General features: G+C 50.4%; 381 protein-coding genes, 3 tRNA genes, 1 other RNA gene and 1 riboswitch (1 of these 386 cut by a window edge). Of the genes, 266 read left to right on the top strand and 119 right to left on the bottom strand.

Features of this window, described 5'->3' with window-relative positions; translation table 11 throughout:
• On the bottom strand, positions 1-925 hold the 5' portion of the coding sequence (locus CBR65_RS06945; RefSeq protein WP_087466184.1) for an MdtA/MuxA family multidrug efflux RND transporter periplasmic adaptor subunit. It extends 233 nt beyond the left edge of the window; 925 of the gene's 1158 nt are visible here — the first part of the coding sequence; the start codon lies at positions 923-925; its stop codon lies beyond the left edge, outside the window.
• Positions 926-1458: 533 nt separating this feature from the next.
• Between CBR65_RS06945 and CBR65_RS06940 the strand changes: the two genes are divergently transcribed.
• On the top strand, positions 1459-2610 hold the full coding sequence (locus tag CBR65_RS06940; protein ID WP_087466183.1) for an MFS transporter: 1152 nt from the start codon (positions 1459-1461) through the stop codon (positions 2608-2610).
• 230 nt (positions 2611-2840) lie between these two features.
• Positions 2841-4379, top strand: a complete 1539-nt coding sequence (locus CBR65_RS06935; protein WP_087466182.1) for a hypothetical protein — start codon at positions 2841-2843, stop codon at positions 4377-4379.
• Positions 4380-4511: 132 nt separating this feature from the next.
• On the opposite strand, the gene CBR65_RS06930 is transcribed toward CBR65_RS06935, so the two are convergent.
• The 3 genes from CBR65_RS06930 to CBR65_RS06920 form a co-directional block, all read right to left on the bottom strand.
• A complete protein-coding gene (locus tag CBR65_RS06930; RefSeq protein ID WP_087466181.1) occupies positions 4512-5864 on the bottom strand; it encodes a DUF418 domain-containing protein in 1353 nt (450 codons plus the stop codon).
• Between the two features lie 170 nt (positions 5865-6034).
• On the bottom strand, positions 6035-7621 hold the full coding sequence (locus CBR65_RS06925; RefSeq protein ID WP_087466180.1) for a PQQ-dependent sugar dehydrogenase: 1587 nt from the start codon (positions 7619-7621) through the stop codon (positions 6035-6037).
• Between the two features lie 109 nt (positions 7622-7730).
• Positions 7731-8636: a LysR substrate-binding domain-containing protein gene (locus tag CBR65_RS06920; protein ID WP_087466179.1), complete on the bottom strand. Its 906-nt coding sequence runs from the start codon at positions 8634-8636 to the stop codon at positions 7731-7733.
• 114 nt (positions 8637-8750) lie between these two features.
• Between CBR65_RS06920 and CBR65_RS06915 the strand changes: the two genes are divergently transcribed.
• The gene (locus CBR65_RS06915; RefSeq protein ID WP_198300893.1) at positions 8751-9749 is read left to right on the top strand and encodes an NADPH:quinone oxidoreductase family protein; all 999 of its coding nucleotides are present in this window, start codon (positions 8751-8753) and stop codon (positions 9747-9749) included.
• A gap of 33 nt (positions 9750-9782) precedes the next feature.
• Entirely contained in the window at positions 9783-10631 is an 849-nt protein-coding gene (locus CBR65_RS06910; RefSeq protein WP_087466178.1) for an N-acyl homoserine lactonase family protein, read from the top strand.
• A gap of 71 nt (positions 10632-10702) precedes the next feature.
• On the opposite strand, the gene CBR65_RS06905 is transcribed toward CBR65_RS06910, so the two are convergent.
• Positions 10703-11173, bottom strand: coding sequence for a hypothetical protein (locus CBR65_RS06905; protein ID WP_198300892.1), 471 nt, complete (start codon positions 11171-11173; stop codon positions 10703-10705).
• 285 nt (positions 11174-11458) lie between these two features.
• On the opposite strand from CBR65_RS06905, the gene CBR65_RS06900 reads away from it, so the two are divergent.
• Both CBR65_RS06900 and CBR65_RS22025 read left to right on the top strand, forming a co-directional pair.
• A complete protein-coding gene (locus CBR65_RS06900; protein WP_087466177.1) occupies positions 11459-13585 on the top strand; it encodes a TonB-dependent receptor domain-containing protein in 2127 nt (708 codons plus the stop codon).
• 405 nt (positions 13586-13990) lie between these two features.
• On the top strand, positions 13991-14164 hold the full coding sequence (locus CBR65_RS22025; RefSeq protein ID WP_157671998.1) for a hypothetical protein: 174 nt from the start codon (positions 13991-13993) through the stop codon (positions 14162-14164).
• A 134-nt stretch (positions 14165-14298) separates the two neighbouring features.
• On the opposite strand, the gene CBR65_RS06895 is transcribed toward CBR65_RS22025, so the two are convergent.
• On the bottom strand, positions 14299-16593 hold the full coding sequence (locus tag CBR65_RS06895; protein WP_198300891.1) for a TonB-dependent receptor: 2295 nt from the start codon (positions 16591-16593) through the stop codon (positions 14299-14301).
• A gap of 229 nt (positions 16594-16822) precedes the next feature.
• Between CBR65_RS06895 and CBR65_RS06890 the strand changes: the two genes are divergently transcribed.
• Together CBR65_RS06890 and CBR65_RS06885 are read left to right on the top strand one after the other, a co-directional pair.
• Positions 16823-17281: a DUF4442 domain-containing protein gene (locus CBR65_RS06890; protein ID WP_087466176.1), complete on the top strand. Its 459-nt coding sequence runs from the start codon at positions 16823-16825 to the stop codon at positions 17279-17281.
• A 132-nt stretch (positions 17282-17413) separates the two neighbouring features.
• Entirely contained in the window at positions 17414-18694 is a 1281-nt protein-coding gene (locus tag CBR65_RS06885; protein ID WP_087466175.1) for a glycerophosphodiester phosphodiesterase family protein, read from the top strand.
• Between the two features lie 3 nt (positions 18695-18697).
• Here CBR65_RS06885 and CBR65_RS06880 read toward each other — a convergent pair whose 3' ends face one another.
• Positions 18698-19657 (bottom strand): FecR domain-containing protein, encoded by a 960-nt coding sequence (locus CBR65_RS06880; protein ID WP_087466174.1) that lies wholly within the window; start codon positions 19655-19657, stop codon positions 18698-18700.
• On the bottom strand, positions 19650-20153 hold the full coding sequence (locus CBR65_RS06875) for a sigma-70 family RNA polymerase sigma factor (RefSeq protein ID WP_087468957.1): 504 nt from the start codon (positions 20151-20153) through the stop codon (positions 19650-19652). Before CBR65_RS06875 ends, CBR65_RS06880 begins: the two co-directional genes overlap by 8 nt.
• A 265-nt stretch (positions 20154-20418) precedes the next feature.
• On the opposite strand from CBR65_RS06875, the gene CBR65_RS06870 reads away from it, so the two are divergent.
• Positions 20419-21363, top strand: a complete 945-nt coding sequence (locus tag CBR65_RS06870; protein ID WP_157671997.1) for a glycoside hydrolase family 16 protein — start codon at positions 20419-20421, stop codon at positions 21361-21363.
• A 2-nt stretch (positions 21364-21365) separates the two neighbouring features.
• Here the strand turns inward: CBR65_RS06870 and CBR65_RS06865 are convergent, their stop codons facing one another.
• Positions 21366-22010, bottom strand: a complete 645-nt coding sequence (locus CBR65_RS06865; RefSeq protein ID WP_087466173.1) for a glutathione S-transferase family protein — start codon at positions 22008-22010, stop codon at positions 21366-21368.
• 745 nt (positions 22011-22755) lie between these two features.
• On the opposite strand from CBR65_RS06865, the gene CBR65_RS06860 reads away from it, so the two are divergent.
• From CBR65_RS06860 to CBR65_RS06810, 10 genes are all read left to right on the top strand, one after another.
• Positions 22756-23874: a phosphoserine transaminase gene (locus CBR65_RS06860; protein WP_087466172.1), complete on the top strand. Its 1119-nt coding sequence runs from the start codon at positions 22756-22758 to the stop codon at positions 23872-23874.
• Positions 23875-23956: 82 nt separating this feature from the next.
• Complete coding sequence (locus tag CBR65_RS06855; RefSeq protein WP_087466171.1) at positions 23957-25132, top strand: phosphoglycerate dehydrogenase; 1176 nt, start codon at positions 23957-23959, stop codon at positions 25130-25132.
• Between the two features lie 97 nt (positions 25133-25229).
• Positions 25230-25547: a YqfO family protein gene (locus tag CBR65_RS06850; RefSeq protein ID WP_087466170.1), complete on the top strand. Its 318-nt coding sequence runs from the start codon at positions 25230-25232 to the stop codon at positions 25545-25547.
• A 42-nt stretch (positions 25548-25589) separates the two neighbouring features.
• Positions 25590-26180: a CoA pyrophosphatase gene (locus CBR65_RS06845; RefSeq protein WP_087466169.1), complete on the top strand. Its 591-nt coding sequence runs from the start codon at positions 25590-25592 to the stop codon at positions 26178-26180.
• Between the two features lie 31 nt (positions 26181-26211).
• Positions 26212-27003 carry a dienelactone hydrolase family protein gene (locus CBR65_RS06840; RefSeq protein ID WP_087466168.1) on the top strand — a complete coding sequence of 264 codons (792 nt, stop codon included), beginning with the start codon at positions 26212-26214 and terminating at the stop codon, positions 27001-27003.
• A 195-nt stretch (positions 27004-27198) separates the two neighbouring features.
• Entirely contained in the window at positions 27199-28998 is a 1800-nt protein-coding gene (locus CBR65_RS06830) for an acyl-CoA dehydrogenase C-terminal domain-containing protein (protein ID WP_087466166.1), read from the top strand.
• Positions 28999-29052: 54 nt separating this feature from the next.
• The gene (locus CBR65_RS06825; RefSeq protein ID WP_087466165.1) at positions 29053-30681 is read left to right on the top strand and encodes an AMP-binding protein; all 1629 of its coding nucleotides are present in this window, start codon (positions 29053-29055) and stop codon (positions 30679-30681) included.
• Positions 30682-30712: 31 nt separating this feature from the next.
• Positions 30713-31630, top strand: a complete 918-nt coding sequence (locus CBR65_RS06820; protein ID WP_198300890.1) for an SPFH domain-containing protein — start codon at positions 30713-30715, stop codon at positions 31628-31630.
• Between the two features lie 17 nt (positions 31631-31647).
• Positions 31648-32121, top strand: a complete 474-nt coding sequence (locus CBR65_RS06815; RefSeq protein WP_087466164.1) for an NfeD family protein — start codon at positions 31648-31650, stop codon at positions 32119-32121.
• 26 nt (positions 32122-32147) lie between these two features.
• The gene (locus CBR65_RS06810) at positions 32148-33290 is read left to right on the top strand and encodes a patatin-like phospholipase family protein (RefSeq protein WP_198300889.1); all 1143 of its coding nucleotides are present in this window, start codon (positions 32148-32150) and stop codon (positions 33288-33290) included.
• Positions 33291-33490: 200 nt separating this feature from the next.
• Here the strand turns inward: CBR65_RS06810 and CBR65_RS06805 are convergent, their stop codons facing one another.
• Entirely contained in the window at positions 33491-33994 is a 504-nt protein-coding gene (locus CBR65_RS06805) for a DUF934 domain-containing protein (RefSeq protein ID WP_087466163.1), read from the bottom strand.
• Positions 33978-35642: a nitrite/sulfite reductase gene (locus tag CBR65_RS06800; RefSeq protein WP_087466162.1), complete on the bottom strand. Its 1665-nt coding sequence runs from the start codon at positions 35640-35642 to the stop codon at positions 33978-33980. The genes CBR65_RS06805 and CBR65_RS06800 overlap by 17 nt, the downstream gene beginning before the upstream one ends.
• A gap of 588 nt (positions 35643-36230) precedes the next feature.
• Between CBR65_RS06800 and CBR65_RS06795 the strand changes: the two genes are divergently transcribed.
• Positions 36231-36710: a MarR family winged helix-turn-helix transcriptional regulator gene (locus CBR65_RS06795; RefSeq protein WP_087466161.1), complete on the top strand. Its 480-nt coding sequence runs from the start codon at positions 36231-36233 to the stop codon at positions 36708-36710.
• A gap of 19 nt (positions 36711-36729) precedes the next feature.
• On the opposite strand, the gene CBR65_RS06790 is transcribed toward CBR65_RS06795, so the two are convergent.
• Positions 36730-36945: a DUF2970 domain-containing protein gene (locus CBR65_RS06790; RefSeq protein ID WP_087466160.1), complete on the bottom strand. Its 216-nt coding sequence runs from the start codon at positions 36943-36945 to the stop codon at positions 36730-36732.
• 98 nt (positions 36946-37043) lie between these two features.
• On the opposite strand from CBR65_RS06790, the gene CBR65_RS06785 reads away from it, so the two are divergent.
• Positions 37044-37721: a pseudouridine synthase gene (locus tag CBR65_RS06785; RefSeq protein ID WP_369825651.1), complete on the top strand. Its 678-nt coding sequence runs from the start codon at positions 37044-37046 to the stop codon at positions 37719-37721.
• Here CBR65_RS06785 and CBR65_RS06780 read toward each other — a convergent pair.
• Together CBR65_RS06780 and CBR65_RS06775 are read right to left on the bottom strand one after the other, a co-directional pair.
• Positions 37718-40030 carry an ATP-dependent DNA helicase gene (locus CBR65_RS06780; RefSeq protein WP_087466159.1) on the bottom strand — a complete coding sequence of 771 codons (2313 nt, stop codon included), beginning with the start codon at positions 40028-40030 and terminating at the stop codon, positions 37718-37720. The genes CBR65_RS06785 and CBR65_RS06780 overlap by 4 nt on opposite strands.
• Entirely contained in the window at positions 40014-41663 is a 1650-nt protein-coding gene (locus CBR65_RS06775) for a VRR-NUC domain-containing protein (RefSeq protein WP_157671996.1), read from the bottom strand. Before CBR65_RS06775 ends, CBR65_RS06780 begins: the two co-directional genes overlap by 17 nt.
• A gap of 183 nt (positions 41664-41846) precedes the next feature.
• Here CBR65_RS06775 and CBR65_RS06770 point away from each other — a divergent pair, with 183 nt between their 5' ends.
• On the top strand, positions 41847-42956 hold the full coding sequence (locus CBR65_RS06770) for a diguanylate cyclase (protein WP_087466157.1): 1110 nt from the start codon (positions 41847-41849) through the stop codon (positions 42954-42956).
• Between the two features lie 38 nt (positions 42957-42994).
• On the opposite strand, the gene CBR65_RS06765 is transcribed toward CBR65_RS06770, so the two are convergent.
• The 5 genes from CBR65_RS06765 to CBR65_RS06745 all read right to left on the bottom strand — a co-directional run bounded on the left by CBR65_RS06765 (position 42995) and on the right by CBR65_RS06745 (position 50876).
• Positions 42995-43591: a DNA-binding response regulator gene (locus tag CBR65_RS06765; RefSeq protein ID WP_087466156.1), complete on the bottom strand. Its 597-nt coding sequence runs from the start codon at positions 43589-43591 to the stop codon at positions 42995-42997.
• The gene (locus CBR65_RS06760) at positions 43588-44712 is read right to left on the bottom strand and encodes a sensor histidine kinase (RefSeq protein ID WP_087466155.1); all 1125 of its coding nucleotides are present in this window, start codon (positions 44710-44712) and stop codon (positions 43588-43590) included. Before CBR65_RS06760 ends, CBR65_RS06765 begins: the two co-directional genes overlap by 4 nt.
• Positions 44713-44997: 285 nt before the next feature.
• On the bottom strand, positions 44998-46449 hold the full coding sequence (locus tag CBR65_RS06755) for an efflux transporter outer membrane subunit (RefSeq protein ID WP_087466154.1): 1452 nt from the start codon (positions 46447-46449) through the stop codon (positions 44998-45000).
• Positions 46446-49649, bottom strand: coding sequence for an efflux RND transporter permease subunit (locus tag CBR65_RS06750; RefSeq protein WP_087466153.1), 3204 nt, complete (start codon positions 49647-49649; stop codon positions 46446-46448). Before CBR65_RS06750 ends, CBR65_RS06755 begins: the two co-directional genes overlap by 4 nt.
• Positions 49650-49703: 54 nt before the next feature.
• Positions 49704-50876 carry an efflux RND transporter periplasmic adaptor subunit gene (locus CBR65_RS06745; protein WP_087466152.1) on the bottom strand — a complete coding sequence of 391 codons (1173 nt, stop codon included), beginning with the start codon at positions 50874-50876 and terminating at the stop codon, positions 49704-49706.
• 351 nt (positions 50877-51227) lie between these two features.
• Between CBR65_RS06745 and CBR65_RS06740 the strand changes: the two genes are divergently transcribed.
• The 6 genes from CBR65_RS06740 (at position 51228) to CBR65_RS22255 (ending at position 55032) form a co-directional block, all read left to right on the top strand.
• Complete coding sequence (locus CBR65_RS06740; RefSeq protein ID WP_087466151.1) at positions 51228-51884, top strand: TetR/AcrR family transcriptional regulator; 657 nt, start codon at positions 51228-51230, stop codon at positions 51882-51884.
• 193 nt (positions 51885-52077) lie between these two features.
• Entirely contained in the window at positions 52078-52566 is a 489-nt protein-coding gene (locus CBR65_RS06735) for a TIGR00645 family protein (RefSeq protein WP_087466150.1), read from the top strand.
• 49 nt (positions 52567-52615) lie between these two features.
• Positions 52616-53551, top strand: a complete 936-nt coding sequence (locus tag CBR65_RS06730; RefSeq protein ID WP_157671995.1) for an alpha/beta fold hydrolase — start codon at positions 52616-52618, stop codon at positions 53549-53551.
• Positions 53552-53750: 199 nt separating this feature from the next.
• Positions 53751-54605 carry an SPFH domain-containing protein gene (locus CBR65_RS06725; RefSeq protein ID WP_087466149.1) on the top strand — a complete coding sequence of 285 codons (855 nt, stop codon included), beginning with the start codon at positions 53751-53753 and terminating at the stop codon, positions 54603-54605.
• A 33-nt stretch (positions 54606-54638) separates the two neighbouring features.
• Positions 54639-54842: a hypothetical protein gene (locus tag CBR65_RS06720; protein ID WP_198300888.1), complete on the top strand. Its 204-nt coding sequence runs from the start codon at positions 54639-54641 to the stop codon at positions 54840-54842.
• 22 nt (positions 54843-54864) lie between these two features.
• Complete coding sequence (locus CBR65_RS22255; RefSeq protein WP_198300887.1) at positions 54865-55032, top strand: hypothetical protein; 168 nt, start codon at positions 54865-54867, stop codon at positions 55030-55032.
• Between the two features lie 154 nt (positions 55033-55186).
• Here the strand turns inward: CBR65_RS22255 and CBR65_RS06710 are convergent, their stop codons facing one another.
• Both CBR65_RS06710 and CBR65_RS06705 read right to left on the bottom strand, forming a co-directional pair.
• Positions 55187-55903, bottom strand: coding sequence for a GntR family transcriptional regulator (locus CBR65_RS06710; RefSeq protein WP_087466146.1), 717 nt, complete (start codon positions 55901-55903; stop codon positions 55187-55189).
• Positions 55904-56148: 245 nt separating this feature from the next.
• Positions 56149-57138: an LLM class flavin-dependent oxidoreductase gene (locus CBR65_RS06705; RefSeq protein ID WP_087466145.1), complete on the bottom strand. Its 990-nt coding sequence runs from the start codon at positions 57136-57138 to the stop codon at positions 56149-56151.
• Positions 57139-57300: 162 nt separating this feature from the next.
• Between CBR65_RS06705 and CBR65_RS06700 the strand changes: the two genes are divergently transcribed.
• Complete coding sequence (locus tag CBR65_RS06700) at positions 57301-59814, top strand: glycoside hydrolase family 9 protein (RefSeq protein ID WP_087466144.1); 2514 nt, start codon at positions 57301-57303, stop codon at positions 59812-59814.
• A 56-nt stretch (positions 59815-59870) separates the two neighbouring features.
• Here CBR65_RS06700 and CBR65_RS06695 read toward each other — a convergent pair whose 3' ends face one another.
• The 3 genes from CBR65_RS06695 to CBR65_RS06685 all read right to left on the bottom strand — a co-directional run bounded on the left by CBR65_RS06695 (position 59871) and on the right by CBR65_RS06685 (position 64417).
• Complete coding sequence (locus CBR65_RS06695; protein WP_157671994.1) at positions 59871-60269, bottom strand: transmembrane 220 family protein; 399 nt, start codon at positions 60267-60269, stop codon at positions 59871-59873.
• Positions 60270-60354: 85 nt separating this feature from the next.
• Positions 60355-61233, bottom strand: coding sequence for a DUF1080 domain-containing protein (locus CBR65_RS06690; RefSeq protein ID WP_198300886.1), 879 nt, complete (start codon positions 61231-61233; stop codon positions 60355-60357).
• 127 nt (positions 61234-61360) lie between these two features.
• On the bottom strand, positions 61361-64417 hold the full coding sequence (locus CBR65_RS06685; protein ID WP_087466142.1) for an FAD-binding and (Fe-S)-binding domain-containing protein: 3057 nt from the start codon (positions 64415-64417) through the stop codon (positions 61361-61363).
• 284 nt (positions 64418-64701) lie between these two features.
• On the opposite strand from CBR65_RS06685, the gene CBR65_RS06680 reads away from it, so the two are divergent.
• Both CBR65_RS06680 and CBR65_RS06675 read left to right on the top strand, forming a co-directional pair.
• Positions 64702-65358 (top strand): hypothetical protein, encoded by a 657-nt coding sequence (locus tag CBR65_RS06680; protein WP_087466141.1) that lies wholly within the window; start codon positions 64702-64704, stop codon positions 65356-65358.
• Positions 65355-66578: a M15 family metallopeptidase gene (locus CBR65_RS06675; protein WP_087466140.1), complete on the top strand. Its 1224-nt coding sequence runs from the start codon at positions 65355-65357 to the stop codon at positions 66576-66578. The genes CBR65_RS06680 and CBR65_RS06675 overlap by 4 nt, the downstream gene beginning before the upstream one ends.
• 17 nt (positions 66579-66595) lie before the next feature.
• Here the strand turns inward: CBR65_RS06675 and CBR65_RS06670 are convergent, their stop codons facing one another.
• From CBR65_RS06670 to CBR65_RS06660, 3 genes are all read right to left on the bottom strand, one after another.
• Positions 66596-67006, bottom strand: coding sequence for an MAPEG family protein (locus CBR65_RS06670; RefSeq protein WP_087466139.1), 411 nt, complete (start codon positions 67004-67006; stop codon positions 66596-66598).
• A gap of 29 nt (positions 67007-67035) precedes the next feature.
• Positions 67036-68343: a PAS domain-containing methyl-accepting chemotaxis protein gene (locus CBR65_RS22630; protein ID WP_157671993.1), complete on the bottom strand. Its 1308-nt coding sequence runs from the start codon at positions 68341-68343 to the stop codon at positions 67036-67038.
• 213 nt (positions 68344-68556) lie between these two features.
• Positions 68557-70179 carry a methyl-accepting chemotaxis protein gene (locus CBR65_RS06660; protein ID WP_087466138.1) on the bottom strand — a complete coding sequence of 541 codons (1623 nt, stop codon included), beginning with the start codon at positions 70177-70179 and terminating at the stop codon, positions 68557-68559.
• A 409-nt stretch (positions 70180-70588) separates the two neighbouring features.
• Between CBR65_RS06660 and fabV the strand changes: the two genes are divergently transcribed.
• From fabV to nhaD, 6 genes are all read left to right on the top strand, one after another.
• Entirely contained in the window at positions 70589-71773 is a 1185-nt protein-coding gene (fabV, locus tag CBR65_RS06655; RefSeq protein ID WP_087466137.1) for an enoyl-ACP reductase FabV, read from the top strand.
• A 54-nt stretch (positions 71774-71827) separates the two neighbouring features.
• Positions 71828-72421 (top strand): 5'-3'-deoxyribonucleotidase, encoded by a 594-nt coding sequence (locus CBR65_RS06650; protein ID WP_087466136.1) that lies wholly within the window; start codon positions 71828-71830, stop codon positions 72419-72421.
• A gap of 55 nt (positions 72422-72476) precedes the next feature.
• Positions 72477-73373: an acyltransferase gene (locus CBR65_RS06645; protein ID WP_087466135.1), complete on the top strand. Its 897-nt coding sequence runs from the start codon at positions 72477-72479 to the stop codon at positions 73371-73373.
• Positions 73374-73437: 64 nt separating this feature from the next.
• Positions 73438-73674, top strand: coding sequence for a DUF2789 domain-containing protein (locus tag CBR65_RS06640; protein ID WP_087466134.1), 237 nt, complete (start codon positions 73438-73440; stop codon positions 73672-73674).
• 193 nt (positions 73675-73867) lie between these two features.
• Entirely contained in the window at positions 73868-74788 is a 921-nt protein-coding gene (lpxL, locus tag CBR65_RS06635; RefSeq protein WP_087466133.1) for an LpxL/LpxP family Kdo(2)-lipid IV(A) lauroyl/palmitoleoyl acyltransferase, read from the top strand.
• Positions 74789-75125: 337 nt separating this feature from the next.
• On the top strand, positions 75126-76379 hold the full coding sequence (gene nhaD / locus CBR65_RS06630) for a sodium:proton antiporter NhaD (protein WP_087466132.1): 1254 nt from the start codon (positions 75126-75128) through the stop codon (positions 76377-76379).
• Between the two features lie 76 nt (positions 76380-76455).
• Here nhaD and CBR65_RS06625 read toward each other — a convergent pair whose 3' ends face one another.
• The 3 genes from CBR65_RS06625 to metE form a co-directional block, all read right to left on the bottom strand.
• The gene (locus tag CBR65_RS06625) at positions 76456-79350 is read right to left on the bottom strand and encodes a di-heme oxidoredictase family protein (RefSeq protein ID WP_087466131.1); all 2895 of its coding nucleotides are present in this window, start codon (positions 79348-79350) and stop codon (positions 76456-76458) included.
• A gap of 390 nt (positions 79351-79740) precedes the next feature.
• Positions 79741-80592 carry a 6-carboxytetrahydropterin synthase gene (locus tag CBR65_RS06620; protein WP_087468949.1) on the bottom strand — a complete coding sequence of 284 codons (852 nt, stop codon included), beginning with the start codon at positions 80590-80592 and terminating at the stop codon, positions 79741-79743.
• A gap of 459 nt (positions 80593-81051) precedes the next feature.
• Positions 81052-83496, bottom strand: coding sequence for a 5-methyltetrahydropteroyltriglutamate--homocysteine S-methyltransferase (gene metE, locus CBR65_RS06615; RefSeq protein WP_087468948.1), 2445 nt, complete (start codon positions 83494-83496; stop codon positions 81052-81054).
• A 191-nt stretch (positions 83497-83687) separates the two neighbouring features.
• Between metE and CBR65_RS06610 the strand changes: the two genes are divergently transcribed.
• Both CBR65_RS06610 and CBR65_RS22440 read left to right on the top strand, forming a co-directional pair.
• A complete protein-coding gene (locus CBR65_RS06610) occupies positions 83688-84605 on the top strand; it encodes a LysR family transcriptional regulator (protein WP_087466130.1) in 918 nt (305 codons plus the stop codon).
• A gap of 240 nt (positions 84606-84845) precedes the next feature.
• Positions 84846-86837, top strand: a complete 1992-nt coding sequence (locus tag CBR65_RS22440) for a carbohydrate-binding protein (RefSeq protein WP_087466129.1) — start codon at positions 84846-84848, stop codon at positions 86835-86837.
• Between the two features lie 110 nt (positions 86838-86947).
• Here CBR65_RS22440 and ilvD read toward each other — a convergent pair whose 3' ends face one another.
• Positions 86948-88627, bottom strand: a complete 1680-nt coding sequence (gene ilvD, locus CBR65_RS06600) for a dihydroxy-acid dehydratase (protein ID WP_087466128.1) — start codon at positions 88625-88627, stop codon at positions 86948-86950.
• Positions 88628-88861: 234 nt separating this feature from the next.
• Here ilvD and CBR65_RS06595 point away from each other — a divergent pair, with 234 nt between their 5' ends.
• Complete coding sequence (locus CBR65_RS06595) at positions 88862-90136, top strand: MHYT domain-containing protein (protein WP_198300885.1); 1275 nt, start codon at positions 88862-88864, stop codon at positions 90134-90136.
• A gap of 148 nt (positions 90137-90284) precedes the next feature.
• Here CBR65_RS06595 and tpx read toward each other — a convergent pair whose 3' ends face one another.
• Positions 90285-90782: a thiol peroxidase gene (gene tpx / locus CBR65_RS06590; protein WP_087466127.1), complete on the bottom strand. Its 498-nt coding sequence runs from the start codon at positions 90780-90782 to the stop codon at positions 90285-90287.
• Between the two features lie 281 nt (positions 90783-91063).
• Between tpx and ffs the strand changes: the two genes are divergently transcribed.
• The 15 genes from ffs (at position 91064) to CBR65_RS06515 (ending at position 106286) form a co-directional block, all read left to right on the top strand.
• An RNA gene (gene ffs, locus CBR65_RS06585) (signal recognition particle sRNA small type) lies at positions 91064-91159 on the top strand.
• A gap of 132 nt (positions 91160-91291) precedes the next feature.
• Positions 91292-93325, top strand: coding sequence for a DNA polymerase III subunit gamma/tau (gene dnaX / locus CBR65_RS06580; protein ID WP_087466126.1), 2034 nt, complete (start codon positions 91292-91294; stop codon positions 93323-93325).
• A gap of 39 nt (positions 93326-93364) precedes the next feature.
• On the top strand, positions 93365-93685 hold the full coding sequence (locus CBR65_RS06575) for a YbaB/EbfC family nucleoid-associated protein (protein WP_087466125.1): 321 nt from the start codon (positions 93365-93367) through the stop codon (positions 93683-93685).
• Positions 93686-93721: 36 nt separating this feature from the next.
• Positions 93722-94315, top strand: a complete 594-nt coding sequence (gene recR, locus CBR65_RS06570) for a recombination mediator RecR (RefSeq protein ID WP_087466124.1) — start codon at positions 93722-93724, stop codon at positions 94313-94315.
• Positions 94315-95484: a ribonuclease D gene (rnd, locus tag CBR65_RS06565; RefSeq protein WP_087466123.1), complete on the top strand. Its 1170-nt coding sequence runs from the start codon at positions 94315-94317 to the stop codon at positions 95482-95484. Before recR ends, rnd begins: the two co-directional genes overlap by 1 nt.
• The gene (locus tag CBR65_RS06560) at positions 95468-95761 is read left to right on the top strand and encodes a YcgL domain-containing protein (protein ID WP_087466122.1); all 294 of its coding nucleotides are present in this window, start codon (positions 95468-95470) and stop codon (positions 95759-95761) included. The genes rnd and CBR65_RS06560 overlap by 17 nt, the downstream gene beginning before the upstream one ends.
• Positions 95762-95765: 4 nt before the next feature.
• Positions 95766-96206: a YcgN family cysteine cluster protein gene (locus tag CBR65_RS06555; protein WP_087466121.1), complete on the top strand. Its 441-nt coding sequence runs from the start codon at positions 95766-95768 to the stop codon at positions 96204-96206.
• An 18-nt stretch (positions 96207-96224) separates the two neighbouring features.
• A complete protein-coding gene (locus CBR65_RS06550; RefSeq protein ID WP_087466120.1) occupies positions 96225-96659 on the top strand; it encodes a hypothetical protein in 435 nt (144 codons plus the stop codon).
• Positions 96660-96923: 264 nt separating this feature from the next.
• Positions 96924-98957: a vWA domain-containing protein gene (locus CBR65_RS06545; RefSeq protein ID WP_157671992.1), complete on the top strand. Its 2034-nt coding sequence runs from the start codon at positions 96924-96926 to the stop codon at positions 98955-98957.
• A 44-nt stretch (positions 98958-99001) separates the two neighbouring features.
• A complete protein-coding gene (locus tag CBR65_RS06540) occupies positions 99002-99463 on the top strand; it encodes a GNAT family N-acetyltransferase (protein ID WP_087466118.1) in 462 nt (153 codons plus the stop codon).
• A gap of 144 nt (positions 99464-99607) precedes the next feature.
• Positions 99608-100075 carry a Dps family protein gene (locus tag CBR65_RS06535; RefSeq protein ID WP_087466117.1) on the top strand — a complete coding sequence of 156 codons (468 nt, stop codon included), beginning with the start codon at positions 99608-99610 and terminating at the stop codon, positions 100073-100075.
• A 97-nt stretch (positions 100076-100172) separates the two neighbouring features.
• Entirely contained in the window at positions 100173-104132 is a 3960-nt protein-coding gene (gene hrpA, locus CBR65_RS06530) for an ATP-dependent RNA helicase HrpA (RefSeq protein ID WP_087466116.1), read from the top strand.
• Between the two features lie 174 nt (positions 104133-104306).
• Positions 104307-104630: a hypothetical protein gene (locus CBR65_RS22245; protein ID WP_087466115.1), complete on the top strand. Its 324-nt coding sequence runs from the start codon at positions 104307-104309 to the stop codon at positions 104628-104630.
• 18 nt (positions 104631-104648) lie between these two features.
• The gene (locus CBR65_RS06520; protein WP_087466114.1) at positions 104649-105506 is read left to right on the top strand and encodes a DUF692 domain-containing protein; all 858 of its coding nucleotides are present in this window, start codon (positions 104649-104651) and stop codon (positions 105504-105506) included.
• A 3-nt stretch (positions 105507-105509) separates the two neighbouring features.
• Positions 105510-106286, top strand: a complete 777-nt coding sequence (locus CBR65_RS06515; RefSeq protein ID WP_087466113.1) for a DUF2063 domain-containing protein — start codon at positions 105510-105512, stop codon at positions 106284-106286.
• Here the strand turns inward: CBR65_RS06515 and CBR65_RS06510 are convergent.
• From CBR65_RS06510 to CBR65_RS06500, 3 genes are read right to left on the bottom strand one after another with little or no spacing between them, the layout of a single operon-like run.
• Entirely contained in the window at positions 106283-106729 is a 447-nt protein-coding gene (locus tag CBR65_RS06510) for a response regulator (RefSeq protein ID WP_198300884.1), read from the bottom strand. The genes CBR65_RS06515 and CBR65_RS06510 overlap by 4 nt on opposite strands.
• Positions 106689-108317 carry an ATP-binding protein gene (locus tag CBR65_RS06505; protein WP_087466112.1) on the bottom strand — a complete coding sequence of 543 codons (1629 nt, stop codon included), beginning with the start codon at positions 108315-108317 and terminating at the stop codon, positions 106689-106691. The genes CBR65_RS06510 and CBR65_RS06505 overlap by 41 nt, the downstream gene beginning before the upstream one ends.
• 16 nt (positions 108318-108333) lie before the next feature.
• Positions 108334-109068: an ABC transporter substrate-binding protein gene (locus CBR65_RS06500; protein WP_157671991.1), complete on the bottom strand. Its 735-nt coding sequence runs from the start codon at positions 109066-109068 to the stop codon at positions 108334-108336.
• 371 nt (positions 109069-109439) lie between these two features.
• Between CBR65_RS06500 and CBR65_RS06495 the strand changes: the two genes are divergently transcribed.
• Both CBR65_RS06495 and CBR65_RS06490 read left to right on the top strand, forming a co-directional pair.
• Positions 109440-110237, top strand: a complete 798-nt coding sequence (locus tag CBR65_RS06495; protein ID WP_087466110.1) for an AfsA-related hotdog domain-containing protein — start codon at positions 109440-109442, stop codon at positions 110235-110237.
• A 36-nt stretch (positions 110238-110273) separates the two neighbouring features.
• The gene (locus CBR65_RS06490; RefSeq protein WP_087466109.1) at positions 110274-110963 is read left to right on the top strand and encodes an HAD family phosphatase; all 690 of its coding nucleotides are present in this window, start codon (positions 110274-110276) and stop codon (positions 110961-110963) included.
• Between the two features lie 75 nt (positions 110964-111038).
• On the opposite strand, the gene CBR65_RS06485 is transcribed toward CBR65_RS06490, so the two are convergent.
• Complete coding sequence (locus tag CBR65_RS06485; RefSeq protein ID WP_087466108.1) at positions 111039-113135, bottom strand: bifunctional diguanylate cyclase/phosphodiesterase; 2097 nt, start codon at positions 113133-113135, stop codon at positions 111039-111041.
• Between the two features lie 735 nt (positions 113136-113870).
• Between CBR65_RS06485 and CBR65_RS06480 the strand changes: the two genes are divergently transcribed.
• The 3 genes from CBR65_RS06480 (at position 113871) to CBR65_RS06470 (ending at position 116276) form a co-directional block, all read left to right on the top strand.
• Positions 113871-114809, top strand: coding sequence for a porin (locus tag CBR65_RS06480; protein ID WP_087466107.1), 939 nt, complete (start codon positions 113871-113873; stop codon positions 114807-114809).
• 80 nt (positions 114810-114889) lie between these two features.
• Positions 114890-115288 carry a hypothetical protein gene (locus CBR65_RS06475; protein ID WP_087466106.1) on the top strand — a complete coding sequence of 133 codons (399 nt, stop codon included), beginning with the start codon at positions 114890-114892 and terminating at the stop codon, positions 115286-115288.
• Positions 115289-115529: 241 nt separating this feature from the next.
• The gene (locus CBR65_RS06470; RefSeq protein ID WP_369825650.1) at positions 115530-116276 is read left to right on the top strand and encodes a VacJ family lipoprotein; all 747 of its coding nucleotides are present in this window, start codon (positions 115530-115532) and stop codon (positions 116274-116276) included.
• A gap of 39 nt (positions 116277-116315) precedes the next feature.
• Here the strand turns inward: CBR65_RS06470 and CBR65_RS06465 are convergent, their stop codons facing one another.
• Positions 116316-116624, bottom strand: coding sequence for a PilZ domain-containing protein (locus CBR65_RS06465; RefSeq protein WP_087466105.1), 309 nt, complete (start codon positions 116622-116624; stop codon positions 116316-116318).
• Positions 116625-116871: 247 nt separating this feature from the next.
• Here CBR65_RS06465 and CBR65_RS06460 point away from each other — a divergent pair, with 247 nt between their 5' ends.
• Entirely contained in the window at positions 116872-118059 is a 1188-nt protein-coding gene (locus CBR65_RS06460; RefSeq protein ID WP_087466104.1) for a SpoIIE family protein phosphatase, read from the top strand.
• Positions 118060-118061: 2 nt separating this feature from the next.
• Positions 118062-118544 (top strand): STAS domain-containing protein, encoded by a 483-nt coding sequence (locus CBR65_RS06455; RefSeq protein ID WP_087466103.1) that lies wholly within the window; start codon positions 118062-118064, stop codon positions 118542-118544.
• 15 nt (positions 118545-118559) lie between these two features.
• On the opposite strand, the gene CBR65_RS06450 is transcribed toward CBR65_RS06455, so the two are convergent.
• The 3 genes from CBR65_RS06450 to dusA form a co-directional block, all read right to left on the bottom strand.
• Entirely contained in the window at positions 118560-119021 is a 462-nt protein-coding gene (locus CBR65_RS06450) for a TerB family tellurite resistance protein (RefSeq protein ID WP_087466102.1), read from the bottom strand.
• The gene (gene tal, locus CBR65_RS06445; RefSeq protein WP_087466101.1) at positions 119011-119967 is read right to left on the bottom strand and encodes a transaldolase; all 957 of its coding nucleotides are present in this window, start codon (positions 119965-119967) and stop codon (positions 119011-119013) included. The genes CBR65_RS06450 and tal overlap by 11 nt, the downstream gene beginning before the upstream one ends.
• 107 nt (positions 119968-120074) lie before the next feature.
• Positions 120075-121097 carry a tRNA dihydrouridine(20/20a) synthase DusA gene (dusA, locus tag CBR65_RS06440; RefSeq protein ID WP_087466100.1) on the bottom strand — a complete coding sequence of 341 codons (1023 nt, stop codon included), beginning with the start codon at positions 121095-121097 and terminating at the stop codon, positions 120075-120077.
• Positions 121098-121293: 196 nt separating this feature from the next.
• Here dusA and CBR65_RS06435 point away from each other — a divergent pair, with 196 nt between their 5' ends.
• Genes CBR65_RS06435 through moaE form a run of 4 tightly spaced genes read left to right on the top strand, consistent with a single transcriptional unit; the run spans position 121294 to position 123265 of the window.
• Entirely contained in the window at positions 121294-122052 is a 759-nt protein-coding gene (locus CBR65_RS06435) for a YdiY family protein (RefSeq protein WP_087466099.1), read from the top strand.
• A 17-nt stretch (positions 122053-122069) separates the two neighbouring features.
• Positions 122070-122567, top strand: a complete 498-nt coding sequence (gene moaC, locus CBR65_RS06430; RefSeq protein ID WP_087466098.1) for a cyclic pyranopterin monophosphate synthase MoaC — start codon at positions 122070-122072, stop codon at positions 122565-122567.
• A complete protein-coding gene (moaD, locus tag CBR65_RS06425) occupies positions 122551-122808 on the top strand; it encodes a molybdopterin synthase sulfur carrier subunit (protein ID WP_369825649.1) in 258 nt (85 codons plus the stop codon). The genes moaC and moaD overlap by 17 nt, the downstream gene beginning before the upstream one ends.
• A 1-nt stretch (position 122809) precedes the next feature.
• Entirely contained in the window at positions 122810-123265 is a 456-nt protein-coding gene (moaE, locus tag CBR65_RS06420) for a molybdopterin synthase catalytic subunit MoaE (protein ID WP_087466096.1), read from the top strand.
• 30 nt (positions 123266-123295) lie between these two features.
• Here the strand turns inward: moaE and fucP are convergent, their stop codons facing one another.
• Positions 123296-124618, bottom strand: coding sequence for an L-fucose:H+ symporter permease (fucP, locus tag CBR65_RS06415; RefSeq protein ID WP_087466095.1), 1323 nt, complete (start codon positions 124616-124618; stop codon positions 123296-123298).
• A 314-nt stretch (positions 124619-124932) separates the two neighbouring features.
• Between fucP and CBR65_RS06410 the strand changes: the two genes are divergently transcribed.
• Positions 124933-125973, top strand: coding sequence for a LacI family DNA-binding transcriptional regulator (locus tag CBR65_RS06410; RefSeq protein WP_232461374.1), 1041 nt, complete (start codon positions 124933-124935; stop codon positions 125971-125973).
• Positions 125974-126019: 46 nt separating this feature from the next.
• On the opposite strand, the gene glk is transcribed toward CBR65_RS06410, so the two are convergent.
• Entirely contained in the window at positions 126020-127021 is a 1002-nt protein-coding gene (glk, locus tag CBR65_RS06405; protein ID WP_087466093.1) for a glucokinase, read from the bottom strand.
• 494 nt (positions 127022-127515) lie between these two features.
• Between glk and CBR65_RS06400 the strand changes: the two genes are divergently transcribed.
• The 3 genes from CBR65_RS06400 to CBR65_RS06390 all read left to right on the top strand — a co-directional run bounded on the left by CBR65_RS06400 (position 127516) and on the right by CBR65_RS06390 (position 134537).
• Entirely contained in the window at positions 127516-130128 is a 2613-nt protein-coding gene (locus tag CBR65_RS06400; protein ID WP_087466092.1) for an exo 1,3/1,4-beta-D-glucan glucohydrolase, read from the top strand.
• A 207-nt stretch (positions 130129-130335) separates the two neighbouring features.
• The gene (locus CBR65_RS06395) at positions 130336-132816 is read left to right on the top strand and encodes an exo 1,3/1,4-beta-D-glucan glucohydrolase (protein WP_087468944.1); all 2481 of its coding nucleotides are present in this window, start codon (positions 130336-130338) and stop codon (positions 132814-132816) included.
• 527 nt (positions 132817-133343) lie between these two features.
• Positions 133344-134537 (top strand): alginate export family protein, encoded by a 1194-nt coding sequence (locus tag CBR65_RS06390; protein ID WP_087466091.1) that lies wholly within the window; start codon positions 133344-133346, stop codon positions 134535-134537.
• Between the two features lie 68 nt (positions 134538-134605).
• Here CBR65_RS06390 and CBR65_RS06385 read toward each other — a convergent pair whose 3' ends face one another.
• The gene (locus CBR65_RS06385) at positions 134606-135886 is read right to left on the bottom strand and encodes a citrate synthase (protein WP_087466090.1); all 1281 of its coding nucleotides are present in this window, start codon (positions 135884-135886) and stop codon (positions 134606-134608) included.
• Between the two features lie 615 nt (positions 135887-136501).
• Here CBR65_RS06385 and sdhC point away from each other — a divergent pair.
• The 12 genes from sdhC (at position 136502) to CBR65_RS06320 (ending at position 151304) form a co-directional block, all read left to right on the top strand.
• On the top strand, positions 136502-136876 hold the full coding sequence (sdhC, locus tag CBR65_RS06375) for a succinate dehydrogenase, cytochrome b556 subunit (protein WP_087466088.1): 375 nt from the start codon (positions 136502-136504) through the stop codon (positions 136874-136876).
• Entirely contained in the window at positions 136870-137238 is a 369-nt protein-coding gene (gene sdhD, locus CBR65_RS06370; protein WP_087466087.1) for a succinate dehydrogenase, hydrophobic membrane anchor protein, read from the top strand. Before sdhC ends, sdhD begins: the two co-directional genes overlap by 7 nt.
• Before the next feature lie 4 nt (positions 137239-137242).
• Complete coding sequence (sdhA, locus tag CBR65_RS06365; RefSeq protein ID WP_087466086.1) at positions 137243-139015, top strand: succinate dehydrogenase flavoprotein subunit; 1773 nt, start codon at positions 137243-137245, stop codon at positions 139013-139015.
• A 16-nt stretch (positions 139016-139031) separates the two neighbouring features.
• Positions 139032-139736 carry a succinate dehydrogenase iron-sulfur subunit gene (locus CBR65_RS06360; RefSeq protein WP_087466085.1) on the top strand — a complete coding sequence of 235 codons (705 nt, stop codon included), beginning with the start codon at positions 139032-139034 and terminating at the stop codon, positions 139734-139736.
• 251 nt (positions 139737-139987) lie between these two features.
• Positions 139988-142822 carry a 2-oxoglutarate dehydrogenase E1 component gene (locus CBR65_RS06355; protein WP_087466084.1) on the top strand — a complete coding sequence of 945 codons (2835 nt, stop codon included), beginning with the start codon at positions 139988-139990 and terminating at the stop codon, positions 142820-142822.
• Between the two features lie 51 nt (positions 142823-142873).
• Positions 142874-144094 (top strand): 2-oxoglutarate dehydrogenase complex dihydrolipoyllysine-residue succinyltransferase, encoded by a 1221-nt coding sequence (gene odhB / locus CBR65_RS06350; protein WP_087466083.1) that lies wholly within the window; start codon positions 142874-142876, stop codon positions 144092-144094.
• Between the two features lie 90 nt (positions 144095-144184).
• Positions 144185-145624, top strand: a complete 1440-nt coding sequence (lpdA, locus tag CBR65_RS06345; protein ID WP_087466082.1) for a dihydrolipoyl dehydrogenase — start codon at positions 144185-144187, stop codon at positions 145622-145624.
• A gap of 192 nt (positions 145625-145816) precedes the next feature.
• Positions 145817-146983, top strand: a complete 1167-nt coding sequence (gene sucC, locus CBR65_RS06340) for an ADP-forming succinate--CoA ligase subunit beta (RefSeq protein WP_087466081.1) — start codon at positions 145817-145819, stop codon at positions 146981-146983.
• A gap of 19 nt (positions 146984-147002) precedes the next feature.
• A complete protein-coding gene (sucD, locus tag CBR65_RS06335) occupies positions 147003-147875 on the top strand; it encodes a succinate--CoA ligase subunit alpha (RefSeq protein WP_087466080.1) in 873 nt (290 codons plus the stop codon).
• A 296-nt stretch (positions 147876-148171) separates the two neighbouring features.
• On the top strand, positions 148172-149761 hold the full coding sequence (locus tag CBR65_RS06330; protein WP_232461373.1) for a pectate lyase: 1590 nt from the start codon (positions 148172-148174) through the stop codon (positions 149759-149761).
• A gap of 105 nt (positions 149762-149866) precedes the next feature.
• Positions 149867-150975 (top strand): IS3 family transposase gene (locus CBR65_RS06325; protein ID WP_087466078.1). Its coding sequence is split into 2 segments (ribosomal slippage): positions 149867-150119 and positions 150119-150975, totalling 1110 coding nucleotides; the frame shifts between segments, so codons are not numbered across the junction.
• Positions 150976-151073: 98 nt separating this feature from the next.
• Entirely contained in the window at positions 151074-151304 is a 231-nt protein-coding gene (locus CBR65_RS06320; protein WP_087466077.1) for a TIGR02647 family protein, read from the top strand.
• A 110-nt stretch (positions 151305-151414) separates the two neighbouring features.
• Here the strand turns inward: CBR65_RS06320 and CBR65_RS06315 are convergent, their stop codons facing one another.
• Genes CBR65_RS06315 through CBR65_RS06300 form a run of 4 tightly spaced genes read right to left on the bottom strand, consistent with a single transcriptional unit; the run spans position 151415 to position 159818 of the window.
• Positions 151415-152056 carry a hypothetical protein gene (locus CBR65_RS06315; protein ID WP_157671990.1) on the bottom strand — a complete coding sequence of 214 codons (642 nt, stop codon included), beginning with the start codon at positions 152054-152056 and terminating at the stop codon, positions 151415-151417.
• A 29-nt stretch (positions 152057-152085) separates the two neighbouring features.
• The gene (locus CBR65_RS06310) at positions 152086-156315 is read right to left on the bottom strand and encodes a DUF6531 domain-containing protein (RefSeq protein ID WP_087466075.1); all 4230 of its coding nucleotides are present in this window, start codon (positions 156313-156315) and stop codon (positions 152086-152088) included.
• Positions 156309-157625 (bottom strand): hypothetical protein, encoded by a 1317-nt coding sequence (locus CBR65_RS06305; RefSeq protein WP_087466074.1) that lies wholly within the window; start codon positions 157623-157625, stop codon positions 156309-156311. Before CBR65_RS06305 ends, CBR65_RS06310 begins: the two co-directional genes overlap by 7 nt.
• A gap of 39 nt (positions 157626-157664) precedes the next feature.
• Positions 157665-159818, bottom strand: coding sequence for a type VI secretion system Vgr family protein (locus CBR65_RS06300; protein ID WP_087466073.1), 2154 nt, complete (start codon positions 159816-159818; stop codon positions 157665-157667).
• A 440-nt stretch (positions 159819-160258) separates the two neighbouring features.
• Here CBR65_RS06300 and CBR65_RS06290 point away from each other — a divergent pair, with 440 nt between their 5' ends.
• Positions 160259-161314: a DUF4380 domain-containing protein gene (locus CBR65_RS06290; RefSeq protein WP_087466071.1), complete on the top strand. Its 1056-nt coding sequence runs from the start codon at positions 160259-160261 to the stop codon at positions 161312-161314.
• Positions 161315-161598: 284 nt separating this feature from the next.
• The gene (locus CBR65_RS22625) at positions 161599-164577 is read left to right on the top strand and encodes an RICIN domain-containing protein (RefSeq protein ID WP_087466070.1); all 2979 of its coding nucleotides are present in this window, start codon (positions 161599-161601) and stop codon (positions 164575-164577) included.
• Between the two features lie 220 nt (positions 164578-164797).
• Here CBR65_RS22625 and CBR65_RS06280 read toward each other — a convergent pair whose 3' ends face one another.
• The 3 genes from CBR65_RS06280 to CBR65_RS06270 all read right to left on the bottom strand — a co-directional run bounded on the left by CBR65_RS06280 (position 164798) and on the right by CBR65_RS06270 (position 173026).
• Complete coding sequence (locus tag CBR65_RS06280; protein WP_157671989.1) at positions 164798-165577, bottom strand: glycosyltransferase family 25 protein; 780 nt, start codon at positions 165575-165577, stop codon at positions 164798-164800.
• A 204-nt stretch (positions 165578-165781) separates the two neighbouring features.
• The gene (locus CBR65_RS06275) at positions 165782-168271 is read right to left on the bottom strand and encodes a glycosyl hydrolase family 18 protein (protein ID WP_198300883.1); all 2490 of its coding nucleotides are present in this window, start codon (positions 168269-168271) and stop codon (positions 165782-165784) included.
• 387 nt (positions 168272-168658) lie between these two features.
• On the bottom strand, positions 168659-173026 hold the full coding sequence (locus CBR65_RS06270) for a two-component regulator propeller domain-containing protein (protein WP_087466068.1): 4368 nt from the start codon (positions 173024-173026) through the stop codon (positions 168659-168661).
• Between the two features lie 509 nt (positions 173027-173535).
• Between CBR65_RS06270 and CBR65_RS06265 the strand changes: the two genes are divergently transcribed.
• Both CBR65_RS06265 and CBR65_RS06260 read left to right on the top strand, forming a co-directional pair.
• Positions 173536-174507, top strand: coding sequence for a hypothetical protein (locus CBR65_RS06265; protein WP_087466067.1), 972 nt, complete (start codon positions 173536-173538; stop codon positions 174505-174507).
• Positions 174504-174968 carry an adenylyltransferase/cytidyltransferase family protein gene (locus CBR65_RS06260; RefSeq protein WP_087466066.1) on the top strand — a complete coding sequence of 155 codons (465 nt, stop codon included), beginning with the start codon at positions 174504-174506 and terminating at the stop codon, positions 174966-174968. The genes CBR65_RS06265 and CBR65_RS06260 overlap by 4 nt, the downstream gene beginning before the upstream one ends.
• On the opposite strand, the gene CBR65_RS06255 is transcribed toward CBR65_RS06260, so the two are convergent.
• The 5 genes from CBR65_RS06255 to metH all read right to left on the bottom strand — a co-directional run bounded on the left by CBR65_RS06255 (position 174965) and on the right by metH (position 182075).
• Positions 174965-175732, bottom strand: a complete 768-nt coding sequence (locus CBR65_RS06255; RefSeq protein WP_087466065.1) for an alanine racemase — start codon at positions 175730-175732, stop codon at positions 174965-174967. The genes CBR65_RS06260 and CBR65_RS06255 overlap by 4 nt on opposite strands.
• 140 nt (positions 175733-175872) lie before the next feature.
• Positions 175873-176394 (bottom strand): hypothetical protein, encoded by a 522-nt coding sequence (locus CBR65_RS06250; protein ID WP_087466064.1) that lies wholly within the window; start codon positions 176392-176394, stop codon positions 175873-175875.
• Between the two features lie 113 nt (positions 176395-176507).
• Positions 176508-176939, bottom strand: coding sequence for a DUF2492 family protein (locus CBR65_RS06245; RefSeq protein WP_087466063.1), 432 nt, complete (start codon positions 176937-176939; stop codon positions 176508-176510).
• Between the two features lie 9 nt (positions 176940-176948).
• Positions 176949-178310 carry an AAA family ATPase gene (locus CBR65_RS06240; protein ID WP_087466062.1) on the bottom strand — a complete coding sequence of 454 codons (1362 nt, stop codon included), beginning with the start codon at positions 178308-178310 and terminating at the stop codon, positions 176949-176951.
• A gap of 54 nt (positions 178311-178364) precedes the next feature.
• Positions 178365-182075, bottom strand: a complete 3711-nt coding sequence (gene metH, locus CBR65_RS06235) for a methionine synthase (RefSeq protein ID WP_087466061.1) — start codon at positions 182073-182075, stop codon at positions 178365-178367.
• Positions 182076-182373: 298 nt separating this feature from the next.
• On the opposite strand from metH, the gene CBR65_RS06230 reads away from it, so the two are divergent.
• From CBR65_RS06230 to CBR65_RS06180, 11 genes are all read left to right on the top strand, one after another.
• A complete protein-coding gene (locus CBR65_RS06230; RefSeq protein ID WP_087466060.1) occupies positions 182374-183408 on the top strand; it encodes an alpha/beta hydrolase in 1035 nt (344 codons plus the stop codon).
• Positions 183409-183518: 110 nt separating this feature from the next.
• Entirely contained in the window at positions 183519-184109 is a 591-nt protein-coding gene (nfuA, locus tag CBR65_RS06225) for a Fe-S biogenesis protein NfuA (RefSeq protein WP_087466059.1), read from the top strand.
• Between the two features lie 203 nt (positions 184110-184312).
• Entirely contained in the window at positions 184313-186661 is a 2349-nt protein-coding gene (locus CBR65_RS06220; protein WP_087466058.1) for a catecholate siderophore receptor Fiu, read from the top strand.
• A gap of 96 nt (positions 186662-186757) precedes the next feature.
• Complete coding sequence (locus CBR65_RS06215) at positions 186758-187438, top strand: Fe2+-dependent dioxygenase (protein WP_087466057.1); 681 nt, start codon at positions 186758-186760, stop codon at positions 187436-187438.
• A 5-nt stretch (positions 187439-187443) separates the two neighbouring features.
• Complete coding sequence (locus tag CBR65_RS06210; RefSeq protein ID WP_087466056.1) at positions 187444-188061, top strand: PepSY-associated TM helix domain-containing protein; 618 nt, start codon at positions 187444-187446, stop codon at positions 188059-188061.
• Between the two features lie 25 nt (positions 188062-188086).
• Positions 188087-188596, top strand: a complete 510-nt coding sequence (locus CBR65_RS06205) for a DUF2271 domain-containing protein (protein WP_087466055.1) — start codon at positions 188087-188089, stop codon at positions 188594-188596.
• A gap of 79 nt (positions 188597-188675) precedes the next feature.
• Positions 188676-189503, top strand: coding sequence for a DUF4198 domain-containing protein (locus CBR65_RS06200; RefSeq protein ID WP_087466054.1), 828 nt, complete (start codon positions 188676-188678; stop codon positions 189501-189503).
• A gap of 142 nt (positions 189504-189645) precedes the next feature.
• Entirely contained in the window at positions 189646-191157 is a 1512-nt protein-coding gene (locus CBR65_RS06195; protein ID WP_198300882.1) for a sulfite reductase flavoprotein subunit alpha, read from the top strand.
• A 104-nt stretch (positions 191158-191261) separates the two neighbouring features.
• A complete protein-coding gene (locus CBR65_RS06190; protein ID WP_087466052.1) occupies positions 191262-192545 on the top strand; it encodes an efflux RND transporter periplasmic adaptor subunit in 1284 nt (427 codons plus the stop codon).
• Positions 192545-194497, top strand: a complete 1953-nt coding sequence (locus tag CBR65_RS06185; RefSeq protein ID WP_087466051.1) for a MacB family efflux pump subunit — start codon at positions 192545-192547, stop codon at positions 194495-194497. The genes CBR65_RS06190 and CBR65_RS06185 overlap by 1 nt, the downstream gene beginning before the upstream one ends.
• A gap of 5 nt (positions 194498-194502) precedes the next feature.
• Positions 194503-195909 carry an efflux transporter outer membrane subunit gene (locus tag CBR65_RS06180; protein WP_087466050.1) on the top strand — a complete coding sequence of 469 codons (1407 nt, stop codon included), beginning with the start codon at positions 194503-194505 and terminating at the stop codon, positions 195907-195909.
• A 15-nt stretch (positions 195910-195924) separates the two neighbouring features.
• Here the strand turns inward: CBR65_RS06180 and CBR65_RS22240 are convergent, their stop codons facing one another.
• The gene (locus CBR65_RS22240) at positions 195925-196782 is read right to left on the bottom strand and encodes a hypothetical protein (protein WP_198300881.1); all 858 of its coding nucleotides are present in this window, start codon (positions 196780-196782) and stop codon (positions 195925-195927) included.
• A gap of 323 nt (positions 196783-197105) precedes the next feature.
• On the opposite strand from CBR65_RS22240, the gene CBR65_RS06170 reads away from it, so the two are divergent.
• From CBR65_RS06170 to CBR65_RS06140, 7 genes are all read left to right on the top strand, one after another.
• Positions 197106-197867, top strand: a complete 762-nt coding sequence (locus CBR65_RS06170) for an electron transfer flavoprotein subunit beta/FixA family protein (protein ID WP_087466049.1) — start codon at positions 197106-197108, stop codon at positions 197865-197867.
• Entirely contained in the window at positions 197867-198817 is a 951-nt protein-coding gene (locus tag CBR65_RS06165; protein WP_087466048.1) for an electron transfer flavoprotein subunit alpha/FixB family protein, read from the top strand. The genes CBR65_RS06170 and CBR65_RS06165 overlap by 1 nt, the downstream gene beginning before the upstream one ends.
• A 152-nt stretch (positions 198818-198969) precedes the next feature.
• The gene (locus CBR65_RS06160; protein ID WP_087466047.1) at positions 198970-200268 is read left to right on the top strand and encodes a hypothetical protein; all 1299 of its coding nucleotides are present in this window, start codon (positions 198970-198972) and stop codon (positions 200266-200268) included.
• A gap of 49 nt (positions 200269-200317) precedes the next feature.
• Positions 200318-200617 (top strand): transposase, encoded by a 300-nt coding sequence (locus CBR65_RS06155; protein WP_012486016.1) that lies wholly within the window; start codon positions 200318-200320, stop codon positions 200615-200617.
• Positions 200614-201468, top strand: coding sequence for an IS3 family transposase (locus CBR65_RS06150; protein WP_157671936.1), 855 nt, complete (start codon positions 200614-200616; stop codon positions 201466-201468). Before CBR65_RS06155 ends, CBR65_RS06150 begins: the two co-directional genes overlap by 4 nt.
• Entirely contained in the window at positions 201459-203981 is a 2523-nt protein-coding gene (locus tag CBR65_RS06145) for a hypothetical protein (RefSeq protein WP_087466046.1), read from the top strand. Before CBR65_RS06150 ends, CBR65_RS06145 begins: the two co-directional genes overlap by 10 nt.
• A gap of 16 nt (positions 203982-203997) precedes the next feature.
• On the top strand, positions 203998-204621 hold the full coding sequence (locus CBR65_RS06140) for a hypothetical protein (RefSeq protein WP_087466045.1): 624 nt from the start codon (positions 203998-204000) through the stop codon (positions 204619-204621).
• Between the two features lie 91 nt (positions 204622-204712).
• On the opposite strand, the gene CBR65_RS06135 is transcribed toward CBR65_RS06140, so the two are convergent.
• Positions 204713-205045 (bottom strand): hypothetical protein, encoded by a 333-nt coding sequence (locus CBR65_RS06135; RefSeq protein ID WP_087466044.1) that lies wholly within the window; start codon positions 205043-205045, stop codon positions 204713-204715.
• Positions 205046-205283: 238 nt separating this feature from the next.
• Here CBR65_RS06135 and CBR65_RS06130 point away from each other — a divergent pair, with 238 nt between their 5' ends.
• The 3 genes from CBR65_RS06130 (at position 205284) to CBR65_RS06120 (ending at position 211673) form a co-directional block, all read left to right on the top strand.
• A complete protein-coding gene (locus CBR65_RS06130; RefSeq protein WP_087466043.1) occupies positions 205284-205484 on the top strand; it encodes a DUF2788 domain-containing protein in 201 nt (66 codons plus the stop codon).
• 63 nt (positions 205485-205547) lie between these two features.
• The gene (locus tag CBR65_RS06125; protein WP_087466042.1) at positions 205548-207776 is read left to right on the top strand and encodes a response regulator; all 2229 of its coding nucleotides are present in this window, start codon (positions 205548-205550) and stop codon (positions 207774-207776) included.
• A gap of 378 nt (positions 207777-208154) precedes the next feature.
• A complete protein-coding gene (locus CBR65_RS06120) occupies positions 208155-211673 on the top strand; it encodes a ThuA domain-containing protein (RefSeq protein ID WP_087466041.1) in 3519 nt (1172 codons plus the stop codon).
• 269 nt (positions 211674-211942) lie between these two features.
• Here the strand turns inward: CBR65_RS06120 and xthA are convergent, their stop codons facing one another.
• Both xthA and CBR65_RS06110 read right to left on the bottom strand, forming a co-directional pair.
• A complete protein-coding gene (xthA, locus tag CBR65_RS06115; protein WP_087466040.1) occupies positions 211943-212755 on the bottom strand; it encodes an exodeoxyribonuclease III in 813 nt (270 codons plus the stop codon).
• A gap of 79 nt (positions 212756-212834) precedes the next feature.
• The gene (locus CBR65_RS06110; RefSeq protein ID WP_087466039.1) at positions 212835-214952 is read right to left on the bottom strand and encodes a carboxy terminal-processing peptidase; all 2118 of its coding nucleotides are present in this window, start codon (positions 214950-214952) and stop codon (positions 212835-212837) included.
• Positions 214953-215468: 516 nt separating this feature from the next.
• Here CBR65_RS06110 and CBR65_RS06105 point away from each other — a divergent pair.
• The 4 genes from CBR65_RS06105 to CBR65_RS06090 all read left to right on the top strand — a co-directional run bounded on the left by CBR65_RS06105 (position 215469) and on the right by CBR65_RS06090 (position 218466).
• Positions 215469-216035: a hypothetical protein gene (locus CBR65_RS06105; RefSeq protein ID WP_157671988.1), complete on the top strand. Its 567-nt coding sequence runs from the start codon at positions 215469-215471 to the stop codon at positions 216033-216035.
• Positions 216036-216150: 115 nt separating this feature from the next.
• Entirely contained in the window at positions 216151-216987 is an 837-nt protein-coding gene (locus tag CBR65_RS06100; protein ID WP_087466037.1) for a BON domain-containing protein, read from the top strand.
• Positions 216988-217189: 202 nt separating this feature from the next.
• Positions 217190-217627: a DUF4398 domain-containing protein gene (locus CBR65_RS06095; protein ID WP_087466036.1), complete on the top strand. Its 438-nt coding sequence runs from the start codon at positions 217190-217192 to the stop codon at positions 217625-217627.
• The gene (locus CBR65_RS06090; RefSeq protein ID WP_087466035.1) at positions 217624-218466 is read left to right on the top strand and encodes an OmpA family protein; all 843 of its coding nucleotides are present in this window, start codon (positions 217624-217626) and stop codon (positions 218464-218466) included. The genes CBR65_RS06095 and CBR65_RS06090 overlap by 4 nt, the downstream gene beginning before the upstream one ends.
• A 50-nt stretch (positions 218467-218516) precedes the next feature.
• Here CBR65_RS06090 and CBR65_RS06085 read toward each other — a convergent pair whose 3' ends face one another.
• Both CBR65_RS06085 and CBR65_RS06080 read right to left on the bottom strand, forming a co-directional pair.
• On the bottom strand, positions 218517-219245 hold the full coding sequence (locus tag CBR65_RS06085) for a Crp/Fnr family transcriptional regulator (protein WP_087466034.1): 729 nt from the start codon (positions 219243-219245) through the stop codon (positions 218517-218519).
• A gap of 65 nt (positions 219246-219310) precedes the next feature.
• Positions 219311-219949 carry a TetR family transcriptional regulator gene (locus CBR65_RS06080; protein WP_087466033.1) on the bottom strand — a complete coding sequence of 213 codons (639 nt, stop codon included), beginning with the start codon at positions 219947-219949 and terminating at the stop codon, positions 219311-219313.
• Between the two features lie 271 nt (positions 219950-220220).
• Here CBR65_RS06080 and CBR65_RS06075 point away from each other — a divergent pair, with 271 nt between their 5' ends.
• The 6 genes from CBR65_RS06075 (at position 220221) to CBR65_RS06050 (ending at position 230957) form a co-directional block, all read left to right on the top strand.
• Entirely contained in the window at positions 220221-221381 is a 1161-nt protein-coding gene (locus CBR65_RS06075) for an efflux RND transporter periplasmic adaptor subunit (RefSeq protein WP_087468942.1), read from the top strand.
• A gap of 6 nt (positions 221382-221387) precedes the next feature.
• Positions 221388-224540 (top strand): efflux RND transporter permease subunit, encoded by a 3153-nt coding sequence (locus CBR65_RS06070; protein WP_087466032.1) that lies wholly within the window; start codon positions 221388-221390, stop codon positions 224538-224540.
• Entirely contained in the window at positions 224537-225973 is a 1437-nt protein-coding gene (locus CBR65_RS06065; RefSeq protein WP_304441688.1) for an efflux transporter outer membrane subunit, read from the top strand. The genes CBR65_RS06070 and CBR65_RS06065 overlap by 4 nt, the downstream gene beginning before the upstream one ends.
• A 188-nt stretch (positions 225974-226161) precedes the next feature.
• Positions 226162-226731, top strand: a complete 570-nt coding sequence (locus CBR65_RS06060; protein WP_087466030.1) for a TetR/AcrR family transcriptional regulator — start codon at positions 226162-226164, stop codon at positions 226729-226731.
• An 11-nt stretch (positions 226732-226742) separates the two neighbouring features.
• Positions 226743-227867 carry an efflux RND transporter periplasmic adaptor subunit gene (locus CBR65_RS06055; RefSeq protein ID WP_087466029.1) on the top strand — a complete coding sequence of 375 codons (1125 nt, stop codon included), beginning with the start codon at positions 226743-226745 and terminating at the stop codon, positions 227865-227867.
• A gap of 15 nt (positions 227868-227882) precedes the next feature.
• Positions 227883-230957: a multidrug efflux RND transporter permease subunit gene (locus tag CBR65_RS06050; RefSeq protein ID WP_087466028.1), complete on the top strand. Its 3075-nt coding sequence runs from the start codon at positions 227883-227885 to the stop codon at positions 230955-230957.
• Between the two features lie 42 nt (positions 230958-230999).
• Here the strand turns inward: CBR65_RS06050 and CBR65_RS06045 are convergent, their stop codons facing one another.
• The 3 genes from CBR65_RS06045 to CBR65_RS06035 form a co-directional block, all read right to left on the bottom strand.
• Positions 231000-231245, bottom strand: a complete 246-nt coding sequence (locus CBR65_RS06045) for a zf-HC2 domain-containing protein (RefSeq protein ID WP_087466027.1) — start codon at positions 231243-231245, stop codon at positions 231000-231002.
• On the bottom strand, positions 231239-231886 hold the full coding sequence (locus tag CBR65_RS06040; RefSeq protein ID WP_087468941.1) for an RNA polymerase sigma factor: 648 nt from the start codon (positions 231884-231886) through the stop codon (positions 231239-231241). The genes CBR65_RS06045 and CBR65_RS06040 overlap by 7 nt, the downstream gene beginning before the upstream one ends.
• Positions 231887-231975: 89 nt before the next feature.
• Complete coding sequence (locus tag CBR65_RS06035) at positions 231976-232617, bottom strand: DoxX family membrane protein (protein WP_087466026.1); 642 nt, start codon at positions 232615-232617, stop codon at positions 231976-231978.
• Positions 232618-232861: 244 nt separating this feature from the next.
• On the opposite strand from CBR65_RS06035, the gene thrS reads away from it, so the two are divergent.
• The 10 genes from thrS (at position 232862) to CBR65_RS05985 (ending at position 241442) form a co-directional block, all read left to right on the top strand.
• Positions 232862-234784, top strand: coding sequence for a threonine--tRNA ligase (gene thrS, locus CBR65_RS06030; RefSeq protein WP_087466025.1), 1923 nt, complete (start codon positions 232862-232864; stop codon positions 234782-234784).
• A 32-nt stretch (positions 234785-234816) separates the two neighbouring features.
• Positions 234817-235365: a translation initiation factor IF-3 gene (gene infC, locus CBR65_RS06025; protein WP_087466024.1), complete on the top strand. Its 549-nt coding sequence runs from the start codon at positions 234817-234819 to the stop codon at positions 235363-235365.
• 119 nt (positions 235366-235484) lie between these two features.
• Entirely contained in the window at positions 235485-235682 is a 198-nt protein-coding gene (gene rpmI, locus CBR65_RS06020) for a 50S ribosomal protein L35 (RefSeq protein ID WP_087468940.1), read from the top strand.
• Positions 235683-235718: 36 nt separating this feature from the next.
• A complete protein-coding gene (gene rplT / locus CBR65_RS06015; RefSeq protein WP_087466023.1) occupies positions 235719-236078 on the top strand; it encodes a 50S ribosomal protein L20 in 360 nt (119 codons plus the stop codon).
• Between the two features lie 135 nt (positions 236079-236213).
• Positions 236214-237227: a phenylalanine--tRNA ligase subunit alpha gene (gene pheS / locus CBR65_RS06010; RefSeq protein WP_087466022.1), complete on the top strand. Its 1014-nt coding sequence runs from the start codon at positions 236214-236216 to the stop codon at positions 237225-237227.
• 74 nt (positions 237228-237301) lie between these two features.
• Positions 237302-239677, top strand: a complete 2376-nt coding sequence (gene pheT / locus CBR65_RS06005; protein ID WP_087466021.1) for a phenylalanine--tRNA ligase subunit beta — start codon at positions 237302-237304, stop codon at positions 239675-239677.
• An 11-nt stretch (positions 239678-239688) separates the two neighbouring features.
• Positions 239689-239997 (top strand): integration host factor subunit alpha, encoded by a 309-nt coding sequence (ihfA, locus tag CBR65_RS06000; RefSeq protein WP_087466020.1) that lies wholly within the window; start codon positions 239689-239691, stop codon positions 239995-239997.
• Complete coding sequence (locus tag CBR65_RS05995) at positions 239978-240337, top strand: MerR family transcriptional regulator (protein ID WP_087466019.1); 360 nt, start codon at positions 239978-239980, stop codon at positions 240335-240337. Before ihfA ends, CBR65_RS05995 begins: the two co-directional genes overlap by 20 nt.
• 107 nt (positions 240338-240444) lie before the next feature.
• Positions 240445-240521: transfer RNA gene (locus CBR65_RS05990), tRNA-Pro, on the top strand.
• A 171-nt stretch (positions 240522-240692) separates the two neighbouring features.
• Positions 240693-241442, top strand: a complete 750-nt coding sequence (locus CBR65_RS05985; protein WP_087466018.1) for a SapC family protein — start codon at positions 240693-240695, stop codon at positions 241440-241442.
• A 95-nt stretch (positions 241443-241537) separates the two neighbouring features.
• Here CBR65_RS05985 and CBR65_RS05980 read toward each other — a convergent pair whose 3' ends face one another.
• On the bottom strand, positions 241538-241861 hold the full coding sequence (locus CBR65_RS05980) for an HPF/RaiA family ribosome-associated protein (RefSeq protein ID WP_087466017.1): 324 nt from the start codon (positions 241859-241861) through the stop codon (positions 241538-241540).
• A 319-nt stretch (positions 241862-242180) separates the two neighbouring features.
• On the opposite strand from CBR65_RS05980, the gene CBR65_RS05975 reads away from it, so the two are divergent.
• Both CBR65_RS05975 and CBR65_RS05970 read left to right on the top strand, forming a co-directional pair.
• On the top strand, positions 242181-243092 hold the full coding sequence (locus tag CBR65_RS05975) for a TIGR01777 family oxidoreductase (protein WP_087466016.1): 912 nt from the start codon (positions 242181-242183) through the stop codon (positions 243090-243092).
• Between the two features lie 133 nt (positions 243093-243225).
• Positions 243226-243702 (top strand): Hsp20 family protein, encoded by a 477-nt coding sequence (locus CBR65_RS05970; RefSeq protein WP_087466015.1) that lies wholly within the window; start codon positions 243226-243228, stop codon positions 243700-243702.
• 54 nt (positions 243703-243756) lie between these two features.
• On the opposite strand, the gene CBR65_RS05965 is transcribed toward CBR65_RS05970, so the two are convergent.
• Entirely contained in the window at positions 243757-244770 is a 1014-nt protein-coding gene (locus tag CBR65_RS05965) for a GlxA family transcriptional regulator (RefSeq protein ID WP_087466014.1), read from the bottom strand.
• Positions 244771-244899: 129 nt separating this feature from the next.
• Between CBR65_RS05965 and CBR65_RS05960 the strand changes: the two genes are divergently transcribed.
• The 10 genes from CBR65_RS05960 (at position 244900) to recJ (ending at position 255697) form a co-directional block, all read left to right on the top strand.
• Positions 244900-246819 carry a beta-ketoacyl synthase gene (locus CBR65_RS05960; RefSeq protein ID WP_087466013.1) on the top strand — a complete coding sequence of 640 codons (1920 nt, stop codon included), beginning with the start codon at positions 244900-244902 and terminating at the stop codon, positions 246817-246819.
• 190 nt (positions 246820-247009) lie between these two features.
• On the top strand, positions 247010-247258 hold the full coding sequence (rpsP, locus tag CBR65_RS05955; protein WP_087466012.1) for a 30S ribosomal protein S16: 249 nt from the start codon (positions 247010-247012) through the stop codon (positions 247256-247258).
• Between the two features lie 14 nt (positions 247259-247272).
• Complete coding sequence (rimM, locus tag CBR65_RS05950; RefSeq protein WP_087466011.1) at positions 247273-247812, top strand: ribosome maturation factor RimM; 540 nt, start codon at positions 247273-247275, stop codon at positions 247810-247812.
• 99 nt (positions 247813-247911) lie between these two features.
• Entirely contained in the window at positions 247912-248670 is a 759-nt protein-coding gene (gene trmD / locus CBR65_RS05945) for a tRNA (guanosine(37)-N1)-methyltransferase TrmD (RefSeq protein ID WP_232461371.1), read from the top strand.
• A 32-nt stretch (positions 248671-248702) separates the two neighbouring features.
• Positions 248703-249059, top strand: a complete 357-nt coding sequence (gene rplS, locus CBR65_RS05940; RefSeq protein ID WP_087466009.1) for a 50S ribosomal protein L19 — start codon at positions 248703-248705, stop codon at positions 249057-249059.
• Between the two features lie 174 nt (positions 249060-249233).
• Complete coding sequence (gene xerD / locus CBR65_RS05935) at positions 249234-250133, top strand: site-specific tyrosine recombinase XerD (protein WP_087466008.1); 900 nt, start codon at positions 249234-249236, stop codon at positions 250131-250133.
• A gap of 64 nt (positions 250134-250197) precedes the next feature.
• A complete protein-coding gene (locus tag CBR65_RS05930) occupies positions 250198-250995 on the top strand; it encodes a DsbC family protein (RefSeq protein ID WP_232461370.1) in 798 nt (265 codons plus the stop codon).
• 156 nt (positions 250996-251151) lie between these two features.
• Positions 251152-252456, top strand: coding sequence for a homoserine dehydrogenase (locus CBR65_RS05925; protein ID WP_087466006.1), 1305 nt, complete (start codon positions 251152-251154; stop codon positions 252454-252456).
• A 31-nt stretch (positions 252457-252487) separates the two neighbouring features.
• On the top strand, positions 252488-253885 hold the full coding sequence (gene thrC / locus CBR65_RS05920) for a threonine synthase (RefSeq protein ID WP_087466005.1): 1398 nt from the start codon (positions 252488-252490) through the stop codon (positions 253883-253885).
• 81 nt (positions 253886-253966) lie between these two features.
• A complete protein-coding gene (gene recJ / locus CBR65_RS05915; protein ID WP_087466004.1) occupies positions 253967-255697 on the top strand; it encodes a single-stranded-DNA-specific exonuclease RecJ in 1731 nt (576 codons plus the stop codon).
• Here recJ and CBR65_RS05910 read toward each other — a convergent pair.
• Positions 255694-256326 carry an arylesterase gene (locus tag CBR65_RS05910; protein WP_087466003.1) on the bottom strand — a complete coding sequence of 211 codons (633 nt, stop codon included), beginning with the start codon at positions 256324-256326 and terminating at the stop codon, positions 255694-255696. The two genes, recJ and CBR65_RS05910, sit on opposite strands and share 4 nt — an antisense overlap.
• A gap of 156 nt (positions 256327-256482) precedes the next feature.
• On the opposite strand from CBR65_RS05910, the gene CBR65_RS05905 reads away from it, so the two are divergent.
• From CBR65_RS05905 to CBR65_RS05895, 3 genes are read left to right on the top strand one after another with little or no spacing between them, the layout of a single operon-like run.
• Positions 256483-257160 (top strand): ABC transporter ATP-binding protein, encoded by a 678-nt coding sequence (locus CBR65_RS05905; protein ID WP_087466002.1) that lies wholly within the window; start codon positions 256483-256485, stop codon positions 257158-257160.
• A gap of 18 nt (positions 257161-257178) precedes the next feature.
• Positions 257179-259671: an ABC transporter permease gene (locus CBR65_RS05900; RefSeq protein WP_087466001.1), complete on the top strand. Its 2493-nt coding sequence runs from the start codon at positions 257179-257181 to the stop codon at positions 259669-259671.
• A 38-nt stretch (positions 259672-259709) separates the two neighbouring features.
• On the top strand, positions 259710-261155 hold the full coding sequence (locus CBR65_RS05895) for an MATE family efflux transporter (RefSeq protein WP_232461369.1): 1446 nt from the start codon (positions 259710-259712) through the stop codon (positions 261153-261155).
• 5 nt (positions 261156-261160) lie between these two features.
• Here CBR65_RS05895 and CBR65_RS05890 read toward each other — a convergent pair whose 3' ends face one another.
• The 4 genes from CBR65_RS05890 to CBR65_RS05875 form a co-directional block, all read right to left on the bottom strand.
• A complete protein-coding gene (locus tag CBR65_RS05890; protein WP_157671987.1) occupies positions 261161-262888 on the bottom strand; it encodes an NPCBM/NEW2 domain-containing protein in 1728 nt (575 codons plus the stop codon).
• Between the two features lie 223 nt (positions 262889-263111).
• On the bottom strand, positions 263112-264077 hold the full coding sequence (locus CBR65_RS05885; protein ID WP_087465998.1) for a glycosyltransferase family 2 protein: 966 nt from the start codon (positions 264075-264077) through the stop codon (positions 263112-263114).
• 2 nt (positions 264078-264079) lie between these two features.
• Positions 264080-264448, bottom strand: a complete 369-nt coding sequence (locus CBR65_RS05880) for a GtrA family protein (RefSeq protein WP_087465997.1) — start codon at positions 264446-264448, stop codon at positions 264080-264082.
• A gap of 236 nt (positions 264449-264684) precedes the next feature.
• Positions 264685-264912: a 4-diphosphocytidyl-2C-methyl-D-erythritol kinase gene (locus tag CBR65_RS05875; RefSeq protein ID WP_087465996.1), complete on the bottom strand. Its 228-nt coding sequence runs from the start codon at positions 264910-264912 to the stop codon at positions 264685-264687.
• A gap of 288 nt (positions 264913-265200) precedes the next feature.
• Here CBR65_RS05875 and cueR point away from each other — a divergent pair, with 288 nt between their 5' ends.
• The 4 genes from cueR to lysS all read left to right on the top strand — a co-directional run bounded on the left by cueR (position 265201) and on the right by lysS (position 270222).
• A complete protein-coding gene (gene cueR, locus CBR65_RS05870) occupies positions 265201-265644 on the top strand; it encodes a Cu(I)-responsive transcriptional regulator (RefSeq protein WP_087465995.1) in 444 nt (147 codons plus the stop codon).
• Between the two features lie 167 nt (positions 265645-265811).
• Entirely contained in the window at positions 265812-267413 is a 1602-nt protein-coding gene (locus CBR65_RS05865; RefSeq protein WP_087465994.1) for a hypothetical protein, read from the top strand.
• A 157-nt stretch (positions 267414-267570) separates the two neighbouring features.
• Positions 267571-268666 (top strand): peptide chain release factor 2 gene (prfB, locus tag CBR65_RS05860; protein WP_157671986.1). Its coding sequence is split into 2 segments (ribosomal slippage): positions 267571-267642 and positions 267644-268666, totalling 1095 coding nucleotides; the frame shifts between segments, so codons are not numbered across the junction.
• Positions 268667-268725: 59 nt separating this feature from the next.
• Complete coding sequence (gene lysS / locus CBR65_RS05855) at positions 268726-270222, top strand: lysine--tRNA ligase (RefSeq protein ID WP_087465992.1); 1497 nt, start codon at positions 268726-268728, stop codon at positions 270220-270222.
• Between the two features lie 79 nt (positions 270223-270301).
• Here the strand turns inward: lysS and CBR65_RS05850 are convergent, their stop codons facing one another.
• On the bottom strand, positions 270302-271153 hold the full coding sequence (locus tag CBR65_RS05850) for an RluA family pseudouridine synthase (RefSeq protein WP_087465991.1): 852 nt from the start codon (positions 271151-271153) through the stop codon (positions 270302-270304).
• Between the two features lie 37 nt (positions 271154-271190).
• On the opposite strand from CBR65_RS05850, the gene CBR65_RS05845 reads away from it, so the two are divergent.
• From CBR65_RS05845 to CBR65_RS05825, 5 genes are all read left to right on the top strand, one after another.
• A complete protein-coding gene (locus CBR65_RS05845; RefSeq protein ID WP_087465990.1) occupies positions 271191-271724 on the top strand; it encodes a YaeQ family protein in 534 nt (177 codons plus the stop codon).
• 79 nt (positions 271725-271803) lie between these two features.
• Positions 271804-272652, top strand: a complete 849-nt coding sequence (trxA, locus tag CBR65_RS05840; protein WP_087465989.1) for a thioredoxin — start codon at positions 271804-271806, stop codon at positions 272650-272652.
• A gap of 242 nt (positions 272653-272894) precedes the next feature.
• Positions 272895-273872 (top strand): DUF4380 domain-containing protein, encoded by a 978-nt coding sequence (locus CBR65_RS05835; RefSeq protein ID WP_087465988.1) that lies wholly within the window; start codon positions 272895-272897, stop codon positions 273870-273872.
• Between the two features lie 408 nt (positions 273873-274280).
• Positions 274281-275219 (top strand): Crp/Fnr family transcriptional regulator, encoded by a 939-nt coding sequence (locus tag CBR65_RS05830; protein WP_087465987.1) that lies wholly within the window; start codon positions 274281-274283, stop codon positions 275217-275219.
• Positions 275220-275245: 26 nt separating this feature from the next.
• On the top strand, positions 275246-275446 hold the full coding sequence (locus tag CBR65_RS05825; protein WP_087465986.1) for a CsbD family protein: 201 nt from the start codon (positions 275246-275248) through the stop codon (positions 275444-275446).
• A gap of 211 nt (positions 275447-275657) precedes the next feature.
• Here the strand turns inward: CBR65_RS05825 and CBR65_RS05820 are convergent, their stop codons facing one another.
• The 5 genes from CBR65_RS05820 to CBR65_RS05800 are packed head-to-tail and all read right to left on the bottom strand — an operon-like array spanning position 275658 to position 281128.
• Positions 275658-277634, bottom strand: a complete 1977-nt coding sequence (locus tag CBR65_RS05820; RefSeq protein WP_087465985.1) for a response regulator — start codon at positions 277632-277634, stop codon at positions 275658-275660.
• A 26-nt stretch (positions 277635-277660) separates the two neighbouring features.
• Positions 277661-278107: a response regulator gene (locus CBR65_RS05815; protein ID WP_087465984.1), complete on the bottom strand. Its 447-nt coding sequence runs from the start codon at positions 278105-278107 to the stop codon at positions 277661-277663.
• Positions 278094-279575, bottom strand: a complete 1482-nt coding sequence (locus CBR65_RS05810) for a CHASE3 domain-containing protein (protein WP_087465983.1) — start codon at positions 279573-279575, stop codon at positions 278094-278096. Before CBR65_RS05810 ends, CBR65_RS05815 begins: the two co-directional genes overlap by 14 nt.
• A 15-nt stretch (positions 279576-279590) precedes the next feature.
• Complete coding sequence (locus CBR65_RS05805; protein WP_087465982.1) at positions 279591-279794, bottom strand: histidine kinase dimerization/phospho-acceptor domain-containing protein; 204 nt, start codon at positions 279792-279794, stop codon at positions 279591-279593.
• Positions 279791-281128, bottom strand: coding sequence for a sigma-54 dependent transcriptional regulator (locus tag CBR65_RS05800; RefSeq protein WP_087465981.1), 1338 nt, complete (start codon positions 281126-281128; stop codon positions 279791-279793). The genes CBR65_RS05805 and CBR65_RS05800 overlap by 4 nt, the downstream gene beginning before the upstream one ends.
• A gap of 357 nt (positions 281129-281485) precedes the next feature.
• Between CBR65_RS05800 and CBR65_RS22235 the strand changes: the two genes are divergently transcribed.
• The 4 genes from CBR65_RS22235 to CBR65_RS05785 all read left to right on the top strand — a co-directional run bounded on the left by CBR65_RS22235 (position 281486) and on the right by CBR65_RS05785 (position 283106).
• Entirely contained in the window at positions 281486-281629 is a 144-nt protein-coding gene (locus CBR65_RS22235; RefSeq protein WP_198300880.1) for a hypothetical protein, read from the top strand.
• A 281-nt stretch (positions 281630-281910) separates the two neighbouring features.
• Positions 281911-282507 carry an outer membrane beta-barrel protein gene (locus CBR65_RS05795; protein WP_087465980.1) on the top strand — a complete coding sequence of 199 codons (597 nt, stop codon included), beginning with the start codon at positions 281911-281913 and terminating at the stop codon, positions 282505-282507.
• Between the two features lie 80 nt (positions 282508-282587).
• A complete protein-coding gene (locus CBR65_RS05790; protein WP_087465979.1) occupies positions 282588-282764 on the top strand; it encodes a DUF1328 domain-containing protein in 177 nt (58 codons plus the stop codon).
• Positions 282765-282815: 51 nt separating this feature from the next.
• On the top strand, positions 282816-283106 hold the full coding sequence (locus CBR65_RS05785) for a hypothetical protein (RefSeq protein ID WP_087465978.1): 291 nt from the start codon (positions 282816-282818) through the stop codon (positions 283104-283106).
• Positions 283107-283222: 116 nt separating this feature from the next.
• Here the strand turns inward: CBR65_RS05785 and ylqF are convergent, their stop codons facing one another.
• A complete protein-coding gene (gene ylqF, locus CBR65_RS05780; RefSeq protein ID WP_232461368.1) occupies positions 283223-284131 on the bottom strand; it encodes a ribosome biogenesis GTPase YlqF in 909 nt (302 codons plus the stop codon).
• A 211-nt stretch (positions 284132-284342) separates the two neighbouring features.
• On the opposite strand from ylqF, the gene CBR65_RS05775 reads away from it, so the two are divergent.
• Positions 284343-284492, top strand: a complete 150-nt coding sequence (locus CBR65_RS05775) for a DUF3096 domain-containing protein (protein ID WP_087465976.1) — start codon at positions 284343-284345, stop codon at positions 284490-284492.
• A 99-nt stretch (positions 284493-284591) separates the two neighbouring features.
• Here the strand turns inward: CBR65_RS05775 and CBR65_RS05770 are convergent, their stop codons facing one another.
• The 3 genes from CBR65_RS05770 to CBR65_RS05760 are packed head-to-tail and all read right to left on the bottom strand — an operon-like array spanning position 284592 to position 285775.
• Complete coding sequence (locus CBR65_RS05770; RefSeq protein WP_087465975.1) at positions 284592-284948, bottom strand: hypothetical protein; 357 nt, start codon at positions 284946-284948, stop codon at positions 284592-284594.
• The gene (locus CBR65_RS05765; RefSeq protein ID WP_087465974.1) at positions 284945-285310 is read right to left on the bottom strand and encodes a phage holin family protein; all 366 of its coding nucleotides are present in this window, start codon (positions 285308-285310) and stop codon (positions 284945-284947) included. The genes CBR65_RS05770 and CBR65_RS05765 overlap by 4 nt, the downstream gene beginning before the upstream one ends.
• A gap of 42 nt (positions 285311-285352) precedes the next feature.
• Positions 285353-285775, bottom strand: a complete 423-nt coding sequence (locus tag CBR65_RS05760; RefSeq protein ID WP_157671985.1) for a YqjD family protein — start codon at positions 285773-285775, stop codon at positions 285353-285355.
• A gap of 559 nt (positions 285776-286334) precedes the next feature.
• On the opposite strand from CBR65_RS05760, the gene CBR65_RS05755 reads away from it, so the two are divergent.
• The 3 genes from CBR65_RS05755 to CBR65_RS22020 all read left to right on the top strand — a co-directional run bounded on the left by CBR65_RS05755 (position 286335) and on the right by CBR65_RS22020 (position 287778).
• Positions 286335-286751 (top strand): DUF4398 domain-containing protein, encoded by a 417-nt coding sequence (locus CBR65_RS05755; protein ID WP_087465973.1) that lies wholly within the window; start codon positions 286335-286337, stop codon positions 286749-286751.
• 13 nt (positions 286752-286764) lie between these two features.
• The gene (locus tag CBR65_RS05750; protein WP_157671984.1) at positions 286765-287559 is read left to right on the top strand and encodes an OmpA family protein; all 795 of its coding nucleotides are present in this window, start codon (positions 286765-286767) and stop codon (positions 287557-287559) included.
• Positions 287560-287628: 69 nt separating this feature from the next.
• Complete coding sequence (locus tag CBR65_RS22020) at positions 287629-287778, top strand: lmo0937 family membrane protein (RefSeq protein WP_157671983.1); 150 nt, start codon at positions 287629-287631, stop codon at positions 287776-287778.
• Here CBR65_RS22020 and CBR65_RS05745 read toward each other — a convergent pair.
• A complete protein-coding gene (locus CBR65_RS05745) occupies positions 287775-288155 on the bottom strand; it encodes a hypothetical protein (protein ID WP_232461367.1) in 381 nt (126 codons plus the stop codon). The genes CBR65_RS22020 and CBR65_RS05745 overlap by 4 nt on opposite strands.
• 160 nt (positions 288156-288315) lie before the next feature.
• Here CBR65_RS05745 and CBR65_RS05740 point away from each other — a divergent pair, with 160 nt between their 5' ends.
• Positions 288316-289527 carry a sugar efflux transporter gene (locus tag CBR65_RS05740; RefSeq protein ID WP_232461366.1) on the top strand — a complete coding sequence of 404 codons (1212 nt, stop codon included), beginning with the start codon at positions 288316-288318 and terminating at the stop codon, positions 289525-289527.
• Here the strand turns inward: CBR65_RS05740 and CBR65_RS05735 are convergent.
• The 3 genes from CBR65_RS05735 to CBR65_RS05725 are packed head-to-tail and all read right to left on the bottom strand — an operon-like array spanning position 289524 to position 292325.
• Entirely contained in the window at positions 289524-290354 is an 831-nt protein-coding gene (locus tag CBR65_RS05735) for a hypothetical protein (protein WP_087465969.1), read from the bottom strand. The two genes, CBR65_RS05740 and CBR65_RS05735, sit on opposite strands and share 4 nt — an antisense overlap.
• 40 nt (positions 290355-290394) lie before the next feature.
• The gene (locus tag CBR65_RS05730; protein WP_087465968.1) at positions 290395-290826 is read right to left on the bottom strand and encodes a DNA polymerase III subunit chi; all 432 of its coding nucleotides are present in this window, start codon (positions 290824-290826) and stop codon (positions 290395-290397) included.
• Between the two features lie 5 nt (positions 290827-290831).
• Positions 290832-292325, bottom strand: coding sequence for a leucyl aminopeptidase (locus tag CBR65_RS05725; RefSeq protein WP_087465967.1), 1494 nt, complete (start codon positions 292323-292325; stop codon positions 290832-290834).
• Between the two features lie 422 nt (positions 292326-292747).
• Here CBR65_RS05725 and lptF point away from each other — a divergent pair, with 422 nt between their 5' ends.
• Together lptF and lptG are read left to right on the top strand one after the other, a co-directional pair.
• Positions 292748-293869 (top strand): LPS export ABC transporter permease LptF, encoded by a 1122-nt coding sequence (gene lptF / locus CBR65_RS05720; RefSeq protein ID WP_087465966.1) that lies wholly within the window; start codon positions 292748-292750, stop codon positions 293867-293869.
• A complete protein-coding gene (lptG, locus tag CBR65_RS05715; RefSeq protein WP_087465965.1) occupies positions 293862-295049 on the top strand; it encodes an LPS export ABC transporter permease LptG in 1188 nt (395 codons plus the stop codon). Before lptF ends, lptG begins: the two co-directional genes overlap by 8 nt.
• Positions 295050-295066: 17 nt before the next feature.
• On the opposite strand, the gene CBR65_RS05710 is transcribed toward lptG, so the two are convergent.
• Positions 295067-295561, bottom strand: a complete 495-nt coding sequence (locus tag CBR65_RS05710) for an RDD family protein (protein ID WP_087465964.1) — start codon at positions 295559-295561, stop codon at positions 295067-295069.
• A 68-nt stretch (positions 295562-295629) separates the two neighbouring features.
• On the bottom strand, positions 295630-296538 hold the full coding sequence (locus CBR65_RS05705) for an adenylate/guanylate cyclase domain-containing protein (protein ID WP_087465963.1): 909 nt from the start codon (positions 296536-296538) through the stop codon (positions 295630-295632).
• A 456-nt stretch (positions 296539-296994) separates the two neighbouring features.
• On the opposite strand from CBR65_RS05705, the gene CBR65_RS05700 reads away from it, so the two are divergent.
• Positions 296995-297420 (top strand): hypothetical protein, encoded by a 426-nt coding sequence (locus CBR65_RS05700; protein ID WP_087465962.1) that lies wholly within the window; start codon positions 296995-296997, stop codon positions 297418-297420.
• A 35-nt stretch (positions 297421-297455) separates the two neighbouring features.
• On the opposite strand, the gene CBR65_RS05695 is transcribed toward CBR65_RS05700, so the two are convergent.
• The 6 genes from CBR65_RS05695 to CBR65_RS05670 all read right to left on the bottom strand — a co-directional run bounded on the left by CBR65_RS05695 (position 297456) and on the right by CBR65_RS05670 (position 301437).
• Complete coding sequence (locus CBR65_RS05695; RefSeq protein WP_087465961.1) at positions 297456-298334, bottom strand: restriction endonuclease; 879 nt, start codon at positions 298332-298334, stop codon at positions 297456-297458.
• A 129-nt stretch (positions 298335-298463) separates the two neighbouring features.
• Positions 298464-298847, bottom strand: a complete 384-nt coding sequence (locus CBR65_RS05690; protein ID WP_087465960.1) for a hypothetical protein — start codon at positions 298845-298847, stop codon at positions 298464-298466.
• 66 nt (positions 298848-298913) lie between these two features.
• Positions 298914-299786 (bottom strand): IS3 family transposase, encoded by an 873-nt coding sequence (locus CBR65_RS05685; protein WP_087465959.1) that lies wholly within the window; start codon positions 299784-299786, stop codon positions 298914-298916.
• Positions 299780-300097: a transposase gene (locus CBR65_RS05680; protein WP_198300870.1), complete on the bottom strand. Its 318-nt coding sequence runs from the start codon at positions 300095-300097 to the stop codon at positions 299780-299782. Before CBR65_RS05680 ends, CBR65_RS05685 begins: the two co-directional genes overlap by 7 nt.
• A 212-nt stretch (positions 300098-300309) precedes the next feature.
• On the bottom strand, positions 300310-300570 hold the full coding sequence (locus CBR65_RS05675) for a hypothetical protein (protein WP_087465958.1): 261 nt from the start codon (positions 300568-300570) through the stop codon (positions 300310-300312).
• 780 nt (positions 300571-301350) lie between these two features.
• Positions 301351-301437 (bottom strand) — tRNA-Leu (locus CBR65_RS05670).
• 171 nt (positions 301438-301608) lie between these two features.
• On the opposite strand from CBR65_RS05670, the gene queA reads away from it, so the two are divergent.
• The 6 genes from queA to CBR65_RS05640 all read left to right on the top strand — a co-directional run bounded on the left by queA (position 301609) and on the right by CBR65_RS05640 (position 310305).
• Positions 301609-302670: a tRNA preQ1(34) S-adenosylmethionine ribosyltransferase-isomerase QueA gene (gene queA / locus CBR65_RS05665; RefSeq protein WP_087465957.1), complete on the top strand. Its 1062-nt coding sequence runs from the start codon at positions 301609-301611 to the stop codon at positions 302668-302670.
• A gap of 27 nt (positions 302671-302697) precedes the next feature.
• Positions 302698-303840 (top strand): tRNA guanosine(34) transglycosylase Tgt, encoded by a 1143-nt coding sequence (gene tgt / locus CBR65_RS05660; RefSeq protein WP_232461365.1) that lies wholly within the window; start codon positions 302698-302700, stop codon positions 303838-303840.
• Between the two features lie 238 nt (positions 303841-304078).
• A complete protein-coding gene (gene secD, locus CBR65_RS05655) occupies positions 304079-305956 on the top strand; it encodes a protein translocase subunit SecD (protein ID WP_087465955.1) in 1878 nt (625 codons plus the stop codon).
• A gap of 17 nt (positions 305957-305973) precedes the next feature.
• Positions 305974-307134, top strand: coding sequence for a protein translocase subunit SecF (secF, locus tag CBR65_RS05650; RefSeq protein WP_087465954.1), 1161 nt, complete (start codon positions 305974-305976; stop codon positions 307132-307134).
• Between the two features lie 108 nt (positions 307135-307242).
• The gene (locus CBR65_RS05645; RefSeq protein WP_087465953.1) at positions 307243-309252 is read left to right on the top strand and encodes a PAS domain-containing protein; all 2010 of its coding nucleotides are present in this window, start codon (positions 307243-307245) and stop codon (positions 309250-309252) included.
• 42 nt (positions 309253-309294) lie between these two features.
• Positions 309295-310305, top strand: a complete 1011-nt coding sequence (locus CBR65_RS05640) for a TerC family protein (RefSeq protein ID WP_087465952.1) — start codon at positions 309295-309297, stop codon at positions 310303-310305.
• A 21-nt stretch (positions 310306-310326) separates the two neighbouring features.
• On the opposite strand, the gene CBR65_RS05635 is transcribed toward CBR65_RS05640, so the two are convergent.
• Positions 310327-311130 carry an inositol monophosphatase family protein gene (locus CBR65_RS05635; protein WP_087465951.1) on the bottom strand — a complete coding sequence of 268 codons (804 nt, stop codon included), beginning with the start codon at positions 311128-311130 and terminating at the stop codon, positions 310327-310329.
• Positions 311131-311500: 370 nt separating this feature from the next.
• Between CBR65_RS05635 and trmJ the strand changes: the two genes are divergently transcribed.
• The 21 genes from trmJ to CBR65_RS05530 all read left to right on the top strand — a co-directional run bounded on the left by trmJ (position 311501) and on the right by CBR65_RS05530 (position 332724).
• Entirely contained in the window at positions 311501-312307 is an 807-nt protein-coding gene (gene trmJ / locus CBR65_RS05630; RefSeq protein WP_087465950.1) for a tRNA (cytosine(32)/uridine(32)-2'-O)-methyltransferase TrmJ, read from the top strand.
• 168 nt (positions 312308-312475) lie between these two features.
• On the top strand, positions 312476-312973 hold the full coding sequence (iscR, locus tag CBR65_RS05625) for a Fe-S cluster assembly transcriptional regulator IscR (protein WP_087465949.1): 498 nt from the start codon (positions 312476-312478) through the stop codon (positions 312971-312973).
• Positions 312974-313002: 29 nt separating this feature from the next.
• Positions 313003-314196 carry an IscS subfamily cysteine desulfurase gene (locus tag CBR65_RS05620; RefSeq protein WP_232461364.1) on the top strand — a complete coding sequence of 398 codons (1194 nt, stop codon included), beginning with the start codon at positions 313003-313005 and terminating at the stop codon, positions 314194-314196.
• A 157-nt stretch (positions 314197-314353) separates the two neighbouring features.
• Positions 314354-315790, top strand: a complete 1437-nt coding sequence (sufB, locus tag CBR65_RS05615; protein ID WP_087465947.1) for a Fe-S cluster assembly protein SufB — start codon at positions 314354-314356, stop codon at positions 315788-315790.
• Between the two features lie 54 nt (positions 315791-315844).
• Entirely contained in the window at positions 315845-316594 is a 750-nt protein-coding gene (sufC, locus tag CBR65_RS05610; RefSeq protein ID WP_087465946.1) for a Fe-S cluster assembly ATPase SufC, read from the top strand.
• A 3-nt stretch (positions 316595-316597) separates the two neighbouring features.
• Positions 316598-317902: a Fe-S cluster assembly protein SufD gene (gene sufD, locus CBR65_RS05605; RefSeq protein WP_087465945.1), complete on the top strand. Its 1305-nt coding sequence runs from the start codon at positions 316598-316600 to the stop codon at positions 317900-317902.
• Positions 317895-319154 (top strand): aminotransferase class V-fold PLP-dependent enzyme, encoded by a 1260-nt coding sequence (locus tag CBR65_RS05600; RefSeq protein ID WP_198300879.1) that lies wholly within the window; start codon positions 317895-317897, stop codon positions 319152-319154. Before sufD ends, CBR65_RS05600 begins: the two co-directional genes overlap by 8 nt.
• Positions 319155-319172: 18 nt before the next feature.
• Entirely contained in the window at positions 319173-319532 is a 360-nt protein-coding gene (locus CBR65_RS05595; protein WP_087465943.1) for an iron-sulfur cluster assembly accessory protein, read from the top strand.
• 49 nt (positions 319533-319581) lie between these two features.
• Positions 319582-320124, top strand: coding sequence for a putative Fe-S cluster assembly protein SufT (gene sufT, locus CBR65_RS05590; RefSeq protein ID WP_087465942.1), 543 nt, complete (start codon positions 319582-319584; stop codon positions 320122-320124).
• 83 nt (positions 320125-320207) lie between these two features.
• Complete coding sequence (locus CBR65_RS05585; RefSeq protein ID WP_087468938.1) at positions 320208-320627, top strand: SufE family protein; 420 nt, start codon at positions 320208-320210, stop codon at positions 320625-320627.
• Between the two features lie 195 nt (positions 320628-320822).
• A complete protein-coding gene (ndk, locus tag CBR65_RS05580) occupies positions 320823-321248 on the top strand; it encodes a nucleoside-diphosphate kinase (RefSeq protein ID WP_087465941.1) in 426 nt (141 codons plus the stop codon).
• A 36-nt stretch (positions 321249-321284) separates the two neighbouring features.
• The gene (gene rlmN, locus CBR65_RS05575; RefSeq protein ID WP_087465940.1) at positions 321285-322484 is read left to right on the top strand and encodes a 23S rRNA (adenine(2503)-C(2))-methyltransferase RlmN; all 1200 of its coding nucleotides are present in this window, start codon (positions 321285-321287) and stop codon (positions 322482-322484) included.
• A gap of 31 nt (positions 322485-322515) precedes the next feature.
• Positions 322516-323298: a type IV pilus biogenesis/stability protein PilW gene (gene pilW / locus CBR65_RS05570; protein ID WP_087465939.1), complete on the top strand. Its 783-nt coding sequence runs from the start codon at positions 322516-322518 to the stop codon at positions 323296-323298.
• Between the two features lie 7 nt (positions 323299-323305).
• Complete coding sequence (locus tag CBR65_RS05565; RefSeq protein WP_087465938.1) at positions 323306-324205, top strand: helix-turn-helix domain-containing protein; 900 nt, start codon at positions 323306-323308, stop codon at positions 324203-324205.
• A 35-nt stretch (positions 324206-324240) separates the two neighbouring features.
• Positions 324241-325365, top strand: coding sequence for a flavodoxin-dependent (E)-4-hydroxy-3-methylbut-2-enyl-diphosphate synthase (ispG, locus tag CBR65_RS05560; RefSeq protein WP_087465937.1), 1125 nt, complete (start codon positions 324241-324243; stop codon positions 325363-325365).
• A 61-nt stretch (positions 325366-325426) separates the two neighbouring features.
• Entirely contained in the window at positions 325427-326698 is a 1272-nt protein-coding gene (hisS, locus tag CBR65_RS05555; RefSeq protein WP_087465936.1) for a histidine--tRNA ligase, read from the top strand.
• Between the two features lie 72 nt (positions 326699-326770).
• The gene (locus tag CBR65_RS05550) at positions 326771-327478 is read left to right on the top strand and encodes a tetratricopeptide repeat protein (protein WP_087465935.1); all 708 of its coding nucleotides are present in this window, start codon (positions 326771-326773) and stop codon (positions 327476-327478) included.
• The gene (bamB, locus tag CBR65_RS05545) at positions 327475-328647 is read left to right on the top strand and encodes an outer membrane protein assembly factor BamB (RefSeq protein WP_087465934.1); all 1173 of its coding nucleotides are present in this window, start codon (positions 327475-327477) and stop codon (positions 328645-328647) included. The genes CBR65_RS05550 and bamB overlap by 4 nt, the downstream gene beginning before the upstream one ends.
• Before the next feature lie 155 nt (positions 328648-328802).
• Positions 328803-330200: a ribosome biogenesis GTPase Der gene (gene der, locus CBR65_RS05540; protein WP_087465933.1), complete on the top strand. Its 1398-nt coding sequence runs from the start codon at positions 328803-328805 to the stop codon at positions 330198-330200.
• 144 nt (positions 330201-330344) lie between these two features.
• Entirely contained in the window at positions 330345-331241 is an 897-nt protein-coding gene (locus CBR65_RS05535; protein WP_087465932.1) for an AEC family transporter, read from the top strand.
• A gap of 46 nt (positions 331242-331287) precedes the next feature.
• On the top strand, positions 331288-332724 hold the full coding sequence (locus CBR65_RS05530; protein ID WP_087465931.1) for an HD-GYP domain-containing protein: 1437 nt from the start codon (positions 331288-331290) through the stop codon (positions 332722-332724).
• A gap of 57 nt (positions 332725-332781) precedes the next feature.
• Here CBR65_RS05530 and CBR65_RS05525 read toward each other — a convergent pair whose 3' ends face one another.
• From CBR65_RS05525 to xseA, 4 genes are all read right to left on the bottom strand, one after another.
• Entirely contained in the window at positions 332782-333576 is a 795-nt protein-coding gene (locus tag CBR65_RS05525) for a thiazole synthase (RefSeq protein ID WP_087465930.1), read from the bottom strand.
• 1 nt (position 333577) lies between these two features.
• Positions 333578-333781 (bottom strand): sulfur carrier protein ThiS, encoded by a 204-nt coding sequence (gene thiS, locus CBR65_RS05520; RefSeq protein ID WP_087465929.1) that lies wholly within the window; start codon positions 333779-333781, stop codon positions 333578-333580.
• Between the two features lie 6 nt (positions 333782-333787).
• On the bottom strand, positions 333788-334876 hold the full coding sequence (gene thiO, locus CBR65_RS05515; RefSeq protein WP_198300878.1) for a glycine oxidase ThiO: 1089 nt from the start codon (positions 334874-334876) through the stop codon (positions 333788-333790).
• Between the two features lie 57 nt (positions 334877-334933).
• Positions 334934-335053: riboswitch (TPP riboswitch) on the bottom strand.
• Between the two features lie 44 nt (positions 335054-335097).
• Positions 335098-336453, bottom strand: coding sequence for an exodeoxyribonuclease VII large subunit (xseA, locus tag CBR65_RS05510; protein ID WP_087465928.1), 1356 nt, complete (start codon positions 336451-336453; stop codon positions 335098-335100).
• A 190-nt stretch (positions 336454-336643) separates the two neighbouring features.
• Here xseA and guaB point away from each other — a divergent pair, with 190 nt between their 5' ends.
• The 3 genes from guaB to CBR65_RS05495 all read left to right on the top strand — a co-directional run bounded on the left by guaB (position 336644) and on the right by CBR65_RS05495 (position 341413).
• Complete coding sequence (gene guaB, locus CBR65_RS05505) at positions 336644-338119, top strand: IMP dehydrogenase (protein WP_087465927.1); 1476 nt, start codon at positions 336644-336646, stop codon at positions 338117-338119.
• An 89-nt stretch (positions 338120-338208) separates the two neighbouring features.
• A complete protein-coding gene (guaA, locus tag CBR65_RS05500) occupies positions 338209-339786 on the top strand; it encodes a glutamine-hydrolyzing GMP synthase (protein WP_087465926.1) in 1578 nt (525 codons plus the stop codon).
• Positions 339787-339865: 79 nt separating this feature from the next.
• Complete coding sequence (locus CBR65_RS05495; protein WP_232461363.1) at positions 339866-341413, top strand: succinylglutamate desuccinylase/aspartoacylase family protein; 1548 nt, start codon at positions 339866-339868, stop codon at positions 341411-341413.
• Positions 341414-341445: 32 nt separating this feature from the next.
• Here CBR65_RS05495 and CBR65_RS05490 read toward each other — a convergent pair whose 3' ends face one another.
• Both CBR65_RS05490 and CBR65_RS05485 read right to left on the bottom strand, forming a co-directional pair.
• Complete coding sequence (locus CBR65_RS05490) at positions 341446-341904, bottom strand: EVE domain-containing protein (RefSeq protein WP_087465924.1); 459 nt, start codon at positions 341902-341904, stop codon at positions 341446-341448.
• Positions 341901-344072, bottom strand: a complete 2172-nt coding sequence (locus tag CBR65_RS05485) for a VacB/RNase II family 3'-5' exoribonuclease (RefSeq protein ID WP_232461362.1) — start codon at positions 344070-344072, stop codon at positions 341901-341903. Before CBR65_RS05485 ends, CBR65_RS05490 begins: the two co-directional genes overlap by 4 nt.
• Positions 344073-344178: 106 nt before the next feature.
• Between CBR65_RS05485 and CBR65_RS05480 the strand changes: the two genes are divergently transcribed.
• From CBR65_RS05480 to CBR65_RS05465, 4 genes are all read left to right on the top strand, one after another.
• Positions 344179-345642: an NAD-dependent succinate-semialdehyde dehydrogenase gene (locus tag CBR65_RS05480; RefSeq protein WP_087465923.1), complete on the top strand. Its 1464-nt coding sequence runs from the start codon at positions 344179-344181 to the stop codon at positions 345640-345642.
• Between the two features lie 251 nt (positions 345643-345893).
• Positions 345894-347540: a methyl-accepting chemotaxis protein gene (locus CBR65_RS05475; protein WP_087465922.1), complete on the top strand. Its 1647-nt coding sequence runs from the start codon at positions 345894-345896 to the stop codon at positions 347538-347540.
• Between the two features lie 65 nt (positions 347541-347605).
• Entirely contained in the window at positions 347606-348100 is a 495-nt protein-coding gene (locus CBR65_RS05470) for a shikimate kinase (protein ID WP_087468935.1), read from the top strand.
• 166 nt (positions 348101-348266) lie between these two features.
• Entirely contained in the window at positions 348267-349208 is a 942-nt protein-coding gene (locus CBR65_RS05465) for an SMP-30/gluconolactonase/LRE family protein (RefSeq protein ID WP_232461360.1), read from the top strand.
• Positions 349209-349268: 60 nt separating this feature from the next.
• Here the strand turns inward: CBR65_RS05465 and CBR65_RS05460 are convergent, their stop codons facing one another.
• Together CBR65_RS05460 and CBR65_RS05455 are read right to left on the bottom strand one after the other, a co-directional pair.
• Positions 349269-349739 carry an Lrp/AsnC family transcriptional regulator gene (locus CBR65_RS05460; RefSeq protein WP_087465921.1) on the bottom strand — a complete coding sequence of 157 codons (471 nt, stop codon included), beginning with the start codon at positions 349737-349739 and terminating at the stop codon, positions 349269-349271.
• A 302-nt stretch (positions 349740-350041) separates the two neighbouring features.
• Complete coding sequence (locus tag CBR65_RS05455) at positions 350042-350371, bottom strand: type 1 pili tip component (RefSeq protein WP_087465920.1); 330 nt, start codon at positions 350369-350371, stop codon at positions 350042-350044.
• A gap of 314 nt (positions 350372-350685) precedes the next feature.
• Between CBR65_RS05455 and adk the strand changes: the two genes are divergently transcribed.
• From adk to CBR65_RS05400, 10 genes are all read left to right on the top strand, one after another.
• Complete coding sequence (adk, locus tag CBR65_RS05450) at positions 350686-351342, top strand: adenylate kinase (RefSeq protein ID WP_087465919.1); 657 nt, start codon at positions 350686-350688, stop codon at positions 351340-351342.
• A gap of 344 nt (positions 351343-351686) precedes the next feature.
• The gene (locus tag CBR65_RS05445) at positions 351687-352481 is read left to right on the top strand and encodes a hypothetical protein (RefSeq protein ID WP_087465918.1); all 795 of its coding nucleotides are present in this window, start codon (positions 351687-351689) and stop codon (positions 352479-352481) included.
• 231 nt (positions 352482-352712) lie between these two features.
• Positions 352713-353435 (top strand): tRNA (adenosine(37)-N6)-threonylcarbamoyltransferase complex dimerization subunit type 1 TsaB, encoded by a 723-nt coding sequence (gene tsaB, locus CBR65_RS05440; RefSeq protein ID WP_087465917.1) that lies wholly within the window; start codon positions 352713-352715, stop codon positions 353433-353435.
• A 39-nt stretch (positions 353436-353474) separates the two neighbouring features.
• The gene (locus CBR65_RS05435) at positions 353475-354800 is read left to right on the top strand and encodes a M18 family aminopeptidase (protein ID WP_369825648.1); all 1326 of its coding nucleotides are present in this window, start codon (positions 353475-353477) and stop codon (positions 354798-354800) included.
• Positions 354801-355025: 225 nt separating this feature from the next.
• Positions 355026-356048 carry a cyclic nucleotide-binding domain-containing protein gene (locus tag CBR65_RS05425; protein WP_087465915.1) on the top strand — a complete coding sequence of 341 codons (1023 nt, stop codon included), beginning with the start codon at positions 355026-355028 and terminating at the stop codon, positions 356046-356048.
• An 8-nt stretch (positions 356049-356056) separates the two neighbouring features.
• Complete coding sequence (locus CBR65_RS05420) at positions 356057-357160, top strand: DUF3524 domain-containing protein (protein WP_087465914.1); 1104 nt, start codon at positions 356057-356059, stop codon at positions 357158-357160.
• A 115-nt stretch (positions 357161-357275) separates the two neighbouring features.
• The gene (locus CBR65_RS05415; protein ID WP_087465913.1) at positions 357276-358685 is read left to right on the top strand and encodes a DNA-3-methyladenine glycosylase 2 family protein; all 1410 of its coding nucleotides are present in this window, start codon (positions 357276-357278) and stop codon (positions 358683-358685) included.
• 4 nt (positions 358686-358689) lie between these two features.
• Positions 358690-359184, top strand: coding sequence for a methylated-DNA--[protein]-cysteine S-methyltransferase (locus tag CBR65_RS05410; protein ID WP_304441687.1), 495 nt, complete (start codon positions 358690-358692; stop codon positions 359182-359184).
• Positions 359185-359293: 109 nt separating this feature from the next.
• Positions 359294-360301 carry a tryptophan--tRNA ligase gene (locus CBR65_RS05405; protein ID WP_087465911.1) on the top strand — a complete coding sequence of 336 codons (1008 nt, stop codon included), beginning with the start codon at positions 359294-359296 and terminating at the stop codon, positions 360299-360301.
• A 294-nt stretch (positions 360302-360595) separates the two neighbouring features.
• A complete protein-coding gene (locus CBR65_RS05400; protein WP_087465910.1) occupies positions 360596-361057 on the top strand; it encodes a universal stress protein in 462 nt (153 codons plus the stop codon).
• Here CBR65_RS05400 and CBR65_RS05395 read toward each other — a convergent pair.
• The 4 genes from CBR65_RS05395 to CBR65_RS05380 all read right to left on the bottom strand — a co-directional run bounded on the left by CBR65_RS05395 (position 361054) and on the right by CBR65_RS05380 (position 366088).
• Positions 361054-361968 (bottom strand): transporter substrate-binding domain-containing protein, encoded by a 915-nt coding sequence (locus CBR65_RS05395; protein ID WP_157671982.1) that lies wholly within the window; start codon positions 361966-361968, stop codon positions 361054-361056. The two genes, CBR65_RS05400 and CBR65_RS05395, sit on opposite strands and share 4 nt — an antisense overlap.
• Before the next feature lie 100 nt (positions 361969-362068).
• Entirely contained in the window at positions 362069-363379 is a 1311-nt protein-coding gene (gene bioA, locus CBR65_RS05390; RefSeq protein WP_087465908.1) for an adenosylmethionine--8-amino-7-oxononanoate transaminase, read from the bottom strand.
• A 260-nt stretch (positions 363380-363639) separates the two neighbouring features.
• A complete protein-coding gene (locus CBR65_RS05385) occupies positions 363640-365211 on the bottom strand; it encodes a PAS domain-containing methyl-accepting chemotaxis protein (RefSeq protein ID WP_087465907.1) in 1572 nt (523 codons plus the stop codon).
• A gap of 109 nt (positions 365212-365320) precedes the next feature.
• Positions 365321-366088 (bottom strand): flagellar brake protein, encoded by a 768-nt coding sequence (locus CBR65_RS05380; protein WP_087465906.1) that lies wholly within the window; start codon positions 366086-366088, stop codon positions 365321-365323.
• 316 nt (positions 366089-366404) lie between these two features.
• Between CBR65_RS05380 and ttcA the strand changes: the two genes are divergently transcribed.
• The 3 genes from ttcA to CBR65_RS05365 all read left to right on the top strand — a co-directional run bounded on the left by ttcA (position 366405) and on the right by CBR65_RS05365 (position 371185).
• Complete coding sequence (gene ttcA / locus CBR65_RS05375; protein ID WP_087465905.1) at positions 366405-367289, top strand: tRNA 2-thiocytidine(32) synthetase TtcA; 885 nt, start codon at positions 366405-366407, stop codon at positions 367287-367289.
• A 195-nt stretch (positions 367290-367484) separates the two neighbouring features.
• The gene (gene ald, locus CBR65_RS05370; protein WP_087465904.1) at positions 367485-368600 is read left to right on the top strand and encodes an alanine dehydrogenase; all 1116 of its coding nucleotides are present in this window, start codon (positions 367485-367487) and stop codon (positions 368598-368600) included.
• Positions 368601-368731: 131 nt separating this feature from the next.
• Positions 368732-371185: a bifunctional diguanylate cyclase/phosphodiesterase gene (locus CBR65_RS05365; protein WP_087465903.1), complete on the top strand. Its 2454-nt coding sequence runs from the start codon at positions 368732-368734 to the stop codon at positions 371183-371185.
• On the opposite strand, the gene CBR65_RS05360 is transcribed toward CBR65_RS05365, so the two are convergent.
• The 5 genes from CBR65_RS05360 to flgA all read right to left on the bottom strand — a co-directional run bounded on the left by CBR65_RS05360 (position 371182) and on the right by flgA (position 374029).
• On the bottom strand, positions 371182-371892 hold the full coding sequence (locus CBR65_RS05360; RefSeq protein ID WP_087465902.1) for a 16S rRNA (uracil(1498)-N(3))-methyltransferase: 711 nt from the start codon (positions 371890-371892) through the stop codon (positions 371182-371184). The two genes, CBR65_RS05365 and CBR65_RS05360, sit on opposite strands and share 4 nt — an antisense overlap.
• 50 nt (positions 371893-371942) lie before the next feature.
• Positions 371943-372019 (bottom strand) — tRNA-Arg (locus CBR65_RS05355).
• A gap of 114 nt (positions 372020-372133) precedes the next feature.
• The gene (locus tag CBR65_RS05350) at positions 372134-372613 is read right to left on the bottom strand and encodes a flagella synthesis protein FlgN (protein ID WP_087465901.1); all 480 of its coding nucleotides are present in this window, start codon (positions 372611-372613) and stop codon (positions 372134-372136) included.
• A 168-nt stretch (positions 372614-372781) separates the two neighbouring features.
• The gene (gene flgM, locus CBR65_RS05345) at positions 372782-373096 is read right to left on the bottom strand and encodes a flagellar biosynthesis anti-sigma factor FlgM (RefSeq protein ID WP_087465900.1); all 315 of its coding nucleotides are present in this window, start codon (positions 373094-373096) and stop codon (positions 372782-372784) included.
• Between the two features lie 195 nt (positions 373097-373291).
• Positions 373292-374029: a flagellar basal body P-ring formation chaperone FlgA gene (gene flgA / locus CBR65_RS05340; protein WP_157671981.1), complete on the bottom strand. Its 738-nt coding sequence runs from the start codon at positions 374027-374029 to the stop codon at positions 373292-373294.
• Positions 374030-374237: 208 nt separating this feature from the next.
• Here flgA and CBR65_RS05335 point away from each other — a divergent pair, with 208 nt between their 5' ends.
• The 24 genes from CBR65_RS05335 to CBR65_RS05215 all read left to right on the top strand — a co-directional run bounded on the left by CBR65_RS05335 (position 374238) and on the right by CBR65_RS05215 (position 411809).
• Positions 374238-375191 carry a chemotaxis protein CheV gene (locus CBR65_RS05335; protein WP_087465898.1) on the top strand — a complete coding sequence of 318 codons (954 nt, stop codon included), beginning with the start codon at positions 374238-374240 and terminating at the stop codon, positions 375189-375191.
• A gap of 195 nt (positions 375192-375386) precedes the next feature.
• The gene (locus CBR65_RS05330) at positions 375387-376235 is read left to right on the top strand and encodes a protein-glutamate O-methyltransferase CheR (protein WP_232461359.1); all 849 of its coding nucleotides are present in this window, start codon (positions 375387-375389) and stop codon (positions 376233-376235) included.
• A gap of 739 nt (positions 376236-376974) precedes the next feature.
• Complete coding sequence (gene flgB, locus CBR65_RS05325) at positions 376975-377376, top strand: flagellar basal body rod protein FlgB (RefSeq protein WP_087465896.1); 402 nt, start codon at positions 376975-376977, stop codon at positions 377374-377376.
• Between the two features lie 47 nt (positions 377377-377423).
• A complete protein-coding gene (flgC, locus tag CBR65_RS05320; RefSeq protein ID WP_087465895.1) occupies positions 377424-377882 on the top strand; it encodes a flagellar basal body rod protein FlgC in 459 nt (152 codons plus the stop codon).
• A gap of 12 nt (positions 377883-377894) precedes the next feature.
• On the top strand, positions 377895-378605 hold the full coding sequence (locus CBR65_RS05315) for a flagellar hook assembly protein FlgD (protein WP_087465894.1): 711 nt from the start codon (positions 377895-377897) through the stop codon (positions 378603-378605).
• Positions 378606-378736: 131 nt separating this feature from the next.
• On the top strand, positions 378737-381085 hold the full coding sequence (locus tag CBR65_RS05310; RefSeq protein ID WP_087465893.1) for a flagellar hook-basal body complex protein: 2349 nt from the start codon (positions 378737-378739) through the stop codon (positions 381083-381085).
• Positions 381086-381327: 242 nt separating this feature from the next.
• A complete protein-coding gene (gene flgF / locus CBR65_RS05305; RefSeq protein WP_087465892.1) occupies positions 381328-382071 on the top strand; it encodes a flagellar basal-body rod protein FlgF in 744 nt (247 codons plus the stop codon).
• An 87-nt stretch (positions 382072-382158) separates the two neighbouring features.
• Positions 382159-382944, top strand: a complete 786-nt coding sequence (gene flgG, locus CBR65_RS05300) for a flagellar basal-body rod protein FlgG (protein ID WP_087465891.1) — start codon at positions 382159-382161, stop codon at positions 382942-382944.
• Between the two features lie 19 nt (positions 382945-382963).
• The gene (gene flgH / locus CBR65_RS05295) at positions 382964-383680 is read left to right on the top strand and encodes a flagellar basal body L-ring protein FlgH (RefSeq protein WP_087465890.1); all 717 of its coding nucleotides are present in this window, start codon (positions 382964-382966) and stop codon (positions 383678-383680) included.
• Between the two features lie 15 nt (positions 383681-383695).
• The gene (locus CBR65_RS05290; protein WP_087465889.1) at positions 383696-384790 is read left to right on the top strand and encodes a flagellar basal body P-ring protein FlgI; all 1095 of its coding nucleotides are present in this window, start codon (positions 383696-383698) and stop codon (positions 384788-384790) included.
• Positions 384790-385896, top strand: a complete 1107-nt coding sequence (gene flgJ, locus CBR65_RS05285) for a flagellar assembly peptidoglycan hydrolase FlgJ (RefSeq protein ID WP_087465888.1) — start codon at positions 384790-384792, stop codon at positions 385894-385896. The genes CBR65_RS05290 and flgJ overlap by 1 nt, the downstream gene beginning before the upstream one ends.
• Positions 385897-385907: 11 nt before the next feature.
• A complete protein-coding gene (flgK, locus tag CBR65_RS05280; protein ID WP_087465887.1) occupies positions 385908-388658 on the top strand; it encodes a flagellar hook-associated protein FlgK in 2751 nt (916 codons plus the stop codon).
• A gap of 27 nt (positions 388659-388685) precedes the next feature.
• Positions 388686-390257 (top strand): flagellar hook-associated protein FlgL, encoded by a 1572-nt coding sequence (gene flgL, locus CBR65_RS05275; protein WP_087465886.1) that lies wholly within the window; start codon positions 388686-388688, stop codon positions 390255-390257.
• 12 nt (positions 390258-390269) lie between these two features.
• The gene (locus CBR65_RS05270; protein WP_087465885.1) at positions 390270-390593 is read left to right on the top strand and encodes a flagellar protein FliT; all 324 of its coding nucleotides are present in this window, start codon (positions 390270-390272) and stop codon (positions 390591-390593) included.
• A 365-nt stretch (positions 390594-390958) separates the two neighbouring features.
• Positions 390959-392725 carry a flagellin gene (locus CBR65_RS05265; protein WP_087465884.1) on the top strand — a complete coding sequence of 589 codons (1767 nt, stop codon included), beginning with the start codon at positions 390959-390961 and terminating at the stop codon, positions 392723-392725.
• Between the two features lie 57 nt (positions 392726-392782).
• Complete coding sequence (locus CBR65_RS05260) at positions 392783-393190, top strand: flagellar protein FlaG (RefSeq protein WP_232461358.1); 408 nt, start codon at positions 392783-392785, stop codon at positions 393188-393190.
• 347 nt (positions 393191-393537) lie between these two features.
• Positions 393538-395286 (top strand): flagellin, encoded by a 1749-nt coding sequence (locus CBR65_RS05250; protein ID WP_087465882.1) that lies wholly within the window; start codon positions 393538-393540, stop codon positions 395284-395286.
• 295 nt (positions 395287-395581) lie between these two features.
• Positions 395582-397633, top strand: a complete 2052-nt coding sequence (gene fliD / locus CBR65_RS05245; protein ID WP_087465881.1) for a flagellar filament capping protein FliD — start codon at positions 395582-395584, stop codon at positions 397631-397633.
• Positions 397634-397743: 110 nt separating this feature from the next.
• Positions 397744-398130 carry a flagellar export chaperone FliS gene (gene fliS, locus CBR65_RS05240; RefSeq protein ID WP_087465880.1) on the top strand — a complete coding sequence of 129 codons (387 nt, stop codon included), beginning with the start codon at positions 397744-397746 and terminating at the stop codon, positions 398128-398130.
• Position 398131: 1 nt separating this feature from the next.
• Complete coding sequence (locus CBR65_RS05235; protein WP_232461357.1) at positions 398132-398410, top strand: hypothetical protein; 279 nt, start codon at positions 398132-398134, stop codon at positions 398408-398410.
• An 80-nt stretch (positions 398411-398490) separates the two neighbouring features.
• Entirely contained in the window at positions 398491-398880 is a 390-nt protein-coding gene (gene fliS / locus CBR65_RS05230) for a flagellar export chaperone FliS (RefSeq protein WP_087465879.1), read from the top strand.
• A gap of 246 nt (positions 398881-399126) precedes the next feature.
• The gene (locus CBR65_RS05225; protein ID WP_087465878.1) at positions 399127-400575 is read left to right on the top strand and encodes a sigma-54 dependent transcriptional regulator; all 1449 of its coding nucleotides are present in this window, start codon (positions 399127-399129) and stop codon (positions 400573-400575) included.
• Positions 400576-400913: 338 nt separating this feature from the next.
• Complete coding sequence (locus CBR65_RS05220) at positions 400914-402533, top strand: hypothetical protein (protein WP_087465877.1); 1620 nt, start codon at positions 400914-400916, stop codon at positions 402531-402533.
• A 234-nt stretch (positions 402534-402767) separates the two neighbouring features.
• A complete protein-coding gene (locus CBR65_RS05215) occupies positions 402768-411809 on the top strand; it encodes a filamentous hemagglutinin N-terminal domain-containing protein (protein ID WP_087465876.1) in 9042 nt (3013 codons plus the stop codon).
• A 66-nt stretch (positions 411810-411875) separates the two neighbouring features.
• On the opposite strand, the gene rhlE is transcribed toward CBR65_RS05215, so the two are convergent.
• Both rhlE and CBR65_RS05205 read right to left on the bottom strand, forming a co-directional pair.
• Entirely contained in the window at positions 411876-413282 is a 1407-nt protein-coding gene (gene rhlE / locus CBR65_RS05210; protein ID WP_087465875.1) for an ATP-dependent RNA helicase RhlE, read from the bottom strand.
• A gap of 227 nt (positions 413283-413509) precedes the next feature.
• Entirely contained in the window at positions 413510-414745 is a 1236-nt protein-coding gene (locus CBR65_RS05205; RefSeq protein WP_087465874.1) for a multidrug effflux MFS transporter, read from the bottom strand.
• A 339-nt stretch (positions 414746-415084) separates the two neighbouring features.
• Here CBR65_RS05205 and CBR65_RS05200 point away from each other — a divergent pair, with 339 nt between their 5' ends.
• The 6 genes from CBR65_RS05200 to CBR65_RS05175 are packed head-to-tail and all read left to right on the top strand — an operon-like array spanning position 415085 to position 423506.
• Positions 415085-416335, top strand: a complete 1251-nt coding sequence (locus tag CBR65_RS05200) for an HlyD family secretion protein (protein WP_087465873.1) — start codon at positions 415085-415087, stop codon at positions 416333-416335.
• 31 nt (positions 416336-416366) lie between these two features.
• Positions 416367-417560: an acyltransferase gene (locus CBR65_RS05195; RefSeq protein ID WP_087465872.1), complete on the top strand. Its 1194-nt coding sequence runs from the start codon at positions 416367-416369 to the stop codon at positions 417558-417560.
• Positions 417561-417573: 13 nt separating this feature from the next.
• The gene (locus CBR65_RS05190) at positions 417574-418305 is read left to right on the top strand and encodes an ABC transporter ATP-binding protein (RefSeq protein WP_087465871.1); all 732 of its coding nucleotides are present in this window, start codon (positions 417574-417576) and stop codon (positions 418303-418305) included.
• A complete protein-coding gene (locus tag CBR65_RS05185) occupies positions 418299-420731 on the top strand; it encodes an ADOP family duplicated permease (RefSeq protein WP_087465870.1) in 2433 nt (810 codons plus the stop codon). Before CBR65_RS05190 ends, CBR65_RS05185 begins: the two co-directional genes overlap by 7 nt.
• A gap of 27 nt (positions 420732-420758) precedes the next feature.
• Positions 420759-422147, top strand: a complete 1389-nt coding sequence (locus CBR65_RS05180; protein WP_087465869.1) for a sigma-54 dependent transcriptional regulator — start codon at positions 420759-420761, stop codon at positions 422145-422147.
• Positions 422148-422150: 3 nt separating this feature from the next.
• A complete protein-coding gene (locus tag CBR65_RS05175; protein ID WP_087465868.1) occupies positions 422151-423506 on the top strand; it encodes a PAS domain-containing sensor histidine kinase in 1356 nt (451 codons plus the stop codon).
• Here CBR65_RS05175 and CBR65_RS05170 read toward each other — a convergent pair.
• Positions 423478-424458 (bottom strand): aldo/keto reductase, encoded by a 981-nt coding sequence (locus tag CBR65_RS05170; protein ID WP_087465867.1) that lies wholly within the window; start codon positions 424456-424458, stop codon positions 423478-423480. The two genes, CBR65_RS05175 and CBR65_RS05170, sit on opposite strands and share 29 nt — an antisense overlap.
• 710 nt (positions 424459-425168) lie before the next feature.
• On the opposite strand from CBR65_RS05170, the gene CBR65_RS05165 reads away from it, so the two are divergent.
• The 4 genes from CBR65_RS05165 to CBR65_RS05150 all read left to right on the top strand — a co-directional run bounded on the left by CBR65_RS05165 (position 425169) and on the right by CBR65_RS05150 (position 431411).
• On the top strand, positions 425169-426380 hold the full coding sequence (locus CBR65_RS05165; protein WP_087465866.1) for a PAS domain-containing sensor histidine kinase: 1212 nt from the start codon (positions 425169-425171) through the stop codon (positions 426378-426380).
• Between the two features lie 14 nt (positions 426381-426394).
• Entirely contained in the window at positions 426395-427957 is a 1563-nt protein-coding gene (locus CBR65_RS05160; RefSeq protein WP_087465865.1) for a sigma-54 dependent transcriptional regulator, read from the top strand.
• Positions 427958-428191: 234 nt separating this feature from the next.
• Positions 428192-430291: a TonB-dependent receptor gene (locus CBR65_RS05155; RefSeq protein WP_087465864.1), complete on the top strand. Its 2100-nt coding sequence runs from the start codon at positions 428192-428194 to the stop codon at positions 430289-430291.
• A gap of 25 nt (positions 430292-430316) precedes the next feature.
• Entirely contained in the window at positions 430317-431411 is a 1095-nt protein-coding gene (locus CBR65_RS05150) for a PepSY domain-containing protein (protein ID WP_087465863.1), read from the top strand.
• A gap of 223 nt (positions 431412-431634) precedes the next feature.
• Here the strand turns inward: CBR65_RS05150 and CBR65_RS05145 are convergent, their stop codons facing one another.
• Positions 431635-431835, bottom strand: a complete 201-nt coding sequence (locus CBR65_RS05145; protein WP_087465862.1) for a PA3496 family putative envelope integrity protein — start codon at positions 431833-431835, stop codon at positions 431635-431637.
• A 223-nt stretch (positions 431836-432058) separates the two neighbouring features.
• Between CBR65_RS05145 and fliE the strand changes: the two genes are divergently transcribed.
• From fliE to CBR65_RS05040, 21 genes are all read left to right on the top strand, one after another.
• On the top strand, positions 432059-432436 hold the full coding sequence (gene fliE, locus CBR65_RS05140; protein WP_087465861.1) for a flagellar hook-basal body complex protein FliE: 378 nt from the start codon (positions 432059-432061) through the stop codon (positions 432434-432436).
• A 62-nt stretch (positions 432437-432498) separates the two neighbouring features.
• Positions 432499-434220: a flagellar basal-body MS-ring/collar protein FliF gene (gene fliF, locus CBR65_RS05135; RefSeq protein ID WP_087465860.1), complete on the top strand. Its 1722-nt coding sequence runs from the start codon at positions 432499-432501 to the stop codon at positions 434218-434220.
• A gap of 6 nt (positions 434221-434226) precedes the next feature.
• Positions 434227-435267 carry a flagellar motor switch protein FliG gene (fliG, locus tag CBR65_RS05130; protein WP_087465859.1) on the top strand — a complete coding sequence of 347 codons (1041 nt, stop codon included), beginning with the start codon at positions 434227-434229 and terminating at the stop codon, positions 435265-435267.
• A 34-nt stretch (positions 435268-435301) separates the two neighbouring features.
• Entirely contained in the window at positions 435302-436162 is an 861-nt protein-coding gene (locus CBR65_RS05125) for a flagellar assembly protein FliH (RefSeq protein WP_087465858.1), read from the top strand.
• Complete coding sequence (fliI, locus tag CBR65_RS05120) at positions 436155-437546, top strand: flagellar protein export ATPase FliI (protein ID WP_087465857.1); 1392 nt, start codon at positions 436155-436157, stop codon at positions 437544-437546. The genes CBR65_RS05125 and fliI overlap by 8 nt, the downstream gene beginning before the upstream one ends.
• Positions 437547-437576: 30 nt before the next feature.
• Positions 437577-438020: a flagellar export protein FliJ gene (gene fliJ / locus CBR65_RS05115; protein WP_087465856.1), complete on the top strand. Its 444-nt coding sequence runs from the start codon at positions 437577-437579 to the stop codon at positions 438018-438020.
• Positions 438021-438304: 284 nt separating this feature from the next.
• A complete protein-coding gene (locus CBR65_RS05110; protein WP_087465855.1) occupies positions 438305-438610 on the top strand; it encodes an STAS domain-containing protein in 306 nt (101 codons plus the stop codon).
• 48 nt (positions 438611-438658) lie between these two features.
• The gene (locus CBR65_RS05105) at positions 438659-440368 is read left to right on the top strand and encodes a fused response regulator/phosphatase (protein WP_087465854.1); all 1710 of its coding nucleotides are present in this window, start codon (positions 438659-438661) and stop codon (positions 440366-440368) included.
• A 57-nt stretch (positions 440369-440425) separates the two neighbouring features.
• The gene (locus CBR65_RS05100) at positions 440426-440776 is read left to right on the top strand and encodes an Hpt domain-containing protein (protein ID WP_087465853.1); all 351 of its coding nucleotides are present in this window, start codon (positions 440426-440428) and stop codon (positions 440774-440776) included.
• A gap of 178 nt (positions 440777-440954) precedes the next feature.
• Complete coding sequence (locus tag CBR65_RS05095) at positions 440955-442340, top strand: flagellar hook-length control protein FliK (RefSeq protein WP_087465852.1); 1386 nt, start codon at positions 440955-440957, stop codon at positions 442338-442340.
• A 176-nt stretch (positions 442341-442516) separates the two neighbouring features.
• Positions 442517-443056: a flagellar basal body-associated FliL family protein gene (locus tag CBR65_RS05090; protein WP_087465851.1), complete on the top strand. Its 540-nt coding sequence runs from the start codon at positions 442517-442519 to the stop codon at positions 443054-443056.
• A 20-nt stretch (positions 443057-443076) separates the two neighbouring features.
• Positions 443077-444087 (top strand): flagellar motor switch protein FliM, encoded by a 1011-nt coding sequence (gene fliM, locus CBR65_RS05085; protein WP_087465850.1) that lies wholly within the window; start codon positions 443077-443079, stop codon positions 444085-444087.
• 16 nt (positions 444088-444103) lie between these two features.
• Positions 444104-444469: a flagellar motor switch protein FliN gene (gene fliN, locus CBR65_RS05080; RefSeq protein WP_369825659.1), complete on the top strand. Its 366-nt coding sequence runs from the start codon at positions 444104-444106 to the stop codon at positions 444467-444469.
• 76 nt (positions 444470-444545) lie between these two features.
• Positions 444546-445094 carry a flagellar biosynthetic protein FliO gene (gene fliO / locus CBR65_RS05075; protein WP_087465848.1) on the top strand — a complete coding sequence of 183 codons (549 nt, stop codon included), beginning with the start codon at positions 444546-444548 and terminating at the stop codon, positions 445092-445094.
• 46 nt (positions 445095-445140) lie between these two features.
• Positions 445141-445965: a flagellar type III secretion system pore protein FliP gene (gene fliP / locus CBR65_RS05070; RefSeq protein WP_087465847.1), complete on the top strand. Its 825-nt coding sequence runs from the start codon at positions 445141-445143 to the stop codon at positions 445963-445965.
• 11 nt (positions 445966-445976) lie between these two features.
• The gene (gene fliQ, locus CBR65_RS05065) at positions 445977-446246 is read left to right on the top strand and encodes a flagellar biosynthesis protein FliQ (protein WP_087465846.1); all 270 of its coding nucleotides are present in this window, start codon (positions 445977-445979) and stop codon (positions 446244-446246) included.
• Positions 446247-446263: 17 nt separating this feature from the next.
• Positions 446264-447049: a flagellar biosynthetic protein FliR gene (fliR, locus tag CBR65_RS05060; protein WP_087465845.1), complete on the top strand. Its 786-nt coding sequence runs from the start codon at positions 446264-446266 to the stop codon at positions 447047-447049.
• Positions 447049-448185: a flagellar biosynthesis protein FlhB gene (gene flhB, locus CBR65_RS05055; protein WP_087465844.1), complete on the top strand. Its 1137-nt coding sequence runs from the start codon at positions 447049-447051 to the stop codon at positions 448183-448185. Before fliR ends, flhB begins: the two co-directional genes overlap by 1 nt.
• A gap of 435 nt (positions 448186-448620) precedes the next feature.
• Complete coding sequence (locus tag CBR65_RS05050) at positions 448621-449154, top strand: polymer-forming cytoskeletal protein (protein ID WP_087468930.1); 534 nt, start codon at positions 448621-448623, stop codon at positions 449152-449154.
• A 90-nt stretch (positions 449155-449244) separates the two neighbouring features.
• Entirely contained in the window at positions 449245-450522 is a 1278-nt protein-coding gene (locus CBR65_RS05045; protein ID WP_087465843.1) for a hypothetical protein, read from the top strand.
• A 194-nt stretch (positions 450523-450716) separates the two neighbouring features.
• Positions 450717-452402 (top strand): carbohydrate-binding protein, encoded by a 1686-nt coding sequence (locus CBR65_RS05040; RefSeq protein WP_087465842.1) that lies wholly within the window; start codon positions 450717-450719, stop codon positions 452400-452402.
• 34 nt (positions 452403-452436) lie between these two features.
• On the opposite strand, the gene CBR65_RS05035 is transcribed toward CBR65_RS05040, so the two are convergent.
• The 3 genes from CBR65_RS05035 to CBR65_RS05025 form a co-directional block, all read right to left on the bottom strand.
• The gene (locus tag CBR65_RS05035; protein ID WP_087465841.1) at positions 452437-453939 is read right to left on the bottom strand and encodes a SpoVR family protein; all 1503 of its coding nucleotides are present in this window, start codon (positions 453937-453939) and stop codon (positions 452437-452439) included.
• A complete protein-coding gene (locus tag CBR65_RS05030; RefSeq protein ID WP_087465840.1) occupies positions 453936-455198 on the bottom strand; it encodes a YeaH/YhbH family protein in 1263 nt (420 codons plus the stop codon). Before CBR65_RS05030 ends, CBR65_RS05035 begins: the two co-directional genes overlap by 4 nt.
• Positions 455199-455307: 109 nt before the next feature.
• Entirely contained in the window at positions 455308-457230 is a 1923-nt protein-coding gene (locus CBR65_RS05025) for a PrkA family serine protein kinase (RefSeq protein WP_087465839.1), read from the bottom strand.
• Positions 457231-457813: 583 nt separating this feature from the next.
• On the opposite strand from CBR65_RS05025, the gene CBR65_RS05015 reads away from it, so the two are divergent.
• Positions 457814-458977: a helix-turn-helix domain-containing protein gene (locus CBR65_RS05015; RefSeq protein WP_087465837.1), complete on the top strand. Its 1164-nt coding sequence runs from the start codon at positions 457814-457816 to the stop codon at positions 458975-458977.
• A 174-nt stretch (positions 458978-459151) separates the two neighbouring features.
• On the opposite strand, the gene CBR65_RS22230 is transcribed toward CBR65_RS05015, so the two are convergent.
• The gene (locus CBR65_RS22230; protein WP_198300877.1) at positions 459152-461350 is read right to left on the bottom strand and encodes a glycosyl hydrolase family 18 protein; all 2199 of its coding nucleotides are present in this window, start codon (positions 461348-461350) and stop codon (positions 459152-459154) included.
• Positions 461351-461373: the final 23 nt, after the last annotated feature.

The following is a 461373-nucleotide window of genomic DNA, read 5'->3' as shown; positions in this document are numbered from 1 at the left end:
GATGCAGGCGAGCGTTCACAAACTGGTTGGGGAAGAGCATGTCATCGTCATTGGCGAATTGCGCTTTCAAGCGCAGGGTACCGGTGGCCGAATCGATCTGGTTATCCAGGGTGGTGAGTTCCCCTGTGGCTAACTGATGTTGTTCACTGCGATCCCAGGCTTCGACGGTCAGGCGTTGCTCCGCTTCGGCCGCCGCGTTATAAGACTGGCGCACCGCCACCAGTTGGTTTTCCGGCACGGTGAATTCAACCGCGATAGGCTGGGTCTGGGTAATGGTGACCAAGCCTTCGGTATCGCTGGCGTTAATCATGTTGCCGACGTCGATCCGGCGCAGACCCAGGCGGCCCGCAATCGGTGCCTCAATGCGCGTGTAGGACAGCTGCAACTTCGCATCATCAACCTGCGCCTGATGATTTTTTAACGTCCCTTTGAACTGCTCCACCAGGGCTTCCTGTTTATCCAGTTGCTGCTTGGGAATGGATTTTTGTTCGTAGAGGCGCTTGTATAACACCAAGTCTTCTTCAGCAGTTTTTAACTGCGCGCGCGTTTCCTGCAAGGTGCCCTCGGCCTGCGCCAGGCGCACACGATAGGGTGCCGGATCAATCTCCGCTAACACCTTGCCCGCGTTGACTTGTTGACCTTCCTGAAAGGAGATATCGACCAGCGGACCATCCACCCGGCTGCGCACCGTGACAGTGTTGAGTGGCGTAACGGTACCAATCGCTTTGATGTGGACTTTTAAATCTTCACGGGTGGCGGTGACCGTGCGCACCGGTACCGGACTCATCCAGGGGTTGGGTGGCGGCGGTAATTTTTCAGCCGGCGTGCGCCACACGAAGAACCAGAGTAGCAGCAGTACAACAACAAGGACGGCGCCCAACAGCCAACGCTGGCCGCGGGATAATCGGGAGACAGGTGCGAGCATGAAGATTCCTACATTAAACCTACTGACTGACGCTGGGGGATAAATGAACGGGATGTGTGGTGGATCAGAAAACCCTGACAGAATTCCCGATATCTCCCGGTCTTTTTCTTAATACGTAAGGGCGACAATAATCGGTAAGCATTGGCGCTGTTATTGCTTTGGTTGAAGGAGCGTAAGTGTTAAGTGTTGGGGTAGCAACCGGTTTTACATTTCCCAACGTTTTGTGATTGATGGAATTTCTGGTTTTCTTATTTAAGGGGTGCCATCTTGGAGAGCGGAGTTTCCGGACAGTATTGGGAGACACGCCGTGAATACATCCATGTAGGCTCGGCATCGGCATCCATGCCTCTGACGGTCTCCCAACACTGTCCGGAAACTCCTTTGTGCTCCGAATATGGATTTGTTCAAGGGCGACTTCCCGACCTAAACGTCTTTTTACACTTTCACCCCTGATCCCGACATTATCCCGATGATATAGTGCCCGGCACTTTTTCCGGCGTTTTGCGCTTTGCGTATTTTTTGTGGTGAATGTTATGTCCGTTGTTGTCCCCGCCTCTCATCCTGTTCCCGGTTTTGCTGAACAAATGTCTACCCGCGCGGCGTTTTTGATTGCCGGTTTGGGGATGTCCAGTTGGGCACCGCTGGTGCCTTTTGCGAAAGAACGTCTCGCCGTTAACGAAGCGACGCTGGGGTTATTGTTGTTGTGCCTTGGCGCTGGTTCGCTCGCGTCCATGCCGATTACCGGGATGCTTACCGGGCGCCTGGGTTGTCGGCGGGTGATTGTGGTGGCGGCGTTGTTGATGTGTGTGAGTCTGGTGTGTCTGACCAGCGCACCGAGTGTGTTGACCATGGCGATGACGTTGTTGGTGTTCGGTGCGTCGGTGGGCACGGTGGATGTGGCGATGAATATTCAGGCGGTGATGGTGGAGAAAGCCAGTGGCCGTTCAATGATGTCGGGCTTTCACGGTTTTTATAGTCTCGGTGGCATTCTTGGTGCGGCGGGTGTGAGTGGCTTGTTATGGCTCGCGTTTTCACCGTTTGTCGCGGTGGCCGTGATGGCGGTTGTCATACTGATATTGCTCACAGTTTGTTTCGCACATTTGTTGCCCTACGGCAGCACCAGTCGCGATCCGTTGTTCGTCATGCCGCACGGCAAAGTTTTATTGATTGGTTGTTTGTGTTTTGTGGTGTTTTTGGCGGAAGGTTCGGTGCTGGACTGGAGTGCGGTGTTTCTTACCAGCATGCGTAATGTCGATGCGGCGCAAGCCGGTTTGGGCTTTGCGGGCTTTTCGGTTGCCATGACCGTTGCGCGCTTGACGGGCGACAGGATTGTGCAGGCGCTCGGTGGAACGAAAGTTATTTTACTGGGCGGGATTTGTGCCGCAGCGGGCTTTTTATTAACGGTCCTGGTGCCCGCGCGTGAAGCGGCATTTTTAGGTTTTGTGTTAATCGGCTTAGGTGCTTCCAACATCGTGCCGGTGTTATTCACGGCGGCCGGTAATCAAAAAACCATGCCGGTGAGTTTGGCGATTTCGGCTGTAGCTACTCTGGGGTACGCTGGTATTCTCGCCGGCCCGGCGATGATTGGTTTTGTGGCGCAGCTCAGCAGTTTGTCGGTGTCGTTTGCGCTGGTTGCTTTGGGATTATTGGCTTTGGCAAGTTGTGCGCGGTTGGTGACGCGGTAAGTTTGGTTGGGATTAAAGTTAAGAAGGTATTGGCCGATAGTGAGGTAAATGTGCTTCGTAGTTCGTTTGTCGTTAGGCCATTGGTTTCGAAAACGCATGAATACATCCCTGTAGCTCCCTCAAGTCGTCCCTGACTTGAGGGTTTCGAAACCAATGGCCTAACGCCAAACTTGCATCGTGCGAGCGTCAAGTGTGCGGTAGTTTTTGGTTTTGCTTGGGAACAGCGGTTTATGTCGATATCACCCACCTCATCGTTAATCACACCTGGTGCAACAGTAAATGCACCGGCGCTGCCGGTGAATAAAACTGTTGAACCCACGGCATCGCCGCTCGTTATTCAGGATTCGCCTTCGACTCAAGTCAGTCTGGGTGCGTTTGAAAACTCCGCACCGACCTATAGAAAACCCTCCACAGAAATTACTTACCTGCGCTATCAGCAACAAACAGGCATTGTTGCAGGGGCGCTGTCGCAGCAACTGCTTAATGAATGGTCGATGTTTCGTAATGATCGCGCGCATAGTTTTCGTGCGGGAAGTTTTTTGAGCCAGGTGGGTGCGCTCAGTGCCGAAACCAGCAATTTCCGTAATGAAGCACGCAATTTCAGTGTGCCGGGGGATATTGCAGCGGAAAAGTTTTCGCCGGATTTCTCGGCGTTGGTGGGGAAACGTCGGGAATCTTTTTTGCTGACCATTCGTACCAAAGAGGGTGATGACATCACGGTTCGCATGACGCGTCGCCAAGGTCCCGGTGGAGAGAGCCTGGAATTTGCGTTTGATGTGGTTGGTGAATTATCGGAGGCGGAACAGCAGGCGCTCGATAAATTGGCCAGCAAACTCGGTGAAGTGGCGGATGAATTTTTTCGTACCGGTAAAGCGGAGCTGCGTGGCCTTGCTGCCTTTGATGATGCCAATATTCAATCCTTTAAACTTGAATTATCCAAACCCAACGGCGATGTCTACGATACGCTGAATTACGATTATGCGTTTGATGAAACCACGCAAACCCGTCGCTTGCGCGGTGAAGACGTGGCCGGTTATCAATTTGATATTACTGCGCACGTTAATGGCATATTACAAACGGATCGCGCAACGGCCCAGCAAACCATTGAGCAATACCTGGATTTAATTCGCCGGGCAGGGGATGCGCGCGGTACGGAGAGTGCGTCGGTGCGTTTTATGCTGGATGGGCTGCGCAGTGTTTTGCTGCTGGATGAATTAAAAACCTCAACATCTTCGCCGGCAGAAAAAAGCCTGCTCGATGAATTTCACACGGGATTGCCAGATTTCACCGCCAGTTTCCGCGCAGCCACCACCTATAACCCGGAAAATCGCACCCAGGTATCAGCGATGAATCTCACCATGGGACAAACCACGCGCACCGAAACCGACGGCGCACGTTTCCTGCTACAACAGGAATCCTTTTACGAATTGCACAGCAGTTATTTCAAACCCTTACCCTGGTTGGAAGCAGCGGATTTTGCAAATGGCAATTATGTATATGTCAATGAACACGAAAGCGGTAAAACGACACGCACGCTGGATATGTCAGCGGGGGATGTGGATAGTTTATTGATAGAGCGTGAGAAAACCCATGACATACTGGAGCGTTTCTACCAGAATTTTGCCGAAATAGATCGCCATGAAGACCATCAAAAAGAGCGAACACTTGAGAATCTGGTGGATCGACTTTCTCCCACTGAATCCAATGAAATCCGACAACAGAATCTGCTGGCTTTATTAAAAGAAAGTCGCTTTAACTTATTCGAATAGATACATTTGTAGAACATCGCGGAAGACATTGGGGATAAGCTTGCGAGACACGCCGTAAATACTTCCCTGTAGGCTCGACACCGGCATCCATGCCGGTGACGGTCTCGCAAGCTTATCCCCAATGTCTGGACGTCAGGTATACTGCCTCAAAAAATGCTGTAACCGCCAATAAGTCAATGAACGCCATAGCCACTCTAATGGGCCAAAATGAAAATATTTTAACCACAGCGAACTCCCGACAATCTGCAAAACCCAAATGCTCGCCACCACATAATAGAGTTGATACCGCTCCAGTTGTCCGAATAGCCCAAGGCCAAAACCGTAAAAAACAAATGCGCAAATTACCGATTGCATCACGTAATTAGTTAGCGCCATGCGACCCACATTCGCCAATTTTTTCATCACAAGTCGGCACCAGCCCAGTTTACCGATCAACGCAATCAATCCGACAAAACCCAGGGTGACCGGTATCCTGCCTAGATCGTAAGTCACGCCGAGAAATCCCCAGGTCATCAGAGTGATGATGTCAAAGTCGCTGGTGATTATTTTCCAGGTTTCAAAGGTATTGACGGCAACACCCAGACCAAACCCGACGAGCATCATCCACAGGTAAAAACGCACCGAACGCTTGCCCGTTAATACACCCAATTTCAGCAACGCCATGCCCAATAACATGCAGCCAATTGCATCAAAAAAGCCGCCTTTGTACAGAATAGTGGATTCGTAAGCGATGATAATCGGTGTAATTTCCCGCAAGACGGAAAGGTAATCACCTTGCATGGATTGAATGCGTTGTTCGAGAAAGCGTGAATCCGGTTTGGCCCAGGCTTCGATGGACTGCCAGTGCGCTATTGCTTGAGCCTGTTCGTCCGTTAGTTCACGTTGTTGCGCGACCAGGCGTTGGGCGGCTTGTGCCGCTGTGCGGGCATCAGTTGTTTCATCAATCTTGATTGCAGTGCGTGGTATCAGTGTCGCCAGTGCAAGCAAACCTAAAATAATCAGTGTGCGTGGTGAGAGTTTTCGCAACGGAAGTAAAAACATACCGGCAAGGGCATACCAATACAGTACATCGCCAAACCATAACAGTGCCCAGGCATGAATTACACCAAATAAAAACAGCCATAACATACGACGATAATACATATCGGCGAATTCACTGGTGTCGCCACGGGCTTCAGCGCGTTCACTCAGCAGCAAGATGCTGGTACCGAATAGCAGCGAGAATAGCCCGCGCATGGTGCCTTCAAAAAATAGATTATTGGTCACGAATGCAACCAGGTTCCAGCCGTCAATGCCACCATACACGCTAGGGTCGACGTAGGCTTTCGGCAAACCAAAGCTGATGATGTTGAGTAACAAAATTCCCAGTACCGCCACACCGCGCAGACTGTCGAGCGTAGTAATGCGTTCGTGAGTGGCGAGTGGCGCGATGGTGGGGTTAAGGTTGTTGATGGTCGCGGCAGAATTTTCCTGATAAGCCAACATAAGCGTACTCCTCCCGATCAATCCGTAGTACGCCGGTATATTCCGTTAATTAATCTTATTTTTCATGAAAGTTTACATTTGTTACGCAATGATGCTCGCGAGCAGGTTTAATTAAAAAGGAGAAAGATAAATTCGGTAGAGTTTTGTCAGCGCTCCCTGCGCATTTGATTTTATTTCGCTGGCTTTAAGCGATAGATTTTTCCATAAGGGTGACTGATCACAATATAAGGATAACCATCCGGTCCGCTTACCACGTCGCGAATTCTGCCGAGGTTTTGCAGTATGAGGGTATCGCTTACGAGCTGATTATTATTGTCGAGTTTGACCATGCGCAGCTGTTGCTGTCCGAGGCTGGCCACCAGCAACTGGTTGCGCCACAGGGGAAACTGGCCACCGGTATAAAACACAGCCTGGGATACACCGAGAGAAGGCGTCCACTGCTGCACCGGAGGCTCAATGCCTTCGCGCCAGGGACTTTCGGAAATCAGGGTGCCGTCATAGTTGGTACCAAAACTCACCAGCGGCCAACCATAGTTGCGTCCCTTCAAAATCAGATTGAGTTCGTCACCACCGCGTGGACCGTGCTCAACGGCCCAGACATGTTTGCCATCCGGTGACAGGGTTATGCCCTGCGGGTTGCGGTGACCGTAACTCCAGATGGAGGCGAGCGCGCCTTCGGTTTTTACAAAAGGATTGTCGTTGGGAACGCGGCCGTCGTCGTGCAGGCGGTGAATTTTGCCTAGCGGGCTGCCGAGGTCTTGGGCTTTATCCTGGTCAACGCGCTCACCGACGCTGAAGAAGATGTAGCCGTCTTTAAACACCAGCCTGGAACCAAAATGTGAATTCGATTCGGAATAAAATTCGTCAGGGGCTTGATAAATGATTTCGTGGTTCTGCCATCTTTGCCCGGCGATTTTGCCCCTGGCCACTACTGTCATGGCCTTGCCTTCGCTATTGCCGTGCGAATAGGTGAGATAGAGCCAGCCATTTTTTGGGTATTCCGGGTGGGGTTGCACCGCCATCAAACCGCCCTGACCGCGGTTCCACACATCAGGCAGGCCTTCGATCAGTGCGCTTTGCTTGCCGTCCCGAAACAGCGCCAGATAGCCATTTTTTTGCGCCGCGACGATACCGCCATCGGGCAAAAAGGCCATGGACCAGATTTCATTGGCCGCTTCGCCCACCACTTCGAGTTCGAAACGATAACCCGCACCGCCGAGCACGCCGGGCAGAGCGTCGGTAAATGTTTTGGTAATGCCCAGGTTTTCACCGGGCTGACTACTGAGGGTAAATTTATCCAGATTAAAAATACCGCCCCCGGTTATACCGAAAAAACACAGGCTGTGACGTCCGCTAGGTGGTTTCGTCAAGCCCACCCGCTGGCTCTGGAAGGTTTCCCAGTCGCCGGTATCCGCAGTTTCAAACTCGCCAAGGTTAGTACGCTTGCCCAGACCGTTCGGCGGACTTACCAGCACGGCAACACGCCCGGTTTCATAAGCGCCGGGGCCGCGTGCGTACACAAACTCGATACTGCGCACGCCGCTCATGTCGATGTTGTCGTAACACAGTATGCTGCTGTCATCGATGTGGCCGACGTAATCAAAACCCGCTTCCGTTTTACTCACATTGAAATTGGAAGAACGCAAATGGTTGAGGGACTCGGCCTCAATCGTACGCCCCTGCATTGTGTCAGCGCCGAGGGCGGATACGCTTGATAAAGAGAGACTCAACGAAAGAGAAAACAAGAAAAATCGCATAGCATTTACCTGCTGCCTTGGCCGTGTTCAGGCCGGACTGTAACGCAGGTATGGCTTTTAAAAGCAGGCTTTGGGAGGAGTTACAGAATACCGGGACGAACGTCTGGCGTTATGCCACATTGACCAGTCCCGGCAACAATTCCGCCAGCGCATCAATCGCTACGCGCAAGCGGCAGGGCAGGTGCGGTGTTTGCGGCCACAGCGCGTAGATGCCGAAACCGAACGCGGGCTGGTCTGCCAGCAGGCGGACCAGTTCACCGCGCTGCACGCGTTCGCGAATCAACCAGCACGGCAGCCATGCCAGGCCCATTCCCTTTGCGGCAGCATCGGCAATCGCATCGAGGTCATCAAAGCGCAAGCGTGCATTGGGCATGACTTCGACTGGCTTTTCATGTTGCTGCGGAAACAACCAGGTACGCGGCCGTCCCGAGCGGGTGTAGGCTAATGCATCGTGCGTCTCCAGATCGGGGATTGATGTTGGTATGCCGCGTTGCGCAAGGTAAGTGGGCGATGCGCACAGATACATATTTTGCTCGGCAATACGGCGCACCATGAGGCCGTCGCCGCTGGTGGGGCGGCCACTGCGTACGGCCAGATCAAACCCGTCCGCCAGCAAATCCACATTACGATCTGAAAATCCCAATTCCAATTCCAGGCCCGGATGTTGTTGAGCCAGTTCCGTCAATACCGGTGCAGCGCAGTAGCGACCAAATAATACCGGCATGGCCACGCGCAATTTACCGGCCACTCGCTGCCGGCCCGTCTCCAGAACTTCCTCGCCCGCCCGCAATTCAGCCAGCGCCCGACGACAATATTCGTAATAGGCTTGCCCCTCGTTGGTGAGACTTTGCGTGCGCGTGGTGCGATGAAATAAACGGACATCAAGCCGTTCTTCCAACTTCGCGATGGTCTTGCCCACCGCCGAGCGCGATAGGTGCAACAACTCCGCTGCGGCGGAAAAACTGCCGCTTTCAACCACTTCCACAAAAACCGATATCCCCGCCAATCGCTCCATTGCGCACCTTTTGTAGAGTTTTGGGAAACAAAGTGGCGAATTAATACCGCAACTGTTGAGCAAAAGCCAGTGCTAAGCTCTTCGCCATTCCCGTTCAATGGCAGGAGAGTCGAAATGCAAACCACAATACCGATCACTATGCGTGCCCTGCGTCAACCTGATTTCGAGGGACCGCAGACGATGCAGCTGGTGGATAACGAACCGGTACCGACGCCCCAGCGTGGTGAAATCCTGCTGCGGGTCACCGCTGCCGGCCTTAATTTTGCGGATGTTATGCGAGCCCGTGGCAGTTATCACGATGGCCCCAAGCCGCCTTTTATTGCCGGCTTCGAAGCTGCCGGAGAAGTAGTCGCTCTTGGCGAGGATGTAACAGGTATTGATGTTGGCCAGCATTTTCTGGGTGTCGGTTACGGCGCCTTTGCAGATTACATGGTGATGTCCGCCGATGGTTTGGTGCCAATACCGGCAGGATGGCGCGACGAACAGGCATTGGGCCTGGTGCTTAACTGGGCGACAGCCTTGGCCGCGCTGAAACCGCTGGGTCGGCTTGCCAAGGGCGAAACGGTACTTATCCAGGCAGCGGCGGGCGGTGTGGGGCAAGCGGCAGTAAAACTGGCGAAATATTATGGGGCTCGGGTGATTGCCACCGCATCGGCGGGCAAGCATGAACTGGTTAGTGCCTTGGGTGCGGATCATGTTATTGACTATCGCAATCAGGATCTTGCTGGCGACATTCGTGCGCTTACAGGCGCTGCCGGTGTGGACCTGGTATTGGAGTCTGTGGGTGGTGATGCATTTGCCACCAGCCTGGCGGTAACAAAGCCAGTCAGCGGTCGGGTAGTGATATTTGGTGCAGCGAATGGCGTGGCCAACCTGACTAATTGGCAATTGGTATTTCAACATCAGATTCACGTCATCGGCTTGCACATCGGCGTATTCAGTCAACAGGCACCCGCACAGTTCGCACAATTACTCGACGAACTTTTCACTCTGCAAGCCGCCGGTGTTTATCCTCCCGGCGAACCCACACTGTATTCGCTGGAAGACGGGGCCAAAGCACTTGGTGAGCTGGAGTCCGGTAACACGCACGGCAAACTCGCACTGCGCCCGTAATTTTTATCACCTCGATTGGCATTGGAGAGATGTATGTATCGCCCTTTCTTGAGTTTTTTATTGTTAATGTTTTCTTTCACTGTGCAAGCCGCTGCTGAAACGCATAAAGCCGTGCTTGATACTGTGCGACTCTACGCCATGGACTGCGGAACGATTATGCTCGAAGCCCGTGCGATGCATTGGTTTGAAGACACAGATGCTTACATCAAAACGCCGGGGCTAATGGCGGTGCCCTGTTTTTTAATTCGCCACCCGCGCGGCGATTTATTATGGGATGTCGGCCTGGGTGATAAATTCGCGGGGCAGGGCGTTGTTGATCTTGGGGATGGTTTTTCCGCGAAAGTGGAACACACACTCGTCGCCCAACTCAAGGTGCTGCAATTGACCGTGCAGAATATTGACTTCGTGGCGTTCTCGCACCATCACTTCGATCACACTGGCAACGCCGCGCTATTTAAAGAGGCGCGTTATTTGATTAGTCGCAAGGAGATGGAATGGACGCAAGGTGAGCCATATGGTGTGGATCGGGAAGGTCTGGCATTTATCGGCGATAATAACGCACAATTTATTGAAGGTGACCACGACCTGTTTGGCGATGGCAGCGTACGCATACTACGCGCCCCCGGCCACACACCCGGCCATCAAATATTGATGCTCAAACTCGCCAATACAGGCACCGTTATTCTTTCCGGTGATCTATACCACACACGCGAAAATTTTCGTCAAGCGCGGGTTGCCGCCCTCAATGATAGCCGCGCTGAAACACTGGCGTCGTTTGATCGCGTAGAAAAGTTTATGGAAAAATATAACGCGCGGATGATTATCCAGCACGATCGGGAGGATTTTTTAGGGTTGCCGAAATTTCCGAAGTATCTTGATTGACGTGCCTTTATTGAAAGCATCCTAATTAAGAGCATCATGAATAATTGTTGGCTTGTGATACTTTTTTGTTGTTATGGATTCCAAACCCCAATCATGGCCAATAATAATAGGGGACCTATAATGATGATCGCTGATGCTATTAAACACAGTAGCCCTACACCAAGAACTCGCCAATTAGATTGGAAATCATGGAGTGGAGAGTCCTTTATCGCTTGCTTGCTCATTTGGTGTTTTTCGGCAACATGCCTCGCCGTAATTATGTATGCAATTGTAAATATTGTATTAGGAATATTTTCTGGTAGGAAGGGAATCAAAGCGGTTAGAGCGATAATGAAGAATCCACCATATAGCACAGTCTTTTTTGCCGCTGACTCATTATTCAATGACCGAAAATTTTTCCATAAAAAATAAACGAGACCTACTGGGCCACCTATCGTGCCGCACGCCGCTTGCGTGGGAGAATAAAGCAACGTCGGTACCGCGTTACTGTTTGTGGGCGTTGTTAGGGTTGCTTGTGGTGGCAAATAAGGACTGTTGGTCATGAGAAATCCTTAAAGAAAAATCCCTGGATTGTTGAACTGTTAGTAGGGCCTAGCGGCAAATAATAGATGGAGACTTAAAACTCCTCTGATCCGGAACAACTATAACCTAAAAAAACCGGAGTTGTGGTGGTTCGCTGATTGAACATCCTCAAATTCTGAATGTTATGTAATAACCTCCTATACAACAAAAACGTTATGGTATAACATTTCCATCAATCGGCCATCCAGAGCCTGTTTTCCTTAAACATTGTCAATCGCACACGTTTTAAACAAGAGGATTTGTCCATGCGTTTCCCTCAGCACCCCCTTGCATCAGCTCTCAAGGTCATCCTGAGCGGCGGTTTTCTTGCCGCTTCAGCTGCGGTTGTGGCCCAACCGAATTCAGCTCAACCGGATGTCAGCCATGAAGATGCCATGCCGATTATCCACGTTACCGCCCTGGCGGTGGATGAGGATGCAAACAAGATCGTTGCGCCTTACAGCATCCTGGACGACAAGCAGATTACCCAGCGCGGCAGTTCTACCCTGGGTGAGCTGTTAAATGGTTTGCCGGGTGTGCATTCCGACACCTTTGGTGGTGGGGCGAGTCGGCCGGTGGTGCGGGGACAAACCTCGCCCCGTGTAAAAGTATTGTCGGATGGTACGAGCCTGTTGGATGCCTCGGATATTTCACCTGACCATGCGGTGACGGCTGATCCGCTGTTGGCCCAAAAGGTAGAGGTTTTGCGCGGTCCCGCTACGCTGCTGTATGGCGGTGGTGCGATCGGCGGTGTGGTGAATGTGTTGGATAACAAGATTCCGGAGGTTCTGCCCGAGCAGCCCGTTGAAGGGTTTGTTGCCTTGCGCGGTAATACAGTTGCCAATGAGCGCGCCGGTGCTGTGAGTGCAACAGCGCGCTTGGGTAACCGTGTTGCCGTACATGTAGAAGGTTCGTCGCGGGATGCGGATGATTATGAAGTGCGCAATTGGGAAGAAGATCAGGTGCACGGCACATTTTCCGAGAGCAACAACGCCAGCATTGGTGCTTCCTGGATCGGTGACAGCGGCTTTTTGGGGCTTGCCTATTCTTATCGCGATGATGAATACGGTTTGCCGGGCCATGCCCACGAATACGAAGGTTGCCACCCACACGGCGCCAGCTTGCATTGCGGTAGCCACGATGAAGAAGAGGAAGATGACCACGATCATGAGCATGAGGACGAACATGAAGAAGTGCCGGTGATTGAACTGGAGAGCAAACGTTTTGATCTGCGTGGTGAGATGCAGGAGCCGTTTGCCGGTGTACACAAGATTCGCGTGCGTGCCAGTCACACGGATTACGAACACCACGAAATTGAAGAGGATGAAATTGCAACAACCTTCCGTAATGAAGGTTATGAAGGCCGCATTGAAATTGACCACGCGCCGGTACTCGGTTGGCACGGTGTGGTGGGTGCGCAATTCTCCAACACTGAATTCAGCGCGCTGGGTGAAGAGGCGTTTATTCCGGATACCGAATCCGAAACCCTGGGTATTTTTGCCGTTGAACATTACGAGCTGAATGAGCAATGGCATCTGGAGGTGGGTGCGCGTTACGAACAACAGGAACACACGCCGGTAAATGACCCGCGCAATCGTCCGGCCTTTGATGATTCCGCTACCTCTTTTTCTGCGGCGATTATCTGGGAGTTTATTCCAGAGACTACGCTGGCTTTGTCTTTTGCCAACGCGGAGCGTTTGCCACAAGCGCAGGAGTTGTATGCGCGTGGCGTCCACCTGGCGACCAATACCTATGAATGCGGCCTGGTGCCGCATCCACTGACCTGCGGCGGTTTGGAAAACAACGCGGCCATCTCCAAAGAAGTGTCCAACAATATCGAATTGTCGCTGCGTAAACACAGTGGTGATTTAACTTACAGTATTAACGCCTTCCGCAACGATGTGGACGATTACATCTACGCCCGCACTCTGGATCAATACGAAGATTTCCGCCTGATCAAGTACACCCAACAGGATGCCGAATTTACCGGCGTGGAAGGGGAGGTGACTTATCAGTTTGATGAGACAGTCGCGGCGACGCTGTTTGGTGATTATGTGCAGGCCGAGTTTGTGGATGGCGGTAATTTGCCGCGCATTCCGGCATCGCGCGTGGGTGGACGCCTGAATATGGAGGCAGATGGTATCGGGGCGGAGCTGGAGTACTACCACGTGAATAACCAGGACGACATCGCCGACTATGAAGCTGAAACACCCGGTTACAACATGTTAAATGCCACGGTGAGTATCAGTTTATTCGGCGATGAGCGCTACCTGGTGTTCGTGCGCGGCAGCAATCTGTTGAATGAGGAGATTTGGAATCACTCATCCTTCCTCGCCGCCGTGGTGCCGCAACCGGGCCGCAGTTTAAGCGCAGGGTTCAAATACACCTTCTGATTTGCTGCTCACCCTCATGATGCAGCGCTTTGACCGGGTCAACGAGGTTGACCCGGTTTTTTTATGTGTGCATCGATAACTTTCACAGTGGGTAACCGGACTCGTTCGCCTGCGAATAAATTTTTTTGGCATAAGCTTATAAAATTTCTTGCAGGATTTTTTTGAGCTGGTACTCTCCCTGCTTCGTTTCCGAAAAAAGTACTTCCCATGCAAATCCTAACCCTGATTATTAATTGCTTCTCCATGATGACCGGCTCGGTCCGTCATGCGGATATGCATTCGTTGTCTGTCAGTTAGGCTTTCTTTTAATTCAGACCGCGAATCGAATGCGGTCTGAAATGTTCCAGATATTTCCCCTCATACCCCATTCGATTCTCTGTTCTTTTTCTCACAGGGATCAATGCCGTGTTTATATTCAATAAATTTCAGGAGTATGTGCGTCGTTTACGACGCAGGCCCAAACCGAACGAATTACCTGCTGACAATGCCGCGCAACGCGATATTGGCGTAAGGGTAGTGCGTATTCGCCTGCCCTCAGGTTACGAAATCGTCATTGTTGAGGAGGAAAAAGAAGAGTAGCCGGAGGCTTTGGCGGAAGACGGGTATGAATCAATGAAAAAGCTGGTGTGCATCCATGCATTACATCCGTATAAATGTTTATCCTGAACCAGAGGAAGAATGTACGGCTACCCGATCAGGCAGCCGCAGGGATTTTATATCCGCCAGCTTAAGGTTAAGCGGAGATCACGGCCCGGCTCTGACAAACCAATGATGCCTTCATAACCGGGAATGTGTTCGAAGCTGCCGTTGGTGGCATGGTCGATATAGTATTTATCAAACAGGTTCTTGACCGTGAAGGTCACGTTGAAGTCCGGTGTGACAAACCATTGCGCATAGATGTCGTGTACGGCATAACCGGATTTATCCACGGTGCCTGCGGAAGTGCGAATGTTTTCGAGGCTTTCGACCAGACGACCGTTCCATCCCAATTCCAGGGCATCATTCACTTGATAGGCGACGTCGGCCGTCCAGGTGTTGCCGATGGTGTTGCCCAGTGCGCCGTGATCATAGGCATTGAGTTCCAGATCGCCATTATCGCCGGCCAGTTCGGAATCAAAGTCGCTATAGCTCAAACCGACTTGCACTTGCGTCCAGTCGTAGCTCACGCGCAAATCAAAACCTTCGGTTTCAATATCGCCGATATTGCGGAATACCCAGCGCGGTATACCGTTTACCGGAATACGTTGGTCGTTGATGGCGTTGTCGATCTGTGCGCGGTAAAAGGTACCGGAGAAACCAAACGCATCGCGGTAGTATTCAAAACCAACTTCCGTATTTTCCGATTCTTCGGCTTCCAGCTCCGGATCATTCATGCGGGAATCGAGCAGGAACGTCTCCATGGTCTGGCGGCCGCGCAACGCTTCGGCGTAACTGGCGTTGACACTGAACGTGGGAGTGAGCTGATAGCTGACACCAACGTTAGGGCTGAAACCGTCTGCTTCGAATTCCTGGTTGTCCGTGTCTGTCAATTCATAATCGTCATAGCGCACGCCGGCGCTCAACAATAATTTATCCGTGACCTGATACAGATCCTGCACAAAAAAGCCGGTGACGCTGCCATTTTCTTCCTGCTCGCTGGGATCAGTACCTGGACCGGCGTTCACGGTGTCATCGCGATATTCGGCACCGTAAATTAATTCATGGCTGCTCAATTGAGTTGTGTTGCGCAGGTTAACGCCCTGGCTTTCAGAGGAGCCGTTGTAAACGCCCCAACGACCGATAACGTTTTGTTCCAGTTCTGCCTGGGTGTCGTAAACGGTGACTTCCAGATTCAGGAAAGGGTTGTCGGCGGGATTTAATTGATAACCCAGATTAACGGTTTCGCGCTCAATCTTGAGTGGATAGCCGGGGTTCCAGTCGCTGATCACCCATTGCGGGCGTTGCGCACGAATGCCGTCGTCTTCGCGCAAGTCATAACTGACCCTTACCGTCTGGCTGTCGGTGAGTTTGCCTACAACTTTGGCAAAGCCCATGGTTTGTTCAGATTCAGTACCGCCTAATTCCGTGCCGTTACCATCAGTGATGGCATCGCTATCAGACTTGGCTACTGTCGCCATTCCGCTCCAGTTGTCATTGAAACGCCCGAACAGATTCACGCTGGCTTTGTAACCTTCGGTGTTATCGAAATAACCGCCTTTAATCAACGCACCAAACCGCTCACCGGGACGCAACAAATCTTCCGGGTCTTTGGTGGTAAAACGAATGGCGCCGCCGAGTGCACCGGGGCCGTCGGTAGCCACACCGGCACCGGCGTGCACCTCAACTTGTTTTAACAATTCGGGCTCAATGCTTAAACGGCCGGCGTGGTGAAACAACACGCCGGCTTGGGTCGCGCCATCAATGGTTACGTTTAACAAGGCATCTTCCAGGCCGCGCACATACACTTTTTCCGCGATGCCCACAGAGCCACCCACCGCAACGGACGGGGTTTTACGAAACACATCTTCCAGATCGTTGGCCTGGATGCGATCAATATCTTCCTGGCTGACGACGCGGCGATTGCCGCTAACGCCGGCATTCAAGGGTTCGTAGCTGCTGGAGATTTTTACGGCAGGTAGTTGTGCAGCCGCCGCGCCGGTAATGGCTTGCAACGAGTAACTGCCATCAGCCTGACGCACCAGGCTCAAACCGCTGCCAGCCAGCAAGACACTGAAACCGTCCTGCACGCCGTATTCACCGCGCAGGCCCTGGGTTTGTTTATTGGCCGTAAGGACCGGGTCAAAAGACAGGAGCACACCGGCTTCCATGGCAAAGGTTGATAGCGCGCGTCCCAGGGGGCCGGCGGGGATGTTGTAGCTTTTTTTAACCGATGCGGCGGGTTCAGTCACTTGTGCCATGACAGGCAAAGCGGTTGCGGCGGCTAAAGCCAGGGTCGCGGCTTGCAGCGCCAGGGTTAAGGGGTTACGCGCAGCAATACCGGGCTGCGAATGCTTGGGGCGATGAGTCATGATAATTCCTGCGGTTGATGTCTGGGAGATAAAACAAGGTCTTCACTCCCTATGCCAATCGAGATTGAAAAAGTGACAGTCGTCGGTGCGATTTTTTTTCAAAAAGTGAAAAGGGGAGGTAAAAAGAAGGATTTATCTGCACGCTGGCCAGTCTGACGGCAACTGCGGTAGCATCCTTGTCCGGTGGCTCGATGCGGTAGATGGGGCCAATTTTATAGTGAGGTGTCAGTTGAAAGCCGGAGTATTTCGTCGTTTGGTTAATTTGTGGCCACCCTTGTTGTTTGCCGGTATCCGCGCAAAGGTGATTCGCGCTGATTATCGGTATGTAGAAGTGGTGATGAAGTTGCGTTGGTACAACCGCAATTACGTCGGCGTTCATTTTGGTGGTAGCTTGTTTGCCATGACGGACCCCTGGTTCATGCTGATGTTGATGCACAACCTGGGGCGTGAGTATTACGTGTGGGATAAACAGGGCGCGATTGATTACATTGCGCCGGGTCGCGGAATCGTCACAGCACATTTTCAAATTGATGATGACATCCTGGATGAAATCAAAGCGCGTACCGCGAATGGTGAAAAGTATCTGCCGGAGTTTCACATCGAGATACGCGATGAACAACAGCAAGTGGTTGCTCGTGTACACCGTGTATTGTACGTCCGCAAAAAACCGGCGGCGCGTAGCGCTTGATAGGCTTCACAGAAATTTCAAACTGTCGCGAGAATTTTCCTGTTATTTTGTTTGTCATCAAACTGGCAAGCTACAGTCACAAAGCGAGGGTAGATTCAGCGTGTTTCTGAATCTAATAAAGGAGAAACCCTCATGTCCCGGAAACCCCATACCTTGAGTAAATTCACAGTTTTTGTTTCAGTCGCGTGTTTATCCGTGCTGGCCTGCGCCGGTAAGCACCACGATGATGAGAAAAAGCATTATCACACTGACCATTCGCATAAACATCACCAACCGGTAGAAGTCGGACCGCGGCCGTTTTATCTGGTTGAAGATATGGATGCGAGTCCGCTGAAAAGAAAATTGCAATCCTGTGCAAAAGGGCCCTTCCGCAAAACCGATTTTTCAATCGGCCATCGCGGTGCACCTTTGCAATTTCCCGAGCACACGAAAGAATCCTATGAAGCGGCAGCGCGCATGGGTGCGGGCATTATGGAATGTGATGTGACCTTTACTAAAGATAAAGAGTTGGTGTGCCGTCACTCGCAATGCGATCTGCATACCACGACCAATATCCTCGCTATTCCGGAGCTGGCTGCCAAATGTTCACAGCCTTTCACACCGGCGGATCTCGCCAGCGGCACACCGGCATCTGCGCGCTGCTGCACCAGCGACATTACGCTTGCTGAATTTAAAACCCTTGAAGGTAAGATGGACGGTTTTAATCCCCGCGCCACGACCGCCGAAGAGTACATGAACGGTACCGCGAAATGGCGTACGGACCTGTACGCTGACAAAGGTACGTTGCTGACCCACGCGGAAAGCATCCAGTTGTTTAAAAAGCTCGGTGTGAAATTTACCCCGGAATTAAAATCAGCCAGCGTGCCTATGCCATTTGAAGGCACTTATTCGCAAGCGGATTATGCGCAGCAATTAATTAATGAGTACAAGGCAGCCGGTGTGCATCCGCGCGATGTGTGGCCGCAATCCTTCGATATTCAGGATGTGCGTTACTGGATCGAAAACGAGCCGCGCTTTGGTAAACAAGCCGTTTATCTCGACGATATCAACACACCGGACGAAGCGCCCTCGCAAGCAGAGGTTGAAGGGTGGGCCGCTGAAGGTATCAATATCGTAGCGCCGCCGCTGTGGGCGTTGCTGACACTCGACGATGACAATCGCATCGTGCCGTCTGATTACGCTATGTATGCCAAGGCTGCAGGTCTGGACATTATCGCCTGGTCATTCGAGCGCGACGGTCCGTTAAAAAATGGCGGTGGCTGGTATCACCAGAGCGTTCGTCCAGTCATCAATAACGATGGCGATATGATGGATGTGCTGCATGTATTGGCCAAGGACGTGGGTATTATCGGCATGTTTTCTGATTGGCCGGCCACAGTGACCTATTATGCGAGTTGTATGAAACTGAAATAAGCCTTATACGCGACGTTTTACCGTTATCCAATAATCGGTAAAACGTTGCACCTCCACGGGCAAGGTTGCGACGAGCGAATCCAGAATGCGATCCGTATTGTCGATGGGAAACGCACCGGAAATACGCAACCCTGTCAGGCTTGCATCGCCAATTAGATAACCTCGCCGATAACGGGCAAGGTCAGCAATAAAATCCGGCAACGCCATATTGTCGGCCATCAGAATGCCATTCAACCAGAGCGGTTGCGTGTGTGACAGTGCAAAAGGTGTTTCGACGAGTTGGTGATTGAAACGTGTGGTTTCGCCCGCGTGTAAACGCTGCGTTCGTTGACTGGTCGTTGCGTGAATTTCCAGTGCACCTTCAAATAAATCGACACGGCTAATATGTTTGTCACACGCCAGGGCAAACCGGGTACCGAGTGCGGTGACATCGCCATGCTCAGTGGCAGCAACAAACGCGCGCTGGTGAGTGTCCTTGGCGGTATTAATCAGCACTTCCCCTTTGTGTACCCTGATCCGTCGTTCCCTTGACGAAAAGTGCACATCAACCACCGAGTCGGTGTTCAACGTAAGTTGCGTTCCATCTTGCAAGATGACATCCCGCTGTTCGCCCACGGCGGTTGCGTAATCCGCTGACCACACCTGCCAGGGCGTATGACGATAACCCGCCCAACCCAATCCGCCGAGCGCAAAAACCGTCGCCATGTGTTGCAATACTTTTCGTCTGCCGGGTGAGGCGGGGCGCTCCAGCGTTGCCAGACCGATTTCGGCCGACATCCCGGGAGCGGAAAATTTACGCGTGACGTTTTCAATCTGTTGCCAGGCATATTCATGGGTCGGGCTTTGCTGGCGCCAGGCATGCCAGGCGGCGCGATCTTCATCGGTGGTATCGCCGGAAGTCAGCTGCACAAACCACTGAGCAGCTGCTTTGAGCGCATCGTTGTGAAGCGTATCGTTATTCATGGTGGCGGAGGACGCAATGCTGAATGGCTTTGGCGATATATTGCCGCACGGAACTCACGGACACGCCGAGTCGTTCGGCAATCTCGGCATGGCGCAGTCCTTCCAGCTGTAACAACAAGAAGGCGTGGCGTACGTTGGGAGCCAGGCCATCCAGCATAACGTCGATTTCTATCAGGGTTTCCAGCACCAGCGCGCGGGTTTCGGGGGAAGGGTATTCATCTTCTGGCAGATGCGCGATGGCATCCAGGTAAGCTCGCTCAAGATCCTTGCGGCGCAGGCTGTTTACCATCAATCCATGGGCAATGGTGGTCAGGTAAGCACGGGGTTCACGAATAAAGCTCCATTCATCTTTTAATAGCACCTTCACGAAGGTGTCATGAACGAGGTCCGCAGCATCCCAGGTATTACCGAGTTTGCTGCGCAACCAGCCATGTAACCAGCCTTGATGATCGTTATAGAGCGTGTGAATGGCATGACTCTGAACCAGATTCGCCATGATGCTGCCCATATTCCTGTGAGTGACAGATGAGATGATGAGTCTGCAAATAAAAATGCAGATGATAATTGTTCGCAATTATCCACATGGCTGGCGCAATGTCAACGCACGCGACATCTCTGCACGCGCAGCAAAAGCTATGAAGCGAGCGTTAATTTTCGTTAGGTGGAGTAAAAAGCCGTAAGTGAAGCAAAATTTCTTTGACAACGTTGTCTCAACAAACAAAGATAGTGCTGCTCGTTCTCCACTAAAAGGATAAAAAATCATGAACTATCCAAGGTTTACCGCCGCATTAGGCTTGGCATCCAGTGTGTTTCTTGGCGCCTGCACAGCAACACCGAATCAACATCAGCAACAGGTTTTCTTTGATGACTTCAGTTACACCGATATGCAGGCATTTGCCGATAACGGTTGGGCAGTCAGAACTGAAACCGGGCACCCGGGTATTGCCGGTGCAACCTGGTCGGGGGAGGGGATTTCATTCCATGCGGATGTGGACGGTGCAGATCAGGGTGTTATCAGGATGGCATCCATCACTGATGGCACAGGGGAAAACACTCGCCACACGCAATTTTGTCATGCGCGTAAATACCGCGAAGGCACCTATGCTGCACGGGTATTTTTTCGTGATGAGCCCGAATATGGTCCTGACGGCGATGAAGTAATTCAGACCTTTTATGCCATCAGCCCGCTGAAGGCACCCATGGATAAAGACTACAGCGAAACCGATTTTGAATATCTGCCCAACGGCGGCTGGGGTGCCGACGCCAAGCCGGCAATGTGGACAACCACCTGGGAGACTTTCCAGCTGGAACCCTGGACCAAGGTCAATGAATTTACCCGGCAGGAAGGCAGCTACGCCGGCTGGCGAACCCTGGTGTTTACAGTAGCGGATAACAAGGTTCGCTATTACGTGGATGGCAAATTATTCTCCGAGCACAGCGAGAATGTGTATCCGGAAGACTTTATGTCGATCAATTTCAACCTGTGGTTTATGCCCAAGGGTGCGGATGATTCATTGGGGCCAGTAGATTCACCGGAGCGACGCGAATATCACGAAGATGTTGACTGGGTATTCCATCAGGCCGATGTTGCCTTGTCGCCCCTGGAAGTAGAAAAGGCCGTTGCTGTGTTGCGGAAGCAGCAGGTGAAATTTATTGATCAGGTAGCAGAGCAGCAACCGCCATTGCCTTCGCCCTGCGGTTTGTAAGTTTAATCTGCGTTGATAACCGGGACGTCCATGCCGCGTTGCACGGCGGGGCGTTCTCCTACCGTGGTCAGCCAGCGCTGTACTGCTGGCATGGTCGCCACGGCATCGCCCAAAAACTCACTGAGAAACGTATCGGCATTAAAGGCCCAGGGATAGGCGGCCATATCGGCAATGGAGTAGTCGTCACCGGCGAGAAAAGCGTGGGTTTCCAATTGTCTTTCCATCACCTTGAGCAGCCGCTCACCTTCTTCACGATAACGTTTGGTTGCGGCAGGCATTTTTTCAGTGGCAAAGATACCGAAGTGACTTAACTGACCAAACATCGGACCGAGGCCACCCACTTGCCAGTAAAGCCATTCCAATGTTTTGTATCGCGCGGGGCCGACAGGAGGAAGAAAGCGATCATACTTTTCGGCGAGATACGTGAGAATTGCGCCACTTTCAAATAATGCCACCGGCGCAGCTTCGTTTGTGTTATCAACAATAACCGGGATTTTGTTATTGGGTGAGATAGCAGTAAACGACGGATTAAATTGTTCCTGTTTACTCAGGTTAATAACCTTCACGTTGTAAGGAATACCTAACTCTTCCAGCATGATCGAAATCTTGCGGCCATTGGGAGTAGTGTAGGTGTACAGCGTCATCATGGCGTTAATTCCCGAAGAGAAAATCTGACCCATTTCATGAATGGTCACTCGAACCATAGAAGTATTTTATTAATCGATTCTGTGCGATATCGCTCGCAGGAAATAGTATAAATGTCTATTTGAGCACCCCGTCTGAAATGATTACTTTTGTTGGCGCCGGGTTCACGTTGACAGGGTTGTCGGGGAAAATTAAAGTGCGTGAATGTAACCGTAATCATGAAAATATTTTGTCAGCCATGCGTTCGTTTTCATGAATTCGTACAAAAATTGACAAAAATTTAGCGCTTCCTTGTCATATTTGGGCTTTTTAAGTAGCCATCAGGCGCCGCTTTCGTTACTATTTCGCTAATTGTGATTTCAAGGCATGCCCGTCCCGAGAGTCAGCGAGCATGTCCAGGTGAGTGGTTCCACATTACTCGCCGTTGTACCGGTCTCTCACCGTCGATGTCTGGTTGATGCATCGACGTCTCCCTCTGCCCTCCACATTGTGGAGGGCTTTTTTTTTTGCTCCTTTATTTGTCACAGCCCGTGGCTAGGTTATTTTCAGCATAGCTGGCATAATCGACGCCCCCGAATTTGCTGGCAATTTCGCGAGTAGTTCACGCCCGTCTCGCCGGCCTCTTGGCAGCGCCTCCGCGTTATGTAACTGAGTGTTATGTAACACGTGCAACTTGTTTCAGGTTGTGTGGCAGATGTTGTTTATCTCGGGTGCGCTAACCTTCATCGTTTGAATCAGAGGATTAACATGCAACCACAGGTAAAACCCCGCAACCCCAATTTTTCTTCTGGCCCTTGCAGCAAACGTCCGGGTTATGACCTGACCAAACTGGATGTGTCCACGCTTGGCCGCTCTCACCGCTCCACGATTGGTAAGGCTGCGTTACAGCGCGCTTGCGAAGATACCGCCGCAATTCTCGGTTTGCCCGATGGCTATCGTGTTGGCGTGGTGCCTGGTTCTGACACCGGTGCGGTAGAAATGGCGATGTGGTCTCTGCTGGGTGCACGCGCTGTGGATATTCTGCAATGGGAGTCCTTCGGTAAAGGCTGGCTGAGTGATGCCACCAAAGAATTGAAGCTGGTGGTAAATGCTCACGAGGCGGATTACGGCTTGCTGCCCGACCTCTCCAAAGTCAATTTTGAAAACGATGTGATCTTCACCTGGAACGGCACTACCTCTGGTGTGAAAGTCCCCAACGGTGACTGGATTCCTGATAACCGCGCCGGCCTGACCATTTGCGACGCAACCTCAGCGGTTTTTGCCATGGAGATGCCGTGGGAAAAATTGGACGTGATTACCTTCAGTTGGCAGAAAGTGTTGGGTGGCGAAGGTGCGCACGGGATGTTGATTCTCAGCCCCCGCGCTGTTGAACGTCTGGAAACCTACAAGCCGTCCTGGCCCATGCCGAAGCTGTTCCGCATGACCAGTGGTGGCAAGTTAAGCGAAGGTATCTTCAAAGGCGACACTATCAATACGCCTTCCATGTTGGCGGTGGCCGATTATCTTGATGCGCTGGATTGGGTAAAAGCGATTGGCGGTGTCAAGGAAACCATTGCACGTTCCAATGCCAACCTCGCGGTACTGGAAAAATTTGTGGCGGAAACAAGCTGGATTAATTTCCTGCCGCAAACACCGGAAACGCGCTCCAATACCAGCGTCTGTTTGACCCTGGATGCAACGCCGGAACAAGTGAAGACGATGGTGAAACTGCTGGATAAAGAAGGTGTTGCCTACGATATCGGTGCTTACCGCGATGCTCCGGCCGGTCTGCGCATCTGGTGTGGAGCCACGGTTGAGCAGGCGGACCTCGACGCGCTGATGCCCTGGTTGAACTGGGCCTATCAGGAAGCGACGAAAGCTGCCTAATACGTCGCGCTGGTTGTTACCGTACAGCCAGCGCTTTCCACTCTCCGTAATCTTCTGCCCGAATAATGAGAAGGAAGGGATCATGTACAAGATCAAAACCTACAACCAGATTTCTGTGAAAGGACTTAACCGTTTCTCTCGTGAAAAATATGAAGTAGCCAGTGATATTGGCCATCCTGATGCGTACATCCTGCGCAGTCACAAGTTACATGGTGAGCCGCTGCCGGAAAGCGTAAAAGCAGTTGCCCGTGCCGGTGCCGGTGTCAATAACGTTCCCGTGGCTGACTACACCAAATCCGGTGTGGTGGTATTCAACTCACCAGGAGCCAATGCCAATGCTGTAAAAGAGCTGGTGCTGGCTGGCATGTTACTGGCTTCGCGCGGCATTTTGTCCGGCATGGAATATGTGCAGGGGTTAACGCACATGACGGATGCTGATGAAATGTCGAAACTGTTGGAAAAAGAAAAAGCCAATTTTGCTGGCAGTGAATTGCAAGGCAAGACGCTCGGCGTCGTGGGTTTGGGAGCCATCGGTTCCATGATCGCCGAAACTGCACTGGCTTTGGGTATGAACGTTGTCGGTTTTGACCCGGCGTTGTCGGTTGAGGCAGCCTGGCGTTTGCCGAGCCAGGTGGGTCGGATGGAAAACCTGCAATCGCTGTTGGCGCGCTCGGATTACATCACCTTGCATGTACCTGCCATCGAAGCCACTAAACATATGATCAACAGTGAATCCATCAAAGCCGTGAAAACCGGCGCGGTGCTGTTGAATTTCGCGCGCGAGGCGATTGTTGATGCCCATGCCGTGGTTGGGAGTCTGGATGAAGGCAAATTGCGCAAATATGTCTGCGATTTCCCCGAACCCTGTCTGTTGCAGCGTCAGGATGTTTACGCCATGCCGCACATCGGCGCGAGCACTGAGGAAGCCGAAGAGAATTGCGCCATCATGGCCGCCGATCAGCTGATGGATTATCTGGAAAACGGCAACATTAAAAATTCGGTTAACTTCCCGAGTGTGTTTATGGATCGCAATCCCGGTACCGGTGCGCGGATTACGTTCTCCAACGACAACGTTTCCGGCGTGCTTGGCCATGTGCTGTCGTTGTTGGCGGATAAAAAAGTCAACGTCGTGGACATGGTCAACAAAAGTCGCGGCGAGATGGCCTATAACATCATTGATGTTGAGCAAGCGCCCAGCGATGAGGTGATTGCTGCAATTCGCGCCGTTGATCATGTAATTTCAGTGCGCGTGATATAGGTGACCAATCGCCGGTCACCATGAGTGGCCGGCATTTATCTCGTGAGACACGGCCGGTACGACTAAAAACGGAAGGCATACGAGAGAACCGCAAACGATGTACAAGTTGGTGTTTTTCGTTCCTGAGTCCCATCTCGATGCTGTCAAATCGGCGGTGTTTGCGGTGGGTGCCGGCCGTATCGGCAACTACGATTGCTGTGCCTGGCAAACACGGGGGGAAGGGCAGTTCCGTCCTTTGTCCGGCAGTAATCCGTTTATCGGTAACACCAGTGAGTTATCTGTTGTTGCCGAATACCGTGTGGAAATGGTCTGTGCTGATGACTGTATCGCAGAAGCACTCAAGGCGCTTCGTGCGTCCCATCCCTATGAAGAGCCCGCCTATGATATTTGGCGCTTGGCCGACATTCCGGCTTAGTGGTATGGTTGGATTTCTCGTGTCTGGTGCCGGAACAAACTCATGAGACCCCTGTGGCAGTATTTGCAGAATTACCTCCAGCCTAATCACGCCTTGACCCAGCAAGTGGGTTTTTATCCCGCCCAAGCTTCGGTGATGGTGTTATTTACCGATGCAGAAAATCCCGAACTCATCTTCACCCTGCGTGCCCAACATTTGACGAACCATCCCGGTGAAGTGGCGTTTCCCGGCGGCATGTGGGAAGCGGATGATAAGACCTTGCTTGATACCGCCTTGCGCGAAAGCCACGAAGAAATTGGTTTGTCGCCAGCCGCCGTTAAATTATTGGGAGCCTGTAAACCGCGTGCTACCCGTGCCGGGGTTCGTGTCTCGCCCTTTGTGGGGGTGATCGACCCGAGTATTGAGCTCGTACCCAGTCCCGATGAACTGGATGCAGTCTTTCGGGTACCTTTATCGGCTTTTCGCGCGGGCATACAAACCCGCACAGATATTTTTTCCCATGCGGGAAAATCCTGGCATGTGCCGGCATACCAACACCAGGGATATGAAATCTGGGGTTTTACGGCGGCATTAACCAGTGAAATTATTACGGCTGTATTCAATGCAACTGATGAAGTCTTGCCAATCGAATAACATTGTTTTTCCCAGTCAAGGAGTTTGCATCATGAAAAAACTATTTACCGGTTTAATCGCTGTGTGTTTCGCTGCGTTGGCGCAGGCGGAAGTGCAGACCAAGGTTATTGAATATAAGGTTAATGGCGAAAGCTTTACTGGCTTTCTCGCCTATGACGACAGTGTGCAGGGCAAACGGCCGGGTATTCTGGTTGTTCACGAATGGTGGGGGCATAACGACTACGTGCGTAAGCGTGCCGAGATGCTCGCCGAGTTAGGCTATACCGCGTTTGCACTGGATATGTTCGGCACGGGTAAATTGACGGATCATCCTGACGAAGCGGGAAAATTTGTCCAGATGGTCACGAGCAATATCGAAGTAGCCGAAGGGCGTTTTGAAGCAGCCTACAACTTGTTGCGCAACCAGCCCACGGTGAACCCGGAGCACATTGCTGCGATTGGTTATTGCTTCGGTGGTGGAACATCCTTACACATGGCCCGCCAGGGCATGGATCTGGATGCGGTGGTCAGCTTCCACGGTGCATTGGCGACTAAAACCCCGGCGAAAGACGGAGACGTTAACGCTGAACTGCTGATCCTGACCGGCGCGGACGATCCCATGGTGCCGGCTGAACAGGTGGAAGCATTCCGCAAAGAAATGACCGATGCCAACGTCGCCTTCCGGATCTATTCCTACCCCGGCGCCACACACGGTTTTACCAACCCGGAAGTAACCGAATTGGGCAAGCGTTACAATCTGCCCCTGGCCTACAATGCGGCGGCGGATGCAGATTCCTGGGAGAAAATGCGTGAATTTCTGAAAGATGTATTTGCCAGGGAATAATGATTCTTCCAGCGGAAGATCGCCGGATTTTCCGCTGGTATCCGTTTGACTTAATGGCGCCTTCTGCCAATATTGACGGAACAATAGTGATCATACGACGGGTTTTACAGGGCGGCCGATCATCAATGATGAACGGTAGATCAACCGATTTCCCCCAGCCTGACGCTGGTGGGACTCACAATAAGGCAATTAAGGATGAGTAATTTTCAAGCGCCGCTGCGCGATATCGATTTTGTTCTGTTTGAATTATTCAATTACGAATCACACTGTCAGCAATTGCCCGGTGGTGCTGACCTCAATCGTGAATTGGCCACGGCCATTTTTAATGAGAATGCCCGCTTTTGCCAGGAGGTATTAGCGCCGCTTAATGCCATTGGCGACAGCCAGGGATGCCTCTGGAGCAAGGGGCAGGTACAAACGCCGGATGGCTTCAGGGAAGCCTACCAACAGTATTGCCAGGCGGGTTGGCCCTCCATGACCCGCAATACGGAATACGGTGGCCAGGGGTTGCCGTTATCGCTGGGGGTGGTACTTAACGAGATGGTGGCATCGGCCAATGCGGCCTGGGCGATGTATCCCGGTTTATCCCAGGGTGCTATGCACACCATTGAGGTGCATGGCACGGATTATCAACGGCAGACCTTCCTACCGCGGTTGATCTCCGGTGACTGGACCGGCACCATGTGTCTCACCGAGGCCCATTGTGGCAGCGATCTGGGGTTATTACGTACTCGTGCGGAACCCCAGGCCGATGGCAGTTATCGCATTACCGGAACCAAGATTTTTATTTCCGCCGGCGATCACGACATGGCGGACAATATCATTCATATCGTGCTGGCTCGATTGCCCGATGCACCTGCTGGTACCAAGGGCATTTCGCTGTTCATCGTGCCCAAGTTTCAAGTGAATACCGATGGCACATTAGGCCAGCACAACAATGTGCATTGTGGCTCTATTGAACACAAGATGGGTATTCATGGTAATGCCACCTGTGTGCTGAATTTTGACGGTGCGACGGCTACCTTGTTGGGGGAACCCAACAAGGGTTTGAATGGCATGTTCACCTTTATGAATCTCGCGCGGCTCGGCACCGGCTCGCAGGGCTTGGCGCTGGCCGAGGCCGCCTGGCAAAAATCCCTGGCCTATGCGCGTGAACGTTTGCAGATGCGCTCACTGACCGGCCCGAAAAATCCGCAGGGTATTGCAGACCCCATTATTGTTCACCCGGATGTGCGCCGGATGCTGCTCACCCAGAAAGCCCTGATTGAAGGGGCGCGGATGCTGGCATACTTTGCGGCAATGCAAATCGATATCAGCCAACACGGGGTAGAGTCTTCTGCGCGGGAAGATGCCGAGGAAATGCTCAGCATCCTGACGCCGATTGCCAAGGCATTTATGACAGAGACCGGTTTTGAATCGACCAACCATGCACTGCAATGTTTTGGCGGCCACGGTTATATTCGCGAGTGGGGCCTGGAGCAGATCGTGCGGGATGCGCGAATTGCCAGCTTATACGAAGGTACCACGGGTATTCAGGCGTTGGATCTTCTGGGGCGGAAGGTGTTGATGACCCAGGGTCAGGCGTTGCAAGGCTTTATCAGCATGATTGATGATGTGTGTCTGTCACATGCCGATAACCGGGAACTGGCACATTTAGTCAAACCTTTGGCTGAGCTCAGGAATGAATGGCTGGAGCTGACTCAGAACATTGGCGCGCGCGCGATGCAAAACCCCGACGAGGTTGGCGCAGCGTCGGTGGATTACATAATGTATTCAGGCTATTTAACACTCGCTTATCTCTGGGCTCGGGCGGCGGCCTGTGCACAGCAGGCATTGGTAGAAAACCCCGATGAGCATGCCTTTTACCAAGCCAAATTGCACACGGCGCGTTTTTATTATGAACGGATATTGCCGCGCACTCGCACTTTGGTGCAATCCATAAAATCCGGAGCAGATAACCTGATGGGGCTGCCGGAAAGTGATTTCATTTTTTAACAGTTTGTTTTTCACATTTTTCAATTCAAGGATTATCACAGGAGTCAGTGAAGCATGTCGTTAAACTATAACCAGATCATCACCGATATTTTTGAGTCATCCTGTCGAGAGTATGCCGATAGCCCGGCTTTTACCTGCATGAAGCACACACTGACTTACCGCGAGCTTGATCGTTATTCAGCGCGCTTTGCTGCCTATCTGCAACAATTTACCTCTTTGCAGCCCGGCGACCGTATCGCCATTCAACTACCCAATATTTTGCAATACCCGGTGGCAGTGTTCGGTGCGATTCGCGCCGGTTTGATTGTCGTGAACACCAACCCGCTTTACACCGCCCACGAATTGAAGCATCAACTGAATGACTCGGGTGCAAAAGCACTGGTGGTACTCGCCAATATTGCAAAAAATGCGGCCGCGATTGTGCCGGAAACGAAAGTTGAGCAAGTGATTGTGACAGAGCTTGCCGATATGCATCCGCCGGTCAAACGGATACTGCTGAATTTCGTGGTCAAGCACATCAAGAAAATGATTCCGCCATTTTCATTTCCTTTGCAAGTGGGTTTTCGGGATGCATTAAACAAAGCACAAAAACCGTTTCAATCGGTCAAGCGCGATCCGGAAGATGTTGCTGTTTTGCAATACACCGGTGGTACCACGGGTGTTGCCAAGGGCGCGATGTTAACCCACCGCAATCTGGTGGCGAATATGGTGCAGGTTAACGAGCACATGCATAAAGTGTTTCGTAAGAATCAGGAACTCTATATTACGCCGCTGCCGCTTTACCACATTTACGCGTTTACGATTCATTGCATGTCGGCATTGTCCTTGGGCAATCACAATTTATTGATCCCCAATCCGCGCGATATCAAAGCATTTGTCAAGACTTTACAAGGTTTGCCCTTCACCTGTTTCGTTGGTTTGAACACGCTCTTTAATGCCTTGATGCGTACTCCGGATTTTGTGAAACTGGATTTTAGTCATTTGCGTTTGACCTCATCCGGTGGTATGGCGTTGACCGCCGAAACATCCAAACACTGGACCGAAGTGACGGGCAGTACGATCAGTGAGGGCTATGGCCTGACAGAAACATCACCGGTTGTTGCTATCAATCCACCTGGTGGTATTCAGCAGGGCACCGTCGGTTTACCGATGCCGGATACTGATTGCAAAGTGATTGATGAAGACGGTAATACCTTGCCTACCGGTGAGCCAGGCGAATTATGTATTCGCGGTCCGCAGGTCATGAAAGGTTACTGGCAGCGGCCTGAAGCTACCGCAGAGGTGTTGGATGCAGACGGTTGGTTCAAGAGCGGTGATATCGCCATTATTCAGAACGATGGCTATATCAAGATTGTTGATCGTAAGAAAGATATGATCAACGTATCGGGCTTCAAGGTTTTCCCCAATGAAGTGGAAGATGTGTTGGCTGGTCACCCGGATATTGTTGAAGCAGCGGTTATCGGTGTGCCGGATAACGATGGCAGCGAAACGGTTAAAGCGTTTGTAGTCACCCATAATTCATCGTTAACGATTGCTGATGTACGTGATTATGCCAAGACTAAATTAACACCATACAAAGTGCCACATCTGGTTGAGTTCCGCAGCGAGTTACCGAAAACCAATGTTGGTAAAGTTTTGCGTCGAGAGTTGAAAGACCAGGAACCCAATGCGGAAAAACAATAACAACGATCTTCTTTTACAAAGGTAAACCGCTATGTTCGGCATATTTAACGAAACCATTTTGATTCTGGTGGCGCTTGCCATTGTCATCGTCGTCAAAGGCGTAAAAAGTGTACCCCAGGGGCAAAACTGGACCGTCGAACGTTTTGGAAAATTCACACGCTTGCTTGATCCGGGTTTACATATCATCGTGCCGTTTGTCGATGCTGTTGGACGCAAGGTAACTGTGATGGAGCAGGTGCTCGATATAGAACCTCAGGAAGTGATCAGTGCTGACAACGCTATGGTCACTACCGATGCCGTTTGTTTTTATCAGATATTGGATGCTGCCAAAGCGTCCTACGAAGTTAATAACCTGGGTCATGCGATGCAAAATCTGGTGATGACCAATATCCGCGCAGTGCTCGGCTCCATGGAGCTGGATGCGATGCTTTCCAATCGCGATACCATCAACACCAGTTTATTGATGAAGGTTGATGAAGCGACCAGCCCCTGGGGTATTAAAGTGACGCGCATTGAAATCAAGGACATCACACCACCGCGCGATTTGGTAGATGCCATGGCGAACCAGATGAAAGCCGAACGGGAAAAACGTGCGCAGATTTTGCGTGCCGAAGGTGAGCGGGAGGCTGCCATTAAAGTCGCTGAGGGTGAGAAGCGTGCCCAGATTCTTAAAGCGGAAGGCTTGCGTGAATCTGCATTCCTGGAAGCTGAAGCGCGCGAACGGGAGGCGGAAGCAGAAGCCAAAGCAACCGAGATGGTGAGCGAGGCGATTGCCAAAGGCAACTCACAGGCAATTAATTATTTTGTCGCGCAGAAATATGTGGATGCGCTGGGCCAATTGGCCTCGTCACAAAACGGTAAGGTCATCCTGATGCCGTTGGAAGCTTCAAGTATTATCGGTTCCATTGGTGGAATCAGTGAGTTAATCAACTCGGCCAAACAACAATAATATCGACAGGCACGGTTATGGAATTTCTCGCATCACTTGAACCCTGGCATTGGCTCTCCCTGGGCATGCTGATTTTAATTCTTGAGATCCTCGGCGCGGGTGGTTTTTTGTTGGGAATCGGTGTGTCCGCATTAATTATTGCTGTTGTGTTGGCAATATTTCCCGGGCTCGCCTGGTTTTGGCAATTTATTTTGTTCGCGACACTTTCTATTGTTATCACGCTGGTGTACTGGAAAAAATTTCGCAAGTTCAACAATAAGACGGATCAGCCATTGTTAAACTCGCGTGCGGCTCGTTTGGTCGGCCGCAGTGTTTCGTTGCTTACGCCGATCCAAAATGGTACGGGTAAGGTGCAGATCGAGGATGCCCTCTGGACGGTTGCCTGTACGGATGACCTGCCACAAGGTACCATCGTCGATATTGTTGGCGCAGATGGAATGACGCTCCTCGTCAAACTGCATGACAAATCTCTTGTAGTTAAGCCGGAATAAATCCGGATGCGTGATTGGTTGCGGTGATGAAACGAGCATTGATTCTTTCCGGTGGTGGCGCCCGCGCTGCTTATCAAGTGGGTGTATTACAGGCTTTGGCAGATATTCTTCCTGACGACGCGCCATATCCCTTCCCGATTATTTGCGGAACCTCTGCCGGTGCTATCAATGCGGTAGCGCTGGCAAGCCATCCGGGTACTTTCAAAGAGTCCGTCGCTGGTTTGGCGGGCATGTGGCGCGATCTCAGCCTGGATCAGATTTATTTGCACGGTTGGAGCGATATATTTAAAGGTATCGGGTTGATCGCACTGTCACTGTTTAACGAAGGTGTCGGTCGCCAACGTCCTCTATCGTTGCTGGATAACTCACCGCTCTGGCATTTGCTTGGCAGCAAGATTCGCCTGGAAAATATTGATCACGAGATCGAGAAAGGTAAGTTATTGGCTGTCAGTATTTCAGCCATGGGATATTCCTCCGGGCAGACTGTCAGCTTTTTTCAGGGCCATCCTGATCTGGTTGGCTGGAACCGCTACCGCCGCGCCGGTGTCCCCACCCGTTTGCGTCTGGAACATTTGCTGGCGTCATCGGCTATTCCAACAATCTTTCCTGCCGTGCGCATCAATCGCGAATACTTTGGAGACGGCGCCTTGCGTCAACTGGCTCCGATCAGCCCCGCACTGCATCTCGGAGCTGAATCCTTGTTTGTTATCGGGGTGAGCGGTAACCGTAAATCGGTGCATTGGGGTAAGCGCAAGCCAGTGCGGCACTCACCATCGATGGCCCAAATTGTTGGCCATTTGTTTAACAGCGCGTTCATTGATGCGATGGAAGGCGATCTCGAACACCTCGAACGTCTGAATCAACTGCTGAGCCTGATTCCCGAAAGCGAACGCCAGGCGAGTGGAATGGAATTGCGGATTGTAAAAAACAAAGTTATCTCTCCCTCGCGCCCCGTAGATGCTATCGCTGGCCGTAGCGTTCGCTACTTGCCTAACAGCCTGCGTTTTTTCCTGCGTACCATCGGCGCCACAGCAAAGGGCGGCGGCGCAACGGCTGCAAGTTATTTATTGTTCGTGAAAGAGTTTATTACTGAACTGATGGAGTTGGGTTATCAGGACACGATGTGGGAAGCGGAGAGTATTAAGACGTTTTTTGATGTGGATAAATAAAAGTTTTGCTGAGAATTGAGTTGGCAGATTTTCAGTTTGTTGTAGAGGAACTTCGTAGTACGTTTGTCATTAGGCCTTTTGTTTCGAAAACGCATGAATACATCCCTGTAGCTCCTTCAAGTCATCCATGACTTGAAGGTTTCGAAACAAAAGACCTAACGCCAAACTTGCATTGTGCGAGCTTCACCTTTCTCTTTAAATCAAGCCCTACGACGGAATAAAGGCAAAGGTTGGTCTACGGACGCTTGATAATATTCAGTGAAATCATCGAGCGATTTCAAAGCGGCCTGCAGATCGGATTCTGGATTGCTAAACGCAAACGCATTAACACCACAACGGCGCAAATAGCAAAGCTGGTCGCGAATAAAATTACCCACCGCACGCAATTCGCCGGTAAACCCAAAACGCTCACGCAGCAAGCGCGCGGTAGAGAATGCGCGACCATCCATAAATGTCGGGAAATTCACCGCAACCAACGGCAATGGTTGTGCGTCTTCGCCGAGTAAATCTGCTGTCTCATCACTATCAAGCCACACGCCGATATCTGTGCGACTTTTAAGTTCTGATTTTTGCGCAAGCCATACTGACAGAGGCACGATCACTTGACCTGCGGGTACGGCAAAGTTAGCAGCATCACCTTCCGGCTTGGACAGGAGTGTCCAGGTATCTTCGACAATCACGCCGTCTTTAACTAGCTTTGGCATAAACACGCTCCTTAAAGGGAGTTGCACCGATGCGGCGGTAGGTATCGATAAACAATTCTTCTTCCGTCCGATTTTCGACGAATACGTCGACCAACTTCTGAATAACAGACGGCATATCCCCGGCGCTGAAAGACGGGCCGAGTACATCGCCGAGGGATGCGTCGTTACTGGCGCTACCGCCCAGCTGGACCTGGTAAAACTCTTCGCCTTTTTTATCGACACCGAGGATGCCGATATGACCCACATGGTGGTGGCCGCAAGCATTCATACAGCCGGAGATGTTCAGGTCAATATCGCCCAGATCGTAGACGTAATCCATATCGTCAAATTGACGTTGAATGGATTCGGCAATCGGAATGGATTTGGCATTCGCCAGAGAACAGAAATCACCGCCGGGGCAGCAAATAATATCGGTAATGGTGCCGATATTCGGCGTTGCAAAACCGGCAACTTTGGCTTTGTGCCACAGCGTGAACAAGTCGGTTTTCTTCACATCCGCCAGCACAATGTTTTGCTCGTGGGTGGTGCGCGCTTCGCTGAAGCTGAATTCATCGGCGAGATTGGCAATAATCTCCAGCTGGCTGTCGGTGACATCGCCGGGGGCAACGCCGGTAGGTTTCAGGGACAAGGTTACTGCTGCGTAACCCGGTACCCGATGGCCGCGTACGTTGCGTTGTAACCATTTGCTGAATGCCAGGTGCTCGGCAGCTAAAGCGGCAACTTCGGCCTGTGCTGCTGCGTCATCGATGGTTTCGTAAGGTGGCTCAGTAAAGAAGCTTTTGGCCCGGTCAATTTCTGCCTGGGTCAAGGTGTTACTGGTGCCTTTCAAATATGCCCATTCGGCTTCCACTTTCTCAGTGAACACTTCGGGGGTCAGTGCGCGAACCAGAATCTTGATACGGGCTTTGTATTTGTTATCGCGCCGGCCGAACAGGTTATACACCCGCAGGATGGCTTCGAGATAGGTCAACAGGTGTTCCTGCGGCAGATACTCGCGGATCACACTGCCGATGACCGGTGTGCGGCCCAGGCCGCCGCCAACATAAACTTTAAAGCCTACTTCGCCCGCATCGTTAAGCACGATCTGCAAACCGATGTCATGAACTTGTACCGCAGCGCGATCCTGTTGCGAGCCGGTTACGGCGATCTTGAATTTGCGCGGCAGGAAAGCGAACTCCGGGTGAAAGGTGGACCACTGACGAATGATCTCGCAATAAGGACGCGGATCTATAACTTCATCTTCGGCAACACCGGCAAACTGGTCTGAGGTGGTATTGCGGATGCAGTTGCCGCTGGATTGGGTGCCGTGCATCTGGACTTCTGCTAGTTCCTGCAGAATATCCGGGACTTCAGTCAGGTCAGGCCAGTTAAATTGAATATTCTGACGGGTACTGACATGGCAGTAACCTTTGTCATAGTGACGGGCAATATGGGCCAGACGGCGCAATTGGGCACTGTTCAGCATCCCATAGGGGACGTTGATCCGCAGCATCGGCGCCAAGCGCTGGACATAAAGGCCATTTTGCAGGCGCAGCGGTAAAAACTCTTCCGGTTTTATCTCGCCAGCCAGGAAGCGCTCAGTCTGGTCGCGGAATTGGGCGACACGCTGGCGCAGAATGGTGTGGTCGTACTCGTCGTAAATGTACATAGGGGCTAATACACCGTGCAACAGAGAATAGGTGGTCCGCGCAAGAGTCTGCAACCTCGGAACGCGGCTAAAAACAGGCGCGCAGCATACACTAAAACACTTTTTACAGCGAGGTATGAAGGCGCTGGCCCTGTTCAACTTGGACTCGCGCGGGGAGGCAACATAACAAGCTTTCATTGGGCTTTGAACGAATATTTAACGCTAAATACATGCGATTTCGTTATAACAAACGCATTTGGGTTGCCAATCCTGAAAGATTTATGTTAAGAATCGCGCTTAAGGTCGGATAAACGCTGTTCCGGTCACTCAGTGCGCACTCATTGTGCGTAAACCATAAAAATTCACACTGACACATCAGGAGAATAAAAATAATGAACGAACCTATTGAGCTGGAAGAACGTGGTGATAGCGTTGCTGATGCCATTGCTGCTGTTGCGTTAATCGCTATCTTTGTTGCCGCTTGCATTTTCTGGGTAAGCGGGCAATAAGCCGTAACGATTTTGTCATCATTCAGATCCCAACAAACCCCGAGCATGTCCTCGGGGTTTGTTTTTTTGGGGCTGACAATGTGAGCCAGGCGAAGCAATTATGAACACCACTAAATCGTCGCAAGCTGATTTCCACCTGCACAACAGTTTTGTGTTCTGGATTACGCGTTTATCGAGCGTCATGAAAGAGCAATTCAACCAGCAATTACAGGAACAGGATGTCACCTGGCCGCAATGGATGATCCTCAATGTGTTGCACCACCAACTGGCCAAGACCCCGGCGCAAATTGCTGACAATATCGGTGTGGATCGTTCAGCGGTAACCCGTCTCTTGGATCGTTTGGAAGCTAAATCCTTGATAGCGCGGGTTCATGATGGGCTGGATCGACGTTCCATCAAGATTCACATTACGGAAACGGGGCAAAACCTGATTGCAGAGCTTAATGATGCGGCGGTCCGCCACCAGGAAGCGTTTTTACGGGAACTGCATCCGACTGAGATGCGTGCGTTTAAGATGAATGTACAGAAGTTACTGCGTGCCGGTGGGGTGGAAACAGCCCAGGTCTGGCGGCATATGTGATTGGCCACATGGCAATTGGCTACACGTTGGCAAGGACAGTTTTCACAATGACAATCATGATCACCACAAACACAACCGTAAAAATAACACCTGCGGCAATGTAGGTATAAATATTTCCGCCGGTAAAATCCCGCTCACGATTCTTATTGCTCTGCACGCCGATAGCGGCGGCCAAGGTGCTGGATACCACCTGCCAAAAGGTCGGTTTCTTTACTGGCTTCTGTTCATCTGTCATTGGCTGGCTCATTGCTTCGCGTCGTGGGGTTAGTTCGGAGTGCTGTAAAAATGGTCGGTCAGATATTATCATGCCCGACCTACTTTGGTGCGAGTTGTATGATGTCTGATGATCTGGATGCCTTGGCAATTCTTCCCCCCTGTCATGAACAGATTATTCTGTTACATGAAGATCAGGATTTTCTGCTCATCAACAAACCGCACCGTTTGCTGAGCGTGCCGGGGCGTCATCCCTTGAATCGTGACTCCGTACTTGCGCGCCTACAACAGGATTACCCCTCCGCCAGCATCGTCCACCGCCTGGATTTTGATACTTCCGGCATCATGGTTATCCCGCTTAACAAAGCGGCGTTGTCCCATATCAGTAAACAGTTCCAGGCCCGCCATGTTGTTAAACATTACACCGCTGTAGTGACCGGTTTGATCGCGCAGGATGCCGGTAAAATTGATTTACCTATTGCAGCTGATCAGGAAAACCGTCCGCGGTATAAAATCTGTCACCAGCAAGGCAAACCTTCGGTAACGGACTATCAGGTGTTAGCGCGCGATTCAGCGACTGATACGACGCGTGTCTGGTTGCATCCTGTTACCGGTCGTTCGCATCAATTGCGGTTACATATGCAGGCAATTGGTCATTCGATATTAGGTTGTGAATTTTATGCGGAAGCTGCTGTGCAACAAAAAGCGGCGCGCTTACTGTTACATGCGACGGAGTTGGCTTTTGCGCACCCGCGCTCGGGGGAAATAGTTAAAGGGCTCAGTGCGCCGCCGTTCTAGCGAACATTAATGCACGAAATATCCCACCACGCAGGCAAGAGTTGCCGAACATCCTGCTGTGCAAAGCGGTCATCCAGCAACCATAAATAACCCGTGTCATCTTGCGTGCGAATAACGCGGCCGGCGGCCTGAACAACTTTCTGGATGCCGGGATAGAGATAAGCAAAATTGTAACCCTGTTGGAAAACCTGCTGCATTCGCTCGCGTAAATGTTCGGTGACCGGGTTAATTTGCGGTAAACCGAGCGTGGCGATAAAAACGCCTTTTAATGCATCGCCGGGCAAATCCACGCCTTCGCTGAATGCGCCTCCCAGCACAGCCAATCCCAGTAAATTCTGCTCTCGACTAAAACGATCAATAAACGCCTCGCGATCTTGCTCGCTCATGCGACGTGATTGGGTGATAAGCGTTACATCCACGTGAGATAACTGTTGTTGCAGCTCTTGCTCAACCTGTTGCAGAAATTCATAGCTGGAGAAAAACGCGAGATAATTGCCTTTCGTTTCATGCAATTGTTGCGCAATAGTCTCACAGATAGGTCCAATAGCCGCCGAACGATCCCGATAGCGGGTGGAGATATGTTGAGCGATTCGCACCTGTAACTGATGCGCCTCAAATGGCGAAGGCACTTGCAGGAAAACGGTGTCGTCCGGCAGACCCAGAAGTTGTTGATAAAAATAAGCGGGGCGTAAGGTAGCTGAGAAAAAGCAGGCACTGTGAGCATAGGCCAATCTGCTGGCCAACAAGCGCGCCGGAATCAGGTTGCGCAGTGTCAGAACTTCTTGCTTGGGTTTTGGTTGCTGCATATCGATGCAGTAATCATCATCAATCAGTTCGAGTTTTTCCAGATAATTGACGGCATTGAAAAAGAATTCCTGTACCGATGTATGTTGTACAGGATGGTCCGGGTGCTGCTGCAAGAACTCGATATAGTCGTTGGTAAAACCGGTTAATGCCAGATCGAGTTTTTCCGGTGAGCGGTCAAGCAAGGTTAATTGATCATCAACGAACGCCAGGGGCTTGATTGTCTCGCGCCAGAGACGATTGATGCGTTCCAGGGATTTTTGCAGCGTCTTGGGTGCAAGCCGCTTGGCTGCTAATAAATCGCTTCGGCTGAGTGTCGCGCTGTACATCTGGCGCGCGCGATCAACCAGATTATGACATTCATCAACTAATAAATAAGGATGCCAGTCAAACTCTTTTGTTAAACCCTGGAGCAGGGCGCTGGTATCAAAATAATAATTAAAATCGGCTACCACAATATCGACCCAACGGCTCATCTCCATACCAAGATAGTAGGGGCAAATTTCATGCGTGTGCGCCAGTTGCGTCAAGGATTGTTTGGTTAGCAGGGGTGTTGCATAAGCGGCTTGGCGGGCGAGGAATAATTTATCGTAAAAATTTCGCGCAAAAGGGCAGCTGTCTCCTGTACACCGTTTTTCAGGCTCCAGGCATATTTTTTCCTGCGCGGTCAGCTCCAGTACGCGCAAAGGTGTAGCCTCACTGTCAGTGGCAATTAATTGCAGATTTTCCAGCGCCAATTGCTTGCCCGTGGTCTTTGCGGTCAGATAAAAAATTTTATCGACGGGAGTTTTATTAAACGCTTTGATGGCTGGGAAAAGACTGGCCAGGGTCTTCCCGGTTCCGGTGGGTGCCTCCGCTAGTAGTACCCGCCCAGTGGCGGCTGCTTTATAAACGGACTCAGCCATCTGCCGCTGTGCACTGCGAAAACTACCATGTGGAAAAGGTAGCTGGTCAATCCATAGGCTCAGTTGTTGTTGGCGGACGTTGATCTGTTGTTGCCATTGCCAATAAATCTCCGCGAGAGTTGTGCTGTAATCAACCAATTCCTGATGGGTGTAATGCGCCTCAACGCGATATTCCTGTTGATCGCCCAGATTAAAATAGACTAACGCCAGATTGATTTCAGGGCATTGATGCTGAGTGCAGAACATCCAGCCGTAGAGCTTGGCTTGGGCCCAATGTAATTGACGGTGATTGTCCGGCAGTTTCTCAAATTCACCGTAGAACGTTTTTATTTCTTCCAGGCAATGCGTTTCGCTATCGTAGCCATCGGCACGACCGCGAATCAATAGTCCTTCATATTGAGTCGTCAGGCTGATTTCCTTTTGGTAGTGAGCGGGGCGGCGCAAAGCAACTTCCTGATGACCTGCGACACCTTCCTGTGCACTGGGGCCGGGTGTAAAGCGGCGATCAAGACTACCGCATTTCGCTGCAAATTCAGCTAATGCGCGCACGGCTACCGGCTTGAGTCGCGGAGACAGGTAAACATCATTGCCAGCTGACATAGCAAACCTCTGCCGGTATTTTTTGTTCGGCAAAAAAATTCAGCCAGCGCAATTGATTATCCTGAAGCCGGTCGCCGGGACCCTTGACTTCAATCAGGCGATAGTTTTTCTGATCGGGAAAAAATTGAATTAAATCGGGTAGGCCGCTGCGGTTTGCCTGTATGTCAAATAACAAACGTTGAAACATCGCCTTTAGAGGAGAGGCGGGAATACAGTGTAATGCCAACTCCACCAAGGTTTCATCCAGAAATTGCCAATGTACAAAATGATTGGTAATCCCAAACTTCTGCTCCCACACAGCTTTGATATGATGAACATGCTGGTCCCGATCAAATAATTGCCAGAGATCATTAATACCGGGCCGATTCATCAGGAAATCTTCCTGGTACATGTCCAGCGGTGCGCCTTGGAAGGGGTGGGCGAACGCGCCTGCCACGCTACGAAACATCTCCGGCCACAGCCATAAACCGAAAAGCCCATTCAGCAATAAATTTTCTGCATAAAAACAGGGCGCTTCCGGTTTATCAAAATAGGCTTGTGCTACTGCTTCCACAATGAGCGGATTACCTTGTTCATCGGTTATTCTTGGCAGGGTTAAACGCTGTTCTTTAATCGATTGCTTAATGGGTTTAACAAAGTCAGCGCGTATTTTCCTGGCCAATCGCGGTGCCATACGATGAGCCAATTGCAACTCATGTTCATTGGCGGGATGGGTAAGTATCTCATTGAGTAATTGCCAGGCCGCATCAAACTTGCCGAGTTTTTCGAGCAAACGAACTTGACGTTCACGGGCGGGTGGCAAGGTCACATCACGATACAATTGTATCGCTGTCGTCAATTCACCGTAACGCTCAAATTCATAGGCCACCTGGTTGAAGAGCCTGGCGCGCCGACGCTCCATAGCCGGGTTGGCAAATTTTTCCGGCAGCAAGGGCAAGAGTTGTTGCAGCGCATTGAGGTCATCAGCCGCATCGAACAGCTCGCGCAGCAATACCAATTGCTGGTACTGTAAGACTTCCGTTCGGTCCTGGAAAACGCGATGTTGTTTATCTATTGCGTACTGCTCGTAGCGGAAGAGCCCCAAATCCTGCAATACAAATTCGGTCAGATCCTGATAAGCGTTACCAAAAAATAATAAGCGCAAGGTATCGCTGATGTGTTGCACATCGAGGCGGTAAAGATTGTCTAGTTGATTGCGGGTCCACTGGGACCAATTGGCGGGTTCGGAATAATGCGCCGCCAATACTTCAACCAGTATTTCCTTGCGCTGGCTTTTGTACGCTTGCAACAAATTCGGAAATAAAAGCAGCAACTCCGGTTTGGTTACAATATTGACCAGTTCGGTAATGGATAACGGCGCGTTCGGACTTACCAGCCCGGATTGAATTAACTGCTCGGCTGCCAACTCGTGATCGCCGATTTCTGCATAATGCAATTTGGCTGAGCGAAACCAGCAGCCTTTTCGTCCAAGCATACGTACCAGTAAACACTGACTGTCCTGGTTTAATTGATTAAACGTTTGGATGAATGCTGATTCTTCAGCATTGAGTAAATCGCTATGTTGATCAGTTACCCAATCTATCATGAAGCGAAAGTTGTGCAGGTAATAATGCGGGGGAAGAGGTTCAGTCATGCGCGTTATTTTACGGACAGATAGGGCTTTGTAAAATGGGGCAGGTGCAAATATTCCATTGAGCACCTGCGGGCTTGCCTGCCTGTGGGGTTTTTGATGTGGAACAATGGCTTTGGAATATGCCACATTCGCGCTTATCAGCTATAGTTAATGGCACGATTCACGATATAACAGGTTGATTCCATGACCCAAAACACCGATGTGGGTATCCCGGTGGATGGTAAAAAGGCAAGGATTCTGATTGCCGATGATTCCAAGATAGTCCGGGTAACCGCCAGCAAGATCCTCGCCACCCAATTTGATGTTGTACTCGCTGAAGACGGGGAGGAGGCGTGGGAAAAGATTTGTCAGGACACCTCCATCCAGGTCGTCTTTACTGATCTAGGCATGCCCAGGCTGGATGGTTATGGCTTGATTCAGCGCATCCGGCAAGCAGAGGATGAGGGTATTCGCAACCAGCCGGTAATTGTGATTACCGGTGCCGCGGAAGAGGAGGGCGTTCGCCGAAAAGTCTTTGAGCTGGGCGCCACCGACTTTATTACCAAACCCTTCAAGTCCACCGAGATTCTGGCTCGGGCGGAAGCCCATGCCAGCTACCGGCGCGACAAGGAAAGTTTGCAGAAGAGTGCAGATGTTGATCTATTGACCGGCACGCTGAACCGCAACGGTTTGAACAAGCAGTTGGACAAAGATGTGTCTTTTGTTAATCGCCACGCTGAGAACATGGCGGTCATTTTATTTGAATTGGATAATTTTAAAGCCATCTATAAAAAAATTGGCGAGCAGGCGGCTAATCGGATCATCAAACAAGCGTCCACAATTCTGCAAAATGCCATCCGTAAAGAAGACAGTGTTGGCCGGTACAGTGTCGAGAAATTTCTGATTGTGTTACCCATGGCCAAAGCTGAAGGCGTTATTGTGTTGGCCAAGCGTCTATGTGAACGAATCAGTTCATTCAAGATGACTGTGGCGGGTGAACCCTTTGCGATTTCTATGTCCGCCGGTATTGCCACGGCGCGCAAGGGAAATACCTTCACCGCGAAAGGGTTATTGCACTCGGCGGAGCAGGCTCTGATTAATGCAAAAGCGGTGGGGCCTGGTGAAGTTCAGATCCTGAAGCTGGAGATCGGTAACGAAGAAGAAACGCCTATTCTGGTCTCTGTTGATGGCTTGCTGGATGCTATCAATAAAGGCAAAACAGACATCTCCACCGTTGAATTGGATGCTGTTGTTGAACGCCTCAAACCCTTGATAGCGCTCATGAATGAAACACAACGCCAGCAGCTCTTGTAGGTCGGATTAGCCTGGCGTAATCCGACGTATAGACAGAATCACAACCAACCCTTCTGCCGCGCAATGCGCGCGGCATCAACCCGATTAGCCGCGTTGAGTTTGGCAATCGCTTCCGACAAATAATTTCTCACTGTGCCTTCAGACAAACATAATGTGGCCGCGATGTCGGCGGTACTTTTTCCTTCAGCGGCCAAGCGCAGCGCACGCCGCTCTTTATCATTTAACGGGTCCACTTCGCCCAGTGCCATCATCGCCAGTTCACCATCAATCACGCGTTTGCCTTCCATTACGCGATAGATGGCCTGAATCAGCTCAGCGGAGGGCGCATCTTTTAATAAAAAACCGGATACCCCCATGTCAATTGCACGGCGAATATAACCGGCGCGACCGAAGGTGGTGATAATAATAATTTTGGTTTTGGTGTGCTGCTGTTGCAGCCATTGTGCCAATTCGAGTCCGGATCGTCCCGGCATCTCAATATCGCTCAGCAGGACGTCAAATGTTTGCTGGCGTAATAGTTGCAGCGCTTGATCACCGCTTTCAGCCTGGGTGATATGAAAGCCTGCTTCCATGCCCAGGAGGGCGGCGAGAGCGCCGCGCACCATGGCCTGATCTTCGGCGAGTAAGATGTTCATGCTTTATTATCTGCGTGGGATAGGGTTTCTGATGGCAAGGTAATAGTGAAACAACTGCGTTCTTGCAAGTCAATTGTCAAGGTGCCGGCCAAAGCATGCAGACGCTCACGAATACCACTCAATCCATTCCCTTCAGCAAGCGAATCAATTTTTCCATTGTCACACAGTGTTACCGTCACATGCTCCTGAGTGCGAGCGAAATTCAACGTACATTGACGACCTTGGCTGTGGCGCAGCACATTGGTTGCCAACTCTTTCAACGCGAGGATTAAAGCAACTTCAGCACGCGCATTTAACTGTGGCAGCTCGCCTCCTAGCTCAACAATAAAATTATTTTCCCGTAATTGCTCACACAGCGCCATGACTTCGCCAGCCAAGCCGCGATGTTTGTATCCTGATACGGTTTGGCGAACCAGGCTTAAGGTATCACGGGCAATTTTATTGAGCTCTTCCAGGTGTTGTTCACCCTCAGCATATTTTTCTTGTTTGAGTAATTTTCCGGCAAGCTCAGCTTTGAGCGCAATACTGGAAAGTGTATGACCCAACAGATCGTGCAAATCCCGGGCAATACGTTCACGTTCAGCAATCATGGCTAACTGGCGGATTTCCAGGTGACTTTGGTGTTCTTTGATTCTAGTGCGTTGGCGAAATTGTTCAATAGCGCCAACAAAGCCCACAGCAATGGAGCCGGATAGCGCCGGAAATGCGAAATAGGGAATGGGATACTGATGGTAAAGTTGTAAGCCCAAAATAATGAGTCCTATTGCGATGGACCAGAGGATGAATTGACGTATCGGAAAATATAACCCAACAAAAAAGCTGGCGTAGGTTAATAGCGTACTTGAGCCAGGCGTTACAGGCGTAATTATCACGGCCAGCAATAATAATAACGCTATAGGAATCCAAACTCGATTTGTTCGAATGCTGGAGATAATGATACACAAAACAATAAACACTACGTAAGCGCCCATCATTATTGAATGCTTAAACCAGTCGAAGGGCGTATAGAAAACAGGGATAAAGTAATAGAGGCTAAAGATCCACCAGATCCATTTATGTCGTTGAAATTCAATGTTGTGATACAGCTTGAGGTCATGTGTCGGGGAATTGGAAGTGTCCATTGCCTTGGCCTTTTTGAGCGCTGGGAGTTGGTGGCTTTATATTGCAAGTAAGTGTGTGATTCTATTGTGTCCGAGCGTTGGGTTCGGGGCAACGATAGTCGTCATCAAAGTCGCATGACAATTGTCACTTGTTTGGTAACTGGAAGGGGCGCTGATTACGCGGGTGGGCTTAAAAAGAGCCGCTACAGCCTGGGGCTGCTATGACTGTAGCGACTATAAGAGGACGTGAAGTAAAGAGGATGTAACGTAAACATTAAAACAGTGGAGCAACTTCCGGCAGGTTAATTAATACACCGACGAAACCTGTGCCGCAGGCTCAGTCACCTGCCAGCCACCTCCCAGCGCTTTGTAAACGGCAATCAGGTTGAGTAACAATTGGGTTTCGCTTTGTGCAAGCTGCGCGTTGATATCCAATTGTGAGCGTTGCGCATCCAGCACACTGAGGAAATCGCTGCTGCCGATTTCAAAACGTTGCCTGGCAAAACGGGCGGCGCGCGTACTGGCTTGGGCGGCTTCCTGCAAACGCAAACGCCGATCTTCCTCGCGGCTGAAATTTTGCAAGGCATTGTCTGTTTCTTCCAATGCCCGCAAGACACTTTGTTCGAATTCAGCCAGCCGTGCCTGGGTGCGTGCGTCTGCCGCATCGATCTGTGCCTGCACGCGGCCCAGATTAAATGCAGCCCAGCGAATTGAAGGTGCAAAGCTGAATGTCTCCGTCGGCTCTTCTCCAAGGCGTGACCAATCACTGGAGAGGTAACCAATGTTGCCGTTCAAGGTAATGCGTGGGTATAAATCGGCAACGCGCACGTTATATTCCGCCACGGCACCACTCAACGCCTGTTCGGCACGCTGAATATCCGGGCGGCGTTTTAACAGCTCCACCGGATTACCCACCGCCAATGCTGCCGGTAATGAGGGCAGGGATTGCGGTTGCGCGAGTTGTTCCTTCAATTCTGCCGAGGGCTGGTTGGTCAGCACGCCGAGACGGTTCAAGGCGATATTGATCTGTGCTTGCAAACCGGGAATGCTTGAGCGGGTTAATTCGAGTTGCGCCTGCGCACGGGAAACATCCAATTGATCGGCACGACCTACCTCGGCAAAACGTTGCGTGAGTTGAAACGTTTCACCTTGATTGCGCGTATTGTCTTCAGCCACCGCCAACAGATATTGATTGCCGCGCAAGGTGATGTAAGCATTGGCAACTTCTGCTGCAACACTGACTTGTGCGGCATGCAGGTCGGCTTGCCGCGCACGCAGTTGTGCGCGACTCAACTTCACCTGGTTGTTGATACGGCCAAATAAATCCAACTCCCAGCTCGCATCGAAACCGGCCTGATAGGTTTCATTAATCCGTTGGCCACCAGCGGGCACCAGCTCACTACTCAGTTTTTGTCGTGTGCTGTTAACTTCTGCTTCTACGGTGGGAAACCAATCGAAGCGGCTGTTGCGCAACAGTGCGCGCGACTCTTCCAATGACGCCTGTGCAATACGGATGTTGTGATTGTGCGCGAGGGAGTTGCCAATTAATTGATTCAATTCGACATCATGTAATTGAGCCCACCAATCTGCCACGGGTTGTTCATGATTAAAACGACCTTCAAGCGAGAATGTTTCAGCCGTTTCCGGCAAACGTGCAGCGGCTGATGCGTCTTCAACACTTTTGTAGCTACTGCAAGCGCTGATCAACAGCGGCAGGGCAAGCAGCCCTGCGCTTACTATTTTTCTGGACAAAATCATGCGTGAATCTCCTTCTTGGGTGCAGCGGGCAGCTGCGCAGGGTCAAGATCCTTGTCTTCAATCAGATAGCTGCGGTTGCCTTCCAGGCGGCGCAGTAACACATAAAAGATGGGGGTAAAGAACAGACCGAAGAAGGTCACACCCAACATGCCGGAGAAAACCGCAATACCCATCACGTTACGCATTTCCGCACCGGCTCCGGAGGAGAACACCATGGGCAATACACCCATAATGAAGGCGAAGGATGTCATCAGGATGGGGCGCAGACGCATCCGGCTGGCAGTAATAGCCGCCTGATAGGTTTCCATGCCGCGCTGTTCCAACTCCCGTGCAAATTCCACAATCAGGATGGCGTTTTTACTGGCGAGCCCTGCCAACACAAACAAACTGATTTGCGTGAAGATATTGTTGTCACCATTGGTTACCCATACACCGAACAGCGCGGCGAGAATAGATAGCGGTACAATTGAAATCACCACCAGTGGCAAGGCCAGGCTTTCATACTGCGCTGCCAGCACCAGGAACACCAACAGCAAACACAGCGGGAAAATAATGAAGGCAGTGTTACCGGACAAGACCTGTTGATACGTCAGATCAGTCCATTCAAACACCATACCCGGCGGCAGTGTCTCGGCGAGGATCTTGCTGATCGCATCCTGTGCCTGACCGCTGGAATAACCTGGCGCAGCGTTGCCATTCAAGTCGGCGGCGAGGTAACCGTTATAGTGCGTCGCGCTTTCGGGGCCGTAACTTTCTTCCATGCTTAACACCGAGCCCAGCGGCACCATATCGCCATTAACATTACGTACTTTCAGGTTCAATGCATCGCTGGCGGTGTTACGAAATTCCGCATCAGCTTGCGCAATGACTTGATAGGTGCGACCGAATTGATTGAAGTCATTCACGTACAGAGAACCCAGGTAAACCTGCATGGTGTCGAACACATCCTTGACGTTCAGGCCTAGCTGTTTGGCTTTGGTGCGATCTACATCGGCAAAGAGTTGTGGCACATTGATTTTGTAGTTGGAATACACACCAGTCAGCTCCGGTGTTTGCCAGGCTTTTTGTTGCACCTGGGCAACCACCTCCGCCAATTTTTCGTAGCCTAAACCGGCACGGTCTTCGATTTGCAATTTAAAGCCGCCAGTGGTTCCCAAACCACGTACAGGTGGTGGAGGGAAGATGGCGATAAACGCTTCTTCAATACCGGCGTATTTCATTTGCAATTTCTGCGCAATGGCGCTGGCAGAAAGCTCGTCGCCGGTACGTTGATCAAACGCATCGAGGGTTAAAAACACAATGCCGGCGCTGGAGCTGTTGGTAAAGCCGTTAATGCTCAAACCGGGAAACTGTACGGCCGCTTCCACCCCATCTTCTGCCAGACCGATTTCACCCATTTCGCGAATAACCGCTTGGGTGCGATCCAGGGTGGCGCCATCGGGCAGTTGTGCGAAACCGATCAGGTATTGCTTATCCTGGGGCGGCACAAAACCTTTGGGAATAGTGTTAAAACCGATACCGATAATGCCTAATAGAATGACGTACACACCAACGGTCAAACCTTTGCGGCCCAGTAATTTTCCTATGCTGGTGGAATAACTGCCCGAGCTGCGGGTGAAGCTACGGTTAAACCAGCCAAAGAAGCGGCCAAAGACTTTGTCCATAATGCGTGTCAATCGATCTTTCGGTGCATCGTGACTTTTTAACAACAGAGCAGCCAACGCCGGGCTGAGTGTCAGCGAGTTAATGGCGGAAATGACCGTAGAGATTGCGATGGTCAAGGCAAACTGTTTGTAGAATTGACCGGTTAAACCGCTCACAAAAGCGATGGGTACAAATACCGCTACCAATGTCAACGAAATCGCAATAATCGGCCCGCTGACTTCTTGCATGGCTTTGTAGGTTGCAGCAAGCGGTGATAAACCTTCTTCGATATTTCGTTCAACGTTTTCCACCACCACAATCGCATCATCCACCACGATACCGATAGCCAATACCAGACCGAATAACGACAAGGTGTTGATCGAGAAACCGAATGCCCACATCAACGCAAAGGTACCGACAATCGACACCGGCACAGCAAGCAATGGAATAATCGACGCGCGCCAGGTTTGCAGAAAGACCACGACCACAATCACCACCAATGCCAGCGCTTCAAGCAAGGTTTTGATCACGGATTTAATCGAATCTTTTACAAAGATAGTTGGGTCATACACCACTTCATAATCCACCCCGGCGGGGAAGCGCTCCTTCAGATCGGCCATGGTGGAACGCACCGCATCAGAAATCTGAATGGCGTTAGCGCCGGGTGACTGAAAGATCGGGATAGCAACGGCGGGTTGATTATCCAGCATGGAATTTAAAGCAAATTCTGCCGGGCCAAGCTCAACCCGGGCGACATCTTTCAGACGGGTAATCTCGCCATTGGCGCCGGCGCGGATGACGATATCGCCAAATTCTTCCGGTGTTTCCAAGCGTCCTTTGGCATTCACCGGCAATTGCACTTCAATCGCGCTGCTGATAGGTGCACCGCCGATAATCCCGGCGGCTACCTGCACGTTTTGTTCGCGAATCGCATTGGTGACATCGTTGGCAGTGAGGTTGCGTTCGGCAATTTTTTCCGGATTCAGCCAAATGCGCATCGCATAGTCGCCTGAACCAAATAAGCGCACCATACCCACACCGGTGACCTTGGCTAATTCATCCTTGATATTCATGACGGCGTAGTTACGCAGATATAACTCGTCGTAGCTTTTGTCCGGCGAAATTAAATGCACCACCATGGTTAAATCCGGTGAGCTTTTAACAACGGTCACCCCGGTTTGACGCGTAACATCCGGCAAACGTGGCAAAGCCTGTGATACGCGGTTTTGTACCATCTGCTGTGCAAGGTCAGGGTCAGTGCCAATCTTGAAGGTAACCGTCAAGGTCATCCGTCCATCGGTGGTTGCCTGGGAAAACATATAAATCATGTTCTCCACACCGCTTAGTTGTTCTTCCAGCGGACGCGCAACCGTTTCAGCGATTACCTTCGGGTTAGCGCCCGGGTAAGAAGCATTGACTACCACCGAAGGTGGAGAAACTTCGGGATACTCCGAGATAGGCAGTTGAAACATGGCGAGCAACCCTGCGATAAAAATCAACAGGGAGATGACGCCAGCAAAGATGGGTCGATCAACAAAAAATCGGGAAATATTCATAGCATTCCTGCTCGTTGTGTTGCTGGCGTGCAGCGAGGAAAAATAAAGTAAGGATTAGTGAACCGCGACCTGATTCAGGGTCGATACATGAACCGGAGTCACCACCGCGCTGGGTCGCAGGTGCGACAAACTGTTTACTGCGATGCGCTCGCCCGCATTAACACCTTTCAGTACAACGCGGTGAGATTGATAGTGATCACCCAACACCACCTCGCGATAATTCACGGTGTTGTTTTGATCGATGACGTAGACGAATTTTTTGCTTTGATTGGTACCGATAGCGCGCTCAGGAATCAACAAGGCTTCATTGGTCTGCGCAGAGCCCAGGCGCACATTGGCATACATCCCCGGGGTTAACGCACCGTCGGTATTCTCAAAAATAGCGCGCGCGCGAATCGTGCCGCTGGACGTATCCAGACGATTGTCAAAGGCGTGGATGTGGCCTTGGTAGGTCACGCTGTCATCCACAGCGAGGGTCAACTCAACTGGCATTTCCTGCGGGTGTTTGCTGGTGCGGACAGACTGTATATAGGTCTGTTCATTCACGTTGAACTCTGCATACAACTGGTCATCCGCAACAATCGCTGTCAACACCGGGGCGTTTGCACCCGCTTCAACCACGTTGCCGACCGTTAATTCGGCCCGCCCGACACGGCCATTGATTGGGGCTGTGATGTGAGCGTATTCAAGGTTCAATTTTGCCTGGCTAAGGGCGCTTTCTGCTTCCAGCACGGCTGCTTGTGCGACCTGGCTGTCGCTGACGGCCGCATCAAACACACTTTGGGAAACCAGCTTGGAGGCAACCAACTGTTGTGCGCGTTTTAACTCATCATCCGCCAGTTTCGCCCTTGAGCGTGCGGTGGCCAGCTGGGCCTCGGCACGCTTTAGCGTGGCCTGATGGGGGCGAGGGTCAATAACAAACAGGGGATCGCCTTTCTTCACCAGTTGGCCTTCCTTAAATAACACCTGGTGAATCGTGCCGCTTACTAAAGGCTTGATGGCTGCACTTTCTACGGCAGTCAGGCGACCGGAAAAATGATCCCAGGCGCGAATTTCCAGCGGTTCGAGGGTGGTGACTTCAACGCTGGGGGCCGGTGGCGGCGCTACTGCTTCATCATCGGCGTTGGCGCTGCCGATAAAGTAAGCCCCGGCTGCGGCAGCCAGAAAGGCAGCCAGTAATAATTTGTATGCATGTTGTGGAACAAAGGTCGCGAGAGCTGAGCCCATGGTGAAACTCCTGTTCAGAGATAAAAGATTGGATGCGATTGGTACTGTCAGGCATCGGAATCTGGTCTCCAATGCGATGTTGGGCAGATAATACATACCGGTCGGTATGTTCGTCAATCGCTAATGTAGAATTTTTTGCAGGGCAGCTTTTTGGGTCGCGTGCCCAAAGTAGGGAACCTTTTTGGGGCTTCAGGGTGTCTATACTGACAAGTTATTGCCAATCGGCCAGTTAAACGGTAGTTTGGTGTCCATTAATTGGCCGGTTACCATCATAACAAGTTTGCATTCGTACCGGTCGGTATTTACACTGTGTGAAGTTTGTACACCCTTGGCCCAAAGAGAGAAGCTGACATGTCCACTCAAGATACCCGCACCCGTTTGCTGGAAACCGCGCTGGAATTGATTTGGCAGAGCAATTACAACTCGGTAGGTGTAAATGAAATTTGCAAGCAGGCGGGGGTGACCAAGGGCGGCTTCTATCACCACTTTGAATCCAAGGCGAGTCTCTTCTGTGAGGCGAGTGAATACTATTGGAATTCGGTGAAGCGGGATCTGGATGCGCTGCTCTCGCCGGTTAACACGCCACTTGAGCAGTTGGAGAACCTGATTAACTTTATCTTCATCACCAAATTTGGGCATGATGCGGACAATATTCCGGGATGTCCTTTCTTCAGTGCTGGCGCGCAAACAGGTTGTGGCGAAGAGGCGGTGAATGAGAGTTTACTGAATATGTCCAAAAATGGCGTTAAATATAACCTTGCTCTCGTGCGCTCACTTTATGCAGCGGGCTATCTTGACGGCGAAGTGGAGGCCGAGCGGGTAGCGCGTCTGATGAACCAATATATTCAAGGTGCGGTCAGTTTTGCCCGGGTTAACCGGTGTATGGAGACCATCAAGCGGGATGTACCGGAAGGTTTGTACCGAATCCTTGGATTAAAACGTGAATATTGGTTCAAGACAGCCTCAACCTGGCCGGTTGTCTGTGAAAAGACGACTGCCAAAGCGTAAGTAGCTCTACTTAAGTAACTCAACAGCATCACCTCTTGTCTCCAGGAAGCGGGTTTTTCGGCTTCTTTCTGCTTTTTTCTTTTCTTATCGCTACAAATTCATAACCGGGTGCTAAAATCGCGCCCCGGTCGGCGTTTACTTGAACGCATAAGATAAATTTTCTACGAGTGATTTTTATATTTTGGGGAAGTTCATGGAACGTCTTATTGAAAAATTGATTTATCGTTCGCGTTGGGTTCTTGCTCCGATTTATCTGGGGTTGAGTCTTGCCGTTGTTGCGCTGACGGTGAAGTTTTTTCAGGAATTGTCACATTTGCTGCTTGATATCTGGGTTCTTAAAGAAGCAGAAATGATTCTCATCGTGCTGTCCCTAGTGGACATCTCAATGGTGGGCGGGCTGTTGATCATGGTGATGATGAGCGGTTATGAAAATTTTGTATCGCGTTTGGATGTCGACGAAGGCGAGGAAAAGTTAGGTTGGCTTGGCACAATGGATTCTTCGTCTCTGAAAGCCAAGATTGCCGCCAGCATTGTTGCGATTTCTTCTATTCATTTGCTCAAGATGTTTATGGAGGTTCAGAATATCGATAATACCAAGCTAATGTGGTATGTCATTATCCATATGACATTCGTTGTGTCGGCTTTCCTGATGGGCTATTTGGATACAAAAGTAAAAAAGTAACGCGATCATCGCACCATATCGATCATTTTTTGCAGGAGAATAATAGCTAATGAAAATCCTGAATCGCTTTCTGATTTTTATTGTCAGCGTCAACTTGCTTATTGCATGTGGCATAGCAAATCATCAAGAAAAATCTGTGTCCTCGGAGCAGCTCCTACGTTTGCCCTACACCAGTCAGGCCGACAATAAAGCGCGCGAATATTTCGTTTATCTGCCGCGCGGTTACGAAAATCAACCAACAAAACAGTGGCCTGTCTTACTTTTTCTGCACGGCAATGGCGAGCGCGGCAACGGTTTGGATGAGCTGGACTATGTATTGATTCATGGTCCATTGTACGAAGCTTGGGTTCAGAAAAAAGATTTGCCATTTATCATCATTGCACCGCAGTTGCACATGTTCGGAATGGGTGAGGTGGATTACATTGCGAAACGCACGCGCGCACAAATTCCGGTGCGCCTCCCGGATGGGGTACCGCCACGCGGTAATTTTATCCCAGTGACGGGTGTGATGACAGCCGGTGACGAGATCACCGACATGAGCGATACGCCGGCGCTTTTACCGGATGGTTGGGACAGGGTCGAGCAGGATTTGTTGGGTATGCTGGATCGGGTTCACGCGGATTATCGTACCGACCAACAGCGGGTTTATTTATCCGGTCTGAGTTATGGCGGGTTCGGCACCTGGTATATGGCCAGCAAACATCCGGAGAAATTTGCTGCTATTGCGCCGGTTGTTGGTTGGGGGCATCCTGATTTAATGCCGCCGATTGCGGCAGCGAAATTACCGGTGTGGCTGTTCGCCGGCGGACGCGATACGGCAGTGCGCAAACCTTTCTTTTACGCAGGCATTAATAAACTGGAACAGCTCAGCGATGCTGAAGTCCGTTTCACTGTCCATGAAGACATGCCTCACGATGCCTGGCGACGCATTTACGCGGGTGATGATCTATACAGCTGGCTGCTAAGCCACTCACTCCCCCGCTGATAACCCCTCTCCCGATCCGCTCCGACGGGTCGGGAATCTTGCCTTCCAGACTTCTAACCCCTGTCCCTTATTATTTCCTATACCCCTTTACATCCAGAATTTTCCGGTGCATGATTGATATCAAAGTGATATCTAAAAGAATCACTTGATGCCCATCAATAAAAGCGACATTGGTTCGTCATTCATAAAGGAGAGTGCTATGACTCATGAATTCAAAGCCAGCAGTGGTTCGGGGTATGTGCTGTTGTTGGTGTTATTACTTGCACAGGCAGGCAGCATAGCCGGTGTAATTTTCTTTGCGCCAGTCTTGAAAATCCTGTTCGGTTTGATTGCCGTCGTGGTGTTCATATGTTGGTTTGGTTTTTATATGGTTCATCCCAACCAGGGCAAGGTGTTGCAGTTATTTGGTCGGTATGCCGGCACGGATCGCGAAAATGGTTTGCGTTGGGCGAACCCGCTTTATGCAAAAAAATCGGTGAGTTTGCGTGTCAGGAATTTTGAGAGCGGCCGCTTAAAGGTGAATGATGCCAATGGCAATCCCATCGAAATCGCGGCGGTGATCGTGTGGCGCGTGGTGGATACTGCCGAGGCAGTGTTTGAAGTGGACGATTACGAAAACTATGTCACCATCCAGAGCGAAGCCGCCTTGCGTAACCTGGCCACCAGCTACCCTTACGAGCATGATGCTGAGGATGACCGTTTGTCATTGCGCAGTGATTCCAACACCATTTCCCAGAAACTGCGCGACGAAGTGCAGGATCGTTTGCAAAAGGCTGGTGTGGATGTGCTGGAAGCTCGTTTGAGTCACCTGGCTTACTCGCCCGAAATTGCGCAAGCGATGTTGCAACGCCAGCAAGCCAGCGCCGTGTTAGCTGCGCGACGCATCATTGTGCAGGGCGCGGTGGGGATGGTTTCTGATGCGCTGGAACAGCTGTCGACCCAAGGCGTGATTGAGATGGACGCCGAGCGTAAGGCTGCCATGGTGAGCAATTTATTGGTGGTTCTGTGCGGTGATCAGGTCAAACCCGTCATCAATGCCGGCAGTTTGTATTGATGGATTTGAAACCAGACTGAAGCGAGTTTTATCGTGTCAAAAAAAGCGTTTCCATTACGTATTAACGAGCAGGTTCTTGCGGCTATGCAGCGCTGGGCAGATGATGATCTGCGCAGCCTGAATGCGCAGATCGAATTCGTGCTGCGCGATGCGTTGGTGAAAAGTGGTCGGGTTAAATTAGTACAAAAAGTCGTGACCGATGTTGAGCTGATTGATGATGAAGGTCAGGACGAATAGCTAACAAAGAATGGGAGGTAAAATGCGGAAATTATGTTCTTCTCAAAAAAGCCGAATGGGCGTCGGTGTGGCTATTGGCGCTGCGTTGGGGGCTTCGTTAGGTGTGGTGACCGGGAATATAGCGGTTTCGCTCGCTATCGGTATTGCCATCGGTGTGGTGCTGGCGGCAATAAGAAATAAAAAATATTAATAAATTTGGACATTTGCACAATGCGAGTTTCGCGTTAGGGGCTGGGTTTCGAAACCCTCAATTCAGGGATGAATTGAGGGAGCTACAGGGATGTATGCATGCGCTTTCGAAACCCGGCCCCTAATGACAAACGGATTACAACGTGCCTCAAATACTATTGAAAATACTCCGGATGTTCTTGCGGAATTACTTCCAAAATATTGTACACATCTTTCATATGCACGCTCATCGCTTTCGCAGCCTCGGCACTTGAACCGGTTTTAATCGCTTTGATGATGGCATTGTGCTGGGCGATGATGCGTTTGTATTGGCCGCTGATATGTAAACTGAGATTACGCACGCGATCCATATGTGCTTTTTCTGCTTCAATCAAAGAAGCAACTCGCGCGTAGCTGGTAAATCCGGCGAGGGTTTGGTGAAACAGGTCATCCAGTTTTTGAAAGGCCAGTGGATCGTCGTCTTTCGCAGCGACTTTTTGTTCTGCAATAATTTTCTCGCCTGCCTGAACGATTTCGGCTGTCACATGATCGGCCAGGAAGGTCACCACAGAAACTTCCAGCGCTTCACGGATAAAACGCGCTTCCAGAATCTTATCCATACTGAATTTTGAGACGTAGGTGCCGCGTTGGGGCAATACATCCACAAAACCGATGTTGGATAATTGAATCAGGGCTTCGCGCACTGGCGTTCGACTGACACCGAATTGTTCCGCCAGGGCGGTTTCGGAAATCATTTGGCCGGGCAGCAATTCCATGCTGACGATGGCATCGCGAATAAACCCATAAATCTGGTTGGCGACAGGGCGGTCGAACGAAAGGGTTTTGGAATCTGCACCTGGTTTTCGTGCTAGCACTACCGGTTGTTTGGCCACTCTGGATCTCCCGCCGCAAAGGTCGTTAATCAATATGAATGTCAGGTATGAATTTCAAGATGTTAGGCTGTTATTATTTTATAGGCGCGTTGATCGACCGATATTAACATTATCTATGGCGGGAGTTAACGAAAATCTGGTCGTTTACGGGGTAGTTATAGGCGCATGTTTACTAGTATTGCAATTCACGCACTGCTTTATTGCTTAATGTATTTTTGACCATTAGATGCAAAAGAAAATTGTGTCTACTTTTTCATTTCCGTGAGCAATTTCAGTGCGCGAATGCGCTGCTGTGGATCGTAAAGATCAATCGTAAACATAAACTCGTTGATCTCCAGTTCATCTGCCCAGCGTTCCAGTTTTGCCTTAACTTGTGCAGGATTACCGATGGCCGCCAGTGACAGAAAATCTTTCACATACAATTCCTCTTCGATATTCCACAAGCCATCCATTGAGTCGACCGGCGGCTTTAACCAGAGTGGCTGACCACGCAGCAGGGCAAGTATGCGTTGTTGGCTGGTGGTGGATAGAAAAATCGCCTCGTCTTCTGTATCTGCAACAATAACCGGCATGCCCAACATGGCGTAGGGTTTTTCGAGTACTGCTGAGGGTTGGAACTGAGTCTGATAAATTCGAATGGCGTCGCGCATCAAACGCGGTGCGAAATGACCTGCAAATGCATAGGGCAAACCGCGTTGCGCGGCCAATTGCGCGCTATACAAGCTGGAGCCCAACAGCCAGATCGGCACCTGGGTTCCGGCGCCGGGAATGGCCTTTAATCGTTGACCGTCTTGCAGCGGCGCCAGCAATTGCTGCAACAAATGCACTTCGGTCGGGAAATTATCTGCACGCATATCATCGCGACGCAGAGCGCGGGCAGTAATGGGATCAGTACCGGGTGCCCGACCCAAACCCAGGTCGATGCGATCAGGGTACAAGCTTGCCAGGGTGCCGAACTGTTCCGCGATAACCAGCGGCGGATGATTGGGTAGCATGATGCCACCGGAACCTATACGCAGCGTTTGTGTGCCGCCGGCAATATAACCAATCAGGACGGCGGTCGCTGAACTGGCGATACCCTCCATATTGTGGTGCTCCGCCAGCCAAAATCGTTTAAAGCCCAATTGCTCCGCTGTCTGGGCATAGGCCAGTGAATTTTGTAAGGTTTGATGAATGGAATTGCCTTCACGAACCGAGGCGAGTTCCAGTAATGAAAAAGGGATATTGTGCAACATGGAAGATTTCTACCGCTTGAATTTGAACAATGTAATCAGGGTTGGGATCTTCGACGCGAAAGCAAGCGTTAGCCTTCGTCATTTAATGTAAAGACCGTTGCGCAATTCTTATGTTCACATAGACTATAAGAAATGCAATGATAATAAGATGAGGAGGTTGGCATGTATTTTTACCGTTCGTTGCGCCATTGTTCGTTGTTCTGCGTAGTTAACTTTATAGTTACCTTGGGTCTGCTGTTCAGCTCTGTTTCCGCTCTTTCCAATTCCACCAATTTGACCTTGAATGACAAGGAGTATTTTGAACAGCCGGGCTTGAATGTGCTGGTGTTCAGCAATTGGTACGACGGCTTGTTCAGCGATGCCAAGATCAGCGGTGTTGAATTAATCCACCACGGTTTACGCACGGCGACCAACGGTGATGTGCGGCTCAATGCCACACCGGAACAGTGGGATGCGATTCCACAATTTAAAGAGCGTAAGATTAATCAGGATGATCAATCTATCGAAGCCTTCCTTCATTATTCTGATCATCAATTCGATTTTTCGATCAAGGTGAAAAAGAATACCGAAGGCGTGCGCATTACGGTTAATTTGCCAAAACCCTTGCCTGCCGTCCTGGAAGGCAAAGCCGGTTTTAATCTGGAGTTTTTACCCTCAGCTTATTTTCATAAGTCCTTCATGATGGAAGAAAGCACTGGCATTTTTCCGCGTTATCCCAATGGTCCCAAAGAAATTAACGGTATTGCTGAGCCGCGTGCGTTGGCTGTCGGCAAACATCTGGTCCTGGCGCCGGATGATATTGAGCGGCGCGTAAGTATTGAAACCTTTGGTGCGCCACTGGAACTCTACGATGGTCGCACAAAAGCGCAAAATGGCTGGTTTGTTGTGCGCAGTAAAATTCCTGCAAATAAAACCGGTGCGGTAGTGGAATGGCAATTAAATGCCAGCACTATCAAAAATTGGGTGCGGCCACCGATGATTGCGCATTCGCAGGTGGGCTACCATCCTGAGCAGAAAAAAATGGCTGTTATTGAATTGGATGCGCGGGACAAAAAAAATCCCAAGGCGGAATTGCTACGCGTGATGCCGGATGGCAGCCAGAAATCAGTACTCAGCGAGCGCCTGGATTCCTGGGGTAACTATCTGCGCTATCAGTATCGTCAATTTGATTTCAGCCGTGTGACCACGCCGGGTCTTTATATGATTCAGTACGGCGAGCAAAAATCCGGGCCTTTCCGTATTGACGCACAGGTTTATCGCGACGCCTGGCATCCCACTCTGGATATTTTCCTGCCGGTACAAATGGATCATATGACGGTTAACGAAGCCTATCGTATATGGCACGGTGCTTCACACCTGGATGATGCCTTGCAGGCGCCGGTTGATCACGAGCATTTCGATCTTTATGCGCAAGGCCCAACCACCGACACACCTTACAAACCCGGTGAGCATATTCCGGGTTTGAATATTGGCGGCTGGTACGATGCCGGCGACTACGACATTCGCACGCAAACCCAATACGACGTTGTAAATACCTTGGTCACAGTGTGGGAAAATTTTGCCGTGAAACGCGATAACACCCGCGTTGATTATGAAAGCAAATATGTTGATATTCATGTGGCCGACGGCAAGCCCGACATCCTGCAACAAATTGAACATGGCACTCTGGCGTTGATTGCACAGCATCGTGCGCTGGGTCGTGCAATTCCCGGCATTGTTGAAGCACATATTGAGCAATACACCCACCTCGGTGACGGGCTGACCAAGACAGATAATCTGATCTACGATTCAAGCTTGAAAGAGCATGAATCCACCGGATTCAAAAGTGGCAAGTTTGATGACCGCTGGGCCTTTACCAGTAAATCCACACCTTTGAATTACGGCTCGGCGGCGGCACTGGCAGCGGCAAGTCGCGCGCTCAAAGGCTATAACGATGAGCTTGCCAAAGAATGTCTGGCGACGGCGAAAAAAGTGTGGGCGGATGAACAGGCCAAGGCCAAACCGGATTTATTTATCCACGGCAATACTACCGGCGGCAAGCTGGAATCGGAGAATTTAAAAGCGGCCACCGAATTGTTGATTACTACCGGTGAGGCGCGTTATGCACAAGTTGTTGAACAACTGCTGGGGAAACTGGAACAAGAGTTTGCGTTTCATGTTTCCTGGTTTGTGCGCGCTATGCCGCATATGTCACCAGCCTATGGTGAAAAAGTAAAAACATTGGCCGCGTCTTATGCTGCTGATTTGCCAAAACTGGAACGTGAAAATCCATTCGGTGTGCCCATTACTACCGGTGGATGGGCGGGTAGCGGTTGGGTTATTCGACACGCTATCAATAATTATTACTTACACAAAGCATTCCCGGAGCTGGTGGATCGCGAGGCGGTTTTGCGTGGTTTGAATTTTCTCTACGGCACTCATCCTGCGCATAATCTTTCACTGGTTTCCGCCGTGGGAACACAGTCCAAAGAGGTGGCTTACGGCATGAATCGTGCTGACTTCTCGTTTATTGCGGGCGGTATTGTGCCGGGTATTCTGGTATTGAAACCGGACTTCCCCGAGAATCACGAAGATTGGCCGTTCTTCTGGGGACAGAATGAATATGTTGTGAATCTGGGGGCGAGCTATATCTTCCTGGTGAATGCCGCCGAAGATCTTTTACTGAAGAAAGAATGATGCCGCTTAGGCTTTAAGCGTGCTGGTTTGTTGGCCACCCTTCGGGGTGGCTTTTTTTATTTCGAGATACTGTTTTTGTTTATCATCTGCCAAAAAAACCGACACAGCAATAAAATGCACAACGTAATAAATCCACCGATGCATTCGCGCGCTTCTTCGATATAGGGTTTGTTAGGATTCATTGACTGCATCAGCGGCTCCTGTGCGGCGTGGCGTAAGTATTCAAGCGTGCCCGCTGCGTAAATACCCATGATCACCAGACTCGATACCACACCCACCCAAAACACCACAGCATTGAAACGCTTCATAACCAGCAGCAAGGGCACGATAGCGCAGACCACATAGTAGGTTGTCCACAGGATCGGGTCCGGATCATTTAATTGTAAGAACGCAGACGTCAATAACAAAAGGAACAACAGAAAAGCGAAACTGCGTATGCTTATTGTCAGCATCATAAAGACCTTTCCGGGTAGCACTGGGGTGCAGGTGGTTAAAACGGTAAACCCGGAGAGGTTTACCGCACGAAATTGATATAAAAAATTATTTAAAATAATGGTTGTACTTTGCCGGTATAGCATCAATGGATTTTAATTTTATGTCTTTAAAAAAAGCTTCTCCGGCTTCACTTTGCAACAGGATTTTTCCCTGGGTGAGTGGCAGCATCTTTCCATCTCTGGTGTAACGGGAATTGCTCAGCGCCATAACCACTTCGCCGTTGACGATATGCAGACTTTTGTCACCATACGTAATCAATTCCACAGTATTCCATTCGCCTTTTGGCTTCTCCCTGTCATGGCTGCGACGACAGGTAATGCCCACGCCACCGGGGCCGAAGCTCAATAATTCAGCCTTGGGATTGTAGATATGCACCTCTGCACCTTCAGGCTTCTCACAACGGATATCAATTTGCGAGTCGGCGATCTGCCACCAGTCGCCGGTGCTTTGCTCCATGATTTGTAATTCCTGGGAGAGCGCCCAGGCTTTCCAGTAATCGACACCGTGCTCACCATTGGCGTGGTACAAAATACCGGTATCCAGTTCGAGATCCAGACGCGGTTTCCACTTCTTGGAACCCCATTTGTATTGCAGGATCAGGTGATAATTTTCAAATTCTTCGTTGGTGTAGACGCTGCCGTAGATCTCACCGGACACGCGCAGTACCGGTTCGCCCTCTGTCATTGAAACCGTGAATACACCTTTCTCATCTTTGCCGTGACCAATGGGTTGCGTGTAGTTGCCTTCCGCATCTTTCGGTAAACCTTTGATGTCAGTTTCAGGATTGGGAAAACCAAGATAAGTGTTCCATTGGCTCAGGTCTTTATCGAGCAGATAAGTCCACTCACTGTCCTTGGCGTGGGTATTAACTGACATCATCGCGACAGCGACGATGGCGAGAGCAACTGATGTTGATAGCTTCATGGTTATAACTTCCGCATTCCAGATAAAAGTGTGGCCGCTGTAACAGCCGATGGACAAGGTGCGGTGAGCATTTGAATCGCCAGAGCGCTCAAATTTATCCCGGATGAGACCCACTCATCCGGTTTATTTATTGTTTTACTTGCGCCAGTAGTACTTGCAATGGGTGAGGCAGCTTCACATTATCGATACGTTTGGCCTGACTGCGGCAAGAGTAACCGGTGGCCGTCAACCGATCTTTATTGGCCGGGTTGTTGACGACGTCCGCCCAGGACAATTGGTAGATCTTTTTCGACGTGTCGACATTAATCGCCTCGTGCCCATAGGTGCCCGCCATGCCACAACATCCGGTTTCAATGACTTTCAATGTTTGGTTGAGTGCGGCAAATACCTGCTGCCAATCTTTAATGGAACTGACGGCGTTGGTTTTTTCGGTGCAGTGGGCCAACAATGCATAATCGCCGGTACCAAATTGTTGTGCTTGTGCGCGCAAGGTTTCCTGTTGTCCGGCCAACCATTCTTGTATCAGTTGCACCTTGGGTGCGTTAGCGCCGAGGATTTTTTTATACTCGCTGCGATAAGCCAGGGTCATGGCCGGTTCGAGACCAATCAACGGAATGCCGGAAGACGCCAGTCCGTTCAACATAGTGGCATTGGTGTCCGCTGCTTTGGCGAAAGCTTTCAAAAAGCCATGGACCTGCAAGGGTTTGCCGTTGGGTTTAAATGGCGCGAGCAGCGGTACGTAACCCAATTTCTGCAACAGGGTTAATGCATCAATCACAAAGGGGGTTTCAAAATAACTGGTAAAGGCGTCCTGTACGACGATAACCGCTTTGGCTTTTTCGGCTGCGTTCAACTGCGCGATATTTTCCAGGCTGGCGTAACGAATGCCGAGCTTCTGGATTGCATCGTCCAGCAAAATACCGGTCAACAAGGGGCTATCCACCATGCCCACCACCTTGGCCAGCAAGCTTTGCATAAAACGCGGTTTCATCATGGCGTTGTATAACCAGGGCACACGCGCCAGGGTGGGAATCATGAACTCCAGTCCGCCGATAAAATAATCTTTCAGCGGGCGCAGGTAACGGCCGTAGTACAGCTCCAGGAACTTACTGCGGAACTCTGGTACATCCACTTTGATCGGACACTGACCCGCACAGGATTTACAGGCCAGACAACCCACCATGGACTCGTGTACTTCGTGGGAAAAATCGTAGTCGCCCTGTTTTTTCTGCCAGGTATTTTTAATGCGCGCCGGCAGCGTCAGCAAAAAACTGCTGCGTTTGAGCGCTGCACTTTCTGCAACGGGATTCACACCGCGCTCGCTCATTTGCTTGAGCCACTCGCGCATTAAAGATGCGCGACCTTTCGGCGAGTGAATGCGCTCACGTGTGCCTTTCCAGGAAGGGCACATGGCGTCGTTGGGATTCCAGTTGTAGCACAGGCCGTTGCCGTTGCAGTGCATGCCTTCGCTGTAGGCGTTCCAGACGTGCACCGGAATTTTGCGATCTTCCTGGCCGCGGGTGGTGACGCCATCAATCTTGAGTAATTCGATTTTTTCCGTCGGCGTTGCGATCTTGCCCGGATTCAGTTGATTGTAGGGATCAAATTCGGCTTTGATGCGCTGCAATTGCGGATACAACTCACCAAAAAACTGCGGTGCGTATTCCGAGCGCACACCCTTGCCATGTTCGCCCCACATCAACCCGTTGTACTTTTGCGTTAACGCGACCACCTCGTCAGTAATCTTGCGCACCAGTTTTTCCTGTTCGGGATCTTTCATGTCCAGCGCCGGGCGAACGTGTAGTACCCCCGCATCCACATGACCGAACATGCCGTAAGTTAACTGGTGATCATCAAGCAACTTGCGGAATTCAAAGATAAAGTCGGCGAGGTTTTCCGGCGGTACAGCGGTATCTTCCACAAAAGGCACCGGGCGAATTTCGCCTTCCACATTGCCCAGCAACCCGACCGCTTTTTTGCGCATGCCCCAGATTTTATTAACCGCATCGTTACCCCAGGCGAGGCTGTAACCCATACGGCCGAGATCATTGTCGAGGCCGGACTGATCGAGTTGATCCGTCAACTTTTTAATGTCGGCGCGCAGCTCATCTTCGTCGTTAGCGGTGTATTCAACCAGGTTAATCCCCTGGATTTTTTCACCACTTGCCGACGGCGGAAAAAATTCCGATACGCTGTGCCAGACGATGTCATTCATCGCCAGGTTAAGTACTTTTGAATCGACAGTTTCAATAGAAGTCGGGTTCGCCTTCATCAATTCTGCCGCATCGCGCAGGGCGGCATTGAAGTCGCGGTAGTTGACGTTGACGAGTGCAGAAAATTTTGGGGTCATCAACAAATTTAATTTGGCTTCAGTGATAAAACCCAACGTACCTTCACTGCCGCATAAAATATTGTTGAGGTTAAAACGACCTTCTTCATCGCGGATGTGTGCGAGGTCGTAGCCTGTCAGGCAGCGATTAAGTTTGGGAAATTTTGCTGCGATCAAATCCGCGTGGTCCCGTTGAATGCTGTCGAGCAAGCGGTGAACCTGGCCAACGCGATCCTGTCGCTGTGCAATAACCTCCAGCTCATTGTCCGCTACCGGTGAGGATGTCCATTCAGCCCCATCGAGTAGCACTGTGCGCAGTTCCAGTACGTGATCGCGCGTCTTGCCGTAACGGCAGGAACCCTGGCCGGATGCATCGGTGTTGATCATCCCGCCGATGGTTGCGCGGTTGCTGGTCGACAGTTCCGGCGCAAAGAATAAGCCATAGGGTTTGATGGCCGCATTGAGCTGGTCTTTTACCACGCCGCACTGCACGCGCACCCAGCGTTCCTCGACATTAATCTCCAGGATCTGGTTCATGTACTTGGAGGTATCCACCACCAGGCCGTCGGTCAACGACTGCCCATTAGTGCCGGTGCCGCCGCCGCGCGGGCTGAGCACGATGTCGCGAAAGCGCTGCACCTGACTGAGTTTGACGACCTTGACCAGGTCCGCCGTATCGCGAGGATAAATGACACCTTGGGGCAAGACTTGGTAGATGGAGTTGTCTGTCGCCAGCACGGTGCGATTGGCGTAGTCCGGGCTTAAATCGCCGCGAAAGCCGTTGTCGCGCAAGGCATTTATAAAAGCCAGGTACAGGGCCTGGACGGGAGACGTTTGGCGAATGCTTGGAATCATAGGGTTTGGCTAACCACGGGGGAATCTACTGCTGAAAATAGGAGCGCATTCTACTATCTCGCCCGGTACATGGCCATGGTGGAGCCCCGGCATGCGAAGGTTTGATGAGCGGCACGCCAAAATAGAATGCTGGCTTGCTGTTCGTCGCCGCGGGCTTGTATGACAGTGCGGGCGGGTTTAGTGTCATTGGGTTAGTTGGTGTAGCTGTACCGATAGTGTGTTTTGTGTTGCGAAGGAAAAGCGTTGGCAAAAACCTATTAACCAGTTAGCGGAGGGATTCCCCTATGCCAGCTCCTCTTGTAGCGGCAGCCTTGTCTGCCATCGGTCCTGCCCTTGCCAGGCGCGGACTCGACCTGCTCAGCGGCGTGTTTCGCGGTGCCCTTGATAAAGGTACCCAGGAAATCGCCGGGTTTATCGAAGAAAAAACCGGTATTGATATCAACGATGTCGCCGATGAAAAACTCACGGAAGAACAGTGGGCCAAGTTGCGCGAGTTTGAATTCCAATACCAGGCCAAGTTGCTTGAGTATCGCCAACAGTTGGATGCCAATGCCCTGGAGCTTGAAAAAGTGCATCAGGCCGACCGCGCCGACGCTCGGGATATGCAAAAGGCGGCGCTATCGAGCGATGACAAATTGGCCAAACGCTTTGTGTATTTTTATGCAACGGGCCTGACACTGCTGACCTTTCTGTTCATCTTCTACGCCGCGTTTGTTCACGACTACACCACAAACCCCGACGCTGCCCGCGTGATCGATACCGTGTTGGGTTTCCTGCTCGGCGTTTCCCTGTCCGCCATCATCCAGTACTTTTTCGGTTCCAGTGCCGGCAGTAAAAGCAAGGAAGAAAAAATACGGTTGCTGACCGAATCCATCCAGGTCGAGCACGACAAGGCACTCACCATCGAAACAGATAAATCGCGGGGAGGGCGCCCGTTATGAGCCTCCTTCGCCATCAATCTGCCTTTATGCTGCATGTAGCCGAATTGATTCGCAAAGCCACAGAACTGGGTTTTCATGTATCCGGCGGCGAGCTCTATCGCACCACGGAACAACAGGCGTTGCACATTAAGAACGGCCGTAGCACCACCATGAACAGTCAGCACCTAAAGCGTCTGGCTGTGGATCTGAATTTTTTTAAGGAAACCCCCGCTGGCGAACTAACGCTCACCTACGATGTGGAAGATCTGCGGCCGCTGGGTGAGTTTTGGGAGAATCTGGACAGCGCCAATCGCTGGGGCGGTAACTGGAAATCCTTTAAAGACACGCCGCATTTTGAGCGGCGGGAGAATCTTGCCAGTACACCGCCGCCAACACCGGTTGTAGCGGGAGTGCCTGTCGCTGAACTAAACCAGCGCGGCGCAGGGATTTTGTCAGGTTCGGTCGGCGCCCAGAGTGCAAATCGTCGCGATGATGTGGAGACTGTGCAGCGTTTGCTTAACCTGTGTGCCGAGGCGGGCCGCGTCCAGATAGAAGAGGGCAAACTCAATCCTGACGGGGCTTTCGGCAATAAAACCCTGAATGCCATCAGGGCCTTTCAACGCAGTGCGCTCGGTGATCAAACACCTCAAGGCCGGGTTGAGCCGGTGAGCCGGGAGCTGGCCAGCTTGTGTGAGTCTTTGCCGACAACGTTAACCTCAGCCTTGTTGGCGTTGTTGTATCTGCGTGCCGGGGATAAGGATGTGAATGAACTGGCCGCAAAAATTGACCGCATGATGGCTAACCGCGCTATTGATTCACCCTTGCGCCAGGCGCATTTTTTGGCCCAGATCGGTCACGAATCAGGTGAGTTGCGCTTTCGCGAAGAGATTGCCAGCGGTGAGGCCTATGAAAGGCGGGCGGATCTGGGAAATACCCAACCGGGCGATGGGCGGCGATTCAAGGGCCGGGGTTTGATCCAACTGACCGGCCGCGCCAATTATGCGGAGTATGGGCGCGCTATCAACCGGGAGGCGGAGTTGCTGGCCAAGCCGGAACTGGTTGCGAGCGATCCGGATTTATGTGTCGATGTAGCAGGCTGGTTCTGGGCAAAGCGGGGGTTGAATGAACTTGCCGATAAGGATGAGCTGACGGCTATCACCCGCCGTATCAACGGCGGGCTTAACGGGCTGGAAGATCGGCGCCGCTTATACCAGCGTGCAAAATCTCTGCTAGGTGCTTGATGTTGCAGCGGCGCGGTTCAGCGCGCCGCGTAATGCGCTGCCAGGTTGATCCACATAATCAAAATACACGCCGCCCCGGTCAAAAACGCCAGCAACCGGTGCAGGACGTTGTTGTAACTGAGGTGAATCAATGCGTGAACCACCCGTGATGCAACAAAAACCCAGGCGCAGATAACCAGCAGCGCGCTTTGAAAACCCATCACCATTGCCAACAGACAGGTAACGTAAAAGAGCAGCGGCAATTCGAAGAGATTACTGTAGTGGCGTGCGGCCGCCATGATGTGCGGGGGAGGTTCATTAGCGCCGGTGTTAAGGCGGAAATAACCGATGGAAACCTTGCGTTGCCGGACAGCGACGATGCGTAAACCCAGCAGGTAAAACGCCACCAGAAACGTCAGGATAACCATGACAAACATGGGGTAAAACATGGGCAGCTCCTTAATGAAAATTTTCTCTGTTAGGGTCGCATCGTTTCAACCATTTGCACAAACTGATTGACACCATTACGGACATCGGCCAAGCCGGATGCCACTTCAGTGATGCTGTCTTCTCCGTGGAGGGCGATACCAGTAACCGTGGTAAGTTTGGTGTCTATCTCACCGATCAAGGCTGTATTATTTTGCACGACTTTGGAGATTTCTGCTGTCGCTTTTGATGTGTCTGCAGCCAACTTTCTAACCTCGTCTGCCACGACCGAAAAACCCCTGCCAGAGTCGCCAGCTCTTGCTGCTTCTATGGCCGCATTTAATGCGGGCAAATTGGTTTGTTCGGCGATAGAGCGGATGGTGGTGACAATATCGTTAATGCTTCTGGATTGTGAACTCAATTGTGTGCCTATCGTAGAAGCTTCTTTTACCTGATCTGCAATATGGTGCGATGTTTCAATGGCCTCATTAAGGACATTAACGGCATTAGACGTAATTTGTGAGGTCTGCTCTGATGTGGACGCGGCTAGATCAATCGCTCTCATGGCAGCGTCCACTCGCTCGGTAATATCAGAGGCAAATTTGATGACTTTATATACGTTACCCTGTTGATCGAAGATGGGGTTATAGGTTGCTTCCAACCAAATAATTTCACCCCTGGCGTTTATACGTTTAAATTTCCCGGAGAAATGTTGGCCGTTGCGTAAGCGCTGCCAAAAATCCGGGTTCTCACGATAGAAATCTGCATCACAAAATACCTTATGGTGTTTGCCAATAATATCTATGAGGGCAACGCCCATCGTCTTCTGAAAATTTTCATTAGCTGTAATAACCTCCCCATTCGGAGTAAATTCAATCACTGACAAGGATTTATCCAGTGCCTCCAGCACGGCGTTATTAGCTTTCAACGCTATCTGGGATTGAGTGACATCACTGGCAATCTTGATGACCTTGATAACATTATTTCTTTTATCTTTTACCGGAAAATAATTTGCTGATAAAAATACCGGGTTACCACTCTTATCTAATCGCTCAAAAGTGCCGGAAAAAGATTTCCCCTGCGCCAAATCGCGCCAGAATGTTTGATATTCTGTCGTCTGGCTGAAATTCTTACTGCAAAACATACGATGGTGCTTGCCAATGACTTCATTGCGCGCATAGCCCAACACGGCGAGAAATAGATCGTTCGCCTCCAGGATATTGCCTAGCGGATCGAATGTGATGTAGGCGGTGTTACTGCGGATTGCATGCAGGTCATCCTCCAGTGATTCCAGGCGCTGCTCTATTTCCACCAAGGTACTTTTGTCCTGCATTTTTTTCTTAAAAAAAGAAAGCTCCATAAGTAACTCCAGAAAATCTCACGTGATAGATAGTCAACGTAAAGTCTAGAAGGGCAATCTGCTAAATCAAATGACGTTTGGAAAACTGCAGTAGACGAGAAATAAAGAAGGGGGAAATACTTTTCATCGCTGAAAAGCATATCCAGGCGAAAACCCCGCTCAGTCCATTTGCAGCCCGTGCGGGGTTACCTGTGTGATTGTTGTCCAGGATGGCTAGAGTGTGAAACGCTCCAGCATCTGGCTCAGGTTATCGGAAGCCTGGCGAATATGCTGCGAGGCGGTGAGTGTGCCATGGGCCGCATCCTTGGTGCCTACCGACGACTCTTCCACCTGACTGACATACTGCAAGATCAAACCACTTGCTTCCACATGCTCCTCCATCGCGTGACCGATATGAGACACGATATCCTCAACGGAACGGGTTTCCGAGCTGATCGTTTCGACGGTTTTACCGCCTTCTTTGGTCTGCTCAATCCCGTCTTTCAACTGCACCACCATTTGGTCCATATTCTGTTTGGCGGTGCGACTGCGGGTTTGTACGGTGGAGATGGTATCGCTGATTTCCTGGGTCGCCTGGCTGGTGCGCGAGGCCAACTGCCGCACTTCATCCGCCACCACGGCAAAGCCTCGACCCTGTTCACCGGCGCGGGCGGCTTCGATCGCCGCATTCAACGCGAGCAGGTTGGTCTGGTTGGCCACTTCGCTGATGACGGAAATGACGGCCGAGATGCTGCCGATTCGCTCCGCCAGCGCATCAATACTGGATTGGGTTGTGCTGACACTATGCTCCAGCTCAACGAAACGTTGTACCGCATGGGAAATTAATTGCTGACCGCGCGCCGCGGTTTGCGATGCCGCGTCTGTCTGATCGCGCGCCTCCTTGGCTTGAAGCATGGCGTGCTTGGTCTGTTGGTTAAATTCTTCTGCTGATGCGGCGATCTTGGCGGTGGCGACACTTTGCTCTTCTGCCATAGAGGTGCTGGTTTGAGCCTTTTGCACAATGTCATCACTGATGCGGTGCAGGCTGGCAACCGACTCGGCGACGCCGCTCATCATCGAGCGCAGAGCGTGGCGCATACGCAATACCGAACCGTAGATGCTCTCTTCCGACGCATTGTGAACCTTGTGGTCTTCAGTCAGATCGCCATTGGCCACCGTGCGCACCAGTGCCAGTACCTCTTTTAACTCACCGCCCAGACCGCGCTGGATGCTGTACACCGCGAGATGCACCGGTACGACGATCAGCAACACCACAATCAAACAAAAACCCAACTGCTTTGCAGCGCTGTCCCAGAAGCGGGCATTGGCTTCATTGAAACCGATACCGGTGCCCACCACCCAGCGCCAGCGCGGTGACAGTTTTGCGATAGAGAGTTTGTCCTCAATAGAGCCATCGGCCTGCTTCTGCGTCCAGGTGTAGCGCGCTATTTCGCCGCGCGAGGCTTCTACGGCACGCAGCAATATATCGCCGACACTCTTACCTTGACCGTCTTTAAATTCATGGAAACTGGTGCCGTGAATTTGCGGGTCCAGCGGCGCGGCAACAAAGTTCATCGCTTCATCGGCAACGTAAACATACTCAGATTTGTGGTAGATGTTGTTGCGCAGGATATTGGTGGCGATGGCCTTGGCTTCTTCGTCGGAAAGCTGGCCGGACGCGGCCATCTTCTCCATCTCGATCACTGTGGCATAGGTGCTGTTGAGCAGTTGCTCCACCCGTGCCTGATTGTCCTGATTGGTCGCGTAACGCAAGGTAAACAAACCGATGGACATAATGCCGAGCAGGCCAATCAGAATCAGGCTGGTCAAGATCCACATTTTCAAGCGTAAAGACATAGTGAGCTCTCCTGGAATAATTGGCTTGACCCCACAACCTGGCTGGACCAGCAACTTTTAATTTATTGCTCGACAGTAAGCGCAAGGGACAACGTTGTCAATAAATGTTGGCGCATGATTCTTTATTATTAACTTTAGCAGCAATTTTCCGCTTTCCATGGGTAAAAATGATAATTTTGGTTGAGATAACGTTGTCTTTGGGGTTCTGAATTGGGGCGCCATGAATTATTTTGGTGCGCTTATAACTGATGCCTATAGAGCGGATGAAAATCCGTCCCTAAAGCGTTTTCAGGTGGGATGACGGAGCGCGGATGGAGCGATTGGGACAAAACACTGTTTTCTGGCCCGCTGCGCACTATAATGGCCGCCTTTGTTTCGCAGACCCGATATTCATTAACAGGACAACTTCATGATTATCAAGCCAAAAGTACGTGGTTTTATTTGTATCAATGCCCACCCCCAGGGTTGTGCGGCGAATGTTCAGGAACAGATCGCTTTCACCCAACAAAAAGGCAAGGTGGAAGGTGGTCCCAAGAAAGTACTGGTGCTCGGCTGTTCCACCGGGTTTGGTCTGTCCTCCCGTATTACCGCCGCGTTTGGCAGCGGTGCAGATACCCTGGGTGTTTGCTTTGAGAAACCGCCGACGGAAACCAAAACGGCGACTGCTGGCTACTACAACACTGCCGCTTTCCACGACGCCGCGGAAGCCGCCGGCCTTTACGCAAAAACCATTAATGGCGATGCCTTTTCTGATGCCTGCAAAGCCCAGGTCATCGAAGAATTGACTCACGGTATTGGCAAGGTGGATCTGGTGATATACAGCCTCGCCGCGCCCCGTCGTACCGACCCGAAAACCGGCGAAGTCTATAACTCGGTGCTCAAGCCCATCGGCCAAACCTATGTGTCCAAAGGCCTGAATACCGATACCCTGAAAATCATGGAAATGTCTATTGAGCCTGCGTCGGACGAAGAGATTGCACAGACCGTGAAGGTGATGGGCGGTGAAGACTGGGAGATGTGGATCGACGCTCTCAAATCTGCAAACCTGCTGGCGGAAGGTTGCCAGACAGTGGCTTACACCTACCTGGGTGACAAGTTGACCTGGCCAATCTACGGTCGCGCCACCATCGGTAAGGCTAAAGAAGACCTCGACCGTGCGGCCAAAGCCCTCGACAGTAAACTCGCTGACCTGAATGGCCAAGCGCGCGTGGCCGTACTGAAAGCGGTCGTTACCCAGGCCAGCTCGGCGATTCCGGTGATGCCGTTATACCTGTCGATCCTCTTCAAAGTCATGAAGGAAGATGGCACCCATGAAGGTTGTATTGAGCAGATTCAACGCCTGTTTAAGGAGTGTTTGTATGCCGGCTCGCCACGGGTGGACGAAGCAGGGCGCTTGCGCGTTGATGAATTGGAACTGGACCCGAAAGTTCAGGCGCGTGTTGAGGAAATCTGGCCCAAGGTCACTGAAGAAAACCTGTTTGAGCTGACCGACTACAAAGGCTACAACCAGGAATTCCTCAAGCTGTTCGGTTTCGGTGCCAAGGGTGTGGATTACGATGCAGAAACCAGCCCGCTGGTCAGCACGAATTTTTGATTTACAAGCTATGTCCCGGCGCATGGCGCCGGGTTTGTTTTTGCAGGAGCAAGAATGCGTAAACGTATTGCGATTGATATGGATGAAACACTTGTTGATACGCTGTCTCGTCATATTCAGTGGTACAACGAAGAGTTCAATCAACAGCTAACTAAGGCTGATCTGGCAGGTGCCAAGATTTATCAGCGGGTACCGGCGGAACATGTTGCGCGCGTGCGTGCTTATCCCGATGATCCGCGCTTCTTTGCCGATCTGGTGCCCCATGACAACGCTATCGCTGTGATTCAGACATTGCATGAGCACTATGAAGTCGTCATCGCCACAGCGGCAATGGAACATCCCACATCCTTCACCGCAAAATATGAATGGTTGGTGCAACACCTTCCGTTCCTGTCGCCGATGAATTTTATTTTCTGCGGCAAAAAATACCTGGTGAATGCCGACTACCTCATCGACGATAGCGCGCGCCATTTCGTGGGGTTTAAAGGAACCGGTGTGCTGTATACCGCGCCGCACAACGTCAAAGACCCGGCTGACATACGGGTTGATAATTGGCAACAAGTATTGAGCTTCTTCACCGCCGGACTTTCTGCTGAAGCAGACAATCAAGCGCCGAAAGAGGCTTCAGCTGGTGAGGTCAGTGTTTGAATTGCCTGACAGCACTCCGGATTTGAGGTCGCTTCAGCTGAAGCGATGAAAGCCTATGCCTCTATATCGACATGTCATCGGTTTGTTGACCAGCATATTGTTCCTGCTGATCACGCTACTGGCGTTTATTCCCCTGTTGCCGCTCGCCCTCGCCAAACGCCTGATCCCCTCGCGTCGCTGGCAAAAACATTGCAATCGTGCATTGGACTGGATTGCCAGTCGCTGGATTGATCTCAATAGCGCGCATCAGGCGCTACTGACCCGCACGGATATTCATCTGGAAGGTGACCTGAACCTGAGCCGCCATGAGTGGTACATGATGGTCTCCAATCACCAATCCTGGGTCGACATCCTGGTGTTGCTGCGGGTGTTTAATGGTCGCATTCCTTACGTTAAGTTTTTCCTGAAGAAATCCCTGATTTGGGTACCGCTCCTTGGTATCGCCTGGTGGGCACTGGAATTTCCCTTTATGCGGCGCTACACCAAAGCGGAAATTGAGCGCGATCCTGCTTTGAAAGGCCAAGATGTGGAAGAAACCCGGCGTGCCTGCGAAAAATATCGCCACAACCCGGTGACGATCATCAACTATCTTGAGGGCACACGGTTTACGCCGGAAAAGCAAGCGCAACAGCAGTCACCTTATAGGCATCTGCTGATTCCCCGCGCCGGTGGCCTTGCATTTACCCTGGCGGCAATGGATGGGCAACTGCACAGCCTGCTGGATGTCACAATTTATTACCCGCAAGGCAACCCCACCTATTGGGAATATGCGTCGGGGAAGGTGAGCAGCATAGCGATCCATATGCGCCAGTTGCCGATTCCGGACGACTTGTTGGGCGACTACGCCAACGACAGTGAATTCCGTCGTCACTTTCAGGCATGGGTTAATGAACTTTGGCGTGAAAAGGATGCGCAGCTTGAGAGAATGGCGCAGAAAAGTGCAAGCCAATAACGCACTTTTGTTCTATGCTAGTGACACTTTGAATATCAGTCAGCAGATTAGCGGGAGGTTCACCATGCTAGACACCTCTATCCACTCCTTGAGTGGCTTGTTTGCACAACTGGGTTTGCCCAATTCAAAAAAGGAGATCGAAGCCTTTATTGAACAACACCGGCCATTGCCCCAAGCGGAACCGCTTTCCAAAGCCGGTTTCTGGACCGAATCCCAGGCTACATTTTTACGCGAAGCGGTACTTAATGATTCTGACTGGGCTGAGGTCGTTGATGAGTTGAATGTATTACTACGCGATTAACCTGTAGAAAATAAAACTATAAAACAAAAGGCATGCTCATGAATGAGCATGCCTTTTGTGTTTTTTGATCGGAAGGATTTGAGCCCGGACCATATCGAATTTTTTCCTATTAAAAAGCCAGCTTTTTCTCAATCCCCTGCTGCTTTGGCTATAATCCCCACCTTCACGCGTTAACCCGAGACAGCCTTCGCTTATGTCACATTTTTCCCGCGCTTTGCTTGCTCCGCGTCATTTGCCTTCATGGGTCGGGGCGGGCGTCTGGTATCTGTTGTCGCAACTGCCTTACCGTGTTCAGGTCGCACTGGCACGCTTGATCAGCCCGTTGTTGAAACTGAATAAAAAGCGCTTGCACATGGCGCGGGTCAATATTGATTTATGTTTTCCGGAATGGACCGACGCCGAGCGGCAACAGGTACTGGATGAAACCATTTTCTCTACGACCATGGCAATTTTCGAGACCGGCATCGCCTGGTTCTGGTCAAAAAATCGTTTGCGCAAACTCTATACCGTTACGGGGCTGGAGCATCTTGAAGCGGCCCAGCGTGACGGGCAGGGGGCTTTGCTATTGAGTATGCATTTCACGCATCTTGATCTGGGGTGTGCGATGCTTGGCCAGAATATTGATTACGACGGCATGTATCGCCCCCATAAAAATCCCGTCTACGATTACCTGCAAAAAACGCGACGTGAAGCCTATTGTCCGGGGATTACCATTCCCCGGGACAACGTGCGGCTGATGATCAGCCGTCTGCGTCAGGGGCGCATGGTGTGGTATGCGCCGGATCGTGATCTGGGGGCCAGGATGAGTTTGTTTGTGCCGTTTTTCGGGGTACAGACGGCAACGGTTTCTGCTACCAGCAAATTTGCCCAGATGGGGCGAGCTCGGGTAATCCCCTTTACCCAGCGGCGTCTGGATCACGGCAAAGGTTACGAGATGGTGATTCATCCTCCCTTTGAAGATTTTCCTTCCGGGGACGAATACCAGGATACGCTACGGATTAACCAGTTTATGGAACGCGAAGTCCTCAAGTGCCCGGGGCAGTATTTTTGGGCGCAGCCGCGCTTCAAGACTCGTCCGGAAGGTGAGGCGCCGCTGTACCGCCGGCAAAAGTAATGGTCCGGCCCCGGTTGAAATAAACTGCCTGTCCGGCGAGATTTATGACGTTTTTATGTCCGGGCCATATTGTTTACAGGCGAGCTGCGTTAGAATGCGCGCCGTTTTGTTGCATTTGAACAGCCTCTACTTTTTGCATCTTCCTCTCCGAGCTGTTTGCACTCAATCACTGAATTCTACTCTCTTGCCCAGGTGTCCTATTCAATCAATGTGTATTCCTGATCCTTTGTGTCCAGATTCCGACCTGATCAGCCAGTACTCACATGACCGACGTAATAACAGACGTTCGCCCTGGCCAAGTTGGCAACCGGTTTATTAATTGTAATGGTGGTGAACTATGCCTGCGTTTCTTGAAGTTGTTCTGATCGGCTTTGCCATATTGGCGCTCCTGGGTGTGATCTTTGAAGAAGTCATTCACATCAACAAAGCGAAAACCACGTTGTTCTTCGGCAGTATTTCCTGGTTATTGATGTTTATGTTTGCAGGTTCGGCAGAACAGCAGGATGTCATGCTCGGCAAGCTCGACCACAACCTGCTGGAGATTGCGACACTCTGGCTGTTTCTGATGGCGACGATGACATTCGTTGCCTACCTCAATGCCAAAGGCTTGATCCAGACGTTGGTACAGCGGGTTTGCCCACAGCAGATGAGCAAGCGCAGCCTGATGGTGATGGTGGCGATTTTTGCGATGATTCTGTCGATGATCTGTGACAACGTGACCGCAACACTGGTGACGCTGGGATTGGTCCACGCGTTCAACCTGGATAATCGCACCCGTATCAAGCTCGCCGTACTGGTAGTATTCGCGGTGAACTCTGGCGGTGTAGCGTTGATCACCGGCGATGTAACCACCCTGATGATCTTCCTCGCCGGCCACGTCACCATGCTGCAATTGTTTGTGTTGATCATGCCAGCCATTGTCGGTGTATTGGCGCTTAGCCTGATGCTATTCCCCGGGGTTACCGGTACCGTGTCCACCGATAAGGTGCAGCGTCATTTCAAAGCGATGGACATCGCCATTATGGTGATTTTTTTCACCACCATCTTCTGCACTATGCTGTTCAATTTCTTCTTCCAGATTCCGCCGGTGCTGACCTTCCTCACGGGTTTGTCAGTGATGTTTTTATTTGGCCACTGGCTGCGTACCGATAAAGAAGAAACCCGCATCCTGGAATATATCCGCCAGGTAGAGTACGAAACCCTGCTGTTCTTCCTGGGAATTTTGCTGTTGGTGGGCATGCTGAAAGAAATCGGCGTGCTGGACCTGCTGACCAGCGCTTACACGCAATTCAGCCCGACGGTTGCCAATTACAGTGCCGGTATATTCTCAGCACTGATTGATAACGTGCCCTTGACCGCCGCCTTGCTGAAAGCCTCACCGAGTTTGGCTACGTCCGAATGGCTCGGTTTGACCTACGCTGTCGGCGTGGGTGGTTCCTTGCTGGCCATCGGTTCAGCGGCCGGGATTATCGCTATGAGTAAAGTGAAGGGATTAACTTTTGGCAGCCATATTCGTTATTTTCCATTTCTGTTTATTGCCTACACGCTGGGTTATTGGGTCACAATTACCTTGGCGAAGATGATGTTTTAGCGCAGTGATGCAAGAAAAAGCCCCGACCGCACATGTGCCGTCGGGGCTTTTTTATGGCCGGAAAAACCGCTGAGCGTTACAAGGATCTCAGGAAGCTAAGCACATCCGCTTTTTGCCCTCCCGATAGTGCCTGATAAGCATTTTTGGCTGCTTCACCTTCGCCACCGTGCCACAGGATCGCCTCTTCAATACTTCTGGCGCGACCATCGTGCAGATAGCTGTGTACCGGTGTGCAGACTTCATTGCCCTGGCCGCCGATGGGGTTGATCACGCCACCGGTGACACACGCAGAAAGTCCCAATCCCCACAAAGGCGCGGTACGCCACTCGGAACCGGATGCCTGACCTTCGCCCAGATTGTCCGCCAGGCCCGGTCCCATATCGTGCAACAACAGGTCGGTGTAGGGGTGAAACGTCTGGCCGCGCAGTTCAGCCAAGGGGTGATACTGACTGGTTTGCAGGGTGGGTTTGTGACAGCCGGCACAGCCGATATCAGAGAACAGCGTTTGACCGCGTTGCACCGCCGCGTTGTTGATATCGCGTTGGGGCCGCACGCCGAGCAGGGAGATGTATTTCACCAGGTTGTTCAGGTGAGCATCTGCCAGCTCCGAGCCATTGCCGCCGCAACCGGATTGGCCGGAGCCGCAGTCCGGGTTTGGCAGTAAGGACGTCATTACACCCATGTCGCTGTTAAACGCGCTGGCGACCTGATGTTTGACGCTGCTGGTGGCTGCCTTGTAGCCGAACCGCCCCAGGCGGGTTTGACCGCTGGCGGGATCGACCACTCGATTGGCGCGACCTGAAATGCCATCGCCATTGGTGTCATTGGTATCTTCCATCGCCAGAATCGTGGATTCCGAAACGGCTTCCAGCAAGCCCATACCGACCAACTGCGGCGCAATGCGAGCAGAGAAGCGCTCCGGTGCTACCCCGGAAAATTGATACTGAGGCGAACGCAGGCCATTCGATTCCTGCCAGAAAGCGATGGACACTTCACCCTCACTGCTGGCTCCGCCATTGGCGCGGGTTTGCAGGGCGCGCCCTAATTGCGGGTGAGGATTGCCGTTGGCGTCACCGACGCGGAATACCCATTTATCCAATGGTTCGCCGACCGGTGCTGGCGCGGCGCGACCGTTGCGCACGTGACACCCGGCGCAGCTGTCGTTGACCCAGCGCGGACCGGCCTTACCGATCATTTCGCTGAAGACTTCATTCTCGACCGGTCGCTCGTCGTGGGTGCCGTTGACAAAAGAGGTGTGGTGCAGGCGCCGACCCAGCACAAAGGGCTGGCCATTGTCATAGCCCAGGTTGGTGGCCATCTGCATAAAGTGGTGATGCGGCTCGCCGGCGCTCAACTGATGCAGCGTTGTTTCGCCACCTAACCAGGCACTTTCGGGAATGGGCACCGAGTCCTTGATACCACCTTGCGGTGTCGCGCCGCCGACTTCCCAGGGCACCAAGCCCTGTCCCACGATATACAGGAAGGTCGTGCCGTAGTAAGCCGAACGGCCGTTAGGTACGTCGTGCGCCAGGAACTGGCTGGGTTCAAATTCCAGCTTATCGCCGATCTGGATCTGACGGCCTTCGCGGCAGTTGTAGCTGCTTTCCTTGTAATAATTGTAAGGGTCCGTCATCAACATACCGCCGTTGTCACAGAACTCCGCCACGGTGTTGACACCGATATAGAACCAGCGGTTATCCGTGCTGGCCAGGGGCCATTGCGTCCGCACGTTCATCCTGATGGTGGTGCCGCCTTTCGCTACATAATCGATGATCTCGATAGAGGCAGTGCGATGTTCCCAGTAAAAGCTCAGGAAGTGGTCGTAGGCCTGGAACATGTCCTCCTTGGCGTGACGGTCACGGGCGCGATCCGCAATGCGGGTGACTAACGCATCGCCCCGGTCATATTGAATCACCGGCTCCAGTTGGGTGGAGGAGTTATACAGTGGCACGATGTTGCCCAGCGGAACACTGCTGGAACTCATGGCGCTGGACGAGCTGGATGGCACGATTGAGCTGCTGGAGGAGCTGCTCGAAGAGCTGGAGTTGACCGAAGCGACCGAGCTTGAGCTACTGGACGACGAGCTGCCGGTTGCACCGCCAAAGACACGCAGCTCCCATATCGAGTAACCCCAGTTATTGCCGGCGCTGCGCTGAGTGGCATTGATGCGCAGGTAGCGGTAATTTCCGGCGACAGCGTGGGTGTCAGTCCGCTCCCCGAAAGCCCCGCCGGTATGGGTCGCCAGGGTAGACCAGTTACTGCCGTTGGTTGAGCCCTGAACCTGGTAATTAGCCGCATTGGCGGCTTCCCAATCAATGGCCACACTGCCCAGGCTATAGCTATTGCCCAGATCTACCTGTAACCAGGCCGTGCCGGCGCCGTGGGTAGATTCCCAGCGAGTGCCGCCATTGCCGTCGACCGCCAGATTGGCTGCGGTCAGGGCCGGGCTGCTGGTGGCCAGCTTATTCAGTGCGATATTCGTGCCCGGTGGTGGTGTTACGGTCCCGCCACCAAATACCCTGACTTCCCATAGGGAATAACCCCATTGGTTGCCGGCGCTACGCTGCGTGCAATAAATGCGCACATAGCGATAGGAACCGGACACCGCGACCGTATCCGTGTGCGCGCCAAAGGTGCCGCCGGTTTGGGAGGAGAGGGTGGTCCAATTGGAACCATCGTTGGAACCCTGGATTTCATAATTGGCCGCATTGGCTGCTTCCCAGTCGATAGCAACACTGGTTAGCGCCGCTGCGCTGCCTAAATCAATCCGCAACCACGAGGGGCTTACGCCGTGGTTGGATTCCCAGCGAGTGCCGCTGTTGCCATCCGTTGCGTTACCGGCGGGCGTCATGGCAGTGCTGGCAGTGGTAGTTTTATTGAGCGCCAGATTGGTCTGGGCGTGGCTTGCGTGACTTAACAACAGGATGGCACCGAGCAAGTAGTAAATACATCTTATATTTATTCTGCGCATTGTTTATCTCCAGATAACCGCGGTCATCACCAGGGGTGTTGCACTGCATTTTTGAGTGATGAAGTGAGGTTGGTTTGATTGAATGCTGCAACCGGGACGTCAGGTTTGCAGCTTCCCGTTTATGGTTATTTTTTTTCGTATCAGGAATTACCTTGCGCGGACAGAATTACACAAACAGAACCGGTAATCGTCCCACTTTGAGGCTGGATAATTAAACGGAATCAGCGGCGCAGAGATGCCAGTAAGTGTGGAAATTGGGAGAAAAATTCTTGTTGTTTTTTATGCCGAAAAATAAAAACCACATCACAAAAGTTTTGCGTAAGCGGTATTCATTTTTTTCGGGATGAATCGGAAGCGATAAGCAGTCTGCTAGTACACAAGCCTGATAAATCAGGCATCTGCAAGGGCACCTTTATTGATACCTTCAAAAGCTTTGACACGAATCATCTTGTCAGGATTTTCTGCGCGGGTTGTCTGCGCAATGTGATAAGCCAGAAATTCAACTGTGCTGTCTGTGTCGATCAAATAACAACAACGTTGTGGCAGTGTCAGTTCAAAGGGCCCCTGTGCCGATGTATACGCAAAGTGGTAATAGCCAAGCCCGCCAAATTGTGGTTTGGCAATAATATCTTCGCGGGTACCGATATAAATATCGCGCCAGCGCTCGGCCCACTGATGTTCCAGCAGGGGACATTTTTGATTGTTAGCCCAGATATCAATACGCGAACGATGGCCATGGGCAATGCGTTGGCAATTGCCGCCATGCTTCTTAAGGCCGTGGCTGTAATGATAAAAAGCGCCGTCTATGGCCTCGCAGGTAAATGTCAGCTCCAATTGCGCCACGCTTTCCGGAAATAAGGTTTTCAGCCGCCGGATACACCAGTCGGCGACGGATTCCGGTGTAAGTACCTCGGCCTCTACCAGCGCGATGGCATCTTTGGGCGAGCGGGTGTGAAGAAACTCTCCATCGTCACCGAATTCCCATTGGATATCCCACTGGTCACCTATTTCGGCGATGGTGATATTGGGGGACTGGGCGGGCACGGCCAGGCGATGATCCAATTCGGTATCAAGCCAATGGCGCAATAATTTCTTAACCGTACCGAAGTCACACACCATACCTTGCTCATCCAATTCCCCGTGCAGCTGGACGTTGGCCAGCCAGGTTTCGCCCAACAGGCCGCGTTGGGGATCGAGAAAACTGAAATCAACATTGGTGAGATTATCGACAAACAACAGCATAAAAGGGGCCGACTGTAGATAGGTGGTGGATAAAACGGCGGCCATGATATCACCTGCCGTGTACAGAGGGCAGTCAGAAGCGCTTATGAATAAACTAATCGCTATATCCGTCGAGTGGCTTAGTTTATTTGGATTCTAGTATGCAAGTTGGTTGCAGGGGTTGGAGAGAATGGCTAATATGGTGTTGTGGTTTTTGTGACAATAAGTGTTGCGTTTGAATATGTGCGCTGACCGATGTGTCACGTGTGCGTAATTCAGGAAGTTATTGTTGCTTACCCTGCCGGATGAGTCTGCATCCGGTGATTGTTCATGAAGCCTTTTGACAGCCCCTACTGTCATTTTTCAAGCGCTGGCTTGGGGCTCGGGGATTTCCCTGAGCCTTAGTCTTTTCCCAAAAAATGGCCTGATCCCACTGGTGAAATCAGGCCAATTGCATATCAAAAATACATCTTTTCCAAATTAAACGAGTTCTGCTGCCTTGTTATTTATCCGGGCTGTGGTGGCTTGGGATTTATCAGCATATTCTTCGCGCAATATAACGGCCGCTTCCACCATCCGTGCCAAGGCTGCCTCGGTTTCCGGCCAGCGGCGGGTTTTCAAACCACAATCGGGATTGACCCACAAGCGCTCCACCGGCAGTTCCCGCGCGGCGCGGCGCAGCAGGTTGACCATAGTGCTGACCTCCGGCACGTTGGGCGAGTGAATGTCATAAACACCCGGGCCAATGTCATTGGGGTATTTAAACTCCTCAAACGCTTGCAGCAATTCGCCATCGGAACGCGAGGTTTCAATGGTGATGACATCCGCGTCCAGGTCTGCAATAGCACCGATGATGTCATTGAATTCCGAGTAACACATGTGGGTGTGGATCTGGGTTTCGTCCTGCACGCCACTGGCACTGATACGAAACGCGTTTACCGCCCAATCCAGATAAGCCTGCCAATCTTTTTTGCGCAACGGCAAGCCTTCGCGAATGGCTGGTTCGTCAATTTGAATGACTTTGATACCAGCGGATTCCAGATCAACCACTTCATCGCGTAGAGCCAATGCAATTTGTAAGGCGGTGGTTGCGCGTGGTTGATCATCGCGCACAAATGACCAGAAGAGCATGGTGATCGGGCCGGTGAGCATGCCTTTTACCGGCTTTTGACTGAGCGATTGTGCGTAACGCGCCCAACTGGTGGTGATCGGTTGCGGACGGGACACATCACCAAAAATAATCGGCGGTTTCACACAGCGTGAACCATAACTCTGTACCCAGCCGTATTGGGTAAACGCATAGCCATCAAGGTTTTCACCAAAATATTCCACCATGTCGTTGCGCTCGGCTTCACCGTGCACCAACACATCGATACCTAATTTTTCCTGGCGGGCGATGGCATCGGCAATTTCCTGGCGAATCCGATTTTGATATTCGGTCTCATTGATCACGCCTTGTTTAAAGTCGCGGCGGGTTTGACGAATATGATCCGTCTGGGGAAAGGAGCCAATGGTTGTTGTTGGAAATAAGGGCAAATTCAACAATGCCTGTTGTTGTTTGATCCGTGTTGCAAATCCATTTTTCCGTTCACTGTCTTGCGGTGTTACCGCGTGCAAGCGGGCCTGCACAGCAGGATTGTGAATTAACGGCGACGTGCAACGTGCTTGTGCGGCAGCCTTACTGCTGGACAAGGCTTCTTGCGCAAGCGCATCGAAAGGGCGCGTTAACAGTGTTTTCAAGGCGACAACTTCGCCAACTTTTTGCTTGGCAAAAGCCAACCAGGTTTTTAATTCAGGATTCAGTTTTTCTTCGCGTTCCAGATCAACGGGTGAGTGCAACAACGAACAGGAAGGTGCAACCCACAAACGCTCGCCGAGACGTTCTTGCGCGACCTGCAACACCTGTAAGGATTTATCGAGGTCATTGCGCCAGATATTCCGGCCATCCACGACACCAATCGACAATATTTTATGCGCTGACAAACGATCCACAACCGCAAGCACTTGCTCCGGTGCGCGTACCGCATCGATATGCAAACCGGCGACCGGTAAGTTCACCGCCGTAGAAAGATTTTCGCCGAGCGAGCCAAAATAGGTCGCCAGCAAAAATTTCAATTGTTTGTGTTGCAGACGGTGGTAAACCCCTTCAAACGCCTGTTGCCATTTGGCCGGCAGGTCCAGTACCAGAATCGGTTCATCGATCTGCACCCAGGTCGCGCCCACATCAGCCAGGGCTTGCAGTAATTGCTCGTACGCCGGCAACAGGTTTTGCAGCAAATCAAAACGGTCAAACGCCTGACCTTTTTCTTTACCCAACCACAGGTAGCTCAGCGGTCCGAGGATAACGGGTTTGACGGCGTAACCGGCTGCGATGGCTTCAGCCGTTTCATCAATGATCTGGCGCCAGCTCAGGCTGAAGGTTTGGCCCAGGTGAAATTCCGGTACCAGGTAGTGATAGTTGGTATCAAACCATTTGGTCATGTCAGAGGCGGTGGTCGCCTGACCTGTCGGTGCCCGACCGCGTGCTACGCGGAAAAGCGTGTCGAGATCCACATCTGTGCAGGGTGTTTCCGGTGTGGTGTGATTGGCAGTGGTGTGGCCATGGGTGCAGCAGGCTTCGTCATCACGTGCTTGTCCAGCCGCCGTAGTTGGGGCGTTTTTGCGATGACGCACCGGGATATTGCCGAGCGTGGCGGACAGCGTCAGCACCTGGTCATACCAGGCGAAATCACCGGTGGGAATCAAATCCAGACCGGCATCGGCCTGCAATTTCCAATGTGCCAGCCGCAGTTCACGGCCTACCGCTTCCAGCTCCGCTTGGGGAAGGTCGCCGCGCCAGTAGGCTTCCAGTGCTTTCTTTAATTCACGGTCCGCGCCGATACGCGGAAAGCCCAGGTTATGGGCGACAACAGGGGATTCTGACATGTGGATCTGCCTCTTTTTTATCCAATTTACGATGGCAGGCATTGTCCGTAAGTTATTAACTTGAATCAAACTGATAATTTTCAGTTTTAACATGAATAGAATTTATAGTAATCTCCTGTCAATCGTAAAACCCTGGGTCGAATTAGCCGCACCGCGGCCTAATCCGACCAGTACCATGACACGAGGTTGATATGATCGAAATTCGCCACCTGAAAACCCTGATAGCCCTGCGCGAAACCGGCAGCCTGGTGGAAGCGGCAGAGCGTTTGTTTTTAACCCAATCAGCCTTATCCCATCAGCTCAAAGAGCTGGAAAACCGCTTGGACTGTGAATTGTTTGTCCGCAAAAGCCGCCCCCTGCGTTTTACCGAAGCGGGCAAACGGTTGTTGCAATTGGCTGATGACGTGCTCGCCAAAGTCAGTGAGGCTGAGCGTGATGTACAAAAATTATTGCACGGCGAAGCAGGGCGTCTGTACATGGCTATCGAATGTCACAGTTGTTTTAACTGGTTGATGCCGACGGTTGATCTATATCGCAATCAATGGCCCGCTATTGAACTGGATTTTTCCGGCGGGTTTATGTTTGAACCACTGCCGGCCCTCGCGCAGGGCGAGGTAGATCTGGTGATTACCTCGGACCCGCAACCCATCAAAGGCGTTGAGTATGTGGCCTTGTTCAGCTACGAGATGCAGATTGCTATTGCCAATCAACATCCGCTGCATGCCAAACGTTTTTTGCAGCCGGAAGACCTCGCGGATCAAACCGTCATTACTTATCCCGTCGAACGCAGTCGTCTGGATATCTTTAAATATTTTCTCGATCCCGCTGGCGTCGCGCCCGCAGGCGTGCGCACATCGGAATTAACCTTGATGATGGTGCAATTGGTTGCCAGTGGACGTGGTGTTTGTGCCTTACCCAATTGGGTATTGGCAGAATATGTGAACCAGGCATTGATCAGCGTGCGCTCCGCCGGGGAACAAGGCGTGTGGCCGACATTGTATGCGGCGGTGCGCGAGGAACAATTATCCGCGCCTTTTGTGCAGGATTTTTTGAAACTGGCTAAAGCACATTGCCTGAAAAATCTCTCTGGTGTGAAGCAGGTCGCATAAGTTTCGCTAACGCCGCTCGGTTAAACCCATCTTTACTTTTTTACTCCGCAAAAACGGCCTGTTTATTCCTCTTAAACCTCCGTCCGTCTGTTTACCGGTGGAGGTTCGTTGTTATTTGAACTCAGTCCTGCCCGGCAACAATATTCTGATTATGCTGGCGGCAGGACCCTGGTCGCTATCGGTCAGCGATCAAGTACATAAGGAGATGGCTTCTAAAAACATCTTCAAAGGATTTTCATAATGAATTTTAAAAAATTATATCGGCAATTATTACTCTGTGGTGCAGCCCTGGCGGTGCCGCTATCGACTCAAGTGTTTGCCCAGGAAATTCCACCGGAAACCTGGCAAGAGCATTGGTTCGAGCACAACCAGTTAGTCACGCGAGTTTATTACGACGATGACGTGGCGGTTTATTACGATAACGATGTTGATCGCAATATCACCTGGATGAATCGCTTTGCCGGTGATGTCTGGCGTTACACCAAAGAGACCTACGGCGATTTTGGCGGGCAGGAACGTTTGTACGCGATCTTCCACGCCGGTAAATATGGCGGCGGTCACCCATCGACCTGGTGGGATGCGCATCACGATTACCGCAATGTGATCGATATCGGCCAGGCTGGAGATTGGCACAGTGAAAGTGGCTGGAATATCGATGTCATCGCGCATGAGATTGCACACATTGTCGAGTTGGGTTCCAAAGGCGTGCATGGCTCGCCGGCCTTTGGCCTATGGAAGGATAGCAAGTGGGCTGAAATTTTTAACTACGATGTGTTTCTCAACCTCGGCATGACCAGTGTTGCCAACAGCACCTACAACGATTTGATGGACAATGTCGATAATTTCCCCCGTGCCGGCACCTACTGGTTTCGCGATTGGTTTTATCCCATCTATTCGCAGTACGGCGGTAATCAGGTATTGAATCGTTACTTTGAATTGCTGGCGCAACACTTTCCTAAAAACGGCGATAATTATTCGCGCGCGATGAACTGGGGTGAATTCGTGCACTTCTGGAGCGGTGCTGCGGGTGTTGATTTGAAACCACTGGCGACCGAGGCATTTGGATGGCCCGCAGAATGGGAAACGCAATACACCAAAGCAAAAGCGGATTTTAAATTCAATACGGTGCAACCCGTCACCGGACCCCTGACGATTTATGAGCATTGTGACTTTGGTGGTTATGCGGTGGGCATTGCCACGGGCAATCACGCACTTGGCCAATTGCAATCGGTCGGCTTTGTGAATGATCAGATGTCATCGTTCAGACTATTGCCGGGTTATCAGGTGAAATTTTTTAAAGATAATAATTTCGCCGGTCAGGTTCATACCGCGACTGCGACCGATACCTGCCTCGCTGACAATGGCTTTAATGACAATATTTCCTCCCTACAATTAAAACCCTTCGGTGATGCTGGATTAGCCGGCCGCTTTTTCCTTAAAAATCGCAGTAGCGGTCTGTACCTGGATGTGAACAACGGCAATCCCGCCAACGGCACCAATGTGCAACAGTGGTATTACAACGGCACGCAAAGTCAGCAGTTTGAATTTGTTCATCAGGGTGATGGCGTTTATGCCATTCGCAACGTAAGAACAGGCAAGGCTCTGGACATCAACGGTGTGAGCAATGGTAACGGTGCGAATCTGCATATTTGGGATTATGTTGGCGGCGCACATCAGAAATTTATTGCCTACAAGGTCGGCCAGTATCATCAGCTAATCGTCACCCACAGCAGCAAAAGCCTCAAGGTTGACGGTGACAGCGCATCCGCTGGTGCGAATGTTCACCAGTGGCAAAACGATAACCAGCAGTCATCACACTGGGAATTAATTCCGGTGCAGGGCGGCGGTTTTACGCTGACGAAACAAGCGGAAGGTTATTCCACTATGACAGGCGTCGGACTGGAAACTACAACGGATACCGGCGGTGGGCAAAATGTGGGTTGGATTGATACCGGCGATTGGATGGCCTTCAACAGTATCAATATTCCGGTTGCAGGAAATTATCTGGTTGAATACCGCGTTGCCAGTCCGGTGGCGACGGGGCGCCTATCGCTCGATCTCAACGGCGGTACAACCTTGCTCGGTGAAGTCACGATTCCTAACACGGGTGGCTGGCAAAATTGGACGACGGCTTCCCATTCGGTGCAACTCCCGGCAGGGACGTTTAACGTGGGAATTTTTGCGGCGGCGGGTAATTGGAATATCAACTGGTTTCGCATTACCGCGCAATAACAATAATGTCTAGTTGAACGGATTTATAAACAGTGTCGTTGTTGACCCCGGTTGTTTTTTGTAAAAACCGGGGTCAATTTTTACTGTGGTAAAAATTTTCCAGGATACTGCTAACCATCACCCGTCGTCGCCCCTTCATTTGCCGGCCGCGCCAGCCGCGCAAACTTGGCCAGTACACCACGGGTATAACGTGGCTCAGGGTGTTTCCACTCCGCACGTCGTGCCGCCAGTTCTTCATCACTCACATGCAAATGCAAACTCAGGGTATCTGCGTCAATGGTGATGAGGTCGCCTTCATGAACCAATGCAATGGTTCCACCAGCAAAGGCTTCCGGCGCAACATGCCCGACCACCATGCCCCAGGTGCCGCCGGAAAAACGGCCATCGGTCAACAAACCCACGCTATCGCCCAGGCCTTTACCAATTAACGCTGATGTTGGTGCGAGCATCTCTGGCATGCCCGGCCCGCCTTTGGGACCCAGGTAGCGCAATACCAGTACATCGCCAGCACGAATCTGGTCGTTGAGGATGGCATCCATCGCGCTGTCTTCATCGTTAAAAACCCGCGCGGGGCCGGTAATTTTGGGACTCTTCAGGCCGGTAATCTTGGCTACTGCGCCGTCCACGGCGAGGTTGCCTTTGAGAATGGCCAAGTGTCCATGGGCATAGATGGGCGCCGAGACGGGGTAGATCACGCGCGGCATATCTATTTGTGTATCTGGCAGCGACTGCAGTTCTTCCCCCAGCGTGCGGCCCGTAATGGTCAGACAATCGCCAAATAACAAGCCCACCTCAAGCAAGGCTTTCAATACTCGTGGTACGCCACCCACCTGATGTAAATCCACCGCCAGATATTGACCGGAGGGTTTCAGGTCGCACAACACGGGGACTTTTTGACGCACCCGCTCAAAATCATCCAGCGTCCACTCCACTTCGGCGGCTCGTGCGATGGCGAGGAAATGCAGCACAGCATTGGTGGAACCGCCCACCGCCATGATCAGCGCCACCGCATTTTCGATCGACTCCCGGGTAATGATGTCGCGTGGTTTGATGTCGCGTTTGATGGCCTCCAGCAACACCCGGCCGGATTCAGCGGCGCTGGTCACCTTCTCGGCATTCGTGTTGGCCATAGTGGAAGAACCCAGCAGCGATAAACCCAGGGCTTCGAAGGCTGCGCTCATGGTGTTTGCCGTGTACATCCCCCCGCAGGACCCGCTGGACGGACAGGCGTTGCGCTCGATCGCTTCAAACTCCACGGCATCAATGCGGTTGGCGGTGTAGGCACCCACCGCTTCAAATACCGACACGATATTCAAATCCTGCCCCTGCCAATGGCCCGGTTTGATCGTCCCGCCATACACGTAAATGCTCGGCACATTGGTGCGCGCCATGGCGATCATGCCGCCGGGCATATTCTTATCGCAGCCGCCGATCACCAACACACCGTCCATCCATTGGCCCTGCACGCAGGTTTCGATGCAGTCAGCAATCACTTCGCGGGAAATCAGCGAATACTTCATGCCTTCCGTTCCCATGGACATGCCGTCAGAGATCGTGGGCGTTCCGAAGACCTGTGGATTTCCCCCGGCTTCTGCGATAGCTGCCACAGCGGCATCAGCCAGTTTTTGCAAACCCGAATTGCACGGCGTAATCGTCGAATGGCCATTGGCTACCCCGACCATGGGTTTCTCAAAATCCGCTTTCTCGTAACCCATGGCGTAATACATAGCGCGATTAGGCGCGCGGGCGACGCCCTGGGTAATGTGTTGCGACCGTTTATTGTGAGGCATGGGACTCTCCTTGATGAATGGGGCCAGACGTTCGTTGATGGTAAGCCTTGTGCGTAAAACCTGTGACACCAATCTGCGCCGTTTTCATGCGATGTGAAAAGCCGGGGGGATATATCCAGCGGGTAAATCTTTATTAACGGAATGATCTATCGGGGAGGTTGGCGCGTAAATTAGTTTTTCGTTTCCCCTCATTCCATCTTTTCTACAAGAATTACCCAACCATAGAGGTCTTCCATGTCTGGCTCCTACAACTGGATTCTGGTGTTCGCATCCTACTGTGTGGCGGTTATTGCTGCCTACACCGCCATTTATTTCGGCACTCGCCTGTTCGATCTTTCCGGTACTGCACGTAAATTCTGGCTCGCTGCCGGCGCTTTGTGTCTCGGTACCGGTATCTGGTCCATGCACTTTGTCGGCATGAGTGCCTATACCATGCCGGGCCACGCGCATATGTCGTTCAGCGCCTGGTTGACCCTGGCGTCATGGATACCCGCGGTCCTCGCCTCGGCTTTAGCCCTATATGTCATTACGCTGCCGACCGTCGCCTGGCGCAGCATCGCGGCCAGTGCATTGATCATGGGGGCTGGCATCTTCGCCATGCATTACGGCGGCATGTATGCGATGCAGATGCATCCTGCGATCCAATATGACACAGCGCTGGTGATTCTGTCCGGGATCATCGCGGTGGTAGCTTCGGGCGCGGCGCTGGTCATTTGTCGCAAGGTGCGCGATGTCCCGCCCACCTATGCATTCGCCGTGAAACTCACCGCCGCCCTGGTGATGGGCGCCGCTATCTGCGGGATGCATTACACTGGCATGGCTGCTGCCAGTTACCCCAGCGGTGCCGTTACGGCGGAGGCCAACAGCTTGCGTGGCGATTGGATGGGTATCCCCACCGCCATAGCGGCCAGCATTTTTTTGCTGCTGGCGTTATACATGGCATACCGGGATCTCCGCGAAGCGGAACGCGTCCGCACGGCGATGCGTGAACGTCAACAAGCCGTCCATCAGGCGGCGTTTTATGACCGGGTGACCGGTTTGGCTAACCGTAATTTTCTGGAAGCGCGGGTTTTAGAGAAGCTGACAGTAAGGGACACCGACAACGCACCGGAACCTTTCGGCCTCTGGTATGTTGAGTTCACGGATTATCGTGACTTGCTCCAAAGCTACGGTGAGGAAAATGTTCAATCCCTGGTTCGACATCTTGCTCATACATTGCAGGAGCAATTGCGCGATGCAGAATTGATCGTGCGGTACAGCAACAACAGTTTTATGGTCATAGTGCCGCCAATGAATACCGACACCCGGGTGGAGCGATTGCGTCAATTGATGAAGGTGTTAGGTCGAAGCCAAACGAGCGATGGTAAATCGATGGTGTATCCGTGGGGATGGGGATTCAGCGAATATCCCGTCTCCGGCACCAACAGTCGCAATCTTATTCGCGCCGCACAAAAGATTCGCAAACAGGTGGGAGACAACGCGCGCGGGCAGGCACTGCAACCGGCATAAAATCCATGTGATATCGGGGTTTTATTACTGGGATTAAGTTGCTGGAGTTTTAAATTTCAGTGACATTCAATTTCAGAGGTTTAGCAATATTTGGCGGCGGGCATTTTCAATACCTGCCGCCAAATTTGCGAAAGGGGAAAGGCAAAAATTACGCTAACGCTTTCAGTGCCGCCTCGTAGTTTGGCTCATGGGCGACTTCGCTGACTAACTCGGTATGCAAGACTTTTCCGTCGGTATCAACCACAACCACGGCCCGCGCCGTTAACCCGGCCAAGGGACCATCAACCAGTTTTACACCGTAATCGCTGGCAAAGTTGGAGCGAAATGCTGACGCAGGAATAACTTTGTCCAGACCTTCAGCACCGCAAAAACGGGCCAGTGCAAACGGCAGGTCTTGTGATGCGCAAACCACAACCGTGTTGTCCAGCTTGCTTGCTTCAGCATTGAAGGTGCGCACAGACGTCGCACAGGTGGGAGTATCGACGCTGGGGAAAATATTCAGTACAACACGCTTGCCTTTCAAATCCTCCAGGGCAACTTCGGACAAATCAGTTTTCACCAATTTGAACGTGGGGGCCTGGCTACCGCTGGCGGGCAAATTGCCATTGGTGTTAAAGGGATTTCCTTTGAGGGTCACTGTTGCCATAGGGTCTAACTCCTGTTGTAGGGAAAAATTGACGGCTGACATTTTCAGCGCAAGCCTAGTTGAATGCGGCCAAAAAAGGAAATAACAAGTTGTTGAACGACCCGTTAACCACAAATATGGCGTATGTTTACTAATTTCCCGGTTGCGATGGATTTACCCGCGATGTGGTTGTGCATCCGCAGTCTTATTCCAAAGCGCCTTGCAATGACCTGCCAAACTGCGGATAATGCGCGCCTCTTGCAACCTGGCCCACGCCTGGATGCAAGCTGCAATGGTGACCTCTCCGGTCCCCTCGCAATAATGACCTGTAAACCCCGCCAGGCCCGGAAGGGAGCAACGGTAGCAGTTAGTTATGTGCCGGGGTGTGGCTGGTTAGGTCGCCACCCATCTTTCCTCCCGTTTCTTTCGCTGTCCTTGTCCAACTTATTTCCCTTTTCCTCCTTTATGTCTATTTCCGTCGCTGGCCGCTATAATCCCCGGCACGTTTTTCCCCGGAGAGTAGCCGTCGCATGAGTTATCAAGTCCTGGCCCGTAAATGGCGTCCTCGCATCTTCCGTGAGATGGTGGGGCAGGAGCACGTGTTGCAGGCATTGATCAATGCGCTGGATCACAACCGTTTACACCATGCTTATCTGTTTACCGGTACCCGTGGGGTAGGTAAGACGACTATCGCGCGGATTCTGGCGAAATGCCTGAATTGCGAGACTGGCGTCAGTTCAGAACCTTGCGGCCAATGCGCGTCCTGTCGTGAGATTGCCGAAGGCCGTTTTGTAGATCTGATCGAAGTGGATGCCGCCTCGCGCACCAAGGTGGAAGATACCCGTGAATTGCTGGAGAACGTGCAGTACGCGCCGACCCGCGGTCGCTATAAGGTTTACCTGATCGACGAAGTTCACATGCTGTCCAACAGCAGCTTCAATGCGCTGCTCAAGACCCTGGAAGAGCCACCACCCCACGTCAAATTCCTGCTGGCGACCACCGACCCGCAAAAGCTGCCGATGACAATTCTGTCGCGCTGTTTGCAGTTCAACCTCAAAAACATGAATCCAGAGCGGATTGTTCAACACTTGAAGTTTGTGTTGGAAAAAGAGCTGGTGCCATTTGAGGAGTCTGCCTTGTGGCAACTGGGTCGGTCTGCTGATGGCAGCATGCGCGATGCCATGAGCCTGACTGACCAGGCGATTGCCTACGGCTCCGGCAAGATTACCGAAGCGGAAGTGCGGGCGATGCTCGGCACGATTGATCAGGGCGCTGTATATGAGATCGTGGATGCGTTGACTTCACTTGATGGTCGGGCGGTGTTGGCGGCGGTAGAGCGTATGTCCGAACATGCGCCTGATTACGCCAGTGCCCTGGCAGAAATGTTGTCGGTGTTACACCGGGTGGCCATTGCCCAGGCATTACCGGAAGCGGTGGATAACAGTTACGGCGACCGCGAGCGCATCATGGCGCTTGCGCAAAGGCTGCCACCGGAAGATGTGCAATTGTTTTACCAGACGGCGTTGCTGGGCCGCCGCGACTTACCGCTGGCACCGGACCCCCGCGCCGGTTTTGAGATGGTCCTGTTGCGGATGCTGGCGTTCAAGCCCCAGGGCGTTCTCGAAATACCGACCAATAGCCTGCCAGCGGCCAGCCGTGCACCGGCTTCGCCGGTTGCAGTCTCATCAACATCGCCTGCCGAGTCGTCGCAAAGCAATTCTGTTTCGGCGCCGGAGACAACGCCGGAGAAACTCCCAACGTCAGTCTCAGCCGACGAACCAAAACAGGAAACTTCGCCCCCCAACCAACCAGCGTCTGCGCAGGCGCCGGCTCACCAAGTGCCAGTGCAGCAAGCGCCGCCCGTCCAGGAAGCCGCAAAACAAACACCGCCGCCTTTTGATGGCCCCTACGACGATGCCGATGCGGGAGCTGCTGCTGACTACGCGGAATACCTGCAATCGCCAGTTGAATATCCTGAGCAAGAGGATTTATCACCAAAAAAGCCTGAGGCGGCACCCGCGCCGCCAGTCAGTGCGCCGCCACCGGTTGTTGAGCCTGTTCAGGAGCCTAAACCCACGGTAATTGCACCAACGGCGCCCGTACAACGGACGCCTGTGCAAGAGGCTCCAGCACATAAAGTGCCTGAAAAGGCGCCTGTACCAAAAATCCCATTGGATCAGGCCGGGCCGGAAACCTGGCCACAGATTTACCTCGGATTGGGCGTAACCGGCATTTTGCAAAGCACGGCGGCCAACTGTCAGATGGTAGAGCGCCAGGGCACCCAATTTACATTTGTTCTGGATAACGCCAACAGCACGCTATACGACGAAGGGCATCAGCAACGCTTGGCTGACCTGTTGAGCGATTACTTTATTGAACGGGTCAAGGTGGTGATCCAACAAGGTCAGGTTACGACGGAGACGCCCGCCGCCATTGCAATCCGTCATCGCCAGGAGCGCCAGGCTGATGCGGTTGCATCCATCAAGAGCGACCCCATTGTCCAACAGTTGATCGAACACTTTGGCGCAACCCTGCGTGAAGATTCCATTACGCCAGTGGGTTGATGCCGACAGCGCTATTTAAATGACAGCAGAGGTGGTGTTATGAAAGGTTTGGGTGACTTGATGAAACAAGCCCAGGAGATGCAAGGCAAGATGCAGCGGATGCAGGAAGAGCTGGCCAGCGCCGAAGTGAAAGGTGAGGCTGGTGCTGGCCTGGTGACAGTGGTTATGACCGGACGCCATGACGTCAAGCGCGTCGCGATTGATGACAGCCTGCTGAGCGAAGACAAGGAAATGCTGGAGGATCTATTGGCCGCTGCAGTTAACGATGCGGTGCGCAAGGTCGAAGCCCATAGCCGTGAACACATGCAAAAGATGACTGCCGGCATGGGTATCCCGCCGGATTTCAAGATGCCGTTTTAAGGCCCTGGCCTGCGACTCGTAACGCGAGATTGATCCATGTTCAGCCCCTTAATTGATGAATTGATGTCCTCGCTGCGCTGCCTGCCCGGCGTCGGCCCTAAATCAGCGCAGCGGATGGCCTTGCATTTGCTGGAGCGCGACCGTGAAGGTGCCGAACGCCTGGCGCACAGTCTGCATAAGGCTGTGGAAGGTGTAGGGCGCTGTCAGCGCTGTCGTACCCTGACGGAACAAACCCTGTGCGGCATTTGCAGCAATACCCGCCGCGAAACCGGTTTGCTCTGCGTAGTGGAAACGCCGGCAGATGTGCTGGCTATCGAGCAGGCGGGCAGTTATCAGGGCAAATATTTTGTGTTGCTGGGGCATTTGTCGCCTATCGATGGCATCGGCCCTGAAGATATCGGCGTGGATCAGTTGATCCAACTATTGCAAAGCGAACCTATCAAGGAAGTCATCCTGGCGACCAACCCTACGGTAGAGGGCGAGGCCACCGCGTTTTATATCAGCGAGCGCGCCAAAAAGCTGGGGGTGGTGGTATCGCGCATCGCCCACGGCGTTCCCTTGGGTGGTGAGTTGGAGTTTATTGATGGCGGCACGCTCGCCCACGCTTTTTCAAGTCGAAGACACGTTTAATGTTGATTCCCACCGAACCCATCTGGATCGATCAGGATACCGAGCTGGCCCGCTTGTGCGCCCAATGGCGGCAACAGGCCGCTATCGCGATTGATACCGAATTTATGCGCAGCAGTACCTTTTATCCTATCGCCGGTTTGATCCAGGTCGGTGACGGGAAAGGTTGTTATCTGATTGACCCGATCGCGATCAAAGACTTTGCACCCTTGTGTGAGCTCTTTCTGGATGAGGCGGTCACCAAGGTATTGCATTCCTGCTCCGAAGATCTGGAAGTATTTCGCCGCCTGCTCGGCATAGTGCCGTCGCCGTTATTTGATACGCAGGTTGCTGCTGCCTTTGCGGGCTATGGTTTTTCTATTGGTTATGCGGGGTTGGTCAAGGCGGTACTCAATACCGATATTCCCAAAGAAGAAACCCGGTCCGATTGGTTGCAGCGTCCTTTAAGTACTGCTCAACTGAAGTATGCGGCTCTCGATGTGGCGCACATGCTGATTGTCTACGGCAAACTCTTGCAAGACCTGAAAACCACCCAGCGTTTGCAATGGGTCAAAGATGATTGTGCGGAGCTGGTCACTGCCGCACGGGCAGCGGAGGATTTCAATGAGGCCTACCAAAAGGTGGGTTTTGCCTGGAAGCTGCGCCCGCAGGAACTGGCGATATTAAAAGCGCTGAGCATCTGGCGGGAAACGGAAGCGCGCATGCGCGATATTCCGCGCAATCGCTTGATCAAGGAGCCGGCATTATGGGAGATGGCGCGCAAGCAGCCTCAGGATATGGCGGCACTGCAACGCATTCCGGATATCCCTCACCGTACCCTGCAACACGACGGAGAAACCCTGCTGCAATTGATCCGCCAGACATTGCAGCTGAATGCTGATGCCTGGCCAGCGCGGCTCGATCCGCCCCTGGCGCAGAAGGAAGGGCCCTTGCTGAAACGCCTGAAAAACCATGTGCGCGAACAGGCAGAGCAATTGAATTTGCCGCCGGAAATTTTGCTGCGCAAAAAAGAATACGAAGCCATCATTCGCTCCGGCATGAAAGGCGGTACCTACGTGTTGCCAGCACGCCTGCTCGGCTGGCGCCATGGGGTGATCGGTGAAAGTTTATTGCGGCTAGCCCAAGAGCCGATTGTGCCCACCAGTGAGCCAAACCATGAAAGTGATCAGTGAAATTTACCGCAGCCCCAAAGAAGAGGGGATGTACCTGTACGTCAATAAAGACGAGGGGCTTAGCCGTGTCCCGGAAGCACTGTTGCAGCGTTTCGGCAAACCGCAGCAAGCGATGGTGCTGGTGTTGACGCCAGAGAAAAAACTGGCCCGGGCCGCCGTGGAAAAAGTCATCGAAAGCCTGCAAACCCAGGGGTATTATCTGCAACTGCCGCCGCTGTCCGACGTGACCGATGAGATGCGTCTGATGCGTGGGCACAACAGTAAGTTATCGGGCTGAGGTTATGGCAGCACAAGTCTTCTGGCGTGCAAAAACCTTGCAAGAAATGACCCCGGTTGAATGGGAGTCGTTGTGCGACGGTTGTGGCAAATGCTGCCTCCATAAGTTGGAAGATGAAGATACCGGCGATGTGTTCTACACCAGCGTGGCCTGCGAGTATCTGGATCATGAGCGGTGCCAGTGTAAAGCCTACGATCATCGCCAGATGTTAGTGCCGGGTTGCGTGGTGCTGACACCGGATTCAGTGAAAGACACCTACTGGTTGCCAGACACCTGTGCCTACCGGTTAATTGATGAGGGCCTGCCGCTATTTGACTGGCACCCGCTAGTCTCGGGTGACCCGCAGAGTGTGCACAAAGCGGGGATGTCCGTCGCAGGAAAGGTGGTAGCGGAATCTGCTGTCGCCGAAGAAGATCTTGAAGATTATGTTATTCGCTGGGTTTAACCCGCAGAGGAGTCGCTTGTGGATGGTTATGGGTTAGCGTGGACGATTTACGGTGTGGGCGCAGTGGGTTGTGCGGCGGCAGCCTGGTTATTGTTCCGCCGTTTCGGGCGCGAGTGGGCGCTTTTTTTCTTTGTTTCGGTATTGGCCCTGTTGCTCACGCCTTATGCCGTGGATGCCGAGCAGATGCTGATGGCTCCCGCTATTTTCTTTATTGTGTTTGAAGGCCTTACTGACGGCCTGGATGCGGTGATGCCCATCATTATGGTGGTATCCGGCGTCTGGCTGGCAGGGTTGATCGTTTCCCTGTTGGTGCAATTGGCTTTACGCCGCTTCTTCGCGGGTTCAGGGCATAAACCGGTGACGACACCCGGTTACCGCGAGCCCGAACCGGAAGATGGCCAGTATGTTGATGATCAGACCGATGGCGATATTCCCCTGCGGGCTGAACGTTAGTTGATGCCGAGCCGGTGGTGCACCATCACCGGCAAGCCTGCTTTTCCTCTGTCTCGTTCCCCCTTTCTTTGGTTCGACGAACTGCGAATCTCGCCGTTAAAGATTGCGAATCACGTCGTGACTGCTATAACTAAGCTGATATCCCCGGTTCGCCGAGTGTTTCGCAACACGGGCTGTTCTCCGCAACAGACGACTTTTAATGCCGCCTCGGGGCCATATGCTTTAGGTAATACTGAAGTCCGTTCAGATAAAAACAGGCCCAACATGCGCTTTCTTCCCCGCTTAGCTTTTATGTTGTTGACGATTGCCAGTATTCACTCGGCTGCCCAATCCAAGGATTTGCCCCAACCTTTGCCTGCCGATGTGCGCCTACTGATTGATATATCCGGCAGCATGAAAAAAACCGATCCGCAGAATTTGCGCAAGCCAGCGATGGAGTTGCTGGTGCAACTTATGCCCGAGGGCAGCCAGGCGGGTATCTGGACGTTCGGGCAATCAGTCAACATGCTGGTGCCGCATCGCCCGGTTGATGATGACTGGATCAAGACAGCGGCGAGCAAGTCCGCCGGTATTACGTCTGTAGCACTCTATACCAACATCGGCGAAGCCCTTGAGCAGAGTAGCTATGATCGTGAGAAGCTGACTGGGGACCGTGAAAAACTGTCTGAACGTTATCGCAATAACATTATCCTGTTGACCGACGGGGTCGTGGATATCAGCCTCGATGCCGACAGTAATCAGCGGGAACGGTCGCGCATCCTCAATGAACTTTTACCGGCGTTAAAGTCAGCGGGATATATTATTCATACCATTGCCTTGTCCGACGCAGCGGACCAGGAATTGATGCAGGCGCTTTCCTTGAGTACTGATGGCGTCTTTGCCGTAGCCGACACCGCTGATGAGTTGATGACGACATTTTTGCGGATTTTTGACCAGGCTGTTCCCGCAGAACGTTTGCCGCTGGAGGGCAATAAATTTCTGGTGGATGACAGTGTCAAGGAATTCACCGTGCTGACATTTCGTAAAGCCGATGCAGCACCGACGGTGCTGATCTCGCCGGAAGGTACTTCCTATACGTCGACAAATGCGGAAGACCAGGTTAACTGGTTCAGCACGGATAATTATGACCTGGTGACTGTGCAGCAACCTGCACCGGGAGAATGGCAACTTAAAGCCGACATTGATCCCGATAATCGAGTCACGGTGGTCAGTGATCTTCAATTACAGGTTGCGCCGCTGATAAACAATCTATTGGTCGGCCAATCGCTGGATTTACAATTTTTCTTTCAGGAAGAAAAACAACGCATAACCAGCGCAGAGTTTCTCGGATTGTTGACGATGCATGCGCAAATCAAGCGTCATCACGACGAACAACAATGGCAAATTCCTCTGGGTAAACGCCATCCCCCCATTGATGGTGTCTACCAACAATCTTTGGCGACTTTTGATGAGGCAGGTGAATATACCGTTCGTGTTGTGATTGATGGAAAAACATTTCAGCGGGAATTTAAACATCATGTCTCGGTGATCTCACCCTTTAACGTAACACTGGAAAAAGTGATCGAGGATCAGCGTCTGCATTATCTGGTAAACGTGGCGCCCGACGCCCAGTTGGTGGATATCGCCAACACCCGCATTGATGCAAATATTAAAAATGCTGCCGGAACCAGCGAGTCGCAACCCTTATCTATCAACGATCAACAACAATGGCAGCTGCGCGTAACGCCGACAGTGGAATCCAGTTACAGTATTGAGTTGACGGTATCGGGTAAACGCAACAATGGTGCGGAATTTAAGGAAGTTTTACCGATACAATATTTTGTTTATCCGCAAGGGGATGATCCTATCAATCCTCTATCTGTTGCTGAAGATCCACCGGCTACGCCGGAACCGCAACCAGAGGTGGTGGAAGAACCAGAAGCGGAAACGCAAGACGAGCCGCAGCCTGAACCTGTAGTAGCAACTGATGGTGTGAGTAAATGGGTACTTTATTCGGGCGTTGTATTGGCTAACCTGTTGGTATTCGGTCTGGCATTTTTTGCCTATCGCATGATCGTCAGCAGTAAAGCAACTGAAGAGTTGGATGAGTTGGAACAAACACCGGATAAGCCCGTCTCGTCCAATGAAAAGTTGGCCATGCAGGAAGTGGGTCAAACGCCTCTGGGTATAGATGTTTCAGCGGATGATCCTGCTGCACACATTCCTATCGACGATACCGGCACCAGTAATAATGATGATGTATTTTTGGACCTCGGGGATCTGGAGGATAATCCCGGCGATACAGATAAGGATAAATAACCTGTTGCTCTTACCTCACGACGCTGAATAGTTGTTCTTCCCGTATGCTTGAACATTATCGGTTGGAAAAACCTCTGCCAGTGCAATATCCACTGGTCAATCGTTTTTATAAACACTGTGGTTATCAGATTCACTGCGGACGCCTGGAACAGGTGTATACATTGCGTGAGATGCCGTCATCAGAGTTACATGCAGCGGTAAGATTTCTGCCACAACAGGATTACTGGTTGATGCGCAACCTGTGTGTTGTACCGCACCGTCGGCGTGGCGGTCTAGCGCGTTTACTATTAAAGCAAACCCTGCAATTGTCCTTACAGTCTGCTGAGCATCCGGGCTGCTATTGTTTTTCATTAGGACCGCTGCAAGATTTTTATCAGTCTCTGGGTTTTCAAGCGATGTTGCCAGAACAAACTCCCGCGTCTATTGCTGAAAGCTATCGGCGCTATAGCCAACATCAACCGGATTTGGTACTGATGGCTTTACCGGGAAGGTTGAATTTCTCCTGATAAGCCCCATAGACTAATCACACCGTTATTTTGTAGTAATATTTTTGCAGTAAATTTTCGCAGTAATAAGCAGTATTAAATAACCGCTTAATAATGACACACGTCATTTAACCTGATTCACCATGATTTAAAAAGGAGTCTGCCATGAAGATTGATATTGGTATCAACCAAAGTGACCGGGAAGATATTGCCGAGGGTTTATCCAGACTGTTGGCTGACACCTACACACTTTATTTAAAAACACACAACTTCCATTGGAATGTTACCGGCCCGATGTTTCAAACCCTGCATTTGATGTTTGAAACCCAGTACACCGAATTGGCATTGGCGGTTGATGCCATTGCAGAGCGGATTCGGTCTATCGGTTTCCCCGCCCCTGGGACTTACAAAAAATATGTCGAACTCAGTTCCATTAAAGAAGATGAGGGAATTCCCAAAGCAGAGGACATGATCCGTCTGTTGGTAGAGGGCCAGGAAGCCGTGGTGCGCACGGCACGTTCGCTTTTCCCGGTGGTAGAAAAAGCCAATGACGAAGCGACCGCAGACCTGCTGACCCAGCGCATTCAGTTACACGAGAAAACAGCCTGGATGTTGCGCAGTTTGCTTGAATAACGTCAAACTCTGCGATTAGTTCTCTCATGAAGCCCGGCCAATTGGTCGGGCTTCTTTATTTGTTATCATAGCGGCCATTCGAATGAGGTCGGTTTTTATGACAGTTGAGTGGTCAGATTTAAAACAATACCTGGATGGTGTGATGACGCGTGACAGTCATCGTCTGGGGCGTCGTTTGCAGGATATTGAAAAGCTTGCACGTGCTGAAAAAGATTACCTGTCCCCATTACAAAAATGGGAACAGCAGGTATTGGCCTCGCATACACTCGTCAAGCAGCGCGAGCAATCTGCCGCCGCGCCGATCAACTTTCCCGATCTGCCGGTATGTGAAAAACGTGACGATATTGCTGCCCTGATTGCCGCAAATCAGGTGGTGGTATTGGCCGGTGAAACGGGTTCCGGTAAAACGACCCAAATTCCCAAGATTTGTTTGGCCCTCGGTCGTGGTGTTAAAGGCATGATCGGGCACACCCAACCGCGACGTATTGCTGCGCATACGGTTGCCTCTCGTATTGCAGAGGAATTGCAATCCCGCTTGGGCGAAAAGGTCGGCTACCAGGTCAGGTTCAGTGACCAGTCCAACGATCAGACGCTGATCAAGGTAATGACCGACGGCATTTTGCTGGCGGAGATTCAGCACGATCGTTTTCTGTCCCGCTACGACACTCTGATAATTGACGAGGCGCACGAGCGGAGTCTCAATATCGATTTTCTTCTGGGTTACCTCAAACAGTTATTGCCGCGTCGTCCGGATCTGAAAGTCATCATTACCTCAGCGACCATTGATGTGCAGCGTTTTGCCAAACACTTTAACGATGCGCCGGTAATTGAAGTGTCCGGACGCACCTACCCAGTGGATGTCTGGTATCGCCCACCTTTCAGCACAACGAATGAAGAAGGCGAGGGCAACGAACGGGATGACGACCAATACCAGCAGATCATTGACAGTATTCGCGAAATCGAACAACACGAAAAACAACAGGGCAAGCGCGGCGGCGACATTCTGGTGTTTATGAGTGGCGAGCGCGATATCCGTGAAGCGGCCAACGCTATTCGCAAAGCGCAGTTTCCCCATTTTGAGGTCATTCCGTTTTACGCGCGCCTGAGTCTTGCCGAGCAACAAAAAGTCTTTGCACCACACACCGGGCGACGCGTAGTGTTGGCTACTAACGTGGCGGAAACCTCCATCACCGTGCCGGGAATTCGCTATGTCATTGATCCGGGTTTTGCCCGGATCAGTCGTTACAGTTATCGCACCAAGGTTCAGCGGTTACCCATTGAGCCTATCTCCCAAGCCAGTGCCAATCAGCGCAAAGGTCGTTGCGGGCGCGTCAGCGAAGGTATTTGTATTCGCTTATACAGTGAAGAGGATTTTCTGTCGCGGCCTGAATTTACCGATGCAGAAATTCTGCGCACGAATCTCGCCGCGGTTATTTTGCAGATGTTGCAATTGCGTATGGGTGATATTCACAAATTTCCGTTTATCGACAGCCCGGATCACCGTCTGATCAGTGATGGCTTTAAATTACTGGAAGAACTTCAGGCCGTCGATACCAAAAATCAGCTCACGCCGATCGGCCAGCAATTAACGCAGTTGCCTGTCGATCCGCGCTTCGGACGTATGCTGATTGCGGCACAGTCATTCAGTTGTGTGCGGGAGGTGCTGATAATTATCAGCGCCTTATCGGTACAAGATCCGCGCGAACGCCCGGCAGAAAAACAACAAGCTGCGGATCAATCGCATCGCCGTTTCTGGGTCGAGCATTCAGACTTCCTCGCTTACGTTAGTTTGTGGGATTATTTTGAGGAGTTGCGACAAAGTTTATCTCAGAATCAATTGCGCAAGCAGAGCAAAAAAGAGTTTCTTTCCTATTTACGGTTGCGCGAATGGCGAGACATTCACCACCAATTGCGCCTGACATTAAAACCACTGAACCTGAAAGAAAATACTGAACCGGCAAATTTCGAAGCAGTGCATCGTGGACTGCTGACCGGTTTGTTAGGTAACTTGGGTTTTAACAGTGAGGATCGTGAATATGCCGGTGCACGGAACCGCAAGTTTGCGATCTTTCCGGGTTCCTCACTCGCTCGCAAAACGCCCAAATGGATAATGGCCGCTGAGTTACTGGAAACCTCTCGCCTTTACGCCCATACCGCAGCCAAAATTGAGCCTGAATGGGCACTCGGTGCGGCGGAACATTTGGTGAAACGGCAATATTTTGAACCCCACTACGACAGCCGTAGCGGGCAGGTGATGGCTTACGAAAAAGTCAGCCTGTATGGGCTGGTGTTGATTGAAAAACGCAGCGTCAGTTACAGCCGGATAGATGCTGCACAGTGTCGCGAGGTATTTATTCGTGCGGCGCTGGTCGAGGGGCAATATAACGATCACCCGAGGCGTCGGCAGTTACAGCGCCATAAACCACTGGACGATTTCTTTTCGCATCAACAGGCGTTGTTGAAGGAATTGGATGATCTGGAATCCAAAGCGCGGCGTCGGGACATTCTTGCCGATGAGCAAGTGCTATTTGATTTCTATGATGAGCGTCTGCCTCAACACGTTATTAACTTTGCCGGTTTTGAATCCTGGCGCAAAAAAGTGGAGCAGGATAACCCGCGTCTGTTGTATATCGATCGTGAGCGCTTGATGCGGCACAGCGCGGGTGAAGTGACCGAAGCGCAATTTCCCAATGAGCTGGAGTGGCGCGGTATGGTATTTCCCGTTACATACCATTTTGAGCCGGGCCATCAGGACGATGGTGTCAGTTTACATGTGCCGGTCAGTGTGTTGCACCAGGTGCCGGAGCATCGTCTCGAATGGTTGGTGCCGGGCATGTTGCGCGATAAATGCATCAATCTTGTAAAGAGTTTACCCAAGCCGTTACGCAAACATTTTGTGCCGGTGCCCGATGTTGTAGATAAGGCACTGGCGGCAATGGCACCGGATAATAAACCGCTGACCGACGCATTAGCGCTGCAATTGAAACGTCAAACCGCAATAGATATTCCAGCTGACGCCTGGCAGCCGGAGCAGCTGGATAACTTTTACCGCTTTAATATCAAGGTGATGGACGATCGCGGTAAATGCATAACGAGTGAGCGGGATCTTGCGAGCTTGCGCGAGCGTTATCGCGAACAAGTCCAACAAAATATCCAATCGGCGGCAACCGCTATTGAGCGCGACAACATCCTGACCTGGGACTTTGATGAATTGCCGCAAAGCGTACAGTTGCAGCGTGTGGGGATCAGTATTCGGGCGTATCCAGCAGTGATCGACAAACACCAATCTGTGGCGCTGCAAGTACTCGACAACCCGCAACAAGCCCGTCATTTGACCCAGCGTGGTCTTTCCCGTTTGTATGTGTTGGAAACTGTGCAGACGGTTAAATATTTACAAAAGGAATTATTGAAAGGGCAGGAGTTGGCTTTGTCGGTGGCGGGTATTGGTCATCGCGATCAAGTGGTTGATGACATCCTGATGGCCACCTTTTGTCAACTGTGTGTACCGGATCAACAGGATCTGCCGCGTAACCGGCAAGCCTTTGATGATCGATTGAGCCCTGTGCGTGAGCAACTGATCAGCCATGCGCAGGAAAGTGCTGTAACCCTGGTGACCAGTTTAAAACTGCTGGTTGAGGTGCGTAAGCAGTTGAAACAGCATAAAAATGCCCTGGCGTTAGCCTTTACCTTAAGTGATATCCACCAACAACTACAGCAGTTGTTCTACCCCGGTCTGGTCTACAACACCCCGCGCGAATGGCTGGAACAATATCCGCGTTACTTGCGTGCCATTCTGGCACGTCTGGAAAAAGCGCTACTGAATCCTCAAAAGGATCGCATAGCTATCGCAGAAATTCAGGCAGCCTGGCAACGGTTGAATGACTTCCTTGCAAAGGAAGGGGAGTTCCAGTTGGCGCAAAAATCTTCACTACAGACTTATCGATGGTGGATTGAGGAATTGCGGGTTTCACTGTTCGCCCAGACGCTCAAGACGCAGGTTCCTATCTCAAGCAAACGACTGGACAAGCAATGGCAGTTGGTCCTTGAGCAGCATTAACAAAATTTAATGTAACGAACCGCAAAGTTGTGCATCTACAGCCCATCAAGAACGTATAGTTATTTGTGTGACGAATGATCTTGATTTTAAATACAGGCAACTGGTGCGTAGCGGTTCGCTGTGCTAGGTTTGGCTGGCTATTTCATCCCATAACGTTAAAACGGAGTCTTTGATATGAATAAGAAAACTTTGTCCCCTCTGGCTGCTGCTCTGGGTGCTGCTTTCATGGCCTCTGCAACACTTGCTCCCATGGCTTCTGCGGTAGAAAACCCTTTCGCAGCCGAGACTTTGACCGCTGGCTACAACCTGGCAGAGAAAGATGCTGAAGGTAAATGCGGCGAAGGTAAGTGTGGTGAAGGCAAGTGCGGTGACGAGAAAGCTGAAGGCGAGGGTAAATGTGGTGAAGGTAAGTGCGGCGAAGGCAAATGCGGCACTGACAAGGATAAAAAAGCCGAAGGTGAAGGCAAGTGTGGCGAAGGTAAATGTGGTAGCCACTAATCCACGTTTGGTGCTGTGATGACCATCCCACCAGTACACGGCGCAGGCTTGGGCTTGCGCCGTAATCTTTTAAACAGCTTACAGGCTACAACCACAACGGATATCCAGTTTATGGAGGTTGCTCCGGAAAACTGGATCAATGTTGGCGGTCGTTTCGGTAAGCAGTTTCGCGCTTACACTGAGCGCTTTCCTTTTGTTTGCCATGGATTATCGCTATCCATCGGCTCGCCCGCGCCGTTGAATGTGGAGCTTCTCCATTCAGTCAAAACATTTTTGCGTGAGCATAATATTCGCTATTACAGTGAACATCTCAGTTATTGCAGCGACGACGGCCAGCTCTACGATCTACTGCCGATTCCGTTTACCGAGGAGGCTGTGCGTTATGTTGCCGGTCGTATTCGCCAGGCTCAGGATATTCTTGAGCAACGTATCGCTATTGAAAATGCTTCATATTACTGCGCACCACAACAGGAAATGAGCGAAAGCGAATTTATCAATGCGGTGATTCGAGAGGCAGACTGCGATCTGCTACTTGATGTCAATAATGTTTATGTCAACAGCATTAACCATCGTTACGACCCCTATGAATTTCTCAAACGTTTGCCCGGTGAGCGCACGGCCTATATGCATATTGCGGGACATTACCATGAGGCGGAAGACCTGCGGGTCGATACGCACGGTGCGCCGGTTATTCCGTCGGTTTGGCAGCTGTTAGAGAGTGCTTATCAACTCTTTGGCGTTAAACCTACGTTGCTGGAGCGGGATTTCAATATTCCCCCTCTCGCAGAGTTGTTAGACGAAGTGCGACACATCCAACGGATACAAGCTCAATGTGATAGCGGGTTTACCGCCCAAGCCAAAGTCGTGAGTGGCTAGCCAATGGCGTCCTTTCAGCAAACGCAATACCAATTTACCCGGCATCTGCGCGACCCCCGGCATTATCCGGCGCCGACAGAGATTGAAGATCGGCGGATGGGTATTTACCGGGATTTGATTTACAACAATATAGAAAGTTTTATCAGCGGTGCATTCCCCATCCTGCGCAGTATTACTGCTGATGATGCATGGCATGGCATGGTGCGCGAGTTTTTAGCTTCCCACCAATGCCAGACACCTTATTTCCTGGAGATCAGTCAGGAATTTTTAAACTACCTGATGCAAGAGCGTGGTTCACGTGCGGGTGATTTGTCATTTATGCTGGAGCTGGCTCATTACGAGTGGGTTGAACTGGCGCTGGACGTCGCAACCGAGATTGTGCCCCCGTCTAATGATTCTGGTCTTTCGGTGCTGGATGGCTGCCCTGACATTTCACCCCTGGTGTGGTGCCTGTCCTACCGTTTTCCCGTGCATCAGATCGGCCCGGCCTATCAGCCTGTGGAGCCACCGCCAGAAGCCAGCTTTCTGGTGGTTTATCGTAATCGTGCGGATGAGGTAAAGTTCCTCGAAGCCAATGCCGTTACCGTACGCTTGTTGCAACTTTTGCAGCAAGAAGCGGGATTAACAGGTAGAGCGGCGCTACAACGAGTTGCGGAAGAATTGCAGCACCCCAATCCAGTTGCATTGGAACAGGATGGTAAGCAGTTGCTGGATAACCTGTTGTCACAAGAGATCATTGCGCAGGTACTGCCAAGGCATGAGGTAATTGAGCCAGCCTAGTTTTTCGCTTTAGGTGGTGAGATATTGGTTTTGAGCCAGTATTGACTGATTTGTTGGAGTAAATCAGAGAAGGCTGCGAAGTCGACAGGCTTTTGCAGATAGCTATTAACCCCCCGGTTATATCCCTCCAAAATATCCGATGTTTCGTCAGAGGTGGTCAAAATCACGACCGGCGTATGCTCATAACAAGGGTGCGCGCGAAGACGTTGCAGAACAGTAAGTCCATTGATGCCGGGCAATTTAATATCCAATAAAATTAAATCCGGATTGCGTGAAGGACAACGACCTTCATGTTTGCCGGTAGCAAATAAAAACTCCAGCGCATCTTCTCCCGAATGTACGACTTGAATGTCGTAACAGCGGTCGTTCTTGGCAAACCCCATTAGAGCCAGCTCGGCTTCGTCAGGATTGTCCTCCACTAACAAAATTGTTTCCGTGCCCACTTTCTTTATTCCTTGACCATAAGGTGAAATAAAACGTTGCGCCTTCTCCCGGTGTCGATTGTGCCCATATGCGGCCACCGTGGCGAGCAATAATCCGTTGAACCGTCGCAAGACCTATGCCAACACCATCAAACTCTTCGGCTTTATGTAAGCGATTGAAGGGACTGAACAAACGGTCGGCGTAAGCCATATCGAAGCCTACACCATTATCAGAAATATAATAGACAGTTTCTTCATTAAGTAATGTTATCCCGAATACAATTTTCGCATTTTGCTGATGGCGGGAATATTTCCAGGCGTTATCCAATAAGTTATTTAATAGCACATCAAAAAAACGTTTGTCGACATCAGCGTAAATATCTGGCTCTGAAATCAACCTAATCTGTCGTTGCGGTTCGCGTTCCTGAATGCGATTAAATATCTCGCTGACTTGTTCAGAAATATTTACCCGTTGCACGGCCATTTCGCCCTGGGTTGCACGGGATAAACGTAAAAAGCTGTCGATCATCTCCGCCATTTCACGCGTACCCACCTCAATACGCGATAGATAATGGCGGCCTTTTTCTTCAAGACGCTCTTCATACTCCTCGCATAAAATACGGCGAAAGCCTTCAATGCGACGTAGCGGGGCGCGTAAATCGTGAGAAACAGAATAACAGAAGGTGCCTAATTCTTTATTAGCTGCTTCGAGTTCCGCTGTGCGTTGGCGCACACGTTGTTCTAAAACAGCGTTCAATCGATTAACTTCCTCTTCAGCTTTGCGCCGCGCAATATTGTCTTCTGCCAAGCGTTTATTTGTGTCGCGTAAATTTTCATAGGCTTGGTGCAGATCCTGCGACAGGTTGTTAAACGCTTTAACCACCAAATCCAATTCATCTTCGCGGGAGGACATCTTGCGGCGCAGGGCCAATTTTTGCGGTTCTTTTTCCACATCAAAATTGCGCAGGAAGTTGGCGATCGTCGTCAGGTGATGGGTCACCAGATAGTAAAAGATGTATAAGGTAAATAAGGACACCAGGAAGGTTTTAATCCCTTGGCTCAGCAGGATCACAATAGCTTTATCCCACAATCGTTGGTACACCTCAGTTAAGGAAACCTGGATGGTCAGTGTGCCTATCTCGCGCGTTTCGCCCGAGACATTGTGAAGGATGGGGTAGGTGCGCACAATAATATTTCGCGTACTTTTCTCGCCGCGAATCAGGTGCAGGGGTTTGGAAAACTCTTCATTGTGTTCGCGGATCTCGACGGCTTTGATATCCGGTAAATGTTTTATGCCATCGAGTTGAAGCTCCAGTTGCTTGATATCCAGATTCCATAAACTTGCGCTGATACTGCCAATGTAACCTCCTTCGATCTCATTCAAGCGACTGTTGATGACATCCAGGTCGCGTTGGTAATCGGTATAAAGTTGCAAGCTGGTGGCGAGCAGGGTAACGAAGGAGCTGAAGATAATGATGTACAACAGCAAATGCCTTGCAATACCGTAATTCTTAACTGCATAAAAGATGTCACGTAAGGCATGTCCGGCAGAAGGTGCTGTCGCGGGAGGTTCAGGAGTGGTCAATTTAATTTTTTCGTTGGCGTTCATCAGGGCCTGACAAGATTTAGAAGTAATAACGGGATTGAATTTGTTTTACTACACCTTCCTTTTTCATATCGGCAATGGCTTTATTGACTTGTGGCATGATGTCCAGGTTGGGTGAGTTTTTTGAGCATTGAAACAATAAGGGTATTTCGGTGAGCGGAAAGGGTTTGCCTAACTGGCCATCCAGGCCTTCCTGCTCAGCCAGGTAGAGCAGAGTGGGAATAGCCCCCACAATGCCGTCTAATCGACCGCGAGCAATCTTGCGCAGCCCGATTAAATAATCTGTATCGTATTCTTTATAGATTTTGGTGTCTTCGTCAAAACGGGGCGTCATGGTAGCGCCTCGAATAACAGAAAGCTTCAATGCCTGAATATCTTCATATTCAGCTATTTCAATACCATTGCGTGGTATCACTCCCATCGGGTGATAGGATATAACGTCGCCTTTCACAACCAGCGTATCCGGCCGGGGAACCAGAATGGTGCAATCGTGGGAGCCTATCTCCAGCTCGCGGTCCACCCTGGCGAAGGGGGTAATCGTGATGTTTATGTCACGGTTTATACGCTGGGAAATTTCATTGACCAGTTCAATGAATGCGCCTTCCATCTTTCCCGCTTCGTTAATCGACGCCCAGGGTGCAACGTCGATGGTGATAAAAGAAAGCTTGTCTGGCGTATCCGCGGCGCTATGCACAGCGAAAACGGTCAATAACGCACCCAGCAGATGCCGGTAGATTTTAGAGAGCGATGGCATTGCGCTACCTTCACAGTCAGTTCGATTAATCAAGCATAGTCCCGGAAAGGGTGCTTTGCCTTCTTTCCCGCCGTGTTGCGATTGACAGGATACTGCCATTTGGCGAGGCCTTTATCTTAGCGTCCTGATTTACCCGTGGCACCTAAATCCTTTCATGTTTTTACTGTTTATTTTTCCGCTTTGCCAAATGTTCCTAGTCTTCATTATTACAAGTCAGTATAAATCTAATGAGTGTGCTTGTGCGAATCTTGATCAGCTCGATAGACGTAGAGGCCACTCAGGACACAATTTTCAGGATGAAAGTTTGAGAAGCACTACTGCTAACGATCACGGCGATCGTAAATTTTTAATTAACTATATTGAGGTGTTTTATGCACAATCGAATCTTACTTGTTGTCGGTGACAAATTCGCAAACTATGTTAAAGGCAAAGATGCCGTGACCTTATCACAATTACGGGGTCTGCTGAGTCTTTCCATACCGCTGCCTAATCAGGGCGTGACACTTCTGGTCCCTGGGCAAGGGCTGGGTGATGAAAGTGTTGCAGAGTTATTGAAGGAAGCTGCTGCATCACCGAACCTCGCGTTCTTTGATTTCAGCTTATGGCATAACCTGCCGAAGCGTGCCGGACGTGCGCTTAGTCACAAACACCATTCAGCGAATACCTTGATTTCCGAACCGCGTCAGCTAACGGCAGATCTTTTCGAATTACACATGATGATCGATGAGAATTGCGAGTTGATGAATGATCACCAAAGTGGTCAGCACGTGCAGGGAATGATTCTGATTGAAGCAGCGCGGCAAGCCATCGTCGCGGTCACAGAAGCTTACCTCCTGCCGAAAAATGGCATTGAGTATGCCTTTGTTTTAAATAATCTTTCTGTTAGTTACAGTCATTACACCTTTCCTGTCGGCGCTGTATTGCGGTGCAATATTCTTAATCAATCCATTGATAACCCCAAGCGTCTGAGCTTCGAGGCGGAAATTCTGGTAGAGCAGTGTGGACAGGCTGTATCCAAATTTATGCTATCAATTGGTGCAATGGAAAAGGTGCGCATCAGCAAAGGCGAGAATATGCAGGCGTTAAAGATGCAGTCCAATTACCTCGCTTATGTGGCTGCCAACATGCACGAGTTCGAAGAACCGGTTAAACAAGTTGAAAACCTGTGATGACGATTATCATCTCACTCGAATGGAGATTTCTTTATGAATGCTGCACTGAAAAACAAACCTGATAGTGTTGGTTATGCTTTTTTCGATGTTGACGATACATTGATTTCGGTTAAAAGCATGTTGAGTTTCCAGGATTTCTGGTACGAGCGGTTTAGTGAGCACCAAGCAAAAGAGCGTTACTACATGGACCTGCGTCAACACATGCATGAGAATGCATCCTGGGAAGTATTAAATCGGTTGTACTATCAGCACTTTGCTGGTCGCCGTGTGGCAGACGTTGAGCAATGTGGCGAAGCCTGGTTTACGCATATGGAAGAGAACCATCCCGATTTGTTCCACGCTGTGCCTTTGGCGGAGTTGAAGCGTCATCAGGATGAAGGAAGAGAGGTAGTATTTGTTTCCGGTTCTTTCCCGGCGATTTTGAAACCGGTTGCCCGGGTAACAAGCGTTAAACACATTCTTTCCACGTTAATGGAAGTGGAGAATGAATGCTACACGGGGCGTATTCTCACTCCCCAAACGATTGGTGCTGGCAAAGCGGAAGCAATAAAAATATTTTTGGCGTCGGTGAATGGTGTAGCAGAACATTGTTATGCATACGGCGATGATATTTCAGATTTACCTATGTTACAAAGCGTCGGAAAACCGACCGTCGTGAGAGGCGGAAGAGGTTTGGAACAGCGGGCGCAAGAGCTTGGATGGCGAATTATATCGCCAGTATGACGATCAACAGAATTCTATAAATAATCTAATGGGCTGCATCTCCATTGCTAAAACTCCTGCTCAGGCAGGAGTTTTTTAATGCAGGGGATTTTCACTGGGCGCTTCCCAGGGCGTGTTTATTTTTTCGCGTAAGTCTTTCAGTGGGCCAGGGTAGCTGAAGAAATAGCCCTGCGCGTGATCACAACCTTGCTTCTGCAACAATTGCCGTTGCTGATCATTCTCTATTCCTTCTGCGACAATCTCCATATCCAAACCATGAGCCATGGTAATAATGGTATCCACCAAGCGATGGGTATTGGGGTCCTCACAGATCTGGCTGACAAAACCACGATCAATTTTCAGGGTTTTAAAGGGGAATTTTTGCAGATACGCTAGTGAGGAATAGCCGGTTCCAAAATCATCAATTGAGAGACGCACACCCAAATCACACAGCGCAGTGATATTAATCTGGGTTTGCGGGTCGTTTTGCATGATGACCCTTTCTGTCACCTCCAACTCCAATTGCGTGGGCGACAAGTTATTAATAAACAATTGATGCGCAACAAAGTTGGCGTAATCCGGAATCTGCAATTGTTTGGGGGATACATTCAGTGAGAGGCGCAACGCACGTTTCGACTCGTGAACCAGTTTGGCTGCGTCGGCACAGGCGGTTGCCATAACCCATTTATCGATTTCCTGGATAATGCCAATATCTTCCGCCATGGGAATGAAATTCACCGGCATCAATAAGCTGCCATCGGGTTGACGCCAGCGCACCAAAGCTTCAAAACCAATCATCATGTTGGTATTGATGTCATAAATGGGTTGGTAATGCAGTTCGAGCTCTTCCAGCGCGATGGCCTGGCGTAAACGCACCTCAAGTTCAAGACGCTGCATCAACTGGGTGTTGATATCCTCGGTAAAAAAATGGTACCGATTGCGCCCGAGTTCTTTCGCTTTGTACATAGCCAGGTCGGCATTGCGCTGGATCAAATTCGCGCTGCGTCCATCTTTGGGTGATAGAGCAATACCGATACTGGCGGTGACAAAATATTCTTTTCCACCAATGAAGAATGGTTGAGCAAAGGCGGCGATAATTTTTTCCGCGACTTTTTCGGCTTCTTTCGGTGTACTGATATCGGGCAGGATGATAATAAATTCGTCCCCGCCCATGCGCGCGAGGATATCGCCATTGCGAATACAACCACTGAGACGGCCAGCTGACTCTCTCAGCACATCGTCCCCGCAGCTATGACCGAGGCTGTCATTAACATTTTTGAAGCGGTCCAGGTCAATACACATCATCGCGGTCTGGCGGTGATTACGGGCCGAGCTTTCCAGAGCGACGTTCAAATGTTCCAACATCAACACGCGATTGGCCAGGCCGGTCAGGTCATCGTAATGCGCCTGACGTAACAGCCGTTCTTCATAGCTGCGGCGCACCGTAATATCTTCTTTGATAATGACAAAGTGGGTTAGGTCGCCGGTTTCATTGCGCAGTGGCGACAGGCTGACAAATTCCCAGAATACCTGCCCATCGCGGCGGATACTGCAAAACTCACCGCGCCACTCCTGCGCGTTGCTGATGCTGTGGCGCATGGCAGCCATAGCATCTGCACTGGTTTGATTTAATAAAGTAAAGCCGAGATCACGTCCAATCGCTTCATTGGAGGCGTAGCCGGTGATCTGTTCATATTTGGGGTTGACGTATTCGATCTGGCCATCGGGGTTGGTAATCAGCACAGAGACGGGACTTTGTTGAACAGCGCTGGACAGTATGCGCACTCGTTCTTCAGCAAGCCGTCGCTGCCGGCGCACCTCAGCCTCCCGAATCTCCCGCTCAATGGCCGGAACCAGACGGGCAAGGGCTTCTTTATTCATGAAATCGTGGGCGCCCTGTTTGAGTAGGCTGACAGTATCTTCTGCGTCTACGGCACCGGAGGTAATAATGAAGGGGATATCCTGGCCGCTTTCCTTGAGTGTCTGCAAAGCGGCTTCCGCGCTGAAACGAGGCATACTGTAATCACACAGTATGACGTCCCACTCTGCCTTGGTAAGGGCATCGAGCATGGAGTGGCGTGTTTCAACACGCTCGGTATGAGGGATAAAACCACCACGAGCGAGTTCGGCGGTAGTTAACTCCGCATCCGCTTCGGAGTCTTCGATGAATAATACATTAAGCGACTTGCCCATTAATCCTATCCACTTGTTCTGCAAACTTGCTCTTCAATTCTTATTTGCTAACTGAGTCCCGGTATCTCTGGGTGCAACCGTGCGACCTCTGCCTCACCGCACAGGCGGCGCATCAAGCAACTAATCACTGTGAACGGAGATGAATGCGTCCCTATAAAGCTGCTTCACTTTACGGGGACAGCATTTAAAAATCCAGCACTTAACTGAAAAACTCGTGAAAAATGATGGACTTATTTGCTTCCCGTCAATTGAGCAGCGGGTTTGTACCTACCGGTTAACAAAGGCATGACCGGCGCATGTTTCTATTTTTATTCCCGAGCTTAAGACGGCTTTTCTATGGAGCATAGCAGTAGATGATTTCTTATGCCGTTTTTTGCGACGCGGTGTTGAATTTTGGCGCAAAAATCAACGTATTGATGATTGCTAGCAGTGCTTTGCCTATATAGTTGCCCAGCAATTACGCGTAATTTTGGTAATTGCATTTCATTGTAGGTTTTTGGCCATTGAAAAAAGAATCAACGATGTGTAAAAAGGCGGTGGCATTTTGCATGTCATTATTTCGCAATAAATTTTTAATGCGATAGTAATCGTTTGGTAACGCAGAAATTGAATCTTTTATTAAAAAGACTCATGGCGTAATTGATCTTGCTCGTTAACGCGCTGCAAACAGATTGCGCCTTCTCGGTCCAACTCCAAGGATCAGAATATTCCAAAAATAATGTCAGGGGACATTCCATGAAAAAAGCATTATTACCTGCTGCTATTGCAGCGTTTCTCCCGTTGAGTGCTATGGCTGATGTGACCGTCTATGGTAAAGCGAATGTTTCGCTGCAGAACGCAGACGAAGGCGGGGACTCAAAAATCGAGCTGGTCAGTAACGCGTCGCGTATTGGCATCAAAGGCGATGAAGTGATTTCTGATGGCCTTAAAGTGATTTATCAATTTGAGTACCAGACCGAAATGGATGATGGTGTGGGTGGCAATGGCCAAACCTTTGGTCAGCGTAATATTTTTGTCGGTTTGCAAGGTAAAGCCGGTACTATCATGGGCGGGAATTTCGACACGCCTTTGAAAGCGGTTCAGGAGAAAGTAGATCTGTTTAACGATCTTGAAGGCGATCTTGCGCACATTTTCAATGGTGAAACACGAGCCAGCAATATTGTGCAATACGTTACCCCGGGTTCTTTTGGTCCTTTCACTGCGACAGTGGCTTATATTACAAAAGAAGATGATGACATTGATGACGGTGTCTCCGCATCGTTAGGCTATAGCACATCTAATTTATATCTTGGTGTTGCTATGGACCAGGATGTACAGGCAGAAGGTATTGATATTGTCCGTGCAGTTGGTCGTGTTAATCTTGGCCCGGTGCAACTGGGTGCGATGTTTGAAAGCACAGATGTCGACGGTATTGATGACAGTGATGGCTTCCTGGTTTCAGCATTGTGGAGTGTGACTGATGCGTGGGCATTAAAAGCCCAGTATGGCGAGTCAGATCTTAAATTGTCTCCGGCTGCATTAGACGGCGAAAGTGCCAGTGTGGGTGTCGACTACAAGCTATCTAAAAGTGCGACTCTTTACGGGTACTACACCGCGATTGAGAATCAGGATGTACTGGAAGTTGCTCAGCGCGATGATGATTACCTCGGTATTGGTTTAGATTTGAAATTCTAATACTGAAGTTGCACTGACGGCGTCAACATAAAGGGTGCATATGCACCCTTTTTAGTAGGTAAAAATTATTGGAAGTCCAGATGAAAAGGTTATTGGTTGTATTGCTTTGTATGGGTGGTGTGAACCTGGCAAGTGCCGAAGAATGCGAGCCAGCGGTAGATGCGGCGGAATCATTGAACGTGAATGCATCCGATGACTGTGATTATAAGGATACTGGTTTGAATGGAGCTGTACATCGTTGGTTTAAGCGAGAGATATCTTCTTCATCTGCATCAAGTTCGCAATCCATAGCAGGCAATACGCGAGCCTCAATAAAAATGTCTCCACCCGTGAAAGATGCAGAATCCCTTGCGACGGCGCGCTACACATTGTTGTCAACAATCAGTCAGGAGTGTATGCAAGGATTTCGGATTACTGATGAGCTATTTCTCCCTGTTGAGGATAAGTTGACCATCAGGTTGCTTTATGAATGTCTCTAGCTGACTTTTCTTTTTAATATCCTTTTAAACATCGTTCGCTAAATTGCTTATGGTGCATGGCGCTGTTGTCGTCATCAAGGCCTTTCGGTAAAGTGGTACCCTTATCTCAGGGCGCGCCTTCACGGTGTTGATGGCACGATGGTTCAATGGAATGGGAACCATCAATCAGCCTCACACTCTGTTTGTTGTCCCCGATGTTGATTTTCCAGCCCTAGTGCTCAACTTCACATGAGACCCAACTGTGAGACAAATTAATTACGTTACCCGCAAATCCGTTGCGTTCGCTGGCTTGCTGGCCATGGCGACTCTAAGCCTACCCGGTTATGCCCAGGAAGAGGCGGACCCCTGGCAAGGTTTTAATCGCGCCATGTTTGCTTTTAATGATGTGACGGACCGTTTTCTCTTTCGGCCTCTGGCGAAAGGGTACGTTTTTGTGACGCCCGGATTCGTCAGGAAGGGCGTGGACAACGTCATCGATAATGTTATGGAAGTTCCTAATGTCTTGAATGATGTGCTGCAAGGTAAAGGCAAGCAAGCCGCTAATGATACCGGTCGCTTTTTGGTCAATAGTACCGTGGGCTTGGCCGGGCTATTTGATGTGGCTCAGCACATGGGTATGAAAGCCAGTGATGGCGAGGACTTTGGACAAACCCTGGCTGTTTGGGGGGTGGATCAGGGGCCTTACATCGTGCTGCCATTTTTGGGGCCAAGCACATTGCGTGATGGTCTTGCCACACCAGTGAATGTTTATTCTGATCCCCGCACTTATATCGATCACATCCCGACACGCAATACGGTTACTGGTGTATCTCTGCTTAATACCCGTGCAAATTTACTGGATCTGGAGCGCCACATCACAGGAGATCGTTACACGTTTATCCGGGATGCATACTTACAGAGGCGTCAGTTTCTGATCAATGACGGCGAAGTAGAGGATGACTTTGGTCTGGACGATGAGTTTGGTGATGCTGAAGATTTTGGCTACTAATTTATTCAGTGGCTGAGAACTTTATAGAATGTAGAAGCCTCATTTGAGGACTTCTACAATCTCCAGGCCCAGCTCATACGTGCCTTTATCGTTTGATATTGAACGTACTACCCGCGTTCTGGCTTTAAGTGTCGGATTATGGCCATGATCTGAAGACACTTCGACGTCCAGTTCGGTGCCCGTCGCGATATTTTCATTCGTTTCAACTCTCATTCCGCCGCCGCTGAGATCCAGGCAATTGCCCTCAAACACCCGTTGATCTGCCGAAAGCGTGGCCGTCAGCGGAGCGCTGATTTTCATGCGTATAAAATCTCTTTTCTCGCTATAGGCTTTATCCGACAGGCTCATGGCTCACTCCTCGTTATCTTCATTATGAAAGCCGCCGGAACGGGCAGCTCGATAGACAGCAGGAACAGACGTAAAAAGTATCAGCAGGCAGTAAGAGTCTAGCACAGCCACTCGGTGGCAAAGTTGGGTTTAAGGTACGTTAAAAACGCGGTTTTTAACAGCTTGCTTAAGGTCAGATAAGAGAGTAGTGTTATGCGCCTCGCAGCGTGTATAAACATGATTCCACAGGTGTCTGACAGGGCTAGGGATGACAGACAGAAGTAGAAAACTGCTCATCATCGACGACGATACCCTTGTTCGTCAGAGTGTCGCAACATACCTCGAAGATAGCGGCTTTGAGGTCATCCAGGTCGCCGATGGCAGCTCGGGTGTCCGCGCTATCGCCGAAAACCTTCCCGATCTGGTCATTACTGACCTGCGTATGCCCGACCTTGACGGTCTACAAGTCTTGCAGCAACTCCATGAACAACTCCCCGACCTCCCGGTTATTGTTATCTCCGGCGCGGGCGTTATGAGCGATGTAGTCACAGCATTGCGCTTGGGCGCGCGCGATTACCTGATTAAGCCAATTATGGATATGGAAATGCTTGTGCATTCAGTGCGCAAGGCATTGGATCATAGCGACCTGATACTGCAAAACCAGCGCTACCGGGACAAACTTGAACAGGCTAATCGCGGGTTGCGGGAGCATCTGCGAATTCTGGAGCGTGATCAGCTGGCGGGACGCCAGGTACAACGTCGATTGATGCCTACCCGCTTGCACACTCACGACGGTTATGATGTCGGGCACTATATCGCCCCCTCTTTATACCTGAGTGGTGATTTTGTTGATTACGCTCATATCAAAAAGCGCTATCTGGCGTTTTATCTTGCTGATGTTTCAGGTCATGGCGCTTCATCGGCCTTCGTTACTATCTGGCTCAAGCACATTGTTAGTCGTATGGTTCGTGAAGAAGGGCTCTTCGGCGATGCGGATTCTTTCGAGCGCGGCACGGATGCCATGCTGCAAATCATAAACCGTGAATTGAATGAAACACGATTGAATCATCACCTCACTTTCTTTGTCGGAGTAATAGACACACTGACAAGGGAGATGCGTTATGTGGTGGCAGGGCATTTACCGATGCCGATTCTGGTTACCGCGGACGGTGCAAGGTTTCTGGAGGGTTTCGGTAAACCGGTGGGTATCTTCAAAAACGTGACATGGCAAATTTATACGCTACAGTTACCAGAGGAGTTCTCATTAATTTGTTTCTCCGATGGGGTGTTGGAAATACTGCCGCAAAAAGAATTGCTGGATAAAGAAGCCCATCTACTGAATTTAATCGCACAGCAGGGGCAAAGCCTTGAATCTGTATGCGATGCGTTAGCGATAAAAGAGATTGGGGAAACTCCCGATGATATCGCGATACTGACGATTACCAGAGGTAAATAAGCATGCGACCCGGGCAGATTCTGGTTGCCGATCATGAAGGCGTTTACGTGATCAAGATGGTAGGTGATGTCCGTTTAACCTTATGTATTTCCTTTGATCAGTTCATTGACTCCATGTTTGGTGCCGAGGACTTTTCTGCGGTCTTGTTTGATTTATCGGAAGCGGAAGCCATTGATAGTACAACGCTCGGCCTGATGGCTAAAATCTCTCTACAAGGTCAGGATCGGCATAACATTATCCCCGTCATACTCTCTACTAATCCCAGCATCAACCGCATTTTGCAGACCATGGGTTTTCAGGATATTTTTACGATTGTTAATGAGCTGCAAACGCCGGTTTGCCCGTCGCGGGAACTGGCAGCGGATGTAAATGACGAACATGAGGTCAAGGAAAAAGTACTGGAAGCTCACAAAATTTTGATGGGACTAAACCAGGAAAACAGCGCAACCTTTCGTAACCTGGTGAAGATGCTGGAATGTAATTGAGCGTAAATGCTCGGATCAACCTATCTCTGCTCTGACGATACTCTTCGCTCGAATAAAGTCCGAATGGCTCACGTGAATTAAATCCGCTACTTTACGAATCACATACTCTTCATATTTGTCGAGTTGATTGTCGGCATAGGCGATTTCCCACATACCTTTGATTAACTCAAATTTTTCCGAGGCAGTGCATTCGTTGTTGATGAGCTGCGTAAACTGGTAAAGCGATGTTGCCTCAGCAGCCTCAGTTTTGGCGAGATCAGCTAATTCCAGCAATTGTTCGTGAGGCAAAGAGAACTTTCGCTCCAATAAATTAACCAGCGCGTTGAGCTCTGTGCCATCCATTACATGGTCAGCTGTGGCGACTTCAATTAACAGTGCTGCCACCGCCAACTGTTTTTGGGCGAAGGACAAGGAAGGCGAAGCGCCACCTGCTGGCTGCAGGTGGCGTTCGAAGAAGCTTGATAGTTTACTGAGCACGAGATTTAAGCAGGTTTTCCAGGTTAATCTGATCTTTCACGAAATTACGAATACCGTCAGCGAGCTTATCGGTGGCCATTGGGTCGTCGTTCATGCCGAAACGGAAGCTCGCTTCGGAGTCATGTACCTTGGTAATGGCTTCCCCAACATTATCCGGTGACAGTACGCGCTTGAGATCGCCGGTGTCTTTGTCCAGTTCTTGCAGAAGTTGTGGGCTGATGGTCAGTCGGTCACAACCAGCCAAGGCTTCGATTTCACCGGTATTGCGGAAACTTGCACCCATTACTACCGTTTTATAACCATGTTGTTTGTAGTAGTTGTAAATGCGGCGAACTGAAACTACGCCCGGATCTTCTTCCGGCGTGTAGTCTTTTTTATCGGTATTGGATTTGTACCAATCGAGAATTCGGCCGACAAATGGCGAGATCAGAAATACACCAGCATCGGCGCAGGCAGAAGCCTGATTGAAGCCGAAGAGCAGGGTGAGGTTGCAGTTAATACCTTCTTTTTCCAGGATTTCGGCTGCACGGATACCTTCCCAGGTTGATGCCAATTTGATCAGCACGCGTGATTTATCGATACCGCCTTCTTGGTATAAATCGATCAGGTGGCGCGCTTTGTCGATGCTGGCTTTAGTATCAAAGGACAAGCGTGCGTCTACTTCGGTGGAGATACGGCCAGGAACCAGTTTCAGAATTTCGCTACCGATGGCTACCGCCAAATGATCACAAGCGGCACTGATTTGTTCGGCGCTGCCCTTGGCACCTTTCGCCGCTGTCAGGGAATTGTGTAGCAAATCCTGGTACTGGGGCATTTGCGCGGCCTTGTAGAGCAGCGAAGGGTTGGTCGTCGCGTCCACAGGTTTGTATAAACGAATGGCCTCAATATCGCCGGTATCGGCAACTACATCGGTCATCTTTTTCAGTTGTTCAAGTTTGGTAGTCACTGTTGTTGTCCTGTCAGGGTCGAAGCTGTTGGTATGTTTTAATATAAGCCGATATTGTAATACTTTATGGGGCGCGGCTGAAAGTTGTCAGCCGGGATATTCTGGTATCACCCCTCATGATTGGGATGCTCAGGCTTTAAATCAACTCCATTCATCGCTGCCATTGCTTGATAGATAACCTTGATATCAGCGTTTGGTTTATGCGCCTGTTCACTGATTGTTCGGCGGAAACGGCGAGCGCCCGGCATACCTTGATACAGCCCCAGGATGTGTCTGGTCATGTAATTGAGACGAATGCCCTTGGTCATTTGTTCCTCGCAGTAAGCAACAAAGCCCTCCATAATGGCTTCGCGCGAAGGCGAGGCGGCGGAGCTACCGTAGATGCGCTGATCCACCTCGGCTAAAAGATAAGGGTTGCTGTAGATTTCTCGACCGAGCATTACCCCGTCAACATCAGCTAACAAGGTTTCACACTGTTCCATGGCAGTAATACCACCATTGATGATAATTTCCAGATTGGGAAATTCGCGCTTCAGCCGAATAACCTTGTCGTATTGGAGGGGAGGAATTTCACGGTTTTCCTTGGGACTGAGGCCTTTCAGCCAGGCTTTGCGAGCATGTACGATAAATGTTTTGCAGCCGGCATCAGCTAGCGTACTAACAAATTGGTGTAGGCCCTCGTAGTCATCCATCTCGTCGATACCGATGCGATGTTTCACCGTCACCGGAATCTTTACTGCATTTTGCATGTCTGCAATGCAATTGGCGACCAGCTCCGGCTCCGCCATCAGGCAGGCACCGATCATATTGTTTTGCACCCGGTCGCTGGGACAGCCACAGTTCAGGTTAACCTCGTCGTAGCCCCAGTCCTCGGCCATGCGTGCACATTCAGCCAGGGCGCGGGGATCGCTGCCGCCCAGTTGTAAGGCCAGCGGATGTTCCTGCGGGTGAAAGCTCAAAAAGCGCTGGTGGTCTCCGTGAAGCAACGCGCCCGTCGTTACCATTTCTGTGTATAACACGGCCTTTTTGCTTAAAAGGCGCCAGAAATAGCGACAATGGGTATCGGACCACTCCATCATGGGTGCGGCGCAAAAACGATGATCAGGTGAACCAGCAGAAGTCACAGACATACGGTTTAGGTAAGGAAAAAGAGGGCGAATTCTATCACGTAGATTTGCGAATTCCCTTAGTGGGCGCCGCAAATTGCATCATTTTGATGGTGTACAATGCTGCGCTTGTGGTTCGCTTGATGCAGACTTCATGAGGTTGGATGTATTCAGGTGAGGTAGGTAACGCAGCCATGCTGCAGTAATGTAAGGAAAAGTTATGATCAGACCATCTATTCTCCTGGCCGGCGCGGTTTCAGTATTCTCTCCTTTTGTTATGGCTCAGGATGACGAGAACAAACCGTGGACCGTTTCGACGGAGCTGGGTGTTATTGCAACATCGGGTAATACGGAAACCACCAGCGTGCAAGGTAAAATTGATGCGAAACAGCGCCTCACTCGCTGGCACAATCACTATATTTTTAGCGCATTATTTAAAGAAGATCAGGTGACGCAGGATGACGGCACCAAGACAACAGAAAAAACAGCAGAGAAATATTTCGGCTCCATCAAAAGCGCTTATCAATTAGAAAGTGAACACTCCAATTTTTTCGTGTTTGGTTCGCATACCGAAGATGAATTTGGTTCATACGAAACATATAGCACCGTCGCTGTGGGTTACGGTACCCGTTTGTACAACGGTGAAACCATGCAGTTGGACGCGGAAATCGGTCCGGGTTATTTCCGTGGTGAGCGTGTGCTAGAGGATGAGAGCATCCAGAGGGAAAGCGGGGTAATCTTGCGGGGTGCTGCCAGCCTTGCCTGGCAAATAAGCCCGTCAGCAGAGTTTAAACAAACTTTGAGCGTGGAGTCGGGAGAGGACAACACCCGCACGGTGGCGGAATCTTCTCTAAGCACACGTATTAACGATGCGATGCAAATGAAAGTAGGTTTTAACGTAGCCAATGATACGGATGTTGCACCGGATAAAGAAAAAACCGACACAATGACCTACGTTAACCTCGTTTATAATTTTTAAATTTGAGAGAGCAATACATGGCCTTAACCCATATTGATGAACAAGGTAAAGCCAGTATGGTGGACGTCTCCGACAAGCCAATGACTTGTCGTGAGGCGCGGGCTTTCGCGCGTATTTCCATGCAACCGGAAACACTCAAACAAATCCTGAATAACGCCTTAAAAAAAGGCGATGTTCTGGCTGTCGCACGTATTGCTGGTATTCAGGCTGCAAAAAAATGTGCTGATCTGATACCACTTTGTCATCCGCTTGCATTGACAAAAGTTGCTGTTGAATTTGAGATTAAAGAAGAATTAAACAGTGTGGATATCTTGAGTTATTGCAAATTGACCGGACAAACCGGCGTTGAGATGGAAGCATTGACTGCTGCCAGTGTAGCCGCGTTAACAATCTACGACATGTGCAAAGCTGTTGATATGGATATGGTGATACAACAGATTTGTCTGTTGGAGAAAAATGGTGGTCGACGCGGGCATTATCGACGTGACCTGACGGTTGATGAACACCATGATTAAAGTCCTTTTTTTTGCGAGATTGCGCGAACAACTGGGTTGTGATCTCGTTGAGATTGAGCCCCTGGGTGTAGATACAGTGGAAGATCTTCGTCGGCGATTAGTACAGCAATATCCGCACTGGATAGATTTTTTGGAAGATACAAAGCTGCTGGTTGCTGTTAATCAAACACTGGTTAAAGCAGGACATCCTGTGATGAAGGGAGATGAAGTTGCTTTTTTCCCTCCGGTTACGGGAGGTTGATATGATTTCAGTGCAGTCTGCAGATTTTGATGTTGCTGCCGAATATACGGCATTGACCAGTAATGATGTCGATGCCGGGGCGGTGGTGTTATTTGTCGGGAGAGTACGCGAGTTAAACCTATCGCGTCAGGTCACTGGCCTTTTGCTTGAACATTACCCTGGTATGACCGAAAAAGCGTTGGAAGAAATCCTGGTAGAAGCTCAATCGCGTTGGCAACTTACTCGCTGCCGAATTATTCATCGCACCGGACTTTTAACCTTAGGGGACCAAATTGTGCTGGTGGGTGTTACCAGTCCACACCGCGAACAAGCGTTTGCTGCAGCGGAATTTCTGATGGATTATTTGAAAACACGCGCGCCATTCTGGAAAAAGGAAATGACCGGCGCTGGAGATTATTGGGTTGATGCGCAGGAAAAGGATAGGGAATCTGCCCAACGTTGGGAGCAGAAAAAATAAAGGGCGCAATATGCGCCCTTTATTTTGGTTTTATAAATGCCCTGGTTCAGTTTTAGGTGAGGTTTTATATAAACCGGCATACTTCACACCGAAGAACAGGATGAACAAATAACATGCAGCGGGTAACAAAAAGGACAATTGCAAACCGAAGACATCAGCCAGTGCGCCCTGCATCAGCGGAACCAATGCACCACCGACGATAGCCATACACAAAATACCTGAACCCTGACCAGTAAATTTGCCCAGCTTGTGCAATGCCATGCTGAAGATTGTCGGGAACATAATAGAATTAAATAATCCCACCGCAATCAATGCCCACATTGCCGTGCGCCCTTCGGAGAAGGTAGCTGCAAGTACCAGGAGGATTGAGCAGGTTGCATTGAATGCCAAGGTTTTACCCGGACTGATGTAGCGCATTACGGCGAAGCCAATAAAGCGACCGACCATTGCTCCGCCCCAGTAGTAACTGACGAAGTGCGCCGCTTCGGCCTCACGCAGGTTTGCGATATTCTTTTCGCCGATGAAGTTAATCAGAAAGCTACCAATACTAACTTCTGCACCGACATAAACAAAAATACCGATGGCCCCCAGCAAGAGGTGAGTATGTGATAACGCTGACGGTTTATTGGAAGCAATATCACCTTTGAGGTCATCTTCGTCTTTGTGGACAATCTTCGGCAGTTTGGCGAACGCAAAAAATACGGCGAGGAGCACTAAAGCTGAAGCCAAAATCAGATAGGGAACCTGTACTGAAGCTGCTTCTTTTGCCCGATAAGCTTCCTGTTCTGCTGTCGAGAGCAGTTGCAGTTCGGTGGTAGTGAGTACCGCTGTCGACAATATCAACAGCCCGCCAAGATAAGGCGCAATAGTGGTTCCCAACGAGTTAAATGCCTGAGTCAGCGTCAAGCGACTGGATGCGGTTTGGGCTGGGCCGAGAACGGTGACATAGGGATTTGCTGCAACCTGAAGCACGGTGATACCTGAAGCCAGGATAAATAATGCAAGCAAGAAGACAGCATAGCCGGTGACGGACGCGGGATAAAACATGGCACAACCGAAGGCGGCAATAATTAATCCGGTTACTGCGCCTTTTTGATAGCCGATTTTTTTGATGAGATAACCGGCCGGTAAAGAAACCACAAAGTAAGCCCCGAAGAAACAGAACTGTACCAGCATGGCCTGCACATAATTGAGTGTGTAAACCGCTTTCAAATGCGGAATCAGAACGTCATTGAGGCAGGTCAAAAAGCCCCACATAAAAAACAGAATGGTGATAATAATGAGTGGAACAGTATGGTCTGCGTTGTCGATGCTATCGTGTTGTTGGTGCGAGCCCTGCGGGATGCTGGCCATATTTCACCTCTTATAATTGGTTTGATTTATGTCTAAAAACCTGAAACGGTTCTTAAATTTTTATTACCGAGCTGGAGTGGAGCATGCTGCCGATATCCAGGTGCGCGGTACTATAATGCAAGCTGACAGCGCTGTCACACATTTTGTAACGTATTGTTTTTGAAGTAAAAATTTAGAAGGATCGCCACTGTTTTTCGGTCTTTTCTAATAGTCAAAAATACCTTTGCCGGGTTGCAGTTCGAGGGCGAATCGGGGATATTGCAGCTCAAAGAAAGAGAAGTCTTCACCGAATAACAATGATGAGGTTGGGAAGAGTGGCTAAAGCAACAATTGATGATGTAGCTGAGTTGGCCGGTGTATCCATCAAGACGGTATCGCGAGTTGTTAATAAAGAACCGAATGTGCGGCCGGAAACGCGAGACAAGGTGCTCACGGCAATAGCTGAGCTGGATTATCGCCCCAATCTGTCTGCCCGCAGTCTTGCTGGAAACCGTTCTTATGTATTGGGATTGTTATACGGTAATCCCAGTGCTAACTACGTGATTGATATTCAGGAGGGGGTGTTATCCATCTGCAGGCCTCAGGGATACGATTTGTTGATACACCCCTGTAATCATCGTGACGAAAACCTCACCAAAGAAATCATCGACATGATCCATCAAAAACGTATTGATGGGTTAATTCTGACACCGCCACTATCAGACAATATCAATGTGGTAAACGCGTTGCGGAATATCAACATTCCTTTTGTGCGTGTTGCGCCAACACGTAACAAAGATGTCAGTCCTTATGTGGAGACTAACGATGAAGAAGCTTCCTACGATATGACATGTCAGTTAATCGCCATGGGTCATAAAAGGATCGGATTTATTTGCGGTCACCCGGACCACCTCGCGGTATCCCATCGTTACGAAGGCTATAAGGCGGCACTGATTGAAAACAATATTCCCCTCAGCGAAGAACTGGTAGAGCAGGGCTTCAATTCATTTGAGTCCGGCGAAGCTTGTGCGCACAATTTATTGCAAAGGAAGCCTCGGCCAACCGCGATCTTCGCAGCAAACGATGATATGGCAGCGGGTGTGATGATGGTCGCCCATCAAAGCGGGATTAAAATTCCCGAAGAATTGTCTGTGGCCGGTTTTGACGATACACCGGTTGCCCATCAATTGTGGCCTTCACTCTCAACCATCCGCCAGCCAATTCAACAAATGGCGAAGAAAGCAACGGATCTGTTGTTGAAACAGTTGCGCGGTAAGGATGTGCAGCTGCCGGCAAGTATGCTGAGCTCCAGTTTGATTATCCGCGATTCCACGGGGCCCGCGCCGAAAAAGAAATCAGTTATTGGCTCTAACTAACCGACATAAAAAATGCGCCCTCAGGCGCATTTTTAAAAGATATGATTTACTCGCCACGCATGGTCAATGCGGTATTGATCAGCCAGGCGGCCGAGCCAACGAGAGCAGCAGTATCGTTGATAATCATATTGACGGAGATATCGCTGACGTAGCCGCTCATTGGGCCTTTATGTTTAAAGCGGCTGACAAAGTCGGTCTGCGGAATAAAGCTGGCGATCTTCGGAATGATTCCGCCACCCAAATACACCCCACCTTTTGCACCCAGTGATAAGGCTTTGTCTCCCGCGACGCTGCCCAGGATGTTGCAAAAAGTTATCAGTGCTTCCCGGCAGGTTGGATCTTGATCAGCCAACCCTTTGGTGCTGACATCAGCGGGTGTGAAATCCTGGGCCGGTGTGCCATTAATATGTGAAAGCGCACGGTAAATAGAAACCAGGCCGCGGCCAGAAAGAATATCTTCGATAGAGACATGATCATCGGTCTGTGCCAAAAAGGCGCGAATGGCCATTTCTTTATCATTGGTGGGGGCGAAGCTACAGTGTCCACCCTCGGTTGGGAGAATCTTCCAGCCACGCTGGGTTTGGGTGTGATCCGGGACCAGTGCAGCCATACCAAAACCGGTGCCCGGGCCAAGCACAACAATAGCCGAATCATGGCTGGTTTTGGCGGTATACAGTGGTTTGATGTCCTGAGCGGGCAGGAACGGGGTAGCATAAGCCAGCGCAGCAAAATCGTTGATCACATCCAGAGCTTTCATGCCCAATTCGGCGCGCAGCGCTTCAATGGAAAATTTCCAATTCAGGTTGGTCATCTGCGCCCAACCTTTTTCGATAGGGCCAGCAATGGCCAAGCAGGCGAAGGGCGGAAGTGATGCGCTTACCTCGCTACAGTAGGCTTTAATCATTGTGGCGATGTCGGGATAGTTGGCGCACTTCAAGGTTTTTTGTTGCTGGGCACCGTAATTTTGTTGGCCCGCATTTGTGCTCAACTCGACCAGACCAAAACGCGCATTGGTACCGCCAATGTCTGCTACCAGTAACTGACTCATGCTTCTCCTCAATTTTATATATCAATACTGTCGTTATATCGCATTGCAACCCGAAGCGAGGCGCATGACGTAGCTATGTTTAGCTATGCTGATTCCGAAGCAAAAAGCGATGCCGAAAGATATTCGCAAGAGTAACGACACCGGAACCAGCATTCAAGGCCGGCGCAGTGTAGTTATCATTGACAGCGCTGTCAATAAGTAGTAGCTTCCCAGCGGACCGGGAGTTTGTAGAGGTAAAAATGACGATAAGCCTGCTCAATCGCCGATTTTCCGCCCTAAAATCGACGAATATTAATTATTCATAGATGAAAATATGTCATAAAAGGTAAAGTTAATGCGCGCCTTTATGTGCAACTGCTACCTTTCATTCATGAATCGTTGATGAGCTTGCCCGCACACGATTTCATATAATGATTTTCGCGACAACCCTCTGTTTTTTTACTAGATAACCCCTAACCCGGCTATAGATGTACGCTTTCAACAGGTTGATAACTATGAAAAATAAAACGAATATTCGCTTTCTGTTTGCAGGAGCGGTTTCGGCAGTATTGCTCGGCTTTCTTTCAGGCTGCGACAACACCACAACAACACCAAATGAAACACCTTCGGCGTCCCCGGTAACCACTTCATCGATTTCTTCCGAAAAAGTTGAATGGCCCGCGATTTCCAGTGCGGTAAAAAAAGATCCAGCGCTGGAATCCAGAATTGATGAGCTCCTGGCGCGGATGACGCTGGAAGAGAAAATCGGCCAGTTGGTGCAGCCGGAAATCAAACAAGTTACGCCGGAAGACATCAAAAAATATCATGTCGGGTCCGTGCTTAATGGCGGTGGCACCACACCAGGAAACAATAAATACGCGAAACTCGAAGATTGGGTTGCCTTGGCCGACAGCTTTTATCATGCCTCCGTTGATAAAAGCGATGGTCGTGTTGGCATCCCGATTATGTGGGGGACGGATGCGGTCCACGGTCTTGGCAATGTCATCGGCGCCACGTTGTTTCCTCATAATATTGGTTTAGGTGCAACCCATAATCCGGAACTCATCAAGCAGGTCGGTGCGGTAACTGCGCGAGAAATTGCAGCAACTGGACTGGACTGGAATTTTTCCCCCACCGTTGCCGTTGCTCGGGATGACCGCTGGGGTCGTGCTTACGAGGCCTACTCAGAAGATCCTGAAATTGTTCGAGCTTATGCCGGAAAGATGGTTGAAGGTTTGCAGGGTATTGGTGGGTCTGATGCTTTTTTAACTGAGAGCCACGTTATTGCCACCGCGAAACATTTTATTGGTGATGGCGGCACATTAAATGGTGTGGATCGCGGAGCAACCCAGGGCGACGAGAAGCATCTACGAGATATTCATGGCGCAGGTTATTTCAGCGCACTGGAGGCGGGCGTACAGGTGGTGATGGCCTCTTTCACCAGCTGGCAGGATACGCGTATGCACGGCCATAAATATCTATTAACCGATGTGCTCAAAGGGCAGATGGGCTTTGACGGTTTGGTGGTCGGTGATTGGAGTGGTCACGGTTTTATACCCGGTTGTACCGCCCTGAATTGTCCGGATTCTATCAATGCCGGTCTCGATATTTATATGGTTCCGGAGCCTGAGTGGAAAGAGCTCTATAACAATCTGTTGGAACAAGCCAAAACGGGTGTTATTCCCATGGCGCGTGTTGACGATGCCGTGCGCCGTATTCTCCGCGTGAAGATGCGTGCAGGTTTGTTTGAGCGTGGTGCACCATCTACCCGCGAGTTGGCTGGTAAAGAGAGTGTTCTGGGAGCGCCGGAACATCGCGCTGTCGCTCGACAGGCTGTCCGCGAATCTCTGGTTATGCTGAAGAATAAGAATGGGTTGTTGCCTTTAGCGCGCAATCAAAAAGTATTGGTGGCCGGTGACGGTGCTGACAACATTGGCAAGCAAGCGGGAGGCTGGTCCATTTCCTGGCAGGGTACAGGTAACATTAATTCAGATTTCCCGGGTGCGAGCTCTATCTTTGCTGGCATCAGTGAGGTGGTTACATCGGCAGGTGGCACTGCCATATTAAGTGTTGATGGTTCTTTCAGTGAAAAACCCGATGTTGCTATCGTTGTGTTTGGTGAAGATCCTTATGCAGAAATGCAGGGCGATGTGGGTAATCTTGCCTATAAACCGCGTGACGCCAGTGATCTGGAGCTATTGAAAAAACTGCGTAGCCAAGATGTTCCTGTGGTGTCGTTGTTCATCTCCGGTCGTCCGCTGTGGGTTAATAAAGAGTTGAATGCATCCGATGCATTTGTCGCTATCTGGCAGCCGGGCACTGAGGGCGCGGGCATCGCCGATGTCATCTTCAAAAATGCCGAAGGTGAAATCAATCACGACATGAAAGGGCGTTTGACTTTTTCCTGGCCCAAGCGCCCGGACCAAGGTCCGCTTAATCGCGGTGATGAAAATTATGATCCGCTGTTTCCCTACGGTTTCGGTTTAAGTTATGCCGATAAGGATACCTTGGGTGATGATCTACCGGAAGAAGGTGTACAGCTCGCCGAAGCACTGGATGTTCTGGAAATCTTTAACCGCCGCCCGCTCGATCCCTGGTCGCTGGAAATTATTGGCAACCAAAATGATCGTATGACCATGACCAGCAACACCATGAAAGCTTCATCGCTGATGATCGAAGCCGTTGATCGCAATGAGCAACAGGATGCGCGTCGCGTGGTGTGGAATGGCAGCGGCAGTGGACAGGTTGCGCTCTCAGCGGAAAATCGCCAGGATTTTATCAACTACCTGAAATCCAACTCGGCCCTTGTGTTTGACATCAAGGTTGATGCCGCGCCGGGCGATACGACCTATTTGCGTTTAGGATGTGGTTCTTATTGTGCTTCCGATATTGATTTCACTACGCGCCTCAAAGAGTTTACTGGCAAGGGGTGGCAAACAGTAACTATTGCATTGGCATGTTTCCCTGCATCCGGAGCCAACTTTGGCGTTGCCCAACCACCCAGTGAGTTTTTCACGCAGGTGCTGCAACCTTTTTCATTGGTTACTTCTGGCTCGCTGGATATTACCTTCGCTAACGTTCGTGTCGTAAAAGGCGCGGCGGAGGGCGAGGCAGGCAAATGCAATTAGTAATCCAGGCCTCGTGCTAGCGAGGCAAGAAAGCCATACAGAATTTCTGTGTGGCTTTTTTTATGCGGCCAGTTTTATTGCATGAGATCAGGCAAATCCGTGCAGGCCAATAAAATTAAAACTGCCATTGGCAGTATCAGGAGCTTGTTGTAGGGAGACACTTAACAAAACTATTACATGAATGATTGCATTGGAGAGTTTATCAACATGCGAAGTCAGCAAACTTCCGTCACCTGGCCCCGGCTTATTTCCGCTGTCAAGCAAGACCCCCTGATTGAACAAAAAGTCGAAGATATTCTGGCGCAGATGAGCATAGAAGAAAAAGTGGGGCAAATGATCCAGCCGGAGATCCGTTATGTAACGCCGCAAGATATCAAAGATTTTCATATTGGGTCCGTGTTAAATGGCGGTGGCTCGGTTCCCAATGGCAATCGTTTTGCAAAGGCGGAAGATTGGCTTGCGATGGCGGATGGTTTTTATCATGCCTCGATGGATGACAGCGATGGAAAAGTTGTTGTGCCGATCATCTGGGGTACTGATGCGGTACACGGTGTGGGTAATCTGGTTGGTGCCACGTTGTTTCCTCATAACATCGCGCTGGGGGCAGCCAATAATCCTGAGCTTATAAAAAAAATCGGTGAAGTTACTGCACGAGAAATCGCGGTTACAGGATTGGATTGGGACTTTTCACCCACAGTTGCTGTCGTGCGCGATGATCGTTGGGGGCGCACCTACGAGTCCTATTCGGAAGATCCCGCTATCGTTCGCGCATACGCCGGTAAGATGGTGGAGGGGCTTCAGGGGAACGCTGCTACGGATGAATGTCTTGATCAGTACCATATTATCGCCACCGCAAAACATTTTCTGGGCGATGGCGGTACCGTTAATGGTATTGATCGCGGCGACAATAAAGACGATGAGGCGACGCTGCGCGATATCCATGCCGCTGGTTACATGAGTGCGATAGAAGCCGGTGTGCAAACTGTCATGGCTTCATTTAACAGCTGGCACGGCGAGCGTATGCATGGGCATCAATATTTGTTGACCGAGGTGCTGAAGAACCAGATGGGTTTTGATGGCTTTGTGGTGGGCGATTGGAATGGCCACGGTTTTATTAAAGGTGCATCGGTGTTGGATTGCCCCCAGGCTATCAATGCCGGGTTGGATATGTTTATGGTGCCCGACCCGGAATGGAAAACTTTATTCAATAATACGGTTGATCAAATCAAGACCGGTGTCATACCGATAAGTCGTGCTGACGATGCTGTGCGCCGTATCTTACGTGTCAAATTACGCGCAGGGTTATTTGAAAAAGGTGCGCCATCTACGCGTCCGTTAGCGGGCAAGGATGAATTGCTCGGTGCGCCGGAGCATCGCGCGGTCGCTCGTCAGGCTGTGCGCGAATCCCTTGTGTTATTAAAGAATAAAAACAATCTGCTGCCGCTTTCGCCGTCGCTTAATATTTTGGTTGCAGGTGATGGTGCAGACAATATTTCCAAGCAAACCGGTGGATGGTCTATCACCTGGCAGGGCACAGGCAATAGCATGGCGGATTTTCCTGAGGCTACCACCTTGCTCATGGGCATGACAGAAGCTGTGGAGCGTGCTGGCGGCAAGATCCAATACAGTGCGGATGGGGCATTTACGGAAAAGCCCGATGTAGCCATTGTTGTATTCGGGGAAGATCCCTACGCTGAAATGCAGGGCGATGTGCAGAACCTGCTTTACAAGCCGACAAATCATAGTGATCGCGAACTGCTGACAAAACTGAAAGCTGCTGGTATTCCGGTAGTCTCGCTCTTTATAGCGGGGCGTCCGCTCTGGATAAATCAGGAACTAAATCACTCCGATGCCTTTATGGTGATCTGGCAGCCGGGTACGGAAGGTGGTGGTGTTGCCGATGTGATCTTTAAGGCAGCCGACGGAAAGATCCAGCACGATGTAAAAGGTCGCCTGACTTTTTCATGGCCCAAACGCCCGGACCAGGGGCCATTAAACATTGGTGACGAACACTACGATCCATTATTCCCTTACGGCTACGGTTTGGGTTATGGCGACCTGGACACGTTAGGAGATGATTTGCCGGAAGAGGGTATCGCAGTTCAGGAAACAACCAATGTATTGGAGGTATTTAATCGCCGCCCAATGACGCCTTGGCATATTGAATTGGAAGGTGGAAAAAATGATCGCGCGGTAATGAACGGCAATATTGCGCAGGTGTCGACCTTGACGGCAACCGTTGTGGATCGTGAGGTGCAGGAGGATGCCCGACGCGTTGTCTGGAATGGAACAGGCACGGGTCTGGTTGCATTGTCCACAGAAAATCGTCAGGTGCTGATTGATTACCTTAACGAGCGGGGCGTTCTGGAATTTGATATTAAGGTTGATAAAGCGCCGACTGCCGATGTGATTCTGCGTATTGGCTGCGGACCTTCATGCAATTCCGATTTACCGATTACCGACAAGATTAATGCGATAGCCAATACTGGCTGGCGTCGCTTGACCGTAGATCTTGCCTGCTTTCCTGATGTCGGGTCAAACTTCGGTTTAGTCTTACCGCCGGAGGAATTTTTTCACCTCGTCCTTGAGCCCTTTACCTTGGTAACGGATGGGGAACTGGATATCAGCTTCGCCAATATCCGTTTGGTAAAAAATGCTGCGGCAGGTCGATCCATACGCATCGAATAATTTTCTTTCCATCCTGAAGGCCGCGTGCGGCTTTCAGGAATTTCCTCATTAGCTATATAGCTTGCACCACGTTAATACATTTGTACCATCTCAATTCCACGTACCAGTATTTCCTGAAAAATTTAAAGTCTCAATTCGGTGCATATCGTAAAGATGCGGTGCATGAATATGTATCTTTATTGCGCTTTAACCGATATGCGATTGCTTGATAATGCAGCATGATTTTTAGCGGCTCCCAACACTTGGGCGGCGATAATTTTAATCGGTTGCGATGCAAATGAAATGTACTTTTGCTATCTCATTGATTTTCCTCATTTAACAATTGAAGTTTGAGCCTAAAGAACTTTCTGGCATAAGCCTTGCTGAATTGTGCCTCAGTCACGTGGCGTGCAACGGACAGTTACATTAAAAATTTCAAATATTTCCGTTGTTTTAAAGTGGTGCGATGTTCAAGTTAATCTGCAACATCATGCAGCATTTTTCGCAGGAGCGTTGACCACACACAATCAAACTCTGGAGAAGGCTCTATGAAAAAATACATGGCTTGCTGCCTTGGTGCTGTTGTTGGATCTTTATCGTTGGTTCCTCATGCAATCGCAAATGAAAGTGTGACGGAGGCATTTCAAAAAAGCACCGTCAAAGTAAATTTTCGTCTGCGTTATGAGGATGTTAGCTGGGATGGCCTGGAGGACTCCGATGCGTTCACTCTGCGCTCGCGTCTTTCTTATCAATCGGGTGCCTACAATGGCTTTGCTTTTGCAGCGGAGTTTGATGATGTGCGCGAGTTGGATGATGTCGATTACCGCACGGCGGCGAATGATCCCTCCAATCCCGGTACGGCTATTATCGCGGACCCTGAAGGAACGGAAGTTAATCAGGCGTTCGTGTCATACGATAATTTCAGTACGCAATTCAAATACGGTCGGCAACGCATTGTTCTGGACAACCAGCGGTTTATCGGCGCAGTAGGCTGGCGTCAGAACGAGCAAACCTATGATGCCTTTTCGATTACCAATAAGGGCTTGTCCGACACCCAGCTGTTTTACGCATATGTTACGAATGTTAATCGAATATTTGGCGAAGATAATCTGATCGGTGATCACGATCAGGAAACTCATTTGTTAAATGTAAACTATGCCGGTTTCAGTGCTGGCAAAATATCGTTGTATGCCTATCTCATCGATAACCTGACTGCACCGGCATTGGCGAGTGATACCTTCGGTGCTCGCTGGATGGGACGCGTCAACCCAACCTTTGGCTACAACCTGGAATACGCAACGCAATCAGAGGGAGGTGATAATCCGGTAACCTATTCAGCTGACTACATGCTGGCTGAGGGTGTGGTTACACTGGGTAAGCTGACCACGACCTTGGGATATGAATTGTTAGGTTCCGATGATGGTGTCGTAGGTTTTGCCACACCACTTGCCACCTTGCACGCTTTCCAGGGGTGGACTGACCGCTTTCTTGATACGCCTGCTAACGGTATTGAGGATATCTATATGACCTTGGCAACCAATCTTGCTGGAATACAGTTCGTTGCTGCTTACCACGAACTGGCGTCGGATGTGAACGGTATAGACTACGGCACAGAGTGGGATGTCAGCGCGAGTAAAAAGTGGGGCCCCGTTGTTTATACTGCAAAATTTGCTGATTATTCTGCAGATGATTTTGGTTCTGACACCACTAAATTATGGCTGATGGCAGATATCAATTTCTAAAATAAATTTTCGCACTACCAATAGAAAAAGGGCTGCAATTGCAGCCCTTTTCTTGCAAACAATAAATCTTATTTGCTGGGATAGTCGCGCTGAACGCTGCCTGTATAAAGTTGGCGCGGGCGACCGATTTTGTAAGCAGCACTGACCATTTCATCCCAGTGAGCATACCAGCCCACGGCACGGCCAGTAGCAAAGATCACCGTAAACATCTCGGTAGGGATGCCGATGGCCTTCATGATGATGCCAGAGTAGAAGTCCACATTTGGATATAATTTTTTCTGAATGAAATATTCATCTTCCAGGGCAATTTTTTCCAAACGCTTGGCTATCGCCAGCAGAGGATCATTTTCCAATCCTAATTCAGCCAGAACTTCATCACAGGTTTGCTTCATGACTTTGGCGCGAGGGTCAAAGTTTTTGTAAACACGGTGACCGAAGCCCATCAGGCGGAACGGATCATTTTTGTCTTTTGCTTTGGCAACGAATTTATCAATGTTGTCCACGCTGCCGATTTCTTCCAACATTTTTAATACGGCTTCGTTAGCGCCGCCATGGGCTGGTCCCCACAATGTGGCAATCCCGGCGGCGATAGCGGCAAACGGGTTGGTGCCGGAAGAGCCAGAGAGGCGTACTGTTGATGTTGATGCATTTTGCTCGTGGTCCGCATGAAGAATAAAAATGCGGTCCATGGCTTTGGCCAACACTTGGCTTACTTTGGATGCCTGTCCTGCTTTGCCGAAGGTCATATTTAAATAATTTTCTGCATAACCAAGTGCGCTGTCCGGCGCGATAAATTCTTCGCCCTGGCTGTGCTTGTAAACCATGGCAGCCAATGTAGGCATTTGGCCGATTAAGCGGTGTGCTGTAACTTTACGGTCTTCTTCCCGAGTGATATCAAGCCCTTCATTATAAACAGCGGCGAGAGCAGCTACTGCACTGCACAGAATTGCCATGGGGTGTGCATCGCGTTTGAAGGTTTTGATGAGGGCAGCTACAGAAGGGTCGACAGCGGATTGGTTTTTGACGGCGTTGGTAAATTCTTGCTTTTGAGTATCGTTTGGGAGTTCGCCGTTTAGTAGCAGGTAACAGGTTTCGAGGTAATCAGAATGGTCAGCTAATTGATCAATGGGGTAACCACGGTGGAGCAGAATACCTTTGTCGCCATCAATGAAAGTAATCTTGGATTCACATGAGGCGGTGGACATAAAGCCCGGATCGAAGGTAAAAAAGCCGTTCTTGGTAATGCTGGTAACGTCGATAACGTCAGGACCGGTAGAGCTGTTATAAATGGGCAACTCAATTGCCGCATCCAAGCCGTCAACCGTTAAGTGTGCTTTCTTGTCAGTCATTACTGACTCCTGTAGTTACTAATAAAGGCTTACGTACATGGCAGGAGGCCAAGACAGGTTGATAAACGGGGCACAACTATAAGGATAGATTTAGCTTTGTCAAATTGTGGGGAGTCCGTTTGCGGTCGGCATTATAGATGACTTACTACGCTGGATGATAGCTTTTGCCGTTATTTACCCTATGGATGCGCCACGGTTCCTGCTTCGCTTTTTTTGTTGGCAGCGCTGTCAATTTTTATAGTCTCTATCAATCATCCTGATAAGAAAATCCTTGCTTATGTTGCTTCTGCACTTTTATAGCGCGCGTTTGTTTGGCGATGTTCTCTTTTGATGCGTAATTGGTAATAAAGCGACAGGAAATCGATAAATTTCTGTGGATTTGATTGCCATTTTGGGTCGGCTTTTTGTTTGTGTTTCTGAAGTTCACTCTCTATAATACGGCGCGACTTGCAGGATGCGGCTGGTGACAACCTTTAACTCTCCTGTTTTTATTGAAATCTGCTATCAGTAACTCGTGGTACAGGGTCGATTTGGACGATAGGTTGAGGTAAAGCGTTGAGCCCAACGCTCATTCTTAAAACCTGCCCGCGATGGGCAAAAAGGTGACTATCAACCGTGAACAAAAAAAGACCTGTCAATCTCGATATATCCACTATCAAACTTCCTATCACCGCTTACGTTTCTATCCTTCATCGCATCTCTGGTGTTTTCCTTTTTGCCGGCATGGCCGTATTACTTTGGCTGTTGGACGCAAGTCTGGCCTCGGAGGAAAGCTTTGCTGCGATGAAAGAGTCTCTGAATGATCCGGTTTACAAGTTCGTACTCTGGGGTGTGCTCTCTGTGCTTGCTTACCACACCGTTGCTGGTGTGCGCCATCTGACAATGGATGGCGGCGTAGGTGAGACCTTAAAAGGTGGTCAATTGGGTGCCAGGCTTGTGGTGCTGTTGGCCATTGTATTGATCGTAATAGCCGGAGTATGGATATGGTAACTGCAGTAACCAGTTTTGGTCGTAGTGGTCTGTATGATTGGTTGATTCAGCGCGTTGGCGCTGTGATATTGACAGCCTATACAATCTTTCTCGTCGTTTATATTGCCATGAATCCTGGCCTGGATTTCGCTCAGTGGAGCGCGCTCTATAATCAGCTATGGATGCGCATCTTCAGCCTGCTCGCTCTTATTTCATTTATTACACATGCCTGGATCGGACTTTGGTCTGTCTTGACGGACTATCTCACCAACCGTTTGTTGGGAGCCAAGGCTACTGTGTTGCGTCTGATTGCGCAGACAGTATTGGGTGTTGCCGCTGTGACCTACCTGGTCTGGGGCGTTGAAATTTTGTGGGGGCTCTAGGCTGATGGCTAACATGCGAACAATTTCATTTGACGGTATTGTGATTGGCGGCGGCGGCGCAGGCATGCGTGCTGCACTGCAATTGGCACAATCCGGTTACAAAACGGCGGTAATTACCAAAGTATTTCCAACCCGCTCGCACACTGTATCTGCTCAAGGCGGGATTACCTGCGCTATCGCGAGTGCTGACCCGAATGATGACTGGCGCTGGCACATGTATGACACCATCAAGGGGTCTGATTACATCGGCGACCAGGATGCTATCGAATATATGTGTTCTGTCGGGCCGGAAGCGGTCTTTGAATTGGAGCACATGGGTTTACCTTTCTCCCGTACTGAAAATGGCCGCATTTATCAGCGTCCCTTTGGCGGTCAATCAAAGGATTTTGGCAAAGGCGGCCAGGCGGCCCGTACCTGTGCGGCAGCAGACCGTACCGGTCACGCGCTTCTGCACACCCTTTATCAGGGAAACCTTAAGAATAAAACGGTCTTTTTGAACGAATGGTTCGCCGTTGACCTGGTGAAGAATCAGGACGGCGCCGTTGTCGGTGTGATTGCTATTAACATCGAAGATGGCGAAACAGTCTACGTTAAAGCCAAGGCAACCGTCCTGGCGACTGGCGGTGCCGGCCGTATTTATTCCTCTACCACCAACGCTCACATCAACACGGGCGATGGTATTGGTATGGTGTTGCGTGCCGGTTTCCCGGTGCAGGATATCGAGATGTGGCAGTTCCACCCGACTGGTATTGCCGGCGCGGGTGTTCTGGTTACGGAAGGGTGTCGCGGTGAAGGTGGCTACCTGATCAATAAAGATGGCGAACGCTTTATGGAGCGTTATGCCCCCAATGCCAAAGACCTTGCCGGTCGTGATGTTGTGGCTCGCTCCATGGTTCAGGAAATCCTGGAAGGACGTGGTTGCGGCCCGAACGGTGATCACGTGCTGCTTAAGCTCGATCACCTGGGTGAAGAAGTGCTTGAGAGCAAGCTACCCGGTATCTGTGAATTGTCACGTACCTTTGCGCACGTTGACCCGGTTTATGCTCCCATTCCGGTTGTACCCACGTGCCATTATATGATGGGCGGTGTACCAACCAATGTGAATGGCCAGGCGTTGACTGTTGATGCAAATGGTAAAGATGCTGTCATCGATGGCCTCTACGCTTGCGGAGAAGTGGCGTGTGTATCCGTGCATGGTGCCAATCGCCTCGGCGGAAACTCGCTGCTGGATCTGGTGGTATTTGGTCGTGCGGCAGGTTTGTATATCGAAAAAGCATTGCGTGAAGGTATTGAGCAACGTGATGCCACCCAGGCCGATATCGAAGCTTCCATGGCTCGCCTGAACAAAATTAACACCTCAACCAGCGGCGAAAGCGCTGCTGTGCTGCGCAAGGAATTGCAAACCATCATGCAGAATTACTTCGGTGTATTCCGTAAAGGTGAATACATGCAGAAGGGTATTCAGCAGTTGGCAGAGCTGCGTCCGCGTGTTGAAAATGTATGCATCACCGATAAGAGCAGCGCGTTCAATACTGCCCGTATCGAAGCACTTGAGTTGCAAAATCTGTTGGAAGTGGCCGAAGCGACCGCCATTGCGGCGGAAGAGCGCAAGGAGTCTCGCGGTGCTCACGCCCGAGAAGATTTCCAGGATCGCGATGACCAGAACTGGTTATGCCATTCCATTTATTTCCCGGCTGACAAACGTGTCGCCAAGCGTGCGGTGAATTTTGCACCGCGCACTATGGAAGCGTTTGAACCTAAAGTTCGTACTTATTAATCGGGGAGACAGATAAATGTTGAAAGTTGAAGTCTACCGCTACAATCCTGACGCCGATAAAGAGCCGTACATGAAAACCTATGAGATCGATACTCAGGGTAAAGATCTTATGGTGCTGGATGTGCTGGAATTATTAAAAGCCCAGGATGAAAGCCTGGCTTACCGTCGCTCATGCCGCGAAGGTGTTTGTGGTTCTGATGGCATGAACATCAACGGCAAGAATGGTTTGGCTTGTATCAAGCCTATATCCGAATGTGTCAAGAACAACAAATTGGTGCTGCGCCCGCTGCCAGGTTTACCGGTAATCCGTGACCTCGTAGTCGATATGACCCAATTCTACGACCAGTACAAGAAAATTGAACCTTATTTGCAGAACGACACGCCAGCGCCAGCGATCGAACGGTTACAATCTCCGGAAGATCGTGAGAAGCTGGATGGCTTGTATGAGTGTATACTCTGTGCCTGTTGTTCAACCAGTTGCCCATCTTTTTGGTGGAATCCGGACAAGTTCATCGGACCTGCCGGTTTGTTGCAGGCGTATCGTTTCCTGGCGGATAGCCGCGACCTCGCCACTGAAAAACGTTTGTCTAATCTGGACGATCCCTTCAGCGTATTCCGCTGCCACGGTATCCAGAACTGTGTGGCGGTTTGTCCCAAAGGGTTGAACCCGACACGGGCCATTGGCCATATCCGCAACATGCTGTTACAGAGCGCTACCTAAGGTGGCGCTTTTGTGTATTTGCAGGCGGTAAATCTTTGATGCCTTGCGCTTGATAGCCCAGAACATCAGCGCAAGGTATTAACACTGTTCGCTGTAATTATGAACACAGCGGCTTAAAAGCGGCGCCTTCGACCACAAGTTGAGGGCGTTATTGTAGCTAACAGCTAGTTGATAGCAGGGGTAGTGGGCAGAGCCCAGGTCAGCGTCCTTCGCAGGTTATGCTGGCGGTCCCCATGATTAAGGTGGGTGGAATGCAAGACAGCATCATGGAGCAATTTTGGAGCACGTCGCACATCTCCGGTGGGAACGCTGCTTACGTCGAAGAGCTCTACGACAAGTATTTACACGACGCGAATGCCGTTCCCGAAGAATGGCGCAACTACTTCGAACAATTGCCGCGCGTCAACGGCGTTGTAACCCAGGATACCCCGCACTCGGTGATTCGTGCTCAGTTTGAGCAGCTAGGCAAGAGCCGCGTGCGTACCGTGACTGCTCCTGCAGCGGCGGGCTCAGTCAGCATTGAGCACGAGCGCAAGCAGGTAAAGGTTCTGCAACTTATCAGCTCCTATCGTTTCCGTGGGCATCAAAAAGCCCAGCTCGATCCACTAGGTTTGATGGAGCGTGAGCAGGTACCGGACCTTGACCTTGGTTTTCATGGCCTGACCAATGCTGACCTCGATACGGTTTTTCAGACCGGTAACCTGTATATCGGTAAAGAAGAAGCCCCTCTGCGTGACATCATCGCTGCGTTGGAAAAAACCTACTGTGGTCATGTCGGCCCGGAAATCATGCACATCACCAATCTGGCGGAAAAGCAATGGTTGCAGCAGCGTCTGGAGAGTGTGCGTTCCAACCCGGAATTCAGCAAAGAGCAGCGTCTGGCGGTACTGGAGCGTTTGACCGCAGCCGAAGGCCTTGAGCGTCACCTGGACAGTAAATACCCGGGTACCAAACGCTTCGGTCTGGAAGGTGGTGAGAGTTTTATCCCCCTTGTTGATGCCTTGGTGAAACGCGCTGGTACCTACGGTGCGAAAGAAATTGTCCTGGGCATGGCCCACCGCGGTCGCTTGAATACGCTGGTTAACGTGTTCGGTAAAAGCCCGGCGGATTTGTTTGCCGAGTTTGATGGCCGTCGTCTGGTTGATACGTCCGGGGATGTGAAATATCACCAGGGCTTCTCGTCCAACGTGATGACGCCGGGTGGCGAATTGCACATGGCAATGGCATTTAACCCGTCGCATCTGGAAATTGTATCTCCGGTGGTAGAAGGTTCTGTGCGTGCACGCCAGGATCGCCGCAAAGATAAAGTGGGTGGCAAGGTTGTGCCTATCGTCGTCCATGGTGATGCAGCATTTGCTGGCCAGGGTGTAGTGATGGAAACCTTCCAGATGTCACAGACCCGTGCGTATGGCACCGGCGGAACACTGCACCTCGTGATCAACAATCAGGTCGGTTTCACCACCAGCAAACGTGAAGATGCCCGTTCCACCGAGTACTGCACCGATGTGGCCAAGATGATTGAATGCCCCATCCTCCACGTGAACGGTGATGATCCTGATGCGGTCCTGTTTGTGGCGCAATTGGCCATGGATTACCGCTACGAGTTTAAGAAAGATGTGGTTATCGATCTGGTATGTTACCGCCGTCGTGGTCACAACGAGACTGATGAACCGTCAGCGACTCAACCCTTGATGTACAAGGTGATTCGCAGCCATAAAACTACGCGTACCTTGTACGCCGATAAGTTGATCAGTGCTGGTCTGCTGGATCAGGCAACGGCTGACGAGATGACCAACAACTATCGTGCAGCACTGGATCGCGGTGAGCACGTAGCCAGTGGTCTGGTGAGTGAGCCGGATCGTTCACTCTTTGTCGACTGGTCCGCCTACATCGGTCATGATTGGACCGCACCCAGCGATACCGGTGTTGAGCTAAAAGCCTTACAAGCGATTGCCAATAAAATGTGTGAGGTGCCCGATGGCATCGTCATGCAAAAGCAAGTTGAAAAAATCTACGAAGACCGCCGCAAGATGGCGGGTGGTGCTCTGCCGCTTAACTGGGGTATGGCGGAGACATTGGCCTATGCCACTCTGGTGGAGCAAGGTTACTTTGTTCGTATGACCGGTCAGGATGTGGGACGCGGTACCTTCTCTCATCGACATGCGGTAGTTCATAGCCAAAAAGACGGCTCCAGCTACGTACCTCTGTCGCATATGAAAGAGGGACAGCCGGATTTCGAACTCTATGATTCTTATCTGTCAGAAGAAGCTGTATTAGCATTTGAATATGGTTATGCCACCACGGCGCCTGGCGGATTAGTTATTTGGGAAGCGCAATTTGGCGATTTTGCTAACGGTGCGCAAGTCGTGATTGACCAATTTATTACCAGTGGCGAACACAAGTGGGGCCGTCTGTGCGGCCTGACAATGTTGTTGCCGCACGGATATGAAGGTCAGGGGCCAGAGCACTCTTCTGCACGCCTTGAGCGTTTCATGCAGTTGTGTGCCGAACACAATATTCAGGTCTGTGTGCCTACAACGCCGGCGCAAGTTTTCCACATGCTGCGTCGTCAGGCTGTTCGTCCGATGCGCCGTCCCTTGGTGGTAATGAGCCCCAAGTCGCTGCTGCGTCACAAGTTGGCAACCTCCACGTTGGAAGAGCTGGCCAATGGTCAATTCCAGAACGTAATTGCCGATGACAGTGTCGATCCGGCTAAAGTGAAGCGCGCCATCCTGTGTAGTGGCAAGGTTTACTACAATCTCTTGGAAGAACGTATTGCCCGTAATCAGGATAACGTTGCGCTGATTCGTCTTGAACAACTTTATCCATTCCCCGAACAAGAGCTGCGTGCCGCACTGGCGCCTTATGCCAATTTGCAGGATATCCGTTGGTGTCAGGAAGAGCCGATGAATCAGGGCGCCTGGTACAGCAGCCAGCATCACATGCGTCGTGTGGTGCACGATCACAATCCAGATCTGTATCTGGATTACATTGGTCGCGATGCATCGGCAGCACCAGCGGGCGGCTATATGTCTGCTCACCTTGAAGAACAAACACGTTTCATCAACGAAGCACTGAATGTCTAGTATTCAGTATGAGATGTTTACCGAATCACAGCGAGAGATAAAGGAAGAGCAATGAGTATTGAAATTAAAGCCCCGACTTTCCCTGAATCCGTGCAGGATGGGACTATTGCGACCTGGCACAAGAAGCCGGGTGAAGCCGTATCACGCGATGAGCTGATCGTTGATATCGAAACCGATAAAGTCGTGTTGGAAGTTGTGGCGCCGGCTGATGGCAGCCTCAGTGAAATCATAAAAGGTGAGGGCGACACAGTTCTTAGCAATGAAGTGATTGCCAAGTTTGTGGAAGGCGCTGCGGCCGCCCCGGCTGAAAATAAAGAAGCCAAAGCGGAAGCACCGGCTGCGGAAGCCAAGCCGGCCGCCGGCGGTGACAAGTTGGTCAATCCTGCGGCACGCAAGATGGCAAGCGAAAATAACATCAATGCCGCTGAAGTATCCGGCACGGGCAAAGATGGACGTGTTACCAAAGAAGACGTCGCCAATCATTTGAAGTCCGCTCCGGCGAGTGCGCCGGCTGCAAAAACTTCCTCGACCGCAGCTGCGCCAGTACCGGCGATGGATGCTGTGGGTGATCGCGTTGAAAAACGTGTGCCGATGACTCGCCTGCGTAAGCGTATTGCTGAGCGTCTGTTGGAAGCATCCAGCACCACGGCCATGTTAACCACCTTCAATGAGGTGAACATGGGTCCGATCATGGAGCTGCGCGCCAAATACAAAGATCAATTTGAAAAAGCCCATAACGGCACCCGTCTGGGTTTTATGAGTTTCTTTGTGAAAGCGGCTGCGGAAGCACTGCGCCGTTTCCCGGCGGTCAATGCGTCAATTGATAACAACGACATCGTTTATCACGGTTATCAGGACATCGGTGTGGCTGTTTCTACCGACAAAGGTCTGGTGGTTCCCGTATTGCGCAACGCAGAAAATATGAGCCTGGCAACGATTGAAAATACCATTCGTGATTTTGGTCTGCGTGCCCGCGACGGCAAATTGGGCATTGAAGAAATGTCTGGCGGTACTTTCACCATCACCAACGGCGGTGTGTTTGGTTCGCTGCTGTCTACTCCCATTCTGAATCTGCCGCAGTCTGCCATTCTCGGAATGCACAAGATTCAGGAGCGCCCGATGGCCGTTAACGGCGAAGTAAAAATTCTGCCGATGATGTACCTGGCGCTGTCCTACGATCACCGTCTGCTGGACGGTAAAGAAGCGGTGCAATTCCTGGTAGCGATCAAAGATCTGCTTGAAGATCCGGCGCGCATTCTGTTGGAAATCTAGGTTATCCATTTCGGTTAACTGATGCCCCGTCTTACTTGGGTTGCCCGATAATTCGGGCAACCACATCGACCAAATTTGGGAACGAAAGCTATGTCTGAAAAATATGATGTGATCGTAATTGGTTCCGGTCCTGCCGGCTATGTGGCAGCAATTCGTGCTGCACAATTGGGATTAAAAACCGCGTGCATTGAGAAGTGGCGCAACGAAGAAGGTAAAGGCGTGAACGGCGGTACGTGTTTGAACGTCGGTTGTATTCCTTCCAAAGCGCTGCTCGATAGTTCATACAAGTATCATGAAGCCAAAGACGACTTTAAAGTTCACGGCATTACCTCTAAAGGTATTGAAATCGATGTGCCATCGATGATCGCGCGTAAAGCGCAGATCGTTAAGCAATTGACCGGTGGTATTGCTGCACTGTTCAAAGCGAATGGTGTGACCGGTTTATACGGCACAGGTAAATTGCTGGCTGGGCGTAAAGTCGAGTTCACTGACAACGAAGGTAAGGCGTCTGTCCTTGAAGCAGAAAATGTGATTCTGGCGTCCGGCTCCAGTCCCATCAATATTCCTGTTGCTCCGGTCGATAACAAAATCATTGTCAACTCTACCGGTGCCCTGGAGTTTGATGCCGTACCAAAACGTCTGGGTGTGATTGGTGCGGGTGTGATTGGTCTTGAGTTGGGCAGCGTGTGGAATCGTTTAGGTTCACAGGTTGTCGTGCTGGAAGCGCTCGATAGCTTCCTCGCCATCATGGACCAGCAAATTGCCAAAGAGACGCAAAAAATTCTCACCAAACAAGGCCTGGATATTCGCACCAGTTGCCGCGTAACCGGCTCGGAAGTGAAGGGCAATGAAGTTGTTGTTACCTACACCGACAAAGACGGTAAAGAGCAAAAAGAAACCTTTGATAAATTGATTGTGTGTGTAGGCCGTCGTCCTTATACCGAAGGTTTGTTGGCTGCTGACAGCGGCGTAAATCTCGATGAGCGCGGCTTCATCTATGTTAACGACTTGTGCTCCACCAACGCGCCCGGTGTATGGGCTGTCGGTGATGTGGTGCGTGGGCCGATGTTGGCGCACAAAGGTTCGGAAGAAGGTGTGATGGTTGCTGAACGCATTGCCGGCCAAAAAACCGTGATGAACTACGACATCATCCCTAATGTTATCTACACCCATCCGGAAGTGGCCGCTGTTGGTAAAACTGAAGAGCAGGTTAAAGCAGCGGGTGAGCCATACAACGTGGGCACTTTCCCCTTTGCTGCCAGTGGTCGCGCCATGGCCGCCAACGAAACCCAGGGCCTGGTGAAGATCATTGCCCATGCTGAAACTGATCGCATCCTCGGTTGCCATATCGTTGGCCCAAGCGCTGCCGACCTGGTTCAGCAAGTCGCTATTGCTATGGAGTTCGGTTCCAGTGCAGAAGACATTGGCATGATGGTATTTGGTCACCCAACCTTGTCTGAAGCCATTCACGAAGCAGCTCTGGCTGTGCATGGTCACGCCATTCACATTGCCAACAAGAAGAAGCGCTGATAATCGACCCGCAACATATTGTTGCAGTTCGGTTTCGATGAAGATGAAGAAGACCGCAGAGTCTTACGCTTGAGTTAATAACTCACCCCAGGGGGCGGCGCTGTTCACAAGACTGCGTCGTCATCGATAACTTCCGTTGGCTTGTTATGAATACTCATCAAGCTCAACCATTCGTCAAAATGGAATAACACCATGAATTTGCACGAGTATCAGGGTAAACAACTTTTTGCCCAATATGGTTTGCCTGTATCCAAAGGCATCGCCGCAGCGACTGTTGCTGAAGCGGTAGAAGCCGCCGACAAGATCGGTGGTGATATGTTTGTTGTTAAGGCTCAGGTTCACGCCGGTGGTCGCGGTAAAGCGGGCGGTGTAAAGCTCGTTAAAAGCAAAGATGAAATCAAAGCCTTTGCCGAAAAGTGGTTAGGCAAAAACCTGGTGACTTACCAAACTGATGAGAAAGGCCAACCGGTTAGCCGCATTCTGGTGGAAACCTGCACTGACATCGCTAAAGAGTTGTATCTGGGCGCTGTGGTTGATCGTTCAAGCCGTCGTATCGTGTTCATGGCTTCCACCGAAGGTGGTGTAGAGATCGAGAAAGTTGCACACGAAACCCCGGAAAAAATTCTCAAAGCGACTATTGATCCTTTAGTGGGTGCGCAACCGTTCCAGGGGCGCGAGCTGGCGTTCAAGTTGGGTCTGGAAGGCAAACAAGTCAGTCAGTTCGTTAATATTTTCCTCGGTTTGGCCAAACTGTTTAAAGAAAAAGATCTGGCACTGCTGGAAGTTAACCCACTGGTTATTACACCAGAAGGTAACTTGCACTGCCTGGATGCCAAATTGGTCATCGATGGTAATGCTCTGTACCGTCATCCCGAATTAAAAGAAATGCAAGATCCTTCACAGGAAGATGCGCGTGAAGCGCACGCTGCTTCCTGGGAACTTAACTACGTAGCGCTCGACGGCAACATCGGCTGCATGGTTAACGGCGCCGGTCTGGCAATGGGTACCATGGATATCGTTAAGTTGCACGGCGGTCAACCCGCTAACTTCCTTGACGTGGGCGGTGGTGCAACAAAAGAACGTGTGGTTGAAGCATTCAAAATTATTTTGTCAGACGACAATGTTAAAGCCGTATTCATCAATATCTTTGGTGGTATTGTGCGTTGCGACATGATCGCTGAAGGCGTTATCGGCGCTGTGAAAGAAGTTGGCGTAAAAGTACCGGTTGTTGTTCGCTTGCAAGGCAATAACGCTGAACTGGGTGCAAAAGTGCTGACTGACAGCGGCTTGAATATCATTGCTGACACCGACCTGACTGGCGCTGCCCAGAAAGTGGTTGCTGCAGCGGCTAACGCATAAGGGGCCCAGGGGGAAAATCATGAGCGTTTTAATTAACAAAGACACCAAAGTTATTTGTCAGGGTTTTACCGGTTCTCAGGGCACTTTCCACTCTGAACAAGCGATCGCCTATGGCACCAAGATGGTCGGCGGTGTAACGCCGGGTAAAGGCGGCCAAACTCACCTCGGTCTGCCAGTATTCAACACCGTTAAAGAAGCCGTAGAAGCCACTGGCGCTGAAGCGTCGGTTATTTATGTTCCGGCACCTTTCTGTAAGGATTCAATCCTTGAAGCAGCCAACGGCGGCATCAAACTGATTGTGTGTATTACTGAAGGTATCCCGACCCTGGATATGCTCGATGCAAAAGTAAGATGCGACGAGTTGGGTGTGCGTCTGATTGGACCAAACTGTCCTGGTGTGATCACTCCGGGTGAGTGCAAGATCGGTATTATGCCGGGTCACATTCACAAGCCAGGTAAAGTCGGTATTGTTTCTCGCTCCGGTACGCTGACGTACGAAGCCGTTAAACAAACCACTGACTACGGTTTTGGTCAGTCCACGTGTGTAGGTATTGGTGGTGATCCGATTCCGGGTTCCAACTTCATCGACATCCTGAAATTGTTCCAGGCAGACCCACAAACCGAAGCCATCGTCATGATCGGTGAAATCGGTGGTTCTGCGGAAGAAGAAGCGGCGGCATTTATCAAAGCGAATGTAACCAAGCCAGTTGTCTCTTATATCGCTGGTGTCACTGCGCCTGCCGGTAAGCGTATGGGACACGCCGGTGCAATTATCTCCGGTGGTAAAGGTACAGCTGCTGAGAAGTTTGCTGCGCTGGAAGATGCTGGTGTGAAGACTGTGAAAAGTCTGGCCGATATCGGCAAAGCCCTGAAAGAAGTTACCGGTTGGTAATTTTCGGATGGTAGAAAAAAGGCGACTTCGGTCGCCTTTTTTTATGGGGAAATAATAGTGTATATCCGCGCATTCCGGCCTACACGCCTGAAAAACGCGATAAAAAATGTTAAGAGTCGATGCGGATCTGACATGAGCAGCTATCATCAAAAGATAACAATATTGTTTTATCGGTGAGAGTCATCGGTCTATCTACAATAACGACAGAGACTGACATGTTTGTGATCAAGCACCGCCTCAATATATCCAATTATTTATTTCGCGCATTATGCTCACTCTGCATATGCATCCTACCTGTGGTTTTTCCTGCTGCGACGACCTCTGCTGAACTCTCAGAAGAGCCATCACTTGATGAAGTGAAAGACACTATGAAGCGTGCGACACGCTTTATGGTGGAAAAGGTCAGCCACCGCGGAGGATATGTATGGTTCTATTTGCCGGATTTCTCACGCCGCTGGGGAGAGCTGGAAGCGCGTGAGACCATGATCTGGATTCAGCCGCCTGGAACGGCAACCATGGGCCATGTTTTTTTAGATGCTTATCATGCAACCGGCGATGAGTATTATTACGCAGCAGCAGAGCAGGTGGCCGGTGCAATCATCTGGGCTCAGCATCCGGCCGGGGGCTGGAATTACGTCGCCGATTTTGGCGGTGAAGCATCACTGCGCGATTGGTATAAGACGATCGGAAAAAATGCATGGCGTCTGGAGGAGTTCCATCATTATTACGGCAATGCTACCTTTGATGACGGTGGAACGGCGGAAGCGGCCAAATTCCTGTTGCGTCTATATAACGAAAAACTTGATCCTACCTATCGTCCGCCCCTTGATAAAGCAATCAGCTTTATGCTCGACAGCCAATACCCTATTGGTGGTTGGCCGCAGCGCTATCCGCTTCGCCATGAATATTCACGTAACGGGCAGCCTGATTACACATCGTTCATTACATTTAATGATGATGTCGCGCAGGAAAATATTGATTTCTTACTGATGTGCTATCAGGTATTGGGCGAGCAGCGTGTACGTGAACCTGTTATTCGCGCAATGAATGCCTTCCTGATTACTCAGTTGGGGCAGCCTCAGCCGGGTTGGGCATTGCAATACACGACGGAGCTACAACCCGCCGGCGCTCGCAGTTATGAACCACGTTCGCTTTCGCCAGCAACAACCGCCGAGAATGTTCGTCAATTGCTAAAATTTTATCGTATGACCGGCGAAACGAAATTTTTAGCGCGCATTCCGGACGCCTTGGACTGGCTTGATGCCGTGCGCCTGCCGCGTAAAAATGTCACTGGTGGTCGGACCCACCCTACCTTTGTTGAAGTCGGTACCGGTAAAACACTCTATACCCACCGGCATGGCTCTAATGTCACCAATGGCGAATATTATGTTGACTACGAACCGGGTAATGAATTAATCCATTACCGATCAATCCGCCATGTCGACGTTGAGCAATTGCGACAGCTCTTTAAAGAGGCAAAAGCACTAACTCCCGACGTGTTAACAAAAGGATCGCCCTTGAAAAGCAAAACAGCGGTGGAGCTTCCGCGTTACTTTACGCTGGGCAATATCAACCTATCGGATCTAAACACTCGTGCGCTGCCAACCTCCCTTGGTAAAAGCCTCAGCGAAGATGCGGAGCGCTTGAGAAAGGAGTTGAATCAGGAAGGTTACTGGCCTGTTAAGCTGCATTACACCACCAATTCTTATCGTGGTGGTGCACCCGCCACCGTTGCAGCAGGTAATTTTTCGAATACCAATGTCGGTGATCAGTGGGACACTTCACCTTATGAAACTGATGATCCTGTAACAGGCATTTCAACGGGTGCGTATATTAAAAATATGGGTGTTTTAATAAAGTATCTGGTGAAAAATCAGCAGGAATAAGGGTATTTGTTTGTAAAATTTATTTGATGAAGATGTCCACTTCCCCTATCCTGAGACAGACATAACTGGAGTTTTCTGAGAATATTATCTCAGGAGGCTACTATTATGAAGAAATCGCGATTCACCGAAAGCCAGATATTCAGCATCCTTAAAGAAGTGGATGCCGGGATGAAAGTAGAAACCGTCTGCCGTAAGCACGGCATTAGCAACGCGACGTACTACAACTGGAAGTCAAAATACGGCGGCATGGACACCTCCGAGCTGAAGCGCATGCGTGAGCTTGAAGAGGAAAATGCGAAGCTGAAAAAAATGTTCGCTGATGTCAGCCTCCAAAACCAGGCAATGAAGGAATTGTTTGCAAAAAAGGGTTGGTGACAGCAGAGAAAAAGGCCTGTGCACAGTCCTTGGTTGAACGCGGCGTTGATATTGCCAGCGCGTGTAAGCTGGCTAATGTCAGTCGGGCCAGTTACTACCGCCCCGAACGTGACTGGCGAAAACGGGATGCTGCTGTCATTGATGCGATTAACAACGAACTAAAACGTTCACCGCAAGCGGGCTTCTGGAAATGCTACGGGCGCATTCGCCACAAAGGTTATCCGTTTAATCACAAGCGCGTATACCGCGTGTATTGCCAAATGGGATTGAACTTGAAGCGCCGGGTTAAACGTGTTTTACCCAAGCGAATTGTTCAGCCACTGGCGGTTATTGCACAAGCCAATCATCAGTGGGCATTGGATTTTATGCACGACAGTTTGTACTGCGGCAAACGCTTCCGAACGCTGAATATCCTTGATGAAGGAACGCGTGAGTGCCTGGCTATTGAAGTCGATACGTCATTACCGGCTGAGCGAGTCGTTCGTGCGTTGGAACAGCTCAAGATAGAGCGCGGGCTACCAAGGCAATTGCGTGTGGATAATGGTCCAGAATTGATATCGGCGAGATTGACTGATTGGTGCGATGAGAATGACATCAAGCTGGTTTATATACAACCAGGCAAACCACAGCAAAATGGTTTTGTGGAGCGCTTTAACGGTTCTTTCCGGCGAGAGTTTTTGAATGCGTATTTGTTTGAATCACTGACTCAGGTAAGAGAAATGGTCTGGTTCTGGCGAGTGGATTACAACGAGGAGCGAACCCATGAAAGCCTTGGCCATCTGCCGCCTTCGGCTTATCGAGCAAAACTGGAAAACTCTAGTTTAGAAATGTCTCATTAATGGGGGAGTGGACAAAGATATGTTTAACTAATGCCGATACTGGTAATGATGCCTATTGTGCGAAGCGAATAATTTTAATAACACAGGAAACTCTACTTATGTCAATTTCTACTGGTATGCTCGATGAAATGAATGTGCTTCTGAAATTTGATTTGTCGACCACCCAAGCCGGCATTAAAGTGCATTCCGATGCGACACCAGAAACCATAGCTGCCTCGCAACGCCTTTTTGAAAAGGGCCTGCTAACCCATGCTGATGGTGGATACCTGACTAGCCTGGGTTATGAGGCAGCGCAGCATGTGCAGAGTGCGGTGATGATTTTGCGATAATCGACTTGATATTCTTCTCTAAGAGTAGATTTTTTAAATAGAATAATAATTTTATCGCTATTTAATAATCTTCCCTTAGGGTTTTTAAGTACAATCATCTCTGGAAAATATTAGTTAACGTATCCATGAGTTTTTAAAATATTTAGCTCTTGCATGGATCGCTGATAGTTTTTGTTCGTTACAGGAGGAATTGAAAATATTCCTTCTTTTGCTCCGTCCGCGAATATTTTTCTAATCATCAACTTCCAATAGCTAGAAGGACTGAATTGAAGCGATTTCCAGTCTATTTTTTCATGTAACTCCTGAGTCAGTGGTATTTGTTTTTCAGGGTTAAATATTATCCTGCTAACTGGTATGCCAGTTATGCTAACTTCTCCTTCGTAGTTTGATATGTCGATGATGCGATTTGGTTGGCCACTATTTATCAAACTATTTTCGATAGTTTTATCTGTTGGTTTTATCCAGAGCGTTTTAGGTTTTGATCCAGTAACTTGTACGTTTTCCATATAGGTTTCGGAGCTGATATGTAACGCATCTCCACAGTCAAAATTGATAAATTTAACATTTTTTAATGCTACTTTCTTTGTTACAAAAAATCCATTTGTTGTTTTGCAGTTCTCAAATATTGTGTCGAGTATGATAAGACACCTATTTTCCTCGATACCCAAAAGAAAATTATCAAATGTTTCGTTTTTATAGTGTTTTCCTGATAAAACATAGTTTCCATCATTGTTTATGATTACTTCATTCAAAAAATTGATCACGGTATTTTCTACCTATTTTATCCGAGCCATGCGACAAAGTCATAGCCTAAGTTACTAGGAATGGAGTCGTAAGTTACAACTATGTCTACCCCATTTCTCGCTTGATGTGAAAGAATAGATGTCATGCTATTACCTGTAATATCGAAGCCGACTCCATTCCTGTTAATAAAATCTTGTGGGGCATTAGTTCGGCCAGTCCATTGCATTCCAGCAAAAATACTACTGGTTTGAGATTGTAGCGCCTGAACATCGCGAGCAACTCTGGTTTCTAATGCTGTACCAAAAAACAACTGCATTCTCCATGGAGACTCCACAATAGCATCTATTTGCCCTGGCGTGAGTTCGCTGAGTAATTTATCGAAATCATTCACCATATCATTTCTGGCATTTTGAGCTAATCGAGTCAATTCTCTTTGTTGGGTTAAACTTTCAGCTTCGCAAGACCTCAATCCGTAAGGGTCTGCACTAGCTAATGGATTTTTAACGTATGTATATAGGGAAATTCCGCCAAGTACACGGATGGGGTCCTGACTTACATATCGTCCCGCCTCTGGATCATAATACCTGAACCGATTGTAATAAAGCCCGGTCTCGCTATCCTCATACTGCCCCGGAAAACGGAATGGGCAAAAATCTCTCTCGCCGCGTAGCTGCCGTAGATTGCCCCATACATCGATGTCACTGGACCAGACTTGCTGGCCGTGTTTATCGAAGATGGCAGACGGCGTGCCGAGGTGGTCGGCGATAATGGAATAGTGCTCGTTCCCAACAAGTTTCGCCATGGGTGTGAAACTGTCGGGTTCAAAAAGCCAGGTGATCGGTTTGTCGATACTACCTTCTGCAAATGCAGGAGGGGCTTGAGGTTCGAGGGCTTGCAGTAGTTGTTGACGCTGGTCTGCGCGTATATCTTCAGCAATGTTTTGTCGGGATGAAAACTGGTTTGCGTTGAATTTGTCGGTGAGGTATTCAACCCATTCGTGGAGGGGGTTATTACCGTCCCATACCCAACGGGTATCCTTGTTGTTGAAGGTCTTGCGAATTCGTCGGCCGAGCGGATCATAATAAAAACTAACCTGTTTGCCATCCGGACGAATCACGTTCGCCAGCATGCCGTTGCCATTCCATTCATAGCGCCACAGCTTATCGCCAGGTTCCAGCTTGCTGATCAGATTACCTTCCGCATCATAGTGATAACGCGTGGTGCCTTTGGTTGAATGCGCCGCGAGTAACTGGCCGGCCGGTCCATATTCACGGTCTTTTTGTGCTTGCGTTTTAAAAAGGTTGCCGACGGCATCGGGCATGCGCAGATCAAAGCTGTCATCGCTGTAACGTGCTGAAAGCAAGTTGCCTAAAGCATCGTGCTGAAAAACAGTTTCGCGATTGAACTGGTCAACCAATTTGAGTAATCGATTATTTAAACCCCACAAGTAGGTCTTGCTGCTGTGAAGTTGTTTGCCTTGCGTTATATCGTGGCGAATCGGTCGGCCCAGTTTGTCGCGGCTCCAGCGGCTGTGGATACCGCCGGGCAGGCTGCGTTCTATCTCAAGGCCTTGATTATCACGCTTAAAGTCGACTTCGAATTGTTGTTCGCCGGTGGAGATCCTGAGAACATCGCCGCGTTGATTGCGCGCAATGCGCTGATTGAGTCCCAGTGAGGATTGAATATTTGTACGGTAGCCCAAGGCATCATATTCGGAGGAGACCCAAAATTCGCCTTGGTATTCTTTGCAAATTCTACCCAGTGGGTCTAGCTCCCATTGAAGCGAAACGACCTCATTGGATGCTTTTATCAACTCTCCATCAGCTCGGTAGGCAAAGTCTTTATATGATCCGTCACTGTGCAGTACGCGCGTAAGTTGATTATTGACGTCGTAGTGATAAGTAGAATAGCGCTGGCCTGCACGGTTAATGCGGGTGGTACGTCCTGCCGGGTCCTTGATATATTGCCGCATTAATCCATCAAAACCGGACTCACTAATAATTTCGCCGCGCGCATTGCGCTCAAACTGATAAGCACGGCCATGTTCGTTATAAATGGCGGCAAGTTGTTCTTCTGTGTCGTATTCGAATTTAATGCTGGTGCCAGCTTGTGTACGCGAAACCAATTGGCTCATGCCACGATATTCAAGAAAAATATCGTGTTGTTGGTCCTTCGCGCGAATAATATTGTCCTCACCATCATAAGCGAAGAGCCGAACATTCCCATCGGGCTCCTCGATTTTGTTCACACGCCCTAATTTGTCATAGTAAAGTCGGCGGCGGTTGCCACGATTATCCTGCGATGCGAGTAGATTCCCGAGGGCATCATGCTCCAGCAGGATTTGTTCAGTATTTCCTTCCTGAATGCTGCGCAAGTTAAGATTCTGGTCATAGTGAAAATGGAACTGGTTTTCCCCTGCATCAATAACCCTACTGAGTGCCGCATCGCTGTATTCATAGCGGGTAGCATGCCCGAGAGGGTTTACCTTGGCTGCAAGACGATTAAAGGCGTCATATTGATAGCGCCAGCTGTTGCCCACCGCATCAATCAGTTCTACAAGATTCTCTTTGTCATCATAAATAAACTGAAGGCTAACATTGTCAGCTCGTATTATTTTTGTGGTGTTACCCCGGTCGTCATATTCATATTGGCTTCTATAGCCTAATTCATTGGTCTCACTGATCACCTGAGCATAATCGTTATACGCTGTGAGAGTGGTGTGCTGTAACGGATCAATAACTTTATGTGGTAAAACACCATCATGAAAATAGGTGGTAACCTGGCCGAGGGAATCCTTAACGTAGGTGATATTGTTCGCAGTGTCATAATGCAGATGTCGCCCATAGATACCACCATCCCCCCAGGTTTTCACGCAGCGGGCATTGTGATCGATTCCATCGTATTCAAAATAAAAACTGAGATTATTACGAAAGGTTTCCTTCACTAATAATTGGTGTTCGTAGTGGTACACCAGTGGCTGTTTGAGTGCATCTTCCGTTTGCACTAATAAACCGTCGCGATAGTGGTATTCAACAGCGCAGAAAAATTGTGGCGTTTTGTGATCGCGCGTGATGTTGGATTGCGGTTCAGGCAATAGAATTTGATGGATTTGCCCTTTGTCCGTATGCGTGAAGCGGATAAACCGGCCACCGCTGTCAATAATTTGCAGTAATAGACCTTCAGCAGTGTATTGAAAGTCAATCAATGCGCCGCTGGATTTTTGCTTGAGCGAGATCAGCAGCTGATCTTCATTGTTGTCATTAAACGGAGCGAAGCGATAGCGCAATTCTTCGTTGGTATCCAGCGCATAACCTTGGACATCTCTGATCAGCGTCATGCGTTCCTGCCGATCAAAACTCGTCTCACCGTTTTTAAGTGACGGAAACGCAATGGATCGACCGTCGGCCATGCGCACGACTACGGCATTATCCACCTCACATAGTTTCACGTCATAACTATGGTGCCAGCCATGGCCTAGTGGGCCGTTGTAAACGGATGTGCTATACCAGACTCTTTCCCATACCAGTGGCAGTGGGCCGGGTAACGAGAAATCAATGTGGTCGGTAAACATTTTGCCGCTTGCCACATCCACCGGGTGGCCGGTAACGGTACAAATACTGCGGTGTACTTTGTTGCGCACGTTGGCCGGTACGCCGAGTTTATCCATCGCTTTTTTTGCGCGTTTATGCACAGCGTTGGAAATTTTTTTCATGCGTGGACTTTTCTTCTGCATCTTGCGCAGCTTTTTAAACGAGGCGCCCAATGCTGACATGCCACCGCGCATAGCCAGTGCCATCATATCGACGGTGGGCGGACCGCCGACCATAACAGGCATACCGACGGGAATGGCCAACAGGACGGATGTGGGTAAAACCATCCCGTAGGATTTTTTGGGTTTTTTCATGCGGATCGGCGCGATCATACCGATGTCATGACAGCTCAATGCGGGTAGGGCAGTGAAGCTGAGCGGCGCGCCATCGGCAACTACGGTTGAGCTGCCCATAAAAATTTCATTTTCATTCATGGGCGGTTTAACAAAGCTGCCGCCCAAGGGAAAATGCGGAATTGGCATGCCGGCAGTGCCGGCATCGGCGCGCGGTACACCACCGACCCATACGGTTGCGCCCAGGTTAAATACCGGAATGTAATCAATGGGATCGAGAATTAATGCAATGTGCGGGTGCGGAATAGGGATAGGCCCGGCCGGTGTGATCAGGATATGAATATCAATGCCGAGGACTGGATCGAAATGTTTGGCGATCAACATGCTTTGGCCACCTGTTGTACCTGGTCGAGCCAATGTTCATTGAGTAATTCATTGAATGTCAGCTTCACCTGGTCTCTGACTTCAGTCGTCGGGCTCAGGCGGATCATCGCTTGGCCCAGGAACGGAAGTGTCGACTGGCTGCGTTGCTGCGCATCCATCTTTCGGCTGATATCCAGTGAATTTTTCGCGTAAACCCAGGCTTGTTTATTGTCTTTTTTTCGCTCCATACAAAAGCTTGCCATGCGCCAGCTATCAAGACCTAAAAATAAATCCTCTCGTTGCTCGGCTGCCTGGGCCGCTCTGTCGTAAACGATGGCGGCTTCTTCAAAGCACTCCATATTAAAAAGGCAAGTGGCTTCACATACCTGTGCTTGTACGAGTAGTTTCCCACAACCGGCAACAGATTCTTCTTCACCTTGCTGCGCAATAGCTTGTGCTGCGCGATAGTCTTGCAGTGCGTCTTCAAACAATTGCATGTTCAGGTAACCGGCCGCACGTATTAATAAAACGGCGACCCACATGTCGAGCCAGCGCTGGTGTTGGACAAGAGTTAATGCGGCAGCAGCATGGGTTTCCAATGCGTCACGGTGCTGCTTTCCGGCGGCTTCCTGAAGATCTGTCATATGCTGGCGTAGTTTTGCGCCGGGTGAGCCATCATCCGCCGCTTTCAACACAGCCTGCATCGCATCGCGCATACTGACGGGTGCGACAACGCTGTGAATATGCTGCGCTCTTTTTTTGGCAAGCTGGGTTAATGCTGATTCGGTGTGCGTATCCAACACAATCAGACGCAGTAATTTTGGCCAGGTAAATTCCGTGTGGATATCGCAGCACTGTCCCCACCAGTCGACATAAGCTCTGGTATCCGCAATAGCGTTAGGTGTAACAGCGAGCGTAATGGAGTGAACGTAATCACCAAAGGTATGTATAGCGGCGTTGCAAGAGCGGAACAGCGCTTGAAAACCACTGCGGCAGGCATTCAGATCCGGCTTGGACCATTGCAAGGGGTTGTCATCTTCGGATGCATCCTCGTCTTCGTCAGCGAGTCCATCTTCAATCAACTGGTTCATTTCTATAGCCAGCTGGTGACCGAAGTTTTCGGCACTGTCAAATTCGCTATTTAAATGAATAAACAGGTGAGGATTTTTTTCATCCAATTGTTCTTTGACTTTGATAAACGTCAACGCCAGTTGGCTATCGTCCGGTGTAAAAACCCAATGAAATATAGGTAGCTCACTGTCAATAAAAGCTTCCCATTGCTCGTCAAGTTTTTCCAGTTCTATTTCAAACGGGTTTGGTTGCTTCTTCATGAGTGGTGCTTCCTTTTGGGCGGCCCAGACAAATATCAATTAATTCAACTTGACCAATGGCCCCATAACACTCACACCCATCGCATCAATTTTTACAAAGCTGGCGCCCATGGATAAGGTAATGCCCGAGGCATCTATGCTGATACTGGAACCCGCCACGGAAAGGTTAATTTGCGCCTGACCGAGCACGTTAATGTTCAGCGCGGATGTGTTGGCATTGGTGGAAATAGAAACGTTTTGTGACAGCGCACTGATATTCTGGTTGCCGCTGACATTCACGGTTTGGTTGCCGCCGACAGTGGTTTCCTGATTCGCTCCTACGCCCAGCGTCTGGTTAGCCCCGACATTCAGAACCTGGTTGGTGCCAATGGTAAGATCCTGATTGCTTCCCACCGTGCGGCTTTCACTGGAGCCGATAGATGCGTCAACTTTGCCCGCCGTATTTTCTGTCAGGTTGCCCGCAATTGTGCTGCTGCGATTTCCCTGAACACTGGCATCCTGATTGCCCTGCACGCTGGCTGTTTCATTTCCCTGTACGCTGTGTGTAGCGTTGCCGCCAATGGTGGACGATGAGTTGCCATCGACGTTGTAACTGGCGTTGCCAGTGACGGCTGACGAGAGGTCGTTGCCTACCGTGGTATTAAAATCTTTTTGTGCATTAAATTTAAGTTGTTCCGATCCTTTGGTATCGTCGATAGACATTTCATTGAACGATGAACTGTCGCCTTTGGCGGAGCGGGATTTCATTCCTGCATAATGTTTTCCATCCGGCAAGGACACTGGCGGCATATGCGCGCTGTTGTAGACACCTCCGATAACCAGTGGTTGATCCGGGTCGCCGTTGACGAAGGTCACAACCACTTCCTGGCCAACCCGGGGAATATTCAGCGTTCCCCATTTGGTACCGGCCCAAGGCGTAGCCACTCTGACCCAGCACGAACTTTCTTCATTCTTGCTGCCGTAACGGTCCCAATGAAATTGCAGTTTAATCCGGCCGTATTTATCGGTGTAGATTTCATCGCCGGCCTTGCCGACGACAAGCGCCGTTTGTACGCCGTCAATCCGGGGCTTTTTGATCTGGCAGGGTGGACGAAAGCTGATTTTGGCGGGAATACAGGAAAACTGGTTGCTGTAGCTTGCCCCCAGTGCTGTGCCATCGGGATCTTTCTCTTCAAGGTAGCTGCCATCGAATCCGTGATGCTGAATATTTGTGATCACGAATTGTTTTTTATTGTCAGCAATATTTTCGTCGGAGCGTAACTTAAATTTACGACCCAGAATCAGTTGGTGAAAATTGCTGTTAGCAATAATATTTTCATAAGCCATCTCCTCCTGTTGCATCCGCAAGCGAGTCAAGCTTTGGCCCTGTTGGGTATCACGATAATTGCCAGGGAAGTCGAACATCTCCAATGCGGCATTATTCTTTAGCTTGATAGACGTGGGGGTTTCTGTGAGAAGCGAGTGATTCGGATTCTCGAAGTTGAAATCCGTTTGTGCGAAAGCGCCGGAACAATATTGAAAGCGATGTTGCCAGCTGTTGATGTATTGCTTTCCGCGTGAACCCGAGCTGTGTTCAAGGGTCTCGTCATCCAGCGTTTGATAAGCAGCAGCGTTATCCACAATATGTAGAATGTGCTTGTCGGCTTGGTGTTCAAAGAAATAAAAAATCCCTTCCTGTTCCATCAGGCGTGAAATAAATTGAAAATCCGATTCCTGATACTGAACGCAATATTCCAGCTCAGGATGCGCTTCACTCAGCGAAAAAACATAATCATTAAAACCCAGCTCACCCAGGATTGCTTCGATAATTTGTTGTACATTCTGGTTTTGATAAACCCGGCAGTTGGTGCGTTTATCCAAAAACCACAGCCAGGGCACAATCTCTGCCTTGTAACCATACAGCCCCCGTTTTTCCAGGCCAGTGTAAACAAAGCTTTTAACAAAGCCATTCAGACAGCGCGGCTTGCTGCTGTTCGCATCGATAAACAGGGCAACATGATCACCGATGATGTCGGCGGCGTTGATATTCTCTTCATAGGACAACAGATCCAACTCAAAACGAAAAAGCTGTGAAATCGGCTCGGAGCCTTGCAGACGTCTGAGCAACAGGGCATCTTTGCCGAGCCCTGTCTCAATACGTAAAAAGCGATTGTCCTGTGTATATTGCATGCCAGTTTTAAAAAGACTGTTCACACCGGTCTCCTTGCTTTTTCAAATGGCACCGAGCTTCATGGTGGGGGAAGCTTTAGGTGTCACTGCTGAATGACAACCAACTGCCGCAAATGGAGTTGGAATGAATGAAATTTATTGGCTGAAATTGTACCGCTGTGCTCTAGGGAAAATGAATAACTTAAGCGCGAACTGTGATGTAATACGCCATTTAACCTGTTGAATAACAGTGAGAAATTTTCCTGATGATAAATTTTTATCATGGCGCAACAGGTTGTTGATACCATTGTTGACGCTTGCTCCTCACTATATGTAACTTACCGCACAAAATGTTTTGTACAAGCGGTCATCGTCAAGGGTGTTCAAGTGGCATTGAAATTTGCGCTTCTACCTGATTCGTAGCATGATGCGCAGGTTTAAATTTCTCTGATCCCAACAGCAATAACAACAATTGGTTTGCGGTTATGTTAAAAATTGTAATCTTCCCGACATTAATGCTTTTCCTCGCTTTGTCGCTAAATGTCAGTGCGGCATCGACACCGCCAGCTATCGAAAGGCTAACGCTGAAAAATAATCATATCCGTGTTGAGGTAACGCCAGATATCGGTGGTCGGGTCGTACATTTTGCTCGTCGGGAAGCGCCCAATTTTTTGCGCGTTGGAAAAGAGATTGATGATATTCCCGTGCCGGAGGTGAACGCCGACAGTAACAATATTGGCTACCTTGGCCACGAGATGTGGGTCGGTCCGCAAAGTGCCTGGTGGACGCAACAAACGCTTAACGCAGCGCGACGTAAAGCCAAATCGGTTTGGCCGCCAGATCCTTTTCTGGTGTTGAGTCAACACGAGGTTACACAACAAAGCGATAAGCAGATTGAGCTCGTTGGACCTACCAGCCCGGTATCCGGCATTGCTTTCACCAAACGCTATCAATTGATAAAGGAACGCCCTGACAGTGTGCGCCTGGATGTGATTGCACGGAACGCGCGGAGCACGCCAGTGAGTTGGGACATCTGGTTCAACACGCGGGTACGTGCCGAGGCCAGGGTTTACGTGCCGATTCAGGATGAAGAAAAATTGCGGGTTAATCCGTTTCCCGGAGAGCTCATAGCACCTCCGGTGTATAACATTGAACAGGGATTATTTTCATTCGAATTGGCCGCGCCGCCTGCCGGCAAGACGATTCGTCGCGGCAAGGTATTTATCCAGCCAGCAGCTGGCTGGATTGCCGCGTTTGATCACGATCAGGCGTTTATCATTCAATTTGCTCTGCAACCGGAATCGCTGATTCATCCCGAGCAGGGGCAGGTTGAGCTGTACCTCGATTACCAGCCGGAGAACCCAGCCGCCAGCTTGATGGAATTGGAAGTACATGCGCCGTATAAAACCTTACAACCCAATGAAGAAATGCAGGCGCATGAAGTCTGGACGATACTAGCTTATACCGGTGATTTCACCAGTGAAGCGCATATCGCTTTTATAAAGCGGCAAGCGGCGTCTCTCGGCTTGGAAGGTTTATAAAATACCCTGGGTCATTTGAAACAGGAAAAAATAATTTTTATTAATAAAATTTATTTGGCGCAAGAAAGTGAACCTTAAGATCGTCTTTCCACGGTTGACTGCTTGCGCTGTTGTAATAGTTGGTTTCGCTAACATCAGTTTTATATAGCAAATTAGTTTCCCGCCTCACAAGATTCTGAGACCTTCCGCATTTAATTATCTGATCAATGTGCTTAGCATTCGCTCCCGTAACGCGTTTAGTCGTTCGTATCCAATCTATTCCAATAATAAATCAGGAGAGCAACATGTTATCAATCCACCTGGAACGGGTGCCGTTATCCCGTTCATTGCCTAATGTGTATTTTCTTTTTTTAATCCTACTGACTGTTTTCTTGTATTCCATGTTGTTAACACCCGAAGCACAGGCTGCGCGGCAGATGGAATATCTGGATCGCGGCGTGGTGGCGATTCGTTCCGGTAACGGTGTGTTTGTCGGTTGGCGCATGCTGGGCGATGATCCCGCTGCTATCGGGTTTAATGTGTATCGCAACGGTACGCGTCTGAATAATTCGCCGATTACCAATAGCACCAATTACTTTGATGCCAGCGGCACAACCGGCGCCAGTTACACGGTTCGCGCGGTGGTAAACGGCAATGAAACGGGTGATAGTGCAGCGGGATCGGTATGGGCCAATCCATACCTGGCCGTTAATTTACAGCGTCCTACTGGCGGCACAACACCGGACGGTGTTGCTTATGATTACATCGCCAATGACCTGAGTGTTGGCGATCTGGACGGTGATGGGCAGTATGAAATTGTGGTGAAGTGGGACCCGTCAAATGCCAAAGATAATTCCCAATCCGGCTATACCGGTAATGTATTTATCGACGCCTATGAATTATCCGGTACCCGTCTGTGGCGAATAGATTTGGGGCGCAATATTCGCGCCGGCGCACACTACACACAATTTATCGTCTACGACCTGGACGGTGACGGCAAAGCAGAAGTGGCGATGAAAACCGCTGACGGCACACGCGATGGAGCCGGTGTGGTGATCGGAAATGCCAACGCTGACTATCGCAATTCCAGCGGTTATATTCTTTCCGGCCCTGAATTTTTAACGATCTTTAACGGCCAAACCGGTCGCGCCATGGCGACAACGAATTATGTACCGGCGCGCGGTACTGTCAGTTCCTGGGGCGATGGATACGGCAACCGTGTCGATCGTTTTCTCGCAGGCGTAGCTTACCTTGATGGCACGCGCCCCAGTTTGATTATGTCCCGCGGCTATTACACCCGCGCGGTTGTGGTGGCATGGGATTGGCGCAATGGACAACTGGCACAACGCTGGACCTTTGACAGTAGCAGCAGTGGCAACAGTGCCTATGCGGGGCAGGGGGCACACAGCCTCACCATCGGCGATGTAGACGGCGATGGTCGCGATGAAATTGTGTTTGGTGCGGCTACCATCGATGACAATGGTCGCGGACTTTACAGCACCGGTCTTGGTCACGGTGATGCGTTACACCTCGGCGATTTTTTACCGAGTCGCCCCGGTCTTGAAGTCTTTATGGTGCATGAATGCCCGAGCTGCTACGGCCAACATGGTGTCGAGATGCATGATGCGCGTACCGGCCAGATTATCTGGAGCAATAATGGTGGCGGCAATGATGTGGGGCGTGGTGTCACCATGGATGTTGATCCGCGCTATGCCGGTAGCGAGAGTTGGGCTTCTGCGGGTGGATTGCACGCAGCCAATGGCACGGTCATTTCCTCGACCAAACCTGGCTCCATCAACTTTGCTGTTTATTGGGATGGAGATCTGCTGCGGGAATTATTGAACGGCACCACCATTGATAAATGGAATTACAGTAACAACACCAACAGCCGTTTGCTAACCGCCTATCAATCGGGCGCAGCACAAAATAATGGCACCAAAGCGACACCGGGATTATCCGGCGACATCCTCGGTGACTGGCGTGAAGAAGTCATTTGGCGTAACGAAAGTAACACCCAGTTATTAATTTTTTCCACCACTGCAGTAACCACGCATAAGCTGCGCACGCTGATGCACGATTCGCAATATCGCGTCGCCATTGCCTGGCAAAACGTGGCCTACAACCAGCCGCCCCACACCAGTTATTTCCTGGGGGATGGCATGAGCGCACAGCCGGTTCCGGATATTTATTTTGTCGGTACCGATCCCAATCCACCCTTGGGTGGCTCAAGTTCCAGTTCGTCCAGCTCCAGCAGCGGTGCCGCGATTGCCAATGGTACTTATGTGATTGAAGCGCGTTCCAGCGGTAAAGTCCTGGCCGTGGAAAATAACAGCACAGCGAATGGTGCAAACGTTGTGCAATGGGAATACACCGGTCAATCCAATCAGCATTGGCAGGTGACGTCGGTGGGGGATGGTTATTATTCCATTCGCGCTGAACACAGCAACGCGGCGCTCGACATCGCCGGCCCCACCTCGGCCGATGGCGCCAACATTATTCAAAACGCCTATGTGGGTGATCAAAATCAACGCTGGGCATTCCAGAGCGCGGGCGATAATTATTACGGCATTATTTCGCAATACAGTGGTAAAGCGGTGGATGTGGAAGCTCGCAGTCAGGCGGACGGCGGTAACATTTTGCAATGGACCTACAACGCCGCAACGAATCAACAATGGAGTTTGACTCCCGTGAGCGGATCTCCCACTTCATCCATAACCATCCAGGAAAACACCACGGGCTTTTGCAGCGTTGATGGCACGGTCGACAATAACAATGCCGGCTTCACCGGCAGCGGTTTTGCCAACACCACCAACGCCGCTAACCAAGGTGTGAATTGGCGGATCAGTACTGGCAGCGGCAATTACACGCTGACTTTCCGCTTTGCCAGCGTCGACAGTCGGCCTGCGCAATTGTTGGTGAATGGCAGTGTGGTAACAAGTCTGGATTTTGCATCGACCGGTGCATGGACATCCTGGGGTGAAGTCTCCACAACAATCAATCTTTCTTCTGGCACTCATACCCTTCGTTTGAATGCAACGGGTAGCAGTGGTCTGGCAAATATTGATTCTATTCTTGTGTCCGGTGATTCGCCTGCGGCGGCAAGTTGCAGTGGCAGTGTGCCATCCAGTAGTTCCAGCAGCTCAAGTAGTTCAAGTACGCCGGCGAATGGTTCTGTGTGTAATTGGTACGGCACCAACTTTCCAATGTGTGTTAATCAAGTGGATGGTTGGGGCTGGGAGAATCAGCAAAGTTGTATTGGTGTGAATACGTGTAACTCACAATAGACTTTTAATTTTTTAGAGAAGCCCGCAGGGATTGCGGGCTTTGATAAGTGAGTAGGTTGTCTTACATGTCGCGAGGGAGCTTCGTAGTCCGTTTGTCATTAGGCCTTTTGTTTCGAAAACGCATGAATACATCCCTGTAGCTCCTTCAAGTCATCCCTGACTTGAAGGTTTCGAAACAAAAGGCCTAACGCCAAACTCGTATCGTGCAATCCTCTATGGATCACGGCTTAAAATTCACCCGCCGATATCCCTGAAGCGTTTTCTTAATCACCAAAAAAATTTCCTGTGGTGATAAGTGTTTTATCTTGTCCATCAACGTAATGCGATCCGTCGACACAATATCCGGTGTTTCAATGTTGCTCGCGAAAGTTGGCTTGGCCGAATCGTATTTATCCTGCGTGGTTAGCGAAGGCGCAACCTGATAGGTATTCAAGCTGCCGGCGATGATGGAGTCTTCGTGACAAAACATAAAACGGTCAGGATTTTCGTGATATTTTTCCGGAACACTTAATAATTTTTGTGCACCCTTTTTGCTCAGTATGTAAGAGCCTGCGCACCAGGATGTGGAATAGAGTCGATAGGTGCCGCGCCCGTGATGAATTGATGCGGGTTGCCTATCCAGCTTGATGCGATTGGTGGGTTTTTCCAAGCGGATGATATCGAAATCTTTTGGCATCCAGGATGTGTCGGTAACGAAGTGACGAAATTCGTTGGAAACATGCAGATCATCTTCGACAATAACTATCCAATCATCCGGCCCGTCGGCGCATATTTTCCATGCGCGTGAATGACTTAGAAAACATCCTACCTTACCGCGTGTCCATTGGCGTTTTCCGTTGCGCGGGCGCGATGCTATAAATGCGTCATATTCGTCTTGCGATAACTCGCGTCCGTTAGTGGCTTCCAACCGTTCAAACTCAAGACCTTGTTGCGCAAACTGCCTGCGAGAAAATGTCAGTCGCTCGACATCTTTAGCAAGATTGATTAAGAGAATTCTCATGGCCATACATCCTATGTGTCGTTCAGATTAACTTTTACTGGATTTTTTTCGAGAATAGAACTTATTTTTTAAAAAAACGCGAATTTTACTAAAGGTGTTATAAGAGGCTGGCGGGTTAATAAACAAATACGCAAAAAAAAGGCTCTCCATAGGGAGAGCCTAATGAAAAACGGAAATGTAATTGATGAAATGTGTTATGTATTATTAACGCAAGGGTGTCATCAAGTTTTCACATTCCTGTGCTGTGAGGTTTGCACCACAAACGGGAATCTGGTGTTGCGGTGCAGCATCGGAACGGTTGTTTAATAACGCATTACCTAACACATGATTAACGGCGTTGAGGTTGTAGCCGTTATCTTGTTCCGCCATCCAGAAGAAAATACCGGCTAATCCATTGTCTTTGGCATATTGAGTCTTCAGCGCAACGGTGCGCGGCGTTTCAATACTGATAAACGAGCCGATACCTTCATGAACCAGATAGTCAGCATTGGCGGTTTTGTCGGTATAAAGTGTGTAACCATTGCGCGGTTTTAGATCGCGATCCAGAAAATTCTGGAACAGATCATAACCTTCCACAACACCTGCCTCCCAGGAACCGACACCGGCGATGCCCAATATCTGATCCGCACCGGTCCAATTCAGGTCACCGTAGGTTGTCGAACCTGTTAAGCCATTGGTGTACTCACTGATGTCACCGGGCACCGTGGCTTTAGCGCGGTGATAATTGGCGGCACCGATCATTAATTTATTGGCCGGTACGCCCAGGCTTTTCATGTAGTTGATGGTCCAGTCTGCTGAAGTGCCCGCCGAAGAACCCACCGCATTCGGGTTGGTGTAAAGCGGTGTGTGATGGGAAATTTCCCGCTCCCACGCGCCCGTCAGGTCATAGGTCATCAAATACAATCGATCCATATAAGGATGCACATTATCCCAATTGATTTTCTCCAGACGTCCTAATCCGGCCGGAATGGCAGACGACAAGCGATAGGATTTACCTGTCTTATTCGACAACCAATCCATGCCGGCGCGCAATTCCTGAATCAGCGTGGCGTAGTTGGCGTCGTCAGCAGGGCTGGATGCACCAGGTACCGAGCCATCGGTGCCAGGATATTCCCAGTCAATATCCACGCCGTCAAAATCAAAACGTTCGAGGAAGTGCACAATAGAATCCACAAAGGCTTTGCGACGTGTGGGGTTGCCAGCCATCCAGTAAAAACCTTCTGACAACGTCCAGCCGCCGACGGATAAATCCAGTTTCAATTGCGGATTTTGTTCGCGCAGTTGATAAAGCACGCCGAACACACCACCGACATTTGCCGGATCGAGTTCGTATTGGCTTTCTGTGCCGACTACGCCATTGGGTGCAACACCGACATTGCGTACAAACGCTGCCTCAAAATCGGCCAGTGCCATCGCACCATCCGGCAAATTACTTTGCGTACAGTTACGCATAACCGCTGCGGGTGCGGAGGTGGGGAAGCCGCCGTCTTGCACATTGCTGGCAGCGGGATAGCAAATACCGGCGAAGCCATAAACGATGCGGTGCAAGTTGCTGGCGGCGAGTTTGGTGAAATCAAAACGGCGTCCATACACAGCCCAGTCACCGATATAGGTCACGATTTCCGTACCACTGGTGACATCGTAAGTATTGTGTTGCAACGCAATATTTCCGGGTACCAATTTGGAAACCCGCGCACCATTGTCGCCATCCAGGCCGCCGTGGTCACCACCGTTATCCGTTGCGGGTGATATGCCGCCTTGCTGGCCGGGCAGGGTGGATTGTGTATTCGAAATGCGCGCCGCATTAATGACGCCGGTTGGATTAACGTTACCCGCATTGGTATTGCCGGTCACTGGCTGCGGTGTACCGTAATCAATGTTATTGGGAATCGGCACCGGACACAGATCCGGATCAGCATAACCAACCGCCGCGGACCATTGTCCGGGATAAGCGGTGTTGCCCGGTTGAATGGAGTGAGTATCAACTAACGCGCGATACACAACGCCTTGATAGGCCACATGGGTTCCCGCGCTGTAGATTTTTCCGCTGGTAAATTCTTCCGCGCAGAAGCCAACATCGGGAACATTATTGCCATTGGAACTGCTGGAGCCTGAACCGCCGCAGGCAGCTGCATTGGTCGATGACCAGGCACTCGTGTAGGCCCAACCGACGCCGGGCTCATATGCGGCATTACCGCTGGAACACCAACCGGCTACAGTGCAGGCGTAATAGCCACCGGCATTGGTGACCACGCTGCCGGCCTGGTAGCTGGTGCCCGCCGCGTAGGAAGGGCAGTTGCCCGTGCTGGATGTTGAACTTGCCACCGAACTGCTGGAGCTCGACACCGGTGTCGAACTGCTTGAGCTGGATGGCGGCACACTTGAGCTGGTGATTGAGCTGCTGGAACTGGGAGTTGAACTACTGGAGCTGGGCACGCTGGATGTATTGTCACAGGAACCCAAATCTTCCCAGGCATGTTGCCAGGCCCAACCAACGCCGGGTTCGTAAGGTCCACCAACGGTGCACCATCCGCCGACAGTGCAGCGGTAAGCATGATTGGCATTTTTTACCAGGCTGCCGGTGGAATAATTGCCACCGGCGTACTGAACTAATTCACTACAGTTGTAAGCGTAAGCCTGACCGACTGACAAACTCATGATGAACATCAAGGCGAAAGCCTTTGCTTTGATCATGTTTATATCCTCTTATTATGTAAACATTTTTAGATAAACGCCTGATCACGGCAGGTCATTGCCTACCACCATTGGCCGATGACAAAGATGCAAGCGCTGGAGAGGTATAACGGCGTTTCCTTGTGCGGATTCTGTGTCGAGGGACGGCAGAGAGCGGTATAAAAAACCACTGCACATAAAACGTGGAAATGCGATGACAACGCTGTCTTAAAACTCTTTCCCGGTGATACAAATTAGCGTTATTGCCGAGAAAAACTCTATGACAACGTTGTCCATTAAAGCTATTGCTTTTCTATAGTGATTGTCAACCGGTGTAATGGAAAACTGCGGAGTAAGGATGAAATTAATGGCAGGTTGTTGAAAACAATGTTGTTACGGCCGCTGTTGTCAGCGGCGCAATAACCTGATCTTTTCCTGTTGTTCGGCAATAAGTAACTCTTCGTCGTTGAGCAGTGGGGAATTTGCACCGTTAACGCCAGATTCAACACCGATCCAGCAATTTCTTCCGTTCTGTTTGGCGGTGTAGAGCGCGCGGTCGGCGATATCGATGGTTTGCTCCCATGATAGTGCGGCTGGTTTGTTGCTGTAAAAAGGGTAGGGAGCGAAACCAATAGAGCAGGTAATTTTTAACGTTGCGCCGGATTCAATAGCGAACGCATGATTCGCAATCGTTTGGCGAATACGTTCAGCCATTTCAACGGCCTGCTCGCGCAGGCAAAAACGCATGACCAACAAAAACTCTTCGCCGCCCCAGCGAATCAAATAATCGGATTCACGCAGTACGTCACGTAACACGTCACTCAGTTGTTCGAGCACCTGATCACCGGCATTATGGCCGTGTTGGTCGTTCACCTGTTTAAAGTGATCCAGATCCAACAGCATAAAGACCAGATCGCTATCAATGGGCGAAGCGCCATTGTTGTCAGCGTGTGCATTTGCGTAATTGCGCGCGACGATAGCGGTATCGGCACCGATAAATTTATTGAGGAAGCGCCGGTTGCGCAAACCCGTCAGTGGATCGGTCAAGCTGGCTTCTTCCAGTTTGCGGTTAACGTCCTGCAAATGCGCCTGCATGTGTTTTAGCCGTTGGTTTTTTTGATCCAGTTCTGCGGTGCGCTCGGCCACTTTTTTATCCAGGTGGCGGTGAGTGTCCAGTAGTTGTAAATGTGTATGGACGCGCGCTAGTAATTCCTCACGCGCAACCGGTTTGTGTAAAAAGTCATTGGCACCAAGGGAAAACGCGGTAACCAAATCCTGTAGTTGGGTGCGTGCGGTAAGAAAAATAATCGGCAGATCCTGCGCCGTGTATTGCTCGCGTAAACGCCGGCAAACATCGTAGCCGGATAAGTGCGGCATCATAATATCCAGCAACACCAGATCGATGGGTTGTTCGCGCTGGATCAAATCGATAGCATCTTTCCCGCTGCTGGCCTCCAGCACTTGATATTGTTTCAGCGAAAGATAATTGCACAAGACTTTACGGTTTACGGCATCATCATCCACGATCAATATCCTGGCGATAAAATCCTCGGCAAGTTGTTGGTGAAAGACCGCGAGATTTTCTTCCGTGTTGGCGGGTTGTGCAATCGGCTCTTCCCGTATGTCGCTGGTTTCTGCTGCGGGTACCGGATCGGCAAATTCAATAGTGCGCGCTTGCCAGGGCACCGTAAAACCGAAAGTGGAGCCAGCCCCCGGTGTTGATGTCACAAACACCTGGCCGCTGTGCAGTTCGATTAATTTGCGGGTGATGGATAAGCCCAGGCCGGTTCCGGCCTGGGTGCGACGTTCGGAATCCTCTACCTGATGAAACGCTTCAAAGACACTGTCCAATTGCTCGGCAGGAATGCCGACGCCAGTATCGATAACATTCACCCGCACATACTCTCCCTCAATATCAGCGGTGACAGTAATCTCGCCCTGATCGGTAAATTTGATGGCATTGCCGATCAGGTTGTGCATGATCTGAATCATCAGGTCTTCATCTGCATAAATACCCGGTAAGTCGCGCGGTACCTTGTTGCAAAGCTGTAGAGGTTTATCGCTGATTAACGGACGTGATAATGCAAGGACTGTTTCTACCAGGGTATGGAAATCGAGCATTCCGGGATGCAATTTGACGTTCTGGTTTTTAAGCTTGGAAAAATCAAGAATGTCATTAACCAGGTTCGCCAGCCGCTTACCACTGCTGACAATCATGGCGAGGTTCTGCCGGGTAGCGTCAGGCAATTTACCGGTTACGCCGTCTAATAATGATTGTGCCAATCCGATAATGCCATGCAGTGGCGTGCGCAACTCATGGGATGTGTTGGCAAGAAAGTCATCGCGCAATTTATCCAAAGCCTGCAAACGTTTGACCAGGGATCTTTCCTGTTCCACTTTCTTCCGTTCATAGGCCAGCTTGATTTGTTGCGTATGGATAAACCAGTAGATTAATCCGGTTATCAACAAGGCGTAGAGCGCGTAGGCCCACCAGGTTCGCCACAGCGGCGGCAATATATGCAAGGTGACAGTGGCGCCCGCCTCATTCCATACGTCGTCATTGTTTGAGGCTTTTACGCGAAAAACGTAAGTACCGGGGCTGAGGTTGGTATAGGTGGCGCTGCGCCTGGTGCCGACGTAGTTCCAATCATTGTCGAAGCCTTCCAATAAATACGCATACTGATTCAACTCCGGCGAACGAAAGTTTAACGCAGCAAATTCAAGCGAGAATACCGATTGGTTGTGCTTAAGGGTTATATGGTTGGTGGTATTGATTGACTTGTGCAGGGGAGACTCTTCACTGATGGCAACGGGTTGGTTAAAAACCAGAAAATCTGTCAACACCACCGGTGGTTGGATTGGATTAACGTCAAGATCCTGTGGACGAAAAATCGTGAAGCCTTTGCTGTTGCCAAAAAACAATTCCCCGCTGCGCAGCCGTGTCGGTGTATTGCGGTTGAACAGATTGCCGCTCAAACCGCTGTTGCTGTCATAGTGGCGAAAACTTTCATCACGCGGATCAAAGCGCGACAAACCTTTTAACGTACTCAGCCATAAATAACCCTGTTCATCTTCCTCTATGCCGGTGACCACCTGGTCAACCATGCCCTCGGTTATACCATAGTGAATAAATTTATCGGTCTTCCGGTCCAGTCGATGCAGTCCGCCACCGTTGGTGCCAATCCACAATTGCTGGCGACTGTCTTCATAAACGGTCCATACAAAGTTGTGATGTAAGGACGTCGGGTCTTGTTCATCCTGACGGTAATGTTTAGTGAATTGATTTTTTGCACGGTCAAATATGTAAAGGCCATGAACGCCACCCACCCACAAATTCTGCTGGCTGTCTTCAAACAAAACGCGGCCGTATAGTTTGATATCGCCGTTCAGTTGTTCGCGTTTGGGCAGATAGCTGGTAAAGCTATCCGTCTCGGGATGATAGCGATTCAGTGCCTCTTCGGTAATGACCCACAAGGTGCCTTCTTGATCGATTAATAAATCCCAGGCTTCACGCCCAACGATGGCGCCGGCTTTTTTGGCAGCCGGTAAATAATGAATAAATACCTCGCTGTGTTTTTCACGACGATTCAAACCGCGATCCCAGGTGCCCACCCAGAGTGTCTGTTGCGCATCTTCCAATACCGATAACACGGTGCTGCCACTGATACTGGTGGGGTCATCAGGATCGTGAACAAAGCGTGTGAAAGTTTGCGTGTCCCGCTCAAAATAATTCAAGCCAAAGCCGGCCCCGATCCACAGGTTTCCCTGTTGGTCTTCAAAGCCGGTCAATATGCCGCCATCGGCTACGCTGTTTTCGTTGTGAGGATTGTGGCCGTAATTATTAAAAACCGACGCGCGCTTATCGATCATGTCCACGCCGGAGGGGAAGTACCCGATCCACATGTCGTTGTTGATATCGCGATAGATACTGCGCACGACATGGTTACCAGGTCCGCTGGGATTCGCTTCGGAAAAACGAAAGCGCGAGTAATCGTTGTCGTCGGGGTTGAAGATATGCAGGGAGGTTCCGTCGCCAAGCCAGATCAACCCCTGCTGGTCTTCGTTGATATCCAGGACCGCATCGCTTTTTTCCCCAATGTGGTGTTTCACCGCGACAAAGCGATCACTGGCGCGATCATAACGATGCAGTCCGCCGCCGAGCGTGCCAACCCATAAGCGGTTATGACTGTCGACAAACAACTCGCGCGCACTGTTGTGGGTTAAGCCGGAATCTTCATCGGGGGCTGCTTCGGGATTGTGGCGATAGTGATGGAAGCGATTGTTGTCGGGATCAAAACGGGTAACGCCGCGAGCGTTGTATCCGATCCACAATAAACCCTGTTGATCCTCCGCAATGGCCCAGGCCATTCGCTCGATTTGTGTATCCTCTGGCAAGTTGGGATCACGGATTGCCTGGGTAGTCTGCTCTTCAGGATTAAAGTGATAGAAGCCGCTGGTGCTGGCCAGCCACAAGCGGCCCTGGCGATCTTCCAGCATATCCCGAATATCATTGGAATCACCGGCCTCGCTCGCAACGTTATAGCGGGAGAAGTCATCGGTGGTCGGATTGTAACGATTCAAACCCGCACTGGTGGCAATCCACAATTGGCCGCTGCGGGTACGCAGCAGGTGATGAACAGTGTTGGAACTGAGGCTGCGTGGATTATTTTCGTGGTGGCGATAAATCTTGAGGTTGTAACCGTCATAGCGTGCCAGACCATTGTCACCGCCGAACCACATAAACCCCTGGGCGTCCTGGTGAATACTGTCGACCATCCCGAGGGTTTCGGTTTGGGCTGGAATAATATGCCTGAAAATTAAATTCGGTGGCGGTGTGGGTGAGCTGGGTTCCTGTGCCGTCAGCGCTGTGCAGAAAAAGGATAAAAGCAGAAGCAGGCAGCGTGCGCACCGATATCTAATTGTGTTGGTGTTAAACCACGAGATGAACCTTGGTAACCCAAATCCGTATGATGCATTTGGCTGGCGCAAGGAGCGAATGCCAAATAATTGTCTTATCACCAAAAAACCTCGTTTCTTTCTATCTTATACTTAAATTATCTTATGCTGCGTTCAGTATACGAAGGCAGTGGGAATGAGGGAATATTCACAGACAGTGTAGACCAGGTTTCCGCTTTTCTCGCCTTGTTTATTTGTCATTCCCCAGCGGGTGGATGAGCAATCGGTTGGTTAATTAACAAAGCACCATCGACTGGTTGAATTGCCAACAAGGGCCACGTTATATTGAATTTTCATTCGGTGTTTATTTTCCCGAAAACAGGAGTGGCATGAGCATACTGACCCCCACGCAACATCTTGCGTTAACGAAGCTGACCCAAACCGTTTCCCGATGGATGCTGGCTCCAGCACTCTGGGTAAAAAAACCGGCGCTTGTACGCTGGCAAATTCATCTTCTGGAGGGTTTTCGTTACCGAAAGCTCAGCCACTTCTTTTACGATGCGCTGGCGGCTTCCGGATATCCTGAAACAGCGCGCGATTTATTATTTGCGCACATCAATAGCCTGGCAAACAGACCGGTAAGTGTGAGCGCTGCCGCATTGCGCCCTTACACGCCGCCCTTGGCACATTTCACCCGCGCCGAAAAACATCACGCGCTAACCAAAGTGCTTGCTGATCTTGAAGCGCAAGGTGTGCGACCTTTTTTATGCTTCGGGGTATTGCTGGGCTTTTTGCGTGAAGGCGATTTTATGGAGCACGATGCCGATCTGGATATCGGTATTTTATTGGAAGAGCACAGCTGTAACCAGATCCACGCGATATTAAAACACCGGGGCTATCACATCGACAGCCATCAGCCAGACCCTTGGCCTTGTCGATTAAAAGTGACCGTGCCCGGCACAGAAATTCCTGTCGATATTATTTTCTTTCACCCATCTGACGGTAAGTTGCAAACTTTTGCAGAATGCTACGGCCACTTGCTGATTCGCAATCGCACAGCCTTTGAGTTAAAGCGCGCACAGTTTCACGATATAGTGGCCTGGGTTCCGGAAAATCCAGAAGCTTTTCTCACGGAAAACTATCAGGATTGGCACAGTAAGACGGATTACCATCACTGGGTATTGACCTCACCGCTAACCGATTTCAGCCAACCGATTGTTGAATATTGTCTCACCCGCGAGTTGGCATACAGCTTGTATCGGAATCGTTTGCATACGGTGATGCGATTGATGGCGATAGGAAAAAGTCGTTACGCACACAGCACCTTTTGGCAGGAACTCATCATAGGGCAAACATCATGAAGGTTATTTACACGAAAATGGTTGCTGATTTGTTTCATCCGGGGCACGTAAATTTTTTGCGCAATGCGCGCGCATTAGGTGACCGTCTTGTTGTACACATTGTGGATGATGAGCGTGTCAGTTCTTTCAAGCGGCAGCCCGTGATGAATCAGGCGGAGCGACTGGCGGTGGTTGCTGCGTGTCGTTATGTGGATGAGGTGGCTGAAGAGGGGCCGCGTATCATTACGCCGGAATTTATGCAGGAAAAAGGTTACGCCATCTATGCCTTCGCTTGCTGCGGCACAGAAGAGTTGGTGACCAAGCGACGCGATTGCCCTGACTTGCCTGACCACATGTTGGGTGTCTTATCTTATACCGACGGTGTCTCAACCACGGCCTTGATACAGCGTGTACAACAACGATTGGAACACGCGGAAGAAATGCTTACCCGTCAGGACCTTCAATCTATTGGCCAGTCCTAAGTTGCCATGACCGAGGACTTTTGAGTTACCGCAGCTGAGGACTCCTGCGTAAACGCAGCGGGAGCCATCATGCTTTTATATCCTGCCGGATACTTCTCTCCCCAAATAGCCGTGCCAATGCGGATGTGCGTAGCCCCGCAATCAATAGCAATAGCATAGTCATTACTGAAACCCATCTGGCAATGCGGCAAACCGTAATGGTCGGCAAGCTTACGCAATGCGTTGAAGTGGGGCGCGGGTGCATCCGCTTTGGGCGGAATAGCCATTAAACCTGTGAGGGGAAGATTCAGAATGAGGCAATGTTCGATAAGGTCTGGTGCAATTTCTGGCGCAATACCATTTTTGCTTGGCTCTTTGCCGATATTTAATTGCACGAAAAACTTTTGTGTCTTTAACGATTCCGGTTCTTCACGCAATAGTCGCGCAACGATATCCGCCTGGCGTTTACTCGCTATGCCTTCAATATGATGAAAGTGCTGCATGATCCGGCGGATTTTATTGGATTGCAAAACCCCAAAATAGTGCAGATGCAGGTTGTGAGGGTGCACATATTTTTTCTCACTTTCCTGCCAGTATTTTTCCGCAAAATGCCGATGCCCTGCGAGCGCTAACGCATTTACCTGATGTAAGTCGCGCGCTTCTGCGGCAATAGTGACTGTACCTCCCGCACCAATAAAGTGCTGAACAGTCGACTGATTCATAAAGTTTAAATAACGTTCCTGCAGTGACTCGTAGGTAGGTAAGTTAATTGCAGCGCATTCCATGGTCGTTGCCCTCTCTGAAATATGAGATGTGGATCGACATACGCTTCGAATGTACACCAAAAAAAATGACGAATAAACTGATTTTGTAACAGTGTCGAAATATTTTTCAGTTCTAATTGCAGTTATTTTTTTTAAGATTTTTATGTGGGATTAGCAACAGACTTCATCAGGGTAATCAACGTCATAATGCGGTCGTTGGATAACTGTCGATAATCCGGGTAGGGGCTGACAATTAATTGATGTTCCCGGTTAAGCGCAAAGTATTGATCTATCCATACCAAAGGCGGCGGGTTTAATGAAGCCGCGTAGGTTTTTCCCGCTACGATATGAAAGCGCGCTGTTGCGTCGTCAAACTGGGGCGGTGTAAAAAGCAGTGAAGCGACAGAATTATCCTGAAACAGCGCTTGTTCTCGATAATCCTGCCAACGGGTTAACACATTGTTTGATGTTTGCGCCTGCCAATCGAACAGGAATTTCGCGTACACATTAAACACTTTTCGCCAGTGATTACTGGTGTGCCTGACAATGTGATCAATTTCACCCGGCAGCATGCCACGCAGTTCCTGCATGGTCGGGTAATTATCAATGGGTGGGCGATTGGCAATGTAGATTTTGATGGGGCTTCGGATCGAGCCAAATCCTGTTAAAGAGGTTGTTTTCATATGGTCAGTGAATCTGAGGCTGATTACGCCTCAATGCTTATTAAAGGTTGGTCGTCATTCCTTTGACGAGACAGCCCGGTAAGGGAGTTAAAAAAGCTTTTTAATTTCTCAGCCTAAGAGTAGAAATCCGTTGATGGCTGCTTCGTTGCTTTAGGTTTTATTCCATCTACTTTTTTAAACTTATTGACATCTGTGGTAAGGGGTTTGTCATGTGTTATAAGTTTTTTTCTTTCTGAAAGAAAAACTAGCCTCGCGTTATTAATATCTTCTTGATTACATGTGTATTTGAATTTTTTATCTTCCTTAAATTGGTTAATCTGATCGTTTGGTATCTTGACTAGTCTTTTGTGTTCCTCATGCCGCATTAAATGTTCTAACAATACAAATATTTTGTAATTATTGCTGCGATTGTATTCATTCAAAAGGTGTTGGCTAATCACCAAAGTACCATTTTCAAAAAGCCAACTAAAAAGATCCTTATATGTTGGATCCATTGGTGTGTCATATAAAGACATTACGCATGTGTCTATAACTATGCTTGTCATTTAAAGTCCTTATGAGCCAAGAATAAGTTCGTTTATATCTGTATAGTAAGTTTCAAAGAAGCTCTTAGGTGCGCCTCGTAAAGAGCCTGATTGTAAAATGTCGATATTGTGTATTTTTGCACCACTTTTGTCTCTGTCTATATACACAATACTGATGTCCTCTTCTTTTATGTCTCCTCGCTGAACTAGAATTCTGAATCTATTTATAAGATATTCGCTATGCGTTTCTATTATAAAGTTTTTGCTTTGAGACTCTTTGGAGAAATAGTTGGCCAGTTGTGCTTGGCAAGAGGGATGCAGATGAACTTCAGGCTGATTTATCAGTAATGTGCTACCGTTTTTTGCTGCAACATTGGCAATAAGTATTGGGAGTATTTGAGATAATCCAAATCCGGCATCGCTAATGTTTACATTTTGTGTTTGATCGCAGGGATTTACTGCTAGTTCTATAAGTTCTTCTTTTATTGTAGATGTTGACAGTTTATCCGCCAATTTTAGGAACTTTAAATCTGATATTACTTTCTTAAATTTCGATTGTTCCGTGTTTGCCCAGTCAATAAGCCTTTGGAAAGAGTTACTGCCTAAAGAATCAAGCTTTTCATTTGCATACTGTAGGAAATAATGCCGAGACGGATACGGACGTATCGGTCCAATATAGGTTGTATGGTTGTCTAGATTGCTAATAGATTTTTTAAAGTTCGCTATTTCTTGGGTGTATATCACATTTCCATCAATTGTAGATAGAAGATCGCTATCCTTTTTAACTGAAATTTTTTGCCACTCCTTGCTGGATTGAAATGATTTTTCTATCTCTTTCTCAAAGTCCTGGACTTTTTTTCTGCTGCTATTAGTGTTTTTTTTGGAGATATCGAATTCTGCTAGCGCTGAAGAAATTGAAGAAAGCATTGTCTTCATTACTTTTTCTTCAAGGCTTGAGCTATCGATTTTTTTTACCGTTTTGAATATTTCATAAAGATTTTCGGTTTTCTTCAGCTCTATCTTTCTGGAATCAAACTCCAGAATTATTTCTTTTGCGATTATCTTGCAGTTCTTTTTGCAATATGAAAATTTTCCAGACAGGAATGCGCTTGAATCGTTATGCTTGAATCTGATGGCTAATTTCAAGTCTTTGTTTATGTCACCATTATTGATGATGTCTTTGAAACCCCCTAGGTGAACGTTTTCTCCGTAGTTATGGTAATTGAATGGAAAAGGGGTTGAGTTTTTGTGTTGAATAATCGATGCGAGAGCGTTAAGGATAGTGGTCTTCCCCGCGCTGTTCGCTCCTGCTAGAAGTGTAATTTTTTTAAAATCAATGTTAGCTTCTTCAAATATCTTGAAATTTTCGAGCTCAAGGGTTTCTATTTTCATGGCAAATACCTTTAATTGTCTTTCCTGGTTTAAAATAATAATTTCCCCAATGCTTTACTGAAAATACGCCAACACCGGACTTAACCACCGCTCCAATTCCTGCACGCTCACTCCCTTTCTTTCCGCCAGACTCTCCACCTGATCTTTTTCTATTTTCCCAGTGGGGAAATAAACGGATTCCGGATGCGAAAAGTACCAGCCGGATACGGCCGCGGTGGGGAGCATGGCGAAGTGTTCGGTGAGCGTGATGCCGGTATTTTTCTCGGCGTCGAGCAATTTGAAGAGCGTCGATTTTTCCGTGTGATCCGGACAGGCAGGATAGCCAGGGGCAGGGCGGATGCCTTTGTACTGTTCCTTAATCAGTGACTCGTTATCGAGATTTTCTTCGCGGTCATAGCCCCAGAATTCTTTGCGCACACGTTGATGCAGATGTTCGGCAAAGGCTTCTGCCAAGCGATCCGCAAGGGCTTTGACCATGATGCTGTTGTAGTCATCGCCGGCATTTTGATATTGCTTGGCAAGCTCTTCGGCTCCGAGGCCGGCAGTTACCGCAAAGCCGCCTACGTAATCCGATTTTCCGGTTTCTTTCGGCGCAACGAAATCTGCCAGTGAGAAGTGCGGTTTGCTTTCCATTCCCTGTTTCAGATGTTGCTGGCGAATGTGATGCAGGGTTGAAATTTGTTTTCCGTTCTCATCATAGACGGCGATGTCATCGTGATTAACAGTATTCGCTGGCCAGAAGCCGATGACACCGTTGGCGCGAATCAGTTTTTCATCGATCAGTTTGCGCAACATTTTTTGCGCATCGTCGAACAGGTTGCGTGCTGCTTCACCGACAATCTCATCATCGAGAATTTTCGGGTATTTGCCGGCAAGATCCCAACTGATAAAAAAAGGCGTCCAGTCGATAAAGTCGACCAGCGTGTTGAGGTCATAGTCTTCAAACACTTTGATGCCGGTAAAGCTGGGTGTTGGCGGCGTGTAATGATCCCAATCGAGCTTCAGGCCTTTGTCGATCGCTTCAGGATAAGTACGCACGGTGCCACGCGGCTTGCGATTGGCATTGCGTTCGCGGACCTGCACATATTCCTGCTTGAGGTTATCAACAAATGTCGGGCGCAGTTCATCGGACAATAGCGTGCTGGCAACGCCGACGGCACGCGAGGCGTCGGGAACATACACCACCTGGTTCAGTTTAAAGGCCGGATCGATCTTCACCGCCGTGTGGGCCTTGGATGTTGTTGCGCCGCCGATCATGAGCGGTTTGTCGATGCCCAGACGTTCCATCTCGCGCGCGACAAAGACCATTTCATCCAGCGATGGGGTAATTAAACCGGACAGGCCAATGATGTCGCAATTTTCGCGCACGGCGGTGTCGAGGATTTTTTCGCAGGGCACCATCACGCCCAGATCAACGACCTGGAAGTTATTGCACTGCAACACCACGCCCACAATATTCTTGCCGATATCATGCACGTCGCCTTTTACCGTGGCCATCAGGATCTTGCCGTTGGGTTTGGAGGCTTCGGTTTTTTCCGCTTCAATAAAAGGCTGTAGATAAGCCACGGATTGTTTCATCACCCGCGCCGATTTCACCACTTGTGGCAAAAACATCTTACCGGCACCGAACAAATCGCCGACCACGTTCATACCGTCCATCAGCGGCCCTTCGATAACATCGAGCGGGCGAGGGTAAAATTGCCGCGCTTCTTCGGTATCCGCTTCGATGTAGGTTGACACACCTTTTACCAAAGCATATTCAATACGTTTTGCAATGGGCAGGCTGCGCCACTCAAGGTCTTCTTTTTTCTCACCGGTGGAACCGTCGCCGCGATATTTTTCCGCAATCTCCAGCAGTGCTTCAGTGCCGTTAGCGGTGCGGTTAAGAATCACATCTTCAACTTTATCTTTCAGTTCTTTCGGCAAATCATCGTACACCGCCAACTGACCGGCGTTGACGATGCCCATATTCATCCCGGCTTTGATCGCGTAATACAAAAAGACCGAGTGAATTGCTTCGCGCACCGGGTTGTTCCCACGGAACGAGAAAGACACGTTGGACACACCGCCGCTGATACCGGCGTGGGGCAGATTGGCGCGAATCCAGCGGGTGGCTTCGATAAAATCGACGGCGTAATTATTGTGTTCTTCAATACCTGTTGCGACCGCAAAAATGTTCGGGTCGAAGATAATATCCTGCGGCGGAAAACCGAGCTTATCCACCAGCAAACGATAAGAGCGTTCACAAATTTCACGTTTACGCGCCTGGGTATCGGCCTGGCCCGTTTCGTCAAACGCCATCACCACAACGGCTGCACCGTAACGCATACACAGTTTGGCTTTGTGCAGAAATTCTTCTTCACCTTCTTTCAGGCTGATGGAGTTAACGATGGGTTTACCCTGAATACATTTCAGGCCGGCTTCGATCACTTCCCACTTGGAGGAGTCCACCATGATGGGCACGCGCGCGATGTCCGGTTCGCCGGCAATCAGATTCAAAAAACGCACCATGGCTTTTTCGGCATCGAGCATGCCTTCGTCCATGTTGATGTCGATCACCTGCGCGCCGTTTTCGACTTGCTCCAGGGCGACTTCCAGTGCGGTGGCATAATCTTCTTCCACGACCAGACGTTTAAAGCGCGCTGAGCCGGTCACGTTACAGCGCTCGCCGACGTTCACAAACAGCGAATCTTTGGTGATGTTGAAAGGTTCAAGTCCGGACAAGCGACAGGCAGGTTCGATGTCGGGAATCGCGCGCGGCGGGTACTTGGCAACCGCATCAGCAATGGCTTTGATATGTTCCGGTGTGGTGCCGCAACAACCGCCGATAATATTTAGAAATCCGCTGGCTGCGAATTCTTCAACAATGGCCACCATTTCTTCCGGCGTTTGATCGTATTCACCAAACTCATTGGGTAAGCCGGCGTTTGGGTGGGCGGAAACATAGCACTCCGCCACGCGCGATAGTTCCTGCACGTATTGGCGTAATTCTTTTGCACCCAACGCGCAATTCAAACCCATGCTGAAAGCCTGGGTGTGGGCCAGGGAATTGTAAAAGGCTTCGGTGGTTTGACCGGACAATGTACGGCCGGAGGCATCAGTAATTGTGCCGGAAATCATAATCGGCAATTCAAAACCGATCTGATCAAAATATTGTTTTACCGCGAACACGGCGGCTTTGGCGTTGAGCGTATCGAAGATGGTTTCAATCAAAATCAAATCCGCGCCGCCTTTTACCAGACCGTCAACGGATTCCAGATAATTTTCTACCAATTGATCAAACGTCACGTTACGCGCGCCTGGATCATTCACATCCGGCGAAATGGAGCAGGTGCGACTGGTCGGCCCGAGCACGCCTGCAACGAAGCGCGGTTTGGCCGGATTCAGCGCCGTCACTTCATCGCATAATTCACGAGCCAGTTTGGCGGCAGCAAAATTTAATTCGTGGCTCAAGTCCTCCATCTCGTAATCCGCCATGGAAACACGGGTGGAGTTAAAGGTATTGGTTTCGAGAATGTCGGCGCCGGCATCCAGGTAAGCGCGCTGGATTTCGCGTATCACGCCAGGTTGGGTGATGCAAAGCAAGTCGTTGTTGCCGGCAATGTCCATGTGGTAATTGGCAAAACGCTCGCCGCGATAATCGGCTTCTTTTAATTTGTAGCTCTGGATCATGGTGCCCATGCCGCCATCCAGAATCAGGATGCGTTGTTGAATGGCCTGGTGAAGGGCGGCGATACGGGCCTGGCGCTCGGGGGATATGCTCATGAAAAACCTGTTGTTTCGCGAGGGCCGGCTGAAAAAGCAGTCGACCGAAAAAGATTGTGGGACAGAAAAAATGCCGCCGATTCTACCAGATAATGACTGTTAGCAGGCCCTCGGGTCGCGCGCGCTGGCCGGATATTACAAATGTCACAAATTTCCCTCGGTGAATAGAACAGACGGAGCAGGTTAACTATCCTTGTCATAACGGCTCTTTTTATAACGGCTTTTATTCTAGTTATAACGGCCTTTGTTCTAGCTATTCTGTCCTGCCAGTGTTACGTCCAATCAACGGAGTTTTGCGATGAATAAGAATAATCTTGTCCCCACATGGTTTTTGAGTCTGTTGTTAGCCGTGTTTGCTTCTCTGGCTTTGGCGGATACCGAGCCCCATGCATTCCAGACTCATAAAGCTATCGAGTGGGCCAAGCCCGAGGGTATCCCGCTGACGCTGGACATCTATGTGCCTAAAACAGGTAAAAAGGCCTATCCGGTACTGGTGATCTATCACGGCGGCGGCTGGCTGATTAACGATAACTCCCCCATGACGGCCATGTCCGAATACATCGCTTCCCACGGCGAGTTTGTGGTAGCCAATATGAATTACCGGCTGCTGCCGGATAACGACAACACCACGACCCTGAACCAGATGGTCGAAGACGCTTTCGGTGGCTTACTGTGGGTAAAAGACAATATCGCCCGCTATGGCGGCGACCCCACCCGGATTGCTATCACCGGCGACAGTGCCGGGGGCCATTTGACCGCAATGATCCTGATGAGCGGCCGCAAGCTGGAAAGCAACGGTTTTAAAGGCAAAAGTCTGGGTTTTAAACCTACCTACCTGCCCAAAGGCAAGACGGCAGAAAAGGTGGCGAGACGCGATGGCTTGAAGGTCCAGGCGGCCATTATCAGCTATGGCGCCTTTGATCTTTACGAGGCAGTGAAGGGTGGTTTTGAGAAGCCGTCCAATGTTTTCTGGAAGTTCGCCGGGGCGGAGCCCCGCGGTATCTTCGGTAAGGATATCAAGCTGGAGGATCATCCCGAGCACTACAAAGCCGTCTCGCCGATCTACAACATCCCGGATGCCAAGGACTATCAGCTACCCCCGCAATTTATCCACGTTGCTGAAAAAGACACGCTCACGACGCCGGCGATGGTAGGGCATTACGTGGAGCTGTTGAAAAAAGCCGACCAGCCGGTGACCTATAAGATTTATCCCGGTCGCGGCCATGGTTTTATGGATGGTGGTTGCAATAAACATTCAGGCACTTGTTTCGAGAAAGATGCAGTCCCGGTGTTGGACGATATGCTGGCGTTCCTGCGTGCCACCTTGAATTAAGCGTGGTCCTGGCTATCGAGCCGATTGCAAATACATAGTGTTTTAGCCGGCGGCTTTACAGTAGAATACCCGACTAAATTAATCAGGTAATCCGGGGTTAAGCAGCAGGTATGAGTGTTAACGTAGAAATCACCGAATCGGCCCAGCAATATCTCAAAGAGTTGCTGGACAAGCAGAAGGATAACGATGGCATCGGCATTCGTATGTTTGTTGCCAGTCCAGGTACGCCCCAGGCGGAAACCTGCATCGCCTATTGTCGTCCCGGTGAGGAAAAAGAAGGCGATGAGGTGGTGCAGCTCAATGGCTTTAAAGCCCATTTTGAAGCTCGCAGCCTCCCGTATCTCGAAGAAGCCAAGGTCGATTACTCACCGGATCGCATGGGTGGCCAACTGACCATCCGTGCGCCCAACTCCAAGATGCCCCGGGTGACTGACGACAGCCCGCTGGAAGATCGCATCAATTATGTGTTGTACAACGACGTCAATCCGAGCCTGGCCGCCCATGGCGGCAATGTGAGCCTGGTTGAAGTGACTGAGGATATGATTGCGGTACTCAAGTTTGGCGGTGGCTGCCAGGGCTGTGGTGCCGTGGCTGTGACGCTGAAGCAGGGCATCGAAGTACAACTGATGGACAAACTGCCTGAGTTAAAAGGCATTCGCGATGTGACGGATCATACGGATCGTTCGAACGCTTATATTTAATCTCTCGTCCATTTTCTCCCCATGCTTTCCGAAAACACCGCTGATTAGCGGTGTTTTTCTTTCTGCATAGGCCTTTACCTGATCCTTTTCCTGGCGCTGATATTTATTTTTACTGAGAATAATTATCATTGATGTTGTAAGTGATTCTCGTTAATATGCGCGCATTATTCTTCTTTGCGTCTCATTATTATTCAAGGACCATCATGAACTCATCCAAGCCTGCCGCCACACACATTGTCTCCAAGAAACATTCATCTGCTACGCGACTGACCACCACCGCGCTGTCTTCCGCGATGTTACTGGCTTCGTCGGGATTGGCGGTCGCTCAGGATGAGGCACCGAAAGCCCTGAATACCGTGAAGATCCAAGCTGATGCAGTCAAATCACCTTATAAGGCCGAAACGGTCAGCTCCCCCAAGTTTACGCAGCCGCTACGTGACACCCCACAAACTATCCAGGTCATCACCAACCAGGTATTTACCCAACAAGGCGCGACGACCTTGACCGAAGCGCTGCGCAACAGTGCCGGTGTCGGCACCTTTTATGCGGGCGAGAACGGCAACACGACGACCGGTGATGCGATTTATATGCGCGGCTTCGATACCTCAAACAGCTTGTTTGTGGATGGCGTTCGCGATCTGGGTTCTATCTCGCGCGATTTGTTCAATATCGAGCAGGTCGAGGTTGAGAAGGGGCCGGCTGGTACGGATAACGGACGGAGTGCACCCACCGGGGCTATTAACCTGGTCAGCAAGCAGGCTTATCTCGAAGATGCCATATCCGGTACGGTTACCACGGGTACTGACGAACAGAACCGTGTAACGGCGGATATCAATCAAGCCTTGAGCATACCCGGCAGTGCATTGCGACTGAATCTGATGTGGCAGGACAGCGATGTCGCCGGTCGCGATCACGTAAACAACAAGCGTATTGGTATTGCCCCGTCCCTGGGTTTTGGCCTGGACGGTGCTACCCGCGCTTACGTGAATCTGCTGTATGTAGAGCAGGAAAACATCCCGGACGGTTATGTTCCCACGATTGGTCTGCCTCACTGGGAGCCGCAGCCGGGGCTTGAGCAGCTTGTTGGGCAACCGGTTGATTCAGAAAATTTCTACGGTATGCGCGATGATCACGATGACGTTACAGCCAGGATGGCGACGCTTCGTATCGAGCACGACTTCTCTGACAAGGTGACATTAACTAACAGCCTGCGTTGGGGCGAGACCGAGCAGGACTATCTGCTCACCGCGTTCATGAGTACCGGAGGCGTGGATGGGGATGGTAATCCGACAGGCAACATTCGGTGGACCGACGTCAATGATCTAACCACTTACACCCTGGCTCGCGGTACTAACACCTTTAAAGATATTAAAAACGAAATTGTGACTGATCAGCTCAACCTGCGTGTTGACTTCAACACTGGCACCATTGAACACAACCTGAGCACCGGCGTAGAGCTGACCCGTGAAAAACAAATCAGTTACGGTGTCGCCACCACCGGTAGCCGACCCGCGGTCAATCTGTACAACCCGGACTGGAACGATACTGGCGATCTGACCTCGTCGCGCAGCGGCGCCAACAGTGAAGGCCAGACTGACACTGTGTCATTTTACGTATTCGATACTGTGAAGTTCAGCGAGCAATTCCTGGTGACCGGCGGTGTACGTGCTGATCGCTACACAACGGAATACAACAGCAATGCCGTCTGTAATAACGGCACGGGCCGGGGTGCAGTTCCCTGTAATGGCGCGCCAGTGGGCAGTATTGTGAACACGTTTGATGGTGAAGCAGAAGACACACTGGTTAACTGGAAGTTGGGTGCAGTTTATAAACCCGTCGAGGTTGCCAGCATCTACGCCAACTATGCTATTTCGCAACAACCGCCCGGCGGCTCAAACTTCCAGCTCAGCGATTCGGCCAGCAACGCCAACAATCCAAACCTGGACCCACAAAAAGCGGAAACCTTTGAAGTGGGCACCAAGTGGGATGTGTATAAAGAAGCTTTATCATTGAATCTTGCGTTATTCCGCACCGATGTCACCAACGAAATCAATTCGCAGGACCTGGATGACGAAGGTAATCCGACTCAATCAGGCGAGAAAGTGGTTGAAGGTATTGAGCTATCGGCAGTCGGCAACATTACCGAGAATTGGCAAATTACTGCTGGCTATACCAACATGACCACCGAGGTGGAAAATGGACCGGAGATAGCGGCGGACGGTACCAATAATCTGACCTATACCCCGGACGAAGCCTTCACCAGTTGGACCAGCTACCGTTTCCCCTTCGGTCTTACCATCGGTGGTGGTGCGCGCTACACCGCCGGTTTGCACAGAGGTACTGACGGTGCTGTTGGAACGCCGGCCATCACCGATTCCTACACGGTAATTGATGCTGTGGTTTCCTACGAGGTGACCGACAACCTGACGGTGCGATTGAACGCTTACAACCTGGGTGACGAAGAATATGTGGCTGCTATCAATAAGAGCGGCTATCGCTACAATCCGGGTATGTCTCGTACCTTCCTGCTCAGTGCCGATCTCCAGTTCTGATTTCAGAAAGGTTGTGATTAGTACGCTCAGGTATTACCGTCGCGTTTTATTCGTGCGCCCGCCTTCTGTGCGGGCGCGCTTGTCAGGGCGAGTTATATGTTAATTCACATACCCGAAGTACTGAGTAAAGCTGAAGTGACGGCATGCCGAGCGCGCCTGGCGGAGGCAGAATGGATTGATGGCCGGGCGACCGTGGGAGTGCAGGGCGCTCAGGTCAAACGCAATCGCCAACTGCCGGTTGAGTCGTCAGTCGGACGTGAGTTGGGCGAATTGATCCTGCAACGCCTATACAGCAGCCCGTTGTTTATGTCGGCCGCCTTACCACTGCGTTCGGTGCCGCCATTATTCAATGTGTATAGCGGCGGTGAACATTACGGTTTTCATGTCGATGGCGCTGTTCGTCAACTGCCATTCAACAATCTGAGTTTGCGCACTGACCTTTCCACCACCGTGTTTTTAACCGAACCCGATGATTATGAAGGTGGTGAATTGGTGGTGCAGGATACTTACGGCACTCATGAAGTAAAGCTCCCCGCCGGAGATGTCATTCTGTATCCCTCCTCAAGTTTGCATAAAGTCGAACCCGTGATTCAGGGTGAACGTCTGTGCAGCTTTTTCTGGACGCAGAGCATGGTGCGCGACGATTGGCGACGCAACATGCTGCATGAACTGGATTGCAATATTCAGTCACTGCGTCAGCAAATGGGTGATTCGGCAGAAGTGCTCGGCTTGACGGGCCACTACCATAATCTGCTGCGGCAATGGGCGGATGTATAACCTTGATGAATCAAAAAAATCCATCGCGTTTTATTTGGCTCGGCACCGTTCGTCAATGGCACTGGATCAGTTCAGCCGTGTGTTTGATCGGCATGCTCCTGTTTGCCATTACCGGCATTACGCTCAACCACGCCGCACAGATTCAGGTAAAACCGCAGATAGACACTATCGAGGCAGAGGTTCCCGCAGAGCTTTTGCAGCCTATGGTCATACCGGATGAAGAAAAAGCGCCGCTGCCAGAAAACCTCGTGCAGTGGTTAAACACGGAACACGCCATTCGCACACACGATCGATTGGCCGAATGGAGCGATGAAGAAATTTATGTATCCCTGCCGCGCCCCGGTGGCGATGCCTGGTTAACCATTGATATCACCAGCGGCGAACTCTTTTACGAAAAAACTGATCGCGGTTGGGTCTCCTATTTCAATGATTTGCACAAAGGGCGCAACACCGGTGTGGTGTGGTTCTGGTTTATCGATGTGTTCGCCGTTGCGTGCATGATTTTTTGTATCACCGGCTTGGTGTTGCTCTACCGCCACGCTGGCAGCCGCCCGACGACCTGGCCGATGGTGGGCCTGGGGTTGGTTATTCCGTTGCTACTTGCCATCTTGTTTATTCATTAAATATTTTTTCATGGAGAAGTGCGTTATGTGTTCGCGTCTGTTTGCTCTGTTCCTGGCAATAATGTCCACGGCTGCTTTCGCTGGTGAATTGGCTGTTTCACTGGAAATTCCGCGTCTGGATGTAGCGGAATACCATCGCCCTTACACCGCCTTATGGGTGGAAGACAAAGATAAAAAAGTCATCAACCTCGCCGTCTGGTATGACGTGGAGATGAAAGAAGATAAAGGTGAAGACTGGCTGAAGGATATGCGCCAATGGTGGCGTCGCAGCGGGCGCGAGCTGGATATGCCGGTAGATGGCGTCAGCGGCGCAACCCGTGCTCCCGGTACCCATACGGTTACCTTTGCGGAAGGTGTCGAACCGCTGGGTAAATTACCCGCCGGTGACTACACCTTGATTCTTGAAGCCGCACGTGAAGTCGGTGGACGCGAACTGTTGAAAATTCCGTTCCAGTGGCCGCCAAAAAAACAGGAAACCTTGAAAGCTCAAGGCAAAAACGAACTGGGCGTATTTCAGCTGACGTTGAACCCGTGATGTTGAGCCATTTTTTATCACCGATTTTTTACCTATCGCCAATAAATAATTGACTGATGTTTCGCAAAGGAATTTTCTTATGAATAAAATCGCAAAACTCGCTTCTGTATTCGCCTTGGGTTTGACCGTTTCCATGACGGCCCACGGCCACCGTGCCTGGATTACGCCTTCAGCCACCGTGCTGTCGGGAGAAGACGTCTGGGTAACCTTTGACGCGGCGGTATCCAATGATATTTTCCATGTGAATCATGTTCCTCTGGGTTACCAGCGCTTGGAAGCCATCGGGCCAGACGGAAAGAACGTTGAATTGCAAAATGCTGCCACAGGAAAATACCGTAGCACCTTTGATGTGAACCTTTCCCAGAGCGGCACTTACAAAGTGTTTTATGCGAGCAGTGGACTGAATGCCCGTTGGGAAACCGAAGAGGGTGAACGCCGTTTCTGGCCGCAACGCGGTGTAACGCCGACGCAGGAAGGCTTCGAAAAAGAAGTCCCCAAAAAAGCTAAAAATTTGCAAATATCCCAATCGTCTCATCGTATAGAAACCTTTGTTACAGCTGGCTCTCCCAGCGACAGTGTTTTAAAGCCAACCAAGGTCGGTCTGGAGATGGTGCCGATTACTCACCCGAATGACTTGTTTGCCGGTGAAACCGCCGAGTTTATTTTTTTGATTGATGGCAAACCGGCAGTCGGTGCCAAGGTGACGGCTATTCCCGGCGGTATGCGTTATCGCAATGAACAGGCAGCTATTGAGGTGGAGACTGATAAGAAAGGTAAAGTCAGCATTACCTGGCCGGAAGCCGGTATGTATTGGTTAAACGCGGAATACAGTGATGACAAGGGCAAAAAACCGGCGAAGCAGCGACGTGGTGCCTACGTGGCGACCCTGGAGGTTCTGCCTGAATAATTGGTGAAATGTCAAAACAATGTGCAAACCCTTTTCTGAGTGAGCAATTGTTTTAAACTGGCTTTGGCCGACGCAAACCCCGCCGCTATGGCGGGGTTTTTATTCGGGAGAATAAGATCCCGAAATAACAAAGGTGAGTGGTGTGCGTTATTTTTTAGCGATTACAGTCATTGTGGTTTACATCGCGCTCTGCCTGCTGTGCTGGATCAAGTACCGTCAGCGCGAACGCGTAACACAAAGCGATAGCGGCATAGGGAAAGATGCGATCCTTGTCGCATACGCCAGCCAAACCGGCAACGCTGAAAAACTTGCGCAACAGAGTGTACTGCAACTGGAACAGGCCGGGCTTTCCTGCAAGCTGCTGTCGCTGCACAAGGTGGATGAGTCATTACTTGCGCAAACTGCTCGAACCTTGTTTGTGGTGAGTACCTATGGTGAAGGTGAACCGCCAGATACTGGTGCTGCATTTCTGCGGCGTTATCTGAAAAAAAATGATGCGGCGCTGGCGCATTTGCAATTCGGTATCTTAGCGCTGGGTGATCGCGACTATCGCCATTTTTGTGGCTTTGGTCATGCGTTGAATCATGGCTTGCATCATCGGGGTGCCACATCATTATTTGATGTGGTGGAAGTGGATAAGCAGGATGAAAGTGCGTTGCGCCATTGGCAATATTATCTCGGGCAACTCAGTGGGCAGACACATTTTGCAGACTGGAGCCAACCGGGGTATGAAAACTGGTGTTTACGCGCGCGAACCTGTTTGAATCCCGATAGTCCGGGTCATCCCGCCTACCATATACAATTGCAACCCGCTAAAGAAGTTATAGCACCAGGCAAATGGCAGGCCGGCGATATTGCCGAGATTGGTCCCTGCAATCCTCCGGCACGGGTAAGACAATTCCTGCGCGAATTAACGCTCGACGGTTACGCCCGCGTGGCTGATACCGGCATGTCACTTGAGCAGCTGCTGATGCGTCGCCGTTTGCCTGAGCATTCGTTCGAAAATTATCGTTCGTTATCCGTTGAAGATTTACTTGGTCAATTACCGGAGTTACCGCACCGGGAGTATTCCATTGCGTCATTGCCGGAAGATGGCACGCTCGATTTAATTGTGCGTCAAGTGCAGTTGTCCGAAAACACCTTAGGCCTCGGTTCCGGTTGGCTAACGGCTTACGCCCAAGCCGGCGATGACATTGCTTTACGGGTACGGGTAAACCAACGCTTTCATGCGCCCACCGATGATCGGCCAATAATCCTGGTGGGGAATGGTACTGGCCTTGCGGGCTTACGCGCGCATCTGCGTGCGCGTATCCGTGCCGGTTATCGACGTAACTGGTTACTCTTTGGTGAGCGAACCCTGGCTAATGATTTTTTCTTTGCCGATGAAATTCTAGCATGGAAAAAGCAGGGTTATCTCACGCACCTTGATCTGGCATTTTCCCGCGATCAACGCGAGCCGCGCTATGTACAGCATCTGTTGCTGGAAAAACGTGAAGTGATCCGGCAATGGATCGACGAAGGTGCGGCTATTTATGTCTGCGGTAGTCTGGAAGGGATGGCACAAGGGGTGGATGAGGTGTTGACGGAAATTCTCGGGGAAGAAATGCTGGAAACGCTGGCTGATAATGAACGCTATTGTCGCGACGTCTACTAGAAACTATCTCAAAAATCATTTGGCGGCCTCGCCTGAGTTTCGCCAACCAATTTTTGAGATGGCTTCTGGATACATCGTAAAGTTTATTTTTATGGATCATATGTATGCCCACTTTGTTTGAAAATTTTCGCAATAATTTTCAACGCTTGCGTCATCGAAAATGGTTGATGTTGAGTGCTTTCGTTATTGCCGGAATGCTTATCTGGTTATTGCTGCGCGATGGCGAGGAAAGCGTTGTGCATGCCACGGCGATTGTCCAGCGTGGCGATATCGAAAACCTGGTCACCGCCACGGGCACCTTGCAACCGCGCGATTATGTTGATGTGGGTGCGCAGGTATCCGGCCAGCTGACGGTGTTACACGTTGAGGTAGGCAGTGAGGTTAATGAAGGTGATTTACTGGCGGAAATCGACGCGACGGTTTACCTCGCCAAAGTGGATGCGACCCGCGCACAATTACGCAATCAACGCGCGCAATTACTGGATCGTGAAGCGCAATTAAAACTCGCACAAGTGAACTACACGCGCCAACAAAATCTGCAAAAAGAAGACGCTACCACCCAGGAAGCATTGCAAAGTGCAGAAGCCTCGCTGCAATCGGCCAAGGCGCAAATTGAAGCGTTGCAAGCACAGATCCAACAGATTGAATCCAGCTTGCGTGCCGAAGAAGCCAATCTTGAATTTGCGCGCATCTATGCACCCATGGACGGCACGGTCGTGTCGATTACCTCACGTCAGGGACAAACCCTGAACACCAATCAAATGGCCCCCACGCTGTTGCGCATTGCTGACTTATCTACCATGACAGTGCAGGCACAGGTATCGGAAGCAGATATCAGTAAATTACAAAAAGGTATGAAGGTGTATTTCACAACGCTCGGTGGTGAAGGGCGGCGTTGGTACAGCCAGCTGAGTCGCATTGAGCCGACACCGACAGTGCTCAATAACGTGGTGTTATACAACGCGTTATTTGATGTGCCCAATCCCAACGGTTTGCTGATGACACAGATGACCACCCAGGTTTTTTTCGTTGCAGCTGAAGCGCGCGATGTGTTGCTGGTGCCTATGTCTGCGCTGAGTTTTTCTGCACCGCGTTTGCCACCGGAGGCGCGCGAGGGTAAACCGGCGGGCGAGCGCGCAACGGAGCGTCCAAGCCGTCCAAAAATACGCGATGCTCGGGCGGCTGGTCCGCGCGCGGCGACGGTTAACGTGCTCAATGCAAAAGGAATAATTGAAAACCGCGACGTGCAGGTTGGTGTCACCAATCGTGTTCAGGCAGAAATTCTGGCGGGCCTTGAGGAAGGTGAGCACATCGTCACGGGCATACAACAAACCGCAAAGGCGCCGACCGATAATGCTCGCCCCTGGGGGCCGAGGATGATGCGCTGATGACCACGCCTGCCAATGATGTGCCGCTGATTGAATTGCGCGGCGTGACCAAAACCTTTCGCAACGGCGAAATCGCGACGCAGGTATTGCATGGCATCGACCTGCAAATTCATGCGGGTGAATTTGTTGCCATCATGGGCGCATCGGGTTCAGGCAAATCCACGCTGATGAATATCCTCGGTTGCCTGGATCGCCCGAGCAGCGGTGCGTACTTTTTTGATGGCCAGGATGTGTCGTTGTTTGAACGGGATGACCTCGCGCGTTTGCGACGGGAAGCCTTCGGTTTTGTGTTTCAAAGTTACAACCTTCTGCCTGGTGTCAGTGCTTGCGAGAACGTTGAGTTGCCCGCGAGTTATTCCGGTTTGCCGCCTCACACCCGTCGTCACCGCGCAGCGGACTTGCTCACCTCTTTAGGTTTGGGTGAACGCCTGCACCATCGCCCCAATCAATTGTCCGGTGGGCAGCAGCAACGGGTTTCTATTGCGCGGGCGTTGATGAACGGTGGGCAAATAATATTGGCGGATGAGCCCACGGGTGCCCTGGACAGTCACAGCGGAAGTGATGTTATTGCCCTGTTGGAAACACTCTCCGCCCAGGGGCACACCATTATTTTGATTACCCACGACGCCAGCGTCGCGGCCCACGCCCATCGCCTGATAGAAATTCGCGATGGTGTGATCATCAGTGATCCAGGCCCGACTGTTCCGACGAAAATTGATATCGACGATGCGGCGAAAAAATTACACGGTGAACCCGGTTTAGGCAGCGAATTATTATCTGCCGGTAAAACCGCATTGCGCTCCTTGTTTGGCAATATCTTCCGCACAATTCTCACCCTGCTCGGCATTGTGATCGGTGTCGCCTCGGTCATTACCATGCTCGCTATCGGTGACGGTGCCAAACAAGCGGTGGTAGATCGCATCAGCGCCATGGGCAGCAATTTATTGCTGGTCCGACCCGGCGGCCCCAATGAACGCGGTGGCCGATGGAGTACATCTTCTCTTGTGCCTGCCGATGTAGATGCCCTGAATAACTTGCCGGATATTCTGGCTGCGGTGCCCGAACTGACCGGTGGCTATACACTGCGTTATGAAACAGAAGATCACAGCGCAGAAATCAATGCGACCTCACACCTATTTCCAATAGCGCGCAACTGGACCATGGCCAGTGGAACCTTTTTTACGGAAGAGGATGAGCGGAGCTACGCCACGGTTGCCGTCATCGGTAAATCCGTCGCAGAAAAATTATTTGGCCAGGCTGATCCGCTGGGCCATTACATCATCATCAACAATATTCTGTTTCAGGTGATTGGCGTCATGGCAGAGCAGGGCGCTTCGCCGCGCGGTGACGATCAGGACAATGTGGTTTTTGTCCCTTACACCACGGGCAGTCTGCGCATCTTTGGTCAGACGTTTTTACGCAATGTCACTATCGCTGTCGCTGATACGCAACACATGTCCGAGGTGCAAGCCGCCGCACATGCACTCTTGCTGGCACGTCACGGTGCTGAAGACTTCCAGATTTTTAATATGGCATCGCTCATTGACACAGTCTCGGAAACCCAAAATACCATGACCATTTTATTAGCCTCTATCGCGGCGATTTCGTTACTGGTCGGCGGCATCGGGGTGATGAATATCATGCTGGTCAGCGTGACGGAACGCACCCGGGAAATCGGTATTCGCATGGCCACCGGCGCGCGCACGCGCCATATCTTGCAACAGTTTTTGATTGAGGCATTGGTGGTGTCGGCAATAGGCGGTGTGATTGGTGTGGTGTTGGGTTTGGGTAGTGCCGCATTGATCAATTATTTGGGTACACCGATTTCCTATTCTTTGGCGCCGGTGATTCTGGCGTTCGGTTGTGCCTTTGCGACCGGCTTGATTTTTGGTTACCTGCCGGCGCGCAAGGCTGCTCGCCTTGATCCTGTTGCAGCCTTGGCGACGGAGTAATAACGATGTCCGCGAAACAAAACAAATCTTTATTTTTTCGAGCATTATTACCCTGGACGATACTTGTCAGCGTGACGGCGTGTCATTCCATCAGCCGTCACGATCGGCCGGATATTGCCTTCACTGAAAACTGGCAGACCATTAACCTTACCAATCAACAAACAGAGATGAATCGCGAATGGTGGGCCAGCTTTCAGTCACCACAATTGAATCAATTGATTGCTGAAGCGTTGCAGCAAAGCCCGGATTTGCGCATCGCTGCTGAACGGGTGCGGCAGGTGGAATTGCAAATGAATTCTGCGGGGGCGTCGTTATTTCCTGCGCTGAGTGTTAATGCCAGCAGCGGTTCCACACGTAGTCGCGATAATGAAGCGGACTGGCAAACCGGTGAATCGAGCCGTGTGTCGCTTGGAGCCAGTTATGAAGTGGATTTATGGGGCCGTGTTTCTGCCAGTGTCGCTGCGGCTGAAGCGTCATTTAAAGCCAGTGAATTTGATTATGAATCCGCGCATTTGAGTTTAACCGGTGCTGTGGCCAGCGGGTGGTTTCAATGGCTGGCGTTGCAAGCACGCATTGAAACCGCACGCGAAAACATTCGTATCGCCCAAAGGGTTTACGACATTGTGGAGGTGCGTTATCGCAACGGCGCGGCAACAGCGGCGGACCTTGCCCGCCAGCGTACCAACCTGTTGAGCCAATCGGCCGCGTTGCCGCCGTTGGAATTGCAGGGCCGACAAACGCGTGCTGCCCTGGCGGTATTGATCGGTCGTGTACCGCAACATTTTGTGTTAACCGACGAGGCGATCATGGACATCGCGCTACCGGATATTAACGCGGGTTTACCGGCGGATATCATTACTCGCCGCCCGGATCTGGCCAGTGCGGAAGCGCAACTACAGGCAGCCGATGCGGATGTTGCTGCCGCGCGCGCCGCGCTCTTGCCCGCGGTGCAATTAAGTGCATCGGCCGGTAGAGCAACGGCAGCTTTATTTTCATTGAGTAGTGCGAGCGATTCGGTGGGCTGGAGCGTGTCCCTTGCGCAGACCTTGTTCGACGGTGGCCGCCTGCGCAATCAGGTCAAACTCAGCGAGTCGCAGCGAATCAGCTTGCTCGAACAATACCGCAAAGCCATCTACACCGCCTTGCAGGAAGTGGACGATGCGCTTGATCGAACCGCCGTTAACGCAGAGCAGGAACAGCGTCAGGCGGAAATTGTTACCCAGGCGCAACGCACGCTGCGATTGACGGAGGTGCGTTATCGCGAAGGTAGCGATGATCTTCTGGCGTTGCTTGATGCACAACGCAGTTTGTTTCAGGCGCAGGATCAATTGGCGCAGCAACGCCAGGCGCGCTTAACGGCTGCGGTGGATTTATATAAAGCCCTGGGCGGTGGCTGGCAACAGGAAGAATAAATGCAATCGGCGCAGTTATTGATCCGGCGCATTCTCTTCCGGGGGTAATTTTTCCCATTCTTTAATAAGATCTTCCATCTGTTCAAACTGCCCGGTTTCCTGCTCCATTTTTTCCGAGATAGCGTCGCGGGTATCTTCGATATCCTGTAGCGGTTTCGTTACCGCTTCGGGGACATGTTGCTCAAGGGTTTCCCGTGCCGGTGCGATTGTATCTTCAATAATCTTATCGCTGGATTGCTGGATATGTTCCTGCACAGCGTCGCCGACCGATTCGCCGTTTAACCCGCTTTCAATCACCTGTTCTAACAAAGGCTGATCACCCTCCAGACCGAGGGTTTCGCCGACCATTTCGGTTGTCTTATCCACGACGGCATCCTGCAAGGCTTTTTGCGTGGATTCGGCCCCATCGATCACTGCCTGCAACTCCGTGGGCCAGCTGGGCATGATGGCCATCCTGGCATTTTCCACCTGCTCAGCGATGACCGTCGGCGCGCCGCCAGTCACCAGCATCACCGCCATCTGATTGGTATCCGCATTCCAGACAAAGCCGGCTTTTTCGGCAGTTTGTTTGGCAATGCCGGGTAGGGGGGTGTAACGGGAAACCACATAAAACAGCGCCCCCTCCTGCTGGATTTCATTGGCCGTGCGCAGCAGTTTCATGGTGGTGTCGTAGTGAGGGCCGAGTAATTTGACCATACGGTTTTTAATCATCGGCTGTTCAAACAGGTTGACTTCATTGGGATCGAAACCCACCAGCGGTTTAAGCATGGCCCACATTAATTTACTTTGGGCATTGCCAACCACCAGTGAGGTTACACAGGCAGTCAACACGAAACTGAACACAGCAACGAGCGCAAATTTGGTAAAACGCATGATTGATCCAGATAGATTTTCGGGAGAAAAAAACGGTAAGGCCGGCGCGGGAGCAAACGGGCGCGCCAGTGTGCTGTAGCGCTCTGAACTGCGCAATCCATCCGGAAAAATATTCTTGGTCGACGATGGCTTGCTATCCGTTATCGTTATTGCGCGCCGACGACCTTGTCAGGAAATAATGTGCGCGCCGATTGTGTTTTTGCGCCGAGGCATTTTATAGTCAGCAGGCAAAGCAGATGAACTGTGCTTTTCGTGGATTGCGTAGCGATCCACAATAAAATGCTCACGCTTTGAACAACATCACCTCCAAGGAAAGACTTTTTATGAAAATACTGGTCGCGATTAAACGGGTTGTGGACCACAGTGTCCGCGTTCGGCCCAACAGCCAGGCCACGGCGATGGATATCGCCGGTGCCAGGATGGCGATAAATCCCTTTTGTGAAATTGCGCTTGAAGAAGCGGTGCGTCTCAAAGAGCAGGGTGTTGCCGATGAAATCGTGGTGGTTTCCATCGGCCCGGAACAGGCACAGGAACAATTGCGAGCAGCACTGGCTTTAGGGGCAGATCGAGCCATTCTGGTTAAGGCTACAGCAGATCTTCAACCCTTGGCGGTAGCACATTGTTTGCAAAAATTGGTTGAACGCGAGCAGCCGCGCCTGATCATCCTGGGCAAGCAATCTATCGACGGCGACAACAACCAGACCGGCCAGATGTTGGCGGCATTATGCGGTTATGCACAAGGCACCTTTGCCTCACGCCTGGTGATTGAAGGTGACAAGGCCGAAGGTGGTAAAGCCAGAGTGACACGCGAGGTCGACGGGGGCTTGCAAACCTTGTTACTTCGCCTTCCGGCCGTGGTTACGACGGATTTACGTCTCAACCAGCCCCGTTATCCCAGCTTGCCCAATATTATGAAAGCGCGCCAGAAACCCCTGGCCATCACCACCCCGGACGACCTGGGTGTAAATATCACACCCCGAGTGCGCACCCTCAAACTCGAACTACCGCCGCCCCGGCAGGCAGGCATACAGGTAAAAGATGTAGAGGCGTTGGTGGCCAGGTTGCAGGAGGCGCAGTTAATTTAATGGACGCTTTCAAACTATTGGTCATTGCCGACCACGATAACCACAGTATTCATCCCGCAACCTTCAAGGTAATAGGCGCAGCAGAGCAGTGGCGCCGCTTTGGCGACCTGCATATCGATATTCTCTTGGCCGGTTATCGTTGTGACGCCCTGGCCCAATCGCTCGCACAGGCAGCCGGTGTCGATAAAGTCCTGGTGGCCGATGATCCCGGCTGTGAACATCAATTGGCTGAAAGTATCACGCCAATTGTGGTTGCGCTGGCTCCGGCCTACACACACATTCTGGTGGCCGCGTCGACCTCGGGCAAAAACCTGTTGCCGCGCGTTGCGGCGCTGCTGGATGTGCAACCTATCAGTGAGGTCATGGCGATTCTTGCACCGGATACCTTTGTTCGGCCGGTGTACGCTGGCAGTGCATTGGAGACTCTTGCCAGTGATGATTCGCTCAAACTGCTGACGGTTCGCACCAGCGCGTTTGCGGCATCGGAAAGAATCGGCGGTCATGCTGTTATTGAGCAATTACCGCCGCCGCCATCCAATGAGCTCAGTGAGTTGGTTGATCAACAATTGGTGGTCAGTGAGCGACCCGAATTGACATCGGCACGGGTAGTGGTTGCTGGTGGTCGAGGTCTTCAATCCGGGGAAAATTTTAACCTGTTGTATCAATTGGCCGATAAACTTCACGCCGCTGTGGGTGCGTCCCGCGCTGCCGTGGACGCCGGCTTTGTGGCCAACGATATGCAAGTGGGGCAGACCGGAAAGATAGTGGCTCCGGAGCTTTATATAGCTGTGGGTATTTCGGGTGCAGTGCAGCACCTGGCGGGCATGAAAGACTCCAGGGTCATCGTCGCTATCAATAGTGATGCGGATGCACCGATTTTTCAGGTGGCAGATTACGGATTGGTAGGGGATTTGTTCGAGGTGTTGCCGGCATTAATCGACAAGTTGTAAGTGGTATGTAATTGCACACCGGTGGGCGGTCAGGCTGCCCACCGGTGCTTTATAACTCGATAATAATGAGCAGCTCTGGTAGCTCAATTAATGCCATTCGATCAATTTCCCTCAATGTCACTTGTGCTTAATTTATAAAGAGTAAATGTCAAATGACTAAGCCTTTCAATATCGAATCTGTACATATAAATCGGCTCAGTGATATAGAACTAACACAATTGTTGAGTGAACTTTTACAGGCCGAGGCATATAAATTTGGTTTGGCTCAGAGTGCTGTTGAAGTGGCATTGAATATTCGTGTAGGTGATGGAGGTGAAGACGGGCGTATTAGTTGGAGTGATGGACCTGTTTGCACGGATTATATTCCCAATCGCTTAACAATGTTCCAAAATAAAGCGACCGAAATGTCAGCCGCTGACTATGCGAATGAAATTATTACTAAAGCAACAAAGAAAAGCCCCAGTGTAATAAAACCAAAGGTTGACGAAGTGCTAAGTCGGGGCGGAGCCTATATTATATTTACAACTCAGGAGTTAAATACGCAGCAAAAAAACGACAGGGTATCTGCCGTTAGGGATAAGCTTCGTGAATATAACAAAGTATATGCTGATAGTAGTCAGATACTTATATATGAATCTGCTCAAATTTCTAGATGGGTCAATAACTTCGTATCAACGATAGTTTCAGTTCAGCACTGGAATGGAACCCCTCTTGAGAGAGGTCTCAAGACATTTTCTCTATGGGAGAAACATGAAGAATTGTCAAGAATACCGTTTGTTTCTGTTAATAGTAGAAGTTACATATTGGATTCATTGTCAGAAAAAATAAAAGAAGTGAAGTCTTGCTTTCGCATAACGGGATTGTCAGGTCTTGGAAAAACTAGAACTGCATTTCAGATATTCAATGGTAATGAATCATTAAAAAGCTTGGTTGTTTATGCTGATGCTAATCAGTTACCGAATATTGATGCTCTGGTCGCAGATTGGGTTAGCTTAGGGCTTAAGTGCATAATTGTTGTGGATAATTGTGACTATAGATTACATGAACGTTTAGGACGAGAAGTTCGTCGTCAGGATAGCCACATAAGTTTATTAACACTAGATTATAACTTTGAGACAGTCTCTAATCTATCTGTATGTTTTAGATTAGAGCCCATGACAAATGAAGAGCTAATGATGTTGCTTACTCCAATCTATCAAGATCAGTTGTCAGACCTTGATAGAATTGTAGCCTTTGCTCAGGGTTTTCCTCAAATGGCAGTGCTATTGGCTCAAGCTAGGTTATCGGAAGATCCGAAAATTGGTGAGTTAACAGAAGATGATTTGGCCAATAAATTATTAGGACGATTAGGAGAGAAAGGCTCCGATAGCTTGAAGATTATTCAGGCATGTTCTTTGTTTGATGTTTTTGGCATTGAAAACGAGGCTGAAGAACTGAAGTGGTCTAATTAGACCGGACACCAAGTTAAGCGGATAATACCGTAAAACATCAAGGTGTCCTATGACCAAGCAAACACGAAAGAAATATACGCCTGAATACAAACTTGAAGCCATCGCCCTGGTTCGCGATCAAGGCTTCAGTATAGGTGAGGCAGCGGCCCATCTGGATATCAATCACAATATGCTACGCCGCTGGCTAAAAGAGCATGAAGCTCAGCCTTTTAGTGATTACCAGGGAAAAGCCGGGATGACCCCCGAGCAAAAACGTATCCGTGAACTTGAAAAACAAGTGCGCGAGCTACAGTTGGATAATGATATTTTAAAAAAAGCCAGCAGCTACTTCGCGAAGCATATGCGGTGAGATTTGCGTTTATCCGAGAGCATGCTTCGCGCTGCCGGGTAAAACACTTGTGTCGCATGCTAAGTGTCAGTCGCAGTCGTTATTACGAGTGGCTGGGACAGCAACAGGATAAGCCTGATCCGGAACAGCAGAGGTTTGAAACCTGCATGCGCGCATTGTTTGTTGAATCCAACAGCAGCATGGGCAGCAGACGCATGGCGCGGCGATTACAGGCACAAGGTTTTGCGGCGGGGCGGTATCGGGTACGACGACTGATGAAAAAGCTGGGGCTGGTAGTTAAACAGAAGCGTAAGTTTCGTATTACCACCAACAGCAACCATAAATTGCCGGTAGCGGAGAATATACTTGATCGGCAGTTCAATCCGGTTACACCGAATCAAGCCTGGGCTGCAGACATTACTTATATTTGGACAGCAGAAGGATGGCTGTACCTGGCGGTGGTGATTGACCTGTATTCGCGGCGGGTTGTTGGCTGGTGCATGGATAAACGGCAAACGAAATCGCTGGTGATTCGCGCATTGATGATGGCGGTGAATATGCGCAAGCCATCGGCGGGACTCATTCACCATTCGGATCGTGGTTCGCAATATGCGAGCCTGAAGTATCAGACTTCATTGAAGCAGCACGGTATTGTGTGTTCCATGAGCCGCAAGGGAAATTGTTGGGACAATGCTGTTGTGGAGCGCTTCTTTAGCAGCCTGAAACGGGAGTGGATCAGGGATAATTTGTATCGCCATCGAGAAGATGCAATTCGGGATGTGCGAGCTTATATTGTGACCTGGTATAACTCGCGAAGACCACATTCAACTCTGGGCTACAAAAGCCCGATTGAATTTGAAAAGTGTGCTTAACTTTTTGTCCGGTTTTTGTTGACCATTACAAACAGCTCAAATTTATTGCCAATTTTATCGGAATGAATGTTGATACAGTCTATGCATGCGTTCACGAATTTTCGGAGAGAGGAATTATTGATCGTCGTGGACGATACGGTCAGGTAGTTCCCAAGCCCTTGGCTATTCGTTTGGCTGGGCAATGGTGGACTGGATCAAGACAGGAAAGACAAAATGAATTAATTAATAACATACCAGAGAATATGGTAGAGGGTTTTTGTCAGCAAATAGAAAAACTTGACTTTCATAGCAACGTTAAAGCGCTGACAGAAAAGTTATGTGGCCCCCAAGGCCCTTTTGGCCAAGCGGAAGTGATCTTGTCGGATCGGGGTTCTAGACTCTTCCGCTCATTTGTTGTAGTCAACCCTGAGTCAACCTGCGATGCTTTATACAGGACGTTAGTAGATAGGGATCTGGATCAATTGCGTACGATCGACGGAGATGCTAGGCGTAACTTAATCTACGCACTTGAACGCCTCTGTTTTCATGGAGAAATTTTCCAAGAAGCTGCATGGTGTATGTTGCTCTTGGCTTCTGCAGAGAATGAAAGCTGGAGTAATAATGCGACGGGCATGTTCTCTCAACTGTTCCGAATAAATCTTTCCGGGACATCTGCACATCCTGATACGCGTTTTGCTCTTGTTCGGCGAGCATTGCTGCTAAATTCTTCAAATATTGATATGGTTTTATTAAAAGCGCTGAGCGCTGCTATTGATACTTTTGGAGGTCATAGAACTATTGGGGCGGAATATCAAGGGTCTAGACCTCCATTGGAAGAGTGGAGGCCCCGCATATGGCAAGAAATTTTTAATTATTGGCAAGAGTGTTTTAATTTTCTTTTAGTGATGTATGAAAGGGGTCCTCTTCAGAAAGTAGAGGTTTTGTCGATGATTGGTCATTCAATTCGGGGGTTTGTTTCACGAGGTCGGATAGAGATGTTGGACTCTGCTATTCGTTATGTTGTTTCAAAAAATGGCCCATATTGGCCTGAAGCATTGGAAAGCATAAAGCATGCTTTCAGTTATGATTCAAAAGGCATGAGGCCAGAGGCTGAGTCAGCGCTTAACACTTGGCTGGAGCTTCTTAAGCCTGACAATGGCAATTTATTTGAGAGGCTAAAAATTGTAGTTGTTAACCCTCCTTGGGAGCATAAGGAGGTGCGAGGCGTGCATATTGATGTTGCGGCTGAGAATGCAAAATTATTTGCAGTAGAAGTGTCTAAAAACATTGACAGTTTAACTCCTCATTTGGCCCTTCTTCTCAATGGTGAGCAAAAGCAGTCATACTCTTTTGGGCGTCGATTGACTACTGAGTTAAATAATCCGAGGCCATTGATTGAGCTGTCACTTGCTCAGTTTTTCTCGTGTGATTATCCCAATCCTGCATTTTTATGCGGTATGTATAGGGGGGTATATGAAGTATGCCCTGAGTTGTGGTCTGAACTTATAGATCTTCTCTTAACTGATGAGAAACGAATAAAACTATATCCGCGTCTTATTGGTACTGGAGCTATTCAGGAAAAGCACCTTGAGTGTTTGCTAAAGTTAATCCGTGAAGATTTTATCCCTCTGGATAGTGCTAATGCGATTGTTTTTGGTGGGCTGACACAGGGTTTATCAGCGGGCGTTATATCAAATTTTTGTCTGAAGTTGACAGAGCTTGGAGATGTTGCGAGCTGGTCTGCGTTGGAAGTTGTTTATTCATACTGCTATATAAATAAAAATAATTTATCTGTATTGCGAGATGTGTTAAAGAAACTATTGCTTTCGGTTCGATTGGATAAGGCAGGAAATAGATCTAGCACAGATGTTTATAAATGGCATGATCTTGTAAATAAAATATTGGATGATCATGACGAGGATTTTGCCATTGCTATTGCCAATCAGATAATTTTTTCAGGTAAAAATGGCTTAGATTACTCTGACGCTTCAATTTATATTAAACCATTATTGCTGCAGCTAATGACCGATTATGGAAGTATTCTATGGCCATTATTCGGTGATGCAATTATTGAGTCAGAAGGTATATCAAAATATCATCTTAAGAATCTTCTGGACAGACAAGATAGCTTTTCGGCTAAGAGCTCTAGTGTATTATCTGTAATTCCTGCGGACGATATGATTTTATGGTGTAAATCATATCCAGACGTTGGCCCTGTATTTATTGCTGGTGCGATGAATATCTTAGAAATGGTCGATGAAGAATTGCGACCGTCAGAGCTGGTTATAAAGTTGCTGGAGATGTTCGGTGGTGACAGACGAGTCTGTAGTGCACTTAGCGCTAATATGGTAACTCGTGGTTGGTCTGGATCTTTAGTGCCCTATTTAGAGGCCGATAAAACGGCTCTATTGCCCTTGATCGATCATGAAAATATTAATGTTCGTCGTTGGGTTAAAGAACATATTTTATACATTGATCAACAGATCGCGCATGAATCAATAAGAGATGAAGAAAGAGATTTAGGAATATTCTAGCCTGGGAAGAAATGTTATGCACAAGCTTCTTGCTGTGGTCGAAGTCGATAAAGACGCCAGGGTATATTGTCAATCGCCCTCTTGTACCCGAACAGTTTACAAGCAAATCCATATTGTGAACGATAATGGGAAGATAACTGTTTTTGGGTGCAAATGTTACGAGATTTTGTATGGGAATATCGAAACGTTTGAAGAGCCATTCTATTCATCAGGAAAGAGTCGATTGTTGACAGATGAAGAGCGTACATTGCTTTTGGAAAACACCCAATTATTAATTGAAAAGTTTGAGAATGAGGAGCAAGAAGCAAAGAATGCACAATGTTTTTATGAGCAGCCAATACCTCAAGAGCCGACAAATCATCCAATGGTTGCTCCGCTACGAGAGGTTACCTGTCACTATTGTGGCTGTTCTATGAGGACAAGGGCAAAAAGCACGCCCGCTGTAGGTCATAAGTGTGATCTGTGTGCGAAATTTAATCGAGGTTATCCAAGCCGACGATCAAGTCTTACCAAAGAGATGAATGCCAGAGCCAATCTGAGAGATAGAGGCAACGACGACCCTCATCATAAACATGGTCAAGGGGTTATTAAAGAAAAAAATAACGCTGCTACTGAGTACAGGAAAGCCACAGGCAAGTAGTTATAGAAAAAGGTCTTTAAGGAACAGGGTGCCCCCCCGGGGGGGGGGGCACCTAATGACAAATACTTAGTGCTCTGACGCCAGAAGAATACTATTCAACCATCTCTTCAGCTTTTTCTTCTGTGGTTTCGGCGGCGTCGTCCATAGCGTCTACGGTATTTTCATAGCCATCTTTCATCGCTTCACCGGTTTCCTCAGCAGCGTCGGCTGCCTTGTCGGCCCAATCCTCTGCTGTTTCGGCGGTAGCTTCCGCTACGTCTTCCACAGTATCTCCGGCCTTTTCCAGAGTCTCTTCAGCAGCATCCTGCATTTCAGCAGCGGAATCCTTCACCGCGTCGGTAGTATTTTCGACTTCTTCCCTGGAGCAACCGCTCAACAGTCCCAAAGCAATAATTAAAGATGCAAAAAAGTGAATGGTCTTCATGATGGTATCCCTATACTAATTAAAATGACGGATGAGATAGTCGGGTGTATTTGCCGATAACTCTGCACAACGCAGCTTTTTACAACCCGGAGAGAGTCTATACCTGTCATTGGCGGGAATAAAGGCATAAAAATCCACCGGGGTATATGTGACTTTTGATTTTGGATACAATGCGAACCATTTCGCAATGGCGTTGAGCGTAGCGCTCCGAATCATAAGCCTCTGATGTGGTGTGGATATGACAGTTGAGCAATTTGAAACCTGGTCGCTTTATATTGGCGTGGGTGGATTGATCGCCTTTATGGTGTTTATCGTGTGGGATCTGGCGCGTAAATCAAAGGCTGGCAAATTCGGTACCTTCATTCTGTTTCTGGCGTTGGGTTTAGGTCTGCTGGGTTTTATCATCAAGACCGTGCTAGTGGAAATGCTCGAAAAATAACAACCACCGGCGACAACATCGCTACAGCCTGGGTCGCGTCAACTAGATAGGGGCTTCAACCGCATGTTTCATTTTTTTGTTCCCGTCTCCAAAGTCCAGAAAGATCGGCAGATTATGCGCGACACGGACGCTCGTGTGGCCAAGTACAGCCGGCGCGGTCTGGTGCTGAACTTTTTGGTATTTGTCTTGTGCCTGGCGTTTGGGGACTTTATTGATCGGGAGCACAACCTGGCGGTCGTGCTGGTGACCGGTTTACTGGTGGTTACGCTGCTGCGCAGTTATTACCTGTTTCGTTTTGATGTCCTCTACGCCCGTGCGCCGACGCGTTGGCGCAATCAATATTTTATTGCATCGTGTCTGGGGGCTGCCTGGTGGAGCATCATCCTGGTCAGCCTGACCTGGGTGCAGGGAATGCGCGATGAAACCCTGGTGATGTGGTTATATTCGGTGGTGTTTTATTCCAGCGTCTCCAATGTGTTTGCACCCTATCGCCATTTTTTGACGATCTATTTATTTATCGGCCAGGTGCCGGCAGCGATTACCGCGATCTTGCTCGGTGATGTAGATGGCTATTTGTACGGCTCTATCATGCTGGTGTTTTTTATCATGCTCAGCCATCAGGCCAAGGTCACCTCTTTTGCTTATTGGGAACGGCTCGAAGCTAACTATGCTTTGCGTGAACGAGCCAAAGGACTGGAGCATGAGCAGCGCAGTTCCAAGGCCGCAATCGAATTAAAGAATGAATTTTTGGTTAACCTCGGGCATGAATTCCGTTCGTCATTAAGTGACATCCTCGGAACCTTGACGTTGATTGACAGCGATCAATTATCGGAAAAGCAACGCGAACTGCTCATCATGGCCAGTAAAGCCGGTGAGCGTCAGTTGGACCTGGTGAACAACGTGGTGGACTTTTCCAAGATCACCACCAAGAACCTGCGCCTGGAAGAAAGCATCTTCGATTTGCGCCGTACCTTGGAAAAGCTGGTGGAAGATTTTTCGCTGGATGCGCATCAACAAGGTGTGGAACTCTATTACCTGTTTGATCCGCAAATGCCGCTGCGAGTGAAGGGTGATGCGGTTCGCCTGGGGCAGATCTTCAGCACATTGTTAAACCATGCACTTAAAACCGCGGCGATTGATCACGTATTTATTGAAGCGCGGTTTAATCAGGATACTGATCAGGATGATGTAGGCGAGCTACAAATTATCATCAGTGACAGTGAAAAAAGTACCTCGCGAACGGATGCCGAGCGAAGCGCATTGTCCGAAAACGATGATCAACATACCGGCATCGGGATATCCATCTGCAAGGGATTGGCTGCCTGTATGGGCGGCAGCGTTAATGTCATGGCGAACCGTGAGCGCGGCAAACGCATCTTTATCAATGTAAAACTGGAAGTCGTTTCCCACGAAGAAAAACGTTTTGGTTCCGAGCAAAAATTGCGTGGCAAACATGCCTTGTTAGTGGATTTGCCGGAAAGTACCGCCATTGCATTGGTTGATGAATTGACCACCTGGGGCATGACGGTGACGACGGTGAGCGGTTACGACCAGGCGTTGGAAAAACTCAATACGTTGATCAAAAGCAAACCGGTCGATTTGTTATTGCTCTACAGCCGGCTGAATAATATGAATGCACTGGTATTATCCAGAGATGTTGCGGCAAACCCCATGTTCGCCAGTGTTAAACAGATTCTGGCAATGAGTATTCTGCAAAGCGATACCACAGAGGTTAAAGCACATCTGACCAACTATCCGCAAGTATCCTGCATTGAAAAGCCCATTATGCGTCGTCGCCTGTATGAAGTGGCTGTTCATAAGTTGCTGGATATGCCGGAAGAGACACCGAATTTATCTGGTGGCACTAAAGAAAGTTCGCCAGCGGTACCGGCCGCTAAAAAAATCCTGCTGGTAGATGATCATCGCGTGGATCAAATGGTGATATCCGCCATGTTAAAAAAACTCGGTTGTTATGTGCAGCTGGTGACGACCGGGTCAGAGGCAGTCGAGGTCTTGGAAAAAGAAAAATTTGATCTGGTATTGATGGACTACGATATGCAGGAGAAAGACAGCCTGCTTGCCGCCCAGAAGATCCGTGCGACGGAAAAAGCGCACAATAGCAGCCGTCATTTGCCGATCCTGGCTGTCGTGGCTTCTGTTAATGAACAAGATCAAAATAATTGCCTGGCCGCAGGGATGGACGATCATATTGTTAAACCGATTCGCTACGACGATCTGGAAACTCGTTTGCAGCGCTGGCTGGGCGAGGGCAGTGAACCTCCGCGAACCTGATCGGCTACTGACATTGTTGTGCCACATCCTCAACTGATCTTTGCACGTAAATTCACCTGTGAAAATTGCTCTTCTGTTGCCGGCAGCATCAATGCCGGCTCGGGTTTTCTTTGATCAATAGTTGATTTTTCCTGTCTTATAGTCTTTGTTTATATATGTAAATCGAGATGCGTTTGCTCAGGGCCGCTGCTACACTCCGGCCCATATCCTGAATTGCTCTGGTTCTTTTTACGTAATAAAAATCCATGACGGTGAGTTCCGCCGTTCGCGCAATGCAGTGATGCTGGCATTCAGCAATAAATTTATAAGAAGCATAAAACACAACCCCATGACTGGTACGCCATCAAGTACTTCCATGATCATGATATAGGTGCCCCCATGTATAGCCTCGCAAAAAAAGTTACGGCTTTTCTCGCCACAAGTGTTATAGCGTGTTCGCTTTTGGTTTCCTGTGGCAAGGCTGATAAAGATCAGCAATCCGTAACGGATACCAAAACCAAAGACGCAGCCTTTACACAGGATATTACAGGTGCGCGGGTACTGGTGTTCTCCAAAACCAGCGGTTGGCGCCACGACTCCATTCCAGCGGGCATTGCGGCTCTGGAAAAGCTGGGAACAGATCATGGTTTTACCGTGGTGGCGACAGAAGATTCAAGCCTGTTTAACGATGCGGAATTATCGACCTATAACGCTCTGGTTTTTCTGAACACCACGTTGGATGTGTTGAACGAAGATCAGGAAATGGCGATGGAGCGTTTTATACAGGCAGGCGGCGGCTTTGTCGGTATTCACGCGGCGGCAGATACCGAGTGGGAAGGTGACTGGCATTGGTATCGCAATCTGGTCGGTGCTGTGTTCAGGAGCCATCCGGGCAATCCGAGCAATGTCCAGCGCGCCCAATTAAATGTCACCGCGCACCAACATCCCGCTACAGAGGCGCTGCCAGAAACCTTTAGCATGGTTGATGAGTGGTACGATTATCGCGATCTCTATCCATTGAAAAAAGATTTGCTGATGTTGGATGAAAGTACGTACATCGGCGGCTTGCATGGCGAATACCATCCCATTGCCTGGTATCACGATTACGACGGTGGGCGATCGTTTTATACCGGTATGGGACACACTACAGAAGTCTTTTCCAATTCACGTTTTCTTGAACATCTGCTTGGCGGCTTGAAATATGCCGTGGGCGGAAAACCCACACTGGATTACAGCCGCGCACGTCCGGAACACAATCGCTTTATCAAGAAAACCCTCGTGCAAAGTCTTAACGAGCCGATGGGCTTTGATTTTTTCGCCAATGGTGATGCCTTGATTGCCGAGCGTCCCGGTAGCTTCAAATTAGTGGATTATAAAACCGGTGAGACCCGCGATGCCGGAAAAATAGACGTTGCTTATCACGGCTATATGGAATGGGGCTTGATCGGTGTGGGTATTCCACCGGATGTCGCACAATCCTCCTGGATTTACGTGGGCTACAACGCGCGTAAGGAAGACGGCAGCTATTGGCAGCGACTGGCTCGCTTTAAGTGGCAGGATAGTCAGATCAACGCGGCGTCAGAGCAATTGCTGCTTGAATATCAGATTGATGAAACCTGTTGTCACACCGGCGGCGATATCGCCTTCGGTAACAACGGTGAAGTCTTTTTCTCGACGGGCGACAACACCAATCCCCATGAACAAAATGGTTATGCACCCATCGATATGCGCGAAGACCGCAAGCACTTTGACGCGTTGCGCGGTGCTGGTAATACTCAGGATTTGCGCGGCAAAATTTTACGCATTATTCCCCAGGATGATGGCAGCTATAAAATCCCCGCCGGCAATTTATTTGCCGACGGCAAGGAAGGCCGCCCGGAAATTTATGTGATGGGTGCGCGCAATCCTTTCACCGTGACCTTTGATAAGGATACCGAAACACTTTATTTCGGTGATGTGGGGCCGGATGCAAGTTTGCCTTCAGAAAAGCAGGGCACCCGAGCCTATGACGAGGTTAATCGCGTAACCGAGGCGGGAAATTTTGGTTGGCCGTTGATCATTGGTAACAACCAGCCGTACCTTGAGTACGACTATGCCACAGAGAAATCCACCGGCCGGCTGTTTAATCCGCTGGCGCCGATCAATAACTCTCCGCGCAATACCGGTGCCAAACAATTACCGCCCGCTCAACCGGCATTGATCTGGTATCCCTACACTAATTCTGAAACCTTTCCTGAGGTTGGCAGCGGTGGTCGCACGGCGCTGGTCGCCGATGTTTATCGTTCCAAAGATTATCCAGCGGGTACACACCGCTATCCTGAATATTACGATAACAAATTATTTATCCTGGATTTCATGCGCAATTGGGTGAAGGTCGTCAGCTTCGATGAGGTCGGGCGTATTGAAAAGATTGAGCCCTTTGCACCGCAAATCAGCTACACCCTGCCGATTGCTGCACGCTTCGCACCGGATGGCAGTTTGTATGTGCTGGAGTACGGCACGGCCTGGTTTACCGGAAATCCTGATTCCGGTTTGGCGCGCATTGAGTATGTCGGTCCCGGCAATCGTCCACCGAGCCCGGTTATAACGCTCGATGTTGCACAAGGCGCAACTCCGCTGGCGGCAACCGCCTCAGCGGCCGAGAGTGTGGATCTGGATGGCGATACACTCAGCTTCAACTGGACATCAGAGATGGTGGGTAATTCTGCGACGCAACAAGCGCTGGGTGATGGTGAAACTGTCTCGCTGAATTTCACTGATGCGGGCAGTTACCTGGTGAAATTGACTGCAACAGATTCTTACGGCAGCAGCTCGACCGCCGAGGCTCAGGTTGACGTGGGGAATGCGCCGGCTGAGATTAATATCCAGTTAGATGGCAACACATCTTTCTATTGGCCCGGTACCCGTTCCATTGGCTACCAAATAGACATTACCGATAAAGAGGACGGCAAGATAACGGCGAAAGAGGGTGATGCCAGTCATGCGATGGTGCAACTTAATTTTGGCGGCATGGAAGAGCAGGCTGCCGCGGCGGGGCATCAAACTGCCAGTGCCAACGTAGTCGGCAAAGATCTGGTTGAAGCCAATGCCTGTACAGCTTGTCATCAGATTGATGCGCCTTCCGTTGGTCCGTCATTTACCTCCGTGGCAAAACGTTATCAGGATGATCCTGAAGGGTTGGCGTATCTGGTCAAGAAAATTGCTGACGGCGGTGCAGGCGCCTGGGGTGAAACCGCCATGCCATCGTTTGCTCATTTAAATGAAGAAGATCGCACGGCCTTGGCGACCTATGTACTGTCTCACGCACAGTCGGCTCAGGACAGTTTGCCGTTGTCAGGCAAACTCGCGTTACGCGATCACAAATTGACGCAAGATATATTTAACCGGACCACTGACTTGAGTGGCGAAGAAAGGGCGATGTTCCGTCAGGCATATACCTTGTCGGCGTCTTATACGGACAAGGGCGGTGATGTCATTGGTCCCATCACGGTAAATAAAACCCTGCGCCTTATCGTCCCGCGCTTCCTGCTGCCGGATTTGTTTACCAAAACCACCGCGCCGGATGATTTCAAACTGGGTAGTTATTATCAACTGAATACCCTCACAACCGACGCAGGCAGTGACACTTGGCGTGTTGCTCCCTTGGGTGAATTTGATTTGCGCAGTGTCAAGTCCATCCAGCTCGGCCGCTGGATTACCAAAAATCCCACCAAGTGGGCTTATGAACTGCGTATAGATCAGCCAGACGGACGTGTTGTCGCTGCCGGTGTGGGCACGGAAACGACGATCGATACCTATGGCAGAGATGTGTTAAAAATGACGGAAAGTGTTGGTCGGCATAAACTGTATTTGGCTGTGCGTGCGGTTGATAAAGCCAACAGTGAATTACATTTACTGGATATTTCGTTTTATCAATAACAAAAAATATTGCGCTTGTTATTGTGGAATATAGATAGGTGATGTTTGCACGATGCAAGTTTGGCGTTAGGGCCTCTGTTTCGAAACCCTCAAGTCATGGATGACTTGAGGGAGCTACAGGGAAGATTCATTCGCCACATCCTTGTGGCTCACCCTACACGGGCAGCTTCGCTGTGCAAATTGGCTTCCTGCCAATTTGTTATGCGTTTTCGAAACAGAGGCCCTAATGACAAACGAACTACGAAGTTCATAAACCAGTTGATCAGCTCTTATTGAAACCTGGCCCAAATCGGACAGTGATCGGAAGGTCGTTCCATACTGCGAATTTCATAATCAATACCGGCTTCCATACAACGCTCCTGAAGATTATGCGAAGCCAGAATCAAATCAATACGCAATCCACGGCGCGGGTTATCTTCGAAACCGCGACTGCGGTAATCAAACCAGCTGAACAGACTGTTATCATCCGGCATTAACTCACGGAACGTATCTTTCAAACCCCAACTCATCAATTGTGCCAGCCACTCACGCTCCTCCGGTAAGAAACTGCACTTGCCGGTGCGCAACCAGCGTTTGCGATTTTCTTCACCGATGCCGATATCGCAATCCTGATGGGAGATATTCATATCGCCCATGAGCAGAATCTGATTGTCCGGTTTATGTGCGCTGTTGAGGTAAGCAAACAGGTCTGCATAATATTTTTGCTTGGCGGGAAACTTGATCGGATGGTCGCGGCTTTCGCCTTGGGGAAAATAACCATTTAATATGGTAATTTCACCACCCAGGGGCGATGCAAAAGTACCGCCGATAAAACGCCGTTGCGCGTCCTCGCCGTCTTCCGGAAAGCCTTTAATCACGCTCAGGAAAGGGTGTTTGGATAATAGCGCAACGCCATAGTGAGTTTTTTGTCCATGGTAGGCCACGTGGTAACCCAAAGCTTCAATATCTGCCAGGGGAAAATCCGGGTCGTTGACCTTGGTTTCTTGCAGGCCAATAAAATCCGGCGCGTATTTATCAACGACGGCTTTCAGTTGGTGTGGGCGTGAACGAATACTGTTGATATTAAATGAAACGACTTTCATAGTGGTTAAGATTAATCAGCAGGTTAAAAAGTAAAAACCCGGATATCGCTATCCGGGTTCAGGTGAATGGTTGTGAGAATTAAAAATTTGCCAGTCGGGTTTTTTCATTTTTTTGCAATTCGAGGATAAAGTCTGCCAGCACTTGTCCTGCTTCATTCAGGAAGGGATCATTGGCAGGATCAATCTTCTCCGGCTCGGCGCTGATGATCTCCTCGCCGTCTTCGCCAACAGCGGCATCGGTATCTTTAATGTCCTCATAGGACGCGTAGGGCTCCAGCCCTTTTGCTTTGCGTCGACGATTCTCCATTACCAGGATACGTTGTTCCATCTGCTTTTGTTCCAGTTCGCGGGTGGTTTTGCGTAATGAAACAGCTTTTTTCTCATTGTTTTCATCTGCCATGGCACGCTGTTCGCGCAGGAAAACAAAATCAGGATCAGTTTTTATCCGCGCTTCATGACGTTGATTGATGGCAGGCAAGAGTGCGGGTATATCAAAATATTTATCATGTTTCACAGCATGAATACGATCCCAAGGCAGGGCGTTGTCATAACTGCTTTCGCCCACTTCTTCGGTGTCGATCAACGTCGGCAATTCAATATCCGGTACTACGCCACGGTGTTGTGTACTATCACCGGAAATTCGGTAAAACTTCGATTCAGTAATTTTCAGGTCGCCATGTTTCAATGGCAACATAGACTGTACAGTGCCCTTACCGAAGGATTGGGTACCGATAATAATGCCACGGCTGTAATCCTGAATAGCGCCCGCAAAAATTTCGGATGCTGACGCACTGAGGCGATCAACAAGAATCACCACCGGACCGCGATACACTGCCGGTGAATAGGAGCGGTAGCTGCGTGAAATAACTTCATTACTTTGGCGAATCTGCACCACGGGGCCCGGATCGACAAACAAATCTGTCAACGCCGCCGCTTCCTGTAATGAACCACCGCCGTTTTCGCGCAGGTCAATAATCACACCGTCAACATTTTCTTCGCTGAGTTCGCCCAGTAAATTAAACACGTCACGGGTGGTGCTTTTGTAGTTTGGATCGCGATTACGGTAGGCTTCGAAGTCCATATAAAAAGTAGGTATGTCGATAACGCCAACTTTAAAAATATGTTCGCCTTCGCCGACATTGAAGATATGTTTCTTCGCGGCCTGTTCTTCCAGTTTGACCTTCTCGCGTTTGATACTGATAACTTTACTGTTGCCGGGGCTGGCTTTAGCCGGCAAGACTTCCAGGCGCACTATGGTGTCTTTTTTTCCGCGAATCAGATCGACCACTTCATCAAGACGCCAACCGACTACATCAACCATCTCGCCTTCTGTGCCTTGACCAATCGCGACAATACGGTCTGCCGGTTTTAATTCACCTTGCTTCGCCGCCGGACCTGCCGGTACCAGGCGCATGACCTTGGTATATTCATCTTCACTTTGCAGCACGGCGCCAATGCCTTCCAGTGACAGAGCCATATTGATATTAAAATTTTCTGCATTGCGCGGGGACAGATAATTGGTGTGCGGATCGTAAAGCATGGTCAGCGAGTTCATCATTACGCTGAAGACTTCTTCTGAATCCTGTTGCTTTACCCGGCGCAATTGATTTTTAAAACGTTTTTCAAGTGTGGTTTTACTTTCTTCAATTGTTTTACCTGTCAGCATCAGGTTGAGCAGATTAAATTTGATGCGTTTCTGCCATAAGGCATCGGCTTCTTTTTGGTTGGCGGGCCATTGGGCATTTTCCCAATCTGTGGAAATAGATTCTTCCACTTCAAAATTATACTTTACCGTTTCGTCAGCCAACTGTGCGAGTATGGCATCCAGGCGCTTTTCTACCCGCTCGTTGTATCGGTTAAAAATAGCAAAGCCTTGGCTGAGGTCGCCCTTCTTCAAATAATCGTCGAATTTCTTGCGGTTTTTTTCAAACTCATCAATGTCGCCTTGCAGAAAATAATTCTTGGCGGGATCGAGTGCTTTTAAATAATCGTCGAGAAAGCGCGCGGAAAGTGCATCATCCAATTCCTGATCGCGGTAATGTTTTTTATGTAGTTGGGTGACAACTTCAATTGCCGCTTTTTCCTGTTCAGGCGTTTGTTTCAGGGCCGGTAAGGCCAGGGTATTTACGCCATAGGTTGCTAAAAGCAGGGTTAACAGGAAAGGTTTAACGATATTTCTTGTAAAAGCGGTGTACATAGACAGGATCTCATGGTTGGGCATGCCGGGTAGCGTCGATAAATGTTCACCCGGATCGTATCCCACAATATCGATTATTTACTCGCATCGGACGCATTTCGGAACAGCTGGATGTCGTTGCCAAGGCAGTCCTTACTATAGCTCACTTGGACTTAAGCAGGCTAGCAACCCTATTCTGCTAGGTTAATCCTTAAAAAGGTCAATATCTGAGCTGTAGTAGGGTTTTTGATCAATGTAACGGGGAAATAGACCATTCAAGGTCTCATTAATTCACTCGCCAGAGCAAAGTGCAGGGCAGGAGCAGTGTTGACCCTTGCCAGATATTCGTTATGTAGAAAATGCAATAGGAGGGTTCTGTTGTGATCTGTGAGCCAGCTTCCTCGTACAAAAATTGACCTTTAACAATAATAAGCGGGATAGCGCACCGACTTTTGTATTATTTTACTGATAGTGTCATCTTAATAAATTCCGCCAATCTGTAAGCTTATAGATCCTGGAGTTTATATGGAGGTTTTTATGAATCAGCATTATGAATACAACGACAAAAAGAAGATGTCGGACTCTCCCAAACGAACCCCGGATTTTTTTACCCCAAACCAACCTATTGCAGCCCCAACGGTTGGGGTATCTGAGCTCTCGCGTAAGGACCAAGAAGCGCTTGGCCCGCAAGAAACACCTGGCCAGATAGTGCAGCAACAAAAACAACAGATACAACAACAGCGAAACATGCAGCGATCCTTGTATGTAACTTCGGATGATATCGCGGGTGAAGAAAAACATCCGTTACCAGGGCAGCACAGTCAACAAGGACAACCTCAGGGGGCAGCTCAAGCTTGTGGAGCAGTGCAACAAGAAGGATTTCAAAAGGAAAAAAGTGCACTTGCCAGGGAAGAATCTGATCGGCAGTGGATGCAGAATATTAATGCCGCACGAAGGAAGTGGAGCAAGTTAACGGAGGAAGAGCTGGTGAAGTCAGGCGGTCAGGCATATACGCTGAAAGCACTTGTGCGAGATCGTTACACGATCAGCCATGCAGATGCATACAAGCAAGTTAACGATTTTTTCCAATCGTGCATTTTGTAAATTTACTTCTGTTCTCTTTCTTAAAATTGCATTGTGCCAGGGAGGCGAAACACGCTTAAAGGAGCAGCCGTCTGGCTGCTTTTAACAGGTTCAAGCTGTCAGGTTATGGAGAAACATGATGTATACATTCGCCAAAATCTTCTTTCTTTTCCTTATTTTTGCATATGTGTTACCGGTAACGGTTGATGACACGGATGCTGCAAACCTCCTGAATTCCCAAACCGTTATTGATGCTCGACAAGAAGCCCAGTTATGGACCACCTATACCCTCAATCCCTATTTGCGCGGCAATAACATCAATGTATTGGTTGATGATGGGAAAGTGACATTGACCGGCACAGTTAATGAAGCCATGAGCAAGGAGCTTGCGAGCCAGATCGCCCGACACGTGCAAGGAATAAAGGTAATTGACAATCAGTTGGTTATTGACGCTGGATACATACCCTTGTCCGCATCGCACGGTTATGCTGAGGAAATTGATGATGTAACGATTACTGCGACGATTAAATCCAAACTTATATGGAGTAAATACAGGGATAGTGAATCCACCTATATTGAGACAACAGGCAGAGACGTTACTTTGCGTGGCACCACCGAAGATAGTGAATCAAGAACACTGGCCGGTAGCCTGGCTTTGAGTACGCGAGGCGTGGAGTCGGTTAAAAATCTCTTGTTAATTAATTACGCGAATACTTCATCAGGAAAAAACACTAACAATTACTGGAATGCTACACCCCCAGTCGTCGTTGATAGTTGGATTACCAGCAAAGTGAGGTCGACTTTTCGTTACTCAAACAGCATTACTGATTCAGTCATTGATGTAAGCACCGCGCAAGGGATAGTCATCCTCAAAGGAACGTTGAAAAACAGTGCTGAACACGCGCTGGCCGTTGAGCTCGCACGGAATATCCGTGGTGTGAAGGATGTTAAGTCTGACGAACTCGGGTTCTAATCAGAGCATTTTATACCAGTAGATACTGTCTTTTTGAGATCGACAGTGAAGAAAGCTAACGCTGTTGATTGCTATCTCTAAAGTTCACCCAAGGAATTTAACAGCCAGTTGGTGAGCGTTCCATCATCCGTTTTAACTTACGCAAACAGCTGTAGCCAGTGCCGAAAATGAGGTGCCGGCACACCCTAATGGAGTGACCAATATGATTATTACCAAGATTAATTCCCCGAACATTGACGGGGTTCCCTCACGCCGGCCAGCCGGTAAATCAAGCTTTCTTGTCGCCAGTCTGGTCGGCGGTCTATTGATGGTGGCAGCATGTTCGACCACACCTAAGCCTCCCTCCCAAGCATTACAAATGGCAGAGTTGGCCATCGCTAATGCCGAGCAAGCGCGTGTGGCTGATTACTCATCGCTTGAATTGAGCGAAGCGCGAGAAAAACTGGCTGCAGCTCGAATGGCAGTGCAGAACGAAGACATGGTTCTTGCGCAACGCTTGGCAGTTGAGTCTGCGCTTGATGCTGAGTTGGCAACGGCCAAGGCGGCTACGGCCAGAGCACAGATTGTTAACGATGACATGCAAGAAAGTACGCAAACATTGAAGCAGGAAATGAACCGTAATACAGGAGTCCGGAAATGAAAACATTCATTCACTCAAGCAACATACTTTCCGCTGTGATAGCCGCGTCACTTTTGGGTGCTTGTACTACCGGCCCTCTTGCACCGGAGGGGGCTGATAACGTGCGGAGTAAATTGACAGCATTGCAATCTGATCCGCAATTGGCCAATCGCGCACCGATAGCGATCAAAGAAGCGGAGCAGGCTGTGCGCATAGCTGAAAAGCCTGAAAAGGATAAAGAGTACGCCCGACACCTGGTGACGGTCGCGGACCGTAAGGTCGATATCGCCAGTCATCAAGCCCAGGCCCGTCTGCTGGAGGATCAGCGTGAAGCCTTAGGGCAACAGGCTGATACGGCGCGCCTTGATTCTCGCACACGTGAAGCAGACCGCGCTCGTGATGATGCGGATGCAGCACGCATAGAAGCAGATGACGCTCGTCGTGAAACCGAAGATTTGCAGCGCGAAATAGATGAACTCAATGCAAAAGAGACGGATCGCGGATTGGTTGTAACCTTGGGCGACCTGTTGTTTGAAACGGGTAAGTCCGATCTTAGGGCGGGAACAGCCAATAACCTGGAAAAGCTTGCTGCCTTTCTGACTCGCTACGAAGATCGCCAGGTGAGCATTGAAGGCCACACTGACAACGTGGGCAGTGATGATTCGAATTTTCGCCTTTCGGAACGGCGCGCTGCTGCGGTGCAATCCTACTTACTAGATCAGGGTATACCAAAAAGCCGTATTTCGGTCGTGGGCAAGGGAGAGGGAGAGCCGGTGGCTGGCAATGATTCTGCCTCTGGTCGGCAGATGAATCGTCGGGTCGAGGTCATCATCAACAACATGGTTACGTCAATGAGATAAAAAACTGCTGGGTGCTTGTACGTTTTGTAAATTCAATTTTGTGAAGTGAGTTACAACGTTTTACGTGCAGGCACATAGTGCAGCAGACGATCGGTTTCTTTCTTCACTACCGCATAACATTCGCAGCTCAGTTTTTCGAGCATACCTCGATCTAACACGGTGATTCTTCCTCGTCGATAAGTAATAGCGCCCAGTCGCTGTAATTTGCCGGCCGCATCTGTAACCCCTTCACGTCGCACACCTAACATATTGGCGATTAATTCCTGCGTCATAATGAGCTGGGAGCCAGACAGTCGATCCAAAGAAAGCAAAAGCCAACGACATAATTGCTGATCAATGGAGTGATGGCGATTGCATACTGCTGTTTGCGACATCTGCGTGATGAGGGATTGGGTATAGCGCAGCAGCAATTGCATAAAATCGCCGTGATAATTGAATTCATCCTTGAGTTGCTGGCCCCGTATTCGATAGGCATGGCCTGCGCTTTGTACTACGGAGCGGCTGGGTGTGCTTTCGCCACCCATAAACAAAGCCACACCGACCACGCCTTCATTGCCCACGACGGCGATCTCTGCCGAAGCACCGTTTTCCAATACATACAATAACGACACTATCGCATCAGTAGGGAAGTACACATGTTGAACGGTATCACCGGATTCGTATAACACTTTGCCAAGAGGTAGGGGCACAAGCTCAAGGTGGGGAAACAAGCGTTCCTGCACATCCGCAGGTAAAACCGCAAGCAGATGATTTTGCTTATATGAGAGGTCATTCAGCATATTGCTGTTCCTGACGGGTGAAGACTTCCTGAAGGGCCACCTTACCTATTCGAGGGTTACTTGCGCTAGTGTTTTTTTAACAGGTGCGGGCTGTGTTGCAACATGGAGAAATAACTGTCCACCATAGTCTCAGCAGTATTTTCCAGGTCGAAACTGCCGGGCATGAACAGCCAATGGCTGATAAGCCCCATGACCAATCCCAATTTGGCGATGGCTGCCTGTTGAACATCAAGATCCGCCGGTAACTGTTTGAGTGCAATTGCTTTTTGCAGGCATTGCTCGGTGTGTTGCAGGTATTCGAAACAGGCCGCCTGGCGACGCAATTCAACTTGCCGTGTCTCATCATTGAGTTCACATTTATGAAACAAAATGGTCAGAACTCGCCGCCGCCTGGGGTTGCGGGCACTTTCTTTGAGAACCTGAACGAAGAAATCCCGCAGTTTTCCCAAAGGGTCTTTTTCATTCGGGTCGGTACAGGCTTCAGAGAGGCTTTCCAGCGGCAGGCGAACCCGATCAGCCATAGCCTCAAACAGGTCGCCTTTGTTTTTGAAATGCCAGTAAATAGCGCCGCGCGTCATATTGGCGGCTTCTGCCACGTCCATCAAGCTGGTTTGCGAGAAGCCTTTATCAAAGAATACTTTTTCCGCCGCATCCAGTAATTGGCTGCGGGTTTCCAGTGCATTCTCTTTTGTTTTGCGTGCCATAACAGCTTTTCCGAAATTCGTTTAACATTCAGGCATGAATGTATGTTGCCGATGAATTTGTACAAAGATGGTAGTGGCTGTCAAGATTTTTTTAATTAGTGGCTTTTTTAACGTTAATTTTTGCAAAGAAAAGCGGTTTTACGTCGTTTTCGGCGTTTGGTTGTTGAAACTGAACGGTCATTCAGTTTTAATCGGAAACATACACAAATGTATGTTTTCCGCTTTCTCAATCCCCACTTATCTCATGGATCATGTTTTGGAGAGGTTCACCATGTTGTTACGCAGCAGAAACCTGACGCTTTTGGCTTTAGGACTTCTAGGTATGTTTTTGTCCGCCTGTGACTCAAACGAGTCGAGTAATGCCGGTGCCGGACAGGGGCCCGTTGAAGTAGGGGTGGTGACCATTTCGACCACGGATGTTCCGCTCGTCGCTGATCTACCGGGCCGAACTACTGCCTATCGCCGAGCGGAGGTGCGCCCGCAGGTGACCGGGATTATCCAGAAGCGTTTGTTTGAAGAAGGCTCCGACATCAAAGCCGGTACGCAGCTATATCAGATTGATGAAGCGACCTATCGGGCGGCACACGCAACCGCTAAAGCGGAACTGGCGCGTGCAGAAGCCAACTTGCTGGCTGCCGAAGCCCGTGAAAAACGCTACAAGGATCTGGTGGCCGCCAAGGCGATCAGTCAACAGGATTACGATGATGCGCTGGCCAGCCTCGGCCAGGCGCGCGCCAACCTGGCAGCCGGTAAGGCTGCGGTAGAAACGGCGGCCATCAATTTGAAATACACCAAAGTAATCGCCCCCATCAGCGGGATTATCGGCAAGTCCTCGGTGACGGAAGGTGCGCTGGTTACCGCCGGTCAGGCGGATGTGCTGGCAACCATTCAGCAACTGGACCCCATTTATGTCGATGTTTCCCAATCTGTCGATGAGTTGTTGGCCCTGCGCCGCCAGATGATCAAAGGCAATGTAGCCGGCGTTGACGAAGCCAGGGTTCGTCTCGTACTGGAAGATGGCTCGGTATACGAGCACGAAGGTGTGTTGCAGTTTTCTGAAGTCGGCGTCAATGAAACAACTGGCACCGTCACGTTGCGGGCACTATTTCCCAACCCTGACCGGTTGTTGTTGCCCGGTATGTTTGTGCGCACTGAATTGCAGGAAGGCTTGCGCAATAACGCCATCCTGGTTTCCCAGCGCGGCGTAACACGCGACCGTTCTGGTGGTGCCACCGCGTTGGTGGTGGGTAAGGACGGCACCGTTGAGCTGCGCCAGTTAAAAACCAGCCGGACGGTAGGTGACCAGTGGTTGGTTGAAGAAGGCTTGGCCGTGGGTGATCAAGTGATTGTGGAAGGTTTGCAAAAAGTGCGTCCAGGTGCACCGGTTAAAGCCGTGCCTGCACAGATCGCTGCCGACAAGACCGGGGAGTAATTCAGTATGGCGAAGTTTTTTATTGATCGCCCGGTCTTTGCCTGGGTTATCTCGATCATCATCATGCTGGCCGGTACGCTTTCCATTGTGAAGCTGCCTGTGGCCCAGTATCCCGACATTGCGCCGCCGGCAGTCAGCATCCGCGCAACCTATCCGGGTGCGTCTGCACAAACGGTACAGGACACCGTGATTCAAATCATCGAGCAGGGGCTGACCGGTATCGACAATGTGCAGTATATGTCGTCCACCAGTGACTCCAGTGGTATCGGTGAAGTCACCGTGACGTTTTTGGCGGGTACTGATCCTGATATTGCGCAAGTGCAGGTGCAAAATAAACTGCAAACCTCCATGCCTTTGTTGCCGCAAGAAGTTCAGCAGCAGGGCGTGCGCGTAACCAAATCTTCGGCGGGCTTCCTGATGGTTATCGGTTTTGTATCCGCCGATAACAGCATGGATAAATACGATATTGCCGATTACGTTGCTGCCAATGTGCAGGACCAATTAAGCCGGGTTAATGGTGTCGGGCAAATTACACTGTTCGGTTCACAGTATGCGATGCGCATCTGGTTGGATGCCGATAAATTGGCAACTTACGGTTTGGTTACCAGTGATATCACCGACGCTATTCGGGCGCAAAACGCGCAAATTGCCGCGGGTGAATTAGGCGGTGCACCGGCGGTCCCCGGCCAGGAAATCAACTCCAGCATCGTGGTGCAAACGCGTCTTTCTACACCGGAGGAGTTTGGTAATATTCTCTTGCGCGTTAATCAGGATGGCTCACAGATTCGCCTGAAAAATGTAGCGCGGGTTGAATTGGGTGGTGAAAACTATTCCTTTGAAACGGAATACAATGATCAGGCTGCGGCGGGTATGGCAATCACGCTCGCATCGGGTGCCAACGCATTGGATACCGCCAACGCGGTGCGTGAACGGATTAACGAGTTATCAGAATTTTTTCCGCCCAACCTGGAAATTGTTTATCCCTACGATACAACACCGTTTGTAAAGCTTTCGATCAACGCCGTTGTGCATACCTTGATTGAAGCCATCATCCTGGTGTTCTTCGTGATGTATCTCTTCCTGCAAAATTTCCGCGCAACCTTGATTCCTACCATTGCGGTACCGGTAGTATTGCTGGGGACATTTGCAGTCTTGTCTGCCTTCGGATTTTCAATCAATACGCTCACCATGTTTGCGATGGTGCTCGCCATCGGCTTGTTGGTGGATGATGCGATTGTGGTGGTGGAAAACGTCGAACGGGTAATGGCGGAGGACGGGCTGTCACCACGGGAGGCTACACGAAAATCCATGGGGCAAATTACCGGTGCCCTGGTTGGTATTGCGTTGGTGCTCTCCGCTGTGTTTGTGCCTATGGCATTTTTTGGTGGCTCTACCGGTGTTATTTATCGCCAGTTTTCTATCACGGTTGTGTCCGCGATGATTTTGTCGGTGGTGGTTGCCTTGACGTTAACGCCAGCACTTTGTGCAACGATGTTGAAGCCGGTCAGTCACGATCACTATGAAAAAGGTGGTTTCTTCGGTTGGTTCAACCGCAACTTTAATCGTGCGACAAACAAGTATCAGTCCGGTGTGCGCAACATGATCGGCAAGACCGGCCGCTACATGCTCATTTATGGGGTGATCGTCCTGTTGCTCGGCTTTTTATTTACTCGTCTGCCGACATCATTTTTACCCGATGAAGATCAGGGCATCATGTTCACGCAAATGACGCTGCCTGTCGGAGCAACAAAAGAACGTTCCATCGGCGTGATGGATCAGATCGAAAAACATTATCTGGAAAGTGAAAAAGATACGGTCCGTTCGGTGTTTTCCGTCATCGGGTTCAGCTTCAGCGGTCGTGGCCAGAATAACGGTATTGCCTTTGTGGGGATGAAAGACTGGAGTGAACGTGAAGACGACGGGCAGGATGTACACAGTATCGCCGGTCGCGCGATGGGCGCATTTTCACAGATCAAGGACGCCATGATTTTCCCCTTTGTACCGCCTGCGATTACACAATTGGGCACCTCATCCGGTTTCAATTTGCAGCTACAGGATCTGGGTGGTTTAGGGCACGATGCCTTGATGGAGGCACGTAACCAATTTCTCGGTTTGGCCGCGCAGGATTCGCGTCTGGTTGGCGTGCGCCCCAATGGCCAGGAAGATAATCCGCAATACAAGCTGGATGTAAACCAGGAGAAAGCCGCCGCGTTGGGTGTGTCCATTGCTGATGTGAACAATGTCTTTACCACAGCGTGGGCGCCGAGCTATGTCAACGACTTCATCGATAACGGTCGCGTCAAGCGCGTGTACGTGCAAGGTGATGCGCCTTTCCGTATGGTGCCGGACGATGTCGGCAATTGGTATGTGCGCAACAGTCAGAGCGAGATGGTGCCCTTGTCGGCGTTTACGTCTGGGCGCTGGATTTACGGTTCGCCGCGGCTGGAGCGTTACAACGGTGTGCCATCGTTAAATATTCTGGGGCAGGGTGCTCCGGGTATCAGTTCCGGTGATGCCATGCTGGCTGTCGAAGACATCATGACCAAATTGCCACAGGGTATTGGTTATCAATGGACAGGTATGTCTTTGCAGGAGCGTGAATCCGGCAACCAGGCGCCCTTGCTTTATGCATTGTCCATCCTGGTGGTGTTTCTCTGTCTGGCTGCGTTGTATGAGAGCTGGTCAGTACCCTTTGCGGTCATGCTGGTGGTGCCGCTCGGTGTGTTGGGTGCGGTGCTCTTTGCGATGATGCGCGGTATGTCCAATGATGTTTATTTCCAGGTGGGTTTGTTAACCACCATCGGCCTTGCATCGAAGAATGCGATTTTGATCGTGGAGTTTGCCAAGTCGCTTTACGAGGACGGCATGGATTTGATTAAGGCTACTATGGAAGCTGTGCGTATGCGCCTGCGTCCCATCATCATGACCTCCATGGCCTTTATGCTCGGCGTCACGCCGCTGGTGATCAGTACGGGGGCAGGTTCTGGAAGCCAGAACGCGATTGGTACCGGCGTATTCGGCGGCATGTTGTCCGGCACCATCCTTGCCATTTTCTTTGTCCCGGTATTTTTTGTGGTGGTATTTCGCTTGGCTCACCGTTGGTCTGGTAAGGCTGATGCTGCACCGGTTGCCACAGATAAAGATTCAGGAGCGCAATGATGATAAATCGCATCATAAAACCCTTGTTGTGTGCGAGCAGTTTGCTCGCCCTGGCAGCCTGCAGCATGGCGCCGCATTATGAACGCCCCGATGCACCTGTAGCACTGAATGAGACGGCGCAATCAGAAAAAATGGCTGCTGATATTGGTTGGCGAGACTTTTATCGCAACCAACAGTTACAGACATTGATTGAGCAGGCGCTGGAAAATAACCGCGATTTGCGGGTGGCAGCATTAACGGTGGAGCAGGTGCGTGCGCAATACCGTATTCAGCGCGCACAGCTTTTGCCGACACTGAATGCTACTGGCAGTGGCACACGGCAACGTGTATCGGAGGCCATATCTGAAACCGGCGAAAGTTATATCGCTGAGCAGTATGCTGCTGGTGTGGGTATCTCCGCTTACGAACTGGATTTGTTCGGCCGCGTGCAAAGTTTGAAAAATGCAGCGCTTGAACAATATCTTGCCACTGATCAAGCGCGCAAAAGTACGCAATTAAGTCTTGTAGCAGAAGTGGCTGACGCCTATTTTACCTGGGTGTCCAACACAGAACTTTTGTCATTGACGGAAAACACCTTAAAAGCACGGCAGGATTCTTACGCGATGGTCAAACGGCGCTATGACTCCGGTCTGGCTTCGGAGCTGGATTTGAGTCAAGCGGCCACCGCATTACATTCTGCCCGTGTGGATGCAGCGCTTTATCAACGGCAATTGGCCACGAGTTTTACAGCGCTGGAAGTATTGGTGGGCACGTCGTTGGATGCTGACAATTTACAGACTGTCTGGAACGACGAGGTGATGCTTGCTGACTTACCCGATGCCGTGACCTCTGAGGTCCTGTTGCAGCGACCTGATATCTTGCAGGCGGAATATAATTTGCGATCCGCTAATGCGAATATCGGTGCGGCACGTGCCGCATTTTTTCCGCGCATTTCATTGACTGGAAGTTATGGAAATGCGAACCCTGAGTTGGATAATTTATTCGACAGCGGGACACGCGCCTGGAGTTTTTCACCGCAAATCACCCTGCCGATTTTCGCCTGGGGCGCCAATGCAGCGAACCTTGATGTGGCCAGGTTACAAAAGGATGTGAATATTGCGGTTTACGAAAAAGCGATTCAAACCGCGTTCAAGGAAGTGCGCGATAGCCTTCAATCCCAATCGACCCTGGACGCTCAACTGGAGGCCCAGCAAGATTTGGTAACGGCGTCAGCACGCAGTTTTGAATTGGCGGAATTGCGCTATCAACGCGGTGTGGATTCCTACCTTGAAGTCCTCGATTCCCAGCGCAGTTTGAACACCGCTCAGCAAGCATTGATTACCATGCGGCTGGCCAAATCGCGCAACCAACTGACGCTATACAAAGCGCTGGGTGGTGGGTTGCAGGAGCACACGGCTGACCAGGAAACCAATCAGGTCAGTTTTATCCCCTGATTATGTAACGGAAATCTCCATAGTGATGCCTTGCCGTTTGTTGATGGCATGGCATCACTGATCAATTATTTCCTGTCATCTATTATGTCTTTTTGACAAAGCTCAACTATTCTGTGAATGAACCTTCATTCACAGCTAAATGCACAGTACCCAATTGTGTTATCCAAATTCCATTACCTGAGTTCTCTATGAATAAACGCGAAGCTATTTTGCAAGCCACGTTGCACTTGCTGGCCCATAAGGGATTCCATGGTTTTTCCATCAAACAGGTTGCCGATCTGGCGGGTGTCGCGGCGGGGACGGTGTATCTCTATTTTAATGATCGGGAAGATCTCATCCTGCAATTGGACGCCCAGATCATGGAGCAGGTTGCACAGCATATTTTTGCTGACCATGATCCACGTCGACCGCTGTTCGATCAATTCCACCAGCTATGCATGAGTTTCTGGCGCTTCTTTAAACAAAATCCTGAAATTTTGCTCAGCAAGAATCAATTTGATCATCTGCCGCCGGATGTACTGCGTAATCGCCACGCAGATGCCAAAACAATCTTCTATCCTTTAATAACCTTTTTTGAAAGCGGGCGAGCTGATGCCAGTTTGAAAAACCTTCCCAATGAAGTTTTATTTTCGCTCGCGTTTGAACACTTTTTTGCACTGGCGCGGAACGCCATGATCGGTTTGATTGATATTGATGACGTGATGCTCGAAGACATTGTCCTGGCCAGTTGGGACGCGATCACAGCAGTGGAATCCTGAGGGGAATAGCCATGAAAAAATGGATGCTATGGATGTTGGTGGGTGCCGGTTTGATCTTTGGCAGCGTATTTGGTTTTTACGCATTCAAGCAGGTCATGATCGGGAAATATTTTGCCTCGTTGCCGGTGCCTACTGTGCCGGTCACGGCTGTACAGGTGAGTGCGAGTGATTGGGTTCCGACAATCGACGGTATAGGCTTTATCGAGCCGGATCGCGGCGTCACGCTCAGTGCCTCGCTGGCGGGTCTGGTCAGTAATGTCTTGTTCGAGTCGGGACAAGCGGTAAATGAAGGTGACCTGCTGGTTCAGTTGGATGCTGACAAAGAGCGCGCGGATTTACAGAGCGCCCAGAGTCGTCTCGCATCGGTGAAAAGTGAACGTGATCGGCTGGCACAACTTGCCCAAAAATCCATGGCGTCGCGCAGCCAGGCAGATCAGGCCGAAGCCGCCTACGATGCGCTGCTCGCGGATATTGATAGTTTAAAAGCGACCATTGCGCGGCGGGAAATTCGTGCGCCTTTCAGTGGCATTACCGGTATTCGCCAGGTCAACCTCGGTCAATATCTCCAGCCTGGTGCCGAAGTGGTGCGGTTGGAGAATATTGATGTGATGCGCATTCGTTTTATTGTGGCCGAACAGGATTATCCATACATTCAATCCGGCATGTCGATCAGCCTGGATATTTCAGCATTTCCTGAGCGGCAATTTGAGGGCACCATTACCGCCATCGAACCTGCCGTAGATTACAAATCCGGTGTGGTGCAAGTGCAGGCAACGATTCCAAATGCCGATAAATTATTACGCGCCGGTATGTACGCCACCGTAAAAATTTTCCAGCCGACGCTCGCCAATCAAATTGTCATCCCGCAAAGTGCAATTACATTTACGCTCTATGGCGAAACAGTCTATGTGATTGAGACGGTTACACCGGAAGATGGTGGGGAAACCTACGACACGGTGCGTCTGGCTACAGTGGTTGTCGATCAGCGCAGTGGCAGCAATGCATTGATTACCGAGGGGTTATCTATCGGTGATCGAGTGGTAACGTCAGGACAATTAAAACTTTCCAATGGTGCGCGCGTCAGCATTGTCGAAGACAAGACGCTGGCACCCCGCGAACAATTACCGCGGCGTTAAGGCCAGGAGGTCGATATGCGTTTTACGGATATTTTTATACGCCGCCCGGTGTTGGCGGTTACGGTGAGTCTGTTGATTCTGTTGCTGGGCACCCAGGCACTGTTCAAGATGCAGGTGCGGCAATACCCGGAGCTGACCAACACGGTGATTACCGTAACCACCGCCTACTATGGTGCGAGCGCTGATTTGATCCAGGGGTTTGTGACGCAACCGCTGCAACAAGCGGTTGCCGAAGTGGAAAATATAAACTTCGTACAATCCCAAAGTATGCAGGGCGTCAGTACGGTCACTGTACATATGCAACTGGATTCAGATCCGGACGCAGCGCTTGCTGCAACGCTCGCCAAAGTTAACAGCGTGCGTGCGACATTACCGGCTGATGTTCAGGACCCGGTGATTACCCGCAGTACCGGTTCAACCACGTCCATTGTTTATCTGTCATTTTCCAGCGACAAGCTTAACGCCAGTCAAATTACGGATTACCTCAACCGTGTTGTGCAACCACAGTTGGTTACCATTCCTGGTGTCGCCAAAGCGAACCTGATGGGTGGCAGCGCGTTTGCAATGCGTATCTGGCTCGACCCGCAACGCATGTCAGCATTGAACCTCAGTGCGCGCGAAGTGCTGGGCGCATTGCGCGCAAATAACTACCAGGCGGCACCGGGTGAAATCAAAAGCGACTGGTTTTTATATAGCGTTGATGTGCAAACCAGCCTTACCAGTGTGGAAGAATTTTCCAGTTTGATTGTGGCAACCCGGGACAATGGCGTGGTGCGCCTGCGTGACATTGCCAAGGTAGAGATGGCCGCAGGACGTGTGTCGCTGAGCGCAACTGCCGATGGCAAAGAAGCGGTGCTGATCGGTATAGACCCGACCCCTAAAGGCAATCCGCTGGATATTGCACATGCCGTGCGTGAAAAATTACCGGAGTTGCAGCGCAACATGCCGGATACCATTGAAATGAAATTGCTCTATGACGCAACGCTGGTGATTGAAGAATCTATCTATGAAGTTGTGAAGACAATCGCCGAAGCCGTCATCATTGTGGTTGTGGTGATCTTCCTGTTCATGGGTTCCTTGCGTGCGGTGTTGATTCCGGTGGTAACTATTCCGCTATCCCTCGTTGGGGTAGCTATGTTGATGCAGCTCATGGGATTTTCGATCAACCTGTTGACCTTGCTGGCGATGGTGTTAGCCATTGGATTGGTGGTCGATGACGCAATTGTCGTGGTGGAAAATGTTGATCGTTATTTGAAGATGGGTGAAACGCCGTTTCGTGCGGCGATCATCGGCACGCGGGAAATTGCAGTGCCGGTTATCACCATGACGATTACCCTCGCAGCGGTATACGCGCCCATTGCTTTATTGGACGGGCTGACCGGCGCTTTGCTACGGGAGTTTGCATTAACGCTGGCGGGTGCGGTATTTATTTCCGGCATCGTCGCGCTAACCTTATCGCCGATGATGAGTTCAAAGTTATTGCGACACAGCAATCAGGACAACAATTTTGAGGCCAAGGTGCATCGGGTACTGGATAAGCTCGATCAAAAATATTCAGGCATGTTAGACGCCGTATTGGCCAAGCGTCCGGTGTTCGTCGTCTTCGCGCTGATCGTGCTGGGCAGCCTGCCGTTTTTATTCAATATCATCACCAACGAATTGGCCCCGGCAGAAGATAACGGCGTTGTGTTTGTAATGGCGACTGCACCGGATAACGCCAACCTTGATTACATTGAAACGCATATGGCCAAAGCCAGTGCTATGGCAACCAAAGAGCCAGAGGTAGTTACAGCGCTGACAATTTCCGGTGTGCCAGCGTCTAACCAAGGCTTGGCCATTGCGCCCATGGTGCCCTGGAGTCAGCGCGAAGCGAGTGATCAGGATTTATTAAAACGCTTGTCGCCACCGATACAAAGTATGCCGGGCGTTTCTGCGACGCCCTTTGCGCTGCCACCGCTGCCCGGCGCGTCGAGCGGATTGCCGGTGCAATTTGTTATCACCAGCCCCGGCGATTATCCAACACTTTATGCAGTTGCACAGGACGTGCAGGCGGCAGCCAAGGCCAGCGGTCTGTTTATTTTTAATATGATCGATCTGAATTTCAGTGCGGCCAATATCAATGTCAGTATCAATCGCGAAAAAGCCGGTGCCTATGGTGTCACCATGGAAGAAATTGGTTCGACCCTGGCGCTGTTGATGGGAGATGGCTATGTCAATCGCATCAACATTGAAAGTCGCAGTTACGAAGTTATTCCGCAGGTTGAGCGTATCGATCGCCTGACGCCGGAAGCCATCGGCGAATATCATGTGATGTCGGCGACCGGTACGCCGGTGCCGTTAAAAAATCTGATTGATTTTGACCTGACAGGTAAGCCGCGCAGCTTGCCGCAATACAATCAGGTGAATGCAGTAACTCTGAGTGCGGTGTTATTTCCCGGCACGGGTATGGGCGAAGCGGTGGCCTTTTTACAAGCGCAGGCAGAGAAATCCTTACCCAAAGGGTTTAGTTATGATTTTCTGGGTGAGTCGCGGCAATACGTTGAGGAAGGCTCCGCACTGTACATGACGTTTTTGCTCGCCTTGTTGATTATTTATCTGGTACTTGCGGCGCAATTTGAAAGCCTGCGCGATCCCCTGGTGATTCTGGTGTCGGTGCCGATGGCAGTATGTGGGGCACTGCTGATGCTGGGCTTCGGATTGGCGAGTATGAATATTTATACCCAGGTAGGATTGATTACACTAGTCGGTTTGATCAGTAAACACGGCATCCTGATGTGCGAAGTTGCCAAGGAGCAACAACTGCATCATGGTCTTGATCGTTTCGAAGCGATTCGTCTTGCTGCTCGTATTCGCTTGCGTCCGATCCTGATGACCACGGCGGCCATGGTAGCCGGTTTGATTCCGTTGCTGTTAGCCACCGGGGCTGGTGCCATGAGTCGTTACAGCATTGGATTGGTATTGGTGGCGGGGTTGTCGATAGGAACATTGTTTACTTTATTTGTGTTGCCGGTGGTGTATACCTTCCTGGCATCAAGCCATAAACCGCTTCAGGTTTTTGAAGAATCCGCTCCCCACACTGAATCGCATTAACTGAATAACACTGAGCACCGACTTGGCCGGTGCTCAGTGTCATCAGGATTTTTTTTCCGTTTCGATTCTCTGCAAAACCCGGTGATAAATCGCTTCAGTATCGATATCGTTCTTTTCCTGTTGAACCGTATTTTTTACCAAGTGGCGAGTCAAGCGCAGGTGCCGCATGAATCGGCGGCAGTGGCTGCACATCATCAAATGCAAACGAATTTGCCAACGCAATCTCGCATCGGTCTGGTTATCCAGATAATCACTGGCGCGGTTGGCTACGTCTTTACAACTTAGCATTGGCCGGTCTCCTGATAACGATCAATCGCTTGCATCAACGACAAACGTGCGCGATGTACCAATACTCTGATGTTTGCGCTACTCACGTGTAAGATCTGGCAAATTTCATCAAATGTCTGCTGTTCGATATCGCGCAAAATAAAGGCTGCTTTCTGCATGGGGGGCAAGAGATTAAGTGTATTCGTAATACAGGTTTGCAACTGTTGTTCTTCCATCAACGCTTCCGGTGATTCCTGGCTCCAGTGTGCCGGTGCCTGACGCCAATGACCGTCAGGTTGAAAATTGGCTGCGTCCAGATAACTGCCTGGTGTATCTCCATCCAGCATCTCAAGCGACACCATGCGCGATTCCCGTCGCAGTCGCGCTTTAGCTTCGTTGCTGACAATAGTCAAAATCCAGGTCTTCAGCGAAGAGCGACGTTCAAAGCGGGGTAGTGCGGTATATATCGAAGCCCAGGCTTCCTGAACTACATCCTCAGCAAACACATCACCCACAATTGCTCGGGCAACTGTCAGCATCAGTCGCTGATAGTTAGTAATTAATTCACAGAAGGCGCGCTCGTCACGTTGGAGCAAGCGCTCGATCAGTGAAGCATCATCTACCGCGCCGGGTGTGACGGTATCATTTGTCGGAAGAGGCATTGGAACGGGTACACACTGCTGATCATCGTGCTCCAAGATTAGCATTAATTATGTGATCCGCGTTCGTGACGTGCGACTTTCATTCAATGTCATTCTGTCTCGCGTGAGCTTTGTTTGATATTTTTATCGTGTAACCAGCGCATTAACCAATAATCCACACTGACATAGCGTCCTCCACCGAGAAATAACAAAGCGAGTAACATGCTCAGATAAATCGCCGCAAATTCGATGCCGTTATTGAGGATGACAAACTTGCCGCTAGAGGTCAGCCAGTTGTAATTGCCGTGCTCACGTAGAATATCGCGTGCGCGCTCCAGTTTTTCGCTCGAAGCAATTACGGATTCCGTAGCGAAAGCTGCCTGGGGATCGGCGATAGCCTGCCAGCCGTTTTCCCAATGCACACTGATGATCGCAACCAGCATGGTAATAATCAGAGGTACAGCAATCAGGCGGGTCAATAATCCCAGTGCTAATAAAATGGCACCGAGCAGTTCTGTGGCTGTGGCAAGCAAGGCCAGGAGCCATGGAAGAGGTAATCCCAGCCCCCAATCCGAATTGCCAAACCATTCAACGGTGCTGTCGAAATGATTGAGCTTCTGCATTCCCGCCATCCAGAAAACCGGCACCAGAATGAAGCGCAATGCCAAGGTGGCCAGGCCATCGACATGTCCTAATTTTTGCAGGGATTGCTCAAGTGCGCGGTGGGTTTGTAGCAGCCGGGTTTGGAGCATATGAGAGGTTATCCGTCAGTTAATGGTTATGTTGCGATACAGATGCGCGGCCGTCGCGTTTGTTACAGGCCCAACCCACTTTCGCGCACCCGATGTCGCATATTCTAAAAAAGTCTGGTATGGCTACGCCCACTTTTATATACTCCCGCCTCTTATATTTCAGCTTCCTGCAATAGGAAGGTTTTCCCTGCATTAGTTAACTCAAGTGGCCTTTGGTAGGGGTCACCACTGAAAAGGATGGATCATGCCTGTTATTACTCTTCCCGATGGCTCCAAACGCCAATTTGATAAACCTGTCTCTGTCTATGATGTCGCTGCCGACATTGGCCCCGGCTTGGCCAAGGCAACCATCGCTGGCCGGGTAAACGGTGAGCGCGTTGATGCCCACGATCTGATTGCTGACGATGCGGAGCTGGTTATCTTCACCGCGAAAGATGAAGACGGTCTGGAGATTATTCGCCACTCCTGCGCCCACTTGCTCGGCCATGCCATCAAACAAATGTGGCCCGATGTCAAAATGGCCATAGGCCCGACCATTGAAAACGGCTTTTATTACGATGTCGACCTCGACCATATGTTGACGGATGAAGACATCGCAGCCCTTGAACAGCGGATGCTGACGCTGGCGAAAACCGAATACGATGTGGTGAAAAAGAAAGTGTCCTGGCAAGAAGCGCACGACACCTTTGCTGCACGCGGTGAGCCCTACAAACTGGAAATTCTGGAGCGTGATATTCCCCGTGACGCTACGCCGGGTTTGTATCACCACGAAGAATATGTCGATATGTGTCGCGGTCCGCATGTTCCGAATATGCGTTTTTGTGCGCATTTCAAGTTAATGCGCGTGTCCGGCGCTTACTGGCGCGGTGATTCCAGTAACAAAATGTTGCAGCGGATTTATGGCACTGCATTCGCTGATAAAAAGCAATTGGCTGCGCATTTGCAGATGCTGGAAGAGGCGGTGAAGCGTGATCACCGTAAGTTGGGCAAGAAATTCAATTTCTTCCATCTACAGGAAGAAGCTCCGGGTATGGTGTTCTGGCATCCGCGTGGTTGGACCATCTATTCCACCCTTGAATCCTATATGCGCGATGTGCAGCGCAATAACGGCTACAGCGAAATCAAGACTCCGCAAGTGGTGGATCGCACATTGTGGGAGCGTTCCGGTCATTGGGATAAATTCCGTGCAAACATGTTTACTGTGGCATCAGAAGATCGCGATTTTGCCGTAAAGCCGATGAACTGCCCGTGTCATATCCAGGTGTTCAATCAGGGGTTGAAGAGTTACCGTGAACTGCCTTTGCGTTTGGCTGAGTTCGGCTCTTGTCATCGCAACGAAGCCTCGGGAACCTTGCAGGGCCTGATGCGCGTGCGTGCCTTTGTGCAGGATGACGCCCATATCTTCTGTACCGAAGCGCAGATTCAGGACGAGGTTTCGACCTTCACTGATTTGCTCTATCAGGTCTATGCCGACTTTGGTTTCAGTGATGTCATTATCCGCATTTCCACGCGGCCGGAGCAACGTGTCGGTAGTGATGAAGTCTGGGATAAGGCCGAAAAAGCCCTGATGGATGCCTTGCAAAGTAAGGGGTTGCCCTATGAACTTTTACCGGGTGAGGGTGCCTTCTACGGTCCGAAGATTGAATTTTCCCTGAAAGACTGTATTGGCCGCGTATGGCAATGCGGCACCATTCAGGTGGATTTCTCCATGCCCGGCCGTCTGGACGCGCAATACGTAGCGGAAGATGGCTCACGTCAGGTGCCGGTTATGCTGCATCGGGCTATCCTCGGTTCCTTCGAGCGCTTTATCGGTATCCTGATCGAGCATTATGAAGGTTCTTTCCCTGCCTGGCTGGCGCCGGAGCAAGCGGTGGTTCTGAATATCACCGACAATCAGGCCGAATATGTCGAGAAAGTGGAAAAAACCTTGCGTGATAAGGGCTTCCGTGTCATTTCGGACTTGAGAAACGAGAAGATCGGCTTTAAAATCCGCGAGCACACGATTCAGCGGGTTCCCTACCTGCTCGTCATTGGCGATAAAGAGGTTGAAAATCAATCTGTTGCAGTTCGCACAAGGGACGGAAATGATTTGGGTGTAATGAGCCTGGAAGCCTTTACTGACCTGCTGGCTGCTGATGTAGCACGCCGGGGACGTATTTCTTCCTGACTTGTTTCTATTAATGAACTGGAGATAAAACTATCAAACGAGATAACGCTACCGCGAATAAAGGTAATTCCAAAAAGGCGCGGATCAACGATCAAATCGAAGCAAAAGAAGTTCGCTTAATTGATGCAGAAGGTGAGCAGGTTGGTATCGTTCCCTTGGCAGATGCCTTGGCGAAAGCCCAGGCGGCAACTCTTGACCTGGTAGAGATTGTTGCTGATAGCGACCCCGTGGTCTGTAAGATCATGGATTACGGTAAACATCTGTTTGAGTTAAAGAAAACCAAAGCGGCTGCCAAGAAGAAGCAAAAGCAGCAGCAAATTAAAGAAATGAAATTTCGACCAGGGACGGAAGAGGGGGATTATCAGGTCAAACTACGCAACCTGATACGTTTCCTTGAACACGGGGACAAGGCCAAGGTAACGTTAAAGTTCCGCGGCCGCGAACTGGCTCACCAGGAGCTTGGTATGGAGATGATGCAACGCATCGAGCAAGACCTGGCGGAGATGGGTACTGTAGAACAATCGGCAAAGATGGAAGGCCGTCAATTGACTATGGTAATCGCCCCGAAAAAGAAAAAGTAACCGGGCTTTTAGCTGCCTCAGGCTACTTTAAAGAGACATCGTCATATGCAGTAGTTTTGTGTATGGCCAGCAATAACGCGGTGTCTCGTATTAATCACTACGAATGCGGAGCTTTTCCCATGGCAACAAAAGCTAAAACACATAGTGGCGCTTCCAAGCGCTTCAAGAAGACCGGCGCTGGCTATAAGCACAAGCACGCCAACAAGAGCCACATCCTGACCAAAATGACCACTAAGCGTAAGCGTCAGTTGCGCGGCACCAGCATTGTTGCTGAGGTCGATGTACCAGCTGTTAAGCGTATGCTTCGCGCCAACTAATATTGGCTTCATTGAGAATTTTGAGAGGATTGAATTATGGCCCGTGTTAAGCGTGGTGTAGAGGCGCGTCGTCGTCACAAGAAAGTTTTAAAAGCTGCAAAAGGTTATTACGGTGCACGCTCACGCGTATTCCGCGTAGCCAAGCAGGCTGTTATCAAAGCCGGTCAATATGCTTACCGCGATCGTCGCGTCAAGAAGCGTAACTTCCGTGCATTGTGGATCACTCGTATCAATGCCCAGTCTCGTGCTGAAGGCATGACCTACAGTCAACTGATTGCCGGCTTGAAGAAAGCCAATATCGTGCTTGACCGTCGCGTACTGGCTGATCTGGCGGTATACGATAAGGCAGCTTTTGCTGCAGTTGTTGAGAAGGCTAAATCAGCTCTGGCTGCTTAATCGTCCAATGACTGTCAGGTGTTTGTAAGAACACCGATGCGAACGCGATGAAAGGGAAGGGGCTGTTTCAGTTCCTTCCCTTTTTTTATGGTGTTATTTGTTTTCCCCATAACAACTTACTTTTTGGAATCACCAATGGATAACCTGGTTGCGCTCACTGAAGCGGCACTCAAATTGGTAGCAGAGGCGCAAGATCTGGCGACTCTGGATAACGTACGGGTCGATTACCTGGGCAAAAAAGGCAGCGTAAGCGCCTTGATGAAAAATCTTGGCCAGTTATCTCCGGAAGAGCGTCCGGCAGCCGGTGCAGAAATCAATCAAGCCAAAGATAAGATTCAGGACGCTATTGCTGCGCGCAAAGCAGATCTTGAAGATGCGCAGATTGCGGCAAAACTGGCAAGCGAGATTGTTGATGTCACCTTGTCCGGCCGCGGCGAAATTACCGGTGGATTGCATCCCGTAACGCGCACGCTTCAACGCATCGAAGAAATCTTTACCGCTGTAGGCTACAGCGTGGAAGTCGGGCCTGAGATTGAGGACGACTACCACAACTTCGGTGCCCTCAATATTCCCTCGCATCACCCGGCGCGGGCGATGCACGATACTTTTTACGTGAATGACAATCATGTGCTGCGCACGCACACGTCACCGGTTCAGGTGCGTACCATGGAAAACCAGAAGCCGCCTATTCGCGTTATTTGTCCTGGACGTGTTTACCGTTGCGATTCTGACCTGACGCACACTCCCATGTTTCACCAGGTGGAAGGGTTGGTGGTGGATAAAGACATCAGCTTTGCCGATCTCAAAGGAACCGTTGATCAATTCCTGAAAGCCTTCTTTGAAGTGGACGTTCCTGTGCGCTTCCGTCCATCTTATTTCCCGTTTACTGAGCCTTCGGCTGAGGTGGATATCCAGTGCACCCAGTGCCACGGCAAAGGCTGTCGCGTGTGTAAGAACACGGGGTGGCTCGAAGTGATGGGGTGCGGCATGGTACATCCGGAAGTATTTGAATCCTCTGGTGTAGATACTGAAACCTACACCGGCTTTGCCTTCGGTATGGGCGTGGAGCGTTTGGCCATGTTGCGTTACGGTGTTAACGACTTGCGCTTGTTCTTTGAGAACGACCTGCGCTTCCTGAAGCAATTTTAATCAAACAACCACGGCCCTCCGGCGGTGGAGAGAAACCACTAGAGACTATTATTAGCTCCTAGAGACTGAATACTATGAAAGTAAGTGAATCCTGGTTGCGCGAATGGGTTAATCCGGCTATTTCCACCGATGAGTTGGTGGCGCAGCTGACCATGGCTGGACTGGAAGTGGATGGAATAGAGTCAATTGCCGGCGATTTTTCCGGTGTGATTGTGGGTGAAATTATTGCCGTCGAACAACACCCGGACGCAGATAAATTGCGTGTTTGCCAGGTGGCCGGTTTGCCGGAAGGACAAATGCAGGTCGTTTGTGGAGCGCCGAATGCGCGCGTGGGTCTTAAGGCACCTTTTGCCACCATTGGCGCTAAATTGCCCGGTGACTTCCAGATCAAGAAAGCCAAATTGCGGGGCGTTGAATCCTTCGGCATGCTGTGTGGGCAGACGGAGTTGGAAGCGGGCGATGATGATAGTGGTTTGTGGGAGCTGGCTGCGGACGCCCCCGTTGGTGCTGACTTGCGTGAATACCTCAAGCTTGATGACAAGCTGATCGAAGTAGACCTTACGCCCAACCGCAGCGACTGCCTGAGTGTAAAAGGCATGGCACGGGAGATCGGCGTTCTGAATCGTGCTTCAGTTGAGTCACCCGCTATTCCTGCGGTTGTACCGACGCTGAGTGACACCTTTGCTGTTCACCTTGAGGCTGATGCCGCCTGTAGTCGTTATGTAGGTCGGGTTATTCGCAATATTGATATCTCTCGTCCTTCTCCGGCCTGGTTGCAGGACAAACTGATCCGTGCTGGTTTGCGTTCAATAGATGCTGTTGTTGACGTGACCAACTATGTCCTCATGGAATTAGGGCAACCTATGCATGCTTTTGACCTCCAGAAATTGCAGGGTGCCATTCATGTCCGTATGGCACAGCAGGGTGAGTCACTGGTCCTGCTGGACGGTCAGGAGGTTAAGCTTAACGCCGATACGCTGGTGATTGCCGACGATCAACAGGCTTTGGCTATTGCCGGTGTAATGGGGGGCAAGGCCACCTCTGTCAGCGACACTACTCGTGATATTTTCCTGGAAAGTGCTTTTTTCAATCCTGTATCCATAGCCGGCCGGGCGCGCTCCTATGGGCTGCATACGGACTCTTCGCACCGCTTTGAGCGTGGGGTGGACTACGAATTACAGATTGAGGCAGTTGAGCGAGCGACCGCATTATTACTTGAGATTGTGGGGGGCGAAGCTGGCCCGGTGATCCATGTCACTAATGGCCATTTACCTCAAAAACGCCAGATTAGATTGCGTCGCGCCAGAATTCAGAGTGGCCTGAGCCTTGATATGGCAAGCACTGAAGTCGTGGATATTTTGGGGCGCCTCGGCCTCTCGTTGGATGAAGAGAATGAGGAAGGTTGGACGTTCTCGACGCCTTCCTACCGCTTTGACATCGCTATTGAGGCGGATTTGTTAGAGGAGCTGGCCAGGATTTATGGTTACAACCGTTTGCCGACGCGTAGTTTGGCCAAGCCTCTGGCAATTCAGCCTCATCCGGAAGTGAAGCTTGGATTGCCTGCCTTACGGCGTCATCTGGTCTCCCGCGGTTATCAAGAGGCCATCACCTATAGCTTTATTGAGCCTAAGATGGCGTCGTTATTCGACCCGCAAACGGATGCGATTATCTTGCGTAACCCGATCAGTGCGGATATGTCCGCCATGCGGACCAGCCTCTTGCCCGGTCTGGTAAACGTGCTGCGGCATAATCTTAACCGGCAGCAGGAGCGCGTTCGACTTTTTGAGAGTGGGCTACGCTTTTTGCCTGCGCCGGATGGCTTTAAACAACAAGCCATGCTGGCAGGATTGGTCTATGGTCGTCGTAGCCCGGAATCCTGGGCAAATTCGGCCGACTGGGTAGATTTTTTTGATCTTAAGGGCGACCTTGAGTCGCTGATCGGCGTAACGGGTAATACTTCTGGCTTTACCTTCAAAGCTGCCGTTCATCCTGCAATGCATCCTGGGCAAACGGCGGCTATCTATTGCGAAGGGGAGCTGCAGGGCTATCTGGGCGCTTTGCATCCCACACTCCAGCAGCAATTGGACATACCCAAAGCGGCTTATGTTTTTGAGGTCACATTAACCAGCCTGTTGGCGGCGCGTGTGCCAGGTTTTAGCCCGTTGTCCAGGTTCCCCGAGGTGCGCCGTGATCTGGCCGTTGTGGTCGATCGCAACCTGGCTGCGGACGCTCTGCTGGATGCTGTCAAAAATAAAGCTGGGGAAGAGCTTGTGGACTTAAAGGTATTTGACGTATATATGGGCAAAGGTATTGATCCACATAGAAAAAGTGTGGCGATGGGGTTGACCTTTCAACATCCATCACGCACTCTTACAGAGGATGAGATCAGCGCCTCTATAGACAATGTTGTTCGATATCTGGAGGCAAACTTTGCAGCCACCCTCAGATAGGGATAATAAATATGCCGGATGGTGCTCTGACGAAAGCAGACTTGGCCGAGAAGCTGTATGAAGATCTCGGCCTTAATAAACGCGAAGCCAAAGAGCTTGTTGAACTCTTTTTTGAAGAGATTCGTCACGCTCTTGAAAATAACGAACAGGTAAAGTTGTCTGGCTTTGGAAATTTTGATCTACGTGACAAAAGCCAACGTCCGGGACGCAATCCCAAGACGGGAGAGGAAATCCCGATCAGTGCGCGTCGGGTAGTCACTTTCCGCCCGGGACAAAAACTCAAGGCCAGAGTAGAAGCATATGCTGGAACCAAGTCATAACGACGAACTGCCGGTCATTCCCGGTAAGCGCTACTTTACGATTGGTGAAGTCAGCGAGCTATGCGCAGTAAAGCCTCATGTCTTGCGCTATTGGGAGCAGGAATTTCCTCAATTAAAGCCGGTAAAGCGCCGGGGTAATCGTCGTTATTATCAGCGTCAGGATGTGCTTACGATTCGCCAGATTCGCACACTGCTATATGATCAAGGTTTCACCATTGGTGGCGCCCGCTTGCAGATGAGTAGCGACCCACAGCAAAACGAATCCAATCAATTCACGCATCTGGTTTCTCAAATGATTGTGGAATTAGAACAATTACTAGACGTATTGAAAGCCAGATAATTTCCGTGTCATCGGCAGTTGCAATATCGATAAATTGCGGTATTATGCCGATCCCTCGCAGCTGATGGCGTAAACCATTGCTGCAATATCAGTTTTTGATGTCTCGTCGGAGCGTAGCGCAGCCAGGTAGCGCACCATACTGGGGGTGTGGGGGTCGTGGGTTCAAATCCCGCCGTTCCGACCATTTTCTAGCTTATCTTTTTATCTTCTTCTTTAGCACTCCAATTCTCATCTGACATTGCTTTTCGACTACTGGCACATTCCGATCAAAGTGCTACTATGTACGCCTTCTTTGGTATCGCCCCTGTGCTCTTCAAATTAAGGTGCGTTCTTCAAAATAACAAGAGGTATACTTGTGTCAAAGCAATTAATGATTTACGAAAATATTCAGCCGCTCTCCGATAAACACCGCACTTGGGCTGTTAATGTGTCCAGCTATGATTTTGCTGCGCATTTGAATTCATCACCGCTGCTGGCCACGGAGATTCCCTTTGCAGCGGGCGAATACCCCATTATTTTCTCCGCTACCGCAACGGAAGGTGAGTATCTCCCCTTGGCGGTGATGGGTCTGAAAGAAGGTCAGAATTTATTTATCGACGCCAATGGGAAATTTTCAGCGCGTTATATTCCTGCATTTATCCGTCGCTACCCGTTTGTATTGGCCGGTGCGAAAGAGGCCGAAACCTTGACGCTGTGCATTGATGAGAACAGCAAAGCCTGCATTCCCGATGGGAGCCAAGGCAAACGTTTGTTTGATGATAACGGCGAGCAATCTGCTCATCTCAAAGAGGTGGTAGAATTCCTTAAGGATTATCAATACCGTGCGGAAATGACCAAGGCATTTTGTAAAAAACTGCACGAGCTGGATTTGCTGGAGCCTATGCAGGCCACGATTACTTTTAAAGATAATCAGGCAGCAAATATGAATCTCACCGGTTTCTATGTGGTTAAACGCGAGAAACTGAAAAAAATTAGTGATGCGGAAGTTCTGGATTTATTCAAGAAGGATGGAATGGAGCTGATTTATAGCCACATGCAGTCACTGTCGAATTTGAATGATCTAATTAATAAAATGTCAGGGCAGATGGTTCCAGCAAACGCTTAACGCTATCCTGATTACCAATAAAAAAGCCGGCCCCGAAAGAGGCCGGCTTTTTTATTGGTTGGAAGTTTGCAAAGCTACTACGGATGTTTGAAAAATCAGTGGGTTTGTCTGATATCTCGATGTTTGGCATTCATTTGCTTGATTTTGCGCTCGGCCGTCAAGAAGGCATCGCGTACTGCCACATGAATAGACTCATCATCCCGCGCTACAGTCACGGCACCGCCTTTAATATCGAGTTCAATAGATGCTCGGTATTGTTTGCCTTTGTGTTTGTGGTTGTGGGGAGTATCAAGGACTACGCGGCTGTGGATGATTTGATCGGTAAAGCGATTAAGTTTTTCAACTTTTCGGGAGATGACTTCGTTTAGTGCGGCAGATGAATCCAGATCACGATAAATGACATCGACTGCAGGTTTCATTCGTTAACCTCCTTAACGGTGCGATGGATGAGAGCTTGAAAAAACGGTCCGTGGCAGGATGGATTTTCGAAAACTCTCATTAACTATATTGATGATTCCCCAGAAAATATCAAGGTGAAATCTCCCTTTTTTATAAGAACATTTTCATCTGAAAAATTAATATGTGCGTTTGTTCATCAATAGTCACTTTGGATTTGCGAAAGTGTCAATATACGACTACGAGAAAATGCTTTTGCATACGTAACAGCAAAGGGCAACTACGGATTTATCGTTAGATATCACATGATAGTTTTGAGCTAAATCCACTGGGAGAGAACATATGTCGCACGATAAACGTTTACTAATAACTGGTGGGACCGGATTTATTGGGGTTCCCTTATGTGAGCAGCTGGTTCGCCGAGGTTACACAGTAACAGTTCTCTCCAGAAATCCGGAACGCGCAGAGAAATTGTTGCCGCCAGGCGTTCGGGTAATTGAAAGCTTGTTGCAAGGAAATGCTGATTTTTCTCACCTGGTGAATCTCGCCGGTGAGCCATTGGCAAATGGCCGGTGGAACGAAAAACGTAAAAATGAATTTTATGCCAGTCGGATCGGGTTGACGAAAAAACTGCTGGATTTCTTCCGATCCAATCACGTCTACCCTGACGTCGTAGTGAGCGGTAGCGCTATCGGTTTTTACGGTGATCGTGATGATGACGTGTTAACGGAGGCCGGTCAGGTAGGCGAGAACTACGCGGCGACCTTGTGCCGCGACTGGGAAGTGATCGCGTCACAATTTTCCGCATTGGGTTCGCGTGTCTGTCTGCTTCGCACGGGTATAGTCCTGGGTTCGGACGGTGGCGCATTGCAGAGGATGCTGCCGGCGTTCAAGTTGGGCTTGGGTGGGAGATTGGGTGATGGGCAGCAGTGGATGTCATGGATTCATCGAGATGATTTGGTGCGTATGATTATTTTTTGCCTGGAGCATCAGGCGCTGCAAGGGCCGGTGAATGGTGTTGCTCCGCAACCGCTGAAGAATCAGGATTTTACGCAGCAACTTGCTGGCGTGCTTCATCGGCCGGCGCTTTTACCCATGCCAGCATTTGCGCTGCGCTTGGTGTTTGGTGAGATGGCTGAGCAGCTGTTATTGGCAAGCCAGCGGGTTGTGCCGCAGGCGAGTGAGCAGGAAGGTTTTACCTTTATTTATCCTGACTTGACAGGCGCTCTTGCTAAAATTCTTAAAAATAATTAATCGCTCGACTTGAAAATATATTGGCCGTCCTTATTTTACCTTTGCAGCCGCTCTTAAGAGGGAAGCAACATTCACTTGACTTGATCTTTTTGATAGGTCCAACTTTTTATATTGCTCGAATGAGGATATACGTATGCGTAATTTTGATTTTTCTCCGCTCTATCGTACCGCGATCGGTTTTGACCGCATGGCTAACTTACTTGATAGTTTAAGTCGCACAGAACAGGCCCAACCCAGTTATCCACCTTACAACATCGAATTGACCTGTGAAGACCAGTACCGCATCACCATGGCGGTTGCGGGTTTTGATCAGGATGAGCTGCATATAGAGCTCAATCAAAATAACCTCACCATTTCAGCGAGCAAACCATCCGACGAAAAACCGAAAACCTATTTGCATCAGGGTATTGCTGCGCGAAGCTTCGAGCGTCGTTTCCAGCTTGCAGACCATGTACAGGTCAAGTCAGCTACCATAGCGAATGGTTTATTACATATCGACTTGCAGCGCGAAATTCCAGAGGCTATGAAACCGCGTACTATTCAAATTAACAGCGGCAAACCGCAGGAAAAATTGACTGCGGTAAAGCAATCGGATTCAGCTGCTGCTTAACCCAATAGTTTGTTTAACAAAGTTAAGCGCCGGACCACCAGGTCCGGCGCTTTTCTATTGATCGCTGCTAAATAATTTTGCTCGCACAGTGGCCCGGTATTCCTTCGGGGTAGTGGTCAATTGTTTTTTGAATAAAGCAGTGAAATAGCCTGCGTCCTGATACCCCACTTTTTCAGCAACTTCATTAATGGAAAGATTGCTGGTTTTTAATAAATCCCGCGCGGTGTTGATGCGAACTTCCTGTAGATACTGAAGTGGTGTCTGCCCGGTTGCCGTTTTAAAACGCCGGTTCAAGGTTCTGGTGCTTAAGCCAAAACGATCAGCTACCTGCTCAAAAGATATGTTTCGGTGATAGTTATCCTGAAGCCAGATTTGTACCTGAATGATGTCCTCATCGGGGTGGCGGCTGTGATCCTGCTCAAAGTAACCGCTGCTCTCATAGGAGCGACGAATTTCATGGGAAAAGTGGCGTTCTACATGGCTTGCTATCGGCTTGCCAAACAGCCGGTGAATGAAGTGTACGGTCAGGTCCGCTAACGAGTTGACGCTTGCCGCACAATACAAGTTACCTGCCTGAGTAATAAAATATTGCCGTTTTAAATCCACCTCCGGGTAATCCCGCTGAAATTGATCAAAATAATGCCAATGGGTGGTGGCCGGCTTGCCGTCCAATAAACCGGCCTCTGCGAGAAAGCAACAGCCTGTCCCCACAGCGCTGATCAGTGCCCCGTTCTGATATTGCTCGCGCAGCCATTCAAGCAGGTACCCGTTGCGCCGGATAAGCGGGCGCGGGTTCCGCCAAAGCCCTGGCAGGTAGATGATGTCATTATGTGTGGCCTGCTCCAGTGAGCAATCAGGCTGCCAGCTAAAGCCGGAGCGTGTGGTGACTGCCTCGGCATACATCGCTGCCGTACGCAGCTTCAAACGTGGCTCCATGAAGCGTCGTCCCTCACGGGAGGCACTTTCAGCCGCTAATAACATCTCCATCGGAAGGGTACTGCTGGTAGCCAGCATGTTCTCGCACAGTAGAAAGGTAATCTGTGTTGCCGGAGCGATGGATTGATTCATAAAGAAGCATCTCTTGGTGTGGCCAAATTAGCATAGATATTGGCTGAATCAACAATAACACTTGTCATGTATTGTTAATACACTTTGCTCCATTCTGGCGTTTAATCGATTGCTGTTCGGAGTTTCTGTATGTCTCGCCCATCCCCATCACGTTTATCTGTCATCGTCGGTTTCGGTGGTTTTAATGCTGCCGGTCGAGCTTCGGCGCATCATGCCTATCGGCGCATGATTATTGAGAGTCTACCGATTAAGGAGCGCCAGGAAACCATCGCGGGTTTGGCTGTGATGATGGGCTTGATTGATGTGGATGAGTCACAGTACATCCGTATTGAAAATGATCAGCCCCTGACGTTGGATGAGATTGAATCGGAGTTTGGGGCGGCAGTACTCGATGGCACTTTGATTCGCCGCATTGAAAAAACATTCTTTGATGTGGACGCCGCGCATTGGCAAAAGAGTGCGGTCCTGAGTAGCGGTTCGCAACCGCTGGTGTTTGAAATGAGCCGACGCGATCTTCCGGAGCCGGTTCCTCAACATTGGGAAGTCGAGGAGCTGGAAGCGGGCCGCGTCAAGGTTACTCTTGCGGACAATTTGACCGTCAAGCTGGATAGCTACCGCGATATGCCGGTGAAGTCTGCGGGTCAGCTACCGCGCGGATTTGATCCTGGTGCTCTTTACAATTCCCATTTTCACCCTCGCGCGTTGCAATTGGCTGTCATTGGCGCCTCTGATGCGGTGCGCTCTGTCGGCATTGACTGGCTCACGATAGCAAATGCAGTCAAGCCAGATGAAATAGGTGTATACGCCAGTAACGTGATGAGCCAAATGGATGAAAACGGCTTCGGTGGGTTATTGCAGTCCCGTTTGAAAGGGGGGCGCGTCAGTACCAAGCAATGTCCGCTCGGCTTGAGCAGTATGCCGGCTGACTTCGTCAATGCGTACATTCTGGGTAGCGTGGGGCATACCGGGGCGATAGCCGGTGCCTGTGCCTCTTTTTTATATAACCTTCGTGCTGCCGTGGAAGACATTGCCAGTGGTAAGTGCCGGGTGGCGATTGTGGGTAATGCGGAAGCACCGATTACCCCCGAAATTATCGATGGTTATGCCACCATGGGTGCGCTTGCCAGTGAGGAGAAGCTGAAAAAGCTCGATGGCGCTGATGCAACTGATCCGCGTCGCACGAGCCGCCCTTTTGGTGATAATTGCGGGTTTACTATTGCCGAAGCCAGTCAATACGTTGTCCTGATGGATGATGCCCTTGCCCTTGAATTGGGTGCTGATATCCATGGCGCGGTCAGTGACGTTTTTATTAATGCAGACGGTTTCAAAAAATCTATCTCAGCTCCCGGGCCAGGCAATTACATCACCATGGCAAAAGCGGTTGCCGCCGCGCGGGCTATCGTGGGTGACGAAGCTATTCGCCAGCGCTCTATGGTCCAGGCACATGGCTCCAGCACGCCACAAAATCGAGTCACCGAGTCGCAAATTTTTGATCAGGTGGCCAAGGTATTCGATATCAAGCAGTGGCCGGTATCGGCGGTGAAGGCCTATGTGGGTCACTCTCTCTCGCCAGCCAGTGGGGAGCAGCTTATTACGTCCCTGGGAATCTTTAAGTACGGCATGGTGCCGGGAATCAAAACGGTTGATAAGGTGGCAGATGATGTATTTGCTGAGCGGCTACAGTTTCCCCTGCAAGATCTGGATCGCCGCGATCAACCCCTCGATGTCATCTTTCTGAACTCCAAGGGCTTTGGTGGCAACAACGCAACGGCTGGCGTGATCGCCCCTCAGGTTGTAGAAAAAATGTTGTCTCGCCGCTACGGTGCTGAACGTATGGACAAATACTTCCAGCAGCGGGAACAAACGCGGGCCGCTGTAGAGGCTTATGATGCCGCAGCGCTAAAAGGCCATTTCCAGACAATCTACCACTTCGGCGAAGGGCTAATTGACGAGAGCCAGATTGACATGGATAACACGTCTGTGACTCTGCCAGGCTTTGCCCGACCCATTGATCTCGCCTTCACGAATCGCTTTGACGATATGGTTTGAGGCTGAATTGGTTTATTGAATCTGCGGACAGCGTATGGGTTGTTCGCAGCTATTCTTCAGGCTATACAAACCTGATCCTTTCCCTTAGAATACCGCGCCTTTCGCTGCACTCACGTGCGCGTAACTATTTTTTTAACCAGGGTACCGCCTTGATCGGTACTGAATTTTTCTAAACAGGAAGAAAACCTCAATGGTAACTATTCGTCTGTCTCGCGGCGGTTCCAAAGCGCGTCCGTTTTATCACCTGACTGTCACTAACAGCCGTAGCGCCCGTAATGGTCGTTTTATTGAGCGCGTGGGCTTCTTTAACCCCGTTGCCCGTGGTCAGGAAGAGCGTCTGCGTGTTAACACCGAGCGTCTCGAACACTGGGTTAGCCAAGGTGCACAAATGAGCGAGCGCGTAGCGCAATTGATCAAAGACAGTAAAAAGGCCGCCTAAGCAGCCTGCGCCTGATGAGTACCGCTACATTGGATCTGGTAAATATTGGGCGTATTACGGCGTTATACGGTGTGAAGGGCTGGTTAAAGATCCACTCTTACACCGAAAATGCTGATGATGTGTTCGCGTATAACCCGTGGTGGCTGAAAACAGCGCATGGTGTGAAGCAGGTCGAAGTCGATGAAGCTCGACCTCACGGTAAGGGGTTTGTAGCGCATATCAAAGGTATTGATGATCGCGAGCAGGCGGCATTGTTCACCAGCGTCGATATCGCGGTGGAGCGCCACCTGCTGCCGGAGCTTGATGAAGGTGAATACTACTGGAATCAACTGGAAGGCCTGGCGGTTATTACCACCTTTGGTGATTCGCCTCAGCGACTGGGCCGTGTAATCAAGTTAATGGAAACCGGTGCGAATGATGTCATTGTCGTTGGGCCGGATGACCAGAGTATCGATCAGCGCGAGCGATTGATCCCTTATGTGCCTGGGCAGTTTGTCCTCGCGGTTGATTTGACAGCGGGGGAAATGCGGGTAGATTGGGACCCGGAATTCTAGAGCGAGCGAACAGAGGGCAGTTTGGTGCATTCAGAGCAGCAACCTTCTACCTCGACACCTGACTCGATAAATGGGAAGCATTCAGCCGAGGCGATGGTGGTGACTCCATTAAAAGTTGCGGTCATAACGCTCTTTCCCGAGATGTTTGAAGCCATAACCCGGAGCGGTATTACTGCTCGGGCGGTAAAGCAGGATCTGATTTCAATCAGATGTTGGAATCCCCGGGAATTTACCTCGGATCGCCATAGTACGGTGGATGATCGCCCTTACGGTGGCGGCCCGGGAATGGTGATGATGGTGCAGCCTTTGCGCGATGCGATCCAGGCTGCAAAAAGCTGGGCCGGGGAAGCGGCGAGGGTTATTTACCTGTCACCTCAGGGCAGGCCTCTTGATCAGAAAGGTGTGGTTGAGCTGTCGCGTTACACCAACATGATTCTGGTTGCCGGGCGCTACGAAGGAATTGATGAGCGCTTGATTCAGACGATGGTGGATGAAGAATGGTCCATCGGTGATTATGTGGTCAGCGGTGGTGAGTTGCCGGCTATGGTATTGATTGATGCGGTGACCCGCTTGATACCTGGTGCGTTAAATCACGCTCAATCGGCTGAGCAGGATTCTTTTACCGAAGGCTTACTGGACTGTCCGCACTACACGCGTCCAGAAGTATATGAAGATATGCGGGTTCCGGATGTATTGTTATCCGGCAATCACGAACAGATTCGGCGCTGGCGCCTTAAACAGGCGCTGGGGCGAACCTGGCTTAAACGGCCAGATTTATTGCAAGTAATAACATTAACCGAGGAACAGCAGGTGCTGTTGACGGACTTTCGTCGAGACCTTGAAAACGACAAACTCTAGCTGTGAAGCTACAGACTCTCAGGAGCAAAACCATGAGTAGCAAAAACCCAATTATCCAGGCACTGGAAAACGAACAACTGAAAAAAGAAGTCACCGAATTTTCACCGGGTGATACCGTTGTTGTTCAAGTAAAGGTTATCGAAGGTAACCGTGAGCGTTTGCAGGCATTTGAAGGTGTTGTTATTGCCAAGCGCAATCGCGGCCTGAACTCTGCTTTCACCGTGCGTAAAATTTCCCACGGTGTAGGCGTTGAGCGGACGTTCCAAACCCACAGCCCACAAGTAGAGAGCGTTGCTCTGAAGCGTCGTGGTGATGTGCGTCAAGCCAAGTTGTACTACTTGCGTGACCTCACCGGTAAAGCGGCTCGTATTAAAGAGAAGCTGGTGTAATAAATCGGATAAAGTATCTTCCGATAACAAAAAGGCCGGAGCGGGAAACTGCTCCGGCCTTTTTGTTCTTAGGGCAGGTTGAATTTATACGGTTGTTGTTTGTCCTATCTGCTGGCAATAATAGCGGGTAGATATTCCCTGAGCGCAATTGCCACTGGTTGATTAAGGCCCAGCATGCTGTCAAATGAAGATTCTTTGCTGCTTGAGCACTATCTGGACGCAGTCTGGATGGAAAAGGGCTTAAGTCAAAATACATTGGAATCTTATCGCGCCGATCTGTCGGCGTTTGCACAATGGTTGAATAAAAATGAAATGGGGCTTCTGAGTGTAGACTCGCAAAGCCTTTTACATTATCTGGCGTATCGCCACGAACAAAAAATTTCCAGCCGCTCCACAGCCAGATTTTTGTCTTGTGTGCGTGGCTTTTATCGTTACCAACTTCGTGAAGGAACTGTTAAGGAAAATCCCCTGGCGTTGGTGGAGAACCCCAAGCTACCGCGTGCGTTGCCGAAGTCCTTGACTGAAGCTGATGTTGAGAGTTTGTTGGCCGCGCCCACACTGGATGATCCGATCGGGCTGCGTGATCGCACCATGTTAGAGGTGTTATACGCTTGTGGTTTGCGGGTTACCGAGTTGGTTAGTTTGCAGATGTCCCAAGTCAATCTGCGTCAGAATGTGTTGAGGGTAATGGGTAAGGGGAGCAAGGAGCGATTGATTCCCATGGGGGAGGAAGCGTCTGCCTGGTTGACGCGCTATTTGCGTGAAGCGAGACCTATGTTGTTGCATAATTGCCCGGATGAGATAGTCTTCCCCAGTACGCGTGCTCAGCCGATGACTCGCCAGACCTTCTGGCATCGCATCAAGTATTGGGCGCAGGTTGCAGGTATTGATAAACCCTTGTCGCCGCATACCCTGCGTCATGCTTTTGCCACGCATCTTCTGAATCATGGTGCAGATCTACGGGTTGTGCAGTTATTACTGGGGCACAGCGATTTGTCGACTACCCAGATATACACCCATGTGGCGCGTACCCGGATGAAAGCTCAGCATGCCGAGCACCATCCCCGAGGTTAACAATAAACTAGACGTTACAATTGGCAAAATTTTGAAATTTCTTAGCCGCAATTAGGACATGATTATGATTAAAAGAACGATTATCGGCCTGTTGAGTGCCGGGGCTTTATTGTCAGTCCCCGTGTTATCCATGGCTGAAGAGGCCAGTGGTGCGGGTATGCTTTCGCGTAAGTCGCCCGAGAAAATTATCAGCGAGCGCTTGAAACAAGCGCGCCCCGAAATTCAATTTGGTGAGCCCCGTCCAGCACCTATCGATGGCTTGTATCAGGTGCAGGTTACCGGCGGCCCAACACTGTATGTCACTCCCGATGGCGATAAATTTATTGCTGGTGAAATCTTCTCCATTGATGCAAACGGCTTCTCCCGTTTTGAAGATCCCTACGTGGTAGAGGAACGCAAACGTTTGCTGTCCAAGATTGACCCCAAAGATACGATTATCTTCAAGCCCAAGGAGAAGACCAAGGCTGTGGTCTATGTCTTCACCGATATCGATTGCGGTTATTGCCGGCTGCTTCACAAGCAAATCCATGCCTACGACGATCAGGGTCAGAAAAAGCCTGGGTACAATGACCTGGGTATCGAGATTCGTTATCTGGCATACCCGCGCGCAGGCGTTCCGAGCGCTTCAGCAGATAAGTTGGTGACTGCCTGGTGCTCCAAAGATCAACAGGCTGCTCTGACGGCCCTGAAAAATGACCAGCAGGTTCCGCCCGCCAAATGCGACAAAAACCCTGTGGCAGAGGATTTCAAATTGGGTGGCCAGATCGGTGTCAACGGTACCCCGGCGGTATGGTTTCCCGATGGTCGGTTGATGCCGGGATACATGCCTCCGGAGCAAATGGCCCAGGCGTTGGGTATTTAATTAATTCCATTCTGCAAGCTGCTCCCGCTTTGCCATCAGGCGAAGCGGGAGATTTCCATTGGCTGATTGACACTCTCGATACAGCTCAGTAAGGTTGCCGTCTTTTGCTCAGTTGAGCGCTTTTCTGTTCAATTTCTATTCGCAGGGGACACCATCTTGAAACCGGTCAAAATAGGTATCTGCGGTCTTGGGACCGTAGGCAGTGGCACCGTTAATGTATTGACGCGCAATGGGCGCGTTATTAATGCCAGAGCCGGTTGTGATATTACGATTGCCCAGATTGCCGCTCGCCGCGACAACCCCAACTGCGATACCGCTTCGTTTAATGTAACCCGCGATATCTTCGCGGTCGCTGACAACCCTGAGGTCGACATTCTGGTCGAACTGATCGGCGGAACAACGGTAGCAAAGGATCTGGTGCTGCGAGCGATTGCCAATGGCAAGCACGTGATTACCGCCAACAAAGCGCTAATTGCCCATCACGGTAACGAAATCTTTGCTGCGGCCAACGCCAAGGGTGTCACTGTTGCATTTGAGGCTGCGGTGGCCGGTGGTATTCCGATTATCAAAGCGATTCGTGAAGGTTTGTCAGCCAACAAGATCGAGTGGCTGGCGGGTATCATCAATGGTACCGGCAACTTTATTCTGACTGAGATGCGTGATAAAGGCCGGGCATTTGAGGATGTCTTAAAAGAAGCTCAGGCGTTAGGTTATGCAGAAGCCGATCCCACCTTCGATGTGGAGGGCATTGATGCCGCGCATAAGCTGGTGATTCTGGCCTCGCTGGCATTTGGGATTCCGCTGCAATTCGATAAAGTTTTCACCGAAGGTATCACGCGCGTATCGCCACAAGATGTGACCTATGCGGAAGAGTTGGGCTACCGAATCAAGCATCTGGGTATTGCTCGCCGCAGCCCGAATGGGATTGAGTTGCGTGTGCACCCGACGTTAATCCCTGAAAAACGTTTGATCGCAAATGTTAACGGGGTTATGAACGCTATTGTGGTCAAGGGTGATGCGGTTGGCCCGACGCTATACTACGGTGCTGGTGCTGGTGCTGAGCCTACGGCTTCGGCAGTAATTGCTGATATCGTTGATGTTGCACGAACGTTAACTGCAGATCCTGAGCACCGTGTGCCATATCTCGGCTTTCAGCAGGAAAACCTGCGTGATAAAGCGATACTGCCCATTGAAGAGGTGGAAACAGCGTATTACTTGCGCATGTCGGCACTCGACAAGCCGGGTGTTTTATCGAAGGTTGCGCAAATTCTCAGTGACTCCGGCATCAGTATCGAAGCGTTGATTCAGAAAGAAGCCAAAGATGACGAAGAAACCGTACCGCTGATTTTATTGACCAATCGTGCGCTGGAAAAACATATTGTGGCGGCGATCACCACGATTGAAACACTGGATTCAATCACCGCACCGGTTACGCGTATTCGTATGGAATCGTTGAAATAAATTATCAATCTTTTTAGCACAGGTTATTAGCGTGAAATATATCAGCACTCGCGGTCAGGCACCGGCACTGACATTTGAAGAAGTGGTTCTTACTGGTCTGGCGCCCGATGGTGGTCTTTACGTTCCTGAAAGCCTGCCGACATTTTCTGCCGAGGAAATTGCGTCCTGGTCCGGCCTTTCTTATCAGGAGTTGGCATTCAAGGTAATTAATCCTTTTGTCGCGGGTGCATTGTCGGATGATGAACTGAAGCGCATCATCGCCTCGTCTTATAACGTGTTTCGTCACGATGCCATCGCACCTTTGGTGCAAACCGGCCACAACGAATGGGTGCTGGAGTTGTTTCAAGGGCCAACGCTGGCTTTTAAGGATTTTGCGCTGCAATTTCTCGGTCATTTGCTAGATCATTTGCTGAAGAAGCGTAACCAGAAAGTCGTCGTGATGGGCGCGACATCTGGTGATACCGGATCAGCGGCAATTGAAGGCTGCCGCCGCTGCGACAACATCGATATCTTTATCTTGCATCCGCACAATCGCGTCTCTAACGTGCAACGTCGGCAGATGACCACAGTGTTGGAAACTAACGTTCACAACATTGCCCTCGAAGGTAATTTTGATGATTGCCAGAACATGGTGAAAGCCAGCTTCGGTAATCAGTCTTTCTTACCTGAGGGGCGCCAGTTGGTGGCTGTCAACTCGATTAACTGGGCGCGTATCATGGCCCAAATCGTTTATTATTTTTACGCTGCCGTGGCCTTGGGCGCACCGCATCGTCCGGTGTCTTTCTCAGTGCCGACGGGAAATTTCGGCGATATCTTTGCCGGTTATCTCGCCAAACGTATGGGATTACCCATTGATCAATTGGTGATTGCGACCAACAGTAATGACATCCTGCATCGTTGTATCAGTAGCAATGATCACAGCAAACATCAGCTGCAACATACCCTGTCGCCGAGCATGGACATCATGGTATCGAGCAACTTCGAGCGCATGCTGTTTGATTTGTACGACCGTGATGGCAACGCCATTCGCCAATTAATGGATAATTTCAAATCCGGTGAGATGTCGCTGAGCGAAACGGCTCTGGGGCGGGCTCGCGAGTTATTCAGCAGTTACCGCGTGAGTGATGACACAACCATCAAGGTGATCAGTGAAGTATTCGATCACTGCGAGTATCTGCTAGATCCACACACGGCAATCGGTGTTGAAGCGGCCCGACAAACCCGTCGCCGTCAGGATATTCCTATGGTGTGTCTGGCAACTGCTCACCCGGCCAAATTTCCGGAAGCGGTGCGTAAAGCAGGGCAGGCGGCCGATCCGCAATTGCCGCATCATATGGCTGATCTGTTTGAACGCGAGGAGCGTTATACGGTATTGCCACAGAATCTGGAAAAAGTGCAGCAATTTATGGCTGAGAATTTGCGTCGCTGATTCTGATTGCTGCTCAACCTGTGAACGCTGCTTTGGGCCACTGAAGCAGCGTTTTGTTTTTTATTGTTAGCGGATTTTTTCATGCAAAAAGTGATTCGCCGTCGCGACCCCATCGTATCAGCTGGCTTGAACAACCAACTGCCTGCACTGTTGCAGCGGGTTTACTGTGCGCGTGGTGTCAAACAGGATGAAGAGTTACAACACCACTTGACACTGTTGCAAAAACCCAGTTTCAAGGGGTTGTCCGAGGCGGTTAATTTATTGGCTGATGCTGTGGTGGCGCAGGCAAAAATTATGATCGTGGGTGACTTTGATGCGGACGGTGCAACCAGTTGCGCTCTGGCTGTACTTGCATTGCGCGCTATGGGTTTGCCTTCAGTCGATTTTCTGGTGCCGAATCGGTTTGAGTACGGATATGGATTAACACCGGAAATTGTCACCGTCGCTGCGGCTCAGCAGCCAGACCTCATCATCACCGTTGATAATGGTATCTCCAGTATTGAAGGCGTCCAGGCAGCGCGCGAGCTGGGCATCGCGGTTATCGTAACTGATCACCATTTGCCGGGCAGCGAATTACCCGACGCCGATGCGATCGTGAATCCCAATCAACCGGGTTGTCCATTTCCCAGTAAAAATCTTGCTGGTGTCGGTGTTATTTTTTATGTCATGAACGCGTTACGCGCGGAACTTCGTCAACTTGGCTGGTTTGCCGAGAGCGGCATTCCTGAACCGAACATGGCCAGCTTCCTCGATCTGGTTGCTCTGGGGACAGTGGCAGATGTGGTGCCGCTCGATCACAACAATCGCATTCTGGTTGCGCAAGGGCTACAGCGTATGCGTGCCGGTGTTGCGCGTCCCGGCATCCTGGCGCTACTTGAAGTTGCTGGTCGGACCCCACACAAGCTTGTGGCTGGCGACCTGGGTTTTATTGTTGGTCCACGCTTGAATGCAGCGGGGCGATTGGATGATATGTCGCTCGGCATTCAGTGTTTGTTATGCGACAGTCCATCCCTTGCTCGGGAAATGGCGTTGTCACTGGATGAATTGAACCGTGACCGCAAAGCGATTGAAAGTGGCATGCAACAAGAAGCGTTACACATGTTGCAAAAGATATTGGTGGACGATGCAGACTCTCTTCCCTGGGGATTATGCTTATTCGATGAAAATTGGCACCAAGGTGTGATTGGTATTCTGGCTTCGCGAATTAAAGATCGCTACCACCGTCCGGTTATTGTGTTTGCCGATGCCGGTGAAGGACAAATTAAAGGTTCTGCTCGTTCAATCCCCGGTTTACATATTCGCGATGCATTAGATGCAGTTGCTGCGCATCACCCCGGGTTGTTAAAAAAATTCGGTGGTCACGCCATGGCGGCGGGAATGAGTTTGGCGCGGGAAGATTTTGCAGCCTTTGCCCAGGCTTTTGATGAAGAAGTGCATCGGCAATTAACGGAAGACGATTTGAAAGCGGTTCTGGTCAGCGATGGTGAACTAACACCGGAGGATTTTAACCTGGTCATCGCTGCGCAGCTGCGCGACGCCGGGCCTTGGGGGCAGCATTTCCCGGAACCTTTATTCGATGGAGAATTCTTTTTGGTGCAACAGCGCATTGTGGGAGAGAAACACTTAAAGATGGTGCTATCCCATGATGCCGCCGGAAAACAATTACTGGACGCCATTGCATTTAATGTTGATGTGCAACAGTGGCCCAATGCAGCGGCGAAGCGTGTGCGATTGGCCTATCGTTTGGATATCAATGAATTTCGCGGTAAGCAAAGCGTCCAGTTAATGGTGGAATATCTGGAGCTCTGCTAGTCCTGGTTTTTTAACAGAGGCTCAAGCCCGACCCACACATTATCGAGCATGGCTGGCTGCGCTTCGGCGGTTGGATGAATGCCGTCGCGCTGCATCAAATCCCGATCAACGGCGACGCCCTCAAGAAAAAAAGGCACGTAAGCCAGTTCATATTTTTTGGCTAGCTGCGTATAAACCTGATGGAAGCGTTCGGTGTAGCGCTGGCCATAATTGGGTGGTATTTGCATGCCCAGCAATAGGACTTGCGCGCCGGCATCCTGGCTTTTCTGGATAATGGAATCCAGTTGTTGTTGCATGATATTCAAAGGGTGACCGCGCAGGCCGTCGTTGCCACCCAGCTCCAGGATAACCAGCGCGGGCGTATGTTCTTTCAGCAATGCGGGTAAACGTGCAAGTCCGCCGCCGCTGGTTTCGCCGCTGACGCTGGCATTCACAACCTGATAAGGATGATTCTCTGCCACGCGTTCGGCCAGTAAGCTCACCCAGCTCTCTTCCAACTCAATGCCATAGCCCGCGCTTAAACTGTCGCCCAATACCAGAATGCGAGCTTTTTCATCGGCGGACAACAAGGGACTGATGGTTAATAACACAATCAGTAACAACGGGCGGAATGGATTTGCATTGCGCATAAGTAAATCCTGCATTAATCAAATTTTAAAGTGTTCGCTTGATGATAGAGATGATGACATAGATTACCGTAAAGAATTGTCAACTGTTTTGACTCTACTGATGTTAGTTAAGACTATTCTTTGTAAAGCAACTATTTTTTACCCTAAGGACTTTTTATGACCCCAGCCGTCATGGTTGAAGCAAAATCGATTGATAAGACCGTCACAACCTTTGAAGGTGCCTTGACGATTTTAAATCAGGTTTCACTCAGTGTGGTTGCGGGTGAGAGTGTGGCCATTGTCGGCGCATCCGGCTCAGGTAAGTCGACCTTACTTGGTATCCTGGCCGGTCTCGATTTACCTACCAGTGGAGAAGTGATACTTAATGGTCACATCCTCACAGCGTTGGATGAAGAGGGGAGGGCAAAGGTTCGCGCGGAAAATATTGGATTTATTTTTCAATCGTTTCAGTTGCTACCCGGTTTGACAGCGGTAGAAAACGTCGTTCTTCCTCTGGAATTACACGGCGTAAAACAGGCGCGCGCATTAGCGGTGGATTTTTTGAATCGCGTAGGATTGGGTCAACGCTTGCATCATTATCCGCAACAACTTTCCGGTGGTGAACAGCAGCGTGTGGCCATTGCGCGCGCCTTTGCCAGTCAGCCGAGAATTTTATTTGCTGACGAACCGACCGGTAACCTGGATAGCACGACGGGTGCGCGTATTATTGATTTGTTATTTGAATTGAATCGCGAGCAGGGCACCACATTAATTTTAATTACCCACGAAGATCGCTTGGCGGCGCGTTGTCAGCGGCGAATTGAATTGGCCTCGGGCGAAATTATCGCTGTCTGATAAATGAAAGGATAAATTATGTTGGCGTTGCGATTGTTGTGGCGTAATTGGCGCAGTGGTGAAGTCAAGTTATTGGCTGCCGCATTAATGTTGGCTGTGGCGGTTGTCAGTGGTATTGCCATCTTTACGGATCGCCTTGAGCGTACACTGGTGCAAGAAAGCAATATGCTGCTGGGTGCAGATTTAATTGTGCGCGGCTCCCAACCACACAACCCGGATTGGTCGGCATTGGCAGCGGAAGACGGCATAGAGCAAACGACGGCCGTGCTATTTTCGTCCATGGTGTATGCTGGCGACCACATGCACCTCGCTTCAGTAAAAGCAGTAACCGATGGGTATCCCCTGCGTGGGCAACTCGATATCAGTACTATTCCTTTCGCCAGTCAAGCTAAAGACATTCAAACAGCAGAGGGCGTCCCCGCTCCAGGAGAAGTGTGGGTGGATTCTCGTTTGTTGCCCTTGTTGCATATTGAATTAGGCGATTCTCTGGCGGTTGGTGAATACGAGTTGGTGGTAACCCAAGTCATCATCCGTGAGCCGGACAGTGCAAGCCCCTTTAGTTTTATGGGCGCGCGCGTCTTGATGAATATGGCTGACCTTGAGCGCACCCAGGTCGTCCAGCCGGGCAGTCGTGTGCAGTACCAATGGCTATTGGCCGCTAACAATAATGCGCTCGACTCTTTTGCCGAGTGGCTGGAGCCGCAACTGAGCAAGCATGAGCGTTTGGTGGATGTGGAATCCGGCCAGCGCGGACTTGGCCGTACCCTGGAAACCGGCAGGAGTTTTTTGTTGTTGGCCGCCGTGATCGGTGTTTTGCTGGCTGGCGTCGCTATTGCGTTAGCTGCGCGACAATTTTCGTCGCGTCATGTTGATCAGGTAGCGCTGATGAAAAGTTTTGGTGTCAGTGCTCAACGGATTCGCCAACTTTATTTTGTTCAGCTATTGCTGCTGGCGGTAGTGGCATCCATGGCCGGCTTATTGGTAGGTGAATTGATTCAGCGAATAGTAGCGGCAAGTTTGCAGCAGGTTTATCAGATAGCTTTGGGAACAGCGAGTATTTATCCCTACGTCATCAGTTTTGCCACCGGTCTTATCTGTTTGATCTTTTTCGCCTTGCCCTCGTTATGGTTTTTACCCGGTGTGCCACCATTAAAAATACTGCGGCGGGAATTGGGCGTGAACACCCTCCATTTGTGGATTCAAGTGGCATTGGCTTTTTCAGCAATATTGTTATTGATTATTTTATTCAGCCAGGATTTTGCATTAGCCCTGAGTGTGATTGGGGCACTGTCCGGGGTGCTGGTTATTACCGCCGGGATGGCTCTGGGCTTGTTGAAACTCAGCCGGCACATTGCTACCAATACCGGTAGCATATGGCGTTTGGCGCTGGCCAATCTGCAACGCCGCCGCGAACAAACTTTGGTGCAAATTGTTGTCTTTGCCACGGCCATTATGCTGCTGTTGACCCTGACCATTGTGCGCACCTCATTGATTGATGAATGGCAATTACAATTGCCCGAGGATGCACCCAATCACTTTCTGGTCAACATTCCTCCTCACGATGTTGAAGCCGTACAGCAAATGCTGGATGAAAAGCAACTTGAGCGCGAGCAGCTTTATCCCATGGTACGTGGTCGGTTGACCGCCATTAATGGAACTGAGCCGACAGAAGCACAGCGCTCTGCTAACGGCGTATTTAATCGGGAAGCTAACTTGACCTGGACCGATACCCTCGCAGGGGATAATGAAATTGTCGCCGGCCAGTGGTGGGATAAGTGGCAAAGCAGTGCAGAGGGTTTGCCCGGTGTGTCTGTTGAAATAGAGTTGGCGGAAGAGGCGGGATTATCCATCGGCGACAAGCTGACTTTTTCTCTCGGCGGGCTGATCCTTGAAGCACAAATCGCCAGCTTCCGCAGCCTGGATTGGCGTTCGATGAAGCCTAACTTCTTTTTTATCTTTGAACCCGGTGCACTGGATAATTACTCACCGACGTATATCACCAGTTTGTATTTGCCGCTGGAGCAGAAGTCTTTTATCAATGATTTATTGCGTCGTTATCCAACGATGCTGGTCATCGAATTGGATCGCATCATTGATCAAATCCGCACCATCGTCACGCAAGTCAGCAATGGCGTACTGTTGGTGTTATGGCTGACCCTGGTGGGCGGATGTCTGGTGTTGATTGCTGCCGTGACCAGCAGTATTGACAGTCGTAAGCAGGAGTCCGGTTTGCTGCGCGCATTGGGCAGCCCGCGCCGATTGATGATCGGTAGTGTGTGGGCGGAGTTTTCAGTGCTCGGGCTTTTGTCCGGCATTATCGCGGTCATTGGCGCAGAAATTTTGCTGATCAGTCTGCAGTATTGGGTACTCGAAACACCGATCCGCCCCCACTATATTTTCTGGTTGGTCGGGCCCTTAGCCGGTGGACTTTTTGTCGGTTCGCTCGGCGCGTTAAGCTGTCGATCCGTGGTCAATACCCCGCCGGCGGTGGTGCTGCGTGAAGCCGGTTAGATTCTTGTGTTTGTTCTGCTAAGCTAAATAAGCCCGGCATGTCTCGCCGGGCTTTTTCGTTGTATTTCTTCGTTGTATTTCTCTTTGAGGTATCCATGCGTAACGAGCCAAAAAGTCGCGTGCTCGACAAAGGCTTATGGGGAATGAGCGCCCCGATGTTGATTGATCAGGCGGTTATTTACACCATTCCCTTGCTCGATATGTTCTTTCTCAGTCGGATCTCCGACAGTGCGGCGGCGGCTGTCGGTGCGATTACCCCGATGATCTTTGTTGCCAATGCCTTACTTTTTATAACATCCTTTGCTGGCGCCAGCATCGCGAGCCAACGTATCGGCGGCGGCGATTATCAAACCGCTAATGCCACGATTGTGGTTTATGCCCTTGTTGTGGTGGTGTTAGGTCTGGTTGCGGCTCAAACGCTGATTCACGGCGCTCCCTGGGTGGTTTCCCTGATGCCCGTGACAGACGAAGTAGAAATTCACGCTGCAAATTATTTAGGCATTATTGGCTGGATGGTGGCGCTCTGGGGTTGTCGCACCATCTATCAGACGATCTTCAATATTTACGGCGAACCTAAATGGAATTCGGTGAGCAACGTCATCTTTTTCTTTTGTAATTTGCTCGGTAATTACATCGCCATTTTTGGCTTGTGGATCATTCCGCCATCGGGTGTGTCTGGTGTGGCCTGGGCCAGTGTGATATCCGCATTGATCACCTTTATCTTTGTAATGAGTGTCGCTCACTTTCGGTTAAATATTCGTTTGCCAGTTGCTTATGCCATGCAACATTTTCGACAGCTATTCCAACCCATCCTGCGTATCGCTGCGCCTTCCATCCTGGAGCCCATGTCTTTTCAGGGCAACATGATGGTACTGAACTGGATTGCCGCGAACGTGAGTGTGTTGGCGCTGACATTGAAGGTCTATACCTACAATACGTTTTTATTCTGTTTGATGATCTCTATCGCATTAAGCATGGCTACCGAAGCCATTATTGCTCAGCGTATCGGCCGGAAGGAGTTTGATATTGCAGATTTGCAGCTGCGGGAAAGTTTAAAAATTTCACTGTGGGGCACAGGCTTGCTGGCGTTATTCTGGTGGGTCTTCAATCAACAAGTATTGGGCATATTTACCAGCGACCCGGACATACTTGCGCTCGGTGCCTGGGCATTTTTTCTGGCGTTTTTGTCGGAGCCGGGTCGCACGGTCAACATCGTTATTGGTAGCGCACTCAGGTCAACAGGCGATGCAACCTTTACCTCTTTATCGAGCATTGCCGTTATTTGGCTATTCTCTGTGCCGCTGGCCTATATCCTTGCCATTCCTTTCGAGATGGGACTCTATGGATTACTGATCGCCGCCATTATTGATGAAACCGTTCGCGCGTGCATCAAATGGTGGCGATGGAAGCAGCGCAAGTGGGAAGGTTACGGTGTGGCGGTATGGGAGGCCAGGCAATTGGCGAAGCGCCAACGGCCTGATTAACCGCGCTACTTACTCTCAGGCAGTGCGGCGAGATGTTCCTTGCTTTTGAAGGTCAGGATAAGGTTAACCCAGTTGGCATGGTCATAGGAGTTGGGTCCCTTGGCATTTACATGCAGCGTCAGCTTCTTTACGCCGACCAGATCCACCTCGCCGTGTTCCACCTGTTTTCTATTTCCATGGATAACATTGGATTGCCATAATCTTTTTCCATCGCCCAGCACCGAAAATACGACCTCACCATGGTTGACGCCATCATCGATACCAACAATAAAGCTCAACTTTTCAACGCCCTCGGGTAGCATATAATTAACATTTGAGTTCGCGTGAGTGCCCAAACCAAACGCATACTTTTTACCGCCCAACGACAGAACCCCGTTGTTGAGATTTCGATTTGTTTGCAGCTTGCCGAAATCCTGATGCGAACTGTCGATTTTTAGTTCAGTTAGTAACTTCTGGTTCTCTTCCAGATTGAGCGTGTTGAGGCGATAACTCGTGTGCAACATAAGTAAAGTAATCGCCGTTGCAACAATAAAGCCGATGCTGGGGAAGTGCTTCATCTGCATAATTTGATAAAGCTTCATTGCCTGGCGCTTTATAGGCTGCAATACACCAGTGAAATCAGCCAGGATATAAAACAATGCAATGAGAGAGAGAATTGATGCGGCGGGCCAGATCTGTGATCCGTTAATGCCATGTATCATAGCGATGTTCAGTGATGTGGCCAGCGTCAGCAAGACAGCATAAATCATTCGTTCGGGATAGATGGCGGAATAAATTAATGCAATAACCGTGGCGGGTACCAGGTAACGCTCATGCATGCCGGGCAGCAAAACAAAAAAAGCCGCCGCGCAAAACATGGCGTAGAAAACGTGTTGCCCCGCCTCAGACAAACTGTAATCAATAGTGTCATTGCGAAACTGGTGCTTCATCCCGCGCATGAAAGCCCAAAGGCACGCAATCGCAAAAAATAAAATACCCAAATGTTTTGCCGTGAACAGGGACGCGGCGATACTGCCTTCTTTGAAACCAAAAAAAACGTAACTATCAGGCCAGGTATTTCCGGTCAGTAGCATCCAGAGATTGGCTGCGTTATAGGTTGTATAAGGATATTGTCCCAGGGTATCGATATAAGCCTGTCGAATAATATGTTCGACACTGTCCGTTAACGCCATGGGAAACAGCACCAGCGCAACAATCACAAAAGATATGATGCTGCCAATCAGTGTGTTTTTGATGTCGCGAAAAAAGATAATGCCGAAGACTGGTGCAAAACATATCATCTGGAATTTGGTCAGTACCGCCAATGTAAACAAGGGCAATGCCAAATAGAGATAATTATTCAGCAACAACAAATACAAGGCGCAGACAATAAAAGTCACAGGAAAAATATCTACCTGCCCCCAGATCGGGCCATTTAACAGTAAGGCTGGGTTCAGCACGGTTAACAACATAACCGCATGAAGCTTCGCACCATGAATACTCCGGTGCATGAGCAGGGAAAATACGATGCGGGTCAGAACCAGATGAGAAACAACAACAGGAATCTGGGTTAGAAATTTCAGCAAGTTGTTAACTTCAATGGGTTGATCCAGCAACACCATCACTTTTCCAACAATGTAAAGCCAGTGTACATAGAGCGGTGGATAATTGCCTTTGAAGCCTTCATAGCCCTTTTCAGCGAGATGCTCAGTCCAGGAGCGCCAGTAATCCATATCGCCGCCATAACTCTTCATGAAAATGCAGAAGAAATTGATTGCGATAACCAGCATTAAGTAAGGATTCAGCAAATGAAAAGGAGGATAAGACAAAAATCTTCTGCCTTCCGTCAGAAAGGGATATTTCCTTAACGGTAGAAACTGATGGCGAGGCTTATGACGGGCAGCAGTAACTGACGACATTGCTTATCCTTGAGTGCTAGAGTAAACGGGCGCTAGAGTAAACAGGCGCTAGCTTAAATCAGGGTTTATTGTTGTGGCTGATCAGTTCACTGATATGGTACTTGGGCCGTCTTTTGCTCTCGCTGTACAGCTTGCTCATGTACTCACCAATGACACCCAGGCAAAGTAATTGCACACTACCGATAAAGAGTAGTGGCAAGAGTATGGATGCCCAACCGGGTATGGCGTTGTCGGTAAATAACCGGGTTACCAATACCCAGGCAATAATGCCAAACGATATCAAACTGGAAATGAGCCCGATAACCGTGATGGCGCGCAGAGGAATGGCTGAAAAGGCGGTGATGCCATTCCATGCAAAAGATAACATCTTCCTGAGCGGGTATTTACTTTCACCGGCTTCTCGGGCCTGGCGTTGATATTCAACTACAGATGAAGGGAATCCTACTTCGCGCACAATACCGCGCAGAAAAAGATTTGACTCTTCGTATTCCAATAAAGCATTGAGCGCGCGTCGAGACATCAAGCGAAAGTCCGCATGATTAAACACGAGGTCAACGCCCATCTTGCGCATAAGGTGATAATAACCTTCGGCGGTAAATCGCTTGAAGAACGTGTCTGTGGCGCGCTCGGATCTAACGCCATAAACCACATCATTACCTTTCAGATACTCATCTACCATATATTCAATATTTTGCGGATCATCCTGTAAGTCTGCATCAATACTGACAATGATATCCTCAGTGCTGGTACACAGACCGGCATAGAGCGCATTCTGATGACCCTTGTTGCGCGACAGTTTTATCCCCACGACGTCTCGATGCTCGACGGCAGCGGCTTTCAGCAATGACCAGGTGGCATCCTTGCTTCCATCATCGATAAAGTAAATTTTTGAGGCAGCACTAATTTTACTTTTACTGATGAGGTCATGCAGCAGTGCCTGCAATACGCCCAAGGTTTTTGGCAGTATTTCCTCTTCGTTGTAACAGGGGACAACAATAGCGAGCGAAGGAACAGGGGTGGTCATCGTTAGCTCCGGTATATCCACATTTTATGTAATAGAAAGTTAACCAATAGCGTAATCAGGGTCGCTCCAAGCTGGGCAAATAAATAATGCGGCATAACGACCAGGAGTAGTGCAAATGCTGTCGAGTTGATCAATAGCCCGAGTGCGGCTACGGCAATAAATTTGGGTGCAGTTTCAATATGGGATTTTTCACTGGCGAAAGTGAAATAATAATTCATGAGATAATTAAAAACGGCGGATATCGCAAAGGAGAGTGCTGAAGCAAAAATCTTATTGAAATGACCGAACTCTACGAAAATAAACAGCAACACAAATTGTAAAAGTGTTGCGCCTCCACCGACTAATACAAAACGTATCAAATGATTAAGCATACAATTTGGTGAGCCTCAATGCTCATCCCTCATCTTCTAGTTATTTTGTGTCGTTAATGCTTCATAACCCGGTGGGCTATCAGGGGACGATCAGCGTCATCGCAAGCCGCCGCTCAACAAGCGAGCAGAGCATACCGCAAAAGATCCAGAGTGTTAATTACCGATGGAGGATTCTTGGTGTATTTGAGAAAGGCGTGGAAACTCGGGGTAGGTATTGGAAGGTTGGTGAAGGAGATTCAGGCCCACTTCACCGCAGCACGTGCCCGTTCGATATAGATATATTCGACCTGGTGGGTGACGGGATGGCAGGCATGACGCAGGTGATGATGGTCCAGGGTTGACCCCATATACTCCCAACATTCGCCATCGTGGATGCAAAGGTGGTCCCCTTTATTAAGGCGATAACCGGCAAGCTCGTCCCACATTTTGGGCCATTCAGGGTGGCTGATATCGATATATTCCATAAATTACCCAACGCATTTGGATTTTAATGTAATTTATTTTGGTTTATTAATTTTCTTTGTCAAGAATATTTATTATCTTTTTGATTTTAAAGGTTAAATTGATATTTATTGTGTGCGCTGGATCAATAAATACTGCCTGTTTTATATGCTTGACCGACTTCTGGACGTATAAAACCCCTGCATGAAGGCTGCAAATCAGGCGCTAGCATCGGGTTCCGAGCTGTTGACTTTCCAGTTACTGAAAGGTTTACTCTCTGGATCGATATAACTTCTCCGGGGGCAGGCGTTATGAATATTGGGCAGGCAGCGGCGCGCAGCGACCTGAGCGCCAAGACTATTCGCTACTATGAAGACATCGGTCTGGTCGTGCCTCGCCGACAGCCCGGTAATGATTATCGCGACTACACCGATGCAGACGTTGAGCAACTGAGCTTTTTGCAGCGAGCCAGGGCGGTAGGCTTTGGGCTGGATGAATGTCGGGAATTGCTGGAGTTATTTCGCAATCCTCAGCGCCAGGCGGCAGATGTCAAACAATTGGTCGTTGATAAGATGCGGCAGCTCGATGAACAGCTGAAGGCACTGCAAAGCATGCGTGAGACCCTCGCAGGGATGGCAGAAAAATGCGCGGGAGATCAAGCGCCGCACTGTGCGATTATTGAGAAGCTTGCCGGTCATGAAGGGCAAGGAAGTCCCGTAATGCCATTTACGCTGATAGAAACCCGTGATGAATAATCCCCACTGATTTATTAAGGAGTCTTAACCCCTGTGACTGGTCGATTTTCCTTGATGATTTTAGTGATACAAGGCTGATTTTTGCACATTGACGCAAAGCTCCTTGGGCGGCTAAAGTGCGTGCGCTATTCAATACTCAAAAACTAGAATAATTCTCAGGGATTTGTATGAGCTTTCTTCGTGAACACAAGTATGTTATCGCCATTTTTCTGTTAGGTAGTCTATTACGGCTGATTGGGTTGGATGTTTTGCCGGCAGGGCTCAATCAGGATGAGGCCTCGGCGGGTTACGACGCTTTTGCCATATTAACTCATGGAATGGATCGTAATGGTTATCCCTATCCGGTACATCTGATCGCCTGGGGTAGCGGACAAAATGCATTGTATTCCTATCTCGCAATTCCATTTATAGCGCTGTTTGATTTATCCGTATTTTCATTTCGTTTGCCAGCCGCTTTATTCGGCTCCTTCTCCATCTTGATTATGTATTGGATGTTTTTGCAATTCAGTTCCCGCACAGGTGCGCTGATTGCAGCTTTTCTCGTAGCGATTAGTCCTTGGCACTTGATGATGAGCCGGTGGGGACTTGAAGCGAATATATTCCCGACCATCATCTTGTTGGCTGTTGCCTGCCTTTGTTATTGCCCGCGCAAATATTCTGCTGTGTATGCATTCGCGGTACTGATGGGGTTGTCATTGTATGCCTATGGGACAGCCTATCTGTTTGTTCCCTTCATGATGGTCGGGATGGGTGTCTACCTGCTGATTTATAGGCCCATACCGGTGGTTCATACTTTATCGGCGTACGTAATTGGTGGGATTGTTGCGATACCTATAGGGCTTTTTATTCTGGTGAATTTATACGAATGGGAACCAATGATCTCGTCGGTGGGTTCAATTCCCCGCTACACGGGCACCAATCGTTTTACAGAAGTCACTGTGTTGTCCAGCGGTGAAAAGTTTACGCAATTAGTAAGCAATCTTGAACATGCAGGAAGGATTTTGGTTTCCGATTTTCATGACGGGAGCTTTTACAACAGTATTGAGGGTTATGGTTATCTGTATCATTGCAGTTTGCCCTTTATTGTTATCGGACTAGGGCTGGTTGCTGTAGCCTGGTTAAGGCAGCGGAATTCATTGCCACACTTTGCTATTTTGTTGTGGTTTATGGGGGCTGTTGCTGTTTGTGCATCGCTGTCGGTTAATTTTAATCGAATGAATATTATTTTTTATCCATTGATAATATTTGCGGCGATTGGAATTGAAACAATCTTGCAGCACGCCAAGTCGAAGCTGCCGGGCTTGATTGTGCTGGGATTGTTTGTTGTAAACGCCGGGTTTTTCATCCATTACTATACTGGTGAATACAAAGACCGGATAGGCGAATCTTTCTTCGAGTCCTTTGAGGATGCCATCAAAACGGTTGATAGTGTAGCGCCGGAAGCGGAACAGGTTTATGTAACGCACAATATCAATATGGCTTATATCGCGGTACTGTTCCACACCCGTTACGACGTGCGGGAATACATTAAAACTCGCCAGATCCCCCACATGAACACCATGTTTCAATCAGTTTCTTCATTTGGCCAATATACCTTTGGTGATCCTCGTGCGGCAGCGAATGTTGGCCATAGTTTTGTGGTCAACAATCATGAGCTGCATGCCTTTCATCCCTCCCGGTTTATCGTTCGGCAGTTCAAGTACTACAGTGCGGTATTTTCACGGCGTCGCTATCAGGAGCAGGGTGGGGAAATCATCTTGCGAGATTAGCGGCTGGCGGGAATACCGCTACAGGCAATAAATGCGGGTAGCGAAAGGCCGGTCATGCACTTTGGCTTTTGAGTCATACCCGCAAGTCATGTAGAATGCGCGCCTACTTTTAACCTGACCGAGCCCGCACCTGTCGGTAAAACCCATTAAGCCTGCTATGGAAATTAATCCTTTACTGAATACCCTGAAAGACCTCGCTGAGCGCACCCGTGTGCTTAGGGGGTATCTTTGACTACGATCTCAAAAAAGAACGTTTGACCGAAGTTGAAATGGAGCTGGGGGAGTCCGCTGTCTGGGACAACCCCGAACGAGCCCAGGCCTTGGGGCGCGAGCGATCCTCCCTCGAAATCGTGGTAAAAACCATCGAAGCCCTGGAATCCGGCATCAGCGATTGTCGCGAATTGCTTGATATGGCGGTTGAGGAAGACGACGAGTCGAGTGTTAACGATGTCGCCGCCGAACTCGATCGGCTGGATGAGCAACTGCAAGAGCTGGAATTCCGCCGTATGTTTTCCGGCGAGATGGACCCCAATAATGCCTTCCTTGATATTCAGTCTGGCTCCGGTGGAACCGAAGCCCAGGATTGGGCGGAGATGGTTCTGCGTATGTACCTGCGCTGGGGTGAGGCCAAGGGCTTTAAGACCACACTGGAAGAAGTCTCCGAAGGTGAAGTTGCTGGTATTAAAAGCGCCACCATTCGTTTTGAAGGCGAATATGCCTTCGGTTGGTTGCGTACCGAAACCGGCGTGCATCGTTTGGTGCGCAAGTCGCCATTTGACTCCGGCAACCGCCGCCATACCTCTTTTTGTTCCGTATTCGTATCCCCGGAAATTGATGACAACATCGACATTGAAATCAATCCCGCCGATTTGCGGATCGATACCTACCGCGCGAGCGGTGCCGGTGGTCAGCACGTTAACAAGACCGATTCGGCGATCCGTATCACCCACATACCCACTGGCATTGTTGTGCAATGTCAAAGTGAACGGTCCCAGCACCAGAACCGTGATCAGGCATTCAAGATGCTACGGGCGCGGATGTACGAGCAGGAAATGCTCAAACGCAATGCGGACAAGCAGGCCATGGAGGATAGCAAGGCTGATATCGGCTGGGGCAGCCAGATCCGCTCTTATGTACTGGACGACTCGCGTATTAAAGACTTGCGCACCAGCGTACAGACCAGTAACTGTCAATCGGTACTGGATGGCGCGCTGGATCAGTTTATTGTCGCCAGCTTGAAGGCCGGATTGTAAATTACCCGATTCCTCAAGAATTAAACCCTGATTATTTAACCACTGAAACCCTAACCATTATGAGCAACGACACTACTCAGCCACAGGGCCAGGCCCACGACGAAAACAAATTGATTGCCGAGCGCCGCAGCAAACTGGATGCGATTCGCGAGAAGGGCAACGCCTTTCCTAATGATTTTCGTCGTGAACATAAAAGCATAGAGCTTCAGCAATCCCATGGCGAAAAAACCAAGGAAGAACTGGAATCTTTGGGTGAGGTTGTCAGCGTTGCAGGTCGTATCATGGCCAAGCGTGGCCCATTCATGGTGTTGCAGGATGGCGACGGCACGATTCAGTTGTATGCCGACAAGCAGGCGCAGGAACATATTAAGGAAACCTGGGGCTTGTGGGATATTGGCGATATCGTTGGCGCCAAAGGGGCGTTGCATAAATCGGGCAAGGGCGATCTTTACGTCAATCTCGAAGAATACCAGTTGCTGACCAAAGCCCTGCGTCCGTTGCCGGATAAATATCACGGCCTGAGTGACCAGGAAATTCGTTATCGCCAGCGCTATGTGGATTTAATCGTCAATCCTGAAGTGCGCGATACCTTCCGTCTGCGCTCCAAGTGCATCGATTTTATTCGTCGCTACATGAACAGCCGTGACTTTATGGAAGTGGAAACTCCCATGTTGCATGTGATTCCCGGCGGTGCCTCGGCGCGGCCTTTCGTCACTCATCACAATGCGCTGGATATTGAAATGTTCTTGCGGATTGCGCCGGAGCTTTATTTAAAGCGTCTGGTTGTTGGTGGTTTTGAGCGTGTATTTGAGATTAACCGTAACTTCCGCAACGAAGGTACATCCACTCGCCACAACCCTGAATTTACCATGATGGAGTTTTATCAGGCTTACGCGGATTACAAAGACCTGATGGACCTCACCGAAGATATGCTGCGCAAACTGTGCCAGGAAGTCATGGGCACAACGACCTTGACGTATCAGGACAGCGTGTACGACTTCGGTAAACCCTTCACACGTTTGTCGGTATTCGACGCAGTGTTGCAATACAACCCGCAAATTTCCCGCGAGCAGTTGAGCACGCTCGACGGCGCGCGTCAGGCTGCCAGGGATCTTAAAATTAAAATTAAAGAAAACGACGGCTTGGGCAAAATCCAGATTGAAATATTTGAAGAAACCGTCGAACACAAATTGGACCAACCGACCTTCATTACCGAATATCCGATTGAGGTGTCACCGCTGGCGCGTCGCAACGATCAAAATCCATCAGTCACGGATCGCTTTGAATTTTTTATCGGTGGACGCGAGTTGGCCAATGGTTTCTCCGAGCTAAATGATGCGGAAGACCAAGCCGAACGCTTTATGCAACAAGTGCGTGAAAAAGATGCCGGTGATGATGAAGCCATGCATTTTGATGGCGATTATGTACGCGCGCTGGAATACGGTTTACCACCAACGGCAGGTGAGGGCATCGGTATCGATCGATTGGTGATGTTGTTTGCCAACGCGCCATCCATCCGTGATGTGCTGTTATTTCCTCATATGCGGCCGGAATAATGTGTTGCCAGGGATAATCATGTGGCGCCGTCAGGCGCCACAGTTTTTTAACAGGTGTGGTGTATAAACCCGGTTAAACCTAATCAGCTGAACCAGCCAATTGTTTATCGGCAGGTAAGGTGACTTCAAGGGATGTGTGATTGAACGGGCAGACGAACGATAACGCATAAGCCAACAGCTGCAGCGGCTCCGCCGCAGCTTTACCGTACAAGCGGTCGCCGATGATCGGGTGGCCAAAGGTTGCAAGGTGGCGGCGAATCTGATGTTTCCGGCCGGTTTCAATATGCACATCAAGCAGTGTTCGCAATCTGGTTTTGTCCTCGTGCAAGCTATACACACGGGTAAGGGCAACTTTATCGTCCAGGGGATAATCGAGCGTTACGCCGGTTGTGGGAATAGGCGGTAAACCGTTTACCCAAGCCTGGTAGCATTTGCGAATGTCGCGCGATTGAAATAAATGGGAAAGGCGTGCCGCACTTTGCTGATCATGGGCAATCAGAACCAGCCCAGCGGCATCGGCATCCAGACGATGCACCAGAAAGCATTCACGTTTAGGTGTGCCGTTGACTTCAACCCAGCGCAGCAGGCTGCAATGGTCGCCCCATTGCGAACCTTGGGACAGCATACCGTGGGGCTTGAACCAGATGCTGTAACGGTCTGCATCGTGGATTAATTGCGCCGGCTCGGGTTTGCGTGCGAGCACCTGTTCGTCGTAAAAAAGCTGTATCTTGCAGCCCTTGCTCAATACCTTGGTTGCGCGACGCAAGCGCAGCGTTTTACCTTTCTGGTTCCACCAGGCGGCGCCTTTGTTCATCGCATCTTTTATGCGTTGACGCGAAAGCCCGGTGCCATCGGCGAGCACATCAAGGGCGGTTTGTCCGGGGTTTTCCACGGTAAATGTGAAAGTTTTGGGCGAAGATTGATCGGGCATAGTGATGGGTGCCGTAAATTATATAAGGGTATAAAACGTGGCTGAAAAAGCGACTGTCTGTAAGGCGAATATTACGCTGTCTGATATGGATCGGCACTATTATGGCGACCTGAGTTTAACAATCGCCCAGCACCCATCAGAAACGGCGGAGCGGATGATGGTTCGGCTGTTGAGTTTTTGCTATCGCGCGGCGGACAACCTGACGTTTACCCGTGGATTATCCTCCGTCGATGAGCCGGATATCTGGCTCAAATCGGATGACGGAAGGATTCTGGAATGGATTGAAGTCGGGCAGCCAGCACCGGACCGGCTAAAAAAGGCCCAGGGAATCGCCCGGCAGGTTCTGGTTTTTGCTTATGGCCGGGGGATGGATATCTGGTGGAAAAACAGCACAGCTGCCGTTCAGGCCTTGTCCAAAGTAAAGGTCTATTATTTTGATGCCGCTGAATTGCAAGACTTAACAAAACTTGCAGCAAAAACAATGAACCTTACAATTTCTATCACTGAGGCTATCGCTTATATCTCCAGTGCTGAGCACAATATCAGTGTCAGTCTGCGCGATATGCCTTGAGCTGGTGATGCACCAAAACACAACCAGCTGTGTGAACAAAAGTTAATTATTTTGTTATCAGGAATCAGGATATTTATCTATGCATATCGTCGATATTACGCTTGAAAACGCGCAACAGTTACTGATTGACGAATCGTTTACGCGCCCCGTTCTGGTAGATTTCTGGGCCGACTGGTGCGGACCTTGTAAGTCCTTGATGCCGATCCTTGAAAAATTGGCCAATGAATACCAAGGGACTTTTTTACTCGCCAAAGTTAACGCCGATGAACAAAACATGATTGCATCACAATTCGGTGTGCGCAGTTTGCCAACGGTCATGTTGATTAAAGATGGACAACCCCTTGATGGGTTTACCGGGGCGCAAACAGAAACCTTCGTGCGGCAGATGCTGGAAAAACACCTGCCTAAAGCATGGGAAAAAACCGTGCAACAGGCAGAGGATTATCTTGCTGCCGGCGATTTCACCGCTGCGTTGCCGCTCTTGCGCCAGGCCGCAGACGAGTCCGGCCAGCAATCCAACATCGTTATTACGTTGGCGCAAACGCTGTTGGAGTTAAATCGTATTGAAGAAGCCGAAAGTTTATTGGCAGGCATCCGGATGGCTGATCAGGACGCACATTTTCAACAGGTGTTGGCCCAGCTTCAGTTAAAAAAGCAAGCGGCAAAAACACCCGAAGTAACCGCTCTGGAAGCCGCGCTGGAAAAAGATCCGACTAATCTGGACTTTATGTATCAACTGGCCGTGCAATTAAACCAGGAAGGTTATTACCGAAAAGCCTTGGAATTATTGTTGCAGATTTTGCAAAAAAACCGTCAGTTTTCTGATGGCGCAGCCCGAAAAACGATGACGGATATCCTTGCCGCTTTGGGTAAAGGAGATCCTCTGGCGGTAGAATTCCAACGCAAATTATTTACATTGCTTTACTAGGGCTTGATTGGTCGATAGGCCAGAAAACCGTTACACTCTTTTTGAAGTCACAGTCAATCTATTGCGCACTTGATGCAATATGAACGACATCGCGGTACCCATAACTGCTGGTTAATCACATGGCTTGCGCATCACATTTAGTGAGGAATGTGAGCCGGCCCCAGGTGATAGAGGTAATCCGACACGACAAATGTGAGTGATAAAAGCAGCTACAAAGAGCAGTTATATAGAGGAAATCAATAATGGTGAAAACCTGCAAGATCGCAGTCTTCATCGCCGTCGCAACACTTGCAGCCAGCCTGATAGTCGCTTGCAGCAAATCGGATCAGCAAGCATCCGGTGCTGCCATGTGTCATCTGCCGCTTTTTGTGCAACAACAAGGCGATAAATACCTGATCAAGCAAGGTGACCTCACCATGGAAGTTAACCCGGCGGTGGGCGGCAGAATTTCCTCGCTCAAGCACGAACGTCACGAACTGTTGATAACCCAGGATCTGACCAGCTCCAATTTGTGGGGCAGTATCCTGTGGTCGAGCCCGCAAAGCGAATGGGGCTGGCCGCCGGTAGAGGTGTTGGATCATAAACCCTACCGCGTTTCGGTTGAGGACAACCAACTGGTCCTCGCCAGTGAGATTGATCCAAAGACTGGCTATCAATTTGTCAAAAGTCATCGTGTCAGCAATACCAGAAGCGATGCTTTTGTCGTCACCTATTCGATCTACAACCATTCTGAAGAAGCCAAGGCTGTGGCGCCGTGGGAATTAACCCGGGTGCCCACCAGCGGCATTGTGTTTTTCCCTTCGGGTGAACGGCAGCAGGAGAGTGGCATCTTTTACCCTATGGAGATCCAGAAGATTGGTAATATCAGCTGGTTTTTATATGACGATAAGAAGATCCGCGACGATCACCATAAATTGATGACAGATAGTCGTGAAGGTTGGCTGGCCTACACAGATCGCGGTTATTTATTAGTGAAAGAATTTGCAGATGTGCCGGGCGAATTGATTGCCGTCAATGAGGGTGAAGTTGAGCTGTTTACCGACGCCCATAAAACCTATCTGGAGCTACAGCAGCAGGGCAGTATGACCATGTTGCAACCTGGCGAGCATTTGGATTGGGAAGTGACCTGGCATGTAAAAAAACTTCCCTCTGATATTTCCGTTTCCGTGGGTAGTGAGGAGTTGGTGGATTACGTCCGTTACTTGCTCAGTGATCGTTGATACCTCCACGTAAAATCATCCAAACCCCTGGTTTTCAAAGCAAATAAATCGCTTGCCGTCACCTTGTGTGATGCACGTCTCACTCCCGCTATGGGCGCCTCTTTTACTCAATCATCTGCCCGTCTGTAATGTTTGAAAAAATGACTTTTTCGTTTTGAAAAAAATTCTACCCGTTTGTGCAATTTTCAATAATTGCGACATCGCCCCTTCGCAAACCCCAGTAAATACGGGGTTTTCAACGTTGGCATTGCCTTTGCAATATCCCCTGTAGCCAGGCAAATCTTGAAGTCCTAAAGAGTTGTAAGTCTTCTTAAGCCTGGGTAACGCAGAGTATTCATTTAGGTGAGCCAGTGTGAACGACGTTTTTACACTGACTTATGGTTCCGGGTCATTTTGAGGTCATAAGCCATGTCTGAACTTCAGTATCAAAGCCAGTATGTTTCAGAGAAATTCCAGGGAGTTAAAGCGACTCGTTTTTCACAGGATCTCTACTCTCCTAAACAAAACCACTTCATGGCGGTATTGCCTGTCAATGACTATGTCCGCATGTTGCCTCACATGGAGCTGGTCTCCATGAGCGTGGGTGAAGTCGTACAGGAAGCGGGTATGCCAATCGAATGGATCTACTTCCCTATCACCAGCGTTGTGTGCCTGGGATATATCACTGAGAACGGAGCCTCACCTGCCGTCGGACTTGTAGGTAACGAAGGATTTGTGGGAACTGCCTTTGTAATGGGAAGTGAGTCTTCTTCAACGCGCGCTGTTGTCCAAAGTGCTGGCTTGGGTTATCGCATCCGCGCCAGTCTGGCTAAGAAAGAGTTACAGCGTAACGGCGAATTTATGCGCACGGCACTGTTGTACTGCCAGGCGTTTATTACACAAATTTCACAAACGGCCGTATGCAACCGTCTGCACTCAGTAGACCAGCAACTGTGCCGCTGGCTGCTGATGAGCATGGATCGTCTGGCCTTCAATGAAATCCATCTTACCCATGAACTGATTGCCAATATGCTCGGTGTGCGCCGTGAAGGTGTCACTCAAGCAGCAGGCAAGTTGCAAGCGAAGGGCTACATCCAATACAGCCGCGGCAAGATTCGCATTCTGGATCGTGCTGGTATCGAGTCTGAAGTGTGCGAGTGCTACGGCGTTGTAAATCACGAATACGCCCGTTTGTTGCCGCGCAAACCTCAAGTACCGGTAGCCTTGCCACAAACCCGTAAGATTGCCGCTTCTGCTGCCCGGGTGACCAGTATTACTGCTCGCGCTCAGGAAGCCACCCTTATCGCAGAGGGTGCGGCGCGCAAAGGTGACGATTCACAATCTGCACGTTATGCCCGGGCGCGCTAATGGCGCGGTAACTTGAGGAGGCTCCCGTGAATAACGATATCCTGGAAGGTAAATGGAAGCAGTTAAAGGGTTCTGTCCAGGCCAAATGGGGCGAGATTACGGATGATGAGTTTGACCAAGTGAAAGGAAATCGCGAGCGCCTGATTGGTTTGGTGCAGGAAAAATACGGTAAGAAAAAGGATGATGTCAGGAAAGAGGTCGACGATTATTTTAAATCGGTAAACTGATCTCACTACACAGGCTTGCGGAAGCGCAGGGACGCATCCAGCCATGGAGTTACATTTTATAGCTACTTATTTTTATAGTTACTTTTTTATATCTACTTATTTAGCCGCTTCGATTTCCCCTGATATCCGCTTTGTTCCTGTCTGTTTGCTGCTGTTTGTTTATGTCCGTTTGTTTCTATCCTTGTATTCGTCCGATACTAATTGGCCTACATCAGGTTTCTACATGAGTAGCGCGTTCCAACGCAGAATTCAGGGCAGATAAGTCCAGCGGCTTGACCAGATGGTCATCAAAGCCAGCTTGCTCTGCACGTACTTTATCCGGCTGATTGCCACTTAACGCAATGAGCTGCGCATCTTTTAATCCCGACTCCCGCAGTTTTGCAGCCAAGCTATAGCCATCGATATCCGGCAGGTTTATGTCCAGCAGCACAGCGACAGGCTGGAGCGAACTGAATACATCCAGCGCTTCGGCGCCGGTTCTCACAGCCAATACGTGCCAGCCTAAGTGTTGCAGAAGCATCGCGGTGGCTTCACGCGCATCCTGATTATCTTCAACCAGCAAAATCTGTTTTCCGGGGGCGGAACCGGGCGGCTGACGCTGCTGTTGATTTTGTTTCAGCAATTTTTGAATACGGGTTAACAGGGTGGCGGCGTCGATAGGTTTACTCAGGTAGTCATCACAACCGGCTGCCAAACATCTTTCGCGTTCTCCGCGCAAGCTGGCGGCCGTAAGTGCGAGGATAGGTTTTTGGTAACCTTGGTCGCGTAACAACCGGGTCGCCGACAAGCCATCCAGCACCGGCATTTGCGAATCCATAATTAATAAGTCGAAACTGTCGCCCTCGGCGGTTTTGCGCTGTACCAGATCAATGGCTTCCTGGCCGTCACTCGCATAGGTTACCCGCCCACCGAAACTGGTGATGAGGTGGCCCACTAACATACGGATATCGGACAGGTCATCAGTGACCAGAACATGGCCCTTAAAGCTAAACGCATTGGATATAGTGGTGGTATCCAGATTGCTGCGGGAATCCAACGGCTTGCGTTCGACGTTTTCCAGATTGCCGGGGTTGATATAAAGCGTAAACACGCTACCGACACCCGGTTGGCTTTTTACACTGATATTTCCACCCAGGCATTGTGCGAGTTGCCGGCTGATCGCCAGCCCCAGGCCGGTACCTTGTTGGCGGCTGGTAAGGGTATTGGCGACCTGGGTGAAAGGCTTGAACAACCGTGCAATATCATTTTTGGAAATCCCGACACCGGTATCCCGAATGGAAAAGCGTAGATAAGTTTTGTTGCGCAGGTGTGCTTCAGCAATATGCAGGGAAACTTCACCTTCTTCCGTAAACTTAATAGCGTTGCCCAAGAGATTGAGCAGGATCTGGCGCAGTCGCGTCGGGTCCGTTTTGATCTTCACCGGCAAGGCCGTTTTGGCCAATACATTCAAGCGCAGGCTTTTATCTTGCGCGTTGACGGAGATGAGTGAACAGATCTCGTTTACAAAGCTGTGTAAATGGACATCAAGTTGCTCAATCTCCAATTTACCCGCTTCGATCTTGGATAAATCCAACACATCATTCAGCAAGCTCAGAAGATGGCGACCGTTACGTTTGATAATTTGCAGATGGTTTTTGTCTGGCGCTTCATCGGCTGCCAATAATAAGTCGGTATAACCGAGGATGGCGGTCAGCGGCGTGCGTAATTCATGGCTCAAATGCGCAAGAAATTCACTCTTGGAACGGTTTTCTGTTTCGGCGCGCAAACGTTCGACCCGTTCCGCTTCCATCTCCCGGCGGGTGAGGGCATAACGAATAGCCCGCGCTAACCCCTGGGCATTTAATTGGGACTTGACCAAATAGTCTTCAGCGCCAGCATTCAGCGCTTCCTGGTCGAGCTGTTTATTATCTTGCCCCGTCAACATGATGATGGGGCCTTTGAAGCCGAGTTTGGGCGCTTCACGCAGGAGTGATAGCCCATCCTCAGAGCCGAGGCGGTAATCCATCATGCACAAATCGTGGTTGTTACGCGCGAAATGCTTACGCGCTTCCTGCGGCGTCGATGCCCAGGTCAGGGAATATTCTCCCGCGATAATATCTTCAAGCAGACCTTGCGTCAGGACGTAATCGTCTTCGTCATCCTCCACGAGTAATAACTTCATACCTTGTGTGATAAGACCCTGACTCATTGACAATACCAACGCGCTCTGCGATTTCAGTAAATGGGATTGAATACCTGTGCGTTGCAATAGGCAGTAAGTTTTTTCATAAACTCTACCATGGCGCAAAAGGTGACGGGTTTGGTCTGGTAAAACGCGGCCCCCAAATCATGGCTGTATTGCAGGTCTTCCTGCGAGTTTGATGTTGTTAATATGACGACGGGAATCTTCAATAAATCCGGATCGGCTTTCAATTCGGCTAACACCTCCCGGCCATCTTTGCGGGGCATGTTCAGGTCCAGCAAAATCAGACCAGGCATGGGGGCCGGTTGCTCTTTGTAGCTGCCTTCGCCGCGCAGGTATTCCATCAACTCGACGCCGTCTTTAACAAAATGCATGTCATAGGTTTCTTTACTTTCCAACAGCGCTTCATGCGCAAGCAGGCGATCATCCTCATCGTCATCAGCCATTAATACGACAAATGGTTTGTTACCTGAGAGCATGATGTGTTCCTGTACTGGTATAAAGTTGTGCCGCATTTTCCTGCCGTAAGGGAAGCCTTACAATGAATGTTGCGCTTTTGCCGGGAACGCTACTGGCCTGAATTCTACCGTGGTGATGTTCAACAATACGGCGACAAATGGATAACCCGATTCCCGTGCCGGGATATTCGTCTTTTCCATGCAATCGCTGAAAAGGCGTAAAGATGCGATCAATGAATTTCTCGTCGAAACCGATCCCGTTATCAGTGACCTGCATTTCAAACCAGCCGGCGTCAGTCGCGTCTTCTTCGGGCAGTATGATGCGGGTCAGGATATTGATAACCGGTTTTCTGTCGGAGGGAACAAATTTTATCGCATTGCCTACCAGGTTTTGTAGCAATTGACGCATCTGGGTAGGATCAGCCTCAATGGTGGGCAGGGGGTCAGCATTAACCTCGGCACCTTTGGCTTCAATGGTGACATACAAATCTTCGAGGACATCTTCCAGAATTTCCTGCAAGGCAACCTGTTCAAATTTTTTGGCCTGGCTGGAAATTCTGGAAAAGGTTAGCAGATCTTCAATCAGGCGCGACATGCGTGCGGCGGCAACCTGCATGCGGCGAATGTAATCAGCGCCTTCACCCAGTTGCGTTGAGTACTTCTGCTCCAGACGATCACCGAAAGAGCGGATCTTGCGCAATGGCTCCTGCAAATCATGGGAAGCGACAAAGGCAAAATCCTGCAGCTCACGGTTGCTGCGCTGCAGCTCAACCGCGTAACGCTCCAATGCCAGGGTGCGGTCAGCCACCAGGGCTTCGAGCTTTTCCGCATCTTCGCGCTGCTTCTTTAAAGCCCTGCCGACTAACACAAAAATAATGCCCGCCAGAATCAAGCCGAGGACGGTGGCGAATATCTGGGTGATGATGACCTGCTGTTGAACCTGGTTGGCTTCGGCCCGTTGTTGTTTAAGCCGATCATAGGCCGTTTGTTGTAATTCGCTGACCAACGAACGGATTTGCCGCATGAGCGAGTTGCCTTCATCGGTCAGAAACAACTTTAGCGCAGCGCCTTCTTTATGCTGTTTGCGCAGCTGAATGGTCTTTTCCATTTCTTGCAGCTTGGCTTGTGTCAATTGGATAAGAGTAAAAATACGCGGGCGTTGCGTCGCCAGATTAGCTTCCAGCTCCAGCAATTGATTCAGGTGTACATTGATTTTCTTGATGGCAATATCATAAGGCTCCAGGTAGGAGTCTTCGCCCGAAATTAAAAAACCACGCTCACCAGTTTCTGCGTCCTGGATAGCTGAAAAAGTATCTTTGATGATGTTAAGCGTGTTGAGGGTTTTATGAACTTTGTCTTCATTAGTAATAAGCGTCAGTATGGCGTGATAAGAAATCACGCCATTGGTTAACAGAAGCGCCAGCATCAGGCAAAAACTGGCGAGCCAACTGTAACTTGGAAAAATTATACGCGACGAAAAAAGCGTCATTCAATTACCTGATCTCTAAGTCGGCGGGCTTAACTCATTGAGCAGCGCTGCGCAGCGTTTACATTCCTGAAGGATGCGTTCGAGACTCATCAGAATGTCATTGGGGTCTTGTTGTTTTTGAAGCTGTAACCGTGCGAGTTCGGCATTGACAGAAATTGTGTTCAGGGGATTGCGCAGTTGATGAGCTACGTATGCAAGCTGGTCTTGGGGAATATTCATCGTTCAACCTCGTCCTGCAGTTGCTTTTCATAATTATTTAAGCGGTTATAAAGAGTCTTGAGGCTGACGCCCAGCATCTCTGCTGCTCGGGGTTTATCGCCATCAACCTGTTCAAGGGTCAAAGTAATCAGTTCGCGTTCTACTTCTTCAATCGTCTTGCCGGGAATCAACCCCTGAGTCTTTTTACGTTCGCGCGCAAAAGGCGAGGCGAGTTCAGTGGGAAGAATCAATTCACTGCTTTCCGGGTCGCTCATGATGAACGCTCGGTGGATAGCATGGCGTAGTTCGCGCACGTTTCCTGGCCAATCATACTGAGTAAGCCGGTGCAGCGATTCCTGGCTTAAAGACAGGTTGCAATCGTTTTGTAAATTCAGGTCATGAAGAAATGATTTGGCGAGCAATTCAATGTCACCCGGTCGTTCGCGTAACGGGGGAATGGCAATAGGGAAGACCGCAAGACGGAAATAAATGTCTTCCCGCAGGCATTCTTCTTCAGCCAATTGCTCCGTCGTGCGATTGGTTGCTGAGATCACTCGGCAATTGACGGCAATTTCCTGGGCACCGCCCAAACGCGTCACCTTTTGGGTTTCTAAAACACGCAACAGGTTGGGTTGCATATCAATCGGCATCTCGGTGATTTCATCGAGAAATAACGTTCCGCCGTCTGCCTGTTCAAATAAACCTTGCTTGCGTGCGATGGCACCGGTAAAGGCGCCTTTTTCATGCCCGAATAATTCGCTGCCAATCAATTCGCGCGATGCTGCGCCACAATTCCACGCGACAAACGCGCCAGTACATTCGGTTGCATGATGAATAGCGTTAGCGACCAGTTCCTTGCCGACGCCACTTTCACCCTGCAGCAACACATTAGCCTTGGTGGCGGCTACCCGTTTGATCATCTGATACAGCTTATGCATGGCAGGGGATTCGCCGATCAACACATTAAAATGTTTCTCGACCTGGTCACCGGGAGTGTTCTTCTTTTCAATCCGACCGGTAAGGGCCTGTAGCTGTTCGAGATCAATTGGCTTGATCAGGTAGCTGATATTGGGCCCCATGACTTTTTTAACCAGGGACTTAACTGCAGAGTTGCCGGTAATGATTGTGATGTGGGTGGGACGTTGGCTCTCCGGAATATTTTCGAGCACCTGAAAACCACTGCCATCGGGCAGCATCAGGTCGAGCAACAAAATGTCAAAGCGTTGCTTGGACAAAGCGGCTCCGGCCTCAGCCAGATTGTCGGCAACGGTAACATCGTGCCCCATAATATTGAGCAATTCACCCGTTGCCTGGGTGAAGTTTTTGTCATCATCTACTAACAAAATTAATGCCACAGGGTTTCCCTTATTACAGATGATTAAGCTATTGACTATAACAATTAAGATCTAGGGTGACTAGGCGCTGGATTATGCGTATATCACAGAATACTAGGGTTTGGCTAAAAAAACGTCAGTTTTGTAAAAATGACATCCTATATTGGCAATATTTCCAATAAAAGGTGTCCATCTATATCGCCGTTCCTATGCGCAGTTCTCGATACCTGCGATGAACACCGTGGATTATGGGTATTATCGACTAAAATCCAAGTCTGGCATATGGCTTGCTACTAATAATATCGACGCCATCCCCTAAACTCGTTGGGAATTTTTAGCGCGTTAACAAACGACTTATATTATGAACAGGAGCATTCAATGAGCACTTTCGTGAAATTTATTATGGCAATGTCGCTGGCAGGTTTTTTGATCGGCTGTGAAAAAGGGCCAGCAGAAGAAGCTGGGGAAAATATTGATGAAGCCGTTGAAGAAGTTCAGGACGAAGTCGACGATGCGACCTAATCGCAAGCGCACTTAAGTTTACGATCTGTAAGATTCGGCCAAGAGAAATTCTCTTGGCCGAATTTGTTTTTGGGTCATAAAAAATAAAAAGTATCTGTAAAAAATACCAGAGATTGTAATAAACGTTCTGTTTCGGTTGAGCCTGCTTACCTGCTTCGCACGTTTTTTCATCGTTTTGTTCATTATTAGTAAGAAATGTATATGTTTTCATAAATATTCTGCTGTTGGCACAGGCTTTGCTCTTATCTATTTTGAAATTTATAGATAAAGGAGAATCCACAATGATCTACAAAACTTCTGCTCTGTTGTCTTTGGCTCTTTGTTCATCCCTTGCCGTCGCGCAAACTTCCAGCTATGAAACCGACGATGGATGGCGGTTTAATCCGGAATTTTCTATCGGTGCCGGTTACGGTATGACAAAGCTAAAGGATGGCGATTTCGACGAGGATGAGGCAGCTAAAAAAGCCTTTGCGGTTGTCAAATTTAACGAATTTATTGGCTTGGAAGGTGCGTACATCGATTTCGATGAAGCAGGCAATGACGAGCTGAGTTTTGATCCAAAAGGTGCCACGCTAGGCTTGATTCTGGAAGCACCCATCAGCCAGGCATTTTCTGTGTATGCCAAAGGTGGGCAAATGTGGTGGGACGGCGATGCGCGTCTCGAAGCAGGTCCTATTGATGTATCAGACGATTATGATGGAGAGGAAACTTTCTGGGGCGTGGGTACAAAGATTCGTCTGGCAGAAAATCTGGACCTGAAGATTGAGTATGAGCGTTTTAACTTTGAAATTTCACGTGATGAAATTGATGTGTTGCAACCCAACGATATTGACATGGATGTAGATTTTGCAAGTGTAAACTTGCAATTTACTTTCTAACAGGTTGCTCATGTGTTAGCGGGAAAGAACACAGGGTCGTGTTCTTTCCAGTGTTAAATCTTTAAGAGGAGGGGAACGCTATGTTAGGTTGGAGTGTAATATTTTTTATTCTCGCAATTGTTGCAGCGTTATTCGGCTTTGGCGGAATTGCAGCAAGCATGGCGGGTATCGCAAAAATTCTGTTTTTCATCTTTTTGGTTATGTTGCTGGTTTCCATCATCATGGGGCTTTTATCCAAAAGACCCGGACATCGGTGATAAACCATTTGTATAGCCATTCACTGTGTAATTAAATCGTTGGAGGTTTTTATGTCCAAGATAGCGCAAATTGAAAATGACCCTACCGTTAAGAAAGCCAGTGGCGCAGCCCATGAAGCTGTTGGCGTTATCGCCTCAAAGCTTTCCGGTACTGAAGAAAAGTTACGTCATGTAGCAGCGGAAACGGCGCAGCGCTTATCTGATTCCCAGGAAAAAGCCCGTGTTCAAGCCAAAAAGTCCATGCAGTATATAAAAGTCACCAGCCGCAAAAATCCTTTGCTGGTAGCGGGTATTGCATTTGCTGTAGGTGCACTGGCAGCAGCTTTGTTTCGCCGTGACTAACGAGTCAGGTGCAGGTAGGGATACATAAGTAATAGGTAACATCAGGAATGTGTGGTTCGAAAGGATGCGAGAAAAGTAAAAGCCCGGTTATTGATAAGCGGGCTTTACTTTATGGTCTACCGATAACGCTTTCTGGCTTTCTGCTGTCTTAACTTTTCCTGCTGCTCTTTTGCCTTGGCTTTTTGAGCTTCGTCAATTTTTGCAGCTTCTTCTTCGGCGGTGGTCATCTCCGGCGTCTCTAGGCTTATAGGCCCCAATAGCCCTGCGCGTAATTCATTGATCAATAAAGCCGAGACTTTCTGTAGTTCAACGCCGCCACCTTTGCGAATGCACCCTCGCTGCACGCCAATCGCTTCCAATAGCTCGATGTCCGTTTCGGGCAGGTCCTGAATTTTATAACGTTCCTGCAATGACTCCGGGTACGCCTTTAGCAGGTAATCTGCGGCAAACAAGGCAATATCCGCATAATCGAAAACCGTATCCTTAATAGCCCCGGTAACGGCCAGGCGGTAGCCGCATGACGGTGGACTGAGTTTGGGCCACAAAAATCCGGGAGTATCGGTTAGCAGCATATTGTTGGGTAGTTTAATTTGTTGCTGCGCCTTGGTGACCCCCGCTTCATTGCCGGTTTTGGCGATAGTGCGACTGGCCAACGTATTAATGATCGTCGATTTACCCACATTCGGTATACCCATAATCATGGCGCGCACACCGCGAATTTCCAGATTTCTGTGCGGTAAAAGCGTTTCACATAGCGTTAACAACTGGCGGATTTTTTCGGGGGATTGCTGGGTGACCGGTAATGCGGTAATGCCACGTTCCAGTTCCATTTGTTCAACCCAGCGCGCAGTAATAGCGGGATCGGCGAGATCGGCTTTGTTCAACAATTTAATGCATGGCGTTTCGCCGCGCAGTTCGGGCACCAGTGGGTTTTCACTGGAGAAAGGAATACGCGCATCCAGTACTTCAATAATGACGTCCACTAATGGCATAACCTCCGCGATATCTTTGCGGGCTTTATGCATATGTCCGGGAAACCAGTTAATCATCGACATGCGGGCGTGGGGCTCTGTTGAGATAAAGGAGGCACATTTTACCAGTATTTGCGCCGTGTATCGCGTCCAAAACCGCGCAACCTGTACAAAAAGGAATGTTAGCTGCCAGACGGATAGTAATTAATTTAATGGATAAGCTGGATTTGCTGTGGACATCTGACGAACAAAAGAGGAAATAACCATGGATACGACCTTAACACTTGCTCCCCTGATTTCTCTCATCGCTGGTATTCTGATATTGCTGATGCCTAAACTGCTGAACTACATTGTTGCCGTTTATCTGATTGTTATTGGCGTCATTGGTGTTCTTGGTGATCTGAATTTGCTGTAGCTGTAAAACGCATCTGTGTCATGCAGGCCAGGTAGTTCCTGTGCCTGCATGGACTAATTTTGCTTGGGGAGTTCAAAGGAAAGTGAAAGAAAGAAGTGATTAATCCGGCTCAGACGCTTGAGTGGGCTTTTTCCTGGGTTTAAGAATACTGGACGTCATCAGCTGTTCTGCCAAGGGTAGAATTGACATTCGGTGACGCATGAACAAGCTGATTCCGGCTACCGCCATAGCGCCAAACCGCGCTGGCCCTACATACCAGAGCGCTGCGGCAGTTGCTGCTGAAGCCAATGGATGTCGAGTAAGGGTTCTCAGCAACATACTGCGCGGAAAATCACCCTCGTTTATCTCCTCTTCATAGGCTTCCTGGTTGTTTTTCAACTTCCATGAGGCGCGGGATATTTCCAGCACACTGCTGATCGTATCGCGCAGATGCTCCTGGTCTTTGACGTCGGTCATAGGGATTCCTTGAGAAATTTTATATCTTCAGCCAAATGATGTTTGGTTACAGCAAAGGCTTCCTCTTTGGATGGACGGCTTGCTGTATAAATAGCGATACCAGCTATCAGAACATCGACCAGCAGGACCCCCACAACCGCCCATACGCGAAACTCGGTATGCCAAAAAAAAGCTAATATAGCCGTATGAATCATGGCTAACGCAAAAAAAGCAAACAACGCTCCGATTCCTACCCATATGAGACGGCGAATGACCAGTGAGGTCTCGATCTTTGTCTCAGCTGCTACCAATTTACTGTAAAGCTCAACGCGATCTAGCAGGATAGCGACGTTGGCTTTGAGGTTGCGAAGTCCTGTAATCATTGTTCTATCCCATATGGGTAAAAATTTGGAAAAAAGCAGATATTAACGGCGACTGATCAGGGCGCCCAGTACCAACCCGGCCAACGCGGCAATACCGACGGATTGAAACGGATGGTCTTTTATCAGCTTTTCGGTGTTGTCGACGCCTTTGTGAGCGGCCTCTGAGGCATCTTCTGATAAATGATGCAGCTTGTCTTTAGCAACACTCAACTTTTCTGCAATCTGCAAACGAATAGCGGCTAATTCCTGGCCCGATAGTTTTCCTGCGCGTGCGACCAATTCCTGCAGATCAGCCATGATGTTGTTGAACTCGGTTCTTGCTGCTGAGCCGAGTTCATCGCCGGCGCTCATGGCAGCGTCGACCAGGTTATTGGCAGACGTTTTGGAGCGCTCGGCCAGTTTTTCAGCAGAGCGGGCTGCGCCATTGCCATTGGGGGAGGTAGGTGTGGTATCTGAAGTAGTCATAGCGGTCATCCTTTTAGTGAGTTAAAAATAAAAACAAACGGTTTGCTGTACATCAAAAACTTTTTTGCCATTTTATGCGCAGGGGTGTTTTGTCGCCTAAGCGTTCACGCTACTGTCATTTAGTTCTCATTTAGCTCTATTCCATACTCAGCAAATTGGATATGAGGAAAATCTCGTTTATTGCTGTTGATCATAATAACAATATGCCAATGGCATATGGGACAGATGACATTAACTATGCGGGCGATGCGGCAAAAATCAATGCCTTGATTAACTATCTTTGACATCACCCTTCGTTGCTATTTTAGAGCGTAGATGATTATTCATAGCGCCAACCTGGAGCAACCTTAGCTCCTTCTGGATTAGATGCTATTCATTGATAAAGTTTATTGTTATTGAAATATTTTTGTTTAGAAATGCCCTAAAAAATTCTTTGTTTGATAGCACACAGACCATGGGTTTGTTCGAAGCGGATGATGAACATGTCATATCAAATCGGATCAAAAAAATGTGTTCATGATAATCATTCGATTACTCAAAACAAAAGGAAGGAAAAATTATGCACATCTCCACCAAAAAAGAACGCGGAAAATTGCCGGGATTTTTTCTTGTGCCTGCTGTTGCCATGATTCTGGGTATATCGGCCTGCGCATCGGCACCCCAACTACCCACTGCTGAGATTGAGCGTGCAGAAGCGGCGATTAATCGCGCGGAGGAAGCGCGTGTCGCGGATTATGCATCGACTAACTTGCGTGCAGCGAGAGAAAAATTGGTCAAGGCGCGCAATTTGATGCAGGAGGCTGCCACTGAAAAGGATAATGATGCTGCCATGCGTGCGCGCATGATGGCAGAGCAGTCCATAAGCGATGCAGAGTTGGCAACAGCTAAAGCTCAGGAAGAACGTGCCAAAGAAGTTAACAAGGAAATGCAAGGCACGATCGATATGTTGCAGCAAGAAATCCAGCGTGATCAATAAGGGAGATGCAAATATGACTATCTTACAAAAAACACTGCGTAAATCGGGCGTGTTGGCATTGCTTTTTTCTGGTGTCGTGTTAACGGCTTGTCAGTCGACGCCCGAAGAAGATCCCGGTGTAAAACAGGTACGAGAAGATTTAATTAGTCTGCAATCAGATCCACAATTAGCTCATTTGGCGCAGACCGCCATCCAGGATGCTGAACGTGCGGTTCAGGCAGCGGAGAAACCGCAAAAAAGCGAAGCGGTAACCGAGCACTTGGTTTATATCGCTGACAACAAAGTGAAAACGGCACGTGCGCTGGCCTCAGCTCGCTTTGAAGAGGATAAACTTGAAAAGCTGGGTGAACAGCGCAAGCAAGTGCAGTTGAATGCACGTACACGTGAAGCACGTCAGGCAGAAATGCGTGCCGAGCGACTCGAACAGGAACTGGCTGATATTAAACAGCAGCAGACGGACCGTGGCACCATCTATACCTTGGGCGACACACTGTTTGCCACGAATAAGGCAGAGTTGAAAGCCGGCGCTCAAGCCAGTTTTGATCGTCTCGCTCGCACGCTTAACGAATCTCCCGATCGAAAAATCGTGGTAGAAGGGCATACGGATAGTACCGGGGCGGAAGATTACAATCTGACCTTGTCGCAACGACGTGCTGACGCAGTCAAGACCTACCTGGTAGCACAGGGCGTCGATGAAGCTCGTATCACGGCGGTAGGTAAGGGTGAAGGTTTTCCAGTGGCTAGCAATGATACCGCCAGTGGTCGCCAGCAGAACCGTCGGGTAGAAGTCATCATCGAAAACCCATAAACCGCTCGCTGACAGGTCGGCTGCCGTTCAGGCGCCGACCTATGATGCAGTTATGAAAGGAGATCCATCATGTTATACACCATTGCGGTAGTACTGATTATATTGTGGCTGCTCGGTCTGGTCACATCCACGGCATTGGGTGGCTTCATCCATATCTTATTGGTGATTGCAATCATCGCCATTCTGGTACGGATAATTAACGGTAAGCCGCCGGTTTAATGCGAAGGAGCAGAGGGTTTTTGCGGGAATCGATCCAATGCTTCTGTTGGGTCAAAATGATGAAGCAATAAATCCTCTGCGTGCATCTCGCCCTCGCAGGCGACGAGGGAAAGGTTGCGAAGATTCTGTCCAAAAGCATCATCGCCATACAATTTTTCCTGCATTTCTTGCCACAATGTTTCCGGCAGTTCAGTAAAAAAATTAAAGTGTAGATGGCGAACACCTTTTTCCTCAAAGTCATCTATCTCGGGCGACCTGCCCATTGCCCTGACCCGTTGCAAAAATTCAGCTTTATTAAAATCAGAAACGGCATCAGGTTTGATTTGAATACTCAGGCATCGCATAAAAGTCATCCGGTCTGGTTCGAGAATACACACAACCGAAGTGTACGCCATATATACGTCTTTTCCCCGTTTTTTATGGCTGGGTGTCAGAAAAATATGAACCGATTGGCTTCACAAATATTGACGTAATCTTTAAAACCTTGTCTGCTAAACTAGCCGTCATTGTTTCCCCCTGATGCCTCCTGGAACTGTTGTGATCGCTTCTCTCTTTCGCCCCATTGCGCTGGGGATTTATCTGCTGTTTTTTATCGTTGGTGTCGTTGGCGCACTGGTTTTACCGACCTTAAGCGTTTTCCTGGCCAAGGAAATTGGCGTGCGTCCCTTATTGGTTGGTATTCCTTTCGCGGGCATTGCCCTGACCAGCATTATTTATAACCAGTGGATTGGCCATTGGTCCGATAGCCTGGCGGACCGCCGGCCGTTGGTGGCGGGCTTTTGTTTTGTCGGAACATTGTCCTGTGTTATCTTCGCTTTCTCGCGCAACTATTGGTTGGTCGCTGCTACAGCCATATTCCTGTTCAGCCTGTCGATGGTGTCTTTTTCACAAATGCTGGCTTACAGCCTTGACTACGCTGATCGTCATATCTCGCCGGAACGCATTCCCCTCTTTAATGCCATTGTCCGGGCCCAGATTGCCTTTGCCTGGGTGGCTGGCCCGCCAGCGGGGTTTATCATGGCGTCTTATCTGGGTTTCAGCACAACCTATGGTGTTGCAGCAGGCCTTTTTGCCATGGTGGGTGTTATCAGCATCAAACTGTTGCCGCGCCTTAATCGCGTGGAAGAATCCAACATTGAAGGCCATCTCGCCAAGGCCTCGTCTGCTATGGCGACGCTTTCACCAGACACCAAGCGCTCATTAATTTTTTGTCTGGTGGCTTTTTCACTGATGTGGGGGGCCAACAATGCCTACCTGATCAGCTTGCCGCTGCATTTGAAAGACAACCTGAATATCGACACTGAATGGAGTGGCTGGATCATGGGTACCACCGCGTTCCTGGAGGTGCCTTTTATGTTGATGGCGGGTCATTTGGCAGCGCGTATCAGCTTGATTGCGATGATTCGCCTGGCCGGTGTGGCCGCGCTCTTGCTGTACGGTGGAATTGTGCTGGCGGATTCTCTGTGGCAGCTATTTGTTCTGCAATTGTTTAACGCCATTTTTATCGGCGTGCTGGCAGGGCTCGGTGTATCGGTGATCCAGGAATTACTACCCGGTCGCTCCGGCAGCGCATCCGCGCTTTACACCAACACGACTCACATGGGGAATCTGTTGAGCAGTTTGATGGTAGGGCTGGTGGCAGATTACTTTGGTTATCAAAGTGTTTTTGTGGCTAATCTGGTGGTGGTGGCGCTGGCAATTCTGGCTTTCGGGCTGGTTAAACCAGCCCGTGCCTATTCGTCAACTTAATCCCGGTCGTCAAGCATATCCTGCAACTGCTCATCAGTCAGCGCTTGCAGGCGTTGGCGTAATTCCTGCTCGACCTGGGGCAGTACCGCTGCAACGAGATCGCGGATTAATTGTTGCCGACTGATAACCGGTTCGGTGGCTGTCTTACTCGCTGCGGTAATTGGCGGCTTCTCAGCGGCGACAGGGTCAAACAGCGGCGGCGGATTATTGCCGTGCAAACGCGCGCGGATATGTTGCGGTAAAAATGGATTCTCTCCACTTGCTTTAGCCAGGGCAGGGCGCGGTGGTGGTGTAATGGACTTACTGACGGCGTAGTTGAGTGGCTGGTTGAAACCCGTATCTTTTATTTTCCCCTCCGTTTCTGGCTGGAACTCCCCGGTCGAAAGATCATCATCCAGCGATTCATCCAGCAGGTCGACCGTTGCCTGATCAAGATAATCCTGATCAGCATCATTTGGTTTTTGTCGACCTGATCTGCCCTCAGCGAACAGCGAGCCTTGCGTGCCGGCTGGTTCAGTTTTGACAGGCGGTGTTTTGGTGGTGGGTTGGACAAACGCATCCAGTAAACCGGGGGATCGAGTCGCGGGTGCCGCCGAGACATGCGCGCCGATTTTGCCCGACGCATTCCTGATGTTATGGCTCAAGGCTTGAAAGACATCGTGGAGTTCGTCCAGGTCGCGCTTGGGCAGTGGACGGCTGGCCCCAGTTCCGCTGTCCGCGATCGTTTCCTGCAAAATAGGAATCTCATCGTCTTCCAGCAGTAATCCTTTTATGGACTCCAGTTCATGGAGGATAGCGGCTTTGGTTTTACCTTTGTTGTCGGCCATAACCCGGTTCCGGCGAGAGTGTTGAATCTACGTGTTCAATTTATACGTTGCGATGTTGAATAGGATAGCCTCGTTCCCGGTAAAAGCTGTAGTGCTCGCGCGTATTTTTTAGTATCTCTGGTTGCTGAATCACAACTTCGCTCAAACGTTCAAAACGGCTGAAGTAGGTTGGTACAACACGACTCAGATTGATCAGCACATTGTGATGGTTATGCAGCGGGATTTCGGAGTGCAGGTCCGTGGTGATTTCAACCTGCTCCTGTGTATCACTTGGCAGTCGCGTATGGGGGATAAAGCTTTCCGGTTTAAAGGTCCAGAGCAATTCGTCGAGATGCTCAGCCTCTGCCGGATCATCCAGGGTAACCAGCACGCGATGGCCCAGCCGGGTCACCTTGTCGATCAAACGACAGACGAAATGCCAGCGGGCGGTGCTGGCATCGTCAGACAAAATATAAAAATCGATATGCGTCATGAGGGTTATTGATTATTGAGCAGGTATTGCACTAACAACGGCACCGGGCGTCCGGTAGCGCCTTTGGCTCCGCCGGATTTCCAGGCCGTCCCGGCGATATCCAGATGCGCCCAGGCAAATTTTTTCGCAAAGCGAGACAGGAAACAGGCCGCCGTTACACTACCTGCTTCGCGCCCGCCGATATTCGCCATATCGGCAAAATTACTGTCCAGCTGCTTTTGATATTCATCCCACAGCGGCATATGCCAGGCGCGGTCATTGGCTTCCTGACCGGCTTTGAGCAGTGCCTGCGCCAGCTCATCGCGATTGCTGAACAAGCCGCTGGCGTGATTGCCGAGTGCAATCACGCAGGCACCGGTGAGGGTGGCGATATCGATCACGGTTTTGGGTTTAAAGCGCTCGGTGTAAGTCAATGCATCGCACAGTACCAGGCGGCCCTCTGCGTCGGTGTTGAGAATTTCGATAGTCTGGCCGGACATGGAGGTGACGATATCGCCGGGTTTGGTGGCGTTGCCATTGGGCATATTTTCGCTGGCGGCGATCACACCGACTACGTTTATGCTTAAGTCCAGTTCAAGCAAAGTGCGGAATGTGCCGAGCACGCTGGCCGCACCGCACATATCAAATTTCATTTCGTCCATACCTGCGCCGGGTTTGAGGCTGATGCCACCGGTATCGAAGGTAATGCCTTTGCCTACCAGTGCAATAGGCGCATCATTTTTACTGCCGCCTTTGTATTCCAGCACAATCAGCTTGGCGGGTTGATCACTGCCCGCCGCCACCGACAGCAGGGAATGCATGCCCAGTTCCTTCATCTGTTTTTCTTCCAGCACCTTCACACTCAGCTTGGTCTGGTTGCGGGCGAGGCGTTTGGCTTCGCTGGCGAGATAGCTCGGCGTACAGACATTGCCCGGCAGGTTGCCGAGGTCGCGCGCGAGGTTCATACCCAGGGCTATGGCTTTACCGATTTCCAATCCGCGGGTGGCGGCAGCTAACTGCTTTTTATCGCAGCCAAAGACCAGTTTGGTCGGTGCAAAACCATTTTCGGCAGCCTGGCTTTTGAATTTATCGAAGCGATAAGTGGAAAGCTCCAGTGCCTCGGCAAGCTGTCGGGCTTGCCAGGTTATATCCTGGTCCTTGACCTTCACCTCTCCCATGCACGCAGTAATTTCCCGTGATGGTGTGGATTTGAGGGCATCCGGGATGCGGGCCACGGCTTTGCGGAAATTGTCGGCACTGATGGCCCCTTGCTTGTCTGTTGCGCCTAAGCCCAGTACCAGCAAACGGTCCGCCGCAATACCGGCAGGATTCAACAAGAGTAATGTTTGTCCCGCCTTGCCTTGAAACTCCTCGCGTTTGATCAGCGCTTCCAACTGTTGTTGGCCTGCGGCATTGACGGCGGCTGCGGTATCAGACAGCTTGGCGCCTTCGTAGCAGGTGACAACCAGGCAATGGCTGCGTTGTTTGATGGCATCGAGTGTTTTGGCGGTGTATTGCATGGCGCTTCCCTTGGACTGAAAGACCCGGGTGGCTGCGGGGAATTGCTGAAACGCTACGGTACAAGCAGGGCGTTTAAAAATTGTCCTTCTTTGTGACTCGGTATTTCGGTAATTCCGCGAGGCGGCTGCGGGCTTGTTAAATTAAGAAAATCGGCTCAAGACAAAAATCTTTCTGTGCGTGATAATGCCACACTTTTGCGCGGCTTGCCTTGCGCGTCGAACAGTTTTCCCCGTGTCTGATGCCTGGTGCGATGCGATTATGTGGACGTGCGCCGTTCTTTGTCAGCAACTGTGCGGCAGAATATTTGTCCATCTGCCGGATGCTGGCGCATTATGAACCTGCAAACGCCGTTAGACAGAATAAAATGTGAACGCTTATATCTCGGCGCCGTCAATGAGCGCTACTTGATCGGGATGTTGATGTGATTATTTTTCGTTACCTTAGCCGCGAGATCCTGCTTACCATGTTTGCGGTAAGTAGCATCTTGTTGCTGATTACCATGAGTAGCCGCTTTGCCCGCTATCTGGCAGAAGCCACTACCGGCAAGATTTCGGTGGATATTCTGTTCAGCCTGATCGGTTACCGCCTGCCCGGATTTCTTGAGTTGATTGTGCCTTTGGGTTTTTTTATCGCCATCCTGTTGGTGTACGGGCGGCTGTATATCGAAAGCGAGATGGTGGTGTTGTCGGCGTGCGGCATGAGCCAGCGCCAGCTGGTAAATATCACCCTGGTGTCAGCGGTGCTGGTAGCCGTCATGGTGGCGGGCTTCAGTCTCTGGTTGAGCCCCATGGGCGCCCGGCAGACAGAATTAATGCTTGATGAGCAGCGGCATCGCAGTGAGTTCGACAGTTTGCAGGAGGGACGTTTCCAGTCCCTCGGGCGCGGACAGGCGATGACCTACGTTGAGAGTGTCAGCAACAATCGCAAACAGCTGAATCATGTGTTTGTCGCCCAGGTGGTGGGTGATATGTCGCAGGAAAGCGTTGCGGTAATCGTTGCTGAATCCGGCCAGCAGATGGTTCACCCCAAGTACGGGCAGCGTTATCTGGTGTTGCACAACGGCTATCGTTACGAAGGTTTACCCGGCAATAACAACTATAAAGTCATGGAATTCGGCACCTATGGTGCTTACCTCACACCCGCCGACAGTTCGGCCGCTTTCACCAATGAAGCGGATACCCGAACCACCCGCGAATTACTTGAAGCGGATGACCTTGAAAGCCGGGTCGCGCTGCAGTGGCGCATCTCTATGCCCATTCTGGTATTGATCGTCGCTATTCTTGCTGTTCCCCTGAGTCGCACCAATCCCCGACAAGGGCGTTATTTGAAGATGTTACCCGCTATTGTTATTTACCTGTTTTATCTGGGCGCGCTGATCGGTGTCCGCGGTTTGATGGATTCTGGCAAGTGGCCGTTGATGCCCGGTCTGTGGATTATTCACGTGCTTTATCTGGGGTTGGCCTTGTTGATGGTGAATTGGCACAACCTGCGCCTTTGGCAACAAAGCCGTCGCGGCCGCCCTGCGGGGGTGAGCCATGCGTAAGATCAATCGTTATATCTTCCGTTCGGTAACCGCAGCGATTGGTATGGTGTTGCTGGTCATCATGGCGTTGTTCTTTGTTGCAGCCCTGATTGATGAAATGGATGGGTTGCGCGCTAATTACACGGTCCTGGAGATGCTGATCTATATCGGCTTCACCTTGCCGCGCCGGTTGTATGAAATTATTCCGTTTGCATGCCTGATCGGATGTCTGGTCGGGCTGGGTATGTTGGCCAGCTCCAGCGAGCTGGTCATTATGCGCGCAGCCGGTGTATCCACGCGTCGTATTACCTGGATGGTCATAAAGCCGGTGCTCTGGTTCATTTTGTTGGCGGTGGCCTTGGGTGAGTTGGTCATTCCTTACACCGATCAGGTGGGTGAGAGCCGCAAGGCAATCATGTTGAACAAGCCCCAGGCAAAAGCCGAGCAGGGCAGTATGTGGAATCGTGAGGGTGACGAGTTCATGCATTTCAACGCCGTGCTGCCCAATGGGGTGCTTTACGGTGTGACCCGCTATAAGTTTGATGATGAACGTCATCTGCTGTCAGCCAGTTTCAGTGAGCAGGCGATCTACCAGAATGGTTATTGGCAGGAAGAAGATATTGCCGTGACCTATTTTGAAACCATGGATGCGTTGCAAGTGGCTGATGTGGGCGAAAAGCTTGATGAATCGTCTGCCGATGAAGCGCTTATAGAAGCGGTTGATGAATCGACAGCTTCCGCGCCCTCGAATCCGGACGCCGCGCGTCATTTGGTCACTCGCAGTGAAACCTTGCCGACCCGTCGTTGGGACACGCCACTCACGCCGACCCTGCTTAATATTGTTGTCGCCGAACCGGAAACCCTGTCGATCAGAAGCCTGTATTACTACATTGATTACTTGAAAGGTCAGGGGCTGGGCAGTAGCGACTACAGTCTCGCGTATTGGGAGAAATTACTGCAGCCGCTTGCAACGGTGAGTCTGGTGTTGATCGCCATTTCGTTTATCTTCGGTCCCTTGCGTGAAGTGACCATGGGTCAACGGATTTTTACCGGCGTGGTATTTGGCGTAGTCTTTCGATTGGTGCAGAGCTTACTGGGGCCGTCCAGCGTGGTCTTTGGTTTTGCGCCGATAATTGCGGTGGCAATTCCAATCCTGTTGTGCGGTTTACTGGGTTTGTATTTATTGAATCGTACGCGCTAAATGCGCTTCGGTGCGTTTTATTTCTTCTCTTTCGGCTGCACGATCACCTGGGTTTTGCTCAGGCGATCGTGCAGCGTCATTTTTTGTGGGTCGAACCAGCGCCAGAAATAGCCTAATCCACCGAGCAACAACGAAAAGGGTGCAACGAGACAACGTATCGCACAATGTTTAAAACCTGGTGTGCCGTATTCAAGGTCGACCAGTTTCATCCGCCAGGCGCGCATGCCCAATGTTTGACCGGATCTGCGCCAGAAATAACAAAAGAAGCTGGCCAGCGTCAGCATCCAGCCAATAAATACCAGAATATTCCAGTGGCCCCACTGCACCTTTTGCCCCTCCGGCGGTTGTCCCTGAATCAACACGTTGATGAGCAACGCCAATCCGCCATAACCGATGCTGATGGCGAGCAACAATAAAGCGTCATAAACAATCGCTGCGAAACGACGCAACACGCCAGCAGTAGGAATAGGGGGTGTTTCAGTTGCAGCAGCAGGGGTTTCGATATCGGTCATAAGAAATAGGTAATTAAAGGATAAAGTTGACGCGGATTGTAGCAGTTCTGTCTGGGTAGGGAGTCAGGCTAAAGCTGATACTGAATCAACCACTCCCCGGCAATGTCTGTTGGTTGCCCGATACCAATAGCACCGGTACCTTGCAGTGGCAGCTCCTCGCGGCGCAAATAAATCGGTGCCTGATCGGTTCCGCACACATAAGTACCATTGGTGGAATGGTCGACCAATACATATTTACCGCGGCGAAATTCAATATGGCAGTGATCGCGGGACGCTACATGGTTATCGATTTGCAAATGCGTCTGCTCCGGGTCGCGTCCGATTTTGTATGGCATTTGATCGGGTAGCAGACAGATTTCGCGTTTGCCTAACGTAAGTTTCAGCTGAAATTTTTCAATAAAACGCGTGACTTCATGAGTTGCCATAACCATGGTGGCGGCGCGCTCGCGGTGCAATGATGTCTCCCACAGCAAACGGTAAATAACCGTTTTACTACTATCACCTTTGGTGTGGATGCTGTCGTACATCTGGCATTTCTCCAACAGGCTTGCAGAGAGTTGATCCACGACCGATTGCGTCAATACAATTTGTCCGGCGCGGGCAATATGCGCTACACAGGCCGCATCATTAACGGTATCGCCGAAGACATCATTCTCGGTCAGCAGTGTTGGCCCAAACGCAATGCCGATACGGATGGAAAGGCCGACCAGTTGGGGTTCCTTAAGGCAGCGGTGTTGAATAGCACAAGCGGTTTCGCATGCCTGGGCGCAATCATCAAAACGCGCCATGATCTCATCGCCAATGGTTTTAACGACGGTGCCTTCATGCACAATCGTCAAGGCGACCATAAAATTGATGGCTTCATCGACGATGGATTTGGCTTTTTCGTTGCCAACCTGTTTATAAAGTGCCGAGCTGCCGGACACATCGGCAAACATGATGGCATGTTGTTGAGTCGGTGTATTGGATAGTGTCATGGCCGATAGCAGCTGATCGATAACACATGTGGATCTCGAATAGTCTCTGACTATAAAAAATCTGCAAGGTCTACGATGTTATTTGAATGGTTGTTAAGCTCATGGCTTAACGCCTGTGGCAGCATGATACCGCTTGCGTATGACAAAGGGCTATCCATGGGTGGGGACTGATGCAACTCAATGCGTCATTTATTGCTCAATGCTCATTCGTTGAAAATACTGGTGCTATACGGAGCGAGAAATTTACAGGGTATAAAACGAGGCGGGCGCTTTGTGGTACCAGAGGTCGTGACAAGTAAAGAGTTGCTTGCAGGTTCTATCCCATCGCAATAGAGCCGGGTGGCGCCACCCACGCCTTTGGTGTTGTCGTGTGATTGTCGAGCTGGTTTTTGCCTATGGTCTACCAGACCGGCCATTTATCCGCACGGTAGTGGGCGAGGGGGTAGGCCTGCCCCGGTGGAGCCTGGCGAATTGGTTCACCAGGCCGCCCCCGGCGTTTACCAACGCGCTGACAGCGCCGGCAACTGGCACCGCCTGAACATCACCACCGCCAGCGATCAAAACACGAAAATCGGGCGTGATCTGAAACAACGGATAGGCAATATCGTTGATTCGTTGGCGGTGGCCAAACAGCTGATAAAAGTTAATGATGGTGGCAAGGTGTGGTTGGGGAGCGAATCGGTGAATGTGTTGCAGATACTCAGTGATTTAATTCAGGTGGTGGCGGATATAGCGAATACGGCTTCATCGCATACGCATCCTTACACCGATAACGGTTCACCGATGAACACGCAAGCACCGAATCAATCAGAGGCATTTAGTGGGCAAAAAAGTAGTGCGAATGGATTGACCAGCCGACTAGATCCGGTAATCGATGTATAGGAACATGGTTGGCCCCTTGCTTGTGCTTGTTAAGCTTATAGCTGCACATTGATTGGCCGCTTACTTCGATCCAAAATTACGTTTCCCTTTATAAGTTTTTCAGCGATCCACTCTAGCTTTCTAAGAGATTTTTTCTCTTCAACTCGCTTCGTTAGTAGCGTCATATATAGAATCACATTTGGGTAATCTAAGAATATTGAGTATTCAATAGTGTCGCCCATCTCGACAGTATCTATAACTCTCAAAGTTAGAGAACAATCCTCTCGTTGCACTGTATCCAAGTGCTCAATTTTCGGATTCTTGTAATGTTTTCGAGCTCCGTCATTTTGCTTTGTAAGAAGATCTGGCAAATCCGGGCAATCCTTATCTTTATGGCTAAAGGCCAAATACAAAAACGAAGATGTATGAAATGCCTCATCTTGTGATAGTCCGGCTGGATAGAATGAAGCTACATATCCGTTTCCACCGGAAGCATCGACAATCCAACCAGGTGGTGCGGAAACTATTGCGCACTCTGATTTCGAATAGGGGATAGCCAGAAACCCTTGAAAGTTCTCAAGGTCACCAAAATCAATAATTCTTAACTCAATATCTTGGGTGTCATAGGTTGCTCGGTTGTACGCAGCCTCGGAATAGCCATTATTTGTAATCAGTATTCCTTTGCTTGCTTTTAAGTCTTGAAGAAAGCTCAAGAATGACTCAACATCCTTAACGTCGACCTTCTTATTGAAGTATTTACAATCAACAATAATTTTAAGATCGAAACCGGCCACTCTGCCTTCAATTAAAATATCGATTTGTCGTTTTGTTTTAGAAATAAGTCCTTCACGACGCACATTATGCTGAATGTCCGTCTCGGGAAATAGTCTTTGAAGATGACGTGTTATGTATATTTCGTATTCTTTCCAGCTCATTCCATTCTTCTTTGTGACAGCTTAACGCCGCTATTTGTGGAAAATTTTGTGGAGTTGTGTTGTGGGGATTAATGGCGACGCCGTCCCACAACAAAGCGGAGCAAAGGTTTTCCGCAAGATAAATCACTTCTACAGTTTAAGATAGCTGCCAAATACTTGGTTCATCTGCGACATTTCATCGCGGATTTTGGCCATAATAGCGTTCTTATCTTCATGCCGAGATTCTTCACCGGCCAGATTGAGGTCGAGCCCAATTCTCAATATGCGTTCAATGTATTTTTCCTCCAAAGGGGAGAAAATAAATCTGGTCCCTGCCGTCTCTGTTAAAAACTCCATCTCATCTTCAGAACGCATCTTTCGATGCGCACCTAAACGGCCTAAAAATCGGCTAGTGGCGTCGTACACCTTGTACCGGCGATCAAACAGTTCGTGCTTAAAACGCTTATGATTTGTATACCATTGCAATCCTGCAAACACTAATGCCACGATAGCTATTACACTTGCAAATTCCACTTCGATCTCCAGAGAGAAATGAACTTACTATTAGATTGATCTTCCCCACCAAAAGTAGACACAGCTTCAAGCGCACATTTTTTCATAAGTTGCTTCAAAATTATTCGGGCTTTTGTAACCCAGCGTGCTGTGTCGTCGGTGGCTATTATAAAATAATTCGATGTAATCAAATACACACGAATAAGCTTCTTTCTTCGTGCTGACATCTTCAGCGTAGAGTGCTTCAACTTTGAAGCGAGCGAAGAAGGACTCCATCGCGGCGTTGTCCCAGCAATTACCTTTACGGCTCATGCTAGGCCGGATCTTCTCGTCAAGCAATAGCTGCTGATACTCCCACGAACGGTATTGCACACCACGATCCGAATGCAGGATCAAACCAGGTTCCACATGACGCGAAGTAACCGCCATCTTGAAGGCGTCCATAATCAACTGGTTAGTCATGGTGCTGTCGAGTGACCAGCCAATTATTTTTCGTGAGAATAGATCCATGATAACGGCGAGGTAAACAAAGCCTTTTTCAACTTTGATGTAGGTTATGTCCGACACCCACTTCTCGTTGGGTTTGCGGGCCTGGAAGTTGCGCCGCAGCAGGTTATCACTGACATGGTTTCTGGCTAAGACATCAGGAAAGTACTTGTAGCCTTTGCCATTTCTCGCTTTAAGTCCTTGTTTGGCCATGAGTTTCGCCACTGTGTTCTTGCTGATAGACACGCCGGTTTCATTCAGCTCAACCGTCATGCGCGGCGCTCCGTAGCGCGATTTAAAGCGCGTAAACAGGTTAATCAGCTGGCACTCCGCGTCGAGCCGTCTCAGCTCAGTTTCACTCGGTTTGCGCGAGCGCCACTTGTAGTAACCAGACCGGCTGACGTGAGCCCAGCGGCACATCTTGGTCACGGCATATTCATTACGCAATGACTCAATGAAGGCGTACTTCACCATTTGTCTTTGCTGAAGTACGCCGTCGCCTTTTTTAGAAATTCATTCTCTTCTTTCAGATCTGAGATCTGCCGCTTGAGTTTGCGGATTTCTTCGCTCTCGTTCATAGAATAATCCACCCCCTGGATGCTATTAAACTGCTTGTCGGACAATCGCTTGTATTGTCGACGCCAGTTATAGATTTGGCCGGGGTGAATTCCGAGTTCTTTCGCTACCTCGGCAGCACTGGTATTGGGGTCGTCCGCACGGCGTACCGCTTCGCGCCGAAAATCTTCCGTATAGTGGTTGTACTTGTTTCTGGTTTTCTTTGTCATTTTCTAGACCCTCGTTAGGTGGTAGTGAGGTGTCTACTTTTCTTGGGGAACTCGGTATGCTAACGCCAAGCACAACGGCAGTTTGTAAGTTTTGACTTTGTGGATTAATTTTGCGCAGCAAAACCACAAAGGCGCAACTTACAAACTGTCCAGCCACGCAGTGGCGAGTTGCTGCGCCTTGTTAAGGTTTTCTATTTTTTGTTCCAGTTAATTTAGGAATTCCTTAATGCCTTCATAAAAACTTCATCAATAATTCCGTCAAATTTCCCTGACATATACTGCTGGTCTGTTAAGAGCGGAGTATAGTCTTCTTCGGAGGCTCCTTCAGGTAGTTCAAAAGGATAGCCATTAATTGCCATAGCCATGTCAAAGCGCATTTTGCTACCACCAACAGTTAGCTCATCAAAGGTCTCTGCTTCAAGCCGTTTTGCGAGCCTTTCTTCAAGCGCCTTCTTAAATTGTTCTTTTTCCATTGTTTCCTCTCGAAGTTTTACTTATTGATTTTGATGAAAAGAGCTATGTGTGACGGTACTACCGCTTACCTTAACAGTCTGTTAATGAGGCCATCCAGCCTCATAATAATTATTAGCGTGAATGGACATTAATTTCTTAACCTAGCCTACATCAAACGCTAAGTCCTTGAATTTGAAAGAAAGAGCTGGTCCGTTGGGTATTCAACCCAGTTATTATCGTGAAATATTCACGATAATCGCTTTTCGCTCAAGGAAAAGCGTGAAATTAATCATATGCCAACGAGCTTGGTTTCGCCACGTTTACAGCTTCACCGCTCCGCAGCCACATCGAAAACTTTATGTTGCCTCAGCCCTTTAGCCGCCGGGCGTTTATCCCTTTGGCGAAGACTTGTTCCGAATCAGGTGAGATCAAGATCGGAATGACAGCGTGTGTGATTAAGCCCGTGATTTGAGGAAGGCACGTTTTTACTGCTCGTGTTAGGTTGGCCGAAAAATCACTCCTCCCCGATCTGCGCGCTTTAGCAAAAATTAAACGTTTCTGAATCTCAAAGGTGAAGCGCAGCCAGCGTTTTTGCAGCGCCAGTGTGCAAGGTGTTTTCAGGTTTTGAAATGGAATGAACAACTGTGAAGGGTGAGCGAGCGCATCAAAACGAACGCAATGCCAGCAACGACGCGGTTTTCAAAACCGGTGCCCCCATGGTGCCCCCGTTGGTAGTGCTAGCGCATTCGGACAGGCAAAGAAAAAGGGCTTACATCTCTGTAAGCCCTTGTTTCGGAAGGTGGTACCAGAGGTCGGACTCGAACCGACACGCTTTTAAGGGCGGGGGATTTTGAATCCCCTGTGTCTACCAATTTCACCACTCTGGCAAAGCGGGCGCCATTATATCAACGACTTTTGCTGCGTCAACAGGTAAAAGCGCTTCCGTGCCAGGAAGCATAATTATCCGGATTTTTCTGTGTTCGCCGGATCGTAGCCAGCACCGCCGATTTGCTATAACCTTGCCCACCTTTCAGTCAACTCATACAGATATTGTGTTCATGCGTCGCCAGGATTTTTTTTACCATCTGCCCGAATCACTTATAGCGCGCGAGCCGACAAAAGAGCGACGCGGGAGTCGGTTGTTGTGTCTCGATGGCAATGCCGGTGCTTTACACCATCGCCAATTTCCCGATTTGCTTGAATTAGTTGAGCCGGGGGATTTAATGATCTTCAACGATACGCGCGTTATCCCGGCACGGGTGTTTGGCCAAAAAGCCACGGGTGGTCAGGTAGAAATTCTGGTAGAGCGAATCCTGGATGAACAGCGTGTGTTAGCGCACACGCGAGCCAGCAAATCGCCGAAAACAGGGTCCGACATCTTATTGGAAGACGGTACCCGCCTGACCGTAACCGCGCGTCACGATGCCTTGTTTGAACTCTTGTTTCCGGCGGACCAGCGCGTACTCGACGTATTGGATCGTATTGGGCATATGCCTTTGCCACCTTATATAGATCGCGCTGATGCAGCAGAAGATCGCGAACGTTATCAGACGGTTTACGGTCGGAAACAGGGGGCAGTGGCCGCGCCGACTGCCGGGCTGCATTTTGATGAAGCCTTGTTAACGCAGTTGCGTGAAAAAGGCGTGCAGATTGCGTTTGTCACACTTCACGTGGGCGCCGGAACATTTCAACCGGTGCGGGTCGAGCGGGTCACTGACCACACGATGCACAGTGAAGTCATGGATGTTGGTGAAGAGGTGTGTCGTCTGGTGACCGCGACGAAAGCGGCGGGTAAGCGGGTTATTGCCGTCGGCACCACCAGTGTACGTTGCCTCGAAAGTGCCGCTCATAGCGGTACTATTCAGCCTTACCAGGGCGAAACCTCCATCTTTATTTATCCCGGTTATCAATTTCGTGTGGTTGATGCGCTGGTCACCAATTTTCATTTGCCTGAGTCAACGCTATTGATGTTGGTGTCAGCCTTTGCCGGATACCGCAACACCATGGGGGCTTATCAGGCAGCAGTGGAACAACGCTATCGGTTCTTCAGCTACGGCGATGCCATGTTTATTACCCGAAATCCTGCTGCTCACACCGAGCAAGTGGGCGACAACCGTTAATTCTGAGCCAGCCAAGAAGGTTATACCGTGAATCGACAATCCTTTATGCAGTTTGAACTGGATTCTCAGACGGGCTACGCCCGCCGTGGACGTTTGAAGTTTCCGCGTGGTGTGGTGGAAACGCCGGCGTTTATGCCGGTGGGCACTTACGGTACGGTCAAGGGCATGCTGCCTCGGGACGTGGTGGATACGGGAGCGCAGATTATCCTCGGCAACACCTTTCACCTGATGCTGCGCCCCGGTACTGAGGTTGTGAAGTTGCACGGCGATCTGCATGATTTTATGCAGTGGTCAGGTCCGATCCTGACAGATTCCGGTGGCTTCCAGGTGTTTAGTCTGGGTAAGTTGCGCAAGATCACCGAAGCGGGGGTTTCATTTAAGTCGCCTATCAACGGCAGTCCGGTTTTCCTTGATCCGGAAACCTCCATGCAGGTCCAGCGCGATCTGGGTTCGGATATCGTCATGATCTTTGACGAATGTACGCCGTATCCGGCGGATGAGGCGAAGGCGCGGGAGTCCATGGAGTTGTCGTTACGCTGGGCGCAGCGTTCCAAGGTGGCCCATGGTGACAGCCCCTCCGCGCTATTCGGCATTGTGCAGGGTGGTATGCACGAAGTGTTGCGCACCGAATCGCTGACGGGTCTGGTCAATATCGGCTTTGATGGTTACGCGATTGGCGGGTTATCCGTTGGTGAACCCAAGGAAGATATGTTGCGGGTTCTGGACCACCTGGCGCCGGACATGCCAAAAGATAAGCCGCGCTACCTGATGGGCGTCGGAAAGCCGGAAGATCTGGTAGAGGGCGTGCGTCGGGGCATTGATATGTTCGACTGCGTTATGCCTACCCGCAATGCGCGTAACAGCCATCTCTTTACGGCGGCAGGCGTGCTGAAGCTGCGTAATGCCAAATACCGGACCGACACTGGCCCTCTTGATCCCACCTGTGATTGTTATACCTGCAAAAACTTCAGTCGCGCTTATCTGCATCATCTGGATAAATGTAATGAGATGCTGGGTGCCCAGCTCAATACCATTCACAACCTGCGCTATTACCAGACCTTGATGTTGCGTATCCGCACCGCCTTGAGTGAAGGATCTTTCGACGCGTTTCTGACCGAATTTTATAGCGGTCAAGGACTGGAAGTGCCGCCAGCGCCTCAGCCGCTGTGACAGATGTAACAACATGTGCCGGCGGCGCGCGTTGTTGAATCCTGTTAAATCGGTATAATCCGGCCCTTTTATGGCGGGTTTATCGAAGCGGCACTATTCGCTCGAATGCCGCACCGGAACCCACGCAGTCTTCAAGGTCAGGCTTTGACGGCTGTGAATAACAAGTCTGTTGCCCGTTATGTCACGTCTGCAGGCACCCAATAACTAGCCACAGCGAAAAATTGTCACGGAAAATCCTATGTTGAACCGCTATCCGCTTTGGAAGTACCTTCTTATTTTATTTGTGGCCGCTCTTGGCTTCATTTATTCGGTTCCCAATCTTTATACCCCTGATCCTGCGGTGCAGATATCCGGTGATTCCAGTGGTACAGACATCGATCAGGCGGTGTTGCAGCAGGTCGAAAAAGCGCTTAATGAGGCTGATATCGACTACTTCGGCGCGGAAGCCAATGGTAAATCTGCATTGGTTCGCTTCCAGAATGGTGACCAGCAAATTCGCGCGCAACGCGCCCTGAAAAGCGCTCTGGGTACCTCATATATTGTTGCCCTTAACTCTGCACCCACCACGCCGGATTGGCTGAGCAGCCTGGGTGCTGCGCCGATGAAGCTCGGCCTGGATTTGTCCGGTGGTGTTCACTTCCTGATGGAGGTTGATACAGCGGCGGCCATCGCCAAACGTCAGGAAATCACAGCTGACGAGATCAAAGACAAGTTGCGTAAGGCGCGGGTGCGTTACAGCGATGTGGCGGCGAACCGTGACAATGTCATCGTTGCACGCTTTCGTTCTGAAGAGTTGCGCGATGAAGCGTTGAGCGAAATTCGCGGCGACTATCCCAATATCCTGTTCAATGAACCTGACGCTCAGGCCGATGAGTTTGTCTTTACTGCCGAGTTGAGCGAGGCGGCCGTAAAGGAAATTGAAGATTATGCGCTGAGCCAGAACCTTATTACCCTGCGCAACCGGGTTAACGAACTCGGGGTGTCTGAACCCATTGTTCAGCGTCAAGGGAGCAACCGGATTATCGTCCAGTTGCCGGGTGTACAGGACACGGCTGAGGCAAAACGTATTATTGGTAAAACAGCCAACCTGGAGTTTCGTCTGGAAGCTTCACCGGATGCGTTGGTTTCGGCCAAAGAAGAATTTCCCTATCGCAGTGAACTTGACCAGCGTCGGTTTGGTAATGAGTTCCTTGAGCGGCAGCTGATTTTGACCGGTGACCATGTCGCCCATGCCAGCAGCAGCTTCGACCCCGAAACCAATATGCCCCAGGTCAACATCACCCTCGATAGCGCCGGCGGCACCAAGATGCACCGCGCCACACGTAATAATGTAGGCCGTCGTATGGGGATTCTATTTATTGAATACAAAACCCATCTACAGACCCGGACCAATGAGGCCGGTGAAACGGTAGAAAAGCCGGTGCAGCTGGTTGAGCGCAAGATTATCAGCCTGGCCAATATTCAATCTGCGCTGGGGGTTCAGTTCCGCATTACCGGTCTGGAAAACTCCGCAGAGGCTTCCGAGTTGGCGCTGCTGCTGCGCGCGGGCGCCTTGGCTGCACCCATGTACTTTGTGGAAGAGCGAACCATTGGCCCGTCTTTGGGCGCAGAGAATATCGCGCTGGGTATGAGTGCGGTGAAGTGGGGTATGTTGATCGTGTTGATCTTCATGCTGGTCTATTACCGTGTGTTCGGTCTGTTTGCCAATATCGCACTGGGTTTGAACGTGTTGCTGATTGTGGGTGTTATGTCCATCCTGGGCGCGACACTGACCCTGCCCGGTATGGCCGGTATCGTATTAACTATTGGTATGGCCGTTGACGCCAACGTACTGATCTTCTCGCGTATCCGCGAGGAACTCAAAAACGGTTCAACCCCCCAGGCGGCGATATACAGCGGTTACGAGCGTGCGTTTGTCACCATTCTGGATGCAAACATCACCACCTTGATTGTGGCGGTCATTTTGTATGCCGTCGGAACCGGGCCGGTCAAAGGGTTCGCGGTGACCTTGTCAGTGGGTATTCTCACCTCAATGTTTACCGCCATTATGTGCAGCCGCGCCATGGTGAACCTGGCGTACGGACGCCGTAAAAACCTTCAGAAACTTTGGATCTAATCAGCGAGAAGATGGCTATGACACAGGAACCTAAAGTGATCAATTTTATGGGGGTGCGCAAAATCGCATCTGCCTTCTCAATCCTGCTGGTAATTGCTTCCATCGTTTCGCTGGCGGTCAATGGCTTGAAGCTGGGGTTGGACTTTACCGGTGGAACCCAGATGGAGGTGGGCTTTGAGCAGCCTGCCGATATTCCCAAAATCCGCAGCATCCTCGTGGACGAGGGGCTTGCAAGCCCGGTTGCAGTACTCTTCGGTTCAGAAAGTGAAGTGCTGATTCGTACCCAGGGCTCAATGCAGGATGGTGCGCTGATAAAAATCGAGCGCGAACTTTCCGCTATAGGCGAGGATATCAATGTTGCTGCGGTAGAGCGTGCCCCGCGTGAGAAGGAGCGATTTGCACATGAGCTGCTGGTAAGCAATGTCGCGCCGGATCAGCTGCAACAGGCAGGAGTATTTTCTGAAAGCGGTTTTGGCGAAGTCGAATTTGAAGCGCGCGGCGCCGATACGGCCGTGGTCGTTGAAAGAACGCTGGACTCGGTTTACACCGCGCATTTGCTAACGCGTTTGTCCAACGAGGCTGGTTCAACGGCTGAATTGCGTCGGAGCGAGTTTGTCGGTCCGCAGATCGGGGAAGAGTTACGCGATGACGGCGGCCTGGGTATTTTATGCGCCTTGCTCGTAGTCATGTTGTATGTGGCCGTGCGTTTCCAATGGAAATTTTCCGTGGGCGCGGTGGTTGCATTGATGCACGACGTTATTATCGTGTTGGGTATCTTCTCAATCTTTAAACTGGATTTCGATTTAACCGTACTGGCCGCCGTGCTGGCGGTGATCGGTTATTCAATCAACGACACGATCGTAGTATTCGACCGCATTCGCGATAACTTCCGCACCTTGCGTAAAATGGAACCGGCAGAAGTGATCAACTATTCACTCAGTCAAACGCTCGAACGTACGATCCTTACATCGTTCACCACCTTACTGACGTTGTTTATGTTGTATATCTTCGGCGGTGAGTTGATCAGTGGTTTCGCGCTGGCATTGATTATCGGTATCGGCGTGGGTACCTATTCATCGGTTTACATTGCGGCCTCCATCTTGATGGGGCTCGATATTGCCAAAGAGGATTTGCTGCCGCCTGTGAAAGAGGGCGCCGAGTTCGACGAAGCTCCCTGATGTGGATCTAAACAGCGCCTTAGGGCGCTGTTTTACTATGGGCTGGCAATCGACGTTTTTCTGGTTTATCGTTTCATTCACTTCTGTTTTCGACAAGAACCACCACCCATGGCCCGACACCTCAGCTTTCGCGATGACCTCAGCAACAGCGATGATGTAAATACATTGCGTCAAACACTGGCGCGCTTCCAACGCATCTTTAATGGCAGCGGCTATGGTTTTTGGGAGTGGGATCTGGCCACCCAACGTATTGATTGGTCTGGTGGATTTTGGGAACAATTAGGCTATGGTCCGGAAGACGAAGCCGCTATCAATGACGCTCGCCAGCTATACGCGTTTATTCACCCGGATGATGTTGAGGATGTCCGTGAAGCAACGCGGGAACATTTGCGCAGTGGCGAGCCGCTGAATACTTGTTATCGTATTCGTACAAAACAAGATGATTATATCTGGACCCAAGCCAGAGCCGATTCTATCCGCGATGAAAATGGCCGTGCTTTATATATCTCCGGCGTTAATTTTGACATCACCGAATTAAAAGAAGCCGAAGCGGCGTTGCGCGAAAGTGAAGCGCGACAGGTGCGTATTATCCAGGCATCCAACGATGGCATTTGGGAGTGGTACGCCGGCCGTGGTGGTTTTCATTTCTCCAGCCGTTGCTGGGAATTATTAGGCTACGAGGATCAGGATGATGTACTCACTCAGGGAGAGGATCGCCTGAAAGTATGGCGTAACCATATTTACCCTGACGATTTGTCAAAGTTTGATCAAGCCCTCGCCGAATATCTGCAAAACAAAGGCGCTTTTGATTTTGAATACCGCATTATCAGCACGCAAGGTGAAATCCGCTGGATTCGTTGTCGCGGTCGCGCTTATTTCAATGAAGAAGGCCGTGCGATACGGATGTCCGGTACTAATATGGACATCACCGACATCAAGCGTGCCGAAGAGCGGGTAATGCAAGCCAAGGTTGCTGCTGAAAAAGCCAACCAGGCCAAGTCCGAATTTTTATCCAGCATGAGTCATGAATTGCGTACACCCTTGAACGCGATTCTCGGTTATGCACAACTGTTCGAATACGACGGCAACCTGACCCACAATCAGGTGGATAACTTGCACGAAATTCGCAAAGCGGGAGAGCACTTACTGCAATTAATCAATGATGTGCTTGATCTGGCCAAGATCGAATCGGGCAAGATGACAGTTTCTCTGGAGCCGGTATTAACCTCGCGGGTGGTAGCAGAGTGCTTTACGCTGGTTCAACCGCAGGCCGATGCAAAAAGTATCAAGCTGTATGCAAATCTTCATCAATTGGAAAGCACTTATGTTATTGCGGATAACGTGCGCCTGAAGCAAGCCTTGATTAATCTGCTGAGCAATGCGGTTAAATATAACGCCATGGGTGGCGAAGTCGAATTGCGTTTTGGCTTGCTGGAAACTAATGAAATGCGTATTGCGGTACGCGACAACGGTCCTGGTATCGCCGCTAATCGCCAGCGGGAAATGTTTCAGCCCTTTAATCGGCTTAATGCTGAATACAGTAAAGAAGAAGGCTCCGGTGTTGGTTTGGTGATCACCAAACAACTGGTGGAGATGATGAACGGTAAACTGGACTTTACCAGTACAGAAGGCGTGGGCACCGAGTTCTGGATTGACTTGCCATTATCAAGGGAGTGGAACCAGGATTTAATTGTTGCACCCAAACACCATAATAAATATGCCCCTACCGAATTATTGGTAAAGCAAACCAAAAAAATCCTGTATATCGAAGACAACCCATCCAATATTCGCTTGCTACAACAACTCTTTGCGCGCTACCCGCAATTGCAATTGGATGTGGCCGAAGAGGCATTTCTGGGAATCTATAAGGCGCGCAGTGAACAGCCGGATGTGATTATTCTGGACATCAATTTGCCGGGTATGGATGGTTACGAAGCACTGTCGGTATTAAAACGTGATTCGGTGACCAGCAACATTCCCGTAGTGGGATTGTCGGCCAACGCCATGCCTTATGATGTTGAGCGCGGGCGGAATTCAGGCTTTTACGACTACCTCACCAAACCGGTGGAAATTAATCATCTTATTCATACACTAAACCAACTGTTATCCGACGATTGAAGTGCAGCTTCAATTTAACACGACCAAGAAAATGAGGATTTGATGGATACCGTCTGGATGTGGGTAGGTTTCAATGTGTTTGTCTTGTGCTTACTGGCTCTCGACCTGGGTGTGTTGCACAAGGGCGACAAGCAGATAACGGTTCGTCATGCGCTATTGTTAAGCCTGGGTTATGTGGTGCTGGCGTTTATATTTGCCGGGGGCATCTTTGCTTTTATGGGGGAAACCTCGGGATACCAATTTTTAACCGGCTACCTCATCGAAAAAAGTCTTAGCGTCGATAACATCTTTGTCTTTGTGCTGATTTTTACCCATTTTGCTGTACCACCCCAATACCAGTACCGCGTGTTGTTCTGGGGTATCCTGGGCGCTTTAGTATTACGGGCAACCTTGATTCTGGTGGGCGCGGCAGTGATTGAGGCATTTCACTGGGTCATCTATATATTTGGCGCTTTCCTGATATTCACCGGCATTAAAATGTTGATAACGGTCGGGGAAGAACCCGACATCGAAAATAACCGCATCGTGACGTTTATGCGTCGACGTTTTCGCGTGACAGAAGCATTTGTCGGCAGCAAGTTTTTTGTTATCGAGAATGGTGTGCGTTATATGACACCGCTGTTCGTGGTGTTGATACTGGTGGAAATTACCGATGTCGTATTTGCCCTGGATTCGATTCCCGCGATCTTTGCCATCACTACCGATCCCTTTATCGTTTACACCTCAAACGTCTTTGCCATCCTGGGTTTGCGTGCACTTTATTTTGCCTTGGCCGGTGTCATCCATCGATTCCATTATCTTAAATACGGATTGTCGCTGGTGCTGGTCGTTGTCGGCGCGAAGATGGTGTTAAACGCCTGGTTTGGCACCAAGGTTATTCCTACCGAAGTGGCGTTGCTTATTACTGCACTGTTGGTGGGCGGGTCAATGTTATTTTCAATGTGGAAAACTCGCGGCATGCCATCTGAAGCTGCAGCGGAATCCGCCGGTAAATGGTGGGTGCCAGGCAGTCCAAGCAAGAAAGGTGGAGAGGGCGGCGACACCAAACAATAATGTCGCCACCCTGTGTTTGATTTATTTCAGATATCCGAGGTGTTTTTGCACCGTCTGCAGTATTGGTTTAAACACCTTGGGTGAACCCACTACAATATGGCCGGTGTCCATGTAGGTTTGTCCACCGTTAAAATCGCTGACCAAACCACCGGCTTCTTTTACCAGCAATACGCCGGCAGCAATATCCCACTCGTTTAAATTCATTTCCCAAAACGCGTCGAAACGACCGGCAGCAACATAAGCCAGATCCAGCGCGGCGGAACCGCAACGACGAATGCCTGCTGTTTGCCCGGCAATTTCCTGCACGCAAGATAAATAGGCTGAGATGTTATCGAATGCATAACCGCTAAAAGGAATACCAGTGCCGATCAACGCGCCCTCCAGAGTGCGGCGTGGTGAAACACGAAGTCGACGTCCATTTAACGACGCACCACGACCACGACTCGCGGTAAATTCTTCACGTTTCACCGGATCAAGCACAACGCCATGTTCAAGTTGGCCCTTGTATTTACAAGCAATGGAAATCGAGAAATGGGGAACGCCATGAATAAAATTGGTGGTGCCATCCAGCGGATCAATGATCCATTCGTAATCCGGATTTTTGCCTTGTTGGGTGCCACCCTCTTCACCGCGAATGGTATGGTCGGGATAGGCTTTACGCAGGTGGTAGATAATTTCTTTTTCAGCAGCCTTGTCGACTTCAGTAACAAAGTCGTTGCGACTTTTGGTTTCAACGGTGAGCAGGTCGACGCGTTCAAATGAGCGTTCAATCAATTCAGCAGCTTTACGCGCAGCGCGCAGAGCAATGTTCAGCATGGGTTCCATGAGAGCACCAATCAACAAGGTTGTGAGGGAAGATGTAAAAGAGCAGGGGCCGCAGGTCGTCCGGGGATGACGCCTCTCGCCAGAGGGCGCGGAGTATACCAGCCGCTCTTTGCGTGCTCCAGTGTTAATTAGCGGTATGCTTTTCCTCTCTAATGTACAGCGTGATTTACTTGAGGGGTTTCCGGTAACAGGGCGGGAGACCATCAGCGGCATGGATGCCGCTGTTGAGCCTCCAGGGACGGATTCACGGCGTGTCTCCCGCCCTGTTACCGGAAACCCACCCTACAACCCACCCTCCGGTACAGCCCGACAACAGTTTTTGTTACACTGCGCGCCCTTTAACCAACCCACCCGTTATTGAGAGTTGCCCATGTCCGTCGATCCTTTTTCCAATATCCGTATCGTCCTGGTGAATACCACCCATCCCGGCAATATCGGCGGCACAGCACGGGCGATGAAGAATATGGGGCTCAAGAACCTGTATCTGGTTGAGCCTAAAGAGTTTCCATCAGACAAAGCCGTGTGGCGTTCGGCGGGTGCGACCGATGTGCTGGATAACGCTGTGGTGGTGGAGACGCTGGATGAAGCGATAGCCGGTTGCGGATTGGTGGTGGGCACCAGTGCGCGCGAGCGGCGGATTCCCTGGCCGTTACTGGACCCGCGCGAATGCGGTGAAAGTGTGTGGCAGGAGGCGGGTCAACATCAGGTGGCGGTGGTCTTCGGGCGCGAGGATCGCGGCCTCACCAATGAAGAGCTGCATAAATGTAATTACCACGTACATATCCCAGCCAACCCGGAATACAGTTCACTGAACCTGGCGACGGCGGTCCAGGTTGTCTGTTACGAAATTCGTATGGCTTACCTGATGGTGGCAGAAGGTAAAACCCTGGCGCAGCATCAGTGGGATATGCCGCCCGCTACGGCCGAATCACTGGATGCCTACTACACGCATCTGGAAGAAACGCTGGTATCGCTCGGGTTCCTTGACCCCGAAAACCCCAAACAAACCATGACCCGACTGCGTCGCTTGTACAACCGGGTGCGCCTGGATCAAATGGAGCTCAATATCCTGCGTGGTGTGCTGACATCCATGCAAAATTACATCTTTTATACCAACAAGAAACTTGACCAGACCAAACCGGATGGTGTGGACGATCCGCAGACGTCGGATGTGTGATTGATTTTTCCTATCACGCGGCGCAGGCAAATACAGATTGGAAAATGGGGAATACTTGAGTAAAATGCTCGGTTAATTGCACCGGGTAAATCGCAGCTTATAACAATCCCCCATGTTTGAGGGGTAAGCGCGGTTGGCTCTCCAACCTGATGATGAGCGGATACTGCTATGAGACTGACGACCAAAGGCCGCTATGCGGTGACGGCGATGCTGGATCTTGCGCTTCACAGCGAGCAGGGGCCGGTGAGCCTTGCTGATATCTCGGCCCGCCAGGGCATCTCCTTATCTTACCTGGAGCAACTTTTTGCCAAATTGCGTCGTTTCAAATTGGTCCGCAGTGTACGCGGCCCCGGCGGTGGTTACTGTCTAGTGGGCTGCACGACTGACATTTCTATTGCGCAGGTGGTCGATGCGGTGAGTGAGTCGCTGGATGCTACCCGCTGTGAAGGCAAAGGCAATTGTCAGGATGGCGAAGTCTGTCTTACTCACCACCTGTGGCAGGATCTCAGCGTGCAAATCCATCATTTTCTGGATGGTATTTCCCTCGCTGATCTGGTGGCACGGGGCGATATCCAGCAGGTGCGCCAGCGGCAGGACGACCGTTTGCAGCAGGTTAAACCCTTATATGATGCCGAGCGTCATATTGCATGCAGTGAAATTCTCTAATTAATTTGCCGATGTTGAGCCGTCAGAGCGTGAAACCCATTCCTGAATCCAGCCCGTTACGCAAGCCCATTTATCTGGACTATGCCGCGACGACGCCGGTGGCGCCGGAGGTGGCGGAGGCGATGATGACCTGTATGACGCTCACCGGTAACTTTGCCAACCCGGCGTCTCGCTCCCATGTGTATGGCTGGCAAGCGGAAGAGGCTGTTGAGGATGCTCGTGGGCAAGTCGCGGCGCTGCTTCATGCCGACCCCCGCGAGATCGTCTGGACCAGTGGGGCAACCGAAGCCAACAATCTGGCGTTGAAGGGCGCGGCTGCTCGTTATCGCGAAGAGCATCCTGAAGGTGGCCATATCATTGTATCGGCCATTGAGCACAAAGCTGTGCTTGATCCCGCCCAGTGGCTGGAGCAGCAAGGTTTTCAGGTAACGCGTTTGCAACCGGATGAGTACGGTCGTATTCACAGCTCAACACTGCGTGACGCGCTACGCGATGACACCTTTCTGGTGAGCATCATGCACGTCAACAATGAGCTGGGCACAGTCAACGATATCGCTGAGTTGGGTGCAATCTGCCGTACCCATACCCATGGCTGCCTGTTTCATGTGGATGCGGCGCAAAGTGCCGGAAAACTTGCGCTGGATGTGCGAGATCAGCCAGTAGATTTGCTGTCTCTGTCGGCCCACAAGATGTATGGCCCCAAAGGCGTCGGCGCGCTTTATATACGGCGTGATCCAGCGGTCAAGCTCGCCGCACAGATTCACGGCGGCGGGCATGAACGAGGTTATCGCTCGGGTACCCTGGCGACTCATCAATGCGTTGGTATGGGTAAAGCGGCTGAACTGGCCGCTGCACAGATAAGTGAAGAGCCCGCGCGCATTGCGACCTTGCGCGATCAATTATGGCAGGGCATTGCCAACTTACCGGGGGTGAAGTTGAACGGTCATCCCGAAGCGCGTGCTTGCGGACACCTGAATGTGGCATTTGCCGGTTGCGATGGTGAGATGCTATTGCTGTCATTGCGCGATCTGGCGGTATCGACTGGCTCCGCCTGTAACTCTGCAAGCATCGCACCCAGCTATGTCTTAAAAGCCATAGGTCTGGACGATGATCTGGCACATGCCTCAATACGTTTCAGCCTAGGGCGTTACACAACAACAGAAGAGGTGAGTTTTGCCGTTGAGCACATTCGTCAGGTCGTCAAACACTTGCAAAAACACTGAATTATTGCTGGCAAACGGGTCAGTTAATAAAAGACATTCAAAAAAGCCGGTGAGCACAACCGGTAATGACAAGAATATTGGTAACCGTTTTTAGTCGTAGTGAGTCGCAGAAAGACGACTCAAGATACTCCGGAAAAGCCGGAGCAAAGGTGAAGTCATGACTGAACAAGTTGAACATCTGATCAAGCGCGAATACGCCGCCGGATTCCACACAACGATTGATTCAGAGACCCTGCCGCCGGGCCTGAATGAAGAAGTTGTTCGCTTTATTTCGGCTCGCAAAAATGAACCGGAATGGCTGTTGGATTGGCGATTAAAAGCCTTCCGTGCCTGGCAGGAAATGGAAGAACCCACATGGGCTCATGTACATTATCCGCCCATTGATTTTCAGGCAGTGTCTTACTATTCCGCACCCAAAAGCATGGCGGATAAACCGAAAAGCCTGGACGAAGTTGATCCGGAATTATTGAAAACCTATGAAAAACTCGGCATCCCGCTGCACGAACAAGCAGTATTGGCCGGTGTGGCCATGGACGTGGTGTTTGATTCGGTATCGGTGGTGACTACCTTCCGTGAAAAACTGGAAGAAGCCGGCGTGTTGTTTTGTTCTATCAGTGAAGCGGTGCAGAAATATCCGGAGCTGATCAAGAAATATATCGGTTCCGTGGTGCCGCAAAAAGACAACTACTACGCTGCACTGAATTCGGCAGTGTTTTCTGACGGTTCCTTTGTGTACATCCCCAAAGGCGTGCGCTGTCCCATGGAGTTGTCGACATATTTTCGTATCAATGAACAAAATACCGGGCAGTTTGAGCGCACGTTAATTGTTGCTGATGAAGGCTCCTATGTCAGTTATCTGGAAGGTTGCACTGCGCCTATGCGCGATGAAAATCAATTGCACGCAGCGGTGGTAGAACTGGTTGCACTGGATAATGCAGAGATCAAATATTCCACCGTACAGAATTGGTACCCCGGCAACGAAGAAGGCAAGGGCGGCATCTACAACTTTGTGACCAAGCGCGGTGTGTGCCACACCAGTGCCAAGATTTCCTGGACCCAGGTGGAAACCGGTTCGGCGATTACCTGGAAGTATCCCAGTTGTGTGTTGCGTGGTGATAACAGCGTAGGTGAATTTTATTCGGTGGCGCTCACTAATAATTTTCAGCAGGCGGATACCGGTACCAAGATGATCCACATCGGTAAAAACACCCGCTCGACTATTATCTCCAAAGGTATTTCCGCCGGGCGCAGTTCCAATGCTTATCGCGGCTTGGTGCGGATGAATCCCGGTGCGGAAGGTGCGCGCAATTATACCCAGTGTGATTCACTGCTGATTGGCGATAAATGTGGCGCACATACGTTTCCGTACATTGAAAGTAAAAATCCCACAGCGGTAATTGAACACGAGGCGACCACCTCCAAGGTCAGTGAGGATCAACTGTTCCTGTGCCAACAACGCGGTCTCGATGCAGAAAAAGCGGTGTCTATGATCGTCAATGGTTTTTGTCGCGAAGTCTTCAAAGAGTTGCCGATGGAATTTGCGGTAGAGGCGGGTAAGTTACTTGAAGTCAGTCTGGAAGGTTCGGTTGGTTGATATCACAGCCAACAATATACCGAAACCTGTTTAACAATGAGTGGATTTGAATTTATGTTGCGTATCACCGATTTGCATGCCCGGGTTGAAGATAAAGAAATTCTGAAAGGCTTGAGTCTAACGGTAAAGCCGGGCGAAGTGCATGCCATTATGGGACCAAATGGTTCCGGTAAAAGCACCTTGGGTAATGTGTTGTCTGGCCGCCAGGGTTACGAGGTTACTAACGGCAGCGTCGAGTTCAACGGACAAAATTTATTTGATCTTGAAACTGAAGAGCGTGCGCGCGAAGGTTTGTTTCTGGCATTCCAGTATCCGGTAGAAATCCCCGGTGTCAGCAATATGGAGTTTTTGAAAGCAGCGGTTGATGCCAAGCGCAAGCATCAAGGTTTGCCCGAATTGTCAGCCGTGGAATTTATGAAACTCGCGCGGGAAACCAGCAAGCGTGTCAGTCTGGATCAGGCGTTTCTGAAACGCGGTGTGAACGAAGGCTTTTCCGGCGGTGAAAAAAAGCGTAACGAAATTTTGCAAATGATGTTGCTGGAGCCGCGCTTGTGCATCCTCGATGAAACAGACTCCGGCCTGGACATTGATGCCTTGCAGGTTGTGGCTAACGGTGTGAATGCCATGCGTAATGAAGAGCGCAGTTTTATTGTTGTGACTCACTACCAGCGCCTGCTGGATTACATTGTGCCGGATTACGTTCATGTATTGGCCGGTGGCCGTATCATTCGCTCCGGCGATAAAGAATTGGCGAAAGAACTGGAAGCAAAAGGTTACGGCTGGATTGAAAGCGAGGTGGCGTAATCAATGACTGACTTTCAACAAGACGCCGTGCGTTTGGCGGCACAGCAACAAAGTCCCGACTGGCTCGCCGGTTTGCGTCAACAGGCGGCAGAGGATTGGCTGCACGCGTCCTGGCCAACCCGCAAGACGGAGCATTGGAAATATACGCCGTTACTGGCTTTGCAAAAAGATGGTTTTAAACACTGGGCGCAACCCGCCGGTGATTGGCACAAGGCGGTTGAATTTATTGAATTGGATGCAACCAGACTGGTGTTCGTCAATGGTGTCTTTGATGCAGCCAGTTCGAGCACGCTACCGGACGGCGTGGTTCATTTCCGCGATGCAACCGATGCTGCGCGCGCAGTCATTCAACAGCATCTGGGTAAAGTGGTTGATGCTGAGCGGCATCTGTTTGCCACACTCAGCAATGCCTGGGTTGCCGATGGCGTACTGGTCCATGTACCGCGCAACCAGACACTCGAAAAACCAATTTATATTGTCCATGTTTCAACGCCGGGTGTTGAACCGGCTATTGCTAACCAGCGTGTGCTGGTTGTATTGGATGAAAGCGCCCGCGCAGAAGTTATCGAGCATTATGTATCGACGGATGCTACACAAAACGGTTTTGTTAACAGCCTCAGTGAAATTGTTGTGGGCGACAATGCGGAGTTGCAGCATTATCGTTTGAATCTCGAAGAAGAAAACCTGCTTCACTTGGGTGGCGTGCATGTGAATTTGCTGCGCAACGCTCGTCTGCGTGGATTCACCCTTGCACAGGGGAGCCGTTTGAAGCGCATTGATTATCAGGTTAATCACCGGGGTGCGGGTGCGGATCTGAATTTGCAAGGTATTTACCTGCCGCGCAATAACCAAATGGTGGATTACCACACCAATGTGCAGCACTGCGTACCCCATTGCACCACCAGCGAAATCTTTCGCGGCATTATTGCGGACTCTGCGCACGCTGTTTTTAATGGTCGGATTCACATTTTTCCGGATGCCCAGAAAACCCTGGCGGAGCTGAGTAATAAAAACTTGTTAACCTCGAACAAGGCCGAGGTTGATACCAAGCCGGAGCTCGAAATTTACGCGGACGATGTGAAGTGCGCCCACGGTGCGACGGTTAGCCAATTAAATGCCACGGCGCTGTATTACCTGCAAAGTCGCGGTGTATCGCGGCAGGAAGCGGAAGTCATGATGAGCTTTGGGTTTATCAATGAGTTATTGCAGGATATCGCGGAACCCGCCGTACAGGATTACCTGTTGCCTCGCCTGGCCCGTTTATTCGGACGCGATAGCGAACTTTTACAACATTTACACCATGACTGATATGACCAGCATTGCAACCCTCGGCTTTGATGTCGAACGCATACGCCAGGATTTTCCGATCCTGCATCAGCAGGTGAACGGTCACCCTTTGGTGTATCTGGATAATGCTGCAACCACGCAAAAACCCAATGCGGTGATTGACGCGATAGCTAACTATTACCGTGAAGACAACAGCAATGTACATCGCGGCGCACACACGCTGGCTGATCGTGCCACCGCAAAATTTGAAGCTGCGCGCATCACGGTAGCCAGGTTTATTAATGCTCCCGTCATTAACGGATCTGCCAAACAAATTTTGTGGACGCGCGGCACGACTGAAAGTATCAACCTGGTGGCGGCCAGTTGGGGGCGCAGCCAGTTAAACGCTGGTGACCGGGTGCTGGTTTCGGCGATGGAGCATCATTCCAACATCGTTCCCTGGCAGATGGTCGCGCAGGAAAAGGGTGCAACCGTTGAGCCGATTCCGGTGGATGCCAGTGGCACTCTGGATTTGCAAGCCTTTGCCGCCATGCTCGATGAGCGGGTCAAGATGGTGTCGGTTGGCCAGGTATCCAACGCCCTGGGCACCATTAATCCGGTCGAAGATATCATTCGTCTTGCTCACGCTGTGGGTGCAAAGGTGCTGGTTGATGGTGCCCAGGCGGTCAGCCATTGGCCGGTGGATGTGCAGGCGCTGGATTGCGATTTTTATGCATTCTCCGCCCATAAAGTTTTCGGGCCGACGGGTTTGGGTGTGCTTTACGGCAAGCTGGATCTTCTTGAATCCATGCCTCCTTACCAGGGCGGCGGTGAGATGATCGAAACGGTCAGCTTTGCCTGCACAACCTACAACCAGTTGCCCTATAAATTTGAAGCAGGTACGCCGGATATTTCTGGTGCTATCGGCTTGGCTGCCGCCATCGATTATCTGAATCAGCTGGACCGGCGCGCCGCAGCGGCTCATGAGCAAGCACTGCTTCGTTACGCAGAAGAAAAAGCGCGTGCTACTGACGGTATTCGATTGGTAGGCACGGCAGGAAACAAAACCAGTGTGATGAGTTTTTTGCTGGAGGGTGCGCATCCCCATGATTTGGGAATGCTACTCGATAAACAAGGTGTGGCTGTACGCACTGGCAACCACTGCGCTCAGCCCTTGATGGATCAATTCGGTATTCCGGGCACCGTGCGCGCCAGTTTCAGTTTCTATAACACCTTTGCCGAGGTGGATCGTCTTTTTGCCGCCTTGGACAAAGCCAAAACCTTCTTACTTTAAGGCTTTCGGGAGCTCATGATGACAGTTGAATCCTTCGATCCCGTGCAACAGGCCGTGTCGGTCACCCCAACGGCGGTGGAGCACTTTAAGCGTCAATTGGTCGGTCACAAAGAGGCGCGGGCAGTTCGCCTGAGTGTCAAACAAAGTGGTTGTACCGGTTTTATGTATGTTATCGACCTGGTGCCCGAAGGGCAGGCGGATGATCTGCATTATGCGTTGGCTGAGGGCGTGGAGCTGCTGGTCGATAAAGACAGTTTGGCAGTGGTCAGCGGTACACAGATTGATTTTGTTACCGAGGGCGTGAATCGCCAGCTGAAATTCCTCAACCCCAATGCCAGGGATTACTGCGGTTGTGGCGAAAGTTTTAACGTGAATTGATGTGACGGGTCTTTGAGTTACGGGTCTTTGAATTACGAGTCTTTGAATTATGGTAGCTACAGAAAGACGTGTTGTCGTCACCCAGGAAGACTGTCCCGCGCGCCGGGTGCCGGACGGTACGCCTATTACGATCCCCAAAGACACCTTTGTCACCATCACCCAGTCCCTGGGCGGTAATTACACGCTGACCTATCACGGCCAGATGGTACGGGTCGATGGTAGCGATGCGGCGGCTCTGGGTTTACCTGCCGAGACCCTCAGTTTTCCAGCTCCGGTCGATGATCGCATTCATGAAGAGCAGGTCTGGCAAGCTTTGGGAACCGTTTATGATCCTGAGATTCCGGTGGATCTGGTTAATCTCGGGCTTATCTATGGTGTGGATATTGATCAGCAAGCCAGGAGGGTCAATATCCGCATGACACTGACGGCACCGGCTTGTGGTATGGGGCCGGTGTTGGTGGGAGATGTGGAATACCGCGTTCGCAAAGTCCCTAATGTCGCGTCGGTGAAGGTTGACCTGGTCTTCGATCCACCCTGGCGTCGCGACATGATGAGCGAAGAGGCTCAGCTCGAAACGGGGATGTTTTTTTAATCAGGAAGGGTGTGGCGCTTCCTTTTAATTCCCTGCATAGCCTGGAGCATAGCGGTGGAATTTACCTCATTGGATTTCCTTTCATGACGCAGTTTGGCATTGATATCAGCGCCGATGACATTATCGATACCCTCGGTTTCTTTGACTCCTGGGAGGATCGTTATAAATACATTATTGATTTAGGTAAGGAGCTACCCCCCCTGGCGGAGGAGCATCGGACCGAAGTCAACCTGGTGCGCGGCTGTCAGAGTCAGGTTTGGCTGATCAGCGAGTTGCGCGATGGTCGTTTGTTTTTTGCGGCGGACAGCGATGCGTTTATCGTCAAGGGCTTGTTGGGCGTCGTGCTGGCGGCCTATAACGGCAAAACACCGGGTGAGATCCTCGCCTTTGACATTGAAGCCTATTTTAACGCCCTGAACCTGTTGCAACATCTAAGCGCGACCCGCGGCAACGGGTTGCGTGCGATGGTGAAGCGCATCCAGGACACAGCCGCCGCCTGTTGACAGGTGTTTGCTACTGCTGTGGGGCTCATGCTTGCGGCTTTTCACACAATCGCGACAATCCCGATTTCACCGGGTTTTCCCGTATAAAAAGTCCCCCGATCCGCGTATAATTCGCCGATTTTTCTATTTCCCCGGGGCCTATCGCCGGATTGCGCGATGGCCAAAGTTAATTGTTAAACAGGATTGGAGTCTCGCATGGCTGTAGAACAGACGTTGTCCATCGTTAAACCGGATGCCGTGGGCAAGAATCATATTGGCGAAATCTTCGCGCGTTTTGAAAAAGCTGGTCTCAAAATTGTGGCACTTAAGATGCTGCATCTGAGCCGTGAAGAAGCTGAGGGCTTTTATGCTGAGCACAAAGGACGTCCTTTTTTTGAGGGTCTGGTTAACTTCATGACGTCCGGTCCTGTGTGTGTCCAGGTATTGTCAGGCGAGAATGCGATTGCGTTGAATCGTGAGCTGATGGGGGCTACAGATCCGCAGAAAGCAGCACCTGGCACTATCCGTGCTGACTTTGCCACTGCCATTGATACCAACGCCGTACATGGCTCCGACTCTCCCACATCCGCTGCGCGTGAGATTGCCTATTTCTTCAGCAATGTTGAAATCTTCGCACGCTAAGGTTATCCAATCGTAAACAGCCTCACAGGTAGCATCATGGTCACTTCGTCAGACATTCTTCCCGACAATACCGCGCCCGATGGCGCTGTCGCCGTGGAGTCGGCTGCGTCAACCGCCAAGGTCAACCTGCTGGGGCTACCCGAAGCCAAACTGGTGGCTTTTTTTGAGAGCCTGGGTGAAAAACGTTTTCGCGCGGTACAGGTGATGAAGTGGATTCACCAGTTAGGCGCTGACAATTTCGAAGACATGACCAACGTCAGCAAAGAGTTGCGTCGCAAGTTACAGGATGTAGCAGAGATTCGTCTGCCGGAGGTTGTGAAACAACTGGATTCTGCTGACGGCACGCGTAAATTTCTGATCCGCGTCAGCGGCGGAAATGTTATCGAAACGGTTTATATTCCCGAAGGGGATCGCGGTACCTTATGTGTTTCATCCCAGGTTGGCTGCTCGCTGGATTGCAGTTTTTGTGCAACAGGAAAGCAGGGTTTTAACCGCGATCTGACGGCGGCAGAGATTATCGGCCAGGTGTGGATTGCAGCAAAATCCTTCGGGCAATTGCAGGCCAATGCCCAGCGTAGCGTGACCAACGTTGTGTTGATGGGCATGGGCGAGCCCTTGTTAAATTTTGATAACGTTGTCGATGCCATGAATTTGATGATGCATGACAACTGTTACGGAATCTCCAAGCGCCGTGTGACCTTAAGTACATCCGGTGTTGTGCCGGCACTTGATCGGTTGAGCCAGTATACCGATGCTTGTCTGGCAATTTCCTTACACGCACCTAACGACGAGCTGCGTAACGAATTGGTGCCGATCAATAAAAAATACCCTATCGCCATGCTGCTGGATTCTGCCAAGCGCTATATCCAGGCCATGCCGGACACGCACCGTAAAATCACGATCGAATACACATTGATCGATCAGGTTAACGATCGACCACATCATGCGCATCAGTTGGCTGAATTGCTGCGCGATGTACCAGTCAAAATCAATTTGATTCCGTTTAATCCTTTCAACCTGTCCAATTACAAGCGGGTCAGCAATAATGCCTTGCGCCGTTTCCAGGACATCCTGATGGAAGCCGGCTATATTACGACGGTACGCACAACCCGCGGTGATGATATCGACGCGGCCTGCGGACAACTCGCGGGAGCCATCAACGACATCACCAAACGCAGCGAGCGCTACCGCGCACGTTTTGATGAAGCTCAACCGGTAAAAATAATCGCACAATAATTGCAGGTTGAATCGTAGACTGGAGAAAACAATGCAACACAACTTGATGTTTGCCATCGTCACACGTCTATTGGTCCTGATGAGTATTCTGATGTTATCTGCCTGTGTCACCGAGATGGAAGGGCGCAGGGTTTCCAGTGTTGATGAAGAAAAAGCATTGGAGTTGCACATAAAATTAGCGTCCGGCTATGTGCAAAAGAAAAATCGGGAATCGGCTCGGCATCACCTGAAAAAAGCGTTTGAAATTGATAAAAATTCTACCGGTGCTTCCGCTGTGTTAGCGCGCTTATATGAATTAGAGGGCGAGCCCAAACTGGCCGAAGAACAATATCGCCGCGTTCTGCGGCAGGACAACAGTTTTACTGAAGCACGTAACTATTTTGGTCTGTTTCTCTACCGTGCAAAACGTTATGAAGAAGCCTTCGAGCAATTTGAAATAGCGGGTGAAGATCTTGCTTACACAGATCGCGCTGAGGTGTTGGTCAATGTCGGGCGAACGGCAGCCAAGCTGGGTAATACAGCACGAGCGGAAAGCGCTTTCGCTCATGCCAATTTGTTGAACAACAAATTGGCGGCACCTTACATCGAACTGGCGGAACTTAATTTCCAAAAGAAAGAGTACGCGGAATCCAAACGTTTTCTTGATCAATATGCCATCCTGCGCAATCACACGGCGCGCAGTTTATTACTCGGTATTCGGATTGAGCGTATCTTCGGTAATAAAGACAAAGAGGCCAGCTATGCCTTGTTGCTGAAAAACCGTTATCCCTATTCCAAAGAGTATCTGGAATATAAACAGACGATGAGTTATTGAGCTGCCAATGACTGAATTTGAACAAGCCACAGACGACGTTCCAAATACGCCGGTATCGCCGGGTACCATGTTGCTGCAAGCGCGTGAGCGCGCGGGTATAACGCAGGAACAGGTCGCGCGCGAGTTGCATATTACGGTAACCAAGGTGAAGTCCATCGAGAGCGATGATTACCTTCGTTTAAATACCGATACGTTTATTCGCGGTTATCTGCGGGCATATGCCAATTTTCTTAAGATCGACAGCGCACCGATTATTGTTGCCTATCAGCAACATGCCGCCGCGCAGGGCTTGGTGACTGAACCTCAGTACCCGATCAGCAAAGAAGCGCCCACGAGAAAATTATGGGTGTTCGTGTCTTTGCTTATTCTGTTGCTCGCCGGCTTATGGCTGATTTCTGTCTGGTTTTTTGATAACCAGGTGGAGCGTCCGGTCGTGGTACCCCCGGCTGTAGTTCCATCGGCTGTGGTTCCGTCAGCTTCAGTGCCGCAGACCGCTACGCCGGTTCAACCGGTAGCTGAATCCGTTGAAGAGCGAACATCTGCGGTAGATGCCGCACCCGGCAGCGTTGAGGGTGCTGATGCGGCAGAAACAACGACAACAGACGAGCCCGCCGTTGAAGAAGCACCAGAGGAAGCGGCATCCGTTGTTGCGCCAACAGAGCGCACCCTGGATCGGTTAGAGCTGAGCTTTGCCGAAGAATGTTGGCTTGAGGTGAGTGATGCACAAGGCGATGTACTGGCTACTGAGTTGCAGCGGCCGGGCAGCAGTGTTTCGCTATTGGGAGTAGCACCATTCAGTGTAAAACTTGGCAACGCGCCAGCAGTGAGGGTGACGCTCAACGGCGATGAAGTAGCGATTAACCCATCGGCCGGAACCAAGGTAATGACCATTAGTGTAGGTGAGTAGCATGATGTTATTGCAGTCTGTACGCGGTGATCGATATGCATTGTGAGTCGCCAATAAAACGTCGCAAGTCGCGGCAAATCATGGTGGGTAATGTACCTGTGGGTGGCGATGCGCCCATTTCTGTGCAAAGTATGACCAACACAGAAACCACGGATGTCGCTGCTACGGTGGAGCAGATAAATCGCATTCAAAAAGCCGGCGCTGATATCGTGCGCGTCTCAGTGCCGTCGATGGAAGCCGCCGAAGCATTTGGTGAAATTCGTAAGCAAGTGAACATTCCGCTGGTGGCGGATATTCACTTCGACTATCGCATTGCCCTGCGGGTGGCAGATCTGGGTGTGGATTGTTTGCGCATTAATCCCGGCAACATCGGCCGCGAGAAACGTATTCGTGCTGTTGTCGACAAGGCGCGTGATATGAATATTCCCATTCGTATCGGTGTTAACGCGGGTTCACTGGAAAAAGACCTGCAAAAAAAATACGGCGAACCCACACCGGAAGCCTTGGTTGAATCGGCAATGCGCCATGTGGATATTCTTGATCAGCTGAATTTTTACGATTTTAAAGTTAGCGTAAAGGCCTCCGATGTATTCATGGCGGTGGCTGCTTATCGTCAATTGGCAACGCGTATTGATCAACCCTTGCATCTCGGTATTACCGAAGCCGGTGGTTTGCGCTCCGGCACGGTGAAGTCTGCGGTGGGACTCGGCGCGCTGCTGATGGATGGTATCGGTGATACTATCCGCATTTCTCTGGCTGCTGATCCGGTAGAAGAAATCAAGGTCGGTTGGGATCTACTCAAAAGCCTCAAGTTACGCAGTAAGGGCGTTAACTTTATCGCCTGTCCCAGTTGTTCAAGACAAAATTTTGATGTGATCAAAACCATGAACGAGCTTGAGCAACGTGTGGAGGATATTACGGTGCCGCTTGATGTCGCGGTTATCGGGTGCGTGGTTAATGGCCCAGGCGAAGCTAAAGAAGCTGATCTCGGCTTGGCGGGCGGTACACCGAATAATTTGATTTATATCGATGGCGAGCCGAACCAGAAGTTGGGTAATGAAACCCTGGTTGATGATCTTGAGCGACTGATTCGCCAGAAAGCAGAAAAAAAACTCGCCCAAATGGCAGAAGACGAGCGCAATATTATCGCCCGCGCGTAAATACAGTTAATCCATTGCTGTGGACACCATTAGCAATGCGGCAAGACTTTAAGGAACAACCTTGAAAAAGATCCAGGCAATTCGCGGCATGAATGATCTGCTGCCCAGTGATTCACCCTACTGGCAATACGTAGAGAGCACGCTCGCCGATATCCTGCAATGCTACGGCTATCAGGAAATTCGTTTTCCTATTCTGGAATCCACTGATTTATTCAAACGCTCTATCGGTGAAGTGACCGACATTGTTGAAAAGGAAATGTATACCTTCGATGATCGCAACGGCGACAGTGTCACCTTGCGGCCCGAGGGTACAGCGTCTTGCGTTCGTGCCTGTGAAGAACACGGTCTGCTTTACAACCAGACTCAACGCCTGTGGTACATGGGGCCGATGTTTCGTTACGAGCGGCCACAAAAAGGTCGCTATCGCCAATTCCATCAGTGTGGTGTTGAAGCCTTTGGCATGACAGGGCCCGACATTGACGCGGAGATTTTATTGCTCAGCGCAAGAATTTTGCGTGAACTTGGCGTCGAAGAACTAGTCACACTACAGCTGAATTCGCTGGGTGATACGGCATCGCGCAATGCATATAAAGCAGCATTGGTGACGTATCTGGAAGCGCGCCGTGATCAGCTGGACCCGGATAGTCAACGTCGCTTGAGCACGAATCCCTTGCGTATCCTCGATAGCAAAGAGCCAGCTACCCAGGCGTTATTGGATGATGCGCCGGTATTGCTGGATTATCTTGATGAGGACTCCAGGGCACATTTTGAACAGCTCAAACATTTGCTGGATGCCAACGGCGTGCAATATCAGGTAAACCCTCGTCTGGTGCGTGGGTTGGATTATTACGGAAAAACGGCTTTCGAATGGGTCACTGACAAGCTGGGAGCCCAAAGTACCGTATGTGCTGGTGGGCGTTACGATAGTCTTGTTGAGCAATTGGGTGGTAAGCCAACGCCCGCTGTTGGATTCGGTATAGGTCTTGAGCGGCTGGTGTTATTGTTGCAGGCCGCTGAATGTATGCCGGAGGGGCTGGAGCAGCAGGCTGATATTTATGTCGTCGCCATGGGTGATGTGCAGATAGAGGCCCTGCAATTGTCCGAGCGAATTCGTGACGAGTTACCCTACCTGCGAGTTATTAACCACTGTGGCGGTGGCAGTTTGAAAAGCCAAATGAAAAAAGCCGATAAAAGTACAGCGGATATCGCGCTGATCCTCGGTGAGGATGAAGTTAAAACAGGTAAGTTGGCCGTTAAATATCTGCGTCAGGAGCAACCTCAGGTGTTGCTGTCGCAGGATGAGGTGATACAGCTTTTGCAGTCATTGGTCTGATGATACCAATACTGCACTGAATATTTTCTATTTCCACAATAACAACGCTATTGATCATTACAGGAGCCGATTGTGAGCGTACATTTATCCGAAGAAGAACAACTGGAAGCCATGAAACGTTGGTGGAAGGAGTATGGCAAGACCATCATCATCAGTGCGGTGGTGGCAGTCGGTGCCTATTTTGCCTGGAACGCCTGGCAAGATCAGCAACGCAATAAAGCAGAAGCGGCATCGGCAACCTATGAAGAATTATTGGAAGTAGTGTCTGTTGATCCTGGCCAAACCCTGAGTGATGCCGAGCGTTCTACCGCTGAGCATTTGGCTGCTGAGTTAAAAGCAGGCGATAGCACCAGCCTCTATGCCCACAACGCGGCTTTTTTCCTGGCAAAGATTGCGGTTACACAAGGTGATCTGGATAAAGCGGTTACCGAATTACGTTGGGTTTTATCGCAGAAACCTGATCTGGCGACCGAACAATTAGCGAATTTGCGTCTGGCCCGCGTTCTGTTGGCCCAGCAAAACTATGATGAGGCTTTGACGCTGGTACAGACACCGCCCACAACCGGATTCGCATCCGAGTATGCGGAAGTTCATGGCGATGTATTGAAGGCCAAGGGTGATCTTGATGCGGCCCGTACTGCCTATGAGAAAGCGCTTTCCTCGACTACGCCGCAGCAACAGGAACGTTCCATGGTGCTGCAAATGAAACTTGATGATTTGAAGCAACCCACCGCCAGCATCGTTTCTTCCACAGCGACCCCTGAGGAGACCGCTGAATGAGAGATGTAAACGGGTCAATCCGGTGCTTGAACGGGGCGTTACTGTTGTGCGTCATTCTGTTATCCGGCTGTTCGTTATTCAGTAAGAAAACCGGTAACGAACCGATGGAGCTGGTGGACTTTGACGCGACCGTTAAAGTTAAAAAAGTGTGGCAGCGCGATGTGGGTGCAGGGCAGGGCGAAGGCTTTACCCGTTTGACACCGGCCATTGACGGTGACGTTATTTATAGCGTCGATCGTAAAGGGCGCGTTACCGCACTGGATCGTTTGACCGGTAAGAAATTCTGGCAGCGCAAGACGAAGGAAAACATTAGCGGCGGCATCGGTGCTGAATCAGGCATGTTGTTTATCGGTAATCAGGGCGGTGAATTGATCGCATTGTCCAATACTGATGGCAGCGAAGTCTGGCGCAAGCAGTTGAGCGGTGAAATTCTTTCCGTTCCGCGTAGCAACGGTGACGTGGTTGCTGTTCAAACCATGAATGGTCGCCTCTATGCCTTGAATGCCAGGACAGGTGATGAATTGTGGTTTTACGAAAATCCGCCACCGGTATTGATCTTGCGCGGAACGCCATCTCCCATTGTCACTGATACCGCCATTTATGCCGGTTTTTCCAATGGACGCCTCATGTCGTTTAACCCGCAGAACGGCTTGATTCTGTGGGAGCAGCGTATTGCTATTCCCCAGGGGCGCTCAGAGTTGGAGCGTATGATTGATATCCATGCTTCACCCATACTGCGCGAAGGTATTCTATACGCTGCTGCGTTCCAGGGACGTGTGACGGCATTAGCGCGTGGAACCGGTAGCGCTATCTGGGCCCAGGACGCCTCTACCAGCGAAGACATTGCGCTGTCAGATAACCTGTTGTTCCTTTCCCAGGCTGATGGCAAAGTCACGGCTTACAACGCGGCGAGCGGTGAAGTTGTTTGGAATAATGAGCAAATGCTGCGGCGCGCGCTGAACGGTCCCCAGGTTTTCGGTGATTATGTGGCGGCGGTAGACTTCAAAGGTTACTTGCACGTAATGCGCCAGGCGGACGGTGAGTTTGTTGCTCGTGCTCGCGTAGATCGCAAAGGTGCACGGGCTACTATGTTGACTGACGGTAATATCCTGTATGTCTACGGCAATCGCGGGAAATTAATTGCTTATGAAGCGGTAGAAAAGAAATAACTTTTCTCTCTCAGCGTTTCGCGCGCTACAATCAGCCAGTGAACGACGTCGCCGTTGTTCACTGGCTGATGTCTTTAAACTTTCGCAATTGACGCGCCTATGGCGACATGCATTTGCGACATCTTATCTTCCGTTAAACCATCGAAAATCCCGTTATGATCCCAGTGATTGCGCTTGTTGGTCGCCCGAATGTGGGCAAATCCACCCTGTTTAACCGATTAACCCGCTCCCGGGATGCGTTGGTAGCTAACTACGCCGGTCTTACCCGCGACCGGAAGTATGGCGAGGGCAGTATCGAGGGCCGGCGTTTCATTGTGATTGATACCGGCGGCATCAGTGGGGAGGAAGAAGGCATCGACAGTGCGATGGCGGGACAATCGCTGCTCGCGATTCAGGAAGCCGACATCGTGTTATTTATGCTGGACAGCCGCGATGGCTTGACGTCCGCTGACCATATGATTGCCAAGCATTTGCGGGTCAACAACAAAAAAACATTTCTGATCGCCAATAAAATTGATGGCATGGACCCGGATGTTGCATTGGCGCCGTTTTATGAGTTGGGGTTGGGAGAGATTCATCCGACGACAGCCACCCACGGGCGTGGGGTTAAATCCATGATGGAAGCTGTTCTGGCCGATATTCCCGAGACGCTGGAAGACGCGGTTGAAGATGTCGCGACAGGCATCAAGATTGCCATTGTCGGCCGGCCGAATGTGGGTAAATCCACCCTGGTTAACCGCATGTTGGGAGAAGAGCGGGTTGTGGTATATGACCAGCCGGGCACGACGCGCGACAGCATTTACATCAATTATGAACGTTTCGATAAACCCTACACCCTGATTGATACTGCCGGTGTGCGGCGGCGAAAAAATGTCGCCTTGTCGGTGGAAAAATTTTCCATTGTTAAAACCATGCAGGCGATCAGTGATGCCAATGTCGTTGTATTGGTGATGGATGCCAGCGAAGGTGTAGTGGATCAGGATCTACATTTAATGGGTAGCGTTATTGATGCCGGTCGTGCGCTGGTAATTGCCCTGAATAAGTGGGATGGACTTGAGGATTCTCACAAGCAATATGTCAAAAATGAACTGGAGCGCCGTTTGCGTTTCGTTGATTTTGCGAATATCCATTTTATCTCCGCCTTGCACGGCACGGGTGTCGGTAATTTATATAAATCCATCGAGCAGGCTTTCCACGCGGCCACGGATAAATTTTCTACCAACTTCCTGACACGTATTCTGGAAGATGCGGTGCGCGAACATCAGCCGCCGATTGTTGCCGGCCGCCGTATTAAACTGCGATATGCGCATCCCGGTGGACACAATCCGCCGATCATCGTTATCCACGGTAACCAGACGGGGGAAGTTCCGGCACATTACGTGCGCTACCTCGAAAAAACCTATCGGCGTGTCCTTAATTTGCATGGAACGCCGATCCGTATTGAATTCAGGACCAGTGAGAATCCCTTTGCGGGTAAGAAAAATGAGCTAACGACTCGCCAATACGCCAAGAAGCGTCGTTTAATGGAACACGCTACCAAAAAGAAAAAGTAACTCAGCAATTTTTTACGCTTTGCTCGTTGACTGAGCTATGTAAACTTCTGTGAATGCCCTCTGATGAGGGCATTTTTCATCTATAGTTTGGCTATTGATAGTTTGGCTATCCCTCACTTATTTACCCACGTGTCACATTGAACCATGAATAATCTAGCGGTGATTATCATTTGCCTGGCTATCGGGCTGGTGTTGCAGCGCCTGCGTCGATGGCCGGAAGGCGCGGCGGCCACGTTAAATTTGTATGTCATTTACGTTGCGCTGCCGGCGCTGGTGTTAGCTGAAATTCCCCGCCTGACACTGGATCGCCACGCGTTGCTTCCTGTGGTTTTTGCCTGGGTCATTATGGCGGTGACGGCGGCGGTTACCTGGATAACTGCCCGTTTGCTTAACTGGTCGCGCGGTGTAACGGGCGTATTGATGCTAACCATACCACTGGGCAACACAGGCTTTCTCGGCTTGCCACTGATTGAAGCATTGCTGGGTTCGCAAGCTATGCCGTACGCGATCCTCTACGATCAGTTTGGAACCTTTTTGGCTTTGAATACTTACGGTATTTTGCTGGCCGCTTATTATTCCGGGGGCAGTGTCACAGTATCGCGATTATTCAAGACAATCGTCAGCTTTCCGCCGTTTATTGCACTCCTCCTTGCCTTTGCTACCTTGTGGCTGGATTATCCCGTGTGGTTGTCCCATGCATTTGAGCGAATCTCGTCTACACTAGTACCAGTGGTGATGGTGGCGGTGGGCTTGCAATTCCGCTTACGCTTGGAACGGGAATACCTGGCTCCGATAGGGCTGGGATTATTCTATATGCTGGGGCTTACCCCGCTGCTTGCGATGTTAATTCTTTGGGTGTTTGACATCAGTGGTCCTGCGGCAAATGTCATCATCTTGCAGGCTGCCATGCCGGCGATGATTTCTGCCGGTGTGCTGGCGATGTCTTATAACCTGTTGCCCCGCTTGGCGGCCAGCCTGGTGGGGTATAGTTTATTGTTGTCTTTGTTTACTGTCTGGTTGTGGCGTAACCTTTTGGTATAAGCCTTTACAACCGCATCCTGTCTTCTTGTCATGGAATGGAGGAGCGATGTTGCGAGATTCGTCAAAGTCGTCTTCAAATGTGAATAATAATCTCGGCAGTCACTACGATCCCCTGGAGGCTGATGCTTACACCTTGCATCTGGCGAAGGTCAATGACACGCGGCACGTCATTGCCAGCGATGATATCTACAACAGTCAGGGTTTATTGCTGGTTAAAAAAGGCGCTCCCATTACCGCCATGGCGACCCGCGCCATCGTTAACATCAAATTGCTTCACCCTATCGAAAAATGCATCACCATCAACGATGAAATCGATGGTGCGCAGCTGCAAAAAGATTTCATTGCAGTTATGCATGAAGATGACATTCTGCAATCTATTCACGATCGCTATAACCTCAACATCCTGCTTCATGACCAGTGTCTGAGTTATCAAAGCTATCCGTTGTTGCGACAAAAAATAACGGTGCTGGCCGAGCGTATGCCGGAGGCTTATAGCCGTTCATTGTATTGCGCCTGGTTAGCCATGTTGATCGCCAAAGAAATGCGGCTACCCGGGCAGGATATAAACGCGGTATTTCTGGGCGCTTTGGCTCACGACATCGGTATGTTGCATATCAACCCTGAAATCCTGAATAAATCATCGGCACTGACGGCGGAAGAGTGGCGGCAAATCCAGGCGCATGTGGTGATCGGGCAAAAAATCCTGGCGAGTATCGACGGATTGCCTGCGCAGGTGAATCTTGCGGTACTGGAGCACCATGAGCGTTGTGATGGTACGGGCTATCCGACGGGTAAAGTGGAGAGTGAGCTGTCGCTATTGGGGCAAATTATTGCACTGGCCGACAGCGTGATTGCAGTTTATCACAATCGCTTTAAACCTCACGGCCGCAGCTGGCGCGATGTGATTCCCGTTATTCAAATGAACAACCAGGCTTATTTCTATCGCAATTACGAGGTATTGGTCACCATCTTGCGGCGCAGCGAATTACCGCAACTCGGTGTTGTAGTTGGCGATGAAATGCCGGACTTTATTGAAAAATTTATTCAACAGCAAGCCGACATGAAATCGCGTTTTAAGCGGTTTGAAAAATTGTTGCTGTCATTCGGTTTTACCCACGGCGATCGCAAACTGCATGCACTGCAGAATGTTTTTTTTCATATTGCTACGGCGATCAATGGTTCAGGAATATTCCAGGACAACTATGCAGAATGGCTGGAGCAAGTGAAGCAGCAATGCCAAACAAAAGCGTACCGTGAAGTCGAAGATGCGTATTTGATGTTGGAAGAGGTCAGCTTTCACTTGCAACGTTTAAGCCGCATGATCCAGATTTATGCGGCATCGGGTAACTGCAAGGACAAAACAGTCCAACTGGCGCTGGAGGCGGAGATCAACACAAAGGAGTCCCCAGCTAGCTCGACCGATGTGCAGGAAACGCACATCGACGAGAAGCGTGACGACCGGGAAATCGTTATTATTGAATAGCGCAATTTCAGAGCGAATTTAACGGCGCCAGCGCAAGCACGTTAATTTTTCAGAGGCTCACTGGGATTTGTTGTGCCAGAAAGGCTGCCCGATGGTTGGCGTACTTGGACTGGCCGTTTGGCGTTTCTGCATCAGCCCGGCATGAAAGGCTTTGCGTCCGGCATCAATCGCATCTGCGAAGGCTTCAGCCATTAGCGGTGGGTTATGGGCTTTGGCAACGGCGGTGTTCAATAAAATGCCATCAAAACCCATCTCCATAGCCTCGGTTGCCTGTGACGGCGCGCCCAGGCCCGCATCAATAATCATGGGTACATCAGTGATTCGTTCACGCAGCATGCGTAAGTTGTAACGATTCAACAAGCCTTGGCCAGTGCCGATAGGCGCGCCCCAAGGCATCAGAACTTCGCATCCCACATCAAGCAAACGTTTGCACAGAATCAAATCATCGGTGCAGTAGGGCAGGACTTTAAAACCTTTTTTTATCAATGTTTCAGCCGCTTCAACCAAGCCGAAAGGATCGGGTTGCAAGTTGTAATCATCCCCGATTACTTCCAGTTTTATCCAATCCGTAGTGAATAATTCGCGCGACATTTCTGCGAGCGTTACCGCTTCTTTCACCGATTTGCAGCCGGCGGTATTAGGCAATAATTTGCAACCGCTGTCCTGAATGTATTGCCAGATCGCATCCCCATCGCGGTTGGCCGGATTCTGCCGTCGCAAGCCTAGGGTGACGATTTCACTGCGGGATTTAACAATGGCATCGCGCATGATTTGCGGAGAAGCATAAAGCGCGGTTCCCAATAAAAAACGACTGGAAAATGTTTTGCCATACAGTGTCAGATCATCACGCATCTCAACCACCTCCCACAGGTTTGACAATATCAATTTCATCATGTGCTTGCAGACGATATTCGCTGTAAGAGGAGCGGGGTACAAATTCGCCGTTGATGGCTACAGCAATTTTGCTGTCTGCAAAACCCCAGGCAACAATGGCATCACTGAGTAATGTATTTTCAGCAATTTCGGTAAGTGTATTGTTTAAACTGAGTTGAATCATAAAAAATTAACGCGCTGTCAGGATGGATTGAAAAGGTTTCTCGGATGTATCTTGAATGCAAGCCACTATGTAGCTGACCACAGCTGGTGCCAAAAGAAATCCATGGCGAAATAAACCGTTCGCGCACATTAGACCGGGCTGACTATCAACCTTTGGCATATTGTCCATAAAAGCAGGACGCAGATTCACACCAAGCTCCAGGATTCTCGCTTCGGCAAATGCCGGTGAAAGTGTGTAAAGCGCGCTACTTAATTCCAGTGATGACTGCAGGGTCACCGGCGAGCGATCTTCGCTTTCAATCTGCGTCGCACCGATCACAAAGCGATGATCCGGTTTGGGCACGATGTAAAGTTGGTAACGCGGGTGCATCAAGCGTACCGGGCGCTGCAAGGTGATTTCCCGGGTTTCAACATGCAGCGTTTCACCGCGAACCCCGCGCAGTTGATTGGCTGGGTTTTTAGCGCCCATGCCGCGACAATCAATCACCAGATCGTAAGTTCTTTGGTCTGTTTTTGTGGTGATGGTGTGCGCACTGACTGTGACAGGGCAGTGCTCAATACATTCACCGCCGGACGTGCGGATTTCATTCAGCAATACATCCAGCAGCTGGCGATTGTCGATATGCCCTTCGTCTTCCAGCAACAAGCCGTTGTGAAATCCCTCGTGTAAATCCGGCTCCAGCTGACGAATCTCTTCGCGCGTAACCCAGCGGTAGCCGACCGGTTTCTGCAAAACAAAATGCAACTCCTGCGCAAATTGTTGCAGTTCGCTGACATCCTGCGGATGAGCAACCACCAGGCTGCCGCGTTGTGAAAACAAGGGGGTTAGCGACGGGTGATGTAGTTCGCTGAGCCACTGCGGCCATTGCCGCAACGCGAACAGCCCCATTTCATAAACAGCGTATTCAGATACAACGGCTTCGCTCAATGGCGAAATCATACCGGCAGCGGTGAAGGCAGCAGCCGGGGAGGGTGACAATGCACCGGCTTCATAGAGCGTTACGCGTGCACCGGCACGCAACAAACGCCAGGCCAGTAGGCGCCCGAGTAGGCCGGCCCCGGCAATGGCAATGGAATTGGGTTGTTTGCTGTTCACAAGGTCTCGATAAGAGTACGAATGACAAGAGTGATCAGATGGCGGAGCGGGAAGGGAGCAAAGCAACACCTTGTTCCCTCCGCAGGTATCAACCTGATCAGGTTCAACGGGTTCGGCCGTACCGATCTCAGCCTCCGTATGTTCACAATGAACACCGAGGCGCCCCGACAAGCGCGTTCAATATACTTGGGTGATGCACGAGCTGCAACGAACAAACCGGATCAGGAAAGAATTTTTTCGACCCGACATTGCAACTCTCCCTCAGCCAGGCGAGCGTTGATGCTGTCGCCCGGCGCAACTTGGCTGCTGTTGGTGATGACCTTGTGATGTGAATCCGTCGCGATGGCATAGCCCCGCTGCAAGGTGTTCAACGGGCTCACGGTTTGCAGCAGGCGCGCTGCTTCCGCCAGCCGTTGCTGCTGCGCCCGTAAATGGCGCTGCATATTTTTTACCAGGGTGGCGTGATGCTGCGACACTTGCTGGCTGAGCTGATTGATACGCAACCTGGGCTGTAAAGGTTTTTGGCGCAATACCAGCGTATTCAGGCGCGTATGGCAGCGCAGCAGCTGATGATCCACGGCGCGCACCAGACGTAACTCCAGTCCATCAAGTCGCTGGGCTTGCTGCTGAAGCCGTTCGCCGGGGTGGCGCAGGCGAGTGCGTAGCCATTCCAGCCGTTGTTTGAATGATTGCAGCTTACGTTCAATGGCTTCCTGCAAGAGGATTTCATAACCGGCAAAGGTTTCCAGCCAGTCTTCGGCATCGGGCACCAGTAATTCGGCCGCGGCGGAGGGTGTGGGCGCGCGCAGGTCAGCCACAAAATCCGCAATCGTAAAATCGACTTCGTGACCTACGGCGCTCACGATGGGCAGTTCACTGGCATGTATCGCGCGCGCGACGCTTTCTTCGTTAAAGGGCCACAGGTCTTCCAGCGAGCCGCCGCCACGAGCCAGGATAACCACATCAAACAGTCCGGCCCGGTTGGCCAAGTCAATGGCGCGCACAATCTGTGGCGCCGCTTCCTTGCCTTGAACCGCCACCGGTATCACCGTGACCGGAATGGCAGGAAAACGGCGGTTGAGCACACTGAGTACATCGCGAATGGCCGCGCCAGTAGGGGAAGTAATCACGGCAATGTGTTTCGGCAGTGACGGCAAAGGCTGTTTATAGGCATCATCGAACAGGCCTTCGTTGGCCAGCTTCAGCTTGAGTGCCTCAAATGCCCGCTGCAAGGCGCCGAAACCTGCTTCCTCCATATGCTCCACGATTAACTGGTAATCACCACGTCCTTCATACAGGCTGACTCGCGCCCGTATCAGGACCTGTTGCCCCTGGCGGGGGGCAAAACGAACCAGCATATTGCGGTTGCGGAACATGGCGCAACGAACCTGGGCCTGCTCATCCTTCAGGGTGAAGTACCAGTGGCCCGACGAGGGCTGGGACACGTTGGATAATTCGCCCTCTACCCACAAGAGGGGTAAATGAGTTTCCAGCAACTGTTTCGCCTTGCGATTCAGCTGGCTGACGGAGAGCACATCGCGGTCTGTGCCGCTGGTGAAGATATCAGAGGTAAGCATGGCGGCTATTCTAGGCGATGACCGTGGATAACTGCCACCATCCCGGTGGGCAGCTCAGATAAAAAATGACGCAATATCAGTGGTTTGATGCCGTGCTACCACACAACATCTGGTAGCCAGCGGTTTACCCTGTTCGTCTGAACAGCTATAATTTCGCGTTTATTTACTCTCTGAACAGAGGTTGGTTGGTATGTTGCGAATTGCTGAAGAAGCCCTCACGTTTGATGATGTTCTGCTGGTGCCCGGTTATTCCGACGTCACCCCGAAAGACGTGTCGCTCAAGACCCAGTTGACCCGTGGTATTCAGCTCAATATCCCATTGATTTCCGCCGCCATGGATACCGTAACCGAAGCCCGTCTGGCGATTGCCATCGCGCAGGAAGGGGGTATCGGTATCATTCACAAGAGTATGAGCATAGAACAGCAAGCGCTGGAAGTGCGTGCCGTCAAGAAATTTGAAGCAGGTGTTGTTAAAGACCCGATTACCATTGATTCCAAAGCGACTATCCGCGATTTGCATGCCCTGACCCGTAAGAACAATATCTCCGGTGTGCCCGTGCTGGATAACGGTGATTTGGTGGGCATTGTCACCGGTCGCGATGTGCGTTTTGAAAGCAATCTGGATGCGCAGGTTTCCAGCATCATGACGCCCAAGGCGCAACTGGTCACCGTTAAGGAAGGCGCTGGTGCTGATGAAGTCCGCAGCTTACTGCACAAGCATCGCATCGAAAAAGTACTGGTGGTAAATGAAAAATTCGAATTGCGCGGGCTGATCACCGTCAAGGATATCAACAAAGCCGAACGTTACCCCAATGCCTGTAAAGATCCGGAAGGACGTCTGCGTGTCGGTGCCAGTGTCGGCACAAGCCCCGACACCGATGAACGCGTTGCGGCGTTGGTTGAAGCGGGCGTGGATGTGTTGGTCGTGGACACCGCTCACGGTCATTCCAGGAATGTGCTGGATCGAGTGCGCAGCATCAAAAACAAATACCCCCAGGTGCAAGTTATCGGCGGTAATATTGCCACCGGCGCAGCAGCCAAGGCATTGGTAGAAGCAGGCGCTGACGCGGTCAAGGTAGGCATCGGTCCGGGTTCTATTTGTACAACACGCATTGTAAGTGGTGTGGGTGTGCCCCAGGTATCCGCTATCGCCAATGTGGTGGCTGCATTAAAAGGCACCGACGTGCCGGTTATTGCAGACGGTGGAATCCGCTATTCCGGTGATATTTCCAAAGCCATTGTGGCCGGCGCCCACGCTGTCATGATGGGTTCCATGTTTGCGGGTACCGAAGAAGCGCCCGGTGAAGTCGAACTGTTTCAGGGGCGGACTTACAAAGCTTATCGTGGCATGGGCTCTCTGGGCGCTATGGCAAAAACCCAGGGCTCCAGTGACCGCTACTTCCAGGATGCCAGTCAGGGCGCCGAGAAACTGGTACCGGAAGGTATCGAAGGCCGGGTTCCCTACAAAGGTTCATTGACCGTTATTGTGCATCAGATGATGGGTGGCCTGCGTTCTTCCATGGGCTATACCGGCTGCAAAAACATCGACGAGATGCGCACCAGACCCGAGTTCGTCCGGGTAACTGCAGCGGGCATGGGCGAAAGCCACGTACACGATGTGCAAATAACCAAAGAGGCACCGAATTATCCGGTCGGTGGCCACTAAACAACAGGATGACATTCGGGCGGCTTGGCCGCCCGAGTGATTTTTACCGCAACAGAATTGTTTTTGACTCTTTCATCAGTGGAACCTTCATGACTCAGGATATACACGCACAACGCATTCTTATTCTTGATTTCGGCTCACAATACACGCAGCTGATTGCTCGTCGCGTGCGTGAGATCGGTGTTTATTCAGAGATCCGCGCCTACGACATGAGCGAAGCCGAGATTCGTGAATTCAATCCACGCGGGATTATCCTGGCGGGTGGGCCCGAGTCAGTGACAGCGGACGAATCTCCGCGCGCGCCTGATATCGTTTTTTCATACGGCGTACCCGTATTAGGTATTTGCTACGGTATGCAGACCATGGCTGAACAGCTTGGTGGTTCAGTGGAATCATCCAACCTGCGCGAATTCGGTTATGCCCAGGTAAAAGTTCACGGTGATGCCATCTTGTTTAAAGACATCAAGGATCACGTTGATCACGATGGCAGCGCCTTGCTCGATGTGTGGATGAGCCACGGCGATAAAGTCAAAGAGTTACCGGCCGGTTTCAACGTCATGGCATCGACACCTTCGTGCCCGATTGCCGGTATGTATTCTGCCGAGAAAAATTTCTTCGGTGTGCAATTCCATCCTGAAGTCACGCACACCTTGCAAGGCAAGCGTATCTTCGAACATTTCATCTTTAATCTCTGTGCCTGTGAAGCATTGTGGACGCCGGCGAACATCGTTGAAGACGCCATCAAGCGCGTGCGCGAACAAGTCGGTAGTGACAAGGTACTCTTGGGGTTATCCGGAGGCGTAGACTCCTCAGTGGTTGCTGCTTTGCTGCACAAGGCCATCGGGAACCAACTGACCTGCGTCTTTGTCGACAATGGACTTTTGCGCAAAGATGAAGGCGATCAAGTCATGGATATGTTCGCCAAAAATATGGGCGTGCGTGTCATTCGCGCCGACGCCGAAGAATTATTTTTAGGCAAGTTGCAGGGCGTCAATGATCCTGAGAAGAAACGAAAGGTTATCGGCAACACATTTATTGAGGTGTTTGATACCGAAGCAACCAGGTTGCAGGATGTTAAATGGCTCGCGCAAGGCACAATTTACCCGGACGTTATTGAATCTGCTGCGGCCAAAACCGGCAAGGCTCATGTCATTAAGTCCCACCATAACGTGGGCGGCCTGCCTGACGATATGGCTTTTGAATTAGTAGAACCGCTACGTGAATTATTTAAAGACGAAGTGCGCGCAATTGGTCTCGAATTGGGATTGCCTTACGATATGGTGTATCGCCATCCATTTCCCGGACCGGGTTTGGGTGTGCGCATCCTTGGTGAAGTTAAAAAAGAATATGCCGATATTCTGCGTGAAGCAGACGCGATTTTTCTGGAAGAATTGCGCGCAGCAGATTGGTATCACAAAACCAGTCAGGCATTTGCGGTATTCTTGCCCGTAAAATCTGTGGGCGTTGTTGGAGACGGTCGGCGTTATGAATGGGTTGTGGCGCTGCGCGCGGTTGAGACAGTCGATTTTATGACGGCTCGCTGGGCTCATTTACCTTACGATTTGCTGGAAAAAGTGTCCAACCGGATCATCAATGAGATCTCCGGTATTTCACGGGTTACCTACGATGTATCGAGCAAACCGCCGGCAACGATTGAATGGGAATAACACAGGCCATTTCCGGAAATTTTATGCCTGAACACTTTGGTGCTCAATGTCTATTCTCTGTGAGGCAACACGGTTCTTTATGACAATATGTTCCGTCAAGCAGCTGGCTCGTTTGGTGTTGTTCTCTGCACTGTTTTGTTCTGCGTTGTCAACCGCGCAAACCGATCAAGACAATAATCTTGAGCCTGAGGTGGAACGCTCTGCTGCGGAAGATGAAGCTTCCGCATCATCCGCACCGTCGCAACCCTTGCCCAAAGCAGAAAGTATTAATCTCGGTGAGGTCATTCCCGAGCTGCAACCACCGAAGGTGGTTGCAGCGTCATCAGCGGAATCTTCATCATCAATGTCCGCCTCGTCAGCTTCGTTATCATCGTCAGCTGTTGCCGCGTCCTCTTCATCTTCATTACCCGCTGACTTAACGGAACAAACATCAGCATCGTCTGTTGCGGATGATACTGCTGCGGCGAATACCAGCTCTGTCACAAGTGAAACAACGCCTTCAACAGCTACCGAGGCTGTGCCCGATGCTGAGGTTGTACCCGAAGAAGAGCCCGTGATTTTGTCTAAATTTATCCTGGGCGTCGAAGTTCCCCCGAATACCTCCACACGTTTGGTGTGGATGCCGGAAGAGCAACTCAGCGGTTTTGCAGAGCAGACACCCGTGCTGATTGTTAACGGCGCAAATCCTGGAGAAACGCTTTGCCTGACGGCTGCTGTTCATGGTGATGAGCTTAATGGTATCGAAATGATTCGGCGCGTTATGTACAACCTTGAACCGGATAAATTATCGGGAACCGTGATAGGTGTACCGGTGGTCAACCTGATGGGGTTCCGTCGCAATTCCCGTTATCTACCCGATCGTCGCGACCTTAATCGTTATTTTCCCGGCAACACCAAAGGCAGTTCTGCTTCGCGCATTGCCCATTCATTTTTTTCCCAGGTTATCCGCCATTGCGACGCTCTTGTTGACATACATACCGGATCATTTCATCGCACTAACCTGACACAATTACGCGCGGATTTGTCCGATGAAAAAGTTGCGGCCCTGGCGCAGAATTTCGGCACCATCGCCGTGTTGAACAGTCGCGGCAATTACGGCTCCTTGCGCGCTGCAGCGGTAAGATTCGGCGTTCCTTCCGTAACGATGGAGGCTGGCGAACCTATGCGCATGCAGAGCGAAGTGGTATCTGAAGGCGTGAAAGCCATTCAGGTGATGATGACCAAAACCGGCATGTACGGCAAAGCGAGCAAGTGGTACAAGCCCGCGCCGGTTTACTACAAATCTACCTGGGTGCGCGCCAACCAGAGCGGCATTCTTTTCAGTCAGGCGCCGCTCGGAAAACGTGTAATGCCGGGAGAAGTTCTGGGTACGGTAACAGACCCTATTACCAACGCGCGTAGCGAAATTGTTTCACCTTATCGCGGGCGTATTCTCGGTATGGCGTTGGATCAGGTAGTGTTGCCCGGTTTTGCGGCCTACCACATCGGCATTCAAACGCCGGAAGCTATCCTCATTGAGGAAGGTCAAATGGAAGATGAAGACGGTGATGATGCCGAGGTAGAGCCGGTGGCTGAAGGCTTGCAGGAGAGTACTGCAACAAAACCTCAGGACAGTCTTGAGGATTAATGCTCAGCAATGACGAAAGCTGAAAGCAAGCGTTATTGCATACCCAGAATGGTTTTCCATTCTTTCGGGGTGACGGGTTGAATCGACAGTCGCCCCTGTCTCAGCAATACCATCTCGGCCAATTGCGGCTGTTGTTTGATCTCTGCCAGCAAGATGATGCGTGGAAATTTTTCCTGTAAACAAATGTCGACAGAAAACCAGCGCGGTGCATCCGGGCTGGCTTTGGGATCGTAGTAGTCACTCTCGGGATTAAATTGCGTCGGATCAGCATACGCAGTTTTCACAACGCGTGCTGTACCCACTACACCAATCTGTTTGCAGTGGCTGTGGTAAAGCAGAACCTCATCATCCAGGGCTACCTGGTCGCGCAAAAAATTGCGCGCCTGATAATTGCGAATTCCATCCCAGCGTCCGGTTTGCTTTTTTTCCGCTGCCAAATGCTCAATGCCATAAACGTCAGGTTCTGCTTTAAACAACCAATATTGTTTCATGGTTGCTCTTCCTGTGAGGCGGGCTGGTCCGGTGAGGGGGGCAGGTCATTCCACACGCTTAAACGTTCGGCAATAGCATCGCTGACCAGGGTCAAGCCAATACGCCGCTTTTCTATATCTACGTCTGCTACCATGACAGAAACTGGCTGATCTAGGCGATAGGTTTTATCGCCGGCTGTGAGACAAAAGCGGCGAGCATCCAATGACGTTTTTATGTTGTTGTCTTTATCCGCCAGGATAACAAACCCTTCAACGCCCAAATCTTCCAGACGAACACCGACACCCACCGAGTTGACCTGGGTGATAGTGCCGCTATGGACGCTACCGATATGCTGCGTCATAAATTGGCAAATTAACCATAGCTCGATTTGACGACAAGCCTGCCTGCCTTTGGATAATTGTTCCTGCAATTGTTCTGTTAACTTGTCATCAAGGTTAAGCGGAGGTTGGTTACTCAGAATACGTTTGATGGCGAAATGATTGAACAGATCATTGTAGCGGCGGATTGGTGATGTCACGGTGGCGTAAGCGGGAAAGCCCAAACCGAAATGTCCCACGGGATCGAAAGAAAGTGCGCCAGCTTGTAATAACCGTTGCAGTATCGCCAATAGGGGGGCGTTTTTATCCTGATGTTCAGGGTTGAGGCGCAGGTCTTTGAACAATCGCTGAAAATTTTCCAGGCGGGTTAAATCGCCTGGCTCGAAGTCTGGCCTATCCTCTTTGATCAAGCTCAGCGCATCCTCCAGACGCTCGGCGCGGAAGCCGACGTGGCTGGAAAAAATGCCGTAACCCGGATGTTGTAAAAATAATTCCCCCGCGCAGATATTGGTCGCCAGCATGGCTTCCTCTACAACACGGTGTGCAATGTTGCGATCCCTTTTTTCAACACGCTCAATTTTTTTCTGTTCGTTGAGGATATAAAAATAATCGGCTCGCTCTTCCATGACCAACGCGTGTTCTGCACGGTATTGAATGCGCGCCAGGGCAAATTTATGCAACTCCTGCAACATGTGCTGCGTATCCGCAGGTATGTCGGTTGAAGATTCCACTGCATCTGCGGGCGCGAGTAATTCGTAAACACTTTGATAGCTGAGCTTATTCCGCGAACAAATAACAGCTTCAATAAATTCATAACGGGTAATCGAACCCTGACTATTAACCTGCATGCGACAAACCAGGGTGGGCCGCTCTTTTTCCGGCACCAGTGAATAGGTGTCATGAGAAAGTTCGGTGGGCAGCATGGTAATCGTTTGACCGAGCAGGTACACCGTGCTGGCGCGCTCGCGGGCAGCTTTTTCCAGGGGGCTGTCAGGCGTTATGTGACGCGTGGGATCGGCGATTGCGGTGTACACGATCCAGCCATCATTTTTGGGCTCGATATACACCGCATCATCCATATCCCGCGTGGTTTCTGAATCAATGGTCACGAAGGGCAGATGTGTCAGGTCTTGCTGTTGCGGCTCGCGGGTAAACGGTGCCCAATTGATGGAAGTAGCCTGGCTTTGTGCTTCACTGGTCCATTGCTCGGGTAATTGATATTTGGCGAGAATGTAGCGACTTTCTATGCCTGGCTCTTCCGGTCTGCCAATGCGCTGGATAACACGAACTTGCGCTTTACCTTCATTGTTAAATGGATGCTTGATGACCGCGCATTGAATCAAATCACCTTCGATGCATTTGTTTCGTTCCTGGGGGGGAATAAATAACCAGCGATTAAACTGGGGTAAATCCGGCTCAACAAAATGGCCGTTTCCCTTGCAAACGTATCGACCCACAAACTCGCGCAACGAACTGCTGATAAGTTTTTCCAGACGCGCATCCAACTGATTTTTATCGTTGGTTTTAAGCTCGACTTCAACGCGATCATCCGGTAAGACACGCTGCATTTGTTCGGGATCAAGGAATGCTTCCCGTCCGTCATCCAGTTTGACAAACCCGAAGCGCTTGGGTGTGGCACGTACAACACCTTGATAAACCTGGCGCTGTTCACGGATGGTATTTTTTAGCTGGGAAAGCTGTTGCAGGGCATCTTTATTGAGCATGGAACCATTACTAATGAAGGGAAAAGAAGCGCTGATGATAACAGGATTTGACGCGATTGCCATGAACAGGTCGCCGCCCATGCCGACTTTGAGAATGTGGCCGGTAACGGTGATTCCCGGGTGCATATTTTTTGCACATCGAGGCAACGAACCTGATTGTGGCTTTGCCGGTCACAGTAGAGTTACCTTTGATGTTAATGTGGATTACAACGCATGTTATGGAGATGAGATTATGTTATCCCTCGCTAATCCGGTTTTGCTACAGCACCAGCTTTTTATCAATGGACACTGGTGTGATGCGGACGATGGCCGCACGCTCACCGTAAAGAATCCGGTCGATGATTCCTCGTTGCTGGATGTTGCAAATGCCGGGGTTGCTGAAACCCGACGCGCAATTGATGCGTCCGCGGCAGCATTTCCCGAATGGCAGGCCAAGACCGGCAAAGAGCGCAGCCAGTTGATGCGCCGCTGGTTTGATCTAGTTATGGAAAATCAGGATGAACTGGCTCTTTTGCTGACCTCTGAACAGGGTAAACCGCTCGCAGAAGCGCGTGGCGAGATTGCCTACGGAGCCAGTTATATTGAATGGTTTGCTGAAGAGGCCAAACGGCTGAATGGCGATGTGATTATGTCCCCATCGATAGACAAACGTATGTTTGCGATCAAGCAAGCTGTGGGGGTCGTCGCGGCTATTACGCCATGGAATTTCCCCAATGCCATGCTTGCGCGAAAACTGGCGCCGGCCTTGGCGGCAGGTTGCACCGTTGTTGCCAAACCGGCGTCGCAAACACCGTTGTCAGCGCTGGCACTGGCTGCGTTGGCGAGCGAGGCGGGTATACCTGCCGGAGTGATTAATATCCTGGTCGGAGACGATGCAAAAGCCATTGGCCATGAATTGAGCACCAATGACAAGGTGCGCAAAATCACGTTCACCGGTTCTACCCAGGTCGGTCGAACCTTGATGGAACAAGCCGCCTCGACGGTAAAGAAAGTGACCATGGAACTGGGTGGTAACGCACCCTTTATCGTGTTTGAAGATGCGGATCTCGATGAGGCTGTAAAGGGCGCAATTGCTTCGAAATTTCGCAACGCTGGTCAAACCTGCGTCTGCGCAAATCGTTTTTATGTTCACGCTGACGTCTACAACAAATTTTCGGAAAAATTAATGGCAGCGGTAAAACAATTGAAGGTGGGTAATGGCGTAGATGATGGTGTTGATATCGGCCCACTGATTTCGCCGGCAGCGGTTGAAAAGGTTGAGGAATTGTTGGCGGATGCTGTTGAGCGCGGAGCAAAAATTTTATTGGGGGGGCAACGCTTGTCCGCTGAATCACAGTTTTTTCTGCCCACCGTATTGACGGAAGTTGCACCGGATTCTCGTTTATGTCGCGAGGAAATTTTTGGTCCTGTGGCTCCCCTGATTGCATTTCAATCGGAGAAGGAGGTTATTACATTAGCCAACAACACAGAATTTGGTTTGGCTGCTTATTTTTATACTCGCGATCCCGCGCGTATCTGGCGGGTTGCTGAGCAACTGGAGACGGGAATGGTTGGCATAAACGAGGGTATCATTTCCAGTGAAGTGGCGCCCTTTGGTGGCGTCAAACAATCCGGTATGGGACGGGAAGGATCTCAACAGGGGATCGAGGATTACCTCAATATCAAATATCTATGTCAGGGGTTCTATGATACTTAAATGAACGTCCATTCAGAAAATTGATATTTATTCTCAATGGAGCACTTGGTTAAAAAAAATTCTGATTAACATCATCGTTGTTATGGTGAAAAACTTTTAAATCATGGGCTTTTTCTGCTTTTTGGAATAATTTTTTATGCACTTTTAACCGCTATACATTAGGTGTACTACACTCTAGATGTTAATGGCGCTTAAATTGTGTTCGTCTGTGGTATACCCATAACAAAAATTATTCTATAAAGGTGATTTAGATGACAGCCTGGTATCAGAACATCAGCTTCCGTTGGAAGTTGGGTATTCCGTTAATGTTGCTCGTCCTGTTATTTCTCTACATGGGCATTTTTTCTGTCAGGTCCAGCAATACATTGGCAGATAACGCAGAGACGCTTGCCAAGATCAACCTGCCGGAGATCCAATTGTTGATGCAAGCGGATCGGGATTTATACCAGGCGCTCACCGCGGAACGAGCGTTATTTGTCGGGCGGCTTTCGGCACAGGAGCGACAGGTGCTGCTTGTGGAGCATGCTGAAAATATTCAGCAAACCCATGATCGTATCCTGGAGTCCTTTGCGTTATCCAACACCTCTACCGATCAGGAAAAGCGCGAATTTTTACAGTATCTGGAAGCCTGGAAACGTATCACAGATGACATCGTCAGCCGCGCTGATACTGATGATCCAATGGAGCGAGAGGCACAACTTGAACGTTCCTTCGGCGAAGGTTTTGAGGCTTATTCGACGCTGCGCAATTTTATTGATGTGGTCGGCGAGCGCCGCTTGAAACACGTCGATAATTTCACAATTGAGATCGACGAAGAACGTGATTTTATTGCTTCTAAGTTGATGCTTCTGGTTGTTATAGGCACATTGGTAGCCTTGGCCGCCGCCTGGTTTTTACCCCTTGTTGTCACCGTGCCTTTGCGCATGATCAGTGATCGTATCCAGAATATTGCACAAGGTGATGGCGACCTGACCATCCGCATCAATATTGACCGTGAAGATGAGCTGGGTCAGCTGGCAGGTCATGTCAATCGCTTTATGGAAAAGCTGCAAAGCCTGATTACCGATATACGCCACAACACTGACGATGTATCCGGTTCCGCTGAAACCTTGCTGGAAGTTTCCAGCAGCAGTCAAAAAGCAGCGGATGAACAATGTCACGCGATTACGATGGTTGTTGCCGCCGTGAATGAGTTGACGGTTGCCATTCAGGAGGTCGCACGCAACACCGGGAATACCGCGCAGAATGCAAAAAATGCTAACCAGATTACCGATCAGGGGCAGGAGCGTATTCATCTCGCTGTGGAACGGGTGCAGGGACTTTCAAGCAGGATCAGCCAGACTGCCGATATCATGGTGCGTCTGGAGGGCGAAGCAAAAAATGTTACCTCCGTGATTGATGTAATTCGCGGTATTGCGGAGCAAACTAATTTGCTTGCGCTTAACGCCGCCATTGAGGCAGCGCGCGCCGGAGAACAGGGCAGGGGTTTTGCCGTGGTGGCGGATGAAGTGCGAACACTGGCCAGCCGCACGCAAAAGTCCACAGAAGATATCCAGGGCATGTTGAGCCAATTGCAGAGTGGTGTGCAGCGTGCGGTAGAGGCGATGAATGCCAGTACGGCGATGACCAACGAGGCCGTGGGGTCTGCCAGCGAGGCTGGGGAATCTCTGGCTGGTATCGGTTCCGCGGTGCAGAATATTACCAATATGGCAATTCAGATTGCGACGGCAGCAGAAGAACAAAGCACAGTAACAGCAGAGATTGATAAAAATCTGGTGGAGATTAACCAACTTGCCATGACCACATCGGAAGATGCCACCAAGACGGCCAACGCCAGTCAGCGGCTTAATCAGTTGTCTTCCAGTTTGCGGCAGTTGCTGGGGAATTTCCGTGTTTAGCGAATGCGGGTTAATGATCAGGAGTTACGGTGAACGTCTTCAGTACGAATTTGATTTTGATTGGCATGCCGGGCGCGGGCAAAAGCACCATTGGACTTTTGCTGGCCAAAGAGTTAGCCAAAAATTTTATCGATACCGATATTTTGATTCAGTTGCGCGAAGAAAAGACGTTGCAGGATATTTTGCACCAACATGGCTATCAGCACTTGCGTGATATCGAAGAAGAAATTCTCTTGTCGGTGAAGTGCTCCAACCACATCATCGCTACGGGTGGCAGTGCCGTCTACAGCGAGGCGGGGATGAAACACCTTAATAGCTTTGGTCCGGTGATTTTCCTGGATGTACCGCTGGACATACTGCAACAGCGCATCCACAATTTTGATACTCGCGGTATTGCGCGGCGACCTGGTCAAAGCTTTCTTGAGCTGTTTGAAGAGCGCCGCGCGTTGTATCAACAGTTTGCGAACATAACGATTTCCTGTGGAGACAAAACGCAGGGTCAAATCCTGCAAGAAATTATCTACGAAGAGGCCGAAGCCTTTGCCGAGATGGATGCGTGAAATATTCAACTGAAACGGGAGTATCAAACTCCCGGAAACTTACTTAACTTCACTTTTCTTGTTTTCCTTTCCCTCTACCACATCTGTTTTCTCCCTTCGCTTTGATTTATCCTCCTTTACGCTTTACATCGCTGTTTATTAAAACTTCCAATAAGGGGTAAAACCTGTGACAAGAAAATATTCCAGGGCAATGGTTATTGCAGTAGCGTCGGTCATGGCTACGGCATGTGAAACGGCAAAAATTGAACCGTCATCGGTATCCCCGCACACGGCTTTATATGTGGCTCGGGATTACGTGGGGGATGGTGTCTTTACGCAAGGCATTGAAGGCCCGGCAATTGGGCCGGATGGTCATCTATACGCGGTAAATTTTGCGCGAGAGGGCACTATTGGTCGCGTGACGGTGAATGATGATGGATCAGGACAGGCGGAACTGTTTGTTGAGCTGCCGAAGGGTAGCACTGGTAATGGTATACGCTTTGACCGATCCGGCAATATGTATGTTGCTGACTATGTTGGCCACAATGTGTTGCGAATCGATATGAACACGCGTGCAGTTTCTGTGTTTGCCCACAATGCTGCGATGAATCAGCCTAATGACATTGCCATTAGCGCAACAGGTAGGCTGTATGCCAGCGACCCTAAATGGGCAGATAATTCCGGTCAACTCTGGCGCATTGATCAGGATGGCACGACCAGCTTGTTGGAGGCCAATATGGGCACCACCAACGGTGTTGAAGTCAGTACCGATGAAAAGCATCTTTACGTTAATGAAAGTGTTCAACGCAAAGTGTGGGTTTACGATCTCCTGCCTGACGGAGGCGTGACCAATAAACGACTGTTGATTGAATTTGCTGATCACGGACTGGATGGAATGCGCTGCGACAGTGAGGGCAATTTGTATATTGCGCGTTATGGTGCGGGTGTTGTAGCGGTAGTCTCGCCGACAGGAAAGTTATTACGGGAGATTCAGCTGAAAGGTCAGAAACCTACCAATGTGGCATTTGGTGGTGAGGATGGCAAAACCCTGTATGTCACATTGCAGGAGCGCGGGGCTATTGAAACTTTCCGTGTTGAGAATCCAGGTCGCGCATATCAATTGCGATAATAAACGGATGGGATCAGGGCACAGGTGTGCCCTGATTTTTAAGCGATTGTCATCCTATTTCTACAGTGGCAGTTGCGTTGAATACTTTACCTGCCGCAATGCAAACGTCGAATGAATGGAGCCGACATGGGGTAAATGCAGCAAGGTTTTCTTCAGCAAGCTCTCATAATGCCCAACGCTTTCAACCACAATTTGCAGAAGATAATCCTGATCGCCGCTGGTAGCGTGGCATTCAGTGATTTCGGTTACCGGCATAAGACCCGCCTCAAATGCTGCAAACGCAGATTCCGTTCGATCCTTGAGTGTGACCTGGGCATGCACGGTCACATTCAAATCCAGCATGCTTGCATCAAGCAAGGTGACCTTTCCGCGAATGACGCCTTCTGACTCCAATCGCTTCAGTCGTCGCCAACAGGGCGTATGGGAAAGACCAATCAGGTTGCCCAGATCGGCCATGGAGTAATCCGCGTTCTCTTGAAGAGCACGAAGGATCTTACGGTCAAATTCATCAAGTTCCACAGAGTTTTTCATTTAGTATTATCCTATTATTTGTGGATTATGTAGTTCTCTCACCTAAAATTCTTGGGGTATTAGTTAAAACATCATTATTGTAGGACCAAGTGCTAGCGATGATCAATTGCTATAGCACTATCATTTGCTCGGTGATAAAAAAACGCGGTACGGTACCGGGATTTTCAGTGCCGGGATAAGCAAATCATGGAATGGGAAATAAAAGGGATAGGTAAATGAAGAGGTAAAGAGCAGGTTCAGCCTGCCCCTCAAGACAGGCTGCAGAATATCGGCCCCGATAATCGAGTGCCTGCTGAATCGGATCAGGAAACTTCCTGAATCCTCGTCATGTGTTTATGGGTGAGTTCCAGGAATTTAGGTGTTGGCCCCAAATCTTCATATATAGGATCTCCCATTTCATCTTCACTGATGACGCGCGAACCCTTTACATAGGGCATGGCACCTTCCAGGTCACTGAGTGCTGCGGATAAAAGATCAGTAATCAATTGTTCAAGTGTGCGTTTGGGGTACATCTCGCTCAGCGCTGCCAGTTTGGCTGCATCTTCAACCGGGAGGCGCACCGTATAGGTATTAGGTGTTAGTTTGCCGCTTGCTGTTTGATTCCATTGATGAACCAGTCCGCTGACTTTCATAAATAACAACCTCATGTATGGTGAAACTGCAAAAGCATCTCGCTGATTGATGCTTCTTATAAGTTATAGCTCAAACTTGCCCGTTTTACTGTTGGACAGCGCTCGTTGTCCAGATGCCGGTCAAAATAACAAAATCTATTTAAATCAAAGGTTTAACTTCAGAGTGAGACCGAAGTCACAGGGCATATTGTGATTGCCCGGCCGGGCGTGTATCGTAACGCCTTTTTTGTTTGCCCCTTTTTGCAGTTGTTTGCCGACGAACCGGCCGACAGTCGAGCGACGGGCATGACCATAATACTAAGGAGCAATCCGTAATGAGAATCATACTTTTGGGTGCGCCGGGCGCGGGTAAGGGGACACAAGCGAAGCTGATCATGGAGAAGTTCGGCATCCCGCAAATCTCTACCGGAGATATGTTGCGTGCTGCGGTAAAAGCTGGCACATCACTCGGATTACAAGCGAAAGATATTATGGCAGCAGGCGGACTGGTTTCCGATGATCTGATTATTGCGCTGGTAAAAGAACGCATCAGCTCCAGTGATTGTGCCAATGGGTTTTTATTTGATGGTTTCCCCCGCACGATACCCCAGGCAGAAGCACTGCTGGATGCAGGTGTGAATATTGATTACGTCATTGAAATTGATGTGCCCGATGAAGAAATTGTAGAGCGACTCAGCGGTCGCCGCGTTCATGAAGCTTCGGGCCGTGTTTATCATGTGATTCACAATGCCCCCAAACGTGAAGGCCTGGATGATGTAACTGGCGAGCCCTTGGTGCAGCGCCCGGATGATCAGGAAGATACCGTGCGTAAACGTTTGCAGGTTTATCACCAACAAACCAAACCTCTGGTGGGCTTTTATCAAAGCCTGGCTGATGAAGGGAATACTAGCGCGCCGAAATATACGCGTATTTCCGGTGTGGGCAGTGTAGATTCAATAAGAGAACAATTATTTTCTGTATTAATTCCCTGATTTTTCATTTTCTGCTTAACAACAGGCTCCTGCGGGAGCCTGTTTTGTTTCTGCCTTCCGTAATATTCTCATGTTGAGAGAGCCCGCAAGTAAAATTTGTCGCATTTTTGCTGCATAGCAAATGAAGATCGCTACTTTGTAAGCGAGCACCAATATTTCGTAGAGTGAATGCCTTAAAGATTTTCTTTCTCTTGGAAAATTTTTCTGTTGCGTTAATTTTTTTCATTTTTTTATGTGAATTAGGTAATAAAATCAGGTAAAAACTAAAAAAGATCAAAATATATGCTATCGTTCATGTTGCTAGTGCTGTAAAAACAACTTTTTACAAACTTGGAGAGATCAACATGGCGAGAAGAGTCATTAAAAAATCTGTGTCGAAATCAGCAAGAAAAACCACTTCCGCAAAATCCACCCCTAAGCGCACCGCTCCAAAAGCAGTTGATCCAGCGGTAATGAAAGCCCAAACCCTGGTTACAAGCTTGCAAAAAGATGTTCAAGCTCAAGCAAAAGCAGTTGCTGCAGCAAGAAAGGCTTCCGTCACCGCGAAAAACAAAGCCAAAAAATCTGGCACAGCTGCTGATAAACGATCCGCAAAATCTGCTGCAGCGGCATTGGCCAAATTATCTGGCTCAACAAAAGTGACACGCGCAAAATTGGCAGATGCCCGTAGTACATTGGCAAAAACCAAGACATTGAGTGCCGCGAAAGCAGTAGAAGAGGCTGCAAAAGCCAAAATAGCCGCAATGCAAGACAAATTAGCCGCCAAAGCTGATGCAGATCTGGCGAAAGCGGTAAAAGCGTTTGAGGCAAAATGGAAAAAAGCGCGCGCTGCGGCCAATGCGAAAAAAGTGAGAGCGGCTAATAAGAAGCTAGCTGCCCGCACTAAAGCTGCTGCTAAAAAGGCAAAAGCCAAGGTCGCCAAAGTGGAACGCAAGATGGCGGTAAAAACCAAGGCAGCTACAGCGCCCAAGCGGACCACGAGGAAAAAAGCTGCAGCCCGTAAACCGGCTGTTAAAAAGACTACAGTTAGAAAGACCGCGGCAAAGAAAACGCCAGTAAAAAAAGCGCCGGCGAGAAAACCAGCCGCAAAAAAAGCGGGGCGGGCGAGAAAAGCAGGTCGGCCGGCCAAAGCCAAATAGCTTTTTTATAATGTAGCTTTTTATGACGTAGTTTTGCCGAAGTAGTGATTAACGAAGTAACTTTTCGTGCTTACGGTTCTGATCATGTTCAGACCCTGAAATATTGGGTCATCTGCCCGCAAAAATCCTCTGTAGCTTGGCTGCAGGGGATTTTTTCTGCCTGTATAAACTTCATGGGACAAAAATCTGGCAAAATAACGGCCCTTGCTCATGAGTTGGCGATGCTGTTCTATGAAGAAAATTCTTGCTCTTGATTCATCATCGGATGCTTGTTCAGTTGCACTGATATGTGATGGTGTTGTGACCGGGCTGTTTGAAATGGCAGCCAAAAGTCACACCCAGCGCCTCTTGCCCATGGTCGATGAAGTCCTGCATCAAGCCGGTTGCGATAAGCGTGAATTGGATGCGATAGCCTTCGGACGTGGCCCGGGATCTTTTACCGGACTGCGTATATGTCTCGGTGTTGTGCAGGGATTGGCGTTTGGTTTGCAAGTACCGGTTATCCCCGTATCGACACTGGCCGCTATGGCTGCCGGATACTATCGTGCTGTGGCGGGTGACGCTAAGACGCACCAGAATCCTGTATTGGTCGCACTTGATGCACGCATGAACGAAGTCTATTGGGGATTGTTTCAGTTTAATCCGCATAGCCGTTTACCGACCGCGCTTACCGCCGAATTCGTGATGCCTCCAGCCAATGTTTTACGTCAGGATCAAGTCAAGCTTTCTTGCCATCAAATGACTGGTTTGGGGCCTGGCTGGCATTATGAGGATTTGCAACAACTCTCACCCCTTGTGCTTGACATGTCGGCCTATCCCGATGCAGCAGATATGGCGCTGATGGCTGATGAGCTGTTAGCGCGTGGCGAATCTGTATCTGCCATGGACGCGCAACCGGTCTATCTGCGTGATGAAGTATCCTGGCAAAAGCGGCAACGAATTCGTACCGAATAACTACCACGGCGATCAGACGAAAAAGTAGGTGTAGTGATCATGACAATGCATAACCAAAATCAATTCAATCAAGGGCTGTTGGCGTTTTTGCAAGTATCTCCCACGCCTTTCCATGCAACTGCCTGGATGGCCCAGCAACTGCAACAAGCCGGTTTTATTGCGCTCAATGAAGGTGATGCATGGCAGTTGGAAAGTGGCCAACGTTATGTGGTGACGCGCAACGATTCTTCCCTTATTGCCTTTGTCTACGGTAAACAACCGCTGCTGGAAACCGGCATTCGTATGGTGGGCGCGCACACCGATAGCCCTTGCTTGAAGGTGAAACCGCAACCTGAATTAAATCGTCGCGGTTATTTTCAATTGGGTGTGGAAGTATATGGTGGTGCGCTATTAGCGCCCTGGTTTGATCGCGATTTATCGCTGGCAGGGCGGGTTACCTACCGCGATCAATCCCACACTATTCGTAGCGTGTTGATTAATTATGTTGAGCCCGTGGCGACCATTCCCAGTCTGGCGATTCATCTGGATCGCGAAGTAAATCGCAATCGCAGTATCAACGCACAAAAAGATATTGTGCCGCTGCTACTCCAATTACGTGAGAAGGACACCCAAACGCCGGATTTTCGCACCCTGCTGTTGGCCCACATACAGCGCGAATATCCGCAGCTGACGGCAACGCAGGTGTTGGATTACGAAATCAGTCTATACGATACACAAGCGCCCGCATTGATAGGTTTACAACAGGATTTTCTTGCCAGCGCCCGGCTGGACAACTTGCTGAGTTGTTATATCGGCTTGCAGGCATTACTTCACGGCGACCCAGACGTAAGCAGTCTGTTGATCTGTACCGACCACGAAGAGATCGGCAGCACCTCAACCTGTGGGGCGCGGGGACCGATGTTGCAACAGTTTCTGGAGCGATTGATAGTGGATGTGGATACTCGGGTGCGCGTCCTGGATCGCTCCTTGATGGTCTCAGCGGATAATGCCCACGGCATCCATCCCAACTTCAGTGACCGTCATGATGAAAACCACGGCCCTTTGCTGAATCATGGACCGGTAATCAAGGTCAACGCCAATCAACGCTACGCGACCAACAGCGAGACAAGTGCAATATTCCGCTTTTTGTGTGAGCAGGCCCAGGTGCCGGTGCAGAGCTTTGTATCGCGCACGGATATGGAATGCGGTAGCACCATCGGTCCGTTGACAGCGGCAGAAGTCGGCGTCAAAACTCTGGACGTCGGTGTTCCGACTTTCGGCATGCATTCGGTCCGCGAACTGGCGGGTAGTCTTGATGCCTGGTACCTTTACCGCGTATTAACGGGCCTCTACCAATACACCAGGGCACCCGGTCTGTTTCATTAACAATTCTTGATGTCTGCGAAGCAAGATGGCGCGAGGCTAGTCATTGCGCCATTTCTTACGCCTTTTGTCGCGTTTGTCAGCCATTTATCCTGTGAACCACTCCCAAGTGTTGACAAGAAAACTCCCCCCTGAAACAGCGCAGTGACTATAATTACCAACCCACACACCCGTGTCGGCGGGTCCACGTCCGTGAGAGAAATTGCACAACAAGAGTAGTCCTGATCCATGACCAATACGATTAGTCACGACATCCTGCGCGTTTTTACGCCGTTTGATACCTTGAACCCGGAGTATCTGGACAAGGTGACCGAGAAAGCCAGCGTGCGCGAATTCCCCAAAGGCACCATGGTGTTTAAACGGGGTAAGGAACTGGAAGAAGCCTTTTACCTGATCGAAGGACATGTTGATCTGATTGATGCCCAATTTGTTATTACCTCGGTAGATCCCAGAAGTGATTCGCGCCGATTGCCACTCAGCGGCAGTTCGCCCACGCAAGTTTCCGCCATGACCAAGTCGCCGGTGAAACTGCTCTGTGTTGAGCGGGATTTTCTCGATCTGGTGATGGCCTGGAGTGAAAGCGGTGAAGATCCGTCCACAGTGTCCGAAGACGACAATGACTGGATGTCTTACCTCTTACAAGCGCCGCTCTTCGCCAAGATACCGCCGGGTAATATTCGCCAGTTATTTTCGCGTTTTACGGAGCAGAAGGTGACCGCCGACGAGGTGGTTGTGAAGGAGGGCGAACGCGGCGAATTATTCTATGTAGTGAAAACCGGCAGCGCGACGGTCGTGGACGCCAGCGGTAAAATTCTCGCGGCATTGCGTCCGGGTGATTATTTCGGTGAAGAAGCATTGGTGGGTGACACTACACGCAACGCAACAGTAAAGATGCTCACGCCTGGCAAATTAATGTGTTTGCAGAAAGAAGATTTTAAAGCGCTGTTACACGAACCCGTCACGCGTTTTATTACTGCCGAAGAATTGCGCGAGCGCCAGAAAGACATTCCACCCTATCAATTGCTCGATGTACGTCTGGCGGTTGAGCGACGCTTCCAGCATGTACCCGGCAGCCGCAACATTCCCTTGGGCAGTCTGCGCAGAACACTGGCGGAACTGGATTCGCATATGACTTACATTGTCACCGACGATGCCGGTCGCCGCAGTGATGTGGCGGCGCAGTTATTGAACCAGGCGGGGTTTGATACATACATTCTTAAACACGCCGATCAACATTACAGCGGCCTGTAATTTTCTCAGTGAAAATTCTGCTGCTGTCTGCCTACGATGCCGCCAGCCATCAACGCTGGCGGCAGGAACTCGAAGAATATTTCCCTGAACATCAATGGACTCAATTGAGTTTGCCGCCGCGTTATTTCAGTTGGCGTGTGCGCGGCAACAGTTTGAGTTGGGCATTTTCACAGCGCGAACTATTGTCCCAAACCTATGATGTATTAATTGCTACCTCGATGGTGGATTTGTCATCGCTGCGCGGTTTTGTTCCTGAACTCGCGCGCATTCCCACCCTGATTTATTTTCATGAAAACCAGTTTGCGTATCCGCCGGGTGAGGATCAGTCACTCAGTGTCGAACCGCAAATTACCTCGATATACAGCGCACTTTGCGCGGACAACATCATCTTTAACTCCGCCTTCAATCGCGATTCTTTTTTAGCGGGTGCCGAAACACTGTTGCGCCGTTTGCCGGATCATGTACCGCTGCATGTCATGCATGAATTATCGGCGCGTAGCCAGGTGGTGCCGGTGCCATTACGCAACGATTATTTTGTGGCGCCGGCACAGCGATCGTCGAGGCCATCGTTGATATGGAACCATCGCTGGGAATATGACAAAGGCCCCGAACGCCTGCTGGCGATGTTGCGTTACTGGTTTTCGGCGGGTGAGAACCCACCGATTACTGTGCATGTGGTGGGTCAGCAATTTCGTCAACAGCCACCGGTATTTACTGAGATCAAGGATCTTTTATTAGCGCAGGATTCGTTGGGCGAATGGGGCTTTGTGAAAGATGCCGGTCGTTATCGACAGCTGCTGCAAGAAAGTCACATTGCCGTCTCGACAGCAGTACACGATTTCCAGGGACTGGCTGTGCTGGAAGCGGTGGCGGCCGGTTGTGTACCTTTGGTGCCGGCACGTCAGGCATATCCGGAATGGTTTGGCCCGGAGGCTTGTTATCCATCGTTATTGGAAGATGTTGAGGGCGAGGGCAAAGCCATGGCGGGACGGCTTCGGCATCTTGTGCAGCAAATCATATCCGGTGAGAAGCTGCTGGCACCGGATCTCAGCCATTTGTCCTGGTCGGGTCTGCGGTTGCGTTATAAAAACCTGTTGGAGTTTTGCTCTTAAGGCTAACGGCATGAGCGCCAATCAGAAAATCGTTCAGCGGTCAGTGCCGAAAATGGCCAGTGCTTTGTGCGTTTATCGCTAGAATGGTCGTCATCCACGGCAAGAGCATTTAGTGATGACCGTATCTCTCAACAACAGCGATCTCAACAACACCGATTACCAGCGCGCTCGCCTGACCCGCGATGCCCGTTTTGACGGGTTGTTCTTCATCGCTGTCAAAACCACGGGCATTTTCTGCCGCCCTGTGTGCCCGGTAGTTCCGCCGTTGGAGAACAATGTCGAATACTTCGAACACGCCGCGTTGGCTGCGCAAGCGGGTTATCGCCCGTGCCTGCGCTGCCGTCCGGACAGTGCGCCGGGCTCCTGTGCCTGGCGCGGCACCGATACAACATTTACCCGCGCGCTGGCATTGCTGGAGGCGGGTGATTTGAATTCCGGTGGCTTACCGACGCTGGCTGCGCGGCTGGGCATTGGTGATCGTTATCTGCGTCGTCTGTTTCAGGAGCGCCTCGGCATGTCACCCAAGGCCTATGCCTTGTTTACGCAAGTGATGTTCGCCAAGAAGCTGCTTCACGAAACCTCACTCAGTGTCACCGATATTGCCGATGCGGCGGGTTTTAACAGCCTGCGCCGGTTTAACGATGCCTTTCGCAAACAGCTGCAAATGTCACCCTCTGCTATTCGTCGATCGCGCAAAGAGTTACCGGAACTGAAGCTTTCACTTGCCTACCGGCCGCCGCTCAATTGGTCGCTGATGCTGGACTTCTGGCGCAAGCGCTGTGTGCGCAGCATCGAGTGGGTCAATGGCGACAGCTACGGTCGAACCTTTGTGTTGCACAATCCAGCCGGCGATCAGGCACGCGGTTATTTTGAAGTGTGTCCGGCGGCGGTAGGGCATCAATTGCAACTGACCGTCAGCATCGACAAGCCGGCATTTCTCAAACCGCTGGTTAATCGGGTAAGACAGATTCTGGATCTGGATGCAGATATCAATCAGATTGAACAGCAGCTGGGCACCGCTGGCTTTCACTCGGTACTGACACCGGGACTGCGTATCCCTGGTATCTGGCATCCGTTTGAGGCGGGCGTCAGGGCTATCCTGGGGCAGCAAGTGAGCGTGGCGGCCGCACGGACGCATCTGGAGCGTTTGGTCGATGCGCTGGCAGAACCTTTATCCAGCACCGGTAATTTGTTTCCGTCCCCGTCTGCCATTGCGGCCAGCGATTTGAGCATGCTGAAGATGCCTGCCAGTCGTCGGGAAACCCTGCGTTGTTTTGCCGAATGGTATTGCCTCCACGGCGAGGAAAAACCGGTGACCGATTGGCTTGCCCTCAAAGGCATAGGCCCCTGGACAGTGGACTATGTGCAAATGCGTGCCTTGGGCCATACCGATATCTGGCTGGCGAGTGATCTCGGCGTTAAAAAAGCCCTGGCACAACTGACGGAGGGCGCCGTGTTTGACAGTGAAGCACTTAAACCCTGGCGCAGTTACGCCACCTTCCACCTTTGGCATTACCTGGGATAAAACCATGAACCCCTTATCCATGACTTGCACCCATATAACCTCGCCGCTGGGCGATATCCTGATCACCGCCAGCGATGCGGGGGTACATCACATTCTGTTTACCGATATGGCGGAGGCGGAACGTCTACTGGCGCTCGGCCTCGCCAGCGATGCCCATCCCTTCCTCGATGAAACCTGCGCGCAACTGGCAGCCTATTTTGCCGGCGAACGACGTGACTTCGATTTGCCGCTGGCCGCAAAGGGCACGGATTTCCAACACAAGGTCTGGGCCCAATTGCGGCAGATTCCCTATGCGGTAACCTGGGGTTACGGCGACCTCGCTCATGCTATACAGCAACCCACAGCGGCGCGGGCCGTAGGCATGGCGAACGGTAAAAATCCGCTCAGTATTGTGGTGCCGTGCCATCGGGTGATCGGTAAAAATCGTCAATTAACCGGCTATGCCGGTGGCTTGGAACGTAAAGCCTGGTTGCTGGCCCATGAGGCGCGTTTCCGCTAAACCATACTGACTCTGCTGCTGATCAGTGCGGTTCGCAAACCCCTTGCTTGCCTGTATGATGTGCCGCTTTCCGCTTTTGACGCATTGACCAATAAGAAGCCAGCAGACTATGAGCAAGCAACGGGTTTTAACCGGCATTACCACCACCGGCACACCACACCTGGGTAATTATGTGGGCGCCATTCGCCCGGCCATTGCCGCCAGCCAGGGCGCGGACGTGCAATCTTTTTATTTCCTCGCGGATTTCCATGCATTGATCAAATGCCATGATCCGGTACAGGTTCATCAGTCCACCCGCGAGATTGCTGCCACCTGGCTGGCGCTCGGGTTAAACACCGACAACGCCATCTTTTACCGCCAGTCCGATGTACCGGAAATCCCCCAATTATGCTGGATGCTCACCTGCATGGCGGCCAAGGGTTTAATGAATCGCGCCCATGCTTATAAAGCCTCTGTTGACGCCAATGTGGACGTCGGAGAAGACCCGGATTTTGGCATCACCATGGGGCTATATTCCTACCCGATCCTGATGGCGGCGGACATCCTGATGTTCAACGCCAACAAAGTCCCGGTGGGCAAAGACCAGATCCAACACATTGAAATGGCCCGCGACATCGCCGCACGCTTCAATCACCATTACGGCGAACACTTTGTCCTGCCGGAAGCCCTGGTGGATGACAATGTTGCGGTGCTGCAAGGCCTCGATGGTCGCAAGATGAGCAAGAGTTATGGCAACACCATCCCGTTGTTCTTACCGGAAAAACAACTGAAAAAAGCCATCAACAAAATCATCACCAACCTGCTCGAACCCGGCGAACCCAAAGACCCGGATACCTCCACGGTTTTCCAGATCTGGCAAGCCTTCGCCACCCCAGAGCAAACCGCACAGATGCGCCAGGCGTTCGCCGATGGCATCGCCTGGGGCGAGGCAAAGAAACAATTGTTTGAACTCATCAACGGCCAGTTAGGTGAAGCGCGGGAACGCTACGAAGCTTTGCTGGCCAACCCCGCGCACATCGAAGAAGTACTGCAAGCCGGCGCTCAAAAAGCACGCGCCTACAGTCAACCCCTATTGGAAAAACTTCGCGCAGCCGTTGGCATTAAAGCCATCAGCTAACTTCGCTAGCAAGCTCGCACAATGCGAGTTTGTCATTAGGGCTTTGTGTTTCGAAACCCTCAAGTCACGGACGACTTGAGGGAGCCACAGGGACGTGTTTATGCGCTTTCGAAACACAAAGCCCTAATGACAAACGGATTTCAAAGCTCTTACTGTCTGAATGAAACATTGATCTAGATCAGCACCCCTCAATCGCCCCCTCCGGATAATGGAACTAGCCGCCAAACGAAATGATACCGGCGGTACGTTGTCAACTAACAAGACAACCATTCCCAAAAAGAAGGAGTCGCAACCATGTTTACCAAAATCCTTGTCCCAACCGACGGATCACCCCTATCCGAAAAAGCCGTCACCGCTGCGGTGGACTTTGCTGGGCAGGTAGACGCCGCCCTTGTCGCCATCTCGGTGGCCGAACCCTACCGCTTCATCCCCCCGGCAACAGCAGGGTTGATGTACGACCCGAACCTGTACAGCGAAGAACTCCAGCAACGTTTCGATCAACAGTCGCAACAACAAGCCCAGGAAATCGTCCAGAAAGTTGCAGACGCAGCTCAGGCAAGAGGTGTTGTTTGTGAAGTCACAACACCGATGTCATCAAGCCCTCACGAAGAAATCGTCAAGGCGGTGGAAAAGTACGGGTGCGATGCAGTGTTTATGGCATCCCACGGACGCAAAGGACTGAATAAATTATTTCTCGGCAGTGAGACGCAAAAAGTCCTGAGCGACACCACCATTCCCGTGATGGTATTTCGCTAGGGCGTGTTTTGTTTGGGGCTTAATAACAGCGGTTGATCCAGTCCCATTTCAGTCGGAACACCGGGGTTTTCCAACACAAAGACGCGCAGTTTTGCGCTCTTCATTTGCTGCACCTGCTCGGAAAAATGCTGCTCGAACAAGCGGTCGAGGGAGCCGTCCTGCCTGGCTTGGGTGAGTCCGCGCTCAAGGCGGTCTGCCAAAGCTGGATGTTTGGCGCTGACATGGAACAGGGTGGGTAGCGGGTAATAGAGCATAAGGTCCGGCAGTACCATCAGACTGTCGGAATATTGCTCAAAGCGCGACAAGGCGCCGTTGACTTCAATCACGCTGAGCGGAATGTAGTCGAAGCGTCCCGCCAGTAACATGGAAAAAAGGGTGAAATATTCAGCGTCGCCGCGCACCTGATACTTGTTGTGCTCATAAATGCTGATATCGGTCCAGCCGCGCCCCTGACCCGCGACCAGGCTTTTCAATTTTGCAGCGTCGGTTATTTCACTGAATTGTTCATAGTCACGGCGGCGGATGATCAGACTGCGATAGCCGAGCAGGCTTTTCATCAACGGAATTTTAACGGGGATGCTTTCTTCCATTTGCTCGCGGCGATCCTGCTCAGTGAGCAGGGGACGCAAAGGGCTGGCATGGATATTAAGAAATTCGCCTTGGGCAATGGCGCGATGCGCGCGCGAACGACTGAGGGTTTCGAGTTTGCGCTCAATCTTGTAATCGCCATGTGTGGAGCGGGTTTTCTCTAATGCGAGCTTAAGTATCGCTACCTGGTAATCGTCCCGCTGCGGCGTAATACCCCAATCCCAATAGCGGTATACCATCGCATCCTTGTCACGGTCATTGGCATAGCCGGGTACTGCGACAATCGCCATCAGCGGGATAAGCAGGGCAAGTAACGATTTCATGGCGAACATAGCTATCTTGAAAAAGGCGTCAATTGATTATTAAGGATAGCAGTCTTTCCTTATATACGGCGCCAACGCCCCTGGATGCGCGATGAACCTGCTACTCGCCTGCGTCCAGCTCGCTGAGAACCTGATAAATGCTGCGCGTCAAATGACGCAACTCATCGGGTTTGATGACGTAGGAGGGCATCAGGTAGACCAACTTGCCGAAAGGGCGGACCCACACCCCTTCTTCTACAAAACGCGCCTGGATACTGGCCATAGGCGGAAGCTGCTTCAATTCCACCACGCCGATAGCACCCAATACCCTTACGTCCTCCACCGCTGGCAGATCGCGACAGGCTTCCAGCTCCTGAGCTAATTGAGTCTGAATGCTGGCCACCTGCAACTGCCAATGGCTTTTCAACAACAGATTCACACTCGCGATTCCCACCGCACAGGCGAGGGGATTACCCATAAACGTCGGGCCATGCATAAAGGCGCCAGCACCATTTTGGGAAATCATGTCGCTCACCTTGTCGTTGCACAGGGTGGCGGCGAGGGTGATGTAACCGCCGGTCAAGGCTTTGCCGAGACACATAATGTCGGGACTGATACGCGCATGGTCGCAGGCAAAGAGTTCGCCGGTACGGCCAAAACCTGTGGCAATTTCATCGGCAATCAACAGCACATCGAATTGCGTACACAACTCCCGCACCCGGCGCAAATAATGCGGCGAATAAAAGCGCATGCCGCCGGCATTCTGGGCGATAGGCTCAAGCACAACGGCTGCAATTTTCTGGCGATGCTGTTGGATCAGGTGAGAGAAATTAATCAGGTGACGCTCGTCCCACTCTTCGTCGAACTTGCAAGCGGGCGCCTCGGTGAAGATGTGGTGCTTGAGAAACTGGTTAAACATGCCGTGCATGCCGCTGACCGGGTCACATACGGACATGGCGGCGAAGGTGTCGCCGTGATAACCGCTCCGCAAGGCCAGGAATTGGGTGCGTTGGTGCTGGCCTTGGGCAAACCAGTATTGCAGAGCCATCTTCAGCGCAATTTCTATGGCGACCGAACCCGAATCGGAGAAAAAAACCTTGTTCAATCCGTCGGGCGTAATGTCCACTAATTGCTTGGCCAGGCGAGCCACGGGTTCATGGGTCAGCCCACCGAGCATGACGTGGGCGACCTTGGCCAGTTGATTTTCCACCGCCTTGTTCAATACCGGGTGATTGTAGCCATGCAACACACTCCACCAGGAGGCTGTGCCATCAATCAATTGACGCCCGTCGGTGAGATGCAAACGAACGCCTTCGGCATGGCTGACCGGGTAGACAGGCGCAGGGTTGGGAAAGGCAGCATAGGGGTGCCAGACGTGAGCCTGGTCAAAGGCAAGGATTTCATCAGTAGAGAGCGTGGATTTGTCGAGCATGAGGTCTTATCAGATTCCGTTAAATAAAGTCGTCAGTTCAGGTGCGCAAGCTTACCCCAGTTGATCGGTGCGGGTGATCGATGTTAATCGGAATAGGGCAATGCAACCGCAGGATTGCGCTTCGACCACGATGCATGCGGCTAATTCATACCGGTCGATGTGACTTTTGTTGTGACGTTGCAGAATTATGATTCACCTCGCGTCGAGCGCGGTAGTGTCATAACTTGGGGCGGGGGCGTCAAGGTGAATCCATCACACTGTTACCTGAAGCGCACCACCAGATCCAACTGCCGTTTGGATAGTTGTGCCATTTCGCGGGTCAGGGCGTCGGAAGCTTCGATCTCCGTTTGCGAGTGGTCGGAGATCTTGGCAATGGCAGAGGTATTGCGTTCGATCTCCACAGCCATGGAAGATTGCTCTTCTGCAGCGGCGGCAATTTGATGGGACATCTGGTCGATACTGCTCACGGAATGCGAGATAGACGCCAGGGCATTCCTGACATTCTCCATTTCACTCACACTGCGCTCTACCAGGTTCTGGCAGTTATCCATTCGCTGGCCAGCATCGTCCGTAGCTTTGCTCAGGTTGCTGATGATGTCCTGAATGTGCGCAGTGGATTCCTGGGTGCGTTGGGCGAGGGTACGCACTTCATCGGCCACCACGGCAAAACCGCGCCCTTGTTCGCCGGCACGAGCCGCTTCAATGGCGGCGTTCAGGGCGAGGAGATTGGTTTGTTCAGCGATACTGCGAATAACATCGACCACGCTGGCAATCTTGCTGCTATCGGCGGATAGGCGATCCAGTACCATCCCCAGATCCCCGACGGTGCCGGACAAATCAGCAATCGCCGTATTCGCCCCCTCAATGACCTTGTTGCCCTTATCGACTTCGCTGATCGCCGCATTGGTTGCGGAATAGGTTTGCGTGGCGCCATTGGCGACTTCCTGCACAGCCAGTGACATCTGCTGCATGGCGTGGGCGACGCTGCTGGTTTCCTGTTGTTGTTCGTTCATACCTGCGTGGGTTTTACGGGATTGGGCGTGGGCGGCATCAGACTTCTGATGCAATTCCCGCGATGACTCCGCAAACCGCCCCAGCGCTGTTCGCAGGCGAGCCTTCAAGGCTAGTTGTGCAAACAGGATTTCACCCATGGCGTCGCTGCGCCCGGTATAGATATAAGCGGCAACCGGGTCGTGGATAACCATCCGTGCGTCGGCCAATGCGTGTTGGAGACTGCCCCGTTGAAATTGATAAACGAGCGTACTGATCAATCCGCTGATGATAATCAGCCCCGGAAAAACGCTACTGCTAAACAAGCCAGACAGGAAACTGCCGATACACAAAAGCAGCAGACTGGAGATGAACGTCAGGATGGCATTGCTAAAACGACTCCAGAGATGAGCGAGGGGAGAATAGATGGACTTGCCCGCTTGCAGCCGCTCATAAACCTGCGCGGCGCGCGTAATGCACGCGGCATCCGGTTTGACCCGCACAGATTCGTAACCCTGAATCTGGCCCCGGTCACGCAGGGGAGTCACGTAAGCGTCCACCCAATAGTGATCACCGTTCTTGCAGCGGTTGATGATGATGCCCATCCACGGCTTGCCAGCCTTCAGCGCCGTCCACAACATGCCAAAGGCTTCGCGCGGCATCTGGGGGTGGCGCAGGATATTGTGCGGCTGGTTGATCAGCTCATCGTGGCTATAGCCGGAAATGCGTCGGAAAGTCTCGTTGCAGAAAAGGATATTGCCGTGGATATCCGAGGAAGAAACAATTTCGTCAGTGGCGGAGACAAACACTTCTCTGCCGGTGACCGGGCCGTTATTGCGCATCACACATCCTTACATCGTCAAACAGGTACAAAGTTCAATAGATTATCGACTTAATTGGCGAAGAGTTTAGATCAGAATCAAGAACTTGGCAGATTATGAACACGCGCCGTCAGGCTGCGCGTGAATCAGCGATGCAACCCGGTGTCAGACGATCAACAAACGCTTGCAGTTGCTGTTGGCGGCGCGGCTGGAGATCCACAAATTCCAGGCTGATACGCGTTGCCCGATAGGGTTCGCGACACAACCGGAAAGCGCGCACCCTCGCGCGGCAGTAAATATGCAATTCCTTACTCAAATGCACTTCGCACAAGGGCACGGCCGTATCGCGATGCAATTGATTAAGCAGGTTGCCCGGCACCAATACGCACAATCCCGCGCCGGATAAATCTTTTACCGTACCGTAGCAGGCATCCTGTCCCATCAGGCGGATTTTGGCGGTGATGGGGGTGTGATTGCTCAAATCACAACGCGGACTCATCCGGCGCGGCTGGTATCGGACATTCTCAGGCAATACCACGGCGATACCACTGGCCCCGAAGCGGGAACCCCAGGCAATAATAGGTGTGGTGAACGCCAGGACTTCACCATTGCGGTGATGACGCACCGTGATTTCATCGCCGGTTTCCAGAAAGTTTTGTTCGGGGAAAAGGTCATCCATCCACAGCAGGTTCCGCTCAACGTCGATGGCGATAATCATGCTTTGGTAACTGCGGTGTTGGCCGGCGGGAACAACCTCCAGAATCTGGCGACTGGCCTGGAGTTGTTGCAATGTGGCACAACCCTCGTGCGCAGCTGCCAGAGGGGCAGCATGCTGGGCTTCACTGCCCGTCAGTGTTTTGGTGGTAAGTTTTTGCAGGACCGCGCGCAACAGAGTCATCGACAATTTCTCCAGACATCAGAATCGTTTTACTGACATCACTGGAGCAAAGCCTGTGCCAGCGGCAGTTGTTGCCGTTTTCTGTGCAATTGCGGCGCCTCGGCTGGCCATGAAGGCGGATTGATTCATGTTATAGCACCCGAAGCGGCAATGTTTTGCCTGGCCGGCGGCAAAGCGGCAAGCCATGTCGTTCAGCCATGACTGGCAAAAGATGCTCGGCGAGAGTCATTCCCTCTCATGGGTAAAATCCGTACAATGCGCGCCTTGGCTCCGCCCTTACGTCGTCCAATCCACGGCCAGCCCGCAGAAGATTCCTATGAAAGAATTACACGTCCGCAAAGAACGCCTCGAATTTAACAAACTGCAAAAGCGCTTGCGGCGGCAGGTCGGCAGCGCGATCACTGATTACAACATGATTGAAGATGGCGATAAGGTGATGGTGTGCCTGTCCGGCGGCAAGGATTCCTACACTATGCTGGATATCCTGATGAGCCTGCAAAAAACCGCTCCTATCACCTTCGATATCGTGGCGGTCAACATGGACCAGAAACAGCCGGGTTTCCCCGAGCATGTGTTGCCGCAATACCTGACCGAATTGGGCGTGCCGTTTCATATCATCGAAAAAGATACCTACAGTATCGTCAAGGAAGTGGTGCCGGAAGGTAAAACCACCTGCGGACTTTGCTCGCGTTTGCGTCGCGGGACGCTGTACGGTTTTGCCAACGATATCGGCGCGACCAAGATTGCCCTGGGCCATCATCGTGACGACATTATTGAAACCTTATTCCTGAACATGTTTTACGGCGGCAAACTCAAAGCCATGCCACCGAAATTATTGGCTGATGACAAACGCAATATTCTGATTCGTCCCTTGGCCTATTGTCGCGAAGAGGATATTGCGGAATTTGCTGAAGCCAAAGGTTTCCCGATTATTCCTTGCAACCTCTGTGGTTCGCAGGAGAACCTGCAACGTCAGGTGATCAAGCAAATGTTGAATGACTGGGAGAAGCAGAATCCTGGTCGCACAGAAACGATCTTCTCGGCCATCAAAAATGTGGTTCCTTCGCAACTGGCGGATGACAGCTTGTTTAATTTCCGTGATTTACAGATCCAGCCGGGCGGGGAGCTTGGCGATGGTGGTGACGAATTGAATTTCGATCGTTCGCCAGTGGTGCAGTACATTGATGCGGTTCAGGTTTGATTTTCGTTAATAATTTTTGTGCGAATGTCTTAAATCAGATGCGTTAGTGCATTTGGCTGGTTCCCTTGAATGCTTTGTGTGTCGGATTACGCTGTGCTAATCCGACCTACGGGTTTTGCAACGTCTTCTCTTTTTTTGCCTCCAATAGCTTGCCTATACTGATTGATAATGATCGACCTGAGATGGGAGTAAGTTATGCGCGTGGGGGTGCCCAAAGAAGTTAAAGCCGGGGAACATCGTGTTGGTTTAACACCGGCGGCGGTACAGGAACTAACGACGCGCGGCCATGAAGTATTTGTCCAGCAACATTGCGGTCATGTGATCGGCTTTGTTGATGAACATTATCAGCGAGCCGGTGCCCGTGTACTGGCCACAACCGCAGAGGTTTACCAGGCGGCGGAGCTGGTTGTTAAGGTCAAAGAACCGCAAGTAACGGAATATGATTATTTGCGCGCGGATCACCTGTTATTTACCTATTTGCACTTAGCTGCCGACGAAAAACTTGCGCGTGCCTTGCAAGCCTCCCACGCCACATGTATTGCCTACGAAACCGTAACCGATGCCCAGGGGCGCTTGCCACTGTTGGCACCTATGTCCGAAGTGGCGGGGCGGATCGCCGTGCAAGCCGGGGCTCACCATCTGGAAATAGCCCAGGGTGGTCGGGGTGTGTTGCTGGGCGGCGTGCCCGGTGTTGCACCGGCCAATGTGGTTATCCTCGGTGGCGGCGTGGTGGGTACCCAGGCTGCCCGGGTAGCGTTGGGGATGGGCGCCAGGGTGACGGTATTGGATAAATCCCTGCCGCGTTTGCGCGAACTGGATGCAATATTTGCGGGACGCGTGCAATTCGAGTTTATGACACTGGCGCGTCTGGAAGACCTGGCAATGGAAGCAGACCTCATTGTTGGTGCAGTATTAATCGCCGGTGCCAGCGCACCGAAGCTGCTGAGCCGCGAACAGATTTCCCGCATGCAAAATGGCAGTGTGCTGGTGGATGTGGCGATTGACCAAGGCGGTTGTTTTGCCACCTCCAAGCCCACCACGCACGAACAACCGACTTACGTTATCGATGGTGTGGTGCATTACTGCGTGGCCAATATCCCCAGTGCTGTGGCTCGCACCGCAACTATGGCATTAACCAATGCTACCTTGCCTTATGTACTTGCGTTGGCGGGTGGAGGCCTGCCAGCGGCCCTTGCTGACCCGCATTTGTTGGCCGGTATCAATATACTGCGCGGCGAATTGACCCATGCCGCCGTGGCGGAATCGTTGGGTATTTCATGGCGAGCCGCCGACCGGGTGGCACGTGAATAATTAGTATAAAAAGTTAGTCTGCGGGATTCGTTCAATCGATATTGATCTATACTTCAGCCAGGGCCTGTCCACACTAATTTTCTCGCCGCTGCTGCGGCGCTCTCCTTTTTTATCACGGATCATATGTATAAATGAGAGATAACCCTCCGTCGTTTTTTCACGGCATCTCTTTTCAATTAGCCAAGATCGGTATTATTTTGGCGTTTGTGCTCAGCTTTTTTATGAGCTCAGCACAGCTATACCTCGATTTTCATAACCAACAGGAAGAACTGGAAAGCCTCATCAATCGGGTTATCGAAGTGGCCACGCCGCCTGCTGCCCGTTCCGTGCAAACCCTTGACGATGAACTTTCCGATGAAGTCGTCAACGGACTGTTGCGCTATGGCTTTATCTATGAGGTCACCATTACGGATGAACTCGGTAATATTCTCGCCCAGGGGCGCAGTGAACGCCCCCCTTCCACAACGCGCTGGATGACAGAACAACTGACCCAAAGTAGCAAGGAATATTCAGCGGATCTGATGATTGCCGGGTATGCCGAAGGTACCGCAGGCAATATCCGTTTTTCGGTGGATATGGACCAGGCGCTAGCGGGTTTTTATGCGCGTTCAGAACTGGGTTTGTTCACTGGCGTATTGCGCAATATGCTGTTGGTATTGCTGCTGTTCTTTGCATTTTATTTCACGCTCACCAAACCTCTCGCGAAGCTGGCTCGTGAAATCAACAACATCAATCCCGATCATCCCGGTGTGCAACGGCTGACGCCGCTACCGGCGCGGCGTAAAGATGAGCTGGCGCAACTGATCAGCAGCAGTAACCAATTGCTCGATGTAGTGGAGTTGTCCCTGGCAAAACGGCGCGCGGTAGAACTTGCTTTGCGTAAAAGTGAAGAGCACTTGCGGCAGATTATCGATAGCCTTCCGGTCATGATCGGTGCGCGCAATATCGCGGGTTATTATTTGTTTGCCAACAAGGCGTTGTCCGACAAGTTGGGTTTTACCCAGGAGCAAATGCGTAATCAGCATGTGCGTCAGCTGTTAAAAAATTCGGTATTTGATATTGACTCCATGTTGCAAAACGATCAGAGGGTTATCAGCGGTGGACAGGCGATTGATGTCTTTGAAGAAGTTTTTGTTACAGCAACGGGCGAAAGCATTTATCTGCAAACCCATATTATGCCGATGGCGTTTTACGACGAAAAAGTCGCGCTGATTGTATCGGTAGACGTGACAGAACGTAAAAATGCCCAGGCAAAGATGGAATATATGGCGCACCATGATGCGTTGACCGGATTGCCCAATCGTATCCAACTGGTTGAGCGGCTGGAGCACGAACTGCGCCGCGCGGAGCGCCACGCCTATTACGGTGCAGTGTTATTTATCGATCTCGATCAATTCAAGAATATCAACGATTCACTGGGGCATCCGGTCGGTGATCGGGTATTGCAGGAAGTGGCCAGTCGCTTGACGCGCACCGTGCGCGATGAAGACCTGGTGGCGCGCTTGAGCGGCGATGAATTTGTGGTGGTGCTGACCGTACTGGATCAGGATCTCGGAACCGCCGCGTTACGCGCGGGTGAAATCAGCGAAAAAATTCGCGCCGTTATTTCGCAACCCTGCGTGTACGACAATATGGAATTGCGCGTGACCTGTAGTGTGGGTGTGGTGGTGTATCCCGATCGCAATAATTCGGTTCACGAACTCTTGCGCTATGCGGATACCGCGATGTATCAGGTAAAAGAAAAAGGCCGCGACTCCATTGAGTTTTTCAACGAGGAAATGGCCGATAAAGTCAGTCGGCAATTGGTGATGGAAGGCGACTTGCATCGCGCGCTCGATGAACAACAATTCGAATTATATTTCCAGCCCAAGGTCGACGTGCGCAGTGGTCGCGTAAAAGGCGCAGAGGCTTTATTGCGCTGGTTGCATCCCACCAAAGGCACGATTTCTCCTATAGATTTTATTCCGGTACTGGAAACCTCCGGCATGATTCTGGAGGTGGGTCAGTGGGTATTGGAAGAAGCGTGTAAAACCCTGGTGCGCTGGCAGGAACAGGGTCTATGGCAAGACGGTATGCGTCTGAGTATTAATATCAGCCCGCGACAGTTCCGCCGCAATGCGTTTGTTGATGATGTGTTGCAAACACTGGATACCTACGCCATTCCGCACAAATCACTGGAGATGGAAATTACCGAAGGCATTGTGATCCAGCGTGTCGATGAAGCCATTACTACCATGACCGTGCTGGCAGACCAGGGCATCAGTTTTTCGTTGGATGATTTCGGTACGGGTTATTCGTCTATCAGTTATTTAAAACGTTTGCCGGTGGGTGTCTTGAAGATTGACCAAGGCTTTGTGCGCGACATTATCGAAGATCGCAATGATCGGGTGTTGGTGGAAACCATCATCACCATGGGGCGCTTGTTGGATATGGAAGTGGTTGCCGAAGGTGTCGAGCAGGCAGAACAGCTGACCATCCTCAAACAATATGGGTGTCATTTCTATCAGGGTTATTATTTCAGTCCCGCCGTAAACCTCACGGCCTTCGAAGATATCCTGCGCACTGATCAGCAGCGCGACAGTTAAAATAAGCGGCTGATGATGAAGGGAATTGCCGTATCAACGCGCAGAATGCGTTCGCCCACATGTACCGCTTCAAAACCGCAACGCATCAATAAATCTATCTCGTAAGAAATGAATCCGCCCTCCGGACCAATCGCCAGCGTCACTCGCCCGTCAATTTGCCTCGGGCAAGCAGTGTCGGTATAGGGGTGAGCCACCAGCGCACGGGAATCCTGTATTAATCCCGGCAATTCATCTTCTACAAAAGGTTTGAAGCGTTTTGCCAGTCGTACCTGTGGCATCTGTGTATCGCCACCTTGTTCCAGGCCCAACAGCAAATGATCGCGGATACTGTTCGCTTCAAGGATCGGTGTTTGCCAATAACTTTTTTCCACGCGGTAGCTGTTAATCAGAACGATATCCTTTATCCCGAGAGTGGCGCAGTTTTGCAGGATGCGTTTGAGCATCTTGGGGCGGGGTAGGGCGAGCACCAGGGTTAACGGTAAGGGGGCCGGCGGTGCGTGTTGCAAGTCTACGGCTAATTCAATTTCACCCGGATAAATCGCGGTGATACTGGCGGTGCCGATCAACCCATTGATCAAACCCACTTTCAGTTGATCGTCCACACCGGCTTTATGAATGTTCAGGATATGCTGCACGCGCCGTTCATCGCGCAACCGGGCCTGGGTGGGTGAAACAAGATCATCAACGGACAGAAGAATCAGGTTCACAAAAGATCATCCAGAATGGCGGCGGACTAGAAACGGCGTAATGAAAAGAGTGGTGCCCCGGAGACGATTTGAACGTCCGACCTGCCGCTTAGGAGGCGGCTGCTCTATCCAACTGAGCTACCGGAGCATGGCATTGAGTTTGCGAAGCGGCGCCATTGTAAAAAGTTTTGCCACATAATCCAAGGCAAAGGGAGAGAGAGTGGTGGAATCGCCTGATATATGTCAGGCGATTCCCGCCTTATCAGGCTTCCGCGATACAGTGGGAACTGGCGGAACTGGTGGTGGAACCGGCGCTGGTATACAACTGGGGGGCAGCAACCTGGCCACGTAACAGGTTAAGCAGCTGACCGAGGGTCTGCTTGGAGCGACCGATCATCTTGCCGTTAATTTCATTGAGCGATTTGCACTGGGCAAACTCCGCCATCAGGGTGCGCCAGCTTTCCAGCAGGTCACGGGTAGCCGCATTCTGCCCCAGGAAGATTTCCCATTGTTCGGGCGATGCTTTAAAACCGGCTGCCTTCAACAGGCTCGCGCGCTGTTTGGCATTGAGCCCAAGGGTTTCAAGTAGCTGATCTTTGCGTTCGATGATGGCCGGCAGTTCGCTGTGATCGCGCTGTTCAAGAAGCTCGCGTTCGCGCAGTAACAAGGATTTCAATTCGCCGATTGCCGCGCTGTCTTGGGCAATCATGTTATGCAGGCTGTGCGGATGGAGTGTGGACATAGTCACCTCTGCGTTTATTAAAAACCTCGCAAACCGACCGGGAGGACAGGCTCGCAGGGCCTTGCTACTGCATCATCTCAACCGCTGAACGACATCGTGTCTTGTCAGGTGGAATGATCAGATGCGCCATTGACCATCGCTGCCGGTTGGGGGCGGCAGCAACGGCCCTTAACCTAACAGGTCGTCTTGCTTTAACAGGTTTTCGGCAATGCGTTCGACGTTGATTTCAAACCGACCGCTGGCGATTGCCAGCTTTAACGCCGCGACACGTTCAACATCCACGTCAGGGGACTGACTGATGTTGGCCTGCAAGCGATTGAGACGTTGTGCCTCCTGACTCAACACGACGTTCTCCTTATTGGCTGCTGTTTCAGCCGGCGCGGCAGCAGTTTTACCGGTAGACGGTGCTACGGGTGTGGTGCCACGGCCGCGAGTGCTGGACGCGCTTCCGGGAGTAAGGTTGTTGTTTGTGTCGATAACCATGGTGTTTCCCCAACTGAGTTAATGGCTGTAGCTGATAACGCAAAGGCGGGTAAGCCCGCGTGGAGTGTGCCTGAGTTTCGGCGTCCTCGCCAAAGAAACAGGACTCCTGTGTCAGCTATCGGCCTGATTTACAGGAACTTTAATGATATTCCTGCATAAATTTGATCTCGTGCACATTTCGTGTAAATCAACCGATTAAATCGATGTTCTTACCTTGCCAGCACTCACCACTTCGGCACTGACAATCCGCTCAGACTGGCTGTTGCGAACCCGAATACGCTGACCGATCCGCCCATTGGCCATCGCGATACCGGTGGAATTCACAGCAATGGTGCCAGCTTGCATTTCAATATGAACGGCGTCGCCGCGCTTGATGACCAAAGGCGCTTCCAGGATCGAACCGCGAAATGCCTCGCCGGTATTCATCGGACGCTGCAACTCCTGACCGATAATGCTTTCGCGCCGCGCCAGATAGCCTTGCCGAAGCTGGCTGACATTCACCACGTCAATCTGGATGTCGCGTTCGCTGATTACATCGCCGCGCATCAGGGGGCGGCTCGCCACCGCGAGGGGACGAAACAGCGACACCTGGGCCGGCACATAAATAGACCAGCTCTGGGTGGCTTCGCAGCGGGTTTGTACTGTCAGGTTGCCGCCACTGTTGCTCGGGTCATTCAAGGTCATGGTTAAAGGCTGGGTGCAAGCCGCCAACACCAAACGCGGATCGAGGTTGCCGACCGTAATGTCGACCCGCTCAACGTCCTGCTGCCGGTAGTGGTCTTGCAAGAAGATTTTAACTTGTTGCTGCAGGTCGCCCAGGTCTTGTCTGGCCGGATTCGCCTGGCTGGGCTGCAGCGTCAAGAAAACCACGCCGGCCACTGCCAGTAGCCGTTTCAGGAGCCCACCAACCAGATAAAAACTACGAATTCCCATAATTTGTCCTATCCTCATAGGTGGATGCGGCGCAAATGCCCACATTCGTTTGCCGCTACGGCAATCATCCACTAAAGAGTGACGGTTTTTAGCCGCTATAGCGCTTACTGTTGAATTAAAGCAAAGACTGTGCCGCCGGCAGATCACCGTGGCGGTGTTTTGTATAACCCGGCTCTTGGCTGAGCTTACATAGATAAAGAGGTATTACATGGCCGGAGTAATGGATAGCGTCAACCAACGCACCCAGTTGGTGGGGCAGAATCGCCTGGAGCTCCTGTTGTTTAGGTTGGGTGGCCAACAGATGTACGGGATCAACGTCTTTAAAGTGAAAGAGGTCCTGCAATGTCCCCCGCTCAATGCGATACCCGGCCGCAGTGCTGTCGTGCGCGGCGTGGCCCATATCCGTGGCGGCACCTTGCCGATCATGGATATGAACCTGGCTATCGGTCGGCGCGCTTTGCCGGATATTGCCAATTGTTTTGTGATCATCACGGAATACAATCGCACCGCCCAGGGTTTCCTGGTGAGTTCGGTGGAGCGTATCGTCAACATGAACTGGGGCGATATCCATCCGCCACCCAAAGGTGCCGGTAAAGAACATTATCTGACAGCGGTAACCCAGGTGGATGGCCAGCTGGTTGAGATTATTGATGTAGAAAAAATCCTCGCCGAGGTTTCACCTCCGCGCGAAGAGATCAGCGCCGGTGTGGTGGAAAGTGGTATTGCTGAACGCGCTGTAGAAAAGCACGTACTGATTGTGGACGATTCATCCATTGCGCGGAAACAGATTCAACGGGTCATTGAATCCATGGGCATCAAAACCACCCTCAAAAAAGACGGTCTCGAAGCCTTCAACTACCTCAAGGATTTAATCGCTGCTGGTAAAAATCCTTACGACGAACTGGTGTTGATTATTTGTGATATTGAAATGCCGGAGATGGACGGCTACACCTTTACCGCCGAGGTGCGCAACAATCCGGATCTTAAAAAACTTCATATCATCCTGCACACATCGTTAAGCGGTGTATTTAACGAAGCCATGGTGAAAAAAGTCGGCGCAGATGACTTCCTGGCAAAATTCCACCCCGATGAACTGGCGCGTCGTGTCAACGACCACTTGATGAAAACCACCGGAGAAAACCTGTTGGATAAAAAAGAGTAGGTGATATCACGGGGAGTTAATACTCAAAAAAACAGCGAGGTGTTGTGGGAAGAAGCCATCTCATAACAACAGTGAAAAGTCAGATGGTTTTGTGATTGATGTATGAAAAAAGATTTCGGGAATAAATCACCGGAGACCAGGATTGGCTCAGGGTTGTCAGGTACAACATCGACCCCCAGTGTTACAGGAACCGCCGTGTCAGCACATCGTGATAATTTTGATCAGGCAGAATTCGATCTTTTCAGGCAATTCCTGCAGGATGCTTGCGGCATTGCGCTGGGCGATAACAAACAGTACCTCGTCTCCAACCGCATCCGGCGTTTGCTGGAAGAGCACAAACTGCATTCATTCAGCGATCTGGTGCGGGCCTTAAAACAAAACACCAATCGCAAATTGCGCGATCAAGTTATCGACGCCATGACCACCAACGAAACCTTCTGGTTTCGCGACATTTATCCCTACGAACATTTACGCACGCAACTGCTGCCGCAGCTGATGGGTGGTAACAATAAAATGTTCGGCCCGATCCGCATCTGGTCTGCCGCGTGTTCGTCCGGCCAGGAACCTTATTCGATCAGCATGATGGTAGAGGAATATCGCCGCCAGAATATGGGCGCCTTGCCGCGCCCGGTACAAATTGTGGCGACGGATGTATCGGCGACGATTCTGGATCAGGCGCGCAAGGCGGAATACGATCGCTTGTCGGTGTTGCGCGGTCTTTCGGATGAACGTTTGCAGCGGTATTTTGATAAGGCGTCGGATAACGTGTGGCGGGTTAAGCCGTTGGTGCGTGAACGGGTTGAGTTTAAAGCGTGGAATCTGATGGATTCGTATGCGATGTTGGGTAAATTCGATATCGTGTTTTGCCGGAATGTGTTGATTTATTTTAATGCGGAGTTGAAGCGGCAGATTTTGCAGAAGATCCATGCGTCGTTGAAGCCGAAGGGGATTTTATTTTTGGGGTCTTCGGAGGGGTTGGCGGGGGCGGCGGATTTGTTTGAGATGGTGCGGTGTGAGCCTGGGATTTTGTATCGGGCTGTTTAGTGATTTTGTTAGTAGGTGGGCAGGGATCACGGAGTCAGGTGCGAGACACGCCGTGAATACTTCCCTGTAGGCTCAACACCCTGATGCCTACGCGCTCCCGGCGCTTCGGCAAACTTCCCACATCCATGTGGGTCGTCCATGCGGGTGATGGTCTCGCACCTGACTCCGTGATCCCTGCTGTGCCATCTGAAATATACGGATTCTCTTCTTTTTAAATTATCAATAAATGTGCACTGGTAGAGTCAGTTGCATTTATCACAGCTGAAACATTTCTCGCTTCATCCTCTGAGTAGCCTTCTGCAACAACTAAAAGAAGTTCTATCGAATTAAAACCTTTAAAACCACAAAGCCAATCGTTTGGCATTGAAGGGGTTGGGGAGCAGCTTGCAAGACCATCACCGACAGGATGTCGGTGCTGAGCCCCCATGGACGACCCACATGGATGTGGGAAGTGTCCCGAAGCGCCGGGAGCGCGTAGGGGCCGGGTTCACGGCGTGTCTTGCAAGCTGCTCCCCAACCCCTTTCTCATTTCCCACCGACACCCCAAGAAAAGCGGAAAAATCTTGCCGCTTTTCCTTTGCCGCTTCTCCCCTTGCCGGTTTCTACTGCCGCATTGCCACCTAATCATTCAGACTAATATCTATAAAAATCAATAAGTTAATGTAAATGTTGGCCTTTGGCATACCCCTTGCTTTAACACACGCAAGAGTAAAACCTTTAAGAAACGCCGGAGCCACTTATGTCCATATCCTTCGAATCAGCACTCGGAATCCACGAAAGCGCACTGCGAGTGCGTGGTCAGCGGGCATCGGTGCTGGCGGATAACCTGGCCAATGTCGATACCCCCAACTACAAAGCCCGCGACCTCGACTTTAAAACCATGCTCGCAGGCAAGATGGAGCAGACGGGGCGGTTCAATATGCAAACCACTGACGCCGGTCATATCGGCGGTGCGGGCATGGCGTTGGACGACAGCAACATGATGTACCGCGTACCCAACCAGCCATCCATCGACGGGAATACCGTGGAAGACCAGATTGAGCATGCCGAATACATGAAAAATGCCTTGGCATTCCAGGCAAGTTTCACCTTTTTGAACAGCAAATTTAAAGGGCTGACCTCCGCCATCCGTGGTGAGTAATCGGCCGGTTTATTAAACGAATTGATTGGAAAACGTTGGAGTTAACTATGGCACTCGGACATATCTTCGACATCGCTGGCTCAGGTATGAACGCGCAAAGTCTGCGCCTGAATACCACCGCCAGTAACCTGGCTAATGCCCAGTCGGCCAGCTCCAGCGCGGACGAGGTGTATCGCAATCGCCAGCCGGTGTTTGCCGCTATCCAGCGTCAGGCCATGGCAGCAATGAAAAGCGGCAACGGTTTTGATAACGGCTTTGCCGCACCCGATGATGTGGGTGCCGGTGTGCAAGTGATGGGTGTGGTGGAGAGTGATGCACCCTTACAGCGTCGTTACGAACCGGATCATCCCAAAGCGGATGAAGAAGGTTATGTGTTTTACCCCAACGTGAATCCGGTGGAAGAGATGACCAATATGATCTCCGCATCGCGCTCGTTTCAAATGAACGTCGAGGTCATGAACTCGGCCAAGCAAATGGTTCAACGTGTGTTGACCCTGGGTCAGTAAGGAGCGGCAGCGATGAGTCAGGTCAATAACAACACCACCGGCAATGTGTTGAGTAATTTGAATATCAACAACCAGCCGAAGGAAACCAAAAGCAACGAGTTGGGCCAGACGGCGTTTCTCGAACTGATGATCACCCAGCTGAATAATCAGGACCCGCTAAGTCCGCAGGACAATACCGAATTTGTTGCGCAGTTGGCGCAGTTCAGCTCAGTGGAAGGTCTGGAACGGCTCAACACCAATTTCGATAATTTCAGCTCCAGCTTTATGTCCAACCAGGCGTTACAAGCATCTTCATTGGTGGGCCGTTCAGTGACGGTACCGGCGGAGACGGCGCGTTTGACCGCTGGCGGGATTGTTTCTGGCAGTGTGGACCTCGCGGCGGCGACCGGGGATATGAAGATCAGTGTCTACGATAGCGAAGGTGAGTTAGTGGCCAATATTCCTGTCGGTGGAATGCCAGCCGGCGAAGTGTCGTTCCGCTGGGACGGCCAGTTTATGGAAGTCAACGGCGAGCTGTTGACCTGGACAGCGGGTGAAGAACCCTTGCCCGTCGGTGAGTACACCTTTGAGGTCTACGCGACCCAGGACGGTAAAGCCGAGCAACTGGAGACAGCACTCAGCGCTAACGTCAACAGCGTGACTCTGGGGACGGATGGCGTGATCACCCTGAACCTCGCGGGCCTCGGTCCAGTGGCTATCGGTGACGTTAAACAATTTAACTAATGCGCGGCAGGCTGGCGACACCCTTCCCGGACAGCCGATGCAGCAAAAAACAGCAACGTATTTAATAACCGTTATTGAAATACTGGTGGCGATATCCAGCCACCAGCGACTCACGTACCCAGGAGCACATCATGTCTTTTAACACCGCGCTGAGTGGCATTCGTGCCTCGAACACTGACCTGCAGGTGACCGGTAACAATATTGCCAACGCTGGCACTATCGGTTTCAAATCATCGCGGGTGGAGTTTGGTGATTTGTATTCCGCCAGTATCCTGGGTAGCGGCGGCAACACGCCGGGCAGCGGTGTGAGCTTACAGATGATTCGCCAGGACTTCGGTAACGGCAACCCGAAGCTGACCGAGCGTGACCTGGACCTGGCGGTTAACGGTTCCGGCTTTTTTGTGTTGAGTGACCAGGGCGAACGACTCTTTACCCGTGCCGGTGCCTTTGGCCTGGACGACGAGGGGTATGTCGTCAGTGCTACCGGCTCGTATTTGCAGGGCTTTTCCGCCAATGCGGAAGGCAATATCAGCGGTATCCTCGGTAATTTGCGGGTTGATGTGAATACCCAGGCACCGCGCCAAACCACCGGTGTTGAGTCAGCGTTCAACCTTGATTCCAACGAAACCGTTCTGGAAACCGTGGGCAGCAGTTTTGCTACCGATGGTGCGGCAGTGGGCGTTACCCAGGTAGGTTTACAGGATGCGACCACTACCACCACTAACCTGGGTGCGGTAGCCACACCGGTGGACTTCGCCGCGACGCCGACCACCTTTGATATTACGCTGGCAGGCTCAACACCGGCGTCTGGCAACGGTACTGTATCGATTAACCTGAATGCGTCTACCGCCAACTCTGTGCAGGACATTGTTAACCTGATCAACAGCGCTATCTTCAGCGCGGCTACGCCGATCAATGTGCAAGCGGTAGCTAATGGCGGCAATATAGAGTTTCGTGACCTGACCGAAGGCGCTTCATCAACCATCTCGCTGGCGAACGTGACCGGCGGCAATGCTTTGTCGACTGCTTTAAATGGTGCTGGCCCTTCCGTTGCCGGTATCCCCGCAGCAACCAACGGCTATTTATCGCAAACCCTGGAGATCGAAGGTCCTACCGGCGCGACCGTGACCTTTACCAGTGATGCCGGCGCATCTGCCGCCCAAACGGCTTCCGAGCTAAATGCGTTGGCCGGTGTAACCGCGACGGCGCGGACCAATGCAACACTTTATGCAACCAACTTTGATAACAGCAACGGCAACCTCACCTTGAATGGCATTGCACTGAATGCGAATAACCTGGCTGCCCTGGCGAATGAAATTAATGGGCTGACCACGTCAACGCTGCCGGGCATCAGCGCTACCGTGAATACCGCCGGGGATCTGGAGATTGTCTCTGCCGTGGGTACTGACCTGCGCTTTGCTTTTGAAGGGCCATTACCGGCCGGTCAGGCTGATATTCAGGGCCGCGCAGGTACCGGTTTGCAAACCATCAATAACGTCAACGACGCCGCCGTGATCGGGGGCAATATCACCATTGTGATGGAAGAAGGCTACGCTGTAGCTGACAGCCTGCCGGCGGTAGGTAACCTGTTTGCACCGCTGACACCAGCCAGTTTTACCGATGTGCCGATCAATGCCTTTGATCCTACGGATCAAAACACCTACAACCATGCGACCTCCAACCCGGTGTTCGACAGCCTCGGCAACCCGCACATCATGAGCCAGTATTTCGTGAAGCAGCCTTATGATCCGGCTGATCCCTCCACCTCGCCGAACCATTGGGTGATGTATGTGCAGATCGATGGCCAGAATGTGGGTGACCCTGACCCCACCTTGCCGTCGCCGGAAAATACACTGCCAACCATGGCCGGCTTCAACGTGCATTTCAATGCCGATGGCACCCTGAACACCACGCTCACCGACAGTATGTTGATTTCTAACTGGACCCCGCTGGGTGAGGACGGCGAACCCAATGGTGCATTGGCGCCGCTGAATGTCTTGCAAGGGGGAACAACGCCGGTGGTTGAGCCGCCGTCCAGCTCCAACTTCGAGATCGACCTGGCCGGTTCAACTCAGTTCGGCAATGATTTTGCGGTGGACGACTACGACCAGAATGGCTATGCCACCGGTCGTCTGGCGGGTCTGGATGTGGGCTCTACCGGGATTATCTTCGCCCGTTTTACTAACGGTGAAGCTCAGGTACTGGGACAGGTTGCTCTGGCAAATTTCAACAACATTGAAGGCTTGAAACCGGTCGGCAACACCATGTGGGCGCAGACCTTTGAAACCGGTGAAGCGGTCATCGGGGCTCCGGGTTCATCTTCGCTGGGCAACATTACGGCGGGTGCGCTGGAAGAGTCTAACGTTGATCTGTCGGAAGAGCTGGTGAATCTGATCATCGCCCAGCGGAATTTCCAGGCCAACGCTAAAACCATTGAAACAGCCAATGCCACCACCCAGACCATCATTAACTTGAGGTAATAGGGTGTCGACACCACCACCGGCAATAGCGGCAAACGAGCGGCAGCAGTTTGCCGCTCTGTTATTTTCTTTTTAGACCCGCCAGCGTTACTCCTTCCTCTCACGCTTCTTCTTTCCATATTTCTATTTAAAAATCAGCAGGTTAGCGACTTTATCAACAGCCGCAACAACTTGGCACCGCTCTTGCAAAACCCTGTTTATCCACAAAACTGCCAAAAAATTAACGGCCAGAGGATTTACAGATGGACAAGGCGTTATACATCGCAATGACCGGGGCCAAGCACAACATGATGGCGCAGACGGTCCATGCCAATAACCTCGCCAACCTCAATACCACCGGTTTTCGTTCGGACTTCGCCCAGGCGCGCAGCATGGCGGTGTACTACGGCGAAGGCCAACCGACCCGCGCTTACGCGCTGACCGAATCACCTGCCACTGATTTCCAGCAAGGGCCTTTGATCAACACCGGTAACGAAATGGATCTGGCCCTCAGCGGCCCCGGTTTTATTGCGGTTCAGGCGCCGGATGGTACCGAAGCCTATACCCGTGCTGGCAACCTCAGCATTGATGCCAATGGTGTGTTGCGTACCAGCAACGGCCTGGCGGTGCTGGGTAACGGCGGCCCGATTACCTTTCCACCGCTGGAAAAACTCGAAATCGGTGGCGACGGCACCTTATCCATAGTGGCGCAAGGGCAGGGCCCGGAAGCCATGGTGGAGATCAATCGTATTCGTCTGGTGAATCCAGACCTGCAAAACATCGAGAAAGGCGAAGACGGTTTATTCCGTCAACGCGACGGCTTGCCTGCACCGGTAGCCGCTGAGGTGCGTGTGTTGGGTGGCTTTCTCGAAGGCAGCAACGTAAACGCCGTGAGCGCCTTCACCGATATCCTCACCTTGTCTCGTCAATACGAGATGCAAGTGAAATTCATGAAAACCGTAGAAGAAAATTCCAGTGCTTCGGCACGCCTGTTGCAAATGTCCTGATAGGCATAACAGCGGAAAATGTTTTCCGCTTTTTAATCACATTTTTTAAATCCTGCTTCGGCGGGGTGAACCAGAGAGAGAAACACTATGCACGCCGCACTCTACGTCAGTAAAACCGGGTTGGCCGCACAGGATAAACAACTCACCACCATTTCCAATAACCTGGCGAATGTGGGCACGGTCGGTTTTAAACGCGATCGCGCTGTGTTTGAAGACTTGATGTATCAGGTCCAACGGCAACCGGGTGCACAAACGACGCAAGACACTGAGCTGCCATCCGGTTTGCAATTGGGTACCGGTGTGCGCGTCGTGGCAACGCAAAAACAATTTACTGAAGGCAGTTTGCAAGTGACTGAGCAACCGCTGGATGTTGCTATCGACGGTCGCGGTTTCCTGCAAATCCTGATGCCTGACGGCACACTCGCTTATACCCGTAATGGCCAACTGCAAATTAACGGTGAAGGCCAGTTAGTGAATAACGAGGGTATGCTGGTTGAGCCGGCGATCAATATTCCTGAAGGCACCAATCACGTCACCATCAGTACAGACGGTATCGTCAGTGCGTTTAGGGACGGCGAAGTAGAGCCACAACAGATCGGCGATATCTTGCTGGTGGATTTTATTAACCCCACGGGTTTGCAAGCTATCGGTGGCAATCTGTTTCGCGAGACGGTAGCCAGCGGTAACCCGCAACAAGGTGCACCCGGTGAAAACGGTATGGGGCGCTTGTTGCAGGGCACGCTGGAAAATTCCAACGTGGATATCGTGGAAGAAATGGTGAACATGATCACCACCCAGCGTGCCTATGAAATGAATTCCAAGGTCGTGTCAGCAGCCGACCAGATGTTGCAATACATTACCCAGACGCTTTAATCACGGAGCTAACTTCACCATGAAACGCATCAGCGAATCTCTTACAAATCTGGCAGTACGCGGTAAAAGTATTGCGCTGATCGTGGTCGGTGCAATGGGTTTGTCGGCTTGTATGACCAACGACAAACCGGCGCCGGGTGATCCTTATTATGCACCGTCGGTTTCGCAGGCAGCCACCTTGCCACAGCGCACTGAAGGTTCGTTGTTCCAGGAACGTTATGGATTGTCGTTGTTTGATGATCGCAAAGCCTTGAACGTCGGTGACATCATCACCATCACGCTGACTGAGCGCACCGTCTCGCGTAAAACCTCCGGTGTCAATGTCAGCAAGGAAAGCGACACCACGTTTAATGCTGGCCCCTTATTTGGTAATAACCCGGCGTTTAAAGGGTCGACGCTGGAAACGGCGTTACAACAAAACCGCGAATTCAATGGCGATGCCGGTGCCGATCAAAGTAACAGCTTGCAAGGCAATATCACTGTGACTGTCGCAGAAGTTTTACCGAACGGCAATCTCGTGGTGCGCGGTGAAAAATGGATGACGTTGAATCGCGGTGATGAATTTATTCGCATCAGCGGCATTGTGCGTCCCGATGATATTTCACCAAACAATACGGTGGTATCGACTCGTCTGGCGAATGCACAAATTTCTTACAGCGGTACCGGCACACTGGCAGACTCGCAATCCATGGGTTGGTTGGCGCGCTTCTTTAACAGCGAATACTGGCCCTTTTAACGGAGCGGAAACATCATGTGGCGTTGCCTGATTATCATCTTAATAAGTTTGCCGCTGAGCGCGCACGCTGAACGCATCAAGGATCTCACATCCGTTGCCGGCGTTCGTGCCAACCAATTAATTGGTTACGGTCTGGTTGTAGGCCTTGACGGCACCGGTGACCAAACCACGCAATCACCTTTTACCGTGCAATCGTTTAACAGCATGTTGAAGCAATTCGGTATTACCGTACCGGAAGGCACGCGTATGCAGATGAAAAACGTCGCGGCGGTAATGGTGCAGGCAGAATTGCCCGCCTTTGCCAAACCGGGCCAAACCCTGGATGTCACGGTGTCATCGATCAGTAACGCCAAAAGTTTGCGCGGCGGCAGCTTGTTGATGTCCGGCCTCAAAGGGCTGGATGGCAAAGTCTACGCCGTTGCTCAAGGTAACCTCGTGGTCGGTGGTTTTGGTGCGACAGGTAACGACGGCTCCAATATTAAAGTGAATATTCAAAGCACCGGCCGCATTCCCAGCGGCGCGATTGTTGAGCGCATGGTGGATACCAATTTCGCGGCCGGCCAGCCGATTATTTTTAATTTGCACCGCGCCGATTTCACCACGGCGACTCGCGTTGCCAAAAGTATTAACGATTTACTCGGGCCGGAAACCGCGCGCCCGCTGGATGCCGTTTCTATCATGGTAGATGCACCAGTGAATCCGGCGCACCGCGTGGATTTTTTGGCGATGCTGGAAAATCTCGATGTGAAACCCGGCGAAGAAGCGGCCAAAGTCATTATTAATTCGCGCACCGGCACCATCGTTGTCGGACAGAACGTACGCGTGTCACCAGTTGCGGTAACCCACGGCAGTTTGACCGTCTCTGTTTCGGAAAGTCTGACAGTGAGCCAGCCTAATGAATTTGGCCAGGGCCAAACCGTAGTCGTGCCCAACAGCCGTGTTGAGGTGACGGAAGAAACCAATCCCATGTTCAAGTTTGCGCCGGGTGCGTCACTGGAAGATATTGTTAAATCCGTGAATACCGTGGGTGCGTCACCAGCGGATTTGATGGCAATCCTGGAAGCGCTTAAACAATCCGGCGCGCTGAAAGCAGAATTGGTGGTGATCTGATGATTCCCGTCGACAATAAAAATCAGCTACAAGCCGCGCAGGATTCATTTCTGAATAACCAGGCGTTGAATAACATTAAACATCTGGGGCGCGATGATGATCCCAAGGCGTTGAAAGAAGTAGCGAAAAAATTTGAAGCGATTTTTGTGCAACAAATGTTGAAGACCATGCGTTCCTCCAATGAAGTATTTGCGGAAGGCAGCTATTTCAATAGCAGTGAAACGCAATTTCACCAGGATATGCTCGATCAACAAATGTCTCTGGAGTTGACCAGCGGGCGCGGCCTGGGTTTAGCCGATGCACTCTATGCGCAAATGCAACGCGCTTACGGTGATCAGCAGCGTCCTTTGCCGACCAACAAAGGTTATGAGCTTGATCCAGCCGGTGATGTAGCGCCGGTTAAACAATTATCTGACGTGCTTCAAGGGCAACAGTTAATGAGTGCGTTTGCCGAGGATGCGCCGGGCAATAATCCTGCACCCGTGAATAACAACCTTGATGCCTCCATGCTGGCTTTCGCGCAAGCTCAACGCGCCATGGCGATGGCCAAACGTACAACGTCGGATACCTCGGTAACGGGTGATAAAAACGGCGTAGCCAATTCACCGGCAGAATTTATTAACACCTTGAAGCCTTATGCTGAAAAAGCGGCGCAAGCATTAAATGTGAATGCGGATGTCCTGCTGGCCCAGGCTGCGCTGGAAACCGGTTGGGGTAAACATGTGATTCACACGCAATCCGGTGCCAACAGTTTTAACCTGTTTAACATCAAAGCGGATGAGCGTTGGCAGGGTGCGAGCGTGAATGTCAGCACACTGGAATACCGGCAGGGTATAGCGAAGCAGGAACGCGCCGATTTCCGTCGTTACGATAATTACGCCGAGAGTTTTGCGGACTACGTGAATTTCCTGCAAGCCAATCCGCGTTACCGTCAGGCACTGGAAGCCGGTGTGGATTCTTCAGTTTATGCTGAGGCATTGCAGGATGCAGGTTATGCGACTGATCCGGCTTATGCCGAGAAAATTAAATCCCTGCTGGACAGCGATCCGATTCGCGCTGCTACAGCAACGCTGGCCACTGTGGCCAGTACGACTGACGAAACCTAAGGAAGTTAACCATGTCCGGTTTACTGTCTACTGCCGTCTCCGGTTTGCAAGCCAGCCAGAATGCGCTGCGCACCGCAGGCCATAATATTTCCAATGCCAACACGGCAGGTTTCAGTCGCCAACAGGTTAACTATGTTACGCGCCCGGAATATGGCATAGGCGCCGCCGGTTATTTGGGTAACGGTGTTACGACGGAATCTATCGAGCGGGTGGTCAACGAATTTACCATTACTCAATTGCGCCTGGATACTTCCGCGTTTCATCAGCTGGATAAGTACAACACCAACATTGGCCAGGTGGATAAATTATTTGCCGATGAAGGCACGGGGTTGTCTGGTTCATTACAGAATTTCTTTGCTGCTTTGCAAAACGGTGCTGACGATCCTTCATCCATTCCGGCACGCCAGCTGGTGATCAGCCAAGCTGAAAGCCTGAGTGCACGTTTTAATAATTTGCATACGCGTCTCAAGTCCATTGAGTCAGGTGTCAATCAGGAAATTAAAGCCGTTACCGCGCAGATGACGGCGCTCGCGCAAAACATTGCGAATTTAAATCAGGCTATCAACGATAAGGGCGCGGGCGGGCAGGGTTCGCCTAATGATTTGCTGGATCAGCGCGACGAAGCTTTACGCAAATTATCTGAACTGACTTCCATTCAAATCGTTAAACAAAACGACGGCAATGTGAACGTATTTATTGGCAACGGCCAACCCCTGGTTGTAGGCCAGAAAGTCAGCCAATTTGACGTGCGCGACGGCGGCCAGATTTATTTGACCAATGGTGTACAGACGGCTAACGTGACCGAACAGATTTCCGGTGGCCAATTGGGTGGACTCTTGCAATTTCGCGAAGAGGTCCTGAACCCGGCCATGAATGAATTGGGTCGAGTGGCTGTTGTCCTGGCCGATCAATTTAACCAGCTCCAGCAACAAGGTCTGGATATGGATGGTGATTATGGCCAATTATTATTTGGCGATATCAACACCCAGGAAGCCATGGCCGATCGCATCAAGCATGGGCGCAATGCCTTGCCCGATGATCGCCGTTTGTCGTTATCCATTGATAATCCTGCGTTGTTAACCAACAGCGATTACAGTTTTCAAATTGTACCTAACACCAACAACTACATTGTTACCCGCGCAACGGATGACAAGATCGTCAGTCAGGGAATGTTAACCGGCGCTTATCCGCTGGAAATTTCGTTTGATGGGTTAACCTTGAATCTGGAGGCCGGCAGTTTTCAGGGGGGCGACACTTTTACCTTGCAACCCACTGTCAACGGTGCTCGCGATATTAAAACCCAACTGACACGTCCGGAAGATCTGGCCTTTGCCGTTGCAGTACGCACCGGCACGTCGTCTGGCAATACCGGCAGCGGTGTGATCAGCAGCGGTGAAGTGCTGGGCCTGGTGGACAGCAATGGCAATACCTTGCCGGCATTTGCTACAGCGGGTCAGTTATCGCCGCCCATCATTATTCGTTTTACCTCAGCCACCACTTACGACGTGTTGGACAATTCTGATCCGGCGAATCCGAAACACTTAAATCCACCGATGCGCGACCAGGTATTTATTCCCGGTGTCGATAACCCGGTATTTTCCACCGACGTGGGTGAGACGCGTATCATCGGTGATGGTGCAAGAACCGGTTTGCCTGCCGGACGCACACCGGCGAGCTTGCCCATCGGTAGTCTGGTGGGGCAGGTGAATGCTTACCCGGCAGAACAATATACATTTGTTACGACCAATCCCACGACGGGTTCTGTATCGTCGCAAGTGGTGACGACGCAAGCCAATGCTTCCGCTGCACAAACGGCTGCCATGCTGAGCAATATTTCAGGCGTGTCAGCGAATGCGATCACAACGGCCGCCATCAGCGATATCAACATCAATGATTTTTCGGCGCCCGTACAAATTTCTGTTAACGGTGTGGATTTATTGCAGTACACCGCTGGCGCGCCGGATATCAGTATTCCCGATCCGACGGTGCCGGGAAACCTGGCTGCATTTAATGATTACCTTGCCGAACAAATTAATGGCAACGCCGACTTAGCGTCGCTGGGTATTCGTGCAGTCAGCGGCAGTAACCCCATTACCGGCGCGCCGGAATTGCAGATGGTGGCATCATCGGGTGTGAATCTTGATGTTCGTTTTACCGCAACTACCGCCGGCAATTCCATCGGTGTGCACGACAGCAACGGCAATCCGACGGTTACCTTGACGGAATCCACCGCTGGTAATCAGAGCGCGATTACCGTGGGTGGTCGCGTCGATATCACCATGGCCGATGGTGTGGAGTTAAGAACCTCGCCCACCAACAGTCAATTATTGGGTGACAGTACCGCCGCCGATTTTGCGCAATCGTCTTATCTGGGGTATCAGGTCACGCTGAAAGGCCAGCCGCAGGCGGGAGATACCTTCACCATCGATTTCAACAGCAATGCGAGTAACGACAACCGCAACGCCTTGCGTTTTGTTGAACTGGAAACCAAAGGCACGATTGAAAACGGCGCGTTAAGTTTATCGGGTGGTTACAGTCGTTTGGTGGAAACCGTGGGTACGAAAAGTAATTTATCTTCCATCAATACGTCAGCCAGTAAAAGTTTGCTGGAGCAAACACAGACGATGCGTGACAGTGTGTCCGGCGTAAACCTCGACGAAGAGGCGGCGGATTTGATCAAGTTTGAACAAATGTATAACGCGAACGCGCGGGTTATTTCAGTGGCACGGGATCTGTTCGATACCCTGCTGAATTCGGTTTAATGTTGAAGAGCTGGATGGCTAATTATCATGCGTGTATCCACATCTCAAATTTATAACATCGCCAACATTGGTATGGCGAAAGCCCAGGCGGCGGTGACGCGTACCGATGAGCAGATTACATCGGGCAAACGGTTATTGTCGCCCGCCGATGATCCGGTGGCGGCGACCACTATTTTGCAGATCACGCAGGAACTGAGTCGCATCGAGCAATTCAATAAAAATATTACGATCGCAGAAAATAATCTGAACCTGGAAGAGGTCGCGCTGGATTCGGTTACCAATTTAATTCACCGCATGAAAGAAATTGCGGTAGCTGCCGGTAACACCGCTGTGTTAACACCGGATGATTACGAAGCCTATGCAACGGAAATCGACAGCCGCATTAAAGAATTACTCAACCTGCAAAACACGCGCAGTTCCAGCGGCCAATATATCTTTGCCGGTTATCAGGGCGGCACCCAACCTTTTACCAGTGATGGCGGCGGTAATTATTCGTATCACGGCGATGAAGGACAGCTGCGTTTGCAAGCATCCAGTACCGTGAACGTGGCGGTGAGTGATTCGGGCAAGCGGATATTTATGGATATCCCCAGCGGCCACAATACCATCACCACCTCGGCAAACCCGGCTAACCGCGCCGTACCGGCGGCCACAGTTAGTGTGGGCCAGGTCGTTGACCAGGAAGTGTTTGATGAATTATTTCCGGAAGACATGGTAATTACGTTTAATGCCACGTCCGCCGTAATCCCGGCCGCCGATAACTACACCATCACCGAGCGTCACAGTGGCCGCGTGTTGGTCGCCAATGCGGTGTACACACCGGGTCAGGACATTGAAGTGGAAGGTGTTAGCCTGCAAATTTCCGGCGCACCCATGCCGCCGACGGCAGCGAGTTTACCCTTTGCATTCAATGCCGCTGCTGCACCGATTGACTTTGCCACCAACCCCACGACCGTTACGGTGTCGGTTGGCGGAAGAACGGAAACCCTGGATTTAAATGTTGCGGTAAACAACGCAACCGATTTTGCTAACGCACTGACCGCCGGCCCCAACGCGGCCAAATTGGCTAACCTTGGATTGACTGTCACTCCAGCGGGAATTGTCTCTGCGAATGGCATGAACGTGACGCTGCGCGGCGGCAATGCTGACGTGGATAACGCAACAGGCCTGACCACCAGCACCGGTGTTACATCAACAAATGGCCGCCCCGGTGATTCGTTTTTTGTTGAGTCCACCAACAAACAACCTTTGATTACCACCTTGTCCCGCTTCAGCCAGGCGATGAAAAATATCGACAACACGGAAGAGGGCAAGGCGCAATTTAAAGAGATGGTGGATAAAACCCTGGTGAATTTAAATTTTGCCTTAACCAATATTACCTCGGTTCATGGCGAAGTGGGTGCGCGGTTAAATACCCTGGAAAGCTCGAAGGATTTAAATCTGGACTCAAATGTGCATAACGAAAAAGTGTTGAATGATTTACAGAGTCTTGATTATGCAGAAGCTTCCACGCGCTTGCAGATGGAAACTTTTGTGTTGAGCGCTGCGCAGCAAAGCTTTGTTAAAGTCAGCCAGTTGACCTTGTTCAGTTATTTGTAAGGCCTAATCCACATGCCCGCCATCCTCGCACCTCTGGAAGGCTTCCTCGCTCAAACCCAATCCCTATTGGCGTTGGCGCAAGCCGACAACTGGGAAACCTTCGAAACCCAAATGGCAGAGCGCCAGGCCAGCTTGCCAGCGTTAGGCGAAAGCCAATTCCTTATCGCCATTACCCAGGCGGGATTGGTCGATGAAGCCAAATCTTTAATCCAGGCCATCCAGTCCATCGACCAACAAATCGTTGCGGTGGCAGAAAACAGCAAAGCGAAGATCAGCGAACAACTGCGTCAATCCATCAAAGCCACCAAAGCGGTGGTGGCCTACAAAGGCCTTTGATATTGTCGAATTACGCTCCACTAATCCGACCTACGCGACGGATCTCAAATCAACCCCCTTTCTTATAACCGGAAATCGGTAAATCGACTTTTTTACGCCAATTGATACGCCGAACGCCGCCATTTCTCGCCCAAATCACCCCCAAGCGAATTTTTTACCACTTCCTAATTGATTGATTTAAAAGGCTTTTTAAATTTTCAATCGCCAATTCACGATTTTGTTAAAAATCTTCTAAAGCTCTGCCGAAGCCGGACGATAACCTTTTCAGAAGACCTGGTGTGACTGTTCTCAGGCTTCACCAACAGACTGGTCGCAGCAACTCGCAAAAAGACTGTGAACAGAACCAAAATTTTAGGAGATTGATCATGGCTTTAGTAATTAGCACCAACGTTGCATCTATCAACGCCCAACGTCAGTTGATGAACTCTGGCAACGCCCTGGACCGCGCTACCGAGCGTTTATCTTCCGGTAACCGTATTAACTCTGCCAAAGACGACGCCGCCGGCCTCGCGATTGGTAACCGCATGACTTCACAGGTTCGTGGTCTGGACCGCGCCATCAGCAACGCTAACGATGGTGTGTCCATGATTCAAACCGCAGAAGGTGCGCTGCAAGAATCTACCAACATCCTGCAACGTATGCGTGAACTGTCTGTTCAGTCTGCGAACGGAATCTACAACGATGCTGACCGCCAAACCCTGAACGCTGAAGTTCAGCAGTTGAAATCAGAATTGGATCGTATTGCCCAAACCACATCCTTCAATGGTCGCGCACTGTTGGACGGTTCTCTCGGTACTACCAGCCTGCAAGTAGGTGCTCTGCAAAACCAGACTATCGATGTGAAAATCGGCTCTTTCAGCACTAACTCTCTGGGCGGTTCTGCCGGTGACGTAGTGGGTGAGTCTGCTACTGGTTTGGCTGCATTGAACGCTTTCACTGCCGCTGATGCCGATACCACTTTGTATGTAAACGACGTTGCCCTGAGCAGCCTGGCTGATGCGGATGCCGGTGCAACCCTGAACGAAAAATTGGCTTCTATTAATGCTGACCTGGATGGCAAAGGCGCTACGGCTTCTGCGCTGGTTTCTTCACAAGGTAACAGCATTGGTAGCGGTGTGTTGATTGCTGGTACTGATACCCTGACTCTCGCAGTGGTTGACGGCGACGGCAACAGCCAGTCATACGTTATCAGCGGCACCAACAATATGGGTGAGTTGGTTGACAAGATTAACAACACTACTGGTATCAGTGCTTCCTTGAGCGAAGACGGCAATCTGGTTCTGAGTCAGGAAAGTGTTGTATCCATCACCGTAACCGGTAGTGGTACCGCTGCTCTGGATGCTGCCGGTTTTGATGGTGCTGAAACTGATGGTAACTTCCGCTTGACCTTTACTGACACCAGCTCTGATGGCCGTGGTGTAAAAATCGAAGGCGCGGATGATGCTGCTGCCTCTGCTGCCATGATGACCAACGTAGCTGCTTTAGGCCTGGATATTTCTGATGACCAAGGCAATCTGCAAGGCGCCACTATCACCAACTTCGCCGCTGATTTGAATAAGGGTGACCTGGTGATTAATGGTGTAGAAATCGGTGCGGTTGATGCTGGTGCTGACGCTGGTGAAAAACGCGATAACCTGATTGAAGCGATCAACAAAGTGAGCAGCCTGACTGGTGTAATCGCCTTCGCTGGCGACGCGGCAGACTCAATTGCTTTGGGTTCTACTACTGGCGACCTGAGCGTGAAATACGGTGACAACGCTGCAGCCACCATGTACGCCGAAACAGGTATTCAGGAGCGCAACTCTGCTTCAGGTGCAGGTTCAGTAGCTGGTATTAATATCTCCACTGCTGCCGGTGCTCAAAAAGCGATTGGCATCATCGACGATGCGATTGACCAAGTGAGTGCGACCCGCGCGGATCTCGGTGCTGTTAACAACCGTCTGGACTTCACCGTATCCAACCTGGCGAACATCTCTGAGAAAACTTCAGCCGCTCGTTCACGTATCAACGACGCTGACTTTGCTCAGGAAACTGCTAACCTGAGCCGCTCGCAAGTACTGCAACAAGCAGCAACAGCGATGTTGGCCCAGTCCAACGCCAGACCGCAACAAGTATTGTCACTGTTGCAATAAGGCCGATAGATTTCGCCGGGGCAACCCGGCGAATTTATCACTTTGAGGAATACGCACATGAGTGAAGTCACGAGAGCAGAAGCCAAGCTATTTCCCGTTGCTACTGTGTTGGCTCCATCATCTGCAGGGTCCAGGGATGTTGGCGGCAAGACCTTGCCGCCGCAAGCTCCAGATGTTGCCGCTAAACCGGATGTGGTTGTACCGGAAGCGGAAATCAAACCTGATGTAAACGCCGATATCAGCAAAAGGGTTCAGGCGGCTGTGGCACAAATGAATGAGTATATTCAGTCAACACAGCGCGATTTACATTTCAGTTACGATCCGGAAGCGGGTGAAACCGTGATAAGAGTTCTGGACCGTGCGACCCAGGATGTGATTCGCCAGATCCCCGATGAGATTTTTCTAAAATTGGCGCAAGGCTTTGATTCAGAAGGAAATTTACATCTGTTTAGCGCGCAGGCCTAGCAGGTAAAAACGCGATACCTGATTGTGTTTAGCGATAAAAAAGGCGCATCGAAAGATGCGCCTTTTTTATTTTCCTCGCTTCAAAACCGGCAAAAAGTCCCCTTCATTTTTTCGACATTCCCAGCGGCAATTGCTGCAAAAATTTCCACCGATTATTTCGTTGGCACAGTCTGTGCAAAAAGGCACTCAGGCACCATGTAAAAATCCTGAAGGTGTTGACCATGTTGTTATCGGTCAGTAATGCACAGGGTTTGCCAGAAGTCTGTTGACAAGTTTACAGGCTTCGTCAATCGACTTGTCCCGGAGAGTAAATCCTCTGAGCAGGAATAATCACTAGGAGATTTATTATGTCTTTAGTCATTAACACAAACGTCGCGTCGATCAATTCGCAACGCCAGTTGATGAACTCCGGGAACGCCCTGGATCGTTCTACTGAGCGCTTGGCGTCTGGTCAACGCATTAACTCCGCGAAAGACGACGCAGCAGGTCTTGCCATTTCCAACCGCATGACTTCACAAGTTCGCGGTTTGAACCAGGCAGTGCGCAACGCAAACGACGGTGTTTCCCTTGTGCAAACTGCCGAGGGTGCATTGCAGGAAGTGACCAACATTTTGCAGCGTATGCGCGAACTTTCTATTCAATCAGCGAACGGTATTTACTCCGATGCTGACCGCAATACGTTGAACGCAGAAGTGCAGCAATTAAAACTGGAATTGAATCGTATTGCCGAGACAACCTCTTTTAATGGCCAGCCATTGTTGGACGGTTCTTTAGGCAACACGACCTTGCAAGTAGGTTCTGAAGCGAACCAGACCATTGATATCAACATTGCTTCTTTCAGTACCTCGTCATTGGGCGGCTCTTCCGGTGATATCGTGGGTGAGGCAACCACAGCTGGCCTGGCTTCTTTAACGGCATTGGCAGGTGGCGATGAGCTTATCGTCAACGGTACGGCGATCAGCGATTTAAGCCCGGCAACCACCTTGAATGAAGCCCTGGCAATCATTAATAGTGACCTCGATGGCAAGGGTGCTGAAGCTGCATCGCTGGTGCAGATTACATCTGACAATACCGGCTCGGGTATTCTGCGTCCCGGTACAGATACGCTGACCCTGACCAAGGTTGACGGTGACGGCAACTCGCAAGTGTATGTGCTCACCGGCACTAACAGCATGAAAGAACTGGTTGCAAAAATTAACGAAGAAACCGGCATCGAAGCCACGTTGAATGAAAGCGGCAAGTTAGTGTTGACGGCGGCGGGCGCTACGTCGATTACCGTCGCTGACAACACGACCAACAATGCTGCAACCGGGTTGGATGATGTTACCAACGGTGGTCTTACCAACTTCTCATTGGTTTTCAATGACACCAGCGTTGAGAAACGCGGCGTGACCATTGAAACCGGAGCGGGTATTGCCGCAGGTGAGATGGCAGCTTTGGGTATCGACGCCCAAGACGCGGACGGAAACCTGGTGAGTTCATCTATCACTGCCGTGACAGCGGATGGCACACTCGCAGAAGGCGACCTGATTATCAATGGCATTGAAATCGGTGCGATTAATGGCGGTGCGGCTGTGGGTGATACCACGACGGAAGCCATTCGTGTCATCAACGAAGCATCCTCACAAACGGGTGTGGTTGCGTTCTTATCGGGTACTGATCAGATTGCTTTGCGTTCAGCCAGTGGTGGTGAGATTTCCATCAAATATGGCGCAACAGCTGCTGCTGCAGATGTTCTCGCCTTTACCGGCTTGCAAGAGCGTAATGCGACTGAAGGTGTGGGTTCTGTTGCCAGTATTGATATCTCCACTGCCGACGGCGCACAACGCGCTATTGCGATCATCGACAAGGGTATCGACCAGGTGAGCGCAACGCGCGCTGATCTAGGTGCGGTTAACAACCGTCTGGACTTTACTGTGTCGAACTTGTCGAACGTATCAGAGAAGACATCTGCCGCCCGTTCGCGGATTGTGGATGCTGACTTTGCTGCCGAGACCGCAGACCTGAGTCGTGCCCAGGTGTTACAACAGGCTGCTACCGCGATGCTGGCGCAATCCAACGCCAGACCTGAGCAGGTATTGCAGTTGCTGCAATAAGTGGGGATTACCACCGGGTTGTGGTGATGTAGCCCTGACCCGGTTGGTGGGATCGCGTCGGATTACGCTGCTGCGCAGCTAATCCGACCTACTGGTGTTCTCAACACCCGTAGGTCGCATTAGCCCCGAAAGGGGCGTAATCCGACACCACATTCCACCAACCCAACACAGCCGGCCAGTGAGAGAATATTTTCCAATTCGACTAAAGTTTGGGCAAGGTTTGCCGCTATCCTTAACGATACAAGCATAGCAATGTCTGCGGATATTGATCCCCCGGCGCCAGAGGACAGTTTTCATGGTTGACAGCACCAGCTCAAGCACTACCACCAACCCCGGTTCCAGCATCATCAACTCGCTGGGCGGCGGTTCGGGTATTGATTCAGCGTCACTGATCAAGCAACTGGTGGAAATCAACAAGACACCGGAACTGAATCGTCTTACCTCTCGCCAGACACTCCTTGAAACCCAGATTTCAGACTTCGGCTTGCTGCGCAGCTCTTTTGCGACCTTACAAACCGCCGCCAATGCGCTCGCCAGCCCCGATACCTTCAATGCCAAAGCGGTCTCCATCCCCGACACCTCATTGCTGGGCATTACCAAGCTGGACGCGAAGGCCGTAGCGGGCGACTACCGTTTGAAAGTCGAACAGATTGCACAGGCCCAATCCGTCAGCTCAGGTTCTTACAGCAGCGTTAACGACGCGGTAGGCAAGGGCACGTTGACACTGCGGTTCGGCAGTTGGAATGAAACGCTCGATGAATTCTCGGTAAACACCGCCAAGAGCGGGGCAACCATCACCATTGACGACACCAACAACACGCTTAGTGGTTTGCGCGACGCGATCAACGAGGCCGACATTGGTGTTCAGGCAACCATCGTGAGTGATGGTGGCTCTTATAAATTATTGTTGACCGCACCTTCTGGTGAAGCGAATGAGATTGAGCTGACCGCAGCAGAAGATGGCGGCGCACCGGGTTTGGCAAATTTCAATTTCAATACATCCAATCAGGCATTGGTCCAAGAACAAGGCGGCGCTAATGCCTTGGTGCGTGTAAACGGTTTGTTATTGACGCGCGAGTCCAATCACTTGACTGATGTGATTGAAGGCATGGAGTTTGACATCTTCAACAGCTCGCCGACTGAAACGGTGAGCATCAATATTTCGGCCGACAAAAGTATTGCCGAAACCGCGATTCGCGATTTTGTGGAAACTTACAACACCTTCCTTGGCGAAGTCGAAAAACTGGTTGGCTTTGATGAAGAGTTGGGTGAGTACGGCAGTTTACGCCAGGACCCTTTGGCCAAAAATTTACTGCAAAGTATTCGCTCCATGATGACCGGTTCAGTGGCCGGTATCACCAATGGTTTTGATTCCTTATCTACCTTGGGTATTCGCACCGAGTTAGACGGTACATTGAAGATTGTGGAAGACGGAACCAACACCGATTTCCGTGCCGCTATTGATAAAAACTTTGATGCGGTAAGGGATTTGTTCACGCCCAAAACTTCCTCATCGAACAGCCTGCTGGATGTCACTGCCTTCAGTGGTGCGAGTCAACCTGGCAGCTATGAAGTGGTTATTACTCAACAGCCGGAGAAAGGGCAGTTTATTGCCGGCGCGATGACATTTCCGATTGACACAACCGGAAAAGATTACAGCTTTAATGTGGTTGTGGACGGTGTGAGCGCCGCTACCATCACGCTACCAGATGGCAAGGTTTACGCCAGCGGTGCAGAGTTGGCAGCAGAGATGCAGTCGTTAATCAACCTCGATTCCGAGGTTAAAAACGGCCGTGTCGGTGTACAGGTCGCATTTAATACCAATACTAACCAGCTCGAATTTACCTCTAACGCCTATGGTGCCGCGAGCAATGTCTCCTTCACCAGCGTAGGTGCCGATATGGCAGACCTGGGCATTGGTGTCGGTATCGGTACAGCCGGTAAAGATGTTGCGGGCACTGTGGACGGTGTTGAAGCATTTGGTTTTGGCAACGTACTGCTTCCTGCTATTGGCAGCAAGGCTGAAGGCTTGAGCATGTTGGTGACTCCGGGTGTAACCAACGCGACCATTGGTTTCTCGCGCGGTTTTGCCGGACAGATGGACAGCCTGATCAATGACTTCCTGAAAAATTCCGGCTTGATCAAAGGTCGCGAAACCAATATCGATAAAGAAATCGATAATGTCGAAGAAGATATGGAGCAACTGGAGCGCCGCAGTGAGGCTTATCGGTTGCGTTTGCAATCGCAGTTTATCGCTATGGAGTCCATTGTACGCAGCCTGAACAACACGGGCAGCTTTCTTGATGGGTTAGTGGATCGCTTGCCTTTCACGTCGCAAAATAATTAATTGAAACACTCTTTAAATTTTCTGGCTGCCTAAAGTTCAACTCACGTAGGCCGCTAACTTCGGTAAGCAAAGCAGTTCCGTTGCAGTTATCACCGGCAAGAGAAAACTCTATGAATTCGTATCAGGCAGCAAAAAGTTATTCGTCCTTGAAAGTGCATTCCGGTGTGGCGGATGCCTCACCGCATCGTTTGATTCAAATGTTGTTTGAAGGCGCCCTTGAGCGTATTGCCCAAGCCAAAGGTGCCATGCTGCAAAATCAAATTGCACGTAAAGGCGAATTAATTGGCAAGGCTGTCAACATCGTTGGTGGGTTGCAGGGTAGTTTGAATGATAAGGAAGGTGGCCAATTGGCTGCCAATCTCGATGACCTTTACGATTACGTGATTCGTCGTTTAACCGAAGCGAATTTTCACAACGACCCTGAGCGTCTGGACGAGTGCGGGCGTTTGCTGAATGAAATCAAAACTGCCTGGGATGCCATTGCAACGGAGGTGTGAGATGGCTGTGACTCTGGTTCCTGATCCGGACTACGCCGGCATCCACGGCGTGATGCAGTTACGCAGCTTGCAACATGAGATGGCCGCTGCACTGCAAGCCAGCGACTGGATGAAACTGCGTCGATTGGATCAATCCTGCCCGTTACTGGTGGACAAAGTCATCCAGGCAAATCGTCATACCGGGCAGGCTGGTTTAATCGTCGCCCTGAAAGAATTAAAAGCCGTATATGCCACCGTGATTGATCGTTGTCGCCAGCAAGTGGCGGCGATGGCTATCTGACACGCTTTCCAGACCCTCCCGCTATTTGCTGCTAGGCTTAGAGTTGCTTATAAAAGACTAGTCATCAACGGGAGGCCCGCATGTCCAATTACAACCCCACCGAAGCCCTCAAACAATATCGCCAACTCGGCCTGGAAGTTGAAGTCAGCAGCGCCTCTCCCCATCGTCTCATCCAATTATTATTCGAAGGTGCTCTGGCTCGGCTGGCGGCAGCGAAAGGCGCCCTGGAGCGCGGCGATATTCCTAACAAGGGCAAATATCTGGGTCAGGCGATCAGCATCATCGGCGGTTTGCGCAATAGCCTGGATATGAACGTGCCGGGCGAACTGCCGGGTCAACTGGATAGCCTCTACGAATACATGGAAGCGCGTTTGCTGGAAGCCTCACATCAGAACGACATCAGTATGGTCACCGAGGTCACGGAACTGCTCAAGACCGTCAAATCCGGCTGGGATGGGATTGCCCCCTAAGCCAAACACTGCCAAAATCGCCAATTTTTCGACGTACATCACATTTTGAGTGTGATGCACGGCTAATTTTTGACCTCATTGATCGAGGCAACCCCAGGCGTCATTTATTTGACCAAGCCATTATTCTGGTCTATTACTTAGTGGCGCTAGTCACTTGTTTGACTCGAAAGCATGGTTTGCTTGTGGCGGGGTATTGTCCAAGGGTGGCTGTTTTTCCCACTGAAAACGACATAAGGTCATAGCGGTATGTGGCGTAATAATAAAGTATTGGTGATCGACGATGATCAACAACGTCGACACGATTTGAAGATTTTGCTCGACTTTATCAGTGAAACAAGCCTCGCTACCCCAGCCTCTGAATGGCAAGCGGCGGTTAACACCGAAGCGGGAAGCGAAGATTATGCAGCGGTGTTTATCGGTAACTATCACTCTGCCAAACAGGGGCTGGATCAGTTACTGAAAGACATACGCCAATGGAACGATGAGCTCGCTGTGGTGATGGTCGGTGATGAGACGTCCATTGCTGCTGGCCTTGAAGATTCGTTGCGGCATATGATCATTGCCACGCTCTCCGTGCCTCCCACCTACAATAAATTGGTCGACACACTTCATCGCGCCCAGCTCTATCGCGAAGCCCAATCCGTCAGCAAACGCCAACCGCAGCGCCGCCCGGTGCACCTGTTTCGCAGCCTGGTCGGTACCAGCCGCGTGATCCAGAATGTGCGTGAGATGATGTCGCAAGTAGCAGATAAAGATGTCTCAGTATTGATAACCGGCGAATCCGGTACGGGTAAAGAAGTGGTCGCCCGCAACCTGCATTACAACTCCCCGCGTCGTGATAAACCCTTCGTGCCGGTAAACTGCGGCGCAATCCCCGCCGAATTATTGGAAAGCGAATTATTTGGTCATGAAAAGGGCGCTTTCACCGGTGCAATTAATTCCCGCGCCGGCCGCTTTGAATTAGCGGAAGGCGGCACATTATTTCTCGATGAAATTGGCGATATGCCGCTGAACATGCAGGTAAAAATTCTGCGTGTGTTACAAGAACGTTGCTTTGAGCGGGTAGGGAGCAATAAAACGCAAAGTGTCGATGTCCGTGTGATTGCCGCGACGCATCGCAACCTGGAAGGCATGATCAGCGATGCTCGTTTCCGCGAAGATTTATATTATCGGCTCAATGTTTTTCCCATCGAATTGCCCGCGCTGAAAGAACGCAAAGAAGATATTCCGCTATTGATTAATGAACTCGTCTCACGCATGGAAAGTGAGCAGCGCGGTTCTATTCGTTTTAACTCCGCTGCGATTATGTCGCTGTGCCATCATGAATGGTCAGGCAATGTGCGTGAGCTCGCCAACCTCGTCGAGCGTATGGCGATCATGCATCCCTATGGTGTCATTGGTGTGCAGGATTTGCCGGCCAAATATCGCCATGTCGATTTAACCGATGAAGAATTTATCCCGCAAGCACAAACAGCAGCCCTAAACGGCAACGCCAGTTACGTCAGTATGAACGACACGCCTTTGCTACCAGAGCAAGGCATCGATTTGCGCGAATATATCACCAACCTGGAACGCGATTTAATTCAACAGGCGCTAAATGATTGCGGCGGTGTTGTCGCCCGCGCGGCAGATCGGCTTTGTATTCGACGTACTACCTTGGTGGAGAAGATGCGGAAGTATGATTTGCAGCGGTGAGATTTAGGATTTTAAACTCTCGATCAAGGCAAATCTTTATTAAGCATAATGAAAGTTAATTTCATTGTGCTTGCTTCCCGTTGAAAATCCGGAAGAGAACGGATGACCTTCTTACAACTTTTAACAGATACCTGCCTCCAAAATGAGTAAAAGCAATGGTATACCGTTGCTTGTAAGGGACAATTCACTAATTTTGGTTATAACTTCCGTACTATTTTTTAACACCATCACACTCCCTTTATGTGACCTCTGTCATACTTTGCGCCGTTTGCCCTGAAACCGCCCGGTCTCAAGGTTGTCGCAAAAAATCACGTTTTGTTACAGGAGTACTACTCGTCATGACGATTGTTCAAAGCCCGCAATCATGGATCAAACAAACCTTTTTCATAGGAATTATTGCGGCATTGACCGCTTGTGGCGGAAGCGGTGGCGGTGGCAATGAACCACCGATTACTCCACCGGATACTACGCCGAATGCGTTTACCTTGAATGTAGTCGCTGATGCAGAGCCGGGTGAGGATGTGGTTTCCGAGCCTATCACCGTCGGTGGTATTAATGCGCCTGCGGCAATCAGTGTTGAAGGGGGTCAATATTCGATCAATGATGGTGGCTACACCAGCAGCGCTGGCACAGTGACTAACGGCCAAATGGTGACTGTCAAAGTCGTGGCATCAACGAGCCTGGAAACCGATTCTAGCGCCACGTTGAACATTGGCGGTGTGACCGGCACATTTGTAGTGACAACCCTCGCCGATACAACGCCCCCCACTGCACAGATTACTTTCCCCCCACCCATGTCCATGAAAGATGCAGAAACCATCTTGGTACGTGGTGTTGCAAACGATGATTACAGTGGCATCAAGAGTTTGATGGTAAATGATGCTGAAGCGGTATTCAGTGATGATACCAATTGGACAGCGACCGTGACTCTGGCTGAAGGCGAAAACCAGCTTGTTGTTGAAGTGGTGGATGATGCAGATAACGTTAATGAGACTGCGAGTTCTGTGGTGATTCATCGTGCTGAGGAGGCTGGAGAATTTCCTGATGAGAACAATCCAATTACTTACGGAAATCATTTGACCTTTGATAAAGCGAACAATCGTATATTAGTCACGAATTTTGAATATGTGGACGGAATTTCCGCAGTCATCGCTGTGGATCTTCTCACTGGTGTAAGAACGATTTTGTCAGGCCCAGATACTCCGAATACTGAAAATACATTTCTGCGTCCAACCGGAATTGTTGTTGATGCAGATGCTGATAGAAATCGTGCCCTGGTTCTGGATCAAGGTAGGAAAATTATTGTGGTGGATCTGGCGGATGGTACTCGGACTTTACTAAGTGATGGTGAAACTCCTGATGATCAACAGCCCATCCTAAGCGCTCCGGCCAATATTACTCTTGATCCAAACGATCCAAATATTGCATATATTGTTGATGAAGATGTACCTAATGTGCAAAAGATCGATCTTGCTTCTGGAAAGAGAACGCTGGTTTCTGATAATTCGCATGAAGGGATAGCATTTGTAGCTCCAAACTCAATTTTGGTTGATGTCGAGAACAATCGTGCGCTAGTAGGAGATGGTGACGCGACTACAGCTGCTTTGTTTTCTGTTGATTTGGAAACTGGAGACCGTGAAGTCATTTCTGATCTTGAAAATCCACAACCCGGCTTACCACTTTATGGTGCGCGTGCTATGGCGAGCGATAACCTGGCTGAATATGTATTTTTTGATTCTGGTCTAAATGGCATTCTTAAAGTTAATGTAAATACGGGAGAGCGGGAGAGCTTTTTTGATCCTTTTTCTACCTCACCGGCTAATGTTGTGCATAGTCTTTACCTGGAACCTGGTTTTTCTTACCTGTTTTATCTGGATAATAGAACTCAAGGTGTATATGCCGTTGATTCAAAAAGTGCTGAGTATGTAGTCATTTCAAAATCACAGACACCTGATTAAGAAAGTTTTTATTGCCAGCCTTAAAGGGCTGGCATCTTCAACATCATGCTCAGATGATAGGCAAAAAGGAAGTTCGGGATAAAGAAACATTTCAAAAAATCACCGGAAAATTTCGAGAAGAAAAGCAATTGATACTCTCTCTCAAAAATTACTTTCTGTTCGAATTTGAGCTGCGTGTTGATGGTGATTAAATACTAGTAACCATCCTGTCTTATTAATGCAGAAATATTCCCCATGAAAAAATCTATCCATTCCCGTAAAACGCTATGTGTGGCAATCGCTGCAGCATCGCAACTAATGATTGCGTCCCAGACATTAGCTGGCCCGGAGGGTGGAAAGGTTGTGGGTGGGAGAGGCTCCATTGATCAGTCAGGGTTAAATACAACAGTTCAGCAACAAACGGATCGCATGGCAATTGACTGGCAGAGTTTTGATGTGGCTGCCGATGAGCGGGTCCAGTTTATTCAACCATCATCTTCATCTTTGGCACTAAATCGAGTGTTGAGCCACACCGGCTCTGAGATCCACGGCCGCATTGAAGCTAATGGGCATATCTTGTTGGTAAATCCAAATGGTGTTTTCTTTGGAGAAAATTCGCATATTAATGTTGGTGGGATGATAGCTAGTGGTTTAAGCATAGATCCGGCGGATTTTATGAATGGAGAATTCACGCTGACTGCATTGGAAGGTACCGAGGGCGCGGTGATTAATTCAGGGATTATCAATGCAGCCACAGGCGGCTCAATTTCCCTGATTGGGCAACAGGTGAAAAATGAGGGCATGATTTCTGCGAGGTTGGGTGCAGTAAATCTTGCCGCAGGAAAAGAGGCCGTTGTCACCTTTGATCCGCAGGGATTAGTTGGTGTCCGAGTTACGAAAGAGGTGTTGCAGGATGAGTTGGGAGTAGATGCTGCTCTAATCAATAATGGGGAGATATCTGCTGAAGGAGGCAGGATTTTATTAACTGCCAGTACCAGCCAGGATATTTTTTCTCAGGCTGTTAATCGTGGCGACCTGGATTCTGCCGGTAGTGTAGTCGTGCACGACGATGGAAGTTTTACCTTGGGGGCAGGTGCCGACGTGGTTAATGCAGGCACAATCGATGTGTCCAGTGATACTCACAACGCTGGGCAGGTAGCAATTATTGGTGAAAATGTTACTAGTAGTGGCGTAATTTCAGCAGATTCCAAATATGCTTCTGCCGGCTCTGTTGAATTGCACGCGTTATCAACAGCCTTACTAACAGAGAACAGCCAAACATCTGCCGTTGCTAAAGAAAATAAAAAAGGCGGTGAGGTAAAAATACTTGGTCATCATGTTGGTGTGCTGGACCAAGCTCGCATAGATACTTCCGGGGCAACTGGTGGTGGCAGTGTGCTCATCGGTGGAGATTTTCAAGGAAAAAACAATCAAGTTAGAAATTCCCATCGTACATACATTGCGGAAGAAACAAATATCTATTCTGATGCATTGACCAGTGGTGATGGGGGTAAGGTAATAGTTTGGGCTGACGAAATTACTCGGTACTATGGAAGTATTTTTGCTCGTGGCTTAAAGAGTGGTGCAGGCGGGTTCGCCGAAATTTCCGGGAAAGAACAACTGGATTTCAATGGTTATGCTGATTTGTCGAGTGATATCGGCAAGGGAACTCTTTTGCTTGACCCTACCAATTTAACAATAGTCGGTTTCGGTGGATCTGATGATTTAAGCACGGGGATATTTGAATATGATGATGAAGCTGATGTTGGTATAAATGCAAGTGCAATTGTTACGGCTTTAGGCTCTGCAGATGTTATTTTACAGGCAACAAATAGCATTAACGTTAACGCTGATATTTCAGCTAACCAAGGCAACGAAAATGATCTAACTTTCCAAGCGGGAAATACCATTAGAGTAGACGCGAACATTAATTTACGAGCAGGCGACATAAACTTCGTCTCAGGCATTAATGGCTGCGGAGAGGTTGATTGTGCCAGCTCTACAGGAAGGAACTTCAGCCTTATTTCTTCCAGATCATTAAATACTACAGGTAACATTAGCATTAAAGCCGCTGATAATATTACGATTAGCGGAGTTATTGGTAATAACTTCACTAATTCAGTTTCTATCCAGGCAGGTAATAACATAGTCGTTGATTCATCCTCCTCAGTTACTGCAGATCTCAATTCCGGTGGAGCACCTACCATTCTACTCGCTGCTGGAGACGTTTCTCTTTCAGGTGGTGAAAACCCAGAACTGGTTGCTCCTTATATCGGTAGTGGTGCCTCAGTAATTGGTAATCTAAGTATCAACGGATCTCTAACCACAAACAGCGGAGACATATTTTTATCAGCTACTGGTGATGTGGCTGATCGGTTTAACACTGGCGTCGTTGATATCCGCAATAGCTTAACAACCAGTGGCGGCAATATCTTTGTTGTAAACAGCGGGAGGTTTACCAATAGTTTTAACAATGGAGATTATGCGCTAAATACCAGAGCCAGCGGTGGTGCCGGGGATATCTCTATTATTTCTGGTGGCGATATTGAGCTTGGTTCCGTGAATTTTAGTTATCCACCTGGTACGCCTACGACAGAAAGTGGTTCGGTGACAGCAGAAGCCGGGGGAAATTTTACTCTTACGCGTACATTGGCATATAACGATATAGGTCCGCGTAATGACAATGGTCAACCATATGGTCATGATGATCAACCATTCTTAAATTTCTCCGCTAACGGTAACGTTACAATTGAAGAGAAAATATATGATTCAATCTCGGATGCCAGAGACTCGTTAAACATTACATTGACTGCAGACAAGGATAATAATGGTAGTGGTGGAGTGTTTATTGATGATGATATTTACACTTCCGGTGGGAATTTCACGGCATCAGGTAATACATTTACCTCCGCAGGTCAGATTATCAACACTGATGATGCAGACGATGATGATAATGGAAGCTATTCATTGGGAGGGGATGTCAGCATTTCGGCAAGCTCTTCAATAGTCTTGGGCATTATTAAAACTGATGCAAATTGCTCGGCAGGAACCTGTTCAGGCAATCTGACAATATCTCGCAGATCCTCACCTCTGCCTATTTCACAAATGAACGTTACCCAAGCCAGTGGCGAACTAACAATCAATGGCCGCACGACCATTGATGTTGGAAGCTTGGGGAATGTCACTTTCACAGACGATGACAATAGTTTCACCGGTGGCTTTGTTTTAACGAGCGCAAGGGATGTCAATATTACCGATTCGGAAGGAGGCATCACGTTAAATGGTGTGAATGTTCGCGATTTGACACTTACAGCGACGAACGGCGGAATCTCTCAAGCTAGTGGGTCAAGCATTGTAACCCGGGATGCCAGGTTATCGGCAGGTGGATCGAATAACACCATCGTGCTGAATGGACAGACTAATGATTTTACTGGAACTGTGTCGGCAAATACCAACGACGGTGACATTAGGTTGCGAGATGTGGACAGTTTTATATTGGGCTCCATTACTTCTGATGGCGGCGACATTACATTAAGTGCAGGTTTGATACTCAATGAAGGGCGCAGTATCGATGCAAGTGATGGCGGTTCACGGGGTGATGTCGAAATCACCGGAACAATTGATTCTACTAATCTAAGCTCTTTAACGATTACGGCAGATGACATTACTTTTGGTGGAAATATTGGTGCGACCAATCAGCTGGGTGGTATCACGTTATATGCTCAAGGTGATGTGGATGCCGGCTCCAGTTCTATTGCTGCTACTTCATTAACGGCCAATGATGTTGATAGTTTTACGGCAGGCAATATTACTACTTCCAGAGCAGGTGCAGTGGGTGGTTCAATCAATATCACCAGTGACGGTGCTATTGCATTGGGTTCTCTGAATACACAAGGTCTTGGCAATACGAATGGCGACGGACATGGTGGTGGCAGTGTCATTCTGAATGGCAGTCAAGTAAATATCGGCGGAATTAATACATCGGGTGCTGATGCTGGCGCGGTATCAGGAGATCCTTCAGTAATGGGGGCATCGGGTACTGGTGGAGTTATCACTATCACAGCTGGTTCGTCAGTGAGCTTGGGTGGTGATATTAATGCTAACCATGGCGATGCAGCGGGCCAGGGAAGCGTTAATGTCAATCTCGACCAGGCTGGCAATATCGTGCTGGCACATACCGATTTTTTTACCTCAAATGTGACCCTTAATGGCAGCGGGCAAACTGATACGCTCAGCGGGTTTAATATCGCGAGCGACTGGGTTACAACGTCGACCAACAGTGGGCGAATAGACAGCGCCACAGGCACAGGCGGGCGAGTTACTTTTAACAGTTTCGAGAACCTTCACGGTGGTTCAGACGCAGATGAGTTTACGCTCAATCACAATATAAGCGGTCGTGTCAGAGGTGGTGATGGTGATGATAGATTTAATATCGGTGCCACCATTGACGGAGATATCTTTGGTCAAGGTGATAACGATATCTTTTTTATAACCTCAACAGGTGATGTATCAGTAGATCTTTTTGGTGAGGCAGGTGATGACACCATTCAAGGTCCGAATCGCGCGAATGCCTGGTCTATCACAAATGGTGTGAGCAGTTTGAATAACAATATCCGGTTCTCCGGAGTCGAAAATGTGACTGGCGGAAATCAACAGGATATATTTCGTGGCGAGATAGAAAATTTTATCAGTACCGGTTCAATTGATGCAGGAGGCGGTTTAACCGATACAGTAATTGTTGCAGATAACCTGGAGCTTGATCTCGCCGGGGATGTAAGCGGCGTTTTTAGAGGTGTTACCAACGCTGAAATTATCAGTAGTGAAAATGTAAATGGCGGCACCTTAACGGTAAACTCAGCAGCAGGAATGGCAGTCAATTGGGGAATTGAGAACGTTGATGATATTGGCACTATAGACAACGAAGGCACAATCAGCTACATCGCCAACGAAACCTCTCAAAGCATCATCTTCACCAACTTCGCCAACCTCATCGGCGGCGACGGCAACGACATTTTTAGTTTCTCAGGCAACAGCACAATCACCGGCTCAATCAATGGCCGCAACGGTGTCAATCAAGTTGATATCAGCGGCGCAACACGTGCGCATCAAGTGGGATTTGGTACCAGTGGCGGCGATGCCAGCATTCACCTCACCAATATCCAGCGCGTAGTGGGTAATGATTATGACGAGACGCGCTTAATTCTTGCATCAGGCAATAACACCTGGAACATCACCGATTTTGATGCAGATGGCACGGTTGCTAATGGTGTGAATGATGGCGTTATTACCGCCACGAACTTTGAGGTAGAGTTCATTGACTTTCACAGTCTGGTTGGCGGTTCCGGTTCAGACCACTTTGTTTTTGCTTCGGAAAATCCTGGCCGTATTAGCGGCAGCGTCGATGGTGGCGGTGGAGCGGATAACTCCATCACCGGGCGCGATGCAAGTAATGCCTGGATAATAGCGGCGGATACCGGCGTGAGCATTACAGCAGATGCTGTTGAATATCTCGTGGCCTCTTCCAATATTCAACGCCTCCAGGGCGGTAGTGGGCAAGATGTTTTTACCATCAATACTGATATTGCTTCTATTTTGGGCGGAGAGGGTAGCGACCGATTTGTAGTGGGTACCAATGGCCGTGCTGACACTCTTGATGGTCAGGATGGCGACGACACACTTGTTGGTCGTAACGATAATAACGAATGGAACATTAATGACCGCGATCTTTCCATAAACAATGGCCCGACCTACATCGAACAGTTTGTGGGTATGGAAATTCTTCAGGGCGGTTCGTCAACAGATGAATTTATTATCAATAATAATTTTGTCGGTACGCTAAACGGTGGTGCCGGCGATGATACCTTTCGTGTATTTAACAATGGCGCAGTCACCCTTATCGACGGCGGCACGCATACCAACGGCGATACGCTGGATTTAACCGGTGCTGGCAACAACCTCAGCGTTGCGCTCAATGAAACAACAGATGCTGATTTCAATGCGCTTAACATTGAAAGAGCTGATGCCAACAGTAATGCTAACCATACGTTAATTGGCAGCAACTCAGCGCCAAACGAATGGAATATTCTCGATGTAAATGAAGGCACGTTAAACGGGACCTTCGATTTCTCAGGTTTTGCTAATTTGATGGGCGGCGATCTGGTTGATGAATTTATCTTCGCCAATAGCAATGCCAGTATTACAGGTGTTATCAACGGTGGCGGTGGCGCCAGTGTCGATCTGGTGAATCTTGTTGCCAGAGGCAGCGATAGCCGTGTTCAGGTGCTTGAGGCAGGTGACGGTGCAGTAGCTAACAGTATTAATGTTCTGGGTATTGAAGAGATAACTGCTGACGCAGACTTTAATAATATTCTGGTAGCGAGTGACCGTGAAAATACCTGGCAAATAACCGGTACCAATACCGGCACCTTCAATAAAACAGAAACAGCAGCAGGTTTAACCTTTACCAACTTCCAGAATGCGGTGGGGGGGAATCAGGATGATACCTTTAGTTTTGTGGCTAACGGCAATTTAACCGGCACGGTGGACGGTGGGGCGCATGTTGATGGTGATAGCGTCGATAAAAGCCTGGCCAATGATGCCGATGTGCGCTTGGCTGATGTCAATGGTGCGGGTTTTATTAATATTGAGCGTTACATAGGTAACAATGCCGACAGTACTATTTTTGGTGATAACGGTAATAACAATTGGGTGTTGGGTGCTGAACAAAATAGCGTCGTCATTAATGACAACATTTCCTTCGAAGGCTTTGCTAATTTACAAGGTGGCACGGGGCGCGATACGTTCAGGCTCGGCCAGGGTTTATTAACTGGCTCTATCCGTGGCGGTGATAACAATGACACCTTTGTTGTTAATGGCGGTACGGTACAAGGTGGCATTTATGGTGATGCGGGCGACGATACCCTGACGGCGGATATTTCGGCTGGTGCCGTGGGCGGTGTAAATTTTGTGGGTGGCGATAACACAGACCAATTGATTATCAGTGGGGGTAACGAAAACTATACCGCGCTTCACAATACCACCAGCGCAGGTGGTGAATTGGTATATACCGATGCGGCCGGTAATAACTACACGGTATCCTTTGAGCAGGTTGGCCAGGTAAACGATAACCTGCGTGCGGCTTCCTTGATGGTCAACGGTACCTCGACGGAGGATGTGTTTACACTGACGAACAACCGCTATCGTTTGAACACTCTGACCGATATAAATTACACCAATAAGAATAATCTGGTGATTGCGGCGGCGAGCAATGATCAAATTAATATCGAAGGCGTCGTGAATGTAACCAATTCATTAACCTTGCGTAACGCCCGTGTCACGGCTAATAGTGCCGGGCTGATTACCGCCAACAGTCTGCGTCTTGATGGAACGGCACAAGTAGGCAGCGCTGACAACCGTTTGATTACCAATGTGAATAGTCTTTATGTCACCGCAGCGAGTGGCGGCATTTACTTGCAAGAACAAAATGCACTGGACGTTGCAGAGTTGTCTTCCAACAATCTCGTTGATCTACGCTTGGGCGGCAACTTGACCAGCAGTACGCCGTTGATTTTTTCGCGTGACTTTATTGCGAATACAACCGGCGGTGACATTATTCTGACCGGCGAAAATGAACTGACCGGTAACCTGTCTTTTACGTCAAATGGCTTGGTGGAGTTGCGCAATAGTTCTGCAACCAACCTCGGTGATATTCAAGCGCAAAACCTGACGATTGATTCTACCGGTGCCATCAATGGCACGGGTGTTCTGACCATTAATGGGCTTGCCGAATTTGCTACCGCTGGCGACGTTGTCTTGACCAATGCCAACAATAATTTCAACTCTGTGCGAATTAATTCAGCGAATGCTGTAACACTACAGGATAGTGATCTCTTGTCATTGACAGGAGCAACAGCTAATGGAGCGGTTGATCTGACCGCTCAGAGTATCGCTGTGAATGGTGTGGTGGATGTCGGCTCTCTGGCGCTGAACGCGGGTGAAGAAATATCCCTGGGTAGTACCATTACCACCACAAACGATATGACCATCACGGCGCAGGGATTGGTGACCCAGCAAAGTAATGTGTTGAGTGAAACAGGTGATATCACGGTTAACGCCAGCCAGTTTACGATGAACTCTGGTACACAAATCGCAGCATCTGCCGGAAATGTTAATGTCAACACAAGTGGCGATATGACAGCTCGCAGCATCACGGCGGCCGGTGATGTAAATCTTGATATTGGTGGCACTACCCAAATTAATGATTTGATTCGTTCCACAGCCGGTAGCATCAATTTAACAAGTAATAACAATATGAATCTTGCAGGCAACCTGGAAGCCAACAATGACATTGTATTGCAATCACTCAGCAGCGGTATTCAGCAGCAAGGCCAGCTAAGCACGCAGCAAGGTAATATCACCCTGACTGCCGCAGGTGACATTGCGATGGGAACTAACGCTGTGGCAACGGCAGCCAGCGGCGGTATTACTTACACAGGTTCTTCCATCGCTGCTACATCGTTTATCGCAGAGGCCGGTACTGTCACACTTTCAGCAACCCGTGGTGCCATCACCGATGGTAATGGCGATAGCGTCAACGTAACCGCTAATCGATTAGTGGCTGATGCGCTGACCGGTATCGGTGCGGAGAACCGTTTTGAAACCATGATCAGCGAGCTGTCGCTGAGCAATAACACCGGTTTGGTTGATCTGCAAAACGGCCAAGCACTCACGATCAATCGTCTTCATTCCAATGGTGATGTTGTTCTTCATAATCTCGCGGGCGATATTACCTTGGATAATACATCGGGTACGTTATACGACCAGAGTCAAACCGACTCACGTTTGGCTGGTGGTACGGCAAATGCCAATTATGAAATTGGTACGCTGACGATCAATGTGGCTAACGGTAATTTGTTGGGTAGTAATGATCCCGGCCCGAATATCCAAAATCCGGATATCGTCGCCCGTTCAGCCGTACTCACGACACCCGTCGGCAGTATCGGCAGTCCGGATCGCATGCTGGTGATTTACGTGAAGGATTATTTGTTTATCGGCGGTGCGCGAAGCTGGGGGCCTCTGTGGGGCTTCGATACCAGACCGACTACGGTAGATAACCAGGCCACTATTCAAGGCAGCCTGTCTGACTTACTCGCGTCGGGTAATGAACAATTGGTGGAAGTAGAAACGCTGGACGAAGTTGATCCCGCCGTATTCACCAATGTCAGAAATTATTTCTACGATGATATTGCGATTATGCTGCCGCGTGATCAGCAGTATTATGATGAGGAAGATGAATAATTTCTAAAGCAAAAAAAAGCCGCTGTTACAACAGTAATAGCGGCTTTTTTATAACTCAGTAATTACTCAACGATTACCAGATGCCTGCGTCTTTCCCCGATGCTCTGAGTGAGCACGTTTAGGTGCAGACGTATGTTTAGCAACGGAAGAACCGGTTTTCGCCGGCTTTTTATGTTGGGAGTTTGAGGAACCAGGTTTGCGCGGTGCCTGGGCACTTTTAGGCCGGTCACCGCTCTTGCGATTACTGTTTCTGCCGTTGCCATTCCCGCCACCGCTATTACCGCGACCGATGGTCATGTTGCGACCCAATTTGATCGGCTCTGCTTTGATGCTGGGGTCAGGTTCGAAACCGGGTAACACCACAACCTCAATGTCACGCTTAATTAATCGCTCAATATCGTGCAAGAATTTTTGTTCATCCACACACACCAGTGAAATAGCTTCTCCTTCGCATTCTGCGCGACCAGTACGACCGATACGGTGCACATAATCTTCCGGTACATTGGGCAATTCATAATTCACAACATGCGGTAACTGGTCAATGTCGATACCGCGCGCGGCGATGTCTGTGGCAACCAGTACACGAATGGTATTGCGCTTGAAATCTTCCAATGCTTTAGTTCGCGCGCCCTGACTTTTATTGCCATGAATCGCGGCAGCACTGATGCCATCTTCCATCAGTTGTTCTGTTAAGCGGTTAGCGCCGTGTTTGGTACGGGTAAACACCAGCACCTGTTGCCATTGACCGGACCCGATCAGGTACGACAGCAATTCGCGTTTGCGATGACGATCTACCGGATGTACGCGTTGGGTGACGCGCTCAGAAGCGGTGTTGCGACGCGCAACTTCGATCAAGGTGGGGCGGTTTAACAGTTTATCCGCCAGTGCTTTGATCTCGTCAGAGAAGGTGGCAGAAAACAGCAGGTTCTGGCGTTTTGCTGGCAAAAGTGCGAGGACTTTTTTGATGTCGTGGATAAAACCCATGTCCAGCATGCGGTCCGCTTCATCGAGCACCAGTACTTCCAGCTCATTTAATTTCACCGCGTTTTGCTGGACCAGGTCTAGCAAACGTCCGGGTGTGGCGACCAGAATATCTACGCCGCCGCGCAATTTCATCATTTGTGGATTAATGGAAACACCACCAAACACAACCGTAGCGCGTAAAGGCACGTACTTGCCGTAGGTGCGTACGCTTTCATACACTTGCGCCGCCAATTCGCGGGTGGGCGTGAGGATGAGTGCGCGTACCGGGCGGCGGCCGTTAGTGGTTTTTGTGGTTTGGCTGAGTTTTTCCAGCAGCGGTAAGGTGAAGCCGGCGGTTTTACCGGTACCGGTTTGTGCCGCTGCGAGAATGTCCCCACCGTTTAATACGGCAGGAATGGCTTGTAATTGAATAGGTGTCGGGGTGCTGTAGCCTTCATCAGCAATAGCACGCAGCAGTTCGGCTCGTAAGCCGAGGGAATCGAAAGACATAAGGTTTATTCCTGTCGCTCTGCCCACCAAACATCATTTGGCACGGTCCGGGAGAGCTGGAAGTGTCGCGGCAGATGATCTGAAAGATGGCAAGCTGCAGCGAAAAGGAGAGGCGACGCCGACCGAAGTGCGTCGTGCCGCGCATACTACGCACAAACCCGCGCAAACACCAGCGATAAATGAAATCATCGACGGCGGCTGACCTAGCCGCCGTCTTATAGCTTCCATTATTCCACTGCCGGCTCCGCGTCCGCAGGTTTACGCGACTTGGCCAAATGCAGGATAAACAGGCAAATTATGCTCAGGATCAGAAAACCACTGGTTACCGGCACCAGGGTGCCGTTGTACAGTTGGCCGATGGTGGTACCGATAACCATGGACATAATCGAAGAACTTGCGCCAATTATGGCCGATGCGATCCCGGCGACATGACCCATAGGTTCCATCGCCATGGCATTGATGTTGCCGAATACCAGGCCAAAGCAGAAAAATACTACAGCGGCGTAAATCAAAAACATCCACAAATTAACCGGCATCAGCATTTGCACCGCCAGGAAAATAGCGGAGCTGACAATCAACCCACGCACGGCGCGGCTACACAAATAATCCATGCCCCATTTTTCCACAAAGCGCGCATTCACCAGCGATGCCACACCAAACAACAATGCGAGCACACCGAAATAAACGGTGAATAATTTGCCGGTGCTAAACAGCTCCTGAAAAATTTGCTGTGATGAATTGAGGTAACCGACAAAACTGCCGAAAAATAATCCCATGCACAGGGTGTAGCACATGGTGTGGTAGTTGCCGATAACCTCTTTAAAACCTTCTATAAAACCGGTCGTGGAAAACGGAATGCGATGCGCTTTGGGCAGGGTTTCCTCCAACCGCATAAAAATCCACAAGCCGATAATCATCGCGTAAATAATGTAAAGCACAAAAATATAACGCCAGGAACTGACCAGCAACACCGCTTGCCCCAGGCTCGGCGCCAGCGCCGGCACCATGATAAAGATCAACATCACCAGCGACATGATGCGGGCCATTTCATTGCCTGTGTATTTATCGCGCACGATGGAGATAGCAGACACATAAGGGCCGGCAACGCCTAATCCCTGAATAAAACGCCCGAGCAACAGGGTATTAATATCCTGCGCAAAAAAGCAGATCAGACTGCCGACCAGAAACAGGCCGATACCGGCATAGAGGATTTTTTTGCGGCCCGTCGCATCGGACAGCGGGCCACACACCAACTGGCCCAGGGCCATACCCAAAAATAATGCGCTGATGATGTATTGCGCCTGGTTAGGGTGAGCGAGGGAAATATCCCGGCTGATGAATCCAAGCGCAGGCAATAAGGCGTCTATAGAGATGGCCACAATCGACATCAACAACGCGATCAACAGTGTAAATTCCCGCGCGGAAATACGGGACGGGGTAGGGTGAGTGGAGTAATCAGACATATAAAACTTCCGTTATCAAAGAGCTTACCTGACAGGCAACAGCAGCCTGGCCGACATCATACCCAAACTGGCCGCCAGTGGCTGTCAGTAAGTGTTAATGATTAGTCGATTAATAAGAGCCAAAATCGACGGCTCATGCGAAAAATATCGGACTATGCGAGCACGATTCAGCACAATCCATATCCCGAATATGGGATTGCCCTTGTAGCGGTTTTCCCATAAGCAGGACTCGTTATTAGGCGTGACTCACTATTTTCCAGCGATTTCAAGGCGTTATGAATTGGCACGGAAGCTGCCATAGAGATAGTGGCGTAGTGAGTGTTAAAAAACGGAGCCTTGATGGATATTGCAATTACCAGGACAAAGGTGCCCGCGACCAAACGAGTTGTTGTGGGATTGTTAATCATTCTGGGGTTGGGATCAGTGTTGCATTATCTCTGGCAACTCGCCCAGGCAGACATCAGCGTTGATCGTGACGAAGTGGTGATAGCGGAAGTCAAACATGGCGACTTCAGCGTTTCGGTCAGGGGTGCGGGCATCCTGGTGCCGGACAATATTCAATGGCTTTCGGCCAGCGTCGAAGGTGTTGTGGCGAAACGCGTGGTTAAGGCGGGGAATCTGGTGAATAAAGGCGATCCGATTGTTGTGCTGGATAATTCCCGGTTGGTACAACAACTGGCGGAAGCGGAGTGGGAGTTTGCGGCACTGGAGGCCGAATTGAGTGCTGCCCAGGCAGTGCAGGAATCCGGCCTCGAAGAACAGAAAGTCGAGATATTAAATGCCCGGCTCGATTATGAAAACAGTGTGTTGGAATATTCTGCCCGTGCAGAACTTATGAAAACCGGCGCCGTATCAAAACTGGATTATGAGCGCAGCCGCTTGACGATGAATCAGTACCAGCAGCGTTGGTTAAGCGCACAACAACAACTCACTACGCTTGAGAAAACCCTGGATGCGCAAAATGCCGCACGTGCTGCACGTTTGAATAAAGGCAGAAAAAGCCTGGAGATCATTCAACAGCAAGTCAATAACCTGGAGGTTAAAGCCGGTATGGACAGCATCGTATTGGAGATGCCGCTGATATCCGGTCAACGCGTAATGACGGGCGATAGTATTGCCAAACTCGCACAACAACATTCACTGATCGCTGAATTACAGATTCCGGAAATTCAGATACGCCAGGTGGTTGTCGGACAGCGTGTTATCGTAGATACCCGCAACAATAAAATCACCGGGCGAGTATCCCGTATTGATCCCGCTGTGCTCAATGGCAGCGTATTGGTTGATGTCACATTCACACAAGAACTGCCGGATGATGTAAGACCGGACTTAAGCGTCGACGGAGAAATCATGATCAGCGAAATCCCGGACGCATTTTATGTTGACCGCCCGCTGTACGCACAAAGCGACAGTCGTACCGCATTATTTAAACTCAGTGATGACGGAAAATTTGCTGAGCGCGTCGAGGTGAAGTTGGGACTCGGCTCGGTTAGCCAGATTCAGGTAATAGCGGGTTTGCAGGCGGGCGATAGAATACTTGTTTCAGATACTACCCGTTTTGAAACCTATCAGCGTTTTTATATCCATTGATCTACGTCCTAAACATTCAAGGTTGAATAACATGCGATTACCCGCCGCCAACACGATGGAACAACAAAGCCAACAGGTGAATACCTATATGCCAGCGCTAACCGGTATTCGATTTTTCGCTATCCTGCATATTTTTTGTTTCCACTTGTGGACGCTTTATGACATGGATAAAGAGCCCGGTACTGAGAATCTTCTGCGGGGAATGGGTGATCTTCCGAAGGGATTCTTGACGTATCTGTCAAACGGCTGGATGTCCACCAGTTTTTTCTTTTTATTGTCCGGTTTTATCCTGGCTTATTTGTACTGGGGTAAGAATGGGCAGTTGACGGTTCCGCGAAAAACCTTCTGGTTGATGCGGGCTACGCGAATTTATCCGATTCATGTGGTATTGATTTTATTGTCATTAAGTACGGCGGGATATCACCTTGCCAACGGGGTTGATCCCATCATGCTGGTGGCCAGTGCTGTGGCCACATTAACCTTGGTGCAGGCGTGGTATCCGGATTTTGTACCGATGTGGTCATGGCCGACCTGGACAATTTCCGCATTGGTTTTTCTCTATGCGGTCATGCCATTTCTTTTACCGCCGTTGGCGAGGTTGTCGCAACGCAAAGCTATTTTGTGGTTGTGCGCGCTTCCTGTTATTTCCCTGCTGCCTACCGTTATCTATGCGTTCTACTTTCCGCCGGGTGCCGAGCCACAACAATTCTGGCAAATCTTTATCGGGGCCACGCCGCTCTTTTGGCTAGCGCACTTTGTTGCCGGCATATTGTTGACCAAGGTGTTTTCGCTATCCCGGTTTAGCCCCGTGATCACTACTGGAAGCCGGCTCTGGTTTGCCTGGGGAGATCTTGCCTTAATTGCAGTGATCCTTATCGCTTGTGTACCCGATATTCAGGAGCCGTTTAAATTTTTCCTCCGTCACGGCCTGATGATGCCACTGTACATGGTCATTATTGTTGACCTCGCACGAGGCAGGGGATTGGCTGCGCGAATATTTTCCGGTCGTGTGATGAACTTTTTAGGGGAAACAGGCTTTTCCATCTTTATATGGCAAAACCTGGTGATGATGGTGTGCTGGGGTATCGTGATGATGAATCCGGATGCAGGTGATAATCAATTTTGGGGTGCGCTTATCAGCATTATGGTGCTCGGTATTTTCAGCACCTATCTTTTGGAAAAACCGGTTGCCAGATGGTTGCGCCGAAAAATAATCAAAAATTAATGGATGACATGTTATGAAAGAACCACTGATTACGTTGAATGACATCAAAAAAATATTCTATACCGAAGACGTAGAAACCCATGCATTAAGTGATATATCACTGCGCATCTACCAGGGCGAATATGTATCTATTGCGGGGCCATCCGGGTGTGGCAAGTCTACCTTGTTGTCATTGCTCGGTTTATTGGATGTCGCAACGGAAGGCCAGTACCAGCTCGCCGGTCACGAGGTGACGAGCATCGCCAAAGATGAGCGCGCCAGAATTCGCAATCAGGAAATCGGTTTTATCTTTCAGTCATTCAATTTAATCAGCGATCTGGATGTGGAAGAAAACGTAGAATTACCCTTGACCTATCGTCGCGACTTGAACAAACAGGAACGCAAGCAGCGTGTAAAAGAAGCGTTGGAAAAAGTTGATATGCTCTATCGCGCTAAACATTTTCCGGCACAATTGTCCGGCGGTCAGCAACAGCGTGTGGCCGTCGCGCGTGCTATTGCCGGACGACCATCCATTATTCTGGCGGATGAGCCGACCGGAAATCTTGATACGAAAAATGCCGAGGCGGTGATGCAGTTGCTCGACACACTACACGCGGAAGGCGCAACCATCTGCATGGTGACCCACGATCCGCGCTCGGCATTGCGCGCACGGCGCAAGATTGATTTGGTGGATGGCAGAATCGTTGCCGATAAAACCTTTGCCAGGTCGGAAGTACTTGCCTCACCGGAGGAAGCTCCGTGTTAATCATCAACGATTTCAAATATGCCTGTCGGTTGCTTGCCAAAAAGCCGGGCTTCTCCGTGCTGACCATTCTGGTGATGGCTTCCGGAATCGGTTTAAGTCTGTTTTTATTTTCGTTTTTCCACAACATGCTATTCAAAGATTTACCGTTTAAAGATGGCGAATCGCTGTTTCAGGTCAATATTACTCACAAGGGTATTTCCCAGTGGGGCGGTATCGATCTGCATGATTATTATGAAGTCAGAACCAGTCTTGAAGGTGTTGAAGAGTTTGGTGCATACCGCGAAAGCAGTGTGAATGTATCCGGGCGAGACGGCGCGCGACAATACGATAGCGTTATTGCGGAGCCCAATATATTTGCGATGACACGCACGCAGCCGATTCTTGGCCGCAGTTTTACCGAGGCAGAAAGCCAGGTTGGTGCGGAACCGGTGGTCGTCATCGGCTACGATCTCTGGCAACACTATCTGGGTGGCGACCCACAAGTGCTAGACCAGATGCTGCGCATCAATAGTGTCAGCCATCGTATTATTGGGGTAATGCCGCAAGGTTACACGTTTCCCCGTACCGCTGATCTGTGGGTGCCGATGCAGCAAGATGCTACCCATTTACCACGTGGCAGTGCCGGCCATTTTTACGGCGTTGCCTTGTTGGAAACAGGCGTTTCGCGCAACGAGATTAATAAGCAGTTAGCGTTGATCATGCAGCGGCTTGAAGAACGTTACCCGGAAACGAATACCGGCATCAGCGCTTATGTGACGACCTTTCCCATGACGGCCGTGCGCGATGGTGTCGCGGTGGTCTATGCCATGCAAATTGCGGCTATGTTGATTTTCTGCCTCGCACTGATCAATGTCGGAAACCTATTGCTGTCACGCGCCATTGAACGCAGCAAAGAAACGGCGATACGAGTAGCCCTGGGAGCGCCGCGCTGGCGATTGGTCGTCCAGATGTTGTGGGAGAGTATTATCATCTGCGTGATCGGCGGTGTGATCGGCTTGCTGGTTCTGGCGTGGGGACTGGAAGTTGTCGAACGCATTACCTTGACATTTTTTGATGACAAGCCGGTATTCTGGTGGGACTTCGGCGTAGACGGTTTTACCCTGAAATTGTTTTTTGTCTTTATTGTATTGGCTGTGTTGGCTACCGGTTTGTTACCTGCATTGCGTAATTCCGGCTCAGATTTTAATGCCGTGCTGCGCGACGGTACACGCGGTGCCGCTGGCAGAAAATCCAGCCGCTTACATAAATTATTGGTGATCAGTGAAATATTTTTATCGACCACGGTGTTGATTGCTGCAGCAGCGATGGTTGTCGGTGCCTACCTTGCCACTCACGCGGACTTCGGTGTGGATACCGATAATATCCTGACCGCCAAGGTCCGCTTGCCGGAAGCGGATTATACCGAGCGCACCCAGTACACCGAATTCGTCAAGACTTTGCAGTCGCGCCTGGAAAACAGCCCGGGAATTGGTAACGTGATGATTGGCTCTTCCCTGCCGGGTGAATGGAGTTGGGTACCGGCGATGGCTGTGGAGGGCAGGGAATACATCAGTAAAGGTGGGGACGATTATGCGCGGGCCAATTATGTTTCTGTGAGCGTGGATACTTTGGAAAAATTAGGTGTTGAACTTAAAGTCGGCCGCTTCTTTAATAGTGGTGATGATCGTATGGACGCGCGCTCAGTGATCATCACCGAATCATTTGCAACGCGTTATTTTCCAGGTGAATCACCGCTGGGTAAACGTATCCGCATTGCCGAAAAAGACCATGATAAAGAGGCATGGCTGACGGTCATCGGGGTGGTTGAACATACCATTTACGGGCAGGCAAATGATGAAACCGGAAAGACGCCCACAGTGTTTCGTACGTTTTCACAATTGCCGCGCAATTACATGACAATTGCCTTGCAAATGAAGGCGGATGCTGAACAGGCCACGCGCACCTTGCGCAGCACCCTGGCATCCATCGATCCGGAACTGCCGGCGTATAATCTGGAAAACTATAACGAGATCATCAAACGCAGCAATGGCCCCTTAAGTTTGATCAGCAAAATATTTTTATTGATGGGAATAGTTGCTATCGTTCTGGCCGCCAGTGGTATTTATGGCGTGATGGCCAATACTGTAAATCAGAAGACGCAGGAGATCGGTGTCAAGCGCGCGTTGGGAGCAACGGATTACCTTATTGGTCGACAATTTTTGATGATGGGTGTCCGGCAATTACTATGGGGCGGTGTGCCGGGGGCGCTGGCAGGTTATGCTATGGGTGTTGCTATGTCCCGCATCGTCGGGTTGCAGGGTTTGGGGTTGGTTGTTATCGCGGGGCTAATGACCGCGCTTGTTGCCGCCGTGGTATTAACGGCAACATGGCTACCCACACGACGTGCGTTGAGCATGGAGCCCGGCGAGGCGTTGCGTTACGAATGATGTCTTCAAAAAAATAACAGGATCACAATGAAACAATCCATTCTTATCGTTGATGATGATGACGATATTTTGTCGGCACTGAGCTTGTTGCTACAGGCTGAAGGTTTCACATCGATAAAGGCGGACTCCCCGGCACAGGCTATAGCCGCAATTCGTCAGTACGATGTCAGTTTGATATTGATGGATTTGAATTACTCACTGGATACGACTTCCGGTGAAGAAGGGCTAAACCTGATTAACACCATTCGCCAACACAACGAACTCGTGCCCATTGTGGTCATGACCGGCTGGGGCACGATTGAGGTAGCGGTGGCGGCGATTAAAAGCGGTGCCAATGATTTTATCCAGAAGCCCTGGGAGAATGATCGTTTGTTAATGACGATCAACAACCAGATTCGATTGGCTCAAGCACAAAAGCAATCGCAAAAGTTGATTCGCCACAACGAACTGTTACAGGCCGAGATTCGTCCGGCAACGGACATTGTGGCTGAGTCTGCTGCCATGCAGCGCGTGTTGGAAACGTTACATCAGGTAGCCAGGAGTGATGCCAGTATCTTGCTGACTGGCGAAAACGGTACAGGAAAAAGTTTATTCGCTCGCTTGATCCACGAGCTGTCAACCCGTCGTCATGCGCCCCACATTTCCGTCAACATGGGCGCTGTTACAGAGTCGCTGTTCGAAAGTGAAATGTTTGGCCACACCAAAGGTGCCTTTACCGATGCGAAATCTGCCCGTATCGGGCGCTTTGAGCTAGCCGATGAAGGCACCTTGTTTCTCGATGAAATTGCCAATACCCCTTATTCTCAACAGGGCAAGCTCTTGCGTGTTTTAGAGGATCGGCAATTTGAAAAAGTGGGTTCTGGCATAACCCAAACGGTGGATTTTCGCTTGGTCACAGCGACGAATGCCGAATTAAATCTTGCCGTTAACGCGGGCAGTTTTCGCAAGGATTTACTCTATCGGATCAACACGGTTGAAATTGAAATACCAGCCTTACGTTATCGACCCGAAGATATTCTTCCCCTTGCCAGCGCCTTCCTGGCCAAGGCTGCACAAAAATATTCACAACCACCGCTGGAGATCAGCAGCGCGGCTAAAAAGTTATTACAAACCTACGCGTGGCCGGGTAATGTGCGCGAATTAAATCATGTGATGGAGCGCGCGCATATCCTGTGTAAAACATCAGCCGTTCAACCGTCGGATCTGGGTATCAATAGTATCGCGCCTGTAGCAGAAAATATTGGTCTTGACAGTGAGCAGGAATACTTGAAGTCTCTGAGTGAGATGGAGCAGGAAATTATCAACAGGCGGTTGTCCTACTTTGGTGGTGATGCGCTGAAAGCGGCCAAATCGCTCGGTTTAAGCCGCAGTGCTTTTTATCGCCGCCTGGAAAAGCACGAGCAAACTGAACGATAAACCATGCCGATAAAAATTCCATTGGAGCAACAACTGGTACGTCTGGCGCTTTGCACTTCCGTACCTTTATTGCTGATACTGTTGTGGACAATGGTCTACGCCGGCATTTCTATCTGGTTAATCTTATTAACCTTGTTGATAAGCGGCGGACTTATCAGTTATACCGCTTACCTGATACACCGGAAACTCACTTATCAATTTCGCAGCGTGAGTAATCTGGTGAGCACCATGGCCCACGGCGATTACAGCTTGCGTGCGCGACGGGCGAATGGCAGCGGCGCTGTGAATGAACTAACGCTCGCTGTTAACACACTCGCAGAGCGTTTGAGCCATCAGCGCTGGGAATCAATAGAAAGCCAATTATTACTGCAAACCATCATTGAACATATCGACGTTGCCATACTCGCGTTAAATGAGTCCGGCGAGCTGCGCCTGCTCAATCCCGCCGCCAGAACACTGCTGAAAACAGAAAGTAGTGATGCAACGTCTTCATTGCAGGATCAGCTCAGTTTTCTGCAAACTGTTACCAGCGGTGAGCACCAGGTGGTGGAATTGTCGCTTGGTCATCAGCAGGGGCGGTTCAATATTCACGTCGAAGAGTTTCGCGAAGCGGGTAAACAGCACAAATTATTATTTATCACCGACGTGCGCAGGCTGCTGCGAAGGGAAGAAAATAAAGCCTGGCAAAGTCTGGTGCGTGTGATCAGCCATGAAATCAATAATTCGCTATCGCCCATTGCGTCTCTCAGCCAAACGTTGATGCGCCTGATTCAAAAGCAGCCGGAACACATAGCGGGACGGGAAGATTTATTAGCGGGATTGAATATTATCTCCGAGCGAGCTACAGGTCTGGGGCAGTTTATTGATAGTTACAAGCAGCTGGCAAAATTACCGGAACCCCAAAAGCAACCGACTTCTATTTTCAGCATGATTAACAAAGTACGTGCGCTATTAAAAGAAACGACTATTGAAATAGAAACAGCGGATGATGTAATTATCGACATCGACCCGCTGCAAATAGAACAGGTATTCATTAACTTGCTGAAAAATGCCGTGGAAGCCATGGCGCATACCAACCCACGCGGCAGAATTTATATTGCCTGGACCGTAAAGGAAGCGATGTTTCAACTGACACTGTGCGATGAAGGATGCGGCATCAGCAACCTTGATAATATGTTTGTCCCGTTTTACAGCACCAAAAAGCACGGCACCGGTATCGGGCTTGTGTTATGCAGACAAATCATCGAAGCGCACGACGGCCGCATCACCATCACTAATCAAACAAACGCACCGGGTTGTTGTGTGCGTATTGAATTGCCCTTGTCGTTGACTACATTACCCCACGCACGTGCTGTTTGACCTTGTTGAAATAAAATTGCTTAAGCGCTTCATGCAGCTCCGATGAGAGCGGCGGCAACGCACTGACGGCCACATTTTCTTTCACCTGTTCCGGCTTGCTCGCTCCGGTGATCACCGTGCTGACGGCGGGGTGGTCGAGAATCCAACGCATCGCCAGTTGCACTAGCGTCATATCCTTCGGCGCCATTGTTTTCAACTCATCCGCTAAATCAACCGCTGTTGTAAAGGGAATACCGGAAAAGGTTTCCCCCACACTGAATGCCGCGCCGTCTTTGTTGTAGTTGCGATGATCGGTTTCGGCGAAGGTCTGGCTTTTGGTCATCTTGCCGGACAAGACGCCGCTGGCCAACGGCAAACGCACAATAATACCCACGTTGTTTTCTTGCGCAGCCGGAAACAGTTCAGTTGCCTGATCCTGGCGAAATAAATTGAAGATAGTTTGAATCGAGGTGAGCTTCGGATGCTTAACGGCAAACAACGCCTCATCCATGGTTTCAACACTGACACCGAAATGTTTGATCAACCCTTCCTGCTGAAAATCCTCCATCCATGCCAGCAAATCACCGGCTTTTAAAACGTCGGTAGGCACACAATGCAACTGTGCCAGATCCAGCGCTTCGACGCCGAGCCGCTTAACCGAACCTGCGAGGTTCGCTTTTACTTTGGCTTTGGTATAACCGTTGGGAAATAACTGGCCATCGCGGCCGACTTTGGTGGCGATGAAACGTGGTTCGGGGTTACTGCGCGTGTAGTTGCCGATTCGCTGTTCGCTTAAACCGGCGCCGTAGACGTCGGCGGTGTCCCAGAAATTTATCTGGTTATCGTCAGCAGCGCGCAGAATCTGATTTGCGCGGTTGTCATCCACCGGTCCAAAGTCACCGCCGAGTTGCCAGCAGCCGATGCCGATTTCGGATACGTCGTAGCCACTTTTGCCGAGTTTTCTGTAGTTCATTGTTTGTCTCCTCTTGTTAGCGCTCGGGGGCGGAGTCTACAGGGTTGGGTGGTTAATGAGTGTTAAGTTGGTTTTTTGGTTTTGGGGGCGGAATCAGGTGATGGTATGCGAGACACGCCGTGAACCCGTCCGTGGGGGCTCATCACCGACATCCATGTCGGTGATGGTCTCGCATACCATCACCTGATTCCTTACGTCACCATCGTGCTGCTTTCTAACTTTTTAGAGGAAAAAACGCACCTTTAGGATGTTCCTTCATGGCTTCAAATATCGGCGGGTATGTTGTGCAATCAAATTCTACCGGGGCGCTTAAGTTTGTACTCTTTCAGTATTTCCAACATCTAGCGCGGTTTTCCTGAAAACTGAATTTAAGAAATTCGCTTGTTTTCACTTTTGAAAAGAACACAAATATTGAATATGGCACAGTGGGGATTGGGCAGAAGCCTTTGAGACCATCACCGACAAGGATGTCGGTGATGAGCCCCCATGGATGGGTTCACGGCGAGTCTCAAAGGCTTCTGCCCAATCCCCACCCCCCCTTTATCACCCACCCAGAATCTCGCCAAAGTTTTGACTAAATATCCTGCACCAACTTATAACTCATTGTAAAAAAAGAACTTTTTATCTTGGCACCACCTTTGCAAACACCCTCTATAACTCAACCCACCCGCGCATTTTTTGACGCGGCACCCAAAACAGAGGAGTAGCCCATGGTTCCGGGCATGCAATCTGCATCCAAGGTCGTATCCCTGCTGCCACACGACAACGGCGACGGGCAAGACCTCAAAAAAGCCTTCGAGCTTTTTAACCAGATGTCCCAACAACTGGTGGACTCCTATCAACTATTAGAAAACCGTGTTGCCGAACTCAACCAGGAACTCAACAGCGTCGCCGACCAGCGTATGCAAGAACTGGCCGAAAAAGAACAAATCGCCAACCGCCTCGAAAACCTGCTCAACTTCCTCCCCGGTGGCGTCGTTGTGCTCGACTCCACCGGGCGTGTATCCGAATGCAACCCCGCCGCCATTGACCTCCTGGGTGAACCCCTGCAAGGCGAGTTGTGGCGTGAGGTGATCGCGCGCAGCTTTGCGCCGCGTCAGGACGATGGGCATGAAGTCTCTACGCGCGACGGTCGTCGCATCAGTATCTCCACGCGCAACCTGGGTGTCGATGGCCAGATTATTCTGCTGACTGACCAAACCGAAACCCGTCGCTTGCAAGGTGAATTAAGTCGCCACGAACGTTTATCCGCACTGGGCAAGATGATGTCTGCACTCGCGCATCAGATTCGCACGCCCTTGTCGGCGGCCATGTTGTACGCCGGGCATTTGTGCAACGGCAAACTGGATGAAGAGCGGCGCCAGCAATTTTCCGAAAAGATTTTCAACCGTCTCAACAATATCGAGCGCCAGGTTCAGGACATGCTGTTGTTCGTGAAAGGCGAATTGCCGCTGAACGATGTTATCAGTGTGTCGGAATTACATCTGGCGCTGGCGGAAGCGATGGAGGTGCCTTTGATGACGTCTGAATCGCACTGCGAGTGGATCAATAACTGCCGCGAGCAATATATTCAATGTAACCGCGAAGCCCTGATTGGTGCCTTGTTAAATCTGGTGAATAACGCGATTCAGGCGGTCGATCAAAAAGCGCAGTTGCGGATTGAATTCAGTTTATACAACGCGCAAACCGACGCACCTCCGCAATTATTGATTCGCGTGCTGGATACCGGGCCGGGCATTCCGCAACATTTGTTGAGTTCGGTCGGCGATTTATTTGTCACCACCAAAGCCCAGGGCACCGGTTTGGGATTGGCGGTGGTGAATGCAGTAGCGCGCGCGCATCGCGGTAAATTTTATTTGCAATCCAAAGTCGGGCAGGGCACTTGCGCGTCTTTGGTTATGCCCCTGGCTGAATTACATTAATCGGAGATCTCCCCATGGCACTGGCCGCACAACAACAGACTTTTGCTGACGCCATCAAAGTCCTGGTGGTTGAAGACGATAACAACCTGCGCGAGGCGTTATGCGATACCTTGCAATTGGCGGATTACGATGTGTTGCTCGCCAGCAGCGGTGAAGAAGCGCTACAACAATTGGCGCGTGTGGACGACGTGCGCATGATCGTCTCCGACGTCAACATGGGTGGCATGAGTGGCCATGAATTATTGCGTGAAGTAAAACAGCATCACCCACAAATTCCGATGATGTTGATCACGGCTTACGCGAGCATCAGTGAGTCCGTTGAAGCGATGAAACAGGGTGCGGTGGATTATCTGGTGAAGCCCTTTGCACCGCAAACCCTGGTAGAAACCGTAGCGCGCCATGTGGGTGTTGCGCAGTTTGCTGGCGATGAACCGGTGGCGCAGGCAGCATCCAGTAAACAATTATTATTGCTCGCCCAACGCGTTGCACAATCGGATTCCACGGTGTTGGTGGTGGGCGAATCCGGTACCGGTAAAGAAGTATTGGCCCGTTACATCCACAACCATTCACCGCGCAGCAAGCAACCCTTTATTGCGATCAACTGTGCGGCCATTCCGGAAAATATGCTCGAAGCCATGTTGTTCGGTCATGAGAAAGGCGCCTACACCGGCGCGCACAGCAGTGCGCCGGGTAAATTTGAACAAGCCAACGGCGGCACCTTGTTACTCGATGAAATTTCCGAGATGGATATTGGCTTGCAGGCGAAATTATTACGCGTGTTGCAGGAGCGTGAAGTCGAGCGTTTGGGCGGCCGTAAAACCATCAAACTGGATGTGCGCGTTATTGCCACCTCCAACCGCGATATGCGCAGCGAAGTTGCTGCTGGAAAATTCCGTGAAGACTTGTATTATCGCTTGAGTGTTTTGCCGTTGCAGTGGGCGCCGTTGCGTAGCCGTGTTGAAGACATTATTCCGCTGGCTGAAAAAATTCTGCACAAGCACGCGCAAAAACAAAATCGCGGGCGCGTCAGCTTATCCTCGTCAGCACAACAGGCGTTATTGGGTTATAGCTGGCCGGGTAATGTGCGCGAGCTGGATAACGTGATGCAGCGCGCATTGATTTTACAAATCGGCACCGCGATTCAGGCCGAGGATCTGGGGTTGGAAAGTACCGGCTTGTATAACACCAGCGTGAGCAATCAAGAGACTTTCAGCAGGCCTGCACCAACAAATACGCCGGATGCTTTCAATCAGGATGTTCAACCTTTAAATCCCTTTGTCCGGCAAGCGGAAGCAATAGCGCAGCCGATGATGTCGGGCGGTATGACATCCATAAATAATCATCTCCATGTGAATAATGTTGACCCACAGCATTTGATGTTGATTGACCCCAACCCCCATAAAAGCCCGGCGTTGGGTAATGACCTCAAGCGTCACGAATTTGAAATTATTATGAATGCACTGCGTATGGAGCGCGGCAGTCGTAAAAATACCGCCGAACGTCTCGGCATCAGTGCGCGCACGCTGCGCTACAAAATCGCGCGGCTGCGCGAAGAAGGGTTTGAAATTACAGAGTAAACAATAGGGAATAAATGCATCGCTCAGGATTGAGTTCGGCTCACTAAGCGATGCACTCTTCTCGGGTATTTTCTTCTTTGCTCTGCATTCGCAGGGCAGATCATCACCTGGCGCCTGGCATTACGTATATTTGCTTTGCTGGTAATACGTCTAATATTGATAATCATTATTATTACTGGTAACCTCCTGTCGCATTAATTCTCCTCTAATTCGTTTCCCGATTAAGGATTTCCCATGTCTACCAAATCCTCTGGTATGTGTCTTCTTATGTGCGCGGCAGCCGTGTCTATGCCGAGTCTGGCTGATCTCCCGACGGAGATAGTGATTGTCACCTCAAGCCGTGTTGAAAAGCCCTTGAGCACCATTCCGAATACCGTGACGGTCATCGGTCAGGTGGAATTGGAGCAGCAACTGGCGGTGCAACACGATTTGTCGACGGTTCTGGGGAATCTGATTCCGGGATTCTCGCCAAGCCGGCAGAAGATGACCAACGCCGGGGAGAGTTTGCGCGGGCGCAAGCCGCTTTACATGATTGACGGCGTGCCTCAGTCCAACCCCCTGCGCGATGGCGGACGAGATGGCCGTACTATCGACCCGGCGATGCTGGAGCGGGTTGAAGTGCTGCATGGCGCCAACGCGATCCATGGGCTCGGCGCGGCGGGCGGCATCATCAACCTGATCACTAAAAAGCCGGGCAGCGGCCTGGATCAGAGCATCCGTTTGAGCACTGGTTTTCAAACGGAAGATGTGGGCGAGAGCGCTGACTACGGCGTGAATTACAGTATCTCCAACAGCTTCGGCCAGTCCGACATATTGGCCAGCCTGAGTTACCGCAGCACCGGTATCGCGTACGACGCCAACGGCGACATCATCGGTGCGGATAATACCCAGGGCGACACCATGGATTCCGAATCCCTGAACGGCTTTATTAAAGCCGGTTACAACTGGGATGACCAGCGCATCGAGTTGATGGTGAACACCTACGATATCGAAAGTAACAACGAGTGGGTTTCAGTCCCCGGCGATGTATCAGAAGGCATTCCCAGCAGCGCGGTAAAAGGCGAGATCGAAGGCGAGGGCGCGCGCAATAATGTGACGGCTATCAGTCTTAATTACACCAACGATGAGTTCCTCGGCCACAGCTTGCGCATTCAAGGTTTCCGTCAGGATTTTGAAGCGACCTACGGCGCTGAAGCTATTCCGCTCGCGACTTTTCAAGACCCGGCCTACGGTCCTGACCTGATTGACCAGTCGCAAAATAATTCGGAAAAACTGGGGATGAAAATTACCCTCGCGAAAGATGATATCGCGGGGTTACCGGTGAGCCTGGTTTACGGTATGGATTTGCTGGAAGATAAAACCTGGCAAGCCCTGATTCAAACCAATCGCGCCTGGGTGCCAGAGACGCGTTACCTTAACTACGCTCCTTATGCACAGGCTGAATTTACCGGCGTTGAAAAACTGGTGGTTACCACCGGCGTGCGTTACGAAAAATCCAAACTGGAAGTCGACGACTTCACCACGCTGGCATCTTACGGCAGCCGATTTGTTGAAGGCGGTAAACCGGAGTTTTCCGAAACCTTATTTAACCTCGGCAGTACTTACCAGTTAACGAACGCGTGGCGTGTGTTCGGCAACTATTCCGAGGCGTTTTCCATGCCGGATGTTGGCCGCGTACTGCGCGGTATCAACGAGCCTGATCAAAGCGTCGAGAGTTTTCTGGATTTAACGCCGATCCTGACCGAGAGCACCGAGTTCGGGATTGAATATTCCGGAAACGATGTAAAAGCGCAATTGAGTTACTACACCTCCGAATCGGATTTCGGTGAGCGTTTACAGCGCGGCGCAGACGGTGTTTACACTGTGAATCGCGAAAAAACCGAGATTGAAGGGTGGGAGTTGAGTACGCAATGGGCGGTCACAGATCTCGACTTGTTGGGACTGCGTTATGCTCAAGCAGAAGGCCGTTATGATTCGGATGATGATGGTCGCGTGGATTCCGATCTGGACGGTACCAACATTGCGCCGGATCGTTTGAATATCAGCTGGGATCGCGCCTGGTCTGATGCATTCAATTCACGCCTGCAAGTCAATTATTTATTTGATCGCTCCGTGAAAAACAACAGCGGCACGACGATCAATGAATTTGAAGGCTACACCACGATTGACTTGAGTACCGATCTCGCCGCACTGGGTGGCACGATCAGTTTTGCAGCGCAGAATATTACCAACGAAGATTATTACACCTACTATTCGCAGAGCAGCCCCAATGACATCCGCAACTTCAAAGGGTTGGGGCGCAGCTTTAGTCTCGGTTACCAGAAAAGTTTTTAAATTTTCTCCCAGCCCCGGTTGATCTATGCCTAGCAGTCGTTCCCGCCGTTCCCACCGTGCCAGCACTTTAGAGCGCTGGCACCTGTGGTGCGGATTGGCGGTATTGATTTTTCTATTGCTGGCAGCCTTCAGCGGTATTTCGCTGGTTTACAAAAAATTGCTGATTACATGGTTGATGGTGCCACAAGCAGAATTACCAGCACACTACGGTGTAGCTCAAATGGCAGCGCAACTCGATGTCATTGCCGCAAACATTGCACCAGCGCAACGGGATTTAATTAAAGCGCCTAACCTGGAAGAACCTTACTGGACATTAACCGGCATCGACAAACAGCAGGTCCAGCTACTCTCGTTGGAGACCCTCGAACCCCACCAGACAAATCTCTGGCTGCTGGATTTTTTTGCGTTCATGCGCATCCTGCACACGGAATTATTTACCGGCGTCATCGGTGAAGGAATTTTATTAGTCAGCGGGGTAGTGGGTTTATTTTTGTGTATCAGTGGAATTATCTTGTGGTGGCCCACCAAGCGCAGTTTTCGCTGGCGCTGGGTATTCCCTAAAAACATCAGCGCGCGTTACCTGATGCAATACCACCGCCACAGTGGCGCTTTGGCATCAGTCATACTCGTGGTGATACTGCTCACTGGCTCGATCATGTTATGGCAAAAACTGGTCCGTCCATTAATGTCCCCGGCACCCGTGTCCGTCCTACCGAATCACCTGGAACAGGTCATACCCTCAACCTCCCATGTAGACGCAACCCCCGCGCAATTCTTACTGGCCGCCCATAAATTCATCCCCGACGGCTGGCCCACCTACATACGCCTACCCACCGTCAACGCCCCGGATGCCAGCATCCGTTTCCGCCTGCCAGACGAATGGCACCCCAACGGCCGCACCTCCGTAAAAATCAACACCCTTACCGGCGACATCACCCTCAGCGCCCGCTCCGACGAAGTCAGCCCCGCGCGGCGTTTAGTCAATCAACTCTACCCGTTACACTCCGCCTACGGCATGAATGCTGTTTATGTGTTCCTGGTATTTTTTAGCGGCATTACCCTGGTTTGGCTCAGCCTGACCGGCGGCATCAGCTACTTCAAAAAAAGATCAACACGCTGATTTACCAGAACTTGTTTTACTTATTTTTTGATTCTGGCACGAAATGAGTTTGGTGTTGTAGGTGCTTCGTAGTCCGTTTGTCATTAGGCCCTTTGTTTCGAAAACGCATGAATACATCCCTGTAGCTCCCTCAAGTCGTCCCTGACTTGAGGGTTTCGAAACAAAGGGCCTAACGCCAAACTCGTATAGTGCAGGTATCACTTTTCCGGCGTTTGCTCTTTTTCTACTTCTTCACTTCAAACTCAAACTCACAAGTCTCCCGCCGCAACCGCATCTCCTCCATCCGCAACTCCAACTTGCGACGGTACTCCATATTCTGGCGAATTTTCTGCGCCTTTTTATTGGCAGCAGCAGCGCTGTGGATAAATTCAGTCAGGGCGTTTTCAATCAAAAAGCTATCGTTGGCAATCAGGTTTTGTTCCATGGTGGAGTCCTATGAAAGCTGTGATGCCTGGAATCCTAAAGCGCTTTAATGACAAACCTGTGAAAGAAATCAGCGCGGTGCCAGAGCAATGAAAGCCCCGCAGCGGCAAGGCATTGCCGGGCGGCAAAGATTGGCCTGCTTTGTGCAATATCCCACCCAGAATCCGGTAACGCCAATTTCTTGTCGCTGCCCATTGTGTTAACGACCAAAAGAGAATCTCGCCATGACTGATCGTGTGGATATCAACCGTCTACTGGTGGAAATGCGTGCGATGAAATCGCAAACCCAGGCGTTCCAGCGCCCGGCAGGTCTTGCCCCGCGTGATGTGGGTGAAGTTAACAATACCGGTCCGCTGACCGTCGATGGCGGCAACAAGATTCCCAGCTTTGGCGAGGTGATGTCCCAGGCCGTCAACAAGGTTAACAATGTGCAGAAAGCCTCCGGCGCCATGGCAACGGCCTATGAGCGCGGTGTGGAAGGGGTGGATATCACCGACGTGATGATTGCCTCGCAGAAAGCGTCCGTTTCTTTCCAGGCGATGGTGCAGGTGCGCAATAAGTTGGTGGATGCCTACCGCGACATCATGAACATGCCTATTTAACAATAATCACACGATTCGCTGTTTCCAATCTGATTCCAACGCTACTTCAGGATTAACGCATTATGGCCTCTACAACCGATAACGCAGACGCGAATAATGTACCGGCGCGCAGTGAGAAGCCGCGCTTGGGCGGTGACTTTGCCGAGGGTTTCAGCAGCCTGAGTTTGCTGCGTCAGGCGGGCTTAATGGTGGGCCTGGCGGCCAGCGTGGCCATCGGTTTTGCGGTGGTGCTGTGGAGTCAGGGGGAAGATTATCGTCCGCTGTACGGCAGCCTGAATAATCTCGATGCGGCCAACGTGGTTCAGGTACTGGACCAGAACCAGATCAAATACAAACTGGATATCAACACCGGCGCCGTATTGGTGGCCGCTGATGATGTGCATATGGCCCGTTTGCGGTTGGCGGAGCTGGGCATTCCCGGCAAAGACAACACCGGCTTTGAGTTGCTGGATCAGGAGCAGCCCCTGGGCACCAGCCAGTTTATGGAGAACACCCGCTACCATCGTGGCCTTGAGGGTGAACTCGCCCGCACCATCACCAGTATTACCAGCATCCGCAAGGCGCGGGTGCATCTTGCTATTCCTAAACGTTCGGTGTTCGTGCGCGATGTCCGTAAACCAACCGCCTCGGTATTTGTGGAAGTCTTTGCCGGTCGCACAGTAGAGCCAGCCCAAGTCAGGGCGATTACCAACCTGGTTGCATCCAGCATTCCGGAACTCAACAAAGAAGATGTGACCGTGGTGGATCAGCACGGCAGCCTGCTCTCCACCGGGGATGAGAACGATGAACTCCTGTTGGCCGGCAAGCAACACACCTACACACAAGCCGTTGAAGAGAGCCTGATCAAGCGCGTCAACAGTATTCTGTTGCCGGTCGTCGGCAACGGTAACTTCCGCGCGGAAGTCAGTGCTGATATCGATTTTACCGCGATTGAGCAGGCCGCTGAGACCTTTAACCCGGATCTGCCGGCCGTGCGCAGCGAACAAACCCTGAATGAAGAACGCGTGGGTGGCGACATTGCCGGTGGTATCCCTGGCGCTCTGACGAACCAACCGCCCGGCACGACTACCCAGGTGCCTGAGCAACTGGACCCGGTCACTGGCGAGCCGATTCAGCCCGAGCCGCCACGCAACAGCCGCGAACAGGCCACCCGCAACTACGAACTGGATCGTACCATCAGCTACACGCGCCACCAGCAGGGCACGCTCAAGCGCCTGACGGTAGCCGTGGTGGTGGACGATAAAATTGTCAAAGATGCCGAAGGCAATGACACCCGCGTGCCCTGGACCGAGAACGAACTCGAACGCCTGTCTATACTGGTACGTGACGCCGTCGGTTTTTCGGCGGTGCGTGGGGACAGCGTCAATGTCTTGAACTCTCCCTTTATGGGCGCGGACGACAGCCTCTTATTTGACACCACGGCTGAAGAAGTGCCCTGGTGGGAAACCTGGATTCTGCCCAACATCAAATACCTGAGCGGTGTGCTGATTGTGCTGTTGTTGATCTTCGGCCTGCTGCTACCGGTCTTCAGAAGCCTGACGCGCTCCGGTCAGCAACTTACCGAGCAGGAAGAGGCGCGCCAATTGGCCGCTCTGGAAGCTGCCGGTTTGGGTTACGACGGCATGTCCGATGAAACGGTAACGCTCACCGGCGGCAGTGCGCTAATGTTGCCCGGCCCGGAGCAGGGTTACGAGCAACAACTCAACGCGATCAAAGGCCTGATTGCCGATGATCCGGGGCGTGTTGCCCAAGTGGTTAAGAAGTGGATTAACAAAGACGAGTAATGAGCGATGAGTACACCGCCTGCATCGGACAATAAACTACCCGAGAAAGCCAAACCCAAACTGCGTTCGGTGGATCAGGCCGCGATTCTATTGATGTCATTAGGCGAAGCGGACGCGGCTGAAGTACTCAAGCATCTGGGGCCGAAAGAAGTGCAACGCATCGGCGCGGCCATGACGCAACTGTCCAACGTGCAACAGCAGGATGTGCAGGGCGTGATGTCGGAATTTCTCGATGAGGTGCGCACGCTCACCGGTCTCGGTGTGGGCGCCGACAGTTATATCCGCAACATGCTGGTAACGGCCTTGGGCGAAGACAAAGCCAACGGTTTGATCGATCGCATTTTGCTCGGCGGCAACACCACCGGGCTCGATACACTCAAGTGGATGGACGCTCGCTCGGTAGCCGACATTATACGCAACGAACACCCGCAGATTCAGGCCATCGTTATCGCTTACCTCGATGCCGACCAATCCGCCGAAATCCTCAGTTTCCTGCCGGAAAAAGTGCGCATCGACATCATGATGCGCGTCGCGTCCCTCGATACGGTACAACCCAGCGCCTTGCAGGAACTTAACGATATCCTGGAGAAACAATTCTCCGGCAATGCCAGCTCACAAACCAAAGCCATGGGCGGTTACAAGGTGGCGGCGGAAATTATGAACAACCTTGACGGTTCTATCGAGGCCGACCTGATGGATTCCATCCGCGAAATTGACGAGGACATGGGCAACCAGATCCAGGATCTGATGTTTGTATTTGACAATCTCAAAGATGTGGACGATCGCGGTATCCAGGCGCTGTTGCGCGAAGTGTCTTCCGATGTGCTCATCATTGCATTGAAGGGTGCCGACACCGATCTCCAGGAAAAAATCTTCAAGAATATGTCCAAACGCGCCGCCGAATTGCTGCGCGACGATCTGGAAGCCAAGCCGCCGGTGCGTCTCACCGAAGTGGAATCGGCGCAGAAAGAGATTCTCACGATTGCACGACGCATGGCTGACTCCGGTGAAATTGTCCTGGGTGGCAGTGGCGAGCAGATGGTTTAACGCGGATAGGCCTAACGGGTAAGGTATGACCAGTATGGAAAAGAAATTGCCTAACCGCATTGCTGCGGAAGACGTGGGCGAATATCGAGCCTGGCGCGTCCCGCTGATCAATGACAATGGCACGGTAATGCCGTCGGCGGAAAAAGAAGCCCGCGAACGCAAGGCGCAGGCGATGAAGCGTCAGGGCGAGTCTATCGAAGATGTGGATATGCCCAGCGCCACGCCTAAAAAAGGTATGACGGCGCAGGAAATGCAGGAGATCATCGAGGCCGCTGAGAAAGATGGTTTTGCCCAAGGCCACCAGGAAGGTTTTGATAAAGGCATGGCCGAAGGTTACGAAGCCGGTCAGCAAAAAGGCTTGATGGAGATGCGCCAGCAACTGGTGACGGAGCAACAACGTTTCCAAAAACTCGTGCAAGCACTGCTAGATCCTATCGCCGAACAAGATAACGATTTGGAAAAATTATTGCTCGATGTGATCTGCACGCTCACCGAAAGTGTGGTGCAACGGGAGTTGATTATTGACTCCAGTCACATCGTCACGCTGGTGAGAACCGCCGTTAATGCCTTGCCCGTGGGCAGTAAAAATCTGCGGGTGTGCCTGAACCCCGACGACCTCGCGGCGGTGGAAACCTACGCGGAAGAACAGCAACTCAACTGGCAATTTGTCGGCGATGAGCAACTGGCTCCCGGTGGTTGCCGGGTCGAAACCAGCGAAAGCCGGGTGGACTTTTCGGTGGAAAAGCGCCTGCAAACCGTGCTCACGCAATTTGTTAACAAACAACTCACCGATAACAACGGCGATGCCGACGATGATATTTCTCTGGCAGATGATGCCGACGGCAACAGCCTGAACCGTGGCGCAACCGACGCCGATGATCTTACTCATGGCTGATCAACGCGTATCCATTGTTGAACGCATACGCGGTTACGCGCCGGGTAAACCCAGGGTTATTGAACCGGAAGCAGAAGGCCGTATTACCCGGTCCGTCGGCCTGACGCTGGAAGCCATCGGGTTGAATGTATCGGTGGGTCGGCAATGCGAAGTGATTGCAGGGGATAACCGGCGTATCGAAGCCGAAGTGGTCGGTTTTGCTGGCGACAAAGTGTTCCTCATGCCGATCAAGCGAGTTGAAGGTTTGCAGCCGGGCGCACGCGTAATTCCTATCGCGACCCAGCAGGGTATGCGCATCGGCCCACAACTGCTCGGCCGCGTCGTGAATGGCATCGGCCAACCACTGGATGGCAAAGGCCCGCTGGTGGGCGATGAATACCTCGACTTTACTCCTCACGAAATCAACCCCCTGCAGCGCCACCCTATCAGCGAGCCGCTGGATGTCGGTGTGCGCGCTATCAACGCGCTGATTACCGTCGGGCGTGGCCAGCGTCTGGGTCTGTTTGCCGGCAGCGGCGTGGGCAAGAGTGTGTTAATGGGCATGATGACCAAGTTCACCACCGCCGACATTGTCGTGGTGGGGCTTGTGGGTGAGCGCGGTCGCGAAGTGAAAGAATTTATTGATCATATCCTCGGCGCAGAAGGGCTGCGTCGCGCGGTGGTGGTGGCATCCCCGGCGGATGATGCGCCCTTGATGCGTTTGCGCGCTTCGCAGTTATCCAGCCGTATTGCCGAGTACTACCGCGACCAGGGCAAAAATGTATTGTTGTTGATGGATTCCCTGACCCGGTTTGCCCAGGCCCAGCGCGAAATTGCACTGGCGATTGGCGAACCACCAGCCACCAAAGGTTATCCGCCATCCGTGTTTGCGAAAATTCCCCAATTGGTGGAGCGCGCCGGTAACGCGGCCGAAGGTGAGGGCTCTATCACCGCGTTTTATACGGTATTGACCGAGGGCGATGATCTGCAAGATCCCATTGCTGATGCGGCGCGAGCCATTCTTGACGGCCACGTCGTCCTGTCGCGCAAGCTGGCGGAGGAGGGCACTTATCCCGCTATTGATGTGGAATCATCCATCAGTCGTGCCATGCAAAATATTGTGAGCGAAGAACATCTGAAGATGATGCAGCGCTTCAAACAATTGTCGTCGCGCTATCAACAGAACCGCGACCTGATCGCCATCGGTGCCTACACACCCGGTGCTGATCCGGAAACGGATCTGGCTATTGAACGTTTCCCGCATCTGCGCGCCTTTATACAACAAGGACTCAAACAACCGGTGCACATGGCGGAATGTATCGCCAATCTCAAAGCCTTGTTAAAACCCACCGCCCCCGGTAAACCGACCAGTCCCCTGGCTGCTCAGCACCGCGTTCAAGGCTAATGCGCAGAATCAACGAAAAGGTGGTTAAACGTGGCTGAACCTCGTTCACAGCGTATGCAAATTGTGTTGATGCTGGCCGAGCGTCACGAGCAGGCTGCCGCGCAACGCCTGGGGAATTTTCGTGAACAGGTGAATGCGGAACAGGAACAATTGCGCCAGTTGGAGGAATACGCCGCACATTATCTCGACACCTACGGCTCACTCAAAACGGGTCTGCATGCGCAAGACTTGATCAGCTACAGCAGTTTTATCCAGCGTTTGGGTGACGCAAAAAAAGAACAACAGGCCAAGATCGCGCGGATGATGCAAGCCCTTGATCAACTGCAACAGGAATGGCGGGATAAACATCGGCGACGGGAATCTATCCAGGATTTGATTGCTCGCCTGCGCTACGAAGAAAATGATGTGCTGGAAAAACGCTTACAAAAAGAACTGGATGATTTATCCGCACAACAGTTTCAACGTCAACCCTGATTTCATTTCGTTATAACGGCGTGTAATACGGTGTCATTCCCTTTTGCGCGTTTATCCGGTAAACCCTGATATTTAAATGATTAATCTGCCGAACTTTTTTATTGCTTTGCGCACTATACAGTCATCGTTTATAGGCTATCCTTAGGATCGTGTAGTGCGGCGTCGGGATGTCGTCCACGCATATCGTGCAGTCCCAGTCGTTACAGGTTTTAGCAGTATATAAGGGCGTTGACGCGCTGATAATGATTTTTGAAATAATGATGTACTGATGATAGAGGTAGAACATGGCGATCACTTCCACAGTGTCAGCGGATGGTAATCAAGTCACCATTTATATCCAGGGGCGCTTCGATTTCAGCTCGCACCAGGAGTTTCGTGCGGCATATGAAAAATTACCCAAAACTCCCACACATTTTCGTGTTGATTTACAAGGCACATCGTATCTGGACAGCTCAGCCTTGGGCATGTTGTTGTTACTGCGTGACTTTGCCGGCGGCGATAAAGCCAATATTGAAATTATCAATTGTTCGTCTGATGTGAAAAAAATCCTTACCATCTCCAACTTTGAGCAATTATTTACCATTCATTGATGAAATAATTTTTCTGCAATTACCGGCCCGTTGAATGGAAGCCTGTCTATGAGCGAAAGCCGCAGCTTAACGATTCTTGTGGCGGATGATACCGAAACAGACCGGTTGATTCTGGAGACGATTGTACGCAAGGAAGGCCACCGGGTGATCAGCGCAAAAGACGGGCTGGAAGCGGTGGCCGCTTACGCGCAGGAGCGGCCGGATATTGTCTTGCTGGATGCCCTGATGCCCGGTCTGGATGGCTTCGGTGCGGCGCGCCAGATCAAGGAATTAGCCGGGGAATCCCTGGTGCCGATTATCTTCCTGACCTCGCTCACGGATACCGAGTCTCTGGTGAAATGCCTGGATGCGGGTGGCGATGATTTTCTCTCCAAACCCTACAACCGCGTTATCCTCAAAGCCAAGATAAAATCCTTCAACCGCATGCGTGAAATGCACGCAACCATGCTCGCCCAGCGCGATCAGATCGCGCGTCACAACGAACAATTTTTACAAGAACAGGCCGTTGCCAAACAGGTGTTTGACAACGTAGCTCACAGTGGCTGTCTCAGCGCCAGCAACGTGCGTTACTACCTCTCTTCACTGGCGATCTTTAACGGTGATGTGATGGTGGCAGCCATGCGCCCCTCCGGCAGCATGATGGTGTTGCTCGGGGATTTTACCGGCCACGGTTTGCCCGCCGCCATTGGCGCCATGCCTTTGGCTTCGACCTTTTATGGCATGGTCCATAAAGGTTTTTCCATGACCGATATCCTGCGCGAGATCAACGGAAAATTAAAATCCATCCTGCCGGTCGGATTTTTTTGCTGCGCTACCATGATCGATATGAATTTTGAAAAGCGGCGCATGAAAGTCTGGAATGGTGGATTGCCGGAATGTTTTATTTATCGCAAGGACGACTTGAGTGTTGTGCCGGTGCGCTCAACGCATTTGCCCTTGGGTGTGTTGCCCAATAAAAGTTTTAAAGACGACTGCGAGCATTATGAAATGGCGGTGGGCGACCGCTTTTTTATGTGGTCCGACGGGATTCATGAAGCGCGCAACACCGAAGGCGAGATGTTTGGTGAGGAGCGATTACAAGCGGTGTTTGACCAAAATCGCGCGCCCGAAAAAGCGTTTGATGAAATTCTTGCACGCGTGCAGGAATTTATCGGTGGTGGTGAAAAAAATGATGATCTTTCGCTGTTGGAAATCATCATGGAAGAGCCGCATAAAGTTGACAGCGTTGCACGCGAAACCATCTTTCGCCGCTATTCCAGTCTTGCAGAGTGGGACATGTCATTCGAGATCAAGCCCACCAGCTTTCAAGCGTTTGACCCTTTGCCGCTGCTGCTAAACGTGCTGATGGAAGTACCCGGCCTGCGCAATTACAGCGGTACGTTATACACCATTATGGCGGAGCTTTATTCCAATGCACTGGAGCACGGTGTACTGCAGCTGGATTCTGCCATGAAAGATACACCGGAAGGTTTTGCGGATTATTATCAATTGCGTGAAGAGCGACTGCGCAGTGTGACCGCAGGTTACATTCGAATTTATCTACAGCATTCCACCGCGCCGGAAGGCGGGCGCTTGACCTTGCGGGTCGAGGACAGCGGTGAAGGTTTTGATATGAGCAACTGTTTGCCCGAGGGTTTGTCCAATACCCAATACAGCGGCAGAGGTCTCGCGTTGGTGGAAAAGATGTGCGACTCTGTGCGCTACTTGGGTAAAGGCAATCAGGTTGAGGCAGTGTTTTCCTGGGTTAACGATGATTAAAATTGAAGGGCAGGTTGCCTGTGTTTTTTTGAGCCTATGTTTTGCTGAGGAACGTCCATGAGCACAACCCCGCATCTCGACCGCGAGATTCTGATGACCCTGAAGGATGTCATGGAAGGCGATTTTATGTTGCTGGTGGAAACCTTCATCAATGATTCCAGCGAACGAATCCGCAAACTGCACGAATTGGTTCCCCAAGGTGATGCGGAAACCATCCGCCGTGCAGCACACAGCTTTAAAGGCAGCAGCAGCAATATCGGCGCGTCCCGCCTGGCGGAATTGTGCAGCCAAATAGAAACCCAGGCGCTGGCGGGCAACCTTGATGTTGTGCCGCAACAACTTACCGAGATTGAAGTAGAGTTCACCCGCGTCACCACACTGATCCAGGAGTTCAATTCGGTCGGCTAGTCCGGTCGACCAGCTCCGACCACGCTCCCAGCTTCTTTTGCTTTTAATATCCCTCCTGCGTTTGGCATTGCTCTTGCAATAACTCTCCTGACCAAAGCGATTTACCGCCAAAGCGGCAAGCTGTTGCCGGTTGGGCACGAGTGGTATGGGTTGAGGAAGGTGTAGGAGCCGTCTATTCATGAATTATTTTTCCAGTGGCAATACTTCAGCATTAAGCAGCGTATTGCTGACCAGCAGTAAAACTCATGCTGGTCCGAAACCGAGCGAAGCCCGCGATAGCGGCGCCGAGTTTCACACAGCCATGCAGGACGTAGCGCGGACCAAAAACACTGCCCGGCCCGAGCCGGTAGCACGGCAACGTCAGGCGGATCGAGCTGAAAGCCATCCGGCTCCGGCCGGGAATAGGGAGGCTAACGCGGCTCGCGTTGAGGGGAATACGCCGGTAGATAAAACGACAAAGCCAGGCGAAAAACAACCGGCTGATGAAGCGGTCGAGCCCACAGTTGCTTCATCCAGCGGTGAGACGGGTAACGACGCACTTAAAGAGACTGGCGCAGAGACAAGTGTGCTATTGGCTGAGGCTGGCTTGGTAGGACCTACCGAAACAACAGAAATAGCACCAGACAAAACGAGCCTGCTGGCACCGAATGCCGAGGCGGCCCCCGTAGACGCTGAGCTTGAAACCGCATTATTGATAACACCTCTGGCTCCTGAAGTCTCGGGAGCTACCCCGCTGGAAACTGCCGCCGACGGCATAACCTTGCCGCCGGTAGCCGGTATTCCTGCCACCACACCGGAGGCTGCAGCACGCTTGCGCAACCTGGTGAGCGATAGCAGCAAAACCGCCAATTTATCCTTGGCTATTGATGAGCCAACCGATGGATTAAAAGCCGTTGTGGCAGAGATGCCGGAAGGTGAAAACGGTTTACTGGAGCTGGATGGTGAGCTCTCGCTGGAGGATTTTAAACTGCCATTCAGTCGCCTGTTGGCAGCCAATGGTGTGGCGGGCAAAGAAGCCCAGGCTACAGAGCAAAGCTTGATCAAGTTATTGAACCCCTCATCACCACAGATGATTGATGCCGCCAGCCGCCCCGCTGAAACCCAGGCACCGAGCCAGCGCGGCTTCGTGGTTCAGACCGGTGTGCCTATGACGCTGGGGCAACCGCGTTGGGGGCAGGCGGTCGGTGAACGCGTACTATGGCTCGCAGCCCAGAATGTCAGCTCGGCGGAGCTACGCCTTGATCCGCCGGAATTGGGGCCGATGCAGGTGCGGGTCAGCATCCAGCATGATCAGGCTAGCGTCAGTTTTTCCAGCCCCCATCCGATGGTGCGCGAAGCACTGGATCAAAGTGCCACGCGCTTGCGCGAGATGTTCAGTGAGCAGGGTTTAAACCTCACCAATATGGATGTCTCTGATCAATCCTTCGCTCGTCAGAACGCGCGTGACGAAGCATCCTCAGGGGGTTCCGGTAACGGCAGCGATGCCGATATCGATGATGAAGAAGCCCCGGTGGGTATAACGACCGATATCGCCCGCTTGCGTTTGGTTGACCATTACGCCTAACAACTTTCGTTGGTCCGCTCCAGTGTTAACCCTATAGCCCTGTTACCAGCAGGGCTATTTTTCTTGCGCTTTTTCCTTCCTCGCAATCCGCTGCTCAGCTGCTAAGCTTCATAGGCAAAACTCTGGCATGGGTATTGCTCCACCTCCTTTAGCAGTAAAAGTGACGGGCTTTTGACATGGCAAAAGAAACAAAAAATGCGCAGCAACCAACTGCCGCTGATGCGGCTGATCCCCAGGTTGTTGCGAAACAAAAACGCAAAAAACTTATCATTATTATCGTTGCAGTGTTGTTGCTGCTGGGTGTTTCTGTTGGCGTTACCATGACGTTATTGGGTGCTTCCTCCGATGAGTCGGCGGCAGAAACCGACGCCGCGAGTGAGGCGGAACCGACCAAGCAACCGGCTATTTACTATCCGTTAAGTCCCGCGTTTGTCGTCAACTTTGAAGACCGTGGGCGCAGCCGCTTTTTGCAAGCTGAACTAACACTCCTGTTGCGCGACGCCAAGGTGACGCAAGCACTGGATACGCACATGCCCGCCATACGCAACGCGTTGGTGATGTTGTTGAGTGGCCAGAGTTTTGAAACCTTGCAAACACCTGAAGGCAAAGAAGCATTACGCGAGCAGGCGCTGGTAAAAATCCAGGAAGTCTTGCAACAAGAGATTGGCAAACCGGGTATCGAACAGGTGTTGTTCGTCAACTTTGTGATGCAATAAAACGTCAGAGGCAAGAGATCGTGCAGGATTTATTATCACAAGACGAAATTGACGCGCTGCTCCATGGCGTTGATGACGGCGATATCAATACCGATTCTGATGATGAACCGGGTTCGGTACGCGCTTATGACCTGACCAGCCAGGATCGCATCGTGCGTGGGCGCATGCCGACGCTGGAGATGATCAACGAGCGCTTCGCACGCTATACCCGCATCAGTATGTTCAATATGTTGCGCCGCACCGCTGACGTCTCGGTAGGCGGCATTCAGATTCAAAAATTCGGCGAGTATGTGCACACCCTGTACGTGCCCACCAGCCTGAACATGATCAAGTTTCGCCCGCTGCGCGGCACCGCGCTGGTGATTCTCGATGCGCGTCTGGTTTTCAAACTGGTGGATAATTTTTTTGGTGGCGACGGTCGTCACGCCAAGATTGAAGGTCGCGAATTTACGCCGACCGAATTGCGTGTCGTGCAGATGGTACTCAATCAGGCATTTGTTGACCTGGCAGAAGCCTGGAAAGCGGTGATGCCGATTAATTTTGAATACATTAATTCTGAAGTGAATCCGTCGTTGGCTAATATCGTGAGCCCCAGTGAAGTGGTGGTGGTCAGCACCTTCCATGTGGAACTGGATGGTGGCGGTGGTGAAATTCATATCACCATGCCGTATTCCATGATCGAACCCATTCGTGAAGTGCTGGATGCCGGCTTACAGAGCGACAGCGATGAACAGGATGAACGTTGGATCAAAGCCTTGAAAGAAGATGTGCTCACGGCCAAAGTTGATCTTGAGTGCGACCTTGTCCGGCGCGATATCACGCTGCGTGACATCGTGAATCTGAAAGCCGGTGACATCATTCCCATTGAATTTCCCGATCATCACGTCGTTACCGCCAATGGCGTGCCGGTGTTTCGCACCCAGCTCGGCCAGCATCGCGGCAACCTCGCGCTGAAAATTTTTGAATTTATTGATCGTAGCAGCGCACAAAATATTTCTGGTACTGAAGGAGCCTCCCGTGGCAAAAGATGATATTGATCAAGACGCAATGGCCGACGATTGGGCTGCCGCCATGCAAGAACAGGCAGACGCCGATGCCGCTGTCAGCGCAGTGGAGCTTGACGAATTTGACACGGATGCCAAAACCGGCCCCAATCCCGAACTGGAATTGATTCTGGATATTCCCGTATCCATTTCCATGGAGGTTGGTCGTACGTCCATTACGATTCGCAACTTATTGCAACTTAACCAGGGGTCGGTGATTGAACTGGATCGTCTGGCAGGTGAACCTTTGGACGTGTTAGTCAACGGCACCTTGATTGCCCATGGCGAAGTGGTCGTAGTCAACGAAAAATTCGGTATTCGTATGACGGATGTGATCAGCCCTACTGAACGTATTAAAAAATTACGCTGATACTGATGGGATACCTATTGTGATACTGAAGCCGGTTGCTGCAATAAAACAGGTATTGCGCCTGCGGTGTTGGTCGATGCTGATGGCATGCGCGTTATTGATCGCTGCACCGGTTTACGCCGACAGTGAGTCTGCTACACCATCCGCGAATATGGATACAGCGGTACAAGAGCAAGCCATCACGCCAGCGGCATTGCCGTCACAAAATATTCCCGCTTTAACTGAAAAAAAAGTCGGGCAGGGTGCTACGCGCATCAATAGTGGTACGCACCTCGCCAGTGTTGCCATGGGCTTGGTATTTATCGTGGCATTGATTCTGGTGCTCGGCTGGTTTTTACGCCGATTCAATCAGGGCGGTTTATTTAATAATTCTTCCATCAAAATTATCGCCAGCCTGCCGCTGGGTACGCGCGAGCGTTTGGCCGTGATTGATGTGGGTGGCCAACAATTGTTGTTGGGTATCACCGCAACGCAAATTAACACCCTGCATGTGTTCGACGAACCCATTATTGCGCCGGGCGACAATTCGCCAGCCACCTCTGAGTTTGGCAAAAAGCTCATGACACTGTTGCAACAAAAAAATAATCAGGCGTCAGCAGAGCCCAGGGATAAAACCGCCGTGTGAGCGAGTAACCGCTCTTGAGATAAACCCTCGTTCCGGGAACGACACCATGCTGTATAGATTCATCGTCACCTGCCTGCGTCTGCTGTTCGTTGCGAGCTTGTTGTTGGCCGTTAATGTGCAAGCGCAAACCGATGCGCCGCAACAGCCTGCGCCGCCGTCTGACAGCCAGGTGGGTGGTGCTCTGCCGGCCATCCCCGGTTTGCCCGCGTTAACCGTAACAACCAACGCTGACGGTACGCAGGAATATACTGTTACCTTGCAGATCCTGGCGATCATGACAATGCTGACGTTCCTGCCGGCATTGTTGATGATGATGACGTCATTTACGCGCATCATTATTGTGTTTTCCATTTTGCGCCAAGCGCTGGGTTTACAACAATCGCCGTCTAATCAGGTGCTGATTGGGTTGGCGTTGTTCCTGACATTTTTCATCATGCAGCCGGTGTTCAACCAGGTTAACGAAACCGCGTTGCAGCCCTACATCAACGAGCAAATAAATGCGCAGCAGGCATTGGCCAATACGGCTGCGCCTTTCCATGCATTTATGATGGGGCAGACGCGCGAATCGGATATTGCACTCTTCGTCGGTATTGCCGGTAACCCGCCGATTGCTACACCGGAAGAAACACCTTTCAGTATCCTGGTGCCAGCATTTATCATCAGCGAATTAAAAACCGCGTTTCAAATTGGCTTTATTATTTTCATTCCCTTTCTCGTGATTGATATCGTGGTATCCAGCGTGTTGATGGCCATGGGTATGATGATGTTGTCGCCGCTGATTATTTCGTTGCCATTCAAAATTATGTTGTTCGTATTGGTGGATGGCTGGGCCATGATTGTCGGCACACTCGCCGCCAGTTTTGGTGTATAGAGGGCGCCGTTATGACTCCTGAAGTGGTCATGGATTTATTTGCCGATGCGTTTTATCTCACCATGTTGATGGTGGTGGTCATTGTTGGCCCCAGCCTGATTGTGGGTTTGGTGGTCAGCATGTTCCAGGCTGCCACGCAAATTAACGAACAAACCTTGAGTTTTTTGCCGCGTTTAATCATGACCATTGCCACCATCATGATGGTAGGCCCCTGGTTGTTGACGGAGTTTATGGATTTATTTGATCGACTGTTTACCAACGTTCCGTTTCTCATCGGCTAAAGCGTTCTATATTCACCATGAATGAACTTGTTGTCAGTGAAACCCAGCTTATGGCGTTTATCGGTCAGTACCTCTGGCCGATGATTCGCATCAGCGGTTTTTACTTCATGGTGCCGGTGATTGGCGCGCGCACAGTGCCAGCGCGTGTTCGCATCATGCTGACGTTATTCACCACCTTGCTGATCGTGCCCTTGTTGCCACCTGCGCCTGCTGTGTCGTTGGTGTCAGTCGAAGCCATGATGATGCTGGTGAAGGAACTGTTGATCGGTGTCGCCCTGGGTTTTATGTTGCAAGTCGTGATGCATGTTTTTGTGTTGGCCGGTCAATATATTGCCTTGAAGATGGGCTTGGGTTTTGCGGCCATGAATGATCCATCCAGCGGCGTCAGCGTTACTGTACTGTCGCAATTCTATTTGCTCTTGTCGACGTTACTGTTTTTAAGCATCAATGGCCACGCGATTGTTATTCAATTATTGGTGGACAGTTTTACGACCATGCCGATGAGCGGTTCCGGTTTAACCTCTGACAGTTTTGTGTTGATTGTCAGTATGGGTTCCTGGATGTTCAGCGCAGCATTGGTGATTGCCTTACCGCTATTTACATCGCTGTTGATTGTTAATATCTCATTCGGAGTGATGAGTCGTTCCGCGCCGCAGATGAATATCTTTTCGGTAGGCTTCCCCATCACCTTATTGTTCGGGCTGTTGTTGATCTGGTTCAGTCTTGCCAATTTTCTGCCGGTGTTTCAATCACTGATAGAAGAGGGCATTGCTATGGTACAGATGCTGGTTGGAGTACCCTAGTGGCTGAAGAAGACGACAATGGTCAGGAAAAAACGGAAGAGGCCTCCTCGCGAAAACTTGAAAAAGCCCGCGAAGAAGGCCAGATTCCCCGATCCCGCGACCTCACTACCACCGCCATATTATTACTAGGCACCATTGGGTTGTTGGTGTTCGGCCAATACATGGGCGGTAAGCTCATGGACGTAACGCGTTATAACTTCACGATTCCGCGCGACGCCATCTTCGATCCACAAACGATGATTGCCTATCTCTCTGCATCCATGTTCGATGGCTTGTTGAGTCTCTTGCCGCTGTTCGGCATGTTATTAGTCGCTTCGATAGTCGGCCCCATTGCACTCGGCGGCTGGTTGTTCAGCGGCAAAGCCATGGCGCCCAAGTTTAGCCGTATGGACCCAATTGCGGGTATTAAACGCATGTTTTCCATAAAGGCTTTAGTTGAACTGGCCAAGGCGCTGGGAAAAGTCGCGGTTATTCTCGGTGCGACTATTTTGGTGTTGCTGGCATTTGAACAAGCCATGTTTCGTCTCGCTGACGAGACGGTTAATAACGCGATTATTCACTCCCTCGAAATCAGTGCTTACGCGGCCATTATTTTATCGGCGTCGACTATCCTGATTGCCGCCGTGGACGTGCCGTTCCAGATTTGGGATCACAGTAAAAAATTAAAGATGTCGCGGCAGGAATTAAAAGATGAGGTAAAAGATACCGAAGGAAAACCGGAAGTCAAAGGACGCATCCGGCAATTGCAACGCGAGATGGCTCAGCGACGCATGATGTCCAATGTGCCCGATGCAGACGTGATTATCACCAACCCGACACACTATGCGGTTGCACTTAAATACGATCCGGAAAAAATGGCCACCCCGATCATGCTCGCCAAAGGCGGTGATCATGTTGCGTTAAAAATTCGCGAGATTGCCAAAGCCCACAAAATAGAGATTATCGAATCCCCCGTGCTCGCCCGCGCGATTTATCACACCACCGACGTCGATCAGGAAATTCCCGCCGCGTTGTACATGGCCGTTGCCCAAGTGCTCGCCTACGTCTTCCAGTTACGCAACTTCCGCCGCGGCAAAGGCGAGAAACCCACATACCCGCGTAATATCAAAATTCCCAAGAATATGCAGTTTGATTAACAAGTTCGAACTATCCTCGTAGGCGGATTAGCACAGCGTAATCCGACAACACAGGCTCCTTAAACCATTTCCCTAGGTTCACCAACAATCCATTCCAGTACCAGTCCAACCACTAAATGCCAACCAGTTGACATTTTCAAAATCTTGGCGCGTTTTCTCGCTTATTGTCACGCCGTCGCCGCTGTAAGCCACTAAGGTTGTAATCACCTTCCGCGATTTTCACAATCATCAGGAAATGTCTTCACGCGATTCGGTGCACATGGCATCTGCAAGCGGGGAGTCTCACCAGTTCGGCTTGCCGACACTGTTCATGTATCAGCTATACAAGGTAATTGTCCGATGGATGGCATACTTTCGGGTTTTCCCTTTTCCCGTAAGAAGGATATCGCCGCACCCGACACCAAAAAAAATTCTGACATTGACAGGAGTGATTCAATGCGTCTTACCAAGAATGAACCTTCCCCCGCGTTTAGCAATGACCTCGATACGATTGAACCGATCCCCGCCTATAACGGCATCGGCTCGCCGGATACCGGAAGTCGTGTAACAGAATTGTCACGCGCTAAGGCAGCGCCGACGGCGGTGATCGGCCCGAAGATTATGTTCAAGGGCGAGTTGACCGGTGAGGAAGATTTGCTGATCCAGGGTAAAGTGGAAGGCAGCATTGACCTCAAAGGTAATCACCTGACGATTGGTAGTCAGGGTGTGATTAAAGCAAACGTTGCCGCCAGAACCATTACGGTTGAAGGCAGTGTTGAAGGCGATATCGTTGCGGCGGAGCACATCGCTATCAAGAGCGCCAGCCGTGTCAAAGGCAACCTCAAAGCGGAGCGTGTCACGCTGGAAGACGGTGCGAAATTCCGTGGTTCTATCGACATGGATATGGATGCCGATACCAAATCAGAAACCAAAAGCAGCTATGGTTCCTCTATATTGCCGAAAGATGACAAAGTCGACGATATCGGATAAATAAATTTGCTGTAATGCATTGCCGAGGCCGTGTTGGTTGTCCAGCACGGCTGTTTCGTTTATGGATTCTATAAAAGGTATTCGCTCACGGTGGCCGTACAGGGTTTTATCGACAACGCAGCACAGGACCAACCGGTGGAGGTCATCCACCGTTCACCGGGTATCACCGCCATCTATAACGAGCTCAAAAGCTCAACCCACAACAGCGTCCTTGATCTCGGCTCTGCGTCAGCCGCCAGCTTTCAGTTTTTTTCCCGCCTGAGTTGCCATATCCATTTTGAAAGCATTGATAATTTTTTTGCGGAATGTGGCGAGGCCTGGGTGTCCGGTGAAGCCTTGCGTGCCGGATTGGATGAATATCTCTCAGCCTTCAGCGACACCAAACAGTTTGACGTGATCCTCGCGTGGGATATTTTTAACTACCTTGATCGCGACACCTTGCAGTGGCTGATCGCACGCCTGAATCGCCACTGTCGCCCTAATACCTTACTACACAGCATTAAATATGTCGGCCGCAACCTGCCGGCGGTACCGCGTCATTTTCAAATACTCGATCAGTATCAAACGCGCATGCATTGCGCTGGCGTACTTTGCTCCCGGCCTTTTGCGGGGATGGATACCGCTACCGTGCTGAAAAGTATGCGCACCTACACCATGGAATATACCTACATGCAACAGGAAGGCATGGCGCAGGACATTACCGAGCAGGTACTGCGTTGTCAGCCGGATGGAAAAAATAACAATCGCCAGATTGCCTCCGCCGAACTGCACAGCATGCCCCATGCGACGCTGGCACATCGCTCCTACGGCCTTGAACTGGTGTGTGAACATTTACAAAAAACGCCCGCTGCGACAGTGTTGGATTTGGGTGGCAAAGCGACGCGCAACGGGGATTTTTTTCTGCGTTACGCGGAAAATTTCTATGTTGAAGACCTCCTGCCATCTTTGCATAAATCACCAACCGAAACGGAACCTTCGTTAATTCGCCAGCATGCACTGCGTTTTGATTCGGCCGTTAAATTTGATGTGATTCTGGCGTGGGATGTTTTTAACTTTTGTACCAGCGAACAATTGTCGGCAGTGTATGAAAAATTACGTTCGCATATGCATGAAAACACCTTGGTATTCGCTTTTTTTTATACGGGTGCGGAAGTGCCGGAGCGTTCACAAAAATGTTACGTGCAGGACGATAAGACCATTGCGTTATTACCGGCTTCAAAAAAGCCCGCCGCTGATAGTGAATTTACTGCGGTCAGTTTACTGAGGATTTTCCGCGATTTTTCCCTGGCCAACACCTGCATTATGAAACCGGGTATGCAGCGGGGTATTTATGAGTATCTTTTTCAGTCGCGTATCTCTGGCGTATAAAAATCATAAATGAGTTCTTACCCACCGAATATTTCCTCTCGCTATGAGCATCACACTGTTCATGGTAAATCGTACTTGACCTGTCATTGACTCCTTTCGACCCGAACAATACATTTCCTCTGGTTGAACGCGATTTGTTCAACAAAATATAACAAACACATCAATCATATACTAACCGGTGAGAGGGTTACATTATGTGTCATCTACGTCTGTCAGCTGCCGTTCTGGCACTGGCATCAGCTTCTTTTATGCCTGTTGTTTCTGCCGATGTGACGATTCAGGAAAATGCACCCGGCTTTTGCAGTTATGATGGTGTTATCAGTACCGCTAACAACGGTTACACCGGCGCGGGCTATGTCGATATTGATAATAGCGGTGGGATGGGTATTTCCTATGAAGTCAGCGTGCCCGCCAGCGGCAGTTATGCTGTCAGCTTTCGTTATGCCAATGTCGGTTCTACCAGCGCGGCACTGGTGGTCAACGGTTCGTCCGGCAGCTTGTCGTTCCCACGCACAACGTCTTTGTCTGCCTGGAACAGTGTTGGTAAAACGGTGAACCTGCATGCGGGTATTAATCAATTGCGTCTGCGTGCAACCGGCTCACAGGCTATTGCCAATATTGATGCGATGACAGTCCTTGGTAATGTATCCGCCGGTACCTGTGGTGGGGCTGCTTCACCAAGCAGTGTTGCTTCGTCGGTTGCGCCGCCGTCTTCCAGCAGTTCGGCAGGGCAGTCCAGTTCCAGTATGCCGGCGAGTTCCAGCCTGTCATCAAGTTCCGTGGTTTCCAGTTCGGTTCCGGCTTCATCCACATCATCGAGTAGTTCCAGCACACCACCGATAGGTGAAGTACCGGATTTTTCCATGATCGGTTTTGCAACTGTGCCGGCCTTGGGTGTGCCGACAACCACGGGTGGGGCAGCCGGGCAGGAAGTAACGGTAACGACATTTGAACAGTTGCAGCAATATGTCACCGCCAGCGAGCCTTATGTGATTCGCGTGCAGGGTATGATTCAGCCGCCGGACCAGTATGTGAAATTAAATGTGGCTTCCAACAAATCCATCATCGGTGTGGGTGACGACGCGCACTTGCGTTTGATCGGTTTTCGGGTGGGTGGTACCAGTGGTTGTTCCGATGTCTATAACCCGGCCAATGAATACGTTTCTAACGTGATCATTCGCAACCTGACATTCAGCGATGTATACGATACCGGTTCAAATCCGGATGCCGATGCGGTCACCATTGAATGTTTTTCACATCATGTGTGGGTGGATCACAACACATTTTTATACAGCGCGCCTAGTTCCAGTTTAATGAACCGCATTGATGGTGCCGTGGATGTTAAACGCGGTGCCGATTGGGTTACGGTGTCCTGGAATCATTTCTACCAGTACAACAAAACCATGCTGGTGGGGCATGTGGACAGCAACGCAATACAAGATGCCGGGCGATTGCATGTGACCTATCACCATAATTATTTTGAAAATACCCACCAGCGTCATCCGCGTGTGCGGTTTGGTAAAACGCATCTCTTTAATAATTATGTCTTTAACGATAGAAGCGGTCCCAATCGGCAGATTTCCTATATTGCCCTCGCGGGTCCGCAATCCGAGCTTTACCTGGAGGCTAATAATATTCAGGTGGATAGCGGTGAGTTGTATGTTATCAGTGAAGACAGCGATGCAAATGCGAAGGTGACCTTTACCAACGATAATCTGGTGCAGTTAACTAATCCGAACGCCGAATGGATTCTGGAAGTGAATAATGGTTTGGCTTTCGAACCATCGGAGTTTTATGAATATACGATTAACAGTGTCGACTTGCTGTCGACATTGGTGCCGCAACACGCGGGTGCCGGGAATTTGGCATTGTTTGAGTAAATGCAAACATCTCCTGCCCTCAAGGGGCAGGAGATTATTTGTCAGGCTTGGGCGGGCAGTGGTATTCCGCCTGAATCTGATCATTGTCCATGGAGTAGAGATGCACATCAAAGCCCCACAAGCGGTGCAGGTGACGCAGTACTTCGTTCACCGAATCCGCCAGGGGTTTGCGTTCATGCATGGTGTGATGCAGGGTTAATGAACGGTCGCCGCGCACATTGACATTGTAAATCTGGATGTTGGGCTCGCGATTGCCAAGATTATATTGCCCGGCCAGCATCTCCCGCAGTTTGCGAAAACCGGTTTCATTGTGGATAGCGGATACTTCGATGTTTTCATCATGATCATCATCAACGATGCTGAACAGTTTTAAATCGCGCATTACCTTGGGTGACAGGAATTGCAGGATAAAACTCTCGTCTTTAAAGTTACGCATGGCAAAGTGCAAGGTCTCGTTCCAATCTTTCCCGGCAATATCCGGAAACCAGTCGCGATCTTCAGCGGTTGGGTTTTCGCAGATGCGGCGAATATCCATCATCATACTGAAGCCGAGGGTGTAAGGATTAATGCCGCTAAAGTAGGGGTGATCATAGGGCAGTTGGGCAATAACACTGGTGTGGGATTGTAAAAACTCCAGCATAAAACCATCCGTCACCATGCCGCGTGCGTAGAGTTCATTCAGCAGCGTATAGTGCCAGAAGCAGGCCCAACCTTCGTTCATCACCTGGGTCTGACGCTGCGGATAAAAATACTGCGCAATTTTACGCACAATGCGAATAATTTCGCGCTGCCAGGATTCCAGCAGCGGTGAGTTTTTTTCCAGAAAATAAAGAATATTTTCCTGGGGCTCCGATGGAAAACGGCGTGCTGTTTTAGGGTCTTCTTCGGTTTGTTCTGCTTTTGGAATGGTTCGCCACAGGTCATTCACTTGCTTCTGCAAATACTCTTCCCGCTCAGCCTGACGTTGTTCTTCTTCCTGCGCAGAAATGGGGTAGGGACGCTTGTAACGATCCACGCCGTAGTTCATCAAGGCGTGGCAGGAGTCAATGATTTCCTCCACCTGATCAATGCCGTAGCGCTCTTCGCATTTGCTGATGTAATTTTTGGCAAACACCAGGTAGTCAATGATCGAATCAGCATCGGTCCAGGTTTTAAATAAATAATTACCTTTGAAGAACGAATTGTGACCATAACACGCATGGGCGATCACCAGGGCCTGCATGGCCATGGTGTTTTCTTCCATCAAATAAGCAATACAGGGATTGGAGTTGATGACGATCTCGTAAGCGAGCCCCATCTGCCCACGTTTATAGGAATGTTCGGTACTTAAAAATTGTTTGCCGTAGGACCAGTGGTGGTAGCCAATCGGCATACCCACAGCGGCGTAGGCATCCATCATTTGTTCGGAACTGATGACTTCAATCTGATTGGGATAAGTATCGAGCCGGAATTCTTTGGCTAATTGACCCAGCGCCCGGTCACAATCACGTATCAGATCAAAATTCCATTCCGAGGTAGTAAACAGCGGTTCAGTCATGCGACCCTCTTATGGAAGAGTTCACGGAATACCGGATAAATATCAGCGGCACTGACAATATGTTGCATGGCAAATTGATCCGGGCAGGCAGCCTCTACTTCTTCGTAGGTATGCCACAAGGATTGATGATTGCGCGGTGTAATTTCGATATAGGAATAATACTGGCAATTCGGCAATACACTGTTGATCATCAATTCTTTACAGTTGGCCGAATCATCCTCCCAGTTGTCGCCATCAGAGGCTTGGGCGCCGTAGATATTCCACTCCGAGGGTGAATAACGCGCTTCAATAATACTGTGCATCAGACGTAGCGAACTGGACACTACTGTGCCGCCGGTTTCGCGGGAGTGGAAGAATTCATCTTCATCCACTTCCTTGGCAATCGTATGGTGACGAATAAACACCACTTCGGTTTTTTCATAATTCCGCTGTAAAAATAAATACAGCAAGATGAAAAAACGCTTGGCGATATCTTTGGTCGCTTGATCCATGGAGCCGGACACGTCCATGATGCAGAACATAACCGCCTTCGAACGTGGAATCGGTTGTTTGATATGCAGGTTGTATTTCAAATCAAAGGTGTCGAGCCAGGGAGTTGCCGCGATGGCTTTGCGCAGCTTTGCTATTTCGTCCAGCAGTGCTTCGTAACCGGGGCCGCTGCGTTCACCGGGATGTAAGGCTTCCAGGGCGGCTTCCAGTTCTTCCAGTCGTTTGCGTTTTTTCCCGGTCAATGCAATGCGGCGCATATTCGCGGAACGCAACGAACGGACGATATTGATCTTGCCGGGACTACCTTCGTTGGCAATACCCGCGCGGACTTTTTTGAATTCTTCCACGCCGGTGAGCTGCCGTTTAATCAGGTTGGGTAATTCCAAACCGTCGAACATAAAATTCAAAAATTCTTCCTGGGAAATGGTGAATGAGAAATCATCTTCACCTTCGCCGGAATCACTGGCTTTGCTGCCGCCTTCACCGCCGCCGCCCTCGGGGCGTGGAATGCGATCTCCTTCGGAAAAATGTTTATTACCGGGCAGCACGCGCGTGTTGCGGCCACCATTACCGTGATAGATAACGGGCTCGCCAATGTCTTTGGTGGGGATGCTGATCTTGCCGCCGCGATCAATATCGGTAATGGATCGTTCGCCCACGGCGTCGGAAACGGCTTTGTGAATCTGGGCGCGGTAGCGCCGCAAAAAGCGTTGGCGATTTACGGCACTTTTGTTTTTGGTGTTCAAGCGACGATCAATAATATAGCTCATAGCTTACCTGTCAGCCTGTCGCAAAACGGTCGGACAGATGCGCGTGCATCTGCCGAGGTGTCGATAACGCGGGTAAATGTCTGTCGTATCCTCCCGTTGCGATTTCTCGCTATTGTGATTTCCTGACCCGCAAATACCATTCGGACAACAAGCGCACTTGCTTTTCGGTATAGCCGCGCTCGATCATCCGCTGTACAAAGTCCTGATGCTTTTTCTTGTCTTGGGCGGATGCCTTGGCGTTGAAAGAGATAACCGGAAGCAAGTCTTCCGTGTTGGAGAACATTTTCTTCTCTATGACCGTGCGCAGTTTTTCATAGCTGCGCCAATCCGGATTCCGTCCGGCATTGTTGGCTTTGGCCCGTAACACAAAGTTGACAATTTCGTTACGGAAATCTTTGGGATTGCTGATACCGGCCGGCTTTTCAATCTTCTCCAGCTCTTCGTTCAAGGCGGCGCGGTTAAGGATCTCGCCGGTTTCATGATCACGGTATTCCTGATCCTGAATCCAGAAGTCGGCATAAGTCACATAACGGTCAAAGATATTCTGGCCATACTCGGCATAGGATTCGAGATAGGCTGTCTGGATTTCCTTACCAATGAAGTCCACATATTTGGGTGCAATATACTCTTTGAGGACGTTGAGATATTTCTCCTGTACTTCTTTAGGAAATTGCTCCTGTTCAATCTGCTGTTCCAGCACATACATCAGATGCACGGGATTGGCCGCAATTTCGGTGGGATCGAAATTAAAGACGCGCGATAAAATTTTGAAAGCGAAACGGGTAGATAAACCGTTCATGCCCTCATCCACACCAGCGGAATCTTTATATTCCTGCAAAGACTTGGCTTTAGGGTCGGTGTCTTTCAGGTTCTCGCCGTCATAGACGCGCATCTTGGAGAAGATGTTGGAGTTTTCCGGCTCTTTCAGTCGCGATAGCACCGAGAACTGCGCCAGCATGCGCAAGGTGTCCGGTGCACAAGGTGCTCTGGATAGTGAACTGTTTTGGAGCAGTTTTTCGTAAATCTGCATCTCTTCGGTAACGCGAAGACAATAAGGCACCTTGACGATATAAACCCGGTCAATGAAGGCTTCGTTGTTTTTGTTGTTACGGAAATTTTGCCATTCAGATTCGTTGGAGTGCGCCAAAATAACGCCGTCAAAGGGGATGGCACCCAAGCCTTCGGTACTGTTGAAGTTACCTTCCTGCGTGGCAGTCAGCAACGGGTGGAGCACCTTGATCGGCGCCTTGAACATCTCCACAAATTCCATCAAGCCCTGGTTGGCGCGGCACAAACCGCCGGAGAAGCTGTAGGCATCCGGGTCGTTCTGGGGAAATTCTTCCAGCTTGCGAATATCCACTTTGCCCACCAGCGAGGAAATATCCTGGTTGTTTTCATCACCCGGTTCGGTCTTGGTAATGGCGATCTGGTTCAGGGTAGACGGGTAGAGTTTGACGACCCGGAACTGGGTAATATCGCCGTGAAACTCCTGCAAGCGCTTCGCTGCCCAAGGCGACATGATGGTTTTGATATAGCGGCGCGGAATACCGTAATCTTCTTCGAGGATGTGGCCATCCTCGTCCGGGCTGAACAAGCCCAGGGGTGATTCAAAAACCGGAGAGCCTTTGATGCAATAGATCGGCATCTTCTCCATCAGCGTCTTGAGCATTTCCGCCAAGGAAGATTTACCGCCGCCGACCGGGCCGAGCAAGTAGAGAATCTGTTTCTTTTCTTCCAGACCTTGCGCCGCGTGACGGAAGAAGGAGACGATTTGCTGGATACATTCCTCCATGCCGTAAAATTCACCGAAGGCCTTGTATCGCTTGATAATTTTGTTGGAAAAGATGCGGCTGAGGCGAGGGTCCTGCGCGGTATCCACCACCTCGGGATCGCCAATGGCCATCAACATACGCTCGGCGGCACTGGCATAAACACTGGGGTCAGTCTTACAAAGTTCGAGATATTCCTTGATCGATAATTCTTCTTGCTGGGTGCTGTCATAGCGCTCGCGGTAATGATTAAAAAGGCTCATAACATACCTCTGGTTAGCGATGGGGTTCGCAACTGCTCAGGGTAGATCCCTCCAGCGGACGGCAATCGCAGCTCTTGAGACAACAACTCAAAGCTCTGGTTTAAGCATAGTCCTAAAAATCCTGCCGGGTTATAAATATAAAAAAATTTGCCAGCCCAATGTCAACGTTTTTTCCTACGTGAAAAAGCGTCAATGTTTCTCCCTACATAAGTTGCTTTCAAAAATTGCGCCAATCTTGCGCGCGGGCATCGTGTTGTTTACCAGCCTGAAGGCAGCGCGGGTTGATGTCAAATTAGACCAGCCCGGTTTGTGATTGACGGCAGTTTTACTGATATGACCATTGATCCACAATATCGCAACGTTCATCCGCTGAGGTGGGTAGGGTTCAAGTAAAACAGTAAACCTGGTCGACATTTTCCGGCAAAATCCCGGAGCGGCCTGGCACGGCGTCGGAATTGCTATGATAGTATGCCGACGGCTCACCGGGAGCCAGTAACCAAAGCTGAGATTTTATTCAGCTGAAGCCTCAGCAACACGACAACAATTTATAAAATCCTCTTACTTTTCTGTGCCCTATGCCGTCATGAAAGGAAGTTTTTTCAGTCTTCACGATCTTATCCTGACCCTGACCATCGTCGAATGCTTGTGTATGGCAGTATTGGTCCGCGTATTGCCTGACAAACACGGGCAATCCAGAACGATCATCGGATGCTTTTTCCTTGTCGTTGCGCTGGTATTGGCATCGACCATGATTGTCTGGAATAACGCTTTCGCAGACCTCTCTGTCAATAAAACGCCAGTGATGATATTGATCTACGTCGCCTGCTTATTGTTGCAGGGTCCGTTACTTTATTTTTATATCAAGTCGTTGCGTAGCAAGGGACACCACTGGAACCGCAAGGATTTTTTGCACCTTCTTCCCGTGATAGGCGGCAGTATTATTGCCATTTTCTACGGCATCAATACAGCAGACTGGCGCGGCCTTACTACCCCCGATGAAGGCAAACAGCGCGCCGTTTCTTTTTTATGGGCATTGGTAAAATTCTCTCCCTTCGTTTACGTCATTGCCAGCGCGCGTTTACGTTATCGCATCCATCAACACCTGCGCCGTGGATTTTCCTCCATCTCCGAAGTCGAGTTGCGTCTGGGCGATATTATTCTGATTGGTTTTCTGGTGCATTGGGTCTGGACACTGGGTACTTATTTTGTGGCGGACTGGGTGCACTGGAGCGTGAGCAATGTGCTCGGCGTTATCAATAATTATCTGGTGATTATGTTAATTAATGGCTTGTTTATCAGCGGCTTGCTCAACGCCGAAAAATTATTGCACCCCGAACCTATCGTGGCCGAGAAACCGTCGCGTATCAAAAATCGGGAACACAAGATTGCCACCATTGAAAAAGCCATTCACGTAGATCGCATTTACCTTGAATCCAATTTAAATATTGACCGCTTTGCGGCACGGCTGGGGCTACGCGTGCGCGATGTATCGGCCATTATTAAAACTCATTACGGCACGAATTTTTTTGAATTTATCAATAGCTATCGTATTGAAGAGGTGAAGCGGTTGTTGTTGATGGAAGAACATAAGACGGACAATATTCTGGATATTATCTACCTCGCCGGCTTTAACAGCCTCTCAACCTTTCACCGCTTTTTCAAGCGCCTGGTAGGCGTTACACCGACAGAATATCGCCGCCAGGGCGGAATCATTCACAATGAACTGGAAGCTGCACCAAAAATTTAACCTCTCTATTTGGAACCCCCAATATTGAAATTCGCACAATGCGAGTTTGGCGTTAGGGCGTTTGGTTTCGAAACCCTCAAGTCAGGGACGACTTGAGGGAGCTACAGGGATGTATTCATGCGTTTTCGAAACCAAACGCCCTAACGACAAACGGATTTAGAACCACTATCCAACTTAATTACAGTTATACGACCCACCCAAACCATTCACCGCTTCATACATGGCCGTTAACAAAGAATTGGCGCTATTGGTATCCTGCGACAACTCCCAGGTCATGATACCGCCAGCCTGTGAGCGAGCCAGCTGCGCTTTTTGGCGGATTGTTGGAATGCCATTCCAATAATCCGAACCATTGCTGTCACGGCAGGCATTGGCTGAATTGGAACCAACCAGCGTGTTGTAAGCCGCCCAGCTGGGACGCGCGTAATAAGGAACGCCCAGCACAGCTTTTTCCTTTGGTAAACCACGGCTCAACCAATAATTCAATGAGCTGACGGCATAAGAATAGGGCGAGTGGGTTGAACCGTTGCCGCCGTCGTAAGCCATGAGGTTAAGGAAGTCGATGTAGTTAAAGACTTCGGCCTTCACACCGCCGCCGGTATAACCGGAAGCCACCACCGCTGCGGTGAGCAATTTCCCGCGTGCATGCAGGGCGTTGCTCAGTTGTCCCATCAGCAGTGCGTAATTATCGGCGGAGGCGCCCGGGTCCGGGTATTCCCAATCCATATCCACGCCGTCGAGGTTGTATTGTTCAACCAGGTTGATCAGGTTGTTTACAAAGGCGGTGCGCGTTGACGCATTGGCGGCCAGGGATTCAAATGCACTGTCATTGCCATCATTCCAACCACCGACGGCGATCAACACTTTTACGCCATTGGCGTGGCCTAGGGTGACAATGCTTTGCAGCTTCGATGGACTGGGTACGCCCTGCAAACTGCCGTTGGCATTGGGCAACACAAAGGAGTAATTAATGTGCGTCAGTTTGTCGTATTGGATTGCTGTCGCACTGCCGGACCAGGAGGGCATATAGCCCACGACCTTCATGTTGTCCGTGCTTCCCTGATTGCTGATGGTGTAAGACGCGAGCAGGTTATCAAAACCGACGTTGGCAAGATTTGCTGTATCGCCGGTAAGCGTCACGCTGCTACCGCCTTGATTGGCTTGTGAGCGCAGCACCGCAGAGTAGCCGTTGATCACACGCACCGAGGACACGCGATTGCCCCAACCGCTCGGGACATTTTGCGCTCCCGCACCGCGGCAGAAACTCGCGCCGCCGAAGTTGGTGTTCTCATAGAAACACACCGCACCGGCCTGCACCGTAACCTGATCAAATTGGGCATTACCTAGCGTACCGGCGGCGTGGCTGGTGTGCGCAAGCCCTACATAGGCATTGCTGTTCATGCTGACCGTGGTTGTGCCGACCTGCGTCCAGGTATTGCCATCGAAAGAGCTGAATCCGGTCAGTGTATTGCCGTTACGAGTGAGTTTGACCCAGTAAGGCGTAAACACACCGCCCTGGGAATTGCTGACACTGGTACCGTTCGCGGCGGTGCGTCGCTGGAAGATAGCCCCGTTGCTGCTGGTCATCGCCATCATCGCGTTTTTAGAACCGCCGGTTAAATTCTCGCGCAACATCACACCGGCCTTGGCCCATTCATGGGTGGCGCTGAGCGAGGTAACTTGCGCGATGATCGCGCCGTCGCCATTGAAGGGCTGATAAATAAAATGAAAATTATCCGTGTTATTCCAGATGTCATTGCCGTTCGCGGTGGTGTTGAATACACCGTTGCTAAAACTGGCCGAACCCGGCAAAGGCGAACCCACATCGCCATTGTTCCAGGGCGTGGGCAGGTTACTGTTAGACGAACCGTAAACGGCCATCTCCCAGATCGAATAACCCCAATCATTACCCACACTGCGCGTCGTGCCGTTCATACGCACATAACGGTAACTGCCTGAAACATTCACTGTGTCAGTACGATCCCCAAAACTCCCTCCCGTGCGCGTCGCCAGGGTGATCCAACTGCTGTTGTTATTCGAGCCCTGGATCGTGTAGTTCGCCGCGTTAGCCGCCTCCCAATCAATCACCACCTGCGACAGGTTATAAGCCTGCCCTAAATCAATTGTCAGAAACGCCGGGTCCACCGCATGAGTCGACTCCCAACGCGTCGCCGAATCACCATCCACCGCAAAAGACGCCGACTGAAACTGTGAACTGGCAAAGGTCGCCGCGCCATCCGACAACTTAATCGCAGTTTGTGCAGAAAGTGAAACTGAACACAACATGCCTGCTAAGCAGACTAAAAAAGCAAAAGGCGTCAATCGTACCTGGCCTCGCCAGAGATTCTGGCGTAAATATTTTATCAATGTCATTACAAGCTCCGAATGGTTTGACC

It is taken from the genome of Cellvibrio sp. PSBB006, assembly GCF_002162135.1.
In the GTDB taxonomy this organism is placed as follows: Bacteria; Pseudomonadota; Gammaproteobacteria; order Pseudomonadales; family Cellvibrionaceae; genus Cellvibrio.
Note: the sequence above shows the minus strand (reverse complement) of the source record. Positions and strands in the feature narration are given on the sequence as shown.

Excerpts from the sequence above, each read along its gene's own strand:
- CBR65_RS06940 (WP_087466183.1), top strand. The coding sequence starts at position 1,459 with ATGTCCGTTGTTGTCCCCGCCTCTCATCCTGTTCCCGGTTTTGCTGAA.
- CBR65_RS06935 (WP_087466182.1), top strand. The coding sequence starts at position 2,841 with ATGTCGATATCACCCACCTCATCGTTAATCACACCTGGTGCAACAGTA.
- CBR65_RS06930 (WP_087466181.1), bottom strand. The coding sequence starts at position 5,864 with ATGTTGGCTTATCAGGAAAATTCTGCCGCGACCATCAACAACCTTAAC.
- CBR65_RS06925 (WP_087466180.1), bottom strand. The coding sequence starts at position 7,621 with ATGCGATTTTTCTTGTTTTCTCTTTCGTTGAGTCTCTCTTTATCAAGC.
- CBR65_RS06920 (WP_087466179.1), bottom strand. The coding sequence starts at position 8,636 with ATGGAGCGATTGGCGGGGATATCGGTTTTTGTGGAAGTGGTTGAAAGC.
- CBR65_RS06915 (WP_198300893.1), top strand. The coding sequence starts at position 8,751 with ATGCAAACCACAATACCGATCACTATGCGTGCCCTGCGTCAACCTGAT.
- CBR65_RS06910 (WP_087466178.1), top strand. The coding sequence starts at position 9,783 with ATGTATCGCCCTTTCTTGAGTTTTTTATTGTTAATGTTTTCTTTCACT.
- CBR65_RS06905 (WP_198300892.1), bottom strand. The coding sequence starts at position 11,173 with ATGACCAACAGTCCTTATTTGCCACCACAAGCAACCCTAACAACGCCC.
- CBR65_RS06900 (WP_087466177.1), top strand. The coding sequence starts at position 11,459 with ATGCGTTTCCCTCAGCACCCCCTTGCATCAGCTCTCAAGGTCATCCTG.
- CBR65_RS06895 (WP_198300891.1), bottom strand. The coding sequence starts at position 16,593 with ATGACTCATCGCCCCAAGCATTCGCAGCCCGGTATTGCTGCGCGTAAC.
- CBR65_RS06885 (WP_087466175.1), top strand. The coding sequence starts at position 17,414 with ATGTCCCGGAAACCCCATACCTTGAGTAAATTCACAGTTTTTGTTTCA.
- CBR65_RS06880 (WP_087466174.1), bottom strand. The coding sequence starts at position 19,657 with ATGAATAACGATACGCTTCACAACGATGCGCTCAAAGCAGCTGCTCAG.
- CBR65_RS06875 (WP_087468957.1), bottom strand. The coding sequence starts at position 20,153 with ATGGCGAATCTGGTTCAGAGTCATGCCATTCACACGCTCTATAACGAT.
- CBR65_RS06870 (WP_157671997.1), top strand. The coding sequence starts at position 20,419 with ATGAACTATCCAAGGTTTACCGCCGCATTAGGCTTGGCATCCAGTGTG.
- CBR65_RS06865 (WP_087466173.1), bottom strand. The coding sequence starts at position 22,010 with ATGATGACGCTGTACACCTACACTACTCCCAATGGCCGCAAGATTTCG.
- CBR65_RS06860 (WP_087466172.1), top strand. The coding sequence starts at position 22,756 with ATGCAACCACAGGTAAAACCCCGCAACCCCAATTTTTCTTCTGGCCCT.
- CBR65_RS06855 (WP_087466171.1), top strand. The coding sequence starts at position 23,957 with ATGTACAAGATCAAAACCTACAACCAGATTTCTGTGAAAGGACTTAAC.
- CBR65_RS06850 (WP_087466170.1), top strand. The coding sequence starts at position 25,230 with ATGTACAAGTTGGTGTTTTTCGTTCCTGAGTCCCATCTCGATGCTGTC.
- CBR65_RS06845 (WP_087466169.1), top strand. The coding sequence starts at position 25,590 with ATGAGACCCCTGTGGCAGTATTTGCAGAATTACCTCCAGCCTAATCAC.
- CBR65_RS06840 (WP_087466168.1), top strand. The coding sequence starts at position 26,212 with ATGAAAAAACTATTTACCGGTTTAATCGCTGTGTGTTTCGCTGCGTTG.
- CBR65_RS06830 (WP_087466166.1), top strand. The coding sequence starts at position 27,199 with ATGAGTAATTTTCAAGCGCCGCTGCGCGATATCGATTTTGTTCTGTTT.
- CBR65_RS06825 (WP_087466165.1), top strand. The coding sequence starts at position 29,053 with ATGTCGTTAAACTATAACCAGATCATCACCGATATTTTTGAGTCATCC.
- CBR65_RS06820 (WP_198300890.1), top strand. The coding sequence starts at position 30,713 with ATGTTCGGCATATTTAACGAAACCATTTTGATTCTGGTGGCGCTTGCC.
- CBR65_RS06815 (WP_087466164.1), top strand. The coding sequence starts at position 31,648 with ATGGAATTTCTCGCATCACTTGAACCCTGGCATTGGCTCTCCCTGGGC.
- CBR65_RS06810 (WP_198300889.1), top strand. The coding sequence starts at position 32,148 with ATGAAACGAGCATTGATTCTTTCCGGTGGTGGCGCCCGCGCTGCTTAT.
- CBR65_RS06805 (WP_087466163.1), bottom strand. The coding sequence starts at position 33,994 with ATGCCAAAGCTAGTTAAAGACGGCGTGATTGTCGAAGATACCTGGACA.
- CBR65_RS06800 (WP_087466162.1), bottom strand. The coding sequence starts at position 35,642 with ATGTACATTTACGACGAGTACGACCACACCATTCTGCGCCAGCGTGTC.
- CBR65_RS06795 (WP_087466161.1), top strand. The coding sequence starts at position 36,231 with ATGAACACCACTAAATCGTCGCAAGCTGATTTCCACCTGCACAACAGT.
- CBR65_RS06790 (WP_087466160.1), bottom strand. The coding sequence starts at position 36,945 with ATGACAGATGAACAGAAGCCAGTAAAGAAACCGACCTTTTGGCAGGTG.
- CBR65_RS06785 (WP_369825651.1), top strand. The coding sequence starts at position 37,044 with ATGATGTCTGATGATCTGGATGCCTTGGCAATTCTTCCCCCCTGTCAT.
- CBR65_RS06780 (WP_087466159.1), bottom strand. The coding sequence starts at position 40,030 with ATGTCAGCTGGCAATGATGTTTACCTGTCTCCGCGACTCAAGCCGGTA.
- CBR65_RS06775 (WP_157671996.1), bottom strand. The coding sequence starts at position 41,663 with ATGACTGAACCTCTTCCCCCGCATTATTACCTGCACAACTTTCGCTTC.
- CBR65_RS06770 (WP_087466157.1), top strand. The coding sequence starts at position 41,847 with ATGACCCAAAACACCGATGTGGGTATCCCGGTGGATGGTAAAAAGGCA.
- CBR65_RS06765 (WP_087466156.1), bottom strand. The coding sequence starts at position 43,591 with ATGAACATCTTACTCGCCGAAGATCAGGCCATGGTGCGCGGCGCTCTC.
- CBR65_RS06760 (WP_087466155.1), bottom strand. The coding sequence starts at position 44,712 with ATGGACACTTCCAATTCCCCGACACATGACCTCAAGCTGTATCACAAC.
- CBR65_RS06755 (WP_087466154.1), bottom strand. The coding sequence starts at position 46,449 with ATGATTTTGTCCAGAAAAATAGTAAGCGCAGGGCTGCTTGCCCTGCCG.
- CBR65_RS06750 (WP_087466153.1), bottom strand. The coding sequence starts at position 49,649 with ATGAATATTTCCCGATTTTTTGTTGATCGACCCATCTTTGCTGGCGTC.
- CBR65_RS06745 (WP_087466152.1), bottom strand. The coding sequence starts at position 50,876 with ATGGGCTCAGCTCTCGCGACCTTTGTTCCACAACATGCATACAAATTA.
- CBR65_RS06740 (WP_087466151.1), top strand. The coding sequence starts at position 51,228 with ATGTCCACTCAAGATACCCGCACCCGTTTGCTGGAAACCGCGCTGGAA.
- CBR65_RS06735 (WP_087466150.1), top strand. The coding sequence starts at position 52,078 with ATGGAACGTCTTATTGAAAAATTGATTTATCGTTCGCGTTGGGTTCTT.
- CBR65_RS06730 (WP_157671995.1), top strand. The coding sequence starts at position 52,616 with ATGAAAATCCTGAATCGCTTTCTGATTTTTATTGTCAGCGTCAACTTG.
- CBR65_RS06725 (WP_087466149.1), top strand. The coding sequence starts at position 53,751 with ATGACTCATGAATTCAAAGCCAGCAGTGGTTCGGGGTATGTGCTGTTG.
- CBR65_RS22255 (WP_198300887.1), top strand. The coding sequence starts at position 54,865 with ATGCGGAAATTATGTTCTTCTCAAAAAAGCCGAATGGGCGTCGGTGTG.
- CBR65_RS06705 (WP_087466145.1), bottom strand. The coding sequence starts at position 57,138 with ATGTTGCACAATATCCCTTTTTCATTACTGGAACTCGCCTCGGTTCGT.
- CBR65_RS06700 (WP_087466144.1), top strand. The coding sequence starts at position 57,301 with ATGTATTTTTACCGTTCGTTGCGCCATTGTTCGTTGTTCTGCGTAGTT.
- CBR65_RS06695 (WP_157671994.1), bottom strand. The coding sequence starts at position 60,269 with ATGATGCTGACAATAAGCATACGCAGTTTCGCTTTTCTGTTGTTCCTT.
- CBR65_RS06690 (WP_198300886.1), bottom strand. The coding sequence starts at position 61,233 with ATGAAGCTATCAACATCAGTTGCTCTCGCCATCGTCGCTGTCGCGATG.
- CBR65_RS06685 (WP_087466142.1), bottom strand. The coding sequence starts at position 64,417 with ATGATTCCAAGCATTCGCCAAACGTCTCCCGTCCAGGCCCTGTACCTG.
- CBR65_RS06680 (WP_087466141.1), top strand. The coding sequence starts at position 64,702 with ATGCCAGCTCCTCTTGTAGCGGCAGCCTTGTCTGCCATCGGTCCTGCC.
- CBR65_RS06675 (WP_087466140.1), top strand. The coding sequence starts at position 65,355 with ATGAGCCTCCTTCGCCATCAATCTGCCTTTATGCTGCATGTAGCCGAA.
- CBR65_RS06670 (WP_087466139.1), bottom strand. The coding sequence starts at position 67,006 with ATGTTTTACCCCATGTTTGTCATGGTTATCCTGACGTTTCTGGTGGCG.
- CBR65_RS22630 (WP_157671993.1), bottom strand. The coding sequence starts at position 68,343 with ATGGAGCTTTCTTTTTTTAAGAAAAAAATGCAGGACAAAAGTACCTTG.
- CBR65_RS06660 (WP_087466138.1), bottom strand. The coding sequence starts at position 70,179 with ATGTCTTTACGCTTGAAAATGTGGATCTTGACCAGCCTGATTCTGATT.
- fabV (WP_087466137.1), top strand. The coding sequence starts at position 70,589 with ATGATTATCAAGCCAAAAGTACGTGGTTTTATTTGTATCAATGCCCAC.
- CBR65_RS06650 (WP_087466136.1), top strand. The coding sequence starts at position 71,828 with ATGCGTAAACGTATTGCGATTGATATGGATGAAACACTTGTTGATACG.
- CBR65_RS06645 (WP_087466135.1), top strand. The coding sequence starts at position 72,477 with ATGCCTCTATATCGACATGTCATCGGTTTGTTGACCAGCATATTGTTC.
- CBR65_RS06640 (WP_087466134.1), top strand. The coding sequence starts at position 73,438 with ATGCTAGACACCTCTATCCACTCCTTGAGTGGCTTGTTTGCACAACTG.
- lpxL (WP_087466133.1), top strand. The coding sequence starts at position 73,868 with ATGTCACATTTTTCCCGCGCTTTGCTTGCTCCGCGTCATTTGCCTTCA.
- nhaD (WP_087466132.1), top strand. The coding sequence starts at position 75,126 with ATGCCTGCGTTTCTTGAAGTTGTTCTGATCGGCTTTGCCATATTGGCG.
- CBR65_RS06625 (WP_087466131.1), bottom strand. The coding sequence starts at position 79,350 with ATGCGCAGAATAAATATAAGATGTATTTACTACTTGCTCGGTGCCATC.
- CBR65_RS06620 (WP_087468949.1), bottom strand. The coding sequence starts at position 80,592 with ATGCTGTTGTTTGTCGATAATCTCACCAATGTTGATTTCAGTTTTCTC.
- metE (WP_087468948.1), bottom strand. The coding sequence starts at position 83,496 with ATGTCAGAATCCCCTGTTGTCGCCCATAACCTGGGCTTTCCGCGTATC.
- CBR65_RS06610 (WP_087466130.1), top strand. The coding sequence starts at position 83,688 with ATGATCGAAATTCGCCACCTGAAAACCCTGATAGCCCTGCGCGAAACC.
- CBR65_RS22440 (WP_087466129.1), top strand. The coding sequence starts at position 84,846 with ATGAATTTTAAAAAATTATATCGGCAATTATTACTCTGTGGTGCAGCC.
- ilvD (WP_087466128.1), bottom strand. The coding sequence starts at position 88,627 with ATGCCTCACAATAAACGGTCGCAACACATTACCCAGGGCGTCGCCCGC.
- CBR65_RS06595 (WP_198300885.1), top strand. The coding sequence starts at position 88,862 with ATGTCTGGCTCCTACAACTGGATTCTGGTGTTCGCATCCTACTGTGTG.
- tpx (WP_087466127.1), bottom strand. The coding sequence starts at position 90,782 with ATGGCAACAGTGACCCTCAAAGGAAATCCCTTTAACACCAATGGCAAT.
- dnaX (WP_087466126.1), top strand. The coding sequence starts at position 91,292 with ATGAGTTATCAAGTCCTGGCCCGTAAATGGCGTCCTCGCATCTTCCGT.
- CBR65_RS06575 (WP_087466125.1), top strand. The coding sequence starts at position 93,365 with ATGAAAGGTTTGGGTGACTTGATGAAACAAGCCCAGGAGATGCAAGGC.
- recR (WP_087466124.1), top strand. The coding sequence starts at position 93,722 with ATGTTCAGCCCCTTAATTGATGAATTGATGTCCTCGCTGCGCTGCCTG.
- rnd (WP_087466123.1), top strand. The coding sequence starts at position 94,315 with ATGTTGATTCCCACCGAACCCATCTGGATCGATCAGGATACCGAGCTG.
- CBR65_RS06560 (WP_087466122.1), top strand. The coding sequence starts at position 95,468 with ATGAAAGTGATCAGTGAAATTTACCGCAGCCCCAAAGAAGAGGGGATG.
- CBR65_RS06555 (WP_087466121.1), top strand. The coding sequence starts at position 95,766 with ATGGCAGCACAAGTCTTCTGGCGTGCAAAAACCTTGCAAGAAATGACC.
- CBR65_RS06545 (WP_157671992.1), top strand. The coding sequence starts at position 96,924 with ATGCGCTTTCTTCCCCGCTTAGCTTTTATGTTGTTGACGATTGCCAGT.
- CBR65_RS06540 (WP_087466118.1), top strand. The coding sequence starts at position 99,002 with ATGCTTGAACATTATCGGTTGGAAAAACCTCTGCCAGTGCAATATCCA.
- CBR65_RS06535 (WP_087466117.1), top strand. The coding sequence starts at position 99,608 with ATGAAGATTGATATTGGTATCAACCAAAGTGACCGGGAAGATATTGCC.
- hrpA (WP_087466116.1), top strand. The coding sequence starts at position 100,173 with ATGACAGTTGAGTGGTCAGATTTAAAACAATACCTGGATGGTGTGATG.
- CBR65_RS22245 (WP_087466115.1), top strand. The coding sequence starts at position 104,307 with ATGAATAAGAAAACTTTGTCCCCTCTGGCTGCTGCTCTGGGTGCTGCT.
- CBR65_RS06520 (WP_087466114.1), top strand. The coding sequence starts at position 104,649 with ATGACCATCCCACCAGTACACGGCGCAGGCTTGGGCTTGCGCCGTAAT.
- CBR65_RS06515 (WP_087466113.1), top strand. The coding sequence starts at position 105,510 with ATGGCGTCCTTTCAGCAAACGCAATACCAATTTACCCGGCATCTGCGC.
- CBR65_RS06505 (WP_087466112.1), bottom strand. The coding sequence starts at position 108,317 with ATGAACGCCAACGAAAAAATTAAATTGACCACTCCTGAACCTCCCGCG.
- CBR65_RS06500 (WP_157671991.1), bottom strand. The coding sequence starts at position 109,068 with ATGCCATCGCTCTCTAAAATCTACCGGCATCTGCTGGGTGCGTTATTG.
- CBR65_RS06495 (WP_087466110.1), top strand. The coding sequence starts at position 109,440 with ATGCACAATCGAATCTTACTTGTTGTCGGTGACAAATTCGCAAACTAT.
- CBR65_RS06490 (WP_087466109.1), top strand. The coding sequence starts at position 110,274 with ATGAATGCTGCACTGAAAAACAAACCTGATAGTGTTGGTTATGCTTTT.
- CBR65_RS06485 (WP_087466108.1), bottom strand. The coding sequence starts at position 113,135 with ATGGGCAAGTCGCTTAATGTATTATTCATCGAAGACTCCGAAGCGGAT.
- CBR65_RS06480 (WP_087466107.1), top strand. The coding sequence starts at position 113,871 with ATGAAAAAAGCATTATTACCTGCTGCTATTGCAGCGTTTCTCCCGTTG.
- CBR65_RS06475 (WP_087466106.1), top strand. The coding sequence starts at position 114,890 with ATGAAAAGGTTATTGGTTGTATTGCTTTGTATGGGTGGTGTGAACCTG.
- CBR65_RS06465 (WP_087466105.1), bottom strand. The coding sequence starts at position 116,624 with ATGAGCCTGTCGGATAAAGCCTATAGCGAGAAAAGAGATTTTATACGC.
- CBR65_RS06460 (WP_087466104.1), top strand. The coding sequence starts at position 116,872 with ATGACAGACAGAAGTAGAAAACTGCTCATCATCGACGACGATACCCTT.
- CBR65_RS06455 (WP_087466103.1), top strand. The coding sequence starts at position 118,062 with ATGCGACCCGGGCAGATTCTGGTTGCCGATCATGAAGGCGTTTACGTG.
- dusA (WP_087466100.1), bottom strand. The coding sequence starts at position 121,097 with ATGTCTGTGACTTCTGCTGGTTCACCTGATCATCGTTTTTGCGCCGCA.
- CBR65_RS06435 (WP_087466099.1), top strand. The coding sequence starts at position 121,294 with ATGATCAGACCATCTATTCTCCTGGCCGGCGCGGTTTCAGTATTCTCT.
- moaC (WP_087466098.1), top strand. The coding sequence starts at position 122,070 with ATGGCCTTAACCCATATTGATGAACAAGGTAAAGCCAGTATGGTGGAC.
- moaD (WP_369825649.1), top strand. The coding sequence starts at position 122,551 with ATGAACACCATGATTAAAGTCCTTTTTTTTGCGAGATTGCGCGAACAA.
- moaE (WP_087466096.1), top strand. The coding sequence starts at position 122,810 with ATGATTTCAGTGCAGTCTGCAGATTTTGATGTTGCTGCCGAATATACG.
- fucP (WP_087466095.1), bottom strand. The coding sequence starts at position 124,618 with ATGGCCAGCATCCCGCAGGGCTCGCACCAACAACACGATAGCATCGAC.
- glk (WP_087466093.1), bottom strand. The coding sequence starts at position 127,021 with ATGAGTCAGTTACTGGTAGCAGACATTGGCGGTACCAATGCGCGTTTT.
- CBR65_RS06400 (WP_087466092.1), top strand. The coding sequence starts at position 127,516 with ATGAAAAATAAAACGAATATTCGCTTTCTGTTTGCAGGAGCGGTTTCG.
- CBR65_RS06395 (WP_087468944.1), top strand. The coding sequence starts at position 130,336 with ATGCGAAGTCAGCAAACTTCCGTCACCTGGCCCCGGCTTATTTCCGCT.
- CBR65_RS06390 (WP_087466091.1), top strand. The coding sequence starts at position 133,344 with ATGAAAAAATACATGGCTTGCTGCCTTGGTGCTGTTGTTGGATCTTTA.
- CBR65_RS06385 (WP_087466090.1), bottom strand. The coding sequence starts at position 135,886 with ATGACTGACAAGAAAGCACACTTAACGGTTGACGGCTTGGATGCGGCA.
- sdhD (WP_087466087.1), top strand. The coding sequence starts at position 136,870 with ATGGTAACTGCAGTAACCAGTTTTGGTCGTAGTGGTCTGTATGATTGG.
- sdhA (WP_087466086.1), top strand. The coding sequence starts at position 137,243 with ATGGCTAACATGCGAACAATTTCATTTGACGGTATTGTGATTGGCGGC.
- CBR65_RS06360 (WP_087466085.1), top strand. The coding sequence starts at position 139,032 with ATGTTGAAAGTTGAAGTCTACCGCTACAATCCTGACGCCGATAAAGAG.
- CBR65_RS06355 (WP_087466084.1), top strand. The coding sequence starts at position 139,988 with ATGCAAGACAGCATCATGGAGCAATTTTGGAGCACGTCGCACATCTCC.
- odhB (WP_087466083.1), top strand. The coding sequence starts at position 142,874 with ATGAGTATTGAAATTAAAGCCCCGACTTTCCCTGAATCCGTGCAGGAT.
- lpdA (WP_087466082.1), top strand. The coding sequence starts at position 144,185 with ATGTCTGAAAAATATGATGTGATCGTAATTGGTTCCGGTCCTGCCGGC.
- sucC (WP_087466081.1), top strand. The coding sequence starts at position 145,817 with ATGAATTTGCACGAGTATCAGGGTAAACAACTTTTTGCCCAATATGGT.
- sucD (WP_087466080.1), top strand. The coding sequence starts at position 147,003 with ATGAGCGTTTTAATTAACAAAGACACCAAAGTTATTTGTCAGGGTTTT.
- CBR65_RS06320 (WP_087466077.1), top strand. The coding sequence starts at position 151,074 with ATGTCAATTTCTACTGGTATGCTCGATGAAATGAATGTGCTTCTGAAA.
- CBR65_RS06310 (WP_087466075.1), bottom strand. The coding sequence starts at position 156,315 with ATGTTGATCGCCAAACATTTCGATCCAGTCCTCGGCATTGATATTCAT.
- CBR65_RS06305 (WP_087466074.1), bottom strand. The coding sequence starts at position 157,625 with ATGAAGAAGCAACCAAACCCGTTTGAAATAGAACTGGAAAAACTTGAC.
- CBR65_RS06290 (WP_087466071.1), top strand. The coding sequence starts at position 160,259 with ATGTTAAAAATTGTAATCTTCCCGACATTAATGCTTTTCCTCGCTTTG.
- CBR65_RS22625 (WP_087466070.1), top strand. The coding sequence starts at position 161,599 with ATGTTATCAATCCACCTGGAACGGGTGCCGTTATCCCGTTCATTGCCT.
- CBR65_RS06280 (WP_157671989.1), bottom strand. The coding sequence starts at position 165,577 with ATGAGAATTCTCTTAATCAATCTTGCTAAAGATGTCGAGCGACTGACA.
- CBR65_RS06275 (WP_198300883.1), bottom strand. The coding sequence starts at position 168,271 with ATGATCAAAGCAAAGGCTTTCGCCTTGATGTTCATCATGAGTTTGTCA.
- CBR65_RS06270 (WP_087466068.1), bottom strand. The coding sequence starts at position 173,026 with ATGGTCGACAGTATTCACCAGGACGCCCAGGGGTTTATGTGGTTCGGC.
- CBR65_RS06265 (WP_087466067.1), top strand. The coding sequence starts at position 173,536 with ATGAGCATACTGACCCCCACGCAACATCTTGCGTTAACGAAGCTGACC.
- CBR65_RS06260 (WP_087466066.1), top strand. The coding sequence starts at position 174,504 with ATGAAGGTTATTTACACGAAAATGGTTGCTGATTTGTTTCATCCGGGG.
- CBR65_RS06255 (WP_087466065.1), bottom strand. The coding sequence starts at position 175,732 with ATGGAATGCGCTGCAATTAACTTACCTACCTACGAGTCACTGCAGGAA.
- CBR65_RS06250 (WP_087466064.1), bottom strand. The coding sequence starts at position 176,394 with ATGAAAACAACCTCTTTAACAGGATTTGGCTCGATCCGAAGCCCCATC.
- CBR65_RS06245 (WP_087466063.1), bottom strand. The coding sequence starts at position 176,939 with ATGACAAGCATAGTTATAGACACATGCGTAATGTCTTTATATGACACA.
- CBR65_RS06240 (WP_087466062.1), bottom strand. The coding sequence starts at position 178,310 with ATGAAAATAGAAACCCTTGAGCTCGAAAATTTCAAGATATTTGAAGAA.
- metH (WP_087466061.1), bottom strand. The coding sequence starts at position 182,075 with ATGAGCATATCCCCCGAGCGCCAGGCCCGTATCGCCGCCCTTCACCAG.
- CBR65_RS06230 (WP_087466060.1), top strand. The coding sequence starts at position 182,374 with ATGAATAAGAATAATCTTGTCCCCACATGGTTTTTGAGTCTGTTGTTA.
- nfuA (WP_087466059.1), top strand. The coding sequence starts at position 183,519 with ATGAGTGTTAACGTAGAAATCACCGAATCGGCCCAGCAATATCTCAAA.
- CBR65_RS06220 (WP_087466058.1), top strand. The coding sequence starts at position 184,313 with ATGAACTCATCCAAGCCTGCCGCCACACACATTGTCTCCAAGAAACAT.
- CBR65_RS06215 (WP_087466057.1), top strand. The coding sequence starts at position 186,758 with ATGTTAATTCACATACCCGAAGTACTGAGTAAAGCTGAAGTGACGGCA.
- CBR65_RS06210 (WP_087466056.1), top strand. The coding sequence starts at position 187,444 with ATGAATCAAAAAAATCCATCGCGTTTTATTTGGCTCGGCACCGTTCGT.
- CBR65_RS06205 (WP_087466055.1), top strand. The coding sequence starts at position 188,087 with ATGTGTTCGCGTCTGTTTGCTCTGTTCCTGGCAATAATGTCCACGGCT.
- CBR65_RS06200 (WP_087466054.1), top strand. The coding sequence starts at position 188,676 with ATGAATAAAATCGCAAAACTCGCTTCTGTATTCGCCTTGGGTTTGACC.
- CBR65_RS06190 (WP_087466052.1), top strand. The coding sequence starts at position 191,262 with ATGCCCACTTTGTTTGAAAATTTTCGCAATAATTTTCAACGCTTGCGT.
- CBR65_RS06185 (WP_087466051.1), top strand. The coding sequence starts at position 192,545 with ATGACCACGCCTGCCAATGATGTGCCGCTGATTGAATTGCGCGGCGTG.
- CBR65_RS06180 (WP_087466050.1), top strand. The coding sequence starts at position 194,503 with ATGTCCGCGAAACAAAACAAATCTTTATTTTTTCGAGCATTATTACCC.
- CBR65_RS22240 (WP_198300881.1), bottom strand. The coding sequence starts at position 196,782 with ATGCGTTTTACCAAATTTGCGCTCGTTGCTGTGTTCAGTTTCGTGTTG.
- CBR65_RS06170 (WP_087466049.1), top strand. The coding sequence starts at position 197,106 with ATGAAAATACTGGTCGCGATTAAACGGGTTGTGGACCACAGTGTCCGC.
- CBR65_RS06165 (WP_087466048.1), top strand. The coding sequence starts at position 197,867 with ATGGACGCTTTCAAACTATTGGTCATTGCCGACCACGATAACCACAGT.
- CBR65_RS06160 (WP_087466047.1), top strand. The coding sequence starts at position 198,970 with ATGACTAAGCCTTTCAATATCGAATCTGTACATATAAATCGGCTCAGT.
- CBR65_RS06155 (WP_012486016.1), top strand. The coding sequence starts at position 200,318 with ATGACCAAGCAAACACGAAAGAAATATACGCCTGAATACAAACTTGAA.
- CBR65_RS06140 (WP_087466045.1), top strand. The coding sequence starts at position 203,998 with ATGCACAAGCTTCTTGCTGTGGTCGAAGTCGATAAAGACGCCAGGGTA.
- CBR65_RS06135 (WP_087466044.1), bottom strand. The coding sequence starts at position 205,045 with ATGAAGACCATTCACTTTTTTGCATCTTTAATTATTGCTTTGGGACTG.
- CBR65_RS06130 (WP_087466043.1), top strand. The coding sequence starts at position 205,284 with ATGACAGTTGAGCAATTTGAAACCTGGTCGCTTTATATTGGCGTGGGT.
- CBR65_RS06125 (WP_087466042.1), top strand. The coding sequence starts at position 205,548 with ATGTTTCATTTTTTTGTTCCCGTCTCCAAAGTCCAGAAAGATCGGCAG.
- CBR65_RS06120 (WP_087466041.1), top strand. The coding sequence starts at position 208,155 with ATGTATAGCCTCGCAAAAAAAGTTACGGCTTTTCTCGCCACAAGTGTT.
- xthA (WP_087466040.1), bottom strand. The coding sequence starts at position 212,755 with ATGAAAGTCGTTTCATTTAATATCAACAGTATTCGTTCACGCCCACAC.
- CBR65_RS06110 (WP_087466039.1), bottom strand. The coding sequence starts at position 214,952 with ATGTACACCGCTTTTACAAGAAATATCGTTAAACCTTTCCTGTTAACC.
- CBR65_RS06105 (WP_157671988.1), top strand. The coding sequence starts at position 215,469 with ATGAATCAGCATTATGAATACAACGACAAAAAGAAGATGTCGGACTCT.
- CBR65_RS06100 (WP_087466037.1), top strand. The coding sequence starts at position 216,151 with ATGATGTATACATTCGCCAAAATCTTCTTTCTTTTCCTTATTTTTGCA.
- CBR65_RS06095 (WP_087466036.1), top strand. The coding sequence starts at position 217,190 with ATGATTATTACCAAGATTAATTCCCCGAACATTGACGGGGTTCCCTCA.
- CBR65_RS06090 (WP_087466035.1), top strand. The coding sequence starts at position 217,624 with ATGAAAACATTCATTCACTCAAGCAACATACTTTCCGCTGTGATAGCC.
- CBR65_RS06085 (WP_087466034.1), bottom strand. The coding sequence starts at position 219,245 with ATGCTGAATGACCTCTCATATAAGCAAAATCATCTGCTTGCGGTTTTA.
- CBR65_RS06080 (WP_087466033.1), bottom strand. The coding sequence starts at position 219,949 with ATGGCACGCAAAACAAAAGAGAATGCACTGGAAACCCGCAGCCAATTA.
- CBR65_RS06075 (WP_087468942.1), top strand. The coding sequence starts at position 220,221 with ATGTTGTTACGCAGCAGAAACCTGACGCTTTTGGCTTTAGGACTTCTA.
- CBR65_RS06070 (WP_087466032.1), top strand. The coding sequence starts at position 221,388 with ATGGCGAAGTTTTTTATTGATCGCCCGGTCTTTGCCTGGGTTATCTCG.
- CBR65_RS06065 (WP_304441688.1), top strand. The coding sequence starts at position 224,537 with ATGATGATAAATCGCATCATAAAACCCTTGTTGTGTGCGAGCAGTTTG.
- CBR65_RS06060 (WP_087466030.1), top strand. The coding sequence starts at position 226,162 with ATGAATAAACGCGAAGCTATTTTGCAAGCCACGTTGCACTTGCTGGCC.
- CBR65_RS06055 (WP_087466029.1), top strand. The coding sequence starts at position 226,743 with ATGAAAAAATGGATGCTATGGATGTTGGTGGGTGCCGGTTTGATCTTT.
- CBR65_RS06050 (WP_087466028.1), top strand. The coding sequence starts at position 227,883 with ATGCGTTTTACGGATATTTTTATACGCCGCCCGGTGTTGGCGGTTACG.
- CBR65_RS06045 (WP_087466027.1), bottom strand. The coding sequence starts at position 231,245 with ATGCTAAGTTGTAAAGACGTAGCCAACCGCGCCAGTGATTATCTGGAT.
- CBR65_RS06040 (WP_087468941.1), bottom strand. The coding sequence starts at position 231,886 with ATGCCTCTTCCGACAAATGATACCGTCACACCCGGCGCGGTAGATGAT.
- CBR65_RS06035 (WP_087466026.1), bottom strand. The coding sequence starts at position 232,617 with ATGCTCCAAACCCGGCTGCTACAAACCCACCGCGCACTTGAGCAATCC.
- thrS (WP_087466025.1), top strand. The coding sequence starts at position 232,862 with ATGCCTGTTATTACTCTTCCCGATGGCTCCAAACGCCAATTTGATAAA.
- rpmI (WP_087468940.1), top strand. The coding sequence starts at position 235,485 with ATGGCAACAAAAGCTAAAACACATAGTGGCGCTTCCAAGCGCTTCAAG.
- rplT (WP_087466023.1), top strand. The coding sequence starts at position 235,719 with ATGGCCCGTGTTAAGCGTGGTGTAGAGGCGCGTCGTCGTCACAAGAAA.
- pheS (WP_087466022.1), top strand. The coding sequence starts at position 236,214 with ATGGATAACCTGGTTGCGCTCACTGAAGCGGCACTCAAATTGGTAGCA.
- pheT (WP_087466021.1), top strand. The coding sequence starts at position 237,302 with ATGAAAGTAAGTGAATCCTGGTTGCGCGAATGGGTTAATCCGGCTATT.
- ihfA (WP_087466020.1), top strand. The coding sequence starts at position 239,689 with ATGCCGGATGGTGCTCTGACGAAAGCAGACTTGGCCGAGAAGCTGTAT.
- CBR65_RS05995 (WP_087466019.1), top strand. The coding sequence starts at position 239,978 with ATGCTGGAACCAAGTCATAACGACGAACTGCCGGTCATTCCCGGTAAG.
- CBR65_RS05980 (WP_087466017.1), bottom strand. The coding sequence starts at position 241,861 with ATGAAACCTGCAGTCGATGTCATTTATCGTGATCTGGATTCATCTGCC.
- CBR65_RS05975 (WP_087466016.1), top strand. The coding sequence starts at position 242,181 with ATGTCGCACGATAAACGTTTACTAATAACTGGTGGGACCGGATTTATT.
- CBR65_RS05970 (WP_087466015.1), top strand. The coding sequence starts at position 243,226 with ATGCGTAATTTTGATTTTTCTCCGCTCTATCGTACCGCGATCGGTTTT.
- CBR65_RS05965 (WP_087466014.1), bottom strand. The coding sequence starts at position 244,770 with ATGAATCAATCCATCGCTCCGGCAACACAGATTACCTTTCTACTGTGC.
- CBR65_RS05960 (WP_087466013.1), top strand. The coding sequence starts at position 244,900 with ATGTCTCGCCCATCCCCATCACGTTTATCTGTCATCGTCGGTTTCGGT.
- rpsP (WP_087466012.1), top strand. The coding sequence starts at position 247,010 with ATGGTAACTATTCGTCTGTCTCGCGGCGGTTCCAAAGCGCGTCCGTTT.
- rimM (WP_087466011.1), top strand. The coding sequence starts at position 247,273 with ATGAGTACCGCTACATTGGATCTGGTAAATATTGGGCGTATTACGGCG.
- rplS (WP_087466009.1), top strand. The coding sequence starts at position 248,703 with ATGAGTAGCAAAAACCCAATTATCCAGGCACTGGAAAACGAACAACTG.
- xerD (WP_087466008.1), top strand. The coding sequence starts at position 249,234 with ATGCTGTCAAATGAAGATTCTTTGCTGCTTGAGCACTATCTGGACGCA.
- CBR65_RS05930 (WP_232461370.1), top strand. The coding sequence starts at position 250,198 with ATGATTAAAAGAACGATTATCGGCCTGTTGAGTGCCGGGGCTTTATTG.
- recJ (WP_087466004.1), top strand. The coding sequence starts at position 253,967 with ATGCAAAAAGTGATTCGCCGTCGCGACCCCATCGTATCAGCTGGCTTG.
- CBR65_RS05910 (WP_087466003.1), bottom strand. The coding sequence starts at position 256,326 with ATGCGCAATGCAAATCCATTCCGCCCGTTGTTACTGATTGTGTTATTA.
- CBR65_RS05905 (WP_087466002.1), top strand. The coding sequence starts at position 256,483 with ATGACCCCAGCCGTCATGGTTGAAGCAAAATCGATTGATAAGACCGTC.
- CBR65_RS05900 (WP_087466001.1), top strand. The coding sequence starts at position 257,179 with ATGTTGGCGTTGCGATTGTTGTGGCGTAATTGGCGCAGTGGTGAAGTC.
- CBR65_RS05895 (WP_232461369.1), top strand. The coding sequence starts at position 259,710 with ATGTCTCGCCGGGCTTTTTCGTTGTATTTCTTCGTTGTATTTCTCTTT.
- CBR65_RS05890 (WP_157671987.1), bottom strand. The coding sequence starts at position 262,888 with ATGAAGAGTTATGGCGGCGATATGGATTACTGGCGCTCCTGGACTGAG.
- CBR65_RS05885 (WP_087465998.1), bottom strand. The coding sequence starts at position 264,077 with ATGACCACCCCTGTTCCTTCGCTCGCTATTGTTGTCCCCTGTTACAAC.
- CBR65_RS05880 (WP_087465997.1), bottom strand. The coding sequence starts at position 264,448 with ATGCTTAATCATTTGATACGTTTTGTATTAGTCGGTGGAGGCGCAACA.
- CBR65_RS05875 (WP_087465996.1), bottom strand. The coding sequence starts at position 264,912 with ATGGAATATATCGATATCAGCCACCCTGAATGGCCCAAAATGTGGGAC.
- cueR (WP_087465995.1), top strand. The coding sequence starts at position 265,201 with ATGAATATTGGGCAGGCAGCGGCGCGCAGCGACCTGAGCGCCAAGACT.
- CBR65_RS05865 (WP_087465994.1), top strand. The coding sequence starts at position 265,812 with ATGAGCTTTCTTCGTGAACACAAGTATGTTATCGCCATTTTTCTGTTA.
- lysS (WP_087465992.1), top strand. The coding sequence starts at position 268,726 with ATGAGCAACGACACTACTCAGCCACAGGGCCAGGCCCACGACGAAAAC.
- CBR65_RS05850 (WP_087465991.1), bottom strand. The coding sequence starts at position 271,153 with ATGCCCGATCAATCTTCGCCCAAAACTTTCACATTTACCGTGGAAAAC.
- trxA (WP_087465989.1), top strand. The coding sequence starts at position 271,804 with ATGCATATCGTCGATATTACGCTTGAAAACGCGCAACAGTTACTGATT.
- CBR65_RS05835 (WP_087465988.1), top strand. The coding sequence starts at position 272,895 with ATGGTGAAAACCTGCAAGATCGCAGTCTTCATCGCCGTCGCAACACTT.
- CBR65_RS05830 (WP_087465987.1), top strand. The coding sequence starts at position 274,281 with ATGTCTGAACTTCAGTATCAAAGCCAGTATGTTTCAGAGAAATTCCAG.
- CBR65_RS05820 (WP_087465985.1), bottom strand. The coding sequence starts at position 277,634 with ATGAGTCAGGGTCTTATCACACAAGGTATGAAGTTATTACTCGTGGAG.
- CBR65_RS05815 (WP_087465984.1), bottom strand. The coding sequence starts at position 278,107 with ATGCTCTCAGGTAACAAACCATTTGTCGTATTAATGGCTGATGACGAT.
- CBR65_RS05810 (WP_087465983.1), bottom strand. The coding sequence starts at position 279,575 with ATGACGCTTTTTTCGTCGCGTATAATTTTTCCAAGTTACAGTTGGCTC.
- CBR65_RS05805 (WP_087465982.1), bottom strand. The coding sequence starts at position 279,794 with ATGAATATTCCCCAAGACCAGCTTGCATACGTAGCTCATCAACTGCGC.
- CBR65_RS22235 (WP_198300880.1), top strand. The coding sequence starts at position 281,486 with ATGAGCACTTTCGTGAAATTTATTATGGCAATGTCGCTGGCAGGTTTT.
- CBR65_RS05795 (WP_087465980.1), top strand. The coding sequence starts at position 281,911 with ATGATCTACAAAACTTCTGCTCTGTTGTCTTTGGCTCTTTGTTCATCC.
- CBR65_RS05790 (WP_087465979.1), top strand. The coding sequence starts at position 282,588 with ATGTTAGGTTGGAGTGTAATATTTTTTATTCTCGCAATTGTTGCAGCG.
- CBR65_RS05785 (WP_087465978.1), top strand. The coding sequence starts at position 282,816 with ATGTCCAAGATAGCGCAAATTGAAAATGACCCTACCGTTAAGAAAGCC.
- ylqF (WP_232461368.1), bottom strand. The coding sequence starts at position 284,131 with ATGCATAAAGCCCGCAAAGATATCGCGGAGGTTATGCCATTAGTGGAC.
- CBR65_RS05775 (WP_087465976.1), top strand. The coding sequence starts at position 284,343 with ATGGATACGACCTTAACACTTGCTCCCCTGATTTCTCTCATCGCTGGT.
- CBR65_RS05770 (WP_087465975.1), bottom strand. The coding sequence starts at position 284,948 with ATGACCGACGTCAAAGACCAGGAGCATCTGCGCGATACGATCAGCAGT.
- CBR65_RS05765 (WP_087465974.1), bottom strand. The coding sequence starts at position 285,310 with ATGATTACAGGACTTCGCAACCTCAAAGCCAACGTCGCTATCCTGCTA.
- CBR65_RS05760 (WP_157671985.1), bottom strand. The coding sequence starts at position 285,775 with ATGACTACTTCAGATACCACACCTACCTCCCCCAATGGCAATGGCGCA.
- CBR65_RS05755 (WP_087465973.1), top strand. The coding sequence starts at position 286,335 with ATGCACATCTCCACCAAAAAAGAACGCGGAAAATTGCCGGGATTTTTT.
- CBR65_RS05750 (WP_157671984.1), top strand. The coding sequence starts at position 286,765 with ATGACTATCTTACAAAAAACACTGCGTAAATCGGGCGTGTTGGCATTG.
- CBR65_RS22020 (WP_157671983.1), top strand. The coding sequence starts at position 287,629 with ATGTTATACACCATTGCGGTAGTACTGATTATATTGTGGCTGCTCGGT.
- CBR65_RS05735 (WP_087465969.1), bottom strand. The coding sequence starts at position 290,354 with ATGGCCGACAACAAAGGTAAAACCAAAGCCGCTATCCTCCATGAACTG.
- CBR65_RS05730 (WP_087465968.1), bottom strand. The coding sequence starts at position 290,826 with ATGACGCATATCGATTTTTATATTTTGTCTGACGATGCCAGCACCGCC.
- CBR65_RS05725 (WP_087465967.1), bottom strand. The coding sequence starts at position 292,325 with ATGCAATACACCGCCAAAACACTCGATGCCATCAAACAACGCAGCCAT.
- lptG (WP_087465965.1), top strand. The coding sequence starts at position 293,862 with ATGCGTAAGATCAATCGTTATATCTTCCGTTCGGTAACCGCAGCGATT.
- CBR65_RS05710 (WP_087465964.1), bottom strand. The coding sequence starts at position 295,561 with ATGACCGATATCGAAACCCCTGCTGCTGCAACTGAAACACCCCCTATT.
- CBR65_RS05705 (WP_087465963.1), bottom strand. The coding sequence starts at position 296,538 with ATGACACTATCCAATACACCGACTCAACAACATGCCATCATGTTTGCC.
- CBR65_RS05695 (WP_087465961.1), bottom strand. The coding sequence starts at position 298,334 with ATGAGCTGGAAAGAATACGAAATATACATAACACGTCATCTTCAAAGA.
- CBR65_RS05685 (WP_087465959.1), bottom strand. The coding sequence starts at position 299,786 with ATGGTGAAGTACGCCTTCATTGAGTCATTGCGTAATGAATATGCCGTG.
- CBR65_RS05680 (WP_198300870.1), bottom strand. The coding sequence starts at position 300,097 with ATGACAAAGAAAACCAGAAACAAGTACAACCACTATACGGAAGATTTT.
- CBR65_RS05675 (WP_087465958.1), bottom strand. The coding sequence starts at position 300,570 with ATGGAAAAAGAACAATTTAAGAAGGCGCTTGAAGAAAGGCTCGCAAAA.
- queA (WP_087465957.1), top strand. The coding sequence starts at position 301,609 with ATGCGTCGCCAGGATTTTTTTTACCATCTGCCCGAATCACTTATAGCG.
- secD (WP_087465955.1), top strand. The coding sequence starts at position 304,079 with ATGTTGAACCGCTATCCGCTTTGGAAGTACCTTCTTATTTTATTTGTG.
- secF (WP_087465954.1), top strand. The coding sequence starts at position 305,974 with ATGACACAGGAACCTAAAGTGATCAATTTTATGGGGGTGCGCAAAATC.
- CBR65_RS05645 (WP_087465953.1), top strand. The coding sequence starts at position 307,243 with ATGGCCCGACACCTCAGCTTTCGCGATGACCTCAGCAACAGCGATGAT.
- CBR65_RS05640 (WP_087465952.1), top strand. The coding sequence starts at position 309,295 with ATGGATACCGTCTGGATGTGGGTAGGTTTCAATGTGTTTGTCTTGTGC.
- CBR65_RS05635 (WP_087465951.1), bottom strand. The coding sequence starts at position 311,130 with ATGGAACCCATGCTGAACATTGCTCTGCGCGCTGCGCGTAAAGCTGCT.
- trmJ (WP_087465950.1), top strand. The coding sequence starts at position 311,501 with ATGTCCGTCGATCCTTTTTCCAATATCCGTATCGTCCTGGTGAATACC.
- iscR (WP_087465949.1), top strand. The coding sequence starts at position 312,476 with ATGAGACTGACGACCAAAGGCCGCTATGCGGTGACGGCGATGCTGGAT.
- sufB (WP_087465947.1), top strand. The coding sequence starts at position 314,354 with ATGACTGAACAAGTTGAACATCTGATCAAGCGCGAATACGCCGCCGGA.
- sufC (WP_087465946.1), top strand. The coding sequence starts at position 315,845 with ATGTTGCGTATCACCGATTTGCATGCCCGGGTTGAAGATAAAGAAATT.
- sufD (WP_087465945.1), top strand. The coding sequence starts at position 316,598 with ATGACTGACTTTCAACAAGACGCCGTGCGTTTGGCGGCACAGCAACAA.
- CBR65_RS05600 (WP_198300879.1), top strand. The coding sequence starts at position 317,895 with ATGACTGATATGACCAGCATTGCAACCCTCGGCTTTGATGTCGAACGC.
- CBR65_RS05595 (WP_087465943.1), top strand. The coding sequence starts at position 319,173 with ATGACAGTTGAATCCTTCGATCCCGTGCAACAGGCCGTGTCGGTCACC.
- sufT (WP_087465942.1), top strand. The coding sequence starts at position 319,582 with ATGGTAGCTACAGAAAGACGTGTTGTCGTCACCCAGGAAGACTGTCCC.
- CBR65_RS05585 (WP_087468938.1), top strand. The coding sequence starts at position 320,208 with ATGACGCAGTTTGGCATTGATATCAGCGCCGATGACATTATCGATACC.
- ndk (WP_087465941.1), top strand. The coding sequence starts at position 320,823 with ATGGCTGTAGAACAGACGTTGTCCATCGTTAAACCGGATGCCGTGGGC.
- rlmN (WP_087465940.1), top strand. The coding sequence starts at position 321,285 with ATGGTCACTTCGTCAGACATTCTTCCCGACAATACCGCGCCCGATGGC.
- pilW (WP_087465939.1), top strand. The coding sequence starts at position 322,516 with ATGCAACACAACTTGATGTTTGCCATCGTCACACGTCTATTGGTCCTG.
- CBR65_RS05565 (WP_087465938.1), top strand. The coding sequence starts at position 323,306 with ATGACTGAATTTGAACAAGCCACAGACGACGTTCCAAATACGCCGGTA.
- ispG (WP_087465937.1), top strand. The coding sequence starts at position 324,241 with ATGCATTGTGAGTCGCCAATAAAACGTCGCAAGTCGCGGCAAATCATG.
- bamB (WP_087465934.1), top strand. The coding sequence starts at position 327,475 with ATGAGAGATGTAAACGGGTCAATCCGGTGCTTGAACGGGGCGTTACTG.
- der (WP_087465933.1), top strand. The coding sequence starts at position 328,803 with ATGATCCCAGTGATTGCGCTTGTTGGTCGCCCGAATGTGGGCAAATCC.
- CBR65_RS05535 (WP_087465932.1), top strand. The coding sequence starts at position 330,345 with ATGAATAATCTAGCGGTGATTATCATTTGCCTGGCTATCGGGCTGGTG.
- CBR65_RS05530 (WP_087465931.1), top strand. The coding sequence starts at position 331,288 with ATGTTGCGAGATTCGTCAAAGTCGTCTTCAAATGTGAATAATAATCTC.
- CBR65_RS05525 (WP_087465930.1), bottom strand. The coding sequence starts at position 333,576 with ATGCGTGATGATCTGACACTGTATGGCAAAACATTTTCCAGTCGTTTT.
- thiS (WP_087465929.1), bottom strand. The coding sequence starts at position 333,781 with ATGATTCAACTCAGTTTAAACAATACACTTACCGAAATTGCTGAAAAT.
- xseA (WP_087465928.1), bottom strand. The coding sequence starts at position 336,453 with ATGCTTACCTCTGATATCTTCACCAGCGGCACAGACCGCGATGTGCTC.
- guaB (WP_087465927.1), top strand. The coding sequence starts at position 336,644 with ATGTTGCGAATTGCTGAAGAAGCCCTCACGTTTGATGATGTTCTGCTG.
- guaA (WP_087465926.1), top strand. The coding sequence starts at position 338,209 with ATGACTCAGGATATACACGCACAACGCATTCTTATTCTTGATTTCGGC.
- CBR65_RS05495 (WP_232461363.1), top strand. The coding sequence starts at position 339,866 with ATGACAATATGTTCCGTCAAGCAGCTGGCTCGTTTGGTGTTGTTCTCT.
- CBR65_RS05490 (WP_087465924.1), bottom strand. The coding sequence starts at position 341,904 with ATGAAACAATATTGGTTGTTTAAAGCAGAACCTGACGTTTATGGCATT.
- CBR65_RS05485 (WP_232461362.1), bottom strand. The coding sequence starts at position 344,072 with ATGCACCCGGGAATCACCGTTACCGGCCACATTCTCAAAGTCGGCATG.
- CBR65_RS05480 (WP_087465923.1), top strand. The coding sequence starts at position 344,179 with ATGTTATCCCTCGCTAATCCGGTTTTGCTACAGCACCAGCTTTTTATC.
- CBR65_RS05475 (WP_087465922.1), top strand. The coding sequence starts at position 345,894 with ATGACAGCCTGGTATCAGAACATCAGCTTCCGTTGGAAGTTGGGTATT.
- CBR65_RS05470 (WP_087468935.1), top strand. The coding sequence starts at position 347,606 with ATGCCGGGCGCGGGCAAAAGCACCATTGGACTTTTGCTGGCCAAAGAG.
- CBR65_RS05460 (WP_087465921.1), bottom strand. The coding sequence starts at position 349,739 with ATGAAAAACTCTGTGGAACTTGATGAATTTGACCGTAAGATCCTTCGT.
- CBR65_RS05455 (WP_087465920.1), bottom strand. The coding sequence starts at position 350,371 with ATGAAAGTCAGCGGACTGGTTCATCAATGGAATCAAACAGCAAGCGGC.
- adk (WP_087465919.1), top strand. The coding sequence starts at position 350,686 with ATGAGAATCATACTTTTGGGTGCGCCGGGCGCGGGTAAGGGGACACAA.
- CBR65_RS05445 (WP_087465918.1), top strand. The coding sequence starts at position 351,687 with ATGGCGAGAAGAGTCATTAAAAAATCTGTGTCGAAATCAGCAAGAAAA.
- tsaB (WP_087465917.1), top strand. The coding sequence starts at position 352,713 with ATGAAGAAAATTCTTGCTCTTGATTCATCATCGGATGCTTGTTCAGTT.
- CBR65_RS05435 (WP_369825648.1), top strand. The coding sequence starts at position 353,475 with ATGACAATGCATAACCAAAATCAATTCAATCAAGGGCTGTTGGCGTTT.
- CBR65_RS05425 (WP_087465915.1), top strand. The coding sequence starts at position 355,026 with ATGACCAATACGATTAGTCACGACATCCTGCGCGTTTTTACGCCGTTT.
- CBR65_RS05415 (WP_087465913.1), top strand. The coding sequence starts at position 357,276 with ATGACCGTATCTCTCAACAACAGCGATCTCAACAACACCGATTACCAG.
- CBR65_RS05410 (WP_304441687.1), top strand. The coding sequence starts at position 358,690 with ATGAACCCCTTATCCATGACTTGCACCCATATAACCTCGCCGCTGGGC.
- CBR65_RS05405 (WP_087465911.1), top strand. The coding sequence starts at position 359,294 with ATGAGCAAGCAACGGGTTTTAACCGGCATTACCACCACCGGCACACCA.
- CBR65_RS05400 (WP_087465910.1), top strand. The coding sequence starts at position 360,596 with ATGTTTACCAAAATCCTTGTCCCAACCGACGGATCACCCCTATCCGAA.
- CBR65_RS05395 (WP_157671982.1), bottom strand. The coding sequence starts at position 361,968 with ATGAAATCGTTACTTGCCCTGCTTATCCCGCTGATGGCGATTGTCGCA.
- bioA (WP_087465908.1), bottom strand. The coding sequence starts at position 363,379 with ATGCTCGACAAATCCACGCTCTCTACTGATGAAATCCTTGCCTTTGAC.
- CBR65_RS05385 (WP_087465907.1), bottom strand. The coding sequence starts at position 365,211 with ATGCGCAATAACGGCCCGGTCACCGGCAGAGAAGTGTTTGTCTCCGCC.
- CBR65_RS05380 (WP_087465906.1), bottom strand. The coding sequence starts at position 366,088 with ATGACTCTGTTGCGCGCGGTCCTGCAAAAACTTACCACCAAAACACTG.
- ttcA (WP_087465905.1), top strand. The coding sequence starts at position 366,405 with ATGAAAGAATTACACGTCCGCAAAGAACGCCTCGAATTTAACAAACTG.
- ald (WP_087465904.1), top strand. The coding sequence starts at position 367,485 with ATGCGCGTGGGGGTGCCCAAAGAAGTTAAAGCCGGGGAACATCGTGTT.
- CBR65_RS05365 (WP_087465903.1), top strand. The coding sequence starts at position 368,732 with ATGAGAGATAACCCTCCGTCGTTTTTTCACGGCATCTCTTTTCAATTA.
- CBR65_RS05350 (WP_087465901.1), bottom strand. The coding sequence starts at position 372,613 with ATGTCCACACTCCATCCGCACAGCCTGCATAACATGATTGCCCAAGAC.
- flgM (WP_087465900.1), bottom strand. The coding sequence starts at position 373,096 with ATGGTTATCGACACAAACAACAACCTTACTCCCGGAAGCGCGTCCAGC.
- flgA (WP_157671981.1), bottom strand. The coding sequence starts at position 374,029 with ATGGGAATTCGTAGTTTTTATCTGGTTGGTGGGCTCCTGAAACGGCTA.
- CBR65_RS05335 (WP_087465898.1), top strand. The coding sequence starts at position 374,238 with ATGGCCGGAGTAATGGATAGCGTCAACCAACGCACCCAGTTGGTGGGG.
- flgB (WP_087465896.1), top strand. The coding sequence starts at position 376,975 with ATGTCCATATCCTTCGAATCAGCACTCGGAATCCACGAAAGCGCACTG.
- flgC (WP_087465895.1), top strand. The coding sequence starts at position 377,424 with ATGGCACTCGGACATATCTTCGACATCGCTGGCTCAGGTATGAACGCG.
- CBR65_RS05315 (WP_087465894.1), top strand. The coding sequence starts at position 377,895 with ATGAGTCAGGTCAATAACAACACCACCGGCAATGTGTTGAGTAATTTG.
- CBR65_RS05310 (WP_087465893.1), top strand. The coding sequence starts at position 378,737 with ATGTCTTTTAACACCGCGCTGAGTGGCATTCGTGCCTCGAACACTGAC.
- flgF (WP_087465892.1), top strand. The coding sequence starts at position 381,328 with ATGGACAAGGCGTTATACATCGCAATGACCGGGGCCAAGCACAACATG.
- flgG (WP_087465891.1), top strand. The coding sequence starts at position 382,159 with ATGCACGCCGCACTCTACGTCAGTAAAACCGGGTTGGCCGCACAGGAT.
- flgH (WP_087465890.1), top strand. The coding sequence starts at position 382,964 with ATGAAACGCATCAGCGAATCTCTTACAAATCTGGCAGTACGCGGTAAA.
- CBR65_RS05290 (WP_087465889.1), top strand. The coding sequence starts at position 383,696 with ATGTGGCGTTGCCTGATTATCATCTTAATAAGTTTGCCGCTGAGCGCG.
- flgJ (WP_087465888.1), top strand. The coding sequence starts at position 384,790 with ATGATTCCCGTCGACAATAAAAATCAGCTACAAGCCGCGCAGGATTCA.
- flgK (WP_087465887.1), top strand. The coding sequence starts at position 385,908 with ATGTCCGGTTTACTGTCTACTGCCGTCTCCGGTTTGCAAGCCAGCCAG.
- flgL (WP_087465886.1), top strand. The coding sequence starts at position 388,686 with ATGCGTGTATCCACATCTCAAATTTATAACATCGCCAACATTGGTATG.
- CBR65_RS05270 (WP_087465885.1), top strand. The coding sequence starts at position 390,270 with ATGCCCGCCATCCTCGCACCTCTGGAAGGCTTCCTCGCTCAAACCCAA.
- CBR65_RS05265 (WP_087465884.1), top strand. The coding sequence starts at position 390,959 with ATGGCTTTAGTAATTAGCACCAACGTTGCATCTATCAACGCCCAACGT.
- CBR65_RS05260 (WP_232461358.1), top strand. The coding sequence starts at position 392,783 with ATGAGTGAAGTCACGAGAGCAGAAGCCAAGCTATTTCCCGTTGCTACT.
- CBR65_RS05250 (WP_087465882.1), top strand. The coding sequence starts at position 393,538 with ATGTCTTTAGTCATTAACACAAACGTCGCGTCGATCAATTCGCAACGC.
- fliD (WP_087465881.1), top strand. The coding sequence starts at position 395,582 with ATGGTTGACAGCACCAGCTCAAGCACTACCACCAACCCCGGTTCCAGC.
- fliS (WP_087465880.1), top strand. The coding sequence starts at position 397,744 with ATGAATTCGTATCAGGCAGCAAAAAGTTATTCGTCCTTGAAAGTGCAT.
- CBR65_RS05235 (WP_232461357.1), top strand. The coding sequence starts at position 398,132 with ATGGCTGTGACTCTGGTTCCTGATCCGGACTACGCCGGCATCCACGGC.
- fliS (WP_087465879.1), top strand. The coding sequence starts at position 398,491 with ATGTCCAATTACAACCCCACCGAAGCCCTCAAACAATATCGCCAACTC.
- CBR65_RS05225 (WP_087465878.1), top strand. The coding sequence starts at position 399,127 with ATGTGGCGTAATAATAAAGTATTGGTGATCGACGATGATCAACAACGT.
- CBR65_RS05220 (WP_087465877.1), top strand. The coding sequence starts at position 400,914 with ATGACGATTGTTCAAAGCCCGCAATCATGGATCAAACAAACCTTTTTC.
- CBR65_RS05215 (WP_087465876.1), top strand. The coding sequence starts at position 402,768 with ATGAAAAAATCTATCCATTCCCGTAAAACGCTATGTGTGGCAATCGCT.
- rhlE (WP_087465875.1), bottom strand. The coding sequence starts at position 413,282 with ATGTCTTTCGATTCCCTCGGCTTACGAGCCGAACTGCTGCGTGCTATT.
- CBR65_RS05205 (WP_087465874.1), bottom strand. The coding sequence starts at position 414,745 with ATGTCTGATTACTCCACTCACCCTACCCCGTCCCGTATTTCCGCGCGG.
- CBR65_RS05200 (WP_087465873.1), top strand. The coding sequence starts at position 415,085 with ATGGATATTGCAATTACCAGGACAAAGGTGCCCGCGACCAAACGAGTT.
- CBR65_RS05195 (WP_087465872.1), top strand. The coding sequence starts at position 416,367 with ATGCGATTACCCGCCGCCAACACGATGGAACAACAAAGCCAACAGGTG.
- CBR65_RS05190 (WP_087465871.1), top strand. The coding sequence starts at position 417,574 with ATGAAAGAACCACTGATTACGTTGAATGACATCAAAAAAATATTCTAT.
- CBR65_RS05180 (WP_087465869.1), top strand. The coding sequence starts at position 420,759 with ATGAAACAATCCATTCTTATCGTTGATGATGATGACGATATTTTGTCG.
- CBR65_RS05175 (WP_087465868.1), top strand. The coding sequence starts at position 422,151 with ATGCCGATAAAAATTCCATTGGAGCAACAACTGGTACGTCTGGCGCTT.
- CBR65_RS05170 (WP_087465867.1), bottom strand. The coding sequence starts at position 424,458 with ATGAACTACAGAAAACTCGGCAAAAGTGGCTACGACGTATCCGAAATC.
- CBR65_RS05165 (WP_087465866.1), top strand. The coding sequence starts at position 425,169 with ATGGTTCCGGGCATGCAATCTGCATCCAAGGTCGTATCCCTGCTGCCA.
- CBR65_RS05160 (WP_087465865.1), top strand. The coding sequence starts at position 426,395 with ATGGCACTGGCCGCACAACAACAGACTTTTGCTGACGCCATCAAAGTC.
- CBR65_RS05155 (WP_087465864.1), top strand. The coding sequence starts at position 428,192 with ATGTCTACCAAATCCTCTGGTATGTGTCTTCTTATGTGCGCGGCAGCC.
- CBR65_RS05150 (WP_087465863.1), top strand. The coding sequence starts at position 430,317 with ATGCCTAGCAGTCGTTCCCGCCGTTCCCACCGTGCCAGCACTTTAGAG.
- CBR65_RS05145 (WP_087465862.1), bottom strand. The coding sequence starts at position 431,835 with ATGGAACAAAACCTGATTGCCAACGATAGCTTTTTGATTGAAAACGCC.
- fliE (WP_087465861.1), top strand. The coding sequence starts at position 432,059 with ATGACTGATCGTGTGGATATCAACCGTCTACTGGTGGAAATGCGTGCG.
- fliF (WP_087465860.1), top strand. The coding sequence starts at position 432,499 with ATGGCCTCTACAACCGATAACGCAGACGCGAATAATGTACCGGCGCGC.
- fliG (WP_087465859.1), top strand. The coding sequence starts at position 434,227 with ATGAGTACACCGCCTGCATCGGACAATAAACTACCCGAGAAAGCCAAA.
- CBR65_RS05125 (WP_087465858.1), top strand. The coding sequence starts at position 435,302 with ATGGAAAAGAAATTGCCTAACCGCATTGCTGCGGAAGACGTGGGCGAA.
- fliI (WP_087465857.1), top strand. The coding sequence starts at position 436,155 with ATGGCTGATCAACGCGTATCCATTGTTGAACGCATACGCGGTTACGCG.
- CBR65_RS05110 (WP_087465855.1), top strand. The coding sequence starts at position 438,305 with ATGGCGATCACTTCCACAGTGTCAGCGGATGGTAATCAAGTCACCATT.
- CBR65_RS05105 (WP_087465854.1), top strand. The coding sequence starts at position 438,659 with ATGAGCGAAAGCCGCAGCTTAACGATTCTTGTGGCGGATGATACCGAA.
- CBR65_RS05100 (WP_087465853.1), top strand. The coding sequence starts at position 440,426 with ATGAGCACAACCCCGCATCTCGACCGCGAGATTCTGATGACCCTGAAG.
- CBR65_RS05095 (WP_087465852.1), top strand. The coding sequence starts at position 440,955 with ATGAATTATTTTTCCAGTGGCAATACTTCAGCATTAAGCAGCGTATTG.
- CBR65_RS05090 (WP_087465851.1), top strand. The coding sequence starts at position 442,517 with ATGGCAAAAGAAACAAAAAATGCGCAGCAACCAACTGCCGCTGATGCG.
- fliN (WP_369825659.1), top strand. The coding sequence starts at position 444,104 with ATGGCCGACGATTGGGCTGCCGCCATGCAAGAACAGGCAGACGCCGAT.
- fliO (WP_087465848.1), top strand. The coding sequence starts at position 444,546 with ATGCTGATGGCATGCGCGTTATTGATCGCTGCACCGGTTTACGCCGAC.
- fliP (WP_087465847.1), top strand. The coding sequence starts at position 445,141 with ATGCTGTATAGATTCATCGTCACCTGCCTGCGTCTGCTGTTCGTTGCG.
- fliQ (WP_087465846.1), top strand. The coding sequence starts at position 445,977 with ATGACTCCTGAAGTGGTCATGGATTTATTTGCCGATGCGTTTTATCTC.
- fliR (WP_087465845.1), top strand. The coding sequence starts at position 446,264 with ATGAATGAACTTGTTGTCAGTGAAACCCAGCTTATGGCGTTTATCGGT.
- CBR65_RS05050 (WP_087468930.1), top strand. The coding sequence starts at position 448,621 with ATGCGTCTTACCAAGAATGAACCTTCCCCCGCGTTTAGCAATGACCTC.
- CBR65_RS05040 (WP_087465842.1), top strand. The coding sequence starts at position 450,717 with ATGTGTCATCTACGTCTGTCAGCTGCCGTTCTGGCACTGGCATCAGCT.
- CBR65_RS05035 (WP_087465841.1), bottom strand. The coding sequence starts at position 453,939 with ATGACTGAACCGCTGTTTACTACCTCGGAATGGAATTTTGATCTGATA.
- CBR65_RS05030 (WP_087465840.1), bottom strand. The coding sequence starts at position 455,198 with ATGAGCTATATTATTGATCGTCGCTTGAACACCAAAAACAAAAGTGCC.
- CBR65_RS05025 (WP_087465839.1), bottom strand. The coding sequence starts at position 457,230 with ATGAGCCTTTTTAATCATTACCGCGAGCGCTATGACAGCACCCAGCAA.
- CBR65_RS05015 (WP_087465837.1), top strand. The coding sequence starts at position 457,814 with ATGAAAGGAAGTTTTTTCAGTCTTCACGATCTTATCCTGACCCTGACC.
- CBR65_RS22230 (WP_198300877.1), bottom strand. The coding sequence starts at position 461,350 with ATGACATTGATAAAATATTTACGCCAGAATCTCTGGCGAGGCCAGGTA.